443 protein-coding genes, 13 tRNA genes, 3 pseudogenes and 1 riboswitch (1 of these 460 only partly in view) are annotated in these 450,928 nt (G+C 61.8%); of the genes and pseudogenes, 229 read left to right on the plus strand and 230 right to left on the minus strand.

The window, feature by feature from the left end:
• The 35 genes from K3555_RS11970 to K3555_RS12140 form a co-directional block, all read left to right on the plus strand.
• Positions 1 to 103, plus strand: the 3' portion of a protein-coding gene (locus tag K3555_RS11970) for a DUF3164 family protein (protein ID WP_260005303.1). The gene continues 578 nt to the left of window position 1, outside the view; the window shows 103 of its 681 coding nt (coding positions 579-681); the start codon falls outside the window, past its left edge; it ends in the stop codon at positions 101 to 103.
• 48 nt (positions 104 to 151) lie between these two features.
• Complete coding sequence (locus K3555_RS11975; RefSeq protein WP_260005304.1) at positions 152 to 355, plus strand: hypothetical protein; 204 nt, start codon at positions 152 to 154, stop codon at positions 353 to 355.
• Positions 356 to 372: 17 nt separating this feature from the next.
• Entirely contained in the window at positions 373 to 627 is a 255-nt protein-coding gene (locus K3555_RS11980; RefSeq protein WP_260005306.1) for a hypothetical protein, read from the plus strand.
• Positions 627 to 1,079, plus strand: coding sequence for a gp16 family protein (locus K3555_RS11985; RefSeq protein WP_259985122.1), 453 nt, complete (start codon positions 627 to 629; stop codon positions 1,077 to 1,079). Before K3555_RS11980 ends, K3555_RS11985 begins: the two co-directional genes overlap by 1 nt.
• On the plus strand, positions 1,076 to 1,339 hold the full coding sequence (locus K3555_RS11990) for a hypothetical protein (RefSeq protein ID WP_260005307.1): 264 nt from the start codon (positions 1,076 to 1,078) through the stop codon (positions 1,337 to 1,339). Before K3555_RS11985 ends, K3555_RS11990 begins: the two co-directional genes overlap by 4 nt.
• Positions 1,326 to 1,718, plus strand: coding sequence for a helix-turn-helix domain-containing protein (locus K3555_RS11995; protein ID WP_260005247.1), 393 nt, complete (start codon positions 1,326 to 1,328; stop codon positions 1,716 to 1,718). The genes K3555_RS11990 and K3555_RS11995 overlap by 14 nt, the downstream gene beginning before the upstream one ends.
• 92 nt (positions 1,719 to 1,810) lie before the next feature.
• Entirely contained in the window at positions 1,811 to 2,695 is an 885-nt protein-coding gene (locus tag K3555_RS12000) for an N-acetylmuramoyl-L-alanine amidase (RefSeq protein WP_260005309.1), read from the plus strand.
• Positions 2,692 to 3,222: a hypothetical protein gene (locus K3555_RS12005; RefSeq protein WP_260005310.1), complete on the plus strand. Its 531-nt coding sequence runs from the start codon at positions 2,692 to 2,694 to the stop codon at positions 3,220 to 3,222. Before K3555_RS12000 ends, K3555_RS12005 begins: the two co-directional genes overlap by 4 nt.
• On the plus strand, positions 3,219 to 3,530 hold the full coding sequence (locus tag K3555_RS12010) for a hypothetical protein (protein ID WP_260005311.1): 312 nt from the start codon (positions 3,219 to 3,221) through the stop codon (positions 3,528 to 3,530). Before K3555_RS12005 ends, K3555_RS12010 begins: the two co-directional genes overlap by 4 nt.
• Complete coding sequence (locus tag K3555_RS12015; RefSeq protein ID WP_259985134.1) at positions 3,530 to 3,886, plus strand: DUF2730 domain-containing protein; 357 nt, start codon at positions 3,530 to 3,532, stop codon at positions 3,884 to 3,886. Before K3555_RS12010 ends, K3555_RS12015 begins: the two co-directional genes overlap by 1 nt.
• Positions 3,886 to 4,182 carry a hypothetical protein gene (locus K3555_RS12020; RefSeq protein ID WP_260005251.1) on the plus strand — a complete coding sequence of 99 codons (297 nt, stop codon included), beginning with the start codon at positions 3,886 to 3,888 and terminating at the stop codon, positions 4,180 to 4,182. Before K3555_RS12015 ends, K3555_RS12020 begins: the two co-directional genes overlap by 1 nt.
• A gap of 3 nt (positions 4,183 to 4,185) precedes the next feature.
• On the plus strand, positions 4,186 to 4,752 hold the full coding sequence (locus K3555_RS12025; RefSeq protein ID WP_259985137.1) for a DUF3486 family protein: 567 nt from the start codon (positions 4,186 to 4,188) through the stop codon (positions 4,750 to 4,752).
• Positions 4,749 to 6,431, plus strand: a complete 1,683-nt coding sequence (locus K3555_RS12030; protein ID WP_260005312.1) for a hypothetical protein — start codon at positions 4,749 to 4,751, stop codon at positions 6,429 to 6,431. Before K3555_RS12025 ends, K3555_RS12030 begins: the two co-directional genes overlap by 4 nt.
• Complete coding sequence (locus K3555_RS12035) at positions 6,431 to 6,610, plus strand: hypothetical protein (protein ID WP_260005314.1); 180 nt, start codon at positions 6,431 to 6,433, stop codon at positions 6,608 to 6,610. Before K3555_RS12030 ends, K3555_RS12035 begins: the two co-directional genes overlap by 1 nt.
• Positions 6,610 to 8,256 carry a DUF935 domain-containing protein gene (locus K3555_RS12040; protein ID WP_260005317.1) on the plus strand — a complete coding sequence of 549 codons (1,647 nt, stop codon included), beginning with the start codon at positions 6,610 to 6,612 and terminating at the stop codon, positions 8,254 to 8,256. The genes K3555_RS12035 and K3555_RS12040 overlap by 1 nt, the downstream gene beginning before the upstream one ends.
• The gene (locus K3555_RS12045) at positions 8,240 to 9,499 is read left to right on the plus strand and encodes a phage head protein (protein ID WP_409201657.1); all 1,260 of its coding nucleotides are present in this window, start codon (positions 8,240 to 8,242) and stop codon (positions 9,497 to 9,499) included. Before K3555_RS12040 ends, K3555_RS12045 begins: the two co-directional genes overlap by 17 nt.
• Before the next feature lie 72 nt (positions 9,500 to 9,571).
• Positions 9,572 to 10,063 (plus strand): phage virion morphogenesis protein, encoded by a 492-nt coding sequence (locus tag K3555_RS12050; protein ID WP_260005320.1) that lies wholly within the window; start codon positions 9,572 to 9,574, stop codon positions 10,061 to 10,063.
• 116 nt (positions 10,064 to 10,179) lie between these two features.
• The gene (locus K3555_RS12055) at positions 10,180 to 11,274 is read left to right on the plus strand and encodes a phage protease (protein WP_260005322.1); all 1,095 of its coding nucleotides are present in this window, start codon (positions 10,180 to 10,182) and stop codon (positions 11,272 to 11,274) included.
• Positions 11,271 to 11,651, plus strand: coding sequence for a capsid cement protein (locus tag K3555_RS12060; protein ID WP_260005261.1), 381 nt, complete (start codon positions 11,271 to 11,273; stop codon positions 11,649 to 11,651). The genes K3555_RS12055 and K3555_RS12060 overlap by 4 nt, the downstream gene beginning before the upstream one ends.
• A gap of 20 nt (positions 11,652 to 11,671) precedes the next feature.
• The gene (locus K3555_RS12065; RefSeq protein ID WP_260005262.1) at positions 11,672 to 12,649 is read left to right on the plus strand and encodes a capsid protein; all 978 of its coding nucleotides are present in this window, start codon (positions 11,672 to 11,674) and stop codon (positions 12,647 to 12,649) included.
• A 10-nt stretch (positions 12,650 to 12,659) separates the two neighbouring features.
• Entirely contained in the window at positions 12,660 to 12,956 is a 297-nt protein-coding gene (locus K3555_RS12070) for a hypothetical protein (protein ID WP_260005324.1), read from the plus strand.
• 63 nt (positions 12,957 to 13,019) lie between these two features.
• The gene (locus tag K3555_RS12075; RefSeq protein ID WP_260005325.1) at positions 13,020 to 13,448 is read left to right on the plus strand and encodes a gp436 family protein; all 429 of its coding nucleotides are present in this window, start codon (positions 13,020 to 13,022) and stop codon (positions 13,446 to 13,448) included.
• On the plus strand, positions 13,448 to 13,876 hold the full coding sequence (locus tag K3555_RS12080) for a hypothetical protein (protein ID WP_260005326.1): 429 nt from the start codon (positions 13,448 to 13,450) through the stop codon (positions 13,874 to 13,876). Before K3555_RS12075 ends, K3555_RS12080 begins: the two co-directional genes overlap by 1 nt.
• Entirely contained in the window at positions 13,873 to 14,013 is a 141-nt protein-coding gene (locus K3555_RS12085) for a hypothetical protein (protein ID WP_260005327.1), read from the plus strand. Before K3555_RS12080 ends, K3555_RS12085 begins: the two co-directional genes overlap by 4 nt.
• Positions 14,014 to 14,949, plus strand: coding sequence for a phage tail tube protein (locus K3555_RS12090; protein ID WP_260005328.1), 936 nt, complete (start codon positions 14,014 to 14,016; stop codon positions 14,947 to 14,949).
• Positions 14,950 to 14,969: 20 nt separating this feature from the next.
• On the plus strand, positions 14,970 to 15,299 hold the full coding sequence (locus K3555_RS12095; protein ID WP_260005329.1) for a hypothetical protein: 330 nt from the start codon (positions 14,970 to 14,972) through the stop codon (positions 15,297 to 15,299).
• Positions 15,300 to 15,319: 20 nt separating this feature from the next.
• Positions 15,320 to 15,661 carry a DUF1799 domain-containing protein gene (locus K3555_RS12100; protein ID WP_260005330.1) on the plus strand — a complete coding sequence of 114 codons (342 nt, stop codon included), beginning with the start codon at positions 15,320 to 15,322 and terminating at the stop codon, positions 15,659 to 15,661.
• Between the two features lie 32 nt (positions 15,662 to 15,693).
• Entirely contained in the window at positions 15,694 to 18,084 is a 2,391-nt protein-coding gene (locus tag K3555_RS12105; RefSeq protein WP_260005331.1) for a phage tail length tape measure family protein, read from the plus strand.
• A gap of 2 nt (positions 18,085 to 18,086) precedes the next feature.
• Entirely contained in the window at positions 18,087 to 18,737 is a 651-nt protein-coding gene (locus K3555_RS12110; RefSeq protein WP_134829625.1) for a hypothetical protein, read from the plus strand.
• 2 nt (positions 18,738 to 18,739) lie between these two features.
• Complete coding sequence (locus K3555_RS12115; protein ID WP_260005332.1) at positions 18,740 to 19,333, plus strand: hypothetical protein; 594 nt, start codon at positions 18,740 to 18,742, stop codon at positions 19,331 to 19,333.
• The gene (locus K3555_RS12120) at positions 19,309 to 19,737 is read left to right on the plus strand and encodes a DUF6950 family protein (RefSeq protein ID WP_260005334.1); all 429 of its coding nucleotides are present in this window, start codon (positions 19,309 to 19,311) and stop codon (positions 19,735 to 19,737) included. Before K3555_RS12115 ends, K3555_RS12120 begins: the two co-directional genes overlap by 25 nt.
• Positions 19,734 to 23,834 (plus strand): DUF1983 domain-containing protein, encoded by a 4,101-nt coding sequence (locus K3555_RS12125; protein WP_260005336.1) that lies wholly within the window; start codon positions 19,734 to 19,736, stop codon positions 23,832 to 23,834. Before K3555_RS12120 ends, K3555_RS12125 begins: the two co-directional genes overlap by 4 nt.
• A 13-nt stretch (positions 23,835 to 23,847) precedes the next feature.
• Entirely contained in the window at positions 23,848 to 24,897 is a 1,050-nt protein-coding gene (locus K3555_RS12130; RefSeq protein ID WP_260005338.1) for a pyocin knob domain-containing protein, read from the plus strand.
• Between the two features lie 10 nt (positions 24,898 to 24,907).
• Complete coding sequence (locus tag K3555_RS12135) at positions 24,908 to 25,231, plus strand: hypothetical protein (RefSeq protein ID WP_260005340.1); 324 nt, start codon at positions 24,908 to 24,910, stop codon at positions 25,229 to 25,231.
• Positions 25,228 to 25,650 carry a DUF4376 domain-containing protein gene (locus K3555_RS12140; protein ID WP_259985181.1) on the plus strand — a complete coding sequence of 141 codons (423 nt, stop codon included), beginning with the start codon at positions 25,228 to 25,230 and terminating at the stop codon, positions 25,648 to 25,650. The genes K3555_RS12135 and K3555_RS12140 overlap by 4 nt, the downstream gene beginning before the upstream one ends.
• Before the next feature lie 301 nt (positions 25,651 to 25,951).
• Here the strand turns inward: K3555_RS12140 and K3555_RS12145 are convergent, their stop codons facing one another.
• A complete protein-coding gene (locus K3555_RS12145) occupies positions 25,952 to 27,532 on the minus strand; it encodes an ATP-dependent endonuclease (RefSeq protein ID WP_260005342.1) in 1,581 nt (526 codons plus the stop codon).
• 842 nt (positions 27,533 to 28,374) lie between these two features.
• On the opposite strand from K3555_RS12145, the gene K3555_RS12150 reads away from it, so the two are divergent.
• The 4 genes from K3555_RS12150 (at position 28,375) to K3555_RS12165 (ending at position 31,128) form a co-directional block, all read left to right on the plus strand.
• A complete protein-coding gene (locus K3555_RS12150; protein WP_260005344.1) occupies positions 28,375 to 28,830 on the plus strand; it encodes a DUF2852 domain-containing protein in 456 nt (151 codons plus the stop codon).
• A 109-nt stretch (positions 28,831 to 28,939) separates the two neighbouring features.
• Positions 28,940 to 29,371: an RDD family protein gene (locus tag K3555_RS12155; protein ID WP_134829617.1), complete on the plus strand. Its 432-nt coding sequence runs from the start codon at positions 28,940 to 28,942 to the stop codon at positions 29,369 to 29,371.
• A 549-nt stretch (positions 29,372 to 29,920) separates the two neighbouring features.
• Positions 29,921 to 30,745 carry an arginyltransferase gene (locus K3555_RS12160; protein WP_260005346.1) on the plus strand — a complete coding sequence of 275 codons (825 nt, stop codon included), beginning with the start codon at positions 29,921 to 29,923 and terminating at the stop codon, positions 30,743 to 30,745.
• On the plus strand, positions 30,745 to 31,128 hold the full coding sequence (locus K3555_RS12165; RefSeq protein WP_260005348.1) for a VOC family protein: 384 nt from the start codon (positions 30,745 to 30,747) through the stop codon (positions 31,126 to 31,128). Before K3555_RS12160 ends, K3555_RS12165 begins: the two co-directional genes overlap by 1 nt.
• A gap of 144 nt (positions 31,129 to 31,272) precedes the next feature.
• On the opposite strand, the gene K3555_RS12170 is transcribed toward K3555_RS12165, so the two are convergent.
• The 3 genes from K3555_RS12170 to K3555_RS12180 all read right to left on the minus strand — a co-directional run bounded on the left by K3555_RS12170 (position 31,273) and on the right by K3555_RS12180 (position 35,791).
• Positions 31,273 to 33,627, minus strand: a complete 2,355-nt coding sequence (locus tag K3555_RS12170) for a TRAP transporter large permease subunit (RefSeq protein ID WP_259985190.1) — start codon at positions 33,625 to 33,627, stop codon at positions 31,273 to 31,275.
• A 14-nt stretch (positions 33,628 to 33,641) separates the two neighbouring features.
• On the minus strand, positions 33,642 to 34,568 hold the full coding sequence (locus K3555_RS12175; protein ID WP_134829615.1) for a TRAP transporter small permease subunit: 927 nt from the start codon (positions 34,566 to 34,568) through the stop codon (positions 33,642 to 33,644).
• 140 nt (positions 34,569 to 34,708) lie between these two features.
• Positions 34,709 to 35,791 (minus strand): TRAP transporter substrate-binding protein, encoded by a 1,083-nt coding sequence (locus K3555_RS12180; protein ID WP_259985194.1) that lies wholly within the window; start codon positions 35,789 to 35,791, stop codon positions 34,709 to 34,711.
• A gap of 284 nt (positions 35,792 to 36,075) precedes the next feature.
• Between K3555_RS12180 and K3555_RS12185 the strand changes: the two genes are divergently transcribed.
• The 3 genes from K3555_RS12185 to K3555_RS12195 all read left to right on the plus strand — a co-directional run bounded on the left by K3555_RS12185 (position 36,076) and on the right by K3555_RS12195 (position 39,252).
• Entirely contained in the window at positions 36,076 to 37,503 is a 1,428-nt protein-coding gene (locus tag K3555_RS12185) for a cache domain-containing protein (protein WP_260005350.1), read from the plus strand.
• A gap of 65 nt (positions 37,504 to 37,568) precedes the next feature.
• On the plus strand, positions 37,569 to 38,213 hold the full coding sequence (locus tag K3555_RS12190; protein ID WP_129370486.1) for a response regulator transcription factor: 645 nt from the start codon (positions 37,569 to 37,571) through the stop codon (positions 38,211 to 38,213).
• A gap of 70 nt (positions 38,214 to 38,283) precedes the next feature.
• Positions 38,284 to 39,252, plus strand: a complete 969-nt coding sequence (locus tag K3555_RS12195) for a LuxR C-terminal-related transcriptional regulator (RefSeq protein WP_259985196.1) — start codon at positions 38,284 to 38,286, stop codon at positions 39,250 to 39,252.
• A 5-nt stretch (positions 39,253 to 39,257) separates the two neighbouring features.
• On the opposite strand, the gene K3555_RS12200 is transcribed toward K3555_RS12195, so the two are convergent.
• On the minus strand, positions 39,258 to 40,406 hold the full coding sequence (locus K3555_RS12200; protein WP_260005351.1) for a lytic murein transglycosylase: 1,149 nt from the start codon (positions 40,404 to 40,406) through the stop codon (positions 39,258 to 39,260).
• 264 nt (positions 40,407 to 40,670) lie between these two features.
• On the opposite strand from K3555_RS12200, the gene K3555_RS12205 reads away from it, so the two are divergent.
• Positions 40,671 to 41,660, plus strand: a complete 990-nt coding sequence (locus K3555_RS12205; protein WP_259993827.1) for an MBL fold metallo-hydrolase — start codon at positions 40,671 to 40,673, stop codon at positions 41,658 to 41,660.
• Between the two features lie 82 nt (positions 41,661 to 41,742).
• On the opposite strand, the gene K3555_RS12210 is transcribed toward K3555_RS12205, so the two are convergent.
• Both K3555_RS12210 and K3555_RS12215 read right to left on the minus strand, forming a co-directional pair.
• A complete protein-coding gene (locus K3555_RS12210) occupies positions 41,743 to 41,943 on the minus strand; it encodes a hypothetical protein (RefSeq protein WP_260005352.1) in 201 nt (66 codons plus the stop codon).
• Between the two features lie 254 nt (positions 41,944 to 42,197).
• Positions 42,198 to 43,049, minus strand: a complete 852-nt coding sequence (locus K3555_RS12215; RefSeq protein ID WP_259985225.1) for a hypothetical protein — start codon at positions 43,047 to 43,049, stop codon at positions 42,198 to 42,200.
• A gap of 43 nt (positions 43,050 to 43,092) precedes the next feature.
• Here K3555_RS12215 and K3555_RS12220 point away from each other — a divergent pair, with 43 nt between their 5' ends.
• The 3 genes from K3555_RS12220 (at position 43,093) to ilvN (ending at position 45,851) form a co-directional block, all read left to right on the plus strand.
• Entirely contained in the window at positions 43,093 to 43,254 is a 162-nt protein-coding gene (locus K3555_RS12220; protein ID WP_260005353.1) for a hypothetical protein, read from the plus strand.
• Between the two features lie 198 nt (positions 43,255 to 43,452).
• Positions 43,453 to 45,204 (plus strand): acetolactate synthase 3 large subunit, encoded by a 1,752-nt coding sequence (locus K3555_RS12225; protein WP_259985228.1) that lies wholly within the window; start codon positions 43,453 to 43,455, stop codon positions 45,202 to 45,204.
• A gap of 86 nt (positions 45,205 to 45,290) precedes the next feature.
• Positions 45,291 to 45,851, plus strand: a complete 561-nt coding sequence (gene ilvN / locus K3555_RS12230; RefSeq protein ID WP_259985238.1) for an acetolactate synthase small subunit — start codon at positions 45,291 to 45,293, stop codon at positions 45,849 to 45,851.
• 33 nt (positions 45,852 to 45,884) lie between these two features.
• On the opposite strand, the gene K3555_RS12235 is transcribed toward ilvN, so the two are convergent.
• Positions 45,885 to 46,241 carry a cold shock domain-containing protein gene (locus K3555_RS12235; RefSeq protein WP_259985240.1) on the minus strand — a complete coding sequence of 119 codons (357 nt, stop codon included), beginning with the start codon at positions 46,239 to 46,241 and terminating at the stop codon, positions 45,885 to 45,887.
• Between the two features lie 236 nt (positions 46,242 to 46,477).
• On the opposite strand from K3555_RS12235, the gene K3555_RS12240 reads away from it, so the two are divergent.
• Positions 46,478 to 47,275, plus strand: coding sequence for a helix-turn-helix domain-containing protein (locus K3555_RS12240; RefSeq protein ID WP_260005354.1), 798 nt, complete (start codon positions 46,478 to 46,480; stop codon positions 47,273 to 47,275).
• 2 nt (positions 47,276 to 47,277) lie between these two features.
• Here the strand turns inward: K3555_RS12240 and K3555_RS12245 are convergent, their stop codons facing one another.
• From K3555_RS12245 to prfB, 3 genes are all read right to left on the minus strand, one after another.
• Entirely contained in the window at positions 47,278 to 48,048 is a 771-nt protein-coding gene (locus tag K3555_RS12245; RefSeq protein WP_260005355.1) for a DUF2189 domain-containing protein, read from the minus strand.
• Positions 48,049 to 48,246: 198 nt separating this feature from the next.
• A complete protein-coding gene (locus K3555_RS24815) occupies positions 48,247 to 49,656 on the minus strand; it encodes a hypothetical protein (RefSeq protein ID WP_311199979.1) in 1,410 nt (469 codons plus the stop codon).
• A 197-nt stretch (positions 49,657 to 49,853) separates the two neighbouring features.
• Entirely contained in the window at positions 49,854 to 50,981 is a 1,128-nt protein-coding gene (prfB, locus tag K3555_RS12255; protein WP_129370475.1) for a peptide chain release factor 2, read from the minus strand.
• 224 nt (positions 50,982 to 51,205) lie between these two features.
• On the opposite strand from prfB, the gene K3555_RS24820 reads away from it, so the two are divergent.
• Positions 51,206 to 53,668, plus strand: a complete 2,463-nt coding sequence (locus K3555_RS24820; protein WP_311199980.1) for a Hint domain-containing protein — start codon at positions 51,206 to 51,208, stop codon at positions 53,666 to 53,668.
• On the opposite strand, the gene K3555_RS12275 is transcribed toward K3555_RS24820, so the two are convergent.
• The 4 genes from K3555_RS12275 to K3555_RS12290 form a co-directional block, all read right to left on the minus strand.
• Positions 53,662 to 56,163, minus strand: coding sequence for a penicillin-binding protein 1A (locus K3555_RS12275; RefSeq protein WP_260005356.1), 2,502 nt, complete (start codon positions 56,161 to 56,163; stop codon positions 53,662 to 53,664). The genes K3555_RS24820 and K3555_RS12275 overlap by 7 nt on opposite strands.
• 129 nt (positions 56,164 to 56,292) lie before the next feature.
• Complete coding sequence (locus K3555_RS12280) at positions 56,293 to 57,081, minus strand: metallophosphoesterase (RefSeq protein ID WP_260005357.1); 789 nt, start codon at positions 57,079 to 57,081, stop codon at positions 56,293 to 56,295.
• A gap of 8 nt (positions 57,082 to 57,089) precedes the next feature.
• Positions 57,090 to 58,307, minus strand: a complete 1,218-nt coding sequence (locus K3555_RS12285; RefSeq protein ID WP_260005358.1) for an N-acetylmuramoyl-L-alanine amidase — start codon at positions 58,305 to 58,307, stop codon at positions 57,090 to 57,092.
• 73 nt (positions 58,308 to 58,380) lie between these two features.
• Positions 58,381 to 59,526 carry a pyridoxal phosphate-dependent aminotransferase gene (locus K3555_RS12290; protein ID WP_259985261.1) on the minus strand — a complete coding sequence of 382 codons (1,146 nt, stop codon included), beginning with the start codon at positions 59,524 to 59,526 and terminating at the stop codon, positions 58,381 to 58,383.
• Between the two features lie 22 nt (positions 59,527 to 59,548).
• On the opposite strand from K3555_RS12290, the gene K3555_RS12295 reads away from it, so the two are divergent.
• Both K3555_RS12295 and K3555_RS12300 read left to right on the plus strand, forming a co-directional pair.
• The gene (locus K3555_RS12295; RefSeq protein ID WP_260005363.1) at positions 59,549 to 60,904 is read left to right on the plus strand and encodes a M48 family metalloprotease; all 1,356 of its coding nucleotides are present in this window, start codon (positions 59,549 to 59,551) and stop codon (positions 60,902 to 60,904) included.
• The gene (locus tag K3555_RS12300; protein WP_260005365.1) at positions 60,901 to 61,665 is read left to right on the plus strand and encodes a DsbA family protein; all 765 of its coding nucleotides are present in this window, start codon (positions 60,901 to 60,903) and stop codon (positions 61,663 to 61,665) included. The genes K3555_RS12295 and K3555_RS12300 overlap by 4 nt, the downstream gene beginning before the upstream one ends.
• Before the next feature lie 133 nt (positions 61,666 to 61,798).
• On the opposite strand, the gene ispG is transcribed toward K3555_RS12300, so the two are convergent.
• The 3 genes from ispG to hemA all read right to left on the minus strand — a co-directional run bounded on the left by ispG (position 61,799) and on the right by hemA (position 65,599).
• A complete protein-coding gene (gene ispG, locus K3555_RS12305) occupies positions 61,799 to 62,926 on the minus strand; it encodes a flavodoxin-dependent (E)-4-hydroxy-3-methylbut-2-enyl-diphosphate synthase (RefSeq protein ID WP_260005369.1) in 1,128 nt (375 codons plus the stop codon).
• Positions 62,927 to 63,040: 114 nt separating this feature from the next.
• Positions 63,041 to 64,246 carry a helix-turn-helix domain-containing protein gene (locus tag K3555_RS12310; protein WP_260005371.1) on the minus strand — a complete coding sequence of 402 codons (1,206 nt, stop codon included), beginning with the start codon at positions 64,244 to 64,246 and terminating at the stop codon, positions 63,041 to 63,043.
• Positions 64,247 to 64,375: 129 nt separating this feature from the next.
• Entirely contained in the window at positions 64,376 to 65,599 is a 1,224-nt protein-coding gene (gene hemA, locus K3555_RS12315) for a 5-aminolevulinate synthase (protein WP_291737749.1), read from the minus strand.
• A 386-nt stretch (positions 65,600 to 65,985) separates the two neighbouring features.
• On the opposite strand from hemA, the gene K3555_RS12320 reads away from it, so the two are divergent.
• From K3555_RS12320 to K3555_RS12335, 4 genes are all read left to right on the plus strand, one after another.
• Complete coding sequence (locus K3555_RS12320) at positions 65,986 to 67,377, plus strand: dipeptidase (RefSeq protein ID WP_260005372.1); 1,392 nt, start codon at positions 65,986 to 65,988, stop codon at positions 67,375 to 67,377.
• A gap of 87 nt (positions 67,378 to 67,464) precedes the next feature.
• Positions 67,465 to 67,896, plus strand: coding sequence for a hypothetical protein (locus K3555_RS12325; protein WP_260005373.1), 432 nt, complete (start codon positions 67,465 to 67,467; stop codon positions 67,894 to 67,896).
• Between the two features lie 497 nt (positions 67,897 to 68,393).
• The gene (locus K3555_RS12330; protein ID WP_129371299.1) at positions 68,394 to 68,615 is read left to right on the plus strand and encodes a hypothetical protein; all 222 of its coding nucleotides are present in this window, start codon (positions 68,394 to 68,396) and stop codon (positions 68,613 to 68,615) included.
• A 53-nt stretch (positions 68,616 to 68,668) separates the two neighbouring features.
• A complete protein-coding gene (locus K3555_RS12335; RefSeq protein ID WP_260005374.1) occupies positions 68,669 to 69,058 on the plus strand; it encodes a nuclear transport factor 2 family protein in 390 nt (129 codons plus the stop codon).
• Between the two features lie 40 nt (positions 69,059 to 69,098).
• Here the strand turns inward: K3555_RS12335 and K3555_RS12340 are convergent.
• From K3555_RS12340 to K3555_RS12375, 8 genes are all read right to left on the minus strand, one after another.
• Positions 69,099 to 69,175: transfer RNA gene (locus tag K3555_RS12340), tRNA-Asp, on the minus strand.
• Between the two features lie 80 nt (positions 69,176 to 69,255).
• Positions 69,256 to 69,332, minus strand: a tRNA-Asp gene (locus K3555_RS12345).
• Positions 69,333 to 69,414: 82 nt separating this feature from the next.
• A tRNA-Asp gene (locus tag K3555_RS12350) sits at positions 69,415 to 69,491 on the minus strand.
• A gap of 200 nt (positions 69,492 to 69,691) precedes the next feature.
• A tRNA-Val gene (locus K3555_RS12355) sits at positions 69,692 to 69,767 on the minus strand.
• 76 nt (positions 69,768 to 69,843) lie between these two features.
• The gene (locus K3555_RS12360; RefSeq protein ID WP_259985290.1) at positions 69,844 to 70,413 is read right to left on the minus strand and encodes a histidine phosphatase family protein; all 570 of its coding nucleotides are present in this window, start codon (positions 70,411 to 70,413) and stop codon (positions 69,844 to 69,846) included.
• A 115-nt stretch (positions 70,414 to 70,528) separates the two neighbouring features.
• Positions 70,529 to 70,603: transfer RNA gene (locus K3555_RS12365), tRNA-Val, on the minus strand.
• 13 nt (positions 70,604 to 70,616) lie between these two features.
• Positions 70,617 to 71,174 carry an HU family DNA-binding protein gene (locus tag K3555_RS12370; protein WP_259985292.1) on the minus strand — a complete coding sequence of 186 codons (558 nt, stop codon included), beginning with the start codon at positions 71,172 to 71,174 and terminating at the stop codon, positions 70,617 to 70,619.
• Between the two features lie 132 nt (positions 71,175 to 71,306).
• Complete coding sequence (locus K3555_RS12375; protein ID WP_259985294.1) at positions 71,307 to 71,762, minus strand: Lrp/AsnC family transcriptional regulator; 456 nt, start codon at positions 71,760 to 71,762, stop codon at positions 71,307 to 71,309.
• A 132-nt stretch (positions 71,763 to 71,894) separates the two neighbouring features.
• Between K3555_RS12375 and K3555_RS12380 the strand changes: the two genes are divergently transcribed.
• Complete coding sequence (locus K3555_RS12380) at positions 71,895 to 72,950, plus strand: Glu/Leu/Phe/Val dehydrogenase (protein ID WP_260005375.1); 1,056 nt, start codon at positions 71,895 to 71,897, stop codon at positions 72,948 to 72,950.
• A gap of 338 nt (positions 72,951 to 73,288) precedes the next feature.
• On the opposite strand, the gene lon is transcribed toward K3555_RS12380, so the two are convergent.
• A complete protein-coding gene (gene lon, locus K3555_RS12385; protein WP_259985298.1) occupies positions 73,289 to 75,700 on the minus strand; it encodes an endopeptidase La in 2,412 nt (803 codons plus the stop codon).
• Positions 75,701 to 76,221: 521 nt separating this feature from the next.
• On the opposite strand from lon, the gene rsgA reads away from it, so the two are divergent.
• The gene (gene rsgA / locus K3555_RS12390; RefSeq protein ID WP_260005380.1) at positions 76,222 to 77,289 is read left to right on the plus strand and encodes a ribosome small subunit-dependent GTPase A; all 1,068 of its coding nucleotides are present in this window, start codon (positions 76,222 to 76,224) and stop codon (positions 77,287 to 77,289) included.
• Between the two features lie 57 nt (positions 77,290 to 77,346).
• Here the strand turns inward: rsgA and tgt are convergent, their stop codons facing one another.
• Positions 77,347 to 78,477: a tRNA guanosine(34) transglycosylase Tgt gene (gene tgt, locus K3555_RS12395; protein WP_260005381.1), complete on the minus strand. Its 1,131-nt coding sequence runs from the start codon at positions 78,475 to 78,477 to the stop codon at positions 77,347 to 77,349.
• Between the two features lie 70 nt (positions 78,478 to 78,547).
• On the opposite strand from tgt, the gene rimK reads away from it, so the two are divergent.
• The 3 genes from rimK to K3555_RS12410 all read left to right on the plus strand — a co-directional run bounded on the left by rimK (position 78,548) and on the right by K3555_RS12410 (position 81,194).
• Positions 78,548 to 79,954: a 30S ribosomal protein S6--L-glutamate ligase gene (gene rimK / locus K3555_RS12400; protein WP_259985320.1), complete on the plus strand. Its 1,407-nt coding sequence runs from the start codon at positions 78,548 to 78,550 to the stop codon at positions 79,952 to 79,954.
• A gap of 74 nt (positions 79,955 to 80,028) precedes the next feature.
• On the plus strand, positions 80,029 to 80,919 hold the full coding sequence (locus K3555_RS12405) for an SPFH domain-containing protein (protein WP_260005382.1): 891 nt from the start codon (positions 80,029 to 80,031) through the stop codon (positions 80,917 to 80,919).
• Positions 80,919 to 81,194, plus strand: a complete 276-nt coding sequence (locus K3555_RS12410; protein WP_260005383.1) for an NfeD family protein — start codon at positions 80,919 to 80,921, stop codon at positions 81,192 to 81,194. Before K3555_RS12405 ends, K3555_RS12410 begins: the two co-directional genes overlap by 1 nt.
• 108 nt (positions 81,195 to 81,302) lie before the next feature.
• Here K3555_RS12410 and K3555_RS12415 read toward each other — a convergent pair whose 3' ends face one another.
• On the minus strand, positions 81,303 to 82,073 hold the full coding sequence (locus tag K3555_RS12415; RefSeq protein WP_260005384.1) for a hypothetical protein: 771 nt from the start codon (positions 82,071 to 82,073) through the stop codon (positions 81,303 to 81,305).
• Between the two features lie 246 nt (positions 82,074 to 82,319).
• Here K3555_RS12415 and K3555_RS12420 point away from each other — a divergent pair, with 246 nt between their 5' ends.
• From K3555_RS12420 to tpiA, 4 genes are all read left to right on the plus strand, one after another.
• Positions 82,320 to 82,682, plus strand: coding sequence for an SUF system Fe-S cluster assembly protein (locus K3555_RS12420; RefSeq protein WP_129371311.1), 363 nt, complete (start codon positions 82,320 to 82,322; stop codon positions 82,680 to 82,682).
• A gap of 105 nt (positions 82,683 to 82,787) precedes the next feature.
• Positions 82,788 to 84,005: a glycerophosphodiester phosphodiesterase family protein gene (locus K3555_RS12425; protein ID WP_260005388.1), complete on the plus strand. Its 1,218-nt coding sequence runs from the start codon at positions 82,788 to 82,790 to the stop codon at positions 84,003 to 84,005.
• 156 nt (positions 84,006 to 84,161) lie between these two features.
• Entirely contained in the window at positions 84,162 to 84,521 is a 360-nt protein-coding gene (locus tag K3555_RS12430; protein WP_129371313.1) for an iron-sulfur cluster assembly accessory protein, read from the plus strand.
• Positions 84,522 to 84,660: 139 nt separating this feature from the next.
• Positions 84,661 to 85,410: a triose-phosphate isomerase gene (tpiA, locus tag K3555_RS12435; RefSeq protein ID WP_260005390.1), complete on the plus strand. Its 750-nt coding sequence runs from the start codon at positions 84,661 to 84,663 to the stop codon at positions 85,408 to 85,410.
• Positions 85,411 to 85,515: 105 nt separating this feature from the next.
• On the opposite strand, the gene K3555_RS12440 is transcribed toward tpiA, so the two are convergent.
• The 5 genes from K3555_RS12440 to K3555_RS12460 form a co-directional block, all read right to left on the minus strand.
• Positions 85,516 to 86,892 carry a TRAP transporter large permease gene (locus K3555_RS12440; RefSeq protein ID WP_259985338.1) on the minus strand — a complete coding sequence of 459 codons (1,377 nt, stop codon included), beginning with the start codon at positions 86,890 to 86,892 and terminating at the stop codon, positions 85,516 to 85,518.
• Positions 86,892 to 87,569, minus strand: a complete 678-nt coding sequence (locus tag K3555_RS12445) for a TRAP transporter small permease (protein ID WP_260005392.1) — start codon at positions 87,567 to 87,569, stop codon at positions 86,892 to 86,894. The genes K3555_RS12440 and K3555_RS12445 overlap by 1 nt, the downstream gene beginning before the upstream one ends.
• 102 nt (positions 87,570 to 87,671) lie before the next feature.
• The gene (locus K3555_RS12450) at positions 87,672 to 88,673 is read right to left on the minus strand and encodes a DctP family TRAP transporter solute-binding subunit (protein WP_259993864.1); all 1,002 of its coding nucleotides are present in this window, start codon (positions 88,671 to 88,673) and stop codon (positions 87,672 to 87,674) included.
• Between the two features lie 657 nt (positions 88,674 to 89,330).
• The gene (locus K3555_RS12455; RefSeq protein ID WP_260005394.1) at positions 89,331 to 90,560 is read right to left on the minus strand and encodes a sigma-54 dependent transcriptional regulator; all 1,230 of its coding nucleotides are present in this window, start codon (positions 90,558 to 90,560) and stop codon (positions 89,331 to 89,333) included.
• Positions 90,557 to 92,299: an ATP-binding protein gene (locus K3555_RS12460; protein WP_260005395.1), complete on the minus strand. Its 1,743-nt coding sequence runs from the start codon at positions 92,297 to 92,299 to the stop codon at positions 90,557 to 90,559. The genes K3555_RS12455 and K3555_RS12460 overlap by 4 nt, the downstream gene beginning before the upstream one ends.
• Positions 92,300 to 92,358: 59 nt before the next feature.
• Between K3555_RS12460 and K3555_RS12465 the strand changes: the two genes are divergently transcribed.
• Positions 92,359 to 93,540: a cytochrome P450 gene (locus K3555_RS12465; protein WP_260005397.1), complete on the plus strand. Its 1,182-nt coding sequence runs from the start codon at positions 92,359 to 92,361 to the stop codon at positions 93,538 to 93,540.
• Positions 93,541 to 93,712: 172 nt separating this feature from the next.
• Here K3555_RS12465 and K3555_RS12470 read toward each other — a convergent pair whose 3' ends face one another.
• Positions 93,713 to 94,180 carry an Lrp/AsnC family transcriptional regulator gene (locus K3555_RS12470; protein WP_027258505.1) on the minus strand — a complete coding sequence of 156 codons (468 nt, stop codon included), beginning with the start codon at positions 94,178 to 94,180 and terminating at the stop codon, positions 93,713 to 93,715.
• A gap of 210 nt (positions 94,181 to 94,390) precedes the next feature.
• Here K3555_RS12470 and cobA point away from each other — a divergent pair, with 210 nt between their 5' ends.
• From cobA to K3555_RS12505, 7 genes are all read left to right on the plus strand, one after another.
• Complete coding sequence (cobA, locus tag K3555_RS12475; protein WP_260008537.1) at positions 94,391 to 95,146, plus strand: uroporphyrinogen-III C-methyltransferase; 756 nt, start codon at positions 94,391 to 94,393, stop codon at positions 95,144 to 95,146.
• Positions 95,146 to 95,454 (plus strand): DUF2849 domain-containing protein, encoded by a 309-nt coding sequence (locus tag K3555_RS12480; RefSeq protein ID WP_260005398.1) that lies wholly within the window; start codon positions 95,146 to 95,148, stop codon positions 95,452 to 95,454. The genes cobA and K3555_RS12480 overlap by 1 nt, the downstream gene beginning before the upstream one ends.
• Positions 95,447 to 97,111, plus strand: coding sequence for a nitrite/sulfite reductase (locus K3555_RS12485; protein ID WP_260005399.1), 1,665 nt, complete (start codon positions 95,447 to 95,449; stop codon positions 97,109 to 97,111). The genes K3555_RS12480 and K3555_RS12485 overlap by 8 nt, the downstream gene beginning before the upstream one ends.
• A 3-nt stretch (positions 97,112 to 97,114) precedes the next feature.
• Positions 97,115 to 97,888: a phosphoadenylyl-sulfate reductase gene (locus K3555_RS12490; protein ID WP_260005400.1), complete on the plus strand. Its 774-nt coding sequence runs from the start codon at positions 97,115 to 97,117 to the stop codon at positions 97,886 to 97,888.
• A gap of 5 nt (positions 97,889 to 97,893) precedes the next feature.
• Positions 97,894 to 98,289, plus strand: a complete 396-nt coding sequence (locus K3555_RS12495) for a DUF934 domain-containing protein (protein ID WP_260005401.1) — start codon at positions 97,894 to 97,896, stop codon at positions 98,287 to 98,289.
• Positions 98,290 to 98,434: 145 nt separating this feature from the next.
• Positions 98,435 to 99,301, plus strand: a complete 867-nt coding sequence (locus tag K3555_RS12500; protein WP_259985381.1) for a ferredoxin--NADP reductase — start codon at positions 98,435 to 98,437, stop codon at positions 99,299 to 99,301.
• Between the two features lie 135 nt (positions 99,302 to 99,436).
• The gene (locus tag K3555_RS12505) at positions 99,437 to 99,940 is read left to right on the plus strand and encodes a hypothetical protein (RefSeq protein WP_260005402.1); all 504 of its coding nucleotides are present in this window, start codon (positions 99,437 to 99,439) and stop codon (positions 99,938 to 99,940) included.
• A gap of 102 nt (positions 99,941 to 100,042) precedes the next feature.
• Here K3555_RS12505 and K3555_RS12510 read toward each other — a convergent pair whose 3' ends face one another.
• A complete protein-coding gene (locus K3555_RS12510; RefSeq protein WP_260005403.1) occupies positions 100,043 to 100,645 on the minus strand; it encodes a hypothetical protein in 603 nt (200 codons plus the stop codon).
• Between the two features lie 367 nt (positions 100,646 to 101,012).
• Here K3555_RS12510 and infC point away from each other — a divergent pair, with 367 nt between their 5' ends.
• Positions 101,013 to 101,561: a translation initiation factor IF-3 gene (gene infC / locus K3555_RS12515; RefSeq protein WP_027258497.1), complete on the plus strand. Its 549-nt coding sequence runs from the start codon at positions 101,013 to 101,015 to the stop codon at positions 101,559 to 101,561.
• A gap of 134 nt (positions 101,562 to 101,695) precedes the next feature.
• Positions 101,696 to 102,334 carry a methyl-accepting chemotaxis protein gene (locus tag K3555_RS24825; protein ID WP_311199981.1) on the plus strand — a complete coding sequence of 213 codons (639 nt, stop codon included), beginning with the start codon at positions 101,696 to 101,698 and terminating at the stop codon, positions 102,332 to 102,334.
• A gap of 51 nt (positions 102,335 to 102,385) precedes the next feature.
• On the opposite strand, the gene K3555_RS12525 is transcribed toward K3555_RS24825, so the two are convergent.
• The 9 genes from K3555_RS12525 to K3555_RS12565 all read right to left on the minus strand — a co-directional run bounded on the left by K3555_RS12525 (position 102,386) and on the right by K3555_RS12565 (position 111,975).
• A complete protein-coding gene (locus tag K3555_RS12525) occupies positions 102,386 to 103,174 on the minus strand; it encodes a xanthine dehydrogenase family protein subunit M (protein WP_260005404.1) in 789 nt (262 codons plus the stop codon).
• A gap of 86 nt (positions 103,175 to 103,260) precedes the next feature.
• Entirely contained in the window at positions 103,261 to 105,630 is a 2,370-nt protein-coding gene (locus tag K3555_RS12530; protein WP_260005405.1) for a xanthine dehydrogenase family protein molybdopterin-binding subunit, read from the minus strand.
• Positions 105,631 to 105,732: 102 nt separating this feature from the next.
• Positions 105,733 to 106,218 carry a (2Fe-2S)-binding protein gene (locus tag K3555_RS12535; RefSeq protein WP_260005406.1) on the minus strand — a complete coding sequence of 162 codons (486 nt, stop codon included), beginning with the start codon at positions 106,216 to 106,218 and terminating at the stop codon, positions 105,733 to 105,735.
• A gap of 164 nt (positions 106,219 to 106,382) precedes the next feature.
• Complete coding sequence (locus K3555_RS12540; protein WP_260005408.1) at positions 106,383 to 107,384, minus strand: molybdopterin-binding protein; 1,002 nt, start codon at positions 107,382 to 107,384, stop codon at positions 106,383 to 106,385.
• Complete coding sequence (locus tag K3555_RS12545; RefSeq protein ID WP_260005410.1) at positions 107,381 to 108,361, minus strand: XdhC family protein; 981 nt, start codon at positions 108,359 to 108,361, stop codon at positions 107,381 to 107,383. The genes K3555_RS12540 and K3555_RS12545 overlap by 4 nt, the downstream gene beginning before the upstream one ends.
• A 145-nt stretch (positions 108,362 to 108,506) precedes the next feature.
• Positions 108,507 to 109,097 (minus strand): YeeE/YedE family protein, encoded by a 591-nt coding sequence (locus K3555_RS12550; RefSeq protein WP_260005412.1) that lies wholly within the window; start codon positions 109,095 to 109,097, stop codon positions 108,507 to 108,509.
• Positions 109,098 to 109,100: 3 nt separating this feature from the next.
• Positions 109,101 to 109,652: a YeeE/YedE family protein gene (locus K3555_RS12555; RefSeq protein ID WP_260005414.1), complete on the minus strand. Its 552-nt coding sequence runs from the start codon at positions 109,650 to 109,652 to the stop codon at positions 109,101 to 109,103.
• A 99-nt stretch (positions 109,653 to 109,751) separates the two neighbouring features.
• Positions 109,752 to 111,005 (minus strand): VWA domain-containing protein, encoded by a 1,254-nt coding sequence (locus K3555_RS12560; protein WP_260005415.1) that lies wholly within the window; start codon positions 111,003 to 111,005, stop codon positions 109,752 to 109,754.
• Between the two features lie 61 nt (positions 111,006 to 111,066).
• Positions 111,067 to 111,975, minus strand: a complete 909-nt coding sequence (locus tag K3555_RS12565) for a MoxR family ATPase (RefSeq protein ID WP_260005417.1) — start codon at positions 111,973 to 111,975, stop codon at positions 111,067 to 111,069.
• A gap of 256 nt (positions 111,976 to 112,231) precedes the next feature.
• Between K3555_RS12565 and K3555_RS12570 the strand changes: the two genes are divergently transcribed.
• The 25 genes from K3555_RS12570 (at position 112,232) to K3555_RS12690 (ending at position 138,156) form a co-directional block, all read left to right on the plus strand.
• Positions 112,232 to 113,296, plus strand: a complete 1,065-nt coding sequence (locus K3555_RS12570; protein ID WP_260005419.1) for a glycosyltransferase family 2 protein — start codon at positions 112,232 to 112,234, stop codon at positions 113,294 to 113,296.
• Between the two features lie 151 nt (positions 113,297 to 113,447).
• On the plus strand, positions 113,448 to 114,404 hold the full coding sequence (locus K3555_RS12575) for a phosphoadenosine phosphosulfate reductase (protein WP_259985409.1): 957 nt from the start codon (positions 113,448 to 113,450) through the stop codon (positions 114,402 to 114,404).
• Positions 114,405 to 114,469: 65 nt separating this feature from the next.
• Complete coding sequence (pyrC, locus tag K3555_RS12580; RefSeq protein ID WP_260005420.1) at positions 114,470 to 115,513, plus strand: dihydroorotase; 1,044 nt, start codon at positions 114,470 to 114,472, stop codon at positions 115,511 to 115,513.
• Positions 115,514 to 115,721: 208 nt separating this feature from the next.
• Positions 115,722 to 117,077, plus strand: a complete 1,356-nt coding sequence (locus K3555_RS12585) for a calcium-binding protein (protein ID WP_260005421.1) — start codon at positions 115,722 to 115,724, stop codon at positions 117,075 to 117,077.
• Positions 117,078 to 117,255: 178 nt separating this feature from the next.
• On the plus strand, positions 117,256 to 118,461 hold the full coding sequence (locus K3555_RS12590; protein ID WP_260005423.1) for a calcium-binding protein: 1,206 nt from the start codon (positions 117,256 to 117,258) through the stop codon (positions 118,459 to 118,461).
• Between the two features lie 110 nt (positions 118,462 to 118,571).
• Positions 118,572 to 119,252, plus strand: coding sequence for an orotate phosphoribosyltransferase (locus tag K3555_RS12595; RefSeq protein WP_129371342.1), 681 nt, complete (start codon positions 118,572 to 118,574; stop codon positions 119,250 to 119,252).
• 254 nt (positions 119,253 to 119,506) lie between these two features.
• Positions 119,507 to 121,027 (plus strand): replicative DNA helicase, encoded by a 1,521-nt coding sequence (locus K3555_RS12600; RefSeq protein ID WP_259985419.1) that lies wholly within the window; start codon positions 119,507 to 119,509, stop codon positions 121,025 to 121,027.
• 191 nt (positions 121,028 to 121,218) lie between these two features.
• Complete coding sequence (alr, locus tag K3555_RS12605) at positions 121,219 to 122,256, plus strand: alanine racemase (protein ID WP_260005424.1); 1,038 nt, start codon at positions 121,219 to 121,221, stop codon at positions 122,254 to 122,256.
• Positions 122,253 to 123,035, plus strand: a complete 783-nt coding sequence (locus tag K3555_RS12610) for an ABC transporter permease (protein ID WP_260005425.1) — start codon at positions 122,253 to 122,255, stop codon at positions 123,033 to 123,035. The genes alr and K3555_RS12610 overlap by 4 nt, the downstream gene beginning before the upstream one ends.
• Complete coding sequence (locus K3555_RS12615) at positions 123,032 to 123,778, plus strand: ABC transporter ATP-binding protein (protein WP_260005431.1); 747 nt, start codon at positions 123,032 to 123,034, stop codon at positions 123,776 to 123,778. The genes K3555_RS12610 and K3555_RS12615 overlap by 4 nt, the downstream gene beginning before the upstream one ends.
• Entirely contained in the window at positions 123,775 to 124,191 is a 417-nt protein-coding gene (locus K3555_RS12620; RefSeq protein ID WP_260005433.1) for a hypothetical protein, read from the plus strand. Before K3555_RS12615 ends, K3555_RS12620 begins: the two co-directional genes overlap by 4 nt.
• Before the next feature lie 233 nt (positions 124,192 to 124,424).
• Positions 124,425 to 124,877 (plus strand): paraquat-inducible protein A, encoded by a 453-nt coding sequence (locus K3555_RS12625; RefSeq protein ID WP_260005435.1) that lies wholly within the window; start codon positions 124,425 to 124,427, stop codon positions 124,875 to 124,877.
• Positions 124,878 to 125,021: 144 nt separating this feature from the next.
• Entirely contained in the window at positions 125,022 to 125,804 is a 783-nt protein-coding gene (locus K3555_RS12630) for a DNA repair protein (protein WP_260005437.1), read from the plus strand.
• Positions 125,805 to 126,029: 225 nt separating this feature from the next.
• Complete coding sequence (gene radA / locus K3555_RS12635) at positions 126,030 to 127,391, plus strand: DNA repair protein RadA (protein WP_129371349.1); 1,362 nt, start codon at positions 126,030 to 126,032, stop codon at positions 127,389 to 127,391.
• 39 nt (positions 127,392 to 127,430) lie between these two features.
• Positions 127,431 to 127,985 carry a CvpA family protein gene (locus K3555_RS12640; RefSeq protein ID WP_259985456.1) on the plus strand — a complete coding sequence of 185 codons (555 nt, stop codon included), beginning with the start codon at positions 127,431 to 127,433 and terminating at the stop codon, positions 127,983 to 127,985.
• A gap of 386 nt (positions 127,986 to 128,371) precedes the next feature.
• Complete coding sequence (locus K3555_RS12645; RefSeq protein ID WP_260005439.1) at positions 128,372 to 129,058, plus strand: Hint domain-containing protein; 687 nt, start codon at positions 128,372 to 128,374, stop codon at positions 129,056 to 129,058.
• Between the two features lie 285 nt (positions 129,059 to 129,343).
• Positions 129,344 to 130,744, plus strand: coding sequence for a selenium-binding family protein (locus K3555_RS12650; protein WP_260005441.1), 1,401 nt, complete (start codon positions 129,344 to 129,346; stop codon positions 130,742 to 130,744).
• 81 nt (positions 130,745 to 130,825) lie between these two features.
• Positions 130,826 to 131,404, plus strand: coding sequence for a hypothetical protein (locus K3555_RS12655; RefSeq protein WP_409201658.1), 579 nt, complete (start codon positions 130,826 to 130,828; stop codon positions 131,402 to 131,404).
• A gap of 369 nt (positions 131,405 to 131,773) precedes the next feature.
• Positions 131,774 to 133,294 carry an amidophosphoribosyltransferase gene (gene purF / locus K3555_RS12660; RefSeq protein ID WP_260005444.1) on the plus strand — a complete coding sequence of 507 codons (1,521 nt, stop codon included), beginning with the start codon at positions 131,774 to 131,776 and terminating at the stop codon, positions 133,292 to 133,294.
• A 157-nt stretch (positions 133,295 to 133,451) separates the two neighbouring features.
• Entirely contained in the window at positions 133,452 to 133,994 is a 543-nt protein-coding gene (locus tag K3555_RS12665; protein WP_129372927.1) for a DUF2199 domain-containing protein, read from the plus strand.
• Between the two features lie 143 nt (positions 133,995 to 134,137).
• A complete protein-coding gene (locus K3555_RS12670; protein ID WP_260005446.1) occupies positions 134,138 to 134,410 on the plus strand; it encodes a hypothetical protein in 273 nt (90 codons plus the stop codon).
• 118 nt (positions 134,411 to 134,528) lie between these two features.
• Positions 134,529 to 135,176: an SDR family oxidoreductase gene (locus K3555_RS12675; RefSeq protein ID WP_260005447.1), complete on the plus strand. Its 648-nt coding sequence runs from the start codon at positions 134,529 to 134,531 to the stop codon at positions 135,174 to 135,176.
• A 221-nt stretch (positions 135,177 to 135,397) separates the two neighbouring features.
• The gene (gene surE / locus K3555_RS12680) at positions 135,398 to 136,180 is read left to right on the plus strand and encodes a 5'/3'-nucleotidase SurE (protein WP_260005449.1); all 783 of its coding nucleotides are present in this window, start codon (positions 135,398 to 135,400) and stop codon (positions 136,178 to 136,180) included.
• A complete protein-coding gene (locus K3555_RS12685) occupies positions 136,177 to 136,824 on the plus strand; it encodes a protein-L-isoaspartate(D-aspartate) O-methyltransferase (protein WP_260005451.1) in 648 nt (215 codons plus the stop codon). The genes surE and K3555_RS12685 overlap by 4 nt, the downstream gene beginning before the upstream one ends.
• Before the next feature lie 102 nt (positions 136,825 to 136,926).
• Positions 136,927 to 138,156 (plus strand): peptidoglycan DD-metalloendopeptidase family protein, encoded by a 1,230-nt coding sequence (locus K3555_RS12690; RefSeq protein WP_260005453.1) that lies wholly within the window; start codon positions 136,927 to 136,929, stop codon positions 138,154 to 138,156.
• Positions 138,157 to 138,229: 73 nt separating this feature from the next.
• On the opposite strand, the gene K3555_RS12695 is transcribed toward K3555_RS12690, so the two are convergent.
• From K3555_RS12695 to K3555_RS12705, 3 genes are all read right to left on the minus strand, one after another.
• Positions 138,230 to 139,072: an ATP-binding protein gene (locus K3555_RS12695; protein ID WP_260005455.1), complete on the minus strand. Its 843-nt coding sequence runs from the start codon at positions 139,070 to 139,072 to the stop codon at positions 138,230 to 138,232.
• Positions 139,073 to 139,158: 86 nt separating this feature from the next.
• On the minus strand, positions 139,159 to 139,602 hold the full coding sequence (locus tag K3555_RS12700; RefSeq protein ID WP_260005457.1) for a hypothetical protein: 444 nt from the start codon (positions 139,600 to 139,602) through the stop codon (positions 139,159 to 139,161).
• Positions 139,603 to 139,623: 21 nt separating this feature from the next.
• Positions 139,624 to 139,992 (minus strand): antibiotic biosynthesis monooxygenase, encoded by a 369-nt coding sequence (locus K3555_RS12705; protein WP_260005459.1) that lies wholly within the window; start codon positions 139,990 to 139,992, stop codon positions 139,624 to 139,626.
• Positions 139,993 to 140,064: 72 nt separating this feature from the next.
• On the opposite strand from K3555_RS12705, the gene K3555_RS12710 reads away from it, so the two are divergent.
• Complete coding sequence (locus K3555_RS12710; protein ID WP_259993918.1) at positions 140,065 to 140,496, plus strand: MarR family winged helix-turn-helix transcriptional regulator; 432 nt, start codon at positions 140,065 to 140,067, stop codon at positions 140,494 to 140,496.
• Between the two features lie 120 nt (positions 140,497 to 140,616).
• Here the strand turns inward: K3555_RS12710 and tatC are convergent, their stop codons facing one another.
• From tatC to K3555_RS12725, 3 genes are read right to left on the minus strand one after another with little or no spacing between them, the layout of a single operon-like run.
• Complete coding sequence (gene tatC / locus K3555_RS12715; RefSeq protein WP_260005461.1) at positions 140,617 to 141,519, minus strand: twin-arginine translocase subunit TatC; 903 nt, start codon at positions 141,517 to 141,519, stop codon at positions 140,617 to 140,619.
• On the minus strand, positions 141,516 to 141,995 hold the full coding sequence (tatB, locus tag K3555_RS12720) for a Sec-independent protein translocase protein TatB (RefSeq protein WP_134829554.1): 480 nt from the start codon (positions 141,993 to 141,995) through the stop codon (positions 141,516 to 141,518). The genes tatC and tatB overlap by 4 nt, the downstream gene beginning before the upstream one ends.
• A 6-nt stretch (positions 141,996 to 142,001) precedes the next feature.
• A complete protein-coding gene (locus K3555_RS12725) occupies positions 142,002 to 142,217 on the minus strand; it encodes a twin-arginine translocase TatA/TatE family subunit (protein WP_129371366.1) in 216 nt (71 codons plus the stop codon).
• A 226-nt stretch (positions 142,218 to 142,443) separates the two neighbouring features.
• Between K3555_RS12725 and K3555_RS12730 the strand changes: the two genes are divergently transcribed.
• Positions 142,444 to 142,752 carry a hypothetical protein gene (locus K3555_RS12730; RefSeq protein ID WP_260005464.1) on the plus strand — a complete coding sequence of 103 codons (309 nt, stop codon included), beginning with the start codon at positions 142,444 to 142,446 and terminating at the stop codon, positions 142,750 to 142,752.
• A gap of 80 nt (positions 142,753 to 142,832) precedes the next feature.
• Positions 142,833 to 143,507 carry a YafY family protein gene (locus tag K3555_RS12735; RefSeq protein ID WP_260005466.1) on the plus strand — a complete coding sequence of 225 codons (675 nt, stop codon included), beginning with the start codon at positions 142,833 to 142,835 and terminating at the stop codon, positions 143,505 to 143,507.
• A gap of 63 nt (positions 143,508 to 143,570) precedes the next feature.
• Here K3555_RS12735 and K3555_RS12740 read toward each other — a convergent pair whose 3' ends face one another.
• From K3555_RS12740 to K3555_RS12760, 5 genes are all read right to left on the minus strand, one after another.
• Positions 143,571 to 144,422 carry a GNAT family N-acetyltransferase gene (locus K3555_RS12740; RefSeq protein WP_260005467.1) on the minus strand — a complete coding sequence of 284 codons (852 nt, stop codon included), beginning with the start codon at positions 144,420 to 144,422 and terminating at the stop codon, positions 143,571 to 143,573.
• A 43-nt stretch (positions 144,423 to 144,465) separates the two neighbouring features.
• The gene (locus tag K3555_RS12745; protein ID WP_259985549.1) at positions 144,466 to 145,572 is read right to left on the minus strand and encodes an ABC transporter ATP-binding protein; all 1,107 of its coding nucleotides are present in this window, start codon (positions 145,570 to 145,572) and stop codon (positions 144,466 to 144,468) included.
• Between the two features lie 79 nt (positions 145,573 to 145,651).
• Positions 145,652 to 146,701: a methyltransferase domain-containing protein gene (locus K3555_RS12750; RefSeq protein WP_260005468.1), complete on the minus strand. Its 1,050-nt coding sequence runs from the start codon at positions 146,699 to 146,701 to the stop codon at positions 145,652 to 145,654.
• 152 nt (positions 146,702 to 146,853) lie between these two features.
• On the minus strand, positions 146,854 to 147,975 hold the full coding sequence (locus K3555_RS12755) for a hypothetical protein (RefSeq protein ID WP_260005470.1): 1,122 nt from the start codon (positions 147,973 to 147,975) through the stop codon (positions 146,854 to 146,856).
• Positions 147,976 to 147,986: 11 nt separating this feature from the next.
• Positions 147,987 to 148,766 carry an SDR family oxidoreductase gene (locus K3555_RS12760; protein WP_260005471.1) on the minus strand — a complete coding sequence of 260 codons (780 nt, stop codon included), beginning with the start codon at positions 148,764 to 148,766 and terminating at the stop codon, positions 147,987 to 147,989.
• A 217-nt stretch (positions 148,767 to 148,983) separates the two neighbouring features.
• Here K3555_RS12760 and K3555_RS12765 point away from each other — a divergent pair, with 217 nt between their 5' ends.
• The 3 genes from K3555_RS12765 to K3555_RS12775 all read left to right on the plus strand — a co-directional run bounded on the left by K3555_RS12765 (position 148,984) and on the right by K3555_RS12775 (position 152,385).
• Positions 148,984 to 149,997 (plus strand): Hint domain-containing protein, encoded by a 1,014-nt coding sequence (locus tag K3555_RS12765; RefSeq protein ID WP_259985556.1) that lies wholly within the window; start codon positions 148,984 to 148,986, stop codon positions 149,995 to 149,997.
• 147 nt (positions 149,998 to 150,144) lie between these two features.
• Positions 150,145 to 151,947: a CHASE domain-containing protein gene (locus tag K3555_RS12770; RefSeq protein WP_260005472.1), complete on the plus strand. Its 1,803-nt coding sequence runs from the start codon at positions 150,145 to 150,147 to the stop codon at positions 151,945 to 151,947.
• Positions 151,948 to 151,962: 15 nt separating this feature from the next.
• On the plus strand, positions 151,963 to 152,385 hold the full coding sequence (locus K3555_RS12775) for a response regulator (protein WP_259993937.1): 423 nt from the start codon (positions 151,963 to 151,965) through the stop codon (positions 152,383 to 152,385).
• 269 nt (positions 152,386 to 152,654) lie between these two features.
• Here the strand turns inward: K3555_RS12775 and K3555_RS12780 are convergent, their stop codons facing one another.
• Positions 152,655 to 154,262, minus strand: coding sequence for an ATP-binding protein (locus K3555_RS12780; RefSeq protein ID WP_260005473.1), 1,608 nt, complete (start codon positions 154,260 to 154,262; stop codon positions 152,655 to 152,657).
• Positions 154,263 to 154,459: 197 nt separating this feature from the next.
• On the opposite strand from K3555_RS12780, the gene K3555_RS12785 reads away from it, so the two are divergent.
• The 5 genes from K3555_RS12785 (at position 154,460) to K3555_RS12805 (ending at position 159,784) form a co-directional block, all read left to right on the plus strand.
• On the plus strand, positions 154,460 to 156,067 hold the full coding sequence (locus K3555_RS12785) for a peptide chain release factor 3 (protein ID WP_260005474.1): 1,608 nt from the start codon (positions 154,460 to 154,462) through the stop codon (positions 156,065 to 156,067).
• Between the two features lie 42 nt (positions 156,068 to 156,109).
• The gene (locus tag K3555_RS12790; RefSeq protein WP_260005475.1) at positions 156,110 to 156,865 is read left to right on the plus strand and encodes a hypothetical protein; all 756 of its coding nucleotides are present in this window, start codon (positions 156,110 to 156,112) and stop codon (positions 156,863 to 156,865) included.
• Complete coding sequence (locus K3555_RS12795) at positions 156,855 to 157,799, plus strand: glycosyltransferase family 2 protein (RefSeq protein ID WP_260005476.1); 945 nt, start codon at positions 156,855 to 156,857, stop codon at positions 157,797 to 157,799. Before K3555_RS12790 ends, K3555_RS12795 begins: the two co-directional genes overlap by 11 nt.
• Before the next feature lie 182 nt (positions 157,800 to 157,981).
• Positions 157,982 to 159,391 carry a DEAD/DEAH box helicase gene (locus K3555_RS12800; protein ID WP_260005478.1) on the plus strand — a complete coding sequence of 470 codons (1,410 nt, stop codon included), beginning with the start codon at positions 157,982 to 157,984 and terminating at the stop codon, positions 159,389 to 159,391.
• Positions 159,392 to 159,604: 213 nt separating this feature from the next.
• Positions 159,605 to 159,784: an RSP_7527 family protein gene (locus tag K3555_RS12805; RefSeq protein ID WP_129371381.1), complete on the plus strand. Its 180-nt coding sequence runs from the start codon at positions 159,605 to 159,607 to the stop codon at positions 159,782 to 159,784.
• 202 nt (positions 159,785 to 159,986) lie between these two features.
• Here K3555_RS12805 and K3555_RS12810 read toward each other — a convergent pair whose 3' ends face one another.
• From K3555_RS12810 to K3555_RS12960, 31 genes are all read right to left on the minus strand, one after another.
• Positions 159,987 to 161,654: a ribonuclease J gene (locus tag K3555_RS12810; RefSeq protein ID WP_260005479.1), complete on the minus strand. Its 1,668-nt coding sequence runs from the start codon at positions 161,652 to 161,654 to the stop codon at positions 159,987 to 159,989.
• Positions 161,651 to 162,433: a type III pantothenate kinase gene (locus tag K3555_RS12815; protein WP_129371383.1), complete on the minus strand. Its 783-nt coding sequence runs from the start codon at positions 162,431 to 162,433 to the stop codon at positions 161,651 to 161,653. The genes K3555_RS12810 and K3555_RS12815 overlap by 4 nt, the downstream gene beginning before the upstream one ends.
• A gap of 12 nt (positions 162,434 to 162,445) precedes the next feature.
• The gene (locus tag K3555_RS12820; protein ID WP_260005480.1) at positions 162,446 to 163,192 is read right to left on the minus strand and encodes a biotin--[acetyl-CoA-carboxylase] ligase; all 747 of its coding nucleotides are present in this window, start codon (positions 163,190 to 163,192) and stop codon (positions 162,446 to 162,448) included.
• Between the two features lie 70 nt (positions 163,193 to 163,262).
• Entirely contained in the window at positions 163,263 to 164,702 is a 1,440-nt protein-coding gene (nuoN, locus tag K3555_RS12825) for an NADH-quinone oxidoreductase subunit NuoN (protein ID WP_259985614.1), read from the minus strand.
• 15 nt (positions 164,703 to 164,717) lie between these two features.
• Positions 164,718 to 166,265, minus strand: a complete 1,548-nt coding sequence (locus K3555_RS12830; RefSeq protein WP_260005482.1) for an NADH-quinone oxidoreductase subunit M — start codon at positions 166,263 to 166,265, stop codon at positions 164,718 to 164,720.
• Positions 166,265 to 168,394: an NADH-quinone oxidoreductase subunit L gene (gene nuoL / locus K3555_RS12835; RefSeq protein ID WP_260005483.1), complete on the minus strand. Its 2,130-nt coding sequence runs from the start codon at positions 168,392 to 168,394 to the stop codon at positions 166,265 to 166,267. The genes K3555_RS12830 and nuoL overlap by 1 nt, the downstream gene beginning before the upstream one ends.
• 6 nt (positions 168,395 to 168,400) lie before the next feature.
• Positions 168,401 to 168,706 (minus strand): NADH-quinone oxidoreductase subunit NuoK, encoded by a 306-nt coding sequence (nuoK, locus tag K3555_RS12840; protein ID WP_008553673.1) that lies wholly within the window; start codon positions 168,704 to 168,706, stop codon positions 168,401 to 168,403.
• A gap of 4 nt (positions 168,707 to 168,710) precedes the next feature.
• A complete protein-coding gene (locus K3555_RS12845) occupies positions 168,711 to 169,313 on the minus strand; it encodes an NADH-quinone oxidoreductase subunit J (RefSeq protein WP_260005485.1) in 603 nt (200 codons plus the stop codon).
• A complete protein-coding gene (locus tag K3555_RS12850) occupies positions 169,310 to 169,744 on the minus strand; it encodes a carboxymuconolactone decarboxylase family protein (RefSeq protein ID WP_259985635.1) in 435 nt (144 codons plus the stop codon). Before K3555_RS12850 ends, K3555_RS12845 begins: the two co-directional genes overlap by 4 nt.
• 70 nt (positions 169,745 to 169,814) lie before the next feature.
• Positions 169,815 to 170,309 (minus strand): NADH-quinone oxidoreductase subunit NuoI, encoded by a 495-nt coding sequence (gene nuoI / locus K3555_RS12855; RefSeq protein ID WP_129371390.1) that lies wholly within the window; start codon positions 170,307 to 170,309, stop codon positions 169,815 to 169,817.
• A 3-nt stretch (positions 170,310 to 170,312) separates the two neighbouring features.
• Positions 170,313 to 170,570: a hypothetical protein gene (locus K3555_RS12860; protein ID WP_259985637.1), complete on the minus strand. Its 258-nt coding sequence runs from the start codon at positions 170,568 to 170,570 to the stop codon at positions 170,313 to 170,315.
• A 1-nt stretch (position 170,571) separates the two neighbouring features.
• A complete protein-coding gene (gene nuoH / locus K3555_RS12865; protein WP_129371392.1) occupies positions 170,572 to 171,609 on the minus strand; it encodes an NADH-quinone oxidoreductase subunit NuoH in 1,038 nt (345 codons plus the stop codon).
• A 6-nt stretch (positions 171,610 to 171,615) separates the two neighbouring features.
• The gene (locus K3555_RS12870) at positions 171,616 to 172,002 is read right to left on the minus strand and encodes a hypothetical protein (RefSeq protein WP_027258424.1); all 387 of its coding nucleotides are present in this window, start codon (positions 172,000 to 172,002) and stop codon (positions 171,616 to 171,618) included.
• On the minus strand, positions 171,999 to 174,029 hold the full coding sequence (nuoG, locus tag K3555_RS12875; protein WP_260005487.1) for an NADH-quinone oxidoreductase subunit NuoG: 2,031 nt from the start codon (positions 174,027 to 174,029) through the stop codon (positions 171,999 to 172,001). Before nuoG ends, K3555_RS12870 begins: the two co-directional genes overlap by 4 nt.
• A 3-nt stretch (positions 174,030 to 174,032) precedes the next feature.
• Complete coding sequence (locus K3555_RS12880; protein WP_134829540.1) at positions 174,033 to 174,437, minus strand: DUF5333 domain-containing protein; 405 nt, start codon at positions 174,435 to 174,437, stop codon at positions 174,033 to 174,035.
• A gap of 101 nt (positions 174,438 to 174,538) precedes the next feature.
• Positions 174,539 to 174,904: a hypothetical protein gene (locus K3555_RS12885; RefSeq protein WP_259985642.1), complete on the minus strand. Its 366-nt coding sequence runs from the start codon at positions 174,902 to 174,904 to the stop codon at positions 174,539 to 174,541.
• A complete protein-coding gene (locus K3555_RS12890) occupies positions 174,901 to 175,317 on the minus strand; it encodes an MAPEG family protein (RefSeq protein ID WP_259985644.1) in 417 nt (138 codons plus the stop codon). Before K3555_RS12890 ends, K3555_RS12885 begins: the two co-directional genes overlap by 4 nt.
• A gap of 3 nt (positions 175,318 to 175,320) precedes the next feature.
• Positions 175,321 to 176,619 carry an NADH-quinone oxidoreductase subunit NuoF gene (nuoF, locus tag K3555_RS12895; protein WP_260005489.1) on the minus strand — a complete coding sequence of 433 codons (1,299 nt, stop codon included), beginning with the start codon at positions 176,617 to 176,619 and terminating at the stop codon, positions 175,321 to 175,323.
• Between the two features lie 6 nt (positions 176,620 to 176,625).
• Positions 176,626 to 176,865 carry a DUF5337 domain-containing protein gene (locus K3555_RS12900; protein WP_260005490.1) on the minus strand — a complete coding sequence of 80 codons (240 nt, stop codon included), beginning with the start codon at positions 176,863 to 176,865 and terminating at the stop codon, positions 176,626 to 176,628.
• Between the two features lie 44 nt (positions 176,866 to 176,909).
• The gene (locus tag K3555_RS12905; RefSeq protein WP_260005492.1) at positions 176,910 to 178,097 is read right to left on the minus strand and encodes an NADH-quinone oxidoreductase subunit E; all 1,188 of its coding nucleotides are present in this window, start codon (positions 178,095 to 178,097) and stop codon (positions 176,910 to 176,912) included.
• An 82-nt stretch (positions 178,098 to 178,179) separates the two neighbouring features.
• Entirely contained in the window at positions 178,180 to 179,403 is a 1,224-nt protein-coding gene (locus tag K3555_RS12910) for an NADH-quinone oxidoreductase subunit D (protein ID WP_205879963.1), read from the minus strand.
• Positions 179,403 to 179,585 (minus strand): hypothetical protein, encoded by a 183-nt coding sequence (locus K3555_RS12915; RefSeq protein ID WP_260005494.1) that lies wholly within the window; start codon positions 179,583 to 179,585, stop codon positions 179,403 to 179,405. The genes K3555_RS12910 and K3555_RS12915 overlap by 1 nt, the downstream gene beginning before the upstream one ends.
• Complete coding sequence (locus tag K3555_RS12920) at positions 179,585 to 180,193, minus strand: NADH-quinone oxidoreductase subunit C (RefSeq protein WP_260005495.1); 609 nt, start codon at positions 180,191 to 180,193, stop codon at positions 179,585 to 179,587. The genes K3555_RS12915 and K3555_RS12920 overlap by 1 nt, the downstream gene beginning before the upstream one ends.
• A gap of 15 nt (positions 180,194 to 180,208) precedes the next feature.
• Positions 180,209 to 180,742, minus strand: a complete 534-nt coding sequence (locus K3555_RS12925; RefSeq protein ID WP_311199982.1) for an NADH-quinone oxidoreductase subunit B family protein — start codon at positions 180,740 to 180,742, stop codon at positions 180,209 to 180,211.
• On the minus strand, positions 180,733 to 181,098 hold the full coding sequence (locus K3555_RS12930; protein ID WP_024090668.1) for an NADH-quinone oxidoreductase subunit A: 366 nt from the start codon (positions 181,096 to 181,098) through the stop codon (positions 180,733 to 180,735). The genes K3555_RS12925 and K3555_RS12930 overlap by 10 nt, the downstream gene beginning before the upstream one ends.
• A 235-nt stretch (positions 181,099 to 181,333) precedes the next feature.
• Positions 181,334 to 182,116 (minus strand): crotonase/enoyl-CoA hydratase family protein, encoded by a 783-nt coding sequence (locus tag K3555_RS12935; protein WP_260005498.1) that lies wholly within the window; start codon positions 182,114 to 182,116, stop codon positions 181,334 to 181,336.
• A gap of 19 nt (positions 182,117 to 182,135) precedes the next feature.
• Positions 182,136 to 182,993, minus strand: coding sequence for a hydroxymethylglutaryl-CoA lyase (locus K3555_RS12940; protein ID WP_260005499.1), 858 nt, complete (start codon positions 182,991 to 182,993; stop codon positions 182,136 to 182,138).
• A gap of 66 nt (positions 182,994 to 183,059) precedes the next feature.
• Positions 183,060 to 184,997 carry an acetyl/propionyl/methylcrotonyl-CoA carboxylase subunit alpha gene (locus tag K3555_RS12945; protein ID WP_260005501.1) on the minus strand — a complete coding sequence of 646 codons (1,938 nt, stop codon included), beginning with the start codon at positions 184,995 to 184,997 and terminating at the stop codon, positions 183,060 to 183,062.
• Between the two features lie 9 nt (positions 184,998 to 185,006).
• Positions 185,007 to 186,611 (minus strand): carboxyl transferase domain-containing protein, encoded by a 1,605-nt coding sequence (locus K3555_RS12950; protein ID WP_260005503.1) that lies wholly within the window; start codon positions 186,609 to 186,611, stop codon positions 185,007 to 185,009.
• Between the two features lie 100 nt (positions 186,612 to 186,711).
• Positions 186,712 to 187,215, minus strand: coding sequence for a hypothetical protein (locus tag K3555_RS12955; protein ID WP_260005504.1), 504 nt, complete (start codon positions 187,213 to 187,215; stop codon positions 186,712 to 186,714).
• The gene (locus K3555_RS12960) at positions 187,212 to 188,741 is read right to left on the minus strand and encodes an AMP-binding protein (protein ID WP_260005505.1); all 1,530 of its coding nucleotides are present in this window, start codon (positions 188,739 to 188,741) and stop codon (positions 187,212 to 187,214) included. The genes K3555_RS12955 and K3555_RS12960 overlap by 4 nt, the downstream gene beginning before the upstream one ends.
• 149 nt (positions 188,742 to 188,890) lie before the next feature.
• Between K3555_RS12960 and K3555_RS12965 the strand changes: the two genes are divergently transcribed.
• Positions 188,891 to 189,496: an OmpW family protein gene (locus tag K3555_RS12965; RefSeq protein ID WP_260005507.1), complete on the plus strand. Its 606-nt coding sequence runs from the start codon at positions 188,891 to 188,893 to the stop codon at positions 189,494 to 189,496.
• Positions 189,497 to 189,556: 60 nt separating this feature from the next.
• Here the strand turns inward: K3555_RS12965 and K3555_RS12970 are convergent, their stop codons facing one another.
• The 3 genes from K3555_RS12970 to K3555_RS12980 all read right to left on the minus strand — a co-directional run bounded on the left by K3555_RS12970 (position 189,557) and on the right by K3555_RS12980 (position 192,098).
• Positions 189,557 to 190,057 carry a lysozyme inhibitor LprI family protein gene (locus tag K3555_RS12970; protein WP_260005509.1) on the minus strand — a complete coding sequence of 167 codons (501 nt, stop codon included), beginning with the start codon at positions 190,055 to 190,057 and terminating at the stop codon, positions 189,557 to 189,559.
• Entirely contained in the window at positions 190,057 to 191,217 is a 1,161-nt protein-coding gene (locus K3555_RS12975) for an isovaleryl-CoA dehydrogenase (protein ID WP_260005511.1), read from the minus strand. Before K3555_RS12975 ends, K3555_RS12970 begins: the two co-directional genes overlap by 1 nt.
• 206 nt (positions 191,218 to 191,423) lie before the next feature.
• A complete protein-coding gene (locus tag K3555_RS12980; RefSeq protein WP_260005513.1) occupies positions 191,424 to 192,098 on the minus strand; it encodes a DUF1236 domain-containing protein in 675 nt (224 codons plus the stop codon).
• Positions 192,099 to 192,267: 169 nt separating this feature from the next.
• On the opposite strand from K3555_RS12980, the gene K3555_RS12985 reads away from it, so the two are divergent.
• Positions 192,268 to 192,726, plus strand: a complete 459-nt coding sequence (locus tag K3555_RS12985; RefSeq protein WP_260005515.1) for a CreA family protein — start codon at positions 192,268 to 192,270, stop codon at positions 192,724 to 192,726.
• On the opposite strand, the gene K3555_RS12990 is transcribed toward K3555_RS12985, so the two are convergent.
• Both K3555_RS12990 and K3555_RS12995 read right to left on the minus strand, forming a co-directional pair.
• Positions 192,714 to 193,907: a DegT/DnrJ/EryC1/StrS aminotransferase family protein gene (locus K3555_RS12990; protein WP_260005522.1), complete on the minus strand. Its 1,194-nt coding sequence runs from the start codon at positions 193,905 to 193,907 to the stop codon at positions 192,714 to 192,716. The genes K3555_RS12985 and K3555_RS12990 overlap by 13 nt on opposite strands.
• Positions 193,908 to 193,986: 79 nt before the next feature.
• On the minus strand, positions 193,987 to 194,649 hold the full coding sequence (locus tag K3555_RS12995) for an HAD-IA family hydrolase (RefSeq protein WP_260005523.1): 663 nt from the start codon (positions 194,647 to 194,649) through the stop codon (positions 193,987 to 193,989).
• Between the two features lie 131 nt (positions 194,650 to 194,780).
• On the opposite strand from K3555_RS12995, the gene glmU reads away from it, so the two are divergent.
• Genes glmU through K3555_RS13015 form a run of 4 tightly spaced genes read left to right on the plus strand, consistent with a single transcriptional unit; the run spans position 194,781 to position 199,193 of the window.
• Positions 194,781 to 196,136 (plus strand): bifunctional UDP-N-acetylglucosamine diphosphorylase/glucosamine-1-phosphate N-acetyltransferase GlmU, encoded by a 1,356-nt coding sequence (glmU, locus tag K3555_RS13000; RefSeq protein ID WP_260005525.1) that lies wholly within the window; start codon positions 194,781 to 194,783, stop codon positions 196,134 to 196,136.
• Complete coding sequence (glmS, locus tag K3555_RS13005) at positions 196,136 to 197,956, plus strand: glutamine--fructose-6-phosphate transaminase (isomerizing) (RefSeq protein WP_260005526.1); 1,821 nt, start codon at positions 196,136 to 196,138, stop codon at positions 197,954 to 197,956. The genes glmU and glmS overlap by 1 nt, the downstream gene beginning before the upstream one ends.
• Positions 197,957 to 197,962: 6 nt before the next feature.
• Positions 197,963 to 198,523 carry a pyridoxamine 5'-phosphate oxidase family protein gene (locus tag K3555_RS13010; RefSeq protein WP_260005528.1) on the plus strand — a complete coding sequence of 187 codons (561 nt, stop codon included), beginning with the start codon at positions 197,963 to 197,965 and terminating at the stop codon, positions 198,521 to 198,523.
• Positions 198,510 to 199,193, plus strand: a complete 684-nt coding sequence (locus K3555_RS13015) for a DNA alkylation repair protein (protein ID WP_260005530.1) — start codon at positions 198,510 to 198,512, stop codon at positions 199,191 to 199,193. Before K3555_RS13010 ends, K3555_RS13015 begins: the two co-directional genes overlap by 14 nt.
• 95 nt (positions 199,194 to 199,288) lie before the next feature.
• Here the strand turns inward: K3555_RS13015 and K3555_RS13020 are convergent, their stop codons facing one another.
• Positions 199,289 to 199,729 (minus strand): hypothetical protein, encoded by a 441-nt coding sequence (locus K3555_RS13020; RefSeq protein ID WP_260005531.1) that lies wholly within the window; start codon positions 199,727 to 199,729, stop codon positions 199,289 to 199,291.
• Between the two features lie 91 nt (positions 199,730 to 199,820).
• On the opposite strand from K3555_RS13020, the gene moaA reads away from it, so the two are divergent.
• From moaA to K3555_RS13045, 5 genes and pseudogenes are all read left to right on the plus strand, one after another.
• The gene (moaA, locus tag K3555_RS13025; RefSeq protein WP_259985696.1) at positions 199,821 to 200,831 is read left to right on the plus strand and encodes a GTP 3',8-cyclase MoaA; all 1,011 of its coding nucleotides are present in this window, start codon (positions 199,821 to 199,823) and stop codon (positions 200,829 to 200,831) included.
• A gap of 2 nt (positions 200,832 to 200,833) precedes the next feature.
• Positions 200,834 to 202,156 carry a 3-deoxy-D-manno-octulosonic acid transferase gene (locus tag K3555_RS13030; RefSeq protein WP_260005533.1) on the plus strand — a complete coding sequence of 441 codons (1,323 nt, stop codon included), beginning with the start codon at positions 200,834 to 200,836 and terminating at the stop codon, positions 202,154 to 202,156.
• Positions 202,143 to 203,201, plus strand: coding sequence for a glycosyltransferase family 4 protein (locus K3555_RS13035; protein WP_260005535.1), 1,059 nt, complete (start codon positions 202,143 to 202,145; stop codon positions 203,199 to 203,201). The genes K3555_RS13030 and K3555_RS13035 overlap by 14 nt, the downstream gene beginning before the upstream one ends.
• A 59-nt stretch (positions 203,202 to 203,260) precedes the next feature.
• Positions 203,261 to 204,142 (plus strand): annotated as a pseudogene (locus tag K3555_RS13040) (tyrosine-type recombinase/integrase).
• A 12-nt stretch (positions 204,143 to 204,154) separates the two neighbouring features.
• A pseudogene (locus tag K3555_RS13045) lies at positions 204,155 to 204,938 on the plus strand (transposase zinc-binding domain-containing protein); the annotation flags it as partial.
• Positions 204,939 to 205,182: 244 nt separating this feature from the next.
• Here the strand turns inward: K3555_RS13045 and K3555_RS13050 are convergent.
• Positions 205,183 to 206,171 (minus strand): annotated as a pseudogene (locus K3555_RS13050) (IS110 family transposase).
• Between the two features lie 194 nt (positions 206,172 to 206,365).
• On the opposite strand from K3555_RS13050, the gene K3555_RS25000 reads away from it, so the two are divergent.
• Positions 206,366 to 206,860, plus strand: a complete 495-nt coding sequence (locus K3555_RS25000) for a transposase (RefSeq protein WP_409201697.1) — start codon at positions 206,366 to 206,368, stop codon at positions 206,858 to 206,860.
• Positions 206,861 to 207,233: 373 nt separating this feature from the next.
• Here K3555_RS25000 and K3555_RS13060 read toward each other — a convergent pair whose 3' ends face one another.
• From K3555_RS13060 to K3555_RS13075, 4 genes are all read right to left on the minus strand, one after another.
• Positions 207,234 to 208,397: a M20 aminoacylase family protein gene (locus K3555_RS13060; protein ID WP_260005537.1), complete on the minus strand. Its 1,164-nt coding sequence runs from the start codon at positions 208,395 to 208,397 to the stop codon at positions 207,234 to 207,236.
• A 34-nt stretch (positions 208,398 to 208,431) separates the two neighbouring features.
• Positions 208,432 to 209,598 (minus strand): M20 aminoacylase family protein, encoded by a 1,167-nt coding sequence (locus K3555_RS13065; RefSeq protein ID WP_260005538.1) that lies wholly within the window; start codon positions 209,596 to 209,598, stop codon positions 208,432 to 208,434.
• A gap of 184 nt (positions 209,599 to 209,782) precedes the next feature.
• Entirely contained in the window at positions 209,783 to 210,964 is a 1,182-nt protein-coding gene (argE, locus tag K3555_RS13070; RefSeq protein WP_260005539.1) for an acetylornithine deacetylase, read from the minus strand.
• Positions 210,965 to 210,968: 4 nt separating this feature from the next.
• Entirely contained in the window at positions 210,969 to 212,789 is a 1,821-nt protein-coding gene (locus tag K3555_RS13075) for an ABC transporter ATP-binding protein (protein ID WP_260005542.1), read from the minus strand.
• A 342-nt stretch (positions 212,790 to 213,131) separates the two neighbouring features.
• Between K3555_RS13075 and K3555_RS13080 the strand changes: the two genes are divergently transcribed.
• The 4 genes from K3555_RS13080 (at position 213,132) to K3555_RS13095 (ending at position 218,199) form a co-directional block, all read left to right on the plus strand.
• Positions 213,132 to 214,835, plus strand: a complete 1,704-nt coding sequence (locus K3555_RS13080) for a peptide ABC transporter substrate-binding protein (RefSeq protein ID WP_259994008.1) — start codon at positions 213,132 to 213,134, stop codon at positions 214,833 to 214,835.
• Between the two features lie 147 nt (positions 214,836 to 214,982).
• On the plus strand, positions 214,983 to 215,990 hold the full coding sequence (locus K3555_RS13085; RefSeq protein ID WP_129371429.1) for an ABC transporter permease: 1,008 nt from the start codon (positions 214,983 to 214,985) through the stop codon (positions 215,988 to 215,990).
• Entirely contained in the window at positions 215,983 to 216,894 is a 912-nt protein-coding gene (locus tag K3555_RS13090) for an ABC transporter permease (RefSeq protein ID WP_259985703.1), read from the plus strand. The genes K3555_RS13085 and K3555_RS13090 overlap by 8 nt, the downstream gene beginning before the upstream one ends.
• A gap of 231 nt (positions 216,895 to 217,125) precedes the next feature.
• Positions 217,126 to 218,199 carry a YeeE/YedE family protein gene (locus K3555_RS13095; RefSeq protein WP_260005543.1) on the plus strand — a complete coding sequence of 358 codons (1,074 nt, stop codon included), beginning with the start codon at positions 217,126 to 217,128 and terminating at the stop codon, positions 218,197 to 218,199.
• Here K3555_RS13095 and K3555_RS13100 read toward each other — a convergent pair.
• The 5 genes from K3555_RS13100 to K3555_RS13120 all read right to left on the minus strand — a co-directional run bounded on the left by K3555_RS13100 (position 218,135) and on the right by K3555_RS13120 (position 224,416).
• A complete protein-coding gene (locus tag K3555_RS13100; RefSeq protein WP_260005544.1) occupies positions 218,135 to 219,415 on the minus strand; it encodes a DUF3422 family protein in 1,281 nt (426 codons plus the stop codon). The genes K3555_RS13095 and K3555_RS13100 overlap by 65 nt on opposite strands.
• Positions 219,416 to 219,636: 221 nt before the next feature.
• The gene (locus tag K3555_RS13105; RefSeq protein ID WP_260005546.1) at positions 219,637 to 221,064 is read right to left on the minus strand and encodes an NAD(P)(+) transhydrogenase (Re/Si-specific) subunit beta; all 1,428 of its coding nucleotides are present in this window, start codon (positions 221,062 to 221,064) and stop codon (positions 219,637 to 219,639) included.
• Between the two features lie 15 nt (positions 221,065 to 221,079).
• Positions 221,080 to 222,651, minus strand: a complete 1,572-nt coding sequence (locus tag K3555_RS13110) for a Re/Si-specific NAD(P)(+) transhydrogenase subunit alpha (protein WP_260005548.1) — start codon at positions 222,649 to 222,651, stop codon at positions 221,080 to 221,082.
• A gap of 138 nt (positions 222,652 to 222,789) precedes the next feature.
• Complete coding sequence (locus K3555_RS13115; protein ID WP_260005549.1) at positions 222,790 to 223,239, minus strand: isoprenylcysteine carboxylmethyltransferase family protein; 450 nt, start codon at positions 223,237 to 223,239, stop codon at positions 222,790 to 222,792.
• A gap of 223 nt (positions 223,240 to 223,462) precedes the next feature.
• On the minus strand, positions 223,463 to 224,416 hold the full coding sequence (locus K3555_RS13120) for an MBL fold metallo-hydrolase (protein WP_260005550.1): 954 nt from the start codon (positions 224,414 to 224,416) through the stop codon (positions 223,463 to 223,465).
• A 146-nt stretch (positions 224,417 to 224,562) separates the two neighbouring features.
• Between K3555_RS13120 and K3555_RS13125 the strand changes: the two genes are divergently transcribed.
• The 4 genes from K3555_RS13125 to kynA all read left to right on the plus strand — a co-directional run bounded on the left by K3555_RS13125 (position 224,563) and on the right by kynA (position 227,967).
• Positions 224,563 to 225,315, plus strand: coding sequence for an SDR family NAD(P)-dependent oxidoreductase (locus tag K3555_RS13125; RefSeq protein WP_260005551.1), 753 nt, complete (start codon positions 224,563 to 224,565; stop codon positions 225,313 to 225,315).
• Positions 225,315 to 225,698, plus strand: a complete 384-nt coding sequence (locus tag K3555_RS13130; protein ID WP_260005555.1) for an MmcQ/YjbR family DNA-binding protein — start codon at positions 225,315 to 225,317, stop codon at positions 225,696 to 225,698. The genes K3555_RS13125 and K3555_RS13130 overlap by 1 nt, the downstream gene beginning before the upstream one ends.
• 92 nt (positions 225,699 to 225,790) lie before the next feature.
• Entirely contained in the window at positions 225,791 to 226,984 is a 1,194-nt protein-coding gene (gene kynU, locus K3555_RS13135; RefSeq protein WP_260005556.1) for a kynureninase, read from the plus strand.
• A gap of 149 nt (positions 226,985 to 227,133) precedes the next feature.
• Positions 227,134 to 227,967 carry a tryptophan 2,3-dioxygenase gene (gene kynA / locus K3555_RS13140; protein ID WP_260005558.1) on the plus strand — a complete coding sequence of 278 codons (834 nt, stop codon included), beginning with the start codon at positions 227,134 to 227,136 and terminating at the stop codon, positions 227,965 to 227,967.
• A gap of 33 nt (positions 227,968 to 228,000) precedes the next feature.
• Here the strand turns inward: kynA and K3555_RS13145 are convergent, their stop codons facing one another.
• A complete protein-coding gene (locus K3555_RS13145) occupies positions 228,001 to 228,582 on the minus strand; it encodes a TetR/AcrR family transcriptional regulator (RefSeq protein WP_260005560.1) in 582 nt (193 codons plus the stop codon).
• A 93-nt stretch (positions 228,583 to 228,675) separates the two neighbouring features.
• On the opposite strand from K3555_RS13145, the gene K3555_RS13150 reads away from it, so the two are divergent.
• Positions 228,676 to 229,140 carry a (2Fe-2S)-binding protein gene (locus K3555_RS13150; protein WP_259994031.1) on the plus strand — a complete coding sequence of 155 codons (465 nt, stop codon included), beginning with the start codon at positions 228,676 to 228,678 and terminating at the stop codon, positions 229,138 to 229,140.
• A gap of 4 nt (positions 229,141 to 229,144) precedes the next feature.
• Positions 229,145 to 231,385 (plus strand): xanthine dehydrogenase family protein molybdopterin-binding subunit, encoded by a 2,241-nt coding sequence (locus tag K3555_RS13155; RefSeq protein ID WP_260005564.1) that lies wholly within the window; start codon positions 229,145 to 229,147, stop codon positions 231,383 to 231,385.
• 45 nt (positions 231,386 to 231,430) lie between these two features.
• Here K3555_RS13155 and K3555_RS13160 read toward each other — a convergent pair whose 3' ends face one another.
• The 4 genes from K3555_RS13160 to K3555_RS13175 all read right to left on the minus strand — a co-directional run bounded on the left by K3555_RS13160 (position 231,431) and on the right by K3555_RS13175 (position 235,549).
• On the minus strand, positions 231,431 to 232,069 hold the full coding sequence (locus tag K3555_RS13160) for a GNAT family N-acetyltransferase (RefSeq protein ID WP_311199983.1): 639 nt from the start codon (positions 232,067 to 232,069) through the stop codon (positions 231,431 to 231,433).
• Complete coding sequence (locus K3555_RS13165) at positions 231,958 to 232,737, minus strand: gamma-glutamyl-gamma-aminobutyrate hydrolase family protein (RefSeq protein WP_259994033.1); 780 nt, start codon at positions 232,735 to 232,737, stop codon at positions 231,958 to 231,960. Before K3555_RS13165 ends, K3555_RS13160 begins: the two co-directional genes overlap by 112 nt.
• A 121-nt stretch (positions 232,738 to 232,858) precedes the next feature.
• Positions 232,859 to 233,287: a heme-binding protein gene (locus tag K3555_RS13170; RefSeq protein ID WP_260005565.1), complete on the minus strand. Its 429-nt coding sequence runs from the start codon at positions 233,285 to 233,287 to the stop codon at positions 232,859 to 232,861.
• A 114-nt stretch (positions 233,288 to 233,401) separates the two neighbouring features.
• Positions 233,402 to 235,549, minus strand: coding sequence for a malate synthase G (locus K3555_RS13175; protein ID WP_260005566.1), 2,148 nt, complete (start codon positions 235,547 to 235,549; stop codon positions 233,402 to 233,404).
• A 224-nt stretch (positions 235,550 to 235,773) separates the two neighbouring features.
• On the opposite strand from K3555_RS13175, the gene pepN reads away from it, so the two are divergent.
• The 3 genes from pepN to K3555_RS13190 all read left to right on the plus strand — a co-directional run bounded on the left by pepN (position 235,774) and on the right by K3555_RS13190 (position 240,245).
• A complete protein-coding gene (pepN, locus tag K3555_RS13180) occupies positions 235,774 to 238,329 on the plus strand; it encodes an aminopeptidase N (RefSeq protein ID WP_260005567.1) in 2,556 nt (851 codons plus the stop codon).
• Positions 238,322 to 238,780 carry a hypothetical protein gene (locus K3555_RS13185; protein ID WP_260005568.1) on the plus strand — a complete coding sequence of 153 codons (459 nt, stop codon included), beginning with the start codon at positions 238,322 to 238,324 and terminating at the stop codon, positions 238,778 to 238,780. Before pepN ends, K3555_RS13185 begins: the two co-directional genes overlap by 8 nt.
• Positions 238,781 to 238,940: 160 nt before the next feature.
• The gene (locus K3555_RS13190) at positions 238,941 to 240,245 is read left to right on the plus strand and encodes a hypothetical protein (RefSeq protein WP_260005569.1); all 1,305 of its coding nucleotides are present in this window, start codon (positions 238,941 to 238,943) and stop codon (positions 240,243 to 240,245) included.
• A gap of 41 nt (positions 240,246 to 240,286) precedes the next feature.
• On the opposite strand, the gene K3555_RS13195 is transcribed toward K3555_RS13190, so the two are convergent.
• The gene (locus K3555_RS13195; protein ID WP_260005570.1) at positions 240,287 to 242,632 is read right to left on the minus strand and encodes a Tex family protein; all 2,346 of its coding nucleotides are present in this window, start codon (positions 242,630 to 242,632) and stop codon (positions 240,287 to 240,289) included.
• Positions 242,633 to 242,907: 275 nt separating this feature from the next.
• Here K3555_RS13195 and gatB point away from each other — a divergent pair, with 275 nt between their 5' ends.
• Entirely contained in the window at positions 242,908 to 244,419 is a 1,512-nt protein-coding gene (gene gatB, locus K3555_RS13200) for an Asp-tRNA(Asn)/Glu-tRNA(Gln) amidotransferase subunit GatB (RefSeq protein WP_259985771.1), read from the plus strand.
• Between the two features lie 218 nt (positions 244,420 to 244,637).
• Complete coding sequence (locus K3555_RS13205; protein ID WP_260005571.1) at positions 244,638 to 245,135, plus strand: DUF4177 domain-containing protein; 498 nt, start codon at positions 244,638 to 244,640, stop codon at positions 245,133 to 245,135.
• Positions 245,136 to 245,154: 19 nt separating this feature from the next.
• Here K3555_RS13205 and K3555_RS13210 read toward each other — a convergent pair whose 3' ends face one another.
• The gene (locus K3555_RS13210) at positions 245,155 to 245,409 is read right to left on the minus strand and encodes a BolA family transcriptional regulator (RefSeq protein ID WP_129371454.1); all 255 of its coding nucleotides are present in this window, start codon (positions 245,407 to 245,409) and stop codon (positions 245,155 to 245,157) included.
• 108 nt (positions 245,410 to 245,517) lie between these two features.
• On the opposite strand from K3555_RS13210, the gene K3555_RS13215 reads away from it, so the two are divergent.
• The 6 genes from K3555_RS13215 (at position 245,518) to K3555_RS13240 (ending at position 252,765) form a co-directional block, all read left to right on the plus strand.
• Positions 245,518 to 246,141: a J domain-containing protein gene (locus K3555_RS13215; protein WP_260005572.1), complete on the plus strand. Its 624-nt coding sequence runs from the start codon at positions 245,518 to 245,520 to the stop codon at positions 246,139 to 246,141.
• 259 nt (positions 246,142 to 246,400) lie between these two features.
• Positions 246,401 to 246,769, plus strand: coding sequence for a BLUF domain-containing protein (locus tag K3555_RS13220; RefSeq protein ID WP_260005573.1), 369 nt, complete (start codon positions 246,401 to 246,403; stop codon positions 246,767 to 246,769).
• Positions 246,770 to 247,160: 391 nt separating this feature from the next.
• A complete protein-coding gene (cobS, locus tag K3555_RS13225; RefSeq protein WP_129371456.1) occupies positions 247,161 to 248,147 on the plus strand; it encodes a cobaltochelatase subunit CobS in 987 nt (328 codons plus the stop codon).
• A gap of 180 nt (positions 248,148 to 248,327) precedes the next feature.
• Positions 248,328 to 250,208 carry a cobaltochelatase subunit CobT gene (gene cobT, locus K3555_RS13230; protein ID WP_260005574.1) on the plus strand — a complete coding sequence of 627 codons (1,881 nt, stop codon included), beginning with the start codon at positions 248,328 to 248,330 and terminating at the stop codon, positions 250,206 to 250,208.
• 350 nt (positions 250,209 to 250,558) lie between these two features.
• Positions 250,559 to 252,349, plus strand: coding sequence for an aminopeptidase P family protein (locus tag K3555_RS13235; protein ID WP_260005575.1), 1,791 nt, complete (start codon positions 250,559 to 250,561; stop codon positions 252,347 to 252,349).
• 74 nt (positions 252,350 to 252,423) lie between these two features.
• Positions 252,424 to 252,765, plus strand: a complete 342-nt coding sequence (locus K3555_RS13240) for a DUF427 domain-containing protein (protein WP_260005578.1) — start codon at positions 252,424 to 252,426, stop codon at positions 252,763 to 252,765.
• Positions 252,766 to 252,989: 224 nt separating this feature from the next.
• On the opposite strand, the gene K3555_RS13245 is transcribed toward K3555_RS13240, so the two are convergent.
• From K3555_RS13245 to K3555_RS13325, 17 genes are all read right to left on the minus strand, one after another.
• The gene (locus K3555_RS13245; protein ID WP_259985801.1) at positions 252,990 to 253,181 is read right to left on the minus strand and encodes a hypothetical protein; all 192 of its coding nucleotides are present in this window, start codon (positions 253,179 to 253,181) and stop codon (positions 252,990 to 252,992) included.
• A gap of 208 nt (positions 253,182 to 253,389) precedes the next feature.
• Positions 253,390 to 255,072, minus strand: a complete 1,683-nt coding sequence (locus K3555_RS13250) for a chloride channel protein (RefSeq protein ID WP_259994065.1) — start codon at positions 255,070 to 255,072, stop codon at positions 253,390 to 253,392.
• Between the two features lie 103 nt (positions 255,073 to 255,175).
• A complete protein-coding gene (gene recN / locus K3555_RS13255; RefSeq protein WP_260005580.1) occupies positions 255,176 to 256,825 on the minus strand; it encodes a DNA repair protein RecN in 1,650 nt (549 codons plus the stop codon).
• A gap of 27 nt (positions 256,826 to 256,852) precedes the next feature.
• Positions 256,853 to 257,701: an outer membrane protein assembly factor BamD gene (locus K3555_RS13260; RefSeq protein ID WP_129371463.1), complete on the minus strand. Its 849-nt coding sequence runs from the start codon at positions 257,699 to 257,701 to the stop codon at positions 256,853 to 256,855.
• Between the two features lie 237 nt (positions 257,702 to 257,938).
• Positions 257,939 to 258,874 carry a UDP-3-O-acyl-N-acetylglucosamine deacetylase gene (lpxC, locus tag K3555_RS13265; RefSeq protein WP_134829503.1) on the minus strand — a complete coding sequence of 312 codons (936 nt, stop codon included), beginning with the start codon at positions 258,872 to 258,874 and terminating at the stop codon, positions 257,939 to 257,941.
• A 212-nt stretch (positions 258,875 to 259,086) separates the two neighbouring features.
• Entirely contained in the window at positions 259,087 to 260,787 is a 1,701-nt protein-coding gene (ftsZ, locus tag K3555_RS13270; RefSeq protein WP_260005582.1) for a cell division protein FtsZ, read from the minus strand.
• Positions 260,788 to 261,162: 375 nt separating this feature from the next.
• A complete protein-coding gene (ftsA, locus tag K3555_RS13275; RefSeq protein WP_259985811.1) occupies positions 261,163 to 262,497 on the minus strand; it encodes a cell division protein FtsA in 1,335 nt (444 codons plus the stop codon).
• A gap of 1 nt (position 262,498) precedes the next feature.
• A complete protein-coding gene (locus tag K3555_RS13280; protein ID WP_260005584.1) occupies positions 262,499 to 263,398 on the minus strand; it encodes a cell division protein FtsQ/DivIB in 900 nt (299 codons plus the stop codon).
• Entirely contained in the window at positions 263,386 to 264,306 is a 921-nt protein-coding gene (locus K3555_RS13285; protein ID WP_260005586.1) for a D-alanine--D-alanine ligase, read from the minus strand. Before K3555_RS13285 ends, K3555_RS13280 begins: the two co-directional genes overlap by 13 nt.
• Before the next feature lie 316 nt (positions 264,307 to 264,622).
• Positions 264,623 to 265,576, minus strand: a complete 954-nt coding sequence (murB, locus tag K3555_RS13290) for a UDP-N-acetylmuramate dehydrogenase (protein WP_260005587.1) — start codon at positions 265,574 to 265,576, stop codon at positions 264,623 to 264,625.
• A complete protein-coding gene (locus K3555_RS13295) occupies positions 265,501 to 265,830 on the minus strand; it encodes a hypothetical protein (RefSeq protein ID WP_260005588.1) in 330 nt (109 codons plus the stop codon). Before K3555_RS13295 ends, murB begins: the two co-directional genes overlap by 76 nt.
• A 120-nt stretch (positions 265,831 to 265,950) precedes the next feature.
• Complete coding sequence (locus tag K3555_RS13300; RefSeq protein ID WP_259994073.1) at positions 265,951 to 266,199, minus strand: DUF2484 family protein; 249 nt, start codon at positions 266,197 to 266,199, stop codon at positions 265,951 to 265,953.
• Between the two features lie 100 nt (positions 266,200 to 266,299).
• Positions 266,300 to 267,697 (minus strand): UDP-N-acetylmuramate--L-alanine ligase, encoded by a 1,398-nt coding sequence (gene murC / locus K3555_RS13305; protein ID WP_259985823.1) that lies wholly within the window; start codon positions 267,695 to 267,697, stop codon positions 266,300 to 266,302.
• Positions 267,698 to 267,702: 5 nt separating this feature from the next.
• Positions 267,703 to 268,794 carry a UDP-N-acetylglucosamine--N-acetylmuramyl-(pentapeptide) pyrophosphoryl-undecaprenol N-acetylglucosamine transferase gene (locus K3555_RS13310; RefSeq protein ID WP_260005589.1) on the minus strand — a complete coding sequence of 364 codons (1,092 nt, stop codon included), beginning with the start codon at positions 268,792 to 268,794 and terminating at the stop codon, positions 267,703 to 267,705.
• 24 nt (positions 268,795 to 268,818) lie between these two features.
• On the minus strand, positions 268,819 to 269,985 hold the full coding sequence (ftsW, locus tag K3555_RS13315) for a putative lipid II flippase FtsW (protein WP_129371473.1): 1,167 nt from the start codon (positions 269,983 to 269,985) through the stop codon (positions 268,819 to 268,821).
• 602 nt (positions 269,986 to 270,587) lie between these two features.
• A complete protein-coding gene (locus K3555_RS13320; RefSeq protein WP_259994078.1) occupies positions 270,588 to 271,760 on the minus strand; it encodes an NAD(P)/FAD-dependent oxidoreductase in 1,173 nt (390 codons plus the stop codon).
• Between the two features lie 134 nt (positions 271,761 to 271,894).
• Positions 271,895 to 272,059 carry a hypothetical protein gene (locus K3555_RS13325; RefSeq protein ID WP_260008578.1) on the minus strand — a complete coding sequence of 55 codons (165 nt, stop codon included), beginning with the start codon at positions 272,057 to 272,059 and terminating at the stop codon, positions 271,895 to 271,897.
• A gap of 731 nt (positions 272,060 to 272,790) precedes the next feature.
• Between K3555_RS13325 and K3555_RS13330 the strand changes: the two genes are divergently transcribed.
• Positions 272,791 to 273,084: a putative quinol monooxygenase gene (locus tag K3555_RS13330; protein WP_260005590.1), complete on the plus strand. Its 294-nt coding sequence runs from the start codon at positions 272,791 to 272,793 to the stop codon at positions 273,082 to 273,084.
• A gap of 5 nt (positions 273,085 to 273,089) precedes the next feature.
• Positions 273,090 to 273,539 (plus strand): MarR family winged helix-turn-helix transcriptional regulator, encoded by a 450-nt coding sequence (locus K3555_RS13335; RefSeq protein ID WP_260005595.1) that lies wholly within the window; start codon positions 273,090 to 273,092, stop codon positions 273,537 to 273,539.
• 207 nt (positions 273,540 to 273,746) lie between these two features.
• Here the strand turns inward: K3555_RS13335 and murD are convergent, their stop codons facing one another.
• From murD to K3555_RS13380, 9 genes are all read right to left on the minus strand, one after another.
• Positions 273,747 to 275,144 carry a UDP-N-acetylmuramoyl-L-alanine--D-glutamate ligase gene (murD, locus tag K3555_RS13340; RefSeq protein ID WP_260005600.1) on the minus strand — a complete coding sequence of 466 codons (1,398 nt, stop codon included), beginning with the start codon at positions 275,142 to 275,144 and terminating at the stop codon, positions 273,747 to 273,749.
• Positions 275,145 to 275,624: 480 nt separating this feature from the next.
• Positions 275,625 to 276,707 carry a phospho-N-acetylmuramoyl-pentapeptide-transferase gene (gene mraY / locus K3555_RS13345; RefSeq protein ID WP_259985870.1) on the minus strand — a complete coding sequence of 361 codons (1,083 nt, stop codon included), beginning with the start codon at positions 276,705 to 276,707 and terminating at the stop codon, positions 275,625 to 275,627.
• Positions 276,708 to 276,728: 21 nt separating this feature from the next.
• On the minus strand, positions 276,729 to 278,129 hold the full coding sequence (gene murF / locus K3555_RS13350; protein WP_260005602.1) for a UDP-N-acetylmuramoyl-tripeptide--D-alanyl-D-alanine ligase: 1,401 nt from the start codon (positions 278,127 to 278,129) through the stop codon (positions 276,729 to 276,731).
• Positions 278,126 to 279,613: a UDP-N-acetylmuramoyl-L-alanyl-D-glutamate--2,6-diaminopimelate ligase gene (locus K3555_RS13355; RefSeq protein WP_260005604.1), complete on the minus strand. Its 1,488-nt coding sequence runs from the start codon at positions 279,611 to 279,613 to the stop codon at positions 278,126 to 278,128. The genes murF and K3555_RS13355 overlap by 4 nt, the downstream gene beginning before the upstream one ends.
• Before the next feature lie 19 nt (positions 279,614 to 279,632).
• Entirely contained in the window at positions 279,633 to 281,417 is a 1,785-nt protein-coding gene (locus K3555_RS13360; protein ID WP_260005606.1) for a penicillin-binding protein 2, read from the minus strand.
• The gene (locus K3555_RS13365) at positions 281,414 to 281,764 is read right to left on the minus strand and encodes a cell division protein FtsL (RefSeq protein WP_259985891.1); all 351 of its coding nucleotides are present in this window, start codon (positions 281,762 to 281,764) and stop codon (positions 281,414 to 281,416) included. The genes K3555_RS13360 and K3555_RS13365 overlap by 4 nt, the downstream gene beginning before the upstream one ends.
• The gene (rsmH, locus tag K3555_RS13370; RefSeq protein ID WP_260005612.1) at positions 281,761 to 282,753 is read right to left on the minus strand and encodes a 16S rRNA (cytosine(1402)-N(4))-methyltransferase RsmH; all 993 of its coding nucleotides are present in this window, start codon (positions 282,751 to 282,753) and stop codon (positions 281,761 to 281,763) included. The genes K3555_RS13365 and rsmH overlap by 4 nt, the downstream gene beginning before the upstream one ends.
• A gap of 3 nt (positions 282,754 to 282,756) precedes the next feature.
• The gene (gene mraZ, locus K3555_RS13375) at positions 282,757 to 283,260 is read right to left on the minus strand and encodes a division/cell wall cluster transcriptional repressor MraZ (RefSeq protein ID WP_259994092.1); all 504 of its coding nucleotides are present in this window, start codon (positions 283,258 to 283,260) and stop codon (positions 282,757 to 282,759) included.
• Positions 283,261 to 284,099: 839 nt separating this feature from the next.
• A complete protein-coding gene (locus tag K3555_RS13380) occupies positions 284,100 to 285,164 on the minus strand; it encodes an Mrp/NBP35 family ATP-binding protein (protein ID WP_260005614.1) in 1,065 nt (354 codons plus the stop codon).
• 362 nt (positions 285,165 to 285,526) lie between these two features.
• Here K3555_RS13380 and K3555_RS13385 point away from each other — a divergent pair, with 362 nt between their 5' ends.
• Positions 285,527 to 285,736 carry a DUF1127 domain-containing protein gene (locus tag K3555_RS13385; RefSeq protein WP_129371489.1) on the plus strand — a complete coding sequence of 70 codons (210 nt, stop codon included), beginning with the start codon at positions 285,527 to 285,529 and terminating at the stop codon, positions 285,734 to 285,736.
• 6 nt (positions 285,737 to 285,742) lie between these two features.
• On the opposite strand, the gene K3555_RS13390 is transcribed toward K3555_RS13385, so the two are convergent.
• Positions 285,743 to 285,940, minus strand: coding sequence for a hypothetical protein (locus K3555_RS13390; RefSeq protein ID WP_259994096.1), 198 nt, complete (start codon positions 285,938 to 285,940; stop codon positions 285,743 to 285,745).
• Between the two features lie 187 nt (positions 285,941 to 286,127).
• Complete coding sequence (locus K3555_RS13395; RefSeq protein ID WP_260005616.1) at positions 286,128 to 288,509, minus strand: ATP-dependent helicase; 2,382 nt, start codon at positions 288,507 to 288,509, stop codon at positions 286,128 to 286,130.
• Positions 288,510 to 288,735: 226 nt separating this feature from the next.
• On the opposite strand from K3555_RS13395, the gene K3555_RS13400 reads away from it, so the two are divergent.
• From K3555_RS13400 to K3555_RS13410, 3 genes are all read left to right on the plus strand, one after another.
• Complete coding sequence (locus K3555_RS13400) at positions 288,736 to 290,529, plus strand: diguanylate cyclase (protein ID WP_260005620.1); 1,794 nt, start codon at positions 288,736 to 288,738, stop codon at positions 290,527 to 290,529.
• A gap of 78 nt (positions 290,530 to 290,607) precedes the next feature.
• Complete coding sequence (locus K3555_RS13405; RefSeq protein ID WP_260005621.1) at positions 290,608 to 291,768, plus strand: alpha-hydroxy acid oxidase; 1,161 nt, start codon at positions 290,608 to 290,610, stop codon at positions 291,766 to 291,768.
• A gap of 323 nt (positions 291,769 to 292,091) precedes the next feature.
• Positions 292,092 to 295,535, plus strand: coding sequence for a pyruvate carboxylase (locus tag K3555_RS13410; protein WP_260005622.1), 3,444 nt, complete (start codon positions 292,092 to 292,094; stop codon positions 295,533 to 295,535).
• A gap of 205 nt (positions 295,536 to 295,740) precedes the next feature.
• On the opposite strand, the gene K3555_RS13415 is transcribed toward K3555_RS13410, so the two are convergent.
• On the minus strand, positions 295,741 to 295,926 hold the full coding sequence (locus tag K3555_RS13415; RefSeq protein WP_259994103.1) for a hypothetical protein: 186 nt from the start codon (positions 295,924 to 295,926) through the stop codon (positions 295,741 to 295,743).
• Positions 295,927 to 296,083: 157 nt separating this feature from the next.
• Here K3555_RS13415 and K3555_RS13420 point away from each other — a divergent pair.
• The 7 genes from K3555_RS13420 to K3555_RS13450 all read left to right on the plus strand — a co-directional run bounded on the left by K3555_RS13420 (position 296,084) and on the right by K3555_RS13450 (position 300,575).
• Positions 296,084 to 296,158 (plus strand) — tRNA-Gly (locus K3555_RS13420).
• A 142-nt stretch (positions 296,159 to 296,300) separates the two neighbouring features.
• On the plus strand, positions 296,301 to 297,260 hold the full coding sequence (locus K3555_RS13425) for a DNA cytosine methyltransferase (protein WP_260005623.1): 960 nt from the start codon (positions 296,301 to 296,303) through the stop codon (positions 297,258 to 297,260).
• Positions 297,261 to 297,374: 114 nt separating this feature from the next.
• Positions 297,375 to 298,277, plus strand: a complete 903-nt coding sequence (locus K3555_RS13430; protein WP_259994107.1) for a NaeI family type II restriction endonuclease — start codon at positions 297,375 to 297,377, stop codon at positions 298,275 to 298,277.
• Positions 298,262 to 298,675, plus strand: a complete 414-nt coding sequence (locus K3555_RS13435; RefSeq protein ID WP_260005624.1) for a very short patch repair endonuclease — start codon at positions 298,262 to 298,264, stop codon at positions 298,673 to 298,675. Before K3555_RS13430 ends, K3555_RS13435 begins: the two co-directional genes overlap by 16 nt.
• 90 nt (positions 298,676 to 298,765) lie before the next feature.
• A tRNA-Gly gene (locus K3555_RS13440) sits at positions 298,766 to 298,840 on the plus strand.
• Between the two features lie 144 nt (positions 298,841 to 298,984).
• Positions 298,985 to 299,059 (plus strand) — tRNA-Gly (locus tag K3555_RS13445).
• Positions 299,060 to 299,222: 163 nt separating this feature from the next.
• On the plus strand, positions 299,223 to 300,575 hold the full coding sequence (locus K3555_RS13450; RefSeq protein WP_260005626.1) for an aminotransferase: 1,353 nt from the start codon (positions 299,223 to 299,225) through the stop codon (positions 300,573 to 300,575).
• Positions 300,576 to 300,615: 40 nt separating this feature from the next.
• On the opposite strand, the gene K3555_RS13455 is transcribed toward K3555_RS13450, so the two are convergent.
• Complete coding sequence (locus K3555_RS13455) at positions 300,616 to 300,855, minus strand: Lrp/AsnC family transcriptional regulator (RefSeq protein WP_259985946.1); 240 nt, start codon at positions 300,853 to 300,855, stop codon at positions 300,616 to 300,618.
• Positions 300,856 to 301,046: 191 nt separating this feature from the next.
• Here K3555_RS13455 and hisB point away from each other — a divergent pair, with 191 nt between their 5' ends.
• Positions 301,047 to 301,634 carry an imidazoleglycerol-phosphate dehydratase HisB gene (hisB, locus tag K3555_RS13460; RefSeq protein WP_260005628.1) on the plus strand — a complete coding sequence of 196 codons (588 nt, stop codon included), beginning with the start codon at positions 301,047 to 301,049 and terminating at the stop codon, positions 301,632 to 301,634.
• A gap of 1 nt (position 301,635) precedes the next feature.
• Positions 301,636 to 302,274 carry an imidazole glycerol phosphate synthase subunit HisH gene (gene hisH, locus K3555_RS13465; protein ID WP_259994113.1) on the plus strand — a complete coding sequence of 213 codons (639 nt, stop codon included), beginning with the start codon at positions 301,636 to 301,638 and terminating at the stop codon, positions 302,272 to 302,274.
• A gap of 67 nt (positions 302,275 to 302,341) precedes the next feature.
• Here the strand turns inward: hisH and K3555_RS13470 are convergent, their stop codons facing one another.
• Positions 302,342 to 303,073, minus strand: coding sequence for an AraC family transcriptional regulator (locus tag K3555_RS13470; RefSeq protein WP_260005630.1), 732 nt, complete (start codon positions 303,071 to 303,073; stop codon positions 302,342 to 302,344).
• Positions 303,074 to 303,176: 103 nt separating this feature from the next.
• On the opposite strand from K3555_RS13470, the gene K3555_RS13475 reads away from it, so the two are divergent.
• Positions 303,177 to 303,713 carry a peroxiredoxin-like family protein gene (locus K3555_RS13475; protein WP_260005631.1) on the plus strand — a complete coding sequence of 179 codons (537 nt, stop codon included), beginning with the start codon at positions 303,177 to 303,179 and terminating at the stop codon, positions 303,711 to 303,713.
• 100 nt (positions 303,714 to 303,813) lie between these two features.
• Complete coding sequence (locus tag K3555_RS13480) at positions 303,814 to 304,065, plus strand: WGR domain-containing protein (protein ID WP_259985955.1); 252 nt, start codon at positions 303,814 to 303,816, stop codon at positions 304,063 to 304,065.
• Between the two features lie 18 nt (positions 304,066 to 304,083).
• On the opposite strand, the gene K3555_RS13485 is transcribed toward K3555_RS13480, so the two are convergent.
• The gene (locus tag K3555_RS13485; RefSeq protein WP_260005633.1) at positions 304,084 to 304,470 is read right to left on the minus strand and encodes a DUF2147 domain-containing protein; all 387 of its coding nucleotides are present in this window, start codon (positions 304,468 to 304,470) and stop codon (positions 304,084 to 304,086) included.
• Positions 304,471 to 304,605: 135 nt separating this feature from the next.
• Here K3555_RS13485 and hisA point away from each other — a divergent pair, with 135 nt between their 5' ends.
• Together hisA and K3555_RS13495 are read left to right on the plus strand one after the other, a co-directional pair.
• Positions 304,606 to 305,328 (plus strand): 1-(5-phosphoribosyl)-5-[(5-phosphoribosylamino)methylideneamino]imidazole-4-carboxamide isomerase, encoded by a 723-nt coding sequence (gene hisA, locus K3555_RS13490; RefSeq protein ID WP_260005634.1) that lies wholly within the window; start codon positions 304,606 to 304,608, stop codon positions 305,326 to 305,328.
• A gap of 25 nt (positions 305,329 to 305,353) precedes the next feature.
• The gene (locus K3555_RS13495; RefSeq protein WP_259985961.1) at positions 305,354 to 305,644 is read left to right on the plus strand and encodes a hypothetical protein; all 291 of its coding nucleotides are present in this window, start codon (positions 305,354 to 305,356) and stop codon (positions 305,642 to 305,644) included.
• Positions 305,645 to 305,674: 30 nt separating this feature from the next.
• Here the strand turns inward: K3555_RS13495 and K3555_RS13500 are convergent, their stop codons facing one another.
• Complete coding sequence (locus K3555_RS13500; protein WP_260005635.1) at positions 305,675 to 306,121, minus strand: DUF302 domain-containing protein; 447 nt, start codon at positions 306,119 to 306,121, stop codon at positions 305,675 to 305,677.
• A gap of 254 nt (positions 306,122 to 306,375) precedes the next feature.
• On the opposite strand from K3555_RS13500, the gene K3555_RS13505 reads away from it, so the two are divergent.
• Genes K3555_RS13505 through K3555_RS13515 form a run of 3 tightly spaced genes read left to right on the plus strand, consistent with a single transcriptional unit; the run spans position 306,376 to position 307,977 of the window.
• Positions 306,376 to 306,894 (plus strand): hypothetical protein, encoded by a 519-nt coding sequence (locus tag K3555_RS13505; RefSeq protein ID WP_260005636.1) that lies wholly within the window; start codon positions 306,376 to 306,378, stop codon positions 306,892 to 306,894.
• Entirely contained in the window at positions 306,888 to 307,649 is a 762-nt protein-coding gene (gene hisF / locus K3555_RS13510; RefSeq protein WP_260005637.1) for an imidazole glycerol phosphate synthase subunit HisF, read from the plus strand. The genes K3555_RS13505 and hisF overlap by 7 nt, the downstream gene beginning before the upstream one ends.
• Positions 307,650 to 307,659: 10 nt before the next feature.
• Complete coding sequence (locus K3555_RS13515) at positions 307,660 to 307,977, plus strand: phosphoribosyl-ATP diphosphatase (RefSeq protein ID WP_259985977.1); 318 nt, start codon at positions 307,660 to 307,662, stop codon at positions 307,975 to 307,977.
• Positions 307,978 to 308,220: 243 nt separating this feature from the next.
• Here K3555_RS13515 and K3555_RS13520 read toward each other — a convergent pair whose 3' ends face one another.
• The 3 genes from K3555_RS13520 to rlmB form a co-directional block, all read right to left on the minus strand.
• Positions 308,221 to 308,691 (minus strand): CoA-binding protein, encoded by a 471-nt coding sequence (locus K3555_RS13520; protein ID WP_259985979.1) that lies wholly within the window; start codon positions 308,689 to 308,691, stop codon positions 308,221 to 308,223.
• A gap of 206 nt (positions 308,692 to 308,897) precedes the next feature.
• The gene (locus K3555_RS13525; protein ID WP_260005638.1) at positions 308,898 to 309,347 is read right to left on the minus strand and encodes a YHS domain-containing (seleno)protein; all 450 of its coding nucleotides are present in this window, start codon (positions 309,345 to 309,347) and stop codon (positions 308,898 to 308,900) included.
• A 112-nt stretch (positions 309,348 to 309,459) separates the two neighbouring features.
• Positions 309,460 to 310,236 (minus strand): 23S rRNA (guanosine(2251)-2'-O)-methyltransferase RlmB, encoded by a 777-nt coding sequence (gene rlmB, locus K3555_RS13530; RefSeq protein ID WP_260005639.1) that lies wholly within the window; start codon positions 310,234 to 310,236, stop codon positions 309,460 to 309,462.
• Between the two features lie 120 nt (positions 310,237 to 310,356).
• On the opposite strand from rlmB, the gene K3555_RS13535 reads away from it, so the two are divergent.
• Positions 310,357 to 310,440: transfer RNA gene (locus K3555_RS13535), tRNA-Tyr, on the plus strand.
• A gap of 143 nt (positions 310,441 to 310,583) precedes the next feature.
• Here the strand turns inward: K3555_RS13535 and K3555_RS13540 are convergent.
• The 12 genes from K3555_RS13540 to bioB all read right to left on the minus strand — a co-directional run bounded on the left by K3555_RS13540 (position 310,584) and on the right by bioB (position 323,096).
• Positions 310,584 to 311,102: a DUF2478 domain-containing protein gene (locus K3555_RS13540; RefSeq protein WP_260005640.1), complete on the minus strand. Its 519-nt coding sequence runs from the start codon at positions 311,100 to 311,102 to the stop codon at positions 310,584 to 310,586.
• 62 nt (positions 311,103 to 311,164) lie between these two features.
• Positions 311,165 to 311,827 carry an NnrU family protein gene (locus tag K3555_RS13545; RefSeq protein ID WP_260005641.1) on the minus strand — a complete coding sequence of 221 codons (663 nt, stop codon included), beginning with the start codon at positions 311,825 to 311,827 and terminating at the stop codon, positions 311,165 to 311,167.
• Positions 311,828 to 311,949: 122 nt separating this feature from the next.
• Positions 311,950 to 313,986, minus strand: a complete 2,037-nt coding sequence (locus K3555_RS13550; protein ID WP_260005642.1) for a proline/glycine betaine ABC transporter permease — start codon at positions 313,984 to 313,986, stop codon at positions 311,950 to 311,952.
• Positions 313,986 to 315,050 carry a glycine betaine/L-proline ABC transporter ATP-binding protein gene (locus K3555_RS13555; protein ID WP_260005643.1) on the minus strand — a complete coding sequence of 355 codons (1,065 nt, stop codon included), beginning with the start codon at positions 315,048 to 315,050 and terminating at the stop codon, positions 313,986 to 313,988. Before K3555_RS13555 ends, K3555_RS13550 begins: the two co-directional genes overlap by 1 nt.
• A 10-nt stretch (positions 315,051 to 315,060) precedes the next feature.
• Positions 315,061 to 316,026, minus strand: a complete 966-nt coding sequence (locus tag K3555_RS13560) for an ABC transporter substrate-binding protein (protein ID WP_260005644.1) — start codon at positions 316,024 to 316,026, stop codon at positions 315,061 to 315,063.
• Positions 316,027 to 316,422: 396 nt separating this feature from the next.
• The gene (locus tag K3555_RS13565) at positions 316,423 to 317,391 is read right to left on the minus strand and encodes an ABC transporter substrate-binding protein (RefSeq protein ID WP_260005645.1); all 969 of its coding nucleotides are present in this window, start codon (positions 317,389 to 317,391) and stop codon (positions 316,423 to 316,425) included.
• A 183-nt stretch (positions 317,392 to 317,574) separates the two neighbouring features.
• Positions 317,575 to 318,366: a malonyl-ACP O-methyltransferase BioC gene (bioC, locus tag K3555_RS13570; protein ID WP_260005646.1), complete on the minus strand. Its 792-nt coding sequence runs from the start codon at positions 318,364 to 318,366 to the stop codon at positions 317,575 to 317,577.
• Positions 318,363 to 318,980 carry a pimeloyl-ACP methyl esterase BioG family protein gene (locus tag K3555_RS13575; RefSeq protein WP_260005647.1) on the minus strand — a complete coding sequence of 206 codons (618 nt, stop codon included), beginning with the start codon at positions 318,978 to 318,980 and terminating at the stop codon, positions 318,363 to 318,365. Before K3555_RS13575 ends, bioC begins: the two co-directional genes overlap by 4 nt.
• A 3-nt stretch (positions 318,981 to 318,983) precedes the next feature.
• Positions 318,984 to 320,282: an adenosylmethionine--8-amino-7-oxononanoate transaminase gene (bioA, locus tag K3555_RS13580; RefSeq protein WP_260005649.1), complete on the minus strand. Its 1,299-nt coding sequence runs from the start codon at positions 320,280 to 320,282 to the stop codon at positions 318,984 to 318,986.
• On the minus strand, positions 320,279 to 320,983 hold the full coding sequence (gene bioD / locus K3555_RS13585; RefSeq protein ID WP_260005651.1) for a dethiobiotin synthase: 705 nt from the start codon (positions 320,981 to 320,983) through the stop codon (positions 320,279 to 320,281). The genes bioA and bioD overlap by 4 nt, the downstream gene beginning before the upstream one ends.
• Entirely contained in the window at positions 320,980 to 322,119 is a 1,140-nt protein-coding gene (locus tag K3555_RS13590) for an 8-amino-7-oxononanoate synthase (RefSeq protein ID WP_260005653.1), read from the minus strand. Before K3555_RS13590 ends, bioD begins: the two co-directional genes overlap by 4 nt.
• Positions 322,119 to 323,096: a biotin synthase BioB gene (gene bioB / locus K3555_RS13595; protein WP_259994143.1), complete on the minus strand. Its 978-nt coding sequence runs from the start codon at positions 323,094 to 323,096 to the stop codon at positions 322,119 to 322,121. Before bioB ends, K3555_RS13590 begins: the two co-directional genes overlap by 1 nt.
• A gap of 214 nt (positions 323,097 to 323,310) precedes the next feature.
• A riboswitch (TPP riboswitch) is annotated at positions 323,311 to 323,439 on the plus strand.
• A gap of 133 nt (positions 323,440 to 323,572) precedes the next feature.
• Here bioB and thiC point away from each other — a divergent pair.
• The 14 genes from thiC (at position 323,573) to K3555_RS13665 (ending at position 339,374) form a co-directional block, all read left to right on the plus strand.
• On the plus strand, positions 323,573 to 325,381 hold the full coding sequence (thiC, locus tag K3555_RS13600; protein ID WP_260005655.1) for a phosphomethylpyrimidine synthase ThiC: 1,809 nt from the start codon (positions 323,573 to 323,575) through the stop codon (positions 325,379 to 325,381).
• Positions 325,378 to 326,358, plus strand: a complete 981-nt coding sequence (locus K3555_RS13605) for an FAD-dependent oxidoreductase (RefSeq protein ID WP_260005657.1) — start codon at positions 325,378 to 325,380, stop codon at positions 326,356 to 326,358. The genes thiC and K3555_RS13605 overlap by 4 nt, the downstream gene beginning before the upstream one ends.
• Entirely contained in the window at positions 326,327 to 326,524 is a 198-nt protein-coding gene (gene thiS, locus K3555_RS13610; protein ID WP_259986089.1) for a sulfur carrier protein ThiS, read from the plus strand. Before K3555_RS13605 ends, thiS begins: the two co-directional genes overlap by 32 nt.
• Position 326,525: 1 nt before the next feature.
• Positions 326,526 to 327,293 carry a thiazole synthase gene (locus K3555_RS13615; protein WP_260005658.1) on the plus strand — a complete coding sequence of 256 codons (768 nt, stop codon included), beginning with the start codon at positions 326,526 to 326,528 and terminating at the stop codon, positions 327,291 to 327,293.
• Positions 327,293 to 327,898, plus strand: coding sequence for a thiamine phosphate synthase (locus K3555_RS13620; RefSeq protein WP_260005659.1), 606 nt, complete (start codon positions 327,293 to 327,295; stop codon positions 327,896 to 327,898). Before K3555_RS13615 ends, K3555_RS13620 begins: the two co-directional genes overlap by 1 nt.
• Entirely contained in the window at positions 327,895 to 328,863 is a 969-nt protein-coding gene (locus K3555_RS13625) for a HesA/MoeB/ThiF family protein (protein WP_260005660.1), read from the plus strand. The genes K3555_RS13620 and K3555_RS13625 overlap by 4 nt, the downstream gene beginning before the upstream one ends.
• Complete coding sequence (locus tag K3555_RS13630) at positions 328,860 to 329,564, plus strand: PfkB family carbohydrate kinase (protein ID WP_260005661.1); 705 nt, start codon at positions 328,860 to 328,862, stop codon at positions 329,562 to 329,564. Before K3555_RS13625 ends, K3555_RS13630 begins: the two co-directional genes overlap by 4 nt.
• Before the next feature lie 113 nt (positions 329,565 to 329,677).
• Complete coding sequence (locus K3555_RS13635) at positions 329,678 to 331,036, plus strand: amidase (RefSeq protein ID WP_260005662.1); 1,359 nt, start codon at positions 329,678 to 329,680, stop codon at positions 331,034 to 331,036.
• 673 nt (positions 331,037 to 331,709) lie between these two features.
• A complete protein-coding gene (locus K3555_RS13640; RefSeq protein WP_260005663.1) occupies positions 331,710 to 332,132 on the plus strand; it encodes a hypothetical protein in 423 nt (140 codons plus the stop codon).
• Positions 332,129 to 333,451 carry a relaxase/mobilization nuclease domain-containing protein gene (locus K3555_RS13645; protein WP_260005675.1) on the plus strand — a complete coding sequence of 441 codons (1,323 nt, stop codon included), beginning with the start codon at positions 332,129 to 332,131 and terminating at the stop codon, positions 333,449 to 333,451. The genes K3555_RS13640 and K3555_RS13645 overlap by 4 nt, the downstream gene beginning before the upstream one ends.
• Positions 333,452 to 335,253: 1,802 nt before the next feature.
• A complete protein-coding gene (locus K3555_RS13650) occupies positions 335,254 to 336,015 on the plus strand; it encodes a hypothetical protein (RefSeq protein ID WP_260005676.1) in 762 nt (253 codons plus the stop codon).
• A 2-nt stretch (positions 336,016 to 336,017) separates the two neighbouring features.
• Entirely contained in the window at positions 336,018 to 336,893 is an 876-nt protein-coding gene (locus K3555_RS13655) for a hypothetical protein (protein ID WP_260005677.1), read from the plus strand.
• Positions 336,894 to 336,936: 43 nt separating this feature from the next.
• On the plus strand, positions 336,937 to 337,788 hold the full coding sequence (locus K3555_RS13660; protein WP_260005678.1) for a hypothetical protein: 852 nt from the start codon (positions 336,937 to 336,939) through the stop codon (positions 337,786 to 337,788).
• A gap of 362 nt (positions 337,789 to 338,150) precedes the next feature.
• Complete coding sequence (locus K3555_RS13665; protein WP_260005679.1) at positions 338,151 to 339,374, plus strand: hypothetical protein; 1,224 nt, start codon at positions 338,151 to 338,153, stop codon at positions 339,372 to 339,374.
• A 334-nt stretch (positions 339,375 to 339,708) separates the two neighbouring features.
• Here the strand turns inward: K3555_RS13665 and K3555_RS13670 are convergent, their stop codons facing one another.
• Positions 339,709 to 340,269 carry a transposase gene (locus tag K3555_RS13670; protein WP_260005681.1) on the minus strand — a complete coding sequence of 187 codons (561 nt, stop codon included), beginning with the start codon at positions 340,267 to 340,269 and terminating at the stop codon, positions 339,709 to 339,711.
• Between the two features lie 11 nt (positions 340,270 to 340,280).
• Here K3555_RS13670 and K3555_RS13675 point away from each other — a divergent pair, with 11 nt between their 5' ends.
• Entirely contained in the window at positions 340,281 to 340,424 is a 144-nt protein-coding gene (locus tag K3555_RS13675; protein ID WP_260005683.1) for a hypothetical protein, read from the plus strand.
• Here K3555_RS13675 and K3555_RS13680 read toward each other — a convergent pair.
• Positions 340,421 to 340,744: an H-NS histone family protein gene (locus K3555_RS13680; protein ID WP_260005685.1), complete on the minus strand. Its 324-nt coding sequence runs from the start codon at positions 340,742 to 340,744 to the stop codon at positions 340,421 to 340,423. The genes K3555_RS13675 and K3555_RS13680 overlap by 4 nt on opposite strands.
• A gap of 230 nt (positions 340,745 to 340,974) precedes the next feature.
• On the opposite strand from K3555_RS13680, the gene K3555_RS13685 reads away from it, so the two are divergent.
• Entirely contained in the window at positions 340,975 to 341,169 is a 195-nt protein-coding gene (locus K3555_RS13685) for a hypothetical protein (protein WP_260005687.1), read from the plus strand.
• Between the two features lie 74 nt (positions 341,170 to 341,243).
• Here the strand turns inward: K3555_RS13685 and K3555_RS13690 are convergent, their stop codons facing one another.
• Together K3555_RS13690 and K3555_RS13695 are read right to left on the minus strand one after the other, a co-directional pair.
• Entirely contained in the window at positions 341,244 to 342,956 is a 1,713-nt protein-coding gene (locus K3555_RS13690; protein ID WP_260005689.1) for a ParB/RepB/Spo0J family partition protein, read from the minus strand.
• Between the two features lie 105 nt (positions 342,957 to 343,061).
• A complete protein-coding gene (locus K3555_RS13695) occupies positions 343,062 to 343,559 on the minus strand; it encodes an antirestriction protein ArdA (RefSeq protein ID WP_260005691.1) in 498 nt (165 codons plus the stop codon).
• 504 nt (positions 343,560 to 344,063) lie between these two features.
• Between K3555_RS13695 and K3555_RS13700 the strand changes: the two genes are divergently transcribed.
• From K3555_RS13700 to K3555_RS13715, 4 genes are all read left to right on the plus strand, one after another.
• Entirely contained in the window at positions 344,064 to 346,511 is a 2,448-nt protein-coding gene (locus K3555_RS13700) for a DUF4238 domain-containing protein (RefSeq protein ID WP_260005693.1), read from the plus strand.
• Positions 346,512 to 346,597: 86 nt separating this feature from the next.
• The gene (locus tag K3555_RS13705) at positions 346,598 to 347,950 is read left to right on the plus strand and encodes a hypothetical protein (protein ID WP_260005694.1); all 1,353 of its coding nucleotides are present in this window, start codon (positions 346,598 to 346,600) and stop codon (positions 347,948 to 347,950) included.
• Between the two features lie 25 nt (positions 347,951 to 347,975).
• The gene (locus tag K3555_RS13710; RefSeq protein ID WP_260005696.1) at positions 347,976 to 348,410 is read left to right on the plus strand and encodes a hypothetical protein; all 435 of its coding nucleotides are present in this window, start codon (positions 347,976 to 347,978) and stop codon (positions 348,408 to 348,410) included.
• A gap of 1,046 nt (positions 348,411 to 349,456) precedes the next feature.
• Positions 349,457 to 349,840 carry a hypothetical protein gene (locus K3555_RS13715; protein ID WP_260005697.1) on the plus strand — a complete coding sequence of 128 codons (384 nt, stop codon included), beginning with the start codon at positions 349,457 to 349,459 and terminating at the stop codon, positions 349,838 to 349,840.
• Between the two features lie 4 nt (positions 349,841 to 349,844).
• On the opposite strand, the gene K3555_RS13720 is transcribed toward K3555_RS13715, so the two are convergent.
• The 4 genes from K3555_RS13720 to K3555_RS13735 all read right to left on the minus strand — a co-directional run bounded on the left by K3555_RS13720 (position 349,845) and on the right by K3555_RS13735 (position 352,109).
• Positions 349,845 to 350,399, minus strand: coding sequence for a hypothetical protein (locus tag K3555_RS13720; protein ID WP_260005698.1), 555 nt, complete (start codon positions 350,397 to 350,399; stop codon positions 349,845 to 349,847).
• 14 nt (positions 350,400 to 350,413) lie between these two features.
• The gene (locus K3555_RS13725; protein ID WP_260005699.1) at positions 350,414 to 350,887 is read right to left on the minus strand and encodes a hypothetical protein; all 474 of its coding nucleotides are present in this window, start codon (positions 350,885 to 350,887) and stop codon (positions 350,414 to 350,416) included.
• Between the two features lie 471 nt (positions 350,888 to 351,358).
• A complete protein-coding gene (locus K3555_RS13730; protein ID WP_260005700.1) occupies positions 351,359 to 351,508 on the minus strand; it encodes a hypothetical protein in 150 nt (49 codons plus the stop codon).
• 31 nt (positions 351,509 to 351,539) lie between these two features.
• Complete coding sequence (locus tag K3555_RS13735) at positions 351,540 to 352,109, minus strand: recombinase family protein (RefSeq protein WP_260005702.1); 570 nt, start codon at positions 352,107 to 352,109, stop codon at positions 351,540 to 351,542.
• A 153-nt stretch (positions 352,110 to 352,262) separates the two neighbouring features.
• On the opposite strand from K3555_RS13735, the gene K3555_RS13740 reads away from it, so the two are divergent.
• A complete protein-coding gene (locus K3555_RS13740; protein WP_260005704.1) occupies positions 352,263 to 352,607 on the plus strand; it encodes a hypothetical protein in 345 nt (114 codons plus the stop codon).
• A gap of 3 nt (positions 352,608 to 352,610) precedes the next feature.
• Here the strand turns inward: K3555_RS13740 and K3555_RS13745 are convergent, their stop codons facing one another.
• The gene (locus K3555_RS13745; RefSeq protein WP_260005706.1) at positions 352,611 to 353,372 is read right to left on the minus strand and encodes a hypothetical protein; all 762 of its coding nucleotides are present in this window, start codon (positions 353,370 to 353,372) and stop codon (positions 352,611 to 352,613) included.
• Positions 353,373 to 353,406: 34 nt separating this feature from the next.
• Complete coding sequence (locus tag K3555_RS13750) at positions 353,407 to 354,132, minus strand: hypothetical protein (protein WP_260005708.1); 726 nt, start codon at positions 354,130 to 354,132, stop codon at positions 353,407 to 353,409.
• A gap of 235 nt (positions 354,133 to 354,367) precedes the next feature.
• Between K3555_RS13750 and K3555_RS13755 the strand changes: the two genes are divergently transcribed.
• The 6 genes from K3555_RS13755 (at position 354,368) to K3555_RS13780 (ending at position 359,151) form a co-directional block, all read left to right on the plus strand.
• Entirely contained in the window at positions 354,368 to 354,661 is a 294-nt protein-coding gene (locus tag K3555_RS13755) for a hypothetical protein (protein WP_260005710.1), read from the plus strand.
• Between the two features lie 69 nt (positions 354,662 to 354,730).
• On the plus strand, positions 354,731 to 356,365 hold the full coding sequence (locus K3555_RS13760; protein WP_260005717.1) for a type IV secretory system conjugative DNA transfer family protein: 1,635 nt from the start codon (positions 354,731 to 354,733) through the stop codon (positions 356,363 to 356,365).
• A gap of 22 nt (positions 356,366 to 356,387) precedes the next feature.
• The gene (locus tag K3555_RS13765) at positions 356,388 to 356,699 is read left to right on the plus strand and encodes a hypothetical protein (protein WP_260005719.1); all 312 of its coding nucleotides are present in this window, start codon (positions 356,388 to 356,390) and stop codon (positions 356,697 to 356,699) included.
• A 1-nt stretch (position 356,700) separates the two neighbouring features.
• The gene (locus K3555_RS13770; RefSeq protein WP_260005720.1) at positions 356,701 to 357,021 is read left to right on the plus strand and encodes a hypothetical protein; all 321 of its coding nucleotides are present in this window, start codon (positions 356,701 to 356,703) and stop codon (positions 357,019 to 357,021) included.
• 248 nt (positions 357,022 to 357,269) lie between these two features.
• Positions 357,270 to 357,542 (plus strand): hypothetical protein, encoded by a 273-nt coding sequence (locus tag K3555_RS13775; RefSeq protein ID WP_260005721.1) that lies wholly within the window; start codon positions 357,270 to 357,272, stop codon positions 357,540 to 357,542.
• Positions 357,543 to 357,576: 34 nt separating this feature from the next.
• Positions 357,577 to 359,151, plus strand: coding sequence for a recombinase family protein (locus K3555_RS13780; RefSeq protein ID WP_260008539.1), 1,575 nt, complete (start codon positions 357,577 to 357,579; stop codon positions 359,149 to 359,151).
• Here the strand turns inward: K3555_RS13780 and K3555_RS13785 are convergent.
• Positions 359,114 to 359,189, minus strand: a tRNA-Thr gene (locus K3555_RS13785). The two genes, K3555_RS13780 and K3555_RS13785, sit on opposite strands and share 38 nt — an antisense overlap.
• A gap of 357 nt (positions 359,190 to 359,546) precedes the next feature.
• On the opposite strand from K3555_RS13785, the gene K3555_RS13790 reads away from it, so the two are divergent.
• A complete protein-coding gene (locus K3555_RS13790; RefSeq protein ID WP_260005723.1) occupies positions 359,547 to 360,422 on the plus strand; it encodes a hypothetical protein in 876 nt (291 codons plus the stop codon).
• An 84-nt stretch (positions 360,423 to 360,506) separates the two neighbouring features.
• Here K3555_RS13790 and K3555_RS13795 read toward each other — a convergent pair whose 3' ends face one another.
• Positions 360,507 to 361,004 (minus strand): hypothetical protein, encoded by a 498-nt coding sequence (locus K3555_RS13795; protein WP_260005725.1) that lies wholly within the window; start codon positions 361,002 to 361,004, stop codon positions 360,507 to 360,509.
• 143 nt (positions 361,005 to 361,147) lie between these two features.
• On the opposite strand from K3555_RS13795, the gene K3555_RS13800 reads away from it, so the two are divergent.
• A complete protein-coding gene (locus tag K3555_RS13800) occupies positions 361,148 to 362,137 on the plus strand; it encodes a hypothetical protein (RefSeq protein ID WP_260005726.1) in 990 nt (329 codons plus the stop codon).
• A 261-nt stretch (positions 362,138 to 362,398) separates the two neighbouring features.
• Complete coding sequence (locus K3555_RS13805; RefSeq protein WP_259994166.1) at positions 362,399 to 363,691, plus strand: O-acetylhomoserine aminocarboxypropyltransferase/cysteine synthase family protein; 1,293 nt, start codon at positions 362,399 to 362,401, stop codon at positions 363,689 to 363,691.
• 64 nt (positions 363,692 to 363,755) lie between these two features.
• Here K3555_RS13805 and K3555_RS13810 read toward each other — a convergent pair whose 3' ends face one another.
• A complete protein-coding gene (locus tag K3555_RS13810; protein WP_260005729.1) occupies positions 363,756 to 364,475 on the minus strand; it encodes an SIMPL domain-containing protein in 720 nt (239 codons plus the stop codon).
• A gap of 176 nt (positions 364,476 to 364,651) precedes the next feature.
• Here K3555_RS13810 and K3555_RS13815 point away from each other — a divergent pair, with 176 nt between their 5' ends.
• Positions 364,652 to 367,300 carry a hypothetical protein gene (locus K3555_RS13815; protein WP_260005730.1) on the plus strand — a complete coding sequence of 883 codons (2,649 nt, stop codon included), beginning with the start codon at positions 364,652 to 364,654 and terminating at the stop codon, positions 367,298 to 367,300.
• A gap of 139 nt (positions 367,301 to 367,439) precedes the next feature.
• Here the strand turns inward: K3555_RS13815 and hppD are convergent, their stop codons facing one another.
• Positions 367,440 to 368,540 (minus strand): 4-hydroxyphenylpyruvate dioxygenase, encoded by a 1,101-nt coding sequence (gene hppD / locus K3555_RS13820; RefSeq protein ID WP_260005731.1) that lies wholly within the window; start codon positions 368,538 to 368,540, stop codon positions 367,440 to 367,442.
• Positions 368,541 to 368,693: 153 nt separating this feature from the next.
• Between hppD and K3555_RS13825 the strand changes: the two genes are divergently transcribed.
• The 3 genes from K3555_RS13825 (at position 368,694) to K3555_RS13835 (ending at position 372,463) form a co-directional block, all read left to right on the plus strand.
• A complete protein-coding gene (locus K3555_RS13825) occupies positions 368,694 to 369,149 on the plus strand; it encodes an Lrp/AsnC family transcriptional regulator (RefSeq protein WP_027259655.1) in 456 nt (151 codons plus the stop codon).
• A gap of 66 nt (positions 369,150 to 369,215) precedes the next feature.
• A complete protein-coding gene (locus tag K3555_RS13830) occupies positions 369,216 to 370,436 on the plus strand; it encodes a PAS domain-containing protein (RefSeq protein WP_259986124.1) in 1,221 nt (406 codons plus the stop codon).
• A gap of 134 nt (positions 370,437 to 370,570) precedes the next feature.
• Entirely contained in the window at positions 370,571 to 372,463 is a 1,893-nt protein-coding gene (locus tag K3555_RS13835; protein WP_259986132.1) for a cation:proton antiporter, read from the plus strand.
• Between the two features lie 53 nt (positions 372,464 to 372,516).
• Here K3555_RS13835 and cobT (K3555_RS13840) read toward each other — a convergent pair whose 3' ends face one another.
• Positions 372,517 to 373,533: a nicotinate-nucleotide--dimethylbenzimidazole phosphoribosyltransferase gene (cobT, locus tag K3555_RS13840; RefSeq protein ID WP_260005733.1), complete on the minus strand. Its 1,017-nt coding sequence runs from the start codon at positions 373,531 to 373,533 to the stop codon at positions 372,517 to 372,519.
• A gap of 101 nt (positions 373,534 to 373,634) precedes the next feature.
• Here cobT (K3555_RS13840) and cobS (K3555_RS13845) point away from each other — a divergent pair, with 101 nt between their 5' ends.
• Positions 373,635 to 374,393, plus strand: a complete 759-nt coding sequence (gene cobS / locus K3555_RS13845) for an adenosylcobinamide-GDP ribazoletransferase (protein WP_260005734.1) — start codon at positions 373,635 to 373,637, stop codon at positions 374,391 to 374,393.
• Positions 374,394 to 374,465: 72 nt separating this feature from the next.
• On the opposite strand, the gene K3555_RS13850 is transcribed toward cobS (K3555_RS13845), so the two are convergent.
• The 5 genes from K3555_RS13850 to K3555_RS13870 all read right to left on the minus strand — a co-directional run bounded on the left by K3555_RS13850 (position 374,466) and on the right by K3555_RS13870 (position 379,604).
• On the minus strand, positions 374,466 to 374,978 hold the full coding sequence (locus K3555_RS13850) for a CarD family transcriptional regulator (protein ID WP_024090807.1): 513 nt from the start codon (positions 374,976 to 374,978) through the stop codon (positions 374,466 to 374,468).
• Between the two features lie 301 nt (positions 374,979 to 375,279).
• Positions 375,280 to 375,618 (minus strand): ferredoxin FdxA, encoded by a 339-nt coding sequence (fdxA, locus tag K3555_RS13855; protein WP_024090808.1) that lies wholly within the window; start codon positions 375,616 to 375,618, stop codon positions 375,280 to 375,282.
• Between the two features lie 62 nt (positions 375,619 to 375,680).
• On the minus strand, positions 375,681 to 376,055 hold the full coding sequence (locus K3555_RS13860) for an RNA-binding S4 domain-containing protein (protein ID WP_260005736.1): 375 nt from the start codon (positions 376,053 to 376,055) through the stop codon (positions 375,681 to 375,683).
• A gap of 7 nt (positions 376,056 to 376,062) precedes the next feature.
• Positions 376,063 to 379,011: a helicase-related protein gene (locus tag K3555_RS13865; RefSeq protein WP_260005738.1), complete on the minus strand. Its 2,949-nt coding sequence runs from the start codon at positions 379,009 to 379,011 to the stop codon at positions 376,063 to 376,065.
• Between the two features lie 26 nt (positions 379,012 to 379,037).
• Entirely contained in the window at positions 379,038 to 379,604 is a 567-nt protein-coding gene (locus K3555_RS13870; protein WP_259986145.1) for a tetratricopeptide repeat protein, read from the minus strand.
• 101 nt (positions 379,605 to 379,705) lie between these two features.
• Here K3555_RS13870 and K3555_RS13875 point away from each other — a divergent pair, with 101 nt between their 5' ends.
• From K3555_RS13875 to K3555_RS13895, 5 genes are all read left to right on the plus strand, one after another.
• Complete coding sequence (locus K3555_RS13875) at positions 379,706 to 379,996, plus strand: SCP2 sterol-binding domain-containing protein (protein ID WP_260005740.1); 291 nt, start codon at positions 379,706 to 379,708, stop codon at positions 379,994 to 379,996.
• Positions 379,996 to 380,958, plus strand: a complete 963-nt coding sequence (locus K3555_RS13880; RefSeq protein WP_260005742.1) for an alpha/beta fold hydrolase — start codon at positions 379,996 to 379,998, stop codon at positions 380,956 to 380,958. Before K3555_RS13875 ends, K3555_RS13880 begins: the two co-directional genes overlap by 1 nt.
• Before the next feature lie 151 nt (positions 380,959 to 381,109).
• Complete coding sequence (locus tag K3555_RS13885) at positions 381,110 to 382,930, plus strand: M3 family oligoendopeptidase (RefSeq protein ID WP_260005743.1); 1,821 nt, start codon at positions 381,110 to 381,112, stop codon at positions 382,928 to 382,930.
• The gene (locus tag K3555_RS13890; protein WP_260005749.1) at positions 382,930 to 383,403 is read left to right on the plus strand and encodes a GNAT family N-acetyltransferase; all 474 of its coding nucleotides are present in this window, start codon (positions 382,930 to 382,932) and stop codon (positions 383,401 to 383,403) included. Before K3555_RS13885 ends, K3555_RS13890 begins: the two co-directional genes overlap by 1 nt.
• A 124-nt stretch (positions 383,404 to 383,527) precedes the next feature.
• Positions 383,528 to 383,989, plus strand: coding sequence for a DUF995 domain-containing protein (locus K3555_RS13895; protein ID WP_260005750.1), 462 nt, complete (start codon positions 383,528 to 383,530; stop codon positions 383,987 to 383,989).
• A 12-nt stretch (positions 383,990 to 384,001) separates the two neighbouring features.
• Here the strand turns inward: K3555_RS13895 and K3555_RS13900 are convergent, their stop codons facing one another.
• The 4 genes from K3555_RS13900 to K3555_RS13915 form a co-directional block, all read right to left on the minus strand.
• The gene (locus K3555_RS13900; RefSeq protein WP_129371553.1) at positions 384,002 to 384,271 is read right to left on the minus strand and encodes a DksA/TraR family C4-type zinc finger protein; all 270 of its coding nucleotides are present in this window, start codon (positions 384,269 to 384,271) and stop codon (positions 384,002 to 384,004) included.
• 141 nt (positions 384,272 to 384,412) lie between these two features.
• Complete coding sequence (locus tag K3555_RS13905; RefSeq protein ID WP_260005752.1) at positions 384,413 to 384,757, minus strand: hypothetical protein; 345 nt, start codon at positions 384,755 to 384,757, stop codon at positions 384,413 to 384,415.
• Positions 384,758 to 384,788: 31 nt separating this feature from the next.
• The gene (gene rpoH, locus K3555_RS13910) at positions 384,789 to 385,685 is read right to left on the minus strand and encodes an RNA polymerase sigma factor RpoH (protein ID WP_259986155.1); all 897 of its coding nucleotides are present in this window, start codon (positions 385,683 to 385,685) and stop codon (positions 384,789 to 384,791) included.
• A 161-nt stretch (positions 385,686 to 385,846) separates the two neighbouring features.
• On the minus strand, positions 385,847 to 386,872 hold the full coding sequence (locus K3555_RS13915) for an RluA family pseudouridine synthase (RefSeq protein ID WP_260005753.1): 1,026 nt from the start codon (positions 386,870 to 386,872) through the stop codon (positions 385,847 to 385,849).
• Here K3555_RS13915 and K3555_RS13920 point away from each other — a divergent pair.
• The gene (locus K3555_RS13920; protein ID WP_259986158.1) at positions 386,871 to 387,176 is read left to right on the plus strand and encodes a DUF6476 family protein; all 306 of its coding nucleotides are present in this window, start codon (positions 386,871 to 386,873) and stop codon (positions 387,174 to 387,176) included. The two genes, K3555_RS13915 and K3555_RS13920, sit on opposite strands and share 2 nt — an antisense overlap.
• A 10-nt stretch (positions 387,177 to 387,186) precedes the next feature.
• Here K3555_RS13920 and K3555_RS13925 read toward each other — a convergent pair whose 3' ends face one another.
• Positions 387,187 to 387,768, minus strand: a complete 582-nt coding sequence (locus tag K3555_RS13925; RefSeq protein ID WP_129371557.1) for a hypothetical protein — start codon at positions 387,766 to 387,768, stop codon at positions 387,187 to 387,189.
• A 155-nt stretch (positions 387,769 to 387,923) separates the two neighbouring features.
• Here K3555_RS13925 and K3555_RS13930 point away from each other — a divergent pair, with 155 nt between their 5' ends.
• On the plus strand, positions 387,924 to 388,280 hold the full coding sequence (locus K3555_RS13930) for a hypothetical protein (RefSeq protein ID WP_260005754.1): 357 nt from the start codon (positions 387,924 to 387,926) through the stop codon (positions 388,278 to 388,280).
• A 348-nt stretch (positions 388,281 to 388,628) separates the two neighbouring features.
• Here K3555_RS13930 and K3555_RS13935 read toward each other — a convergent pair.
• A tRNA-His gene (locus tag K3555_RS13935) sits at positions 388,629 to 388,705 on the minus strand.
• Positions 388,706 to 388,876: 171 nt separating this feature from the next.
• Positions 388,877 to 389,383: a GNAT family N-acetyltransferase gene (locus K3555_RS13940; RefSeq protein ID WP_260005755.1), complete on the minus strand. Its 507-nt coding sequence runs from the start codon at positions 389,381 to 389,383 to the stop codon at positions 388,877 to 388,879.
• An 89-nt stretch (positions 389,384 to 389,472) separates the two neighbouring features.
• On the opposite strand from K3555_RS13940, the gene K3555_RS13945 reads away from it, so the two are divergent.
• A complete protein-coding gene (locus K3555_RS13945) occupies positions 389,473 to 389,658 on the plus strand; it encodes a DUF6324 family protein (RefSeq protein ID WP_044008416.1) in 186 nt (61 codons plus the stop codon).
• 170 nt (positions 389,659 to 389,828) lie between these two features.
• On the opposite strand, the gene K3555_RS13950 is transcribed toward K3555_RS13945, so the two are convergent.
• The 5 genes from K3555_RS13950 to ribB all read right to left on the minus strand — a co-directional run bounded on the left by K3555_RS13950 (position 389,829) and on the right by ribB (position 393,331).
• Positions 389,829 to 390,323 carry an MmcB family DNA repair protein gene (locus K3555_RS13950; protein ID WP_260005757.1) on the minus strand — a complete coding sequence of 165 codons (495 nt, stop codon included), beginning with the start codon at positions 390,321 to 390,323 and terminating at the stop codon, positions 389,829 to 389,831.
• 350 nt (positions 390,324 to 390,673) lie between these two features.
• A complete protein-coding gene (locus K3555_RS13955) occupies positions 390,674 to 391,003 on the minus strand; it encodes a hypothetical protein (protein WP_259994199.1) in 330 nt (109 codons plus the stop codon).
• 168 nt (positions 391,004 to 391,171) lie between these two features.
• On the minus strand, positions 391,172 to 391,654 hold the full coding sequence (nusB, locus tag K3555_RS13960) for a transcription antitermination factor NusB (RefSeq protein ID WP_259986167.1): 483 nt from the start codon (positions 391,652 to 391,654) through the stop codon (positions 391,172 to 391,174).
• A complete protein-coding gene (locus K3555_RS13965; protein WP_129371563.1) occupies positions 391,651 to 392,202 on the minus strand; it encodes a 6,7-dimethyl-8-ribityllumazine synthase in 552 nt (183 codons plus the stop codon). Before K3555_RS13965 ends, nusB begins: the two co-directional genes overlap by 4 nt.
• 1 nt (position 392,203) lies before the next feature.
• The gene (gene ribB, locus K3555_RS13970) at positions 392,204 to 393,331 is read right to left on the minus strand and encodes a 3,4-dihydroxy-2-butanone-4-phosphate synthase (RefSeq protein ID WP_259986168.1); all 1,128 of its coding nucleotides are present in this window, start codon (positions 393,329 to 393,331) and stop codon (positions 392,204 to 392,206) included.
• A gap of 194 nt (positions 393,332 to 393,525) precedes the next feature.
• Between ribB and K3555_RS13975 the strand changes: the two genes are divergently transcribed.
• Positions 393,526 to 394,578, plus strand: coding sequence for a proline racemase family protein (locus tag K3555_RS13975; protein WP_260005759.1), 1,053 nt, complete (start codon positions 393,526 to 393,528; stop codon positions 394,576 to 394,578).
• Between the two features lie 164 nt (positions 394,579 to 394,742).
• Here the strand turns inward: K3555_RS13975 and K3555_RS13980 are convergent, their stop codons facing one another.
• On the minus strand, positions 394,743 to 395,330 hold the full coding sequence (locus K3555_RS13980) for a riboflavin synthase (RefSeq protein ID WP_260005761.1): 588 nt from the start codon (positions 395,328 to 395,330) through the stop codon (positions 394,743 to 394,745).
• A 163-nt stretch (positions 395,331 to 395,493) separates the two neighbouring features.
• Between K3555_RS13980 and K3555_RS13985 the strand changes: the two genes are divergently transcribed.
• From K3555_RS13985 to K3555_RS13995, 3 genes are all read left to right on the plus strand, one after another.
• Positions 395,494 to 396,786, plus strand: coding sequence for a capsule biosynthesis protein (locus K3555_RS13985; RefSeq protein ID WP_260005765.1), 1,293 nt, complete (start codon positions 395,494 to 395,496; stop codon positions 396,784 to 396,786).
• A gap of 95 nt (positions 396,787 to 396,881) precedes the next feature.
• Complete coding sequence (locus K3555_RS13990) at positions 396,882 to 398,015, plus strand: polysaccharide biosynthesis/export family protein (protein ID WP_259986183.1); 1,134 nt, start codon at positions 396,882 to 396,884, stop codon at positions 398,013 to 398,015.
• A gap of 6 nt (positions 398,016 to 398,021) precedes the next feature.
• The gene (locus K3555_RS13995; RefSeq protein WP_260005767.1) at positions 398,022 to 400,034 is read left to right on the plus strand and encodes a capsular polysaccharide biosynthesis protein; all 2,013 of its coding nucleotides are present in this window, start codon (positions 398,022 to 398,024) and stop codon (positions 400,032 to 400,034) included.
• 181 nt (positions 400,035 to 400,215) lie between these two features.
• Here K3555_RS13995 and ribD read toward each other — a convergent pair whose 3' ends face one another.
• From ribD to K3555_RS14080, 17 genes are all read right to left on the minus strand, one after another.
• The gene (gene ribD / locus K3555_RS14000; RefSeq protein WP_260008540.1) at positions 400,216 to 401,292 is read right to left on the minus strand and encodes a bifunctional diaminohydroxyphosphoribosylaminopyrimidine deaminase/5-amino-6-(5-phosphoribosylamino)uracil reductase RibD; all 1,077 of its coding nucleotides are present in this window, start codon (positions 401,290 to 401,292) and stop codon (positions 400,216 to 400,218) included.
• 20 nt (positions 401,293 to 401,312) lie between these two features.
• Entirely contained in the window at positions 401,313 to 401,780 is a 468-nt protein-coding gene (gene nrdR, locus K3555_RS14005) for a transcriptional regulator NrdR (protein ID WP_027259687.1), read from the minus strand.
• A 122-nt stretch (positions 401,781 to 401,902) separates the two neighbouring features.
• A complete protein-coding gene (locus K3555_RS14010) occupies positions 401,903 to 402,319 on the minus strand; it encodes a secondary thiamine-phosphate synthase enzyme YjbQ (protein WP_260005774.1) in 417 nt (138 codons plus the stop codon).
• A gap of 60 nt (positions 402,320 to 402,379) precedes the next feature.
• Positions 402,380 to 402,805, minus strand: a complete 426-nt coding sequence (locus tag K3555_RS14015; protein ID WP_260005775.1) for a hypothetical protein — start codon at positions 402,803 to 402,805, stop codon at positions 402,380 to 402,382.
• Positions 402,806 to 403,691: 886 nt separating this feature from the next.
• A complete protein-coding gene (locus K3555_RS14020) occupies positions 403,692 to 404,093 on the minus strand; it encodes a hypothetical protein (protein ID WP_260005777.1) in 402 nt (133 codons plus the stop codon).
• Positions 404,094 to 404,199: 106 nt separating this feature from the next.
• Positions 404,200 to 404,496 (minus strand): hypothetical protein, encoded by a 297-nt coding sequence (locus tag K3555_RS14025; protein WP_260005779.1) that lies wholly within the window; start codon positions 404,494 to 404,496, stop codon positions 404,200 to 404,202.
• A gap of 85 nt (positions 404,497 to 404,581) precedes the next feature.
• Positions 404,582 to 405,127: a DUF4166 domain-containing protein gene (locus K3555_RS14030; RefSeq protein WP_259986208.1), complete on the minus strand. Its 546-nt coding sequence runs from the start codon at positions 405,125 to 405,127 to the stop codon at positions 404,582 to 404,584.
• The gene (locus tag K3555_RS14035) at positions 405,124 to 405,573 is read right to left on the minus strand and encodes a thiol-disulfide oxidoreductase DCC family protein (protein ID WP_260005780.1); all 450 of its coding nucleotides are present in this window, start codon (positions 405,571 to 405,573) and stop codon (positions 405,124 to 405,126) included. The genes K3555_RS14030 and K3555_RS14035 overlap by 4 nt, the downstream gene beginning before the upstream one ends.
• Positions 405,574 to 406,059, minus strand: a complete 486-nt coding sequence (locus K3555_RS14040; protein WP_259994219.1) for a hypothetical protein — start codon at positions 406,057 to 406,059, stop codon at positions 405,574 to 405,576.
• A 62-nt stretch (positions 406,060 to 406,121) separates the two neighbouring features.
• Entirely contained in the window at positions 406,122 to 408,107 is a 1,986-nt protein-coding gene (gene rpoD / locus K3555_RS14045) for an RNA polymerase sigma factor RpoD (RefSeq protein ID WP_129371578.1), read from the minus strand.
• Between the two features lie 134 nt (positions 408,108 to 408,241).
• Positions 408,242 to 410,239, minus strand: coding sequence for a DNA primase (dnaG, locus tag K3555_RS14050; RefSeq protein ID WP_260005781.1), 1,998 nt, complete (start codon positions 410,237 to 410,239; stop codon positions 408,242 to 408,244).
• 1 nt (position 410,240) lies between these two features.
• Complete coding sequence (locus K3555_RS14055; RefSeq protein WP_260005782.1) at positions 410,241 to 410,579, minus strand: hypothetical protein; 339 nt, start codon at positions 410,577 to 410,579, stop codon at positions 410,241 to 410,243.
• Between the two features lie 37 nt (positions 410,580 to 410,616).
• Positions 410,617 to 411,162 carry a sarcosine oxidase subunit gamma gene (locus tag K3555_RS14060; protein WP_260005783.1) on the minus strand — a complete coding sequence of 182 codons (546 nt, stop codon included), beginning with the start codon at positions 411,160 to 411,162 and terminating at the stop codon, positions 410,617 to 410,619.
• Complete coding sequence (locus K3555_RS14065) at positions 411,155 to 414,100, minus strand: sarcosine oxidase subunit alpha family protein (protein WP_260005784.1); 2,946 nt, start codon at positions 414,098 to 414,100, stop codon at positions 411,155 to 411,157. Before K3555_RS14065 ends, K3555_RS14060 begins: the two co-directional genes overlap by 8 nt.
• Positions 414,097 to 414,366: a sarcosine oxidase subunit delta gene (locus K3555_RS14070; protein WP_260005785.1), complete on the minus strand. Its 270-nt coding sequence runs from the start codon at positions 414,364 to 414,366 to the stop codon at positions 414,097 to 414,099. Before K3555_RS14070 ends, K3555_RS14065 begins: the two co-directional genes overlap by 4 nt.
• 66 nt (positions 414,367 to 414,432) lie before the next feature.
• Complete coding sequence (locus K3555_RS14075) at positions 414,433 to 415,686, minus strand: sarcosine oxidase subunit beta family protein (protein ID WP_260005787.1); 1,254 nt, start codon at positions 415,684 to 415,686, stop codon at positions 414,433 to 414,435.
• 271 nt (positions 415,687 to 415,957) lie between these two features.
• The gene (locus K3555_RS14080; protein ID WP_260005788.1) at positions 415,958 to 417,388 is read right to left on the minus strand and encodes a Glu/Leu/Phe/Val dehydrogenase; all 1,431 of its coding nucleotides are present in this window, start codon (positions 417,386 to 417,388) and stop codon (positions 415,958 to 415,960) included.
• A gap of 384 nt (positions 417,389 to 417,772) precedes the next feature.
• On the opposite strand from K3555_RS14080, the gene K3555_RS14085 reads away from it, so the two are divergent.
• Genes K3555_RS14085 through K3555_RS14095 form a run of 3 tightly spaced genes read left to right on the plus strand, consistent with a single transcriptional unit; the run spans position 417,773 to position 420,567 of the window.
• Positions 417,773 to 419,404, plus strand: a complete 1,632-nt coding sequence (locus K3555_RS14085) for a pilus assembly protein TadG-related protein (protein WP_260005790.1) — start codon at positions 417,773 to 417,775, stop codon at positions 419,402 to 419,404.
• Entirely contained in the window at positions 419,401 to 419,937 is a 537-nt protein-coding gene (locus K3555_RS14090) for a TadE/TadG family type IV pilus assembly protein (protein WP_129371587.1), read from the plus strand. The genes K3555_RS14085 and K3555_RS14090 overlap by 4 nt, the downstream gene beginning before the upstream one ends.
• 3 nt (positions 419,938 to 419,940) lie before the next feature.
• On the plus strand, positions 419,941 to 420,567 hold the full coding sequence (locus K3555_RS14095; protein WP_260005792.1) for a pilus assembly protein: 627 nt from the start codon (positions 419,941 to 419,943) through the stop codon (positions 420,565 to 420,567).
• A 15-nt stretch (positions 420,568 to 420,582) separates the two neighbouring features.
• On the opposite strand, the gene K3555_RS14100 is transcribed toward K3555_RS14095, so the two are convergent.
• Both K3555_RS14100 and K3555_RS14105 read right to left on the minus strand, forming a co-directional pair.
• Positions 420,583 to 421,056, minus strand: coding sequence for a hypothetical protein (locus tag K3555_RS14100; protein WP_260005794.1), 474 nt, complete (start codon positions 421,054 to 421,056; stop codon positions 420,583 to 420,585).
• Positions 421,057 to 421,158: 102 nt separating this feature from the next.
• Entirely contained in the window at positions 421,159 to 422,115 is a 957-nt protein-coding gene (locus tag K3555_RS14105) for an NAD(P)-dependent oxidoreductase (RefSeq protein ID WP_260008541.1), read from the minus strand.
• A gap of 121 nt (positions 422,116 to 422,236) precedes the next feature.
• Here K3555_RS14105 and K3555_RS14110 point away from each other — a divergent pair, with 121 nt between their 5' ends.
• From K3555_RS14110 to K3555_RS14125, 3 genes are all read left to right on the plus strand, one after another.
• On the plus strand, positions 422,237 to 423,112 hold the full coding sequence (locus K3555_RS14110; RefSeq protein ID WP_260005795.1) for a LysR family transcriptional regulator: 876 nt from the start codon (positions 422,237 to 422,239) through the stop codon (positions 423,110 to 423,112).
• A gap of 414 nt (positions 423,113 to 423,526) precedes the next feature.
• Positions 423,527 to 424,438 carry a pirin family protein gene (locus tag K3555_RS14120; protein ID WP_260005797.1) on the plus strand — a complete coding sequence of 304 codons (912 nt, stop codon included), beginning with the start codon at positions 423,527 to 423,529 and terminating at the stop codon, positions 424,436 to 424,438.
• Positions 424,439 to 424,511: 73 nt separating this feature from the next.
• Entirely contained in the window at positions 424,512 to 424,814 is a 303-nt protein-coding gene (locus tag K3555_RS14125) for an antibiotic biosynthesis monooxygenase (protein WP_259994235.1), read from the plus strand.
• 16 nt (positions 424,815 to 424,830) lie between these two features.
• Here K3555_RS14125 and K3555_RS14130 read toward each other — a convergent pair whose 3' ends face one another.
• The gene (locus tag K3555_RS14130) at positions 424,831 to 425,310 is read right to left on the minus strand and encodes a GNAT family N-acetyltransferase (protein WP_260005798.1); all 480 of its coding nucleotides are present in this window, start codon (positions 425,308 to 425,310) and stop codon (positions 424,831 to 424,833) included.
• A complete protein-coding gene (locus tag K3555_RS14135; protein WP_260005799.1) occupies positions 425,307 to 425,894 on the minus strand; it encodes a TetR/AcrR family transcriptional regulator in 588 nt (195 codons plus the stop codon). The genes K3555_RS14130 and K3555_RS14135 overlap by 4 nt, the downstream gene beginning before the upstream one ends.
• 213 nt (positions 425,895 to 426,107) lie before the next feature.
• Here K3555_RS14135 and K3555_RS14140 point away from each other — a divergent pair, with 213 nt between their 5' ends.
• From K3555_RS14140 to K3555_RS14165, 6 genes are all read left to right on the plus strand, one after another.
• The gene (locus tag K3555_RS14140; RefSeq protein WP_260005800.1) at positions 426,108 to 426,326 is read left to right on the plus strand and encodes a hypothetical protein; all 219 of its coding nucleotides are present in this window, start codon (positions 426,108 to 426,110) and stop codon (positions 426,324 to 426,326) included.
• 116 nt (positions 426,327 to 426,442) lie between these two features.
• The gene (locus K3555_RS14145) at positions 426,443 to 427,729 is read left to right on the plus strand and encodes a homoserine dehydrogenase (RefSeq protein WP_259986251.1); all 1,287 of its coding nucleotides are present in this window, start codon (positions 426,443 to 426,445) and stop codon (positions 427,727 to 427,729) included.
• Positions 427,730 to 427,885: 156 nt separating this feature from the next.
• A complete protein-coding gene (glpX, locus tag K3555_RS14150) occupies positions 427,886 to 428,872 on the plus strand; it encodes a class II fructose-bisphosphatase (protein ID WP_260005801.1) in 987 nt (328 codons plus the stop codon).
• Between the two features lie 108 nt (positions 428,873 to 428,980).
• Positions 428,981 to 430,720 (plus strand): single-stranded-DNA-specific exonuclease RecJ, encoded by a 1,740-nt coding sequence (recJ, locus tag K3555_RS14155; protein ID WP_260005807.1) that lies wholly within the window; start codon positions 428,981 to 428,983, stop codon positions 430,718 to 430,720.
• Positions 430,721 to 430,824: 104 nt separating this feature from the next.
• Positions 430,825 to 430,899 (plus strand) — tRNA-Glu (locus K3555_RS14160).
• Positions 430,900 to 431,069: 170 nt separating this feature from the next.
• Positions 431,070 to 431,144: transfer RNA gene (locus K3555_RS14165), tRNA-Glu, on the plus strand.
• A gap of 429 nt (positions 431,145 to 431,573) precedes the next feature.
• Here the strand turns inward: K3555_RS14165 and K3555_RS14170 are convergent.
• The 5 genes from K3555_RS14170 to K3555_RS14190 all read right to left on the minus strand — a co-directional run bounded on the left by K3555_RS14170 (position 431,574) and on the right by K3555_RS14190 (position 436,502).
• Positions 431,574 to 432,623, minus strand: a complete 1,050-nt coding sequence (locus K3555_RS14170; protein WP_259994248.1) for a GGDEF domain-containing protein — start codon at positions 432,621 to 432,623, stop codon at positions 431,574 to 431,576.
• Positions 432,620 to 433,207, minus strand: a complete 588-nt coding sequence (locus tag K3555_RS14175; protein ID WP_129371600.1) for a heme NO-binding domain-containing protein — start codon at positions 433,205 to 433,207, stop codon at positions 432,620 to 432,622. Before K3555_RS14175 ends, K3555_RS14170 begins: the two co-directional genes overlap by 4 nt.
• A 468-nt stretch (positions 433,208 to 433,675) precedes the next feature.
• Positions 433,676 to 435,235 carry a trimethylamine methyltransferase family protein gene (locus tag K3555_RS14180; protein WP_260005809.1) on the minus strand — a complete coding sequence of 520 codons (1,560 nt, stop codon included), beginning with the start codon at positions 435,233 to 435,235 and terminating at the stop codon, positions 433,676 to 433,678.
• A 235-nt stretch (positions 435,236 to 435,470) separates the two neighbouring features.
• A complete protein-coding gene (locus tag K3555_RS14185; protein ID WP_260005811.1) occupies positions 435,471 to 436,160 on the minus strand; it encodes an HAD family hydrolase in 690 nt (229 codons plus the stop codon).
• 57 nt (positions 436,161 to 436,217) lie between these two features.
• Positions 436,218 to 436,502 carry a DUF3572 domain-containing protein gene (locus K3555_RS14190; RefSeq protein WP_260005812.1) on the minus strand — a complete coding sequence of 95 codons (285 nt, stop codon included), beginning with the start codon at positions 436,500 to 436,502 and terminating at the stop codon, positions 436,218 to 436,220.
• A gap of 116 nt (positions 436,503 to 436,618) precedes the next feature.
• On the opposite strand from K3555_RS14190, the gene K3555_RS14195 reads away from it, so the two are divergent.
• Positions 436,619 to 438,013 carry a diguanylate cyclase domain-containing protein gene (locus K3555_RS14195; RefSeq protein ID WP_260005813.1) on the plus strand — a complete coding sequence of 465 codons (1,395 nt, stop codon included), beginning with the start codon at positions 436,619 to 436,621 and terminating at the stop codon, positions 438,011 to 438,013.
• A gap of 136 nt (positions 438,014 to 438,149) precedes the next feature.
• On the opposite strand, the gene K3555_RS14200 is transcribed toward K3555_RS14195, so the two are convergent.
• From K3555_RS14200 to K3555_RS14215, 4 genes are all read right to left on the minus strand, one after another.
• Positions 438,150 to 438,653, minus strand: coding sequence for a periplasmic heavy metal sensor (locus K3555_RS14200; protein ID WP_260005815.1), 504 nt, complete (start codon positions 438,651 to 438,653; stop codon positions 438,150 to 438,152).
• Positions 438,650 to 439,024, minus strand: a complete 375-nt coding sequence (locus tag K3555_RS14205) for a hypothetical protein (protein WP_260005817.1) — start codon at positions 439,022 to 439,024, stop codon at positions 438,650 to 438,652. The genes K3555_RS14200 and K3555_RS14205 overlap by 4 nt, the downstream gene beginning before the upstream one ends.
• Positions 439,017 to 439,598 carry an RNA polymerase sigma factor gene (locus K3555_RS14210; protein ID WP_134829342.1) on the minus strand — a complete coding sequence of 194 codons (582 nt, stop codon included), beginning with the start codon at positions 439,596 to 439,598 and terminating at the stop codon, positions 439,017 to 439,019. The genes K3555_RS14205 and K3555_RS14210 overlap by 8 nt, the downstream gene beginning before the upstream one ends.
• A gap of 67 nt (positions 439,599 to 439,665) precedes the next feature.
• A complete protein-coding gene (locus K3555_RS14215; protein WP_129371608.1) occupies positions 439,666 to 440,142 on the minus strand; it encodes an EF-hand domain-containing protein in 477 nt (158 codons plus the stop codon).
• A gap of 200 nt (positions 440,143 to 440,342) precedes the next feature.
• Here K3555_RS14215 and K3555_RS14220 point away from each other — a divergent pair, with 200 nt between their 5' ends.
• Positions 440,343 to 440,777 (plus strand): DUF983 domain-containing protein, encoded by a 435-nt coding sequence (locus K3555_RS14220; RefSeq protein WP_260005819.1) that lies wholly within the window; start codon positions 440,343 to 440,345, stop codon positions 440,775 to 440,777.
• Between the two features lie 4 nt (positions 440,778 to 440,781).
• Entirely contained in the window at positions 440,782 to 441,513 is a 732-nt protein-coding gene (locus tag K3555_RS14225; protein ID WP_260005825.1) for an NUDIX hydrolase, read from the plus strand.
• Positions 441,514 to 441,547: 34 nt separating this feature from the next.
• On the opposite strand, the gene K3555_RS14230 is transcribed toward K3555_RS14225, so the two are convergent.
• From K3555_RS14230 to K3555_RS14240, 3 genes are read right to left on the minus strand one after another with little or no spacing between them, the layout of a single operon-like run.
• On the minus strand, positions 441,548 to 442,450 hold the full coding sequence (locus K3555_RS14230) for a DMT family transporter (RefSeq protein ID WP_259986292.1): 903 nt from the start codon (positions 442,448 to 442,450) through the stop codon (positions 441,548 to 441,550).
• Positions 442,451 to 442,468: 18 nt separating this feature from the next.
• Positions 442,469 to 443,383 (minus strand): fatty acid desaturase, encoded by a 915-nt coding sequence (locus K3555_RS14235; RefSeq protein WP_260005826.1) that lies wholly within the window; start codon positions 443,381 to 443,383, stop codon positions 442,469 to 442,471.
• Positions 443,376 to 443,582 carry a DUF2061 domain-containing protein gene (locus K3555_RS14240; RefSeq protein WP_259986295.1) on the minus strand — a complete coding sequence of 69 codons (207 nt, stop codon included), beginning with the start codon at positions 443,580 to 443,582 and terminating at the stop codon, positions 443,376 to 443,378. The genes K3555_RS14235 and K3555_RS14240 overlap by 8 nt, the downstream gene beginning before the upstream one ends.
• Before the next feature lie 114 nt (positions 443,583 to 443,696).
• Between K3555_RS14240 and K3555_RS14245 the strand changes: the two genes are divergently transcribed.
• Positions 443,697 to 444,560 (plus strand): helix-turn-helix domain-containing protein, encoded by an 864-nt coding sequence (locus K3555_RS14245; protein WP_259986297.1) that lies wholly within the window; start codon positions 443,697 to 443,699, stop codon positions 444,558 to 444,560.
• Positions 444,561 to 444,677: 117 nt separating this feature from the next.
• On the opposite strand, the gene K3555_RS14250 is transcribed toward K3555_RS14245, so the two are convergent.
• The 4 genes from K3555_RS14250 to K3555_RS14265 all read right to left on the minus strand — a co-directional run bounded on the left by K3555_RS14250 (position 444,678) and on the right by K3555_RS14265 (position 448,430).
• Positions 444,678 to 445,451, minus strand: a complete 774-nt coding sequence (locus tag K3555_RS14250; RefSeq protein ID WP_260005827.1) for an SDR family oxidoreductase — start codon at positions 445,449 to 445,451, stop codon at positions 444,678 to 444,680.
• Positions 445,448 to 446,920 carry a carnitine 3-dehydrogenase gene (locus K3555_RS14255; RefSeq protein WP_260005828.1) on the minus strand — a complete coding sequence of 491 codons (1,473 nt, stop codon included), beginning with the start codon at positions 446,918 to 446,920 and terminating at the stop codon, positions 445,448 to 445,450. The genes K3555_RS14250 and K3555_RS14255 overlap by 4 nt, the downstream gene beginning before the upstream one ends.
• Positions 446,921 to 447,072: 152 nt before the next feature.
• Positions 447,073 to 447,405: a hypothetical protein gene (locus K3555_RS14260; protein WP_260005829.1), complete on the minus strand. Its 333-nt coding sequence runs from the start codon at positions 447,403 to 447,405 to the stop codon at positions 447,073 to 447,075.
• A 107-nt stretch (positions 447,406 to 447,512) separates the two neighbouring features.
• On the minus strand, positions 447,513 to 448,430 hold the full coding sequence (locus K3555_RS14265; protein ID WP_260005830.1) for a 3-keto-5-aminohexanoate cleavage protein: 918 nt from the start codon (positions 448,428 to 448,430) through the stop codon (positions 447,513 to 447,515).
• A 133-nt stretch (positions 448,431 to 448,563) separates the two neighbouring features.
• Between K3555_RS14265 and K3555_RS14270 the strand changes: the two genes are divergently transcribed.
• Positions 448,564 to 449,547, plus strand: a complete 984-nt coding sequence (locus K3555_RS14270; RefSeq protein WP_260005831.1) for a GlxA family transcriptional regulator — start codon at positions 448,564 to 448,566, stop codon at positions 449,545 to 449,547.
• Positions 449,548 to 449,812: 265 nt separating this feature from the next.
• Here K3555_RS14270 and K3555_RS14275 read toward each other — a convergent pair whose 3' ends face one another.
• Entirely contained in the window at positions 449,813 to 450,856 is a 1,044-nt protein-coding gene (locus tag K3555_RS14275) for an aldo/keto reductase (RefSeq protein ID WP_260005833.1), read from the minus strand.
• Positions 450,857 to 450,928: the final 72 nt, after the last annotated feature.

Genomic DNA, 450,928 nt, shown 5'->3' on the forward strand with positions numbered 1-450,928 from the left:
GGCGATGCGCGTTGTCGGCACGGCATCTTACACCCGCTGCTACCGCCGCATGAGCGTGGATGCCCCCTGGCAGTATATCGCCATCGACCTTGCCAAAGCCTAAGGCCACCTCCCCGCCAACCTTCCCGCAATTACAGATCAGGAGATAGTCATGCCCGAATTCGCCCCCCAAACACCCGCAAAACTCGCCGATGTTTCCCGGCCCCCCATCGCCGCGGCCATTCACCAGAAGGCAGGCGAATGCACCTGGAGCTGTGAGCTGCCGATGGATCAGGCCCGCGGCATGGAAGCCGATGGCTTTGAAATCCACTGGCTGATGCCCCCGGCAGCGACTGAAACCGAAGACCAATCCTGAAGAATTGGACCCGAGACATGGCCATGACCGAAGACGAAATCCGCGATGCAGCCCGGCGCAGCTTTCGCGTCTACACGCAGAAACAACGCTGGGCCAGCCGTGTGCTGGGAAACGCGGTGGCGCTGCTGAAGCAGGGGGCGGAGGTTTCCCGCATTTCACCGGAACGCTTTGACGCCATCGTGCGGGAAGAAATGGCCGAAGCGCGGCAGCGCATGGAAGCCGACGAAGCTGCAAGCCACCCGGTTGCGGCCGTGTTGAGCGAGGCCTCCTGATGACCCGAGCGCTTCAGCAAAAGATCCACGTCGGCTGCCGTGAGCTGGGCCTGGACAGAGACGGCCGCCGCGATCTGCAGCTCGCCGTCACCGGCAAAGCCTCCATGAAAGACATGACCGAGGCCGATTTAAACAGCGTTTTAAAGCGCCTTAAATCGGATGGTTTCAAGGCCAGCAGCGGCGGCAAAAAACATAAATTGGCGCCCCGCGCCGACCTGCGCCTGATCCATGTTCTGTGGCGAGGCCTGGGAGCAGCCGGCGAACTGCGCGACCCCAGCCGCAAAGGCCTGAACAAGTTCATCCGCGCCCGGTTCGGAAACACCTGGCAGTCGGTTCCCGCTGACGTGGATATGCTGCGCCAGCATGATCAGATCGACCAGGTTATTCAGGCCCTGAAAAGCTGGGGCCAGCGGGCGGATATCGACTTCGCCTGGGAAGATCATCAGCGATGAAAAAGCCAAGCCGCCCGCAAGTATCCGACCACGCTGTCCTGAGGTTCCTGGAACGCGTTAAGGGTGTGAACGTCAACGCTGTCCGCCGCCGGATCGGCAAGGCCGTGACGCTTGGCGATGCGTTTCCGGACGCCACAGGCGTTATCCATGGCGGCCATGTCTACAAGCTCCGCAACGGCGTGGTGACCACTGTTTTGCCGATCCGGGGAAAACGAACCAACCGCAAGCCGCCAAAGGGCCGGGTAAATGGCAAAGGATGAGCTGAACTTTCCCAAGCCGCCTGCCCAGGTGGAACCCTATATGGAAGCCCTGGGGCTTGAGGACACCTTGCGTTTCCTTGAAGCCTTTGGCGGTGTTGAAACCTATATCGCCACCCATCCGACCGCCCGGTCCAAGGTTGTTGAGCTGATCGGCTACCCGAAAGCCCGGATGCTGGCGGCAATTGAAAACCGCTTGCAGCGCCGTGTTCCCCTGGTCAAGGAATGGCGGGCGGCGGTCTACCACTCTCAGGGCTTGCCAACCGTGCAAATTGCTCTCAAGCTTGGCGTGACCGACGTCAGCGTCCGCCGCTGGCTGCAGAAACCGGGTGTGCGGCGCAAGTCCGACCCGAACCAGCCTTCCCTGTTTCCCGGCGTATAGCGCCAACTGACCCGCACATAGGTGCGGGTGTATTGCCCCTCCCCGACCCGTCAATTTGAACCCTATTGAAATGGGGTTTTAAGGGGCCGGAAATGGGCATCCAATACGGCAAAGTCACTGGGGTAGATTTCAAGGAAGCGCGCTGGATTGGCCGCGAGATTGTACCCAGCCTGGTCATTCTTCACGACACCGCCAGCCGGATCGAAAAGGGCAACGCCGCCCGCTACCTGCAGGACAACGACGCCAAGGTGTCGGTCCAGTTTGTGATCGAGCGTGATGGGCACATCGAGCAGCAGGTCCCGGTCAACCGGAAAGCCAGCCACGCCGGAAAATCAGAGTATCATGGCCGCGAATGGTGCAATGGGTTCTCCATCGGCATCGAGATGGTGAACCCCGGCCGCATGACGCGGGCATCGGAGCAATCCGCCCGCACCTGGTTCGGCCAGAAATTCAGCATTCTGGAATACGGCATTGAAGAAGCAGAAACGCCTCAGCACGGGCACGGCCTGTGGATGCCCTACACTGAGGCTCAAATCACAGCGCTGGTGGGCCTGCTGCAGACGCTGTTTTCATCCGTTCCATCACTCGAAGACATTACCACGCATTGGTACGTCTCCCCCGGCCGCAAGGTGGACACCAACCCGCTTTTCCCGCTGGAACATATCCGGTCGCTTATCCTTGGCCGCACCGATCCGGCCGAGGCGGAACTGGGCGATGCGGAAACCCCCGCCGCCGATGATTTTGTGATCATCAGCACACCCGGCGACACACTCAATATGCGCCGCTGGCCCAGCTTCAATCCCAACGTGATCGCGCAAATCCCCGATGAAACCCGCGTGCCGGTTATCGCCTCTGTGACCGTCGCCGGGCGCGACTGGCTGAAGGTCTTCTATGGCGGTGCCGAGGGGTGGATTGTCGAAAGCTACGCCGATCCCGTCACCATTTCCAAACCCGGCTTCAAGGGGGCTGAGACATGAAGAACAAGGACAAGATCATCCGGTTTCTGGGCGCTGTTGCGCCGACCGTCGCGGCGGCCCTAGGCGGGCCGATGGCCGGGGTGGCTGTTGATGCCCTTGCCACGCAGTTTATGGGTCGCCAGGGCGCCTCCCCCGACGAGGTGGAACAGGCCATCCTGGGCGCGTCTGCCGCTGATCTGGCCAAACTGAAACAGGTGGACGCCGAGTTTGCCGCCCAGCTTCAGGCCGCCGGCATCGAGCTGGAACGCATAGCCGCCGATGACCGCGCCAGCGCCCGCGCCCGCCAGGTCCAGACCAAGGACCGCACACCCGGCATTCTGGCTGCGGTGGTGATTGTCGGGTTCTTTGCCGTTCTGGCCTATGTGACCCTGAACGGTTTGCCCGTGGACAGCGGCCCCGTTCTGGCGCTGCTGATCGGCTCTCTGGCCACCGGGCTTAGCCAGGTGCTGAATTTCTACTTTGGCTCGTCGGTCGGCTCCAAGAACAAGGATGCGGTGATTGCCGGTATGAAAGGCGGGGCCGCATGATCCGGGTTCTCGCGCTTACCGCCGCCATAGCGCTGGGGCTGTTCGCCCAGCCTGCCGCTGCGGCTATGCAGTGCTTTGCCCGCTACGACGAACTGGCTGCCATTCTGTTCGAGCATCACGGCGAAGCGCCCGCCGCTGAAATGCTCGCCAAGAACGGCAACGCCATCCATCTGTTCGTTTCTCCGGAAACCGGCACCTGGACGATATCGGCCACCTCGCCCGGCGGAGCGGCCTGCGTCCTTGGGCACGGCAGTGCGTTTCAGGCGATTGGCGCAGCTGCACCGGAACCGGCGGGGGAGCTTCACTGATGGAGTTCGACCCCACATTCACGTGGTCCAATGTTCTGGCCCTGGTGACATTTTCCGGTTCTTTGGGAACCGCAGTTTACGTCTGGATCAGCGGTCGCCGGACGAACGTTGACGAGCGTTTTAAGCAGGGTTCAGACAGGATGGACCGGCACGAAAACAGGCTGATTTCTGTCGAGCAATCCATCAAGTCGATGCCCACCCGCGAAGACGTTCACAAGATAGAACTCGCCATGGAGCGCATCAACGGAACCATGGGCCGGATGGAAGCGGTCCTGGAAGGAAATCAGCAAATCATGGGCCGCTTGGAAAACGTTGTGACCAGGCATGAAGACCATTTGCTGAACGGGAGCAACTGATGAACTACAACGAAACTCTGCGGGAACATGCCCGCATCGCAATTCTGCGCTTCATTGAGGATGCACCCGGCTACACATCGAATGTGTCGATGCTGTCCAGCCAACTGCCGCGCGTCGGTATCGCCTACACCCGCGACCAAACCGAAACCGAACTCGAATGGCTGCAGGAGCAAGGCCTGGCTCAAATCGAGCGGAACGGCAGTTTTGTAGTGGTCACCGCCACCACACGCGGTGTTGAAATTGCCCAAGGCATCGCCCGCCATCCGAAAATTCAGCGCCCCCGCCCTGGGAGCTGACACATGCCGCCTCCCAAGAAACTTGACCTTGTCCCGCTGGAGATCCGCCAACGGCTTGCCCTTGCGCTGCAGGAGCGGGGCTTTGGTGACATTCACGGCGTCACTGAGGATCTGAATTTCTGGCTGGATGAAAAAGGCCTGGAACTCCGCGTCGGAAAATCGGCGGTCGGGAATTTCTCTCAGCTCCTGAAAACCCAGCGCGATGCCTTCGCGATTGCAGAAACCCTGCTTGCGGACATGGATATTGAAGCCGAAAGCGGAATGCACCGGGCGCTGATGCAGATGATTGCTGCGGCGATGTTCCAGCTCATGCAAGCGGTGGCAGAAAAAGGCGACCAGATTGACGCCAAGAGCCTGGCCAACCTTGCCCGCACGCTGAAGGATCTGATGCACTCGGCCGGTCTGCGGGAGAAAATGCTGGAAGAAGAACGCCAGCGTGTCGCCAAGAAAGCCCGCGAAGAAGCGCAGGCCGAAATGGCCGGCCGCCTGGATGAAGCGGTTTCCGAGGCCGGGCTTTCGCCGGAACGGGCAGAGAATATCCGCAACCGCGTGCTGGGCCTGCGCACATGAAGCCCGAAGCTGATCTGGCCCCGCAGCAACCGATCCTGTCGCGCGATGCGGAAACACTTCCGGACGGGTTGCGCCTGGGTGCGGATCTGCCGGAGGACCTGGACCCGCTCGCCGACGGCATTCTGATGGAGCATCAGAAGACCTGGCTAGAGGATGGTAGCGATCTTAAAATCGCCGAAAAAGGCCGCCGCACCGGCATTACCTTTGCTGAGGCCCTGGACGACACGCTCACCGCCGCCAGCACCAAGGCCGCAGGCGGCGACAACGTGTTCTACATCGGGGACACCAAGGAAAAGGGCCGGGAGTTCATCGGCTATGTTGCGCATTTTGCCAAGGTAGTCGCGGGCGAGCTGGTCGATATTGAAGAACACCTGTTTGAGGACAAGAAAGAGGACGGCACCAGTAAGTTCATCACGGCTTACCGGGTCACCTTTGCCAGCGGCTACCGGGTTGAGGCGCTGTCTTCCAACCCCGCCAACATCCGGGGTTTGCAGGGTATCGTTGTTATTGACGAGGCGGCCTTCCACAAGGATGTGCGCGAAGTCATTGACGCGGTAAGCGCGATGCTGATCTGGGGCGGCAAAGTCCGGATTATCTCCACCCACAACGGCATTCTGAACCCGTTCAATGAGCTGATCCGCGAAGCCAGGGCCGGAAAGACCCCCTACCAGGTTCATCACATCCCGTTCGGCGATGCCGTTGAAAACGGCCTGTACCGCCGCGTCTGCCTGATGCGGGAGAAAGAGTGGAGCCAGGAAGGCCAGGACGCCTGGGAAAAGACAATCCGCACCGCCTACGGGTCCCGCACCGCTGCCATGCGCCAGGAACTGGACGCCATCCCGGCCGAGGCCGAAGGCGCCGCCCTGACCCGCGTCCAGATCGAAGCCTGTACCAAACAGGGCGTGCCTTATCACCGCTGGACACAGCCGGACGAGTTCAAGAACGCTCCGGATGAGGTCCGCAAGAAAACAGCTCTGGACTGGTGCGAAGAACACCTGAAGCCAGTGCTGGAAGGGCTGAACGAAAACGGCAAACATGTGATGGGCGAAGACTTTGCCCGCTCCGGCGACGCCACCGACATTGTCATTCAGGAAATCACCAGCAGCCTGGTCCGGGAAACCAAGCTGCTGGTGGAGCTGCGCAACATCCCGTTCGATCAGCAGCGGGACATTCTCTATTACATCTGCGACCGGGTCCCGAATTTCATCAAAGGCGCGCTGGATAAAACCGGCAACGGCGCCTACCTGGCCGAAAAGGCCGCCCAGCGGTACGGCGAGCGGATCATTGAAGTGAGCTTCAGCCGTGAATGGTATTCGCGTGAAATGCCGCCTTACATTGAGGCATTCGTCGACAAGACTATTGTGCTGTGCGCCCACGAAGACGTGGTGCAGGACCACCAGTCCCTTCAGTACGTGAACGGCATCATTAAGGTGCCCGACAATTTCCGCATGAAAGGCACGGACGGGCTGGACCGGCACGGCGACAGCGCCGTAGCCAGCGCCCTGGCCTATTTCGCCAGCCGCCAGGATTATTCCGAAATCGCCTACCGCGGCGCCAATACACAACATGCAGACGGCAGCCTGGACAGCGATGGCGGCCACCCGTTTGGCACGCCCCAGGGCGTTGGCAAAGGGTGGTGGCGCCAGCCCCTGGGCGCAAAATTGAGAGGGGGGATTTGATGGCCCGCACCAAGAAAGAGCGCAAGCGGAGCAAAGCACGCCGCGCGCAGCAGAAGGCAAAGCAGTGGAAAAATGAGCGCGCAAAACTGGTTCAAGCAACCTTGCCGACCGCATCCGGCCGGGTGCGCGGCACCGGCTGGTTCTGCAATTTCCGGTTTTGGCTCTGGGGAGGCCGCTAATGGGCAGGCTGGGCAAGATTTTTGACACCTTTAAACGCCCTGTTAAACGTGCCGAACTCACCAAGGAGGTCGCCGCCGCCGCAGTTGGCGGCGCGCGTTCGCCGGTCTTTGGATATCCCGCTGATGGCTTGGACCCTGTTGTCCTGGCCAGCATCCTGCGGGCGGCGGATCACGGCGACCCGATCCGCTACATGGGCTTGGCGGAAACCATTGAAGAACGCGACCCGCATTACCTGGCCGTTCTGGGCACCCGCAAGCGGGCTGTCAGCCAGTTGGAAATCACCGTGGAACCCGGTGCCGACACGCCCGACGCAAAGAAGCACGCCGAACTGATCCGGGCCTGGCTGAAGCGGGACGAGCTGACCGAGGAAATCTTCAACATCCTGGATGCCGTGGGCAAAGGCTATTCATTCACGGAAATCATCTGGGACTACTCCGAAGGCCAGTATCAGCCGGAGCGCCTGGAATGGCGCGATCAGCGCTGGTTCCGGTTCGACCGCACGGATCTGCGCACCCCGCTTCTGCTGGATGACAAAGGCCGGGAAGTGCCCTTGTCTCCTTTCAAGTTCATCTTTGCCCCAATGCCGGCAAAGTCCGGCTTGTATCTCCGGTCCGGTCTGGCCCGGATTGCAAGCTGGTCCTGGATGTTCAAGGCCTACACCCAGCGGGACTGGTCAATATTCACCCAGACATTCGGCCAGCCGATCAGAATCGGAAAATACGCGCCTGGCACATCGGACGCCGAAAAAAACACGCTGTTCAGAGCTGTCGCTGATATCGCTGGTGACTGCGCCGCCATCATGCCGGCCAGTATGTCGGTGGATATTGTTGCGGCCCCGAATGTCGGCGCCTCGTCCGACCTTTACGAAAAGCGCGCCGACTGGCTGGACAAGCAAACGTCAAAGGCCGTCCTGGGGCAGACCTCGACGACCGATGCAGTTACCGGCGGGCTTGGGTCCGGCAAAGAGCACCGCGAAGTGCAGGAGGATATTGAACGCGCCGATGGCCGGATGCTGGCAGCGATCCTGAACCGCCAACTGGTGCGCCCTTTCATTGATCTGAACCACGGGCCGCAAAAGGTTTACCCGCGCCTGGTCATCGCACGCCCTGAGGCAGAGGATTTGAAAGCCTGGACCGATGCGACCGTGCCTTGGGTTGCTGCCGGGCTGCAGGTTTCTCAGAAAGAGGTTCTGGACAAGCTGGGGCTGTCTGCACCGAAGGCTAAGGACGCAATCCTGGGCAAACCGCCCGAAACCCCGCCTCAGCCGGGATTGCAACCGGGCGCAGGCAACGGGAATACCCCTGAGAGCATTTTTAAAGGGGGGTTTTATACCCGGAAAGGGTTTTCAGGGGGCGATACCGCCCTGCAGTCCGAACAGCCCTCTACGGGCGATTTTTCGGGGGTGTCGCCAATTCCGAATCTGACCGCCCGCCTGGAGCTGGAGGCAGGCCCGGCGGTGGACGGGATGCTGGATCAGATTGAAGCCATGCTTGAGGCGGCGTCCAGCCTTGAGGAGTTCCGGGAAATTCTGCTGAACGCCTATTCCGATCTGGACGCGTCCGGGCTGGCTGCCACCCTGACCGATGCCATCACGGCGGCGGCGGCTGGCGGGCGTGCCGCTGCAGAGGATGAAGCCGGTGACTGATGCGCTGGCCGCCACCTTCCGCCGCCCGTTCAAGGAACAGGCCGCGGCCTTTCGTCTGCGGCTCGGCAACCTGGTCCCCACAGCGGCATGGGATGACCTGGACGGCGCGGCCCATGACCGGACTTTTGCCGTCGCGGGAGCCACCAAGGCCGACTTGCTGGCAGACCTGGCCGCCGCGGTGGACAAGGCGATTGTGGAAGGCACCGGCTTTGAGGCGTTCAAAGACGATTTCAGGGCCATTGTACTCCGCCGCGGCTGGACCGGCTGGACCGGTGAAAGCAGCGAAAAAGGCCGCAACTGGCGGATGCGGACCATCTACCGCACCAATATGCGCACCAGCTATATGGCCGGACGCTGGGCGCAGCTCCGCGACGGTAACTTCCCGTTTCTTGTCTACCGGCACGGCGGATCCTTGGAGCCGCGCCTGCAGCACCTGTCCTGGGACGGGCTTATCCTTCCCTCAAGCCACGGCTTCTGGCTGATTGCCTTCCCGCAGAACGGCTTTGGCTGCAGTTGCAATGTCTTTGGCGCCCGCTCAATTGCCGGGGCGATCCGGCGCGGCGGCAAGCCCGGTGTAAAGCTCCGGGACGGCTGGGATGCCCCCCTGGCCGAAACCGGCGCGCCCGCCGGCATAGATGAAGGCTGGGGCCATGCGCCGGGCGCGTCTGTTGCGGACCTGGTGCAGGCCATGGCCAAGAAGACGGTAAACTGGCCGTATTCCATTGCCCGTGCGTATCTGGATGATTTCCCGGCCGTCCAGCAGGATGCACTGTCCAGCGCCTACCGCAATCTGCCGTCACTGATGACCGACCTGCGCCGCTATGCCAAAGCTGTGCAGGAGGGCCGCGCGGTTCAACCGGTCCGGACCATGGGCCGCCTTACCCAGGCGCACCGGCAGCGGGTGAATGACTTGCTGGGCAGCGATCTGGAAAACTATCACTTCACGCTGGACGCGCCTGCAGTGCGGCACATCCTTTCGGGGCACGGCGCCGCCTCTGAAGCCCTGCGCGGCCAGATCCCGATCAGTGCGGAAACTTACGCGCTTCTGCCCCGCATCCTGAATCAGCCTGACGTCATCGAGGCGGCGGGCGAAACACGCGCCGGATTGCCCGTGGTCCGGTTTTCCCGCCGGATCGGCGCGGTGACCTACACAGTGGCCATGGAGATCCGCGGCAAGAAGCGCCGGATGCTGGCAGTTCAATCCATGTGGGGAAGAAGAGCTTCCGATGGGTCCCCGACCTGAACGCCCGAACACGGTTCCAGGTTATGAGCCTGGCGGTCTGATGCCCCCAACGAAAGCAGGTAGAATATAGCCATGAGCGGACTTGTTTACAACACGGACACCCTGGACCCGATGCTGGAAGCGCTCCGGGACGCGCTGGATGACCCATCCGAGGCGATGGCGGATCTGGGCGAATACCTGATCAACTCCACCCAGGACCGGATGCTGAAGGGCGAAAACCCCGACGGCAGCCCTTTTGCCCCCCGCTCCCAAACGACAATCGACCGCTACGCCAAGCTGGGCCTGTCCTATGGCGCGCCGCTGAATCAATCCGGAGACATGCGCAACAGCCTGTTCTATGAGGCCAGCAAGGACGGGCTGGAGTACGGCTCCAATGCCATCCAGGCCGCTGTCATGCAGTTTGGGGCTGCCAAAGGCGCCTTTGGCACCGCTTCAAACGGGTCTTCAATACCCTGGGGCGGTATCCCTGCCCGCGCGTTCATCGGCATTTCCGATGAGGACCAGGACAATATGGTGCTTGAGCTGGAAGAGTGGCTGGAAACGGCGGCAAACAGCCGGGGTTGACCTGGCACACCTGCCCCGCCAACCTGTCCCGAACCGCCCCCCGAACACATCTGCCCAATTGACCCGCACATAGGTGCGGGTATTTCGGCGCGCGCCCGCCTGCGACATTCGCTGGCATGGGAAAAACGTATCAGACCACCGCAATTGCGATCCAATCCGAACTCCCCAGCGCCGACGGCGCCGGGGTTCCGGAATGGGTGCATCTTCTGCCCACAAAATCCGGCCTGGTGCAAACCAACGACAGCCGGGGGCCGTATCATGTAACCGACGCAGAAAAGATCATTGCAGCCAGCTTTGACGGGGCCAGCAAGCTGCCGATCGACGTCAATCATGCGACCGATCTTGCCGCCCCGAAGGGCCTTCCCGCCCCCGCACGCGGCTGGATCACCAGGATGCAGGCCCGTGAAGACGGCATCTGGGGCCAGGTCGAATGGACCGGCAAGGGCCGTGAACTGCTCGAAGACCGCGCCTTTGCGGGCATTTCCCCGGTTGTCGCCCTGCTGCAGCCGGCCGGGCGGGAAATCGTCGCCATCCCGCGGGCGTCCCTCGTCAATCAGCCAAATCTGCGCGGGCTGACCGCGCTTAACCAGGAGAGTGAAACCATGCCGTTCCGGGAAACCGTCGCCAAGCTGCTGGGCCTTGCGGCCGATGCCAGCGAGGAGGACATCACCAAAGCGCTGAAGGCACGGAAGCCCAGCGAGAAAAGCACTGAATTGCAATCCCAGCTTGGCCAGATCGGCATTGCCCTGGGCTGCGCTGAAGATGCGGGCGCTAAAGATATTCTGACTGCCGCCCAAAGCGCCAACGCCGACACCACCGGCAAGGATGCTCAAATCATCGCCTTGCAGTCTTCATTGAAAGGGTTGTCGGATGAATTCAGCACCCTGAAGGAAGGCAACAAGAAAGCCGCCGCCACCAGTTTTGTGGACGGCGCCATTGCCGACATGCGCATGGGCGTAAAGCCGCAGCGCGACACCTTCATCACCATGCACCAGGAAAACCCGGAACGCACCGAGGCGATGATCAATGGCTTTCCCAAGGTGGAAGGCGAGTTGCTGCCGGATACCCCCCCCGGCAGCGGCACCAGCCTGGCGCTGAATGCCACCGAACTGGCGGGCAAAGCCACCGCCTACCAACTGCAGCAGGCCAAGGCCGGTTTTGAAATCAGCATCACCGAAGCGGTGCACGCTGTGCAGGAGGGCAAAGCATGATCCCGGCCTTCATCCGCGGCTATGAAGCCGCTTCTGAGATCACCGGCCGCCGCATCGTCAAATTTGCTGATCCGGCAAACGGCCAGACAATTGACCTGGCAGACGGCAATACCGCCGCGTCCCTGGGCGTTTCGGACAGCATGGGTGCTGCGGCGGGCGGCATGTGCGACGTGCACCGCGCCGGTCTGGTTCCCGTGATCCTGGGCGGTCCGGTGAGTGCCGGTGACCCGCTCACCTCTGATGCCGACGCCGCCGCCGTCCTGGCCGTGGCCACCGCTTCCACCACCCTGCGCATTGTCGGCTTTGCCGATGAACCCGGCATCGCTGGCGACACCATCATGGCCTTCCTGGCCCCTGGCCTGCTGCACGAAGCCTGATTTCCTGAAAGGACCTGACCATGGCGCCTACCCGCCCGTTTCAATCTGACCCGATCCTGACCGCCATTGCGGTCGGCTACAAAAACCCGGAGGCCTCCCGCATCGCCGATGAGGTGATGCCCCGCCATACCGTGCCCGGCGAAAAGTTCAGCTGGACTGAATACCCTGTTGAAGAGGCATTCAACACGCCCGACGCCCGTGTCAGCCGCAAAGGCCGGGTCAACCAGCTCGAATTCGGCGGCACTCAGCGCACGTCTGAAGTGGAAGACTACGGCCTGGACGCTCCCGTACCGATTTCCGATATTGATGCCGCTGCCGCTGCCCGTGCTGCAGGCGTGTCAAACTTCGACCCCGAAGGCCATGCAGTGGAAATGGTTTCCGAGACCATTGAAAACATCCGGGAAGTCCGGGTGGCCCGTACCGTCCATAATGCTGACAACTATGCGGACGGCCGCAAAACCACTCTGGCGGGCGGCGACCAGTTTTCCGACTACGCCAATTCCGACCCGATTGGCATCATCAAAACCGGGCTTGAAAAAACGCTGATCATGCCCGCCAACACGATGGTGATGGGGCGCAAAGTCTGGACGGCACTGTCTTCGCACCCGAAACTCGTCAACGCCGTCAAAGGCAACCTGACCAGCGAAGGCATTGTGACCCGCCAGCAGTTCCTTGAGCTGTTTTCCGGCGAAGGCATCAAGCGGTTGCTGATTGGCGATGCCTATTTCAACGCCGCAAAACCGAACCAGCCCGCCAACCTGCAGCGTGCCTGGGGCAACAATATCTCCCTGCTGCACATCAACAAGATGGCCACGTCCCAGGGCGGTGGCATCACCTGGGGGTTCACCGCCGAGTTCGGCGGCAAGATCGCCGGGCGTATTGAGGACAAGGACATTGGCCTGCAGGGCGGCTACCGCATCCGGCGCGGCGAACGGGTGAAAGAGCTGATCGTCGCCAAAGACGTCGGCTACTACATCCAGAACGCAGTGGCGGCATAAGGGGGCGGTCATGAGTGAACGCAAAGCCCTATTCACGCGCGCCAAGGAGCTGAAGCTGGATCTTCCCGGCAACATCTCGAACGACAACCTGAAAGCAGCCATTGCGGCTGCTGAAGGGCGCGCCGGAGGCACCACTGCACCGCCAAAGGATGATGCAGAAAAGGTCAGCGCCCGTGTTCTCAGCGAGCTGAAATACAACGGCGAAACCTACGCCCCGGACACTGAGACCGACACGGTTGAACTGACCCCGGCAGAGTTCAAGACGCTCGAAGGCCTGAAGGTCGTTCAAGCGCTGGACAGCGAGTAAACCGGCAGCGCCCCTTTGGCGCTGCCTCCCCCTTTCCCATTTCTCTGACCACCCGAGGGCACTATGGCCTATGCCGCACAAGATGACCTGGTCACCCGCTACGGGCAGGACCTGCTGGTTGAGCTGACAGACCGGGGTGAAGAACCCACCGGCGAGATCGATGCGGACGTAGTGGCAAAGGCGATCAGCGGCACCGATGCCCTGATCGACGGTCATTTGCAGGGCCGCTATGTGCTGCCGATGGCTGAGACCCCGCCGCTGATCCGCGAGCTGGCCGAGCAAATCACCATCTACAAACTGCACCGCTACACACCGTCCGAATTAATCAAGGATGAGCACAAGGCGGCGCTTGCCACTCTGGAAAAGATTGCCAAGGGCACCGTGCGCCTGCCCGTTGCTGGTGTTGAACCCGCAACCCAGCCCGGCAATGGCGTGCGCGTCACCGACCGGGAACGCCCGCTGACCGCCAAGAACCTGAAAGGGTTCATCTGATGCTGGATGCGATTGTCAGCCGCTTGAACGATCAGGTTCCCGCACTTTCAAACCGGGCTAAGCCGGTGGCCGACCTGATCGAAATGATCCGGAGCAACCGCCTGCCGCAGAATGCCACCGCGACGGTTTCCCCCGCGGGCCTGAAAGGCGGCAAAGCAGAAGCGGGCACCGGGGTTTTCACCCAGGCGCTGGCCCGTGCCTATTCCGTTCTGCTGATCGCCCCCAGCCAGTCCAAGACCGGCGCCAAAGCGCTGGAAGAGGTGGACCCGCTCATTACCAGCGTTGCCTCTGCCCTGGCGGGCTGGGCGCCTGAGGCTGGCCCCGGCGTGTTTCAGGTGGACCGCGGCCGCCTGCTGTCCATCACCGGGGGCCGCCTCCTCTATGAGCTGGTCTTTTCCATCAACACCGAACTGAGGGTCACATCATGAGCAAACCACCCCTGCCCCAATCCGGCGGCAGCTTCACCCGCCAGCCTGACGGCAAACTGAAGCAGGTTGAAAAGCCCGCTGCAGATCCGAAGCCAAAGACCCCGGCGAAACCCGCCCGCAAGGAAAAGGAGGCATAAATGGCCGCCCCGATCTACTGGCGCGACAAGCGCATCCTTTTCAAGCTGGAAAGCACCTATGGCGACGACGCCACCCCGACCGGGGCGGCCAATGCCATCCTGGGTTATGATGTGACTTTCAAGCCGATGGAGGGCCAGGACCAGGATCGCGATCTGGAACAGCCCGGCATGAGTGCCAACGGCACCATCCCGACGGATATTCACGCCAAGCTGGCCTTGACTGTGGACCTCAGCGCGTCCGGCGTGGCGGGCACGCCCCCGGCCTGGGGGCCGCTGCTGCGCGCCTGCGCCGTTGCCGAAACCATCACCCCCGGCACCTCCGTTGAATACAGCCCCATCGTGACCGGCCAGGAGGCTGGAACCGTGCATATCAGCATCGGCGGCACCCGCTATGTCATGCTCGGCACCCGCGGCACCGCGGAGTTCATGCTTGATGCCCAAGCTACGCCCAAGATCAAGTTCGACCTCACCGGCCTGTTCACGCTCCCCACAGACACTGCCCCTCCTGCGGTGGATCTGGCCTCCTGGACCGAGCCGCTGCTGGTCAGCCACAACAACACCCCGGTGTTCACCATCGGCGGCACCAGCCTGGTCATGAAGACAGCCAAGCTGGCCCTGGGCAACAAGGTTGAACCGCGCTTCCTGGTTGGTGCCGAAGACATTCAGATCACAGACAAATCGGAACTGTTTGAAACCACCGTGAACGCCATGCCACTGGCGGATTTCAATCCGTTCCAGATGGCAATGAACATGGACCAGCCCGCCGTGGCTCTGACCCACGGCACCGAGGCCGGAAAGATCGCCACCCTCAACCTGCCGACTGCCCAGATGCAGCGGCCGGGGCTGTCCCAATCTCAGGGCATCAAGGAATGGCCCCTGCGCCTGGTGCCCCGCGCTGCCGCCCTGAACAGCCAGTGGTCGCTGACCCTCACCTGATCCCAAAGGAGTAAACCCCAGTGTTCAATGTGCTTGAAAACCCCACCTTCACCCGCCCGGTGAAAGTCCAGGTGCCGAAGGGCGACAGTGTCGAAGAACAGACATTTAAGGCCACTTTCAACGCCCTGGACGATGCCGAAACCGACGGGTTGTCCATGATTGATACGGACGGCACCAAGGAGTTCCTGCGCCGGGCTGTTCTGACGATGGATGAACTGGCCGGGGAAAACGGCAAGCCCATCCCCTACAGCGAGGAGATCCGCGAGGCCGTCCTCTCCAAGCCCTACGCCCGGATCGCGCTGATGGCGGCCTATCACACCGGCATGAACGGTCTTCTGCCGGGAAACTGATCTGGGCCGGACGGGCGTGGGTGCAGGGCAAATTGTTCAGCAGCTCGCCTGCCCGGTGCGAGGAAGACGAAGACGCCGAAACCCTGGGCATTCCGAAAGAGCTGATGGCTGCAGGGCGGCCGGGCAAATCTGATCCGGAGGGCGTCTGGCGGCAAAACGCGGAAGCGGTGGAAGCCTTTCTGGACGCCGCAACCCAGTTGAACCGGATCGCCCTGGCAGACGGCCGCAGCCGCATCACCGGATTGAACTACCCCGGCGCCCAGGCCGCCTGGGCATTCAGCGGCACCGAAATGACCCCGGACCTCTTTGCCAAGGTCCAGATGATTGAAAGCGGCGTTCTGGCCGAAAGCAGCGGAAACTGATCATGCCCTTCGTCCTCTCCGGAAAAGTCTTGATGGATGCCTCCCAGGGCATTCAGGAGCTGCAGGAGTTGAAAGGCGCAAAAGACGCCGCGGGGAAATCCGCCAAAGTCCTCAGCTTTGAGGAAGCCAAGGCCGCGCGGGAAATCAAGCAGCTCGGCACCGCCTCCGGAGCGGCCGCAAACCGGACGCAAGCCCTCAGCGCAGCGGAAGCCTCTGTTGCCAGGGACGCTGTCACTGTTGGCGCCAGCCACCAGCTTGCAGCGGGTCAGGTCGGCAACCTGACGGCCCAATTCAACGACATTGGCGTCATGCTTGCTGCCGGGCAAAACCCGCTTCAGCTCGCCATTCAGCAGGGCACTCAAATCACCCAAGTGTTCGGCAACTCCGGGGCGGCGAATGCGGCAAACATGATGCGCCAGGCATTGGTGCGCATGATCAGCCCACTGAACCTGATCACCATCGGCGGCATTGCTGCGGGCGCAGCGATGATCCAGTGGATGACCGGTTCTGCCGAGGCCGCCGAAACTCTGGAAGACCGGATCGAAGCGGCCGGGGACGCCATCGAGGCGTTCAGTGACAAGTCGCAGAAGACCCGTCTCAGCGTTGCTGAAATGGTCGAGGAATTCGGCTCGGCCTCCCCCGAACTGCGCCTGGTGCTGGCCGATATGGCGGCCCTGGCTAAGCTCGACGCGCAAAAGGCAATTGACGCCACCGCCGAGAGTGTCCGCAACCTGGTTCTTGAAACCTCGTTTTTTGATGAACGCAATTCCCGTGGACTGGCCCGTGATTTCCTTGGCCTGAGTTCGATGCTGTCCACGCACCGGGAATTGAGCGATTTTTTTGCCCGTAATCTGGAACTGCTGGACAGCAGCGAAGATCCTGCAAAGCGGCTGGCCGCCGCGCTGGATGTGCGGGAAATGCTTCTGGAGGCTGCTGGCGGTCTGGACGGGCTGAACGCCAGCCAGCGGGAATTCTATGAAGGCCTGGCGGCTGTCATCCGCGATCTGGAAGTCTTTGCCGGGCGTGTCCAAGCGCCCTGGCAGGAGCTGCAGGCCACCGGCAGCGAGCTGTGGCAGAACCTGCAGAATTCGGCCAAGGGCTATCTGGACGAGCGTCTGAAGATCGAGACCGCCGCCCGCAACACAATTGCCCAGCTTCAGACCGAAGAGGCTTTGCAGGAGGCTATCGCAACGCACGGCGATGGCAGCTTGCAGGCCGCGGAACTGCGCCTTCAGGCGGAGCGGCGCGCCTATCAGCAGCAGGTAGACGCCCAGGAGATTTCCGAGGAGCTGAAGGCCGAGCTGATGGCGGCCTGGGATGCTGCCAACGGGGTGGCCGATGCCGATATGGCGGGCAATATCACCCTGGCCGCAGATGAAGCCCACCGCCTGAAAACCAACCTGCTGGAAGCCCAGGGCAACGAGATCATGGGCCGCATCCGCGCGAACCCGGATTTCAACGACCCGCGCGGTGAAGGCGCCGGGGCCGGAAACCCGGATTACATTTACCGCGACCAGGACCTGCCGGACGTGGATCTGCCTTCGAACCCGCGGGAAAAGCGGGGCGGCGGCAAAAGCCAGAGCCAGAAAGAGCGCGAAGCTATTGAAAAGCTGATCGCAGCAGAAGACCGGCGCCTGGATATCCTGAAAGAAACCGACCCGGTTATGCAGGAAATGATCCGGCATCGGGATGTTCTGAAGGACGCCACCGATGCAGAACGCAAGGCGGTTGAAGCCATCATCCGCAAGCGGCTGGAAGAAGAAGAGGCGCTGAATCAGACCAAAGAGGCCGGTGAATGGCTGAAGGCAACCGGCCAGGATCTGGGCGACGCGCTGACGTCCAGCGGTGACGCGGCCGCAGACGCCTGGGACCGCGTCAAAGAAGCAATCATCCGCGCCGCCGCCGAGGCGGTTCTATTTGGCAATGGTCCCCTTGCGGAGATCCTTGGCATTGGTTCCGGCCTGTTTGGCGGCGGCGGCTCCGGCGGCGGCGAAACCGACCTGTTAGGCGACTTTGTCTCTGGGCTGTTTGGTTTCGCAGACGGCACTGTTGGCATGGTTCACGGCGATGGTGGCAACCGCGACGACAAAGTGCTGGCACGGCTGTCTGCCGGTGAAAGCGTCATCACCGCCAAGGCCACCCGCCGCTACCGCCCGATCCTGCAGGCGATGAATGACGGCGTGGAAATCCCCGGCTTTGCAAGCGGAATTGTTCCCGGCGGCGCTGCCGGTTCGCCCCCGGCGGCAGCGGCGGCCGGGCAAGCCCGCCCGGCCATGACAGTCCGCCTTCTGCCCTCACCGATGTTCGAGGCAGTGGTGGAAGAACGCGCCTCGGAAATCAGCGTGGAAGTGGTCCGGGACTACGACCAAGGCCCCGCCCGCTCGACCGTGAAAGACACTCTTGAAGATCCATACAAGGTTTGATGATGGCACTGGCCTGGCCCCTCCCCCTCAGTGAATTCTTTGACACCCTGCCCATCGCCCGGATCACCTCCCGGCCGGGTGCCGCCAATACCACGTCGGAAACCCATGGCGGCGACGTGATCAAGCACCGGCTCGGCAGCCGCCTGTGGGGCGGGCGCATTGTCCTGGACAAGGACCACCACAGCGCCATTGCCGCCATCGAGGCGCGCCTGTCCCTGCTGGACGAACCCGGCGCATCATTTCTGCTGTGGGACACCCGCCAGCCGCACCCGGCGGCCGACCCGGAAAAATTCATCCTTGGCAGCTCCGCGCCTGTCATCGAGGCGCTGAACCCGAACAACCGCGAGCTGGATATCTCCGGCCTGCCTGCGGGCTACATCCTCAGCCGCGGCGACCTGCTGGGCTTCACCTATGGCGCCAATCCAACCCGCTACGCCTACCACCGCATTGCGACCGGCGCGGTGGCCTCAGGAGCCGGTGTTGCCGCAGACATTGAAGTCACCCCGTTCATCCGGCCGGGCGCGGCCCTTGGCGCCGCCATCACGCTGGGCAACCCGGTCCTGAAGGCCACCCTCACCACCGCCCAGTACGGCGAGGGCCGCTCGGCTGTGACCGAAGGCGGCTCGTTCAACTGGCTGCAGACGCTGAGGTAACCATGAGCTATTCCGCACAAGCACAGCAGCAGCTCGCAGAACGCCGCGGCACCGACGCCCGCGTCCTTCTGTGGTTTCAGGCCAGGAACCGCACCACCGGCGCCCCGGAAACCCTGGGGTTCTGGACCGGCGATGATCATCAGGAATTCCTGATCGACGGCGAGGTCCGCACCTACTACGGCGCGGGTGCCGTGATCGATGTTCCGCCCATCATTGCTGCGCCGGGGTTCCAGGTGCGGCAGTACCGGGTCAAGCTGCCGCCGATGCTGGACGAGGTGAAACAGCTCCTGCAGCAATATGACCCCCGCCACGCCGAAGTGCAGATCCATTCCGCAGTCTTCGACCTGGACACCGGCACTCTGATGCCCCCCGTTAAACGCATGTTTAAGGGCGTTTTAAATGAGGCGCCGGAGGAGTTGGGCGGCAAGGGCAGACCCAGCTTTACCCAGCTTGTCCTGGTATCGCCCGCCCGCAAGCTGACCCAGGGCCTGCCGCTGAAACGCTCAAACTCTGAACTGCAGCGCCGCAACGCGGATGACCGGGGCCGCGAATACAGCGATGTGGCCGGTGAATGGCCCGTGCCATGGGGAACCTGATGCAGAACCGGGCGGAACTCCTGCTGGATTATCTGAGCGGCATCCGGGCTGCCAAGCGCGTGCTGAAGCCGTCGCGGTTTGACTGCGCGTTCTTTGCGGCAGGCTGGGCGAAGGCCTGCACGGGCGTTGACCTGGCCAGTGCCTGGCGCGGCAAATACCGCAGCCTGGACGAAGGCCGCGCCAAGCTGAAGGGCGCCGGCTACCGGGATCTGGACGGCCTGGCCGCGGCCCATTTGGCGGAAATCGACGGCTGGGGCAGTTCCCGGCCGGGCGACATTGCCGCAATCAGCGAGGGCGGCCACACCGCATTGGGGATCATCGGCGGTCCGCAGATCCATGTTCTGGGCCTCAAAGGGCTGGACTACCTGCACCTTGACCGGGCGGAACGGGTGTTCCGGCCATGAAGCTGCTGTCTTATGCCCTGCTGTTCCTGCTGGTGCTGTGCCAGCCCGCCGAAGCCGCCTCGGTCGGGGCTGTCCTGGTGGCACTCGGCACCGCCTTCAAGGCATATGTTGCCGCCAATGCAATCGCAGCCTTTGCGCTGCGGACGCTGGTTTCCACAGGCATTTCGCTGCTGCTGAAAAAGTTCCAGCAGCGCAAGCAGCGCCGCCCAGGCATTCAGACCTCGGCGACCACGACCGGCGGGACAGATCCGCAGGGTTCCGTTGTTGGCCGCTTCGCCACAGCAGGCCATCTGGTCTATCAGAACAGCCATGGCGAAAACCGGGTTTACCTCACCCATGTGATTGAGCTGGGCGACCTCCCCGGCGCCAGCCTGCGCCGCCTGATCATCGACGGCGAATACTCGGAGATCGGCACCGACTGGGACCCGAACGTCGGCTACCAGATCCTGAACAAAGTCGCTGATGACGGCTGGGGATACGGCTGGATCCGGTTTTATGACGGCAGCCAGTTGGCCGGGGACCCGCGCCTGGTGGAGCTATACGGCGCGGACCCGGACCGGCCCTGGACAAATGACCACATCCTGACCGGCCTTAACTATGCGGTTCTGACCTTCTACCGCAGCGACAAGCAATATCCGAACGGCAGGCCGCAGGTCCGCTTTGAGCTGAACGGACCGGGCTTTTATGACGTGCGCCAGGACAGCACCGCCGGGGGCAGCGGACCCCAGCGCTGGGATGATCAAACCACCTGGCAGCCCTCCGAAAACCTGATGGTCATGGCCTATACCGTCATGCGCGGCATCACCCTGCCCTGCGGTTCTGTCTGGGGCGGCGGCTTTCCGGCCGGGGACATGCCTTACACCGAATGGGCGGCCGCATTGGACGCCTGCGACCTGGGCGTGGGCAGCAACAACCGGCCTCAGTTCCGCGGCGGCATGGAGATCCGCTTTGAAGAACCGCCGGCCGATTTCCTTGAGGAGATCTTTGCCGCCGCAAATGCCGAGATTGTCGAGCTGGGCGGCTATTGGTATCCGCTGGTGGGATCAGTTGACACTTACGCGGCCGACCTGACCGAAGACGACCTGCTGGTCTCTGAAGGCTGGAAGCACGATCCCTTCCCCGGTCTGGAAAAGGCGTTCAACGCCGTCACAATCACCCATCCGTCCCCCAATGCGCTGTGGAACCCGTCCGCGCCGGTCACGCTGACCCGGCCGGAATGGGAAGCGGAAGACGGCGGCGAGCGTGTGTTCGATCTGAAGCTGCCGATGGTGTTCAACACCCCGCAAGCGCGCCAGATCGGCAATGCGCTGCTGAAGGAAAACCGCCGCTTCCGTACCCACCGGCTGCCGCTGCCGCCGGAGTATTCCAACCTGCGGCCTCTGCTGAAGACCCGTTTCACTTCTGGCTGGTACGGCTACAGCGGCAAGACCTTCACCATCACCGAGATGGCCTATGACCTGCTGAAGCTGAATGTCTCTGTCAGCCTGCGGGAGTGGGACCACAGTGATTTTGATCCGGACCTGGCGCTGGAAACTCCGGACCTGCCGCAGGTCACTGCACCCATCGTCACCCAGGACGCCGGGGTGCCGGGCTTTGGCGTCTCCGGCATCGAAATCAAGGACGCAAACGGCATTGTCCGCGGCGTAGGCATCCGGGCAGTTTGGACCCCTTCCCTTGCCTTCACGGCGGACGGCGTTTCCTTCCAGGTCCGGGTCAAGGACGGCGACGACGAGCGCTTCAGCGCCAGCACCGCCGATCTGGAGCTGGGCACCTTCCGCCTGGAACCGATGCAGGGCAGCACCGAATACGAGGCCCGCGGCAGGGCCATCTCAAAGACCAGGGACACCAAGTGGACCGCCTGGCTGCCGGTCATCACACCCGCGTTCAAGCTGCTGCCGGACATGCTGGCCGAAGAGACCTGGCAGGCAATTTCCGATGATGCCACTGCCGCCGCTGCCGCGCTGGACGACCAGCTGGTCCTGGACAAGATCGCGCCGCTGGAAAGCGCGGTGCAGCGTGATCTGGAAATCCGAGATGTGCAGAATCTCCATGCTGCTGAAGCGCTGGGGGTGATTGGCGACAAGGTGTTGTGGGCGCTGACCAAGCTGTCCGAAATCGACGCCCGCATGGCGGACGCCGGGATTTATCAGGACCCGGACACCGGCACGGTGCGGATCTATGGCGTGGTTGCGGAAGCCGAACGGATCAGCGAGGCGGAAATCCGGCTGTCCGCCGCAGAATCCCGCATTTCCCTGACTGCCACAGAGGCCTACGTCAACCAGCAGGTTTCTATTGCGCTGACAGATCCAAGCCAGTTCCCGGTGTTTGAAGGGCTGCAGGTGCGGGTCAATCAGGTTGAGGCGGATCTGGACGCGGCGGAGGCGGCAATCGCCCTCAAGGCCACGCAAACCGAAGTGGACGGGATGGACGCCCGCCTGAGTTCGGCGGAAGTGGATATCGTCGCCGCGCAGGAGGCCATCACCCTGAAGGTGGATCAGGCGGATTTTGACGCCGCCGAAAGCCGCCTGTCCTCGGCAGAGGTGCAGATCAGCACCCTGGACGGCCCGGCAATCACCCAGTCCGTAAGCGACGTGCGCAACCTGCATGATCAGCTTGGCACTCAGGATGTTGCCACCCTGGAGCAATTGCTGCTGGCCTATGAACAGCGCGAAGCCCTGAAAACCCAGATTGCCTATGCCACACAGGATGTCCGGGCGCGGGTGGATGATGACCGCAGCGCAACAGCGGCCATCACGGCATCGCTGGGCGTGGCGATTGAAAACAGCGTGGCGCTGATTGAATCGGAAAAGCTGGTGCGTGCCAGCGGCGATGCCGCACTGGCCAGCAGCATTGATGCTTTGGAGGTCCGTCTGGATGGCGACATCGCCGCCCAGGCGTCCGCTTCCAGCGCGCTGGCAACCCGTGTCAGCACCGCAGAAGGTGCGATCACCAGCCACAGTCAAAGCCTGATCAGCCTTGAGGCCCGCCTGGATAGTGCGGAGGGAGGTATTTCCGGCCAGGCCACGGCGCAATCGCAACTGGATGCGCGGGTTACAAGTGCGGAAGGTGTAATCACCAGCCACAGCCAGAACCTCATCAGCCTGGACAGCCGTCTGGATGATGCCGAGGGCAATGTTGCCGGACAGGCCACAGCCCTCAGCCAGTTGGACACCCGTGTGAGCGGTGCCGAAGGGAATGTGTCCAGCCAGGCCACGGCGATCACGCAATTGCAATCCGATGTTGGCGACAACAGCACCAGCATTCAGCAGACCATGCAGACTGTGGATGGCGTGATGGGGGAATACACCCTGCGCATCGACAACAACGGCCATGTGACGGGTATGGTGGTCCGGTCTGATCTGGATGACCAGGGCGAACCCGCATCCGAGATTGCGTTTCAGGCAGACAAGTTTGCAATTGTCTCTGCGGATGGCGCGCAGAAGCGCAGCCCCTTTGTGGTCTATACTGAAGACACGGTCGTTGGCGGCATTTTGGTGCCTGCGGGCGTCTACATGCGCAAGGCGGCGATCCGCGAAGGCTCAATCGGAAATGCCCAAATTGCGGGAAGCCTGAGTTCCCCAGATTATGCGGAGGACGCAAACGGGATCCCAACCGAAGGCGTGAAGATCGACTTCAAGAACAACGCGCTGAAAGTGGCCGGCGCAGTGTTTTCCCGGCCCATGGTCCTGGCGCAAGGCTCGTTCACGGTATCGGGGGCAGTCAGCAACGGTGCCCGCTGGGCCTTTGTGAATACCGGCATCCGGGTCGGCAAACTGGACGTCTGGCAGGCGCAGCGGTTTGCCCTGGCCGCTGCCGCATCGGTCACCACCACCGGCACTGCACCGGGCGGCATGGACCCCAACAACACATTCTGGACCCTCAATACATCGATCCAGCCAGGGGCGCGCTGGAATGGCTTCGGCGGCGCCAACCCCGCACCGGCAGCGGCCTGGAGCAAGGACCCTTCCGCCCTGGTGGATCCGCATTGGGCCAGCGGCAGCGATCAGCGGGTGTTCCTGGCAATCGATCTGGAGGCCCAGGGCGGCGTCTATTTCAACAACCCGAAAATCGAATGGACAGTGTTCCAGGTAACATAAGGAGAGCAGCCCTATGGCATGGCCAAAGGCAGGAACAGTCAGCGTTGTGAACGGCAGCGCAATCGTCACCGGAACCGGCACCAGCTTCTTTGGCAGCGCGCAGGCGGGCTGGGGCTTTGTCGGCCCGGACGGGCGGGTCTATGAGGTGCTGGCGGTCAGCAGCGGCACGGCTTTGACAATCACCCCCGCCTACCAGGGCGCAACGGCGGCCGGGCAGATCTATGCGCTGTTCCCCACTATGTCGCTGGCGCATGATGTGGTGGCCAGCGTGCAGGCGCTGGCCGGCACGTTTCAAGCTGTTGCGGACGGTCCCGGACAGGGCAAGTTCAGCACCGATGTGGTCAAGCTTGGCGATGAAGACACCGGCCTTGGCTGGCCGTCCAGCAATGAGGTGGCGCTGAAAGCCGGGGGTAATTGGCAGCTCCGCCTCAAGGAAGGTGCTGCCAGCGGCGCGGCGGTGCAGTCCAGTTCCGCAGATACCGCCGAGGGTAAGCTGCTGCGCCTGTTCTCCGGCTCGGGTGTCTTTGGTTTGGGCGTCGATGGTGAAAATCTGAGCCAGCCTCCAGGCAACAATCTGGACACCCTGACTGTCTCAGGCGAGGTGCGGTACGCCTCTGAGACTGTAGGCGCCCCCAGCACGGCGGGCATTGTCATGCACCGCATTCGTCTCGCGGGCGATCACATGCAGCTGGCCATTTCCCATGACGGCGCGATGTTCCTGCGGACAGGTGCCGCTGGTGGCTGGAGCGCTTGGCGGCGGATGGACCCGGATCGTGGCAGCGGCCCCAATGGCGAGTATGTGCGCTTTGCTGACGGCACGCTGATTTGCACCCATACTGTCACGCCCAGCTCCACTGCGGCGGACAGCACTTGGAATTTCCCGGCTGTGTTTGCAACTGCTTCCGGCCTTGTTGTGTACGGCGCGGGCCGGACAAACTCAGATGCCACCTTCGTTTCCGCACGCCCGCCCACAAACCTAAACGTCGCTTTCAACCACTGGAACACCAGTGATGCCCGAGTGGGGGGCGCTGTCAGCCTGACCGCAATAGGCCGTTGGGAATAAGGAGATTATCGTGAAAGTAACCTGCATCTGTGTCGCCGGTCTGCCCGGCCAGCCTGAAACCAGCGCCAGCGTGAGCGGCGATGTGATCACTGTGGACGGCGTGCCCTTTGATCTGTCCGAAGTGCCCGATGGCGGCTTTGCCGAACCGGAAGGCGATAACCACCCTTTCATTGGGCGCATTGAGCGAACCGATGGCGGGCTGCGTGTGCAACTGCGATGGATCTATTCCGGCGCAACCGCAGAGCGGGTCCAGCCCGCTGTCCCGCCGACGTTCACCGTCGCCAGCGGCCCCGTGCCTGATCCCATTATCCGCACCGGCGAGGTTGAAGCATGACGTTCTCCCTGAAAATCACCACAGCGGAGCAGGTCGCAGCGGCGGCCCGCGCGGCGCTCCTGTCCGATCTGGCCGGAACCCGGTGGCAGATCCAAAACGGCGGCATCACGCTGCCCAGCGGGTTCCACGCCCGCACCGACCGCACAACCCGCGAAGACCTCACTGAGGCGCTGTTTGCTCTGCAACTGGGCATCAAGAGCGAGCCGTTCTCCTGGAAGGCCCCCGATGGCTGGATCAAGCTGACGCGCGCGGACCTGGAACAGATCACCGCCGCCGTCGCGGCCCATGTGCAGAGCTGCTTTGATGCGGAAGAAGCTGTGGAGGCGCAGATTGCAGCACTCAGCGATGCAGATCTGGCCGGGTTTGCTGTGCGGGCCGCATTTGATGCAGCCATGGCCGGCCCCGCTGCTGAAAGCTGAGACAAACCGCCTCCCGGAAACGGGAGGCCCGGGCCGGTTGCAGCCCGAAGCGGCCGTAGACAAGGGGTGTCGCACCCAAGATGCTGCCGGTGCGAAAATCCAGGTCTTCTTCCCGGAAGCGGACCCTCGGCAGGGCAAAGCTGCCTCATGTGATGCTGCGGTATGCACGGGGGCAGCGGAGTGCAGGAAGCGGACCTTAGAATGGCATGGAAGGTTGATCCCACTCCAATCTTTTTTGCTTGACCGAATAGCGCAACACTGCGCGCAAAGCAGGCAGTTATCCCGCAAATTTCTGCTACTGTCAGGGCAACTTGCCTTTAATGGTCGCTATAAGATCTGAAAAAATCTCAGGCTTTGCCATAGTCACCAAACGACAAACATCTTGGCGCACGCGCTCTGGGTCTAGTTCAACCGCCTCCGCAAGCTCGAAAAACTCGTCGTGTTTGTCCGCAAGAAGTGCCGCTTTCAATAGCTCCAATACCTGATCGTCGTTTTCTAATCCCCACATGATCGCCGTTTTGCTGGGATCGCCAAGAAGGTCATTCTCAAGAAAGTCGACAGCTTCACTAAGCAACCATTTTTCTGGCCAAGTGTCGCCAGGCAAAAAGGACACTCGCTTCTCCGCCCAAGATTTCACTGCGTCCTTATCTTCCTGTGTGCTTGCTTCAGTTGCATTCACAACACTTTTCAATCCGCCAGCCAATTCTCCGGATTGGTCCCCGTCGAGTACACACATGCAGTTGTCAACGCCTTCCATTGATCGGCTCGCCAATTGTCTAAGCACAGCACTATGTGAACCTATGGGCTTGATACGGCATCGCTTTCTAACTTCCAGAGGCAATACTTGCTGGAGAATTGATCCAGCATTCTCGTCTTCTACAAAAATATCGAGTTCCTCGGCGTCAGCTTTCCCCATTTTCCCGCAAGCAAAATCGGCAGATATGCCCTTTGTAAGAACCGTCGACGCTCCAATGGTTTCTATGAAAAAACGCGCGTTTGGGGGCAAGCTATTCAATACAGCATAGGAATGCGTCGAGCAAATGATTTGGCATTTCAACTCCTTGCAGAGCTTTTTTAACTCTTCAATCATTCTCAGTTGGGCCTTCTCATGAAGCCCAAGCTCAATTTCATCAATAATAACTAGTGTTCCTGCGCCGGCGCGAAACAGGGCAGTTAGGATCTCAAATACCGCGCTCTCACCAGCGCCCATGTTAAAACCAGAATACGAAATTCCGGCAGAGTTCACAATCGGCAGAGAGTACTTGCTGTGATGATAGCTGTCAAAATCGACGTAAGCTTTGCCAACAATCTTTCCAGCAATCTTAGCGATCTTTTTTCTGGTTTCTTCCGGCAAATTTCCGGGCTTGAACCTCGACCGATAGGACTTTGAAACGCTCCTCTCAAAATGTGGCACGACCCGTTGAACGCCAAAGTAGATCACATTTCGGTTCACACGAGAGTAATAATCGTTCCAGCGCCCACCCTTTCTCTTGCTCCTCGATTGGTGTCCAAGGCCAGGTTCACGTCTATTCCAGTGGTCATGTCTGATGCCGTAGCGAATTTTCACACCATCAACCGGTGTTTCATCCGCCGACTGAACAAAAAAATCACTGAAGGTATAGTATGGCTTCGATCTAAGCGGGGGCTTGAAGCCCTTTCGGGTATTATGAAATGCACAGGCTGCTAATGCTAGCATAGTGGACTTGCCGGAGCCATTGGAGCCAGCAAAGGCCGTGATGGGATAGTCAAACTCAGCCTTAAAGAGGCCAAGCCCGCGAACGTTACCCTTGACCAGTTCAATAGATGCTAGAGTAGCGCGGGAGTTGTCCTTCTTGAACCAAGAGAAGTTGTTTCTATCAATGTTGGAGTTGCTGTAGCTCATGCACAAACCAGTTTTAGACAAAGGTATCTCTTAGAGCACCATACGTATGGATTTTCATGATGCGGAGTAAATTTTATCCTATATCTTGCGAGAGGCCCCGCGCAAACAACTTTATGTGGAGCCTGCCTTTCAGATTTATCCACCTCAATCTGCTCAGCATCATCTGTCGCACCTGTCCAATGATCTTGCGCTCGACCGCGATAGTCTGATCAGGCATGTCCGCGATGTTGCCAGTCGCCCTAGGAAGCATGCTGCGACCGCCGCGAACGTCAGCTCTTGAGGGCGGCACCGCAGCATACGACAGCGACGGGTCCGATCTTGTCGCTGAGTTTGCAAAGTCTCCTCCCTGCGCATTGCCGCCACACGGTTCCGCCTGGGCTGCACCTGCTGCGAACGGCGGCAAGGTCCCGCCCAACCCGTAAAACACTCCCTTTAAGCGCCCTTAAAAACCCTCCGCCGCCCGGCGTTTTTTTACGGTTTGGGCGGCGGATTGCCGGGTATTGCAACGGGAAGTGTCCCGTACTGCAACGCGAAGTGTCCCAAAATTGCAGCGTCAAATCGCGGAACCGGCGCAAATCCGGACTGGCTAAGCGCTGGTTTTGGGCATAAAAAGTAGGGAATTCGCGAAAGTGAGTTGCTGCAACGGGAAGTGTCCCGCACTGCAACGCGAAGTGTCCCGCTACACCGCTACATACACGCCGCAGCTACACACATACGCCGGTTACGTCCCGCTTCACGCGAATGTAAAAAAGTTTCACATCCCCTCTTGAACCCTGCCCACTGGCTTCCGATATGCTATAATGTGAAAGAGATTTACATTCACTGCAACCAGGAGGACCCTGATGACGAGTTTCACCCCTACCGCCCCCCATGCACCCGTGCAGGGCTGGTTTTCCCGCAGCGAAGCCTGGCTGGACAGCAAGGGCAAAGGCGCCTGGATCGCCGCTATGGTCTTGGGCTTCGTGTTCTTCTGGCCAGTGGGCCTGGCCCTTCTCTTCTACATGATCTGGAGCAAACGCATGTTCAGCAAATCCTCCTGCCGCCACCGCAAGTCATGGGCGCGCCACGGGTATTCTGCAATGAAACCCTCGGGCAACAGTGCCTTTGATGCCTACAAGGCAGACACGCTGAACCGCCTGGAGCAGGAGCAGCACGACTTTGACGCCTTCCTGCAGCGCCTGCGCGAAGCCAAGGACAAAGCCGAATTTGACGAATTCATGGATGAGCGCGCGCAAGCCGCCGCCCGCAGTGATGATCCGGAAGATGAAGCCGGCAACGGCGACCCCAAGAGCCACTGATCTGCCCGGCCCGCAAAGACTCCGGCTGCCCCGCCCCTTGACCGGGCGGGGAAACGGTTCGGCCCATCTCTGCCCCTCATAGCCCCTGCAGCGCAAAGGACTTCTGCATATGACCGCCCTGCCCGACCCCGACTACCAGGCAGAATTTTATACATCCGTACCCGCCAAACGGCTGATCGCCTGGATCATCGACAGCATTCTGATCTTTGCCATCAGCGCCGCCGCAGTGGTGCTGACGGCCTTTACCGGGCTGCTGATCTGGCCGCTTTTGTATCTGGCTGCCGGGTTTGCCTACCGGACCGTGACCATTGCCAATGGCTCTGCCACCTGGGGCATGCGCTTTGCCGGGATTGAACTGCGCGACGGTTCCGGCCAGCGGCTCGACAGCGGCTTGGCCGCGTTGCACACCGCAGGCTACTCGCTGTCGCTGGCGCTGCCGGTCCTGCAGGTGATCTCGGTCATCCTGATGCTGACCTCCTCGCGCGGCCAAGGCCTGACTGACCATTTCCTCGGCACCGCGATGCTGAACCGCCGGGTGTAACGGACCCTGGCCTGTTCCGGAACACACAGGGGCAAGGCTTTGCTAAGCTGCCTTGTGTCCAACCAGGAGTACCAGGTTTTAGGACACATACGCCTGAAAACCTGCTTGACCCCGCACCCAAATCTTCAACATTTTAAGCGATCTCATGCATAAGCATCCAAGCCGCGTAAGATGGGCAGTTTGGACAAACGCATCTTGGAAACCTGGCCGTAAGGCATAGCCCGCAAACCAAAATTCTGGAGTCGCTGCAAGGCCTGAAGATAGGGCAGAAACGGAACGCCGGATGACGCAGAAAGAACAGGCACGCCCGGATGCGGGCTTAAGGGCGCAAAGGCGCCGCGGTCTGCGCAAGTGCTCTTGCCGAAGCTTTCAGCGGCGCAACTCCTGACAGATATTGAACAATCGGGGCTGTCTGCCCGCCTTCCAACGCAAGAGCCTGTTAAACCATTTTCCACAAGTCCACTTGGCGCACTGGAACCGCGTTGCTATCATCATGGGACAACGTTGCGAACCGTCCCGTCTGTCCTGTGAAACTGCTGAAGAGTTCTGATGCGCCATACCCTTCCTATTGCACCGCAGTTTTATGTGACGGCGCCGCAGCCCTGCCCATATCTGGAGGGCCGGATGGAGCGCAAGCTGTTCACCGCGCTGCAGGGCGACGGGGTGGAGCAGCTGAACAACAGCCTTAGCCAACAGGGTTTCAGACGCTCGCAGAACGTGCTTTACCGGCCGTCCTGTTCGGAATGCTCTGCCTGCCTGTCGGCGCGGATCGATGTGGCGGCCTTTACCGCCACCCGCAGCCAGAAACGCACGCTTAAACGCAATGCGCATCTGGAACGGCGTGCAACCTCGCCCTGGGCAACCGAGGACCAGTTTTCGTTGTTCCGCAGCTATCTTGACAGCCGCCATGCCGATGGCGGCATGGCGGATATGGATGTCTTCGAATACGCGGCTATGATTGAAGAAACGCCGGTGCGCAGCCGGGTTGTGGAATATGCTGAGGCCGGATCCAACAAGCTGACGGCGGTATCGCTGACCGACGTGCTGGAGGATGGGCTCAGCATGGTCTATTCCTTCTACGCCCCGGACCAGCCGCAGAATTCGCTGGGCACGTTTATGATCCTCGACCATATCGCCATCGCGCGCGAGGCCGGGCTGCCTTATGTCTACCTCGGCTACTGGGTGCCCGGCAGCCAGAAGATGAGCTACAAGGCCAAGTTCGCAGGCCTGGAAATTTATCACCGCAGCGAATGGAAAAAGATGTCCGACCCGTCTGAGTTCAAAGCCGCCGGCCATCCGCTGTCCACCGATCCGATTGCCGAACAGGTCGCCAATATTCAGCTGCCCGAACAGCCTATCCATCGAAGCCGCTGATGCAGCATATTCACGCCATTTCACTGGTGGTGCCGGATCACGACGCAGCAATTGCATTTTACTGCGGCCGCCTCGGCTGGCAGCTGGCCGAGGATATCGATCAGGGCCGCAAACGCTGGGTCCGTATCCTGCCGCCGGGCGCCAGCCAGGGCAGCTTGATCCTGGCCCGTGCCGATGGTCCAGAACAGAAGGCCGCCATCGGCAACCAGTTCGGCGGCCGCGTCGGATTGTTCCTGGCTTCAGATGACTTTGCCAGCGACCACGCGGCGATGCAGGCTCAGGGCGTCATATTCGAGGAACAGCCGCGCCATGAACCCTATGGCACCGTTGCGGTCTGGCGCGATCCTTTCCGCAATCGCTGGGACCTGATCCAGTTCGCCTGATACCGGCGCCGCCTCGTTTCATCTTTCTGCAAATACTCCGGGGTGAATGCGCCACAGGCGCTGAGGGGCAGCGCCCCTCCCCCTGTAAAAGCAAAGGGGCCCGCATGGGGCCCCTTTTCCGTTTAACTATTCCCGTTGCCCTGGTCAGTTCGGAATCAGCGCCGGCACGATGGTCACAATCGCTGGGAAGGCCCACAAGATGCCGATGCCCACCACCTGGATCAGCACAAACGGCGCGACCCCGCGGTAGATATGGGCCGTTGTCACCTCCTTGGGAGCAACCCCGCGCAGATAGAACAGCGCAAAGCCGAAAGGCGGCGTCAGGAACGAGGTCTGCAGGTTCACCGCCACCATGATGGTCACCCATTTCGGATCAAACGAACCGCCATAGATCACCGGGCCGACGATGGGGATCACGATGTAGATGATCTCCAGGAAATCCAGCACGAAACCCAGGAAGAACAGCACCAGCATCACGATCAAAAAGACCGTCATCTCGTTGTCAAAGCTCTTCAGGAACTGCTGGATATAGTGTTCGCCGCCAAAGGAGATCACCACCAGATTGAGCAACTGCGAGCCGATCAGGATGGTGAACACCATCGAAGTCACCTTGGCGGTTTCACGCACAATCGGTGACAGCACGCCGGATTTGAACAGCACCCAGCAGCCGTAAAGCAACCCGAACAGCGCAAAAAGATAGGCGCCATAGGCCACAAAGAAGGCAATCCAGCTTTCCAGGGAAACGCCGCCCTGGTTCACCCGCAGGTCAAAATTCATGCCAACCAGGATGCACAGCATGACCGCAAAGGTGGACCAGATGATAATCTTGCCGGAACGGCCCTGATCCTGCAGCTTGCGGTAGGCCGCCAGCATGATGGCACCGCCTGCCCCCAGCGCCGCAGCGGGCGTCGGGTTGGTGATGCCGCCCAGGATCGACCCCAGCACCGCAACAATCAGCACCAGCGGCGGGAACACCACCCGGATCAGATCGTTTCCGGCGCAGCGCGCAGCGGCCTCGCGGCAGCCCCACAGCGCCAGCAGCAGCGGCAGTGCAATCCACAGCACAGTGACACCGGCCGAGGTCGTGGGTGCAATTGCCACCAGATCCACCAGCGCAACCAGCAGCACGCCGATGGCGCCCAGGATCAGCGGCTTGGCATCGCGCGACGGCGCCACACCGCGGCCAAAGGCCAGCACCAGCCCCAGCAGGATCATGATCACCGAAATGCCGGTGCCGATCGGCGCGGCGGCGGCGATCTTGGCATCACGGGCGGCGATGATTTCATCCTCGCTCAGCCGTTCTGACAGGGTCACACCGCCAGCAGCCTCGATCGCCTCCTGTTCGGCCACAGCGGCGTCCCAATCCTCCTGCCCGTGCAGGTCGATCATCGCGGCCTTGCACTCGGCACCGACATTGGTGCGCAGGGAGGCTGTCTCGCCCGCGTCCGAGAATGTCGAAACGGTGATGTTCTGGCTGCCGATCACGTTGAAGCTGCCCAGCAGGATGGCACCGCCAACCAAAGCCGCCGGAACCGCCAGGAACCAGGTCAGGCCTTCACTGCGGGTGATCACCTCGCCAGTGCCGGGTTCCATCGCCACGGCCGGGGCCTTATGCGGATTCAGCAGCGCATAGCCAAAGGCATAGGTGGCATAAAGCAGCGCCAGCAGGATACCCGGCAGCAGCGCCGCCTGGAACAAGGTGCCGACCGACACCACTGCAGGCTCGCCCAGATAGGTCAGCGCATCGGAACAGCCCGCCTCCATTGCGCGGGTTTCCTGCGCGGTGGAATACAGATCGCCCGCGAGCGTGCCCAGTAGAACAATCACGATGGACGGCGGGATGATCTGGCCCAGGGTGCCCGAGGCCGCAATCACGCCGGTTGCCAGTTCCGGCGAGTAGTTGTTGCGCAGCATGGTGGGCAGCGCCAAGAGCCCCATGGTCACCACGGTGGCGCCGACGATGCCGGTGGAGGCGGCAAGGAACGCGCCCACAACCACAATCGACACCGCCAGACCGCCGGGCAGCGGGCCAAAGACGCGCGCCATGGTGGTCAGGAGATCGTTGGCGATCTTGGAACGTTCCAGGGTGATACCCATCAGAACAAACATCAAAACCGCCAGCAGGGTTTCAATCGAAGCACCGGCCAGAACCCTCTCATTCATCCGGTTAACGATGAAGGAGACATTGCGGTCCAGCGCCACTTCCCAGCCTTGGGTGAACACAGGTTCCGCCAGTGTTGGCAGGTCCGGATACCGGAAGACCGAAACCTTATCCGGCCTGATACCGGAATTCACCAGATCGCGGTAGGCCTGCGACGAGGTGTCGATGGCCTGGTGGATCAGGATACCGGAGCTGTCCAGCGCCGCGATGATCCCGAATGAGATGATCCCGGCGCCGCCGATGGCGAAGGCCACTGGAAAGCCGGATAGGATGCCCCCGAAGAGGCACATGAATACGATGAGCAGGCCGATTTCGACGCCATCAAGTCCAAACAACATTTTCTGACGTCCCTTTAGTGCGTGCCTTCGTAGGCTTCTTCACCCTCTCCAAGGCTGTCCTTGTCGAGGTATTTGTTTTCGCTGCCCTGGCCTTCGACGAACTCAAGATAAGAGCGGTAGAAAAAGGCAATGGCGTGCAGGAATACGAGGCCCGCAAACAGCACCAGCAGGATCTTGAACAGGAAATAGGCGTTGAACCCGTTGGGGCTGAAGCCGATGGTTTCCACATTCCAGCGCAGGGCGCGGGATTTCATCACCAACCGGTCCAGGCTGTCTGAGGCCGAAGGTTTCGGCACGATCAGGTGGCGCCACAGGAAGAACCAGCCGTACATCCAGGTCAGCACTGCCGTGGGCATCATGAACAAAAGCGAACCGAGCATGTCGACCACCCGCTTGGCGCGGAAACTGATGCCGGAATAGATCAGGTCCACCCGCACGTGGCCGCCCTGCACAAAGGTGTAGGTCACGCAAAGGCAGACCACCAAGGCATTGTAAAGCTTCAGTTCCTCGGCAAACCAGCTGATGTCCTGGCTGAACGGGATGCCAAAGCCAAAGCTGATGTCGGGCCGGGCAAACACGCGCTGCATGAAGACAATGATGATCTGTTGCAAGACCATCAAAAGGCCAGCCCAGGCAAAAAAGCGGCCGACAGTATTGGCCAGCCCTTCCAGCCCGCGCACCATGCCCCACATGACATTGCGAAAGTACAGCCCGATAGCGGTCAGCACCAGGAAGGCGGTGAACACGACAAAGAAAAACTCGACCGAGCCGCCGTAGTAGACAAAGCGCATGACCGAGGCTTTGTCGGACCAGTCAAGCCACAGCTGCGGATGGGTGACGGCATAGCCGAAATTGTAAAAGGCGCCGGCGATGTTCTGGATCAGCCAGACAAGCCCGCCCCAGATTGCGCCAAAGAAGGTGATGCCACTCTCTTCCTGCATATTTCCCCCGGGAAGATTGCTGCGAAGCTGCCGTTAGCGGGTTGGGCGCGCGGCGTCTGCCGGCCGTCCCGCAGTTTCAGCAACTGCATGTGGATCCCCCGCGCGGCGGCGGAGGATCCGATTGATGCCTTTCAGGCAGATTAGCCCAGGACGCGGTCGCGCTGAACGCGGTAGGCGCCTTCGGATTTGGTGATCCAGCCCGAGGAGGCCTTCATCGAAGTTTCGACGCTGCTGCGGATTTTTGCAAACAATTCGTCGCCCATGAACTCGTCCAGGGTGTCCTTGGTGGCGGACCCGAAGGCATCCCAGACGCTGTCCGGGAATTCCAGGGTTTTCACGCCGCCGGACTGCAGGCGCTGCAGCGCCGCACCGTTGTTGTTCATGAACTGCGCCAGGCTCCACTGGTGGCCGGCGGCGGACGCCATTTCAATGACCTTCTGGTGCGCAGGCGACAGGCCTTCGAACACATCGCGGTTGGTGGCAACCGACAGTGCCGCGCCCGGCTCGTGGAAACCTGCGGTGTAGTAGGTCTTGGTGATTTCCTGGAAGCCGGCCTTCTCGTCCGCCCAGGGGCCGATCCACTCGGTGCCGTCGATCGCGCCGGAGGACAGCGCCTGATAGACTTCGGAACCGGGGATGTTCTGCACGGAGGCGCCCAGTTTGCCCAGCGCCTTGCCGCCCAGGCCCGGCATCCGGAATTTCAGGCCGTTGAAATCTTCGGGGCCTTTGATTTCCTTGTTGTACCAGCCGCCGGCCTGCGGGCCGGTGTTGCCGCCGATGAAGGACTTGAGGCCGAAAATCTGGCCCAGCTCGTCATGCAGCGCATGGCCTTCGCCATGGTAGTACCAGTTGGTCAGTTCCTGCGGGGTCATGCCAAAAGGCACGGCAGTGAAATAGGCATAGCCCGGGTGCTGGCCGGTGAAATAATAGTCGGCACCATGGTACATGTCGGCCTGGCCTGCGGTCACGGCGTCGAACACTTCGAACGCACCGACCAGTTCGCCTGCGGCTTTCACATCAACGGTCAGGTCGCCGCCGGACATGGCGGTGATGGCATCGGCAACATACTGCGCGGAATCATGCACACCCGCCAGGCCGCGGCCCCAGGTGGTGACCATGGTCAGGGTGCGCTTGCCCTGGGCATAGGCCGGTGCAGCCAGCGTGCCGGCTGCGGCGGCAGTCCCGCCCAGCGCGGAAGTTCTCAAAAAAGAACGGCGATCCATTAATTATTCCTCCCATTTATTCTTCGGATTGCCCGGAAGGTCCCCCCCGGGCGGATCGGTTCGAGTGCGGCCAGCCTAGCGGCGATGAATTTTATGTGAATACCTAGTACTGCGTAGAACGGCACGTTTTTGAGGGCATTCGCTGGAAAGTTCCTGCATTCCCGGCGCGAATCCCCAGGGGATCACTCCCGCCCTAAGAGCAAATACCTCCTGCCCATGTGATTCCTCTGGGCGGCTGCAAAATGATTCGGTACAAGAATCTGACCAATTCCGGGGACCTGCTTATGCGCCTGTTCCGATACCTGCTGCGCCCCACCTATGCGCAGAAGCTGTCGCTGTTGACGACCCTGCCGCTGATTGTGGCGGGCACTGCGATTGCTGTGTTGGTGGGTTATCAGTCGCGCAGCCTCGCCGAACGTGAAATTCAGGCGCTGGAACTGCAGCTGCTGGAGGCCAAGAAGGCCGAGCTGCGCAACTACGTGACCCAGGCGCGCAATGGTTTTGCCCATATCTACGGGCTGGCCGCCCCCGATGATGCCGAAGCCAAAGAACGGGTCACCCAGATCCTCAGCGCGATGATCTACGGCAAGGACGGGTTCTTCTTTGTCTATGACTACGACGGCACCAATCTGGTCAGTCCGCGGCAGACTGAATTTATCAACCGCAACTGGGCTGGGCTGACCGACAGCACCGGGGTGCCGGTGGTGGATGAGTTCATCCGCCTGGCCCGGATCGGTGCAGGCTGGCACAGCTTCACCTGGGAGAAACCCTCAACCGGGGAAGAGGCGCAGATGATCGCCTATGTGCTGGGGCTGCAGGATTGGCAGTGGGCGATCGGCACCGGCGTGTTCATTGACGATGTGCTGGCTTCGGTTGCCGCGTCGCGGGCCGAGGTTGAGGCCCGGGTGCAGCGCACATTCTTCTATATCGGTGGTATCACTCTGGTTTCTTTGGTGCTGGTCTTTGCCTCCGGCATGTTCCTGAACCTGCGCGAACGGCGGCTGGCGGATGCCAAGCTGAAGGAGCTGACCCAGCGGGTGTTCGACGCCCAGGAGGAAGAGCGCGGCCGGGTAGCGCGGGAGCTGCATGACGGCATCAGCCAGCTTTTGGTCGGGGTGCGATATGCGCTGGACAACACCCGGCGGCGGCTGTCCCGCGGTGACAGCGACGGTGCTGCGGCACCGTTGGAGAAAGGCGCCGATAACCTGCTGACTGCGATCACCGAGGTGCGCCGGATCAGCCGCGACCTGCGTCCCGCTGTGCTGGACGATCTGGGGCTGGGCCCAGCGCTGAAGGCGCTGACGGATGATTTTGCCGCCCGCACCGGCATTGAGACAGAGTTTTCCACTGTGGTGTTCCGCAACCGGCTGGATCAGGATGCCAAGATCGCACTGTACCGGATTGCGCAGGAAGCGCTGACCAATATCGAACGCCACGCCGAGGCGTCCAACGTCAGTATAGACCTGCGCGGCCACACCCGCGGTGCGACCATGCGGATCTCTGACAACGGCCGCGGGCTGCCGCCGCGCGATGCGCGCAGCGGGCCGGGCATTGGCCTGCGCAATATGCAGGAACGGATTGAGCAGCTTGACGGGGCCTTGCGCATTCTGTCATCACGAGGCACCCAAAGCGGCACGGTGATCGAGGCAAGCCTGCCTCTGAGCCATCTGCTGCCGCCGGGTGAAGAGGGAACGCCCGTGCAATTGCCGTAGACCTGGGGAGGGTGCAGCGGCCTGCGGGGCCTCGTTAGCAATGGAAATCTGCCGTTGGGGGGATGATGGCTGATCCGGTGAAAGTTCTGATCGTGGATGACCATCCGATGGTCGCCGAGGGCATCCAGTCGATCCTGGAAAGCTATGACGATATCGAGGTCGTCGGCTCATTGACTGACGGGCGCGACGCGGTGGAGCAGATGGGCACTTTGGCGCCGGATGTGGTGCTGATGGATCTGAACATGCCCAATCTTGGCGGGCTGAGTGCGACCGAGATCATTCTGGAGCAGCACCCCGGCACCCGCATCCTGATCCTGTCGATGCATGACAGCGCCGAATATATCTCCACCGCGCTCAGCCATGGCGCCATGGGATATGTGCTGAAGGATGTGCCCACAGAAGAAATCAAACAGGCCGTTGATGCGGTGATGAAGGGGCAGACCTATCTTTGCACCGGGGCCGCGGGTTCGCTGAAGCCCAAGGGTGGCGACAGCCGCGAGGCGCTCACGGGCCGTGAACAGACCATCCTGCTGGAGCTGGCACAGGGAAAATCCAACAAGGAAGTCGCCCAAGCGCTTGATATCTCGGTCAGAACCGTTGAGACGCACCGCAAGAACATCAAGCGCAAGCTGGGCATTTCCTCCACCGCCGGCCTGACCCGATACGCGCTGGAGCATGGCGTGCTGCAGGGGACTGGCGCCGGGTTCTGATCCCCTCCCGCAATTTTGCCTTTGTGATGTGCCGCTCCTGCCCTAGCCTCCCGGGCCAGGGAGACGCGCTATGACGATGGACAAACCCCCAATCACACCTGAAACCCAGGCCAAATGGCAGCGGGTGGTGGACCTGGTGGCAGAGCTGACCGATGTGCCCGCCGCATTGATCATGGCGACTGTGGATCTGGACCACCGGGTCAAGGTCTCCAACTCCGCTGACAACAATCCCTATTACCCGGGCCGCAAATACCACCTGAATGAAAAGCTCTATTGCTTCGGCGTGTTCGAGGCCGATGGCGAACTGGTGGTCGAGGACGCCCAGTGCGACCCCCGCTGGCAGGACAACGAAGACATGGAGCACGCCATGTCATTCTACATCGGCTATCCGATCAAATGGCCGGACGGCGAGGTTTACGGCACCATCTGCGTGCTGGACACCCGCCGCAACAAACGGGCGCTGATGTTCCGCAAAGGCCTGCAGGAGTTCTGCCGGGTGGTCGAGGGCGATCTGGCGCTGCTGTTGGAAGTCGCCCAGCGCAAACAGGCCCAGGCCGAGCTGCGCGAGACCGTGCGGGCGCGTGAAGACACCATCAAACGCCGCACCACCGCGCTGGAGGATGCCAATACCGCGCTGCGCGTGCTGATCGACAATGTCGAGGCCTCGCGCCACGAGACCGAGCAGCAGATCGTGCAGCAGATCAAGGGCATGGTGCTGCCCTATGTGGCCAAGCTGCGGCATCTGGATGCGGACCGGGAGCTACAAAGCGCCTATTTGCAGATGGTTGAGGATAATCTCAAGAACATCACCTCAAGCCTGTCCTCCAAGCTGGCCGAGACACTGGAGCAGCTGACGCCTGCGGAGACCGAGATCATGCAGTTGATCATGATGGGCCGCACCACCAAGGAGATCGCGGCCACTTTGGGGCGGGAGACCAGCACCATCGACTTTCACCGCAATAACATCCGCCAGAAGCTGGGCCTCAGCCGGCGCGAGAACCTGCGCCAGCATCTGATCGCGCTGAATTCGGCCGAGTAGCCCGGTTACCTAAGGCTGCTGAGCAGCGTCTGCGACGGATCACCTGTTGCGGGCAATCCGCGGCTGGATTGAAAGCCGCGGATGGCGGCACGGCTTTTCGGTCCCAGCACTCCGTCGGCGCCGCCGGTATCGAACCCTTTGGCCGTCAGGCGTTTTTGCAGCAGGATGCGGTCGTCCTTGGTCAGCCCGTATTTGTCCGGCGGGAAACTGGCGCGCAGCGGGCCGCCGCCTGCGATGCGGTCAGCCAGATGGCCCACCCCGATCGCATAGGAATCCGAGTTGTTGTAGCGCTTGATCGCATTGAAGTTTCCAGTGACCAGGAACTTCGGCCCGCCCGCCTGCGGCTGCAGGGTACGGCCTGCGGGGGTTCCCGGCGCCCCGGCCTCGCCGCCCCATTTCTGCCCGCGGGTCCAGCCATTGCGCTGCAGATAGGCAGCGGTGGAGGCCAGCGAGTCACTGGGATCCTCGGACCAGATGTCGCGGCGTCCGTCGCCAGTGAAATCAACTGCAAAGGCCTGATAAGATGTCGGGATGAACTGGGTATGCCCCATCGCGCCGGCCCAGCTGCCGGTCATCCGCGCAGGCGTGGTATCACCGTTCTGCAGGATCTTCAGCGCAGCAATCAGCTGTTTTTCAAAGAACGCTCCGCGCCGCCCGTCATAGGCCAGCGTTGACGTGGCCGAGATCACCGGCACATTGCCGCGGCGCTCACCGTAAAAGCTCTCCAGCCCCCAGATTGCGCAGATGATTTCCGCATCAACGCCGTATGCGCGCTCCAGCGCCCGCAAGGTGGACTGATGCCGGGCAAAGGCCGCGCGGCCCTTGGACAGACGCTCGTCCGAAACGGCGATGGACAGGTAATCCTCCAGCGTGCGCTTGAATTCGGTCTGGTTGCGGTCGCGTTTGACAACGCCGGGCAGGTAGCCCGCACCACGGAACGCTGCGCGCAGGGTGGATTGGGAAATGCCGCGCGCTTCTGCCCGGGAGCGGAACGACGCCACCCAGGCGTCATAGCCCGTATTGGGCACGGGGCGAAGGTCCGCCGGCAGGCCGGGGCTGCCGCTGGAGCCGCTGACCGTGGGCACTGTGCTGCTGCAGGCGGTCAGCCCGAAAGCCGCAAGACCAAATCCAAAATGACGCCGTGTGATATCCATGCTGCTGCCCGTTCCGATGTTTGTTTTACAGCCCGGTTGCGCCGGACTTGTTTCCTGACAAGCTGCCAGAATCCGGAGATGGCGCCAAGGCCCGGATTCCCCCCGCAGCAAAGACCCGCCACAGGCCCCCGGCCGCTTGTTATGGGGCCGCCCCCCATATTTACCCCATATTCTTCCGGGGCACCCCTGACCTCCAACCCTGTCTAGCCTGATTGCATCGCTGCACCAATGCGGCGGCCAGAAAACACCAGGGAGACAGAACCAATGGATGAGCAAAGGAAGAACCTTGATCCGGTGAGGCTGGACGGGCGCAAAGATGATCTGGCACCGGGGCTGTCGCGGCGCAGTTTCTTTGCGGCGGCGGGTGCCGCAGGTGTGGGCACTGCCGCCAGCCTGCTGGGCAGTACCAGCGCCCAGGCGCAATCCACCGATTGGCTGCAGCCCGGCAACAACAACCATGTGATCGACCTGCAAAACGCAGGGTCATTCACCGATGGCGAGGTCAAGATTGATTTCTACGGCCATTGCGCCTTCAAGATCACCTCACCCGGCGGCACCTCGATCCTGTTCGACCCGTGGCGGGATGATCCGTCGGGCGCGTGGGGGCTGTGGTTCAAGCAGAAATTCCCGGAGACACTGGTTGATATCACCATGTCCACCCACACCCATTTCGACCACGACGCCATTGACCGGCCGCAATCAACCATGGTGCTGGACCGGATGGTAGGCACATTCGAGTTCGCCGACATGAAGATCACCGGCTACGCCGACAAACACGCCTGCGTGGCGCCGGGCTGGTATCCGTGGACCGACGCGCTGGCTGAATTCGGGGTTGAGGCCTGCCCGCCCAATAACCCGGGCCATATGGATATGGTGACCTACGTGGTGGAAACCGGCGGCATCCGCACGCTGATCTGGGGCGACAACCGGCCTGACCCGGCAGACGGGTTCTGGGATGCCATTGGCCGGATTGACGTGCTGACCCTGCCAGTGGATGGCTCCGAACACATCCTGTCCTATGCACAAGCCAATGCACTGGTTGAGCGGATCCAGCCCAAGGTGGTGATCCCAACCCACTACCTGTCCGAGACAACCACCTATACGCTGTCGACCCTGCAGCCAGCCGACACCTGGGTACAGGACCAGAAAAGCTTCAAGATACTGGAGAGTGCATCACTGTCGCTGGCCGCCGCGGATGTTCAGGGCATGGATAAGGAGTTCCTCTATTTCGGGCACAACGCGCTGACGGAGTAATCCTCGGCATTGCCGCAACAATGTTGTGCCCGGCTGGCCGGGTGCCCTCCCCCAGGGCGCCCGGCATCGGTCCTTTGCCGGATCACCTGGATAGAAACCGCCGCTGAGGGAAACCTGCCTGGGCAAGAATCTCCCAGATCTTCTGCTCAAGATCCGGCGCGCCGATCTCCAGGCAATTGCGCGGGAAGTACCAGGTCATGAACTGCGCATAGCCGCCGCTGCGGGCCAATGCGCGCTCCAGCGCGGTGGCAAACTGCCCCGGCCGGGTGACGGTTTCCGCCATGTGGTGAAGATCCGAAGCGCCGTAAAGAATGGCCGGTTTTCGGTGCAGGAACCCTTCGAAGGTTTGCCCGTTCCCGCTCCTGCCGGTGGCGGGACCGCCGCTGATCCTTGAAATTCTGCTGCAGCTGCCCTTAGAAACGCTTGGCGTATTGGAACGGCACCATGTCTGTGCGGAACAGGCGGCTGCCAATCAAGCTCAAACTGCGGATCCCCTTGGGATCAAGGTGTCCTTGCCGCCAAAGGGTCAAGCAGCAATCAATCCCGCAACGCGTCGGCGCGCAGGCCTTCACGTTCGTAGTGCCGCGGCAGCACCCGGCCATAAAGCTGTTTGGTGCGCTCAACCCCGCCGCACATGCCTTCCTTTTCGACAAAGGAGAAGATACCAACATAGCGCCTGCGCGGACCCTCGACAGGAGCGACCCGGTGCAGTGAATAGCGGCCGCGGAAAATCTGCAGGTCGCCGGGCTGCAGCACCAGTTTGCGCACCAGCGGCGAGCCGCCCGCCAGCACCCGCGCCACGCCGTCATAATTCTCATCCGCGGGGGTGCGCAGCATCGGGGCATATTCGAAATCGCCGCCCGCCTCGCCGTTCTGGATCGCCAGAGTCACCGTGTAATTGTTGGTGTCGAAATGCCAAGGAAAGCCCTGTCCCTCCTCGACCATATTGATGATCACATCGGCCAGCGGATCGTCATAGCGGAAGAACCGGTCCTCTGGCTCCCCCAGGGCGGTGCGGATGAAGGGCATGAAACCGGAGAACTCATAAATCGCCCGCAGCGGGCTGTCCGCACCGAAGTTATCCGCCGGAATAAAGGCGTTGGAGCGGTCATAGAATTGGCGCACCGGGTGGCTCTGCGGCAGCGCGGTGTCGTCCTTGCTGAAATAAGCATTGGTGCGGCTGAAGGATTTGTGGCCGTGCCCGGCCACCGCATCGGCCTCAGCTGCCAGTCTGGCAATTCCGTCCTGATGCACAAATCCCGGCAGCACCGCACAGCCATCCGCCCCCAGGTCGCGCTGCAGATCCGCAATCAGCCGCGCATAAGCTTCGGAGCCGGGCCGGTCGATTGGATACCGCCCCAAGTCGATCAGATCAGAAAGTTGAACCATTTTTGCATCCTTCCCTGTGTGCTCTTTTGAGTTGAGCTTGCCCGTGGAAAATCTGCTGATCTTGCAAAAACGGGACACCGGCGTGCCGGTTTTGAACGATTCCGCATCACCGCACCCCTCTGCCTTCGCGGAAATGTCGCTGCACACGGAGTTCAAGCAAGAAAATGTCCCCTCACGGCGCTTTTTTGATACCTTTGGCGGTTGACGCCCCTGTCCAGCGCCCATAATGTCGCCCGCAACGCAAAAAGGAGCCTGTGGCCGTGACCACCCTAGTCGTAATCGTAGGAACCAAGCGCATGGGCCGGTAACGGTAAACCATAATCGAACCCATGCGCCTCCGACTTGAAATCGGGGGCTTTTTTTATGCGTAACGGACGATGCCGCCAATTGGAGCAAAAAGCAGATGACACGTGAAATGACCGGCGCAAAGATGGTTGTCCAAGCCCTGAAGGATCAGGGTGTGGATGTAGTCTTCGGATACCCAGGCGGCGCCGTGCTGCCGATCTATGACGAGATCTTTCTGCAAAATGACATCCGCCACGTGCTGGTGCGCCACGAACAGGGCGCGGTGCACGCCGCCGAGGGCTATGCCCGCTCCACCGGCAAACCCGGCGTTGTGCTGGTGACCTCAGGTCCCGGTGCCACCAATGCGGTGACCGGTCTGACCGATGCGTTGCTGGATTCCATCCCGCTGGTGGTTCTCACCGGCCAGGTGCCGACCTTCATGATTGGCTCGGACGCCTTTCAGGAAGCCGATACCGTCGGCATCACCCGCCCTTGCACCAAGCACAACTGGCTGGTCAAGGACACCGATGCGCTGGCCGGCACGCTGCATGAGGCCTTTCATGTCGCTACCTCGGGCCGTCCGGGCCCGGTTCTGGTCGACATTCCCAAAGACGTGCAGTTTGCAAACGGTACCTATAACGGGCCGAAACCCGCCGCCTCCCATTACCAGCCGCAAGTCAAAGGCGACATGGAGGAGATCACCGAACTGGTCGCAGCCCTTGAGACCGCTAAACGCCCGGTGTTCTATACCGGCGGCGGCGTGATCAACTCCGGCAATGCCGCCAGCCAATTGCTGCGCGAGCTGATTGACGGCACCGGCATCCCGGTGACCTCAACCCTGATGGGGCTGGGCGCCTATCCGGCCTCCGGCAAGAACTGGTTGGGGATGCTGGGCATGCACGGGCTGTATGAGGCCAACATGGCGATGCACGGCTGCGACCTGATGATCAACATCGGCGCCCGCTTTGACGACCGTATTACCGGCAAGATCGACGCCTTCAGCCCGAAATCGAAGAAGGCGCATATCGATATCGATCCCTCCTCGATCAACAAGGTGATCCGGGTCGATATCCCGATCGTGGGCGATGTGGCGCATGTTCTGGAAGACATCCTGAAGGTCTGGAAGTCGCGCGGCCGCAAGGTGAACCGCGAGGCGCTGGCCAAATGGCACAAGCAGATCGACGAATGGCGCGCGGTGAACTGCCTGAACTTCAAGAACTCGGACAAGACCATCAAGCCGCAATATGCGCTGCAGCGCCTGGAAGAACTGACCAAGGGCCATGACCGCTATATCACCACCGAGGTCGGTCAGCACCAGATGTGGGCGGCGCAATACCTGAATTTCGAGGATCCGAACCGCTGGATGACCTCGGGCGGGCTTGGCACCATGGGTTATGGTTTTCCGGCCTCGATCGGTGCCCAGATGGCGCATCCGGACGCGCTGGTGATCAACGTCGCGGGCGAAGCCTCCTGGCTGATGAACATGCAGGAGATGGGCACTGCAATGCAGTTCCGCCTGCCGGTGAAACAGTTCATCCTCAACAACGAACGCCTGGGTATGGTGCGCCAGTGGCAGGAACTGCTGCACGGCGAGCGCTACTCGCACAGCTGGTCGGAATCGCTGCCCGATTTTGTGAAACTCGCCGAGGCTTTCGGCGCCAAGGGCATCTGTGTCAGCGATCCCAAGGACCTGGATGATGCGATCATGGAAATGATCGAATACGACGGGCCGGTGATCTTTGATTGCCTGGTGGAAAAGCACGAGAACTGCTTCCCGATGATCCCGTCAGGCAAGGCGCATAATGAGATGCTGCTGGGCGAGGCCGATACGCAAGGCGTTATCCAGGCCGGCGGCGCAGTGCTGGTGTAACGCGGCAGCGCCGCAAATTTCTTCGAAGAAATTTGCCAGGAAAATTCGAATTTTCCTGGCAGCGACATACGAGAGAAAGGCACGACATGTCTGCCCTGCATATTAAAAAAGGCTCCACCCGCCATTCCGCCTACAACCTGCGCCCGACGTTTTCGGATGTGCAGGAACGGCACACAATTGCGGTTCTAGTGGAAAACGAACCCGGTGTTCTCGCCCGTGTTATCGGGCTGTTCTCGGGCCGCGGTTACAACATTGAAAGCCTGACCGTGGCCGAAGTGGATCATACCGGCCATCTATCGCGCATCACCATCGTCACCACCGGCACCCCGCAGGTGATTGAGCAGATCAAGGCCCAGCTGGGACGGATCGTTTCGGTGCGCGACGTGCATGACCTGACCGTCGAAGGCGTGGCCGTAGAGCGTGAACTGGCGATCCTCAAGGTCGCCGGTGAAGGCGAAAAACGCGTCGAGGCGCTGCGGCTGGCGGATATCTTCCGCGCCAATGTGGTTGACAGCACGCTGAACAGCTTTGTTTTCGAGATCACCGGCGCGCCGGAGAAGATCGACGCCTTTGCCGATCTGATGCGCCCGCTTGGCCTGTCCGAGATTGCCCGTACCGGGGTCGCTGCGCTGCTGCGTGGAAATTGACCCTGCAGCCGGCCCGCGGACGGGCCGGCAGTATCAGCCCCGGCTTACATGAAGCGGCGCCGCAACGCGCCGCTTTTTCACAGATTGCTGCGGAAAGGGAACAACAGTTCCGTTTTCCGGCCCGGCACCCGCCGCTTCGGCGCCTCGGCCCGCTGCCGCACACAGCCGGTCCGCCAGGCCCGGGCTGCCCTGTTCAAGCAATACCGCAAGATTTTCCGCAATCCTGCAATTGCCGCTCAAAGTTAATTCAAACTCAACCCAATCGCCTGGATTCAGTTCATGGAAGTCTTCACTTGCCTTTTTTGTGTAGAAAGCAAGGTCACCCTGATCATCGCACCAAATAACGGCTTTGTTCAGGGATTCATCACTCCATAAAATAACTCCAATCATACCAGTCCTCGCATTGCCGCATTCCAATTCTGGAACAATTGAGGTGACGCCAACATGGTAAAATACGCGCTGGACTATTGCATTTTGTGTCGGCTTGACTAGCCTTGTGACGTGAACTAGCAACAGCAATGACGTCAAATAGGATCAACGCTGCGCAGCCCTCTGCCAATTTCCCGCATAAGGCGTTGTCAGATAGTGCTAAAATACCGCAACCAACTACGCCATCAGAGGCAATGATGACCAGCCATACCCGATCCCCTGCCGACCTGAGGAACATGTTTGGCGCCAATTTGCGTCAATTGTCGCGGCAATATCCGTCGATTTCGGAACTGTCGCGGCAGCTGGGGATCAACCGGACCCAATTCAACCGGTACCTGTCCGGCGAAAGCTTTCCGCGCCCGGATGTGCTGGACCGCATCTGCCAGTTTTTCGAAGTGGATGCCCGCATTCTGCTCGACCCGGTGGAAAAACTGTCAAAAACCGGCCAGGTCATCAACGGCGCCTTTCTCGCCGATTTCCTGGGCCGCGGCGTGCTGCAGCTGAGGGAAGAATTCTTCCCGTCCGGATTCTACCGCTTCACCCGCCGCAGTTTCATCAATGACGACAAATTCGTCATTGGCCTGGTCTATGTCTTTCGCGACGCAGGCGTGACATACATAAAGGGCTTTGAAGCCAAGGAGGCGATGCGCAGCCAGGGCCTGCCCGACAGTCCCGGCGTCCGTGAATTCCGCGGCTACATCAGCGGCCACGAGGACGGTGTCGCCTTTGTCATCGCCCGCCGCAATGCAATGACCTATTCCTTCAACTACCTGGCCCGGGTGGCCTCGCTCGAGAACAACTTCTGGTCCGGCTACGTCGCCCGCACCGTCCGGGAAAACGAAACCGGCGAACGGGTGACGCGGATGGTCTATGAACATCTTGGCCGGGACACCAAACAGGTGCTGGCAGCTGCCCGCAGCGCAGGGTTCGCCAATGAAGCAGAGCTGCTGCCCTTTCACCAGCGGCTGCTGCACACCGGCCAGCCTTTCTGCTGACCCTATTCAGCAGCAGCCTGGCGGTAGATGTGCCAGGTGGCGTGACCGAGCAGCGGCAGCACCAGAAACAGCCCCAGGAACCACGGCAGCAGCGCGGCAAAGGTTACGGTAGCAATCAGACCGGCCCAGATCATCATCACCAGAAAATTCTGCTGCACATATTGGAAACTCGTGATCATCGCGGTGACAAAATCCACCTCGCGGTCCAACAGCAGCGGCAGTGAAATCACCGTGATCATGTAAAGCAGCAACGCAAACAGCGCGCCGACTGCGGTACCGACGGCCAGCATGGTCAGCCCGTTAACGGTCAGGAAAACCTCGGCTGAACTGGAGATATTGGTCATTGTGGCATGGCCCATGAACAGAGCGAAAATCATATGGCCAAGGAAAAACCAGAACAGGAACACCACAATGATGATGGCGCAGATAGACGGCAGCTGACGGCGGCTTTGCTGCAAAACCACACCCAGGATCCTGCCAACCGCTATCCCCCTGCCCTGCTCCAGACGATGCGAGACCTCGTACAGGCCCACCGCTGCAAACGGACCGATCAGCGGAAAGCCGATCGCTGCAAGAACCAGCCAAAAAGTGGTGCCGGTCTGAACCGTGGTCCAGGCCATGGCCCAGCCCGCCAGCACATAAAAGCCCGCAAAAAACAGCCCGTAAACAGGTTTCGCCCGGAAGTCCGCCCAGCCCCGGCGCAGTGCCTCAAACAGCATCTGCGTCGAAATCGGCCGCAGCGGCGGCACCCCAAAGGGCTTTTCGGTGGTCATCGCGGTCTGTCCTCCCATTTGGTGTTTTTGCCAGCCTAGCCGCGATCCGGGTGTTAAAAAATGCCTTCCGGATACATATTACCAATTACCCTGCGGGATCAGCGCTCTGGCCTGGCCTGTCAGGTCCTACCCGGATCCCGTGCAGAACAAAGACGGGCCTTACGGTCCGCCTTCTGTCCCGGAAAATTCAGTTTGCAGTCAGACAAACATGAAATCCTCAGCGGTCAGGACAAGCCCGGCCTCGCCGTCCAGCCGGATGGTTCCGCCATCATGCGTGATCAGACGGTCGCCGCCGTCATCCTCGATAACGAGGCTGCCAAGGCCGCCGCTGTGCTCCCTGATTTGCAGGATATCGGTGCCATCCATAAAGTCCCTGACCAGATCATCGCCGCTGCCTGGTGCAAATACAAATGTGTCGGCGCCGCCGCCGCCCTTCAGCGTGTCATTGCCGCCGCCACCGTTCAACGTGTCCGCGCCGCCGCCGCCGTTCAGCCTGTCCGCACCGCCGCCGCCGTTCAGCGTATCACCGCCAGCCAGACCAAACAGCCGGTCATTGCCGCCCTTGCCAGCAAGAAAATTGGCCCCGCCATCCCCCGTCAGCCTGTCGCCCTTCGAGGTGCCGGTCAGGTTTTCGATGCTGGTTTCCTGAAAGAAACCGGCTCCCTCCGCATTCAAATCGCCGCCCGGCGCTCCCGGGTTCTGCCAGGCGCCACCCGAGTCGAGCGAGAACCGCACACCGGTTGCGAAATTCGAGAAATCAACAGTGTCTCTGCCGCTGCCGCCGTGGATGTTCATTCCGAAACCGGGGTCGGTCTCCGAGACTTTCACGACGTCCCGCCCGCCTCCCAGCCGAACCATGCCAGCGCCGCCAGAGCCGATTTCGACCATATCCTTGCCGTAGCCGGTTGAGATCAATTCGACCCACTCCTTACCGGTGCGGACACTGTCCTTGCCATCCCCGGTACGGACGATGCCAGCGCCATGTTTGCCAATCACCACGGTGTCGTCGCCGCCCGATGTGCTGACATATTCAACGCCCCCCTTGCGGACCACGACCTTGTCGTCACCTATGCCGGTTCGAACTGTGCCGGCCCAGCCGGTCCCGATGGTGATCACATCCCCCTTGGCGCGGTCCGCATCACTGCTGCCCAGGCCGGTTTCGATGTTGAACACAAAGGCATTGCCAGTGGTGACGATGTTTTCCTCGGCAAACAGAAAGATGGAGAACGTGCTGCCATCCTGATTGTTGCCCAGTTTGACCTCGTGCTTCTCCCCATCCCAGCCATTGATCTGGCGTATGCGGGTCGAGTCCAGTTCCACCACGGAATTGTACCCGACTTCCAGATAATCAATCCGGCGGCCTGCGCCGCTGTCCATATCAGTGATCGTCGTCAGGTTGTCCTCGGCGGCATTTCCAAACCGGACGATCTTGGCCGTCCAGTCCTCGCCGGTAAGATCAAGGTTCGACACAAGGCGGTTGTCCGGGTTCCCCTCAAAGACATTGTAGGTGTTCATGAACCGGTCGAACCATTCGGCCTCACTTTGACCTTCAAGCCGGGGGATCGCGGTTTCACCGTCAAAGGTCAGATTCAACTCTACCGTGGCCATGGCAAAGTCCTCCTCGTTAAATAGCTGAAATTGTTAAAACGGGGTTTCACTACCGGAAACAATGCCCGGAACCCCCAAGGTTTAGTGTATCATAAGTTGACAATAAAATGAACGCGCACGGAAAAAGAGCCTCGGGGTGGGCACCCTGAGGCTCTGTCATTCTGCGGCCGGCGCGCCGTTTGCAGCACGACGCTGGATCAGTCCTCGCCCTGCGCCTCCGAGCGGCTTTTGCCGGCGACATTCATCGCCAGCGTTGCGCCCATAAACCCGTCCAGATCGCCATCCAGAACACCCTTGGTATCCGAGGTCTCGTGGCTGGTGCGCAGATCCTTCACCATCTGGTAGGGCTGCAGCACATAGGATCGGATCTGGTTGCCCCAGCCCGCATCGCCCTTGGCTTCGTGGGCGGCGTTGATCGCCTCGTTGCGGCGGTCCAGCTCCTGCTGATACAGGCGCGATTTCAGCGCCTTCATGGCGATGTCGCGGTTCTGGTGCTGCGATTTTTCCGAAGAGGTCACCACGATGCCAGTTGGGATGTGGGTGATCCGCACCGCCGAGTCTGTGGTGTTCACGTGCTGGCCGCCTGCGCCTGAGGACCGGTAGGTATCGACCCGGATATCAGAAGGGTTCACGTCGATCTCGATATTGTCGTCCACCACCGGATAAACCCAGACCGAGCTGAACGAGGTGTGCCGCTTGGCCGCCGAGTCATAAGGCGAGATCCGCACCAGCCGGTGCACCCCGCTCTCGGATTTCAGCCAGCCATAGGCGTTGTGGCCGGAAATTTTGTAGGCGGCGGATTTGATGCCCGCCTCGTCGCCTGCGCTTTCGGATTGCAGCTCGACCTTGTAACCCTTTTTCTCGGCCCAGCGGACATACATCCGCGCCAGCATCGAGGCCCAGTCGCAGCTTTCGGTGCCGCCCGCGCCTGCATTGATTTCCAGGAAGGTGTCATTGGCATCGGCCTCGCCGTCCAGCAGCGCTTCCAGCTCCTTCTCGGCAGCCTTGTCCTTCAGCGCGCTCAGCGCGGCTTCGGCATCCTTGATGACTTCCTCATCCTCTTCCATCTCGCCCAGCTCGATCAGCTCGATATTGTCAGAGAGATCCTGTTTGATACCCTTGTAAGTATTGATCGCATCCACCAGCGCCTGGCGTTCGCGCATCAGCTTCTGGGCCGCGTCGGGATCGTCCCACAGGTTCGGATCCTCAACCCGCGCGTTGAATTCCTCCAGGCGGAATTCAGCGGTTTCCCAATTCAACCGCTGGGCCAGCAGCTCCAGCGATTTCTCGATATCCGCCACGATGTTCTGGGTTTCCGCGCGCATGGGAGGTCCTTGCAATCTAAGATCAGGCTTGTGTGATAAACCACACTTGCGCCGCGGGCAAGCGGCCAGACCCTGCCCCGGACCGCCAGCCGCTGCGGAAAAACCAACTAAAATGCCGCGCGTTTTCCAAAGCCGGAAATACGCGGAATTAACGCGGCCTGCTCAATCTTGGGATCTGGAACGCGCAGGCAGCCTGCCCGCTGCGAATTTGAGGAATTGGGACCATGCCCAGCGGGTATCTTGTCCAGCTTGGAGACGGATCGCTTGATCACGGCGATACGATCACGTCCACCTATTCCTCCTTCACCACGGACCAGAACCTGGGCGCCGGCAATTGGAGCTGGACCGGCTCGCACGGTGGCACGCCTTACACCAATGAAGTCGAAAGCGGCGTCTATTATCTCGGCGCTGACGGCAACGTTTATTTTGTGCCGGATCTGGGCCCGCCTGACTCCTTCAGCTCGGCCAGCGCCGACAATCCGCCCGCCTATACAGACACCGACGACCCGGTCGAGGGCACCAGCGGCGCAGATAACATCGACAGCAGCTACACCGACAGCGATGGCGATCAGATCGACAATGGAAGCGGCGGCGGCGCCTCGGGCAATCAGGACACGGTTGAGGCCGGCGCAGGCAATGATACCGTCAACGCCGGTGCAGACAACGACATGGTGTTCGGCGGTGACGGCGATGACAGCCTGGAAGGCGGCGCAGGCGATGACACGATCTATGGCGACAGCAGTTCTGAGGCCGGGCTGGCAGATTCCCAGGAAAGCATCGATGACTCCAACGTTACTGACACCAGCAGCGGTTTCACAGTTACGGCCAGGGATTTGTCGGGCACTGCCAATGCGGCCAATATCGACTATTACGATGGTGCATTTGGCGTTGCCGGGGCCATCTCTGACTCCGACAGCGGCGTTGACGCGCAGATTGGATATGACAAAGCATCAGGCATTTCCGAAGAGCTGATCGTCGACTTCGATCAGGATACAACCGACGCCAGCTTCACCTTCAAGCACTTGTTTACTGATGGCAACGGCGAAGAAGGCCATTGGGCGATCTATAAGGACGGCGTCCTGGTCGCCCAGGGGGATTTCACCGAAGATGTGGCCGGAACAGGCACCGGGACCGTCGACATCAACGGTTATGGCGCCTTTGACCAACTGGTCTTGTCGGCCAACCTGCAAACCGATGGCACCGACGGGTCCGACTACACGATCTCGAACATCACATTCACGGTGCCGCCGGAGGACCCCGCTGATGGTGATGACAGTATTTCCGGCGGCGGCGGCGATGATCTGATCTATGGCCAGGGGGGAAGCGACACAATCTCCGGCGGCGCGGGAAATGATACGCTTTACGGCGGCAGCGGCAACGACACGCTTTGGGCGGGAACCGGAGATGACCTTGTCTATGGCGGGGATGGCAACGACCTCTATGACACGGACGAGGGTAACGATACCTTCTATGGCGAAGGCGGGGACGACTGGGTTGCAGTTTGGGCAAATCCTGATGGCGAAACCCTGGTGGGCGGCGAAACCGATGAAACCTCCGGCGACATGCTGGAGCTCTATGGCGACGGCACCGGTATAAACATCACCTTCACGGGTGATGAAGCAGGCTCTTTCTCCGTCGGCGGGGATAGCGTCACTTTCTCGGAGTTCGAACGCTACTACCTGCATTCCGGTGACGATACGCTCAATGCGTCCATCGGAACCTCGGATATCTGGGTCAAAGGGGCCGCAGGCGACAACAGTCTGACCGGCGGCAGCGGCAGCGACACCCTTCTGGGTGAAGGCGGCAGTGATACATTGGAAGGCAACGCCGGAGCCGACTCCATCGACGGTGGTTCCGGTGATGACAGCCTGATCATCGGTGAGGGCGACACAGCATCGGGCGGTGACGGCGACGATTATTTCACCATAGTCGACACCGGCGACAGCGGCAGCAACAACATGACCGTCACCGGTGGCAACACCGGGCAAACCACCGGCGACACGCTGGATTTCAATGGCCAGCTTGACAAGGGCACGCTGAACATAACCGACAATACCGGCGGCAGCCTGACCGGCACGGCTACGCTGCTGGATGGCAGTGTGGTCAGCTTCTCGGGTATCGAGAACATAATCTGCTTCGCAGCCGGAACCAGAATTGCCACCACCGCAGGCCTGCGCGCCATCGAAACGCTGCATCCGGGCGATCAGGTGATCACCCGCGACAATGGTTTGCAACCGGTGCGCTGGATCAGTCAGTCGACGGTGCCTGCAACGGGCAACCTGGCCCCGGTGCGGATTCCGGCCGGGTGTTTCGGCGCTGAACGCGACCTGCTGGTGTCACCACAGCACCGGATGCTGTTTTGCGGCGCTGCTTCAACTTTGCTGTTTGACGAAAACGAGGTTCTGGTCCCGGCGCTGCATCTGGTCAACGGCAGCACTGTCCGCCAGGAAACCGGCGGCACTGTCACCTATGTGCATCTCCTATTCGACCAGCATGAAATCATCTATGCCGAAGGCGCGCCCTCGGAAAGCTTTCATCCCGGCGCCCAAGCGGTCTCAGCCCTGGACGATCCGGTGCGCGAGGAGCTGTTCCGGATCATGCCCGATCTGCGCTGGAGCACAGGAACCTATGGCGCCACCGCGCGCCAGGTCGCAGCGCGTCACGAGGCCACGCTGCTGTTTCAATAAAGCCCGCCGGAACTGATGGTGCCAAAGGTCGCCTTGGGGCCCAGCACGGCGGTACCGCCGCTGGAGGTGGTCACTTTGCGTCCCGATTCCTGCACCTCTTCGATCAACGGCAGGTTCGACCCCATCGCAAAGCCGCCATCATAGGTCAGGCCAAAGATCGGCTCGGCGCCGTCGCGGAAATATTCGGCCACCACATAGGCGCCTGACGCATTATCGGGCAGCCGCGCGCCGGTATAGCGGTCAATCTTGATGAAATGGCCGCCTTCCGGCACGTCGAACGGGCCGCCGCCGAACTTCTCGGTGGCCTTTTTCATGAACTGCTGGAACACCGGGCCGCACATGGTGCCGCCATAGGCACCGCGGCCCATCGGGCGGGGCTGGTCAAAGCCCATGTAGCAGCCGGCCACGATGTTGGAAGTGAAGCCGACAAACCAGACATCGCGGGAATCATTAGTGGTGCCGGTCTTGCCCGCAGTGGGCACCGGCAGGTTGATCACGCTCGACGCGGTGCCCCGGTCCACCACGCCCCGCATCATCGAGGTCAGCTGATAGGCAGTGATCGGATCCATCACCTGTTCCCGGTCGGTGACAATCCGCGGCGCTTGACCCGGGGCAAGGTCAGGGTCTGCGCACTCAACACAGTCGCGGTCGTCATGCCGGTAAATGGTGCGCCCGAAACGGTCCTGCACCCGGTCCACCAATGTGGGCTGCACCCGCTCGCCGCCATTGGCAAACATCGCATAGGCCGCGACCATCTTGTACAACGTGGTTTCCTCGGACCCGAGCGAATTGGCCAGGAAGGCGCCCATATTGTCATAAACGCCAAAGCGTTCCGCGTAACCCGCGACAACCGGCATTCCGACCTCCTGCGCCAGGCGGATGGTCATCAGGTTCCGGCTCATCTCAATGCCCGTCCGCAGCGGCGTCGGGCCATAGAATTTGTTCGACGAGTTCTTAGGCCGCCACAGACCCTGCGGCGTGTTGATCTCGATCGGGGCGTCCACCACGATGGTCGCCGGGCTGTAGCCGCTGTCCAGCGCCGCCGCATAGACAAACGGTTTAAAGCTGGAGCCGGGCTGGCGCAGCGCCTGGGTCGCGCGGTTGAACACAGAATGCTGGTAGGAGAAACCGCCCTGCATCGCCAGAACCCGGCCGGTGTTCACGTCCATAGCGACAAAGCCGCCCTGCACTTCCGGCACCTGGCGCAGCGACCAATGGCTGAACGTGCCGTCTTTTTCCGCTGCCCGGACCAGCACCACATCGCCGCGGGTGAAATTGGCGGCAAATCCGCCCTGCATCCATTTGATGTCAGAGCGTGGCACCGTGCCCGTGCCCTCATTGTCTTCGACACCGACGGTCAGCGATTTATCACCAACCTCCAGCACCACGGCCGGATACCATTTGCCGCCCAGTTCAATGTCCCGGGACACGTCGGCACTGGCCAGCGCGGCACGCCAGCCGGCCTCATCCGCAAGCTGCACCTCTTCCAGTGTCACGCCGGTGCCACGCCATTTCCCGCGCGAGCGGTCGTACTTCTGCAAACCGCCGCGCATCGCCAGCGCCGCCTCGGCCTGCATTTCGTGGTCGATAGTGGCCCGGACGGTAAAGCCGCCGGTGAAAAACTCACCCTCGCCAAAGTCCTGGGTCAGCTGGCGGCGGATTTCATCGGTGAAGTAATCGCGCGGCGGCAGCGCGGTGCGGAAGCCCTCGAAATCGCCATTCTGCACCGAACGGAGCGGCTGCGCCACCTCGACGCCATAGACATCCCGCGAGATATACCCGTTCTCGCGCATCTCCCGCAGCACATAGTTGCGGCGCGCCAGCAGCCGTTCCTTTTGCCGCACCGGGTGGTAATCCGACGGCGCCTTGGGCATTGCAGCCAGCGTTGCCGCCTCATGCGGGGCGAGTTCCCCCAGCGTTTTGTTGAAATAGGTCTGCGCCGCCGCTGTCACACCATAAGAGTTCTGGCCCAGGAAGATCTCGTTCAGATACAGCTCCAGGATCCGTTCTTTATTAAGCGTCTCCTCCAGCCGGGTGGCGAGGATGATCTCCTTGATCTTGCGCTCGGCGCGGCGGTCGCCGGACAGCAGGAAGTTCTTCATCACCTGCTGGGTGATGGTTGAAGCGCCGCGCACATTCGCCCCGCGCGAGCGCACTGCCTCAACCGCTGCCGCTGCGATACCGCGGGCGTCATAGCCCGCGTGAGTGTAAAAGTTCTTATCCTCCGCCGAGATAAAGGCCTGTTTCACCAGATCCGGAATGTCCGCCGACGGCGTGAACAGGCGCCTCTCCTTGGCGAATTCGTCGATCATGTGGCCTTCGCCGGAATAAATCCGGCTGATGGTCGGCGGCTGATACTGCGCCAGAGAATCGTGGCTTGGCAGATCGCGACCGTAGATCCAGAACACCGCGCCAATGGTCAGCGCCACCATCGCCACCCCAAGGGTGAGGGTGCTGAAGATGGAACCAAAGAAGGAGAGTATGAACCTAAGCACGGGTTTGGCCTTTCTCGCGAGGTGCCGCCTATATAGGTGCGGCAGTCCCCCGGGTCAAAACAGGAAACAGCGGATATATGCCAGAGAGATGGGAGAATTCTAGCACAATTCCCCGCCCTGTGCGGTGTGTTACGCAGCGGGAGCACCCAAGCCGTTGTCACAGAACTGGCATTGCTGCAGGGTCAGCCCGCCTGTGCTGTGCTCCAGCACCGTCAGCGCCGGAGCCTCGGCAGCGGGTCTGAAGCTGCTCCAATCCCAATCAGGGCACGGTGGCGGCGCCTGGTAAAGCACTGATTTTGCGGTGGTAAAGGAAATGCCCCGCGCTGTGCCTGAACAGGGTCGGTGCACATGCCCCGCCAGCAGATGCAGCACGTTGGGGTGACCGGCAAGCAACGCCAGCAGCGCACCCCCGTTTCGCAGATTGTCCGGATCCAGCATCGGCAGCCCCAGCATCATCGGCGGGTGATGCATGGCCACGATGGCGGGCCGCCCGTTCAGCGCGTCCAGCTCTGCCTTCAGCCAACCCATCCGGTCTGCGCAAAGAACGCCCGCCGCGGCGCCCGGAATCAGCGTATCCAGGCACAGCACAGAAAGATCCCCGAAATCGCACCGGTATTGGATAAAACCAGGCATTGCGGTTTCCGGCAACGGCAGCACCGCACACAGCGCCGCCCGGTCATCATGATCGCCGGTCATTGGCAGAACCGGCATCGGCAAGCCGTCAAGAAATCCCTTCAACGCCTTGTAATTCTGCATCGTTCCGGTTTCCACCAGGTCGCCGGTGATCAGACAGGCGGCGGCATCTGAATGGTGCTTGGCAATAAAATCAACCGCTGCCTGCAGCCGCAAACGCGGGTCGTGGCCCAGCACCAGCCCTTCAGCCTCGAAATGCGGATCCGACATCCAGATGAGTTTCATCGCTGCCCCTATTGCCGCACCAGCGTGCGGCGGGCGTCGTCCTGGGCGCGCCAGGTGATCAGCCCGTTCAGAATGCCGCGCGCAGCCTTGGCCCGCCAACCCGGATCCACCAGGTTCTCAAGGTCCCGCCTGCTGGACAAAAATCCGATCTCCACCAGAACCGAAGGAATATCAGCCGATTTCAGCACCGAAAACCCGGCCGAGCGCAGCGGCCGGTTGTTGATCGGCCGCCCCTGCCCCCGCAGCCCGTCAATCAGCGCCACCGCCAAGGCATCGCTGCGCGGCTGGGTTTCCTGCCGGGCCAGATCCAGCATCACAGCCGTCACCTTGTCGTCTGCTTCACTCAGGTCGGTGCCGGACAGCAGATCACCGCGCAGGTGCCGCTCTGCCAGTTTGGCCGAGGCCACATCGGAGGCTTCTTTGGACAGCGTATAAACAGTCGAGCCATGTGCCCGGCCTTCGGAAATCGTATCGGCATGCAGCGAGATGAACACATCCGCCCCGGCCTGATGCGCCATGGCAATGCGCCGCTCCAGCGAAACGAAATAGTCGTCGTCGCGGGTCATCTGCACGGTGAACTGGCCGGACCGCAGCAGCGCCTCGCCCAGCTCCCGCGCGAATTGCAGCATCAGGTGTTTTTCAATGACCACTTCGGTCTCCGCCCCTGGGTCGATGCCGCCATGTCCGGGGTCTAGCATCACCAGGAGCGGTGCATTTTCATCGCGCGCGCCCTTGCCCGGCACGGTTTGCGGCGCAGGCAGATCCCAGCGCGGATCCTGCGGAGCGCCGGCACCGGCGGCAAACTCTTCCGCCGTGGCAGGCGCAAGCGATACTGCCAGCCGGGCGGCGGCGGTCACCTGGTCCAAGGTCATAGCTGCCGTGGAAACCTTCATCGGCTCTGCCAGCTGCAGAACCAGCCGCGACCAGCCCGGCACATAGGTGCCGAATTGCGCCGTGGTGATTTGCTCGCCCTGCAGCAAGGTCTCCGCCGTCAGCCCGGTCCAGTCGACTTCCTGGAAGTCCAGCACCAGCCTTGGCGGCTCCGCCAGGGTGAACAGCCGGTACGGCACCCCTTGGCTGAGGCCCAGAACCACCTCGGCGCCCCGCCCGGCATCGCGGACCCGGCTGGCGTCAGCATCAATGCGCGCCAGCCCGCTGAAGCCCTGCGCCCAGGCCCCGCCCGCCAGCAGCCAGATCAGCGTGATGAAGGAAAGCAGTCTGCCCATGCCTGAACCCCGGTTCATTGTTTTCGGCGCAGACTAGGCAATTCCGCCCGGATTGAAAATCCGCCTTCTGTGGTCAACCGCGCGCGGCCATGAATTTCTCCAGCCGCGCCAGCCCTTCTTCAATATCCGCCGTCGATCGCGCATAGGAGAACCGCAGTGTCGTTGCCCCCCGGACAGGGTCAAAATCCAACCCCGGCGTCACCGCAACGCCTGCCTTATCAAGGATTTCCGCGGCAAAGCTGCGGCTGTCCGCGGTCAGGTCCGACACATCGGCATAGACATAAAACGCCCCGTCCGGCGGTGCGATTTTGGTGAAGCCGGCCTTGGGCAGCCCGTCGAGCATCAGCTGGCGGTTCTTGGCGTAGACGGCCAGGTTTTCGCGTAGTTCATCCTCGCAATCCATCGCAGCAAGTGCCGCCACCTGACTGGCGTGCGGGGCGCAGATGAACATGTTCTGGGCGATGCGTTCCACCACTCGCACGTGATCCTCGGGCACCACCATCCAGCCAACCCGCCAGCCGGTCATCGAGAAGAACTTGGAGAAGGAGTTGATAACATAAGCCTCATCCGTCAGCTCCAGCGCGGTGACCGCCTTCGCCTCATACTCCAGCCCGTGATAGATCTCGTCGGAGATAAAACTGGCGCCCTCACCCCGCGCCGCATCGATCAGAGCGCCCATCGCGGAATGGTCCAGCATGGTGCCGGATGGGTTGGCGGGCGAGGCCACCATGAGGCCCGCCAGATCCTGCCCCTTCAAATCGGCAGCCACGGGTTGCAGCCGGTTTTCCGGGGCTGTCTGGATGTCCACCGGCGTCAGCCCCAGCGCCTTGAGGATCTGCCTGTAGGACGGATACCCCGGCGCGCCGATCCCGACCCTGTCGCCGCTGTCAAACAGAGCAGTGAAGCTCAGCAGAAAGGCGCCGGAGGAGCCCGGCGTCACGATCACCCGATCCGGATTCAGATCGACGTTATACCAGTCGCCGTACAGCCGCGCGATGCGCTGGCGCAATTCCGGCAGACCCAAAGCAACAGTATAACCCAAAGCATTGTTTTCCAGCGCATTCCCCAGCGCTTTCAAGGCACCGGAGGGCGCCCCCGTCGATGGCTGGCCCACCTCCATATGGATGATATGGCGGCCTGCTTCCTCGGCCTTGCGGGCGGCCTCCATCACGTCCATCACAATAAACGGATCAACGCTGGATCGGCTTGAGTTTCGCATTCTGATCTCCCATGGTGCGCGCATGAGTTTTGACCGTTTCTTCCGGCTGGCGTCAATCCCGGCTCTTGTGCTTTGCGCGCTGTTACAATTTGCAGCGGCAGCGCAGGCGGCGTCGATCTCGCTGCTGCGCGATCCGGATATCGAGCACGGGCTGAACCGACTGGCAGCACCGGTGCTGCGGGCCGCGGGGCTGAACGCAAACCGGGTCCGGATCCTGCTGGTCAACGATTCCGCCTTCAATGCCTTTGTCTTGGATTCGCGAACGATATTCGTGAATTACGGGCTGATCCTCAAGGTGACCTCCCCCGAGATGCTGCAGGCAGTAATCGCCCATGAGGCCGCCCATATCACCAATGGCCATCTGGCGCGGCGGATGCAGAACCTGCGCTCGGCCAGCAGCGCTGCAGGTCTAGGCGTGGCGCTTGCAGTTCTGGCTGCGGCGGCGGGTGCAGGCGACGCGGCGGGCGGCATTGCCATCGGCACGCAGAATTCCGCGCTGCGCGGGTTTCTATCCCATACCCGCGCCGAAGAAAGCTCGGCCGACCGTTCTGCTGCGGATTACCTCAACCGTGCCGGCATCAGCCCGCAGGGGCTGGTCGATCTGCACCGCGCCTTTGCCGGTCAGGAAGTGCTGAGTGCCGGCAGTCAGGACCCCTACACCCGCTCGCACCCGCTTAGCCGCGACCGTATCCGCGCCGCGCAAGCCTATCTCGCGGCGCATGGCGACAAGGGCCGGGCCAGTGCCGAGGCGCAATACTGGTTCGCCCGGGTGCGCGGCAAGCTGTCGGGGTTTACCCGCGCCCCGAAATGGACGCTGCGCCGGGTGCGCGAGGAACAGTACAAAGACGTGCGCCTGATGCGCGAAGCCGCCGCCTATCACCGGCAGCGAAATTTGAAGAAAGCCCTCAAGGCGGTAAATGGCGCGCTGGCGGTCCGGCCCTCCGACCCCTTCTATCATGAATTGAAAGGACAGATCCTGATAGAGAACCGGCAATGGGGCGCCGCATTGGCGGCCTATGGCCAGGCGGTGAAACTGGCCCCCAAGGACCCGCTGATCCTTTCCGGTTACGGGCGTGCGCAGCTGGCCGCGGGCCAGCCGAAAGCGGCGCTGCAATCCATGGAACGCGCCCGCGCCATTGATTTCCGCAATCAGGTGCTGCTGCGCGACATGTCGCTGGCCTATGCCAAGACCGGCCAGCGCGGCCTGGCCGCGCTGGTCACCGCCGAACGCTATGCCTTGCAAGGGCGTCTGGATGACGCCGGAATTCATGCCAAACGGGCTGTCGCCCAGCTGCCTGCAGGATCCGCCGCCGCGCGGCGGGCACAGGATGTGCTGACGGCCTATGAACAAGCTCAGAAAAGGAAAAGACGAAAATGAAACCCTTTACCCGCGCCGCCACGGCGGCAGCCACCGCCCTCGCGCTGCTGAGCACCCCGGCGCAGGCGTTGGACCTCAGCAATATGTCAGAAGCCGAACGTGAGGCTTTTGGCGAACAGATCCGTGCCTATCTGCTGGAGAACCCCGAGCTGATCCTGGAAGCGGTTGATCTGCTGGAACAGCGCCAGCAGCAGGCCGAGGCTGTCCGCGATGACACGCTGGTCACAGACAATCTGGCAGAGCTGCAGAATGACGGCTATTCCTGGGTCGGCGGCAATCCGGATGGCGACATCACCCTGGTTGAATTCATGGACTACCGCTGCGGCTACTGCCGCCGGGCGGCCCCCGAGGTGGAAAAGCTGGTGAAAGGCGACGGCAATATCCGCCTGGTGATCAAGGAATTCCCGATCCTGGGCGAAGCCTCGGTGCTGTCGTCGCGCTTTGCCGTGGCATCCAAACTGGTGGCGGGGAATGACGCCTATAAGCAAGTGCATGATGCACTGATAGAATTCGGCAGCGAGCCGAACGAGGTGGCTTTGCGCCGGATCGCGGACGGGCTGTCATTGGATGGCGATGCGATCTTTGCCAAGATGGACAGCGAAGAGGTGACGGCCGAGCTGCGCCAGACCCGAGCGCTGGCACAGAAGATGGCAATCTCCGGCACCCCGACCTTTGTGCTGGGCAATGAGCTGCTGCGCGGCTACCTGCCCGCCGACCAGATGGAGATCATAGTGGCTGAAATCCGCGACCAGCAGAGCTGACGCCTGACGCCGAACCGGCGGAACCGGGGCTCTGCCCGCCGCCATTGGGCTTGAACCAATGGCGCACCAATGGCAGCCCCGGAGTATTTTTGTAAAGATGAAAAAGCGGGCGGCCTGAAGCGGGCCTGCGGGGTTATTCCGCAGCTTGGGCGGCCATTTCCGCTTCAATTTCCGAGGCCTTTTTCTCGACCTCTTCAACGATGTGGTCGACCATCTGTTCGTTGGACATCTTGTGGCTGGCCTTGCCCGCCAGATAGACCATGCCCGCACCCGCGCCGCCGCCGGTGAAGCCGACGTCGGTCATCAGCGCCTCACCCGGACCGTTCACCACGCAGCCGATGATCGAAAGGCTCATCGGGGTATGGATATGGGCAAGCCGTTCTTCCAGCGCCTCCACCGTCTTGATCACGTTGAACCCTTGGCGCGCGCAACTGGGGCAGGAGATGATATTGACGCCGCGGTGGCGCAGGCCGAGGGATTTGAGGATCTCAAAGCCGACTTTCACTTCCTCCACCGGATCGGCAGAAAGGCTCACGCGCAAGGTGTCGCCGATGCCCATCCACAAGAGCTGGCCCAGGCCGATCGCCGATTTGATGGTGCCGGAGACAAAGCCGCCCGCCTCGGTGATGCCGAGATGGATCGGCGCGTCGGTCGCCTCTGCCAGCTGCTGGTATGCGGCGGCTGACATGAAGACATCCGAAGCTTTCACCGAGATTTTGAATTCGTGGAAATCATGGTCTTGCAGGATGCGGATATGGTCGAGGCCGGACTCCACCATCGCTTCCGGGCAGGGCTCACCGTATTTATCCAGGAGGTGTTTTTCCAGAGAGCCGGCATTCACCCCGATGCGGATTGAGCAATTGTGGTCTTTTGCGGCATTGATAACCTCGGCCACCCGTTTTTCGTCGCCGATGTTGCCCGGGTTGATGCGCAGGCAGGCGGCTCCCGCCTCGGCAGCCTCAATCCCGCGTTTGTAGTGGAAATGGATATCGGCCACGATCGGAACCGGGCTTTCGCGCACAATCTCCTTCAGCGCCTTTGAGGACGCCTCATCCGGGACCGAGACCCGGACCAAATCCGCGCCTGCCTCAGCCGCGGCCTGGATCTGGGCAACGGTGCCGGCCACATCGGTGGTCAGCGTGTTGGTCATCGTCTGCACCGCAATCGGGGCGTCGCCGCCGACGGGCACATTGCCGACATGGATCTGGCGGCTTTTGCGGCGCTCGATATGGCGCCAGGGGCGGATGTGGTTGATCGACATGAGGAATGCGTCCCGGCTGGATCCTGTTAACAGCTAGATACGTGCTGAGAGGCGGCGCTGCAATGGCAGCCCGCCTCTTGCGGCGGGAATCGCCGGGCACAATTGCGGCAACAGCTACTCGGCCGGCTGGTCCGCCTGCAGCTCGGCGACCAATGTTGCCAGTGCTTCATTGCTGCCATCGGCCAGATCAGCCAGTGCAAACCGGTTGGTGATCGCATCCATCGACAGGTCGATATTCTTGGATACCTGACCGCGTTCGCCGACCGGGCCGAAATGTTCGCCGTTAACCGCAAAATAGATTGCACTGCTTTCGCCGGTGCGCAGGCGCGGGGCATCTTCGGTCAAAGGCACCTCAAACCGTTGGCCTGCGTCCATGATGGTTTCCAGGATCACGCTGCCATCTGCCGCGGTGACCTGCACCCAGGACGGGCGCACCGCAACCATTTCAACGCCCGGCTTAACCTCGGCCACAACCTGCGGCACCAATTGCAGCCCCCCCCCGCCTTCATATGGCAGGCTGGCTTCGGCAAAGGCCAGCGAGGGCACTTCAGGCGCAGCAAAGTTGCCCAGCGTGGACGGATCCAGGGTCGAAATCGGTGCATCGCGCGCCACCAGCACAGGCACATCCAGAGCCTGCGGGCGGTAAAGCCGGTCCAGCGCCTCAGCTGCCGGATCCTGCGCGTCCCCGGCTGCATTCAAAACCGCGCTGTTCAGCGGATCAAGGTCAGCCAGCACCGCAGGGGTTTGATCCACTGGTGCGAACTGCACCTGCTGCACCTCTTTCAAAACAGCCCAGCCGCCATAACCGATGCCGCCGATCAGCGCTGCCAGCACCATCAGCGAGCCGACAGCCCGCGGTTCGATCTGGCTGAGAAAACTGCTGGGGGCGGGAATAAACGGTGTGTTGGGCGAGGCAAAAGCATCGCCGCCCAGCCCGGTGGATGTGACTGCCGGGGCGGCGCCGCCTTTGGTCCGGCTGGAAGCTTCGGCAGACATGCCATGGGCAACGGTAAATCCGCTTTCGGTGCAGAAATCCTGAAAAGCCTCTTCTGCGTCCATATTCAGATAGCGTGCATAGGAACGCACATACCCGGCGATGAAGCCGGGCGTGTCAAAGGCGGAAGGGTCCGAATTCTCGATTGCGGCGATGTAGGACGCCTTGATCCGCAGCTCGCGCTGCACATCCAGCAACGACTTACCCATCGTTGCCCGCTCACCGCGCATTATGTCGCCGAGCTTCAACTCGAAATCGTCAAAACCCTTCGGCTCTGCCGTTCCACCATGCTCTTCTTGCTTGCGCTGGGTGAAGCGCCCGATCATGCCTGCTGTCCCATTTTTGCCTGCCGCAATCTGTTCAGGGCGGTGAAAGAATCACATTTGCGACTCAGATCCGCTCATTGATTAGCAACAGCGTAACACACCGAAGGTAAATTTACACTGATCAGTATGTTACCCGGCAAGTTCGGCACGATTCAGCGCACAATGCGACCACAATGCGTCCATCGCCTGGACCAGCGCGTCGATTTCCTTGGGGCCGTGCACCGGCGACGGGGTAAAACGCAAACGCTCGGTGCCGCGCGGCACAGTCGGGTAATTGATCGGCTGCACGTAGATGCCATAGTCCTCCAGCAGATGGTCGGACAGCACTTTTGTGTGGACCGGGTTGCCGACAATCACCGGCACGATGTGGCTGCCATGATCAATGATCGGCAGGCCAAGACCCTTAAGCCGCAATTTCAGCACCTTGGCCTGGTCCTGATGCTTGTCGCGCAGATCCTGCGCGCCCTTCAGATAGGCAACCGAGGCCGCCGCCCCTGCCGCAACCGACGGCGCAAGCGAGGTGGTGAAGATGAAGCCCGGCGCATAAGAGCGGATCGCGTCGCACATCTTGGCGGAGGCAGCAATATAGCCGCCCATCACGCCGTAGGCCTTGGCAAGCGTGCCGTTGATTATGTCGATGCGGTGGGCCAGACGGTCGCGCTCCGCCACGCCGCCGCCGCGCGGGCCGTACATGCCAACCGCGTGGACTTCGTCGATATAGGTCAGCGCGCCGAATTCATCAGCCAGGTCGCAAAGCGCTTCGATAGGGCCGAAATCGCCATCCATCGAATAAATCGATTCAAAGGCGATCAGTTTGGGCGCCTTGGGGTCATCGGCTTCCAGCAGCTCGCGCAGATGCGCCGCGTCATTGTGGCGGAAGATACGCTTGGCGCCGCCATTGCGGCGCACGCCCTCGATCATCGAGGCATGGTTCAGCGCATCGGAATAGATGATGAGGCCGGGGAACAGCTTGGGCAGAGTGCTCAGCGTGGCGTCATTGGCGATGTAAGCCGAGGTGAACAGCAGCGAGGCTTCCTTGCCATGCAGATCCGCCAGTTCGGCCTCCAGCTGCTTGTGATAAACCGTAGTGCCGGAAATGTTGCGGGTGCCGCCGGAGCCTGCGCCGGTCGAATCAATCGCATCATGCATCGCCTCCAGCACAACCGGATGCTGGCCCATGCCCAGATAGTCATTGCCGCACCAGACGGTGATGTCCTGTTCGCCGCCGTCCGGACGGGTCCAGACCGCATGCGGGAAATGGCCCTTCTTGCGCTCGATGTCGATAAAGGTCCGGTAGCGGCCCTCGTCGTGAAGGCTGGCAATCGCTGCATCCAGTTTCGCGGTATAGTCCACCGGCATCTCCATGGCTTCATGCGGCCCCAGGGGCACGCGGGCTGTGTAAAGGGCACGGCCTGTCGGCGATGCGGCCACATTCACGGTCCGGAATGATTACCGCAGGCACCCCTTTTGATCAACTGCATACGCGCCGCCCTAGGTGCGCAACATTGATGCAGGTCAAATAAAACTTAAACAGAGGCTGGGCAAGGACAGCTGCGGCCAACCTGTGGCCGTTTGCGTCGTATATGCCGCGTGTTCAGGCGTCACTATGCGCAGGATCGGAAACCTGCCGCACTGGAAAAACAAGCGAAACCCCGCCCTTCCCCCACTGGCCCCTGTTCCGGACCGCTGTTAGGGTCCGCGTCAAATTGCCCGCAACCGGACACGCAGGAGAATGAAAGATGGCACTGAATGATGTTCTGGACCGGATCGACACAGAGCTGGACGCCGCCACCGAACGGCTGATGGACCTGCTGCGGATCCAATCGATTTCCACCGATCCCGCCTTTAAGGCGGACTGCGACAAGGCCGCCGACTGGCTGGTGGCCGATCTCAACGCCATCGGCATCAAGGCGGAAAAGCGCGAAACGCCGGGCCATCCGATGGTGGTCGGTCATGTGGGCGAGGAAAACACAGACGCGCCGCATGTGCTGTTCTACGGCCACTATGATGTGCAGCCGGTCGATCCGCTGAACCTTTGGAACACCCCGCCGTTTGAACCGCAGCTGGAGGAAACCCCGAATGGCACCGTGATCCGCGGCCGCGGATCCTCGGATGACAAGGGCCAGCTGATGACCTTTGTCGAGGCCTGCCGCGCCTGGAAGGCCGTGAACGGCTCCCTGCCCTGCCGCATCACCTTTTTCTTTGAGGGCGAAGAAGAATCCGGTTCCCCCTCGCTGATCCCCTTCATGGAGGCCAATGCCGAGGAGCTGAAGGCCGACCTCGCGCTGATCTGCGACACCTCGATGGTGTCGCGCGGGGTGCCGTCGATCTCCTCGCAGCTGCGCGGCATGCTGAAGGACGAATTCACCATCGTCGGCCCGCGCATCGACCTGCATTCGGGCCACTACGGCGGCCCCGGCCTGAACCCGCTGCGCACACTCTCGGAAATTGTAGCCTCCTTTTATGACACTGACACCGGGCGCGTGGCCGTCGAGGGTTTCTATGAAGGCGTGCATGAGGTGCCCGAGGACCAGCTGCGCCAGTGGCAGAGCTGCGGTTTTGACGAATCCGAATACCTGAGCTCGGTCGGCTACTCGCAGCCGCACGGTGAAAAAGCCTATTCCACCCTGGAACAGCAATGGGCCCGCCCGACGCTCGAGGTGAACGGCCTCTGGGGCGGCTACAACGGGGCCGGCTCCAAAACCGTGATCCCGTCCGAGGCGCACTGCAAGATCACCTGCCGCCTAGTCGGCGACATGGACCCTGACGCGCTGCGCGACAAGATTCGCAAACACGTCGAGGACCGCCTGCCTGCGGACGCATCGGTGCGCTGGGACAACGACCTCGAAGGCTCCCGCGCCGCAGTGATGAACATCACCCGCCCCGAATTTGAGGCCGCCCGCGGCGCCCTGTCGGACGAATGGGAGCGCGAGGCCGTATTCTGCGGCATGGGCGGTTCAATCCCGATTGCCGGCTTCTTCAAGTCGATCCTGGACATGGACGCGATGCTGATCGGTTTTGCCAATGACGACGACGCCATCCACTCGCCGAATGAGAAATACGACCTGCAGAGCTTCCACAAGGGCATCCGCTCCTGGGCCCGTGTCTTGGACGCCCTGTCGCGCAAGTAACCCCAGTTTCGGGCGGTGCATTTCGAAGCCCCGCCCGGATACTCCAATCCGGACACCGCGAAGCAAGCCGAACAACGGGAAGCAGGCATGAACTCTTGCTTCAAGACGTGCGCAATACTTGCGGCAGTACTGGCACCGCTTCTCCCCGCTCTGCCCGGTGCCGCCCAGTGCCCACCGGAGAAAAGGCTCGGCCAGGCCGATAAGGCGGTTTTCATTGGCGGTACCGGTTTCCTGGCACGCAAGGCCCGGCAATCGGGTGCAGCCGGCGCCGCAGCCTATTTTTTCAGCGGGAGGCGGGCCAAAGCGGTTCCAGAGTCCACCGATGACAAGCTGGCCCGGCTGTTTTCAGGCACAAACTGCGCGGTATCCCTGAACCGCCGCCCCGGCCAGGCCAAGGCCTATGTCTTCACAACTCCCGAGGACCTGGGCGCCTGTCTGCCGCGGCAGTTTCTTCTCGTGGCCGGTCTGCTTCCTTTCGAAGGCGAAACACCAAGCGCCTTGAACCTCAACTTCAATTAGACCAAGGCAACCCTGGCGGACGTCGCATTTTTGCGGATCCTCTCCTACATCGGAAAAACGCCGCACCTTGCCCGGCTGGAACTGCAAACCGCTGCCAACCGGATGTTTGACCTCTGCGACTTCAGCACACGGCTGCAATTGCAGGCGACGCCGCACTCCCGCCCGTCATCAAGCCTCATGCGAGGCCTTCTTCCCGTTGGGTCTGGCGCCGCTTGCGCGGCGCGCGCCGCGCCTTGGCACGGCGCCAGGCCCAAGGCTTCCAGCGGTATCTATGATGCCGCCGGAAAGGCGCGGGAGCGTTCCGGCTCCGCCACTGCCCGCAACACAGGTGGCATCGTCTGCAAACCCGCCGCACACGGGATTTTCCAGGATCTTGCAGCGCATTTTTTCCAACGTTTATCCCGCCCCCCCCCTCTCGGATTAAGAGTTGGTTATCCGAACCATCCGATACTGCATGTGATTTCTGCCGCGACAGCGGACCACGATGGAGACAGCAGATGGCACAAAGCAGATTCAACCGCCCGCCCGGTTTCGAAGGCAACCAGACCGACCCGGAAGAAAGCTACCGCGCCGGCTATCAGCACGGCACCCGCGTGATGCTTCGGTATCTGGAAACCATCCCCAAGGCCGACCTGGAACGCCTCAAGAAATGGGTCGATTTCGAACTCACTGGCTGGCGCCACGACACCGGCGCGGACCCGAACCCTCCGGCCCTTTGATACCCCGGCCCCGACCGCTTGCACCTGATGCGCCAGTTCGCCAATGTGGCGCCATGACGGAAAAGAATATGACCGAAGGCCCGCAGCTGGCCGAAATCCTTACCCTGGAAACCAAGGTCTGGGAGGCGCTTGTCTCTGGCGACCCCGAGGCAGATGGCCGGATGCTGTCGGAGGACTTCCTAGGTGTCTATCCCAGCGGCTTTTCGGGCAAGGCAGGCCATTGCGATCAACTGAAGGACGGGCCGGTAATGGCGCAATTCCGGCTGAGTGATGCGCAGCTGCGCGTCATAACAGAACAGGCTGTACTGCTGTCCTACCGGGCGCGCTACCGTCCCTCAGGCAGCTCATGCTGGCAGGTCATGCTGATCTCCTCGCTTTGGGAAAAGAGCGCGTCAGGCTGGCTCAACACTTTCAGCCAGGACACTCCGGAAACAGCCGCATAACCACGGTACAGCTGCGTTCATACCTGAAATTGAGAGAAAGTGGCGCGGTTGACGGGGCTCGAACCCGCGACCCCCGGCGTGACAGGCCGGTACTCTAACCAGCTGAGCTACAACCGCGCATTTGCCTTTCGGCGGCCGTCTCCGGCCAGTGTTCCCCTCCGGGACGGACCCTGCAATGCTAGGGCGGCAGGCGAAAGTGGCGCGGTTGACGGGGCTCGAACCCGCGACCCCCGGCGTGACAGGCCGGTACTCTAACCAACTGAGCTACAACCGCATTTTCGCCTTTCGGCAGATTGTTTCCAATCCAGTTCCCCTCCGGGGCGGATCCTGTTTTACCCCAGGATGAGGTGCAGCGGTGGCGCGGTTGACGGGGCTCGAACCCGCGACCCCCGGCGTGACAGGCCGGTACTCTAACCAACTGAGCTACAACCGCCCGCTGCACGTTCAGCATCGCTGCTGAATGTTGGGCTGTAATATTCCCCCCCCTTAGAACCGTCAAGAAGTGTTTTGCCTTTTTCGGGACTTTCCCTCAAAAAAAATTCACCCTCCCGGTAACCCCTTGAAACAGATGGAAAAAACCCAAAAACTACGTGCCCATCGGCATCTCAGCACGGTCAATCTGCAAAGTGGGGATGGTGGGTCGTGAGAGGCTCGAACTCCCGACATCTTCGGTGTAAACGAAGCGCTCTACCAACTGAGCTAACGACCCGGTAAGCGGGGATTTAGACAATGCCGCCGGGCAGCGCAAGAGAAAAAACAAAGATTTTTCCACCCTGCCCGCCGGATCACTCCAAAACGGTTTCCATCCCGTTTTCCAGCACATAAACGCACCCCTGCCCGTTCGGCAGAGCCGCCATGCTGTCGCGGGGCAGGCCGCAGATGATACCGCGCATCACCTGCCCCAAAAGCCCATGCGCCACCACCACAGACGGCCCGGTCAGCGACAGCATGAAGTCCAGAATGCGGCCATGAAAGCTGGCATAGCCTTCGCCGCCGGGGGCCTCGCAGAACAGGTCCAGGTTCCGCGGATTGGCGCCATGGATCTGCGGGTAACGCTGCGCGACCTCCTGCAGCGTCATCCCCTGAAACACGCCGGCAAAGGCCTCTGCCAGGCGCGGATCGGTCACAAATGGCGCCCCTCTCAACGCGATATCCGCTGTCTGCTGGGCACGGCCCAGCGGGGACGCATAGCAGGCCGGATTCTGCTCCAGCACCGGCGCCATCAGACCGGCCTGCCGGCGGGCATGTTCAATGCCCAGCGGTGTCAGCGGCGATTCCAGCTGGCCTTGAATGCGGTGCTCTGCATTCCACTCGGTCTGCCCGTGTCTCAGCAGCCAGATTTTCGGAAATTGCATCACATGCCCCCTGCCCGGTTCTATCGCCAAATTGGTAGCGGCAAGCCGGGGACAACGGAACCCCGCAAACAAGAAAAGGCGCTCAACCGGTACCGGGAGCGCCTTTTGAAAAGAATGGTGGGTGATAAGAGATTTGAACTCCTGACATCTTCGATGTGAACGAAGCGCTCTACCACTGAGCTAATCACCCGTGAGGCAGGCTTTTACCCGTCCGATGCAGCCTCTGCAAGAGGGTCATTGGAAGAATTTCCAGCTTCCCCGGAATTTTCTGCCGCCGCGCTTTTTGCGACCGCAGGCTGGCGCAGTTTGCATACGAACACTTTGCCATTGCTGCGTTCCTGGCTGCGGTTGATGCGCAGTTTCCCGAACGGCTTAAGGTTCAACTCACGGCCTTCGGCCACGGCCTCGCCCAGCAGCGCCAGAACCGCCTCAACCACCGGCTTTGCGTCTCTCTTTTTGACACCGGAGCGTTCGACTGCCAGCTCCACCAGTTCCTTCTTGTTCAGTTCCGGTGCGGCAACAATCGGTGAAGCGGCTGTTACAACCACGGGTTCTGGTGCAGCAGACGCTTCGGATGACGGGTTGGCTTCCGGCGCGTGCCGCTGCATCGGTGCGTTCACATCTTCAGGTTCGCCTGTCTCAGGTTTCACAGCAGCCGTCCTGGCGGTGGATGCCTTCAGCGTGCCTGCCTTGCGGACAGGTGGCTTGCCTTCGCCGGACTTGCGCCCGGATGTACTGCTTTTGCTGGTTGCTCTTGCCATTTGTGCCCCATGATCCTGTTATTTACCCTGCATCGGCTTCTCAGCTGCCCCGCGCTGTTGCGATTGGCAGCCAGGCGTGCGGGCCTGCTCTGTGCAGCCAGCCTAACACAGGCCCCCTCCGGCGTGAACCGGTTAGCAGGCCGGCAGGGCATCGCGCTGAATCATGGTGCGCAGGGTAAAACTGGACCGGGTGTTGCGAATGCCCGGCACCCGCATCAGACGGTCCTCCAGAAATCTGTCGAAATCCGGCAGATCCTCGGCCACCACCCGCAACAGGATATCGCGTGTGCCGGTCATTAAGTAGCACTCCATCACCTGATCGAACTGGCGCACCGCTTTTTCAAAGGCCTGCAGGGCGCCGGTTGACTGGCGCTCCAGCTCCACCGCCACAAAGATCGTGACCGGCAGCCCCATCTTGGTCTGATCCACTCGCGCGGAATAGCCGCTGATCACGCCGCTTTCCTCCAAATTGGCCACCCGGCGCGCGCAGGGCGTTGGCGATAGCCCGACCTTCTCTGACAATTCGGAAATCTTCAGCCGCCCATTGCGCTGAAGCGCGGCCACAATCTTGCGATCAATTGAGTCCATGGAGGTTTCCTCTAAGATAGGCTTCTTCTACAGAGCATACCACCAAACACCACCGTTCTGGCAGGTCATTTTAGTGAAAACCGGCGCCCGCGCCCTAGTATCATCGGGAAAAGTTTTGGAGGAGCAATCCAGATGACAGTGACTGCCGTCGCATCAACCACCCATGAAGAGATCTACCGCGTCGAGGAGGCCTCCGCGGGGCTGCTTGGCTTCATCGCCATCCACTCCACCCGGCTGGGTCCCGCCGCCGGCGGATTGCGGATGCGCCCCTATGCCAGCGAAGAGGAAGCACTGACCGACGTTCAGCGGCTCAGCGAAGGCATGACCTACAAGAACGCCGCAGCGGGACTTACGCTGGGCGGCGGCAAGGCGGTGATCATCGGCGACCCTGCCCGGGACAAATCGCCGGAACTGCTGCGCGCCTTTGCCCGTGCCATCGAAAGCCTGGACGGCCGCTACATCACTGCCGAAGACATGGGGATGAGCCCTTCCGACATGGGGGTTCTGGCAGAGGAAACCCGGTTTGTGGCAGGTCTTGCCGATGGCGAATATGCTAGCGGCGATCCCTCTCCCATCACCGCCCGCGGTATTTTCAACGCGATTTGCACCACGCGTGCCCACAAACACGGCAGCCGTGATCTGGGCGGCGTCACCGTTGCGGTGCAGGGCCTGGGCCATGTCGGCTGGTATCTTTGCCGGTTTCTGACCGAGGCCGGCGCCAAGCTGATTGTGACCGACATCGACGAGGCCCGTGTAGAACAGGCACTTGCCGAATTCGGCGCCAAAGCAGTGCCGCTGGACGGAATCTACGGTGTTGACGCAGACGTCTTTGCTCCCTGCGCCATCGGCGGCATCTTGAATGCCCGGACGATCCCGCAGCTGAAGGCGGACATCGTCGCAGGCGGCGCCAACAACCAGCTGGCGACCGCTGCTGACGCCGCAGGCCTGCACGCGCGCGGCATCCTTTATGCGCCTGACTTTGTGGCCAATGGCGGCGGCATCATCAACGTTGCAACCGAAATCCAGCGGATCAAGGACCGCAAGGGATTTGTTGCCGAGAAACTCAAAGCGCTGGACGAAACGATGGCTTCGATCCTGATCCAGGCTGAGACCGCAGATGTCAGCCCGGCCGAAATGGCCATTGCCACGGTACAGGCCAAAATGGCCGGTTCCAGCAAGGCGGCCTGACCGCCTTCCCAAGCGATACCGCGGGGCACTCCCGCACCCGCACGGAGTCCGGCCTGCGGCAGGTCTCCATGAGGGTTTTGGGCCCGGCGGCCTGCCCCACCGGGGCAGGCCGCACGCCGCACCCCAGGTGCGGCGCCCCGCCCAACCGCTGCTGAGGCGCATCAGCGCATCCCGCAGCGGGCGGGAGCCCTCCCCCCACGCCTGAGACCTGTCAGGGATAGACACACAGAAACCTGGAACCACGCCCCGGCAAGAAGGGCCGGAACGGAAGATGAAACTGAAAAAGGGCGGCCCCGCGGGACCGCCCTTTCCTTTCTTGCACCAGATCCAGGCCGTGATCAGTGGGCGGTAGCGCCCGCCCCGTCCTCTGAGCCTTTCAGAGCCGCTTTGGCTGCTGCGGCTTCCTCGGCTTCCTGGTCCCATTCGATAGGGTCCGGCTGGGACACCAGCGCGTGTTTCAGAACCTCGGACACATGGGACACGGGGATGATTTTCAGCCCTTCTTTCACATTGTCCGGAATTTCCGGCAGGTCCTTTTCATTTTCCTGCGGGATCAGAACCGTCTTGATACCGCCGCGCAGAGCTGCCAGCAGCTTCTCCTTGAGGCCGCCAATGGCGCTGGCATTGCCGCGCAGGGTGACTTCGCCCGTCATCGCAATGTCCTTACGCACCGGAATGCCCGTCAGCACCGACACGATCGCCGTAACCATCGCCAGGCCCGCACTTGGACCGTCCTTGGGCGTCGCGCCGTCGGGCACGTGCACATGGATGTCCAGCTTGTCGAATTGCGGCGGCTTGACGCCGATCTGCGGGCTGATCGAACGCACATAGCTCGACGCCGCCTCGATTGACTCCTTCATCACATCGCCCAGCTTGCCGGTGGTCTTCATCCGGCCCTTGCCCGGCAGCCGCAGCGCCTCGATCGACAGCAGCTCACCGCCGACCGATGTATAGGCGAGGCCAGTGACAACACCAACCTGATCCTCCATCTCGGCCAGGCCATAGCGGAACTTCTTCACGCCCAGGAAATCATCCAGATTGTCCGCCGTGACAGTGACGCTGCCGGCCTCTTTCTTGATGATCTTGGTCAGCGATTTGCGCGCCACCTTGGCAATCTCGCGCTCCAGGTTCCGCACGCCGGCTTCGCGGGTGTAGGTCCGGATCATCTCCGTCACCGCGTCTTCGGTCAGCTCAAACTCCTTGGCCTTCAACCCGTGGTTCTTCACCTGCTTGGAAATCAGGTGCTGCTTGGCGATCTCGCGCTTTTCGTCCTCGGTGTAGCCCGACAGCGGAATGATCTCCATCCGGTCCAGCAGCGGCCCCGGCATGTTGTAGCTGTTCGAAGTGGTCAGGAACATCACGTTCGAGAGGTCATATTCGACCTCCAGATAGTGATCCATAAAGGTGTTGTTCTGTTCCGGATCCAGCACCTCCAGCATCGCCGAGGCCGGGTCGCCGCGGAAATCCTGGCCCATCTTGTCGATTTCGTCGAGCAAGATCAGCGGGTTGGTGGTTTTCGCCTTCTTCAGCGCCTGGATGATCTTGCCGGGCATCGAGCCGATATAGGTCCGGCGGTGGCCGCGGATCTCGCTCTCATCGCGCACGCCGCCCAGCGAGATGCGGATGAACTCGCGCCCTGTCGCCTTGGCAACTGATTTGCCCAACGAGGTTTTACCCACGCCCGGAGGGCCGACAAGGCACAGGATCGGCCCCTTCAGCTTGACCGAACGCTGCTGCACCGCCAGATATTCAACGATCCGCTCCTTTACCTTCTCCAGGCCATAGTGATCCGCATCCAGGATCTCCTGCGCCTTGTTCAGGTCTTTCTTGACGCGGGACTTGTTGCCCCACGGGATCGACAGCATCCAGTCCAGATAGTTGCGCACAACCGTGGCTTCGGCCGACATCGGCGACATGTTCTTGAGCTTCTTCAGCTCGGCATCCGCCTTTTCGCGCGCTTCTTTCGACAGTTTGGTGGCGGCGATTTTTTCTTCCAGCTCGGCGATTTCGCCAGCGCCTTCCTCACCGTCGCCCAGCTCCTTCTGAATGGCCTTCATCTGCTCATTCAGATAATATTCGCGCTGGGTCTTCTCCATCTGGGATTTGACGCGGGTCTTGATCTTCTTCTCGACCTGCAGGACCGACATTTCGCCCTGCATCAGGCCATAGACCTTCTCCAGCCGTTCGCTGATGGACAGTGTTTCCAGCAGTTCCTGCTTGCGGTCGACCTCAATGCCCAGATGACCCGCAACCAGGTCGGCCAGTTTGGCCGGCTCAGTGGTTTCACCGACGGCGGACAGGGCCTCCTCGGGGATGTTCTTGCGGACCTTGGCATAGCGCTCGAACTCGTCGCCCACGGTGCGCACCAGCGCCTCGGTGGTGGTGACATCGCCGGGCATTTCCGGCAGTTCCTCGGCCTTGGCCTCGAAGAAATTGTCGTTTTCGAGGAATTCGGTGATCTTTACACGCGCCTGCCCCTCGACCAGCACCTTGACGGTGCCGTCGGGCAGTTTCAGCAGCTGCAGCACATTGGCCAGCACGCCCACGGAATAAATGCTATCGGTTTCGGGATCGTCCTCGGACGGGTCGATCTGGCTGGACAGCAGGATCTGCTTGTCATCCGCCATCACCTCTTCCAAGGCGCGCACCGATTTTTCCCGGCCTACAAACAGCGGCACAATCATGTGGGGGAAGACCACGATGTCGCGCAGCGGCAGGACTGGGTAGGAGGAATTGAGTGGCTCTTGCATACTCGGTCCTTTGATTTGGCAAGACGGTCCGGCCCCGATCCCGGCAGCTTTGGCCCGTCTCCTCAATTGATGTCTTTATCTGGGGGGATGGTTAACACTTTTCAACCGCCCTGCCCCAAGGTTTGCAGCCACCTTGCCCGCACCGCACCCGGACCACAAGGGCGCAAATGGTGAAAGGGTGACCAAAGGCCTAACGGGCCCGCCGCAGCTGCAAGAGCCGCAGAGCACAGGCCGTTTAACTGCACATATTTGCGCCCGGCCAGCCGTCATCCAGCAGCCATACGGGCGGGTTCCAACTGCTTGGCACAGGGTTCACATCCAGCACCTTGAACAACTGCACGCCTGCGCCTAAACTGCACGGCGAAAACCGGAGATTGTATGACCTGAGTCATCCGGGCCCGCGGCATGCCGGCCCACACCAAACGCAAAAACCGTCAGACCTGCAGCCAGCGGGCCGGTTTTGTTTGGCCGCATCTGAATATACCACGCCCGCCAAACGGGCTCTCCGAGAGTTTTAAGACATGAACCGCAGAAAACTTCCCGGCTTTCTGAACACCCCCGTGCGTTCGCAGGTCTCTTCCGGCCTGAGCGAACTGGGTTTCAAACCCTTTTTTCAACACCAGATGGCAGATGCCGCCGACGGCGCCGCCCCGGCCCGCATCACCGCCATTCACCGCAGCCAGTTCGACCTCATCAGCGCTGACGGTCCCCTGACCTGCCCGGCCATTGACGGCGCCGCAGTCGGGGACTGGCTGCTGCTTGACCCAGAAACCGGGCACGGCACCGTCCTGCTGGAAAGGGCCTCCTTGTTTAGACGGCGCGCACCCGGCACCGGCCGCGAAACACAGCTGATTGCCGCCAACATTGACACGCTGTTTATCGTCACCTCCTGCAATCACGACTTCAACATCGCCCGGCTGGAACGCTTTCTGGCGCTGGCAAACGAAGCAAACACCACCCCGGTGATCATTCTGACCAAGGCCGACCTTGCAGATGATCCCGACAGTTACCGGACGCAGGCCCAATCCTTGCAGGCCGGCCTTATTGCCGAAACCATCGACGCCACCAATCCTGCAGAGGTGAACCGCCTGCGTGCCTGGTGCGGACTGGGGGAAACGGTGGCATTGGCCGGTTCCTCAGGTGTCGGCAAGTCCACTTTGGCCAACACCCTGGCCGGCGGCGGGCTGATGCAAACCGGCGCCATCCGCGAGGACGACAGCAAAGGCCGCCATACGACCTCGCACCGGCAAATGCTGCGGCTGCCCGGCGCCGGCTGGCTGATCGACACACCCGGCATGCGCGAATTGCAGATATCAGACGCGCAAGACGGTATTGATATGGTGTTTCAGGATCTTACCGATATCGCGGCACACTGCCGTTTCAGGGACTGCCAGCACGAAAGCGAACCGGGCTGCGCCATCCAAGCAGCCGCCAAAGCCGGTCAGCTTGACACCGCCCGCATTGCGCGCTGGCAAAAGCTAAGATCCGAGGACGCCTTTAACGCGCAGTCTCCGTCGGAACGCCGCGCCGCCGGCAAAGCGCTTGGCAAGGTGATCAAACAGGCCAAACGCATCAAGCGCAAAAAGTAAGCCCCAAGGCCTGAACCCGTCCCTGGCGCAGCAGCGCCAGGGGTACCGGGGCGCCGTTTACAGCGGCTCGATATCACCCTGCGCGCGGGTATCGTGAAAGTCCTTCTGCCAGACTTCAAAACTGCCGGCGGCAATCGCCTCCCGCATACCTTGCATGATCTCCTGGAAATAATGCAGGTTGTGCCAGGTCAGCAGCATCCCCGAAATCATCTCGTTCGAGCGGAACACATGGTGCAGGTAAGCCCGCGAATAACTCGAACAGGCCGGGCAGCTGCAATGCTCATCCAGAGGCCGCGGATCGTCCTGATGGCGGGCGTTCTTGATATTCACCACGCCATAGCGGGTAAAGGCCTGTCCGGTGCGGCCCGACCGCGACGGCAGCACGCAGTCCATCATGTCAATGCCGCGCGCCACAGCGCCGACGATGTCGTCGGGCTTGCCCACTCCCATCAGATAGCGCGGCTTGTCTTCGGGCAGGAAACCGGGGGCGTAATCAAGGCAATCGAACATCGCCTCCTGCCCCTCGCCCACCGCAAGGCCACCAACGGCATAGCCCTCAAATCCGATTTTCTTCAGCGCCTCGGCACTTTCTTCGCGCAGGTCCTGTTCCAGCCCGCCCTGCATGATCCCGAACAGCGCATGGCCGGGCCGGTCGCCGAATGCCTCGCGCGACCGCTCGGCCCAGCGCATCGACAGGCGCATTGAGTCCGCAATCCGGTCACGGTCTGCAGGCAGCGCCGGGCATTCGTCAAAACACATCACGATATCAGATCCCAGCAGCCGCTGGATCTCCATCGAGCGTTCCGGCGTCAGCTCATGCTTGGAGCCGTCGATATGGGATTTGAAGGTCACGCCTTTCTCGGTCAGCTTGCGCAAACCAGCCAGCGACATCACCTGAAACCCGCCCGAGTCCGTCAGAATGGGCCGCTCCCAATTCATGAACTTGTGCAAGCCCCCCAGCCGGTCGATCCGCTCCGCCGTCGGGCGCAGCATCAGGTGGTATGTATTGCCCAGCAGGATATCGGCCCCGGTCGCGCGCACGCTTTCCGGCATCATCGCCTTGACGGTCGCAGCGGTGCCGACCGGCATGAAAGCAGGCGTGCGGATTTCACCGCGCGGCGTATTGATGACACCTGTGCGCGCCGTTCCGTCGGTTGCCTTCAGTTCAAAGTTGAAAAGCTCTGCCATCTTCTATTCCTGCCGTTACACTCAAACCGGCACACCGGTGATTCCCCTCTAATGCCAAGGAGCCAACTCCATGTCCACAGCCGACGCCGCACCGCAATTGAAACTCGGTTGGGAAGAATGGGTCAGCCTGCCCGACCTTGGTCTGCCCGCATTGCGGGTCAAGGTCGACACCGGCGCCCGCACCTCCTCGCTGCATGCCACCGGCATTGAAACCTTTGGCCCGGCAAGCGCCCCCAAGGTGCGCTTCATGGTGCATCCCATCCCCGGCCAGTACGATCTGGAAATCCCCTGCTCTGCCCTGATCAAGGACCGCCGCGAAGTGACGTCGTCAAACGGCGAAAGCGAAATGCGCTTTGTGATCGAAACCCCGATGGAGATCGCAGGCCAGTCCTGGCCGGTGGAGCTGACGCTGACCGACCGGCGCGGCATGGCGAAACACATGCTGCTGGGCCGCCAGGCGCTGACCGAAAACGTGACAGTGGTGCCGGGCGAACGCCTGTGCCAGCCGGAACTGGATTATTCGGTCTATTCCTCTTCCAGCATCCGCAAATCCGCCCCGAAACGCTCGCTGCGCATTGCTGTGCTCAGCCGCGAGGACAATTATTCCACCCGCCGCCTGGTGGAAGAGGGCGAAAACCGCGGCCACACGGTCGAGGTGATCAATACCACCCGCTGCTACATGGCGCTGAACGCGCTGGCGCCCGAGGTCCATTATGACGGCAAGCGCCTGCCCCGCTATGACGCGGTGATCCCGCGCATCGGCGCCTCTGTCACCCAATACGGCACCGCGCTGCTGCGCCAGTTCGAAACCGTGGGCACCTATTGCGTCAATGGCGCCGAAGGCATCACTGCCAGCCGCGACAAGCTGCACGCGCATCAGATTCTGGCCCGCCACAAGATCGGCATGCCCGCCACCGCCTTTGCTGCCTCGCCCAAGGACACCGGCAGCCTGATCCAGATTGTGGGCGGCGCGCCGCTGATCGTGAAACTGCTCGAAAGCACCCAGGGCAAGGGCGTGGTGCTGGCGGAAACCACAAAGGCCGCTGAAAGCGTGATCACCGCCTTCCGCGGGCTCAAGGCCAACTTTCTGGTGCAGCAGTTTGTCAAGGAAGCCGCAGGCGTGGATATCCGCTGTCTGGTGGTCGGCTCCAAGGTGGTCGCGGCGATGAAACGCTCCGGCGCCGAGGGCGACTTCCGCTCCAACCTGCACTTGGGCGGCAGCGCTGAAATCGTCCGCATCACCAAGGAGGAACGCTCCACCGCGGTCCGCGCCGCCCGTGCCTTTGGCCTCAACGTGGCGGGCGTCGACCTGTTGCGGTCGGAAACCGGCCCCAAGGTGCTGGAGGTGAATTCCTCCCCCGGGCTGGAAGGGATCGAGAAGACCTCCTCCAAAAACATCGCCGCGCTGATCTATGCCGAGATCGAAGACCGGGTCCGCCCGGCCCCGATGCGGCGGCTCAAACCCTCTGCCTCTTGAGGTGCAGATTATCTTGACCTGCCGGGACGGGCGCAGGATCCTGCCCGCAGGCGTTTGAAACAGAAAGCATATTCATGAACGAAGACCTGATTCTGGACCTACTCTCCAGTAACCTGCTGTACTTGCTGGGCGCGGTCCTGCTGATCATCGTGGTACTGAAGGGCGTGCGCATCGTACCGCAGTCCGAGAAATACGTGATCGAACGTTTCGGCCGCCTGCATTCGGTGCTGGGGCCGGGCATTAACTTCATCGTGCCGTTCCTGGATGTGGCCCGCCACAAGATGTCAATCCTGGAGCGCCAGCTGCCCAACGCCAGCCAGGACGCGATCACCAAGGACAACGTGCTGGTGCAGATCGACACTTCGGTGTTCTACCGCATCCTGGAGCCGGAAAAGACCGTCTACCGGATCCGCGACGTGGACGGCGCCATTGCCACCACCGTGGCCGGCATCGTGCGCGCCGAGATCGGCAAAATGGACCTGGACGAGGTGCAATCCAACCGCTCGCAGCTGATCGGGCAGATCCAGCATTCGGTCGAAAGCGCGGTTGACGACTGGGGCATCGAAGTCACCCGCGCCGAGATCCTGGACGTGAACTTGGATCAGGCCACCCGCGACGCGATGCTGCAGCAGCTGAATGCCGAACGCGCCCGCCGCGCCCAGGTGACCGAGGCCGAGGGCGCAAAACGCGCCGTCGAGCTGAACGCCGACGCCGAGCTTTATGCCGCCGAACAGACCGCCAAGGCCCGCCGCATCCAGGCCGAAGCCGAGGCCTATGCCACCGAAGTTGTCGCCAAGGCGATCCGCGAAAACGGTATCGAGGCAGCGCAGTACCAGGTCGCCCTGAAACAGGTGGAATCGCTGAACGCGCTCGGCAAGGGCGCGGGCAATCAGACCATCCTGGTCCCCGCCCACGCGCTTGAGGCCTTTGGCAACGCCTTCAACCTGCTGAAAGGGGGCAAATAATGGATATGCCGTTCTGGGCCTTGTGGTGGGTCTGGGGCGCAGCGGCGCTGGTGCTGGCCATACTGGAGGTTCTGGTGCCCGGCTTTGTCTTTCTCGGCTTTGCCATCGGCGCCGCGGCCGTTGCCTTGCTGCTGCTGGCAGGCGCCGGTTTCGGCCTGCCGCCGCTATTGCTGATCTTTGCTGTGCTGTCGCTGGTGGCCTGGCTGGTGATGCGCCGCTTTTTTGCCCTGCCCAAGGGCCAGGTGAAGACCTTCAACCACGACATCAACGACTGACAACACCAACTGACAGCAGGCCGGGCTGCGCATCACAGCGGCCCGGCCCATGCGATACGGGCCACATGCTACGGGCCATACGGCATAACCCATGCGGCACGGCCCGCGTCAGAACCTGAACCCCACCCCCGCCAGCAGCCCGTGAGTCACCGCATCATGGCGGAAAAAGCTGTCCGTGCCGCGGATGCCGTCCTGATACTCCACCCCCAGCCCGCGGTACATCACATAGATCGAGGCCCGCTCCCAGCGGTCGTAAATCAGCCCGCCCATGGCCGACCAGCTTTGATCGGACCCGGCGCCAAAGCCGCCGATATCGCCCTCCAAGGACAGGCTGAACCGCGGCGACAGCCGCCGCTCCCAGCGCAGCCCCGCAATCGGATCGGTCCATGTGCCGCCCCGCCGCACCGCGCCGCCCGGCAGGTAGGCCGTAACATCCACATCCCAGTGGCGCAGCCCGCCAAAGACCTCAAACCGGTCCCGCCCCTGCCCGAAACTATAGGTCACCACTGCCTCAGCCATGTTCTGGTCATAGGCAGCAGCCACCGCACCGGCAAAGCTTTCCGCTGTCCGGTCCGAATCCATCACCGCATAACGCAGCCGGAAACCGAAACGGCTGCTGTGCTGCCCTTCGAACGCCAGCATCCCGCCGGCCTGCAGCTGATCAAACACATCGCCCGCATCAATCGACAGACCGCCGCCTGCCTGCCCCAGCTCTGTTGTCCCCTCCACCGATGGTGCCAGCACAAAGGGCGTCAGCTGCCAGCGCCATGCCCCCTGTGCCCGGGCATCACCTGCCGTCCCGCCCACGGCCAGGCAGCTGCCCGCCAGCACAAGGGCAGCGGAATTCGCGCATCTGCGGGTCGTGGTTTTCCCTGGCATGGCCTCTCTCCGCTCCTGCCCGCACACAGCAGCTCCGTGGCCGGACAGCGGCGCACGGCCCGCATCCTTCGGGCAGCGTTTACAAAATCATCGTGGGGGAGCCACAATTTAGCGCGCTCACCCCATCAAATCAAATTTTCACGAACAGGCGGTTAACAGAACATTCCCGCTGCGGTGTGCGCCGCCTCTGGACGCCGGGCCGTACATTCCCTATATAAATCGTCGGAATATCAGACCGGGATCCCCATGACCAACCCTTCCGAACCGCTTGAAGGCGCACCGCTGATCGCGCCCTCCTCCGTCAGCCACCCGCTGTACGAGGCCGTGACCGACGCCTGCCGCTCTGTCTATGACCCGGAAATACCGGTGAACATCTATGAGCTGGGGCTGATCTACACGATCGACATCAATGACGAGAACGACGTCAGGATCATCATGACCCTGACCGCACCGGGCTGCCCGGTTGCGGGCGAGATGCCGGGCTGGCTTGTCGACGCCATTTCGCCGGTGCCGGGGGTGAAAACGGTTGACGTCGAACTCACCTGGGAGCCGCCCTGGGGCATGGAGATGATGTCCGACGAGGCCCGCTTGGAACTGGGCTTCATGTAAGCCCGCACAGCCTGTGTCCGGATCCGGCCCCTGCATCTGCGGGGGCCTTTTCATTTTCGGGCCCGCGCGTCTAATGTGCGGCAGCCCTAGATCCGGAGCCGCCCCATGCGCCTAGCCCTGCTGTCCGTTGCTTTACTGTCCGCGGTCCTCGTGCTGCTTCCTGCTCCCGGCACTGCGGAGCCTCCGGCCCTCAGCTACGGCCCGCGCCCGGCCTATCTGATCAGCCAGCTGCCCGAAGGTGCGCTCAAGGACAGGCTGCAGGCCTGCGCAGGCCAGACCCCGGCGCGCACGGATTTCTCCATCGGCCACCGCGGCGCGCCGCTGATGTTTCCCGAACACACCGCCGAAGGCCACCGCGCCGCTGCCGCCATGGGGGCGGGCATTCTGGAATGCGACGTCACCTTCACCCGCGACCTGGAACTGGTCTGCCGCCACGCGCAAAACGACCTGCACCGGACCACGGACATCCTGACCTCGCCCCTGGCGGACCGCTGCTTCCAGCCCTTCTCTCCGCATGCATTCAATTCCCCCGCCAGCGCCGAATGCCGCAGCACCGATCTGACCCTGGACGAATTCCGCAGCCTGCGCCCGAAAATGGACAGCGCCAATCCCTTTGCAGCCACGCCGCGGGACTATCAGGGCGGCCTTCCCTCGTGGCGCAGCACGCTTTACGGCGGCAATGCCCAAACCCTGACACATGCCGAGTCGATCGGCCTGCTGCAAAGCCTCGGCGCCAAATTCATGCCCGAGCTGAAGACCCCCGCAGTCCCGATGCCCTTTAACGGCTTCACGCAACAGGATTTCGCGCAGAAACTAATCGATGATTATAAATCCGCCGGCATCGCACCCGCCGACGTCTGGGTGCAAAGCTTCCGCCTGGACGATATCCTCTATTGGATCGAACACGAACCGGCGTTCGGCCGCCAGGCGGTGCTGCTCGACGGCAGCTACCGCCACGAGGGGTTTGATCACACCGATCCAGCAACATTCCCCTATGACTTCGCAGCGCTGAAGGCGCAGGGCGTCAATTACCTGGCACCGCCCCTTTGGATGCTGGTGACTGTGCAGGACGGCCGCATTATCCCCTCCGCCTATGCCAATGCCGCCAAATCCGCCGGGCTGCGGCTGATCACCTGGACGCTGGAACGCTCCGGCCCGCTGCAAGGCGGCGAGTGGTACTTCCAGTCCCTCGCAGGCCTCAGCCAAGGCGACGGCATGTATTACCAGTTGCTGGACGTTCTGGCACAGGACACAGGTGTCGAAGGCGTTTTTTCCGACTGGCCTGCCACCGTCACCTACTATGCGAACTGTATGGGGCTTTGACACCATTGGCCTGTGATCGGCGGCAGCGCAGGTTTCACGCCGCTCCCCGTTGAAAATCCGCATACAGAATACATGTTACCTGCCTGCCTGGACGTTTGCGGGGTTGAGCCGCGGCAGCACCAGCCCTAGATAGGGACTAAGTGTAAGGAGAAACCCATGTTCGGCATTCCCGGCAAACAAGCTGTGACCATGACGCCCAAGGCAGCAGCGCAGATCGCCAGGCTGATGGCCAAGGACGGCCATGCTGGCCTGCGCATCGGCGTCAAGAAAGGCGGCTGTGCGGGCATGGAATACACCATGGAATACGTCAACGAACCCTCTGCCAACGATGAAGTGGTGGAACAGGACGGCGCCCGCATACTGATCGCGCCGATGGCGCAGATGTTCCTCTTCGGCACCGAAATCGACTATGAGGTGACGCTCTTGGAAAGCGGGTTCAAGTTCAACAACCCCAATGTCGCGGATGCCTGCGGCTGCGGCGAATCGATCAGCTTCAAGGAACTGCCCGGCGCCTGATCCTGTCCAGGCGGGACGCAATCAGCGGGCGGGGTCTTCCCCGTCCTTTTTGTGGCCGGTCCCCGGCCAAGCGAATTGCGCCACTCCGCCGCTGGTGTTACCTGTCACGCCCACATAACGAGGATCGGAGGCATCCCCCATGCGGCGGAAACTGGCAGCAGGCAACTGGAAAATGAACGGCACCGGCGACAGCCTGGGTGAATTGGCAGCCCTGGCCGAAAGCCATGCCGGCCCGGCTGCGGACATCCTGATCTGCCCGCCGGCAACTCTGCTGTCGCGCGCAGCCGACATCGCCAAAGGCAGCGCCGTCGCCATCGGCGGCCAGGACTGCCACGCAAACGCCTCCGGCGCCTACACCGGCGATCTGTCAGCTGCCATGCTGAAAGACGCCGGCGCCTCCGCCGTGATCCTCGGCCATTCCGAGCGCCGCGCCGACCACGGCGAAACTGACGCCCAGATCTGCACCAAAGCCGAAGCCGCCCTCGCAGAAGGCCTCACTGCGGTGATCTGCATCGGTGAAACCTTGTCCGAGCGCGAAGGCGGCGACACGCTGAAGGTGGTTGGCACTCAGCTTGCAGGTTCCGTCCCGGCCTCTGCCACCGGCAAAAACACCGTTGTGGCATACGAACCGGTCTGGGCCATCGGCACCGGCAAAGTGCCGACGCTTGAGCAAATTTCCGAAGTGCACAACTTCCTGCGCGCCGAACTCACCACCCGCTTCGGGGCCGGGACCGCAGAGGCCATCCGCCTGCTCTACGGCGGCTCGGTCAAGCCATCGAACGCACGTGAGATCTTTGCTGTCTCCAATGTCGATGGAGCACTTGTAGGCGGCGCCAGTCTCAAGGCCGCGGATTTCTCCCCGATCATCACCGCGCTGGAAACCGCCTGAGCCAAGAAAATTCGAATTTTCTTGGCAAAATTCTTCGAAGAATTTTGCCGCAGAACGCAAAACGGCGCCCGAACAACCGGGCGCCGTTTTCTTTTCTGCAATGCCTTACTTGGTTATGATCTCCGGCCCCATCACCGCATTTGGCAAAACAGTGGACAGCCAGGGGATATAGGTGATCATGATCAGGAAAACAAAGAGCACCGCGAGGAATGGCAGCGCCGCCCGCACCACCCCCATCATCGGCATCCCCGCCACGCCCGAGGTCACAAACAGGTTCAGGCCAACCGGAGGGGTAATCATGCCGATCTCCATGTTCACCACCATGATGATGCCCAGATGGATGGGATCAATGCCCAGCTCAATCGCAATCGGGAACACCAGCGGTGCAACGATGACCAGCAGGCCCGAAGGCTCCATGAACTGGCCGCCGATCAGCAGGATCACATTGACCACGATCAGGAACATCACCGGGCCAAAGCCTGCCGACAGCATTGCCGTTGCAATCTGCTGCGGCACCTGCTCATCGGTCAGCACATGTTTCAGGATCAGCGCATTGGCAATCACAAACAGCAGCGTCACGGTCAATTTACCCGCCTCGAACAGCGTGTGCTTGGTATCGCTGTGCAGGAACGCTGTCAGCAGTGCATAAGGCTTGCGCAAAAGCGGCGTCTTTGCCTTGCCCTCACCATTCGACAGCGGTCCCATGTCCTTGTAGACAAAACTGGCGATAAAGAAAGCATAGACCGCCGCCACCGCCGCCGCCTCGGTCGGAGTAAAGATGCCGCCATAGATGCCGCCCAGAATGATCACGATCAGGAACAACCCCCAGCCCGCATCCCGCGCCGACTCAAAGATCTCGCCCCAGCCCTTCCACTCGCCCTTGGGCAGGTTCTTGACCTTGGCCATCACATAGATGGTCACCATCAGCATCAGCCCGGCCATCAGACCCGGAATGACGCCGGCCAGGAACATCCGGCCGACGGAAACCTCAACCGCGGCTGCATAGACCACCATCACAATCGACGGCGGGATCAGGATGCCAAGCGTCCCTGCGTTACAGATCACGCCTGCCGCGAACTCCTTGGAGTAGCCCACCTCGCGCATGCCAGCGATCACAATGGAACCAATGGCCACCACAGTTGCAGGCGACGACCCCGAAAGCGCTGCAAACAGCATACAGGCAAAGACGCCCGCAATAGCCAGCCCGCCCGGCAGATGGCCGACACAGGCAATCGAAAACCGGATGATCCGCCGCGCCACGCCGCCCGTGGTCATGAACGACGATGCCAGAATGAAGAACGGGATCGCCAGCAGGGTGAAATGCCCCTCAAAGGCTTCAAACAGCGTGCCCGCGACGCTCGCCAGTGAACTGTCGGAGTAGATCAGCAGGAAAATCGTCGAGCTGAGACCCAGCGACACCGCAATCGGCACCCCGATCAGCAACAGGCCGATCACCATAGCAAAGAGAATTACCACTTCCATCAGTCATGCTCCCCGCGCTGCGCCCGCACGGCGTCCAGCTCATCTTCCACTTCATGGCTGGCGACCAGCCGGTCCACATCACCGCGCGCGATCTGGAACGCCGCCTGAACAAAGCGGAACACCAAAAGCAGCATCGACACCGGCAGCACCACATACGGCACCACTTTCGGCAGTTTCTCGTAGGAATCGCCGTAGTTGATCAGGTCCTCAAGAAACTTGAAGACCGCCACCATCGGCACATCCTGCACTTCGTAAAAACTCTGGCTGCGTGCCTTCATGTCAAACCCGGTCGGGAACCAGCGCCCCGAGGTCGGCGGCAGATCCGCAAACACCGCCCAATAGTCATAAGCGCCTTTCAGCAGCAGCAACGAGAACACGATGCAGCAGGCGGCGGCAAACAAGCCCACCGCGCGGCGCGCGCCCGGCGCCAGCATGTTGACGATGGCATCAACGCCCAGATGCGCATGGGCTTTCACCGCATAAGACGCGCCCAAAAGCACCAGCCAGGCAAACAGGAACACGGTCAGCTCCAGCGCCCATAAAATGTTGGAATTGAACACAAACCGCGCGATGACATTGGCAAATGTTATTGCCGTCATCAGCCCCAGCAGGATCGCGATCAGAGTTTCTTCGAGTGCGTTGATAAGCCCGCTCGGGCCGGTTCTGGACCCCGCCATGGCTGCCTCCCAAATTTTGCGGAAAAGGGGTGCAGGCAGCGGATCCCCGCGCCGCCTGCAGTCAGGAGGCCCCGATGCGGGCCTCCCGGATACGGGCCTGACTTACAGGCCTGCGTTGATGGCTTGCGCCGCGTCGATCTTCTCCTGGCCGACGTCGCCAGCGAATTTCTCCCAGACCGGCTTCATCGCCTCGACCCAAGCCGCACGCTGCTCGGGCGTCAGCTCACGCACCACACCGCCGGCATCGATGATCGCCTGGCGCGCCTCGCCGTTCACCTTGGTCGACTCGGCGTTGCGGGTCGCGGTGACTTCATTCAGAATGGTCAGGAACTGGTCGCGCACCGCCGGGTCCAGGCTGTCCAGCCAGTCCACGGAGGTCACCACCAGATAGTCCAGCGCGCCGTGGTTGGTCTCGGTCACACCGTCCTGCACCTCAAAAAACTTCTTGCCGTAGATGTTGGACCAGGTGTTTTCCTGCCCGTCCACAACCCCCTGCTGCAGCGCGCCGTAGACTTCCGAGAATGCCATCTTCTGGGGCGAGCCGCCGATGGCTTCCATCTGCGCCACCAGCACGTCCGAGGACTGCACCCGGAACTTCAGCCCATTGGCATCCGTGGGCTCGACAAGCGGCTTGTTCGCCGACATCTGCTTCATGCCGTTGTGCCAATAGGCCAGCCCCTGCAGACCGCGGCGCTGCATGGAATCCAGCATCTCCTGGCCGGTTTCGGACCCCTGGAACGCATCCACCGCGTCGATGTTCTTGAACATGAACGGCAGGTCGAACAGGCGGAACTGCTTGGTGAACTTCTCAAACTTCGACAAGGACGGCGCGGCCAGCTGCACGTCGCCCTGCAGCATCGCTTCCAGCACCTTGTTGTCATTGTACAGCGTCGAGTTCGGATAGACCTCGATGCACATGGTGCCGTTCATCTCTTCGTTCACGCGGCTCTCCAGCAGCGAGGCGGCAATCCCCTTGGGGTGCTTGTCGGTGTTGGTGACATGGCTGAACTTCACCACGATCTCGCCGTCGTCGCAGGCAGCACTTGCAGCGCCTGCGGTGACGGTCAGTGCCATTGCGGTGGCGGCGGTGGTCAGGAATTTCATGGTCTTTTCCTCCCAGAAAAATCATCTCTAAATCCGATGTTGCATTCAGCGCATAGCTGAAGCCCGCCCAGAGCATCCCAAGTTGCGAGAATCCGCTCAAGAATTGATTCGGAACTCATCATCCGTCAGTTTTTTCCGCTTTCCAGCAATGGCTTACCGGAAATTCCAAGCGCTTCCAGGTGGGGTGCGTCAAAAGCTGTGCGGAATCCCGCACAGGGCGCTTCCGGCTTTGTGCGGAATTTCGCACAAATGTTAGCGCCAGACAATTCTGCCGGGAGAATCGCCGCCCCTTCATCTTTTCAAAAATACTCCCGCCGGAGGCATCCTCCCTATCCGCCGCACGCCGCCCGCCGGGGTGTTGCCCCCCTGCGTACGCCCCGCTTGCCCGGCCTTAACCCGGTCCTGCGATACTTTGACCTGTCGCGACACCGGTGCGGTCTGACACCCCACACCAACAGGAGACCACAGGGCCCCAAGACCACCTCTTCATCGGGTGCAGGGGCGTCCCGAACGAAGGCTTCAGCGGACATGGGCTTACCCCCCGTCCTCCCTCCGCCCCCATGCCCCCTTCCGGGGTTTCCGGCGGCGCCGCCTCCTTGACTACCCCGGTTTCAGCGCCGGACAGAACGAACCGCAAGACCCCGGCCGCCAGCGCCCTCAGCGGCGGTAGTCCTCGGGCCGGATGCCATAGCGGGCCAGCTTGTCATAAAACGTCTTGCGCGGCAGCCTCAACGCTTCCGCGGCCGCAGCCGCGCGGCCATTGGCCCGGCCCAGCGCCGCAATCAGCAGCGAGCGCTCGACCTGCGCCATCTGCTCCGCCAGACCCAGCCCTGCCGCTGCGGCGGCCTCTTCCGGCATGCCCAGCACAAACCGCATTGCCGCCGACATCAAGGATCGCGCATTGCCCGGCCAGTCCTGCGCCATCAGAGCTGCCAGGTGGCCCTGCGAAATCTCCGGCACCTCGATCCCCGCCTGCTCTGCCGCCTGGGCCACATAGTGACGGAACAATACCGGAATATCGCCGGGGCGTTCGGCCAGTGAGGGGATCCGCACCCGCATCACATCCAGCCGGTAAAACAGGTCCGGACTGAATCCGCCGGCCTGCACCTTATCCGCCAGACCAGCACTGGAACCCGCAATGATCCGCACCCCGCTGCCCTGTTCCAATTGCGCCAGCAGCGCAAATTGCGCCGCTTCGGGCAGCGCCTGCAGCTCGTCCAGAAACAGCGAGCCGCCCGCCGCATCCTGGCACAGCTCCGCCACCGTCTCTGCGGCCAGCCCGGCGGCGGGGCGTTTCACAAACGGCCCCTGCCCCGCAGGCGACATCAGGTGAATGACCTCCGCCACTTTGGAAATACCGCTGCCCGGCGCGCCGGTGACCAGCACCTCCGCCCCCGTCGGCGCCACCGCGCGCACCCGCTGGCGCATTTCCATGGCCTGGGGCGAGGTGCCGAACAACAGCCGCGCCGCCGGATCGCCGGTCTCCAGCTGATGCTTCAGCCGCCGGTTTTCCAGCACCAGCGCGCGGGTCTTTAGGGCGCGTTCCAGCACCGGCAGGAAATCGGCTGCGGCGCAGGGTTTTTCCAGGAAATCGAACGCCCCCTGCGACATCGCCTTCACCGCCATCGGAATGTCGCCCTCGCCGGTCAGCAGCACCACCGGCAATTCCTCATCCATGCTGCGGGCATAGTCCAGCAGGTGAAACCCGTCCCGCCCCGGCATCCGGATGTCCGACACGATGATGCCGCCGAACGCCGGAGTAATGTGATCCTTGGCCGCCACAAACGAGCCGCAGGCGACCACCTCCAGATCGTTCAGCTCCAAGGTCTGCGCCAGCGCCTCGCGCACCGCCGCGTCGTCATCCACCAGCAGCACCTTGCGGGTCATGCGGCATCTCCCTTCTCCGCGCCCTCGCGCCATGGCTCCAGTTCCACTGTGAACACCGCACCGCCGCCGGTGTTGGCTCCGCGGATGTTACCGCCAAAGCTTTGCACCAACCCGTATGAGATCGACAGCCCCAACCCCATGCCTTCCGAACTGCCCACCGCCTTGGTGGAATAAAACGGCTCGAACATCTTTTCCGGCTCCTTGATGCCGGGGCCGCTGTCCTGCACCCGCACCTGCAGCCGCGGGCCGCTTTCGACAGAGATTGAGATCACCTTCTCCAATTGCCCTTGCATCGCATCCGCCGCGTTGTTGATCAGGTTCACAAACACCTGGGTCAGCCGCACCTCGCCGCCCCAGGCCGGCACCGGCGCAGCATGGGCCGCCTCATCCCAGCGCAGATCTATATGATCTGCTTTCAGCCGCGGCGCGGTCAGCTCCACTGCCGTTTTGATCACCTGCACCAGATCGACCTGTCCCATCGGCTCGCTTTCATTGCGGGCAAAGGCGCGCAAGTTCTTGATGATCCGCGCCATCCGCACCGCCATGTCGGCGATCCGGCCCAGGTTTTCGCCAGTGCGCTCCGCCTTGCCCCGCTCCAGAAAGGCGGCGCCGTTTTCGGCATATTGCTGGATCGCCATCAGCGGCTGGTTCAATTCATGGCTGATGCCCGCCGACATCTGCCCCAAAGCGGACAGTTTGCCCGCCTGCACCAGATCCTCCTGGGCGCGTTTCAGGGCGGCTTCGGCTTCCTCGCGCTCGCCCACCTCGCGGCGCAGCCGGTCATTGGCCAGAGACAAGGCCTTGGTCCGTTTTTCCACCCGGCTTTCCAGCACCGCATTAGCCTCGGCCAGGGTGCGGCGGCGCTCCATCACGATGAACAGCATGGCGCCCAGAGCCAGGCACACCGCCGCCAGCGCCGCCGCCTGCAAGGCTGCGATCCGCCGGGCAGGTGCCACATCCACCAGAATTTCGCCTGTCATCCCAATCAGCGGCAAATCCACTGAAAGATGCAGTGCGCGGCCGGGCAAATAGGGGCTGCCCTCAAGACTCCAGATTTCATGCCCTGCATAGCCGTCCCTGCCGGTGACACGCGGGGTTTCCCCCGCCGCGCCGCGCTGCCAGAACAGCAATTCGGACCGGTTGGAAATAAACACCTCGCCGCTCATGCCGGTAAAGAATACCGCCGGCAGCGAGCCGCGCCAGGTCTGCTCCACGTCATTCACATCCGCTGCAACCACCAGCGCCCCGCGCACACCACCAGGCTGAAACACTGGCGCGGCATAGAAATAGGCCCGCCGCCCGCCCGGCTGCAATACCGCGTGGCCGGTGCCCATGGCCCCTTGCATGGCGCGGGTGAAATACGCCTGCCTCGAGACATCCGCGCCGGACACCCCTTCGGCTGCCGCCAGCACCCGGCCGTCTGCGGCAGCAAAAAACACGTCCAGCGCCGCGGTTTTATCGGCAACCGCGCGCAGCAGCTCCGCCGCCGCCACGCGCGCGCCAGGCGTGGACAAATCCGCCAGTGCCGGGTGTCCGGCGGTCAGCACCGCCAGTTCCTGATAGACCTGCAGCTGGGTGCTGACCCGGTCCGACGCCAAGGCCAGATCCGCCGCGCTGCGCTCAGCCAGGCTGTCCAGCGCCTGACGGTAGCCATAAGACCAGACCATCAGCGCCAATGCCGCCACGGCCAACAGGAACCCGGCAGGCAGGCTCCAGCGAAGGAATTGCTGTGTTTTCATTGCGGCACGTTATCAAAGCGGCCCTTGCATTGACCAGATGCAACGGCAACAACCGGTATATGAAGACTTTAATCCAATCCCCCACCGATCCGGCCTTTGTTCAGGACCCCCACCCGTTCTACGCCGCTGCCCAGATCCAGGGCCAGCTGCACCATTGGCAGGACTACGGCATGGTTGCCGCCTTTGGCCATTCCGCCGTGCATATGCTGCTGCGCGACCGCCGCTTCGGCCGCGAGATGCCGGAAGAGATGCGGACAGAAGGCCCCGCCCATCTCGCCCCTTTTCTGGCGGTTGAAGCGCACTCATTGCTGGACGCCGAGCCGCCCCGCCACACCCGCCTGCGCCGGCTGGTGCTGCGCGCCTTCACCTCGCGCGAGATCGCGGCGCTGGAACCAGGTATCAAGGATTTGTGCCACCAGCTGATCGACGCTTTCCCGGACCAGCCCTTCGACTTGTTGGAGGCCTATTGCACCCAGGTGCCGGTGATCACCATCTGCCGCCTGCTGGGCGTGCCCGAGGACATGGCGCCGCGGTTGCTGGACTGGTCCCACAGGATGGTGGCGATGTATCAGGCGTCGCGCACCGAAGAGACCGAACACGCCGCCGCCAAGGCCTCGCAACAGTTCACGGAGTTCCTGCGCAGCTACATCGATGAGCGCCGCAACGATCCCCGCGACGACCTGATCACCCGGCTGATCGCGGCTGAGGAGGAAGGCGACAAGCTGTCAACGGATGAGCTGATCGGCACCTGCATCTTGTTGCTGAATGCAGGCCACGAGGCTACCGTGCACTCCCTGGGTAACGGTGTGAAAACCATGCTGCAGCAGGGCTGGGACCCGGCGTGGCTGGCGCCCGATGGCATTGACGGGCTGGTAGAGGAGATTCTGCGCTATGACCCGCCGCTGCATATGTTTACCCGCTACGCCTATGAGGAGGCCGAGGTCTTCGGCCACACCTTCCAGCGCGGCGATCAGGTGGCCTTGCTGCTGGCCGCCGCCAATCGCGACCCGGCGGCACTGGACGACGCGGACCGCTTCAACCCGGCCCGCCCGCCCAAAGTGAACAAAAGCTTTGGCGGCGGCTTGCATTTCTGCGTCGGCGCCCCGCTGGCGCGGCTGGAAATGCAGATTGCCCTGCCGATCCTGTTCGGCCGCTGCCCGGATCTGAAACTGGCGGCAGCGCCGGAGTATTCAAATACCTACCACTTCCACGGGTTGACCCAGTTGCTGGTTACGGTCTGACGTGGAGCTCTGCCCCAAACGCATGTTTAACATGGGGCTCTGCCCCAAACGCACGCTTAATATGGGGCTCTGCCCCAAACCCCGGGGTATTTTCGGACCAGAAAGAAGCAGACCATCCTCCCTGCTTCTTTCCGGCCTCCCTGCTTCTTTCTGGTCTTAAATACCCAAGTCCTTAGGGTTGCAGCGGCAGCATCGTTGTCGATTTGATCTCCTCCATCGACAACAGCGCCGTCACATTATGCACCCGCACCTCGGCAATCAACGCCTGATAAAAAACATCATAGGCGCGCGCATTCTGCACCCGGACTTTCAGGATATAGTCGATGTCGCCCGCAAGCCGGTGGGCCTCCTGCACCTCGGGGCGGTCGCGCAGCGCTTGCAGGAACTTAGCCTGCCAGTCCGCCTCATGCTCGGAGGTGCGGATGAGAACAAAGAAACAGGCCTCGAACCCCAGCGCCTCGGCATCCAGCAGCACCGTTTGCTGGCCGATCACACCAGCCTCCTTCAGCTTGCGGATGCGATTCCACACCGGGGTCTTGGAGGAGCCCACCTGACGGGCGATTTCGTCCAGCGACTGGCCAGCGTCGCGCTGCAGTTCAGCCAGAATTTTCCGGTCAGTGGCGTCGATCCGCACCGTCATTCCTGTTTTCTCCTATTGTGAGGACCAATCGGCCCAATGTCTCTTTTCGGTAAAACCAGTGTTCTTATTTCCGCAGGCATATAGCGCAATACCGGGAATATTTCCTATATCTAACCTCAAGTCAAACACACTGGAGAGGCCGCCAAGATGCCTGCACATAATATACCTGCCGCCAACGCCACCGCTTACACCCGCGGCAGCATGGCTTGTATGGTTGCGGGCCAGGTTGTCTTTGCAGGCTCCGGCCCCGGCGATGCGGACCTTTTGACCGTCAAAACCCTGCGCGCGCTGCAGGAGGCGGATGTCATTCTTTATGACCGTCTGGTCAGCGATGAGATCATGGCGCTGGCCGGCACGCAAGCGGTGCTGGAAAATGTCGGCAAGGAAGGCTTTGGTGCGCAGGTCAGTCAGGACGAGATCAACGCGCGGCTGGTCGCCCATGCCCAGGCCGGTAAAAAGGTGCTGCGGCTGAAGGCTGGCGACCCCACCATCTTTGCCCGCCTGGATGAAGAGCTGACCGCCTGCGAAGAGGCTGGCATCGCCACGCAGATCATCCCCGGCATCACCGCTGCGTCGGCTGCCGTGGCCGGCATCGGCCAAAGCCTGACGCAGCGCGGGCGCAACACATCCGTGCGCTTCATCACCGGCCACGCGATGACCGGCTTTGCCGATCACGACTGGGCCGCCTTGGCGCGTCCGGGCGAGGTGGCCGCAGTGTACATGGGCAAGAAATCCGCCCGCTTCGTACAGGGCCGCCTGATCATGCACGGTGCGGACCGCGCCACGCCGGTGACCATTGTCGAGAACGCCTCGCGCCCTGAACAGCGGGTGCTGGAAACCAATCTGGACCGTCTGCCTGCCGACCTTGATGCGGCTGGTTTTGACGGCCCGGCCCTCACCTTCCTGGGTCTTGCACCGCGCAAAGCGGCCGCCGCCCTGAACGACCTTAAAACGGAGCTTGCATAATGGCCCGCGCCTTTACCCCCAAAGTCATCACCGCCAACGACTTGCTCGAAGGCGACGTGATCTATTTCACCGCTGACGACAGCTGGACCCGTGACATGGCATCGGCTGAGCTGATCACCGACGAGGCCGTCGCGCCGTTGCGCCTGCTGGACGCGGAAAAGCAGAACATCCGCATCGTCGGCGCCTATCTGGCCGATGCCAAGGCTGGGCCGAACGGTCCCGAGCCGACCCATTTCCGCGAGGACTTCCGCCGCACCGGTCCCTCGAACTACTTCCATGGCAAGCAGGAGGCTGAAGCCAATGTATAAGTACAACGAGTTCGACGAAGCCTTCCTGGCGGAACGCAACGCCCAGTTCCGCGCCCAGGTCGAGCGCCGCATCGACGGCTCTCTCACCGAGGACGAGTTCAAGCCGCTGCGCCTGATGAACGGCGTATACCTGCAGCTGCACGCCTATATGCTGCGGGTCGCGGTGCCTTATGGCACCCTGAATTCCGCCCAGATGCGCACCCTGGCGCTGCTGGCGGAAAAGTGGGACAAGGGGTATGGCCATTTCACCACCCGCCAGAACATCCAGTACAACTGGCCGAAACTGCGCGACATTCCGGATATGCTGGACGCGCTGGGTGAGGCCGGCCTGCACGCCATCCAGACCTCGGGCAACACCATCCGCAACACCACCGCCGACCATTTCGCCGGTGCCGCCGCGGATGAGCTGACCGACCCCCGCCCCTATGCCGAGCTGATCCGCCAGTGGTCCACCGACCACCCGGAATTCCAGTTCCTGGGCCGCAAGTTCAAGATCGCCATCACCGGCAGCAGCAACGACCGCGCGGTGATCAAGGCGCATGACGTGGGCCTGCAGGTGGTGGAACAGGACGGCAAGACCGGCTTCAGGGTCGTCGTCGGCGGGGGCCTCGGCCGCACCCCGATGATCGGCCAGGTGCTGCGCGAATTCCTGCCGCAGGCGGATCTGCTGCCCTATCTGGAGTCGGTTCTGACCGTCTATAACGTGCTGGGACGGCGCGACAACAAGTACAAAGCCCGCATCAAAATCACCGTCTCTGAGAACGGCATCGACACCTACCGCGCGATGACCGAGGAGGCCTTTATGGCGATCCGCGGCCAGTACGACGGCACCGACCAGCAGCAGCTGGAAGAGATCAAGACGCATTTCCAGGCGCCGGAGTTCCGCTCCGGTTCCACGGAAGCGTTTGACACGGCTTACGCAAACGACCCGGTGTTCCGCGCCTGGGCCGACACCAATCTGGCCGAACACCGCAAGGGCGACCACGCCATCGTGACCATCTCGATCAAGGCGCACGGGGCAACCCCGGGCGACGCGACTGCCGAGCAGATGCGGGTAATGGCGGATCTGGGCGAGCAATACGCCTATAACGAGCTGCGCATCAGCCACCAGCAGAACGTGATCCTGCCGCATGTCCACAAGAACGACCTGCCCGCGATCCACGCCACGCTGAAGGCAAACGGCCTGGCCACCGCCAACATCGGCCTGATCTCGGATATCATCGCCTGCCCGGGCATGGACTATTGCGCGCTGGCAACCGCCCGCTCGATTCCCGTGGCGCAGGAGATTGCAACCCGCTTTGACGAGCTGAAGATGGAGCACGACATCGGCCATCTGCAGATCAAGATCTCCGGCTGCATCAACGCCTGCGGCCACCACCATGTTGCCCATATCGGCATCCTGGGCCTGGACCGTGCAGGGGTGGAGAACTACCAGATCACCCTGGGCGGCGACGCGACTGAGACGGCGGCCATCGGCACCCGCACCGGTCCCGGCTTTGCCTATGACGAGATCGTGCCCGCAGTAGAGCGCATTGTTGAGGTCTACATGGCCCAGCGTGAGGGGTCTGAGGAAACCTTCCTTGAGACCTACCGCCGGATCGGCATGGAGCCGTTCAAGGCAGCGCTTTATCCCGAGGCCCAGAAAAAGGTCGCCTGACCCATGTTCCACACAGCCGGAAACAAACCCGCCGGGGAGCCTGTCAGCCCCCGGGACCGGGAGCTGGCCGCCAAGGCGGAGGCGCTGAATGCGCGCTTCCGCCACCATTCGGCCACCTCGGTGATGCAGGGCGCCTTACAGGACGCGGGGCATATCGCTCTGGTTTCCTCTTTCGGCGCGGAATCCGTGGTGCTGCTGCACATGGCCGCGATCATCGACCCGATGACGCCGGTTGTGTTCGTGGACACCGAACTGCTGTTCACCGAGACACTGATCTACCAGCAGGAGGTGAGCGAGCGGCTGGGCCTGCGTAATGTGCGCATCATCCGCGCCGACGACATCGCCGAAAAGGACCCCTATGGGGCCCTGAAGTTCAGCGACAAGGATGCTTGCTGCACCCTGCGCAAGACCGTGCCGCTGCAAAAGGCGCTGGCGGGCTATGACGGCTGGATTACGGGCCGCAAACGGTTCCAGGCCGGCACCCGCGCCGCGCTGGAGTTTTTCGAGGTCGAGGACGGCCCAGGAGGATCAACCGGGCGGCTCAAGATCAACCCGCTGGCCCATTGGGCGCCCGAAGACGTGCGCGCCTATATGGATGAAAACCGCCTGCCCCGCCACCCGCTGGTGGCCAAGGGTTATCCGTCGATCGGCTGCGCGCCCTGCACCAGCCCGGTCAAGGAAGGCGAAGACCCGCGCGCCGGCCGGTGGCGCGGGGAAAACAAGGAAGAATGCGGCATCCACGTGGTGGACGGCCAAATGGTACGCACAGGAGCGTGAGTGAGATGACTGTTATCGTGACCGACACGGGCTTTGCCCGCGACGACTGGACCACCGGCTTTGAGGGCGCAGACGTGCTGGAGCTGGCCTCCGACGCCAATCTGAACGACGTATCCCTGGACGGTGTGGAGCTGGTGAGGATCAGCTTCCCCAGCTTTGCCGACGGCCGCGGCTTTACCTTGGCCCGCCAGCTGCGGCTGAAGGGCTATGAGGGCCGGTTGCGCGCCTTTGGCCATGTGATTGCCGATCAATACGCCATGGCCCGCCGCTCCGGCTTTGACGAGGTGGAGCTGTCTGACGACCTCGCCGCCCGCCAGCCCGAAGACCAGTGGCTGGCCCGCGCCAACTGGAAAGACCACAGCTATCAGGCCCGCCTGCGCGGCAGCACCGCTGCCCGCTAAGCCAGCCCTCCCGAGCCTGGGAAAACCTTTGCCAGACCGGTTCCGTTGCGTCCTGCGCGGGGCCGGTTTCGCAAAACAAGGGGTTTTCCTGACCTGTATCAAAGACTAATCAGAGGTGCCGGCTACTCCTCCGGCAGTGGACCCGATGAATGAGATGACACCCGTGACCGACATTGCAACCAACGCCGCGCCCGAAAAGGCAAAGCCCGCCCTGCCCGATGCCCAGACCGTCACGCAAGTGAAGCACTGGACCGACAAGCTGTTCTCCTTCAAGGTGACCCGCCCGGCCTCGCTGCGGTTCCGCTCGGGCGAGTTCGTAATGATCGGACTGATGAACGATCCTGACCCCAAGACCGGCAAGGTAAAGCCGCTGCTGCGCGCCTATTCCATCGCCTCGCCCAGCTGGGACGAGGAAATGGAGTTCTACTCGATCAAGGTCGAGGACGGCCCGCTGACCTCGCGCCTGCAGCACATCCAGCCGGGCGACGAGATCATCCTACGCCCCAAGCCGGTCGGCACCCTGGTGCATGACGCGCTGCTGCCCGGCAAGCGGATCTGGTTCTTTGCCACCGGCACCGGTTTTGCGCCCTTTGCGTCCCTCTTGCGCGAGCCGCAGACCTACGAGGATTACGACGAGGTGATCATCACCCACACCTGCCGCACCGCGGGTGAGCTGACCTATGGCCGCGAACTGATCGAGAGCCTGAAGGAAGACGAGCTGCTGAACGAGGTGATCGGCGAAGGTTTCTGGAAAAAGATCAAATATTACCCGACCACCACCCGCGAAGAGAGCCCGAAGATGGGCCGCATCACCGACCTGATGCGCTCGGGCGAGGCGTTTGCGGAACTTGGCGTGCCGCCACTGAACCCGGAGAGCGACCGCGCGATGATCTGCGGCAACCTGGCGTTCAACCTGGAACTCAAGGATCTGTTCGAGAATACCTATGGGCTGGAAGAAGGCGCCAATTCGAAACCGGCGCATTTCGTGGTCGAAAAAGCCTTTCTCGACTGATCCCGCACCGGGCGCACCAGGGGCGCTGCCCGGATTTTGACACTGTTTTGACGGGAGGCTGCCGCCTCCCGTTTATCATTTGTTGGGGATGATTCTGTATTCCGGTTGCTGAGATCCAGAACGGAGCAGCAAGACATGCAGAACGAATTGACTTCGGGGCAGCCGCCCGTATTCCAGTCCGTCAGAACAGAGGCAGGCAAAGCCCGCGTCAAGGCAGCGGTTGCAGGGTTCCAGGCCCGTCCCGGCCAGGTGCAGCCGACGGTCCCCGAGCGGATTGCCGGCGTCAAGGCCCGCTATGATGCGCGCGCCATTACCCCGGGCGGCATTGACGAGATGTTTGACGCGTTGGTGCAGGCCGGCCATCCGGTGACCTCGCCGATGCTGCTGCTGAATTCCATGGGCAAGCGGTTCCGCAGCCATCTGGCCACCATCACCGGCAGCGCCTACGACGGTGTCAAGCCGCTGGACCTGATTGGTATTGCCCAGCTGCAAATCCAGCGCGCCCGCAAACAAGGCGGCAACAGTGCCGGCTGGGAGACGTTCCTGGCCTTTCTGGCGCCGCAGCCGCAGCCCGGCGGCCAGGCCCCGCTGGACCATATGGCCCGTGTTGCGCAGCAAGCGCAGGCCCGCCCCCACTGATCCGCGGCAATAAATTCCGGCCGCAGACGTCCGGCGGCAGGCATGATGTCTGCCGCCGGTTGCGTTTCGTGCCTTGCGGCCTGGCTTAGCTTACGACCTGGCTCACTCGCTGCCTGCAGTGCTTTCGGTTTCCGCCGGACCGGGCTGGTTCAGCAGTTCCTGTGCGGTGCCGACTGCACTGTCCAGCGCCTCGGATGCGGCGTCCTGGGCGGCCTCAACCGCGCCGGCAGCGGTCTCTGCCGCGCCGGTGGCAGCCTCGCCCGCCTGATCCACTGCCGCACCAGCAGCTTCCGCGGCGTCATCCGCAACGCCGGCGGCGGCATCGGTGGCAGCGTCAGTGGTGTCCTGGACGGCATCCGATGCAGCACCCGCCGTGCCCTGGGCTGCATCAACCGCATCCCCTGCCGCTTCTGCCGCCGCTTCTGCGGCTTCGCTTACGGTATCCTGCACCGCATCAACAGCTGCGCCGGCAGCTTCGGCACCGGATTCGATGGCACCCTCAACGGCGTCCGCCGCATCTTCCACCGCCTGCTCAGCCGGCGCCGTGCTGTTCTCGTCTGCCGCTTCCGGCGCTGTGCTGCTCTGTTCTTCTTGCACGGCCGGCGCCTCAGCAGGTGCCGGCTCCTGCGCGTTCTGGCCGTTCAGCAGCACATATCCGCCCACGGCAGCAGCCCCCAGCGCAATCAGGATCAATAACTGTTTCATAATACACTCCTTCCGTTAACCGGCTTGGCCGGTCTGGCCGCGCCATCCGCAGCATCTGCCTGCCAGATGGCGCGCGGCAGCGCAGCACTCAAGGGGGAAGTTTCCCAAGCCTGCATCACGGGCGGCCAGCTGCCGCCGGCCGGTCCCGCAACTGGCGGAACCCCGCCGCATTCCCACCGTTTCAGGATGCTGTCCCGCAGCGCCACGCTGCCGTCCGGCCAGGGTTTGCGCCTGTTTTCAGGGCCATTTGCAATATGCGGCCTTGAAATGCGGCTTTCCTGCCGCCATACCGCCTATAAGCCTTGAATCACATGCGCGGGGGCAGTAGCGTTCCCGCACTTTTTGCAATGACAGAAGGATCGCAGTCATAGCCCGCAGACCTCATAACGCGCCGCCGCAACGCGACACCGGCCCGCGCGTCAACGAAAAAATCCGTGCCTCCGAAATCCGCCTGATTGGCGCCGATGGCGATAACGCAGGGGTTGTGACCCCCGCCAGAGCCATGGAAATGGCCGCCGAGGCCGGATTGGATCTGGTTGAAATCTCGCCCAATGCCAACCCGCCCGTGTGCAAGATCATGGACTTTGGCAAGTTCAAATATGAACAGCAGAAACGCGAGAGCGAAGCCCGCAAGAAGCAAAAGATCATCGAGGTCAAAGAGGTCAAGTTCCGTCCCAACACGGACACTCATGACTATGATGTGAAAATGCGCAACGTCTACAAGTTCCTGGAGAACGGCGACAAGGTGAAAGTCACCCTGCGTTTCCGGGGCCGCGAGATGGCGCACCAGAACCTGGGCCGCGAGCTTTTGGAACGGGTTGCGGAAGATATCAAGGAATTGGGCAAGGTCGAAAACATGCCCAAGATGGAAGGCCGTCAAATGATCATGATGATCGGCCCGCTGCCGAACAAGTAATCCGGCCGCCTTCAAGACAGGTATCCAGCCCCGCAGTGCCGCTGCGGGGCTTTTCTTTTGCCAAAGCCATCGCAGTTAGCGCTGCCTTAACGCCTGCCCGGTAGAAGGGTCTTCATGGTCACTAAGGTGCAGGCATGAAAAGTTTATCCGACGTACAGAACACCGCTTTCATGGCCGTCGGCCCCAGCCGCATCGCCGCGCTGTCGCTGCTGGCCCTGGCCCAGGATCCGAAGGGCGCGGATGGCGGCAGCGCCACAGAGGTTCTGACCTTGTCGGTGCAGCGCATTGCGGCGGCTCATGCGATGCTCAGCAGCGGCCTGGACAGCCTGTTGCAGGAGTGCAGCTACAGTCTGCCCAAGGATCTGGAAGCCAAGCGCCAAGCCTGCCTGGACGTGCTCGGCCCCCTGCACAGCGCCACCTCCCGGCCCGAGGGCGGCCCGCTGGAGAATGTGCGCCGGATCCCGGACCTTGCGGGCCTCTGCCTTTACCGGCTGGAACCAGCTGTCTCCGGCTTTCTCAGCCAGATGGTCCAGACCTTATGCGACGCCCAGAAGAAGCGCGAGGAAGAGCGCGAGCAGAACATGCGCACAACCATCGCCAATGCCGAAGGGGTTGGCCGCAACATCAAGTTCATCTCCTTCAACGCCTCGATCGAGGCGGCGCGGATCGGCGATATGGGCAAGGGGTTTGCGGTTATCGCAACCGAAATCCGCGAATTGTCTGGCAAGACCCAGACCTTGCTGGAGGAAATCTCCGGCTACCTGCGGCACTAGCCGCCGCATTCGGCAGACACCGGCATCCCGGTGCCTGCTTTGTTCAAAAACTTAAGCGGCCGCCGCCACGGCGCGCTTGGCCATCACCGCGACCAGATGGGCGCGATAGGCTTTGGAGCCATGCAGGTCCGCCATCATGCCGCCGGCATCCACGCTGAGTCCATCAAGCGCTTCCGGCGAAAAATCCGCATCCAGCGCGGCTTCGGCCTCATTCCAGCGGAATACGCCCTCCTCTGAGGCGCCGATCACCGCCACCCGTACGCCCGCCGCATATTTCGCCGCAAACACCCCGACCAAGGCAAAGCGCGAGGCCGGCTGCAGGAACTTCTGATAACTGGCCTTCTGCGGCACCGGAAAGCGCACCGCGGTGATGATCTCGCCGTCTTCCAAAGCGGTCTCAAACAGCCCGCGAAAATAGTCATCCGCGGTGATCTCGCGCCGGTTGGTCATAATCGTTGCACCGCTGCCCAGCGCCGCCGCCGGATAACAGGCTGCGGGGTCGTTGTTGGCCAATGAGCCGCCGATGGTGCCGCGGTTCCGGACTGCCGGATCGCCGATTTGGCCCGCCAATGCTGCCAATGCCGGATAGGCATCTGCCGCAGCTTCGGCCACCTCCGCATGGGTGGTGGCGCCGCCGATGCTCAGCATCCCGTCACCTCCGCTGACACCCTTCATCCCCTCTATGCCCGCCAGGCTCACCAGTTTCGACGGCATCGCCAGCCGCTGTTTCAGCGTCGGGATCAGCGTCTGCCCGCCGCCCAGCGCCTGCGCGTCCTCATCCGCCAGCGCCGCCACCGCTTCAGCTATGGTCGCGGGTTTTTCGAACTCGAATTCATACATCTTCGTTTCCTTTCCAAAGAGCGCACAAGGCTCTTCTTCTGGCTAGAAATATCCCGGGGGTTTGGGGGCAGAGCCCCCATGATCCCCTACCCCTGCATCGCCGCCCAAACGCGGGCGGGCGACAGCGGCATGTCGATATGGGTCACATCCTTGCCTGCCGACTGCAGTGCATCCACCACCGCATTTACCACTGCTGGCGGCGATCCGATGGCCCCGGCCTCGCCGCACCCCTTCACGCCCAATGGATTGTGGGTGCAGGGCGTCTGGCAAGAATGATCAACCTGATAGAACGGCACATCATCGGCGCGCGGCATGGCGTAGTCCATGTAAGACGCCGACAGCAATTGCCCGTCTTCGTCATAGGCGGCGTTTTCCAACAGCGCCTGGCCGATGCCCTGCCCCAGCCCGCCATGGACCTGGCCGTCAACGATCATCGGGTTGATGATATTGCCAAAATCATCGGCAGCCGCAAAGCGCTCGATGCTGACCTTGCCGGTGTCGGGATCCACCTCCACCTCGCAGGCATAGGCGCCGGCCGGATAGGTAAAGTTGGCCGGGTCGTAAAACGCGGTCTCCTCCAGTCCCGGCTCCAGCTCCTCCAGCGGGTAGTTATGGGGCACATAGGCGGTCAGGGTGACATCACCCCAGGCCACCGATTTGTCAGTGCCCGCAACAGTGAACTGGCCGTCCTTCAGCTCAATATCGGCATCGGACGCCTCCATCAGATGGGCGGCGATCTTCTTGGCCTTATTGATGATCTTCTCGGTTGCCCGCACCATGGCCGAGCCGCAGACCGCAATCGAGCGCGACCCGTAGGTGCCCATGCCAAACGGCACCCTGCCGGTGTCGCCATGCACGATGTCGATCATGCTTTCATCAATGCCGATCATGTCGGCCACCACCTGCGGAAAGGACGTCTCGTGCCCTTGCCCGTGGCTATGGGCACCGACAAAGACACTGATGGTGCCGGTGGCGTTCACCCGCACGGTGGCTGCATCATAAAGCCCAGCGCGTGCGCCCAGCATGCCAACAATGTTGGAGGGCGCAATGCCGCAAGCCTCAATATAGCAGTTGACGCCAAAGCCGCGCAGTTTGCCCTTGGCTTCGCTCGCCGCACGGCGGGCGGCAAAACCTGCCACATCGGCGACCTCCTCGAGCTTGTCCATGGTCGCCACGTAATCGCCGGTGTCATAGGTCAGCGCCACCGGGGTTTCATAGGGGAATTCGGTGATAAAGTTCTGGCGCCGCAGGGCAATCGGGTCGGCGCCAAGCTCGCGCGCGGCTTTGTCGATGACACGCTCCAGCTGATAGGTCGCCTCGGGCCGGCCGGCGCCGCGGTAGGCATCCACCGGCACCGTGTTGGTGAACACGGTCTTCACGTTCACCTGCACCACCGGCGTCTTGTAGTTGCCCGCCATCAGGGTGCCGTGCAGATAGCTGGGCACCGAGGTGGAGAAGGTCGACAGATACGCCCCCATATTGGCCATTGTATTGGTGCGCAGCGCGGTGAAATTATTGTCCGCGTCCAGCGCCAATTCGATCTTGGACACGTGATCACGGCCATGCGCGTCTGAGATGAACGCCTCGGACCTTGTCGAGGTCCATTTCACCGCCCGCCCGCAGGCCTTGGCGGCATGGGTGCAAAAGGCTTCCTCGGCATAGTGGAAGATCTTGGAGCCAAAGCCGCCGCCCACGTCCGGGGCCACCACCCGGACCTTATGTTCCGGCAGGCCCAGCACAAAGGCGCACATCAGCAGGCGGATCACATGCGGGTTCTGGCTGGTGGTGTGCAGCGTGTATTCATCGGTGCCGCGGCTGTATTCGCCGATGGCCACACGCGGCTCCATCGGGTTGGCCACCAGACGGTTGTTGACCAGCTCCAGCGTCGTCACATGGGCGGCGCTGTCAAAGGCCGCCTGCACCGCAGTATCGTCATCATTGCCGAACACCCAGTCATAACAGAGGTTTGAGATCAGATCCTCATGCACCTTGGTGCTGCCGTCCGCCAATGCTGCGGCCATGTTGACCACCGCGGGCTTGTCGCTGAGGTCCAGCTCAATAGCCTCTGCCGCGTCGCGGGCCTGCTCGACTGTGTCGGCCACCACTGCGGCGACGATCTCGCCCACGTGGCGGATGGTGCCGTCGGCGATGATCGGGTGGCGCGGCTCCTGCTGCGGGTTGCCGTGGCGGTCGGTCACGCCCCAGCCGCAGGGAATGCCGCCGACCTCGGCGAAATCGGCGCCGGTGAAGATCTTCACCACGCCGGGCATTGCCTCAGCCGCACTGGTATCCATGGAATTGATGGTTGCATGGGCCACATCCGCGCGCAGGAAATGCACATGGGCCTGGCCGTGTACGTTGATGTCGTCGGTATAGTTTCCGGCTCCTGTCAGGAACCGCACGTCCTCGCGCCGCTTGGGGCTGGCGCCGATGCCGCTGTCATTGTCCTTGGGCATGTCTGGATCTTCCTCCCTGGAGGGTGCTGCCGTGGCGCACCTCTTGGTAATCACTCCTTGTTCAACTCAGGCCGCTCCCTGTCGGCCTGGGGTCGTGAGGTGTCACTCGGCGGCAATCGCCGATACATCCTGCCCCGAGGCCGCCAGGATCGCCTTGACGATATTATGGTAGCCGGTGCAGCGGCACAGGTTGCCTTCAAGGTAGTGGCGGATCTCTGCCTCAGTGGGCTTGGGGTTCTCTTTCAAGAGCGCTGCTGCCGACATCACCATGCCCGGCGTGCAAAAGCCGCATTGCAGCCCGTGGTGGTCCTGGAACGCCTGCTGGATTGTGTTCAGCGAGCCGTCGGCATTGGCCTGCCCTTCGATGGTGGCGACCTGCGCCCCCTCGGCCTCCAGCGCCAGTATGGTGCAGGCTTTCACCGCTTGGCCGTCCACATGCACAACGCAGGCGCCGCACTGGCTGGTGTCGCAGCCCACATGGGTGCCGGTCAGGCCCAGCTCCTCGCGCAGGAATGCGGACAGCAGCGTGCGCCCTTCCACATCGCCGCTGGCAGCCTTGCCGTTCACGGTCATTGAGACCTTGGCCATAGTACCCTCCCTTTAGCTTGTTTTTGTCTGGCTGGGGGGAGTTAACCACGGGCGGGGCCATCCGCGAAGTGTTTTCAGGGCGGTAACGGGGGTAAAATTCGCGTCAGACGGGCCTGCCTAGGGTTGTGACCTTGCGTCACAAATCACGTGCCGCAGCGCCGCATTCAACCTTCTGCATCGCGGCGCGGCATCGGGCGGGTGGGAATCTCCTTCAGCAGCCCGCCAACGCCCATCGCGGCAATATCAGCAGAGGTGACCGGGAGGCCGCAGATCACCCGCTCCAGCACCCAGTCGGCGCCGTTGAGCGCCGGAGAGCGCGCGCAGCCCGGCAGGCCAATGACAGGCCTGTCCTGAAAGCTGCCCAGAAACAGCAGGTTGCCGGGGTCGACCGGCATTCCGAACCGGGTGACGCTGCCGCCCGTCTTGCGCAAAGCCTCAGGTGCGACATCGTGAGTGTCGGAGGTCGCCGAGCCGGTCAGCACCAGCACCAGCTGTCCCGGCGCCCGGCTGATGGCCTCTGCCAGTGCGTCCTCGCGGTGCGGCACCACAACGCGCGGCGACAGGGGGATGCCCATCCGGTGCAGGCGCCCTGCCATCGCAGCGCGGCCTTTGTCCGGCGGCGTCTCGTCAGTCACCTGCGTTTCAATCAGCGTGGCAGAGGAGAACACCGGCGGCAGCACCCGGATCGCATCCCCTGCGCCGTCGCTGGCGCGGCGGATGGCGTCGGCGGCGACGCCATAAGAGATGATCTTGATCGTGGCCAGCATCCCGTCTGCGTCCGCCCGGTGATAGTCCGGCACGGTGGCAACGGTGATCATCGGGTCCGCCGCGTTGACGGCCTCCAGCTTGGCCCGGTCCAGCCGCACCAAACCGGAGCGGTCGGCATAGAGGTTCACCCGGCCCGTACCTGCGCCGGAAATGCGCACACCCTGCGCCGAGGGGTCCGGTACCAGCGCATGTCCAAGCGCTGCTGCGGCGGCGTCCTCGTGCAGATCGGCTGGGTCGAGCCGGGCGACGGTCAGGGTTTCATGCCCCGCTGCGGCGAGGTCTTGGAGATCATCTGCAGTCAGCACCGTGCCCTTGGCCACCTTGCGGCTGCCCCCCTGCAGCGAATGTGCGAGGATGGCGCCCTTGGCCTGTTGCAGCGGGACGGGTCCGAACCTCATGGCTGCTTACCGCGCAGCACGGCGGTCATTTCGGCCAGAATGGACACGGCGATTTCCGCCGGACCGGCAGCGCCGATATCAAGGCCGATAGGGCCGTGGATGCAGTTGATCTGCTTTGCGCTGAAGCCGGCGCCCTGCATCCGCGCCACCCGGGCGGCTTGTGTTTTCTTCGATCCCAACGCGCCGATGTAGAACACATCTGCCTTCAGGGCCGCTTGCAGCGCCGGATCGTCCAGTTTCGGATCATGCGTCAGCAGCACCAGCGCAGTACGGCTGTCGAGACCGAGCTTTGCCACCGCCTCGTCCGGCCAGTCATCCATCAGGGTCTCGCCGGGGAAGCGTTCCGGCGAGGCAAAGGCGGCGCGCGGGTCGATGATCACCACGTCATACCCCGCGATCCGCGCCATCGGCACCAAGGCTTGGGTAATGTGTACGGCCCCGACGCAGACCAGACGCAGCGGCGGGTTGTGGACAGCGACAAAGGTTTCGCCGTCTTCTTCCAGGCCGGAGCGATCCAGGCGCATCCGGTCGGGGTATCCATCGCGGACCAGGCGGCGGACGCCGGTGGCGAGGTTCACCTCATAGGCCGCGGGCGTGCGGTTGGCGCGGGCCTCTGCCAGTTCCTGCAGCAGGTCCGCGGGCAGCGCCGAGCCGACCGGCTCCACCAGCACCTTGATGGTGCCACCGCAGGCGAGGCCCACGGCAAAGGCGTCCGCATCGCTGACGCCGTATTCCAGCAAACGGTGGCGGCCATCCTGCAGTGCGTCAAGTGCTTCGGCCACCACGGCGCCCTCGACGCAGCCGCCGGAGACGGAGCCTTCGATCTTGCCATCTCCCGAGACCACCAGCTGCGAACCGGTGCGGCGCGGCGCCGAGCCCCAGGTCTGCACCACAGTGGCCAGCGCCGCGCCTGAACCGGAACGGTGCCATTCCAGGGCTGTCTCAGGCGCGTTCTCAAACGGGTTTGTGGTCTGCATGCGGCGTCCTCCCCGCCGGTTTGCCCGGCTTTGAGCCTCAAAGGTCGGGGTTTGCAGCCTTGGTTTCAAGCGGGAAGTTGCGGCGTCCAAACAGAAAACGCCCGCCGGAACGGGCGGGCGCTTGGGGCTTGCTTGGGTGCGGTGGTTATTCCGCCGGCTGCAGTTCAGCCTTTTGCGGCACCAGCCGCTGTGGCAGGGCAAAGGCCAGTGCGATGAAACCAAGGCCCAAAATGATGCCCAGCAGATCGCCGGGCAGCGCCATCAGCCCCTCGTATTTGGCGCCGGGAACTGCGCCCAATGTCACCTTGCCGCCCGCGAAATTGTCCAGCATGCCGCTGGCCTTCCACGACGGATAGGTCGCCATATAGGCCGCCGCGCCCAGCAGCCCCCCTGCGATAAAAAACAGCGCGTCCTTGCGGCCCGAAGCGGCGGCGACAACGCCGGTGCCGGGGCAATAGCCCGACAGCGCCCAGCCGGCACCCAGCATCAGCCCGCCGATGAAAACACCGGCATAGGCCGCCTTGACCGACATATGGCCGACATCGACCAGCCCCGCCATCTGGCCGCCGAACATCAGCACCGAGCCGGTGCCGATTGCCAGCAGGATGGATTTGGCCAGGTCCAGATTGGTGAGGTTCAGCATCTTGCCGATAAAGCCAGGGTTCGACGCTCCGATCCGGTCCAGCACCGCACCAAAGGCGGCACCGGTCACAATTGCCAATAAGATGATTGTCATGGCTCAGGCCTCCTTTTGGAACAGCAGCAGCGAGACGGGGATGGCAGCCGCAAAGGCTCCGGCCGCGAAGATATAGCCAGAGAGCGCGGTTTGCATCATGCCGGACATCATGTGCCCCGAGGTACAGCCGCCTGCGAGGCGCGCGCCGTACAGTACGATGAAGCCGCCCAGGAAAGCCGCGGCGTAGCGTTTCATCCGGCAGCCACCGAAGTTGGCGCGCCAGAGCGCGGGGATTGTCCGCTCAGCCTGCGGGATGCCGCCGCGCAGCTTGGCAGAGACCAGCCCGCCCAGCGCCATCGCCAGCACAAAGACAAAGCTGTAATTGAGCGGGCTGGCGACGGCCTTGGCGTATTTGCCGTCCGATTTTGCCAAATAGGCGTTGGTGGAGGTGGTGCCTTCGGCGGTTTCTGTCACCAGTCCTGGGAACACCGCATCTGCGATAATGCCGTCCAGGATCACAAATTGCGTTGAAACCCCGATGGGTTTGACCAGCAGCACCGCCAGAAAGAACACCAGCCCCAGCAAGAGGCCTCCGGCTTTCCAGTTGAGGGACATGTCAGCTCCTTTCGCACGTTACATTCAGATTTCAGAATGCAACATGGAAGCGGGGAGCGGATTGATCCAGATCAAGTGACATTCCATTTATGGAATTTGTTAACCGAGCATTGCCATCAGCCGCGCCTTTTCACCCGCATCAGAAGGGCTGGAGATCACCTGTGCCAGATCCTGCAGCGAGGCGATGGAGTGGCCGGCGCGGAAGCTGTCGGTATAGGGCAGCATGGCGCGGATGCCCTGCGCCTTTGGGGCAAAACCGTCCCAGCGCAACAAGGGGTTCAGCCAGATCAGGCGGCGCGATGACAGCTGCAGCCGCTGCATCTCGCGGGCCAAAGCCTCCGGGTCGCCGCGGTCCAGCCCGTCGGTGATCAAAAGCACCACCGCCCCCTGCCCCATGACACGCCGCGACCAGTCGCGGTTGAAGGCGTGCAGGCAGTCGCCGATCCGGGTGCCGCCCTCCCAGTCCTGCGCCTCGGCGCCCGCGGCGGCCAGGGCCGCGTCGACGTCGCGCTGATGCAGATGGCGGGTGATATTCGTCAGTCTGGTGCCGAAAGTGAAGCCATGCACCCGCGCCCAGCCTTGCCCATTTGCATTGGCGGCGGCGTGCAGGAAATGCAGGATGATGCGGCTGTACTGGCTCATCGAGCCGGAGATATCGCAGAGCACCACCAGATTGGGCCAGCGGATGCGGCGACTGACGCGGGCGATCTGCTGCAATTCGCCGCCCTGGCGGGCTGCATTGCGCAACGTGCGGCGCCAGTCCGGACGTGTCCCTTGCGGCGATGCCATCAGCCGCCGCGACTGGATCGGTGTCACCGGCAGGGTGAGCTGTGCAAGGATGCGTTTGGCGGCGGCGATCTCCGACGTGCTCATCTGTTCGAAATCGAGGGTTCTGAGGCGTTCTTCGGCTGACATGGTGAGGGTGGTGTCCACCTCAACCTCGGTGCCGTCCTCATCATTGTCCGGTGTCTCCGGCTGGTCCCGCATACCGTCCAGCAGCGCCTCTGCCGCCCGCTTTTCCGCCGGTTTTGCGGCGCGGTCCTCCTGCACGCCGCGGATCGCAGGCAGCATGGCGGCCATCATGTGTTCCAGATAGCGCGGGTCGCGCCAGAACAGGCGGAAGACCTGGGCGAAGGCCGCCCGTTGCTCGGGCTTGGTCACGAAACAGGCGTGCAAGGCCCAGTAGAAATCCGTGCGGCTGGTGAAGCCCGCGGCGGCCACCGCCCGCACCGCACCCAGCACACGGCCCGGACCGATCGGCAGGCCGGCCTTGCGCAGGGCGCGGGCGAAATGAGTGATGTTGCGGACCAGCTTGGGGTGGTCCGGCAGGGGGAGCGGCGGAGTGTCAGGCACTAGGGCAGCTCATGGGGGCTCTGCCCCCAAACCCCCGGAGTATTTCTGGAAAGATGAACCATCAGGCCGCATCCAGGCTTGCCCGGGCCTGATCCAGGATGCGTTTGGCCTCGGAGCCGTGCAGGCGGGCGATATCATCCTGGTATTTGAGGATTGCGCCGAGGGTGTCGGCGATCACCTCGGGGCTGAGAGTGATGACGTCGAGCGCTAGAAGACAATTGGCCCAGTCGAGTGTTTCCGCAACACCCGGTTTCTTGAACAGGTCTTCGGTGCGCAAAGATTGCACGAAGGCGACGATCTCGCGGCTGAGCTGCTGGCTGGCCCCGGGCGCGCGGGCGTTGAGGATTTCAATCTCGCGGGGGAAATCCGGGTAGTCGACCCAATGATAAAGACAGCGGCGTTTCAACGCGTCATGCACTTCCCGTGTGCGGTTGGAGGTGAGGATGACAATCGGCGGTTCCGGCGCCTGGATGGTGCCAAGCTCGGGGATGGTGACCTGGAAATCGCTGAGCGCCTCCAAGAGGAAAGCCTCAAACGGTTCATCGGTGCGGTCCAGCTCGTCGATCAGCAAAACCGGGGCGCCGTGTTCGTCCGGGCGCATCGCCTGCAGCAGCGGGCGTTCAATCAGGTAATCGGCGGAGAACAATTCGTTCTGCAGCGCCGCGCGGTCTGCGCTGCCAGCGGCCTCGGCGGTGCGGATGGCGACCATCTGGGCGGCGAAGTTCCATTCATAGACGGCGCTGGCGGCGTCCAGCCCCTCGTAGCATTGCAGCCGGATCAGGCGGCGGCCCAGTGCGGCGGCAATGGCCTTGGCGATCTCGGTTTTGCCGGTGCCGGCCTCGCCCTCCAGAAACAGCGGGCGGCCCAGTTTCAGCGACAGGAACACCACGGTGGCCAGAGACCTGCCGCAGATATAGCCCTGCTCCGAGAGCATCTGCTGGACTTGACCGATGGATTGCGCCTGCTGCATGTTGTGCCTCCCCTTGCCCGGCCAACAGGCCATGCGGGGCGGCATCGGTCAAGCCGCGTGGTGCGGCGACGCTGCGGCGGCGCTTTGGCGGCGGGGCTGACGGCGGCGGTTGAATAACCGGGCCTGCCGGGTAAAACTGCCGCGGGAAGACCCTGCAGACGGCCAGGGCAAGAGGACAGAGACAGGAACGCCAGCCATGCACCGCGTTTTTCGCAAACACGCCGGCCCGAGCGGCCAGGATCAAAGGCGCTAGGGGATGCGGGTTCTGGCCGTCCTTTGCGTGCGCAATGAGGGCGCGTTTCTGCTGGAGTGGCTGGCCCATCACCGGGCTGCGGGCTTTACTGATTTCCTGGTGTTTTCAAACGATTGCCAGGACGGCACCGATCACATGCTGGGCCGGTTGCAGGACATGGGGCAGCTGGTCCATGTCCGCAATGAAGGCCCGTATGACAAGGGCGGCATTCAGTTCACCGCATTGAAGCAGGCCGACCGGCATCCGCTGATGAAGCAGGCCGATTGGGTGCTGGTGCTGGATATTGACGAGTTTGTCTGCATCAAGACCGGCGATGGAACCGTGGCGGAACTGCTGGCAGCGCTGCCTGAGGCCGATGCGGTGACGCTGACCTGGCGGCTGTTCGGCAACGCAGGCGCCGTGCGGTATAAGGATGCGCCGGTGACCGCGCAATTCACCCGTTGCGCGCCGGAGGTCATTCACTGGCCCTGGCGGGCGGTGATGTTCAAGACGCTGTATCGCAATGACGGCACCTACCGGAAATGCGGGGTTCACCGGCCCCGCGATATCCGCAGCGCAGCACTGCTGGACAGCTTCCGCTGGTATGATTGTGAAGGCCGCGAACTGGGCAAGGCGTTCAAGACCAAACGGCTGTTTTCCAACTACGGCCAGCCCAACGGACGGCTGGCGCAGCTGAATCACTACCCGCTGGGGGCGATGGAGAGCTATGTGCTGAAGGCCGACCGCGGAAGGGTCAACCGGCAGGCGGAGCTGGGCATGGATTACTGGGTTGAGCGCAATTATTGCAGCGCCGAGGATACCTCCATCGCCCGTTACGGCACAGACTGCGCAGGTCTTCAGGCCGGGCTGATGGAGGATCCGGAACTGGCCCGGCTGCACCGCGGGGCTGTAGCCTGGCGCCATGCCCGGTTTGCCGGGCTGATGACACAGGAACCCTATCGGGCGCTGTTTGCGCGGCTGCTGATGACGCCCCCTGCCCGCCCGATAAGCCCGGCAGCCGCTGATCTGCTGCGCAGCTTTGCCATTCCGGACCAAGCCGCTCCGCAGCCCCCGGAGGACAGCAGCTGAGGCACAGCTGCCGACCCAGGCAAAAGGCCGCCGAAAGAACCGCGCGCCGCCTCATTCAGGCATGGGTTTTTCCAATTTTGGCCTTAATTGTCACCTAAATGTAAATCCAAACAGCAGGCAGGACCCCTTTGGGGCAAAGAGGACAGCAGGCATGCAGGACGGACTTGAAAATCTGGATGAAGACCTTTCCGGGCTGAAGCCGGCCCAGTGGAAAGCCCGGATGGCGGCTTTGGCCGAAGAGCATGGCATGTTCCAGCCGCTTGGCGACAAGCATTTCGCCACATTCATCGACCAGGGCAACACGCTCTTGGTGACGTTTGAAACCATGCAGGGCATTCACAACCTGTCGGATCAGGCGCAGCCGCTGGGGTTTGACCTGGTGAAGAACCTGGGCTGGTCGCATATGTGCGTGGTGTCGGACGGTGACACCTGGTTCCGCGAAGGCCGTATCTATGGCTTTTTCGATCAGCTGATCGACGACGGTTTTTTCGACGAGTTCGACAAAGTGATCTTTTATGGCGCGGGCCCCTGCGGTTATGCAGCGGCGGCCTATTCGGTGGCCTCGCCGGGTGCGGTGGTGGTCGCGGTGCAGCCGCAGGCGACGCTGGACCCGCGGATGACCGAATGGGATGACCGGTTTGCCGATATGCGGCGCCTGTCCTTCACCGACCGCTATGGCTATGCGCCTGACATGCTGGACGCCGCTGATCAGGCCTATGTGATCTATGACCCGCGGGAACAGCTGGACGCCATGCATGCCGCGCTGTTTGCGCGCAAGAACGTGACCCGGCTCAGGGCTGCGCATCTGGGCGATGCGGTGCAGACCCGGCTGATCGAGATGGAGATGCTGTACCACATCCTGTCGCTGGCAGGCAGCCGCAAGCTGACCGGCGGCGCCTTTCACAAGCTGCTGCGCAGCCGCCGCAACAATTCTTTCTTCCTGCGCAATCTGCTGAAAAACCTGGAACGGCAGGACCGCCCGTTCCTGATGGCGCTATTGTGCCGCAATGTGACCGAGCGGATGCGGGCCCCGAGGTTCCGCCGCCGCCTGCAGGAATTGCAAACCCGCGCCGAAGAAGGCGAGTTCATCTTTCCTGCCAAACCCTGAGCAGCGCCTGCCCCGGGCGCATTCAGCCGCTTCTTTTCTGCCCGCCTCTGTGCTAGGCGGACGGCATGACCCAGACGCTGACCATCCCCCGCCCCGACGACTGGCACCTGCATCTGCGCGATGGCGCGATGCTGGAGGCCGTGCTGCCCGAAACCGCCCGCCATTTCGGCCGCGCAATCATCATGCCGAACCTGGTGCCGCCGGTGGTAACCGCTGGTCAGGCCGCCGCTTATCGCGACCGCATTCTGGCCGCGCTGCCCAATGGCATGGCGTTTGAGCCCTTGATGACGCTGTACCTGACCGAGGACACCGACCCCGCGGATGTTGCCGCGGCGCACGCCAGCGGGCTGGTCAAGGCGGTAAAGCTGTACCCGGCCGGCGCCACCACCAATTCGGCCTCGGGCGTCAGCGACTTCGACAAGGTGCGCGGCGTGCTGGAAAAGATGGCCGGGATCGGCCTGCCGCTGTGTGTGCACGGCGAAGTCACAGATGCGGACATCGACATTTTCGACCGCGAGGCCGTATTCATCGACCGGGTGCTGGACCCGATCCGCAAATCCACCCCCGGACTGCGCGTGGTGATGGAGCATATCACCACCAAGAACGGTGTGGACTATGTGAAATCCAACGCCGCAGATCTAGGGGCGACGATCACCACGCACCATCTGATCATCAATCGCAACCACATCCTGGTGGGCGGCATCAAGCCGCATTACTATTGCCTGCCGGTCGCCAAGCGCGAAGAGCACCGTCTGGCGTTGCGCGCTGCCGCCACTTCGGGCGATGCGCGGTTCTTTCTGGGCACCGATTCCGCGCCGCATACCGATCCAAACAAGGAAAGCGGCTGCGGCTGCGCCGGCTGTTTCACTGCCACCAACACCATGTCCCTTCTGGCGCATGTGTTTGAAGAGAAAGGCGCGCTGGACAAGCTGGCGGGCTTTGCCTCGAAAAACGGTCCGGAGTTCTACGGCCTGCCAGTGAGCGGCGAGATGCTGAGCTTAAGCAAATCGGACGCGGCTGTGGAATTTCCCGAAAAGATCGAAACCCGTGAGGGACCGGTGACGGTGTTTCAGCCGGGGTTTGATGTTTACTGGAAAGTCGCAAAATGACAGACCCGGCCCGCAAAGCAGGCTGCTGCGCGGGCCGGACCGGGCCATTTGCCAAAAACTGCGACTATAGCGCCATTACAACACCTGTTAACGAAACATGAACAATCTCCAGTCCGCCGCTTGCATTGCGACCGCAATCTAAAGACGCTCTCAGCCGATTTCAAAAGTTTGCCGCACAGGCAGACAGTTCAATGTAATGAGGCTGATAATGACGACATTTTCACTCCGCGGTATCCGGGTCGACTATTCTGGTGACGACATTGCAGCCGCAAGCGCCATTCAGGCCGAAGTGGTAGTGCCATCTGCATCAACCACATTCAGCTATACGATAACCGGCCACCAGGAAGACAATGTCGCTGAAATCAGCCTGACTGGCGGCATCCGGCAGCTGAGAATTGAAGGCAGGATTTACGACCATTCAACGGACGCGCCCGGGTATGAAACACTGATTACCAGCGTCACATGGTCCGGCGGCACCAGCATTGTACTGATTGTCGCTGAAGAGACCGGACCCAACTCGGACACCGATTACATCTTCCATTTGGACGGCCCTGCTTTCCCTGCAATCGGAACTTTGCAAGAGTGGATCAGTGTAAATGACTCTATCACCAGCCTTATGGATCCGACAGGCAGTTTTGCACCGGGCGCGGATATACCATGGTCCACATTCACCCATTCTACTGTCAGTGAAGAAGACACTTATGTCGGCACCTCCGGCAACGACACTTTGACCGGCACCGGAGCTGATGACTATTTCATCAGCTCCGAAGGCAATGACCGTTATAATGGTTCTGGAAGCAAATATGACCAGGTCACCTTCAATAATGACCCCGGCGGTGTCACCGCCAACCTGAAAACCGGTAAGGCAACAGACGGCTGGGGCGACACTGACACTTTGCGCAGCATAGAAATGCTGCGCGGCTCCGCCTTTGATGACGATCTGTCGGGAAATGGCAAACGTAACTTCTTTCGCGGACTGGCAGGCGATGACACGATCAACGGCCGCGGAGGCCGGGACGAGGTCCGTTACGACCGCGACGAACGCTATGGCGGCGAGGACGGCGCAACTGTCAACCTGTCCAAAGGCTTTGCCATTGACGGCTTTGGCGACCGCGACACGCTGAAAAGCATCGAAAACGCGCGCGGCACTGACAGCGGCGACAAGATTACCGGCAGCAGCACCGGCAACCGCATTATGGGACTGGGCGGCAATGACACCCTGTCCGGCAAGGGCGGCAACGACACGGTTTTTGGCGGCAGCGGCAAGGACAGGATCAATGGTGACGGCGGCAACGATCTGCTGTCCGGCGAAGGCGGTGCTGACCGGTTCATTTTCAAAGGCACTTTTGGTGACGACACGGTATCTGACTTCTCGACGGCCGGGCGCAAGGAAAAGATCGACCTGTCTGATGTCACAACCATCAAGCATTTCCGCGATCTAAAGAACAACCATCTGTCCGAAAACGATGACGGCGATGCGGTGATCAGCGACAACCGCGGCAATACAATCACCCTGGAAGACATCGCGGTGGCAGACCTGTCCGGCAACGACTTTCTGTTCTGACCCCGAACCGCAGGTGCCGGCCTGAAAAGTCAGCGGCGAAAAACAGAAAAAAGGCCTGTGCTCCGGCACGGGCCTTTTGTTCACTATTCCAATCAGCCGGCGCTTTACACCTGAAAGACGAGCTGGCAAGTGTAGTTTCAACTTTGATTAAAATAAGTTCTTTTTGAGGTGAACACGTATGACGACCTATACGCTTTCAGGCTTCGGCGTCGGCAAATTTTCTTTGTTCGATCCTGCCGGGGGGGGATGGGTGCAGACCGGCCTGAAACTCAGACTGACGGTTCCGGATGGCGAAGGGTTTACGTTTTCGCCAACCCGGGTTCACGAAGACAAGGTTGATATCGAACCCGGTGATCACGTTTCCGGCCTGACGCGGACCCAAGGCGAGGCCGCTGACGGAACCCACTATGACACGCTGGACACAGGATATTCGCTGTCAGAAATTTCGTGGGACGGCGGCAAGACCGTGGTTCTGACAATACACAGTATGAGTGTTCACCAGGCTGTTTATGCGCTGAGCGGCGATCCGCTGCCGGAGATCGGCAGTTACAGCGACTACGCGGCCTTTGAAGGCTCGATCACGCAGCGGTCCCCTGTCACCACCTCCCTGCAGCCCGGTCAAGTCCTGGAGTGGGCCCTTGGCACCGTGGACGTTTCGCAACACGACAGGCTCATCGGAACCGGCCGGGATGATACGCTGAAGGGCGGTGCCGGGGCTGACACCATCAAAGGCGGCGCGGGCGACGACGTTGTGAAAGGCGGGTCCGGCAGCGACAAGCTGGCCGGAAATTCAGGCGATGACACGTTGTCCGGCCAAAGGGGCGAAGACAGGCTGAACGGCGGCAGAGGCAGGGACAGCCTGGATGGCGGAAGGGGGGACGACGCGCTGAAAGGCGGCAAAGGCCGGGATACGCTGGATGGCGGTGCAGGGTACGATACCCTGCATGGCGGCTCCGGGCGGGACAAGCTGGACGGCGGCTATGGCGATGATCTTTTGACCGGCGGATCAGGCGACGACACTTTTGTGTTTTTTGACGTGTTTGGCGACGACATCATTACCGACTTTGATGCCTCCAGCAGCGGTGAAAAGATTGACCTGAGCACGGTGTCCAGCATCACGGATTTGACCGATCTGCTGGACAACCACATTCGCGAGGACGGCGAAAACGTCGTGATCGAGGACGCACACGGCAACACCATCACGCTGAAAGATGTGCAGCTGGCGGATCTGGACGAAACGGATTTCAATTTTGAATTGCTCGAATGGGAGCCTGTGCTCGTTTCAGGCAAGCAGCCCGCCGGCATCGACACCCCTACCCCCATTGTTGAAAAACTCTGGGGCTGCGAAGACTACCCAGCCCCGCTGGAATGGAACTTGGTCTGATCTGAACAACAGAGGGCAGCGTTGGCCTGCTGCCTTTCACCGGGGGTTCAAACCGGCGGCGTTCCGGTTTAAGGACAGCAAAACCGCTGCCGCAAAGGATGCCTGCCGCCATGATCCCCTCGTCCTATCCGTCTCAAGAAGAAATCGCCCGCCTTTCGGCCCGGATGCTGCTGGAAATCGGCGCAGTGAACTTTAATACCGAAACGCCCTACACGCTGGCGTCCGGCCTGCCCTCGCCCAGCTATATCGACTGCCGCAAGCTGATCTCCTTTCCGCGCATCCGCTCGACGCTGATGGATTTCATGACCGTGACCGTGATGCGCAATGCCGGGTTTGAGGCGTTTGACAATATCGCCGGCGGTGAGACTGCGGGCATTCCCTTTGCTGCCCTGGTCGCCGAACGCATGGCGCTGCCGATGACCTATGTGCGCAAGAAGCCCAAGGGCTATGGCAAGAACGCCCGCATCGAGGGCGCGATGAGCGAAGGCGAACGGGTGCTGCTGGTCGAGGACCTGACCACCGATGGCGGATCGAAACTGTCGTTTGTCGATGCGATCCGCGAGACCGGAGCCAGCTGCGGCCACACCGCAGTGATTTTCTATTACGACATCTTCCCGGAAACCACCAAGACGCTGGGCGATCACGGGGTGGAACTGCACTATCTGTGCACCTGGTGGGATGTGCTGGCCGAAGCCCGCGCGCAAGGCGCCTTCAGTACCGAGACGCTGGATGAGGTGGAAACCTTCCTGAAGGATCCGCGCGCCTGGCAGGACGCGCATAAATCCGCTTAACGCCAGGGAAAGCGTTACGGGGCGGCCTGTGGACAAAGCCGCCTCGAATCATATTCTGCGCCAATTGAAATGCAGATATAGAATTCTTCCCAGATCGCGCCACATCATATAGTCTGCATAGGGCAGGCATGCTGGCCATTCCGGTAAACAGCCCACAGGCCCCGTGCGGATATCCACAAGGGATCCACAGAGATTCCCAGATAGGAGAAACGCCCTTGGCGCCCTATAAGGCGGGCTTAGTGACGAGAGCAGTGATGAACGAAATTACCCCTTTCGACGGCGATATGCCGCCTCCGGCCCCGATGCCGGAGCCTGCCGCACCGCAATCTGCGATGCCGGACAATGAACTGCCGCATTCGGTGGAGGCGGAACAGCAGCTCTTGGGTGCGATCCTGACCAACAACGAGGTCTATGACAAGATCGCGCTGATCATCGACTCGTCGCATTTCTATGATCCGGTGCATGCCCGGATCTATGAAGTGGCCGCGGCGCGGATCTCCAAGAACGCGCTGGCCTCGCCCGTCACGCTGAAGGCGTTTCTGGAAGACCACGAGGGGCTGAAGGAGCTGGGCGGCCCGGCCTATCTGGCCAAGCTTGCCGGCGCGTCGATCTCGGCCTTCGCGGTGCGGGATTACGCACAGATGATCTACGACCTGGCGATCCGGCGCGAGCTGATCGCCCTGGGCCACAGCATTGCAGAAAAGGCGCGCCGCGTTGACGTGGCATCAGAACCTAAAGAGCAGATCGTTGAAGCAGAACAATCGCTGTATCAGCTGGCCGAACAGGGCCAGACCGAAAGCGGTTTCAAGTCGTTCCTGAAAGCCGTCACAGAAGCGGTTAATGTGACCAACGAGGCGTATCAGCGGGGTGGCGGCATGGCCGGCATCTCGACGGGCCTGACGGACCTCGACAAACAACTTGGCGGCCTGCATCCCTCGGACCTTCTGATCCTCGCGGGCCGCCCCTCTATGGGGAAGACGTCGCTGGCGACCAACATCGCCTTTAACGTCGCCAAGGCCTATAAACGCGGGATAAAACCCGACGGTTCGGAGGGCGCGCTGGACGGCGGCGTGGTCGGCTTCTTCAGCCTTGAGATGAGCGCCGAGCAGCTGGCCGGGCGTATTCTGGCGGAAGCGTCTGAGATTTCCTCGCATAAGATCCGCCAGGGTGACATGACCGAAGGCGAATTCCGCCGCTTTGTGCAGGCGGCCAAGGATCTGGAAAGCTGCCCGCTGTTTATTGACGACACACCGGCGATCCCGATTTCGCAGCTTGCCGCACGGGCGCGGCGCCTGAAGCGGACGCATGGGCTGGACCTTCTGGTGATCGACTATCTGCAGCTGTGCCGCGGCATGGCCGAAAACCGGGTGAACGAGATTGCCGAAATCTCGATGGGGATGAAGGCGATTGCCAAGGAATTGAACATCCCCGTGATCGCGCTGTCGCAGCTGTCGCGTCAGGTGGAAAACCGCGAAGACAAACGGCCGCAGCTGTCGGACCTGCGGGAATCCGGCTCAATCGAACAGGACGCCGACGTGGTGATGTTTGTGTTCCGCGAGGAATACTACAAAGAACGGGAAAAGCCCGGCGATCACGAGCTGGACAGGATGGAAGAGTGGAAGCAGGCGATGGAGAGCCTGCACGGCAAGGCGGATGTCATTGTCGGCAAACAGCGCCACGGTCCCATCGGCACCGTGACCCTGACATTTGAGGCGCAATTCACCCGCTTTGGCAACCTGGCCAAAGCCTGGCAGCAGGGGCAGGAAGACTACTGATCCAGGCCGGTTTGGGCCGGAGTCCGGTTTGCCTATGCCAAGGACACGCCGATCACTTGACCGTCACCACCTTGGCACCGGCCCGGTCCTGCCCCCCAGGACCGGGCTTATTTGTTTGATGGCGGCGGAGCTCTGCCGCCATTCCGGTTTTTCCCACTTGACCTGCGGTCTCCCCATGTCATGAACACCGCATGAGCACGGCAAGATTGACAATCAACCTGGATGCGCTGGTCACCAACTGGCGGAATCTGGATGCGCTGACCACCTGCGAAACCGCAGCCGTGGTCAAGGCGAACGGCTATGGCCTGGATGCGGGCCGCGTCGGCAAGGCACTGGCCAAGGCGGGCGCGCGCAATTTCTTTGTGGCGGCAGCGGAAGAAGGCGGCGCGCTGCGGCGCGCACTTGGCCCCGGCCCCGGCATTTCGGTGTTTTCCGGCCATATGGCGGGCGACACCAAGCTGCTGAAGGATTTTCAGCTGACGCCGATGCTGAACTCGCTGGACCAGATGCTGCGCCATTTCGAGGCGCTGCCGGGGCATCCGTTCGGGGTGCAGCTGGACAGCGGCATGAACCGGCTGGGAATGGAGCACAGCGAATGGGCCGCAGTGGCCGAGATCGCCCTGGGCCAGAATCCGGTGCTGCTGATGTCGCATCTGGCCTGCGCCGATGAGCCCGGCCACGCGATGAACGCGCAGCAGCTGCAGACCTTCCGCGATATGACCGACGGGCTGGAAATCCCCCGCTCGCTGGCCGCGACCGGCGGCATGCTGCTGGGGCCGGAATACCATTTCGACCTTTGCCGCCCCGGTATCGGGCTTTATGGCGGGCTGCCGTTCACGGACGCACTGCCGGTGGTGCAGCTGGACCTGCCGGTCATTCAGCTGCGCGATCTGGAACCGGGTGAGACTGCCGGTTACGGCAACAGCTGGACCGCCAAGCGCCCCAGCCGCATCGCCACCGTCGCCGCGGGCTATGCCGACGGTTTGCACCGGGCGATGGGCAATGGCGGTATCCAGGTGTTTGCGGGCCGCGCCCCCTGCCCCGTGGTGGGCCGGGTCTCGATGGATCTGATCACTGTGGATGTGACCGACCTGGCTGAGGTACCTGAGGCGCTGTCGATCCTCAATGAGCAGCAGACCGTGGATCGGCTGGCCGATGCGGCCGGCACCATCGGCTATGAGATTCTGACCTCTACCGGTCACCGCTATGCACGGACGTATCAGGGATGAACCCGATTGCCTTTCTGGCCCGGCTGGGCCGCGCAGCACTGGCCGGGCTGGCCGCTGTTGGCCGCGCAGCACTGTTTGCGCTGCGGGCGTTCAGCCATATGGCCCGCCCGCCCTATTACCCGCGCGAGCTGCTGAATGCGCTGTTGAACATCGGCTGGCTGTCGCTGCCGGTTGTGGGCCTGACCGCGGTCTTCACCGGCGGCGCGCTGGCGCTGCAAATCTATGCCGGCGGCGCGCGCTTTAACGCCGAGGCGGTGGTGCCGCAGATCGTCGCCATCGGCATGGTGCGCGAGCTGGGCCCGGTACTGGTCGGGCTGATGATCGCGGCGCGGGTGACCTCGTCGATTGCGGCGGAGATCGCCACCATGAAGGTGACCGAGCAGATCGACGCGCTGGTGACGCTGTCGACCCACCCGATGAAATACCTGGTCGCCCCCCGCGTGCTGGCGGCGCTGATCACCGTGCCGGTGCTGGTCGGCGTCGGCGACATCATCGGGATCATGGGCGGCTATGCTGTTGCGGTGCAGAACCTCGGCTTCAATTCCGCGGCCTACCTGAAGAACACCGTTGATTTCCTGGAGCCGCTGGACATTATCTCGTCACTGGTCAAAGGCGCCGCCTTTGGCACCATCGCGGCGATGATGGGCTGCTATTACGGCATGCAATCGGGCCGCGGCGCACAGGGCGTGGGCCGCGCCACCAAAGGGTCCGTTGAATCCGCTGCAGTGCTGATCCTGGCCGCCAACTTTGTCCTGACAGGGGTGTTCTTCTCGCTATGATCCGCATGGAAAACGTCCGCAAATCCTTTGGCGACAATGCTGTGCTCAACGGCATGAACCTGGAAATCGCCAAGGGCAGCTCGATGGTGATCATCGGCGGTTCCGGCACCGGGAAATCCGTGGCGCTGAAAAGCGTGCTGGGGCTGATCACCCCGGACAGCGGTGAAATCTATGTCGATGGCAGGCCTGCAGGCCAGGGCGACCGCGACAAGTTCCTGGCGCGGTTCGGGATGCTGTTTCAGGGCGGTGCGCTGTTTGACTCGCTGCCGGTCTGGCAGAATGTGGCCTTTCGCCTGCTGCGCGGCGCGCTGAAGCGCCCGGCGGATGAGGCCCGCGAGATCGCCATTGAGAAACTGCGCCGGGTGGGTTTGAAATCAGACGTCGCCGACCGTCTGCCTGCTGAACTGTCAGGCGGCATGCAGAAACGTGTAGGCCTCGCCCGCGCTATTGCGGCGGAGCCGGAGATCATCTTCTTTGACGAGCCGACCACCGGTCTCGACCCGATCATGTCGGGCGTGATCAATGACCTGATCCGCGAGATTGTGGTGGAGATGGGTGCCACGGCGATGACCATCACCCACGACATGACCTCGGTGCGCGCCATTGCCGACAATGTGGCGATGCTGCACGGCGGGGTGATCCAATGGACAGGCCCGGTGGCTGAAATGGACCAGTCAGGCGACCCCTATATGGAGCAGTTCATCCACGGCCGCGCAGAGGGGCCGATTGAGGCAGTGCGGTGACTTTGGTGCTTTTTGATGAGGTCCTGACCTACTCCGGCCAAATCTACGCCTTTGGATGCGCCTATGCTGTCAGTGCCATGTTCCTGTTTTCGGGTGTGCCGCCGATCTATGCACTTCCAAAACAAAAGGACCATCGTTTCGCTGCAGCTGAAGAAAGACACCAGCCCAAAGCTTTCGGCTGGCTCGGAAAGGACTTGGCTTCTCCACCAAGCTTTCCCGCCTTTCTACTGATTGTTTTTTTTGTTGCGCTTGCGGCCTATTTCGGTTGGCCGGTATTGAAACTACTCTCCGGCATCACGGCAATCGGCGCAGGGATTGGCCTCCGCTACTATCTCAAGAAGATGCAGCAGAGTAGCATGATAGAATTTGACATCGGAAGCATCGGCATAGGTGTCATGGCCGCCTTCTTCTAGTTCGTGGCGAGTACTGCTTTTGATTTCATCTTTCCCCAAGTACTCCCACCGGAGGCTTTCCACCAAAGGCCATCGCTTGTCCGTAGGTGGAAGCGAAGCGCCCGCCCATGGGGGCGGACGGGCGCTGGCCGAGCCGCAAGCAGCCCAGCTGGGGCTAACCGCCGCCGTTTTCCCCCTTCCATAACCGGCCCCAAACACACAAGTCTTGGCGGACCCGCAAGAAACGAGCCGCCATGACCCTCCGCCTCCTCACCCTCTCGCTGCTGATCCTTTACCCCGTCGCCTGGTTTGCACCATTGATGCGGGCTGGGCTGCTGCCGATCTTCGGGCTCAGCGAAATCTCGGTGCTTACGGGGCTGCAGTCCTTATGGGGCAGTGATGCGGTGCTGGCGCTGATCGTGACATTTTTTGCGATCTTTGCCCCCTACCTCAAAACCATCGGCCTGGCGCTGGTGCAGTGGGACCTGCTGGATACGCGGGTGCAGCCGGTCCTGCATGTGCTGGGCAAACTGGCAATGGCTGATGTTTTCCTCATCGCGCTTTACATCACGCTGGCCAAGGGGATCGGCCTAGCGACCATTGAGACCGCCTGGGGGTTGTACCTGTTCACGGTATGCATCCTGGCCTCGCTGGGGCTGGGGATGCTGACTGAACGCACTGCAAAGATTGGCAAAACACCGGACTGAAAGCTTGATCCGGCGCTGAATCGCTCCATTTCGTAGGGCCGAACACCTGTATCGCAGGGGTCCGGCACGCTGCGCCCGGTTGACGGGCGTCCCCCGCAGCCCCGCCGGCCCCGCATCTATTGCATTGCTGCTGGAGGGGGACCTATGTCCGGCGTTCAATCGATCCTGTTCACTGCCCAGACCGCATTCATGCGGCTGACGTTCCTGCTGATCTGCTTTGGCGCGCTGGCGGCGCTGGCGGCCACCGGGCTGTCGGCCTCGGGCGTCTGGCCCTGGCTCAGCCTGCAGGCCGGGGTTGGCGCTGATATCTACCCGCAGGCCGGAATGGCGGCGCAGATCACCCTGACGGCGCTGGCGGTGATGCTCGCGTTTTTCCTGCCTGCCAACGGGCGTATCCTGGCGCTGGAAACCTCGCACCGGCGGTTTTCGCTGCAAATGGAGGACGTGCTGCAGGCCTATCAACTGGCCCATGCCGCCGACCGTGCCGGGATCTTTACCCTGGCATCAGAATTCGACGCGGTGAAGGAGCGGCTTGCCTTTCTGCGGTCGCACCCCGATCTGGCCGGGCTGGAACCGCAGGTGCTGGAGGTGGCGTCGCAGATGAGCCAGGTCAGCCACGAGCTGGCAGAGACCTATTCCGACGCCAAAATATCCCGGGCCCGGCTGTTTCTGCAGCAGCGCCAGGAGGAGCTGGAGACCTTCAAGGCGCGGCTGGAGGATGCCCAGATCGTCATGCATGAGCTGCGCCAGTGGTCCCGCGATGTGGAGATCGAGGAAAGCATCGCCAAATCGCATCTGGGGCGGCTGCGCGGCGAGCTGTTCGAATTGCTGCCGGAACTGTCGGCGCAACTGCAAAGCCCGCCGGACGGGTCTGATCCGCATCCCGGCAGCGTCGTGCCGATCCAGCCGCCCCGCCGCGCGGACTGACCCGCTGCGCTCCCTCCTTGCGGAAGACGCGTCAAAGGGGCGCTGCCCCCGGCCCTTAAGGGCCTCCCCCGGGGTATTTTCAACCAGAAAGAAGCCCGCTTCTTCTGGCCCCAAATATCCCGGAGCGCGAGGCAGAGCCTCGCTTTTGCCGTGACAACCCGCAGGAACCGCGCGTCAAGGTTCGCGGCTCTTGAACAAAACAGAAACATCTGCCACTGATCCGGCATGGCAAAAACATCTTTCTCCTGCTCGGCCTGCGGCGCGAGCTTCTCCAAATGGTCGGGCCGCTGCGAAGGCTGCGGCGAATGGAACACGATTTCCGAGGACAAGGGGCTGAGTTCCGGCCCCTCGAAAAAGTCACTGGGCGTCAAACGCGGGCGCACCATCCCGCTGAGTGATCTGGCCACACGCGAAACCCCGCCGCCGCGCGCCTGCTGCGGCGTGGGGGAACTGGACCGGGTGCTGGGCGGCGGCCTGGTGGCGGCCTCGGCCATTCTGGTGGGGGGGGATCCGGGGATCGGCAAATCCACCCTTTTGCTGCAAGCGGCGGCGCGGTTTGCCAAGGCCGGTGTCAAGACCATCTATGTCAGCGGCGAGGAAGCCAGCGCGCAGGTGCGGATGCGGGCGCAGCGGCTGGGGCTGACGGATGCGCCGGTGCAGCTGGCTGCCGAGACCAACCTGCGTGATATTCTGACGACGCTGGAAGCGGAGAAGCCGCAACTGGCTATCATTGATTCCATCCAGACCATGTGGTCCGACCATGTGGACAGTGCGCCGGGGTCGGTCAGCCAGGTGCGGGCTGCTGCGCACGAGCTGACCACCTTTGCTAAACGCAACGGGGTGTCGATCATCATGGTCGGCCATGTCACCAAGGACGGCCAGATCGCCGGCCCCCGCGTGGTTGAGCATATGGTCGACACGGTGCTGTATTTCGAGGGGGAGCGCGGCCATCAGTTCCGCATCCTGCGGGCGGTCAAGAACCGCTTTGGCCCGGCGGATGAGATCGGCGTGTTTGAGATGACCGGCGGCGGGCTGGCTGAGGTCATCAACCCCTCGGCCCTGTTTCTGTCCGAACGCGGCGAGCCGTCGCCCGGCTCAGTTGTGTTTGCCGGCATTGAGGGCACCCGGCCCGTTCTGGTCGAAATGCAGGCACTGATTGCGCCCTCGCCCCATTCGCAGCCGCGCCGCGCTGTTGTCGGTTGGGATTCATCGCGGCTGGCGATGATACTGGCCGTCCTCGAAGCGCGCTGCGGCATCCCGTTTGCAGGATTGGATGTCTATCTGAACGTGGCGGGCGGCATGAAGATCTCGGAACCTGCGGCGGACCTTGCGGTGGCCGCAGCGCTGCTGAGCGCGCGGGAAGACGTGGCTTTGCCCGCCGATACCGTGGTTTTCGGAGAAATTTCGCTATCCGGAGCCCTGCGTCCGGCTCCGCAGACCGAAAACCGGTTGAAAGAGGCGCAAAAACTTGGTTTCACGGCGGCGATTGCCCCTGGCGGCAGTAAAACTGTGTCCGTGAACGGTCTGAACTTGCGAAAGTCCAGCGATCTGGCCGGTTTTGTTGGCGAATTCTTCGGGGCCGGCTAAGGTCGCAAAAAATTTATCGCAGGCAAACGGGCGAGGGACATGGAAGGTTTCACAATCATCGACGGGGTCGTGGCCCTGGTCATCGTCGTATCGGCGCTGCTGGCCTATTCACGTGGCTTCGTGCGCGAAGCGATGGCCATCGCAGGCTGGATCGCCGCAGGCGTGCTCGCCTTTATCTTTGCGCCGCAGGTGGAACCGCTGATGGCGGAAATTCCGGTGATCGGCGAATTCATTGCCGACAGCTGCGAATTGTCGATCATCGCGGCCTTTGCCGCGGTGTTTGCATTGGCGCTGATCGTTGTCTCCTTCTTTACGCCGCTGTTTTCCACCCTGGTGCAGCGCTCGGCGCTTGGCGGGCTGGACCAGGGCGCGGGTTTCTTCTTTGGGGTGTTGCGCGGCATTCTTTTGGTGGCGATTGCCTTCTTCCTCTACAATGTTGTGATGACCGGGCAGAGCTTCACAATTGTTGACGAAAGCCGCTCGGCCGACGTGTTTGAGCGTTTGATCGGCAAGATTGAGGACCGCAACCCGGAGCAGGCATTGGGCTGGGTCACCGAGCAGTATGAAGCGCTGATCGGGTCCTGCGGTCAGTAATACCTAAGGATTACCACCTTAAGACAGACACGCGGGCGCCCCTTGGGCGCCCGTTTTGCTTTGATTTCAAAGCGTTCACACAGTTATCCACAAGCATCCGGGCTGGACGGTTAACGAGATAAATGGTGGTTAACGTCCTGTTAACCAAAAGGAATCACGTGCAGAGCGAGCAAAACCCGGGTCATCAAACTTGCGGTAAATCTTAACAAATCCTCAGCCTGCCCCGTCAAACAGTTAACAATCCCCCTGAAAAGGCGGCTTTTGTCCCGGAAAAATCGCGCCATCCCGAAATGGGACGCACGCCCGCCCCAATTTGGTCCCAATTCCGGGGCCTGATGGCTTCAACGGCAAAACGCCGGGCTAAGACGCTCAGAAGGGACGACACAATGCAGCTGGACCACACCACAGATTTTGCCGACTATCAGCCGGTTGATGTTCTGCTGCTGACCAATCCCCTGCCGCACACGCTGTCTGCGGCCCCTGCCAAGAGGCGCAACCGTATCCGCAGCGGCGGCTTTCTGCCCGCAACGCTGGTGGAGACCGAAGAAGGCTTTAAGCAGGCCCGCGACGTGAAGCCCGGCGACATGGTGTTCACCTTTGACGGCGGTGCTCAGGAAGTGAAAGCGGTCCGCCACGCAGTGCCGCGTCTGACCACATGCATGCATGTCCCGGCCGGCGCCCTGGGCAATGACACCGACCTTATGCTGCCCTCGGACCAGCAAGTGGCGCTGGAAATGGACACTGCCGCGCGCCTGTTCGGCCTGCCGGTGGTGGTCACCAAGCTGATTGCGCTGACCGGCTACAAAGGTATCACCGCAGTTGCGCCCGAGCGTCTGGGCCGCATCCATTTCGAGTTTGCAGAAGAAGAGCTGGTCTGGGCCGAAAGCGGCATGCTGCTGCCCGCAGGCGATGTTGCCGAAGAGTCCGCCTTTCACCAGCTATCGCTTTCCGAGACCCGCCAGGTGCTGGCCAGCGACGACGGCCGCGCTCTTGCCGAGACCGGCATGGGCAGCGAGGACGCCCGCCTGCCGTCGCCGCTGGACAACCTGCTGGACCGTATTCTGGCAGCCTGATCACCGGGGCCAAGCCCCCCAAGACATTCCCTCCCCCCTCGGGCCCGCCTTTGTGCGGGCCTTTTCTTTGCAGGATGCGGCCACCGGGCTGGAAGAACAGCATCCTGACCGCATCCCGCAATCAGCCGGCCATCGGCCGCATACCGCACAAAACCGGGAAAATATTTCGCGCAGCAGCGTCATTTCGAAAAAAATTGCCCGGAATTTGGATGTGTGCCAGCATCAGCGCAGGCGCCGAGACGCATGACAGAACAAATGGCGCCCGTTTTCAGGGAGGATTTGACGATGAATTTGCGGCCTGACCCCACATTCCATGCCACCCCAAGGCTAGCCATGGAAGCCCCGGCCGAGACGCTGGCTTTTACCCTTATGCTCAGCCCCGATGGTTCGCAGCCTGACGGGCTGGCGGTTGTCGATGTGGATCCCAAGTCGGACAGCTACGGTGACATCGTGCATCAGCTGATCATGCCCAACAAGGGCGACGAATTTCATCATTTCGGCTGGAACGCCTGTTCTTCTGCGCTGTCGCCGCTGACCGGGCACGCGTTTCTGGAGCGGCGCTATCTGATCATTCCCGGCATCCGCTCCAGCCGTATCTATGTGATCGACGTGAAGGAGCCGCGAGAGGCGAAGATCCACAAGATCATCGAACCCGAAGAGCTGTTTGCCAAAACCGGCTATTCCCGCCCGCACACCATTCATTGCGGGCCTGAAGGCATCTATGTCTCGACCCTGGGCGGCGGCGGCAAAGACGGCACCGACGGGCCGCCGGGCATTTTCATCATGGATTGCGAGACTTTCGACATTCTGGGCCGTTATGAAATGGACCGCGGCGCGCAGGACAAGCATTATGATTTCTGGTGGAACCTGCCGCGCGACTACATGGTGAGTTCCGAATGGGGCCTGCCGCCGCAGTTTGAAAACGGTATCGTGGCCGAGGATCTGCTGAGCAACAAATACGGCCATTCGATCCATTTCTGGAACCTGCGCGAGCGCAAGAACGTGCAGACCATTGATCTGGGTGAAAATCACCAGATGGCGCTGGAAATCCGGCCTGCGCATGACCCGTCAAAGGATTACGGGTTCTGCGGTGTGGTGGTGGATACCACTAACCTGCAAGGCGCGATTTTCACCTGGTGGCAGAAGGATGACGGCACGTTTGAGGCCAAGAAGACCATCACCATCGACCCGCGTCCCGAAAAGCCCGAAAACCTGCCACCGCTGCTGCAGGGGTTTGAAGCAGTGCCGCCGCTGGTCACCGATATCGACCTGAGCCTGGACGACAAATACCTGTATGTGGCCTGCTGGGGGTTGGGGGAAATGCATCAGTATGATGTATCTGACCCGATGAACCCCAAGCTGGCCGGCAAGGTTGAACTGGGCGGTATTGCCCGCGGCGCCAAGCATCCGAACGGCAAGGGCTTTGCCTATGGCCCGCAGATGGTGGAGATCAGCCGCGACGGCAAGCGGGTCTATTGGACCAACTCGCTCTATTCCACTTGGGACGACCAGTTCTATCCCGATGACGAAGGTGGCCAGATGGTGATGGCCAACGTGGGCGACGGCGGCGGGCTGGAGCTGGACAAGGATTTCTATATCGACTTCCCCAAAGGCTACCGCAGTCATCAGATCCGGCTGGAGGGGGGCGACTGCTCTACCGACAGTTTCTGCTATCCTTCCGTCTGACGGGTGGCGGAAATTTCAACGGCGGCGGCCCTGTGGTGGGCCGTCGTTGCCTCGGGGCTTTATCACGGGGTGAACCCTGGGATGGGATGGCCGCTGGCGGTCTCCTCGGCGCTGATGGAGCGCCGCAAAACCAGTCTGTTCAAAGCCCTGCTGGCCCTGGCCTTTGGCCATTTGCTGGCGATGACTGCGATCCTGCTGCCGTTTTCGGCGCTGCTGTGGCTGACGGAATGGCATGTGGAAATCCGCATCGGTGCGGCCTGTCTGGTGATTGCGCTGGGGGGGTATCTGCTGATCAACCGCCGCCACCCCCGCTTTTTGGCGCGGGTGCCGCCGTCGCGGCTGGCGCTGTGGTCGTTTCTGGCAGCGATGGCGCATGGTGCGGGGCTAATGCTGGTACCGGTCTATCTGGGCCTTTGCGGCCCGGATGAGGGCGCAGGCCACGCCGCCGCTTATACGCTGATGGGACGCAATGCCGGTATCGCCATCACCGTGGCCCTGGCCCATACCCTTGCCATGACCGCAGCCGGCGGCGCGCTGGCGCTTGGCGTTTATCACTGGCTGGGGCTTAAATTCCTGTCCAAGGGCTGGTTTAACCTGGATCTGGTCTGGGCGCTGAGCCTTGTGCTGGTCGGGGCTGTTTCATTGCTGACGCTTCATTGATGCGTCCGCCGGGACCATCCTGCCCCGCCCCGTTGCCGCGGTGCGGCATCGGATTTGTGATCCTTTGATGACAGCCGCGGCGAAAGGCACTATGTGAGGGCCGGAACAGGAAACGGATTCGGAGCCACACCGCCTTGCCGCTGCTGCAGACGCTGCCCGCCTGCCCTTGTGGATCTGACCTGACGCGCATGGCGCCGGGCTTTGGAAACGCATTCGGCGCCTTGGCTCCGGCCGGTTTGCCGGTATGGCCGCTTGGCGCGGCTTGGTCAGCCGGATTGGCGCAAGCGACGCAAAATGCGCTAGACTGCCATCCGAGCCGCTTCCTTCAGCAACCGAACAGCAAAGCCTAAGTGGGATTGGAGCCAGCCAATGTGCGGGATTTTGGGGATCGCAAGCCGGGACACGGATGTCTTTGCGGAGATATATGACGGGCTGCTGATGCTGCAGCACCGCGGCCAGGACGCCTCGGGGATTGTGACCTACACCGGCGAGTTCTTTCGCGAGCGCAAGGAAAACGGCCTGGTCAAGGATGTGTTCGGCCCGCAGGATGCCGACACCCTGACCGGCAAGACCGGCATCGGCCATGTCCGCTATCCCACCGCGGGCTCGCTGAGTGCGGCCGAAGCGCAGCCGTTCTTTGTGAACGCGCCTTATGGTATCTATCTGGTTCACAACGGCAATATCACCAATACTGCCGAGCAGCGCGAGAAGGTGACCGGCAAATACAGCCGCCATCTGCGCACCACCTCAGATTCCGAAATCATGCTGAACGTGCTGGCCGACAAGGTGGCTGACGCGATCAAGGTCAACGGCAATGCCGAGCCGGTCCGCAACATCTTTGCCGGTGTGAAGATGACCATGGAGCGGATCCAGGGCGCCTATTCGGTGCTGTGCATGATCGCCGGTGTCGGCATGCTGGCGTTCCGCGACCCCAATGGCATTCGCCCGCTGTCCGTCGGCAGACGCCCGGCACAAAGCGGCGGCGAGGATTTCTGCTTTGCCTCTGAAGACGTGGCGTTCGGCATCAACGGCTTTGAAAAGATCCGCGACGTAAAGCCGGGCGAGGCCATTCTTGTTGATCTCGACGGCAACATGCACAGCTTCCAGGCGGTCGAGGGCAAGCTGACCCCCTGCATCTTTGAGTATGTCTACCTGGCGCGGCCCGATTCGATGATGGACGGCGTGTCGGTCTACAAGACCCAGCTGCGCATGGGCCAGGCGCTGGCCAAGCAGATCCAGAACGCGGGACTGGAAATCGACAGCATCATCCCGGTACCTGATTCGGCACGCCCCGTGGCGCTGGAAGTCGCCAACTCCACCGGCATCCGCTACCGCGAAGGGCTGGTGAAGAACCGTTATGTGGGCCGGACCTTCATCATGCCGGGCCAAGCGGAACGCCAGAAATCGGTGCGCCGCAAGCTGAATGCCATCCCGCTGGAGTTCAAGGGCCGCAACGTGCTGCTGATCGACGATTCCATTGTGCGCGGCAACACGATTAAAAAGATCGTGCAAATGTGCCGCGATGCGGGCGCCAAGAAGGTCTATATCGCCTCTGCCTCACCGCCGGTAAAATACCCGAACGTCTATGGCATCGACATGCCGACCAAGCATGAGCTGATTGCAAACGGCCTCAGCATCGACGAAATCCGTGAAGAGCTGGGCGCCGATGCGCTGTTTTATCAGAGGCTCGAAGACCTGATCTGGGCGGCGCAGGAAGGCAACCCGGACATCCAGGGCTTTGACTGCTCCTGCTTTGACGGCAATTATGTCACCGGGGTAACGGCTGAATACCTGGATGCACTGGAAGGCAGCAGCCGGGTCAGCGCCAAGATCCAGGACATGCCGGCCCCCGGCGCCTCCTGGAATGCCTCGAAACTAGCCTCCGGCTGAGGCTGGCGTCCCCGCGGCCCATGGGGGTTTGAACTTCCGGCCGCATCCGCGTATGAGGGCCGCCAACAGTGCATGGGGAGGCGCTGGCCGTGACGGCCCGCGCCTTTTCCTATGCTTCCAGATGAAAGGCCGCCTTTTGGACGCGCATCTTGCCCGCATGCTGACCTCTCCGCGCCAGTGCCGCTGCTGCGGCGCTACCTTTGCGCAATTGCTGAGCCTCAGCTGCGACCGGCCCGACATCTGTTCCGAGGACATGGAGGTGGAGGACAACTCTGCTGTGCTGGCCACCCGCGGCGACATCCTGACGGATGATTTCTGCCGCCTCGGCGAATTGCGTTTTATTCGCGCGGTGCTGGCAGTGCCATTGGCAAACAGCCGCGGCGAGGAGTTCATCCTGGGCACCTGGGCCAGTCTCAGCCGCGATGATTTCGACGCCTATCTCGACCTGTTTGAGATGCGCGAGACGGAAAAGCTGGGCGACCGCCCGGCCTGGCTGGCCAATGCAATCCCGCCCGACATGCCGGTGCCTGCGGGCTGCATGCTGGAGATGCGCCCCGGCGGTGAGTATCCTGAGCTGAGGGTCACCGAGCAGAACCATCCGCTCTATCCGCTGCAAAAGGACGGTGCCGACCTGGAGGAGCTGCTGGAGCTGCTCTATGCCTATGGGCACGACCTGCCGTCGCTGGTGTATGACGCCTGAGCGGGCACTGCGGCACCGGGTCTCGCGGTCCCGTTGCAGCCGTCCGCGGCTTCCCGCCGATGCGGATGCCGCCGCGCCGGATGCGGCTTGATACGCAGCCTGCCGCAGCCCAGATACGTCCGGATTAATGAGGAACGGACGGTATGTCGAACACAGAGACTGAGGCCGGCACCTCTGCCAAAGTGGCAGGGCTTGCGACTCAGACCAATGCAATGAACCGCGGCAACCTGAGCCTGCTGGGGCTGTTCGGTCCAGAGGACAGTATGACTGCACTGATCCGGCTGCCGTCGGGCCGCACCCGCAAGGTGTCGCGCGGCAGCCGCCTGTCATCGGGCCAGGTGGTAGCAATAGACGCCAAGGGGCTGATCCTGAATTCCAAGGGCGAAAGCAAGCGACTTGCCATGCCTGGCGGCTGAAGCACCCCGGTTCCGCAGCACAAATTTCTTCGAAGAAATTTGCCAAGAATTTTCCAAAATTCTTGGCCCGGGCCGCCGCCCCTTGACCTGCCCGTGCGCGCGGCCCACAAGACGTGCCATGACAGATAAAATCGCTCTCATCACCGGCGCGTCGCGCGGCCTTGGCAACGCCCTGGCCGAAGCGCTTGCGCCCACCCATCACATTGTTGCCGTGGCCCGCACCACCGGCGCGCTGGAAGAGCTGGATGACCGCATCAAGGCCGCAGGCGGCTCTGCCACCCTGGCGCCGATGGACATCACCGTGCCCGAGGCGATGGCAACGCTCTGCCGTGGCATCCACGATCGCTGGGGCAAGCTGGACTTGTGGCTGCACACCGCGATCCACGCAACCGCGCTTTGCCCCGCGCCTTCTGTGGCCGCCAAGGACTGGACCAAGGCCGTGGCCATCAACGCCACCGCGACCTCGGTGCTGATCCCCTATGTCGCGCCGCTCTTGGGCCAATCGGGCCGCGCCGTGTTCTTTGATGACGCACGCGCGGGCGAGAAGTTTTATGGCACCTACGGCGCCACCAAGGCGGCGCAGATGGCGCTGGCCCGCAGCTGGCAGGCGGAAACCGGCCGCACCGGCCCGCAGGTGCGGATCCTGGAGCCGCAGCCGATGGCCACTGCCCTGCGCGCCCGTTTCCACCCGGGCGAGAGCCGCAATGCACTGACCCCGATCCAGGATGAGGCCGCGCGCCTGCTGCCGCAGATCCTGGCAGACTGACGCTGACTGTCAGCCCGCGCCGCGCGCCAGCGCGGCGCCCGGCCCAACGCCCGGGACGGCATCTTTGATGCAGGCCCAGGGGGCGGGAGCGCACCTGGCCGGCCTGTTGCCTCCCTGCCCCGCTTTGCGGCTGATCCCGCTTCACTCCGCGAAAACCTTGCCCCGTTCCGGCACAGGTCCTATTCAATCGAAAACCCGGTTGAACACGGCAGGCAGACCCCATGCGCATTCTGATCACCAATGACGACGGCATCAGCGCCGAAGGGCTGAAGGTCCTGGACGCCATCGCCCATGAGGTCGCAGGCCCGGACGGCGAAGTCTGGACCGTGGCCCCTGCGTTTGAACAATCCGGCGTCGGCCATTGCATCAGCTACACCCGGCCCACCATGCTCAGCCAGCTGGGCGAGCGCCGCTTTGCCGCCGAAGGCTCGCCTGCCGACTGCGTGCTGGCGGGCATTCATGTGGTGATGCAAGGCGAAAAACCCGACCTGGTGCTGTCTGGTGTGAACCGCGGCAACAACTCGGCTGAAAACGCGCTCTATTCCGGCACACTCGGCGGCGCCATGGAAGCCGCGCTGCAGGGCATCCCGGCGATGGCGCTGTCGCAGTATTACGGCCCTGCCAACCGCGACACCGACAACCCGTTTGAGGCCGCCGCCGTGCATGGGGCCGGGCTGGTCAAAAAGATCCTGGCCGCCCAGCCGCAGGACGGGCAGGATTACCGGCTGTTTTATAATATCAACTTCCCGCCGGTCCCGGCCGCAGAGGTGAAGGGTGCCCGCGTGGCCACCCAAGGGTTTCGCCGCGGCAGCCATTTTTCCGCGGAAGAACAGCTGTCGCCCACCGGACGGCGCTATCTGTGGATCCGCGGCGGCAACCAGCAGGTCGAGACCGCCGCCGGTTCGGACGCCGCGGTCAACCTCGACGGTTATATCTCTGTCACTCCGATGCGTGCCGACCTGACCGCGCGCGATGCATTGGACGCGCTGAAAGCAATTGAATGAGCGGCCCCGATCCCGAAACCAAGATGCAATTCCTGTTCTCTGTGCGTTCGCGCGGGGTAACAGAGCAGCGGGTGCTGGAAGCCATCGAAGCGATCGACCGCGGCATGTTTGTGCGCGGCATCTTCTCGGAACGCGCCTATGAGGACGTGCCGCTGCCGATTGCCTGCGGCCAGACCATCTCGCAGCCTTCTATCGTGGGCATGATGACCCAGGCGCTGCAGATCTCCCCGCGCGACACGGTGCTGGAGGTCGGCACCGGCTCCGGCTATCAGGCGGCGATCCTGTCAAAGCTGGCGCGCCGGGTCTATACCATCGACCGCCACGCAAGGCTGGTGCGCGAGGCGCGGACCGTGTTCGAGCAGCTGCAGCTTGCCAATGTGACCTCGCTGGTCGGCGACGGCAGCCACGGCCTGAGCGAACAGGCGCCGTTTGACCGGATCATCGTGACCGCCGCTGCCGAGGATCCGCCAAGCCCCCTGCTGGCGCAGCTCAAGACCGGCGGCATTATGGTGCTGCCGGTAGGTCAATCCGACCATGTGCAGACCCTGATCCGGGTGCGCAAAACCGAAGACGGGCTGGACTATGACGAACTGCGCCCAGTGCGCTTTGTGCCGCTGCTTGAGGGATTGGGCAAGGACACGTAAACTACCGGCGGATTTCAGCCGCCCCCCGGACGGCATGGGCTATAGTGATTGACGCGAGCGAACCCCCGCGAAAAAGGGGAAGCGTGTTTTGAGGAGAGCAAAATGACCCGGACCACCCCCACCCGGACCGCATTCCGCGGCCTGCCCCGTGCAAGGCTGCTGGCCGCATTGCCGCTGGCCGGGGTGCTGGCCGCCTGCCAGGGCCCGCTGGATTACGACCTGCGCGGCCAGTTGGGCGCCTTTAACACGGCAGGCGCGGCGCAGACTGCAACCGCGAACCGGCCTTCGCCGGATGCCCGCGGCCTGATCTCCTACCCCTCTTATCAGGTGGCGGTGGCGCAGCGCGGCGATACGGTTTCGGACGTCGCTGCCCGCATCGGCCTGCCGCCCGCGGAAGTGGCCCGGTTCAACGGCATGGAAACCGGCGACAAGATGCGCCAGGGCGAAGTGCTGGCGCTGCCGCGCCGCGCGCCGGACAGCCTGCCTGGCAGCGCCACTGCGGGCTCCGTCGATATTGCAACGCTGGCGGGCCAGGCCATTGACACCGCGCCGCTGACCTCGCCCAACCCCGGTTCCGTCACCCCTACTGCAATCCAGCCGGTGCCCAAGCCGCAGCCGCCCAAGGTGCAGGCAGGCCCCGAGCCGGTGCGTCACAAGGTGAAACGCGGCGAGACCGCCTATACCATCTCAAGGCTTTACCAGGTGCCGGTGAAATCGCTGGCGGAATGGAACGGCCTGGGCAGCGATTTTGCGGTGCGCGAAGGCCAGTTCCTGCTGATCCCCTTGAAAGAAGAACCCGCACCCCGCACGGCCCCGGCCGCTGCTGCCGTGGCAGTCACCGAACCGGGGGCCGGTTCTGAAACGCCGGTGCCGCCAAGCGCCAGCCAGCCGTTGCCGGAAGAAAAGGTCGAGCCCGCCGCCGTCAAACCTGCGGCGGAAACCCTGCCCAAGCCAGAGCTGCCCAAACCCACCCGCGCCAGCAGTGCTGCCATGGCCTATCCGGTGCAGGGCAAGATCGTCAAAACCTACTCCAAGGGCCGGAATGACGGTATCGACATCGCTGCCGCTGCCGGTGCGCCGGTGAATGCGGCTGAGGCCGGCACTGTTGCTGCGATCACCAAGGATTCCAATAATGTGCCGATTGTGGTGATCCGCCACAGCCAGAAACTGCTGACCGTCTATCAGAACGTTGGCAATATCACCGTGAAGAAGGGCGAAAGCGTGGTCCGCGGCCAGCGTATCGCCTCGCTGCGCGGCGGCGACGATGCCTATGTGCATTTCGAAGTGCGCGACGGATTTGAAAGCATAGACCCGCTGAGCTACTTGAACTGACGGCGTTAAGGATCTGCAAACAAACAAAAGCCCGGCACAATCGCCGGGCTTTTCTGGTTTCGGGCATTGCGGCCTATCGCAGTGCCACCCCGTGCCGCCCGGCCAGATCGGTGAAGAACTGCCAGGCCACCCGGCCCGACCGCGCGCCGCGGGTCGCCTGCCATTCAATCGCTTCTGCCCGCAGTTCCTCTGCGTCGGTTTGGATGCCGTAAGCTGCGCAATAGCCTGCAATCATCGCCAGGTATTCGTCCTGATCACAGGGGTGGAAGCCCAGCCACAGGCCGAAGCGGTCGGACAGAGAGACCTTCTCCTCCACCGCTTCAGAAGGGTTAATGGCGCTGGACCGTTCGTTTTCGATCATATCCCGCGGCATCAGGTGGCGCCGGTTCGAGGTGGCGTAGAACACCACATTCTCGGGCCGCCCTTCGATACCGCCGTCCAGCACCGCCTTGAGGCTTTTGTAATGCTGGTCGTCATGGCTGAACGACAGGTCGTCGCAAAACAGGATAAACCGGTTCTCCGAGCCGCGCAGGTGATTCAACAGACGCGCGACCGAGGGCAGATCCTCGCGCTGCAGCTCCACCAGTTTCAGCCCTGGATGATCCGCCGCCAGGGCGCCATGCACGGCCTTCACCAGGCTGGATTTCCCCATCCCCCGCGCGCCCCACAACAGCGCGTTGTTGGCGGCGGCCCCTTGGGCAAACCGGCGGGTGTTCTCCAGCAGCGTATCGCGGGAGCGGTTGATGCCGACCAGCAGCTCCAGATCGACCCGGCTCACCTGTTCCACCGCTTCCAGCCGTTCTGGCCCCACATGCCAGACAAAGGCGCTGGCGGCGTTGAAATCGGGTGCCTCCAAAGGTGCGGGCGACATCCGCTCCAGCGCCTCGGCAATGCGGGTCAATGCAATCTGGTCCATGGGTGCCTCCGTCCGTCAGTTGCCGCATTTCAAAGCACGTTCAAGGCGGACCGGCAAGAGCAGAGACGGGGAGCATGGCCGCAGGCCTAGGCCCTGCTTTTTCTGCGTGCGGCCATTCTGCGCCCGTCCCGAATGTTCATACCCATCATCGTGAGGTTCAGCGCACCCGCCAATAGTTCAATGCCCTGCACAACGATGAATGCACCGTCAAAGTTTCCCGCACCTGCCCTTGCCTCCAGAAAGAAGGCCGCCGGCAGGAGAACCAGCAATCCATTTGCGGCAATAAAGGGCATGCGCTTCATCTTTGCACGGGCCGGGGCATCTTTGCGGCGGCGCCCGATCGCCATGCCTGAGCCCCCGGCAATGGCCATCGCCGGAATCAAGGCGAACATCCCCAAGAGGATTCTGGATTTGACCAGGGCAATGGTTTCCGGTGTTCCCAAAACCTCGCTGAGCACTGTGGACGTCCAAAACGTCAGGATGATCAGGAAGGCGGTTACCCCTGCGGCTGCGTGGACTTTCTGTTTCATGGCAATCTGATCCCGGATCATTCAGGCGACACAATGATTGGCGACAGCCAATTTTTTGAACAGATGCGGCTTGGCGATTGCGCTTTCCGGGTACTGTGCAATGCGGCGTTGGAATTCCGGGTGCATGAAGGCCGCGCGAAAGCTTTGCACGTCCTGCCAGACAGCATAGTTCACATAGGTCGCGCTGCCAGCGATCCCCTTGTGCATCTGTGTCGAAATGTACCCGGGCTGCGCCTTCATGAAATCAGCGTCATGCGCCCAAGCATCCAACAGGGCCTGCTCATCAGATGGGTCTATTGTGAACAGGTTCATCAGGACAACCGGGCCTTCTTCGGCGTCCATCTGTTCGAAAAGCGTGACGGCGCTGTCGAGTTCTGCAAGTTCAGGCATGTGGGTTCCTTTCACTAATATAGCATGCTATGTATCATTGCATAGCATGCTATTCAAGTGCAAATCTGGCACATGAAATTCGAAAAAGAAAACTCCGCCGGTTATCTGGTGAATCACACCGCCCGCCTGTTTGCCGCCGGCTTGCAGGAGCGTATCACCCCGCTTGGCATTACCATTGGGCAATTCCCCATTCTGCTGGAACTTTGGGTCAAGGACGGGGTGACCCAGCGCGAGCTGCTGCAGAAGCTGGCGCTGGAACAGGCAACCCTTGCCAACACACTGAACCGAATGGAAAGAGACGGGCTGATTGTCAGAAGGAAACACCCGTCAGACGCGCGATCACAGCAAATCTGGCTGACTGCAAAAGGACAGGCCACACGGGAGAGCGCATATCAGGCCGCCAACGACCAGAACGAGCAATCCCTAGCCCCCCTATCAATCGAGGAGAGGGAACAGTTCATGGGATTGATGCGCCGGATAATCAGCGCTGGAAACTGCGGCTGACTGCATACGCAGCGGCCGCCAAAGCCAGAGGCCCGGCGCCACAACTATCGATCAATGGTATGCAACCCAAGAAAGGCGCGCCCTCGCGGACGCGCCTTTCTGCTTCAAACCGTCTTTGGCCTACTTGTCCTTGCCGTCTTCAGCTTCGAATTCAGCCATCATCGGATCGTCGGGATGGGCGTCCATCTCGTCCTCATCGTCATAATACCCCTCGGCGCGCAGCCTGGCTTCACGCTTGGCCTCAACCCGGCGGACCAGGATAATTGAGATCTCGTACAGCCCGTAAACCACCACAAACAGGATCACTTGGGTGATCACATCCGGCGGGGTCACCAGCGCGGCCAGCACCAGAATCGCCACCACCGCGTATTTGCGGACCGAACCCAGGCCATCGGCGCTCACCAGCCCGGCCTTGCCCATCAGCGTCAGCAGAACCGGCAGCTGGAAGCACAGGCCAAAGGCCACGATGAATTTGATGGTCAGGTTCAGATACTCCTGCGCCGAGCCTTGGAACACCACGCTAAGGCCCTGGTTCACTTCCTCACCGGTGACAGCCTCGCCACCGGTTCCGAATTGCTGGAATCCAAGGAAGAAGTCATAGGCCAGCGGTGTCACCACATAAAAGGCAAAGCTGGCACCCAGAATGAACATGAACGGCGAGGCGAGCATAAAGGGCAGGAACGCGCCCTTTTCATTCTTGTAGAGCCCGGGCGCCACAAACCGCCACATCTGGAATCCGATATAGGGAAACGCCAGGATAAAGCCGCCCAGGAAGGAAATCTTGATCGCGACAAAGAAACCCTCCTGCGGGCTGATGAAGATCAGCGCGCAGTCCTGGCCGCCCTCGGCCAGCACCTGGCACAAAGGCGCTGTGAGGAAGTTGAACACCGGCGTTGCCACGGTGAAACAGATCACCATGCCGACGATGAAAGCCGCAACCGAATGGATCAGCCGGTTGCGCAGTTCGGCCAGATGCTCGATCAGCGGCGCGGTTGAGTCGTCGATCTCATCCGTGTTGCTCATGATTTGGCCTCTTCTTCCGTTTTCGGTGCCGCAGGCTTCAGCGCCGCCTCGGCCTCTTCGGCCTTGGCCAGCGCCGCTTCCGCCTCGCGCGCCTTGCGTTCAGCTGCGGCACGCGCTGTGGACGCCTGGATCTTCTTGGCATCTTCCGCGCGCTCAGCGGCCAACTTGCCGGTCTCGCTTTCGGGGTCGAATTTGGTCGGGTCGATCGATTTAGCCATTTCCTGCGCTGCCTGTTTCACCCCGTCCATGGCAGAGCCCATGGGGTTCGATGCAGCCTTCAGGCCCTTGGCCATATCGTTGACCCCGGCCTCATCCGCCGCGTCATGCATCGCCCGGCTGAATTCGCGCGCCATCCCCTTGGCCTTGCCCACGAACCGTCCCACATTTCGGAACAGCACCGGCAGGTCCTTGGGGCCGACCACGATCAGCGCGACCACGCCAATGACCAGCAGTTCGGTCCACCCAAGATCAAACATAGGCGGTTATGCCTTGTCTTTTTCGGTCTCGGGCGTGACGTCTTTCGCTTCGGCAGCGGTATCTTCTTCCAGCTCCTTGCTGCCTTCGCTGATGCCCTTCTTGAACGAGGTGATGCCTTTGCCGACTTCGCCCATCAGCGAGGAAATCTTGCCGCGGCCGAACAGGACCAGAACCACGACAGCGATAAGCAGAATACCAGGCAGGCCGATGTTGTTGAGCATGAGAGTCTCTCCTTCTTGTTCCAGCGCGGATCAGCGGCGCCGGTGGAATTGTTCGCTACGGGTTTAGCGCGGGCTGCGCGTTGAGAGAAAGCAACTCTGCGCGCGCAAGGCACCCGCAAACCTCGGATTCTGCGTTTTTTGCAGGCAGCCCGCACTCAACTGACAGGTATATGTCAGTTGTGGCCCGGTAAATCCAGCCCATCACAAACACCAAAGGAGAAACGTGATGAGCAAACATGTCGCCGAAATCGTGACTTTCAAACTGGCCGAAGGCGTGAGTCCCGAGAAATTTGTCGCTCTCAGCCAGGCCAGCGAGGCTTTTGTACGGTCCCAGCCCGGCTTTCTGCACCGGCAGCTAAGCTGCGGCGAAGATGGGCACTGGACCGATTATGTCATCTGGAAGGACATGGAAACGGCGCATAAGGTGGCCGCCGAATTCCACAAGCAGGACTTCTGCGCCGATCTGATGAAGGCCATCGCGCCGGATAGCGCAAAAATGCGCCATGAAGAAGTGCTGTGGGACATGGCCGCCTGATCTGGCCCAAGCCGCGCCCGGCACCTGCGCCGGGCGCGGCCCTTGACCTGTCCCCCTTTCCCGCGCCAAGGGTGGTTCCCATGCGCCGCACCGACCGCCTTTTCGAAATCATCCAGATCCTGCGCGACGGGAGGCTGCACCTTGCCCGGGACATTGCCGAACGGCTGGAGGTCTCGACCCGCACCATCTACCGCGATATGGACACGCTGACGGCCTCCGGCGTGCCGGTCGAAGGAGAGCGCGGCGTCGGCTATATGGTGCGTGAGCAGATCAGCCTGCCGCCGCTGACGCTGACGCCGGAAGAACTAGAGGCCCTGAATCTCGGCATGGCCATCGTGGCCGAGGCCGCCGACCCGGACCTCAAATCTGCAGCCCAGTCACTGGCGGCCAAGGTGGACGCAGTGCTGCCGGAGCAGACCATCGCTGAAGCCGACGCCTGGAAATTCGCGGTCTACCCCTTCTCGGACGCAGCACGCGCCCTTGCCCATATGCCGGCCCTGCGCGCCGCGATCAAAGCCCGCCAGAAACTGCAGCTCAGCTATCGCCGCATCGACGGCACTCTGACAGACCGCAGGATCCGCCCTCTGCACATGGAATACTGGGGCCGGGTCTGGACCCTCACCGCCTGGTGCGAGACCCGCGGCGCTTTCAGGGTGTTCCGGGTCGACCTGATCGAAGACGCCTCCGCCCTGCCCGAACTCTTTGTCGACGAACCCGGCAAACGCCTGCAGGACTACGACCCATACGGCTCCTAAGTTCCGGCATTCACCTTTGCAAAAATACTCCGGGGGAGGCCCGCAGGGCCGGGGGCAGCGCCCCTATCCCAGCTCGAAACTGGTGACACAGTAGATCAGATCCGTTTCCAGCTGCGGCGCTGCACCGCGGTACATCCGGGCGGTCTCAAAAACCGGCGCCAGTCCCAGGGAGCGCGCCAGATCCACCGCTGCAGCATGGGGTTCCGGCACATCCAGAAACACCTCCTGCCCTTCCGGCAGTTCTTGCAGCAGCCGCGCCAGCACCGCTTCTGCCGCCGAACGCGACGTGGCAACAAGCGGCCCGATCTTGCAGCCGCTGGCGCAGGGCCGCAGGGTGCCGAAAGCGGCAAGGCCGCCATGCTGATGCGCGGCGCAGGAAACATGCTCCTCAGCCCCCAGCCAATGCTGCCAGAACCCCCGGCGCGGCGCTGGGAAAACGCGGGCATCCAGCGCCTCCAGCTCTGCCCCCGGTTCTGTCAGCGGTGTCACCTCATATTCCTGCGAAACCGCCAGCCCGCCGGACGGCACCCCGCCAAAGCGGATATTGCGGTAGGCCAGTTCAAAGCCGGAGCGGCGGTAGTTCTCCTGCTGGTCCACCACGCCGTCCAGGCCAACAACCCGGCTCCCGGCGTGTTCCAGCGCCTTTTGCCACAAGGCATAGCCATACCCCTGCCCGCGATGCTGTGATGCAACAATGTAGAAACCGAGGAACGCAAACGCCTGCCCGTAGTTCACCACCGAGATGCAAGCAATCATCTGCCCGTCCAGGAAACCGCCCCAGAACCCTTCGGAATCAACCGCGCCGAAACAGGCCGCGTCCTGATGGCCGGGGTTCCAGCCTTCACGCGCGGCCCAGTCAACGGCGATCTGGATTTCCGCGCCGCTCAATGCTCTGATCCGATAGCTATCCTGCAACTGCACCTCCTGTCTATTTGGAGACAAAAATGCCCTTCAATTATCAGGCAGGAAAGACAAAACAGCGGTTGCGGCGCACCGTCAGCCACATCACCCGGCCTTTTTCCGGCAAGAACACATTGGGCACCGTCGCCCTCAGGATCGAGCCGTCGAACTCCATCCGGAACTCCACCAGGCTTTCACTGCCCAGGAACCGCGCCCGTTCCACCACTGCGCGCGCCGGCACCCCGTCGCTGGGGGTCGGCAGCGGCCCCTTGCCCGCCCGGTCGAAATCAATCCGCAGATGCTGCGGGCGGAACACGATCTCGACCGCGGTTCCATCCGGCACGCCGGGGGCCAGAAACTGGCCGAATGCGGTCTCGGCCAATGCCCCGCGCACTTCGGCCTTCAGCACATTCACATCGCTGAAGAACGCAACCGCGGCCTTGTCCACAGGGTGGGTATAGACGTTGTAGGGCGCGCCCTGCTGCACGATTTTCCCGCCGCGCATCAATGCGATCTCGTCGGCCATGCGCATGGCCTCTTCCGGCTCATGGGTGACCAGCAAGACCGCGGTGTCTTCCTCTTTCAGCAGGCTCAGCGTCTCATCCCGGATGCCGTCCCGCAGACGGTTATCAAGCCCCGAGAACGGCTCATCCATCAGCATGATCCGTGGCCGCGGCGCAATCGCGCGGGCCAAAGCCACCCGCTGCTGCTCGCCGCCCGACAGCTGGTGCGGATAGCCGTCAATGAAACGTTTCAGCGCCACCCGGTTCAAGAGTTCCTCGACCCGGGCGCGTTTCTCATCCTTGCTGCCCTTCAGGCCGAAACCAACATTGTCAGCGACGCTCAGGTGCGGGAACAGGGCGAAATCCTGGAACATCAGCCCGATTTCGCGCCGCTCCGGCGGCACCCGGAACACCGTGTCGCAGATTAGCCTGCCATCCACGTAAATCTCGCCGCTGTCCTGCATCTCCACCCCGGCGATCATCCGCAGCGTGGTGGATTTGCCGCAGCCCGAAGGCCCCAGCAGGCAGGTCACCTGCCCCGCCTGGATCTGCAGCGAAACGTCATCCACCACCGCGCGCCCCTCAAAGAAGCGCTTGATGCGGCGGATCTCCAGACGCGGCGGCGTTTGCGTGCTGATCAGGTCGGCGGGGGCAGTGTTCATGAGGCCTCGGGGCTGTTTTCCGCGCGAAACGCTGGGGTCACGCCGGGATAGCAACCCTGCCGCAAGGCCGCAAGCCGCTCTAGCAGCAGCCCTGCGCGGCACCGTCCTGTTCCAGCCCATTGAAAGGCGAATTGCCACCACAGCCCGCAAAAATCCCGTAGTGGGTATCAAACGAGCCGATGAAGTCGAAATGCGCCGCCAGACGGCTGCCCTGCAGCATCATCCAGGTATTGCCGCAGACAGGAAACACCTTGCCCGCCTCGATCACATGATGATCATCCAGCGCAAAGACATGCGGCGCGTGTTCGATGGTGCCTTTGTAGATCACCGCCTGGCCGTAATCCTCGCAGGCCGGTTCAAGTGCTGCCAGTTTGAACAACCGGTAGGTGGCCGAGAGGAACTTCAGCGGCTGAACACGTGTCTCCAGCGCCGGGTTCTCGATCGTCAGCAGCCGCGAGGTCACCATGCGCGGGTCCTTGAAACCCGATGCCTTGGCGATCGACAGAAAGTCGTTCCAATAGAGCGCGCCGGATAGGCATTCACCATAGAGCACCTCATCCTCGGCCATCATCTGCGGCACCCGGCGGTCGGCATAGACGTCCGAAAAATACATCTCGCCGCCCTCTTTCAGCAGATGATGCGCGCCGCGCAGCACCGCGCCCTTGTCGGTGGCCAGGTTGATTACGCAGTTAGAGACGATGATGTCAAACGAGCCCGGCTCCAGACCCAGTTTCTCCAGCTTTTCGATAAAGCCGTGGTGAAATTCGACGTTGGACTTGGCATAACCAAAGGCTTCGGCATGGTAATCCTGATGGCGCCGCGCCACCTCCAGCTGCGCCGGCGTCATGTCCACGCCCACCACCTTGCCGGTCTCGCCCACCAGTGCGGACAAGGCATAGACATCGCGGCCCGCGCCGCAGCCCAGATCGAGGATCCGCGCGCCCTCCAGCGCTTCCGGCGCGATCAGCCCGCAGCCGTAGTAGCGGGTCAGCACCTCGTCATGGATCTTGGACAGCACCGCCTTCACATGGTCCGGCATGTCATCCGGCGAACAGCAAGCGTTGGTCTGCAGATCTTCGCTGCCCTGCAGCACCTCACCGTAATAGGTCTGCACGTTTTCATGTTTCATCGCGACGCCTTTCCTGTGGTTCCGGACCACTGGGATAGCGGCGTGCAAGATAGGCGGCAATCCGGGCAGCGGGCGGCCTGACGCAACTGTGATGGAGCGTGGGCAGCGGGGCCGGCGCTGCCCGGCCTATCGACCGGGCGGAAGAAGAAGATTCAGCTTTCCGGCAACAGCTCAAACGCGGCTCCGGCCCGTACTTTGCCGTTCACCATCAGCTCAATCCTGTGCGGGCCGGGCACCAGCTTAAAGGTGGTGGCATCGCCCTTCAGCTTATGCTTTTTGCCCAGCTCCAGCCTGCCGCCGGCGATCCTGGCCTGCTTCAGCTTGAAAACCTTGGCCGAGGTCTTTCCGCCAGGGCGCTGGAAATGCAGGATATAATCCACCAGAACCGGCGCGCCAGCCGCGCCTTCCAGCCGGCAGGTGAAATCCAAGGCCGCGCCGATACGCACCTTGTCCGGCACCTCAATCAGCGCTTCCAATGTCAGATCAGGGTCATAACCCAGCATCGCCATCGCCCGCGGATGGCCCGCCTTGACCAGCCCGCGCAAGGCATGGGAGGTCATCCAGTCCAGTTCCTTGCGGTCCTGAATCCCTACGCCGTGCCAGCCCTGCAGCCGGTCCATCACCAGATCCGGATCTTTCTTGGCAATGTCGTTCAGATGGTTGGCGACTGACCGCGTGACATAGCGGGTGCTGTCGCCGTGCAGCTGGTCCAGCAGCGGCAGCGGGTCCGCCAGGTTCAGCCCAACTGCCTCGCCCCAGGGCAGGCGCGGCCGGGTGCCCTCGCTGACGAGGCGCCGTACATGATAGCTGGAATGGGTGGACCATTCCCCCAGACGCGCCAAAACCGCATCCGGCCAGCGGTTGAGAAACGGGCGGATCGCCCATTCCATGGAAAACCGCTGGGTGATCTCCTCCAGCAGGTCCAGCGACAGCCCGGGATGCGCCCCGGCACCTTTGGCCGCCACATACTCCCCCAGGGGCGCAAAGATGAAATCGCCGAAATCATCGTCGGTCTTGCCGGGGTCCAATGGCGGCGGCAGTGCTTTCAACAGGATCGGTGCAGCCTCGGGCAAAGCCTGTGGCAGATGATCCGCCAGCACTTGCGCAATCAGAACGATCCGCTGCTTCAGCTCCAGCTCCGGCAGTTTTGCCATCACCTGGGCTTCAAATGCCTCAGAATCAAATCCAGCCTCAGCCGCTGAAAAAAGGCCCGCCAGATAGCGGACCTTGTCGCGGTTGAACAGCTGGTCCTTCAGGGAAAAACCGCTGGCCATTTCTGCGTTCCTTACATCGTGGTGTTGGTGGCGCCGCCATCCAGAAGGATGTTCTGACCGACCATGAAACCGGCGTGCTGCGAGCACATGAAGGCGCAGGTGGCGCCGAACTCAGCCCGGGTGCCATAGCGGCCCGCCGGTATGGTGGCGCAGCGCTGTGTCTTGGCCTCTTCAGCCGTGATCCCCTGTGCCTGCGCCGCTCCGCCATCCAGCGACACAGCGCGGTCCGTGGCATGGATGCCCGGCTGCAGATTGTTCATGATAACGCCCTGACCGGCCACCTGCCGCGCGGTGCCCGCAACATAACCGGTAAGGCCCGCCCGCGCCGCGTTCGACAGACCCAGCACCGGGATCGGCGATTTGACCGAGACCGAGGTGATATTGACCACCCGGCCCCAGCCGCGGTCGATCATACCGGGCACCAGCGCCTTGATCAGCGCGATCGGGGTCAGCATGTTGGCGTCCAGCGCGCTGATAAAATCCTCGCGGTCCCAGTCGGTCCACATGCCCGGCGGCGGGCCGCCCGCGTTGGTCACCAGAATGTCCACGCCGTCAGCCGCATCCAGCACCTTCTGCTGGCCCTCCAGCGTGGTCACATCCGCTGCGACGGTGACCACATCCACACCGTACTGATCGCGGACCGCCTGCGCTGACACCTCCAGCGCGTCGGCACCGCGGGCGTTCATCACAAGGTTCACACCGGCCTCTGCCAGCGCCTCGGCGCAGCCCAGCCCCAGCCCTTTGCTGCTGGCACAGACCAGCGCGCGCTTGCCCGAAATACCCATATCCATCGTCGTTCTCCCTCGGGAATCTTGTCCGTTTCGCGGAGCTTGCACCGCCTGCGCCCGGATGGCCAGCCCCGCGGCCGGCCGGACCGCAATCAGCCGGCAGCGTGAAACTGCCGGAAAATTTGCCCCTTCCCACCCCCTTTCCGCCACATTCTCACGGCAAATCTATTGGACGGCCCGGCCTGCGGGCCCACATATTGGAAGCGAACACCGGCCGAACATGGGACAGATTTTGACCGCCAGCCTCTCCTCCGTCCAGGCCTACCCGGCCGAGCGTTTCCGCGTCGAATACGGCGCCAATATGGGTGATCCCCTGGGCGTGCTTGAGGACCTGGTGCTGGACGACATCTACCTGCTGAACAACCCGGTGCCGCCGCAGCGGCTGGGCATCGCCACCCATCACGATGGCAGTTTCCGCATCGCCGGCGACACCGCCCTGGGCACCCCGGGTGCGGCGCTGCATCTGGACTGCCTGCTGACGCTGATGCCCGACAGCGGCCCCAATACCGAGATCCTGGTAATGGTCGAAGTGGACGGTGACGGGCTGATTGCCGGTATCTTTCTGGTGCCGCTGGCCCCTTTGCAGGCGCATATGCCCTATACGCTGGTCAAGGCCGGGCGCAAATCGGCCCGGCGCAAGCTGGCGCAATCCGCCTGCGTCTCCTTTACCCGCGGCACCCGCATCACGCTGGCCACCGGCGCACAGCGCCTGATCGAAGACATGCGCGCAGGCGACCGTGTCCTGACCCGGGACGACGGTATTCAGGAGGTGCGCTGGGTTGGCCAGTCCACCCTGCGCGCGGTTGGGGACCTGGCCCCGATCCTGATCCGCCAAGGCGCCTTGAACAACGCCAACGACCTGATTGTCAGCCCCGCCCACCGGCTGATGGTCTATCAGCGCAGCGACGAAATCGGCGCCGGCGCGCCGGAGGTCCTGGTCCGCGCCCGCGACCTGGTGAATGGCGGCACCGTGGTGGTGCTGGACGGCGGCTTTGCCGACTATTTCCAGATTCTGTTCGACCGTCACCACATTATCTATGCCGAGGGAATTGCGGCTGAGAGCACCTTTCTTGACCCGGTGACAAGCCCGGCTTTGCCGGACGATTTCTGGACCTTGCGCCCCGGCACCCTGCCTGCGCAGCACAAGCGCGGCGCCCATGGCCTGGACGTGAGCCGGTCACTGCTGGACCGCCCCGATGCAGTGGGACTGCTGAAGCGGGCCTCGCTGCGCTAGATTTCTGCTTCCACGTGTTCGCCGGGCAACATAATCCCGGATTGGGCTGCGCGGGCAAACGAACCACAACCTAAATGCGAATTTATCGTTCATTAAGGACTGTAAAGATAGAATGCGATGGACGCATAGCGGGCTGTGAGCACACCGATGAAGACGATTTCCCCTTTTCAGAAATGGCGCTTATTCTTCAGGAACAGCCACCTCTCGCTGATCCATGCACTGGTCATTGGCCTGTCGCTGATGATGACCATCGGCGCCTGGCTCTACGCCGAAACGCAGACGCAAAACCGTGTCGAAAATGCCTTTAATGCAGCCCGCGATCAGGCCGTCGGCTTGATTGCAGCCCGCATGGAGAAATACGAAGAAGCCCTATGGGCCGGTGTATCAGCCATCCAATCCAATGATGGCGACATGAGCTATGAGCAGTGGAAAATCTTCGCGCATTCCTTGCGGGTTGACGAAAGGTATCCGGGGATCAACGGGATCGGCGTTATTCACCATGTAGCCCCGTCCCAATTTGACGGCTACCTGCGAACCCGACGGGCGGAACGGCCGGGTTTTTCAGTCTATCCTGCGCATGACAACAGCATTCACTTGCCGATCTCGTTCATTGAGCCGGAGCATCTGAATGCAGCGGCCGTGGGACTGGACGTTGCCCACGAACTTAACCGGCGGGATGCCGCATTGGCCAGCCGCTCAAGTGGCGAAGCCAGGATTACCGGCCCCATTGTTCTTGTTCAGGACGAAAGCAGCACGCCGGGTTTCCTGTTTTACGCCCCCTTTTATTCCGGAGGAGACGCTGACAGCCAATCAGAGCGCGAGCAGCGCTTTGACGGCATGGTCTACGCGCCGTTCGTGGTGCGGAAACTGATGGCCGGCCTGCTGTCAAAGGAGCTGAGGAATGTGCGGTTCAGTATCAGCGACCAAGGAGAGCGGATCTATAATGAACATGACCCGGCAGATCCCCAGTTTGATCCCGCTCCCAAGTTTGCAGAGAAGGTGCTGCTGGAAATATACGGCCGAAAATGGACCATTGATATCCGCACCAATCTTGGGTTCCGCCAGGCAAACTCCTATTCTCAGCCGACTATTATACTGATTGCCGGCCTGGTGATCGAAGCCTTGGTCATTTCGCTTTTGTTTTTCATGAGCCGGTCAAACCAGCGTGCCCAGGCTTATGCGGAAAGGATTACAGCCGATCTGCAGCAGGAAACCGCAAAGCTGGCCACGGCCAATGCGGAACTGGAACAGTTTGTCTACATCACCTCCCATGACTTAAAGACGCCCGTGCGCGGCATAAGCACGCTTACCGAGATGATCCAGGAAGATCTGGAAGACTATTTTCAATCCGCAAATGCAGACCCCGAGGTTGCTGCCAACCTGGCGCGGATCACTGAACGCGTGGGCCGGATGAACGACCTGACCCAAGGTGTGATGGAATTTTCGCGTATTGGAAAACATGAGGAAGCTGAACAGACACTCAACCTTGGCGAGGTGATTGAAACACTGAAATCGGATTTCAGCCTTTCCGATGGCCAGCTTGAACGGCTGGGAGACGTGGAAACCATTGCCACGGATACCTTCAACTTCCGCCGTGTCCTGGAAAACCTTGTTGGCAATGCGGTCAAGTATCATCCCGCGCCGGACACCGCGAAGATTTCCGTCAGCATTGTGGACGCAGGCGACCGGTATGACATATCTGTAAGGGACGATGGTGACGGTATTGCGCCGGAATTCCATACTAAAATTTTCGAAGTCTTTCAAACTCTGCGGCGGCCGAACCAGCCTGAAAGCACTGGCATTGGCTTGGCTATTGTGAAAAAAACGGTCGAACAGCATGGGTTTGGGGTTGAGTTGAAATCCAAGGTTGGACACGGCGCTGATTTCAGGTTTAGCTGGCCGAACAAAGGGGCTGCACACTCCTCCGCAAACCAAGAGAAAGCCGCCTGACGTGGAGAACACGAAATGAATATCCTTTTGGTCGAGGACAATGACCTGGATGCGCTTATTCTGGAGCGTAATCTGAAGAAACTCTCCCCTGCTGCACAAATTGTCCGGGCATGCGATGGGCTGGAAGCGCTGGAAATCCTGACCACCGACAAGCTGCAGGACGTTCCACACCCTTTTTTCATTCTGCTGGACATCAACATGCCGCGCATGAACGGGCATGAATTCCTGGACGCCCTGAGGGCAAAGGAAGATATTTCCAGCAACATCGTCTTCATGTTCACGACGTCCGAAAACCCGAAAGACATATCCCGGGCCTACGCCCGGAACGTGAGCGGCTACATTGTGAAGCCGATCTCTTCAGCCGGCACGCGGAAGGTATTGGGCGCGTTGCAGGATATGTGGGATATCTGCACACCTCCGATCTACTGCAGCGCCTAATCCGCACACACCGGCCCCAGGGCAAAACGGCTGAACATCCGAAGCGGTTGCCCGGTCTTTAGGCCAATCCTTCCCGTCACTGCCTCCAGTGGCTATTAAGACGGCCACAGCGAGCTGGGGCGCGCGCGGCATATCCTTAATGACCCAGGATGCGGTCGCACAGGAGTGCCGCCCCTGAGATGCGCGGGATTGCGTTGGTGCAGCAAACCGTGCCGGCAAGCCCCGGCCCGGGAAACCTGCAGCAGGCTTTTGCGCGATTGCCGCCCCGTCTAACGCAGGATGCGTGCCAAAAGCTCAGCCTTGCGAAAGGGTTTGGACAGAAAATCGTTCATCCCCACGGCCATGCAAGCCTCTACGTCGCTAGGCTGCGCATTGGCTGTCAGCGCAATGATCGGGCATTCCGGCAACGCAGCGTCCCGCTCATACTGCCGGATTTTCCGGGTGGCCTCGAGCCCGCCCAGAACCGGCATCGACAGATCCATCAGGATCAGGTCGCAGCCAGCAGAGATATATGCCTCAAAGGCGAGCTGCCCGTTGGCCGCAAACTGCAGGTCTGCGCCAGTAGGTTTCAACATCTTCCTGACGACCAGCTGGTTGGTCTTGTTGTCCTCAGCGACAAGGATCTTCATCCCCTTCAACGCCTCTGCCGGCAGCTCTGACGGGGTGTTTGCCGCCTGAGTATTCAACGCCAGTCTTTGATCCTGGGCGCAGGAAACGCCGTCTTCCGGGCTGGCGGCGCCATCCTCTGCATCCGCCTGCCTTAAATCCAGATGGACCGAAAAGACCGCCCCCTGCCCCGGCACCGATGCCACGTCGATCCTGCCGCCCATCCGCTCAACCAGCGCCCGGGTGATTGCCAATCCCAGGCCGGTGCCCTCTACCACCCTTGTGGTCTGGCGGTTGACCTGTTCGAACGCAGAAAAAATCTGTTCAATCTGCGACTGGTCGATCCCCGGGCCGGTGTCGCTTACAGAGATGCGCAGCGGATGTTTCGCAGCGCCAGGGTCATAGGAAACACTGGCAGTCACCTGGCCGGTGCCGGTGAATTTGATCGCATTTCCCAGCAGGTTCATCAGGATTTGCCGGATCTTGCTGGCGTCCCCGATAAATGCCCGCGGGACGTCAGCGGGATAATCGGTGCGAAGATCGAGCCCCTTATAGGCCGCCTTTGCCCACAGCAGGGTCCCCACATCCTGGACAAGGTCCAACAGGGAAAAGGGAGCATCCCGCAATGAGATTTTGTCCGCCTGAATCTTGGAAAAATCCAGAACGTCGTTGATCACGCTCAGCAAGGCGGTGGCCGAATTGAAAATCGTGTCCGCGAACAAAGCCTGCTGGTCATCAAGTGCTGTTTCTTTCAGCAATTCACACATCCCGAGTATGCCGTTCATCGGGGTTCTGATTTCGTGGCTCATGTTGGCCAGAAACCGCTCTTTTGCCTGGCTTGCCTCCTCCGCCTTGTCGAGGGCCAGCCGGGTGAGTTCCAACGCCTCGTCCCGCTCACGCTCAGACGTGATATCAGTGGAGGAGCCGACGAGGTAGACCAGCCTGCCGTCATCATTGAAGACAGGCCGCAGCGTCGTGCTGAGGTATTTTGTTTTCTGAACAGCCGGAAGGACGATGTCGTAGGTGGCTTCCCTGCCTGCGGCTATGACGTCAAGGTGGTGGTTCAAGGCGCGGCGGCCAGTCGCCCCGCCATAAAGCTCAAGCGCGGTTTTGCCGGCGAAATCGTCAAACCCGAGCTTGGTGAATTCCCGCGCCTTTGTATTCATCGCCACATAACGCGGCAGGCCGTCGCCCCCCACTTTCAGGACGATCACTGCAATTTCAACTGAGTCCAAAACTTCAAAATGATCGGAAAATTCATCTTGTTGCACGAGTTGTTCCTGCAGTGGCAAAGTTTTCAAATCCGGTTGCCCGCATTCATTCAAATAGACTTACAAGATATTCGTTAGCGAAACATAGGCAATCCGGAATTTGGATCTGTTCGTTGCCCCGTGACGGTCGGCAGCTTGCCCGGCGGCGGCCCCTGTTTTCCTTGCCACGCTTGCGGATTCTGGATACAGCCACCCCCATGTTGGACTCCGCTTCGAACCACCCCGAACTGCCGCCCGAAATTGCCCGCCGCCGGACTTTTGCGATCATTTCGCACCCGGACGCCGGCAAGACCACGCTGACTGAAAAGTTCCTGCTGTACGGCGGTGCGATTCAGATGGCCGGGCAGGTGCGCGCCAAGGGTGAGGCGCGGCGCACGCGCTCGGACTTCATGCAGATGGAAAAAGACCGCGGAATCTCGGTCTCCGCCTCGGCAATGTCGTTTGATTTCAGCGGCTTCCGGTTCAATCTGGTGGATACGCCCGGCCACTCTGACTTTTCCGAGGACACCTACCGCACGCTGACTGCGGTGGATGCGGCAGTGATGGTGATCGACGGCGCCAAAGGCGTGGAAAGCCAGACCCAGAAGCTGTTTGAAGTCTGCCGCCTGCGCGACCTTCCGATCCTGACTTTCTGTAACAAGATGGACCGCGAAAGCCGGGACACCTTTGAGATCATCGATGAGATCCAGCAGAACCTGGCGATTGACGTGACACCTGCCAGCTGGCCGATTGGCGTGGGCCGCGAATTCATCGGCTGTTATGACATGCTGCGCGACCGGCTGGAGCTGATGGACCGCGCCGACCGCAACAAGGTTGCAGAAAGCATTGAGATTAACGGCTTGGACGACCCAAGGCTGGCTGAACATGTGCCGGAACACCTGCTGGAACAGCTGTTGGAAGAGGTCGAGATGGCCCGCGAGCTGCTGCCCGCGCTGGACCCTCAATCGGTGCTGGAGGGGCATATGACCCCGATCTGGTTCGGCTCGGCGATCAACTCCTTCGGGGTGAAGGAGCTGATGGACGGTATCGGCGCTTATGGCCCCGAACCGCAGCCGCAATCCGCCCAGCCCCGCCAGGTGGCGCCGGAAGAGAAAAAGGTCGCGGGTTTCGTTTTCAAGGTGCAGGCCAATATGGACCCCAAGCACCGCGACCGGGTGGCCTTTGTCCGCATGGCCTCGGGTCATTTCAAACGCGGCATGAAACTGACCCATGTGCGCACCAAAAAGCCGATGGCGATTTCCAACCCAGTGCTGTTCCTGGCCTCAGACCGCGAACTGGCAGAAGAAGCCTGGGCCGGCGATATCATCGGCATTCCGAACCACGGCCAGCTGCGTATTGGCGATACGCTGACCGAGGGCGAGGCGATCAGGGTGACCGGCATCCCGTCGTTTGCACCGGAACTGCTGCAAGGTGTGCGGGCGGGCGATCCGATGAAGGCCAAGCATCTGGAAAAGGCACTGATGCAGTTTGCCGAAGAAGGGGCTGCCAAAGTGTTCAAGCCCTCGATCGGCTCCGGCTTCATCGTTGGCGTTGTCGGCCAGTTGCAGTTCGAGGTTCTCGCCTCACGGATTGAGATGGAATACGGCCTGCCGGTGCGGTTTGAGGCCAGCCAGTTCACCTCGGCCCGCTGGGTCAACGGGGAGCGGGCAGCAGTGGACAAGTTCACCAACGCCAACAAGCAGCATATCGCCCATGATCACGACGGCGATGTCGTCTACCTTACGCGGCTGCAATGGGACATTGACCGGGTGGTGCGCGACTATCCGGACTTGAAACTGACCGCGACCAAGGAAATGATGGTCTGACAGAAACGCAGTATTTAGAAAAACAGCGCATTGAAACCCGTCATGGACCTGGATCAACAGAACTACCCTGGCGGTTTTTTTGCGCTGATGCGGCGGCTGGAGACGCGCGAGGCGCCTTTCGACGATCCGCTGTCGGTGCTGCCGCCCCCGGACGTTGATCTGAATGCACTTAAGGCAGCGTTGGTCTCCTGCGCACCTGACATGGACAGCATGCCGGAAAACCGCAGGCATGCGTTGCGCAAGCAGGCGATTTTACGCGCTGAGTTTGCTGGCCAGCCTGAAATTTGGGCGCTTCATGCAGTTTGCATTGCCATTCTGCGCAGGCGCGCCGCTCCGCCGCAGGCGCGGCAGTTGTTTCTGCGGATCTGGTCGGAACAGGGCGACGCGCTGGCCCGCGAACTGCCAGTGCGCTGGATGATATCGGCAGCGGCTACATTTGCCGATCATGGGGAAACCATAGACCAACGTTTGGGCGGACAGGGGCTGATGCTGCTGTTCGACCTGATCAAGCTTCACGACAGTGAGCGCCGTCAGAGCGGGCAGAAAAACAGCGTTGGCTTTCCCCGGACCCGCGGCGGTTCAAAGCCGGACAAACTGGGCTTTGGCTTGGAGCCCTATTCGCTGCCAAACGGGGATTTGGACAAGAACATGCTGGCCCGGCTGTGGCGCTATGCCGAGAATGACGCGGTTCTTCGGCCTTTGGGAACACGCATGCTGCAGATGGTCATGAATGATCCGCGCAGCATCTTCGCCCGGATCCAACGCTATAAGGACAGGCCCGCCTCTGATGAGCGGTGAGAAAATCAAATGGGGTGTCGTCAGCACCATCAAGGCAGACGCAGGCGATATCCTGACCTTTGCGGCCCATCACCTTGAGGCCGGGGCGCACAGACTGTTTCTGTATCTGGACGCCCCCTGCCCGGACGCTTTTCCGCATCTGAAATCACACCCCAAGATCCGGGTCACCGAATGCAACGAGACCTACTGGCGGCGGATAGGCCGACGGCCGGTCAAGCACCAGGTGCGGCAATCGGCAAACGCCAGCCGCGCCTACCAGCGCCAGGCCGGGGATGTGGACTGGCTGTTGCACTGCGACGTGGACGAATTTCTGTGGTCCACGGAATCCGTTGCCGCCCGGCTGGCGGCGCTGCCGTCTGACATCTGCTGTGCCCGGGTGCGCCCGGTTGAGGCCCTGGCGGGCGGCGGCGGCACGGCTTTCAAAGGATATCTCCCGGTCGCTGACCAGGACACCCGCGCTGCGCGGCTGTACCCGCAATTCGGCAAACATCTTAAGGGCGGTTTTCTAAGCCATGTCCAAGGCAAACTGTTTACCCGCACTGGCATCGACGGCCTGGAGATTCGGATTCACAATATTTTGCTGGACGGCGGCATGAATCCCGGCCAGGCCGAACTGGACGGCTTGGATCTGTGCCATTTTCATGCCGCGGACTGGCAAAGCTGGATCAGCCACTACCGGTACCGGCTGCAAAAAGGCTCTTACCGGGCCGGGCTTGCCCCTTCCCGGTCACGGGAGATCGGGGGAATCACCGCGCACGAGCTGCTCAGCACGATAGAAACGGATCACGGAGAGGCCGGCCTGCGCATCTTTTTTGACGAAGTTTGCGCCGACAGCCCTGGCCTGCGGAACCGCCTGCAGGCTGAGGGGCTGCTAAAGATCCGAAATCTGGATTTGGACACAAAACGGCGGAAACACTTTCCCGAATTCGGCTGAATTGTCTCTCTGTTGCAAATGGGCGGGACAAAAGCACAGCAAAATCCGGCAATAATTGACGATCGCGCGGGATTTTGCTATGCCGCCACACGAGCCGGCAGCTGCCATCCCGCATGACCTTTGCGGAGCCGGCTGGAACACACACGCGCGGGCCAGGTCAGTGTCCGCAATGACGGATGCATATGACAAAATTCTCCGATCTGAACCTTAATCCCAAGGTCCTCAAAGCTGTTGAGGAAGCTGGATATGAAACCCCCACTCCAATCCAGGCCGGGGCGATTCCATCCGCACTGGAGGGACGCGACGTTCTGGGAATCGCCCAGACCGGCACCGGTAAGACTGCGTCTTTCACGCTGCCGATGATCACCCTTCTGGCGCGCGGCCGCGCCCGCGCCCGGATGCCGCGCAGCCTGGTGCTGTGCCCCACCCGCGAGCTGGCGGCCCAGGTGGCGGAAAACTTCGACACCTATGCCAAGCATGTAAAGCTCACCAAGGCGCTGCTGATCGGCGGGGTTTCGTTCAAGGAACAGGACGCGCTGATCGACAAAGGCGTCGATGTCCTGATCGCTACCCCCGGCCGCCTGCTGGACCATTTTGAGCGCGGCAAGCTGCTGCTCACCGGTGTGCAGATCATGGTGGTGGACGAGGCCGACCGGATGCTCGACATGGGCTTTATCCCGGATATCGAGCGGATCTTCTCGCTGACGCCGTTCACCCGCCAGACGCTGTTCTTTTCGGCCACCATGGCGCCGGAGATCGAGCGGATCACCAACACATTCCTGTCAGGTCCGGCCCGGATTGAAGTGGCCCGCCAGGCCACTGCGTCGGAAACCATCGAACAGGCCGTCGTGCAGTTCAAAGCGTCCCGCCGCGACCGCGAAGCAACGGAAAAACGCCGGGTACTGCGCGCGCTGATTGATGGCGAGGGTGACAAGCTCACCAATGGCATCATCTTCTGCAACCGTAAAACGGATGTGGATATCGTAGCCAAATCGCTCAAGAAATACGGTTATGACGCAGCGCCGATCCATGGCGATCTGGATCAAAGCCAGCGGACTAAAACTTTGGACGGCTTCCGCGAAGGGGCCTTGCGCATCCTGGTGGCTTCGGATGTGGCCGCGCGCGGCCTTGATGTGCCCAGCGTCAGCCATGTGTTCAATTTCGATGTGCCCGGCCATGCCGAGGATTACGTCCACCGGATCGGCCGCACAGGGCGCGCCGGCCGCGAGGGCAAGGCCATCACCATCTGTATTCCGCGCGATGACAAGGCGTTGGATGCGGTGGAAAAGCTGCTTCAGAAAGAGATCCCGCGTCTGGAAAACCCGGTGAAGCCGGAACCCAAGGCGGAAAAACCCGCGCGCGCTGCCAAGCCGGAAGCGGACACCCGCGCAGCCAAGCCGGAATCGGAAGCCCGCGAGCCCCGCAAGGAGGCGTCCCGCAGCCCCCGCAAGGACGAAACGCCTGCGCAAAAGCCCGAACGCTCTTCGGGCCGCGGCAAATACGGTAAACGCGACGACAAATCTGTGGTCGGCATGGGCGACCATCTGCCCAGCTTCATCGCTCTCAGCTTTGCTGAGCGCCGGGCCGGCTGACCGGCACTGCCAGACATTTTTTTGCAGGCCGCCCCTCCCCGGGGCGGCCTTTTTTCATTGCGGGTGCAGAAGGGCCACCCACCATGCAGCTGCCGCATGGCGACCTTTGCACTTGCAGCATAACGGGTCTTCGATCTTGGATGGCGTCAACCTGTGCAAACAGGCGTATTGCATCCGCAACACTGTAACGCGCCATTGAAATTGGGCCTCGCCATGAACACCACCGACACCAACACCCTGACCATTGCACAATTCCAGGCCATTGAAGCCCGCGCCCATGAGCTGCGCGCCGAGGCTTTTGCCAATGTGATGCGCCGCTTGTTCCGCGCTATGTTCAGCGCCCCGCGCAAGGTAGTTTCCTGCCCCAGCTGCGCCCGTCCGCTGCACGGCTGAGACGTCTCGCGGCTCTGCCGGTCCAGCACCCGAATTGACAACGCCGCGTGCCTAAAAAGGCCGCGGCGTTGTTGTTTCTTACACTGTTGTTCTGCGGCAGCGCCGCGGACCCGCCAGGGTACGCGGCGCCTGGCCCAACGGGGCCTGCTGCATTTTCAATGCGGCTTGGGCCGGGCGGGAGAACCGCCCTGCCCACGCAGGCTCAGCGCATGCGGCTGACGACCACCGTCACCTCGGGTTTTTTGCCGATCTCGCTATGGGCGCTTTGGCGGGCAATGCGGCGCAGCTCCTGTTCCAGCTTGTCTTCATCGCGCAGCGTCTTGGCACCGGCGCGCATCAGGAACTGGTTCAGATCCGCTTCCATAATCTCGACCAGGGCGGCGTTGGAACTGCCGGTTTCGGCCAAGCCCTTGACGTCGCACCAGGGCTCGCCCAGCGGCTCGTCCTGCTCGTCCAGCAGCACCGTCACCACCACATGGCCGTTCAAAGCCATGCGGATACGGTCGCGGACAACACCGTCCATCGCACCGTATTTGACAGATCCATCCAGATAGGTGCGGCCTGTATCGACATAGCCGGCGGACTTGGGCGCGTCGCCGCTGAGGTCCATCATCATACCGTTGACCACAACCGCGCTGGCAATGCCCTTTGCCTCGCCCAGACGGGCGTGCTGGCGCAGGTGGCGGTGCTCGCCGTGCATCGGCACCAGCATTCTGGGTTTCAGCAAGGTATGCATGGTTTCCAGATCCGGACCGTTCGCATGGCCGGACACATGGTAAAGGCCGGAACTGTCATCAACCACATCAACACCCATTTCAGAGAACTGGTTGATAATGCGGATCACGCCTTTTTCATTGCCCGGGATGGTCTTGGAGGAGAACAGGAAGGTGTCGCCCTCCTTCAGCTCCAGCCCGCGGTACTTGCCGCGCGCCAGCTGTGCAGAGGCCGCGCGGCGCTCGCCCTGGCTGCCGGTTGTGATCAGCATCAGGTTGTCACGCGGCACATTGTTGGCGTCTTCGGGGCTGATCACCTTGGGGAAGTCCGTCAGAACGCCGGTTTCCGTCGCAGCCTCGATCATCCGGCGCATCGCCCGGCCCAGCAGCACAATCGACCGCCCGGCCCGCACCCCGGCCTCGGCCAGGGTTTTCACCCTGGCCACGTTGGAGGCGAATGTGGTGGCTGCAACCATACCCTTGGCTTCGGAAATCAGCCGGGTGATCTCATCCGGCAGCTCTGATTCCGAGCGGCCCGGATGGGTCGAGAACACATTGGTGGAATCGCAGACCAGCGCCTGGATGCCGTCCTTGGCGATCTCTGCCCACATCTCCGGATCAAACGGTTCGCCGACCAGCGGATTGGAATCCAGCTTAAAGTCGCCGGTATGCACCACCCGCCCTGCCGGGTTGTCAATGACCAGTCCCCCGCTTTCGGGGATTGAGTGGCTCATCGGGGCAACGCCGATGGTGAAGGGGCCGAGTTTGGTCACTTCGGGCCAGGCTTCAACCGTGTGCACGTTGGCCGGATCGTGACCCGCTTCCTCCATCTTGCGGCGCGCCAGGTTGGCGGTGAAGGCACGGGCGTAGACCGGCACATTCAGGCTGGAATACATATGCGCGATGGCGCCGATGTGGTCCTCGTGCCCGTGGGTGACGAAAATCCCTTCCAGCCGGTCAACCCGCTCTTTCAGCCAGGTCATGTCCGGCATGATCAGGTCGACGCCGGGGGTGGTGTCCATATCGGGGAAGGTCACGCCCAGGTCGACCAGGATCAGGCGTTCTTTGTTCTTTGGCCCGTAGCCGTAGACATAGGCATTCATGCCAATTTCACCCGCCCCGCCGAGGGGCAGATAGATCAATCTTTCACTGCTCATGCGTCAGTACCATTATCCTTGTTGTATTTATGAATGATCTGCAGCCCATGCATGGTGAGGTCATCCTCAAATGCGTCGAACAGATCAGCGGATTGCTGGAACAAAGGCGCCAGCCCGCCTGTCGAGATTACTTTCATCGCCACGCCGCGTTCCGCCTTGATTTGGGTGCAAATCTCGCGGACGAGGCCGACATAGCCCCAGAACACGCCGGACTGCATACAGGCGACGGTGTTGGTTCCGATGACATTTTCAGGTTTGGTGATGTCCACATGCGGCAAGGCGGCGGCAGCCTGGTGCAGGGCCTCCAGGCTCAGGTTCACGCCGGGCGCAATCACCCCGCCGACATAGGCGCCATCTTCGGCCACCACATCAAATGTTGTGGCGGTGCCAAAATCCACCACAATCAGATTGCCGCCATAAAGGTCGAAGCCGGATACCGTGTTGACCAGCCGGTCGGGGCCGACGGCGGTGCCTTCGTCCACCCGCACCGCGACGGGCAGCAGGCAACCGGGCTTGCCCACCACCAGGGGGCGCGTACTGAAATAGCGGTCCGCCAAAACCCGCAGGTTGAACACCACCCGCGGCACGGTCGAGGAGATGATCATGTCGGTGATATCCGCCTCGATCCCCTGCAGCCGCATCAGTGTGTTGAGCCAGACATAGTATTGGTCGGCAGTGCGCTGCCAGTCGGTGGCGGTGCGCCACATGCCAACGAACTTCTCGCCGTCGTAGATTGAGAAGACGGTATTGGTATTGCCGCAGTCAACTGCCAGAAGCATTGCTGCCCCTTCCTAGAAATAGATGTCGGCCGCGGGAATGCTGACGCGGCCCTTGGCAGTGTTTAGGACAAGGTTGCCGTTGGCGTCCACTGTTTCAAAAGTGCCTTCGGTCTCGGAACTGGCGGTGCGGGCGGTGATCACCTCGCCCAGCTTGGCGGCGCGCGCCAGCCATGCGGTGCGAATCGGTTCAAAACCATAGGTGCTGAATTGCTGCTCATAGCGTGCAAAGGCGCCGGCCACCGCTTCCAGAAACTCCTCCGGCGAGACCTGAACGCCGGTTTCCGACAACAGCGACACTGGCCAGACCGCGCCGGGTTCCAGCCATTCCTTCATCGGGGTTTCAACCAGATTGACACCGATGCCGACAAACAGGTGGGTGACCCCCTGCCCGTTGCCAGCACTTTCCAGCAGGATCCCCGCCAGCTTGCCACCCTTCAGCAGCACGTCGTTGGGCCATTTCAGCGACAGGCCTTCGGTGCGCCCGGTAACCGCAACACAGGCGTCATAGACCGCAAGTGCCGCGACAAAGCTGCGCAGCGCTGCCTGATCCGGCGCGCCTTGGGGCCGCATCACCAGCGTGGCGGCGAAATTGCCCTTGGGGTCCTTCCAGTCGCGCCCGCGGCGGCCGCGCCCCTGGGTCTGGCGCAGCGCCAGGATCCATTCGGGGCCTGCCAGCTCACCGGCGATGCGGGAAGCCTCGTTCAGGGTGCTGTCGACCTCGGCAAGCACCCGTTTTCCATATTCAGCTGGCCAGCTCATCTGCATTCCTTAGAAAGTGCGAAAGGCCCGGTCACGCGACCGGGCCTTTTCAGCCTGCCTGAAAAGCAGATCAATTTACAAGGGTTGCCGCGGCAGCTGCCGCCGCGCCGTCAATGCCGAACTGGTAAACCACGCCCACCAGCATCAGCGCAGCAGAGGCCATCAGTGCCACGCCCAGAACCGGCGAACCCTTCGCTTCGACATCGTCATCGCCCGTGCCGAAGTACATGTAGAAGACGATGCGGATGTAGTAGAACGCACCGATCACCGAAGCCACGGCAGAGGCAATGACCAGCCCGATCAGCCCAGCATCAACACCCGCCTGCCAGACGCCCAGCTTGGCAAAGAAACCCAGCATTGGCGGCACCCCGGCCAGCGAGAACATCAGGATCAGCACCGCCAGCGCCTTGCCCGGCTCGCGCGCGGCGAACTGGTTCAGCGCCATGATATCGGTCACGGGCTTTCCGTCTTTCTCCAGCATCAGGATAAAGGAGAAGGTGCCGATGTTCATGGTGACGTAGATCGCCAGATAAACCAGCATCGCAGTGACGCCCTGTTCGGTGCCCGCTGCCAGACCGATCATCGCATAGCCCATATGGGCAATGGAGGAGAACGCCATCAGGCGTTTGATGTCGCGCTGGCCGATGGCAGCAATGGCGCCGAGGAACATCGACAGCACCGACAGCACCACGATGATCTGCTGCCAGTCGGAGATGGCACCGCCAAAGGCATCATGCAGGACGCGGGCAAACAGGCCCATCGCCGCAACCTTGGGCGCGGTGGCAAAGAAGGCCGTGACCGGAGTCGGCGCGCCCTCATACACATCCGGGGTCCACATGTGGAAAGGCACCGCCGAGACCTTGAAGGCAAGCCCCGAGATCATGAACACAAGCCCGAACAGCATTCCGATGGACATATGGCCCTGCTCTGCCACCTGGATGATGCCCGCGAACTGGGTGGTGCCGGCAAAGCCGTAGACCAGCGAGGCACCGTACAGCAGCAGGCCAGAGGACAGCGCACCCAGCACGAAGTACTTGAGGCCCGCCTCGGTCGACTTCACACTGTCGCGGCGCATTGCAGCGACGACGTAGAGAGACAACGACTGCAGCTCCAGCCCCATGTAAAGGGACATCAGATCGCCGGCAGAGACCATCATCATCATGCCAACAGCGCTGAGCGCCACCAGGATCGGGTATTCAAACCGCAGCATGCCGCGGCGCGCCATGTAGTCCTGACCGATCAGCAGCACTGCCGCCGCACCCAGCAGCAGCGCCACCTTGGCAAAGCGGGCAAAACCGTCGTTGATGAACATGCCGTTGAAGGCCGTCTGGGTGGTCGCCGGGCTGGCCGCGATCCAGAAAGCTACCGCCGCCAACAGCGCCGCGGTTGCCCAGACCAGCGGCACCGCCAGCTTGTCCTTGCCGGTGTAGACCGCGCCCAAGAGCGCGCCCATCGCGTAAAGCGCCAGAACGATCTCTGGCAGGATTACAGTAAGATCAGCTTGGATCATCTGCCTGATGTTCCCTTAATGCGAAGCAATCTGGGTGGCTGCCGAGGTGTCGGCAGCCGCCAGAGACTGGTTGAAGTTTGCAATCAGCGCCTCGGTCGAGGGGGCGATGACATCGGTGACCAGGGACGGGTAGACACCCAGAAGCAGGGTCATCACCACCAGCGGCGCAAAAACGAAACGCTCGCGGGCGGTCATGTCGCGGATGCCGGCCAGGCTGCCCTTGATCATGTCGCCAAAGACCACCCGGCGGTAGAGCCACAGCGCATATCCGGCCGAGAAGATCACCCCGGTTGCGGCCACTGCCGTCACCCAGGTGTTTTTCTGGAAGGCGCCCATCAGGGTCAGGAATTCACCGACAAAGCCAGAGGTGCCCGGCAGGCCGACGTTGCCCATGGTGAAGAACATAAACACCAAAGCGTATGCCGGCATCCGGATCACCAGACCGCCGTAGGCGCCGATGTCACGGGTATGCATGCGGTCATAGATCACCCCGACACAAAGGAAGAGCGCGGCAGAGATGAAGCCGTGGCTCAGCATCTGAAAGATGGCACCGTCGATGCCTTGCTGGTTAGCGGCAAAGATGCCCATGGTCACAAATCCCATGTGCGCGACTGACGAATAGGCGATCAGCTTTTTCATGTCCTCCTGCACCAGTGCCACCAGCGAGGTGTAGACAACTGCGATGGCTGACATCCACAGAACCATATCGGTCATCACATCCGCCCCAACCGGGAACATTGGCAGCGAGAACCGGAGGAAACCATAGCCGCCCATTTTCAGCAAAATCGCCGCCAGCACCACGGAACCCGCGGTCGGCGCCTGCACGTGCGCATCCGGCAGCCAAGTATGCACCGGCCACATCGGCATCTTCACCGCAAAGGAGGCAAAAAACGCCAGGAACATAAGCGTCTGGGCGCCGCCCACGACGTGAATGCCCAGCACATCAAAGGACGCAGCCGAGAAGCTGTGGGTCAGCAGGGTTTCGATATCGGTGGTGCCGGCGTCCACATACATGAACACCATCGCCACCAGCATCAGCACCGAGCCGAAGAAGGTGTAGAGGAAGAACTTGAAAGAGGCGTAGATCCGTTCCTTGCCGCCCCAGATGCCGATGATCAGGAACATCGGGATAAGGCCCGCCTCGAAGAACAGGTAGAACAGCACCAGGTCCAGCGCCATGAAGACGCCCAGCATCAGGGTCTCCAAGAGCAGGAAGGCGATCATGTATTCCTTCACACGGGTCGTGACCGACCAGCTGGCCAGAATGGTCAGCGGCATGATGAAGGTGGTCAGCATCACAAACAGCACCGAGATGCCGTCGACGCCCATCTTGTATTTCAACCCCAGGATCCAGGCCCGGTCTTCCACAAACTGAAAGCCTGTGTTGGCGGGGTCGAACTCGAAATAGATGCCAAGGCTCACCAGGAAGGTGATCGTGGTGGCAAAGAGCGCAACAAACTTGGCATTGCGCTGTGCCGCCTTATCCTCGCCGCGCAGGAACAGGGCCAGAATGCCTGCAGCCAGCGCCGGAATGAAGGTGACAATAGAAAGGAGATTGTCCATCAGTGCGTTCCTCCGCCGATCGACATCCAGGTGACCAGGGCTGCGATGCCCAGCACCATCCAGAAGGCATAAGTGAAGATGTAACCGGACTGCGCCCGGCCCGCGAGGCGGGTAAAGAAGGGAACAACCCCCATTGCCAGACCGTTCAGGAAGCCGTCGATGGTGCCCCCGTCGCCGCGTTTCCACAGGAAGCGGCCAATGGCCAGCGCCGGTTTGACGAAGATCACGTTGTAGATCTCGTCAAAGTACCATTTGTTGAGCAGGAACAGGTAGAGCGGGCGCTGCTGCGCCGCCAGACGTGCCGGCAGCGACGGGTTCCAGATGTAGAACCACAGCGCCAGCACCAGACCTGCAACCATTGCCATGAACGGGGACAGCTTCACCCATTTCGGGGCCGCGTGGGCGTCCTCCAGGATGTGGTTGTCCTTGCCGATGTAGATACCGCCCTCACCCGGCTTGCCGGCAAACACATAGTGGTGCGCGCCTTCGGCTGCGGCTTCACCGTGCGCAGCCTCCTCGCCGTGGCCATCAGTGTCACCATGTGCAGCGTCCTCGCCGTGACCGGCGTCTTCGCCATGTGCCGCGGCTGCGGCTTCCGCAACCGGAATGCCATAGAATTTGCCGACCTGATCCGCGTGGCCGAAGAAGCTGCTGTACCAGATCATGCCTGCAGTAACCGACCCCACCGCCAGCACACCCAGCGGCACCAGCATAGTCCAGGGGCTTTCGTGCGCGTGGTCATGGGTGTGTTTGTCGCCGCGTGCCTCCCCATAGAAGGTCATGAACATCAGGCGCCAGGAGTAGAAAGAGGTCATGAAGGCCGCGATCACCAGCGCCCAGAAGCCGAACATCGATCCACCCGCATAAGCGCTTTCGATTATCGCATCCTTAGAGACAAAGCCGGCAAAGCCGATCCAGCCGCTAAGCGGGATACCAACGCCGGTGATCGCCAGTGTGCCGATCATCATCGCGCGGAAGGTCCACGGGATCTTTTTGCGCAGGTTGCCATAATGGCGCATGTCCTGCTCGTGATGCATCGCGTGGATCACCGAACCGGCGCCCAGGAACAGCATCGCCTTGAAGAAGGCGTGGGTGAACAGGTGGAACATGGCAGCGGAATACATGCCGACGCCAGCAGCCACGAACATATAGCCCAGCTGCGAACAGGTCGAATAGGCGATCACCCGCTTGATGTCGTTCTGCACCAGCCCGACGGTGGCCGCAAAGAATGCCGTGGCTGCGCCCATCACGGTGATGAATGCAGTGGCTTCAGGCGCAAATTCCATCAGCGGCGACATCCGGCAGACCAGGAACACGCCCGCGGTCACCATGGTTGCCGCGTGGATCAGCGCCGATACCGGGGTCGGGCCTTCCATCGCGTCCGGCAGCCAGGTGTGCAGTATCAGCTGCGCCGACTTGCCCATCGCGCCGACAAACAGCAGGAAAGCAATCAGGTTGGCAGCATTCCACTCGCTCCACAGGAACGACACTTGGGTTTCCGCCAGCGCCGGAGCGGCGGCAAAGACATCTGCAAGGTTGATGCTGTCGGTCAGGAAGAACAGCCCGAAGATCCCCAGCGCAAAACCGAAGTCACCGACGCGGTTGACGATAAACGCCTTCATCGCTGCCGCGTTGGCGGTGGGCTTGCGGTAGTAAAAGCCGATCAGCAAGTAGGAGGCGACGCCGACGCCTTCCCAGCCAAAAAACATCTGCACCAGATTGTCCGAGGTCACCAGCATCAGCATCGCAAAGGTGAAGAACGACAGATAGGCAAAGAAGCGCGGCTTGTAGCTTTCGCCCTCTTTCCACTGCGGGTCATGCGACATGTAGCCGAAGCTGTACAGATGCACGAGCGACGACACTGTGGTGATCACGATCAGCATGATCGCGGTCAGCCGGTCCAGCCGGATCGCCCAGGAGGTCGACAGCGAGCCGCTTTCGATCCAGCGGAAGATTTCGATGTTGTCGGTCACCCCGTCAAACGACAGGAAGGTGATCCAGCTGAGCAGCGCCGCCAGGAAAAGCAGCGATGTGGCCGTCACAGTGGCGGCTTTCTCGCCGATGAATTTCCAGCCGAAGCCGCAGATAAGGGCGCCCGCCAGCGGGGCAAAGAGAAGGATGGTTTCCATGTTTCTTCAGCCCTTCATCACGTTGACGTCTTCGACGGCAATGGTGCCGCGGTTACGGAAGAAGCAGACCAGGATCGCCAGGCCGATGGCGGCCTCGGCGGCGGCCACGGTCAGCACGAACAGGGTAAAGACCTGCCCCACCAGATCGCCCAGGAAGCTGGAGAAAGCGACCAGATTGATGTTCACCGCCAGCAGCATCAGTTCGATGCTCATCAAGAGGATGATCACGTTCTTGCGGTTCAGGAAGAGCCCGAAGATGCCGATGACGAACAGCGTCGCCGCGACGGTCAGATAGTGTTCAAGTCCGATCATGTGCTCAAAGCCCCTGCCCCGGTTTCACGTCCTTAAGCTCCATTGCTACGGTCGGGTCGCGCATCATCTGGGCAACCACGTCCTGGCGCTTGACGTCGGTGCGGTGGCGCAGGGTCAGCACGATCGCGCCGATCATTGCCACCAGCAGGATCAGGCCAGACAATTGGAACAGAAGGAAATATTGATCATAGATGATGAGGCCCAGGGCCTCGGTGTTGTGGCGGTCGGCGGGCACTGGATTGGCTAACAGCTCAGGCGCCTTATGCGCGGTTTCCCAGACGCCAAAGGCCATCACGAACTGCATCAGGATTACCAGGCCGATCAGCAGAGCCAGCGGCAGGTACCGCGCCATCTCCGCCTTCAGCGCGGCAAAGTCCACGTCCAGCATCATCACCACAAACAGGAACAGCACCGCAACAGCCCCCACATAGACGATGATCAGCAGCATGGCGACAAATTCCGCCCCCAGGAGCACAAACAGCCCGGCCGAAGAGATAAAGGCCAGGATCAGCCACAGCACCGAATGCACCGGCTGGCGGCTGATCACAGTGAACAGCCCGCCAGTGATGGCGCTGACGGCGAAGAGGTAGAAGGCAAAAACGCTCATGTCTCATCGTCCTTGTTGTCGTCCAGAACCGTCTGCGCCAGATCCAGCGCCCGGTTCATGGCCGGAATGCCGGCAAACACCGACATCTGTCCGATCGTTTCTACGATCTCTTGTTTCTTTGCCCCTGCCGCAAGAGCGTGGCGCACAGTCTGGCGCACCGCTGAATCTGCCTGCGCGCCCTGCATGGTGAGCCCGGCCAGCGTCAGCAGCAGCCGGGTCTTGGCATCCAGCCCGTCCTTGTTGACGGTGTTGCCGAACATCATTTCCATGACCTCTTTGGGCATGGTGGGCCACAGCGCCTCGAACTCCTTGAAAGCCTCGGAAGGCGAGAAATTCTCCAGCGCAGGATTGAAGGCCTTGGCCATCTCCTGCGCCTGGGTCTGCATCTGTTCCATCATGGCCTCAAACGGGTTGGGCGGCTGTTTGGTCATGTCCTGTCCTCCGTCCAAGAATTTTCAAAAATTCTTGGCAAAAGTTTTTGAAAACTTTTGCGCTGCTCTCTCATCGGTACGGCGCATCGATTTCGAGGTTGCGGGCAATCTCGGCTTCCCAGCGTTCGCCGTTCGCCAGCAGTTTATCCTTGTCGTAGAACAGCTCCTCGCGGGTCTCAGTAGCGAACTCGAAGTTCGGGCCTTCGACAATGGCATCCACCGGGCAGGCTTCCTGGCAGAAACCGCAGTAAATGCATTTGGTCATGTCGATGTCATAACGCGTGGTGCGGCGGCTGCCATCCTCGCGCGGTTCCGCGTCGATGGTGATCGCCTGCGCCGGGCAGACCGCCTCGCACAGCTTGCAGGCAATGCAGCGTTCCTCGCCGTTGGGATAGCGGCGCAGCGCGTGCTCACCGCGGAACCGCGGCGACAACGGACCCTTCTCGTGCGGGTAGTTCAGGGTGGCCTTGGGGGCAAAGAAATACTTCATCCCCAGTTTGAAGCCGACCCAGAAATCCTGCAGCAGGAAGTATTTGGCGGCGCGGGTGTAGTCGATTTGGGTCATCTTTTAGATCCTTGCCACTGCCAACATACGTTTGTTCCACTCAGACAGCTCATCTGGAATTCCAAGCTGGTCTAAACCGGTGTCGAATGGGGTAGAACCGAGATGGTCACCAACGATGTCATCAAGAGCCTGCTCGGCAGAGTGGTAATAACCCAAGATTTCACCCTCGATTCTGACATCAAACCCACCGGCTGGCCGACCGACTATTTCGATCACGCCTTCCCGTGTCTCGTAGGAGTAAATGCTGACAGTAGGTTTCAACTCACCCTCCCACGGTCCAGCGGGCGAAGATGCCCCAGAACCAGTCGAATTTTGCAGCAAAGGACACGAAGACCACCCAGGCCAGCGAGAACGGCAGGAACACTTTCCAGCCCAGCCGCATCAGCTGGTCGTAGCGGTAGCGCGGGGTGATCGCCTTGACCATTGCGAAGAGGAAGAAGAAGAACGCCATCTTGGCGACCATCCACAGGACGCCGTCCGGCAAGCCTGGGATCGGCGACAGCCAGCCGCCGAAGAACAAGAGCGAGGTCAGCGCGCACATCAGAAAGATGGCGATGTATTCCCCGGCCATGAACAGCAGGAAGGGCGTGGCCGAGTATTCCACCTGATAGCCCGCGACCAGTTCCGATTCCGCTTCCGGCAGGTCGAACGGCGGGCGGTTGGTTTCTGCAAGCGCCGAGATAAAGAACAGAAACACCATCGGGAAATGCGGGATCCAATACCAGTTCAGAAGGCCCAGATCACCATCCTGCGCGCGCACGATATCGCCAAAGTTCATGCTTCCGGTGGAGATGATGATGCCGATGATGATCAGGCCCAGCGATACCTCGTAGGATATCATCTGTGCGGCAGAGCGCAGGCTGCCCAGGAACGGGTACTTCGAGTTCGACGCCCAGCCGCCCATGATCACGCCGTAAACCTCAAGACTGGAGACCGCGAAGACATAAAGAATGGCCACGTTGATGTCTGACAGCACCCAGCCGTCGTTGAACGGGATCACCGCCCAGGCGATCATCGCCAGCACAAATGACGTCAGCGGAGCCAGGATAAAGACCGGACGGTCGGCACCGGCCGGGATCACCACTTCCTTGACCACATATTTCAGCGCGTCGGCCACCGATTGAAGCAGGCCGAAGACGCCCACCACGTTCGGCCCCCGGCGCATCTGCACTGCGGCCCAGATCTTGCGGTCCCCGTAGACAAGGAACAGGAGCGAGATCATCACAAAGGCAACAACTGCAAGCACTTGCGCCAGGATCAGAACAGCGATGCCGCCTGGAGTGTTAAAGAAATCAGCCATAGGTCCTCACACCGTCGGTATTCCGTTTGCCGCGCAATCCGCAACCACGACTTCAGCGTCAATGGTGCGCAACCCGCGCGGCAGAGAGGGCGAAATCAGATAGACCGCATCAGCGGTCCGGCTGCCCCCTGCCTGTTTCATTGTTGTGCGCACATGGCGCGCAAACCCGTAATCCCGGATCAGCGCGTATTGCGCGGCGGCACATTCCGCATAGTTGTCGAGGTCTTCCTGCACGGTCGCACCGCGCATGGAGACGTGAAATTGGACCAGATCGCCCTCCAGCAGGCTGGTTTCCACCCCTTCATAGATCGGGGCGGGCCGCTCGCCTTCGCTGCCGGGCGCCATTGCGCAGGCGGCCAGCAGGAAGGGCGTTATGAGGGCAAAGCGGATCATTCAGCAGCCAGTTTCCCGGTTTCGCGGGCTTTCACACCCGCCGACAGTTCCGCCATCAGCTGCGAGGCGCGGGCAATCGGGTTGGTCAGGTAGAAGTCCTTGATCGCGGGCAGGAAGTCCGCCTTGCCAAGCTTGTCCAGCTCCAGCGCGTCGCCTGTTTTCTCAGCCACTTCGTCAATCCTGGCCAGATGCGGCACCTCAGCCACCAGCGCTTGGCGCAGCTGCGCCAGAGAGTCATAGCCCAGCTTGGCGTCAACTTCGGCGCTGAGGGCGCGCAGGATGGCCCAGTTTTCCTTGGCTTCACCCGGTGCGAACGCGGCACGCATCGCGAGCTGCGGACGGCCTTCGGTGTTTACGAACAACCCGTTTTCTTCGGTATAGGCAGCGCCCGGCAGGATCACGTCGGCGCGATGTGCGCCGCGGTCGCCATGGGAGCCCTGATAGATCACAAAGGCGCCCCCGCTTTCAGATCCGTCGATTTCGACCTCATCCGCGCCTAAGTTATAGATCACTTCGGCGCCGTCGATGGCTGCTTCCATACCGCCTTCGGTGACGGCCCCCACATCCATTGCCCCCACACGGGACGCAGCGGTGTGAAGGATCAGCAGCTTGCCGTTGGTGCGTTCGGCCGCATGCATGGCGTGAGCCAGAACGGCAAGCCCGTCCGCTTCACGCAAAGCGCCGGCACCCACGACAATTACCGAAGGTTTTTCCAGGATGTCAGTGAATTCGTGCTTTTCCAGACCGGCAAGCGCGTCGCGCCCTGCCCCCATCTGGAACACGTCATAGGTCAGATCCGCCGGCTGGCCGATATTGCCGATCTTCGCACCATTCAGCCAGGCCTTGCGGATGCGCGCATTCAGCACCGGGGCTTCATCACGCGGGTTGGTGCCGACCAACAGAATGTATTCGGCGCTGTCGATATCTTCGATGGCCGCGGTGCCGGCATAACCCGCCCGGTTGCCAATGGGCAGGCGGGCGTTGTCGGTACGGCACTCAACCTTGCCGCCCAGACCTTCGACCAGCTGTTTCAGGGCAAAGGCGGCCTCAACCGGGGCCAGATCGCCGATCAGACCGGCAACTTTCTTGCCCTTCATGGCATTGGCTGCAGCAGTCAGCGCCTCGCCCCATGTGGCAGGCTTCAGCTTGCCATCGACACGCACATAAGGGCGGTCGAGACGCTGGCGGCGCAAGCCATCCCAGACAAAGCGGGTCTTGTCGCTGATCCATTCCTCGTTCACGCCGTCATGGTTGCGCGGCAGGATCCGCATCACTTCGCGGCCCTTGGTGTCAACGCGGATGTTCGATCCCAGCGCGTCCATCACGTCGATGGTTTCGGTCTTGGTCAGCTCCCACGGACGGGCGGTGAAGGCATAAGGCTTCGACGTCAGCGCGCCGACCGGGCAAAGGTCGATGATATTGCCCTGCAGGTTCGATTGCAGCGTCTGGTTCAGGTAGGAAGTGATCTCTGCATCCTCGCCGCGCCCGGTCTGGCCCATCTGGGTAATGCCGGCCACTTCGGATGTAAAACGCACGCAACGGGTGCAGCTGATGCAGCGGGTCATAGCGGTGCCGACCAGCGGGCCAAGGTCCAGATCATCCACCGCGCGCTTGGCTTCCTTAAAGCGGCTGGCAGAGATGCCATAGGCCATCGCCTGGTCCTGCAGATCGCATTCGCCGCCCTGATCACAGATCGGGCAGTCCAGCGGGTGGTTGATCAGCATGAATTCCATCACGCCTTCGCGGGCTTTCTTGACCATCGGCGAGTTGGTTTTCACCTGCGGCGCCTGTCCTTCCGGCCCGGGGCGCAGATCGCGCACCTGCATCGCGCAGGACGCGGCCGGCTTCGGCGGGCCGCCGACAACTTCAACAAGGCACATGCGGCAGTTGCCCGCAATCGACAGGCGCTCGTGGTAGCAGAAGCGCGGGATCTCGACACCGGCCTCCTCACAGGCCTGGATCAGGGTCATTGCCCCTTCCACCTCGATCTCGGTTCCGTCAATGTTGATCTTGCGGAGGTCAGACATGGTCTATTTCGCCCTCAGTAACACGCCGATCGCGCTGTTCTTTTCGATTTCCGCGCGGCCATAGGCGCAGAAGGTTTCCGGTTGTTCGTAAAAGACGCCGTTTTGCGCCAGCAGGCGCTCGCCCTTAGCACGCATACGGGCCTTTTCAGCATCCGAGTCGATATAGGCCCGGATTTCCGTGTCCGTGTACCCCAGCTCATTCGCCCGCGCTTTGAGCCTGCGCAACTCGCCCAGACCCTTGAAGTAGCGCGGCGCAAGGCGGTCGCAGTGGTCCGAGACCTCCTTGGCCATGGCCACCGCAAACAGGGGGTCTTCGATTTCGGCGACATCGCGCAGCGACGGTTTGGCCAGTGCCGAAACCGGCAGGGCAACAAAGGCAGACAGGGCAACAGCAATCAGGGCACGCATGGCAAAGAACTCCTTCAGTTTGAAGCTCCCACTGCTCAATCGCGCGGCGCTGCTATTCAATAGCAGCCGGTCCGGGCGGCCCTGATATGCCGGAAATCCGCTCACGGTGTGCAGGTTCCCTGGAATACGGCCTTGCCGTCGGTCAGTGTCAGCTGCGTATCCTGATCGGCAGGGTCCACTACCCAATCGATTTTGGAGGAGCCATAGTTCACAACGCAATAGGTGGTCCCGGCGTGGGCCGCAGCCGCGCGCGCACCTGTGACAGAGCGGTCGGCGCCCTTGATTTCGATGGAGAAATCGGCGCGGTTCACCTTCTTGTCCAAAGGCTTGGCCTTGGCCTTGAAGGGGATGCCGTCATAAAGCTCGCGGTTCTTGTTGGTGGTTGAGGAACCGCAGGCCGTGACCAGCGCCGCAACTGCCAAACAGGCCACCGGCAGGGCCATCCGGTATGTCGTTAGAATGCTCAAAATACTGCCACCAAAGTCAAAATTGCCAGGCCGCCCATACAGGACCAGCCAATCACGTAGAAAATCGAGCGCAGCCCGCCATGCGGTTTGCCGCTGCCGCGCAGATGGATAAGGATCATGATCACCCGCGCCACCAGCACCAATGAGGCCAGCAGGTTCACCCAGAACGGCGCCGCACCCGCCAGTATCGCGGCCAAAGTCACCGCAAGGAAGGCCGGCAGGGTTTCGCAGCCATTCAAATAGGCCCGGTTCAGACGGTAAGCCTTTTCGGCATAGTCCTCCTGCGGCGTGGCGCCAGGCGCAAGGCCTGCCTTCTGCTTGGCCAGCGCCGAAAACGGCGACAGCGCCAGGATGATCAAGGTAAAGATCACCAGCGCGGCCAGAGCGTGGGAATATGCGTCGAAGGATTCCATTGGTTACTCCGCCGCCATCGCGCCCATGCGGCCGGTCTTTTGGGCCTTGATGCGGTCTTCGATTTCCTCGCGGAAGTTCTTGATCAAACCCTGGATCGGCCAAGCCGCCGCATCGCCAAGGGCGCAGATGGTGTGGCCTTCGACCTGTTTGGTCACGTCCCACAGCATGTCGATCTCTTCCAGCTCGGCCTCGCCCTTCACCAGGCGGTCCATGACGCGCATCATCCAGCCGGTGCCTTCGCGGCAGGGGGTGCACTGGCCGCAGCTTTCGTGCTTGTAGAACTTGGACAGTCGCCAGATCGCCTTGATGATGTCGGTCTGCTTGTCCATCACGATCACCGCCGCAGTGCCAAGGCCCGAGCCCAGCTCGCCACGCAGGTAGTCGAAGTCCATGATCGCGTCGCGCATGTTCTCGCCGCGCACACAGGGGACAGAGGAGCCGCCGGGGATCACGGCCAGCAGATTATCCCAGCCGCCGCGGATGCCGCCGCAATGCTTTTCGATCAGTTCCTCGAAACCTATCGACATCGCCTCTTCGACCACACAGGGATTGTTGACGTGGCCGGAGATCGCAAACAGCTTGGTGCCCGCGTTGTTCTGGCGCCCGAAGGACGCGAACCAGTCGGCGCCGCGTCGCAGGATGGTCGGCACAACCGCGATGGATTCCACGTTGTTCACGGTGGTCGGGCAGCCGTAAAGGCCCGCGCCCGCCGGGAACGGCGGCTTCATCCGGGGCATGCCCTTCTTGCCTTCCAGGCTCTCGATCAGCGCGGTTTCCTCGCCGCAGATATAGGCCCCTGCCCCATGGTGCAGGAAGACGTCGAAGTCCCAGCCGGAACCGGCTGCGTTCTTGCCCAGCAGCCCCTTGTCGTAGCATTCGTCGATCGCCGCCTGCAGCGCCTCGCGCTCGCGGATGTATTCGCCGCGCAAGTAGATGTAGCAGGTATGCGCGTTCATCGCGAAGGAGGCGATCAGCGCGCCCTCGATCAGCGTGTGCGGATCGTGGCGCATGATTTCGCGGTCCTTGCAGGTGCCCGGCTCGGATTCATCGGCGTTGATCACCAGATACGCCGGGCGGCCATCGCTTTCCTTGGGCATGAAGGACCATTTGAGGCCGGTCGGGAAGCCCGCGCCGCCGCGGCCCCGCAGGCCCGAGTCCTTCATGGTCTGAATGATCCAGTCGCGGCCCTTCTCAACGATGCCGGCGGTGCCATCCCAATGGCCGCGCGCCTTGGCGCCCGCCAGGTTACGTTCGTGCATCCCGTAAAGGTTGGTAAAGATCCGGTCCTGATCCTTCAGCATGTGTGCCTACCTTTGGTTTTCTTGTTCATTGGCCCGGCGCATGCGCCAGAGTTGAAATATGTTGACCAGGGCATAGATCATGCCTGCCAGCGCGGCGTAGTCGAACAGCAAGGCATAACGCCCCGGCAGCCCCAGCATGGGGCCGATGAACAGCGACACGGCGATCCACAGCGAAATGGTCCCGGCAATCACCAATGCGATATGCCGGCCTTTTGCTGCGATGGCTTGGTCCTGTTCCTTGCTCATCTGTTCCCTATCACCAAGGCACGGCCCCCTCGGGCCGATCCCGATTAGTCTTCTTTGTCGTCGTAGATGTGCTCTTCTTTGGCACGCTTGGCGAATTCGGTCTCGTCGCCTACTTGCAGACGCTTGGCCTGCTCGATCCAACCGTCCCGCTTGATCCGGCCCTTGAACTTGAGCCGTGCATCAACCCAAGCCACCTCGGCCTCGGTCCAGTCGGCAATCTGGTCGAAATGGAAGAACCCCAGCTCGTTCAGGGTCTGCTCCAGCTTGGGGCCAACCCCTTTGAGCAGTTTCAGATCATCCGCCAGGCCGCCGCGGGCTTCCTTCAGGATTTCCGGCAGGGTTTCCTCGGGCTGGCTGTCAGCTCCAGGTTTTGCCGCCGCGCCTTCCGGAGAGGAAGGCTCAGCCGCGTCCGATTTTTTGGGGGCCGCCTTGGCAGCTTCTTCTGCCTGTTTCGCGGCAGGTTTGGGCGCTTCCGGTGCTTTGGGCGGCGCATCTGCCGCGGCCCGGCCGGCAACAACGCCGTCCTTGCCGACCCAAGGGGTCAGCAGCGGCACTTCATCCCCCTGGATACGCTTGACGCCGTCCTTGATGTCCATCGCCAGCTGCGCACTTGCATTGTACTGGGTCTTGCCGCTGTCAAAGTCAGTCAGCGAGGTGAGACCCGATTCCGGCTCAGCTGCGTAACGGCCGTTCTGAGGGCCCGGCGTCACCATCTTGCCTGTGGCCAGATCGTCCAGCAGCCGGGTAAAGCTTTCGACGGTAAGGTCCTCGTAATAGTCCTTGCCGATCTGGGCCATCGGCGCATTGGTGCAGGCGCCAAGGCATTCGACCTCTTCCCAGGAAAACTTGCCGTCCGCCGACAGGGTGTGCGGCTTTGCAGCGATTTTTTCCTTGCAGACCGCAACCAGGTCTTCGGCCCCGCAAATCATGCAGGACGTAGTGCCGCAGATCTGGATATTGGCAACAGACCCTGTGGGTTGCATCTGGAACATGAAGTAGAAAGAGGTGACTTCCAGCACCCGGATATAAGCCATGCCCAGCATATCGGCGATTGCCTCAATAGCGGGCTTGGTGACCCAGCCTTCCTGCTCCTGCGCGCGCCACAAGAGCGGAATAACCGCCGAGGCCTGGCGGCCCTCAGGGTATTTGGTGATCTGCGCTTCAGCCCAGGCCTGATTGGCCGGAGTGAAGGCAAAGCTGTCGGGTTGTTCATGGTGGAGACGGCGCAGCATCAGATCACCTTTTGGTGGGTGTTGCCCGCGCGGATGCCTCCGGCGGGAGTATTTTTAGAAAGATGAAACAGGGCGGGCAGGCTCACCGGTCGATCTCCCCGAAAACGACGTCCATGGTGCCGATGATGGCGGCGACGTCGGCCAGCTGGTGGCCGCCGGCCACGTGGTCCATCGCCTGCAGGTGCAAGAAGCCCGGCGCGCGGATCTTGGAGCGGTAGGGTTTGTTGGACCCGTCCGCCACCAGATAGACGCCGAACTCGCCCTTGGGTGCCTCGACAGCGGCATAAACCTCGCCTGCGGGGACGTGGAAGCCTTCGGTGTAAAGCTTGAAGTGGTGGATCAGGCTTTCCATCGAGGTTTTCATATCGCCGCGCTTGGGCGGGGACAGCTTGCCGCGGGCTATCACGTCGCCGGTGGCTTCGCGCAGTTTGACAATTGCCTGACGGATGATCGAGGTCGATTGGCGCATCTCTTCCATCCGGCAGAGGTAGCGGTCGTAGCAGTCGCCGTTTTTGCCAACGGGGATCTGGAACTCAAACTCGTCATAGCATTCATAGGGTTGCGCACGGCGCAGGTCCCAAGCAAGGCCGGAGCCGCGCACCATAACACCGGAGAAGCCGTATTGCTGGATCTCTTCCTCGGTCACCACGCCAATGTCGCAGTTGCGCTGCTTGAAGATGCGGTTTTCGGTCAGAAGACCGTCGATGTCGTCCAGAACCTTGGGGAACTCCAGCGCCCAGAGGTCGATATCGTCCAGCAGATCATCCGGAATGTCCTGATGCACGCCGCCAGGGCGGAAATAGGCCGCGTGCAGGCGGGCACCGCAGGCGCGCTCGTAGAAGACCATCAGTTTCTCGCGCTCTTCAAAGCCCCACAGCGGCGGGGTCAGCGCGCCAACATCCATTGCCTGCGTGGTGACGTTCAGAAGGTGGTTCAGAACACGGCCGATTTCCGAATAGAGCACCCGGATCAGCTGGCCGCGGCGGGGAACCTCGACACCGGTCAGTTTTTCGATGGCCAGGCACCAGGCATGTTCCTGGTTCATCGGCGCAACGTAATCAAGGCGGTCGAAATACGGCAGGTTCTGCAGGTAGGTGCGGCTTTCCATCAGCTTTTCGGTGCCGCGATGCAGCAGGCCGATATGCGGATCGCAGCGCTCGACAATCTCGCCGTCGAGTTCCAGCACCAGACGCAAAACCCCATGCGCCGCAGGGTGCTGCGGGCCGAAGTTGATGTTGAAGTTGCGGATCTTCTGCTCGCCGCTCAGCGCATCGACGCTGCCGTCATCGAATTTGGAGCCGTCCATCATTTGAAGGTCTCCTGTTCCTCAAGTGTCGCCATTTCTGCATAGTTTCGAATTCTTGGCGTGTTACCGCTAAAAGCCGACACCCAGTTTTCAGATTTTTTAAAAAGGAGCATTGCCGAGCCCAGCATGGCCGCACAGCCCGCCAGCAAGGTTCCCACTTCGGCCAGAGGTTCAAACCACATCAGTTTGCGTCCTCCTTCTTCTCGTCTCCGGGCAGGATGTATTCAGCACCTTCCCACGGGGACATGAAATCAAACTGGCGGTATTCCTGCACCAGCTTCACCGGCTCATAGACCACGCGCTTTTGCGCCTCGTCATAGCGTACTTCGGTATAGCCGGTGGTCGGGAAATCCTTGCGCAGCGGGTAGCCGCGGAAGCCATAGTCGGTCAGGATCCGGCGCAGGTCCGGGTGGCCGGAGAACAGGATGCCAAACATGTCGTAGACTTCCCGCTCGAACCAGTTGGCCGAAGGGTGCACATCGACGATCGAGGGCACCATTTCATCTTCGCGCACGGCAGCGCGCAGGCGGATACGCTGATTCCGGTACATCGACAGGAAGTGATAGACCACGTCGAACCGCTTGCCCCGTTCCGGGTAGTCCACCGCGGTGATATCCACCAGCGAGGAGAACTTGCAGTTCTGATCCGATTTCAGGAACTCCACCAGGCCGGCGATATTCGAGGGCGTCACATCGATGTTCAGCTCGCCAAAGGACACGTCCCAGGCGACAACGCAATCGGGGCGTTTGGCTTCGATCTGGGCGCCGAGTTCATTCAGGGCTTCAGTCATCTGCTCTCTCCCGCCTTAGCGAACAAGGGTGCCGGTGCGGCGGATCTTGCGCTGCAGCTGCATCAGGCCATACAGCAGCGCCTCAGCCGTCGGCGGGCAGCCCGGTACATAGATGTCAACCGGCACAACCCGGTCACAGCCGCGCACCACGGAATAGCTGTAGTGATAATAGCCGCCGCCATTGGCGCAGGATCCCATCGAGATCACATAACGCGGCTCTGGCATCTGATCGTAGACCTTGCGCAGGGCCGGCGCCATCTTGTTGGTGAGGGTGCCCGCTACGATCATCACGTCCGACTGGCGCGGCGAGGCGCGCGGTGCGATGCCAAACCGTTCGGCATCATAACGCGGCATCGAGGTGTGCATCATCTCAACCGCGCAGCAGGCCAGACCAAATGTCATCCAGTGCAGCGAGCCAGTGCGCGCCCAGTTGATGATGTCTTCTGCCGAGGTCAGCAGGAAACCCTTGTCTTGCAGTTCGGCATTCAGGGCCTGGGTGACAACTTCCTTGTCCACACCCGCGGTGTTGGCTCCGGTCATCACTGCCATTCCAGCGCCCCTTTCTTCCATTCATAGGCAAAGCCGATGGTCAGCACGCCCAGGAACACCATCATCGACCAGAAACCAGTGTCGCTGATGTCCTTGAAACCGACGGCCCAGGGAAACAGGAATGCAATTTCCAGGTCAAAAATGATGAAGAGAATCGACACCAGATAGAACCGGACGTCGAATTTCATACGGGCATCATCAAAGGCATTGAAGCCGCACTCATAGGCGCTGACCTTTTCCGGGTCCGGGTTGCGGACTGCCAGCACAACGGCTGCCAGGATGAGGACAATGCCTAAACCTGCCGCAACGGCCAGGAAAACCAGGATCGGCAGGTATTCCCTCAACATCTCTTCCAAGAGCAGCTCCTTTTCCCGGCGGTTTCCCGCGCGACGTCAATTGGCGTGTTGATTTGCCTCGTGCATACCCCCCCGCCCCCACAGCGTCAACTAAAGCAAGGTTAATCTACAAGGGTTTGTGACAGGAAAAAGCACAGCCGCAACATGCGCATAATTCCTTAGTTATTTCATAAGGAAAGCGGCCGCAGGGGAAACCGCGGCCGCCATCAAAACATGACTCATTTTTACCGGTATTTCAGCCTTGCCAGGCAGGTTTGCGCTTTTCAAAGAATGCGCTGATGCCCTCCTGCGCCTCGTCGCCTTCCCAGCGCGCCACCAGCGCCTTGATTGTATGGTCAATCACAGCGTCATCAAGTTGCGGCCCCAGGTCGCGGGCCAGCTTTTTGGCGGCGGCGACTGCGCCGGGTGCACAGTTCAGATAAGGTGCGACCTCCGCCTCGACTGCCTCCGCCAGCTGATCTGCGGGCACGGCTTTGGCCAGCAGCCCCAGCTCAACCGCCTCTGCCGCGCCGAACAGGCGGGCCGACATGAAGACACGCCGCGCTTTGGCCTCGCCCATGCGGGCAATGACATAAGGGCCGATAGTGGCGGGAATCAGTCCCAGTCTGGTCTCGGTCAGCCCCATCTTCAGATGGTCTGCGCCGATGGCAACATCACAGACCGAGGCCATTCCAACACCGCCGCCAAAGGCATTGCCTTGCACCGCGCCGATCACCGGCTTAACCAGGGTGTTAAGCGCCATCAGCATCTCTGCAAGCACCCGCGCCTCGCGGCCACGGGTTCCGGCGTCCGCATCCATCTGATCCCGCATCCAGCCCAGATCGCCGCCGGCGCAAAAACTCTTGCCTGCGCCGGTCAGCACCACGACACGGACGGTCTCGTCTTCGTTCAGCCGCCGGGCCGCCAGAATCAATTCCTGCAGCATCTGACCGGACATGGCGTTGTGTTTGTCAGGACGGTTCAGAGTAAGGGTGCAGACGCCACGGGCGTCAGTGTCCAGGGTGATTGTCTCAAACATCTTGCTTCTCCGCTGAATTCTATTGCAGGCCGCGCATCGAACGGGCCAGTGCCGCAGCCTTTTCCAGCACATTACCGTCCAGCCCCGTGTCATAGCCCAACCCGGTCAGGCGCTTGTGCACCGCTTCCGTTGCCACGTTGCCCGCAGCCCCCGGCGCGTAAGGACAGCCGCCCAAACCGCCCACCGCAGCATCAAACACCCGCACGCCCTGCGCCAGCGAGGCCTCGATATTGTCCAGTGCCCGGCCCGCGGTGTCGTGGTAGTGCCCCGCAAGCCTGGCCGCAGGAACCCGTGCGGTAACGGCGCTCAGCATCGCGGTGATCGCCTCCGGAGTACCCTGTCCGATGGTGTCGCCCAGCGAGATCTCATAGCAACCGAGGGCGTACAACCGTTCGGCCACCTCCGCCACCTTCTTCGGCGCTGTTGCTCCGTCATAAGGACAGTCGGTCACGCAGGACACATAGCCCCGCACCGGCAGCCCGTTCTCCCTGGCAGCCTCCAGAATGGGCAGAAAACGTGTGATACTTTCCTCGATTGTGGCGTTGATATTGGCCTTGGAGAACCCTTCGGAGGCGGAGGCAAAGACCGCGATTTCATCCGCCTTGGCAGCTACAGCATCCTCGTAACCGCGCATATTGGGCGTCAGTGCTGCATACCGCACGCCGGGCGCGCGGGTGATGCCCGCCAGAACCTGGGCGCTGCCCGCCATCTGCGGCACCCATTTGGGCGACACAAAGCTCGCCACCTCAATCCGCGAAAATCCGGCGCGGCTCAGGCAGTTTGTCAACGCGACTTTCTCCGCCACGGGGATTTCACGCTTTTCATTCTGCAGCCCGTCGCGCGGACCGACTTCGAAAATTTCGACACGCTCAGCCATCGCCGGGCCTCCTGCTTCTTTCTGGTCTTAAATACCCAATTCCGGACGGCTGCCGCAGGCGTACGGTCAGCCGCCTTCCTCCTCCAGCCGCACCAGCGCCGCGCCGGCCTCGACCTGGTCGCCAGCGGCGGCAAGCACCTCAGCCACCACACCGTCGCGCGCGGCCAGCAGCGAATGCTCCATCTTCATCGCCTCCAGAATGGCCAGCCGGTCGCCCTCTGCCACCGGCTGGCCGGCCTTGGCAAATACAGCTTTGACCAGCCCCGGCATCGGCGCCTCAACCACATTGCTGTCGCCGCCTGCAGCCGCATCACGATCCAGCGGATCCACAACGGCAAATTCCAGGCCGTAGGCGTCAAACACCGTGATCAGCGGGCCGGCCTGCGAGGTTACCGGCATCCGGCGCCCGTCAATGCGCCAATGGCCCTGGCTGCGCTCGGCCAGCACGGTTTCACCATTCACCGACCACAGCTGCCGGTCCGGCCCGTCCACCTGCACGTCAGCTGTGAACTCCTCCTCCAAATGGCTGAGCGTAACAGCGCGGTGCAGCGGCGCCCAAAGCGTGAAACCGGTCTCCGGCGCGGCGTCCACCAGACCAAGTGCCACCATACCAGCGGCCGCTTTGTGGCGCAGCTCAGTCTTTGGCGCAGCCACCAATGCCTCCAGATCACGGGCGATCAGGCCGGTGTCCACGTCGCCCTGCGCAAATCCTTCGTGCGCTGCCAGCGCGCCGAGGAAAGCAAGGTTGGTGACGGTGCCGCCCACCTGGGTTTCTTCCAGCGCACGGGCCAAACGGGACAGCGCCACCTTACGGGTGGAGCCATGCACGATCACCTTGGCAATCATCGGGTCATACCAGGGGCTGATGGCGTCGCCTGCCCGCACGCCGCTGTCGGCGCGGCATTCGGCCGGGAAAGACAAATGGGTCAGCGTGCCGGTGGCCGGAAGAAAGCCCTTAGGCACGTCTTCCGCATAAAGCCGCGCTTCAAACGCGTGGCCGGTGATCGTCAGATCTTCCTGCCGCGCAGGCAGGCGCTCACCTGAGGCGACCCGCAACTGCCACTCCACCAGATCGACACCGGTGATCAGTTCGGTCACCGGATGCTCCACCTGCAGGCGGGTGTTCATTTCCATGAACCAGAAGCCGTCGGTGCGCAGCCCGTCCGAGCCATCGACGATGAATTCAACGGTGCCTGCCCCCCTGTAGCCGATCGCCTCTGCCGCGCGCACGCCGGCCCGCCCCATTGCTTGGCGCATCTCAGCCGTCATGCCCGGTGCGGGGGCCTCCTCGATCACTTTCTGGTGGCGGCGCTGCAGCGAACAGTCGCGTTCAAACAGATGCACCGCATGGGTGCCATCGCCAAAGACCTGCACCTCGATATGACGCGGCTGCTGAATGTATTTCTCAATCAGCACATCCGGATTGCCGAAGGCCGTGGTGGCCTCACCCTGGGCGCTGATCAGGGCATCAGCGAACTCCGCCGGCTTCTCGACCAGCCGCATGCCCTTGCCGCCGCCGCCGGCCACAGCCTTGATCAGCACCGGATACCCGATCTTGCCCGCTTCTTCCTGCAAGAAGCCCGCATCCTGGTTGGCACCGTGATAGCCCGGCACCACCGGCACGCCGGCCTCTTCCATCAGCACCTTGGCGGCGTCTTTGAGGCCCATCTTGCGGATCGCGTCTGCGGACGGGCCGATGAAGGTGAGGCCCGCGGCCTCCACCGCCTCAACAAAGTCCGGGTTTTCCGACAGAAAGCCATAACCGGGGTGGATCGCCTGGGCGCCGGTCTCCTTGGCCACGCGGATAATTTCCGCACCGCGCAGATAGCTGTCCGCAGGCGCCGGGCCGCCGATATGCACGGCCTCATCCGCCAGCGACACATGCTTGGCCGCCGCATCGGCGTCTGAATAGACGGCCACTGTCCGCACTCCCATGGCGCGGGCACTTTCCATCACGCGGCAGGCAATCTCTCCGCGGTTGGCAATCAGAATCTTGTCAAACATGGGAGGTCCTCACATCCGGAACACGCCGAAGCGTGTGTCTTCAATCGGGGCATTCAGCGCGGCGCTAAGCGACAGCGCCAGCACATCGCGGCTTTTGCGCGGGTCGATGATGCCGTCGTCCCAGAGACGTGCAGAGGCATAAAGCGGGTGGCTCTGCTCCTCGAACATCTCAATGGTGGGGCGTTTGAAGTCGGCTTCTTCCTCCGTGCTCCAGCTGCCGCCCTGGCGTTCGATGGCATCTCGCTTGACCGTTGCCAGCACGCCTGCCGCCTGCTCGCCGCCCATCACAGAGATGCGGGAGTTGGGCCAGGACCACAGGAACCGCGGCTGGTAAGCCCGGCCTGACATGCCGTAATTGCCCGCTCCAAAGGAGCCGCCGACCAGCATCGTTACCTTCGGCACATTGGTTGTGGCAACTGCCGTCACCATTTTGGCGCCATGGCGGGCGATGCCTTCGTTTTCGTATTTGCGGCCAACCATGAAACCGGTGATATTCTGCAGGAAAACCAGCGGGATCTTGCGCTGGCTGCACAGTTCCACGAAATGCGCGCCCTTCTGGGCGGCCTCGGAGAACAGCACACCGTTGTTGGCGATGATGCCTACAGGGCAGCCTTTCACATGGGCAAAACCAGTGACAAGAGTTTCGCCGAAACGCGGCTTGAATTCATCAAAGCGGGAGCCATCGACCAGCCGCGCAATCACCTCGCGGATGTCGTAAGGCGTGCGCAGGTCACCTGGCACCACGCCGAGGATTTCCTCGGGGTCATAGGCGGGTTCCTCGGGGCTGGCCCAATTCACCGTCAGCGGCTTGGTGATGTTCAAGGACTGAACCGCGCGCCGCGCCAGCGCCAGCGCGTGGGCGTCATCCTCGGCGAGGTAATCGGCCACACCGGACAGGCGCGTGTGCACGTCGCCGCCGCCCAGATCTTCGGCGCTTACGACCTCGCCCGTTGCAGCCTTCACCAGCGGCGGACCGGCGAGGAAGATGGTGCCCTGCTCTTTCACGATGATGGTCACGTCGGACATGGCCGGCACATAAGCGCCGCCTGCGGTGCAGGAGCCCATGACCACCGCAATCTGCGGGATGCCTTTGGCCGACATCCGCGCCTGATTGTAGAAGATCCGCCCGAAATGATCGCGGTCGGGGAAGACCTCATCCTGTTGCGGCAGGTTGGCGCCGCCGCTGTCCACCAGATAGATGCAGGGGAGACGGTTTTCCTCGGCAATCTCCTGCGCCCGCAGGTGTTTCTTCACCGTCATCGGGAAATAGGTGCCGCCCTTCACTGTGGCGTCATTGCAGACCACCATGACCTCTTGCCCGTGAACGCGGCCGATACCCGCCACAACCCCAGCACCGGGGGCGGCCCCGTCATACATGGCATGGGCCGCAGTGGCGCCGATCTCCAGAAACGGAGAGCCGGGGTCGAGCAGGTTCGCCACGCGGCGGCGCGGCAGCATCTTGCCGCGGCCTTCGTGGCGGGCACGGGATTTCTCGCCGCCACCCATACGCGCGGCCTCTGCCGCCTCGCTGATCTGCCCGAGCGCGTCCAGATGCGCCTCGCGGTTCTGTTTGAAGCCTTCCGAGGAGGGCATCGCCTTGGATGTGAGTTTCATGTCCACTCTCCCGTTATAGGGGTTAGGCTGAATCCCGTTAAACGGGAAATTTCTTTCATTCTGGTTGGGGCAACGCACGCCGGGTATGCAACACCTTGCGTCATTGGCTTGCCTCCCCGGTCATATCTTCACTGCGCATCAAAACTCTTAGTTTGAGCCATTCTGAAAGTGCCTCCGAATAGCGGCACACTACTTCGGAAGGCAGATTTGGGTCCGAAATCTTGGTACAATCGGGAGCGTCACCCATAGCAGGCATGGGCAGGGACAGACCTGCAGGCCCGTTGCCATCAAGAACACTTTTGTCGAAGCCGGGCATCTGGCTAACGATGCGCGCTCCATCCGCCTCCAACCACGCAGCGGCGCTATCAGCACAGTGCTGCAAAGCCTTCATTTCTTGGCTTAGGTTACACATGCGGACGGCCTGCGAGACGCATTGGGTGTCCATGGGCACCGCAAAGCCAACATCGGGGACAAATCCAGAGCAAGCGCTTAGAAAACCGGCGATATCAAATTGAGACAGTTCATCGCCGGCCACAGCAGGCGATGCCGCGCTGCCTAGAGCACAGGCCATGGCAGTGACCACGAAATGAATTGATAGTTTCATCTTTGCACCTCCCCTGCCGCCCGTGCCTTCAATTCCTTGCGGATCACCTTGCCGGTCACGGTCATCGGCAGTGCGCCCACGAACGCGACCTCCCGCGGGTAGGAATAATGCGCAAGGCGGTCCTTGACGTAGTGCTGAAGCTCCTGTCCTGACGCCTCCGCCCCCGGTTTCAGCACCACATAGGCTTTGACGATCTCGGTGCGCAGGCTGTCGGGCTTGCCGACCACGCCAACCGTCGCCACTGCCGGGTGGGTCATCAAGCAATCCTCGATCTCTGCCGGACCGATGCGGTAGCCGCCGGAGGTAATCACGTCATCCTCGCGGCCTACAAAGCGAAGATAATCCCTTTCCCAGATGCCGCGGTCGCCAGTCACCAGCCAGTCGCCGCGGAACTTGGCCGCTGTCTCCTCAGGTCGGTTCCAATATTCCAGCAGCATCGAGGCCGAGCCGCGGCGGATGGCGACGTCGCCCTCATCTTGCGTGGGATTGCCCGCCTCGTCGATCACCGTCAGCTCATGCCCCGGCACCGGTTTGCCGATGCAGCCCGGACGCGGGTCAAAATCCGCTGCGCAGGAGGAGGCAACCATGTTGCACTCGGTCTGGCCGTAGAATTCATTAATCGTTACGCTCAGGTCCCGCCGGCCCCAGGCGAGCATTTCCGCGCCCAGGGGCTCTCCGCCGCTGGCAACCGAGCGCAAGGCCCGAAGCCCCTGCCCGGCTGCCTTGAGCATTCTCAAGGCAGTTGGCGGGAAGAAGATATTGCGCACGCCGGCCGCTGCGATCAGATCTGCACAGGCCTCGGGGGTGAACTTGTCCAGCCGTGCTGCCACCACCGGAACACCCAGCGCCAAGCCCGGCATCAGAACGTCGAACAATCCGCCAATCCAGGCCCAGTCGGCAGGCGTCCACAGGCAGTCGCCCGGCTGGCCCAGGTGGTCATGGCTGATCGCAACACCCGGCAGATGGCCGGTCAGCACCCGGTGGCCGTGCAGCGCGCCCTTTGGGCTGCCGGTGGTGCCGGAGGTGTATATCAGCACCGCGGGGGTTTCAGGTGCGGTATCGGCAAAAGCAACCGGCGGGCCGTCTATTCCAGCGGTGTCTGCCATCACCGCTTCGGCCAGATCGCCGAGCAGCTCCGCGCCTTCCTGGTCTGTGAAGACAAAGCGCACACCAGCATCGCCAGCGCGGGAGGCCAGCGCGTCGCGTTTGAACAGCTTGAACAGCGGCACCGAGATGCCGCCCGCCTTCCAGATGGCCAGATGCGCTGCAGCACACCATGGCGACTGGCTCAGCAGCACGCCGACGCGGTCGCCCGGCTGGATGCGGGTCAGCAGGTAGCGAGCCAGGCCATCCACCATCCCGGACAGCGCGCCATAAGAAAAGCTGCGGCGCGCAGGGCCGGTCATATCGATCAGCGCCACAGCCTCAGCAGGATGCGACAGGCATTGGGCGGCCATGTTCAGCCGCTCCGGCAGGTCCCAGCTGCCATCGGCGCGCAGCCCGGGAATGTTACAAAAATCATGCATATTTAGACATTCCAGAAATGCATAGCTGATATGCATTTTTTCCCTGCGTTTTCAAAGGCAAAGCAAGGGTCTCTTTGATTCAGATCAGGGTTTCCACCCGCTTCCGGGTGCACCACGGCGGAGTAATCATAAGAAAAGGGACGCACCCCATGAAACGCATGGTTTCCGCTTTGGCATTGACCTCTGCCCTGGCCGCACTGGCCGGCCCCGCGCTGGCCCAACAGCATGGCGACTGGACCGTTGGCGTCGGCATCGCCAACGTGAACCCGAAATCCGGCAACGGCACCCTTGCCGGTATGGCCGCTGATATCGACGACGGCACCGCGCTGTCGCTGACAGTCGAATACTTCTTCCGCGACAACTGGGGTGTCGAACTGCTGGCGGCTTCGCCGTTCGAGCATGATGTCACTCTGGCCGGTGCCGGCTATGCCGCCTCTGCCAAGCAGCTGCCGCCGACCATCTCGGTCAACTACCATTTCCCGACCCAGGGCAAGATCAAGCCGTTTGTCGGCCTGGGCCTGAACTACACCACTTTCTTTGAAGAAAGCTCGCCGCTTGGTGTGATCGAAATGGACGATAGTTTCGGCGTGGCACTCAATGCCGGCGCGGACTGGCAGATCTCCGACCGCGGTGCGGTACGTTTCAATGTCCGCTATATCGACATCGAAAGCGACGTTACCCTGAACGGGGCCGCAATCGGCACCGCCGAGATCGACCCGGTTGTCCTGAACATTGCTTACGTGCACCGCTTCTGATCCTTTGCATCCCTATGCTGGCGGGCCAATGCGCGTCCGCCAGCGTCTGTTTCCGGCCTGCTATTCGCCGAGCCAGGCATCTTCCAGATAGAGCGCCTGCTCTCCGGTCAGCCGCATCAGGCAGCTGAGCGTGGCCGGGCCGCCGCCAGTGCCGCCGCCCCATTGCGACCTTTCGAATTCACAGGTGGCGTCGCGATAGCTGATCCAGGCCCGCTGCATGCTGCGGAGCGGTGGCGCTGTCTTTGGTGCGGCAGAACCAAGCTCCTCCATTTCGGCATCCAATTCTACCGCCTTGGCCCGCAAAGACTTGTAGGCGCGGTTCAGCCGCTGATCCCAGTAGCTTCGCTCGCCATCCAGGCATCCCATCATACCAACGGTGGTAGAGCCATCCGGCGCCGCCCCCATGCAGTGCTGTGCCGAGGTGCCCACGCAGCTGCGCTTTGTGTCCTGATTGACCGCTCCCGCGACGCAAGCATCCGTCGCACCAGAGGAGAATTGAACCTCCTGTGCCATGACGGACGTGCCTGCCATCAGCAGAGCAAACGGCAGAGCCGTTTTCATCACATGGTTCCCATCAGCTCGCGGCCGATCAGCATCCGGCGGATCTCAGAGGTGCCGGCACCGATTTCCATCAGCTTGGCATCGCGGAAAATACGGCCCACCGGGTTGTCGGACAGGTAACCGGCACCGCCAAAGGCCTGCACGGCCTGATGCGCCTGGGTCATTGCCACTTCGGAGGCGTAAAGGCAGCAGGCCGCGGCGTCCTGACGTGTCACCGTGCCCTTGTCGCAGGACTTGGCCACCTCATAGACATAAGCCCGCGCCGAGTTCATCGCGGTGTACATATCGGCGATCTTGGCCTGCATCAGCTGGAAGTTCCCGATCGGCTGGCCGAACTGCTTGCGCTCGGCCATGTAGGGCATCATTTCATCCATGCAGGAGGCCATGATGCCGGTGCCGATGCCTGCCAGCACCACGCGTTCATAGTCCAGGCCGGACATCAGCACACGCACGCCCTTACCCTCTTCGCCCAGGATGTTTTCAAACGGGACTTCGACGTCCTCGAACACCAGTTCCGCCGTGTTGGAGCCGCGCATGCCCAGTTTGTCGAAATGCTTGGAGGTGGAAAAGCCCTTCATCTCTTTTTCGATCAGGAAGGCCGTCATGCCTTTGGAACCGGCGTCAGGATCGGTTTTGGCATAGACCACCAGGGTGTCGGCATCCGGACCGTTGGTGATCCAGTATTTGTTGCCGTTCAGGCGGAAGTGATCGTTGCGCTTTTCCGCCCGCAGCGACATTGAAACGACATCGGATCCCGCACCTGCTTCGGACATCGCCAGCGCACCGACATGCTCACCCGAGATCAGCCGCGGCAGATACTTAGCCTTTTGCTCGGCGTTGCCGTTCAGCTTGATCTGATTGACGCAGAGATTGGAATGCGCGCCATAAGACAGCGAAACAGAGGCGCTGGCGCGGGCGATTTCCTCGACTGCAACGGTATGGGCCAGATAAGTCATGCCGGCACCGCCGAACTCCTCCGGCACGGTGATCCCCAAAAGGCCAAGCTCGCCCATCTCTTTCCACAGCTCCGCAGGAAACGCGTTACTCTGGTCGATCTCCTGCGCCATCGGCCTGACACGGTCCTGCGCCCAGCGGTGAATTACGTCGCGCAGGGCATTCACGTCATCGCCAAGGTCAAAAGTCATGCTTGCATTGAACATCCCGCGGGACCTCCCGGTTAGAGCCGATTAGAGCCGATTAGAGCCGATTAGAGCCGATTAGAGCCGATTAGAGCCGATTATATGAACAGTTGTTCAATTCAATAGACGAGGCCTCGATTCGGGTCAATCATGTTCCGTGCCGGCACCGCAAACAGCAACGGGCGGCCCCGCCAGGGACCGCCCGCAAATAGCCGCTTTGGATTGGATCAGCGGACCACGTAAACCACTGTGCGGTCGTCCGCCTCAACCAGCACAGGCAGGCCGTTCAGGTAGACATAGCGGTAATTGGTGTCCGGAACCTCGGTCAGCTGGACCTCTTCCGGGATCATGACGCCGGTCACCACCTCGCCCTGCACGTAAACCGGCTCGGTGGCGTTGCTGCGCACATAGGTCACCACCTTCTCGTCCGGCACCGCAGCCTCACCCGCGAGTGAGCCCGCAATGGCCCCTGCGACAATGCCTGCCGGGCCTGCAATCAGGCCGCCTGTGATGGCGCCGCCGACAGCGCCCAGCGCAGCATCGTCTTCGCCGGTTTCAGTGCTGGTGTACGTGACGGTGTTGAATTTGACCGGGTTGTCCTTGGCAACAACCGGCACATACTTGTCGGCCAGATTGGTGGTCAGGTATTCGCCGTAAGCCCAGCCGTCCGCGCCATCATATGCAACCTTGCACCAATTGCTTTCCTCAAGGCAGCCCTCAAGATCAACCGAGCCATCGGCAGAGATGACGCCAATGATCTCGTGCTGCGGCCCCGGGCCTGCGCGCAGGTTCAGGTCGGTCACAGCCTGCACCTGGGCGCCGGCCCAGACCGGTGCGGCCAGCAGGGCCAGAGCGGACGCGGTCAGGGCAGGAGCGGTCAGGGTGCGGTTGGACATGAACATTGTGTTCTCCTCGATATCATTTCTGTCTGAGGGCGCGTTTTTGCGCCGTTGTGCAGGGACAACGTCCGCTTGTTCAAAAAGGTTCCCCGGATCGTTTTGCCGATTGCGCGCGTTGGTTTAGCAGTAACCGGACAGACCGGCACAAATCAGATTGCGAGGATAAAAACTGATGAAACGATTGAACCGCACCGCGGCAGCCCTGACCTGCCTGCTGAGCCTGCCTGCCGCCGCGGAGGAAGTCGGGGAGATCGGCGTCGACTGGGTGGGAAACGACATCATCATCGAGGCCATCGCCGACCCTAAAGTCAGCGGCGTAACCTGCCACATCGCCTATTTCGAACGGGGGCTTCTGGACCGCCTGTCCAACGGAAACTGGTTCGAGGATCCGTCCAATGCCTCAATCGCCTGCCGCCAGACCGGGCCGATCACCGTGGGTGACATCGACCGCGGCCGCGATGGCGAGGACGTGTTCCGCGCGTCCCGCTCTATCATCCTCAAATCGCTGCGGGTGAAGCGCATTTTCGACGAGGGCAACCAGACGCTGATCTATGCTGCCCACGCGGCAGAGCTGACCGATGGCTCGGCCAAGGTCTCGATCTCGACGGTGCCGCTCTATCAGGCCGACTGATAGACGGCAGAGACCTCGGCGCGAATAATGCGGGCGATCTGGGCGCAGTCTTCCAGACTGAATGTCAGCGGCACCCGCATGTCGATGATACCGGCCAAAACCCGGTCACTCTGCGGCAGCCGCGGGGTGTCTGCATAGCGCCAGCTGTCATAACGGGAGGTGAAGGCTACAGGTTCGGGCGTGCCGAACCATTTCAGCTCCACGCCGCGGGCAGCGCAGCGCCGCACCGCCTCCTGCACGGCCTCCTCGGACCAGTCGAGCAGCAGGAACTGGATCGAAGAGCCGACATAGACCTCCTGCGCAGGGCGCCCGACCACGGTCAGGCCCGGCGTGCCGCGCAGGCCGTTCTCAACTTCGCGGTAGCGGTCATTCCAGCGCCGCACCTGGGTTTCCAGGTCACTCAGCTGCGGCCGCAGGATGGCGGCACGCAGGTTGTCCATCCGGCCCGAAATGTTGGGGGTCTCGTATTTCACCCGTTCGAACACTTCCGGCCCCGGCGCCGCCAGGTGGCGGCCATAAAGCATATAGGATCCTGACAGCATGATGGCGCGGGCGGCGATCTCTTCATCATCTGTGATGAGCAGCCCGCCTTCGCCCGAGTTCACATGTTTGTAAGTCTGGCAGGAATAACACCCCACTGCCCCGTGCTTGCCCGAGAGCACACCATTCCAGGACGCCCCCATGGTGTGGGCGCAGTCTTCAATCACGGTGATACCGGCGGCGTTGCAGACCTCCATCAGACGGTCCATGTCGCACAGATGGCCGCGCATATGCGACAGCATCAGCACCCTGGCCTGATCCGCCTTTGCGGCCATATCGTCGAGATCAATGGTCAGGTCTTCGGTGACTTCAACAAACACCGGCTCTGCCCCGACCGAAGCGATGGAACCCGGCACCGGTGCAAGTGTAAAGGCATTGGTCAGGACCTTATCGCCGGGCTTCACCCCGACCGCCCGCAGGGAGGTGGCCAGCGCATAACCGCCCGAAGCCACCGCCAGGCAGTATTTCGCGCCCATCTGTGCGGCGAACTCATGTTCCAGCAGCGCAGTTTCCCCTGCCTCGCCCTCTGCCACGTTGTACCGGTGCAGCCGCCCGCTGCGCAGCACCGCAAGTGCTGCCTCGATGGCGTCTTCGGGGATGGGTTCCTGCTGGGTGAAAGACCCGGAAAAAATCTCGCTCATGCGGCGTTTGTGAGCCGCCGCCCGGCAGGGGTCAAGAGGGAAGCCATTTGGCCGAGTTTCCCGAAACTAAGTTGCGGGATCACGCAATCAGCTGCTCCGCGATCTCCGGCAGGTCTTCGAACCGGTGCAGCAGCGCTTCAGGTTTGAGCGCTGCCATATCATCGCCCGACGGGCCGAAGGTCACCAGAACCGAGGGCACGCCCGCATTGGCAGATGTATTGCGGTCAGTGTCGCTGTCACCCACCAGCAATGTGCGGGCCGGGTCGCCGCCTGCGCGGCGGGCGGCCTCGAACAGCGGCTCAGGGTCAGGTTTGCGCACCGGCAGCGTATCTGCCCCCACCAACGACCTAAAGGCATCGCGCACGCCCAGGCTGCGCAGCAACTGTTCCGCCAGCCCCTCCGGCTTATTGGTGCAGATACCGACGCCGAAGCCTGCGGTTTTCAGCGCCTCGACCGCCTCCATTGCACCGGGATAAAGCACCGTATGGTGATCAATGGCATCGCGATAGACGTCCAGTAACACCGGGTAGAACTCTTCCACCACCGCCGGATCATACTGATCCACCCGCTTCAGCCCATGCGTCAGCATCATCCTGGCACCGCGCAACGATACCGCCGCATCGCGCGGATGGCTCAGCACATCGCCCAGCCCCATCTGCCGGAAACAGGTATTGGCCGCCGCCAGCAGATCGCCGGAAGTATCCGCCAGCGTGCCGTCCAGATCGAAGATAACTGTTCGCATATCCTGCCCCTTCGGCGCATTTCCGCTGCCGCATGTTGCAGCCCGCAATCTTGTTTGATGGCGCTATCTCTTGCGCCCCGCCCCTTAGCGGATAAAACGGGAGTGATAAAAAGACAAAGAGAAAAGCGATTATGAGCATTGCCCTTGTCATCCTGGCGGCCGGAAAAGGCACCCGGATGAACTCCGACCTTCCGAAAGTGCTGCACCCGATCGCACAGGCGCCAATGCTGGAGCATGCGATGGCCGCTGGCCGCACGCTGGCGCCCGAGCGCACCATTATCGTGGCAGGGCACGGAGCGGATCAAGTCCGCAAGGCAGTGGCTGGTATCGACGAAGAGGCCGACGTTGTCCTGCAGGAAGAACAGCTTGGAACCGCTCATGCGGTGGACCAGGCCCGCACCGCGCTGAAAGGGTTCGAGGGCGATGTGGTTGTGCTTTATGGCGACACGCCCTTTGTCAGCGCTGAGACGCTGGAGCGGATGGTCGAGGCCCGCCAGCGTGCCGATCTGGTTGTGCTGGGGTTCGAGGCCGCCGATCCGGGCCGCTATGGCCGCCTGGTGATGGACGGCGACAGCCTGGAGCGGATTGTCGAGTTCAAGGATGCAAGTGAAACAGAGCGCGCTATCAGCTTCTGCAATTCCGGTCTGATGGCAGGCAAGGCCAGCGCGTTGTTCGACCTGATCGCCAAGGTCGGCAACGAAAACGCCTCGGGCGAATATTACCTGACCGACCTGGTGGAGCTGGCCCGCCGCGAAGATCTGAAAGTCACCGCCGTGTCCTGTGACGAGGCGGAGACGCTGGGCGTCAACTCCCGCACAGAACTGGCGCAGGCGGATGCGCTGTTTCAGGCGCGGGCACGGGCAGACCTGATGGAACTGGGCGTTACCCTGATGGCCCCGGAAACCGTTTACCTCGCCTTTGATACATTCATCGGGCGGGACACGGTGATTGAGCCCAACGTGGTCTTCGGCCCCGGCGTGACGGTGGAGAGCGGCGCATTGATCCGGGCGTTTTCGCATCTGGAGGGCTGCCATGTCAGCCGCGGCGCCAAGGTTGGTCCCTATGCCCGCTTGCGCCCCGGCGCGGAACTGGCCGAGGACACTCACGTTGGCAACTTTGTCGAGATCAAGAACGCGGAAATCGCTGCAGGCGCCAAGGTCAATCACCTCAGCTATATCGGCGATGCCTCGGTCGGCAAGGAAACCAACATTGGCGCGGGCACAATTACCTGCAACTATGACGGGGTGATGAAGCACCGCACCGAAATCGGCGCCCGCGCCTTTATCGGGTCGAACACCATGCTGGTGGCGCCGGTCCGGGTCGGCAACGAGGCGATGACCGCCACCGGTGCTGTGATCACAAAGAATGTCGAAGACGGCGACCTGGCCCTTGCCCGCGCCGAACAGACCAACAAGCCGGGCCGGGCACGCAAGCTGATGGATATCCTGCGCGCCAAGAAAGCCCGCCTGCAGAAGGAAGCCAAGTGATGTGCGGAATTGTCGGCGTACTGGGCAATCACGAGGCCGCCCCGATCCTGGTCGAGGCGCTGAAGCGGCTTGAATACCGCGGCTATGACAGTGCCGGCATTGCCACCGTGAACAAGGGCGAGCTGCGGCGCCGCCGCGCGGTGGGCAAGCTGGTGAACCTCAGCGACCTTCTGGTGCATGAACCGCTGGCCGGTAAATCCGGCATCGGGCACACCCGCTGGGCCACCCATGGCGCGCCTTCTGTCAGCAATGCCCACCCGCACCGCGCGGGCGCCGTCGCAGTTGTGCACAATGGCATCATCGAGAACTACAAGGAGCTGCGGGCTGAGCTGCTGAACTGCGGAATGGAGTTCCGGACAGAGACCGATACCGAAACCGTCGCCCTGATGACGGAACGCCACCTGCAGGAAGGGCTGGCGCCGGTGGATGCGGCCTTCAAGACGCTGGACCAGCTGCAAGGCGCGTTTGCGCTCGCCTTTCTGTTTGATGGCGAGGAAGACCTGATCATCGCTGCCCGCAAGGGCTCGCCGCTGGCCATCGGCCATGGCGATGGCGAGATGTTCGTGGGCTCTGATGCCATCGCCCTGGCGCCGCTCACCGACCGGATCACCTATCTGGAGGAAGGCGACCGCGCCGTCGTCACCCGCGCAGGCGCAGAAATCCGCAACGCAGACGGCGCCTTGGTGAACCGGGCGACCAAGACCATCCAGATCGATTCTGCCCAGGTCGACAAAGCCGGCCACAAGCATTTCATGGCCAAGGAAATCGCCGAGCAGCCGCATGTGATAGCCGAGGCAATCCGCCACTATCTGCCAGTTGAGGAAGACGCCGTGCGCCTGCCCGGCGAGGTGGACTTCTCGCAGGTCGAACGGCTGACGATGGTCGCCTGCGGCACCGCCTATTACGCCTGTGTGACCGCCAAATACTGGTTTGAACAGATCGCCCGGCTGCCGGTCGAAGTCGATATTGCGTCCGAGTTCCGCTACCGCGAGCCGCCGATCCCCGGCAAGACCCTGGCGCTGTTTGTCTCCCAATCGGGCGAGACCGCCGACACTCTGGCGGCGCTGCGCTATTGCCAGGAAAAGGCCGACAAGATCCTGTCAGTGGTAAACGTGCCCGAAAGTTCCATCGCGCGGGAAAGCGATCTGGCACTGCCGATCTATGCCGGGCCGGAAATCGGCGTCGCTTCGACCAAGGCGTTTACCTGTCAGCTGACAGTGCTGCTGGCGCTGGCGCTGAAAGCCGCCTGCGACCGCGGCCATCTTTCGACTGACGAAATGGCAGACTACGCCACCGCGATCCGCGGCCTGCCCAATGTGCTGTCGTCAGCGCTGGAACAGAACGACGCGATCCGCCAAGCCGCCCAAAAAGTCAGCGAAGCCCGCGACGTGTTGTTCCTGGGCCGCGGACTGATGTTCCCGCTGGCATTGGAAGGCGCGCTGAAGTTGAAGGAAATCAGCTACATCCACGCCGAAGCTTATGCCTCGGGCGAACTGAAGCACGGCCCCATTGCACTGATCGACAAACACATGCCGGTGGTGGTGTTGTCCCCCAAGGATTCGCTGTTCGACAAATCGGTCTCCAACATGCAGGAGGTTCTGGCCCGCAAGGGCAAGGTTCTGATGATCTCCGATCAGGACGGCATCGACGAGGCCGGCGACGATGTCTGGTGCGCGATCCGGATGCCGCGCGTCAAAGAAGCGCTGTCGCCAATTCTTTATGCGATCCCCGCGCAACTCTTGGCCTATCACACCGCGGTCGCCAAGGGCACCGATGTGGACCAGCCGCGCAATCTGGCGAAATCCGTTACCGTGGAGTAGCAGCCGGTGGCCAAGCAATTCAACCGGATCAATGAGGATCACGCGCGTTTCATCGCTGCGCAGCATATCTTCTTTTCCGGGACCGCTGCGGCGGAAGGCCGGGTGAACATCTCTCCCAAGGGCATGGACAGCCTGCGGGTGATGGACCCGAACCGGATCGTTTGGCGCAATCTTACCGGCAGCGGCAACGAGACTGCGGGGCATTTGCGCCAGATGAACCGGATGACGCTGATGTGGTGCAGCTTCGCGGCGCGGCCTCTGATACTGCGGGCCTATGGCTCGGCCCGCACCCTGCATCCCCGCGACCCGGAATTTGCGGAGCTCAACGCGCTGTTCCCAGCCAACCCAGGCCCGCGCCAGATCTATGACATGAACGTGGAAATGATTCAGTCGTCCTGCGGCTACGCGGTGCCGTTCCTCGATTACGCCGGCGAACGGGACACATTGGACAGGGTGACCGAACCGTTGGGCCAGGACGGGCTGCATACATTCTGGGCAGAGCGCAACGTGACCACAATCGACGGGCAGCCGTCCAACATTTTCGGAGATATTGATGACGCTGGATGACGCTCTTGCCAGTTTGAAAGCGCAGGCAGAACCCGGCCGCGCCGCGCAGATGGCCGCCTATCACAAGCAAACCCGCGAAATACTGGGCGTGCCCAATCCGGCCACCAATGACCTGACCAAGACTTGGCGGCAGGCGCTCCCGCTCGACGAACGGGTCAACCTGGCACGCGCACTGTGGGAGTCGGATATCTTCGAAGCCCGCATCGCCGCCGCCAAACTGCTGACCCAGGCGCGGATCAAAGAAGACGCAGCCGCATGGGACTTGATGCAATCCTGGGTGCCGGATTTTGACAGCTGGGCCATCGCAGATCACGCCTGCTCGGCCATTTCAAAACGCCTGCAAGCCGCACCGGAACGCTTGGACACGGTCGAGGCCTGGACGCAGTCGGATCACATGTGGTCCCGGCGCGCTGCACTTGTCGCCACCCTGCCCTGGGCCAAGATGAACAATTTGAAGCCTGCTGACCAAGAACGGCGCGAACGTATTCTGGGCTGGGCGGCGGCTTATGTGCCGGACCGCAACTGGTTCATGCAAAAAGCCGTGGCCTGGTGGCTGCGCGACCTCAGCAAACATGACGCGGAGCGCACCCGCGCGTTTCTGGCCGAACATGGGACAGTCATGAAAGCCTTCGCCCGCAAGGAAGCGGCGAAATACCTGAAAGACAGCTAGCCCCCGCCCTATTCACGACCGGCCCGCCCGGCGCCAGCCGGGCAGCGCACGCCCCCGCCCCAAGAGGGCGGGCGCTTCCCCGCTCTCAAACAGGATCAACCCGCAGGCAGCACCTGTACTTCGGCCAATTCAGTCAGCGGCAGCTGCAGTGCGCGCATGGCGCCGATCGACAGGCGGCTGCCGCCGGACTCGGCCCCCGGGGCGGGCTTCAGCGTCAGCACCACCTGGGTGTTGCGGCTGGTGCGCACCAACGCCTGCTGTTCAGCAGCCACCAGCGGTGTTTCCATCCACAGTCCCGGCAGGGACGGATCGCCCAGCGAGGCCACCGTGGTTGCAGAGCCGCGGAACGACGGTGCATCGGACAAGGCGGGATCCGCCTCGGCCACATCAACACCGGGGGCCGGCTGCAGCACCGGGTCCTGCGGCTCAGCTGCCGCCGGAGCCCCCTGGCCGCCAAGGATGGAAGAATTCAGCTGGATCCCGTTACAGGCAGCCAGCAGGGAAATCGAAGCAAGGAAAATGACTGTCATACGCATGAGGCGACCCTAGCTTTGCGCGAAACTCTTTGCCAGCGGTAAAAGCCGTCCCCCTCTTGCCGCGGGCGGTGCCCCGCTTTACCTAGGAGGCATGACAGCTCCGCTTATTGATCCCTTCGCCCGCGCAATCACTTATCTGCGTGTCTCGGTCACCGACCGCTGCGACTTCCGCTGCGTCTATTGCATGTCCGAGAATATGACCTTTTTGCCCAAGAAGGATCTGCTGACGCTGGAGGAGCTGGACCGGCTGTGTTCCACCTTCATCCGGCTCGGCGTTGAGAAGCTCAGGATCACCGGCGGTGAGCCGCTGGTCCGGCGCGGCATCATGACTTTCTTCCAGTCGATGAGCCGCCATCTGGACACCGGCGCCCTGAAGGAGCTGACGCTGACCACCAATGGCTCGCAGCTGTCGAAATACGCCGATGACCTTTATGCCGCCGGGGTACGCCGGGTGAATATCTCGCTCGACACGCTGGACGAACAGAAATTCGCCGATGTCACCCGCTGGGGCCGCCTGCCGCAGGTGCTGAAAGGGATTGATGCCGCGCAGAAGGCCGGCCTCAAGGTCAAGCTCAACGCCGTGGCGCTGAAAGGCTTCAACGAAGAAGAACTGCCCGCGATCACCGCATGGTGCGCCGAACGCGGCCTCGACCTAACATGGATTGAGGTCATGCCGATGGGCGAGGACATCGGTGCCATGGAGCGCATCGGCCAGTATTGGTCGCTGAAAGACGTGCGTGCGGAATACGAAAACCACTATACCGTCACCGATCTGGCTGAGCGCACCGGCGGTCCGGCGCGATATGTGCGGCTGGAGGAAACCGGCCAGAAAATCGGCTTCATCACCCCGCTTTCCCATAACTTCTGCGAAAGCTGCAACCGGGTGCGGGTGACCTGCACCGGTGAAATTTACACCTGCCTGGGCCAGGAGGGCAAAGCTGACCTGCGTGCGCCCCTGCGCGCAAACGAGGAAGGCACCGGCGTCTTGGAGGCCGCGATCCGCGCCGCCATCGGCGACAAGCCCCGCGGCCATGACTTTGACTATTCCCGGCAGGAGGCCGGCGGCCAGATGTCCCGCCACATGAGCCACACCGGCGGCTGATCATGTCCAGTAACTCGCCCGCGCGGCCGACGCTGCTTTATTCCCTTTATTGCGGCGCCAGCGCGCTGATAGCACCCTTTGCCTGGCGCAAGGTGGCGGGCAAGCTGCGTGATTACGGCCTGCCGGAGGCGCGCGTGCGCGAACGCCTTGGCCACGCCTCCCTGCCCCGTCCCGCCGGGCAGCTGATCTGGTTCCACGCCGCCTCGGTCGGCGAGAGCCTGTCGGTGCTCACGCTCATCAAGCGGATGGGAGAACAGGCGCCGGACGCGGAATTTCTGATCACTTCCGGCACGCCAACGTCTGCCGAGCTGATTGCCAAACGGATGCCGCCGCGCTGCCGCCATCAGTTCCCGCCGCTGGACACAGCCTCGGCGGTGGACCGGTTTCTGGCGCACTGGCGCCCCGATCTGGGGGTGTTTGTCGAAAGCGAACTGTGGCCGCAAATGCTGGTGCGGGCGCGCAAGGGCGGCTGCCCGCTGGTGCTGCTGAATGCGCGGCTGTCGGACCGGTCTGTGGAAGGCTGGAAGAAACGCCCGGAAACGGCGCGCTACATCCTGGGGCAATTCGACCTGCTGGTGACGCAAAATGCAAAGACCGCATCGAACCTGCAGGCGATGGGCGCCAACCCCAACCGCGTCCGCCCCGGCAGCAACCTCAAGGCCGTCTCAGCGCCGCTGCCGGTCGACCAGGACAGCCTTGAAAAGCTGCGTAGAAACATCGGTGAACGCCCGGTCTGGATCGCGTCCTCGACCCACGAGGGCGAGGAAGAGACCGTGCTGGAGGCACATAAGGCGCTGCTGAAGAAGCACCCGGACCTCTGCCTGCTGCTTGCTCCCCGCCACCCCGAGCGCGGCGATGCGGCAGAAGCTCTGGTGAAGGGCGCAGGCCTGTCCTGCGCGCGGCGCAGCAAGGGCGTCATGCCCGGGACTGCCACCCAGGTCTATCTGGCTGACACTCTGGGCGAGGTTGGCACCTGGTATGCCCTCAGCCCGCTGGTTTTCCTGGGCGGCTCCCTGCGCGAAATCGGCGGCCACAACCCGTTTGAGCCGATGCAGGCGGGCGCCACTGTGATCACCGGCACCGGACATTACAATTTCGCCGAAACCTATGCTGAGCTGACCGCGCTTGGCGCTGCGGCTGAGGTGCGGTCCGCGGCAGAGTTGGCCGATCAGGTTGCCACCTGGCTGGAACAGCCGCAGGCCTTCCAGGCCGCCTGTGATGCCGCCCGGCAATTCATTTCCCGCCAGTCGGATCAATTGGACAAGACGGTGGACGCCCTGCTGGCGGTTCTGCCCCGCGATGGAGGCCATGATGGCAAAAACTGACGCCAATACGGTTGAGGTCATCGCGCCGAATTTCAAGCGCCGCCTGTCCGGCGTCACCTCCACCATCGTGCGGCTGGTGCCGCTGCAGCGCCAGCAAATCGCAATTGCCACCGCCGGCAGCGGCCTGCCCGGCGGCATGCCGCATCTGTCGGTGCTGCAGCTCTTGTTCATGAAACGCAACGGCCCCGCCGGCGCCCGCGTCTGGCACGCCCGGCGCAATGTCGAAATGCTCGGCGGGCTGGCGTTGAAATACCTGCTGGGCAAGCGGCTGAAACTGTTGTTCACCTCTGCTTCCCAGCGCCATCACTCCGGTTACACCAAATGGCTGATTTCCAACATGGACCGGGTGATTGCAACCTCGGCCAAAGGTGCCGCCTATCTGGAGAACCCGGTGCAAGTGGTGCATCACGGGATCAATACCGAGGAATTTTCCCCACCCGCTGACAAAGCCGCGTTGCGGCGTGAACTGGGCCTGCCTCAGGATGCAATCCTGATCGGTTGCTACGGCCGCATCCGGGCGCAGAAAGGCACGGACGTTTTTGTCGACGCCATGCTGGAGGTGATGAAAGCGCATCCCCATGCGGTAGGCCTGGTCATGGGCCGCGCCACCGAAAAGCATGTGGCGTTTGAGAAGGAGCTGCGCGCTAAGGTAGAGGCCGCAGGCCTGTCCGGCCGCCTGCTGTTCCCGCCTGAGGTGCCGGTCTGGGAGGTTTCCCGCTGGTATCAGGCGCTGGATCTATATGTGGCACCGCAACGCTGGGAGGGGTTTGGCCTGACCCCTTTGGAAGCCATGTCTTGCGGGGTGCCTGCAGTTGCCACCCGCGTTGGCGCCTTTGAAGAGCTGATCGCACCGGGTGAAACCGGCCTTCTGATCGACGCAGGCGAGACCCGGCAGATGGTGGAGGCGATCAATGAGGTGTTATCCACCGAAGGGCGGCTGGACGCTTGGTCAGAGGCAGCACGCAAGCACGCGATTACCAATTTCGCGTTGGAAAAGGAGGCCGGTACGCTGGTCGCGATCTACCGCGAGATGCTGGAGCATTAGCTTCTTCCTTTAACCTAAAGTATCTACCATCTGAGCTCACTAAATTCGCTGTCGCAACGATGGCAAAGCCGCCAAGGAGCCCAAGGACAAAGCCGCTGTGCGCGCGGAGGATCAAGGACATGCGCATTCGGGGCATAGGCAACAAGGCCCAGAAGGCCTATGTCCGAGCGATCAAGGATTTCGCCGCGTTCCTCGGGCGGTCGCCGGATACGGCCACGCCGGAGGACCTGCGCGCCTATCAACTTCACATGAAGGGCACCGGGATCCCCCCTCGGCCTTCAACGCGCGCATCGTCGCGCTGCGGTTCTTCTTCGGCATGACCTGCGGGCGCGAGGAGATGAAGCGCTACCTGCAGTTCCGAACACAGCCGCGGAAGTTGCCCGTGGCCTTCAGCGTCGAGTAGGTCTCGGGCATACTTTTGGCGGCGCCGGGGCCGGACCCGAATTGCCGGTTGGCACTCAGCATTTCCTAGGGCGCAGGGCCGCTGAGATTTGCAATCTCAAGATCGGCGACATCGACAGCGACCGGATGCTGATCCATGTTTAGCAGGGAAAGGACCGTAAGGTGATGCTGTCACCAGGATTGCTGAGCCTATTGTGAGACTATTGGCGCGAAGCCAGACAGGAAGGCTGGCTGTTTCCCGGCAAGCCGAAGATCAACCCGCTCTCGCCGCGGCGGCTGAACCGGGCCTTCACGTCGGCGAAGACCATGGCTGGGGTCAGAAGCCCGCGACCCTGCATACCCTGCGGCGCAGCTTTGCCACGCATCTGCTGGAGGCCAATACGGACGTGCGGGTCATCCAAGTCCTGCTCGGCCACGCCAAGCTGACCTCCGCGGCGCAATACACGCATGTCGCCACCGAGACGATCCGCGACACGGTCAGCCCCTACGTGATACTGGCGAAGCTGCTGGATCAGGCGGCTAACCTAAGTCTGGAGTGATAGACCCGGGCGTTGTCCCGCCCGAAGCTGGAGATCGCTGACATCTTTCGCACTCATGGCCCCGCGTGGCAGCGGGCCAATGCGGGGCATGTCAGCCTGACCCAGCTGAAGGTCATGTCGGCAATTGAGACCTGCCGGACCGAAGCGCTCGGCGGGCATGTGGCGGTGTGCGGCAAGTTTAGCCATCACCACATAGCCTACGATTCATGCAAGAACCGCCATTACCCGAAGTGCCAGGGGCCGGCGGCGCGCGAGTGGATTGCGGCGCGCGCCGAGGACCTGTTGCCCGTGGAGTATTTCCACGTGGTCTTCACCCTGCCAGCCGAGATTGCCCGGATTGCCTTCTGGAACAAGAAGGCGGTGTATGGGCTGCGGTTCAAGGCGTCGGCACAAACCGTGATGACCATAGCGGCAGATCCCAAACGGATGCGCGCGCGGGTGGGCAGAACCAGCGTGCTGCATACCTGGGGATCGGCGCTGACCCATCACTCCCACATCCACATGGTCGTGCCCCTCTCGGCAGATTGCTGCGCAATCGCCTGCTGGGCAATGGGATGGCGGCCTGTCGCTGGACGGCGCGAGATGGGCTGCCTGCAAGCCCGTGGTCTTCCTGCACGTGCGGGGCCAGTCGCGCCTGTTCCGGTAGCTGTTTCTGGAGGGGCTGGTGGCGCTTCACCGCGCCGGGGAGCTGGCCTTCTTCGGCGACCTGGAACCGCTGGCGCAGGCCGGCACCTTCGCAGAGTGGCTGGACCCTTTACGCAAGGTCGAATGGGTCGTGTGTGGATGTCCCTGGTTTTGCAAGAAGTATCCAAAGGCTTGGGGTCGATCATTTGCGGTCGTGTGTCAGGCCTCAGATATGCGGCTTTTCTCACGCCGCGGACCGGTATGGTTTGTTCGCGGACCGGGTCCAAGCCGTCTGCGCGGGCTCCTGGCGCCCCACCCATTGCCGGCTTTCCGATCGCGATTGCCGTCGGCTTCCATATCATTCAATGCACTTCTTGCGGAGGGCCGCGCCAGAACTGAGCGCTAAACCCTTTTCGTCATGCTATCACTGACATGTGTTCTTTCCCCTTCGTCAGCATAGCCCAAATCTGACGCGCCATCTTGTTAGCCAGAGCGGTAGCGGCAACCATTTCAGGTTTACGGTCCAATTTGTCCTGCAGCCATGGCGTAGCCCCGCGTTTTAAAGCACACAACACGTGCGACACAGCTCATCGCCCCGATAATCAGCAATCGCCGGATGTCACGCTGACCCATCTTTGACGTCTTTCCCAAGACCTGCTTGCCGCGGGATGAGACCCAGCCAAGCTGCAAAATTCCGGCCGCTTTTGAACGTCCCCATCGGTGGCGCCAAGGCCTCGATCGCCATTGCACCAATCGGTCCGATGCCCGGCATGGACCGCAAAATGCGCGCATCGCGGCTCGCCGAGCCGATCTCTTTGATCTTCGTCATCACCTCATCAATCTGCGCCGTGAGCGCTGCGATGCGGTCAAGATGCATTCGGGCCATATCCCGGGCAAGGTCGGGCGGTTCCGAACTTGGGGCTTCGATGCGCTTCGCCAATCTGGGCAGGTTCGTGATGCCCTGTCCAACGATACACCGGACTCGGCGAGATGGCCTCTCAAGGCGTTGATCGCCCCGATGCGCTGCCCAATCAGCTGCTCGCCGGAGCGAAACAGCATTGTGTGAGCCTGGGTCTCAACCGATTTGACGGGAACGAAACGCATACTCGGTCGCTGAGCCGCCTCGACAATCGCTTCCGCATCCGCGGCATCATTCTTCTGCCGCTTCACAAAGGGTTTCACTTAGTTCGGGGCGATCAGCCGTACCTCATGGTCCACTTTGGTTTTCTCGCGTGCCCAGTAATGCGAGGTCGCACATGCTTCAATGGCAAGGAGGCCATACATCTTTCAAACTGCGGGCGTGATAACTTCCTTTGGAAAATCGCTGCGCCATCCGCAGCAGCCCCCGTGGACCTGAAAAAACGTTCTTTGGCAGGTCAACGCAGATAATGGTAACTTCGTTCATGGGGGGTGTCCGTCGCGGGTGAATGGAACATCACCAATTTGGCACAATGCGATGCCGTCTGAGGAGGGGACATCCACTCCATCATCCACGGCGAAAGCGCTTCGGAGGGCCCGAGGCGGTGCTGGCCTATCTCAGCCGGCACACCCACCGGGTGGAGGGCTCGAACCATCGCCTTCCGCCGGAAGGACTACCGCATCAAGCACGGCGACCGGAAGAAGGTCATGCAGCTCGAAACCGGCGAGTTCATCCGCCGGTTCCTGACCCGCGTCCTGTCCGATGGGTTCCACCGCATCCGGCACTACGGGCTGCTGGCCAGCGCGGCTTGCAAGGCCAACATCGCACGCATCCGTGACTTGCTTGGCCGCACGCCGATTGACCAAGCCCCCCGGAAACCCGTTGAGACCGTCCCGCTCTCGCACCGAGCCGATCCCTTTGTGCCAATGACCAAAAGCGCTTACCAAGCGCGGGTGAAGGCCTATGCAGATGGGGCGCCAACTACGCTTCGGCTGTTCGCACCGCCCTTGGAGATCATCCTGGCCGCGCAGGTCAACGACTGGCCATCACAATTGCAATGGGCTTCAGCAAGCTATCCCCATAGTGCCGGCATCCGCGCCTCTGCTGTATCGGTGTTGGCAGCGAGGCCCGGATATCTTGCAAAGGTCAGGGGCGGTGAAACATGCGCGCAGTGATCAGACAGGCCGAGCGCAACGAAGCAGCTCAGAGCACAGCTTTCATCACCGCCGGAAGCTTCGCAGACGAAAAGCCTCGAACAGACCTTGGGTCTTTGCTTTGAGCAGCTTCGTTACCACTGCGTCGGTGCCAGGGCCGGTGCCAGGTATGCGATCCCAAGGTTTGATGGCGTGATCCTTTTGTTGAAATGAAAGGAAGCACTATGGGACAAGTTCGTCATGGCAGCGCCACGGTGACGCATGTGGTCCGAGCAGCAATACAGCGATCGCAGTTTCGATCGCGGAGTTGAGCCGCGAGCTGGGCCCTTGCCTCGGCACGTGAATTGAACCGCAGGCTCATGAGGGGGCAAACAGCCCCCTCCCCGCATTATGCTTAAGCAGCCGGCATCCGCTGCTCGACGATCTCCGCCCACCAGCTGCAGCCGGCAGGGATCGCGTCATCGTTGAAGTTGTACTCCGGATGATGCACCATTGCAGTATCGCCGTTGCCCATCAGAATATAAGCGCCCGGGCGCTCTTCCAGCATGAAAGCGAAATCCTCGCCGCCCATCACCAGCGGCGCGTCTTCGCAGGAACCGGAAACACTGGCGGCCACCTTGGCGGCGAACTCAGTCTGCGCATCGTGGTTCGCCATCACCGGATATCCGCGATGATAGGTGACACCCGCGGTGCCGCCAAAGGTCGCGGCGATGCCGGTGCAGATCTCGTTGATCCGCTTCTCTGCCAAATCGCGCATTTCCCCCGACATGGTGCGCACGGTGCCTTTGATCTGTACCTTCTGCGGGATCACGTTGAACGCTTTCGAAGACGTCTCAAACGAGGTCACAGAGACCACGATCTGATGCACCGGGTCGGCATTGCGCGAGGCGATGGTCTGCAGCGCCAGCACGGCCTGGGCTGCCAGAACGGTGGTATCCACGGTTTCATGCGGTTTGGCAGCATGGCCGCCGCGGCCCTCGAAAGTGATGTCGAACTGATCGGTGGCGGCAAAGAACGAACCGGGGCGGATAGCGAAGGAGCCCAGCGGCTGGCCCGGCCAATTGTGCAGACCGTAGACTTCCTGGACGTTCCAGCGGTCCATCAGCCCGTCATCGCACATCACCTTGGCGCCACCGCCGCCTTCCTCAGCCGGTTGGAAGATCACCACCACGGTGCCATCAAAATTCCGTGTTTCGGACAGGTACTTGGCCGCGCCCAGAAGCATCGCGGTGTGGCCGTCATGGCCGCAGGCATGCATTGCGCCGGGGGTCTTGGAGGCATAGTCCAGCCCGGTCTGCTCATGGATCGGCAGCGCATCCATGTCGGCGCGCAGGCCAATGACCTTGCCCGATGTATCCGCCTTGCCCTTGATCACGCCCACCACGCCGGTGCGGCCGATGCCGGTCACCACCTCGTCGCAGCCGAATTCCTGCAGCTTCTCTGCCACCAGCGCGCTGGTACGGTGGGTTTCGAACAGGATTTCCGGGTTTTCGTGGATGTCACGGCGCCAGGCGGTGATTTCATCCTGCAGTTCGGCAAAGCGGTTCTTGACCGGCATTTCTCGCTCCTTTGGTTGTCTATTCCCCGCAGCCTCAGGCCGCAGGCATTCTTCGTTCCACCAGCTCGGCAAACCAGCTGCATCCCAAGGGAATCGCTTCGTCGTCAAAGACATAGGCCGGGTGGTGGCACATCTGAGTGTCGCCGTTGCCGAGGAAGATATAGGCGCCGGGGCGCTGCTCCAGCATATAAGAGAAATCCTCGGACGGCATAATCGGCGGGGTCTCGGCATCGACCTTGGCAGAGACCGCCTGCGCCGCTTCAATCGCGTGGGCGGTGCCGTTTTCATCATTGATAGTAACAGGATAGCCAGGAACCCATTCGACCTCCGCCGTGGCACCAAAGGCCGATGCGGTGCTTTCGGCAACCCGGCGCACCCAATCCCCGGCCTGGGTGCGGTACTCCGGATCCAGGGTTCGGACGGTGCCTTGCAACTTGGCGGTATGGGCAATCACGTTTGACGCCGTGCTGTCGGTCTCAAACGTGCCGACGGTCAGCACCACGCGCTTTACCGGGTCGACGTTGCGCGAGACGATCGAATGCAGCGAGACCACGATCTGAGAGGCCACAAGCGTCGTATCAATCGCCTCATGCGGGGCGGCGGCGTGGCCGCCCTTGCCTGTGACGGTGATGACGAATTCATCCGAAGACGCCATCAGCGGGCCGGGGCGGATGGCAAATTCACCCACTGGAAGGCCGGGCATATTGTGCAGGCCATAGACCTCCTGGATACCCCATCGGTCCATCAGCCCGTCGTCGCACATCGCCTTGCCGCCTGCGCCGCCTTCTTCTGCAGGCTGGAAGATCAGCACCGCCTTGCCGTCAAAATTCCGTGTCTCTGCAAGATACTTAGCCGCCCCCAGCAGGATCGAGGTGTGGCCGTCATGGCCGCAGGCATGCATCACGCCAGGTGTCTTCGAGGCGTAGCCCACTCCCGAGGCCTCAGGGATCGGCAAGGCGTCCATATCAGCGCGCAGGCCGATAGCGCGACCGGAGGTATTGGTCCTGCCCTCGATCACCGCCACCACCCCGGTCTTGCCCACGCCAGTGGTGATATCGGTGACGCCGAACTCCTTAAGCCGCTCCACCACAAAGGCGGCAGTCTCGTGCACCTCGTACATCAGTTCGGGGTTCTCGTGCAGGTGATGGCGCCAAGCGGTGATCTCCTGGTGCATCTCGGCAAAACGGTTCTTGGCCGGCATATTCCCCTCCCCTTTTTTGTTTCAGGTTCCGTTGCGGCAGACTGTCCGCGAAAAAACTTAGCTTCGCAAGTATGCGGTCCCGCCGGGACGTGGCGGAACACGCCAGTGCCGGGGTGGCAAGCATGCACAATCTGTACACCCCTCGTATACCTTCCGCACAAATCTGAACACAAAACGCCCGGTTTCAAGGCAGAGGAAAGTAACCGCTCAGCTTTTCCACCAGCTTGCGCATGAAGTCGTGACCCGCATTGAACTGGGCGACTGTGATAAACTCGTTGGGCTGATGCGCCTGCGCGATGTCGCCGGGGCCGCAGATCACCGCGGAATAACCCGCCTGCTGAAACTGGCCCGCTTCAGTGCCGTAGCTGACCACATGGGAGCCGTTGTCGCCGGTCACCCGGCGCGCTAGCGCCTCTGCCTCGCCGTTTTGTTCCGGAACCAGTCCGGGCACGTCGAAATGCTTGGAAACATCAATGCGGGCGTCCGGGTGGATGGCCTGCATCTCCGCTTCGACCTCGCGCACTTTGGCAATATAGGCGGCTTCCCAATCACCGGCGTTCTCCCCCGGCACCACCCGGAAATCCATCATGAAACGGCAGTCCTTGGCAGTGATGTTGTGGGCGGTGCCGCCCTCGATCATGCCGACGTGGCAGGTAGTCCAGGGCGGGGTGAACATCGCCTGCACCTGGCCCGGCTCCTTGGCCATGTTCGCGGCGTTTTGCTGGTTGGCCCAGTCGATCAGTTTCGCGCCCTGCATAATGGCGCTGACGCCGGTGTGCATGAGGGATGAGTGCACCTCAAACCCGATCAGATGGGTCGTGTATCCTGTGCCGCCCTTGTGGCCGGTCACCGCCCTCATCATCGACGGTTCGCCGACAATCACCGCTGAACCTTTGGGTAACACGGACTGCATGGCCTCGATCATTGGCGGCGCGCCGGTACAGCCAATTTCCTCGTCAAAACTCAGCGCCAGTTGCAGCGGGCGCTTCACGCCTTGGGTCTGCGCCTCCACCAGCGCCCAGATTGCCAGCGCGTCATAGCCCTTCATATCACAGGTGCCGCGGCCGAAGTATTTGCCGTCCTTCTCCACCACTTCGAACGGATCGGTGTCCCAGGGCTGGCCGTCCACAGGCACCACATCGGTATGGCCCGAGAGCACCACGGCGCCCTCCTCCCAAGGACCAACATGGGCAAAGACGGCGGCCTTGTTCGATTGCTGCGGATCTGTCCAGCGGTGGCTTTCAATACCGTGCGAGGACAGATATTCCTGCACCCAATCCACCAGCGGCAGGTTGGTGTCCCGGCTCACGGTCGGGAAGGAGACCAGCGCTTGCATGATCTCCAAAGGCGTCAATCTGGCAGCCATGTCTTCAGTATCCGCTGTCTGTGGTCAGCACGAAATGGCCGGGCTCCAGCTCCAGGTACTCCGACGGTTCCGGCTGATAGCCCACTTCGTGGATCGGCGAGGGGATCGGTTTGAAGTTCAGCTCTTTCTCCGATTTGCGCTGGCGCGGGTCGGCAATCGGCACAGCTTTCATCAGCGCCTGGGTATAGGCGTGCAGCGGATTCTCAAACACCCGTTCACGCGGGCCGATTTCAACGATGCGGCCCAGATACATTACCCCGACCTGATGCGAGACGCGCTCCACCACCGCCATGTCGTGGCTGATGAACAGGAAGGACAGGCCCAGTTCCGCCTGCAGCTCCATCATCAGGTTCAGCACCTGCGCCTGCACCGACACATCCAACGCCGAGACCGCCTCGTCCGCGACGATCAGCTTGGGGTTCAGCGCCAGCGCCCGGGCGATGGCGATCCGCTGGCGCTGGCCGCCGGACATCTCGTGCGGGTAGCGGCGCATGAAGCTGCGCGGCAAGTGGACACGGTCGAACAGGCTGGCTACCCGGTCGTGCAGTTCGGAACCGGAGGCGAGGCCATAGTTCCGGATCGGTTCCGCCACCTGGTCGATCAACTGCATCTGCGGGTTCAGCGAGGCAAAGGGATCCTGAAAGATCATCTGCATGTCCTGGCGCGCCTTGTGCATCTGGGAGGTGTTGAAACCCAGCACATCGCGGCCCTCAAACTCCACTTTGCCTGAATCCGGCTCCACCAGCCGCAAGATTGACCGCCCGGCCGAAGACTTACCGCAGCCGGACTCGCCGACCAGCGACAGGGTCTGGCCCTTAAACACCTTGAAAGAGACATCTTCTACTGCGTGGACGTTCGAAATCGTGCGGCGAAACAGGCCGCCTTTGACCGGGAAACGGGTTGTCAGGTTCTGCACCTCCAGCAGCACCTCGTCCGTGCCCTTGATCGGTTCGATCTTCTGGCCTTCGACCCCCAGCAGCTTCATCGGCTCGGGGTATTTCTTGCCGCGCATCTCGCCAAGTTTTGGAACTGCGGCCAGCAGCGCCTTGGTGTAGTCGTGCTTGGGGTTCTCAAAGATCTCCTGAACCGTGCCTTCCTCAACCTTGTTGCCGCGGAACATGACAACGACGCGGTCGGCCATCTGGGCGACCACCGCCATGTCGTGGGTGATGAACATCACCGCCGTTCCGGTCTCGCGTTTCAGCCGGTCCATCAGCGCCAGGATTTCCGCCTGGATGGTCACATCCAGCGCGGTTGTGGGTTCGTCGGCGATCAAAAGCCGCGGTTCGCAGGCCATCGCCATGGCGATCACCACCCGCTGGCGCATGCCGCCGGACAGTTCGTGCGGGTATTGCTTCAGCCGCCGCTCCGGTTCGGGAATGCGGACCTGGCGCAACAGTTCCAGCGCGCGTTCCTCGGCCTGGGATTTGGACATGTTCTTGTGGATGCGCAGACCCTCGGTCAACTGGCGGCCGACGGTGAACACCGGGTTCAGCGCGGTCATCGGCTCCTGGAAGATCATGCCGATCTCGTTGCCTCGGATCTGCTTCATCAGATCCTGTTCCGTTGTGGACAAATTGGTTTCACCGCCCTCACGCCGGTTGAACAGCAGCTCGCCGCCCGCGATCTCGCCACCGCCGAACTCCACCAGCCGCATCAGCGACAGCGAAGAGACCGATTTGCCCGACCCGGATTCGCCCACGATACAAACGGTTTCGCCCGGGCTGACATCAAAGGAGACATCCTCAACTCCGGTAACAGGGCCGTCCTTGGTCTGAAACTCCACCCGCAGATTTTTTATGGACGCAATGGTGTTGTCCAGCATGTCGGCTCCCCTGCCTTATTATTGCCAAGCCTGCCGGGAACGGAGGCCTCAGCTTCCAGAGTAAACTCTACTTTGCACAAAAATGCTCATGCAAATAATGCATAGGGTGATCGAAATTGGAATTTGCAATTTCCAGTGAACTGGTCTTCGATACCACCAGTGGCTGCCTGCAACGCGCCCCGCGCCGGTCTGCCCGGCAAAATGTTAAGACGGCTTAGTTTCTTCGTTTTTTGGCTGCCTGCAGGTGCAAATGCTACAGTTCCGCAGCGATGCGGCAATCATCCGGGCCAAAGAGTCCGGCCAACAAATAAGACACGAAACGTGTCCGACAAGGAGAGTGTGATGAAACTCAAATCCCTATTGATGGGGGCTGTTGCCACGGCCTCCCTCGCGCCTGCGGCCTTTGCCGAGCGCGGGTCAGACGGCCAGGTCAACATCATCTATTGGCAGGCGCCGTCGATCCTGAACCCGTATCTGTCAAGCGGCACCAAGGACATCCAGTCTTCGTCGCTGGTGATTGAACCGCTGGCGCGCTACGACCCGCAGGGCAACATGATCCCCTATCTGGCGGTGGAAATTCCGACTGTGGACAATGGCGGCGTCAGCGAGGATCTGACCTCTGTCACCTGGAAAATCGCGCCCGGCATGAAGTGGTCCGATGGCAGCGGTGTCACTGCGCATGACGTCAAGTTCACCGCAGACTACTGTATGCATCCTGAGGGCGGCTGCGCCCAGCTGACCAAATACGAAGGTGTCACCAATGTCGAAGTGCTGGATGATCTGACCGTCAAGGTCACCTTCGACAAGCCGACCCCCTTCCCTTACGGCCCGTTTGTGGGCGGCGAAGGCCCGATCCTGCAAAAGGCGCAGTTTGAAAACTGCACCGGTGCCAGGGCGCCGGAATGCACCGATGCCAACTTTGGCCCGATCGGCACCGGCCCGTTTGTGGTGGATGAGTTCAAGCCGAACGACGTGATCACCATGTCGGCTAACCAAAACTACCGCGACCCGGCCAAGCCGGCGTTCGCCAAGGTACTGTTCAAAGGCGGCGGCGATGCAACTGCTGCGGGGCGTGCCGTAATGGAAACCGGCGAGTTCGATTACGCCTGGAACCTGCAGCTGGCGCCGGAAGTGATCGCCCAGATGGAAGCGGGCGGCAAGGGCACCCCGGTTGCGGGCTTCGGCTCGCTGGTGGAACGCATCATGCTGAACCAGACCGACCCGTCATCGAGCCTGCCCGAGGGCGAGCGCGCCACTGTCAAGCATCCGCACCCGTTCCTGAAGGACCCGGCTGTCTACAAGGCGATGTCAATGGCCATCGACCGTCCGCTGCTGGTGGAAATCGGCTATGGCAAGGCAGGCGCAGTCAGCTGCAACTGGGTGCCCGCACCTGCGGCCTTTGCCTCCGACACCTTTGACTGCTCCACCCAGGACATCGAAGGCGCCAAGGCGATGCTGGAGGAAGCCGGCTACAAGGACACCAATGGCGACGGCGTCCGGGAAACCCCTGACGGCAAGCCGATGAAAATCCTGTATCAGACCTCGACCAACGCGGTGCGTCAGGACTTCCAGGCGCTGATCAAGGAATGGTGGAGCCAGATCGGCATCGAATCCGAGCTGCGCAACATTAACGCTTCGGTGTTCTTCGGCGGCGATCCGGGTTCGCCCGACACTTTCCAGAAGTTCTATGCCGACGTCGAAATGTATGCCAACAACTTTGACGGCACCGACCCGCAGGCCTACCTGGGCAACGGCCTGTGCGATCAGGCTCCGCGTCCGGACACGCAGTGGCAGGGCCAGAACATCTCGCGCTTCTGCAACGAGGAGTTCGACCAGCTGCACGCCGAGCTGAGCAAGACCGCCGGTCTGGAAGCGCGCGCCGAGATCGGCCGCCGCCTGAACGACATCATGGTTGAAAACGGCGGCATGATCCCGCTGGTGCACCGCGGCCGCCTGTCGGCGCATTCCAATACCCTGGGCGGTGTGAACCTGAACGTCTGGGACAGCGAGCTGTGGAACGCAGCTGACTGGTACCGCATCAAGTAAGCCCGGCTTGCTTTTCCGGGGCCCCGGCACATGCCGGGGCCTCTTGCCATCCTGAAGGGCAGCGCCGCGGCCCCCCGGCATGGCCTGGACGCGGGGCCTCTCCCCGCCTGTTCCGAATTCAATATAAGTTGCAAAGGCGCTTAGCAGATGCTGACCTTTACAATCCGGCGGCTGATCCTGGCAGTTCCCACACTGCTGTTCATCAGCCTCGTGATCTTCCTGCTCCTGGAGCTCGCCCCCGGCGATCCGATGGCGCAGGTTCCCCTGACCGTCCCCGCTGAAGTCAAAGAAAAGATGCGCCTGGCCCTGGGCCTGGGCGAGCCGATGCATATCCGGTTCTGGAAATGGCTGGTGCAGTTCTTTTGGATCGAGCCGCAGGTGCTGATCGACAACATCTTCGGCACTGGCCTGGCTGACGGCAAGCTCAGGGTAATTTCCTGGCAGACCCGTTCGCCGGTGATGGACATCGTGGTGCAGCGGATGCCGCAGACCCTGTGGGTGGTCGGCACCGCCTATGTCGTCGCCATCCTGATCGCGCTGCCGATCGGCATCTATTCCGCCTACCGCCAGTACAGCTGGTTCGACCAGCTGGGCACATTCGTGTCGATGGTCGGCTTTTCCGTCCCGCCGTTCTTCTCCGGTGTGCTGGTGATCGTTATCTTCTCAGTGCAACTGGGCTGGTTCCCGTCGATCTATGACACCACCCATGTGGTCGACAGCTGGGACAGCTTTGTCTACCAGCTGAAGCAGATGATCATGCCGGTGATGGTGCTGGCGCTGCAGATCACTGCACAGCTCAGCCGCTTTATGCGCGCGTCGATGCTGGACAACCTGAACCAGGATTATGTGCGTACCGCACGGGCCAAGGGCCTTAGCGAATATGTCGTGGTGATGGTGCATGTGCTGCGCAATTCGATGATCCCGGTGGTCACCGTGATCGCGCTGGGGATTCCGGCGATCTTTGGCGGCGCCATCATCACCGAGCAGGTGTTCAAGGTGAACGGCATCGGCCAGCTGCTGATCGGCGCCATTCAGGCCAACGACCTGCCCATGGTGCAGACGCTGACCTTTATCTTTGCGGTGCTGATCGTGCTGTTCAATCTGATCGCCGACGTGCTGTACGGCATTCTTGACCCGAGGATCCGCTATGACTGAGTTGAGCAATCCTGTTCCTTCGAAACCGCCGCGCAGCCAATGGCTGGACGTGTGGGACCAGTTCAAATCCCACCGTGGTGCGCTAATGGGCGGGGCCTTGTTCCTGTTCATCATCCTGGCGGTCTATCTCGGCCCCTACCTGTGGGACATTGAGGCCACCAAGATCGACATCCGCGCCCGTAACCAAGGCCCGACCTGGGCGCATCCCTTTGGCACCGATCAGCTGGGCCGCGACATGCTGGCCCGGATGATGGCGGGTGGCGCGACCTCGGTTTCCGTCGGTCTGACCGCGATGCTGCTGGCGCTGTTCCTTGGGTCCTTCATCGGGGTGATGGCCGGCTTCTTCAAGAAACTGGACGGACCGCTGATGCGCCTTACCGACCTGTTCCTGGCGCTGCCGCTGCTGCCGCTTCTGCTGGTTATGATGCTGCTGTTCCGCGAGCCGCTGAACGCGGCGTTCGGGCCGGAACAGGGGATCTTCATCCTGATCGTCGTCTCCATCGGGGTGACCAGCTGGATGCCAACCGCGCGGATCGTGCGCGGCGACGTGCTGGCCCTGAAGGAGCGTGAGTTTGTGATGGCCGCCCGCTCCATTGGCACCACCAACAGCGGCTTGATCACCCGGCATATCCTGCCCAACGTATTGTCGCCGATCATGGTCTCCGCCACCTTAGGGATTGCCACTGCGATCATCACCGAGTCGTCGCTGTCCTTCCTCGGGCTCGGCTTCCCGCCGGATTTTCCGACCTGGGGGCGGCTGCTGTTTGATGCCACCGACTATCTGCAGCAGCACCCGGAGCGGGTATTCTGGCCCGGCATGGCGATCTCTTTGACGGTGCTGAGCGTGAACTACCTCGGCGACGGGTTGCGCGACGCGCTGGACCCGCGGATCCGCGGGCGCTGAGGCGCAACACACGCATACATTCAAATAAAAACATACCTTCTGGCCGCTTTCCCCAAAGCGGCCAGTTTGTTTTGCTGGCGGCGGTTTCTTGAAATCCGATTTTCCCCCAAGCCGCATAAATTGGGAAAAGCGTCCCGGCCTTACACCACGAGCACGCCCAGCACCGCTTGCCTATGCAGTGAATACCCGCCATTTCGGGAAAACGTTCCGAATCCGCAGCAGGAGAGCGCAATGTTCGAAACATTCGGCTTTGAAGACACCACAGCACGGGAGATTTCCGTCCTGTTCGCGTTGGCCATCGGCGTGCTGTTCGGCGCGCTGGCGCAGCTGACCCGTTTCTGCTTCCGCCGGGCCTTGGCTGGCGATGACCGGCGGCAGGCGGCAGGTATCTGGGCAATGGCTTTGGCGGTTGCGGTCCTTGGCACGCAAGCCGCCGTGGCGCAGGGCTGGATCAGCTTTGCGGACCACCGGTTGTTAACCGGAGATCTGCCGCTGCTGGCAATCGCCGCAGGCGGGTTGATGTTCGGAGGCGGCATGATCCTGACCCGCGGATGCGCGTCGCGGCTGGTAGTTCTGGCAGGCAGCGGCAATCTGCGGGCACTGATGGTAATCACAGTCTTCGCGGTTGCTGCCCATGCGACGCTCAAGGGCGTTCTGGCGCCGCTTCGAACCGCGCTTGGTTCATTCACGCTGCCGATGGGGGAGCAGGTTTCGCTGGCCGCCCTGCCCGGCGGCCCGCTGTTGTGGAGCGCGATAATCGCCGCTGCCGCGTTGGCGGTTGCGCTGCGTTCGGGAAATCGCTTGCTGACACTGGGCGGCGGCGCCTTGATCGGCTTGCTGGTGCCCCTGGCTTGGGTTGGCACCGGCTTTGTGCTGTTTGACGAATTCGACCCGATCGCAATGGAGAGCCTGTCGTTCACCTCTCCGGCTGCGGACACATTGTTCTTTGTGATCGCCTCCAGCTCCATTCCTGCCGGCTTTGGGCCGGGGCTGATCGGCGGTGTGCTGCTGGGCGCCCTGGCGGCGGCGCTGTTAAGCGGCAGCTTCCAATGGCAAAGCTTTGAAAGCCCGCGCCAAACAGGCCGCTATCTGACCGGCGCCGTGCTGATGGGAACCGGCGGCGTTTTGGCAGGCGGTTGCACAGTGGGTGCGGGGCTGGCCGGCATCCCCACGCTCAGCATGGCCGCTGTGCTGGCGCTGGCCTTTATCGCGCTTGGCGGCATCGGCATGAATGCCCTGCTTAATGCAGCTTCTTCCGAATCCGCTGGATCCCCAACCACACCAAACCAACAACCGGCAGAGTGACCGCCGCAATCAGCAGCTTCTTGTTCAGCCCGTAGCGTTCGGCAAGCGGCAGGAAGAAATCGGACACCAGCGAGACCGCGTAATAGCTGACCGCCACCACTGACAGTCCCTCGACCGTGTGCTGCAAACGAAGCGCGAGATCGGCGCGGCGGTCCATACTGGCAAGCAGCGCCTGATTCTGCGCCGAGCGTTCCACATCCACCCGGGTCCGCAGCAGCTCCCCTGCCCGGCGCGCACGGTTGGCCAGCGTCTCGAGCCGTTTCTCTGCCGATTTCACCGTGCGCATGGCCGGCTCAAACCGCCGCAGCATGAATTCAGCCAGCGTCTGAAAGCCCTCGTGGCGGCCTTCGCGCAGCAGGCTGACGCGCTGATTGACCAAAGCCTCGTAAGCCCCCGTTGCACCAAAGCGGAAGGCAGAGCGGGCGGCCATTGCCTCCAGTTCTGCGGACACTGTCAGCAGTTGCGAAAGCGTCTGTTCGGCAGGCACGGTACCGCTGGTCATCTCCACCATCATCTCGCTGAGATGCGTATCCAGCGCACTGATGGTTGGTGTCAGGCCGCGGGCGCGGGAAAACCCCAGCATCGCCATGGCCCGGTAGGTCTCAATCTCGCACAGCCGCTGCACAATCCGGCCGATGCGCTGGCTTCCGGTCCCCGCGCCCGGCAGCACGGCAAACCGCATGTGTCCGGCGGGATCAATGCGAAAGTCCCCGGCCACCACGGCGCTGTCATCCAGCACCGGCGACACCGCCAGGCTTTCCGGCACAAACCAGTCGTGCAGAGTTGCCTTCAGCCTGGCCGGAGCGGTGCGCGGCACCACCCGGATCAGTGCTGAGGTAATCCGCTGCCCCGGCGCCTGTGCCAGCCAGTCCTCAGGGAAGACATCGAAATCCGCCGGATCAAAGGCCCGCGTGCTGACGCCGTCCCGGTAGACCGTGTAGCTGACGAATTCCGTATGCTGCTCCCATTTGATCATGTGGCGCCCGATCTGCGCCGTGTGATGCGTCGCCCCCGGCTGAGGATGCGCTGCGCCGTGGCGGTCCAGAAGGTCCGTCAGATGCTGGACGTCCTGCTGCCTGTCGCGATGCTCGGCTTCCTGCGGCTGCTTGACGGCCAGATAAACAACCGTGCAGGGGCTGGACATGGCCGGGAAGGGCCGTGCGTGCAGCTCATTGGTGAGCTGGTAACGTAAAGGGTGGTCCTGGATCAGGGGCATTGGGGTCTCCCGGGCAATGCCGCGGACCATAAAGCCTGAGGAAATGCATGTAAAGAACGCTGTTATTTCAATGCGTTATCTGAATGCCGTGGTATGCAGAAGCCATCCCAGGGGGCTCTGCCCCCGGCCTGCGGCCTCCCCCGGAGTATTTTGGACCAGAAAGAAGCAGCTCAGAAAAAAGGCGCCCCGTTTGGAGCGCCTTTTACAGGTTATCTGTTCTCTTAGCTGATCATGGTCAGCAAATTATCCAGGCTTGCTTTTGCGTCGCCATAGAACATGCGGGTGTTTTCCTTGAAGAACAGGGGATTCTCGATGCCGGAGTAGCCCGTGCCCTGGCCGCGTTTGGAGACAAAGACCTGTTTCGCCTTCCAGCACTCCAGCACCGGCATGCCGGCGATGGGAGAGTTGGGGTCTTCCTGCGCCGCCGGGTTGACGATGTCGTTGGAGCCGATGACGATGGCCACATCCGTTTCCGGGAAGTCCTCGTTGATCTCGTCCATTTCCAGAACGATGTCGTAAGGAACTTTGGCCTCGGCCAGCAGCACGTTCATGTGGCCCGGAAGGCGGCCTGCGACCGGGTGGATCGCAAAACGGACGGTCTTGCCCTTGGCGCGCAGACGGCGGGTCAGTTCAGCCACGTTCTGCTGCGCCTGCGCCACGGCCATGCCGTAGCCCGGGATGATCACCACAGAGTCGGCCTCGTCCAGCGCTGCCGCCACGCCGTCGGCGTCGATGGCGATCTGCTCGCCGTCGATCTCCATCGCCGGGCCTGCAGTGCCGCCAAAGCCGCCCAGGATCACGCTGACAAACGAGCGGTTCATCGCCTTGCACATGATGTAGCTGAGGATCGCACCCGAAGAGCCCACCAGCGCGCCGACCACGATCAAGAGGTCATTGCCCAGCGAGAAGCCGATCGCCGCCGCCGCCCAGCCCGAGTAGCTGTTGAGCATCGAGACCACCACCGGCATGTCGGCGCCTCCGATGCCCATGATCAGGTGATAGCCGATGAACAGCGCCGCCAGGGTCATCAGGAACAGCGGCAGGAAACCGCCCGAGTTAAAGTACCAGATCAGGCTGAGAAAGGAGATGCCTGCAGCACCGGCGTTCAGCATATGGCCGCCCGGCAGTTTGGTGGCCGCCGAGGTGAGCTTGCCCGCCAGCTTGCCAAAGGCAACAACCGAGCCGGTGAAGGTGATGGCGCCGATCAAGATGCCCAGGAACAGCTCAACCCGCAAAAAGGCGATCTCAGCCGGGGTTTTCTTGGCAATCAGCTTGGCAAAAGTGCCCAAGTCATCGGTGCTGGTGGCTGCCGCTACATTGCCGATCTCGAAATGGGCGATAAAGCCGACAAACACTGCGGCCAGGCCGACCAGCGAGTGCATCGCCGCAACCAGCTGCGGCATCTCGGTCATCTGGACCTTCTTGGCCACGTAAGTACCAATGAGGCCGCCGCCGGCAATCAGCAGGAGCGACAACAGCCACAGGCCGGAGCCGGGGCCGATAATTGTGGCAAAAACCGCCAGCCCCATGCCGGCAATGCCGTACCAGACCGCGCGTTTGGCGCTTTCCTGGTTGGAAAGACCTCCAAGCGACAGGATGAAAAGAACTGCCGCAACAACATAGGCGGCGGTGGTGAAACCGTAATCCATAAGTCCGGCCTCTCCTTAAGATTTCTGGAACATGGCAAGCATGCGCCGGGTGACGAGGAAGCCGCCGAAGATGTTGATCCCGGCCATGAAGACCGAAAGCGCCGCCAGCAGGATCACCAGCCAGCTGCCGGATCCGATCTGCATCAAGGCGCCGAGGATAATGATCGAGGAGATCGCGTTGGTCACCGCCATCAGCGGCGTGTGCAAGGAATGCGCAACGCCCCAGATCACCTGGAAACCCACGAAACAGGCCAGCGCAAAGACGATGAAATGCTGCATGAAGCTGACCGGCGCAAAGAGGCCCACCAGCAGCAAGAGCGCACCGCCGCCTGCCAGCAAAGTCACCTGGCTTTTGGTCTGCGCCTTGAAGGCCGCAACCTCCTGCGCGCGTTTTTCTTCCGGCGTCAGCTCCGGCACAACTTCCTTGGGCTTGGCCGCAATCGCCTGCACCTTGGGCGGTGGCGGCGGGAAGGTGATCTCGCCCGCAAAGGCCACGGTGGCGCCGCGGATCACGTCGTCCTCCATGTCGTGATTGACCTGGCCGTCCTTTTCCGGTGTCAGATCTGTCATCATATGGCGGATGTTGGTGGCATAGAGCGTCGAGGCCTGCGCCGCCATCCGGGAGGGGAAATCGGTGTAGCCGATGATGGTGACGCCATTGTCCGTCACGATCTTCTCGTCTGCCACCGTCAGCTTGCAGTTGCCGCCCTTTTCCGCCGCCAGATCGACAATAACCGAGCCGGGCTTCATCGCCGCGACCATATCCTCGGTCCACAGCTCCGGCGCTTCGCGGTTGGGGATTAGCGCGGTGGTGATGACGATGTCCACCTCAGGCGCCAGCTCGCGGAACTTGGCCAGCTGTGCTTCGCGGAATTCCGGCGAGGAGACCGAGGCATAGCCGCCGGTGGCAGCGCCGTCCTGTTGGGCTTCCTCGAAATCGAGATAGACAAATTCGGCGCCCATGCTCTCGACCTGCTCGGCGACTTCCGGGCGCACGTCAAAGGCCAGGGTGATTGCGCCAAGCGAAGTTGAGGTGCCGATGGCCGCCAGACCGGCAACGCCAGCGCCGACCACCAGGACCTTGGCCGGGGGCACCTTGCCCGCCGCCGTAATCTGGCCGGTAAAGAAGCGGCCGAAGTTGTTGCCCGCTTCAATGACCGCGCGGTAGCCCGCGATATTGGCCATTGACGAAAGCGCATCCATCTTCTGCGCGCGGCTGATCCGCGGCACCATTTCCATGGCGATCACATTGGCGCCCTTGGATTTGGCCAGCTCCATCCCCCCTTCGTTCCCAGCCGGGTTGAAGAAGGAAATCAGCGTCTTGCCCTTGGTCAGGCGCTTCAGCTCAGTGGCGTCCGGCTGGCGCACCTTGGCGACGATATCGGATGCTTTCCACAGCGCCGCCGGTGTCTTGATGATCTCGACGCCCGCTGCCTCATAGACTGCGTCGGAAAAACCTGCAGCCGCACCGGCCCCGGCTTCGATCGCGCAATCGTAACCGAGTTTCTGCAGCTGCTTGGCAGAGTCCGGCGTCATACCGACCCGGTTCTCGCCCGAAAATGTTTCTTTTGGTGTCCCTATTTTCACCTTATGGGTCCCCCTCGTCCTGCCCGTGCCGGCAATGCCTAGGTACGGATCACAATGATTTTCTTTACTATGCGCAAGATTATTGCGCAAGGATTTTGCTGCATTGCCGCAAAGTCATGCTGCAATGCCGCGTTCCGATCAGATCCAGCGGCGCACCTTTTTCTCATAGCGGGCCCAGTCCGCCCGGAAGGTCCGGCGCAGCCTGTCTTCTTCGGGAATGACAAACCGCTTTTCCAGCACCCACAGGAAAATGGGGATCAACGGCAGCGTCAGCACTGCATCAAACCACAACACAAGGCCCGCAAGGATCAGAACATCGCCCAGATAGATCGGGTTGCGGCTGCGGCTGAAGATCCCCGATTGCACCAGCCGGCTGGGCGTCTGGTGCGGAATGACCGTGGTTTTTTGCCGCCGCATCTCGGAGATGGCGAGCAAGGCCAGTAAAAGGCCGCCGCCCAGCAGAATACCACCCAAGAACCCGGCCCATGCCCCCCCGAAAGAAAGCCCGAATGCGGCATGAGCCGACTGCAGCCAGGCCGTCAGGACGAAGCCTGCCAGCCAGACGGGTGGCACATCCAGCCACCGCATCACGCCCTGCTCTTTTGCAGAATATGTCCTGAAATCATATGCATTTCGGGCAATCTTTCCTTATCCGGCTTGCTCGTCCAGACCAGTTCGGGCGGGACTATCAGAAAAGGACAAATTGCCCCCGATGCCGCAGAAACGACGAATCTGTTCCGGCTTGCGGCATGATCCTGCATAGTTTCGCCCGAAAGCCTACGTATATTTATGTGTACTGAAGCGGAGGGGCTTATTCCCATTCCATTTCCTCGAACACCCGGCCTGCATTTTTGGTAGCCAGCTCCTCGAATGTGTCCAACCCCTTCCATTGCTCCTGATCCACATAGTAGGCGCTGGCAAGGTCTCCGCCGTCCTCGATATGGGCGCCGACCTTGGCCCGCAGGTCCACCAGATAATCGAGGGTATAGCGGCGCAGCTGCGGCAAATTGGTCGGGTGGCCATGGCCCGGGATGACATAGGCGGGCGCAAGCGGTTCCAGCTTGTCCTGCCAGGTCTCAACCCAGCATTTGGTGCAGGTGTGCGGAAAGACCGGCAGCATCCGTTCGTGAAAGGCGATGTCGCCGGCGATCATCAGGTTCCACGCGGGAATCCAGACCTGGATGTCGCCGGGATCATGCGCCGGGCCCAGGTGCAGAACCTGTATTTCCACCCCCCCAAGGCTAATGTCATGGCGGTCCTCGAAAGCCAGATTGGCATGTTCAACACGGGTCTCCCCTGCCCGGTCCTTGTTGTAGCCGCGCATGCGCTGCAGGATCATGTCGCTGTTTTCCCGCGTTTCCGCAATTGCCTCGGCATGGGCCAGCACATCCACGCCCTGATCGCGCCAGTAACCATTGCCCAGCATGGCATGGCCCTGGCCGTTTTCATTGATCACCAGCACCACGGGCTGATCGGTCACTTGCTTGATTTCCTGATGCAGCGTCTTGGCCAGCGCGTCCGAGGCGCCGGCATTCACCACCACCACGCCTTCGCCGGTCACGATGAAGGACAGGTTGTTGTTGTGGCCTGCATTCTCATAGGTCGGCGGGGCCGTGGCGCCGATGGCGGAGAACACATACGGGATGACCTCCACCGGTTTGGAGTAGAGTTCGGACTGGGGGTATTGGTCGGCGATGTCCTCGCTTGCCTGCGCGGCAAAGGGCATCAATAGGGCTGCGCAGGCAGCGGCGGCAAAGGCTTTCATTGGTATCTCCCTGAACGTTTGCCACAACATTCACACATGTGAATATAACTGTAAACGCCAGACCCATGCGGCGTGACGGCACGGCGGGCTTGCCAGAGCGTTCTGCCCGGATAGGCTGTGCCGCAAAACAGGGAGGCCGGACGATCATGACATTGACAGGCAAACACGCACTGGTGACCGGCGGCGGTACCGGGATCGGGCTGGCCATTGCCCAAGGGCTGGCAGCGCAAGGGGCCCAAGTCACCATCACCGGACGGCGGCAAGAGGTTCTGGAGGAAGCCGCAACGGAGAACCTGCATCCGCTGGCCATGGATGTGCGCAGCGAGGAGGACGTGGCAGCCAGGATTGCCGCCGCGGTTGAGGCGCGCGGCCCCATACAGATCTGCGTGGCCAATGCCGGCGTTGCCGAGGGGGCGGCGCTGCACAAGACCACAATGGAGTTCTGGCGCAACATGATGGCGACCAACCTTGACGGTGCCTTTTTGACCATCCGCGAGTGTTTTCAGTCGATGCGGCAGACCGATTGGGGCCGGGTCATCACGGTGTCGTCTATCGCCGGGCTTCGGGGGCTGAAAGGCGCCGCCTGCTATTCTGCCACCAAACACGGGATGATCGGCCTCACCCGCGCGCTAAGCGAGGATTATCTGGGCACGCCCTTCACCTTCAACGCGCTGTGTCCCGGATACGTGGACACGCCGATTGTCGAGCGCAACATCACATCAATCGCCCAGCGCGCCGGGATGAGCGCGGTGGAGGCGCTGGACGTGATGGTCAACGCCAACCGCCACAAGCGGTTGATCGAACCCGGCGAAGTCGCCGCCGCGGCGCTTTGGTTGTGCGGACCGGGGTCGGGATCCATCAATGGCCAGTGCATCGAGATTTCAGGAGGGCAGACCTGATGGACCGCAAGGAATTCAACAAATTCTGCGCCACCTTCCCCGCCGCTGAACATGTGGTCCAATGGGGGAATTCCGACGTCTGGAAGGCAGGCGGCAAGCTGTTTGCGGTCTGCGGCTGGGCCGATGGCAAGGATGCCTTCACCTTCAAGGCCGGCGACATCGCCTATGAGGTGCTGCAGGAACGTCCCGGCGTCCGTCCGGCACCCTATTTGGCATCACGCGGGATGAAGTGGTTACAGCATTTTGAACCTCCCGGCCTTTCAGATGCAGAGCTGCAGGAACAGATCACCCTGTCCTACCAGATGGTCACAGCAGGATTGTCCAAACGCAAACGGGCTGAGTTCGGCATTCCCGATCCCCAGCCTGCCGCAGGTCAGGGCTGACGCAGGCAACCGGCCTCTGGACAGAAAGGAATGGATACGATAGCAAAACGCAAAGCTTTAAGCTTGAAATACCCATCTGACGCGAGGCCCCGATGACCGATTTTGCAGCGACCAAGGCGATGTTCGACTTGCCGGAAGGCATGATCTATCTGGATGGCAACTCGCTGGGTCCCCTGCCCCGCGCTGCTAAAGACCGTGTTGGCGCGATGATGCAGGACGAATGGGGCCGGATGCTGATCACCGGCTGGAACAAGGCCGGCTGGATGGACAAACCCAAGGCGCTGGGAGACCGCATCGGGCGGCTGATCGGGGCGGAGCCGGGCCATGTTGTGATGGGCGACACGCTGTCGATCAAGGTCTACCAGGCGGTGGCTTCGGCACTGGAGCTGAATCCGGGGCGCAAGGTGGTGCTGTCGGACAACGGCAACTTCCCCACCGACCTTTACATGGCGAGCGGGCTGCTGAAATCGCTGGGACCCGACTATGAGCTGCGGGTGGTGGACCCGGAAGCGGTGGAAGAAAACATCACCGACGAGGTCGCGGTGCTGATGATCACCGAGGTTGATTACCGCACCGGCCGCAAGCACGAGATGAAAGCGCTGACCGGAAAAGCCCATGCCAACGGCGTGCTGACGGTCTGGGATCTGGCCCACTCAGCCGGTGCTGTTCCCGTGGATCTGGCGGGTTGCCACGCCGATTTTGCGGTTGGCTGCAGCTACAAATACCTTAATGGCGGCCCCGGCGCGCCGGCTTTCATTTATGTTGCCCCCCGCCACGCGGAACACGTCCGACCGGCGCTGTCCGGCTGGCTGGGGCATGAAGCACCTTTTGCCTTTGACCTCGACTACCGCCCCGGCAGCGGCATCGACCGGATGCGCGTTGGCACTCCGCCGATCCTGCAACTGACCGCGCTGGAGGCGGCAATGGATATCTGGGACATGGCGGACATGGAAACCGTGCGCGCCAAGTCCATCGCGCTGTGCGATCTGTTCATCGCCGAGGTAGAGAAAGCCTGCCCGCAGCTGGAACTGGCCTCGCCGCGTGATCCCGCCTTCCGCGGCAGCCAGGTGTCGTTCAAATTCACTTACGGCTATGCCGCCATGCAGGCGCTGATCGGCCGCGGCGTGATCGGCGATTTCCGCGCACCCGATATTATGCGCTTCGGCTTCACCCCGCTGTACATCGACGAAGGCGACGTGCGCGCAGCGGCCCGGATCATTGCCGATGTCATGAACAACGCCTTGTGGGACCGTGCCGAATACAAAGTGCGCAACGCGGTCACCTGATGCGAACCGCCCGCTCATACCATCTGCCGCTCTGCCGCCCGGCGGGTTGGATCGCGCTGTGGCGACGGCTGGCCCAATGCGGCACCCTGAACCGGAGAAACCCTTCCTTTCCCTGAACCGTGATACACTTAGGAAAAGGAAAGACTTCGATGACAAAACCCTATGATCCCGCCGACGATGGTGCGCAGATGTCCTTTGACGGGCGTATGTCCTACGGTGACTACCTGTCGCTGGACATGCTGCTGAACGCGCAGAAAACATGGACCAATACCCATGACGAGATGCTGTTCATCATTCAGCACCAGACCTCGGAACTGTGGATGCGGCTGGCCATCCACGAACTGACCGCCGCCCGCGAACGGCTGCTGGGCGGCAAGGCGCATCAGGCCTTCAAGATGCTGGCCCGTGTGGCGCGCATTTTTGAGCAGCTGAACTCTGCCTGGGACGTGCTGCGCACCATGACACCCTCGGACTACACCGCGTTCCGGGACGAGCTGGGCCAAAGCTCCGGCTTCCAGTCGCACCAGTACCGGCAGATCGAATTTATGCTGGGCAACCGCAACAAGGCGATGCTGCGCCCGCATTCGCATCGCCCGGACATCCTGGCGCTGCTGGAGGCAGAGCTGGCGCAGCCCTCGCTGTATGACGTGGCGCTGAAAGCGCTGGCGCGCAGCTTCCCGCTACCGGACGAAGTGCTGAACCGGGATCTGGCCGGGGCGTATGTTCCGCATGAGGCCGTGCAAGCCGCCTGGACCGAGGTCTACCGCGACACCGAAACACATTGGGAGCTGTATGAACTGGCCGAGAAGCTGGTGGATTTCGAGGATTATTTCCGCCGCTGGCGCTTCAACCATGTGACCACGGTGGAGCGCGTCATCGGTTTCAAGCGCGGCACCGGCGGCACCGGCGGCGTCAGCTATCTGAAACGGATGCTGGAAGTGGAATTGTTCCCGGAACTCTGGCACCTTCGCACCGAGCTTTGATGCGCACGCGGGCCGGTGCGTCCGGCCCGCCCGTCAGCGCGGCGTCAGCCCGGCCCCGAACAGCGCCGCCAGCTGGCGCACACCGGCCTGATAGGCGGCATAATCATCGGCGGTATGCTTGATCCCCTTCAACGAGGCGCAGACCGTCCGGGCAATTTCAGCAGGGTCTCCGGTCAGCACTGCCCGCCCGGCCCTGGCTTCCGCCTCCAGCCATTCTGCGTATATCGCACGCAGCGCGGCCTCGCCCTGGTCGATGACCTCTCCGGCCACGTTCTTGCTGGCCTCGAACAGCTCCATTCCATGTGGCGAGGCCATCATCGCCTCAATCGCTTCACCGCCCTGGGCTTCAAACGCCGCCAGCAGGCGCGCGGCCAAGGACCCCTCAGCCGCTAGACCTGCCCGGATATCTTTTGATGCATTGCTGTAATACCCAGCCACAAGCGCCCGGAAAATCGCCTCTTTGTTCTTGAAATGCAAATACAGCGCCGGCCGCGACATGCCCGCACTCTTGGCAATGTCATCCATCGAAGTCTTGCGGAACCCATAGGTAGAGAACGCCGCCCATGCGGCGCCCAGGATTACCTGCTGTTTTGGATCAATGCCTGCCATGTTCATGTTTTTGCTTCTGACATTCTCTTTGAAAAATGTCAATTGACGTCCTGACGAAATAAGTACACTTTGTCAGCGAACAGCAAGGGAGCCTCCGCCATGCCAACAGACCTGCGCATCAACGGAAAGACACATCAAGTGGACCTGCCGGATAACGTGCCCCTCCTGTGGGTTCTGCGCGATGAGGTTGGCCTCACCGGCACCAAATTCGGTTGCGGCGTCGCCGCCTGCGGCGCCTGCACCGTGCATATTGATGGCGCGGCGGTGCGCTCCTGCCAGGTAGCGCTGTCCGACGTTTGGGGTGAAGTGACAACGATCGAGGGTCTCGGCACGCCCGAGGCAATGGCGGCAATCCAGCAGGCCTGGGTTAAGCATCAGGTGGCGCAATGCGGCTATTGCCAGTCTGGCCAGATCATGCAGGCGGCCAGCCTGTTGGCGGAAACCCCGGCCCCATCAGACGCCGAGATTGACGAGGCGATGCAGGGCAACCTATGCCGCTGCGGCACCTATCCGCGTATCCGGGCCGCCATCCATTCCGCCGCAAAACAGATGCAGGAGGCGTAATCCCATGGCCAGCATCGCAAAAATCGCCCGTCGGACTTTCCTCATCGGCTCTGCCGCTATCGTCGGAGGCGTTGCCTTTGGCGCCTATTACGTCAGCCGCCCTGCCCCTAATCCGCTGCAACCGGGCGACGGCGAAGCTGCACTGAACCCGTTTGTGCTGATTGATCAGAACGGCGTCACCCTATTTGCCCCGCGTGCCGAAATGGGCCAAGGGGTGAAAACCAGCTGGGCCGCGCTGATCGCGGAAGAGCTGGATGTGGAACTGGATCAGGTGCGGGTGCTGCACGGGCCTGCCGCCAAAGCCTATTACAACTCGGCCTTCATCGCCGATGCGCTGCCGGGCAAGGGTTATGATACCAGCAATTTCAAGCATTCCATCGGCGAGGCCCTGGGGCATCTCGGCAAGGTGCTGAACCTGCATGGCACCGGCGGATCCACCTCGATGAAGGACGGGTTCACGCGGATGCGTCAGGCCGGCGCCACCGCCCGCGAGACGCTGAAACAGGCGGCAGCGGACCGGCTGGGCCTCAGCCGCAGCCAGTTCTCCACCGCCAAGGGGGCGGTGATTGCACCGGATGGCACGCAGATCCCCTACAGCGATCTGGCCATGGAGGCCGCCAAGCTGGACCCGGTGGAGGCCGATCTGCGCCCGCGCAGCGACTGGCGGCTGATCGGCAAATCCCAGCCCCGGATCGACATGGCGGAAAAATCCACCGGCACCGCCGAATTCGGCATCGACGTTCGGCTGCCGGGGATGAAGTTTGCCGCATTGCGCATGAACCCGCGCCAGGGCGGCGGCATGGCAGGCTTTGACGCTGCAGCGGCCATGTCCATGCCCGGTGTGGAAAAGGTGATCAGCATGGGCACCGGCGTCGCAGTGGTGGCCAGCAATACATGGCTCGCCATGCAGGCGGTGGATGCCATCAAGGTAGACTGGGAAGACGCCCCCTATCCGCCGGAAACCGATCAGATCTTCGCCCGCATCGCCGCGGCCTTTGACGACGCTCCGAATTCGGTGCTGCGCGATGACGGCGATGCGGATCAGCTGCCCGCAGGCGCAACTGAACTGACGGCAGACTACCAGGTGCCTTACCTGGCCCATGCCACAATGGAGCCGATGAATGCCACCGCCCTGCTGGAGGATGGCAGGCTGACCGTCTGGTGCGGCAACCAGATGCCCACGTTCACCCAGTCGAAATGTGCGGCAGAGGCCGGGCTGGACGCCGAACAGGTGGACATCCGCACCACCTATCTGGGCGGCGGGTTCGGGCGACGGGTCGAGTTCGACTATGCAGTGTTCGCCACCCGTATCGCCAAGGACGTGCCCGGCGTGCCGGTGCAGCTGACGTGGAGCCGCGAGGAAGACATGCGGCACGACATGTACCGCCCCGGCGCCATGGCCCGGATGCGCGGCGCGGTAAAGGATGGCACGGCGGTGCTGATGGATGGTAAAGTTGCAGCGGCCTCGCCCACCGAACAGGCGATGAAACGGCTGGCGGATTTCACCCCCGCAGGCCCGGACAAGGTGCATGTCGAGGGGTTCTTCAACTCCCCATACGCGATCCCGAATTACCGTATGGCCGGGCATATTTCGGACGTGCAGATCCCGGTCGGTTTCTGGCGCTCGGTCGGCAACAGCTTCAACGCCTTTTTCGTCGAAAGCTTCATTGATGAGATGGCGCATGCGGCCGGCACCGATCCGCTGGAGTTCCGCCTGGACCTTGCCCGCCGCGAATGGGCGCCTGCCGCCGGCGTGCTGGAGGCGGTCAGGGAGATGTCCGGCTGGACCGGCAAAACACCCGATGGCGTGGGACGCGGCGTTGCCCTGTGCTACAGCTTCGGCACGCCGGTGGCCGAAGTAATCGAGGTGGCGGAGGAAGACGGCAGCATCCGCATCGCCAAGGCCTGGATTGCCTGCGACATGGGCCAGGTGATCGACCCGGAAATCGTCAAGGCCCAAATGTTCGGCGGCATGGCATACGGGCTGTCGGCGGCCTGCTTCGGCGAGATCACCTTTGCCGATGGCGCCGCCGAACAGGGCAACTTCCCGGACTATGACGCCCTGCGCATGCACACGATGCCCAAGACCGAAGTGAAGGTGCTGGAAACCCAGGCTCATATGGGCGGCGCCGGCGAGCCCGGCACCCCGCCAGCTGCGCCGGCGCTGGCCAACGCGCTGTTCGACCTCACCGGCAAACGCGCGCGTCGTCTGCCTCTGATGCACGCGTTTGATCTTCTGGTCTGAAACGGTTTGCGGCCTGCCGCGCGGGGCGGGCCGCAGGTTCTTCGCCTAGCCCAGGATCTTGACCATCCGGTAGTTGTGAATTTTCACGCCGCCACGCTCAAATTCGCACCGCTTATCCACGGCAAATCCCGCCCGTTCGAAAAAGCCGCGCGCCGCTTCGCTCGCCTCGGCATACAACAGCCCGATCCCCTGACGCAGCGCAGCCTCTTCCAATTTGCCGTAGAGCATCGCCGCAACGCCCTGCCCCGCCGCACCGGGGTGGCAGAACAGCATGTCGATATGGCCGTCTGCCTCAAGATCAATGAAAGCCGCCGGCACATCTGCGTCATCCGCCGCCACCCAGACTGCCCGGCCATCAGACAGCTTCCGCAGGAAAGCTTCACTTGACGGCGCCTCCGGGCACCATGCGCGGATTTGCGCAGGCGAATAAAACCGGCTGGCAATTCCATGAACAGCGGATGCAAAAACATCCGCCAGCGCCGCTGCATCACCTGCTCTGAATTGCCTGATTCTGCAGGAAACTGGCCTTCCAGCGGCCTCAAGCCGCATATTAATTGCCATATTCGAACCTTTTACGCTGACCGCTGCAAACCAGCCTGCGCCTTGCCAGCCGCCCAGGCCCTGACCGCATCGCCGAACGCCTCGAACAGCGGACGTGATACCGGATCGCTGGCCGCATCCCATTCCGGGTGCCACTGCACAGACATCGTAAACCCGGCTGCGTCCTTGATATAGACTGCTTCGGGTGTGCCATCGGGCGCCTGCCCGTCAATCACCACGCGGGTGCCCGGGCGTTTGATCCCTTGCCCGTGCAGCGTGTTGGTCATGACTTCTTCGGCCCCGAACAATCGGTGGAACACTCCGCCGGAGCTGAATTTCACCGTGTGGCGCAGGGCAAATTTCTCTTCCAGCGTGCCGTCTGGCGGCATCCGGTGGTTCATCCGCCCCGGCAGGTCGCGGATTTCCGGGTGCAGCGTGCCGCCCATCGCCACGTTGACCTCCTGAAAGCCGCGGCAGATGCCCAGAAACGGCTGGCCGCGGTCAACACAGGCGCGGATCAGCGGCAAAGTGATCGCATCACGCGCCCGGTCAAAGGCGCCATGCGCTTCGGTCTCGGCCTCGCCGTATTCATGCGGGTGCACATTCGGGCGGCCGCCTGTCAGCAAGAAGCCGTCAAAACTCTCCAGCAGTTCCTCAACCGTCACAAAACGGGGGTCCGAAGGGATCATCAGCGGCATGCAACCCGCCACTTCGGCGATCGCCTCGGAATTCATGGTTCCGCCCGCGTGGACAGGGTACTGATCGTTGATCAGGTAGGAATTTCCGATGATGCCAACTTTGGGTCGCGCCATATTCCGCTCTTCTTGTGCTGTATAAAGAAGAACCTAGCCCCCTGCGGGCGCCACATCAACGGGGAGGACGGCGCAACAGACTGTTCAGCCGCGCACAACGCTGCGGAATGTCTGTGCGAAGTCAGATCTCGCCCTGCAAACCCGCCGCCTCGATACCGGCCATGGCCGCGACGGCATCATTGTCCGAGCTGTCGCCGGTAACACCAACCGCGCCGATCACAGTACCGTCCGTGCCGCGCACCAGCACCCCGCCCGGCACCGGCACCACCTGGCCGCCGTAAACGCCGTTCACCGCCGCCATGAAATAGGCCTGCGCCTCTGCCCGGGCCATCTGGGCGCTGCCGGCCATGCCCAGCATGACCGAGCCATAGGCCTTGCCATGGGCAATGGGGAACCGGCCCGGCGCGGCGCCGTCCTCGCGCTCGAACGCCTGCACATGGCCGCCCGCATCCAGCACCACCACCGACAGCGGCTTCAGCCCCATCTCATGCCCTTTCTCCAAGGCCGCTCGGATGATTGCGCGCGCCTGATCCAGTGAAATCTCAGCCATGGGTGTCTTTCCTTCCGTTCGCGTGACGTCACGGAACAGAAAAGGAGGCCAAAAGGCCCCCTTTGACTACCCACAAAATGCGGGAAACTGTTTAACCCGGTCAGTTTGCCGCGGTCAGCCCGACGCTTCCTGCGCCTTCAGTTCCAGCCGCCGGGCGTGCAGAACAGGCTCGGTATAGCCGGAAGGCTGCACCCGGCCCTTGAACACCAGATCGCAGGCAGCCTGGAAGGCGATGGTGTCGAACCCAGGCGCCATCGCGCGATAGGTGTTGTCGCCGCGGTTCTGCTCATCCACCACTTTGGCCATCTTGCGGAGGGAGCCCATCACCTCGTCCTCAGTGACAACACCATGATGCAGCCAATTGGTGATATGCTGGGCGGAAATCCGGCAGGTGGCGCGGTCCTCCATCAACCCGACATCATTGATGTCCGGCACCTTGGAGCATCCCACCCCCTGATCGACCCAGCGCACCACGTAGCCCAGGATGCCCTGGGCGTTGTTGTCCACCTCTCGCGCGATCTGGCGCGGTGTCCATTTGCGGTAAGTCGCCAACGGGATTTCCAGAATGCCGTCCACATGGGCGCGGCGGCCGCCGGCCATAAGCCGTTGCTGCACCGCGAACACATCCACCTTGTGATAGTGCAGCGCATGCAGGGTCGCGGCGGTCGGACTGGGCACCCAGGCACAGTTGGCGCCGGATTTCGGGTGTTCGATCTTCTGCTCGATCATCGCCGCCATCATGTCGGGCATCGCCCACATGCCTTTGCCGATCTGCGCCTTGCCGCTCAGCCCGCACTCCAGACCGATATCGACGTTCAGATTTTCATAGGCGCCGATCCAGCCCTTGCGCTTGATGAAATCCTTGCGGCTGAACGGCCCCGCCTCCATCGAAGTGTGGATTTCGTCGCCGGTGCGGTCCAGGAAACCGGTGTTGATAAACGCCACCCGGTGCTTGGCCGCACGGATGCATTCCTTGAGGTTCACTGAGGTGCGGCGCTCTTCGTCCATGATACCGATCTTCACGGTGTGGCGCGGCAAGCCCAGAATGTCCTCGACCTTGCCGAAAATGCGGTCGGTAAAGGCAACTTCTTCCGGCCCGTGCATCTTGGGCTTTACCACATAGACCGAGCCATGAGCCGAGTTGCCGCCCTCGCGCTTCAGGTCGTGCTTGGCGATCATCACGGTGATCAGCGCATCAAGCAGCCCCTCATAGGCCTCCTTGCCGTCCTGATCCAGCACCGCCGGGTTGGTCATCAGATGGCCGACATTGCGCACCCACAGCACCGCCCGGCCCTTTACGGACATCGCAGAGCCGTCCGGCGCAGTGAAACCGAAATCCGGGTTCAGACGGCGGATAATACTCTTGCCGCCCTTGTCCAGCTTCGCTTCCAGATCGCCCCGCATCAAGCCCAGCCAATTGGAGTAGGCCTGCACTTTATCCTCGGCATCAACGCAGGCGACCGAGTCCTCACAGTCCATGATCGCCGACATCGCGCTTTCCAGCCGCACATCCGCCAACCCGGCCTGATCCCGCGCGCCAATCGCATGGGCGCGGTCAAAGACCAGCTCAACATGCAGCCCGTTGTTGCGCAGCAGCACGGATTCAGGCGCCTTGGGGTTGCCGCGGTAGCCTGCAAACTTCTCCGGCTGCGCCAGCGGCAGGTCGTCAATCAGCAGCTGGCCGTCCTGCACATAATAGCGGCGCACATCGGCGTGGCTGGTGCCTGCAATCGGAAACGCCTCATCCAGGAACACCCGCGCCCGCGCCACAACCCGCGCACCGCGGCCCTTGTCATAGCCGCCCTTGGGCGCCGGGGTGCCCATCGCATCGGTACCATAAAACCCGTCATACAGGCTGCCCCAGCGAGCGTTGGCTGCATTCAGCGCATACCGTGCGTTGGTGATCGGCACCACCAGCTGCGGCCCCGGCACCGATGCAATCTCGGGATCCACATTCTGCGTTTCAATCTCAAAATCCCCGCCCTCGGGCAGCAGATAGCCGATCTCATTCAGGAACGTCTTATACCCTTCGTGGTCATGGGGCTTGTCCCGGTTGGCAATATGCCAGGCATCGATCTTGGCCTGCATCTCTTCCCGCCTGGCCAGCAGCGCGCGGTTTTCCGGGCCAAACCCGTTCACCAGCTCCGCCAGTCCCGCCCAGAACGCCTCGGCCTCGACCCCGGTGCCCGGCAGCGCCTGCTTTTCGATGAATTCCGCCAGCTCTGGCGCGACCTGAATTCCCTGCTTTTCGACCCGGCTCATGACTTGCTCCTTTGGGCGGTACACCACTGTATGCTGTCTCTTAATTAGGGGAGAAGTTTCCGATCGGCAACAAAACAGCCTACCTCTGAAACCGAACTCAATTTCTTGATTATCAAGAAAGTGCTGCGGATTTTTCCAGTTCGCCCTTCAGGCCCCCCAATCCGCTTGCAGTCACCTGCCTATCCTCTACACCTTAAAAGGACGCAGTGCCGAGGAGAGCGAGAATGGCCAAAGACACGCCCCAAACCTTCTACCTGAAAGATTACACCTCTTTTGGATACGACGTTGAAAGCGTTCACCTGACCTTCCGCCTGTCGCCGGAAACCACCCGGGTTCTCAGCAAAATCCGCTTTGCGCCCAAGCCAGACGCGGCGGACAAGACGTTCTTCCTGCACGGCGAGGAGCTGAAATTGATCTCCGCCAAAATCGACGGCCGGGAAGTGACGCCGGAACTGGTAGATGGCGGTCTGAAATGCGATGTGCCCAGCGCTCCCTTCACTTGGGAGGCTGAGGTGGAAATCAACCCGGCCGGCAATACCGCGCTGGAAGGGCTTTATATGTCGGGCGGCATGTATTGCACCCAATGCGAGGCCCAGGGCTTCCGCAAGATTACCTATTACCCCGACCGCCCCGACGTGATGTCCACCTTCACCGTCCGGATTGAGGGCGATGAGCCGGTGATGCTTTCGAACGGCAACCCCATGGGCGCGGGCGAAAGCTGGGCTGAATGGCACGATCCCTGGCCGAAACCGGCCTATCTGTTTGCGCTGGTTGCGGGCGACCTGGTCAACCACCCCGGCCAATTCACCACCAAATCCGGCAAAGAGGTAGAGCTGAACATCTGGGTCCGTCCCGGCCCTGATGAAGGCAAATGCGCCTTTGGCATGGAAGCACTGAAAAAGTCGATGACATGGGACGAGAACGTCTATGGGCTTGAGTACGACCTGGAGCTGTTCAACATCGTCGCCGTGGACGATTTCAACATGGGTGCGATGGAGAACAAAGGGTTGAACATTTTCAACTCCTCCTGCGTCCTGGCGTCGCCGGAAACCTCCACAGATGCAAATTTCGAACGTATTGAGGCAATTATCGCCCATGAGTATTTCCACAACTGGACCGGGAACCGCATCACCTGCCGCGACTGGTTCCAACTGTGCCTGAAGGAAGGCCTGACCGTTTTCCGTGACGCTCAGTTCACCTCCGACATGCGCTCTGAACCGGTCAAACGGATCGAGGATGTGATTACCCTGCGCGCCCGCCAATTCCCCGAGGATGGCGGCCCCCTGGCCCATCCGCCGCGCCCCGAGGAGTTCCAGGAGATCAACAACTTCTACACTGCCACCGTTTACGAGAAAGGCGCCGAGGTGATCGGCATGCTCAAGCGGCTGGTAGGGGATGAGAACTACTACAGGGCGCTGAAACTCTATTTTGAGCGCCACGACGGCCAGGCCTGCACCATCGAGGACTGGCTGCAGGTGTTTGAGGACGCCACCGGCCGCGACCTGCAGCAATTCAAACTGTGGTACAGTCAGGCAGGCACCCCGCGGGTGAAAGTGTCCGAAGATTACGCCGGCGGCACCTATACCCTGACGTTTGAGCAATCGACGCCGCCGACGCCGGGCCAGCCGGACAAGGCGCCGCGGGTGATCCCGATGGCGGTTGGCCTGTTGTCGCCCAATGGCGACGAGCTGCACGGCACTGAGATGCTGGAGCTGACGGAAGCCAAGCAAAGCTTCACCTTTGACGGCCTCGCCGCCAAACCGGTGCCCTCGATCCTGCGCGAGTTTTCCGCGCCGGTAATCCTGGAGCGTGAGAGCACCACCGCCGAACGCGCTTTCCTGCTGGCCCATGACACCGACCCCTTCAACCGCTGGGAGGCAGGCAACGCGCTGGCCAAGGAGGTCCGCTTGGCGATGGTGTTGGACGGTGCCGCGCCCGATGGCGCCTATCTGGACGCGCTGGAAAAACTGGTACGCGATGACGATCAGGACCCGGCCTTCCGCGCCCTGGTGCTGTCGCCGCCCAGCCAGGCCGACATCGCCCAAACCCTGTTTGAGCGCGGCTATACCCCCGATCCGCAGAAAATCTATGACGCGGCTGAGACCTTTACCCAAACTCTGGCGCAGCAGCTGGAAACCAGCCTGCCCCGGCTTTATGCCGCCACCACGGTCGAAGGCCCTTATGCGCCGGACGCCGATAGCGCCGGGAAACGTGCCCTGAACGGCCGTATCCTGTCGCTGCTCACCCGTCTGGACGGCGGCGAACAGGCCGCGCGCCAATACGCAGCTGCGGACAACATGACCCAGCAATACACTGCCCTCGCCGCGCTGATGAAGGCTGAAAAGGGCGATGCCCAATCCCAGGCCTTCTTTGATCAGTGGCAGGACGACCGGCTGGTGATGGACAAGTGGTTCGCGCTGCAGATCGCCTGCGCGGCGCCACAGAAAACCGCAGCCACCGCAGCCGCCCTGACCAATCATGCGCTGTTCGACATGAAGAACCCCAACCGTTTCCGCGCCGTCTTTGGCGCCTTGGCGGGCAACCACGCGGGCTTTCATCACGCCAGCGGCGAGGCCTATGCCCTGCTGGCAGAGAACCTGATTGCATTGGACAAGCTGAACCCGCAGACCACTGCCCGCATGTGCGCCGCCTTCCAGACCTGGAAACGCTATGACGCCGGCCGCCAGTCGCTGATCCGCGCCCGGATGAGCCGCATTGCCGGCGCGCCGGGTCTCAGCCGGGACACCAATGAGATGATCACCCGGATCCTGGATGCCTGAAACACCGGAAACACGCTCTCCGGCGGCGGATTACAGCTTCTCCCGCCGGGGCCGATCTCCCGCCGCAATACTGGCAACGGGCGGCTGGCTGGCGGCGCTGCTGGTTCTGTGGCTCTTGCTGGATGCGGCCGTTTGGCTGGTGATCCTGCTGGCCCTGCCGGTTATTCCTGCGCTGCTGGACCTGATCCGCAACCCCCTGTCCGGCCTCATGTTTTCTGGAAACCAATTGGAATGGTTCACCGGAGGCCTGACCGGCAAGGCCGAGCTTGGAGAGATCGACCGCGTGCGGTTCGACACCCGGTGGGATTTCTCAGTCCGCGCCACATTGGTCCTGCACAACGGCAAACGCATCCGCCTGCCGCAAGAGGCCACCCCGCCGCACGCAGAAGCGGACGCCGAATTCCAGGCCCGCGGCATCAGGACCGAACGCCATCATTTCACTGCGTTTTGACGGCGCTGGTCTTGAACTTGCGCATCTGCTGCCATTGCCGCTGCTGCCACCCGCGATTGTTCCCATTGAGGCGTTAACTTCCCCAGTGCCGCCATCTTTGCGCCCCAATGCCTGACGACATTGGGAGCAACGATAAGCGGCCACTCATCAGGAAGCGCAAATGCTCACAACCTCTCGACAGGCACGGGACTTTCTGTCCCGCATTTCAGGTCTGGTTTCCGACCGCTCCAAGCCTGCCGCCACTCCTGTTCCTGTTCCTGTTTCGTCCCCGGCCCCGGCCCCGGCCCCGGCAGAGGAATTGCTGAACCGCCGCCTGGAAGACAGCCTGTCGATCCCGGTCAGCCGCGAAAAGGGCGATCCGGATTGCATCCAGGCCCAGGATCGCGGCCAGTTTCTGGCCCGTCAAGAGCGCTGGGAGGAGCTGTCCCGGCAAATCGGTGAAGCGGATCAATCCCGCGCCGCCGCCCGTTGCGGGCTGCCGCTGGCCGACCTCATCGCTTATGGTGCCCGGGCTGATGTTGTGAACGCAACCGAACATGCGCTGACGGAAAACCAGGATGCCTGCAGCCGCACTTTGATCCGCGGCCTGATGGCGTTTGAAGCGTTGCGGGCCGAGAACCGCCACGACCCCTATCTGACAGCGCTGGTCGCCCTTGCCCATATCGACATCGGCTGGGCCTGGCGCGGGACCGATGGGCAAACTGCAGCCCCGCAGGCGAACCAGCGCCGCTGCGCCGCCCATTTCGACCGTGCCGCGGCCTTGCTGGACCCAATTGCAAACGATTGCCAGGACAGCCCGTTCCTGAAGGCCGCACACTGCGCGCTGTTTGCCGGCCGCAATGCCGGGACGCTTCGGGTGGCGGATGAATTCGCCGCGCTGATCGATCTCGCTCCCGGCAACCACCGCCACATGCGCACACTCGGCACCCATATGCTGCCGCGCCGGTCCGGCTCCTATGCGGCCCTCGAACTGGAGGCCCGCCGCACCGCCGCGCGCACTGCTGAAACCTGGGGAGCCGGCGGCTACGCTTGGGTCTATTTCGACGCCATTGCCATCGACGATCAGGCCTGCGCCCGTGTTGACTCCCGGCTCTTCCTCGACGGGCTGAAGGATATCGTCAATGCCAACCCCTCGCAGGAGATGATCAACCTGCTGGCCGCCTATTGCACGGTTTCCCTGCGCAAGGGTCTGGGCCAGACTCTGCAAGCCGACCTGCCGCGGCTGAAGATTGCCGAGGCTGCAAACTGGCTGATCCGCGATCACCTGACGGAACTGCATCCGCTGGTCTGGGCGCATGCCGCCGAAGGCTTTGACAACAGTGCCCGCATCCGCTCTGTCAGCCGCTTTGCCGCCCGTGGCCATGCCGGCGCGCTTGCTGCCATCGCCGGGCAATTCCGCGAAGAGATCGAAGGCGGGCAACACATCGCTTTTACCGGCCGGGGCCTGCAAGTCAGCCCGGCGTAACTGGCCGGCATCAAGGAAAAAGGGGGCCATGGCCCCCTTTACTAAGTTTTCTTGAAGGCATCCATCAGCGCCGCGCCCAGCGCGCCTGTGCCCTGCCCCTTGCCTTGACTGCCCTTGGGGCTGGCAGAGGTTTTGCCTTTTGCGCCAGCAGGCGTGCCACCCCGTCGCGGTCCCGCGCCCTTGGACGGACCGCGCGCGTTGCGGTCCTCCTTGGCCGAAACACCGCCATCCTTGCGCATGGTCAGTCCAATCCGCTTGCGCGGCACATCGACCTCGGTGACCGTCACCTTGACCACCTGACCGGTCTTCACAACCTCATGCGGGTCCTTCACAAAGCGGTCCGCCAACTGGCTGACATGCACCAGCCCGTCCTGATGCACGCCAATGTCCACAAAGGCGCCAAAGGCTGCCACATTTGTCACCGTGCCTTCCAGCACCATACCCGGTTTCAGGTCGGTGATCTGCTCCACCCCGTCCTTGAAGGACGCCGTCACAAAAGAAGGACGCGGGTCGCGGCCCGGCTTCTCCAGCTCCAGCAAAATGTCCCGCACGGTGGGCAGACCAAATCTGTCGCTGACGAAATCCTCTGCCCGCAGCCCTTTCAAAGCGTTCTCATCACCCATGATCTGGCGGATATCGCGCCCGCAGGCCGCAACCACCTTGCGCGCCACATCATAGGCCTCGGGGTGGACCGAGGACGCATCCAGCGGTTCCTTGCCATCCCGGATGCGCAAGAAGCCCGCACATTGCTCAAACGCTTTGGGGCCGAGCCGCGCCACCTTCAGCAACTCCTTGCGGGACATGAACGCCCCATTCAGATCGCGGTGCGCCACAATCGCCTCTGCCAAGCCGGGGCCAAGACCCGAAACATGCGCCAGCAGCGGCGCCGAGGCCATGTTGAGATCTACACCCACCCCGTTCACCACATCCTCGATCACCGCCTCCAGCGATTTCGAAAGTTTGTGCTGGTCCACATCGTGCTGATACTGGCCCACGCCAATACTTTTGGGTTCGATCTTCACCAGCTCCGCCAGCGGATCCTGCAGGCGCCGCGCGATCGACACCGCGCCGCGCAAACTCACATCCAGATCCGGAAATTCCCGCGCTGCCAGTTCCGAGGCCGAATAAACCGAGGCCCCCGCCTCACTGACCACCACCTTGGTCGGCGCCTTTACCTTCGCGGGCAGATGGTTCAGCACCTCCGCCACCATCCGCTCGGTCTCGCGGCTTGCGGTGCCGTTGCCGATGGCGATCAGCTCGACGCCATGCTCGGCGATCAGTTTGACGATGGACACTTGCGCGCCGCGCAGATCATTCTTCGGCTGAAACGGGTACAACGTTTCGGTGGCCACCAGTTTCCCCGTAGCATCAACCACCGCCGCCTTGACGCCGGTGCGGATGCCCGGGTCCAGCCCGAGGGTTGGCCGCGCACCGGCTGGCGCTGCAAACAGCAAATCCTTCAGGTTGCGTGCAAACACCTGAATGGCATCCTCCTGCGCCCGCCCCCGCAGATCGCCCATCAGTTCCAGCATCATCGACAGGCTCAGCTTCACCCGCCAGGTCCAGCCCGCCACCTTGCGCAGCCAGATATCCCCCGGACCGTTGCCGCCCGCGCCCAGCTCCGCGGCGACCATCGCCTCGGCCCTGGCCGCGCCTTCCTCCGGCTCCGGCCCCACATCCAGCGTCAGCACGCCTTCATTTGAGCCGCGCAGCATCGCCAGTGCCCGGTGTGACGGAACATCCGCCCAGCGCTCGGTATGGGCAAAGTAGTCCGAAAACTTGGCGCCTTCCTGCTCCTTGCCTTCGATCACCTTGGCTGTCAGCACCGCCTCCCGCTGCAGGAACTCCCGCAACCGCCCCAGCAAGTGCGCCTTTTCCGTCAGACGCTCTGTCAGAATGTCCCGCGCTCCGTTCAGCGCATCCTTCACCGTTGCCACCGTCTCGGTCACATACCCGCCGGCCAGCTGTTCCGGGTCCGCACTCCGGTCCGCCAGAATAGCATCGGCCAGCGGTTCCAGCCCGTTTTCGCGCGCAATCATTGCCTTGGTGCGCCGCTTGGGCTTGTAGGGCAGATAGATATCCTCCAGCTGCGCCTTGGTCTCTGCCTTGGCGATCGAGGCCGCCAGGCCTTCGGTCAGCTTGTCCTGCCCCTTGATCGAGTCGAAGATCGCCGCCCGCCGCTTTTCCAGCTCGCGCAGATATTCCAGCCGTTCCGCCAAGGTGCGCAGCTGGGTATCATCCAGCCCGCCCGTCGCCTCTTTCCGGTAGCGCGCGACAAAGGGCACCGTTGCGCCCTCGTCCAGCAGCGAAACCGCGGCGTTCACCTGTTTCGATGCGGCGCCGATTTCTGCGGCGATAGTCTGGCTGATGCGGGCGGATGTGTCCAATGGGGCCTCCTGAAATTCTGCTCGGGCATCTTTCTTAGCCGCGCTGGCGGGCACCGCCAAGCGATTGTTTCGCCCCCGGCGAAGGGCCGCGCCCAAACCTGATAGGCTGCGAATGCGCCCTCCCCTTTGCCGGAGGCAAACCTGCGGTTTGACGGGAGGGGCGGGCGCGGCCCGGTCTTTTAGCCCGCGCCAAGTGCCCATTGCCCTCTTGCTCCTTGCCCCGCACAAGCCTAGAACCCTTGCCAACATTGGACATTCGGATACGGCGGAAAACCATGCTCGACCTGACATATGAACTCCCCAAGCCCAAGGTGATCGCGGGCGCCAAGCACGACTGGGAACTGGTCATCGGCATGGAGGTGCACGCCCAGGTCAGCTCCAATTCCAAGCTGTTCTCCGGCGCCTCCACCAAGTTCGGCGCTGAGCCAAACTCCAACGTGGCCTTTGTGGACGCGGCGATGCCCGGCATGCTGCCAGTGATCAACGAATACTGCATTGAACAGGCGGTGCGCACCGGCCTGGGCCTGAAGGCCGGCATCAACCTGTGGTCGGCCTTTGACCGCAAGAATTACTTCTACCCCGACCTGCCGCAGGGCTACCAGATTTCCCAGCTCTACCACCCCATTGTGGGCGAGGGCGAAGTCTTGGTGGAACTGGGCGACGGCACCGCGCGCAACGTGCGGGTTGAGCGCATCCACATGGAACAGGACGCGGGCAAGTCGATCCACGACATGGACCCCAACATGTCCTTTGTCGACCTGAACCGGACCGGTGTCTGCCTGATGGAGATCGTCTCCCGCCCCGACATCCGCGGCCCCGAAGAAGCCGCCGCCTATATCGCCAAGCTGCGCCAGATCATGCAATATCTGGGCACCTGTGACGGCAACATGCAGAACGGCAACCTGCGCGCCGACGTCAACGTATCGGTCTGCCTGCCGGGCCAGTATGAGAAGTACCAGGAAACCCAGGATTTCGACCACCTCGGCACCCGCTGCGAGATCAAGAACATGAACTCCATGCGCTTCATCCAGCAGGCCATCGAGGTCGAGGCGCGCCGCCAGATCGCCATCATCGAGGCAGGTGGCAAAATCGACCAGGAAACCCGGCTCTATGATCCGGACAAGGGCGAAACCCGCTCCATGCGGTCCAAGGAAGAAGCGCATGACTACCGCTATTTCCCCGACCCCGACCTGCTGCCGCTGGAAATCGAGCAGGCCTGGGTGGATGACATCGCCGCCAATCTTCCGGAACTGCCGGACGAGAAAAAGGCACGTTTCATCAAAGACTTCAGCCTGTCGGACTATGACGCGTCGGTACTAACCGCCGAGGTCGAGGCCGCGGCCTACTTTGAAGAGACCGCCAACGGCCGCAATGGCAAGCTGGCTGCCAACTGGGTGATCAACGAACTGTTCGGCCGCCTCAAGAAAGAAGACCACGCCATCAGCGATTCGCCGGTTTCCCCGGCGCAGCTCGGCGGTATCATTGATCTGATTTCCTCGGACGCCATCTCCGGCAAGATCGCCAAGGACCTGTTCGAGATCGTCTACACGACAGGCGGCGACCCGGCGCAGATCGTCGAGGAGCGCGGCATGAAGCAGGTGACCGACACCGGCGCGATTGAAACCGCCCTGGACGAGATCATCGCGGCCAACCCCGCGCAGGTGGAAAAGGCCAAGGTGAACCCGAAACTGGCGGGCTGGTTTGTCGGCCAGGTGATGAAAGCCACTGGCGGCAAAGCCAACCCGGCTGCCGTGAACAAGCTGGTGGCACAGAAACTGGGCGGCTGATCCGTTCCGGACGCAGTTTTTAAATGGGGCGCCGCTGGCGCCCCTTTATTTTTGCCCCGAAGAGGTCTGAACAGAACCCACTGGGCGGCTTCACGACCTTCCGCTAGCGCATCAAAGATTGTGTTCCGGCAGGCCGCCCCACGTCATCAAGCCAATTACCTGTCTTGGCCCGCTCCAAATTGCTTGTTACAAGCCCTCAAGCAGGAAGAGTAAAGCAAATGCAAGCCTACGAATACAAAGTAGTCCCCGCCCCGGCCAAGGGCACCAAGGCGAAAGGGGTCAAGACACCGGAGGCGCGCTTTGCCAATTCGGTCGAGATTCTGCTGAATGAAATGGCTGCCGGCGGCTGGGAATTCCAGCGCGCCGAACTGCTGCCGAGCGAGGAGCGGTCCGGTCTTACAGGCTCCACCACCAACTGGCGCAATGTGATGGTGTTCCGCCGGGCGCTGGCCGCGGACCAGCCGGCAGTATCACCCGCACCAGGCCGCAAGGAACCCGCTGCCCCTTCAGTCGAGTTCCGCCATTCCGAGCCGCACACACCACCGCTCACCGCGGCGGCCGGCGATCCGGAAGCGCCGCCGGAGGCAACCCAGGTGCCCGGTCCGGGCGCCGCCAGGATGCAGTCTGATGACGGTGTCGAGGAACTCAGCCCGGTTGCAGGCATGACAGCCGCGCTGAAGAAACGCGCCGAACAGAAAGGCGACGGGGAGAACTAATCCTCCCGCGCCCTGGTGCCTAGACCCCGATATCCAACGCCAGCGCGTGAATGCGCGGCACGATGCCTCCCAGCGCCTTATGCACCGCGCGGTGCTGCGCCACCCGGTTCATCCCCTCAAACGCTCCGGCGCGGATCATCACCGCAAAATGGCTCTCGCCCGAGCCATCGTCGCCGGCATGGCCTGCATGTTTATGGCTTTCGTTCACCACCTCCAGCGCGCTCGGGGCAAAGGCCGCCTGCAGCGCTGCTTCCATCTCTTTCTTCACGTTCATTTTCCGCTCATCCCCATAATTTTTTCGGCGCGCCCCCTTCTATCTGGCGCACCTTAGACTAAACTGCTGCCTCCGAGTCGAACAGATGCGTCTAGAAGGTGCGCCCCCATGAGCAAGTCCGATCCCTTTGGCTTTGATATGTCCATCCGCTCAGCCAAAAAGAAGAATCCGCGCGGACGCCGGGCCGCCACCGGCGCGTCCGAAACCTCCGTCCGCCAGTGCGACAAGGATGGTTGCGAAGAAGCCGGCAAGTTCCGCGCGCCCAAGGCGCCGGATGTGCTGGATGATTTCTACTGGTTCTGCCAAGAGCACGTGCGCGAATACAACAATGGCTGGAATTTCTTTGAAGGCACCACCGAGGCCGAGCTGAACGCGCAGCAGTCCAAGGACAAGGTCTGGGAGCGCGAGACCAAGCCGATGGGCGACCCCGAGGCCCGCGCCTGGGCCCGTCTCGGCATCGAGGACCCGCATCAGGTGCTGGGCGTCAACGCAACGCAGAACCCGGGCCGGGCTGCCAAGGCGGGCCGCCGCCTGCCGCCCACCGAGCGCCGCGCGATCGAGATCCTGGAAGCCAAGGACGACTGGACCAAGGCCGATATCCGCAAGTCCTATAAGAAGCTGATCAAGGTGCTGCACCCCGACATCAACGGCGGCGACCGCAGCCAGGAAGAGCAGCTGCAAGAAGTCATGTGGGCCTGGGACCAGATCAAGGACAGCAAAAGCTTTAAATAGGCAGCCGGAAAACGGATGCGCAAAGAGCGGCCTGGGGCCGCTCTTTTTTTGCCGAAGGCGGCCCCAAGCCACGGCATGGCAGGCGCCAAGGGTCAGGCAGCTATTCTTTGGGTCAGGCGGCCGCGCTTTTGCGGCCGCCGCAGCGGGGTTTCTATCCTTCTGCAGGCAGGCGGAACGGGCATTTCCCGCGTAAATTGATTTCACCAAATCCGCTCATACCAGCAGCCTCAGCGGCACCCGCCCCAACAGGAGACAGCCAATGCACCGCCTCACACTCACCGCCCGGTTGACCGAAGGTTCCAGCCATCAGCAGATCGCCGAATTCATCAGCCGGAACCGCCCGGCCTTCCGCGATGCCGGCGCCACCGGCATGATGATCCGCAGCGGTGAACAGGTGCATTTCATCCTGGAAGGACCACAAGCCGCCTTGCAGAACACCGTCGGCCAAGCCAAATCCAGCCCGCTGTTCGCGTCTGCCGGCGTCACCAGCACGATGCCAGTCAGCTGCCGCGCTTTCGACAATATCTGCCTGGCCTATGCGAGGCCAGAAAACCTCGGCGACGGGATGCGCCGCGAAATCACCCTGCTGACCGGGCTGGAGTTCACCCCGCAGGCCCTGGCCGCCTGACCCCGTGCACCGGCCGGGCCGCGGCCCCTGTCACAGGAAACCGCCTCAGGGCAGGCTGCTATGGGCGGTCTTTCGCCGAAACGTTAAGATAGACTTTTTATTTCTTTGACGTGTGCTGCCACGACCGGTTACCCAAAAGACGTGCCGGCCGCAGCCTACCCCCCCAAAGCTCAGCAAGAGCCGGCAAAACGCGCCCCCCGCTGCCCGGCTGGGGGCGCTGTGCGTCAGATGGGGCGCTGCCCGCCCGCCCCTTGCCCCCGTCCAGATCCGGAACAATCACAGCCTCAGCTGGTTTCTGGCGTTACTTTCCCTTGCCCTTGCCCGCCAGATCAGGCACCAATCCCGCGAATTGACCCCTGACAGCAGGGATGAGGGATAAGGATCGACTGCGATGACCGACGGCTTTGTGGATATGGATGCGAAACCGACCGAAACAGTTTCGGTGCGCGATGTGTTCGGGATCGACACCGACATGACCGTCAAGGGCTTTGCCGAGACCTCGGACCGGGTGCCGGCAGTGGACCCCACCTACAAGTTTGATCCGGAAACCACGCTGGCGATCCTGGCGGGCTTCAGCCACAACCGCCGGGTGATGATCCAGGGCTACCACGGCACCGGAAAATCGACCCACATCGAACAGGTCGCGGCGCGCCTGAACTGGCCCTCTGTTCGGGTGAACCTCGACAGCCACATCTCCCGGATCGACCTGATCGGCAAGGACGCGATCAAGCTGCGCGACGGCAAACAGGTGACCGAATTCCACGAAGGCATCCTGCCCTGGGCGCTGCGCAACCCGGTTGCGATTGTGTTCGACGAATATGACGCGGGCCGCGCCGACGTGATGTTTGTGATCCAGCGGGTGCTGGAGCATGACGGCAAGCTGACCCTTCTGGACCAGAACGAGATCATCACTCCGAACCCGTTCTTCCGCCTGTTTGCCACCGCCAACACCGTTGGCCTGGGCGACACCACCGGGCTTTATCACGGCACCCAGCAGATCAACCAGGCCCAGATGGACCGCTGGTCGCTGGTCTCGACCCTGAATTATCTGAGCCATGATGCCGAGGCTGCAATCATCCTGTCCAAGGCGCCGCATTACAACACCGCCGAAGGCCGCAAGACCATCAGCCAGATGGTCACCGTTGCCGACCTCACCCGCACCGCCTTCATGAACGGCGATCTGTCGACCGTGATGTCGCCGCGGACCGTGATCAACTGGGCGCAAAACGTCGAGATCTTCCGCAACGTGGGCTATGCCTTCCGGCTGTCGTTCCTGAACAAATGCGACGAGCTGGAGCGCCAGACCGTTGCCGAGTTCTACCAGCGCTGCTTTGACGAAGAGCTGCCGGAAAGCGCCGCCAGCGTTAGCCTGGGGTGACGCTTTTTTTCGTCACAGCAGCCATTTGGGTCGCGCTTGACGCAATCTGGTTGTTTGACAAAACTGGTTGGAAGAAGACTGCTCCGTCAGCTATGACGGACAGTCACCACAGTCATTTGATACGGCTGCGTTGGGAATGCGCCCTTTTGTTCCTGACGGTGTCGATCTGGAGTGCGTTCAATGGCTAAGAAGCCCAACGACAACCCCGCAGATCCGTTCAAGAAGGCCCTGGCCGAAGCAACCAAGGTTATGGCCAACGACCCGGAACTGTCGGTCAGCTACACGGTGGACCCTTCGGGGCTGTCGGGCGATTCCATGCGGCTGCCGCAGGTCTCGCGCCGGATGAGCCGCGAGGAAGTGCTGCTGGCCCGCGGCACTGCCGATGCGCTGGCGCTGCGGCACAAATTCCACGACGACGCCACCCACGCCAAATATACTCCGCAGGGCGAAATGGCCCGCGATCTCTATGAGGCGATGGAAACCGCCCGCTGCGAGGCAATGGGCGCGCGCCACATGCCCGGCACCGCCTCCAACATCGACGTGAAGATCCGCAACGAATCGATCCGCCGCGGCTATGACCAGATGAAATCCTCCTCCGAGGCGCCGCTGGCCGCCTCGGCCGGCTATCTGATCCGCCATCTGGCCACTGGCCGCCCGCTGCCCGAAGGCGCCTCCAACATCATGGAGCTGTGGCGCGGCTTCATTGAATCCCAGGCCGGCGGCACGCTGGAAAACCTGGACGAGACGATTGCCGATCAGGCAGCATTCGCCAAATTGGCGCGGCAGGTGATTTCCGACCTCGGCTATGGCGACCAGCTTGGCGATGACCCGGATGAGCTGGACGACGACGCCAACGACGACGCCGAGGATAACGCCGAAGAACAGGACGATCCGGACAGCTCCGGCCAGGACGACTCTGAGGACGAACAGGCCGACGCCAGCCCCGAGCAATCCCAGGAACAGCAGCAGGACGAGAGCCAGGCCCAGGTCTCGATGGACGAGACGGCGGATGATGAATTCGCCGAGGACACCGAAATGCCCGACGGCGAAGCGCCGCTGGAGCCGCCCGCCCCGCCGCCTGCGTCTGAGGCCGATCCGGACTACAAGGTGTTTCAGGACGCCAATGATGAGGAAATCGCCGCCGAGGACCTGGCGGAGCCTGCCGAACTGGAGCGCCTGCGCGCCTATCTCGACCAGCAGCTGGAGCCGCTGAAGGGCGCGGTGTCCCGCCTTGCCAACAAGCTGCAGCGCCGTCTGCAGGCCCAGCAAAACCGCAGTTGGGAGTTTGACCTGGAGGAAGGCACACTGGATGCCGGCCGCTTGGCCCGTGTTGTCGCCAACCCGACCACGCCGCTCAGCTTCAAGCGCGAAAAAGATACTGAGTTCCGCGATACCGTGGTGACGCTGCTGCTGGACAACTCCGGCTCGATGCGCGGGCGTCCGATCTCGATCGCGGCAATCTGCGCCGATGTGCTGGCGCGTACGCTGGAGCGCTGCAACGTTAAGGTCGAAGTCCTTGGCTTCACCACCCGCGCCTGGAAAGGCGGGCTGGCGCGCGAGGGCTGGCTGAACGAGGGCCGCCCGCAGCAGCCCGGGCGCCTCAACGACCTGCGCCATATCATCTACAAAGGCGCGGATGCGCCGATGCGCCGGACCCGCACCAATCTGGGGCTGATGATGAAAGAGGGCCTGCTGAAGGAAAACATCGACGGCGAGGCGCTGGAATGGGCGCACCGGCGGATGACGGCCCGGCAGGAAGCCCGCAAGATCCTGATGGTGATCTCCGACGGCGCGCCGGTGGACGATTCGACGCTGTCGGTGAACCCGGCGAACTATCTGGAAAAACACCTGCGCGATGTGATCGCAATGGTCGAACGGCGCAAGCAGGTTGAACTGCTGGCGATCGGCATCGGCCATGATGTGACCCGTTACTATGAACGCGCGGTCACGATCACCGACGTCGAGCAGCTGGCCGGCGCGATGACCGAGCAGCTGGCCGCCCTGTTCGACAGCGACCCGCGCGCCCGCGCCCGGGTGATGGGCATCAAACGCGCCGGCTGACCTGCACCGCCACGGCAGGGGCGCCCTCCCGCGCCTTTGGCCTGCATCAAGATGCCGCCAAAAGTTTTGGGCGCGGCCTCGCGCTGACGCGCGCGGCGGCACCGGGTGCACCGCATCCGGTGCTTGGCCCAACGGGGTGAAGGGCATTCCAAAATGCCCTGAGACCGGGCGGGAGCCCTCCGCTTACCCAGTGCCGCGAGGTCTGCAGCAAACCCATGCTGTCAGGCTTGCCAGCAGCAAGGCGATTTGGGACAAGAAGGGGCGCGTGCCCTTGCTCGCGCCCCTTGTTTGCCGCGGCGCCCCAGCCTTTGCACTCCCCGCCGCCCCGCCCATTTGCAGGAGAGATACCCATGTTCCAGACATTCGATGTGACCGCCCGCCCGGAACAGGGCCCGCCCCGGCTGGCGGCCCTGCGCAAGGAGCTGGCAGCCGAAGATCTGGATGGTTTCCTGGTGCCCCGTGCCGACGCCCATCAGGGCGAATATGTTGCGCCCCGCGATGACCGGCTTGCCTGGCTCACCGGTTTTACCGGCTCGGCTGGTTTCTGTGCCGCCCTCACGAACATTGCCGGTGTCTTCATTGACGGCCGTTACCGCACCCAGGTGAAGCGCCAGGTGGCCGCGGATTTCACGCCGGTGCCCTGGCCTGAGGTGCAACTGGCCGGCTGGCTGAAGGCGCAGCTTCCCGAAGGCGGCAAGATCGGGTTTGACCCCTGGTTGCATGCCGCGGGCCAGATCACCGCGCTGACCCAGGACCTGAAGGGCAGCGGCATCACCCTGGCGCAATGCGAAAACCTGGTGGACCGGATCTGGCAGGACCAGCCCGCACCGCCGATGCAGCCTGTGGCCGCGCACCCTCTCGATTACGCAGGCGAAAGCGCTGCTGAGAAATGCACCCGTCTCGCCAAGGACCTGCACGGTGCAGGCCAGGCGGCGGCGGTGATCACCCTGCCCGACAGCATCATGTGGCTGCTGAACATCCGCGGCGCCGATGTGGCCCGCAACCCGGTGGCGCATGGCTTTGCCATCCTGCACAGCGACGCGCGGGTGGATCTGTTCATGGCCGTGGACAAGCTGGCAGGACTGCAGGATCATTTTGACAGCGCCGTCACCCTGCACCCGCCCGAAGCGTTCCTCAAAGCCGCAGCGGCGCTCAACGGCTCCGTCGCCGCAGACGCCGGCACCGTGCCGCAGATCGTGGCGGACGCCTTAGGCAGCCGGATGGTGCCCGCAGGCGATCCCTGCGCCCTGCCCAAAGCGCGCAAAAACGCAGCTGAAATTGCAGGCAGCGCCGCCGCCCATCTGCGCGATGGCGCGGCAATTGTTGAAATGCTGGCCTGGCTCGACGCGCAGCCCCCTGGCACCATCACCGAAATTGACGCGGTGACGAAACTGGAGGCCCTGCGCCGCGAAGACCTAGCTCTGCGCGACATCAGTTTCGAGACCATTGCAGGCACCGGAGAGAACGGCGCGGTGATGCACTACCGGGTGACCGAGGAAACCGACACAAGGCTGGAGGACGGGCATCTATTGGTGCTGGACAGCGGCGGCCAGTATCTCGACGGCACCACCGACATCACCCGCACCATCGCCATCGGCACCCCCGGAGCCGAGGAACGCGACGCCTATACCCGCGTGTTGCAGGGCATGATCGCCATGTCCCGCCTGCGCTGGCCTAAAGGGCTGGCAGGCCGCGATATCGAATGCATCGGCCGGATGCCGCTGTGGCTGGCAGGCCAGGATTTCAACCACGGCCTTGGCCATGGCGTCGGCGCCTACCTCAGCGTGCACGAAGGCCCGCAGCGGCTGGCCCGCACCAGCCACGTGCCGCTGGAACCCGGCATGATCCTGTCAAACGAGCCGGGGTATTACCGCGAAGGCGCCTTTGGCATCCGGATCGAGAACCTTCTGGTGGTTGAACAGGCCCCGGCCCTTGACACCAGCGACGCCGAGCGCGAGATGCTGTGCTGGCGCACGCTCACCTTTGCCCCCATTGACCGGCGGCTGGTGAACACAGCGATGCTGTCAGCCGCCGAGAAAGACTGGCTCGACAGCTATCACCAAGAGGTTTCGGCAAAGACCGGACCGCTGCTCAGCCCCGCCGCAAAGGCGTGGCTTGATGCCGCAACCGCCCCCTTGTGACACTGAGGTGTTACATAGGCTGCTACATAGACTGAACCAACGACGACACGCACGAAGAGAATGGAAAAACACGCATGACCACTATCCGTATCCGCAAGGCCGAAGGCACCTGGACCGTCCGCTCCGGCGGCGCTGTACTGGGAGAAAGCTCCAATGCTTTGGAGCTGACAGAGGGCGATATGGATCCGGTCATCTATTTCCCGCGCGAAGACATCGCCATGGCCTTCCTGGACCGCACCAGCAAGACCGCCCAGTGCCAGCACAAGGGCGAGGCCAGCTATTTTTCGATCGCCAACAAGTCGTCTGTCACCGAAAACGCGGCGTGGAGCTATGAAGACCCAAAGGAAGCGGCGGCTGAAATCAAGGGCTGCCTGGCATTCGTGCTGAGCGATTCTGTCAAGGTTGAACAAGTCTAAGCCGGTTATCCGGGTTGCGGGGCCGTTTCACTGAACGCGCCGCACCCGGGCCGCAGGAGCAGAACGCCCCCTAAAAAATCCCCCACCGGTGCCCTGGCGCCGGTGTTTTACGTTTGCGGGGAACCCGTTCCCGCGGCCAGATGCCCGTTGCAGCAACAGCCGGCCCGGTTTCGCAACAGGAGCCGGAGCCGCTGGGGCAGCTATTGTGCTGCAAACACCGAGGTTCAGGCCAAAACGGCGCGGCTGAGGTTCAGCCTGGCTTCCTCCAGCGCCTCACCTGCGCCAAGAATGTCCGTTTCGCGGGCGCATTGGATCGCATAGTTGATCACTGCTTCCAGCGCTGCCCGTTCGTTTGCCCGTTCGTCTGCCTTGTTGTTCGCACCAGCCTCTTGCGAGCCGATTTCGAAATTGCGCATGATTCCCTACCGTTTGAGTAAGCTAAGCAATAATCCGCTTACAGTGTTGGTTCAGGCGCCATTGCAGGGCAATGGGGTTTTTAACTTTACCTTTACGTGTCACCGATATCGCACAGATTTGGGGACGGAATCTGTGTTTTTCCCCGTAACAGACGAGGGATGCACCGGTCGGGATGCGGTGATCAGAGACACAACAGCCCGGTCCCGCTTATCTGTGCTCCTCCGCTGCGGTTGCAGCCAAGGCACGGTTGTAGGCCTTTAACGCATCTACATGGTACAGCGCGCCGATGATTTCCTCCGTCCCGCCCTCCTCCATCATCACTGGAAGAAAGGCCGCTTCCGCCCGGTCGAACACCGGCATAGCAGCCTCCAGAGACGCGGAGGCGCGGATGCACAGCCCTTCCTCAACCAGCGCCTGGCAGTCCTCCAGCGGCGCACAGCGGCCGTCGCCCATCGGGCGCATCACCGCACCGGCGCGGATCAGTGCCAGCAAATAGGCCTGCGGTCCGGCGGCACAATGAATATTGCGCTTTTCCAGCTGGGTCAGGAAGAAAGAGCGGTCCACCAGCCGCGAGGCCAGTGCGGTGGACATCGACACTGACACCATCACCGCCAGGCCGATTTGCCAGTCGCCGGTCAGCTCAAACACGATCAGGGTGGTTGAAATCGGCGCCCCCAGCACCGCAGCGGCAACAGCGCCCATGCCGGCAAAGGCATAAAGCGTGTGGGTGCCCGACACATCCGGCAGCACCGCAGTTGCGATCAGGCCAAAGGCCAGCCCGGTCAGCGCGCCGATCATCAGCGACGGCGAAAACACTCCGCCGCCCATACGCCCGCCCATGGTGATCGCCACGGCGGCGGTTTTGACTGCGGTGAAAATCACCGCCTGCCCCAGCAGCAGCCCGCCGGTCAGCGCCAGCACGGTGGTTTCATAACCGACACCGATGATATGCGGATACCAGACAGCGATCACCCCCAGCATCGCGCCCGAGACCGCAGGCCGCAGCCAGCGCGGCAGATGCAGCCGCTCTTGCACAGTGTTGCCCACTTTGTCGGCAAAGAAGATCGCCCTCATCAGCGCCACCGCCACCAGGCCGCAGATCAGGCCAAGGATCAGAAAGGCCGGCAGCTCCACATAGAACTGCAGCGCACCGGGGGTGTTCAGGGTGAATTCGGTGACATCGCCGTATTCCAGACGGTTGATCACTGTTCCGGCGACCGAGGCCACGACAATCGGCGCAAAGGCGTTGACCGAGAAATGCCGCAGCACCACCTCCATCGCAAACAGCGCACCAGCAATCGGCGCGTTGAAACTGGCCGAAACACCCGCCGCCACAGCGCAGCCGAGCAAATCGCGCCCGGTAATGCCATCAGCGTTGATCCGGTTGCTGACCCAGGTGGAGATCACCCCCGCCATATGCACCACCGGCCCTTCCCGGCCCGTGGATCCGCCAGTGGACAGCGTAATGAAAGACGCCAGCGCCGAGGCCAGCCCCTCTTTGTGCTCGACCCTGCCGTCATGCAGTGCGGCGCCTTCGATCACATCCGCAACCGAGCGCACCCGCCCGTCCGGCGTAAAACGGTCCAGGATCAGGCCGACCACCAGCCCGCCGCCGGCGGCAATGGCGACCAGCGCATACCAGGGAAGCTCTTGCGCATGGGAATGCAGATAATCAAGATCCGGTGCGCCATAGACCCAGGCCTGCAATGCCGAGATCCCCTTGCGGAAGAACAGCGCGGCAAAACCGGCAGCGACGCCGATCAGCAGGGCGATCAGCCAGAACTGGAACTGGCTGGGGCCGCGATGGCGCAGCACCCGCCAGATGTCTTTCAGGCCAGCCAGCCATTGCAGGAAAACTGCGGAAAGCGATGAACGGATTTCTTCTACCATAACCTGTCAGCGGGTCTTTTCTTATTTAATAGCCTACAACTGTCATAAGCCAGTTAAAGAACCCTCACCCGCAACAGTTTTCCGGCCGCAGTAATCCGGCTGGTCACCCGGCCAGCAATGCGCGGGCGGCAGCACGGGCTTCTTCGGTGATAGTATCACCCGACACCATGCGGGCAAGCTCATCCACCCGCGCAGTATCGGCCAGCGGCACCACCTGCGACAGGGTCATGCCGTCCACCACCTGTTTGCGCACCTGCCAGTGATGGCCGCCGAGCGCCGCCACCTGCGGCGAATGGGTCACCACCAGCACCTGGCCGCTGGCCGCCAGGCTGCGCAGGCGGCGGCCCACGGCATCCGCAGTCGCACCGCCGACACCGCGGTCGATTTCATCGAAAATCAAGGTCTTGCTGACATCCTCGCCGCGCAGGCAGACCTTCAAGGCCAGCAAAAACCGGCTGAGTTCCCCGCCCGAGGCGATCTTGTTCAAGGCCCCTGCCGGGGCGCCTGGATTGGTGGCAACGGTAAAGGCCACCGCGTCAATGCCCTCGGGCCCCGGTGCGCAGCTGGAAATGCGGGTTTCAAACACCGCCCGTTCCATCTTGAGCGGCGCCAGTTCCGCCATCACCGCCTGATCCAGCGCCGCAGCGCTTTCCCGGCGGGCTGCACTCAGCTGTTCTGCGGCTTGGGTATAGGCGACCTCGGCGGCCTTCAATGCGGCCTCCTGATCGGCCAGATCCTGATCGCCGGCATCCAGTGCCGCCAGCTTGCTGCGCAAGGTTTCGGCATAGCCTGCCAGCTCATCCGCCTGCACATCGTGCTTGCGCGCCAGGCCGCGAATGGCAAAAAGCCGTTCTTCGCAGTCTTCCAGCTCACCCGGATTGAATTCCAGATAGCCCAGCACCCGCTCAACCCCGTCCTGGGCATCGCCCAGCTCGATCATCGCGCGGCTAAGGGCCGCCAGCGGTTCCTCCAGCCCGGTATCGCTTTCCTGGCTGGCAACACCCTCAAGCCAGCGCTGTGCTTCACCCATGGCCCCCTCGGCACCGTCGCTCAGCAGGGAATGGGCGCGGGTGATGTCACCGCGGATGCGCTCTGCCGCCTGCATCTGGCGGCGGCGGGTATCCAATGCATCGTCTTCGCCCGGTTGCGGGTCCAGCTTGTCCAGTTCGCCCACCGCATGGCGCAGGAACTCCTCCTCGGCCCGCACCGCATCCAGTGCCGCCCGCGTGGCCCCGACGGTCTTGCGCGCCTTGGCCGCGCCGGTCCAGGCCGCCCGCACCGAGGCCAGCAGCCCCTGCACATTGGCATATTGATCCAGCAGCGCCATATGCCCGCGCGGGTTCAAAAGCCCCCGGTCGTCGTGCTGGCCGTGCAGCTCCACCAGGGTTTCCGACAGCGCCCGCAGCACCTCGCCCGAGCAGCGCCGGTCGTTGACCCAAGCGGTCTTGCGCCCCTCCGCCGTGTTCACCCGGCGCAGGATCAGCGTCTCGCCGCCCGGCAGGCCGGCCTCTTCCAGAATGGCATGCGCCGGGTGGCCCTTGGCCAAGTCGAACTCGGCCAGAACCTCGCCTTGCGCGGCGCCCTGGCGCACCAGCTCGGCCCGGCCCCGCCAGCCCAGCACAAACCCCAGACTGTCCAGAAGAATGGATTTGCCGGCGCCGGTCTCGCCGGTCAGCACATTGAGACCGGGCTGAAAATTCAGCTCCAGATGATCAATGATCAGGATATCCCGGATATCAAGCGCGCGCAGCATAGCCCCGCCTCCGTGCAGCAGCAGCCGTTACAGCCACTGCCCTTTGACCGTCTGACGGTAGATCTGGCTCAGCCAGTTATTGCCGCGGTCCCGCATTTTAAGCCCGTTTGCAGTCAGCAGCTTATAGCTGCTGTCATACCATTCGGTGGACTGGAAGTTATGGCCCAGAATGGCACCCGCAGTCTGCGCCTCGTCGGTCAGGCCCAGCGACAAGTACCCCTCAACCAGCCGGTGCAGAGCTTCGGCTGTGTGGCTGGTGGTCTGGAAATCCTCAACCACCACCCGGAACCGGTTGATGGCCGACGTGTAATGGCCCCGGCGCAGATAATAGCGGCCGATCTCCATTTCCTTGCCCGCCAGATGGTCAAAGGCCAGGTCGAATTTCAGGATCGCCGAGGTGGCATATTCGCTGTCAGGATAGACCTCGATCACCGTGCGCAGCGCCTGCAGCGCCTGGAAAGTCAGGCCCTGGTCGCGTCCAACCTCATCGATCTGGTCATAATAGCTGAGGGCAAGCAGATACTGGGCATAGGCCGCATCTTCGTCCGCCGGGTAGAAATCGATGAACCGCTGCGCGGCTGCGCGGCTGTTCTCGTAATCCTTGGTGCTGTGATAGGCAAAGGCCTGCATGATCACCGCCTGCTTGGCCCATTCAGAATAGGGGTACAGGCGTTCGATCTCGGAGAAGTAATAGGCTGCGTCCTTGGGCTGTTTCTGGGCCAGCTCAAACTCGCCGCGCCCATAGATCTGCTCGGGCGTGAAGGCTTCCAGCGACTCGCCTTTCTTGACCGCGCCGCCGTCTCCGCCGCAGCCCGCAAGGGCCGCCATCAGAAGGACCGCGCCGAGGGTTTTGGCTCCCGCCCTGATGCCGTTCATAGTGCCTAACCTCACCGTCCTTAACTTACGGGTGTCCGCCCCGGTTATGCCGTCTCTAGCACATTCAAATGGCGTGCAAAACGCCTTTCGCCACTTCCGCGTTCACATGGCAGAGAAAGCGGGCAATGGTCAAGTCCGCCCTGCTGTTCCTGCTCCCTTCTGCCGCCCTCAGCACAGGAAAAGACCCGGGACACTCACGCCCCGGGCCAGTCTGCCGCTCGTTCCTGGTTTTTTGCCTTATGCCACGCGCCGCTGTTCGGCCGGAATTTCCGACCAGATCAGACCCTGCCCCGGCAGCCGCGCGGTCATCGCTGCATCGCAGGCGACGGCCCGGACCGCGCCCGGCTCCGCAAACAGGGCACGCAGCAATGTGTTGGTCAGCGCATGCCCCGCGCGCTCGCCAACATACCGCCCCAAGATCGGCCCCCCAGCCAGTGCCAGATCCCCCAAGGCATCCAGCATCTTGTGGCGCACAGGCTCATCCGAATGACGCAGGCCTGCGCCGCTCTCAACCCGTTCTCCGTCAAACACAACGGCGTTTTCGCCCGGCACACCGCCCAGGGCGAGGCCATTGGCCTGCATCGCTTCCACGTCTGCCTGACGGCAGAAGGTGCGGCTGTCGCACAGCTCGCGTGCAAAGCTGCCGTTGCGCATATCCAGAACCTTGCTCTGACGGCCGATGGCGGCCTCGGCAAAGTCGATATGGAATTCAATACTCAGCCGGTCGCTGGGCAGCAGGGTGGCACGGGCGCCGTCCTTCTCCACCGTCACCGGCTTCAGTACTTCATATGCCATGATCGGCACGCCCAGCCGGCGCACGCCGTACTGCATGATACCGCGCACAAACGGTGCCGAGGAGCCGTCAACGATCGGCACTTCCGGCCCGTCGATTTCGATCAGCGCATTGTGCACGCCGCAACCGGCCAATGCGGCCATGATGTGTTCCACGGTGGAAACGCTGACGCCGGAGGTGTTGATCAGCCGGGTGCACAGCGGGCTGCGCTCAACCAGGTCCCAGCGCGCCGGAACCAGGGTGTTGCCCAATGCAATGTCGGTGCGCTTGAAGACGATGCCATGCCCTGCCGGAGCCGGGATCAGGACCATGCGTGCAGGCTGGCCGGAATGCAGGCCGGGCCCTTCAAATGCTACCGATGCTTTGAGCGTATTCTGCACGTTGCGCCTCGTTCCACTGTTTCCGGCCTCATGGGACCGTGTTGCGAACGAGAGTTAAGGTTTTGCAAAAAAACCTACAACTCAATCTTTGTAACGGATTGAAACATGGCTGTAACAGATAAGCAAAACACCGCTCAAAATCGCGCAATTGGCTGAAATACAAAAATAAAAAGCCGCCCGAAGGCGGCTTTTGCAATCTGTTTTGTGATCCGTCAGTTTGCTTGGCGGCGCAGGAATGCGGGGATTTCGATGCGTTCCTGGTCCGGGTCATGCTGCTGCGCCTGCACCGGTTGCTGCTGGGCTGCGGCGGCCGGAGCCTGCATGGCCGGCTGCTGGCGTGCGGCCTGCGGCGGCTGTTTGCCTGCCGGAGCGTCGGCTGTGCCGGTCATCCGGTGGATCAGGGAATTCAGCCCAAAGCGGCGCTGCCCGTCGGGCTGCTGCTGTGCATTCTGCTGCTGTTGCTGCTGCGGAGCCGGTGCGGCCGGGGCCGCCGCCGCACGCGGCTGCTGGACCCGCTGCGCTGCCGCCTGCAGACGCTCCAGCGCTTGCGGCGACGGGGTGCCCGGTGCGGGTGCCCGCGGCGCCACAAAAGCATCGGGCTGCGGTTCGGGTGCTGTTGCCTGCGGGCGGAATTCCGGAACCTGCGGCTGATAGGCCGGCGGCGGCAGACCGTCGTTGTCAACCAGTTCCGGCTCTTCAAAAATGTCTTCAGCCTGCTCCTGCGCGGCGGCCTGCTGCGCGTTCATCTCTTCGAACAGCGAAGGCTCTTCCAACTGCGCGGCAGCGTCGGGCTGAACGGGCTCCGGGGCCGGGGCAGCCGCAACTGCGGGCTGGGCAACCGGAGTTTCCAGCTCCAGCGGCGCCGGACGGGTGTCTTCGACACTGACGGTCTGACGCAGCGGTGCCGACATCGGACGGCGCGGCACCGGCATTTCGGTGTTCACATCCACCGCGTCGATACCGGTGGCAACAACGGAGACCCGCATCTTGCCTTCCATGCCGGTGTCCAGGGTCGAGCCGACGATGATGTTGGCATCCGGATCCACTTCCTCGCGGATACGGTTGGCGGCTTCGTCCAGTTCAAACAGGGTCAAATCGTGCGAGCCGGTGATGTTGATCAGCACGCCGCGCGCGCCGCGCAGGCTGATTTCGTCCAGCAGCGGGTTGGCAATCGCCTTTTCGGCAGCCTGGACCGCGCGGTCCTCGCCCTCGCCCTCGCCGGTGCCCATCATCGCCTTGCCCATCTCGTCCATCACCGCGCGGACGTCGGCAAAGTCGAGGTTGATCAGGCCCGGGCGCACCATCAGGTCAGTGACACCTTTGACGCCCTGATACAGCACGTCATCCGCCATCGAGAACGCCTCGGTGAAGGTGGTCTTCTCATTGGCCAGCCGAAACAGGTTCTGGTTCGGAATGATGATCAGCGTATCGACAACCTTCTGCAGGCTTTCGACACCCGCCTCAGCCTGGCGCATCCGCTTCAGGCCTTCGAACTGGAACGGCTTGGTGACAACGCCGACGGTCAGCACGCCCAGCTCCCGCGCGGCCTGCGCGATGATCGGTGCAGCACCGGTGCCGGTGCCGCCGCCCATGCCAGCAGTGATAAAGCACATATGCGCGCCGGCCAGATGGTCGACGATCTGCTCAATGCTTTCCTCAGCCGCAGCCGAGCCCACCTGCGGACGGGCGCCTGCGCCCAGACCTTCGGTCACTTTCACACCCAGCTGGATGCGGCTCTTGGCCGAGGCCTGCTGCAGCGCCTGCGCGTCGGTGTTGGCCACGACGAATTCAACGCCGTCCAATTCCTTGGCAATCATGTTGTTGACAGCGTTGCCGCCGGCCCCGCCGACACCAAATACCGTGATCTTCGGCTTTAACTCTTCTTGCCCGGGCATCGAAAGATTCAACGTCATGCTCATACCGCCTGTGTTACCCGCCCTTCCCGCAAAGGGCTTTTTCCTGTGCTATTCACCATAATCCTACCGCGCAGAGGGAGTTTCGTCATCCCAAAAAGCACAATGTGCCACAAAATACGGCCTCATTCTGAGGTCTAAACCGCGGTATTTCGCCGTCCCTAGCAGATATGGGGGATCCAGCACAAGCCACACACAACACAGCTGCAGCCTCCGCAAAATCACTTCTGCAGAAGACATCTTTCCTGATACGTGGCTGGCCACTGCCCGGCCTGCTGAATCGCCGCGTTTGCCGCGGACGTTAAGAACAACCTAACGGGTCCTGCCGGCGCTGTCACGCCCTGTTTGACCCGTCTGGCAGAATTGAAAAGCGGCTTACCAGTTGTCCCGGAACCAGCGCACGGCACGGCCCAATGTGCCCGCCGGATGACGGCTGGCGGGCATCTCGAAGTCCCACCATTCGTCCTGCGGATGGGCCGCAAACAGGCACAGACCCACGGCTGAGGCAAAGCCCGGCCCGGTCGCCGATTGCGGCAGGCCGTGAACGCGCAAGGGCCGCCCCAGACGCACCTGCTGGCCCAGGATGCGGCTGGCCAGCCCGTCCAGCCCCATGATCTGGCTGGAGCCGCCGGTCAGCACGATCTGCTGGCTGGGGAGATATTCGAAACCCGCCGCATCCAGCCGTGCACGCACCTCTTCCAGGATTTCTTCGACGCGGGGCCGCATGATGCCGATCAGCTCGGCGCGGCTGACAGTGCGCCGGTCATGTTCCCAATCGCCGGTATCGCCGCCGATATCGATCATGTCGCGGTCGTCGGCTCCGGTGGCATGCACCCCGCCGCAAAAGGTCTTGATCCGCTCCGCATTGGTCAGCGGCACCCCCAGCCCCATCGAAATGTCGCTGGTGATGTGATCGCCGCCCAGACGCACCGCGTCGGCGTAGATCATGTGTTTCTTCATAAACACCGAGATCGAGGTGGAGCCGCCGCCCATATCGATACACGCCGCTCCCAGTTCCTGCTCGTCCTCGACCAGTGCCGAAAACCCCGAGGCATAGGCCGAGGAGGCAATCCCCGCCAGTTCCAGATCGCAGCGCTGGATGCAGCGCACCAGGTTTTGCACCGCGATGGCATCCACCGTCAGCATATGCATGTCGACCGCCAGCGTCTGCCCCATCTGACCGCGCGGATCCCCCAGGCCGGACCGGTTATCCAGCGCAAAGTTCACCGGCTGCGCATGTATTACCTCGCGGCCCGCGCCGTATTCCGGCACCTCGCAGGAGGCCAGCACCTGCGCCACCTCATGCTCCGAGACCACCTGCCCCTCAAGATCCAGCTTGGCATCCAGCCCGTAAGAGCGCGGATTGGCGCCCGAGAAACAAGCGATCACGTGATCGACCCGCACCTCTGCCATCTTCTGTGCGGCCTGCACTGCGGTGCGGATGGCGCGTTCGGTCTCCTGCATTGCGTTGATTTCGCCGAACTGCACCCCGCGCGACCGCGTGGTTGCCGCCCCGATCACCCGGAACCCCGACTGCCCGGCCAAGGCGCCGATGGATCCGTCCTCGCTCAGCCGTCCGCTGCCGTCGAACCGCAGCACCAGGCAAGCGATTTTAGAGCTGCCCACGTCCAGAATGGCCACCACGCCGCGCTGCATCGCCTGGCGCCGCATCTGCCGCATCGCCCGCTGCGATTGATAGAGATCTGTCATGCTACTGCCCGCCCCCATTCAGCTGCCGGATCCGCCACCAGTTTTCCACTGAGTTTTCGGTCATACGCACGGTCGGGCGCCCAGCCAGGCGCATATCCACCGCTGCCACATCGCGTTCCAGCAAATCCTGCACTTCACTTACCGCCAGCACCCGCTCCAGCGCCCGCACCGGCTGCTCGGCCGGCAGCATGATCCGCTGCTTGCGGTCCAGCACCACGTCCCAGCGCCGCTCGCCCACCCGGACCAGCCCGCGAAGCCGCGGCCCCAGCGGTTTGGCCGCTGCAAACAGCCGCAGCGCCTGTGCCGCATGTTGCCCGGCCCCCTTGCCCGCGATCAGCGGCAGGTCCGGGTGCAGGTTGCGGCGGCCCAGCTCGGCCACGTGAATGCCGTTCTCATCCAGCAGCGCCAGCCCCTCGCGGCTGCGCCAGATCAGCGCCGGCGTGCGTTCCTCGACGTCCACCTGCAGGATGCCGCCGGGGCGGATCCGCACGCTTGCAGTCTTGACCGGGTCCAGCCCGGTGATCACATCTCGGATCTGCTCCAGATCCAGATCAAAGGAGCTGACGGGAAAATCTGTCGGCACCACCACGCGGATGTCCTGCGCCACGCTTGAGCCCGCCCCGTCCACCGCCATCACATTGACCATGAACTCGGGCCGCTCCTCGATTGCGGCGCGGGCATCGCTGACCAGCCCCTGCAGCGCGGCCCGGCGGCTCTCATCCGCCAGATAGGCGCTGCCGGCTGCAAAAATCAGGCAGAACGGCACCCCGACGCGCAGGCCGAACCGGATACCCGGCGTCAGCATCCAGCGCTGCAGCCGGTACTTCAGCCGCGACGGCGCCGGATCCGCCCGTCCCTCGCCGCCGCCGCTGCGGCGCAAGCGCCCCTTCAGCGGTTGCATGAGGCATCCTCCACCATCCAGGCGCAGAGTTCGCCGAAAGTCATGCCCAGATGTGCGGCCTGCTCCGGCACCAGCGAGGTCGGTGTCATACCGGGCTGGGTGTTGGTCTCCAACAGGATCAGCCCGCCGGCGCCGCGCGCCTCGTCCCAGCGGAAATCGGTGCGGCTCACGCCGCGGCAGCCCAGCACCTCATGCGCCTTCAGCGCATATTCCAGGCACAGGTCATGGATTTCCCGCGGCAAATCCGCGGGCAGCACATGGCGCGATCCGCCCGGTTTGTATTTGGCGTCGTAATCATACCAGCCGTCTGTCAGGATATCGGTCACGGTCAGCGCCTTGTCCCCAACCACGGTGGTGGTCAGCTCGCGGCCCGGCGCGTAGGTCTCAACCATCACTTCGGCAGGCATCTGCTCCGACAGCTGCGGCGGGCCGTTGGCGGCCTCATGCACGATATAGATGCCGACGCTTGAGCCTTCATTGTTGGGCTTCACCACATAGGGCGGCGCCATCACATGGCCCGCGATCACGTCGGCCTTGGCAAACAGCCCGCTTTCGACAACCGGCAGCCCGGCGGCGCGGTACACTTCCTTGGAGCGCTGCTTGTCCATTGCCAGCGCCGAGGCCAGCACCCCGGAATGGGTATAGGGCAGCCCCAGCCATTCCAGCACGCCCTGCACGCAGCCGTCCTCGCCCCAGCGCCCGTGCAACGCGTTGAACACCACATCCGGTTTGATATCCGCCAGACGCGCGTGCAGGTCCCGGCCTGCATCAATCTCAATAACCTCGAACCCCTCACCGCGCAAAGCAACCGTGCATTCACGGCCGCTGGACAGCGATACGTCGCGTTCGGCTGACGGGCCACCCATCAGCACCGCGACTTTCGGGAGTGTCCTGCTCGACTTACTCACCACGAAGCGCCTCAATACATGCAGGGCTTTGCGCCCCTGTTTCTTGGAGCCTGGAACAGGCCCGCATTATGTCTCTGCGCCGGTTAGATCCGGCTGATTTTTGCGGGGCAGCCTGCCCCGGATTCTGCTGGGCATCCGCCCTGTGCATCGGCATAGAATTGCCGCCTCTTCAGCACCCTACCGCCCAAAATCTTACCGGGGCGTTAATGATGCTTTTACCACGTTTATCAATTGCCGCTGCCCGCGCCCCTCCGGAGCTTTATGGTTACCTCTAGCTGCGGCAAGCGAAGCCTTTGTCAGCACTCGGGTTTTCCAGTTATTCGGACAGCTGTTCGGGAAGCGGATCACCAATCCGCATGATTTCCCACTCTAGCGTGATGCCGGAATCTTCGTAAACCTTTTTCCGCACATCTTCGCCCAGACCTTCCAGATCTGCGGCAGTTGCGCCACCCGTGTTGATAAGGAAGTTGGAGTGTTTCCCGCTCATCTGCGCACCGCCGCGCCTTGCGCCGCGCATGCCGGCGTTGTCGATCACCTTCCAGGCCTTCAGGTCATGCACGTCATCCGCACGGCCCGTGGATGAAAACCCCGCCGGATTGCGGAAGGTAGAGCCGGCCGAACGGTCACGGGTCGGCTGGCTCTCATCACGCTTTTGCAACTGTGCCTCCATCCGGGCACGCAAGTCCTCTGGATCGCCCTTGGGACCGCGCAAGGTGGCATGGACCAGCACCGCGCCCTCTGGGAAAGCGGTCTGACGGTACTGGAAATCCAGCTCCTGCGCGGTGATCTCGCGGATCTCGCCCTCGCGGGTCACGATGGTGGCCGACACAAACACATCCGCAGTATAGCTACCGTAACAGCCCGCGTTCATCCGCACCGCGCCGCCGATCGAACCGGGGATAGTGCGCAGGAAGGTCAGGTCAACACCTGCATCCGCCGCACGTTTTGCAACATGGGCATCCAGCGCCGCCGCACCGGCGGTGACGGTATCCCCGTCAACCGAAATCCCGTTAAAGCCGCGGCCCAGCCGGATCACCACCGCGCGCATGCCGCCATCGCGTACAATCAGGTTCGACCCCACCCCCATCGGGAACACCGGCACCGCCGGGTCCAGACTGCGCAGGAATTCTGCCAGATCGTCTATATCCGCAGGCTGGAACAGATGGTCCGCCGGGCCGCCCACGCGCAGCCAGGTCAGCTCCGCCAGCGGTTTCTGCCAGGAAAGGCGCCCGCGAACCGCCGGAAGGATGATTTCAGTTTGCTCCGCCATCGTTTTTGCCGCCCCAGCTTCCAGCCAATAAACGCGCACAGTCCGTATACAAGATGGCCATCGAAATAAAGGGTGAACGCGGCGCCGTGGTCATGATTTTCGTGAAACCGGTCCTGAGACAGCCAGATCAGCATAAGCCCCCAGAGCAACACCAAAGCTTGCGCCAGCCGGTACCACTTGAACCGGGCTAGATAATAGAAGCCAATCAGCCAAACGGCCCCAAAGGCCATCCAAATTGCAATTACAGCGGTCACTACCAACCTCCACGTCCGGCAACACGCACACCGGAGCAACAGCAGGAAACAAAAACAATCTTCCGTAGGTAGCACTTGCTGTGAAAACAATCCGTAAACGCGCGGTGATTTCCTGCCCGGTCAGCGGCTCAGCCTGCGCTTTACCCACCGCCCCAGATAGATCACCGGCCAGCGCAGTACCGACATGCCTGCCAGCAGCACCGCCAGCCCCCACCAGGGGCCGTTTTCATAGGTGACATAGCCAAGCAACGGAATGCCCAGTGCAATCAGCACATAGGCGCGCCGCCAGTGATTGTCGCGGCTGGGAATCACCGCCAGCACATTGGCGGTCAGCGCCCAGACTGCCGCCAGCGTCAGGGACAGCGTCATGCCGCGCCTCTCTGGCGGGCATCTTCTTCTGGCTGGAAGTATCCCGGGGAACGCCGCCGCAGGCGGCGGGGGGCAGCGCCCCCTGCTGCCCTTGGTGCTCTCATTGCTCCAGCCGTTCAGGCAGGCCGTTGGCCCAGGTGCTGATCGTACCCGCCCCCAGGCAGACAACCATGTCGCCGGGCCGCGCCTGCTCGCGCACCAGGCGCTCCAGGTCTTCTTCGCTGAGGATGGCGCGGGCGTGGCGGTGGCCGTGGCGGATCAGCCCGGCTACCAGATCATCGCGGCCTGCGCCTTCGATCGGGTCTTCGCCTGCTGCGAACACTTCGGCAATCGCCACCACATCCGCCTCGTTGAAACAGGCGCAGAAATCGTCGAACAGGTTCGACAGGCGCGAATAGCGGTGCGGCTGATGCACTGCGATCACCCGGCCTTCGCTGGCCTGGCGCGCCGCCTTCAGCACCGCGGCGATCTCCACCGGGTGATGGCCGTAGTCGTCGATGATGGTGACACCGTTCACTTCGCCCACCTTGGTGAAACGCCGGTTCACGCCGCCAAAGGCCGCCAGGGCCTCACGGATCTCGGAACTGTTCATACCCAGATGCCGCGCGACCGCCACGGCAGACAGCGCGTTGGAGACATTGTGATCCCCCGGCATCGGCAGGGTGCAGCCCTCGATCACCCGGTCTTCGGCCTGCAGATGCACGTCAAAATGCGCCACACCGCCCTTGTAGGTCAGGTTCTCAGCCCGCACATCGGCCTGGGCGTTGAAACCATAGGTCACAACCCGGCGGTCGGAAATCCGCCCGATCAGCGCCTGCACCTCGGGATGGTCAGTGCAGCAAACCGCGATACCGTAGAACGGAATGTTTGAGACAAACTCCAGGAAACCGTCGCGCAATGTGTCAAAGTCGCCCCAATGCTCCATATGCTCGGGGTCGATATTGGTCACCACAGCGATGGTCGCAGGCAGCCGGTTGAACGAGCCGTCGCTCTCGTCCGCCTCAACCACCATCCATTCGCCCTGCCCCATACGCGCGTTGGAGCCATAGGCGTGAATGATGCCGCCGTTGACGATGGTCGGGTCAAAGCCGCCGGCCACCATCAGCTCTGCCATCATGGTGGTGGTGGTGGTCTTGCCATGAGTGCCGGCAATGGCGATGTTGGATTTAAGCCGCATCAGTTCCGCCAGCATATCGGCGCGGCGCACCACCGGCAGGCCGCGAAGACGGGCCTCGTCCAGCTCCGGATTGCCCGGTTTGATCGCCGAGGAGATCACCACAACCGCGGCGTTCTCCAGGTTTTCCGCCTTCTGGCCTACAAAGATACGCGCGCCCAGCTCTTCCAGCCGGCCGGTGATCTTGGAAGTTTTCAGGTCCGACCCCTGCACCATATAGCCGAGGTTCAGCAGCACCTCGGCGATGCCCGACATGCCGATGCCGCCGATCCCCACAAAATGGATCGGGCCGACGTCTCCGGGCAGTTTGGTTGCAGGGTTCATGACAGTTATCCTTCTTCGGCCAGCTGCTCAACCAGTGCCGCCAATCGTTCGGTGGCATCGGGAACCCCGGCGCTCAGTGCGGCTGCCGACATTTGCGTGGCAGCCCGCGGGTTACTCAGAATTGCGCCCATATGCTCTGCCAGCACCGGGATATCAAGAGCGCTTTCCGGGATCACCACCGTGGCATTGGCGTCAACCAGCCCACGGGCATTGGCGCTTTGGTGGTCGCCCGCCGCAGCGGCAAAGGGGATCAGGATCGAGGGCCGCCCGATAATCGAAATATCGGCCACCGACGAGGCGCCGGAGCGCGAGATCACCAGCTGCGCTTCCGACATCCGCGCAGGCACGTCGGTAAAGAAGGTCTGCACATCGGCGTTGATGCCGTGTTCGGCATAGAACGCATTGACCCGGTCCAAATCCTCTGCCCGCGCCTGATGCGACACCCGCAGATAGCGGCGGATTTGATCCGGCAGCGCAGCCACAGCCCCGGGCACCACGTCGGACAGGATCCGCGCGCCCTGGCTGCCACCCATCACCAAGAGCGACATCGGATAGTCGCCCGGCGGGATATAGGCAGCCCCTGCCCGCTCCATTACCGCGCTGCGCACCGGGTTGCCAACGTGCTCATGCGCGACACCTTCGGGCAGCGCGGTTGGCCAGGTGCCGCAGGCCACCCCTGCGACCCGCTTGGCAAAGATCTGGTTGACCCGGCCCAGCACACCGTTCTGCTCATGGATCATCCGCGGCAGCTTCAGCAGCGTTGCCGCCCCCAGCGCCGGGATCGACGGATAGCCGCCAAAACCGATGACGGCATCGGGGCGTTCGCGGCGCATCTGCATCATCATCGACAGAACGCCGCCTGCAATTTTCGGACCCGCCAGCGCCTTGGCCAGCAGCCCGCCGCGGGCAAAGGTGGCAGACGACACTTGCGAAATCTCAACCGCGCTTGGAAACGACGCGGTATAGCGCGCGCCCCGCGCGTCGGTCGACAGTTTCACCCGCCAGCCGCGCGCCAGCATCATCTCGGCCAGCGCCTGTGCCGGAAACATATGGCCGCCGGTTCCGCCAGCGGCCATCAAAAGCAATTTCTGTGCCATCCCAGGGGGTCTCTTTCACATCTCTCAGCGGCCGCGGCCGTTCAGGTAATCCGCAATCCCGCCTTGCGGACGCGTGCGGGTAAAGGCCAAGAGCATACCCACCGCAATCCCGGTGGCAATCAGCGAGGATCCGCCATAGCTGACAAACGGCAAAGTCATGCCTTTCGCGGGCAAGAGCCGCACCGCAACCCCCATGTTGATCATCGCCTGCACGCCGAACATGCAGACCAGTCCGGTGCCTGCGAGACGGATGAAAATATCGCGCTCCCGCATCAGCCGGAACAGCGAACGCACCACGATCGAGGCGTAAAGCACAATCAGAACCGCCACCAGCACCAGCCCGTACTCCTCGGCTGCGACGGCAACGATGAAATCGGTATGGGCATCGGGCAGCGACCATTTCACCTGCCCCTCGCCGACGCCGACACCAAACAGCCCGCCTTCGCGGATCGCATTGGTGGCATAGCCAAGCTGGGTGGTCGGATCGACATCGGGGTTCAGGAAGCCGTCGATGCGGCGGGCAAAGTGTTCGGAGCTGTTATAGGCAAAGACGCCCCCCATCACCACCACGGCGGCCATGCAAACCAGCAGCAGCATCGGCGCCCCAGCCACAAAATACATCACCCCCCAGCCGAACAGGATCAGGCTGGCCTGGCCGAAATCCGGTTGCAATACCAGCATCATAACGACCATCATGCACAGCGCGAAGGACATCAGCGTGCCGGGTGGCCCGTTGATCTGCTGGCTGGCGGCAATCATCCAGGCCGCAACCACAATAAAGCCGGGCTTCAGGAACTCCGACGGCTGCAGGGAGGCAAATCCCAGCGAATACCAGCGCACCGCACCCTTACCGAAATCGGTGCCAAAAATCGGCAAAAACGCCAAGGCGACAAAGGCCAGGGCAAAGCCCAGCACCGCCAGCCGCCGCACCAGCGTCGGCGACATCACGGATGTCACCAGCATCGCCGTCAGCGCCGTCAGGCCAAAAACCGCCTGCCGCTGCACATAGTGGAAATTGCCGAACCCGTTGCGCTCCGCCAGCGGCACCGAGGCCGCCAACCCCAAGAGCAGCCCGATCACGAACAGCATCAGGATGCAGGACATTGTCCATTTATCCAGCGTCCGCCACCATTTCGGAAGAATCGGCTCACCTGCCTGCACGGGAACCGCGCCATAGACCATCTCAGTCATGGGAATACCGCCACTATATGCCTCGTTCCGCCCCATTTTTCGGGGTCTCACAGAAACTGTAACGAAACGTGAGCCGCGGCGCCAGAAAAAGAACACAGTTCGGCGGAAAACCACCGCACCGCCGACCGCCCATCTTGACAGGCAGGAAGCTGCCAGCGGATGTCGGCGCTCCGCGGGAACCCGCCGTCTGAACAATACAGTTGCTAGGCAGAAAGCCTTTCAAGAACCGGAAAATCACGGCATTGCTCGCGAACAGAGACCCAGGCACACACTGTCTTGGCCTGCTATTAAACGGGGGGCTGGCATCTTCACCGGTGCGCCGTCAGCCAAGAGGGCTTTGGTCCGGCCAACGGTCCTGTCAGCCCGTGCCCGCAGTCGGCGGCTGGAATACACTACCCCGCCGCCTTGGCTGCCTGCAGGAAACACCGCAGCGCTTCCTCATTGATCCGATATTGCGCGTCCCTGCGCTGTGCATGAGTTCGTGCCCGGCGCAGCAAAAGCTGACTTATCTTAGACCGGCTGCGGGTGCCCGATCCGGTGAACTGGCAGTCTGAGCCCATGCACGAAACCGCTTTGCGGCCGCATGATCGCGGTTACAGCATTCAGCCATCACGCCGCTCAGCAATCGCTGTTCCCGCTGCCCAGCCCGAAGACCACGCCCATTGAAAATTATAGCCGCCAAGCCAGCCGGTGACATCGACAGCCTCGCCGATGACATAAAGACCGGGTAAGTTCTTCGCTTCCATTGTGCGCGAGGACAGCGCCTCCGTGGAAATTCCTCCTGCCGTCACCTCTGCCTTCGCATAGCCCTCGGTGCCAGTGGGGTGGAATGTCAGCTGCGACAAGTAGCCAGCGGCGCGCTCAAGGTCTGCATCGGAACTGTTTCCCAATTCCTTTCCCAATCCGATACGCGCTGACAACACCTCGGCCAGGCGGTTCGGAAGATGCTCGCTCAATGCCGATCTCAGCCTTGAGCGGGGCGCCCGCCGCCGGGCCTCGCGCAGCACCTCCAGGGCATTGTCGACCAGCGTCAGGACAACCGGTTCACCGGGGGTCCAATAGGAGGACACCTGCAAGATAGCTGGCCCCGACAGCCCCCGGTGAGTAAACAGCCCCGCTTCGGTGAAACTGGCCGTTCCGACCCGCGCTGTGATCGGGCTGGAAACGCCGGAAATGTCCCGGAACGCCTGTGAGTCCGGACCCAGCGTCAACGGCACAAGCGCGGGTCTCGGCGGCACCACTGTCAGGCCGAAGCGTTGCGCGATCTGGTAGGCGATGCCAGTAGCCCCCATCTTCGGAATCGAGGGGCCTCCGGTGGCGATGACCAGTTTCGCTGCTGTCGCTCCAGCAACGCGGAAAAGCCCGTCGCCATGGCCGATCTCGCCGATCTGCGTCGAGAGGCGGATATCAACGCCGCCACGGGCACACTCGTCAAGGAGCATTGCTACGATCTGCCGTGCAGAGCCGTCGCAGAAGAGCTGCCCCAAGGTCTTCTCGTGCCAGGCGATGCCGTAGCGTTCGACCAGCGCGAGGAAATCCCACTGGGTATACCGTGCGAGAGCGGACTTGGAGAAATGCGGATTCCCGGACAGAAAGCATTCCGGCCCGGTCCACATATTGGTGAAGTTGCACCGGCCTCCACCTGAAATCAGTATCTTCTTCCCTGCCTTGTCTGCATGATCCAGCAGGAGCACACGCGCACCTGCCTGCCCGGCAATCGCGGCTGCCATCAGGCCGGCAGCACCGGCACCAAGCACAATTACGTCATATTTCATGCGCGTCCTCTACGTCTCTCAGACAGAGGAGAAAAGGGACAATCGCACCACGCGCCTCGCTCCAGACACAACGGAGAAGCAGGAAATCAGCTTCCTCGACCCTGTCAGCTCTCAGGCATTCGAAAACGGACAGGTTAATCGTCCTTCCACGCCCGCCCGTTCTTGCGGATTGGAATGGCCGGGATGGCGTCACGCTCAAGGATGGCTGCGTGACAACGGCGTGTGGCCTTGGCCAGTTCTGACTTGCCCGGAATCCGTGCCAGCTGCGCGGCCAGCCAGACCTCCAGTACATCGGGCAAAGGCTTTGACGTAAGCGGCGCCTCAAGGGCACCGGGCTTTCAGCTTGGCGGCCGGAAGTTCCAGGGGAGGATTTCGCCGGCCGGCTGACAGGGTGACCTGCAGCCCGTCCCATGGGCGTGGATGCAGGCCGGCTTCTCTCCGAGACGGGACTTTGAGGAGATCCGGCGGCGCTGGCTTTGCAGCCATTCTCAGAATCAGGCGGCCAGCGGCGCGGTGCGGGCCTGCCGGGCCGTCATGGCCTTTGCAGAGCAAGCCTTGGGCGCCATTGATTCGAGCCCAATGGCGAGCCACCGGTTTCGCCGCCGCCGGAAACCGGACCCCTCGCGAGGGCATCAGCACGGCGAGGCCCCAAGCGCATGCACGACCTTGCGATCCGCGGTGCGGGCGTGCCGGGTGCCAGCTCGATCCTGACTGCGCCCGAGAGGATCCGGATCACCTCACCTGATACAACAAGGTCCGGTTCCGGCGGCACCTCTGGCACATCGCAGACCATCAGCGGGGCGAAAAAGGTTCGTCAACTTTTGCCGCTGGCAATACCAGCCTCCCACGCTTCGCCAGCCGGCGCCAGGCCGACGGCTGGTTTGGGAAGAACTCCATACCGCGCCGCCACAGCATTCACGCCGTGCCCGGCTCAAGCGTACCCGCCATCGCCGCCCGCGGCTGAAGCCACCTTGACACTGCGCGCGGTGCCCCCATACTGTTATCATGATAACTTAAATGGAGAAACACCATGACCACCCCCTTCCAACTGATCGCCAGGATCACTCCGAAACCGGAACACATGCAGGACGTGCGCCAAAGCCTGCTGGATATTCTGGAACCGACCCGCGCCGAACCCGGCTGCCTGAAGTTCCTGCTGGCCGAAGGCCGCGATGGCGATTGCTTCTATCTCGACGAAGAATGGGCCAGCGACGACGCCCTGGCGGCACATTATGCAGCGGACTACATCACGCCGGTCTTCGCCAAATACGAGGCCTGGCTTGCAGCACCGGTGGAAATCCACAAGATGACCCCGCTGGCCTGAGCGTCATGTTCTTCCTCAAGGACCTGCCGTCGCAGCAGATGGTCGGCACCTACGCCCAGGCCTACGGCGCCGACCCGGACCATATCACCAGCGCGCTTATGATGATGCGCCGCGCCAGCCTCCTGATCCGCAGCCTCGACGCCTATTTTGCCCACCACGGGCTGTCCCAATTGCGGTTCCTGGTGCTGATCGTGATCGACCGCGAACCGGACCGCACCTCGCTGACCCCGAATGAGATCGCCCAGCGGATCGACGTGTCAAAACCGGTGATGACCCGCACCCTGCAATCGCTGCAGAAAGACGGGCTGATAACCCTTTCGAACAACCCATCCGACGGGCGCTCCAAAGAAGCCGCGCTGACACCCGACGGCCATCAGCGGCTGCAAGACACCCTTCCCGGCTATTTCAAACTCCTGTCAGAGGAGATGACCAAGCCGTCCACCGCCAACAGCTGACCCTCACGGATTTTCCGCTTCGGAGCCGCCTTCGCTTGAGCTTGAACGGCCGGGGGTGCCGGGCGGGGTCAAGAGAAATCGCGGAGGCTCCGCCGCAGGCGGATACCGCTATTTCTCTTGGGCGCGTGCGGCAGCTCTGGCAGGCAAAGATCAGGTGAAGGCGGGTTTGAGGCGGATTTTCCGCTTGGGTGAGACCTGAAGCCCCTTTTACCCCAGCCGCGCCTTCACTTCGGCGATGAAATCCTCACCGCGCTGTTCGAAATTGTCATACTGATCGAAACTCGCGGCGGCCGGCGCCAGCAGCACGGTGTCACCCTCCTGCGAGTCCTGAATGGCCCGCTCCACTGCCGCCGCCATGGTGGTGCAAACTTCGGCCTGCACATCCAGCTGCAGCGCAAATCCCGCCGCCTCGCGCCCGATCACATAGGCTTTCACCACATTGCCAGCCCGCCCCTTCAAGGCCTCCAGCCCGCCATCCTTCTCCAATCCGCCGCAGATCCAGCGGATGTTACTGAACGCACTTAAGGCTTTCACTGCGCTGTCTACGTTGGTGGCCTTGCTGTCATTCACATACCGCACGCCGCCGGCCTCAGCGATGGTCTGGCTGCGGTGCGGCAGGCCGGGGAAGGTGGCCATGGCATCGCCAATCAGCCGCGGCGCCAACCCCAGGGTGCGCGCCGCCGCATAGGCCGCGCAGGCGTTCTGATGGTTGTGAGCCCCCGGCAGCCCGGTCATGGCGCGCAGATCAATCGAGGCCGCCTGCCGCCCCTTGCGGTATTCCGACAGGAACCCCTTGCGGGCAAAGACCTGCCAGCCAGGCCCGGTCAGCTTGCGCGCGGCGGACACCCGGATCACCCGGTCATCGCCTGCCCCTTCCGACAGCTGACCCGCCAGAAACAGCCCCTCATCCTCGTCAATGCCAATCACCGCACGGTCCGGCCCGCCCTCGGCAAACAGCCGCCGCTTGGCGGCGAAGTAACCGCCCATACCGCCATGCCTGTCCAGATGATCCGGGCTGAGGTTGGTGAACACCGCCACATCCGGTGTCAGTGCGCGCGCCAGCTCGGTCTGATAGCTCGACAGCTCCAGCACCACCACACCGCCATTTCCGGGCGCGTCAATATCCAGCACGCCGCGGCCGATATTGCCCGCCAGCTGGCTTTCCCGGCCCGCCTCCTGCAGGATGTGATGCAGCAGCGCCACCGTGGTTGATTTGCCGTTTGACCCTGTTACCGCCACCACCCGAGGCGGCTGATCATGCATTTGCCATTCGGCATCCGCAAACGAGCGGAAGAACAGCCCGATATCATTGTCCACCGGTACCCCCGCCTCCATCGCCGCCCGGATCACCGGATTGGGCTTGGGGTAAAGATGCGGAATACCGGGCGAGGTGATCAGCGCCGCAACCCCGTCAAAGGCACCGGCCTTATGCAGGTCGCGGCAGGTCAGGCCTTCCGCCTCCGCCGTCTCCCGCGCAGCAGGGTTGTCGTCCCAGCAGACCGCCTCCGCCCCGCCCTCCCGCAGGGCACGCGCCGTCGCCAGCCCCGAACGGCCCAGCCCCAGCACTGCCACCTTGGCGCCCTCATATCCTTTGACCGGGATCATTGCCTGCCCTCATCTTGATGAATTTGCTTCTGCGGCACATTGCACAGGTGCAAGCCGGGCTTCAAGCGCTGCCCCGGCACAGTCCTCGAGCATGGGCCGCAGGCCCGTGCCACGCCCAACAATTGGCAGGCAGGCATAGCCTGCCGAAATTGGCGGGAGCATCCCCCCGTTGCGCATCCACCGTACGCTGCCCACACCGCATTTTCACCCGGCCGGGCTACCCTCTACCCCGTTGCAACAACAAGAACAGGACACCGGCCCCCTCAGTCCACCTCTTCATCGGGTGCAGGGCGGGCCCGCATAGGCCGCCAGACGGACATGGCCCCTGACAAGGGCAATCCGATGCTCCGCCCCCCTTGGCGGCGCCGCCTTCTTCATAAGAAAAAACCGCGCCAAGCCTGAAGCCACGCGCGGTTCACATAATAAAGGAAAGCCTCACCACCCGCCGGGTAACCCGGCGCGGCAGCCAAAACCTATGCTTTACCGGACTTTCAGCGTCGCCAGGCCGATCATCGCCAGGATCAGCGAGATGATCCAGAAGCGGATCACGATCTGCGGCTCGGCCCAGCCCTTCTTTTCATAGTGGTGATGGATCGGGGCCATCAGGAACACCCGGCGCCCGGTGCGCTTGAAGTACAGAACCTGAATGATCACCGACATCGCCTCAACCACAAACAGCCCGCCGACGATGGCCAGCACCAGCTCGTGCTTGGTGGCAACCGCAATGGCCCCCAGCGCCCCGCCCAGGGCCAGCGAGCCGGTATCGCCCATGAACACCGCCGCCGGCGGCGCGTTGTACCACAGAAACCCCAGGCCTGCGCCAAACAGCGCCGCGCTGAAAATCAGGATCTCACCGGTGCCGGGCACGTAATGCACGTCCAGATATTCGGTAAAGTCGACCCGCCCCACCGCATAGGCAATGACACCCAGGGTGCCCGCAGCAATCATCACCGGCATGATCGCAAGGCCATCCAGCCCGTCGGTCAGGTTCACCGCATTGGCAGCGCCGACAATAACGCAGATCGAAAACGGTACATAGAACAGGCCAAGATTGATCAGCGTGTCCTTGAACACCGGCAGCGCCAGCTGGTTCTGCAGCGCTTCCGGGTGGAATCGCGCGGCCAGAACCGAACACAGCGCCGCAATCGCAATCCCCAAGGCCAGCCGCAGCTTACCCGAAACACCTGCCGTGGTCTGTTTTGAGACCTTGGCATAATCATCAGCAAAGCCGATCAGCGCAAAGGCCAGCGTCACCAGCAGCACCATCCAGACAAAGGGGTTATCCAGCCGCGCCCACAACAGCGTCGAGGACAGCAGCGCGCCGACAATCAGCAGCCCGCCCATCGTGGGTGTGCCCGCCTTGGAAAAATGCCCCTCCGGCCCGTCATCGCGGATCGGCTGGCCCTTGCCCTGCTTGCGGCGCAGCACATTGATCAGCGGCTTGCCGAACAGAAAGCCAAAGATCAGCGCAGTCATAAAGGCGCCGCCTGCGCGGAAGGTGATATAGCGGAAGAGGTTGAAAACATCCCCCCCGTCCGACAAAGCGGTCAGCCAATAGAGCATCTGGGCCCTTCCCTCGTTCTTTTATGCGTTTTCTTGTGTGGGGGTGGATTGGCCCATTTCGCGGATGCCGTCAACGATCTTGGCCAGCCCCATGCTGTTGGAGCCTTTTGCCAGCACGATGTCGCCGCCTTTGATGGCGGTTTTCAGATCTGGCACCGCCTCGGAACTGGTATCGTACCAGCCGCCGCGTTTCGCCTCTGGCAGCGCCGCATAAAGCGACTTCATCAACGGCCCGACGCAATGGATTTTCTCAATACCCGCAACGGCCTGCAGCGCGGCAAGGCCGGCATGCAGGTCTTTTTCCTGCGGTCCCAGCTCTCCCATATCGCCAAGATAGGCAATCCGCCGTCCCGCGCCGGGTGTCGCCGCCAGCACTGCCAGCGCCGCCGCCATTGAGGTCGGATTGGCGTTATAGCTGTCGTCCAGAAGGGTAACCTCGCCGCTGTCCAGCCGGATGGTTTCCCGCACGCCGCGGCCCTTGACCGGCGACCACAGGGCGAGGCTTTCAACAGCTTTCGCCACATCCGCACCCAGCGCATCGACACAGGCCAGCGCGCCCAGAGCGTTCATCGCAAAATGCGCGCCAAGGGACTGGATGTGCATCTCAACCTCGCCGCCCCCTGCCGTGGCGCGGGCAACAAGCCCGTCGCCTTTGTTGTCAGCTGACAACAATTGGTAATCCCCGGCGCTTTCGCCGAACCAGCGGGCAATGATGCCCAGATCTTCCGCCACATCCCGCAGCACATGGGCCTCGGCAATATCCGCGTTCAATACCGCAACACCGCCTGGCTCCAGCCCCTGCATGATCGCGGCCTTCTCACCGGCAATGCCCTCGACGTCCTCAAACGCCTCCAGATGCACCGCGGCAACTGTCGTCACCATCGCCACATGCGGGCGGGCTTGTTTGGCCAACGGCGCAATCTCACCCGGATGGTTCATGCCGATTTCGATAACGGCAAATTCAGTTTCGCGCGGCATCCGCGCCAGCGTCAGCGGCACGCCCCAATGGTTGTTATAGCTGGCCACTGCCGCATGGGTGCGGCCCTGATCGGACAGCATCCGCGCCAGCATTTCCTTGGTCGAGGTTTTACCGACCGAGCCTGTCACCGCAACGACCTTGGCCCCGGTGCGGGCACGGGACGCCCGGCCAAGGGCCTCAAGCCCGGCCTGCACGTCATCCACGATCAGCAGCGGCGCATCGGCGGCAACCCCTTCGGGGATGCGGGAGACCAGCGCAGCACCTGCCCCTTTCGCCAAAGCCTGGGCCACGAAATCATGACCGTCGCGCGCGGCCTTCAAGGCCACGAACATATCACCCGACTCAATGGTGCGGGTGTCGATCGACAGGCCGGTGACAGCCCAATCCCCCTGCGCCTGCCCGCCGGTGGCTGCAGCGGCCTCGGTTGCGGTCCAAAGCGTCATGCCAGCCTCCCGTCCAGTGCGGCTGCAGCAATGCTGGCCTGCTCCACATCGTCAAACGGCAGAACCTGATCGCCCACGGTCTGGCCGGTCTCATGCCCCTTGCCGCAGACAATCAGCGCATCGCCCGCCTGCAGCATGTCGGCGCCGCGCAGGATCGCCTCGGCGCGGTCACCGACCTCGATGCAATCGGGCGCACCGCCCTTGACGGCGGCGCGGATAATCGCCGGGTCCTCGCTGCGCGGGTTGTCATCCGTCACAATCACAACATCGGCGTTCTGATGCGCCGCCTGCCCCATCAAAGGCCGCTTGCTGGTGTCGCGGTCGCCGCCTGCGCCAACAATGGCAATCAGCCGCCCCAGCACATGCGGTCGCAAGGCCTTGATGGCGCTGGCAACGGCGGCAGGCGTATGGGCGTAGTCAACAAACACGGCTGAGCCATTGTCACGCGACGCCGCCAGCTGCATCCGGCCGCGTACCGTGGTCAGATGCGGCAGGGTTTCAAACACCCGCTCCGGATCCTCGCCGCCGGCAATCACCAGCCCGCAGGCCAACAGAACGTTTTCCGCCTGAAAGCCACCGATCAGGTTCAGCCGTACCTGATACGGCTTGTCATGCCAGGAGAACCGCACATCCTGGCCGGTGCCGTCATAGCGCAGCCCCATCAGGTTCAGATCGCCAAGCCCGCGTCCCACGCTGATCACCTCCTGCCCGCGGGCAGCGGCCACCGCGCGCATCTCAGCGCCGCGGGGGTCGTTCAGGTTGATGACGGCGACTCCTTCGTCCGGCAGCACCCGGCGGAACAGGCCCGCCTTGGCGTTGAAATAGGCTTCAAATGTCTCGTGATAGTCCAGATGGTCCTGGGTGAAATTGGTGAACCCCGCCGCCGCCAGCTGCACCCCGTCCAGACGGCGCTGGTCCAGCCCATGCGAGGACGCCTCCATCGCCGCATGGGTCACCCCTGCGGCGGCAGCCTCAGCCAGGGCGCGGTGCAGGGTGATCGGCTCCGGCGTGGTATGGGCCAGCGGATAGCTCCAGGCGCCCTCAATTCCGGTGGTGCCCATATTGACCGCCTCATGGCCCAGCTCAGCCCAGATCTGGCGCACAAAACTTGCAACGGAGGTCTTGCCATTGGTGCCGGTCACCGCAACCACGGTCTGCGGCTGACCGCCGGACCACAACGCGGCGGCATAGGCCAGCGTCTGGCGCGGATCCTCGACCACCACAAGTGCGGCGTGGCTTTCGTCCAGCAGTTTGGCGGCGATGCCCGCGCCCGCTGCATCGGTCAGAATGGCGGTGGCGCCCTTATCCAGCGCAGCGGGGATGAATTTGGCGCCATGCACCTGGCTGCCCGGAAGGGCTGCAAACAGGAACCCCTCGCGCACGTCGCGGCTGTCTACCGCCAGGCCGCGGATCTGCGGGTCGGCGCCGCCGCGGGCGGTCAGCCCCAATTGGCTTAGCGGCTGGTCTGGTCTACTGCTGCTCATGGCGGCCCTCTGCCCTGGTTCAGTTCGAGGTGAGGGTTATACCAGTCACCTCTGCGGGTTCAACTTGCGGACGCAAGCCCAACAGCGGCGCGACCCGCCCGATCATCTCAGCCGCCACCGGGGTGGCGGTCCAGCCTGCGGTGCGGCGCTCCTCGCCATGGGCAATGATGGAGGGTTCGTCCAGCGTCACGATTAGCACGTATTTCGGGTCATGTGCCGGGAAAATAGAGGCAAAAGTGGCAATCACCTTATCCTCGTAATAGCCGCCCTGCGGCTTGGGCTTATCAGCCGTGCCGGTCTTGCCGCCCACCTGATAGCCCTCGACCTCGGCAAAGGACGCGGTGCCTTCGCTGACCACCTTGCGCAACATCTTGCGCGCGGCGGCGGCGGTGCTTTCGCTCAGCACCCGTTCACCCAACTGCGGTGCCGCCTGTTTCAGAATCGTCGGCGCCACATAACGCCCGCCATTGGCAATCGCCGCATAACCCGCCGCCAGATGCATCGGCGTGGTGGAAATGCCGTGGCCGTAGGAAATCGTCATCGCCGACAGTTCGGACCAGTTGGCGGGCAGCAGCGGCTTGCCGCCCTTGGCTTCGGAAATCTCAAACGGGGTCGGCTCCAGCATGCCCAGCGTATCAAGGAAGCTTTTCTGCCGCTCCACTCCGATTTGCTGCGCCAGCCGCGCGGTGCCGATGTTGGAGGATTTGACGATGATCTTGGTCACCGACATCTCGTTGCCATAGTTGCGGAAATCACGGATCGCAAAGCGGCCCCAGCGCAACGGGCCGCGGGTGTCGATCACGGTGTCAGCGCCAACCAGTCCCAGCTCCATCGCTTGCGCTGCAGTGAATATCTTGAAGGTGGACCCAAGCTCGTACACCCCCTGCACCGCGCGGTTGAACAGCGGGCTGACCGAGGGGTCAAAACCGGAGGCCGGCGGGCGCGGCCGGTCGTTGGGATCAAAATCCGGGAAGGACACAACCGAGATCACCTCGCCCGTGTGGGCATCCATCAGGATCGAGGTAGCGCCCTTGGCGTTCATCAGCTTCATGCCGCCATACAGCACCTGCTCGGCTGCGGCCTGCACGGTGAGGTCCAGCGACAATTGCAGCGGCTTGCCCGCATTGGCCGGGTTGCGCAGGTAGGTGTCGAACTGGCGTTCAACACCCGCAACACCGATCACCTCGGCGGCGTTCACGCCCTCCTTGCCGAAACCGGCACCGCCCAGCACATGGGCAGCCAGGCTGCCATTGGGGTAGAGGCGCATCTCGCGCGGGCCGAACATCAGGCCGGGATCGCCGATGTCATGCACTGCCTGAAGCTGCTCAGGGCTGATTTTCTTCTTTACCCACAGGAACTTGCGCTTGCCCGTAAAATCCCGGATCAAACGGTCGAGTTCAAGGTCCGGGAAGATCTGTACCAACTGCTCTGCCGCGCCGATGGGATCAATCATCTGCGGCGGCTGGGCATACAGCGAATGGGTCTCAAAATTGGTCGCCAGCAGGCTGCCGTTGCGGTCAACAATGTCGGCCCGCTGCGCGGCGATGACGCTGCCGGCAACGCTGGCGACGGGCTCGGACGGCTCCGACACCGCCGTCATGCCCATGCGCGCCGTGATAGCGCCAAAGGCACAGACAAAGAACAGCCCCAGCACCAACAGCCGCCCCTCGGCGCGCTGACGGGACTGCACCTGCATTTCCTGATGCCGCAGGCTGATGTTTTCCTCTTCGATCACATCCGGGTTTTCGCCGGTCGCGCGGGCATGAAGAACCCGCGCCAGCGGGCGGAGCGGGGTGCGAATCATGGCTGGCTCCTCCGGTTCAGGCCCGACACCTCAACTCCTTCGGTGATCACCAGCTCTTCGGGTTCGGGATATGACACCTCATCCACCCGGCCGAACTGATCCGGGCGCAGCGGCAACAGGCCCAGGCTGTCGAAATTGATATCCGCCAGCTCGCGCAGCCGCTGCGGGCGGTTGAGGTAAGCCCATTCAGCGCGCAAGACGCTAAGCCGCACCTGCGCCGCGCCGATCTGGCCCTGCAGCGCACGGGTATCCTTCAGCACCTGCTGGGTGGCGTAGTTTTCGCGGTAGGCCCAGAAGGCCAGGCCAAAGACGGCCAGGCAGGTTGCGGCATACAGCAGGGTCTTCATTTGCGCGCCTCTTTCAGCTGCGGCATTCCAAGGTCTTTGGCCGAGATCGGTCCGGGATCAGCCGCCGTGCGGCGTCCGACCCGCAGGCGGGCAGAGCGGGAACGCGGGTTTTCAGCCAGTTCCTGATCGTCGGGGCCGACGGCCTTGCGGGTGACCAGTTCGAACTGGTTAGGCGTGTCTTCCTGCTCCGGCGCATAACGGTTGGCGCGGCCGGTTTTGCCCGCGCGGTGCTGAAAGAAGCGTTTGACCATCCGGTCCTCGACCGAGTGGAAGGTGACCACAGCCAGCAATCCGCCGGGTTTCAGCGCGCGCTCTGCGGCCAGCATCCCCTCGAACAGCTCGTCATATTCAGCGTTCACCGCGATGCGCAGGCCCTGAAAGCTGCGGGTCGCCGGGTGCGACTGGTTGGGCTTGGGGCGCGGCAGGCAGGATTCAATGATCTTCGCAAGGCGCAGAGTGCTGGTGATCGGTTCAATCGTGCGTTCGCGGACAATCGCCTTGGCGATGCGGCGGCTGGCGCGTTCTTCGCCGTAGTGGAACAGGATGTCAGCGATCTGCGCCTCATCCAGCTCGGCGATCAGATCGGCAGCTGAAGGCCCCGACTGCGACATCCGCATGTCGAGCGGCCCATCCCGCATAAAGGAGAAACCGCGTTCGGCCAGGTCCAGCTGCATCGAGGAGACGCCAAGGTCCAGCACCACGCCATCAAGGTCTTGCGCGTATTCATCCATGCGGGAGAACACACCCTGCTGCAGGATCAGGCGGTCACCGTAATCCGCGGCCCAAGGTTTGGCCATTTCAAACGCCAGCGGGTCGCGGTCGACGCCGGTGACTTCGTCCGCGCCGGCCTCAAGCAGCCCGCGGGTATAGCCGCCTGCACCGAAGGTGCCATCCAGCCAACGGCCTGTGACCGGGGCCACGGCCTGCAACAGCGGGCGCAGAAGGACGGGGATGTGGGGACCATTGGCAGCGTTTTGGTCCTGGGTCATAAGTCAAACGCCTCCGGCGCCATCTAGGAATTCCAGGGGATCGAAATCCTCGGGCAAGTCTTCCATCAGTTTCTCGGCTTCCGCCATTTCGACCTCTTCATAGGTCCCGGGGTTCCAGATCTGGAAGGTATCGCCGGACGCAATAAAGAAAGCCTCGCCATCCAGGCCGATCTTCTGGCGCAGCTTGGCAGGCAGCACAAGGCGGCCGGTCTCATCCACGTTGGTCGGCAAGGATTGGCCGTTGAACATGCGCTCCAGGATCTTGCGTGGTTTGGAGCCGCGCGGCAGGGCGGCGATCTTGGCGTCCACCTCGTCGATGGCTTCCATTGTATAGCATTCCAGGAACGGGCGGCGGTGATCGCCGTAAACGATGACCAGTTCGGGGCTGTCGCCGGATTTCCAGTTCGGATCGGCGGCCTCCAGCACACGGCGGAAAGAGGCCGGAATTGACACCCGCCCCTTGCTGTCCACCTTGTGGTGGCTTTCGCCTCTGAACCTGCGGCCCAACTTACCGTTCCTTTTCCGCGCGTCCCTCGCGTAAATCCGATCCCCAGAATGAAAAGGGGCGGGTTGATCTGCTGCCACTGATCAACCCGCCGCCTTGGCCCGCTATGCGGGATGTCCGACTGCGCACGCCACCTGGGGGGATGTCTGCTCGCTCGCGCGCCGGATCTCTTGGTTCGATGAAAGCGAAGGCCTGTATGAAACCTGCTCTTTTAGTTTGGTTTGGGGTCGTTTGGCGCCCCGTCCCTCGTCTCATTCGATGTAATAGGGATACTATGGGAAATGATGGTCCTGCAACTGTTTTCTGCGGGAAATCATCGAACGACTGCCAACAGCAACAGAGATTCGCAAGAGATTCGTGGTGATATTGAGGTAAAATCGCGAACTTGTTGTGCATCACTCAATCGCAAACACCAAATATAGGGGCGAGTTGCACCTGCAATTTTTTTCCCATAGTTTCCCGCGATTCGACATGAAGACTCACTTCAGCTGCGAATATTCCCCTTACGTTCGCACCTCTCCACAAAGGAAGCGGCGGAATACTCCGGCATCAACGCCTCAAAACCGCGTGATTCGCATCCTCAAGAGAAGCGCGGGGCAATTCGGGCCATGGTTTCCCATGGCGCCCATGAATTCCCGCAAGTCCCGTGAATTCCCAAGCGCCCCATGCAATCCCGCCGGCCCCATACGTCCCATGCAGGGCCAGCTGTCCCACAGGTTCCCGTACCGGGCGGGAAACCCCATCCGCACCCAAAACAAGGCGAGCAAACAGCAAAAGGCCCGCCAATCAGGCGGGCCATCCGGGACAGTATATATAGAGAGTGCGGGGAACCCGCCGGGAGTCAGGCCATGCCGCCGCCGATCAGACCTTCGGCAATCCGCGCATAGGCCTGCGCCATTGGCCCCTCGCCCGCCGCGATGGGCGTGCCGCTGTCGCCGGCCAGCCGGGTTTCAAGGTCAATCGGCAGCGCACCCAGAAGCGGCAGGCCAAGCGCCTCAGCCTCAGCCGCGACACCGCCATGGCCAAAGATGTGATGCTCGCCGCCGCAATCGGGGCAGGTGAAAAATGACATATTCTCGATCAGGCCCAGCACAGGGGTTTTCAACGTCTTGAACATATCCATTGCCTTGCGTGCATCCAGCAGTGCCACATCCTGCGGAGTGGAAACCACGATGGCACCGGTCAGCTCTGTCTTGGTGCAAAGCGTCAGCTGCACGTCGCCGGTGCCGGGCGGCAGATCGACGATCAGCACGTCCAGCTCGCCCCAGTTCACCTGCCCCAGCATCTGCTGCAGCGCGCCCATCAGCATCGGGCCGCGCCAGACCACGGCCTTGCCCTCCTCCAGCATAAAGCCGATCGACATCAGCGTGACGCCATGGGCGTGCAGCGGTTCGATGATCTTGCCGTCAGGGCTGGCGGGGCGGCCCTTGGCGCCCATCATCCGGGGCTGGGAGGGACCGTAAATGTCAGCGTCCAGCAGCCCGACCTTGCGGCCCTGCCTGGCCAGCGCCACGGCAAGGTTTGACGACACGGTGGATTTCCCCACCCCGCCCTTGCCGGACCCAACCGCCAGAATGCGCTGGACGCCTGCGGGTTTCAGCGGCCCGGCCTGCGGTTTCGGATGGCCGCCGACCTTGAGGCTGGGCGCGGGCTGCTGCGCGGCATGGGCAGTGAGCGCGGCGGAGACGGTTTCAACCCCGTCCAGCGACAGCACCGCAGCCTCGGCGGCCTTGCGCAAAGGCTCCATCAGTTTGGCGATCTCGGGGCTGGGTGCCTCGATCACAAAGCTCACCTTGCTGCCGTCGATGCGCAGGGCGCGCAGCATGTCGCGCGACACCAGCGTGCCGCCGTCCGGCAAGGCCAGCCGCTCCAGTATTTCGCGAATCTGATCCTGAGTGACCGCCATGACTGCTCTCCTGCGTGTTGTCCGGCCCTATATATGTGTACGCCATACGCCTTGGAACCCGTGTTGCGTGATTGCCGCGGCCCCGGCTGCGGGGCCAAGGGCTGCATCCGTCAACAGACCGTGCCGCCAGCCATGCGCGGATTGCAGCCCCGCGCCCGAGAATTATACAGCTGCGCAACGGCACGCTGAAATTAGTGATCCCTTACAAAGGCATACCCTAGGTCACCCATGCAAATGCTGCATAGCAGCATTGCCGACGCACGGGATTGCGACTCCGCACAAGATCCCTAAATTACCCCTCAAGCGGCGCCGGGATGGTGCCGGACGGATACGACGATACGGTCAGACGAAGGAACAGAACGATGGCAGCAGCACAACAGATCTCCGCGGTGAACATTGCATCCCCGGTTGGCTTCCTGGATGCGCTGATGGTGAAATTTGTTCGCTACCGGCTGTACCGCAAGACCGTCAATGAGCTGTCCGCGCTGACGGCCCGCGATCTGGCGGATCTGGGTCTGAACCGGTCCGAGATCCAGCGCGTTGCCTATCAGGCCGCTTACGAGAACAACTAATAGAGATCAGGTCTTTTCTCCTCCTCCCTTGAAGGGCCTGGCTTTGGCGGCGGCATCCTCCTCCTCCCTGATGCCGCCGCACCTTATACCGGTTAACAGCCGGGTTTGAATCACCGGGATCTCCTCCTCCCTGAATTCCGGTGTTTGACAGAACGGCGGCACCCCTCCTCCTCCCTGGGTGCCGCCGTTTCTTGTTTTCCGCATAGCAAAACCGCCCCCCTCCGAAGACAGACAGCTGCAGCCAGGCGCTTACGGCCTAGCCGTTTCGCGCAAACCTCAAAGGATGGGGTGGCGCAGGCACGGCGGGCAGCTTTGCTGCCCGCCGTGCCTGCGCCCGGATCGGATCGCTGCGCGATCCGATCTGCCGGTCAAACCGGCGTAATGGGAGCCGTCAGAACGGCACGTCGTCGGTAGCGGAAACAAACCGGGCAACAACTTTCTTGGTGCCGGCCTTCTCAAAGTCCACTTCCAGCTTGTCGCCCTCGATACCGGTGATGGCGCCATAGCCGAACTTTTGATGGAACACACGTTCGCCCAGAGTGAAGCTGGACGTCGCAGTGAGGTCGATCACCTGATGCTTGCTTTCCTTGGGCTGCGACATCCCGCGCTCGCCTGCCCGCGCTTGCATCCGCTTCCAGCCGGGGGAGTTGTAGCCATCGGCCTGGGCCATTTTCTCTTCGATGGTGGAGCGCACCTGCCCGCCGCCCATGGACCCGCCCATAGTACCACCCGGTGCTGCCGCACCATAGCCGCCGCCATAAAGACCCGGCGGGGTCAGCACCTCAACATGTTCTTCGGGCAGCTCGTCAATGAAGCGCGAGGGCAGCTGCGATTGCCATTGACCGAACACCCGGCGGTTGCCGGCAAAGGAGATGGTGCAGATCTGCTCGGCCCGTGTGATGCCGACATAGGCCAGCCTGCGTTCTTCCTCGAGCCCCTTCTGGCCGCTTTCATCCATCGAGCGCTGCGAGGGGAACAGGCCATCCTCCCAGCCCGGCAAGAACACGGCGGGGAACTCCAGGCCCTTGGCGGCGTGCAGGGTCATGATCGACACCTTTTCGTCGGCATCCTGCTTATCATTGTCCATCACCAGGCTGACGTGTTCGAGGAAGCCCTGCAGGTTCTCGAAGTTCTCCAGCGCCTTCACCAGTTCCTTGAGGTTTTCCAGACGGCCGGGCGAATCCGGGTTCTTGTCGTTCTGCCACATGGCGGTGTAGCCCGACTCATCCAGGATGATTTCAGCCAGCTCCATATGGGTGATGCCGGCGTCGCCGGCCATCCGGCCCCAGCGGATGATGCCCTCGACCAGCTGGCGCAGGGCGCCGCCGCCTTTGCCCTTGATATGACCGCCTTCAACCGCCAGCCGCGCCCCCTCAACCAAGGACACACCGTTTTCACGGGCAAGCCCCTGAATGGTCTGCTGCGCCTTGTCGCCCAGGCCGCGTTTCGGCGTATTGACGATGCGTTCAAACGCGAGGTCGTCGTCGGGGGAAACCACGACGCGGAAATAAGCCATCGCATCGCGGATTTCGAGCCGCTCGTAAAAGCGCGGGCCGCCGATGACGCGGTATGGCAGGCCGATGGTCAGAAACCGGTCCTCGAACGCGCGCATCTGGTGCGAGGCGCGCACCAGAATGGCCATGCTGTTGAGGCCAATGGGCGACTGGCCGCGGGTGCCGCGCTGCTGCGCCTCGATCTCTTCACCGATCCAACGGGCTTCTTCCTCGCCATCCCAATGGCCGATCAGGCGGAGCTTTTCGCCGTCGCCGGCAGCCGTCCACAGCTCTTTGCCCAGGCGGCCCTGATTGCCGCGGATCACGTTTGAAGCGGCGGCCAGGATATGCCCGGTGGAGCGGTAGTTCTGTTCCAGCCGCACCACCATGGCGCCGGGGAAATCCTTTTCAAACCGCAGGATGTTGCCGACCTCAGCGCCGCGCCAGCCATAGATCGACTGGTCATCGTCACCAACGCAGCAGACGTTCTTGTGCCTGCCCGCCAGCAGCCGCAGCCACAGGTACTGGGCGACGTTGGTATCCTGGTATTCGTCCACCATGATGTAGCGGAACCAGCGCTGGTACTGCTCCAGCACGTCCGGGTGGTTCTGGAAGATCGTCACCATGTGCAGCAGCAGATCACCGAAATCGACCGCGTTCAGCTCGCGCAGGCGGGTCTGGTACTGGGCGTAAAATTCGGTGCCGCGGTTGTTATAGGCGCTGGCATCGCCGGCCGGCACTTTGTCCGGTGTCAGCGCCCGGTTTTTCCAGTCGTCGATGATATTTGCCAGCATCCGCGCGGGCCAGCGCTTGTCGTCGATGCCTTCCGCCTTGATCAGCTGTTTCAAAAGCCGGATCTGGTCGTCGGTATCCAGAATAGTGAAATTCGACTTCAGGCCCGCCAGTTCGGCATGGCGGCGCAGCAGTTTAACGCAGACCGAATGGAAGGTGCCAAGCCAGGGCATGCCTTCGACCGCCTGACCCAGCATACCGCTCACCCGTTCCTTCATCTCGCGCGCGGCCTTGTTGGTGAAAGTCACCGACAGGATTTCGTTCGGGCGCACCCGGCCGGTGCTGAGAAGATGCACAATCCGCGTCGTCAGCGCCTTGGTTTTGCCGGTGCCGGCCCCCGCCAGCATCAGCACGGGGCCATCCAGGCACTCCACCGCCTCGCGCTGCGCCGGGTTAAGGCTGTCCAGATAGGGCATCGGCCGCGCCTGCATGGCACGGGCCGACAATGATGCGCCCTCAAAGGCGTCCATTTCGTCAAAACTGCTCATGCGGGTGATCCTAGCCTGATTCAGCCGCGGCGGAAAGAGGACGTTCACACTCTGTTCACGGGTGAATTACCGCCCCGGCCAGACCCGCCGTCAAGCCCCGCCCAAGGATGCCGCCGCAGAAAAATTCTTTAACGCTTATGTCAGGTTAACGGTACCGCAATCAATCCCGCCTACCCTCGCAGAGGCGCACAGCCGCATAAATACAAACTACTTTTGGCACCGGAATATGAAAAATAAATTGAGATCCAGCCTTGCTGAAAAGATCCGCAGCATGTCGCTGATCCTTGTCCTGATCGCGGCGGCGGCGGCTTCGGCATGGGCCGTAATTGCAGTGCCCGCCCCCATCGTGGACCGGATGATCGAAAACGATTTACGCAAGCAATCAGGACATTGGCAGCGCCGGGTTGTTCTGCATATGACCAATGTCGAGGAAGCCTTTGAAAAGGGGCAGATTCTGCCTGGCGATGCCCGCAACCTTTCATTGCTTCCCGAGGAGACCGATGTGTTCCGGTTCCGGCTGCTGACCAGCGAGGGGGAGATTTTCTGGTCCACCCGCAGCGATGAAATCGGCGAGTATGAGTCCAATGCCTTTTTCAGCACCCAGGTGGCCCGCGGCGAGGTCTATTACATGCATGACCCGCTGCCCGCGTATGAGGTCGACGGGTTTCCGCTGCAGTCCAGCGGTTTTGACAGCAGCATCACGCGGGAAGTTGCACAGATTTATGTGCCTTTGATGCACAATGGCCATTTTGATGGCGCCATCGACTTTTACACCGACATCACCGACCTGCGGCAGACCTTCATCCGCCGCGCACAGCTGTCGCTGATCGTGCTGACCTCGGTTGCACTGCTGGCGATGACCATTGCGGTCTATGTGGTGTTCAAGACCAACCGGGTCAGCATGAACCAGCTGCGCCAGCGCAATGAAACCGAGCGCAGCATTCTGGATGAGCAGCTGCGGCTGGCGCGCGAGGTGCAGCTGCTGGGAGAGCTGAACGAATGGCTGCAATCCAGCCGCTCCCTGGATGAGCTGTTTGATATGGTCGCCCGCTTTATGACCCATATCCTGCCGACAGCTGAGGGCAGTGTTTATGTCTACTCCAACTCGCGCGACGTGCTGGACGGCTGCGCCAGCTGGAACGGCGGCAGCCACAGGGAGCACATCCACCCCGAGGAATGCTGGGGCCTGCGCCGGGGCCGGACCTATGAATTCGGCTCCTCGGAGATTGATTTCGTCTGCGAGCATGCCGAGCCGCACGATGGCCGCAGCTATTACTGCTTCCCGATCCTGGCCCATGGCGAAACTGTCGGCCTGATGCATCTGCAGGCAATCAAGGACGAGTGCCCGGAGTTCATCAGCAGCAAGAAAATGGCCCAGATGTGCGCCGAGCAGATCTCGATGGCGATTGCCAATGTGCGGATGCGCGACCAGCTGCACGACCAGTCGGTGCGCGATCCGCTCACCGGGCTGTTCAACCGCCGCCATATGACGGAGACCTTGCGCAAAAGCATCAACGCCAGCCAAAGCAGCGGAAAGCGGCTGAGCATTGTGTCGATCGACGTGGATCACTTCAAGAAATTCAACGACAACCATGGCCATGACGCCGGCGATATGGTGCTGCGCGCGGTGGGGTCGGTGCTGGAGCAGGCCTGCGACGGCGACGAGGTGGCCTGCCGCCCCGGCGGCGAAGAATTCACCCTGATCCTGCCCGGCCTGAGCCAGGAAGACGTGATGACCAAGGCCGAGCTGCTGCGCCAAGGCGTGGAGGACGTGGTGGTGCGCTATGGCGAAAAGGCGCTGCCGCGGATCACCATATCGCTGGGAGTGGCGCATTATCCGGCCCATGGCACCATGCCGCAGGACCTGCTGCGGGCCTCGGATGACGCGCTGTATGACGCCAAGGCAAAGGGGCGCAATCAGGTCTGTGTTGCCGCAAGCGCAGCGCCGGCGCCCCGCAATCCGTCCGCCCAGCCAGAAACCGGCAGCACACAGGACAAGGATAAGGACGCGGCAGCATAGGCACTGCCCTGCCCCGGCAGCGCCTATGCTGCCGGGCTTTTACTTGCGGAATCCGCGGCGGCACGTACCAATGCCCGCATGGACCTGCATCAGCGATACCCCGGCCTTGAAGACCTGAAGCGCCGCGCCAAGCGGCGGCTGCCCCGGTTTGTCTGGGACTACCTGGACAGCGGCACCGGGGCTGAGGCGGCGCGGGCCCGGAACCGGACAGGCCTGGACCGGGTGGGATTTATGCCCTCGGTGCTGCATGGGCCGATGGAGCCGGACCTTTCCACCCCGTTTCTGGGCAGCGCCTATGCGCTGCCTTTCGGGATTGCTCCGGTGGGCATGTCCGGCCTGATCTGGCCTGACGCCGAGGGCATCCTGGCCCGCAGCGCCGCTGCCGCCGGTATTCCCTATTGCCTTTCCACTGTTGCCAGCCAATCGCCCGAGGATCTGGCGCCGCATCTGGCCGGGGACGGCTGGTTCCAGCTGTACCCGCCCAAGGACGAGGCGATCCGCAGCGATCTGCTGGCGCGGGCGCGGGATGCCGGGTTCAAGACCCTGGTTCTGACGGTGGATGTGCCCGCCGCCTCGCGCCGCGAACGGCAGACCCGCTCCGGCCTGACCCAGCCGCCGAAACTGACACCGCGCCTGATGGCGCAGATCGCGCGGCGCCCGGCCTGGGCGCTGGGAATGGCGCGCAGGCGTCTTGAAGGGCGGGGCATGCCGCGGATGCGCACGCTGGACAAATACATCTCCGCGCCGCAGGCCAACCTGCCGCCCACCGCCCATATCGGCTACTTGCTGCGCACCTCGCCGGATTGGGATTATGTGCATTGGCTGCGCCGCAACTGGGACGGGCCCTTTGTCATCAAGGGGGTGCTGCGCGCCGAAGATGCTGTGCGGCTGCAGGAGGCAGGCGCCGATGCGGTCTGGATTTCCAACCACGGCGGCCGCCAGTTCGACGGCTGCCCTGCTGCCATTGATCTGCTGCCGGAAATCCGCGCCGCGGTGGAGCTGCCATTGATCTTTGACAGCGGTATCGAAGGCGGGCTGGATATCCTGCGGGCGCTGGCGCTGGGGGCGGATTTTATCATGCTGGGCCGCGCCTTCCATTATGCGCTGGCCGCGCTTGGCGCCGTCGGCCCGGCCCATCTGATTGATATGCTGGCCAAGGACATGCAGGCAAATATGAGCCAGCTTGGCCTGCCCGGTCTTGGTGAAATCCGCAACCTGCAGCAGCGTGAACTGGACTGATTGCACGCAGATTTGGCGCAATTCGGGCAAAATCCGGGGAATTGCGCCGAAATGACGCAGTTTCCGCTCCCTTCATCCGCTGCGGTGCAGAAAAATAGTTACAAAATCATGCTGCAAGTGCGGAATTCCGGCAGAATCTGCAACTGTTAGCGCCATGCCCCCAAACCCCCGTTTGGCCCGTGCGGTCGGCAAGCAGCAGACAAGGAATGACAAAACAGGCCGCTTGAGAGCGCAATCATGCCGGAAATACCCAGAACTACGGTTGTGCGGATTGATAGTATCCGCCTAACACTGCACCAACTTGCACGGACCCCGAGGGTGAAATGACCGACTTCAAAAAGATCCTGATTGCCAACCGTGGTGAGATCGCCATCCGCGTGATGCGCGCCGCCAACGAAATGGGCAAACGCACCGTCGCCGTCTATGCCGAGGAAGACAAGCTCGGCCTGCACCGGTTCAAGGCGGATGAAGCCTACCGGATCGGCGAGGGCATGGGCCCGGTTGCGGCCTATCTGTCGATTGACGAAATCATCCGTGTCGCCAAGGAATGCGGCGCCGATGCGATCCACCCCGGATACGGCCTGCTGTCCGAGAACCCGGATTTCGTCGACGCCTGTGCGCGCAACGGCATCACCTTCATCGGCCCCAAGGCCGAAACCATGCGCGCGCTGGGTGACAAGGCCAGTGCCCGCCGTGTCGCGGTTGAGGCCGGCGTGCCGGTCATTCCTGCCACCGAGGTGCTGGGCAACGACATGGACGCGATCCGCAAGGAAGCGGCTGAGGTCGGATATCCCTTGATGCTGAAAGCCTCCTGGGGCGGCGGCGGCCGCGGCATGCGGCCGATCCACAGCGAGGATGAGCTGGAAGAGAAAGTGCTGGAAGGCCGCCGCGAGGCGGAAGCCGCATTCGGCAACGGCGAGGGTTATCTGGAAAAGATGATCATTCGCGCCCGCCACGTCGAGGTGCAGATCCTGGGCGACAAACATGGTGAGATCTATCACCTGTTTGAACGCGACTGTTCGGTGCAGCGCCGCAACCAGAAAGTGGTTGAGCGCGCCCCTGCCCCCTATCTGACCGATGAGCAACGCACCGAGATCTGCGATCTGGGCCGCAAGATCTGCCAGCATGTGAATTATGAATGCGCCGGCACCGTCGAATTCCTGATGGATATGAATGACGGCAAGTTCTATTTCATCGAGGTGAACCCGCGGGTGCAGGTGGAACACACCGTCACCGAGGAAGTCACCGGCATCGACATCGTGCAGGCGCAGATCCTGATCGCCGAAGGCAAAACCCTGGCCGAGGCCACCGGCAAAGCCAGCCAGGATGATATCCGCCTGAACGGCCACGCGCTGCAGACCCGGGTGACCACCGAGGATCCGCTGAACAACTTCATCCCCGACTATGGCCGCATCACCGCCTACCGGTCGGCAACCGGCATGGGCATCCGTCTGGATGGCGGCACCGCCTATGCGGGCGGCGTGATCACCCGCTATTATGACTCACTCTTGACCAAGGTCACCGCCTCGGCGCAGACACCGGAAAAAGCGATTGCCCGCATGGACCGCGCGCTGCGCGAATTCCGGGTCCGCGGTGTTTCCACCAATATCGCCTTTGTCGAGAACCTGCTGAAGCACCCGACCTTCCTCGACAACACCTATACCACCAAGTTCATCGACGAGACGCCGGAGCTGTTTCAGTTCAAGCGCCGCCGCGACCGCGGCACCAAGGTGCTGACGTATATTGCCGACATCTCGGTGAACGGCCACCCGGAGACCGAAGGCCGCGCCGCCCCCGCTGCCGACCTGAAAGAGCCGCGCGCACCGCATGCGGAGCCGGGCAACCAGCCCTATGGCACCCGCAACCTGCTGGAGCAGAAAGGCGCCCAGGCCGTTGCCGACTGGATGAAGGCACAGCGCCAGCTGCTGCTGACCGACACCACCATGCGCGACGGGCATCAGTCGCTGCTGGCAACCCGGATGCGCTCGATCGATATGATCAAGGTGGCGCCGGCCTATGCGCAGAACCTCAGCCAGCTGTTCTCGGTTGAATGCTGGGGCGGTGCGACGTTTGATGTGGCCTACCGCTTCCTCCAGGAATGCCCCTGGCAGCGCCTGCGCGACCTGCGCGAGCGGATGCCGAACGTGATGACCCAGATGCTGCTGCGCGCCTCCAACGGCGTCGGCTACACCAACTATCCGGACAATGTGGTGCAGGAATTCGTGCGCCAGGCTGCAAAGACCGGCGTCGATGTGTTCCGCGTCTTCGACAGCTTGAACTGGGTTGAAAACATGCGCGTCGCCATGGATGCAGTGGTCGAGAGCGGCAAGGTCTGCGAAGGCACCATCTGCTATACCGGCGATATCCTGGACCCGAACCGCGCCAAATACGACCTGAAGTATTATGTCGGCATGGCCAAGGAACTGGAAGCCGCAGGCGCCCATGTTCTGGGCCTGAAAGACATGGCAGGCCTGTTGAAACCCGCCGCGGCCCGCCAGCTGGTGAAGGCGCTGAAGGAAGAGGTCGGCCTGCCGGTCCACTTCCACACCCATGACACCTCGGGCATTGCCGGCGCCACCATTCTGGCTGCTGCCGATGCGGGAGTTGATGCAGTGGACGCGGCCATGGACGCGTTTTCCGGCGGCACCTCGCAGCCCTGCCTCGGTTCCATCGTCGAAGGCCTGCGCAACACCGACCGCGATACCGGGCTGGACATCGCCAAGATCCGCGAAATCTCGGGTTACTGGGAGCAGGTGCGGGCGCAGTATGCGGCCTTTGAAAGCGGCCTCGCGGCGCCGGCCTCGGAAGTGTACCTGCACGAGATGCCGGGTGGCCAGTTCACCAACCTGAAGGCACAGGCGCGTTCCTTGGGTCTGGAGGAAAAATGGGCTGATGTGGCGCAGACCTATGCTGACGTGAACCAGATGTTCGGCGACATCGTGAAGGTGACGCCCTCCTCCAAGGTGGTTGGCGACATGGCGCTGATGATGGTCAGCCAGGGCCTGACCCGCGATGAGGTTGAAGACCCGGAGACAGACGTGGCCTTCCCCGACTCGGTCGTGGACATGATGCGCGGCAACCTGGGCCAGCCTCCGGGCGGCTTCCCTGCGGGCATCGTCTCCAAGGTGCTGAAAGGCGACGCGCCCAATGTCGAGCGCCCCGGCGCACATCTGGACGCGGTCGATCTGGAGGCGGTCCGCGCCGAGCTGTCGAAGGAGCTGGAAGGCTTCACCGTCGATGACGAGGATCTGAACGGCTACCTGATGTATCCCAAGGTGTTCCTGGACTACATGGGCCGCCACCGCCAGTACGGTCCGGTGCGCAGCCTGCCGACCCGCACGTTCTTTTATGGCATGGAGCCAGGCGAGGAGATCACCGCCGAGATCGATCCGGGCAAGACCTTGGAGATCCGCTTGCAGGCGATTTCCGAAACCGACGTGAAGGGCGAAGTGAAGGTCTTCTTTGAACTGAACGGCCAGCCCCGGGTGATCCGGGTGCCGAACCGTCTGGTCAAAGCCTCGACCGAACAGCGCGCCAAGGCCGAAGTTGGCAATGCAAACCACGTCGGCGCGCCAATGCCGGGGGTTGTCGCATCGGTCGCGGTGCAGGTCGGCCAGCAGGTCCACGAGGGCGACATGCTGCTGACGATTGAGGCGATGAAGATGGAAACCGGCATCCACGCCGAACGCGACGCGGTGGTCAAGGCCGTGCACGTCCAGGCCGGCACCCAGATCGACGCCAAGGACCTTCTGGTCGAGCTGGAGTAAACTTCTCAGCTGGCACAAGAAACAAGGGGCGCCCTTTCGGTTGGAGGGGCGCCCTTTTTCTATTGCGCGGCCAATGCGGAATTCCGCGGAAATTCCGGCCAGCTTTCCAGCCCGGAAAACCGGGGCGGTCCGCAACTGGGATCGCCCGAAAATCCTCGCAGGATTTTTGGCCGTTTCCCGCGCCGGGAAACGGTTTGCCTCAATGTCAGGCGTTGAATGCTTCAGGGTCCGGCAAGGTTACGGTTTCAACCTGCACTGGCTTTATCCCATCAATCTGGCCGGCCCAGCTGTCCGCTTGCGGTGTGCTGTGGTGCTGCACGCCGTGCGCAAGCAAACCCAAGGCAATTGCCGCACCCAGGCCAGTGATCCGCAGGCAGTCCTTCCAAAGCATGATCCAATCCCTCCTGAAAAGTTCCGCTTGTTTGTGAGTGAAACGCACAGCCTGGCCGCTTCCGTCGCGGCGGGTGCAGATTTTTTTCATCCGCCGCGGGTTTTCCTCTTGCAGCGCGGACGGCGACGCCCTAAATCACCGCTCACCGGATGGCAGCGCGGGCGTAGCTCAGGGGTAGAGCATAACCTTGCCAAGGTTAGGGTCGGGCGTTCGAATCGCCTCGCCCGCTCCATCGGGAAACGAACAGGCCGTCCTTCGGGGCGGCCTTTCGCTTTTGGCGATTTGCGCGTACCCTGCCCCAAGCAGAAACCCTTGTGCGGAATCACCTTTGCGCATAGGAACAGAGCAAGAACACGAACACACAGGCAGGCAGAATGCTGACATCGGTAGAACTATGCGCAGGCGCGGGCGGCCAGGCCTTGGGGCTGGAGGCAGCGGGCTTTGATCACACGGCGCTGGTTGAGATCGACAAGCATTGCTGCGCCACCCTGCGCCACAACCGCCCCGCCTGGAATGTGCTGGAAGAGGACGTGCGCAAATTCAAGGATGTGGCGGGCGACTATAAAGGCATCGACCTGCTGGCTGGCGGTCTGCCCTGCCCGCCGTTTTCAGTTGCGGGCAAGCAGCTGGGCGAAAAGGACGAGCGCAACCTGTTTGACGACGCGATCGAGATTGTCGATGCCACCCGCCCCCGCGCGGTGATGATCGAAAATGTGCGCGGATTTCTGGATGCGGTGTTCCATGACTACCGCGAAAAGCTGAAGAAGCAGCTGTCGAAACTGGGGTATGTGACCGACTGGCGGCTGCTGAATGCCTCGGACTACGGCGTGCCGCAGCTGCGGCCGCGGGTGGCGATTGTTGCCTTGCGCAAAGAGTTTTCAAGCCAGTTCAACTGGCCTGAGCCGCTGCCGCACAACCCGCCGACCGTGGGTGCGACCCTTGTCGACCTGATGAAGGAACGCGGCTGGCGCGGCGCCGAGGATTGGGCCGCCAAAGCGGATGAGATTGCCCCCACCATTGTCGGCGGCTCCAAGAAACACGGCGGGCCGGATCTGGGTCCGACACGCGCGCGGCGCGCCTGGGCTGCCTTGGGGGTTGAGGGGCGCACCATCGCCTATGAGGCGCCGGACCCGTTCCACAACGACATGCCGCGCCTCACAGTGCGGATGGTGGCGCGTATTCAGGGTTTCCCGGACGCGTGGCATTTCACTGGCGCCAAAACCAATGCCTACCGCCAGGTCGGCAACGCCTTTCCGCCGCCGGTGGCCGAAGCTGTTGCGCGGGAGCTGAGGGCGGCCATTGCCAAGCCGAAACTGCATGCTGTGCGGGCCTAAAGCCCTCCCGTCATTCCAGAGCCATGGGCAGCGCCCGGCCCTGGGCGGGTGCGAAGCGCCTTCCCGTGGGGAGGGTCGGGCGCTGCTCGGCCTATCGTCCGGGCGGAACGCGAAATGAAACAGAAGCTTCCCGGCAGTCTTGTTCTTCCCGGCCATCCGGATTTCGCTGTCCTTTGCGAATTGGCGGAGGAGATTACCACCCGCGCCGGCGGCCCTTTGGCGCTGGAACACGACGTGCCGCAGATGCTGCGCCAGTGCATTGACGATGTGATCATGACGCCCAAGACCGGGCGGCGCGCCTATGAAGAGCTGGAGAAGACCGAGAAGACCTATATCGGCACAAGGGTCGAGATCGAGCTGCGGGCGCTGCTGCGCTTGCGCAAGGGGCGGCTGGATACCGAGATCCTGGGCCGGGATGTCGATATCAAACACACCATGGGAAGCAATTGGATGATCCCGACCGAGGCGCTGGATTGCGCCTGCCTGCTGGTCGCGGCGGATGAGGTGCGGGCGCGCTGCTATCTGGGGCTGATCATCGCCCGGCGTGAATACCTGACAGCTGGTCAGAACAAAGACGCCAAGCGCAGCATTTCGGCGGAAGGCTTCCGCCATATCCTGTGGCTGCTGAAGGATCAGCCTTACCCCGCCAATTTCTGGCGCACCGCCGATGAAGCCGCGGTAGACAGGATCTTTACGGGCGCCACCGGCAATGAACGGATGGCGCAGCTGTTCCGGCTGATCCAAGGGCGCCCGATTCCGCGCGACGTGGTGGAGGCGGTGGCGCAGCAGAAGGACTTCATGCGCCGGATCCGGGCTGATGGCGGCCACGGCACCCGCGATATTTTGGCGCGCGAGCAGATCGTGCTGCTGGAGGGTCAGAAAGATGCCCAGCTGATCAAGGCGCTGGAGCTGCCGCCCTGCCCGGCCAGTGCTTTTGTTTCCTGCCGGATTGAAAGCAGCTACCATGCCCGCATGGTGGAACAATCCAGGCATCACGTGGAATGGCCGACACCCTGACACCCGAGCGGCGCAGTGCCAATATGGCAAAGATCCGCGCCAAGCACACCAAGCCGGAGATGCTGGTGCGGCGAATGGTGCACGGGCTTGGCTTTCGCTACCGGCTGCACCGCAAGGACCTGCCCGGCAAACCCGATCTGGTGTTCGGCCCGCGCCGCAAAGTGATCTTTGTGCATGGCTGTTTCTGGCATTTGCACAGCTGCCGCGACGGGCGCATTCCCGCCAGCCGCCGCGACTATTGGGAACCCAAACTGCTGCGCAACACGCTGCGCGACGCGGAGCAACTGGCCGCGCTGCAGGCCGCGGGCTGGCAGGTGCTGACCGTCTGGGAATGCGAAACCAAGGATCAGGATGCCTTGCGAATCCGGCTCAGGGCATTTCTGGAAAATGAAGATTAACGCTTATCCACAGATACCTGCGCAACTCTTCAAATTTCCTCTTGCGGCCCGTTTGGGAACGCCCTAAACACCGGCTCATCGAATGGCAGCGCGGGCGTAGCTCAGGGGTAGAGCATAACCTTGCCAAGGTTAGGGTCGGGCGTTCGAATCGCCTCGCCCGCTCCATTCGACAGCCGAAAAGGCCGCCCTCCGGGGCGGCCTTTCGCGTTTTACAGCCCCTCGGCCTGCAGCACTTTCTTTACCGTTCCGTCATTTTCCGCTTGCAGCAACCTCGCGGATTTCCTATTCACCGCTTCACCGAATGGCAGCGCGGGCGTAGCTCAGGGGTAGAGCATAACCTTGCCAAGGTTAGGGTCGGGCGTTCGAATCGCCTCGCCCGCTCCATTTGGAACCGAACAGGCCGTCCTTCGGGGCGGCCTTTCGCTTTTCCACCATTTGCTGCTTTAATTTGATCAAATTCCTTTGACGCGACTCGTGAAACGCGCCAATTCTATCGGCAATAGGCCCCATGGGACGTTCATGGGTGTTTCGCGCAAGGAGTTTGGCCATGGCCCCTGTCATCTATCCCACCACCAATTTCACCGCGACCGAGCAGCTGTGCCTGGAGCGCGGCGAAGGTATTTATGTCTACGACACGGACGGCAACAAATATATCGAAGGGTTGGCGGGCCTTTGGTGCACTTCGCTGGGCTACAGCAACACCGAAGTGGTGGATGCGATCACCGAACAGCTGCACAAGCTGCCGTTTTCGCACACTTTTGGCGGCAAGACCCATACGCCGATCATGCAGCTGGCCGAGAAGCTGCGCGCGATGGTGCCGGTGGAGGATGCCTATATCTTCTTTGGCAACTCAGGTTCGGACGCCAATGACACCCACGTGAAGATGCTGCGCTATTACTTCAACGCCATCGGCAAGCCGGAAAAGCGCAAGATCATCACCCGCGAGCGCGGCTATCACGGGGTGACGGTTGCGGCCGGCGCGCTGACTTCGCTGCCCGCCAACCTGGCGCATTTCGATGCACCGCTGGAGGCGCTGTCGATCCTGCGCTCAGATTCGCCGCATTACTACACCGGCCGTCAGGGCAATGAGACTGAAGAACAGTTCGTTGACCGGATCATCGGCAATCTGGAACAGCAGATCCTGGCGGAAGGCCCCGACACCATCGCCGCGATGATTGTGGAGCCGATCACCGGCGCGTCGGGCGTAATCGTGCCGCCGGAAGGGTATTACGAGAAGCTGCAGGCGCTGCTGCGCAAACACGGCATCCTGGTTTGGGCGGATGAGGTGATTTGCGGCTTCGGGCGCACCGGTGCGGATTTCGGCTGTACTACGATGGGCATCAAACCCGATCTGATGACATTCGCCAAACAACTCAGCTCAGCCTACTTCCCGATCTCGGCGTCGGTCATCCCCGGCTGGATGTATGAGGCGATGATCGCGCAGACCAATGAGGTCGGCGTGTTCGGCCACGGCTACACCTACTCCGGCCACCCGGCGGCCTGTGCCGCGGCGCTGAAGACGCTGGAGATCTATGAACGCGATAACCTTTTTGAACACGCCGCCGACGTTGGCGCCTATATGCAGGCGCAGCTGCGCGAGATTTTCACCGATCATCCGCTGGTCGGCGAGGTGCGCGGCAAGGGGCTGATTGCGGCGCTGGAGCTGGTATCGAACAAAACCACAGGCGCCAGTTTTGACAAGGGCGCGGCCGGTGCCGCCGCGCAGAAGGCCTGCGAGGAAAACGGGCTGATCATCCGGGCAGTTGCGGGCAATGCGGTGGCGCTGTGCCCGCCGATCATTATCACCAAGACGGAGGTGGACGACATGCTGGCCCGGATGAAGACCGCCATCGACACGGCCTATGACCAGCTGAAGGACAAAGGGCTGATCGCCGCCTGAGCCAATAAAAAACGCCCCGGCTGCCGGGGCGTTTTCTGTTTCAGAACACCTTGTAAGTCATCGTCGTCAGCGAGCGTTCGATCCCGTCGATCTGCAGCAGCTGGTCGTTGATGTACTTACCGACATCCTCGCCCGAGGGGATGTACAGCTTCATCATGAGGTCGAAATTGCCGCTGGTGGAGTAGAGTTCGGAGTGGATTTCCCGCAGGGCAATCTCCTCGGCCACCTTGTAGGTGGTGCCGGGTTTGCAGCGGATCTGGACAAAGACGCAGGTGGACATGGGCGGCCCTTTTGAATGGTCACGGATTTGCGCCCAAGCTCGCATGCGGTGCAACCGGGCGCAATAGGCCGGGATTGCTGCAACAGGTTGGCCCCGACCACAATGCCGCACTTGAGCCAGCCGCCCTGCCCGCCCTATAAGCGCCCAGGCAGACTTAAAGTTCTTGCAGCATGACGAAGGATAAGCCGCTGATGCGTACCGCCAAAGTGACCCGCAAAACCGCAGAAACCGATATCTCGGTCGAGATCAACCTCGACGGCAGCGGGCTTTATGACAACCAGACCGGGGTCGGCTTTTTCGACCACATGCTGGACCAGCTGGCGCGCCATTCGCTGATTGACATGACCATCCGCGCCAAGGGCGATTACCACATCGACGACCACCATACGGTGGAAGACACCGGCATCGCACTGGGTCAGGCGCTGGTGCAGGCGCTGGGGGACAAGAAGGGCATCCGCCGCTACGGCGAATGCCACCTGCCGATGGATGACGCCCAGGTGCGCTGCGCGCTGGACCTGTCGGCGCGCCCGTTCCTGATCTGGAACGTGGAGCTGCCAACCCAGAAGATCGGCGCGTTCGATACCGAGCTGGTGCGCGAGTTCTTCCAGGCGCTCAGCACCCATGGCGGCATCACCCTGCACATCGACCAGCTGCACGGGTTCAACAGCCACCACATCGCCGAGGCGGCGTTCAAGGCAGTCGCCCGCGCGCTGCGGCTGGCGGTAGAGACCGACCCGCGCAAGGCGGATGCGATCCCCTCGACCAAGGGTGCGTTGTGACATGCTGACTGCCATCATTGATTACGAGTCTGGTAATCTGCACTCTGCCGAAAAGGCGTTCCAGCGCATGGCGCGGGAGATGGACGCGGGTGAGGTTGTGGTGACCTCTGATGCCGATGTGGTGGCGCGGGCGGACCGGTTGGTGCTGCCCGGCGACGGCGCCTTTCCGGCCTGCGCGGCGGAACTGCGCGGCCACAAGGGCATTTATGACGCCATGGTCGAGGCGGTGGAGCAGAAGGGCCGGCCGTTCCTGGGCATCTGCGTCGGCATGCAGCTGATGGCCACCACCGGGCATGAATACCAGGAAACGCCGGGCCTTGGCTGGGTCGGCGGCGATGTGGTGAAGATCACGCCCACGGATGCTGCCCTGAAGGTGCCGCATATGGGCTGGAACGATCTGGTGATCGATCATGCGCATCCGGTGTTTGACGGCATCACATCCGGTGACCATGTGTATTTTGTGCATTCCTATCACTTCCGCGTTGCCAATCCGGCGGAACGGCTGGCGCATGTGGATTATGCCGGCGACGTCACGGCCGTCATTGGCCGGGACACGATGGTTGGCATGCAGTTCCATCCGGAGAAAAGCCAGGCGACGGGGTTGCGGATGATCGGCAACTTCCTGACCTGGAAACCGTAAGGGGACGGCGCTGACGCGCCGTTGCCTTCGGCTTTGAGTACTTAAGCAAAGAAGAAGCCTGGAGCGTTCAGGCCGCAACGGTGCGTAGCGACACCGGAGCAACGCCGTAAGCCTTGCGGAAGGCGCGGGTAAAGCCCTCCGGACTGCTGTAGGCGTAGCGGCGCGCCACCGCCTCGACCCGGTCGCCGCGGATGAGGTCCTGATGCGCCAGGATCAGCCGCCAGCGGCGCAGATAGCCCATCGGGGTTTCTCCGACTTCTGCCGAAAACAACTCGGCAAAGCGGGACAGCGACAGGCCCGCTTCCTGCGCCAGATCGGCGTTGGCCCAAAGCCTGCCGGGGTGGTCATGCATTGCCACAATCGCCCGGCTGAGACGCGGGTCCGCAAGGCCGGCCAGCAGCCCCGGCTCCGTCGCACCTTTCTGGATCTGGTTGCGCAACAAGCGCACCATCAGCACTTCGCCCAGCCGGTTGACCACCGATTGCGCGCCGCAATGCCGGCCCTCTGCCTCGTCCCGCATCAGACGCACCAGCCCCTGTGCTTCGGCATTGCTGCCGATGCCGTAGTCCACCACCGATGGCAGGGCCGCCAGGAACGGGTTGCTGTTGCCCGACCAATCCACCCGCGCCGCCCACATGATCGTACTGGGGTCCGGAGCCGCCAGCGGACCGCGCGTGCGATAGAGGATCCGCACCGGCTGTCCCGCCGCATCTGCCAGTGCAATCAGATTGGCCTCGCCAGGCCCGGCGGCCTGCACGGCGAGCTGAAAGCGGTCCATCAAGGTGGTAAGGCGATCCATATTCCGGTGTTCCAGTCAGATTTTTCGGATTTATGAGACATTAACCTGCGCGATACACTCGATCAACCACCACTCGCACCACTACTCACGAAGGACCAATGCCATGCTGATCCCCCGCCAGAAGACCCCGGAGCTGACCCTGCCGACGCTGGACCACGGCCCGTTCGACCTGTCTGCGGAAACCTCCGAACGCGGCACCGTGATCTGCTTTTACCGCGGCCTGCATTGCCCGATCTGCGCCACTTATCTGAAGGAGTTCGAAAAGAAGGTCTCAGCCTTCGCTGAGCGCGGTGTTGATTGCATTGCCATCAGCTCGGACGGTGAGGAGCGCACCCGCGCCATGGCCGACAAGATCGAGGCTAAGGATCTGCGGTTCGGTTACGATCTGCCGCTGTCCGTGGCCAAGGACTGGGGGCTGTATATCTCCACCTCGCGCGGCAAGACCTCAATCGGGATTGAGGAGCCCGCGCTGTTCTCGGAGCCCGGCCTGTTCCTGGTGACGCCGGAACAGACGCTGTATTACGGCGCGGTGCAGACCATGCCGTTTGTGCGCCCGCATTTCGCGGAACTGGTGGCGGCGCTGGATTTTGCGATCCCCAACAACTATCCGGCGCGCGGCGAATACACTGGTGAGGTGTAACGCCTGCACCAGCCCGTAAAATCGGCTGCGTCCGGCAATGGACAAAGGGTCCGCTTCCATGCATACGGGGCGGACCTTTTTTCGCGCTTCAGGTCCCCCATTGCACATCCGTTTCGAGAAATACGACCACACCGAAGGCAAGCACCGCTATTGCCAGCTGAGCCTGACTCCGACGCTGTTCGGCGACTGGTGTGTTGAGCGTATCTCGGGACCGCTGAATGCGCCGGGCGGGGTGCAGAAGCGGACATATTTCGCCGCCCAAGGTGAGGCGATGGCGATTTTTGAACGCTTCCGGGACCGGCAGATGAAGCGCGGTTATGCGCCGATCCCGGTGCAGCTGGGGCTGCTGTAAAGACAGCCCGTCAGCGGCTTACTTGATCCGGGTCCAGCGCTGTTTTGAGCAGATCAGCCCGCCCGCCACACAGCCGCGCAGGGCAAGGCTGTCCCCGGACATGTCCATCTTGCCGATGTAGATCTTATCATTGGAGGGCCGCCAGACTTTGCCCGCATAAGAGCCATCGCCGTTCGGAACCATGTCGATCACCAGCGTCTTGCCGATATTCGGGGATTTGTACTCGCCCTCGCTGTTGAAGGTGCGGGCAATCTTGCCGCAGACGGCAGCGCCGCATTTATCCATCTGGATATACGCATAAGAGCCGTCATCCGCTTGCGTCTTCCAGACGCCCAGAACCGGGTCCGCCGCCGCAGCGCCCGCCAGCCCTATTGCAACGGCCAAGCCTGCCAATAGATGTTTCATTCCATGTCCTCCCTGTTTTTCAGGCAGCCTGTCCCTGATGCGCCGCTTCTGGCAAGGTTGACTTCGGGTCGCGTTGCAATTCAGGCCGGGCTTGTGCAAAACACCGCCAGCTTGATTTCACGAAGGACCGCCCGGATGATCCTCTACCCCGCGATTGACCTCAAAGACGGCCAGGCCGTGCGCCTGCTGCATGGCGAGATGGACAAGACCACCGTGTTCAACGACAACCCCGCCGCCCAGGCGCTGGAGTTTGTCGCGGCGGGTTGCGAGTGGCTGCATCTGGTGGACCTTAATGGCGCCTTTGCCGGTGAGCCGGTCAATGCCGCCCCGGTCGAGGAAATCCTGAAGCAGACCAAAGTGCCGGCACAGCTGGGCGGCGGCATCCGCGACATGGCCACCATCGCGCGCTGGATCGACAAGGGCCTGGCGCGGGTCATTCTGGGCACCGTTGCGGTAGAGAACCCGGAGCTGGTGCGCGAGGCGGCGCGGGAGTTCCCCGGCAAGGTTGCGGTCGGCATTGACGCCCGAAACGGCCGCGTTGCCACCAAAGGCTGGGCCGAGGAGACCGACGTGATGGTCACCGATCTGGCCAAATCGTTCGAGGACGCAGGCGTTGCCGCCATCATCTATACTGACATCCTGCGCGATGGAGCGATGAAAGGACCGAATGTCGAGGCCACCGCCGATCTGGCAAATGCGGTCAGCATTCCGGTGATTGCTTCGGGCGGCGTCTCCTCGCTGGACGACCTCAGGGCGCTGAAGTCCTGCGGTGCGCCGCTGAACGGTGCCATTTCGGGCCGCGCACTGTATGATGGGGCGATTGATCTGAAAGAGGCGCTGGCGGTTCTGAAAGCCTGACGCGTCAACAGAACCGGGAGGCCAAATGCGCCTGATCCGCCGCATCCTTGCCATTCTGGCGCTGGGACCCATTGCCTTGTGGCTGCTGTGCATTGCCTTTGTAATGCTGCTGGGGTTCGGTTTTGGCTGCGAAATCAACGAAGGGTTTGCCAACCCTTGCGTGGTGCTGGGCCGCGACCTGAGCGAGACCGCCTATTCCATGGGCATCCTTGCCGCATGGGGGCCGCTTATCTTCGGCCCGGTCTCAATGGGGGCCGGGTTTCTTTGGGCGATTGCTGTTGCGATTGACCGCCACCGGTCCCGCCCGCGCCAATAAGGCACGGGGCGGCCGGTCCGGCTCCTTGGCTTACTGCGCGGCGGCAGCCGTCAGCTTGCCCAGGGCGCCCTGCATCTTGGCGATGAAGCCGGCATCCGCAGGGATATCGAGGGTAGAGAGCATCTCTGCCGGGTCCTCATAGGTCAGCCAGACCTGGCCGTCCGCATCCTCATAGGCCAGCACCTTGAGCGGCAGATAGAGCCCAGCGCGCGGGTCCGCCTGCATTGCCGGGGTGCCCAGCTTGGGGTTGCCGAAGATCAACAGCTGCGCGGCCCCAAGCTCCAGATCTGCCTTCTGCGCGCCTGCAGCATGGTCGACGCGGGCAAAAACGGTGGCGCCTGCGCCCTCAACCGCGGCCTGCAGCGCATCCATGGTCTCAGCCACGGGTTTCTGGCTGGGTAATTTCATCAATTCGGCGGCGGCGGGCAATGCGGACATGAGGGCGATGGCTCCGGCAAGGATAAGAGATTTTGTCATAACGGCTGCTCCGAAACTGTGCTGTGATGGGATGAAAACAAGGCAACAGGCCCTGGCTGGCAATTCACGTCTTCGGCATCGGCAGTTCTTTGCTGCCAGTCTGCGGCCGCACAAGCCGCAACGTGTGATTGCAGCACCAGTCAATTTGAAGCACTAACTCAAAAGCAGCCCGGAGAATTGGTTTCTTCGACCGGATGGCCGGCACGGTAGTGCCGAGAAATTACTTAAAACCAATTTGAAAGAAAGCTTATTCCATGGATGCCGAAAACTTCACGGTGGTCGCACACTTCACGGTTGCTACCCTTCCTCTCCTGATCGGTTTCATTCTTGCAATGCGCGACATAGTCCTTAGGGCGCCCAGCAATGCCACGTTCCCACCGTTTGCAAACCGCTGGACCGGATACTGCGGCGCTTGGATTGTTGTGCTTTTGATCGCCTATTGCTGCGCTTGGATCACCTTTACATATGGCGGCTGTTCAGGAGGTATCAAACACAGCGCCGCGCGCTGCTACCACATTCCCAATGCGGCGGCACAATACGCGTCATTCATAATGTTTTTTGGCTTCATCTACCTGGTCTCGACCCTGATGCCAGCTTTCGTCATTCTTACCGCGACAGAAGCGGCTTACAGGCTGCGTAAAAAACGGGTAACCGGTCCCCGAAACCGCCGCCCTCCCGGACCAAAACGCGCATCCACCGCCATATCTGTTGCGATTCCAGCGTCCATTGCGTACCCACGGGCCAAGCAGTCCGAAAGGCCCGATCCATGCTGAAGACCCGTATCATTCCCTGTCTCGACGTCGCCGACGGGCGCGTGGTCAAGGGTGTCAATTTTGTCGGCCTGCGCGATGCGGGCGACCCGGTGGAATCGGCCAAGGCCTATGATGCGGCCGGCGCGGATGAGATCTGCTTTCTCGACATTCACGCCACCCATGAGAACCGCGGCACCATGTTCGATGTGGTGCGCCGCACCGCCGAGCAGTGCTTTGTGCCGCTGACCGTGGGCGGCGGGGTGCGGACCAAGGATGATGTGCGTGCGCTCTTGCTGGCCGGGGCTGACAAGGTCTCGTTCAACTCGGCTGCCGTGGCCAACCCGGATGTGATTGCCGAGGCCGCGGATCAGTTCGGCAGCCAATGCATCGTCTGCGCCATCGACGCCAAGACGGTGGAGCCTTGCCGCTGGGAGATTTTCACCCATGGCGGGCGCAAGGAAACCGGCATCGACGCGGTAGAGTTCGCGCGCACGGTGGTGGCAAAGGGCGCCGGGGAGATCCTGCTGACCTCAATGGACCGGGACGGCACCAAATCGGGTTTTAACCTGCCGCTGACGCGGGCAATTTCCGATGCGGTGGACGTGCCGGTGATTGCCTCGGGCGGCGTCGGCAACCTGGACCACCTGGTGGAAGGCGTGACCAAGGGCGGCGCAAGCGCGGTGCTGGCGGCGTCGATCTTTCACTTCGGGGAATACACCATCCAGGAAGCCAAGAACCACATGGCCGCCGCCGGCATCCCGATGCGGCTGAACTGAGGGGCATGTGATGAGCCTGCTGCACGATCTCGAAACCACCATCCTGTCCCGCAAAGGCTCAGATCCGGAGGCCAGCTGGACCGCCAGGCTGCTCGCCAAAGGTCCGGAGAAATGCGCCGAGAAATTTGGCGAGGAAGCCATTGAGGCCATCATCGAAGCGGTGAAGGGCGACAGCGGCAAGCTCGCCTCGGAAGGCGCCGATGTGCTCTATCATTTCCTGGTGATGCTAGCCGCCCGTGACGTGGCGCTGGACGATGTGCTGCAGGTGCTGGCGGAACGCCAGGGCCTGAGCGGTATCACCGAGAAGGCCAGCCGCCCCAAGGGCTGATCCCGGACTCGGACGGCCCCTTTTGGAGGCGGGTCAAGGGAGGCGCAGCCTCCGCGCGGCAGCGCGGCTTGCCCTTGACGCGCGAAAGAAAAGTACAATCAGAAAGGCCCTGAAGGGCACACCTGCACCTTAAGGGCTTCTCAGCCCTTTCTTCTTGCGCCGCGCAGCGGCGCTACGCCCAACCGTGGAGGCCGTCCAAAGGACGGCCGGAACGGGCGGGAGCGCCTCCGCCCCGCCGCCGCCTCAAAGCTTCGAGGATATGATTCCGGTGGCGAAACCGCCGAAACGCAACTCTCCGAACAGGCGCTGGTATTCGATCTTGGGACAGCGGTTCTGGATCACCGTGACACCGCGTGCTTCGGCCTTTGCGGCGGCTTCGGCATGCTCCACCCCGATCTGCATCCAGATGGTCTGAAGGTCAGGAAACGCCTCCAGCGCCTCGTCCGCAATGGGCGGCACCGCCTCTGAGCGGCGGAAGATATCGACCATGTCCACCGGGGCGTCTATATCAGAAAGGCTGGCCCGCACTGTTTCGCCAAACAGCATCTTGCCTGCATGGCCGGGATTCACCGGAATCACCCGGTATCCCTTGAGACCCAGATAGCGCGCCACGTAATAACTGGGGCGCACCGGGTTCATCGACACGCCGACCACCGCCACAGTTTTGGTCCGCTGCAGGATCGTCTTCAGATGCTCGTCGCTGTATTCTGTCATGCCGCGCACACTAGCTGCGGCGCCCGCTCTCGCAAAGGCGGATTCGCTGCCGGGTGAACAAAAAAGCGCCCGGACGAACCGGGCGCTAGGTATGGAACGAGGGACAGTGAAAAAGATCTGCGGTGGTTCCACTCCGCAGTCCCTATTGAATATGGGCCACAGTCTGGAAAATAAAAGAGCACCTCTCGCAATCGTGAGGTGACAGGTTATTTCCTTAGAACCGCGGGCCAATGCGCGCGGCCATCCGCAATCATCTGCACCGTGTCCGCCTGCCACAGATGGTGGACCCCGCGGTTGTTCAGAAGAAACAATTCGCCGTCCACAATGGCCCAGATCTGCGGGTTTCCATCATGAAGCCGCCCCTGCGACATCGCATAGGCGCAGTAGCCGCCAAAGGCTGGCGCATAGGCCCGCGGGTTGGCCTCGAACTGCGCCTGATTGCGGGCTGATGCAAACCGCCAGACAACGCCTTTCCACATCACTGCATGGCCGCGCCGTCCGGGTTCTGCCGTGCCATGTTCGAAAAACGCAACCGCATCATACCCCCCGATAGCAACGCCCGCGCGGGAGGAGAAAACAGCAGCATCTGCCCGCACCATATCCGGCAGGGACACAAACATCACCGCAATGGCCATCAGGACCAGACGCAAGGCCACATTGCACTCCATTCACTTCTTGCAACAGACTTTCGACTCTGCCGCACCGCCCTGCTCTTGCAAAGACAGCATACGCAGATGTGATCAGCCCGTGACAGCCGGCGCTGCGGCCCTACCGGGCGATAGAGGCGTAAAGCGCAATGGCCGCTGCGTTGGAAACATTGAGCGAGCCAAAACCGCCCGCGGCGTCAATCTTGACCAGCCCGTCGACCGTTTCCTTGGTTTTCTGGCGCAGGCCAGGCCCTTCGGCGCCCAGAACCAGTGCCACCGGCAGGTGCTTTTTGCCGTCCAGTGCGGTCTCGATGGTGTTCTCCGCCTCGCCGTCCAGGCCCAGCACGACAAAGCCCATGTTTTGCAGCTCGGTGATGGTGTCGGACAGGTTGCGCATCCGCAGATAGGGCTGGCGTTCCAGCGCGCCGCTGGCGGTCTTGGCCAGCGCCCCGGTTTCCGGTGCGGAATGGTGGCGGGTGCCGATTACCGCACTGGCGCCCAGCACCTCGGCCGAGCGCAGGATGGCGCCGACGTTATGCGGATCCGTCACCCGGTCCAGCAGCAGCACCCGCGGCGCCTCGCGGCCGATGCAGTTGTCGGCCAGCCCGCCCCAGTTCAAGGGCTTCACTTCCAGAGCGGCGCCCTGATGCACCGACTGCGGGTCAATCGGAGGGTTGAACTTGCGCGGGTCGATCACCTCGGCCTCGACGCCCGAGGCTGCGATGGCGTCCGCCAGTTTCACTTCAGCGTTCATGGTCACCATCAGGCGCAGTTTTTCGCGCTGAGGATTCATCAGCGCATCGCGCACCGCATGCAGCCCGAACAGCCATACGGTTTCTGCCGAGGCGGCCTTTTTGGACTGTTCTTTTGCGACGACCCATTTGGGCTTCTTGGTCATTTTGCTCTCCGGCAGAAAGAATTTTCAAGGCGTGCTGAAAACTTGCGTTTTTCCGGTTGACGCCCCTTTGGCCTGCTTGTAATCACGCCTCCACATCAGGTGCAACATGCAACTGACAGTGGGCGACAGGCCGCAAGGTGTGGCAGGGGACTGTAACTCCCTCGCGGAGACGCACGCCTGGTTCGATTCCAGGGTCGCCCACCATCTTCTCTTCTATTCAGACCAGACGATGGTGGCCCAGCTGCAGGCCGGACGGTCTGCGCGCCGCCGCTGTGCTGTCCCGAGCAGCAAAAAACCCGCTTGAGCTTCGCGGGCTTTCCGTTTGATTTAAAATGGGAATGCGCCAATCAGGCGGTTTCAGCAACGGCCTGTTCCGCCCAGGCAACCAGAGCGTCCAGATCCGGCCCCGCCTCCACGGCCATACCGTCGGCAAAGGCCTGGAACGGCTCCACGTTCATCTTGTTGACGCCGGAAATCACCGGAATACCAAGGGCCAGCGCCTCGCCGATGACAGACCGCATGCCGCGCCCGTCGGCCTCGTGCTTGCCGAATTTATTGACGATCATCAGTTGCGGCGCCGGGTCCGATTGCAACGTGGCAGAGACCTGCCCGACTGCCTGTTCCAGCGCTTCGGGGTTGAGGCGGCAACCGCGGGCACCTGCACCCAGGGATTGCGAAATGCGGATGGTTTCGCCGCCGGGCAAAACCCGCACATCCATGTCGCACAGTTCCTTGTCGTAGCATTCAACATTGGTCTGCGCGATGCCTGCCAGGCGGATGCCCTTGGCCTGCAATTTCTCAGCCAGCTCACTCAGCAGGCGGTCGGTGGCACCGCGTTCTTGGGTCATCACAAAGGCCAGGTGCATCGGTCGTTCTCTCCAGTGTCGTCTCAGTTCATAGGTGGTGATGCGGCGGGCGGGGTCAACCCCTACCACGGCAACGGGTGATAGCCGATGACCGGGGCGTGCAGGATCAGCAGGGCCAGGAAAACCGCACCCGCCAGCCCGGCTTCAGCCGCAGAGGGGCGCAGGCGGGCCAGATTCAGCCGCGCGGTGTTGCGGCTGAGGCGGGTCCATTCGCCCTGCCCCATCCGGCGCCGTGTGCGCCGGTCGATGATCACCATGCCGGCCCAGGCAAAGCCCGCAAACAGGCCAAACAGGATCACATGCGCCAGATCGCCATTGGCCAGCAGATGCGCCCCGGCCCAGAGCGCCATGGCCGCAAGCAAAGGGTGGCGGCTGACACCCAGAATGCCGGGATCAGCCGGATCAAATGCCCGCAGGCCCAGCCCGCCAAAGCTGAACGGGTTTTGCCGCATCATGCCCGCAACGGCCAGCAGGCAGGCCAGCGGCATCAGCAGAAGCGGCGCCCAGCGGAAGATGTCCCAATAGGGCAGCACGCCGACATAAGGCGCCCGTGCCGCCGCCACGATCAGCCAGGCCAGAATTGCCAGCGACAGCAGGCTGTAGGCGATGATGTAGCCGCGCAGGCCCAGGCGGCCCACCAGCCAGGGCCGTACCGGTGGGCGTACGGGGATCGCATGGCTGGCCAGAAACAGCATCAGCGCGGCGGTGAATTCAAGCCAGCCCATCGGGATCTCTCCTGCCTTAGATCAGTCTTGTTTGCAGCTATACGCGGGCGGGCAGTGCAGAACGTTGCCCCAGATCAAAAAAGGGCGCCGCTGGGGCGCCCTTCTCATTTCGCGGCAGAGGCTTACAACCCCAGCGCCTTGCGCCTCTCCTCGGCAAAACCCTGCACCATGCGGTCGGCGATCAAGGCAAGGATCGCCATCGCAGCCCCGGCGGATATGCCAAGCCCCACATCCGCCTGCCCCAGCGCCAGATAGATAGACTGGCCCAGACCGGTCGTGCCGATCAGCGCCGCAATTACCAGCATCGCAAAGGCATAAAGGATGGTCTGGTTCAGACCCAGCAGGATTGACGGCGCGGCATAAGGCGCGCGGATATCCTTGAGCATCTGCCATTTGGTCGCGCCGGAGGCTGTTGCGGCTTCGATCATCTCCTCTGGTGTCGAGACCAGCCCGTGCCTTGTGTAGCGGATCATCGGCACGATGGCATAGGCGATAATCGCCAGGAAGGCCGAGAACTCGCCGATCTGAAACACCATCAGAACCGGGATCAGGAACACAAACAGCGGGATCGTCTGCAGCATGTCGCAAATGGGCCGCACCAGCCGCCAGGCACCGGGCGACACCGCCGATACGAGGCCGATGGCGCCGCCCATCACCGCGCAGGCAAAGACCGCAGCCCCCGACAGATACAGCGACAGCAACGCCCGCTCCCATAGGCCGGAGACCAGAATGGTGCCCAGCAGAACAACTGTCATGATCGCCAGCCCGCGCCCGCCAGCAACCCAGGCCAGCGCGCCCGCGCCAATCAGCACAAAGGGCCAGGGCAGTTGCGAAATACCTGTCTCCAGCATGCCGGCGGCAATCAGCAGCATCACGCCCAGCGCCATCTGCCCGCGCAACGCAAAGACCACGCCGGCAGCGGCGCCCGCTGCAAACAGCACCGCACTCATCATCGGGGTCCAGGAGAAACCCCAGGTGAAGGGCAGCACCGCCTGGTCCAGCCCGATCCGCAACGGCAGCAGCACATAAAACAGCACGTTGTTCTTGAACGCTGTCAGCGCATCGGCATTGGCGGTGGTAAAGGACGACAGCCCCCTGTCGACACTGTCCGCCACCGGGTTGAACAGCGTATAGGCGCCGGGCTGCTGAATATGGCTCCAAAACACGGCGCTGGCTGCGGCACCCACGGCCAGAATGCCCCAGGCGATGCGCGGATCGTGTTTGTCGCGCCGCTCTTCGGTCAGGGTGCCGCTCATCCGGTCGATCAGGATGGCAAAGACCACGATAACTGAACCGGCCAGCAGGCTTTGCCCGAACTGCGCCTTGCGCATTGTCAAAAGGACTTCCCAGCCGATATCGTCAAAGCCGCCGATTACCGCGGCGATGATCACCATCGACAGCGCCGCCATCAGGCATTGGTTGACACCGACCATGATCTGCTGCCCGGCTGAGGGGATCTCGCATTGAAACAGCTGCTGCAGCCGGGTGCCGCCGGCCATGATGGCGGCCTCCTTGATTTCCGGCTCGACCCGCTCCAGCCCCAAGAGCACATTGCGCGCCATCGGCGGCGCGGCATAGATGGCGGAGGCGATCAGGCCAACAACCGGGCCAAAGCCAAACAGCACCAGCAAGGGGGTGAGATAGGCAAAGGTCGGCACCGTCTGCATAATGTCCAACAGCGCCTGCACCGGTTTGCGGACGCGCGGGTATTCATTGGCAAGAATGCCAATGCCGCCGCCGATGATCAGCGCCAGCGGTACTGAAACAGCAACCAGCGCCAGCGTGTTCATGCTTTCGGGCCAGTACCCCGACGCCAGCACAAACCCGAGACCCACAAGGGCCATCAGCGCCATCCGCATGCCACCCAAGGTCCAGGCCAGCGCCGTGGTGGCGCAGATGACCAGCGGCCAGGGGGTGCTGCTCAGCACATAATTCGCCGCTTCCATCGGATAGAACATCAGCGCCGAAAAACCACGCGCAGTGGGTTTGATCAGCGCCAGCAGCCACTCCATCGCGGCGCCAACCCAATCGGTTGCGGGCAGCACCCAGGCGGCAGGGAATTTGACCAGCCATGGCAGGCTGCTTTCCAGCAGAAGGCACAGGGCACCCGCCGCCGCCGCGATCAGCGCCGCCACGGATCCTTTTGTCAGCACCGCCATTACCCCTGCTCCACCTGCAGCGCCGCCGCCAGGTCTGCCGGGTTCACGACGCCCACCACGTTGCCCTCTGGCGAGCGCACCGGCACCGGCTCGTACAGCTCCATGCAGCGCGCCAGGGCCGCGTCCAGCGTCATATCCTGGCGCAGGCCGGGATCATCGGCGCCATACGCCAGCCCCGCGCCGGCCTCCATCACCGAGGCCACACGGGCGTGCCGGCCCTTGGCCACATCCTTGGAAAACTCACGCACGTAATCATCCGCCGGGCGCAGCACGATATCGGCGGGGGTGCCGATCTGCACAATCCTGCCATCGCGCATAATGGCGATCCGGTCGGCCAGCTTCAGCGCCTCGTTGATGTCATGGGTGATAAAAACGATGGTGGTTTTCAGCTTGGCTTGGATTTCCAGGAATTCATCCTGCAGCTGGCGCCGGATCAGCGGGTCAAGCGCCGAGAACGGCTCATCCAGGAACCAGACCGAGCAATCCGCCACCAATGAGCGGGCAATGCCGACGCGCTGGCGCTGGCCGCCGGACAGTTCGCGCGGATAGTGGTTTTCACGGCCGCGCAGGCCGACCAGTTCGATCACCTCTTCCGCTTTGGCCTGCCGTTGCTTTTTCTTCACCCCCTGCACCCGCAAGGGATAGGCGACGTTTTCGGCCACCGTCATATGCGGAAACAGGCCAAAGTGCTGGAATACCATGCCCAGCTTCTTGCGTCGCAGTTCGATCAGCCGTTTGGGGCTGGCCTCGACGATGTTTTCGCCGTCGATGCGGATTTCGCCGCCGGTTGCGTGCAGCAGATGCGAGATGCAGCGGATCAGAGTCGATTTGCCGGACCCCGACAGCCCCATGATCACAAACAGCTCGCCCTCCTTGACTTGGAAGGACACATTCTGCACCGCCGGGATCAGCCCCTTGCGGCGCAGTTCTCCGGCAGCGTCATGCGGCGAGTGATGGGTTGCCAGCACCTCTTTCAAGGCGCTGCCTGCGTCATTGCCAAACACCTGCCAGACATTCTGGCAGGTGATGGCCGGCGTGTTCGCGCCAGTTTCAGAGCCACTCACTGGGCGCGGCTCACTTGATGGCGGCGTCGACAACCGGGCGCCATTTGCCCTCGTTTTCGGCCATCCAGGCAGCGACAACTTCCTCGACCTTGCCGCCGTCCACATCGACCGCGCCCATCATCGGTTGCTGGTCTTCCACGGCCAGAGTGTAGTTCGACAGGATCTCATAGGCGGCGGGCCAGGTTTCTTCAGCCCCCGACCAGGCGGCCTTGAAGATGCGCGAGGGCGAGAAGTCACAGTCGTTCACCGCATTCGGGTTAGGACCCCAGGCCGGGTCCGAGAAACAGGCCTCCTCACCCGCAGGCAGGTCGACGAATTTCACGTCATAAGCCGACATCGCCCAATGCGGCTGCCAGAAGGTGACCAAGAGCGGTGTCTTGCGCTCGGTCGCGGCGCGCAGTTCGACAATCAATGCGGCTTCGGAACCCGCAGGCACGGCCTTGAACGGCAGGTCCAGCCCAGTCATGCGGTCGGCGCCCGGCGTGCCCCAGTCGGCGGGGTAATCCACCAGGCGGCCATTGGGCAGGGTTTCCGCGGTGGCGAACTGCATCGCGCAGTCCTTCAGCGCTTCCCAGGCCGGCAGGCCGGGGCACAGCTCGGCCACATGGGCCGGATAGGCGATGCCTTCGCGCGCGTTCAGCTCCAGATCGCCAAGTTCAACAACAGTGCCCTCTTCGATCTTTTTGGCGTATTCATCCGAGACGTTCGAGGACCAGATTTCCAGCGTCGCGTGAATGTCGCCGTCTGCGATGGCCTGGAACTGGTTCATCATCCCGGCCGAGACAAATTCCACCTCATAGCCCGCGGCTTTCAGCATCCCGGCGGCGATATGGGTGGTCACATGCTGGCCGGTCCATTCGTTCACAGCCAGCTTGATCGGTTTGCTGGTATCACCAAGTTCCGCCGCCGAAGCAAAGCCCGCGGCAACCGTCATTGTTGCGGCGCCCAGCGCCAGCGCATATCCTTTGAAGTTCATTGTTTTACTCCCTGTCAGTGTTCTTGCGCCGCCGATTGTCCGGCTTGGCGCGTCCTTTTTGGAACCCGGCGGTTCATGGCGTCTGCCTGGCCTTGCGGCTGGTCTTATTCTTGTCAGCAAGCACCCATTGTCCAAGTGTGGCCGGGGATAATGCAAGTATTGGAACATATTACGACTGTTTGTCGAGTGATTGCGGCATAAACTGTGAAAAATTTTGATTGACGATTCAAGTTTCTGTGCAATGGGACAAGTTCCGGAATCACCCTGCCCCGTGCGGCAAACGCCCGCACCCGGCATAGCGCTGCCCGGAGCCCGGCTTCAAGACCTGCCCCGCACACAAAAACAGCGCCCCCGCCTGAGGCGGGAGCGCCGAAATCGAAACCCGGACCTTGCGGGTCAGGACCGGCCTTTGCCAGTGGCTTCCTCGATAACGGGCATCCATTTGGCCCGGTTCACCGCAAGCCAGCCACGGGCGGCGCCCTGCGGAGTTTCCCCCCGGACATCCACCAGGCCGATCAGCGGCTGCTGGTCCCAGATGCTCAGCTGATAGTTCTTCAGGATCTCATGGGCGGCCGGCCAGCGGTCCTTCAGGCCCGGCCAGCTCGCCTTCATCACGCCGCCGCGGGCAAAATCGCAATCGCCGGTGGCCTTGGGGTTCGGCCCCCAGGAGGGATCGGTGTAACAGGCCGGTTCCGGCTTGGGCAGGCGCACAAACTGCAGCGCGTAGGAAGACATCGCCCAATGCGGCGCCCAGAAGGTGGAGATCACCGGGCGTTTTTCCTTGTAGGCTTTCTGAAACTCCTCGATCATCGCCGCCTCGGATTCAGCCGCAACCACGTCAAACGGCAGATCCAGCGCCCGGATCCGGTCCGCCCCGGGCGAGCCCCATGAGTCCGGGTAAGCCAGGTAAATGCCGCGCTTGCCCTTGCCGTCTTTGGAGAAGATGCCCGCACAATCGCGCAGGGCTTCCCAGTTGGGCAGGCCTGGGCACATCTGCGCCACATAAGGCGGGAACACCACGCCGTTGCGGGCATCCAGGCCCAGGTCGCCCAGCTCCTCCACACGGCCTTCATCGCGGGCCGCAAAGTAATCCGCCGGGGTGCTGCTGGTCCAGATTTCCACCATTGCATGCACGTCGCCGCTGGCGATGTCGTCATACATGGTGCCCTGATCGGCTTCGACGTATTCGACGGTATAACCTGCTTCCTCCAGCATGCCGCCGGCGATATAGGTCGACAGATGCTGGCCGGTCCAGTTGTTCAGGGACAGCCGGATCGGTGTTCCGCTATCCCCCATGTCAGCGGCTTCGGCGGCCCCCGAAACCGCCAGCGCCGCCAAAGCGGCGGCAAACGCTTTGAATTTCATTGGCGTCACTCCCGTACTGCCAGTATTTCCACGTTCCGCGCCCCCGGGCACGGCTCTGGTTCCGGCATAGCAGGCGGGAGTTGACAAAGATTAACGGACCGCTGGAAGCGGCGGTCTTATGGCAGGGAAAAAATCTAAAACTTGCCTCAAGTGCGGACTGCGCACGCCAGCCGCCCTGACCGGTCAGCCGGTCTTGCGCGCTACCAGCAGGACCGGATCATAGGTCAGCGGCAGTTTGCCGCCACAGCCGAAACGCTGCCGGTAAGCACCTTCAAAGTCCTGCAGCCGCCTGCGGCTCCAGCTTTGCTGGGCGTGGCCGTTGACACCGGTCCGGCGCAGGTGCTTCAGCAGCTCCAGCGCGGTATCGAATTTCAGCACGGCAGTGCACTGTTCGATGGCCAGAATCTCCAGATCTTGCGGCAGCACGGACGGCCACTCCCCAGCATCCAGATAACTGGGCGCCGCGGCGGATGACCCAAGCGCCGCCAGCTCGCGGAACTGGCCCCGGCCAAAGCCGGACAGCGCCAGCCACCCGCCGGGTTTCAGCCGCGCCGCCAGCCGGGCGGTCAAGGCCGGCAGATCCGGGATCCACTGCACGGTCGAGGCTGAGGCGATCAGGTCCAGCTGCTGCGGCAGCGGCAGGGTCTCAACCGGGCCGGCCTCAAACCGGGACTGCGCCGGGGCTGCGCTGCCCAATGCCTGCAGCACCTGCGCCGCCTCCGGCACCAGGTCATTCAGCAACAGGCTGCCGGCCGTGAACCGTTGCAGCAGGTGCCGGGTCAGATGACCGGTGCCGCAGCCGAATTCCAATACCGCCCCAAACCGGCGGGGCGCGCCCTGCGCTTGCAGCAGCCCTGCAAGCTGCGCCGCAATATCCGCCTGCACAGAGGCGGTGCCGTGATAGCTGTTCAGCCCGCGGCGGAAGCTTTGGCGCACGCGGGTCTGATCCAGCTGAGGCGGCAGCGTATCTTTCACTGGAACAGCTCCTCCCAGTGCGAGAAGCGGCCAAAGGGGGCGTGCGGCGCGTCGATCTGTGTCACGTTCTGCCCCGCCCAGGCGCGTGCCAGATTGGCGGGCGGAAAGATCTTGTCGCCGGAGCTGATCCAGACCTTGTCAAAGCGCATCTGCCGCGCGTCGCCGCGCTGCTCTACCGCCAGCAGCTCAGCCCGGCGCGCCGGCACATCCAGCGCTTCGGCTTCTTGCGGGGCACCGAATACACGGGTCAGAAAGCCTTGGTAGCTTTCCAGGCTCAGCGTTTCCATTGTTCTGCGGAAGACCGCAGGCGGAATACCGGCGCCACGGTTCACCGGCTGCAAACTGCCGTTCACCGCCGCCTTGCGCTGGAACGGGTCGGGACGCTCCTGCTGCCAATGGGCATAAGCCGCCACGCCAAAGGACCAGGCCAAGACGCTGACCCGGCTGTAACCGGTCAGATCCGGCAGCTCTGCGTTCAGATCGGTATAGTCGCCGGCAAACAGGATGTCCTGCGGACCGTCCAAATGCCAGAACACCTCCGGCCCCACAGCCCAGCCGCCGAAGACAACGATGGCCTCGGCTGCATTGTTCTGTTTGAGCCAGCGGAACTCCATGGCTCAGAGCTCCCGCGCCAGCCGCAGCATGCCTGCGGTGATCTGGCTCAGCTGATCCGGGGACGTGATGAACGGCGGCATGGTATAGATGTTCTTGCCGAAGGGGCGCAGGAACACGCCCATATCATGGGCACGGGCGTGCGCCTCATCTGCGGAGACGGGATGTTTCATCTCGATGACGCCAATGGCGCCCAGAACCCGCACATCCGCCACATTGGGCAGATCGCGCGCCGGTGCCAGTTCAGACTGCATCTGCTCTGCAATCCCCGAGACAATTCCGCGCCAGTCCTGCCCGGTCAGCAGATCCAGCGAGGCCTTGGCCGCAGCGCAGGCCAGCGGGTTGGCCATATAGGTCGGACCGTGCATGAAAATACCGGGATTGCCGCCGCCCACGCCTTCCGCGACGCGGTCATTGGTCATGGTGCAGGCAAAGGAGATATGGCCGCCGGTCAGCCCCTTGCCCAAACAGATGATATCCGGTTCCACGTCGCAGAACCCGGTGGCAAACAGCGCGCCGGTGCGGCCAAAACCGGTGGCGATCTCGTCGAAAATCAGCAGGATGCCCAGCTCATCGCACAGCGCACGCGCCTGGTTCAGATATTCCGGGTGGTAGAAATACATGCCGCCGGTGCCCTGCACCACGGGTTCCAAAATGAAGGCGGCGATCTTCTGCGCGTTGGCTTCCAGCACGGTGCGCAGTTCTCCCAGACCGTTTTGTGCCGGATCATCGCTCCAACCCTCATTTATGCGGACCGGCGGGCGGGAGACGAAATGCTGCACGCTCAGTGCGCCCTGGAACAGGTGGTGCATGCCGGTGTCCGGGTCGCAGACGCTCATCGCCTTCCAGGTATCGCCGTGATAGCCAGAGCGGATGGTGGCAAACTCCTTGCGCTCTGGCTGGCCGATGGCGTGCTGATACTGCACCGCCATCTTCATCGCTACCTCGACCGAGACCGAACCGCTGTCGCAATAGAAGATCCGCGTCAGACTTTCGGGGGTGATCTCCAGCAGCTTGCGGCCCAGGTCGATGGCCGGATCGTGGGTCAGCCCGCCGAACATCACATGCGGCAGGGTGTCGAGCTGGGCGTGAATGGCCGATGTGATCGCCGGGTTCCTGTGGCCGTGCATCATGCACCACCAGGACGACATCGCGTCGATCAGCCGGGTGCCGTCGTCGAGCGTGATGTGGACGCCTTCGCTTTCCTTGACCACAAAGGTCGGGCCGGGTTTGGCGACATTGGTGTAAGGGTGCCAGAGGTGCTGCTGGTCGAACTCCAGCTGGGTGAGGCCGGATGCACTCATGCCAATGCCTCCCTGATCAGATCCACATTGATGCTTTCGGCAAAGGTTTCTTTGAGCGCCGTTCTGGTCCGGTCGATAGACCGGGCCGCGCCCGACCCTCCCCCCGGGAGGGCGCTTCGCACCCGCCCAGGCTCGGGCGCGTCCCTCAGATCTTCAATGATGGGGAGCCGCCCCAAATGCGCCACTTTGCCGAACTGGCAAATGGTTTCCTCCACCTCCGGCTCGGCGTCGCCTATGAAGGCCACGCCCACAACCAGACAGCCCGCATCGCGCAGGGCCTTCAGCGACAGGAGGGTGTGGTTGATCGTGCCCAGCTGCGTCCGCGCGCACAGGATCACCGGCGCGCCCCAGCGGGCAAACAGGTCGAGATACAGCACCTTGCGGTTCAAGGGCACCATAAGCCCGCCGGCCCCCTCGGCCACCAGCACGCCGTCGGCTTCGGGCAAGTCCAGCGTATCCGGGTCGATCTCCACGCCCTCGGCCTCCGCCGACAGATGCGGCGAGGCAGGGAGTTGCAGCAGATACCCCTCGGGCAGCGCCGGGCGGCCTGACAGGCGTGCGACGGTCTGGCTGTCGGTCTCCTCCTCCAGCCCGGATTGCACCGGCTTCCAATAGGTCGCACCCAGCGCCTGCACCAGGCCGGCCGAAAAAATGGTCTTACCAATGCCGGTATCGGTTCCTGTGACGATCAGCGCGCTCATGGCCTTGTCTCCATTTCCCGGGCGAGGTCTTCGAACATCCGGGTGACGACCCCTGCCCCCGTGTTCAACGTGATCGACAGCCGCAGCCGCGAGGTGCCACGCGGCACTGTAGGCGGGCGGATGCCGCGGATGTCATAGCCGTGGCCTTGCATCGCTGCTGCCAGCGCCATGGTGCGTTTGTCGTCACCGATCACCACCGGCAGGATCTGGCTGTGATAGCCGTCCAACCCGCAGAGGTGTTTTGCCTCTGCTTGCGCATGGGTGATCCCCTGCCACGCCTGTTCGCGGCGTGCCGGGTTCTGTTGCAGTTCAGCCAGGGCCGCCCGTACCAGTGCGGCGTTCAGCGGTGACGGGGCGGTGGCAAAAATAAACCCGCGCGCCTTGTTGATCAGTGTCTCGATCAGCACCCGCTGGCCGCAGATCAGCGCGCCAGAGGCCCCCAGCGCCTTGCCGCAGGTGTGCAGGCTCAGGACGTTTGGCCGGTGCGCAATGCCCTGTGCCAGCCCGCGGCCCAGATCGCCGAACACACCTGTGGAATGCGCCTCATCCACCACCAGAACCGCGCCATCGGCATCGGCAAGCGCCATTAGCGCATCCAGCGGCGCCAGGTCGCCGTCCATCGAATAGACCGCCTCAACCGCGATCCAGACCTGGCCTATGCCGCCCTCGGCACGCCAAGCCTTCAGCACCCGCGAAGCGTCTTCCACGTCGCCATGGGCAAAACTGCGGGTCTCTGCCCGGCCCAGCCGCATCCCGTCATGGGTGCTGGCATGGATCAGCGCATCATAGAGCACCAGATCGCCCTGCTGCGGCAGGGTCGAGAAGATCGCCTGATTGGCGGTGAAGCCGCCGCCCATGAACAGCGCCGCCTCGGTGCCGAAAAACGCCGCGGCCTCTGCCTCCAGCAACTGATGTTCTGCGTCATTGCCGCGCAGCAGGCGCGAGCCGCCTGCCCCGACCGGCACCCCGCGCGCCAGCGCATCGGCGGCAGCGGCGCGCAGCACATCGCTGCCCGCCAGCCCAAGATAGTCATTGGAGGCAAAGTCATGCCCGTCCCGCGGCATCAGCTGCCGGTAGCGCCCGCGATTGCGCAGCGCTTCCAGCGATGTCTCATGCCTCGGGAAGGCGCCCGCCATCAGCGGCTGCCGTCACATCCCACCGCCATCGCGGTGATGCCCAGACGGTCGAACAGCTGCTGGTCCTTGTCCTCTTCCGGGTTGTCGGCGGTCAGCAGCGTGTCGCCCACAAAGATCGAGTTGGCACCGGCAAAGAAGCACATCGCCTGCATTTCGTCCGACATATCGGTGCGGCCTGCGGAGAGGCGCACGTGGGATTTCGGCATCAGGATGCGGGCCAGCGCCACCGAGCGGACAAATTCGATCGGGTCCAGCTTCTCGACATTGGCCAGCGGCGTGTCGGCAATCGGGATCAGCATGTTCACCGGCACCGAGTCGGGATGCACCTCCAGCGTTGCCAGCGCCAGCATCATGTCGATACGGTCCAGCTGCTGCTCACCCATGCCGACAATACCGCCGGAGCACACTTTGATGCCCGCCTCGCGCACCCGGTTCAGGGTGTCAATCCGGTCCGCGAATGTGCGGGTGGTGATGATCTCGGAGTAATACCGCTCGGAGGTGTCGATATTGTGGTTGTAATAATCCAATCCGGCATCGCGCAGGCGGAACACCTGGTCTTCCTCCAGCATGCCCAGGGTCATGCAGGTCTCCATGCCGAGATCCTTGACGCCCTGCACCATGGCTTCCAGTGCGGCCATGTCGCGGTCCTTGGGCGAGCGCCAGGCGGCGCCCATGCAATAGCGCGTCGCGCCGCCTTCCTTGGCTTTCCTGGCTTCGGCAATCACCCGCTGCACCTCGATCAGCTTGGAGGCTGACAGCTGCGCGCCGTTGCGGGCAGACTGCGAGCAATAGGCGCAATCCTCGGCGCAGCCGCCGGTCTTGATGCTGAGAAGCTTGGATTTCTGCACCTGATTGGGGTCGAAATACTGCCGGTGCACCGTGTGCGCCTGAAACAGCAAGTCCATGAAAGGCTTGTTGTAAATCGCTTCCGCTTCTTCGCGGGTCCAGTCGGTGCGGATGGGTGCAGCGTCCAGCATGCTGTCTCCTGTTCTCGTATACCAGTTGGCCATACGCGGATGGCGTTGCGGATTTTTATAGATAATTTCACCACCCCCGATCAAGCATCAAAGCTGCGCTGCAGCGATTTGACCCGCTTTTGCGTCCTTAACGCCAGTACCAGCCTGATATTAATGCCAAAAAATAATCTACAAAGATTTCGGTTGACGCGCGCCCTGTGCCTCCCCTACCCCTAAGGCCACGCAGGGGAGTCCCGCCCAAGGGACTGAGAGGCGTCAAGGTGCGGGGCAACCCAAACCGGCGGCGCGACCCTTTGAACCTGACCCAGTTGATACTGGCGTAGGAAGCAAGGACGCGCCTTTTGTCCGCTTGTCCCCGCGGGGACAGCCGTTTGAAACAGGCGCATTCCGGTAAAGCAGGCCTCTTTGCCTGCCGGTTTCCCAGCCAAAACTCATCTGGTGTCTTTTCTGAGTTTTCGGCTTTGAGGAGCACCAAAATGAACGTCCCCAACCCCAAGATCACCACAGGCGCCCTGCCCGCGTCGCGCAAGATCTATGTCGCAGGCGAAGTCCACAAGGACATCCGCGTGCCGATGCGCGAAATCGCCACCCACCCCACCGCAGGCGAAGCACCGCTGCCGGTCTATGACAGCTCCGGCCCCTATACCGACCCAGATGTGCTGACCGACATCCGCCGGGGCCTGCCGCAGCTGCGCCGTGACTGGATTCTGGCGCGCGACGACGTTGAGGAATACCAGGGCCGTGATGTGACCCCCGCCGACAACGGCTTTGTCGCGGGCGACCGTCTGACACCCGAATTCCCGGTGAAACCCGCACCGCTGCGGGCCAAGGACGGCAAGGCGGTGACCCAGCTGGCCTATGCCCGCGCTGGGATCATCACGCCAGAGATGGAATTCATCGCCATCCGCGAAAACCAGCTGCGCGAATTGTCCCCCTGCCACCGCGATGGCAACGACTTTGGCGCCAATATCCCCGATTACGTGACGCCGGAGTTTGTCCGCGATGAGATCGCCGCCGGCCGCGCCATCATCCCCGCGAACATCAACCACCCCGAGATCGAGCCGATGATCATCGGGCGCAATTTCCTGGTCAAGATCAACGCCAATATGGGCACCTCTGCCGTCACCTCCTCGATGGAGGAAGAGGTCGACAAACTGGTCTGGTCGATCCGCTGGGGCGCCGACACGGTGATGGATCTGTCGACGGGCCGCAACATCCACAACACCCGCGAATGGATCATCCGCAACAGCCCCGTGCCGATTGGCACTGTGCCGATGTATCAGGCGCTGGAGAAGGTGAACGGTATCGCCGAAGACCTGACCTGGGAAGTGTTCCGCGACACCCTGATTGAGCAGGCAGAGCAAGGCGTGGATTACTTCACCATCCATGCCGGCGTGCGCCTGCACATGGTGCCGATGACCGTTGAGCGGGTGACAGGGATTGTGTCGCGCGGCGGCTCGATCATGGCCAAGTGGTGCCTGCACCACCACAAGGAAAGCTTCCTCTATGAGCATTTTGAGGAAATCTGCGATATTTGCCGCCAGTATGACGTGAGCTTCTCGCTGGGTGACGGGTTGCGCCCCGGCTCAATCGCTGATGCCAATGACGCCGCACAGTTTGCCGAGCTGGAGACCCTCGGGGAACTCACCAAGATCGCCTGGGCCAAGGATTGCCAGGTGATGATCGAAGGGCCGGGCCATGTCGCCATGCACAAGATCAAAGAGAACATGGACAAGCAGCTGGAATGCTGCCACGAGGCGCCGTTCTACACGCTTGGGCCGCTGACCACCGATATCGCGCCGGGCTATGACCACATCACATCCGGCATCGGCGCGGCGATGATCGGCTGGTTCGGCTGCGCGATGCTGTGCTACGTGACGCCCAAGGAGCACTTGGGCCTGCCAGACCGCGATGATGTCAAGGTTGGCGTGATTACCTATAAGATCGCCGCCCATGCCGCCGACCTCGCCAAGGGTCTGCCCGGTGCGCAGCGCCGCGATGATGCGCTCAGCCGTGCGCGGTTTGAGTTCCGCTGGGAAGATCAGTTCAACCTGTCGCTGGACCCGGATACCGCGCGCGAGTTCCACGACCAGACCTTGCCCAAGCAGGCGCATAAGGTGGCGCATTTTTGCTCCATGTGCGGGCCGAAGTTCTGCTCGATGCGGATCAGCCACGACATCCGCGCCGAGGCGCAGAAGGAAGGCATGGAAGCGATGGCCGCCAAGTTCCGCGAAGGCGGCGAGCTGTATGTGCCCGCACCCGAGAAGGTGGAACCGGCGGAATGATCACCATCGCAGGCGCAGGCCTTGCCGGCCTCGCCTGCGCCTATGAACTGGCGCAGCGCGGGGCGGCTGTTACCGTCTATGAACGCGGGGAAACCCCCGGGGGCAGCAGCGTTGCGCGGTTTGCCGGCGGCATGCTGGCCCCCTGTTGCGAACGCGAAAGCGCCGAGGAGGAGGTGATCACCCTCGGCAGCCGCGCCGCCGACTGGTGGGCCAGGGTCACACCGGTCCACAGGCGCGGCACGCTGGTGGTGGCGCCGGCCCGCGACCGGGCAGAGCTTACCCGTTTTGCCCGCCGCACCACAGGCCACCGGGGGGTGGACGGGGCCGAGATCACCGGGCTGGAGCCCGCGCTGGAGGGGCGGTTTTCGCAAGGGCTGTTCTTTGAGGGGGAGGCGCATCTGGATCCGCGCCGCGCCTTACGGGACCTCAGCGCCAAGGTACAGGCGATGGGGGTGGACATCCGCTATGGCACGCCTGCCCCTGCCACTACCCCTGCCGGTGTCACGCTGGATTGCACCGGCATGGCGGCATCCCTGCCCAGCCTGCGCCCGGTGCGCGGCGAGATGGCGATCCTGCATTGCCCCGAGGTGCAGATCAGCCGCACCCTGCGGCTGCTGCACCCGCGGATGCCGCTGTATCTGGTGCCCCGCGGGGACGGGCATTTCATGATCGGCGGCACCATGATCGAAAGCTCCTCGGACCGGGCCATCACCCTGCGCTCGCTGAGCGAGTTGCTGAGTGCGGCCTTCACCCTACACCCCGCATTCGCCGAGGCCAGTGTGGTGGAGACCGGCGCAGGCCTGCGCCCCGCCTATCCCGACAACCTGCCGCGGCTGATCGAACAGGACGGCACGCTCTACCTCAACGGGCTTTACCGCCACGGCTTTCTGCTGGCACCCGCGATGGCGCAGCAAGCCGCGGACCAACTGTTACCGGAGACCACAGATGAAAATCATCGTGAACGCCAGACCGCATGACGTATCCGCAACCGACCTCCAGTCTGCGCTGCATGAGCTGGGCTTTGCCTGCTCCTCGGTTGCGACCGCGCTGAACGGCCGATTTGTGGCCCGCAGCAACCGGGAGGACGTACAGCTGACTGAGGGCGACCACCTGGAAGTCCTGGCACCGATGCAAGGAGGCTGAGATGGAATTCTACGGAACAGATATCACCTCGCGGCTGCTGCTGGGCACCGCGCAATACCCCTCACCCGCCGTTCTGGCAGAGGCGGTGAAATCCAGCGGCACCGGGATCATCACCGTCAGCTTGCGCCGCGAAACTGCTGATGGCTCGGGCGCCGGCTTTTGGGACAGCTTGCGGACGGCCGGCTGCCGGATCCTGCCCAATACTGCCGGCTGCCATTCGGTGCAGGAGGCAGTGACCACGGCGCATATGGCGCGGGAGTTGTTCGGCACCCCATGGATAAAGCTGGAAGTGATCGGCCATTCCGACACCCTGCAGCCGGATGTGTTCGGGCTGGTCGAGGCGGCACGGATCCTGAGCAATGAGGGCTTTCAGGTCTTTCCCTACACCACCGATGATCTGGTGGTGGGCGAGCGGCTGCTGGCGGCGGGTTGCGAGGTTCTGATGCCCTGGGGGGCGCCGATCGGGTCCGGCCAGGGATTGCGCAACCCGGATGCCCTGCGGGCGATGCGGGCGCATTTCCCACGCGTGCCGCTGATTGTGGACGCCGGCATCGGGCGGCCCTCGGATGCCGCACAGGCGATGGAGCTGGGCATGGATGCGGTGCTGCTGAATACAGCCGTGGCCAAGGCCGGCGACCCGGCAGCGATGGCCGCGGCCATGGCGCTGGCAATTGAGGCCGGGCGCGCGGGCTATGAGGCCGATCCGATGGAGCGGCGTGACATGGCGGTGCCCTCAACCCCTGTACTTGGCTTGGCGGAGTTTGCCTGATGGAACGTTTCTACCTGATCACTGGCCATGTCGGCCGGCTGGAACTGCTGGTGCCCCAAGGGGCCAAGCTGGTGCAACTGCGCATCAAGGACGAGCCTGAGACTGAGGTGCGGCGCCAGATTGCCCGGGCGCGGGATTTCTGTGCAGTGCATGACGCGCAGCTGGTGGTGAATGACTATTGGCAGGCAGCGCTGGATCTGAACTGCAACTTTGTGCACCTGGGCCAGGAGGACATGGACACGGCGGATTTCGCTGCGCTGCGCCGCAAGGGCGTCCGCTTTGGCCTGTCCACCCATGACGAAAGCGAGCTGGAACGCGCGCTGTCGTTCGGGCCGGAATATGTGGCGCTGGGGCCGGTCTATCCGACGCTGCTGAAGAAGATGAAATGGAACCCGCAGGGGCTGGAGCGGGTGACGCGCTGGAAGCAGATGGCCGGGGATACGCCGCTGGTCGCGATTGGCGGGCTGACGCCCGAGCGGCTGCCCGGGGTGTTTGCTGCCGGTGCGGACAGCGCTGCGGTGGTGACCGACATCCAACTGGCTGATGACCCCGAAGCGCGCACCCGCGAATGGGCGGAGGCCTGCCGGGTCAAGGAGGCAGCATGAGCCGCTATGCCCGCCAGACGGTCCTGCCGGAGGTCGGTGCTGAGGGGCAGGAACGGCTGGCCCGGTCGCATGTTCTGGTTGCGGGTGCCGGCGGTCTTGGCTGTCCGGTACTGCAGTATCTCGGCGGCGCAGGCGTGGGGTGCATCACCGTGATGGACAGCGACAGGGTGGAAGAAAGCAACCTGCACCGTCAGGTTCTTTATACTATGGGCGACCTTGGCCAGCCCAAGGCAATGGCCGCCCGGCGGCACTTGCTGGCGGCCAACCCGTCTCTGAATGTGACAGCTCGGGTTGAAAACCTGGATGCGGCCAATGCTGCCGCGCTGGTGGCTGCGGCTGATCTGGTGGTGGATGCGGCGGATAGTTTTGCGGTGTCCTATATCCTGTCGGATGCATGCCGGGCGCAGGGCAAGATGCTGATCTCGGCCTCGGCGCTGGGGCAGTCGGGCTATGCCGGGGGATTTTGCGGCGGCGGGCCGTCGTTGCGGGCCGTGTTCCCGGACCTGCCCGCGCAGGCGGCGACCTGCGCAACTGCAGGCGTGATGGGGCCGGCCGTCGGCATGATCGGCGCCTTGCAGGCGCAGCTGGTCCTGAAGTCCCTGCTCGATCACCAGCCGTCCCCGCGGGGACAGGTGTTTGTTTTCCGGCTCCAGGACCTGCAGGTCAGCAGCTTCCGCTTTGATGAGGCGGAAGAACCGGAGGACGCCCTGCCCTTTGTCGCGGCCTCGCATATCACTGCCGCGGATACGGTGATCGAACTGCGCGATGCCGCTGAGGCGCCCGGATTGCCCGCGTTCCAGGCCCGCCGGATTGCCCGCGCCGATCTGCTGGCGGCAGAGCTGCCGCGCAAGGGGCGGATTGTGCTGTGCTGCCGCACCGGCCTGCGGGCTTGGGGCGCAGCCTCGGATCTGAAGGCTGCGGGCTATGGCGACCTCGTCCTGCTGGCGGCCGGAGACCCCGCATGACCGCGATCCTGGCGATTGGCGGAACCGACAGCAGCGGTGGCGCCGGCCTCACCCGCGATACGGCCATGGCTGCAGAGTTCGGGGTGACGGTGCGCCCGGTGGTGACGGCTGTGACAGTGCAGACCGATGCCGCGGTCCTGGCCATTCACCCCAGCACGCCGCAAGCCGTTGCAGACCAGGCGCAGGCAGCCTTGGCCGCATTACCTGCACCCGCGGCAGCCAAGATCGGAATGCTGGGGTCTGCCGCAGCGGCCAGCGCAGTTGACGCGGCCCTGCCCCAAGAGATGCCTATCGTGCTGGATCCGGTTCTGAAAGCAAGTTCCGGCGGCAGGCTGATGGCGGCAGACGGCTTTGGCGCATTGCTGCAGCGGGCGGCCTTAGTCACCCCGAACCTGGCAGAGCTGGAAGTGCTTTCCGGCTCAACCGGCAGCATCGAGGCGCAGGCGGCGCAGCTGCTGGCACAGGGGGTGCGGGCGGTGCTGGTCAAGGGCGGCCATGGCACCGGCGCTGATAGCATTGATGTGCTGTTTACCGCCGGTGGCGCGGCAACGCCTTTTGCCGCGGCGCGGCTGCCGGGTTCCAAACGCGGCACGGGATGCAGCCTGGCCACCGCAATCGCCTGCTGCCTGGCCAGGGGAGAGACCCTGCCGGAGGCCTGCCGCCTGGGCAAAGCCGCTGTCCGCCGCTGGCTTGGCCGCTGAAGCCTGGAAGGTCGCTGAGAGACGGTTTTGCGGCCGGTTCGGAACGGAGCCGCCGGGCATGTTTTTTTAGTCTGGCAAGCGTGCCTTAACTGCCAGCACCGGAAACCAGCCGCATGACCGACATCACCGCCCTTACCGCCGAGGACATGGCCGCCAGGCTGCGAAGCCGCAGCCTGAGTGCCCGCGAGGTTCTGGCCGCGCATAAGGCGCAGACCGAGGCGCGCAACAGCACCGTCAACGCCTTTGTCACCCTGGACTGGGACGCGGCAGAGGAGCGGGCCGCAGAACTGGATGCGATGGCGGCATCGGGCGGATTTGCCGGACCGCTGCACGGCCTGCCGGTTGCCATCAAGGACTGCTTTGAAACCAAGGGCTTGCGCACCACCTGGGGGTCCAGGAGTTTTGAAAAACATGTGCCGGATTATGATGCCCTGCACGTGGCCCGCCTGTGCGCAGCGGGCGCAGTGATCACCGGCAAAAGCAACACGCCTGAGTTCACTTTTTCCGGCCAGACCAGCAATTTGGTGGCCGGCACCACCCGCAACCCGCTGAACCCGGAAAAGACTGTGGCCGGCAGCTCTGGCGGCGCTGCGGCGGCGCTGGCGGCAAACATGGTGGCGCTGGCCGATGGCTCGGACCTCGGCGGCAGCACCCGCACGCCCGCCGCCTGGTGCGGTGTCGTGGGCTACCGGCCAACCCCGGGCCTTATTCCCTATGACCCGAATCCGGCGCCGTTTGACGGGCTGTCGGTACCCGGCCCGATGGCGCGGAGCGTGCGCGATCTGGTGCTGATGCTGGAAGCCATGCAGGGCAATACACCCCGCCAGCCGCTGGGCTTCTGGCAGGACCTGCCGCGGCTTGCCGCCCTGGAAGAGGCGCCGCCCCGCAGCGCAGGCAGGGTTGCCCTGTCGCTGTCCCCTTTTGGCGCCTGCGTTGACGCGTCGGTGCAGGCAGCGATTGCCCCGGCGGAGGCACTGTGCCGGAGCCTCGGCTGGCAGGTGGCGGCGGACGCTCCCGGTCTGGCGCCGCTTTTGGCGCATGGCGGAATTGTCCGCGGCCAATGCGCGCTGCAGATCCAAACGCAGCTGCAGCCGGACATGGCACTGGCAGGCGAAAGTTTCCGCACCGCCTGCGCCCAGGCCGAAGGACGCAGCCTGGCGGAGCTGGCCGCCTATCAAAAGACCCGCGCCGCGGTTTGGACGGATGTCAGCAGCTTTTTCGAGCGCTACGACTTTGCCCTCTGGCCCACGGCCACGGGGATGCCCTTCTCTGCCGGCCTGCGTGACAGCGAACTGACCGAGGACTGGCGCACCGTAACGCTTACCCCGCCGCTAGAGCTGCCTTCCATTTCGATCCCCTTTGGCACCTCGTCGGACGGAATGCCCGCCGGGCTGCATATCACCGGCCCCAAAGGCGCGGATGCGCGGCTGCTGCAGTTCGCCCACAGTATTGAGCGTGCGGGCCGGACCTGAGCCACTGGCAATAAATGCAGAAGGGCAAGCCGTTTCATTGCAATCGCGTAAAATTTCACGCTGCCTTGCAGAGGGAACAGCGGCCGTTCACACATGCCGCAGAGAAATAGAAATGGGCGGTAACCGAAGTCTAAGACAGCCTCCTGGCCATCGTGCTCGCCAGTGACTTCCTGTCGGAGGGTCAAGCCGGATTCAAACACTCCCAAACCGCAGCCAAGTGCCAGGGCAATATCACCGGTGATCTTACGGTCGCTTCCGGTGCTGGGGCCTTGCTGGCAAGCGAGATACGCAAGTCATGATCTGGCCCTTCCGTAAGACGCCCGAAATTGAACAGCGCAGCCTGCAAACAGGCCTGACGCCGCAACACATCGGCATGCGCCGCCGCAACCTTGTCTCGGATGGCTCAGCGGCTCTGTCAGCCACGGTTCAGGTAAACACCAGCCTTCTTAACTGAAGGTGCTGCTCCGAGTGCCTAAGACGAATTTTGTCGGTCTTTGGTCGAAGCCAGCATAGGTCAAGTTCAATGGCCCTAAGAGCAATCTACAACGTCACACCTAAGTCTTTGAAAAGATGGTGCGCCTGGAGAGAGAAAGTTCGAACGCTCTCTTCGAGGTTTTAGAGGACTGGGAGCGCCATCTCGCATCTTTTGATCGTAACGATCTGAGGTGTGACGATGACGAATTCGCACCATAATTTCAACGATCAGGCGCCAAAGCCCGCCGATGGGCGCAAGAAGCGCGAAGCGCCGTTTTCGCTGCGTTTGACCTTTGAGGAACGCGCGCAGCTTGAAGAAGCGGCGAATGGCGTGCCTCTGGGCGCGTATATCAAGGCCGTATTATTTTCCCAAGACCTCCAGAAGGTACGGCGCAGGAATACCAATCCTGTGCAAGACCATGAGGCTCTGGGGCGCGTTCTGGCAGCTCTCGGGCAATCACACCTCTCCAGCAACCTCAATCAGCTCGCACGTGCCGTAAACACGGGCACGCTGCCTGTTCACCCGGAAATCGAATCCGAGCTGCGCGAGGCCTGCGCGGATATCGCCAAAATGCGGGCGGCATTGATTGAAGCACTTGGCCTGAATGGGGGCGTTTCATGATCCTCAAAGGCAATCAGCGGGCACATGGCAAGGAACTGGCGCGGCATTTACTGAATGATCGCGATAATGATCATGTGGAACTGTTCGATCTGCGCGGCTTTACTGCCGATGACCTGACGGGCGCGATGCAAGAATGTGAAGCGGTGGCGCGCGGCACGCGCTGCCAAAAGCATCTGTTCTCTCTCAGCCTCAACCCGCCGGAACATGAAGATGTGTCTGTCGAGGCGTTCGAAGCGGCCATTGCCCGCGCTGAAACTCACCTTGGGCTGGAAAACCAGCCCCGCGCCATTGTCTTCCATGAAAAGGAAGGCCGCAGGCACGCCCATGCGGTTTGGTCACGGATTGATGGCGAACGGATGAAAGCAATTGAGCTTCCTTACTACAAAACCCGCCTGAATGAGGTCTCGCGGGATCTGTATTTGGAACATGGCTGGCGCATGCCGGACGGGTTCAAGGACAAGAAAAACCGTGATCCGCTATCCTTCACGCTGGCCGAATGGCAGCAGGTCAAACGCACCAAACAAGACCCGAGAGAAGTCAAATCCCTGATCCGGGAATGCTGGGCCGGATCAGATGACCGCAAGGCCTTTGAAGCGGCGCTCAAAGAGAATAGCTACTGGCTCGCCCGTGGTGACAAGCGCGGCTTTGTGGCTGTTGATTGGCGCGGTGAGGTTTATTCGCTCGCCCGTTGCACAGGGGCAAAGAGCAAAGAGCTCAAAACCCGCCTCGGTGATCCGACAGAATTGCTGTCAACGGATATGGCGAGGGCGCACGTGGCGGCGCAGCTTACGCCCAAACTCAAAGCCTGGGCGAAGGAGGAACGCGCCAGAGCTGAGAAAGCCAATCTCGCCGCCAAGTTCCAGCGCGACCAGATGGTGCAGCGCCAGCGCAAAATCCGTGATGATCTGAAACGCAAGCAGCAGGAACGCTGGCTTACTGAAGAAAAAGCGCGCGCGGCCAGAACGCCTACGGGCATTCGCGGGCTCTGGGGCTGGATCACGGGCAAGAACCGTAAAATCCGCAAAGAGAACGAGGCCGAGATCGCCCGTGCACAAAGCCGCGACCGCAACGAAAAGCAAAACATCATCCGCAAGCAATTGGCCGAACGCCGGACATTGCAGCGCCAAATGAAGCTCGCGCGGGAAAAACAGCAGGCAAGGCTGCAAGAGCTGAACCGCGATGTGGCGCTAGCCATGAAGCTGCGCAAGGTGCCGGAAACCCGTGCCACGCCGAAACGCGGACGGGAGCGCGGTTCTGATCATATGCGCAGCCGTGAACGCTCCCGAGGCCGCGATGACGATTATTCACCGCCCGATTGATCAGGAGACTGTCATGAGATGTACGATAATGCTGAGCCTGTAAGAAAACCCGGCCACCATGCTCGATGAGATGTGCAATTTCTTGTCTGATCGGGGGCGAAAATCAAGAGACTTGGCTTAGCTATTCAACGCTGCACCGCCGAATGTCACTCGCTGCGGGACGGAACCGACTTTCGCCGCACCCGCAGCCTAGGCAGGTTCACACGTCCGTATTTGAGTGGAAGCGGACATTGCAAAACCTCGCCAGTCTCCGGAATGCACACCGGCGCTTCCAGTACGTAGGCGGTCATCATCACTTGTCCCTTCAGGCAAAACGATCCCGGACCAGTGTGGCTCGCTGTCAGCGTTGTCAGGTGTGATGACGCGGCAGCTGTACTGATATGAGAGGACTTGGTTCCGCAGCTCGACCTGCCCGTCGGCGTTGGAAATGGTCTCCCGTTGATACTCGGTGTCAAAGCCGATGATCAGATAGCGGGGATCCGGGTCGTTCTTCTTGTTCTGCGGGAAGAATTGACCTGCCCGAAACACACTGCTGCCTTGCATAGAAACCTGATTGTCGTGTAGCTACGAGGTGAAGGTGCCGACTTGCCATAAATGGTAAAAGTCATGCGTTCACACCCATATGACACTTTTACTATTTTTGCCAGCCGTGGTGGCAGCAGCTTCTGTAGCAAGTGACGAGCTCTTAGGACAACTGGGCGGGACTTTGCTGTCATCCGGTTTTGGGACTTCGCAGACGCAGCATTTACTCGCACCTGCGGCACGGATCTTGCTGCGCTGCTGCTGAAGTCACGATGGCGGCCATTGCCGGGTCAATTCTATGCGCTTAACCAAACCACACCTTCGCCGCTAGATGGTCCGGCTCGAAAGATGCGGGGCAAAGCCGCCCTTGAACCAAGGCCCGATTAAGAGTTCTGTAGAATAGATGGTGCTTGGTAAAGATAGGGCGCGACGTACTCGCGGTAAAGACTTGCAGAACGCATTAACTCCGTCCGTCTTTACTCCTGTAGCGATAGAAGACCGTGTTGGGCCCGTCCTGTAGCATTCAATCAAGCAAACGAGGGTTTGTTCAATGGAATCATCCTACTCGGTCGATTCCCAAAAGATTGTAAAGTTATATTCTCTGAGGATTATTCGTCTGAGTGAGAAGTTGTCTTTACATCAATGCCTTGGACCTCAAAGCCCGGCGCTTCCCAAAAAAGCTGCTTTATGTTAAAGTACAGAAATTGATTGGGGGGGGGATTTATGGGGAAGATTTCGTGGCTTCGTCCGAATCACTTATTGCGATTGCTACCAGTGTCGGCTGTATTGGCAGGATGTACGACCGAACCGCCGAGCCAATATACCTCATGCATAGCTCGTGAAATCAATGCCTTGCAATCAGTGGACGAGTTTTCGGCTGTCTTGAGCCTGCAACGGCAGAAGAATCTAGGCAGGCCCACTCCCGTCGCTTGCTCCGACTTTACATACGATCCAGCGAACCCGACGAACGAAGAAATTGTTCGGCAGTGCTTGGGCACAGCGGACGTTCAGGTATTTGGAATTGGCGACCTACGATCCTTCCAGCGCTCTCAGCAAGTGAGAGTGAGGTTTTTTGAGGTGATCAACGCGGACAAGAACGCAGTTAACTTTCTTGGAGAGTATGGGGGCGAGAAAAGAAGCTCTGGAGGATTCTTCTTCGCTATGTCTCCAAGCGCGCCCGCGTCGGTAGATGTTCGGGTAACTGGGGTGTCCTTCATTCCCCTGGCCGACGAAGATGTGCCCACAATTTCGAGAACTTGCCAAGACGAGGAGGTATAAAAATGCCTCGAATCATTCGATATTTGAGAAGCCTGTCGATTTTGTTTCCGATATTTCTATTGGCTGCATGTGACACCTCAAAGAGAGTGGCTCAACTTGAAGTCCAGCGACTAAAAACAGAGAAAGCGGCGATTGATTCTACGATTTCCTTCTTGGCCGACACGCCGAATCCACGGTCAATATCTTCAGCAGAACTGTTTGTTTCCAAGCAAGCCTTGAACGAGGTGCTCGGAGAGTTCGCAGGATACAGGTTTAATATTCCCGATGTCGACTTCGCAACGTTCAGAGCTAACAGTATTGAGATTGATTTCGATAATTCTATCCCGCAGTTCCTTGTTGATCTTTCTGCATTACACACGGAGTTCGATTTCGAAGTAAATCTGCGCGTTTTAGCAGCCATCTCAGTGATTCAGTTTGATGGTGGTTCTGACGTAGTTGAACTCGAAGTTGATGTGGTCGACGTAGCGCCCGCTGTTAGATTTGAGAGTTTGAACTTAGGTTTCAACGGTTTTGTGGGGCAGCTACTACGCATTGAGGCTCAAAAATATCTTGAAAAATTTCCGCGTATCGAAATTCCAATCGTGACTCGGTTTTCGTTTGAGACGGACTCGCGACCGGAGAGATTGCGAATTGACTTAGATAAGGGGTTTATTGAGGGCGTTGCAACATTTCCCAAAATCTCAGCGAGTTACAGGCTGCGAGTGGAACGCGTTTTGGTGTTGAGTGACGGGCTCCACTTTTTTGGAAACTTGGGGAGGCTTTGAATATGTCGATAAGGTTAGCACTCTTGGTTTTGCTAGGTACGGTCTTAGTAGGCTGTGGCGACACTGATATTCAGTATCCCGAACCGTATGCCACAGAAATCAAAGCCCTAGAAGCCGAGTTGACTAGTCTCAATGCTGAGTTAAAGCCGCTGGCAACTCCCATACTTCAGCCGGGTACAGATTTATCGGTTTGGTTGGCATCAAAGATTATTACGGACGAGTTTGACAGGTTCAATAGTCGGCCCGCATCACAACGAACAGCCCGATTCCGCTCGGACAGAATTTCCGGAAGGTTTGCAGAAGATAATTGGGATTGCGGTTGGTTCGGACGTGGCGGTTGGTACGTAGCGCCGAGGGATCCGCGAGGCCATTGGGTCAACGCGCAAGTTAGGCGGATTTCCTACAGTTGGAATGATGCTACTGGTTTAAGGTTCAGAATACCTGTCTTTGCAAACGCTGGCACAAAAGTAAAATACCACTTCGACCCGTGTCTAGGTGGAGGCGTTGGCTGGAATGGAGCCGGTATTGGCGACGCGAGAGGAACTATAGTTGGAAGTTTTCAGATTATTCAGGCTTCCAAAGACTCAGTTCGCCTAAGGCTCTCAATCGAGAACAACCCGAGACTAAACATTAGATTGATTATTGCTGGACTACCGATTCCAGTTTTTGCTTTTTTTAGAACTGACGCGATCGACTTGGCAGGTCCGCTATTTGACACTTCGCTCAGCCCAATAGTCGCCGAACGAGGCGAAATTGAACTGCCGGATGGTTCGAGCAGTAAAACAGTGCCATACGAGATAGTCGTCAGCGGAACGCAAGTGGAACTTACTGAAGGAGGATATGAAGTGGAGTTTGACGTCGCTTTAGAGGTCGAATGACTTCGACGAAGTAGCTTAAGCGTTTGATTGATTGGATGCCTTTATGAGCCGTAAACTCTTAGCAATTCTTGTTGCGATTTGGATGTTGGGATTGTCTGGAATCCCAACTTTTGCTGATGGTCGGTTAGGTGTTTGCTACAAATGCGTGCGGGGAGATGGTGTAGTCTTTCATCTGTGGAGTGAACGAACCGTTTTCTCGTTTCCGGACTTGAAGGCTGGAAAGTGTCGTGGCTTGTCAAACATTCAACATACTGAAAGAGCGCCCAGCGCTTTGTGCGATGCAACAGACAACATTCTCCGCTGGCGGGCTACTAACGATCCGTTTTTTCAGTGCACATCAGGCGGCTCAGATCACGTAGCTTGGTTAGGAGGCGAGAACTTGGACCTTGTTGCGCTGGCAAAAAGCTTCGATGATTTCCATCAGGGTTCGTTCTACAGAGTTCAGGATGGAGAAGAGTATTCTTGCGGGCGAGATTTTGTATCTGGCCGAAACTTTACCGCGCTTAGGTATGGTCGTAATCGCGACATCCTAGACATCTTTATACACAATGGAAACGGTGAGTTCAGCAGGCACACCGACAGAATTCAAGACGGGCGGCAGCATCGAGTTGTTGTTGGCCAGAATTTTGTCGCTCGGGTGTATGGCAGAAACCGAGATATTGTGAAGCTGTATGGCATCACGGATGATGGCAGCATTATTTCAAAGGCACGCTTGATAGCTGACGGGCGTGGTCATATTTTACACGTTTTGAGTGGATCCGATGTCGGCGTGATTTATGGCCGTAATAAAGACATTAGGGTCAGGTTTTGCTTTGAAGGAGGTGTTTGGAGGACTGGTTATATCGGTATTGGGCACCCTTTCAGAAATTCATGTGACAGCCCCCTGAACTGGTAAAATCCAACTTCGGAAGCGCCTGGCCCCATGCAGAACGTGGCCAAGAAGACGCATCCCATGATCTCGCTGCGCGAAGCGCGAATGGCAGGTTCCCCCGTCGCGATACACCGTCCATGACCACGCACTTGCAGCGATCTTCGTACTGCGAGCTCACGCAGCATAAAATGCCATGACCGCCTTGGGCTCCTACCGCCAAGCTGTAAACGAGCGGCCGGATCAGAGCCATTTTGACTAATGCTGCGCCGAGAACGAACGTCCACTTTGTTGCGAGGGGGGAAGCTCCTAGTTCTGAGTAAGCATCAGAATCTCGCCTTGGCTGTGGTACATTGTTGTCTTTATCGTTGGATTCGGGAGGATAGCTCATGTTCAGAGCGATCAACTTGCTTGCTATTGCAGTTATTGCATCGAGTGGTTCAATAGCTTCAGCAGACCAAAGTAGATGCGAGGCGGAATGCGGGGCACTCGGAGCAGTAACCGTGGTTGGTTGCGCAGCAATTACCTATTTTACTCTCGGTGCGGCCAGTTCGTCTTGCACGGCTGGCCTCGCGGCTATGGAAATCTGCTTGGAAAATTGCCTACCTGATGAAACAGCAGCAGTCTCGCGACAAAAAACGGAATTCTTCGGCGAGTTTGACGACAGCTACGGATTTGATGTTGTGCAGTTTCAGCCTGATGGACGCGCGCTCGTACGTTTGTCCCAAAATTCTGGTTTTGGTGAATGGTCGCTTTGGGGAACCGGACATCGACCGACCGACCGAATTGCTGATATGAACGGCGATGGTCTGGATGACATTGTTCAGTTCCAACCGGACCAACGTATCTTAGTCAGCTTGTCGACGGGGTCAGCCTTCTCAGAATGGGAAAACTGGGGGACAGGGCATGCACCAAGGGATAGATTTGGGCAATTTGACGGGCAAGGTGGCGAAGATGTCATTCAGTTTCAGTCGGATGGTCGAGCATTGGTTCGCTCCTCAAAAGAGGGCGGGTTGAATGATTGGAAACTCTGGGGCAAGGGACATCGCTTGACGGATAGAATTGCTGATATGAACGGCGATGGTCTGGATGACATTGTTCAGTTCCAACCGGACCAACGTATCTTAGTCAGCTTGTCGACAGGGTCATCCTTTTCAGAATGGAAGAACTGGGGAACAGGACACGCAAGACGAGATCAATTTGGGCAATTTGACGGGCAAGGAGGCGATGACGTCATTCAGTTTCAGTCGGATGGTCGAGCATTGGTTCGCTCCTCAAAAGAGGGCGGGTTGAATGATTGGAAACTCTGGGGCAAGGGACATCGTTTTACGGATAGAATTGCTGACATGAACGGCGATGGTCTGGACGACATTGTTCAGTTCCAACCGGACCAACGTATCTTGGTCAGCTTGTCCACGGGGTCATCCTTCTCAGAATGGAAGAACTGGGGGACAGGGCATCGAGTTAGTGATGCACTGATAGACCTAGACGGGAGTTTCGGGGATGACGCCATTCAAATTCAGTCTGATGGGCGGGCGCTCGTCGCAAAATCCTCGAATGGAAGCATGGACAACTGGAGAAATTGGGGCGACGGACACAGGTTTGAACCGTAACCAGCGAAAAAGAACGCACTTGGCTGGCTGATCGCAAGCAGTTATTTGAGCGACTGCAGCGTAGGTCCGCTTCTCTAATCGGGCGTTTAGGTCAAGTTCATTTCATCGTTTCGTCTCCTCACTTTAGGATCACCGTCACTCATCCGGGTCACGCTTCTCTTCGCAGTCATTTTTGGCCCAGTTCGGTTGGACTGCTGCATGCATGTGTCGGATTGGACGTGGAGCGCCCCGCTTCGTCTCGCGCTTGATGTCGCAGCAGACATATTCGGCGTCATCCACGAGACCTCGTCCGGTGAGGGACGATCCCGTCATTGGTCTTTAGAAGGCTGTCAGGTCATAGCGTGGCCTCCAAAGGTTTGTGACGGAACTCGGTATTGTCGGCCCACATCCGATGCATGATGACAGCCAGTTTGCGGGCGACGGCAACGACGGCTCGGCGACGACCCCTGCGACGCATCAGGCGCAGCCCCCAGCTTTTGATCTCGGAGCTGGCGACAGATCGCATCATCATCGCATTTGCTGCGGCATAGAGCGTGGCGCGCACATCCCGGTCTCCGGCTTTGGAGATGCGGCCAGGATTGTCGGATTCGCCAGACTGATATCTTCGGGGTGTCAGTCCGAAATGTGCAGCCACTGTCCGAGAGCTGGTAAACCGTGACGGGTCATCAACGGCGGCGCGGAAGGTGAGGGCCGCGATCGGCCCCACGCCAGGGATCGCCATGAAGCGCAGGCAGATCGCGTCGTGACTGGCGGCTTGCTTCACCCGCCGATCCAGCTCGCGGTACGTTCTGTAGAGCATCGCACGGGCATCCAGCAGCGGCAGCAGAGCACGTGACAAATCCGGATCGGCTTCGATGAACCGCGTTGCCGTTGTGCTCTGAGACCGGCCCTTCATAACACCGCCGTATGCCCGAAGACATGCTGGGCCTTGCTATCGAATGGGTGTATGCCGTCTTCCGCAAGGATGAGCTGGAAGCAATGCAGGAGTGTTTTGACTTCAACAATGCAGCCCGCGAAAAACCGGAAGACGACGATCTGATCCCGGTTTAGATTTCCAGGTCTTCGATGGATTTCCCGGCTTCCAGAGCGGCGTGAACCCATGCGGGTTTACGCCCGCGTCCGCTCCAGGTCTGGGACGCATCTTCTGGATTGGCGTATTTGGCAGCAGCTTTAGCGCCTGACTTACGCCCCTTGCCACCATGCAGGGCAATCACGTCCTCGAATGACACGCCATGTTTTTCGGCAACGGCCAGCATTTCCTCATAGGCGTTTTGCTTGGCTTCTTTTTCCACTTCCACCTTGCGGGCTTCAATGTCTTTGGCCAGCGCGTCCAGCTCCGCCGGGCTCAGTCCAGTCAGATCAATTCCCATGTGTTCCTCGCGTTTTTGTTTGCTTGGTCAAAGCAGATAACAGGTTTTGAAGCAAGCGCTTGCCGGATCGAAGCTAATAATGCGTGCGGTAAATCGCACAGGTGATTTCTCTCCCCTTCCTTCCAATCAGAAGCAGCCACCCACCATCAGGCCTTTATGAGCCGAGGATGATGGGGACGGGGCCGAAAGGCCCTGATGGTTGGGGCCTCCTTGATCCAAAGGAGGAGAGAATGACACTCACCACACGATTTGAAGCCGCCATGCTTAGCGATAACGAACTGCGCGGCCTGCTGCGCAAAGCCTTCAACGCTTTGGCCGCAAGCGCCCCAAACACACTGGAACGCCGGAATGCCCTGGCCACACTGGAAACATTGCAGGCGGAGCTGAATGCAAGAGTGCCAAGCCCACAATTGGAATGCTCTTGAAATGAAAATCGCCTGATGGCTTGCCATCAGGCGAAATTTTGGTGGGGCGGCTCTAGTGGCCGCCCCTGCAAGACTTAGGAATAATGCCTCTTGATGGCCTCCCACTGCTCAATCGCTGCAATGCCGCCGCGCTTGGTATAACTGCGCATCGGAAAGGCCATGTATCGCGGTTTCCAGTTTGCTGTCTTGGGTTTGCGGGTGCCATTGAGACAATCCGCAATGATTTTCTTCTGCACCTTGGCTGTCGCTATAATATTGGCTTCTGCGGTGCTTTTGCCAGCAACCTCGCTGACCATGGCATTAATGGCCTCTTTGTCTTTCAGCAGATCAAAAAACACCTCGTCAGCCTGCATGAAACTGGCCATATCTACAGATAACAGCTCGCCCAGCGTCTCCACCAAGGCCGAACCACATGGCAGGCATTCAGCAATAGCAATGGCAAGCACCCGCATTACCACCTCATCGCTTAAGTTCAGCAGCTTGGCAAAGATCGCAGGAAGATCGCGGCAGATGTGCCAGTCATCCTTGCGCAGAACCAATGTTTCATCTGAGTGGGGTTCAATACCGAGCAGTTCTAGAACTTCTTTGCGCTCATTGCTGATACGCTCCTGTCCGGCATTCGCAGAAAGGCTTTCTGAAATCCTGTCAGAGTTTGCCTTTTGCGGATCAGCCTGCACCGACCACAATTCCGAACCTGCAATGATTTGAGCAACAGCCAGCCGCAGCGCGATGGCCGGATGTTGCAGAAGCTCGGCACGGACAGCGGAGTGACGATGCAGCGACAGGTAGTTCTGCATTGCTTTGGTAATCTCGGGGCGCTGACTTGTCTGCTCCGTTTCGCCGAACGCAGCCTTTTCACGCCGCTTGATTTCCTTGCGGGACAACTGCCCCTCAAAGAAGGTGACTTCCCCGCTTTCGGAAATGCGCACATAGACCTTCCCGCCGCGCTCCTTCGGCGTATCCACGTAGTCATAAGCCGGAAAATATTCCCCGATATCCAGCAGGATCACATCCTCCCATCCATCACCCAGATAGGCTTGACGGGCTTGGGCAATGGCGGCGTTTTGCAGTGCCCAGAATTGTTCTGGGTCATCAAAATAGCTTTCGTCTCCGAACAGGTCGGTCACGATGCCACCCTTGTAGGCTGCCGGATCAAACAGCGCGTTGCTCACCAGAATTTGCGCCCCGCCAAACAGCCAGCTTTTGAGCTGATAGCCCAGTGGCGCATGGCTGTCTTTTTCCTTGTAGAGCGCAAGCCATGCCTTTTGCTGCTTCTTGGTTGCCATGGTCAGAAGCCGCACGGTGGAAGCCGTAATATCCTGTTTACGGTAGGCTGTCAGGATCGGCGGCAGGAGGTAGGCAATCGCGAGGCGCTGACGCACCAGACGTTCCGTGATGCCAAATTCACTGGCGATGTCGTCAACGTCTTTGCCCTGCTTCACCAAGGCCGCAAAGGCTTTGTATTGGTCTATCTCATCCATCGGCAGGCGGGCGATATTCTCAACCAAAGATGCTTCAATGGCCTTGGCATCGTCTCCCTCGCGCATAATGATACAAGGCACCGGATCAGGCTTTTCGCCTGTGGCTTCAAGTTCCTGTAAGGCATGGAAACGCCGCTGCCCGGCCACGATCTCGAAGCCTTCGCAATTGGGGCGCACGAGAAGCGGTTGCAGCAGGCCAAGCGCTTTGATGCTCGGCAGCAAGTCAGACACGTCTTTCGCGCCTGTTTTACGCACGTTGATTGCGGCGGGTTTCAAGTTCTCAAGTTCGATATGTTGCAGTTCCATAGGATTATCCTTTCAATTGGTTGGGTTTAAAATTCGGTGCAAAGGCGCACCTCCAAACCTCCGAATGCTTTTGATTGGCAATGTAGGGGGCTTGCAGATGCCCCCTTACGCACAGCGGTAAATCAGCGTTTCGCCTGCGATTTCGGTTTCTGTGTAGTCCACAGCCAAATCACGGGCGATGGCGTCATAGTCGATGTAGAATTGCAGGTGTTCGGGGATATCGCCGTACAGCCCTTCATCCACGAACATTTCGGCCAGATCGCGCGTGGTGGCCACCGGATAGATATCCACGTCGAAACGGCGCGGGTCTGGATCGAAATCGTACCCGCATTCACCCACGGCAATGATGATCACTTGCTTGTCGTGATCGTCCATCTCTTCCACCAGCTCAAAATACTGCGGCAGGTTGGCTTGATTGATGCCGATGGCGGCGGCCAGAGCGCAATCAATAGCCTCACCATCAATGATCTGGATTTCAAATTCCTCGACCTTTTGGCCGTAGTCGCTCCGCAAGGCTGCGGCTTTGGTTTCGTAACCGGCCATGTCCTCAAAATAGAAGCCAGTGGCGGAGATGTCGTAGGGCTGGGCAAACAGGAGAGTCATAACGTCCTCGCTTTCATAAGGTTGAAGGCGAAGCCGACCTGATGACCCCGCGCTTGAACCTCTGCCCAGCGGCGAGCGTCCCAACAAAAAAGCCGCGCATGCGCGGCTTCGGGACGTCTCGATCAAACCTTCCGGTGATGGGTCAACATCTTCTCGGGAGACCGCCCAAGCGGCGGCAAGATGATTGACCCACAGCCGCCAGGCGTCACCGGATTTGATGCAAGCTGAAAGAACAGGTTCCAAGCGTGCCAGGGCACGCGTCAGGAAAGAGCGGCGGCATTCCTGCCGCCTCAACTCATTCTATGCGCAAGGGATGGACGCCGCATGGCCGAGACCTGTCGCCGCCGACGGCGAAGACGCGGGCTCGGTTCACGACAGCCCGCTCGCCCCTGGCGATGCGCCGAACAGCCACTAGATGTTGACTGGCTGGATGAAACTACCGCAATATAAACATCCATCTCGCCCTGAGCAAATTGGGCTCAAGGCAGAAGAAACGGGTTCCCCATGAGTAAGACGGATATCACGAGAGACAATCATTACGTGCCTATCTGGCACCAAAAAGGCTTTCGTGCGCGCGGCAAGAAGAAGCTGCACTATCTGAACATGACACCAGATGAAATCCATCTACCGGATGGGCGCATTAAGCACCACCGCGCTCTGTTTGAAAGCTATCCCACACAGTGCTTCTACCAGACCGATCTCTACAGCACGTTCTTTGATGTCCACATGGGTGATGAAAGCATCCACGTGAATGACGAGATTGAACGGAAGCTCTTCGGAGACATTGATACCAGCGGCTCAAATGCAGTTAAGGCATTTCTCGGAAGTGATCTTTCCGAGTGGCACAAGCATTTCCAGAATCTCTTTATCTATCTGGATGCTCAAAAGTTTCGGACACCAAAAGGCCTCGAATGGATTAAGACCAGATATCCGACCTTGGATCAGAATGCCCTGATGAGGGAGATGCAGGGCGTGCGTACGATCAACTGCACACTCTGGACTGAGGGGGTACGGGAGATTGTCTCCGCGCGTGAAGCCGGAGTCAAATTCCTCCTGACAGACCATCCGGTCACAATTTACAATTATGTTTGCCCGCCGAATCATGAGTTTTGCGGATATCCCAATGATCCATCTATTGCTCTCAAGGCCAGCCAGACGCTTTTCCCGCTGGATCAGGATCAATGTTTGATCCTGACCAATCTGGAGTACGCAAAAGAACCGAACACCATCGATCCGCTGGAAAAACGCACTCATGCGCGCCAGGTGCGACAATCCCTGGTTCGCACGGATAAGTTCATCAAAACGCGCACGCTGAGAGATGCGGACGTTATCGCGATCAATCACGTCCTTAAGTCTCGAGCGAAACGGTTTATCGCAGCTGGAAATAAGGATTGGCTGTGGCCCGAGAAATCTTTCCAAGGAACATGGAAAGACATACAGGCAACGCTGTTACCCCCAAAGGATGAGCTGTGGAGTTTTGGCGGAGAGACATTCGTCGGCTACAAGGACGGAAGCGTCGACTATCAGGATGCGTATGGTCGTAAGACCAAAGCTGCCGAGTTTCTGAACAAAGACATCAAAGAGGCTGAACTAGGCGTCAATGATCTTTGTGGATGCGGGTCGGGAAAAAAGTACAAGAAATGTTGTAAAGAAAAACCGAAATCCAAGAGGACGAGTTGGAAGACACTGAGCATTCGTGAGCGAAACCTGGGCTTCTTCCGGGGTGTCAACGCGATCCTGGGATTGGATTCAGGCAAGGACTGGAATGACGTTCGGCGCGAACTGGATGAAGAAAAGGTCAGGAGAATTCACGAGCTTTACGGTTACACTTGGCCGCTGGATACTGATTTGTTCGACCTTTTGCCCAAGCCGGACGGAGTTGCACGGGCTTTGTATGCAGGCATTTTGGATCCGCGCACCACGCCCTTCATCGTCTCGAATGCCTGTATGTATTTGGGGGAGGTGCTGGTTCAAAACCCCTTCATCAATCCAAACCAAGTCAACAAAGAGTTTTCGCCTGTCGAAAATCCTCACTCTTTTCTGGTTCAAACGCTCAAGAACCTTCTGTTCTTTTTCCAACTTTTTCCGTTGATCGAGAGCGGACATGTAAACCTGTTTCCTGACCCGTCATCAGTTGACCCCTTCCTTCAGCGCCACGCTATGGAACTCGCAGAAGAACGCTCCAGCGGACTGCATGTATCGGGACGTGATCGGGGCATGTTGGAACGTCTTCAGGAAGAAAACTTCCAGCATACTCTTTGCATGCTTCCGAAAGAGGAGCAGGAGCGCATGGCACGGCGAGCAGATCTGAATGCGCCGGAAGAATTCGTTCAGTACTATCTGAAGCAGCTGGAACGGCTACGCGAAGAAAACCCGCTTGTGCTACTTCGCGATGGTGTCTTTTCTGGCGATGATGGTGGCGGTCAGTTTACGTCATTTCAAATGGCGCCGAACTTCGAATTGATGCTGATGATCGCGCAGGCAACTGGAGCATTTGTTGTAACGGATAGCCACTATCGTTGGCGCGAACTTGGTGCGGCTTGCCATCGTGATGCTGGCATTGTGAACCTTCGTGCTCCCAGAGTAGCAGAGCACGTCTCGGCAAAAGCTTTGCCGCTCTGCGAGGATTTGATGAGCGCTGATTTCATGCTGGCCGAAGGAAAGCTGCAAGGGCACCGGAAGTGGATCGAAACGCTAAACGAGAAACTGTCCGTTGCAGGTATTCCGGTTCCGGAGGATACACTCATCGAAGCCCATGACCGAGCTGTCAGAAATGTAAAAACGCAGTTTGGTGACTATGCAAGCGGCGATACAGCTATCTGCTTCCAGTTCATGGCGCCTGAAGGTGGCATGTACCACAATAACGTTCGGAGGTTGATGGTGCGCAGCGGGATTGATGATCGCCCGGATCGCATTCCGTTGGCAGTTCTGATGGACATCGCTGCATCATAAATCTATGAATATATTCAAATTTGTTGAAATTTTTGCCGGGCCAATTGATTTCTCGTCAGGCGGTTCGCAGGAGTAAGTTTTCATTGATGACTGAAATTTGGCAATGGCTAACATGCAACTTCAACAATAGAGAACTCGCAGGAGCGACGTGGATTTCTCTTGTCCTTGTTGTTTCCGTGGCGAACAAGGATATTCGTCAAAGTATTGGTGGGGTTATTAGCGCGCTTGTAACTCCAAAGCTCCTATTGGTGTTCTTGTCGTATGCCGGTTTCGTCGCCGCACTTGCTTGGGTTGGTGTAAACCTAGGGCTTTGGACAAGTGGACTAACCACACCGGCGATTGTTTGGTATTTCATCGGTGGATTGCCTTTGCTAATTCGTGCTTTCGACGCCAAAGAAGGCTCGCAGCATTTCAGAGGTTATGCGAAAGCAGCGCTCAGTGGGACGGCATTATTAGATTTCCTGTATGTAGCTAAAACATTTAGCTTGCCTGTCGAGCTGGTGTTCACGCCCATCATAGCCTTTATCTCTATGCTAGCAGCGGTTTCAGAGCGGGATGTAAAAGATAGAGCTGTAGCCAACCTGATGACATTGTTCCTGGCAGTTTTTGCCGTTGTTGTGTTCTGGAACTCTATTTCTCAAATCATGGACAAACCAGAAGATTTTTTCACGACGGCGACGTTCAGAGCTTTTTGCTTGCCAATATACCTGACCGTTGTATCAATTCCATTTTTCTATCTGCTGCACTGCTTCTCTCATATAGAAGGTGCAAGTATAAAAATTGATCAAAAGTCGTTTCAATCTGATGACCTGAAAGCGTATGCAAAGAAGCGTTTCTTCCTGACATTTTTTCTTCGGCCATGGTTGTTGAGACGTGCGACGCGGCAGTTTCACGTTAAGCCAGCAAAGGGGAATGGTGATGTGGACTCCATCATCCGTGAAATCTTGCAACATGAGCGTTACGCCGAAAATCCACCTACTGTCGATGAAAGCACAGGCTGGAGTCCTCATGCTGCGCGAGAAATTCTTGCCGATGAAGGAATGAGAGCTGGCGACTACCACTCTAGCTTCGATGACGAATGGTGGAGCGGAGTTACGACTAAAGAACTTGATGGCAGCCTCCTTCCAAGTCTTGCTAATTTTTCGTTTAAAGGCGTTGAGGGGTTGGTGTTGCAGTTAAGGCTGAGGGGGTACTTTATGGATGAGTTCGTTACGGAAGAAGCTTTGGGGGAATTTTCCAGGTTGTCCCAGCTCCTTGTGAGGCGAGCTGAAAAGGATGGCGATACTGGCGAGCTATTAGCCTCGCTTCAGGAAATGCATCCTTTCGAGGCTTGCACCGACGCAACGAAGGTCGAATTCAAGCGAGAGCGTTTTCCTAACGAGAAAGGGTTCGAGCTTGTACTCGAGCTCACGCGGTCTGCAAAAATATCCTGCGAATAAACTGAAACAACTAAGGATAGCAATGATGAACGACAAAAGAGAGTTGTTTGAAGGGTTTCATGACAGATTTGGCAGAGCCATTGAGCAAGGGTTTTACCTGGAAGCCTCCTGGTACATCTATGCATTGATCGAAGATCGCTTGGTGTCCATGCTGCGCCAAAGTGGTGGTGTTGGAGAAAAGGGCAGTACAACACCGATAAAGATGCTTGGCCCGAAAATCAAAGAGCTAAAGAGGCGTGCTGTTTCAGATGGTTTGCTTCAGCAAAACCTGCCTGACACTGCACTCTCCGAATGGAGCAGCCGCCGAAATTCTCTTATGCATGCGATGGCTGATGGGAACCTTTCACAAGAGGAAATCGACAAGCAGTCTTATCTTCTGGCAACGAACGGAAAAGAGCTCGTCAAGGAAGTTTCTGCGGCTGCTATGCGTTTGAAAAAGCATCGCGCAAAGGTGAGCTAAATATCGTAATGTGATCCATCCGCATAACGTAGCGCACATCCAATCCGGCAGTGTTGGTCAGGGTTCTACAGGGGGCAGGAACGCCCCTTGGCCTCGATGAAGTCGTCATGGGGGTATTGGGGGTAGCAGGAACGCTCCCCTGATTGGTGATCGAACGGCCAGTCGTTTGTGCATGGTTCAGTGCAGGTGGAGAGGCATGTCTCCAAGCCCTGCGAGTGGTTTCAAGGGGCGCGATAACCCTTTGATCGATGGGATGGTTCCAAGGTAAGGGCAGCAATGAAATGCTCCCTTCCTGGTCTCCATGAAATGGTGGCGATTGAACGGCCACACGTTCTCCTGGCTCTGGAATGGGTTCGCATACCCTGGATGAGCCAGCCGCCGGAGGGATGCAACGGGAGCGCGCAGCGGGCTCCCTTGCCAAGAGGTGGTGGTAGTACCACCAACATCTTGCCGTGGCTCTTAACTCCAAATTCGGAGAAAAACGGCTGATTTTTAGGGTTTTGACAGCGGGTCAAGCTGTCTTGTCTCCCGTGCTATGCCTGCCAAGCTCACATATCACCAAAATCTCTTTAGGACAGTTAAGGCACATCTCGCCTGCCGTGCTATGTCTGCCAAAGCACACATCTCGCCGTGCGTCTTAACCCCAATTTCGGGGAAAAACGGCTGATTTTCAGAGTTTTGACATTGGGGCCAGCCTCCTGATCTTTTCCTGCACTCATTTCTGCCAACCTTTAACGGACATAGTGTCAATTTCTTCAGGCAACGTAGAGAAGTGGTGCTGTCTCTTTGTCAGGTAGGTTCATTTTTTTGCTTTTAAGTTTCCCGCCATCTTGAGGAAGCTTTTTCAGTTTTTCGTGTTTATGCGTAGCTCGGGGCAGTCTTCGGCGGCAACCCAGCAGCGTAGGTGTACAATTATTTCACTGTCGCCCGCTCCCTTGCCGCTAGAACTTGTGCACGATCGCGTGTAGCTTTTTGTAAAGTAACAGATTTTTAAAATTGACTTGTGCATTCAATGCGTGTAGCGTGCCTTGGAAAGGAAGGTCAAAATGGCCAAGTTGGATTTTCGACGTGCGGCTTTTCCCTGCGCCGCGCTGCAAGATAACGTGGATAATCGCGCTAACTTGCTTGTATTACTCAAGCAGTACTTAAAGGCAGAAATCGATAGCTCTCTTCCTGCCGACGAGAGAATGAATTTTGCTGAACTAGTGAAACAGGCTCTCGTTTTACTTGAGCTTGACGATGACACCTTCGCAAATTACGTCAGTGTAAGTCGGCCAACTGTAGGTCGCTGGTGCAGAGGAGAGACCGAACCTCTCACTGCAGGCCGCGCAGCTGTGTGTTTTGAAATATATGATTGCGTAAACGACAGGTTGCGACTGCTTAATGGCTTTGCAAAAAAGGGATATGCGGCCGACTTTCAAGCTGCATAACTTTTTATGAGCCAATCCCCTCTTTGGAGATTTGGACAATATACCAAGTCAAGCAACCGAAAAGTATTGCCAGCACCAAATGTGGTTGCAGGAATTGAAAAAAAGATACCCCTAGCTGCTCAGTGATTCCGCCGCTCACGGTAAGAACTGCCAGTGCGGATATGGCGTCCCTCTTGGTCGGTCCCAATTTCGAATTGGGTAGAAGCTGCCTTCGGACAGAAGGTGAAATGACAACAAAAAGAAGAACAACATAAAATGATCTATATGACAAATTCTCGCTTCTGTCTGGCGCAGTTAAAGAGTCGATCCCCAAAAAATAGTAGCAAAAGAATATTAACACGCTCCCGAATAAGTCGAGCAAGAAGACTGGCCGACCGTAAGGCGTGACACGGCTTGAATGAATGAAGCCAAATGAGTAGAACGCAAAAATAAGAACGCCAAATAAGAATGGAATTTGCTGCAGAGCACGCATCCCGGCTGCGGCCAAATGCGTAAAGAGAAGCACCATCATGGTTCCGAGCACGGCGGGATAGACTAAGCCAAGGGCGAATGTTTTCATTTACTTTGCCTCACTTACTGCTTGGTCAAGAATTCTCTTAAACTTGACACTATATCGGAGGTGGAGACTCTTCTTAACGTTCTTGACGTCTTCAATTTGACCGGGGTGCCATCCGGTAGTTTTTCGTCCCATTTTTTCAACCATTTCGCCACAGCAACGAATGAATCTGGATTTTGGAGGGTATAACGTTTCCCTTCAATTAAACCATGTTCGTTCACATCCATCTTTCCGCACTTGGGCGGGCTTATTTTTACAAGCCCCACTTCGCGGCAACACAAATAGCGTTTCGCCAATTCGCCAATTTTTTCATTTTTCTCATGAGTGCAGAAAATAAATTCTTTGCGCCCGAGTGATTTACCTTCCATGTTTATCAAAAACCCCAACGTAAGCAAAATAATAACAACACCAAGGCGATTTCCGCGGTGACTTTCTTTTACAAACAGCCCACCAAGTTCGATCTCATCAGCCCCGACAACTTGATAGGTCATCCCCACAAAGTTGCCATTACTATCTGATGCGCACCAAACATGCCCAGCGGCGCAAAGAAGTTTAAATTGGGTTCGATTTCTAGGGAAGATGTGGGACGAAGAAGACGTGCAAGATTCATGCCATTCGTAGGCTCGCTCCCAATCTTCTAGAAGTACAGGAAAAATCGTTATCATACTCATTCACGCACAAAAATAGGGCAACCTATGCTTGGATATTATGTTAATGCAAGGCTTGTTACGATTCAAGCCTCAAATAGCATTAACAATTTCATGCAACACCTATAATATTGACACTACTTACCTTTCGATCCGAGATAAATTCAATTTTGACCCTAAGCTCAGAAATATTAATTTCAGTAACAGCCCCGGAATTAATTTTGTTACCCCGATTCCTTTAACAGTTTCCCAATGAAATAATTAGCTGAAAGGGTCTGATCTAAACTGCTTCATCCAATAATTAATCATTACATTTCACCGCCCCTCATTCATCCATTGGTCCATGGTCAGTTTTTCCACGGCGGTGAGAATTTCGGTGCGCGTTTCCGGTTTGCGGATGGCGGTGTATGCCAGCAAAAGCCGGAACAGTTCCTCCGGTGTGACGTCATAAGATGATTGTATCATTGGGTTTTCCTTTCGTTTGATGTGTGATCCTTCATGCCAGCCCCTCGCGCCGGATGGCGCGTTGCAGGGTGATGCGTGAAACGCCCAGCAGATGCGCGACATAGCGGCAGGGATAGCCGTTTTCTGCGATGTCCTCATGCGCCAGACGCACGGTTTCCTTATCCAGCTTTCGCGGCCTGCCCAGGCGTTTGCCGTTGGCTTTGGCCGCCGCCAGCCCTTCACGCGTGCGGCGTGCCAGGATGCGCCGCTCAAACCGCGCGAAAGCGGCGATGAGCGTGTAGAACAGCTCGCCTTCCTCGGTCGCGGTATCAAAGCTCATCTGGGCAATACGCAGGTGAATGCCGCGCGCCCGCAACTGATCCGCCGTGATCAGCGCGTCGATTGTGGAACGAAACGCGCGGTCCAGATCCCAGACCAGAAACGTATCACCGGAGTTGAGGCGGGAAATCGTGGCTTCAAACACCGGACGGTGGCGCGCGCCAGCGGATAGATACTCAATATGAAACTCGTCGCACAAATCGCGCAGGCCATAGGCTTGACGGTCCGTGGATTGCTCACGCGTGGAGACGCGCAAGTAAGCGATAGTGCGGGGTTTGGGCATGGCTGACTGCTCAAAAAGGAACCTTTTTGAGCATGGCCGGATATTCGGCGCTGAGTGGCGTTTTCCGGCTGTTTTTGCCCGTATTGCCGGGCTCTCCCTTAATACCAAATTCATTGAATCCCGTAAATCTGTGTTGGTCAAAATCCTTCAATTATGATCGCTCGCAAGAGATTGTTTGCAAAAGGAATTCTAACCGCGCTTGCGCTTCATCCACAGCTTTCTGCTGCGAACGGGTTCACCAGCGCCGATGTGCTGCAATGGGAGCAAAGCGCGCAGGACAGCATGTTCCAGACATCCATAGGTATGTTGGCAGTCGTTGCCTCACAGATGGATGACAAGGCGCAACTCGCAGAGTGCATTGATGACTGGTACTTCGCAGACCCATCAGCGAAACCTGCACGCAATGGCGCAATCCGTGAGGCCATGGAGAAGTTCCCCGACTACCACCCGCAAATCATCCTGTTTGCAGTGGTGGAGAAAGAATGCGGTAAGTTCTGATTTCTAGATTTCGGGGGCAGCAACATTCAATGTTGGACGGGCAACAGCTTCTTGATTGGAGCTAAGCGATTGATCCCTTGTGAAATACTCGACACGTTCCTCAGCGCGTGCAACAAGTTCCCCTGCGCGGTTCTGGAAGCCCGTCATGCCGTCTTTGGCGGTTGGATCGCCCTGATCGGCCATGCGTTCCTGCATGTCGCCAATCTCGGCTTGTCCGGCGTGGATACTGTTTTCCAGCTCCAGTAACTCGGTCATGCGGTTGGTCGCTACTTCCAGCTCTGCCAGCTTTGGCTCATCACCACGCCAGACGATGGTTTCGGCCAGCTCTGCATCAACTGCGGTGCCGTTCTCGAACCGGACATTGCCATCCTGATCCTGAAAAACGGCGCGGCCATCCGGCAGGCGGGCGGCGCGGTTCATGATGTCCAGCATGGCTTCCTCAGTCTCGGCCTTGATGTGCTGCACTTTATCCAGGGCGGTATCCAAACGGGATTGTGCATCACGCAGCTTTTCTTCCGTCTCGCGGTAGAGCGCGGCGTATTCCGAGTCGTTCCGCATGAGAAGCTGGAGGGTGGTGAGCAAGGCTGCGCGTTCTTCACGCTGCTTGGCGACTTTCTTGGGATCGCGCTCGCCGTTTGGGAGAAAGCGCGCCATGCGGCCAACATCGCGCCCGGCCATTTCATTGTTGAAATCGTCCATGTCCTGAGCGCGCCGTTTGTCCCGCTCAGCCTGCCGTACATCCTCATCGCCGTTGCCAGAATTCATAGCAATATCATAAAGGTATTAGGTTAATTCAGCGTTAAGATTGGTTAATGGGGTGTTTGAGGAGAAAGCGGCGCAAATCTCTATAAAGAAGCTCAGAGGGATAGTGATGGGCGCGAGACCGGCTGCGCATTGAAAGCAATTCTTCCTTCTCCAAAAGGAGTTTCATATCCTCCGACAGCTTTTTAAATCGTTCGATGACATGTCCATATTGTTGCAAAAAACCATCCCGGTTTATATTCGCTCTGATCCAGTTTCCGGTGTCTCGGATTCGTTCAAGTGCATTGCGAACATCCGGCGGATAATCAATGAGCGCCCCATCTCGCATGGATATGTTGCAAAACACTCTCGCCGAGACCTCAAACATGAGGTTTTGCAGTTCACCAGCATCGCTCAAGCGCGGCGCATGCCGCTCGATATGCCTGGCAAAGATTTCGCTTTCTACCACTCCCTGCAAAAACCGTTTCCCCTTGTCTTCTACCCTCCCGTTGCGCAGGAGGTAGAAACCAGCATTTCCAAACCCATGCCGATGCATAACTACACCTTCAAAAAGTTTGCGGCGTAGCACTCTATATGTTGCGCGGATGGTTTTCTCAGATATCCCGCTGGTTTCGGCCAAGTTCTTTGCCGGAACATCATCCGCAAAGCCGCGCAGAATCTTCAGGAATTTGTACTCAGACAGCTTGGCATTGCGCATGTAGCGGTTCTTGGGGCGGGGCTTCGGCTTCGCCTTTTTCTCTTTAGAAAGCTGCTTTTTCCTCATTTTGGCAATGCCTTACGTGGAATTTTCGAACCCTGTTCTTCCCTGGCGAATTTGCGTTTTGCGCGGTTGTGCTCATGTTGGTGAAGCGAGGCGGATGAAGCAAGCCTTCCTCCGCCAAGCCCCAACCACGCTGCAATAGCGGCGACCAACCAGAACCAGCGAAGCCCTCCCTTCGCCGAAAGCAGTCCTTTCGGTGCACGGTACAGCTTTGCCTTGTGACCAGAAAGGACAAGAGATGGATACTCCCCCTGAACGCAACAAAGACGTTGAGCATTTGGCCGGAATGATTTCCGCCGGACTGACGCTCTTCATCATGGTCAATGCCATTGACGGGTATTTCGAGACGGTCTTCGGCTATTTTGCCGACCGTCTGCCCTATGAACTCGCCTATCTCGCCACCCTGGTGCGCTACGCGCTCGGCGCAGGCATTGGCTACAAATTCTTCAAGATCGTGCTGACCGCCATTCTGTTGAGCGGCGTGATTGGCATGCTGCGCACCGGCTCGCCGCTGGCGGTACTGGGCTTCTAACGGCCTCAAACGACGAAATGCGCCGCATCTCCTGTTGCGGCGCATTTTCTAACCTCTGGAGGAATACTCATGGCAGTCCGTGTTCTCGATCCGTACGGGGCAGCCCGCTTTGCGACCTTCAAAGAAGTACGTCAGGCCGGGCTTTTGCGCCCCCACGGCGTTGAATTCGGCCTCGCCCATGGCCGCCCGCTGTTCCACCGCAACCGCGCCGGAGTCAAAGTGACTGGCGGCGCAGGCAGCGGGAAGACCTCCCAAACGGCAATTCCGATGATCCTGGGCAGCCGTAGCGTGTTCGTGTTGCTGGATGTTAAAAACGGCGAGATTACCCGCGTGATCGAGCCCCACTGCGCTCTTGCCCGCATCCCGCTTTATACGCTCGACCCATACGAGGTGACGGGGTTCCCGCAGCTTCGCACGTCCTTGCTGTCGCACCTTAGATCCGGTTCATCCACGCTGGTGCCGGACTCCCAGCGCTTCTGGCAGGCGATCCTGCCAGATAGCGGCGGAGACAGCCGTTTCTTCGATCAAGCCGGGCGGCGGTTTGGCGATGCCGTCACCCGCCACGATGTGGGTTTGAATTGCGGCACCTCGCTTCTACGGCTCTTTGAGGTTTGCTCGATGCTGCGTGCCGATTTCAGCGCATGGTGCGGCTGGGCAGAGCTTGCCAAAGATCACGGCACGCTTGATCTGATCGCGACCTTTGCCGAAATGGCCGAGATGTATGAGGCCTCTCCCAAGACCTTCGAGTCCATTATGGCCGGGGTGAGCAACGCGCTGGCTTTCATGACCGACCCCGCCATTCAGGCCACCTTCGTGGATGATGTGGCGGCGGATTTTCCGCTGGAGGTGATTGCCGATCCAAGCGCCGGGCCTGTCATCGTTTCCCTGATCCTCCCGGAAGAGGTTCTGGAGCCGCTGGCTCCGCTGGTGCGGCAGTTCTTCTCCTCCGTGCGCACCATCAAGCAACGTCGGCCTGATGCGCCGCCTGTGAACCTGCTGATCGACGAGGCGGCCAGACTGGGGCGCTTTGGCGAACTGGCTGATTTCTTTGCCATCGGGCGTGGCGCGGGGCTTACGCCTTGGGTTTTCTATCAGGATGACGGGCAGATCGTCCGCAATCTGGGGCCAACCGGGAAAGCCACTATTGAGGCGAATGCCGCGCTTCTGCTCGATCTCGGCGGCGGCATTCGGGATTATGAGACCGCGCGCGCCCGCAGTGATGCGCTTGGCTACCAGACCGTCACCGTTGATGATCCGCTGACGCAGATTCGCGGCCAGAGTGCGGCGCTGGAACTCAAGCGCAAGGTGCTGCTGGAAGGGGCTGATCCGTTTGAGGCGGCCTACAGGCTGCGCCAGCTCGATTACGAGGCGATGCACCGCACCAAATTGCGCAAGGCTCTGATGGAGCCAGAAGAGCTGCTGCGGCTGGATACCGGGAAAATGCTGGTGCAGGCGCGCGGCTATCACTTGCGCCCGTTCATTGCGCAAAAACTGCCCTATTTCCGCCAGCGCCGCTTTGCTGGCCGCTACTTTCCCAATCCGAACGAGGAGCGGGATATGGGCTCCGTTGCCATCAAAACCTTCTGGGGCACGCGCCGCCGGAAGATCGCCCAGGAGCCCGTTCCCTCCAGCTTGTCCCATCTGCCGCAATACGCAGGCGGACGCCCTCTGCGCTACGTCGCAGGCTTCAAACCCAAAACCTGATCCAGCAACTAAGGAGAACGCCATGAGCGATGATCAGAAGACCCGCCCCGTTGAAACCCTGCGTGACGGCAATATCAAGGCCTCCGTCTGGGAAAACACCCGAGACGGCAAGACGAACCACAACGTGCAGTTCCGCCGTTCCTACCGGGGTGAGGACGGCCAGTACCGCGACACTGACAGTTTCGCGGCGAACGACCTGCTGCGCCTGTCGCGGCTGGCGGAACACTCCTACGACGCGGTGAGCCGCCTGCGTGAACACCAGCGCGAAGGCCAGCCCCGAGACGGGCAGGAAAACCGCCGCACGCGTGGCCGTGATCGTGACCGGGACCGCTAGGATGGGCAGGAAGAGTTTTCACCGGGCGGCGGGCAATAACGCCCGCTCGCAAGCCCGGCCTAACAGGCCCAGCAAGGTTCAGCCCACAGGAACCCTCACCCGTGACGGCCTCGACGAGCTGGCGCGAGATGAGCCGAAGGAACCCGCGCCAGAGCTCCAATTCGACATAGATGGAATTCGCGCTGCCTCCAACGCGCAGGCACGCGAAAAACACCGCGACATGATCGAGACCTTGCGCGCACGGCTGCGCTCCAAATCCGCCAAAGGCCGAACAGAGTTTCAGCGGGCCACACGCCCTGAGCGCGGCGGGCACGAGAGGTAAGTTTGCATAATGCAACCTATGGATGTTATTATGAAAATATACAAAAGGCGTAACTCCCGCGCTGGCCGCTGGATAGACGCCAAAGGACTCGCATCGGGGTCTGATCCACCGATGTAAGAAGCCGGAGCGCAATCCTCACCGGGGTGAGGTGCGCCGATAAAACAAGCACCAGATCAATACACGTCCTGGCCGCGCAAACTTGCGTGAACCTCTGCTGCGGCCTGATGAAACGCTGAAAGGGAATTTCGATGGACGGAAACAGCGAGAACAGCATCACCAAAGCCTTCAATGAGGCGATTTCCGCCAATGAAGGCAAACGCAATGTCTTTATCGACTTGCAGCAGTTTGCGCATTGGCTGGACGACTCCGGCCTCTCCGAGACGCAAAAGCATGTGGTCTTGGAGGAGTTCTGGAAGATCATCGTGGGCTTTGTCGATCTCGGGTTTGGTGTCCACCCGCTTCAAGAATGCTGTGGACAAGAGCCGGAAAACAACGCTGAGCCGGACAATCCGCCCAGCTAGGTGATACAGTGAGGCAAGAGGAAAGGAGCAGAATATGAAGGAGCCAATTCAAAAACCGGCAAGTGCGACACACGCCGTCATTTATTGCCGCGTGTCTTCAACGAAGCAGAAGATCGAAGGGCGCGGCCTCGAAAGCCAGGAACACCGCTGCCGGAAATATGCTGTGGACAGGGGTTATGAGGTGGAGGCCGTGTTCCCGGACGACATCACAGGCGGCGTGGATTTCATGAAACGCCCCGGTATGGTGGCGTTGCTGAGTTATCTCGAAGCCCAGCCTGCAAAAAGCTACGTGGTGATTTTTGACGATCTCAAGCGTTTCGCCAGAAAAACCGCCTTTCACCTCAAACTCCGCGAAGAACTGGCGCGGCGCGGTGCGCGCGTTGAGTGCCTGAACTTCAAGTTTGAGGATACGCCCGAAGGCCAGTTCATCGAAACCGTCATGGCGGCGCAGGGCGAATTGGAGCGGGAGCAGAATGCCCGCCAAACACGCCAGAAGATGCAGGCGCGGCTGGAAAAGGGTTACTCCGTGTTCGCCGCTCCCATCGGCTACGTCTACGGAAAAGACAAGCTGCATGGCAAAATCCTCACCCGCGACGAACCCATTGCCTCTATCGTTCAAGAAGCGCTGGAAGGTTTTGCCATGGGCAGGTTTCAAAGTCAGGCAGAGGTAAAGCGCTTTCTTGAATCCCAGCCCGCCTTCCCCAAGGATCTCTCAGGCGGCCTCATCCGGCAATGGAAGGTCTCCAAAATGCTCCGGCGCGTAACCTATGCCGGGTATATTGAGGCACCGGATTGGGGTGTTTCGCTGCGCAAAGGCCACCATGAGCCTCTGATCTCGTTCGAGACCTACACCCGTATTCAAGAACGGCTGAACGGCAGCACCAGGGCACCCGCCCGAAAAGACCTCAATGAAGATTTTCCCATGCGCGGCTTTGTGCTGTGCAACGATTGCGGCGAGCCCCTGACGGCATGCTGGTCCAAGGGTAAGACCAAAAGATATCCCTATTATCTCTGCGATACGCGTGGGTGCGAGAGTTACCGTAAATCTGTCCGCCGGGCAGACATTGATGAGGGCTTTGAGGCCTTCTTGCAGGCCTTGCAGCCCACGAAGCAGCTCTTCGGGCTCGTGCGCGACATGTTTATCGCTGCGTGGGATATGCGCCTTGCGCAAGCAAAGAAGCAAAAATCCGAGCTGGAGAAGCAACTGCGCGATACCAGCAAGCAAGTTGATGCGTTTCTGGATCGGATCGTCAACGCAGATAACCCCGCGCTGATTGAAGCTTACGAGCAACGTCTCGACAAACTCGGGCGCGAGCGGATTTTGCTGGAAGAAAAAGCCGGAAAGATCATCCCGCCCAAAGGGCGGCTGGAAGAGTTTATCGAACTCTCGCTCGAATTCCTCTCAAACCCTTGGGATATATACAAAAATGGCTCCCTAGCCATCAAGAAGACCGTGCAAAGACTGGCCTTTGAGGAACCTGTTCGATACTGCCGGAAACAAGGTTATCGAACACCAAAAATCACCTTGCCTTTCAAGGTGTTAGATGACTTGAACCATCAAAAATGTGATATGGTGCCCCCACACGGACTCGAACCGCGGACCTACTGATTACAAATCAGTTGCTCTACCAGCTGAGCTATAGGGGCACTCACAATCACAGGCGTTCAGATCCGGGGCCGACACGCGACCCTGAAACTAGCGTGTCCGGTGGAAAAGATCTCCCCGCCGGGCCTGCTGGGCGACTGGTACTAAAGTACAGAATGACCGTCAAGCCGGTTTGAAACTCAAATCGCGAAACTGCGAAAACCTCCCGCCAGGCTGCGCAGAACCTAACGCAGCAGCCCTCCGGGGGGAACGCCCTCAGCCGGGGCTGGCCGCCGCGGCAGGTGCGGCAGCCCCCGTAACGTAATCCCGGCGCAAAGACAGCGCAAACCGCAGGTTTGACCTCCCTGCTGCTGCGCATTACTTCTGAAGGCAATAAACCCGGAAAAACAGGTCGGATCATGCAGGTCATCATTCACTGCGGGGCGCATGCCACTGAGGAAGATCTGCTGCTGAAGGCGCTGCTGAAAAATGCAGGCGCTTTGTCGGAACAGGGCACCGCGGTGCCAGGGCCCGGCCGCTACCGGTCCTTGCTGAAAGACTGCCTGGCGGCGATGAAGAACGGCAGCGCCGCCAAGGACGCGCCGGAGGTGCTGTGGGACGCGATCCTGGATGACCGCCAGGCGGACCGGGTGATTCTCTCCAATCCGCATTTCTTCGGCTCGCCGCGGCACGCGCTGCAGGACGGACGCCTGTATCCGGAGGCCGGGGACCGGCTGCAAGCGCTGCAGGCGCTGTTTCCCTATGATCAGCCGGAAATCTTCATGGCGCTGCGCAACCCGGCTACGTTCCTGCCCGCGATGCTTGCGAAGTCCAGCCGGACCATCGTGCGGAACGCTCTGAAGGACTGCGACCCGGTTCAGCTGCGCTGGTCCGGACTGCTGGCGCAGATGCGGGATATGGTGCCCGGCATGCCGGTCACCGTCTGGTGCTATGAGGATCTGCCGCTGATCTGGGGCCAGGTGCTGCGGGACCTGGGCGGGATGGAGATCAATGCGCCGGTCAAAGGCGGGATGGACTTGCTGGCCACCCTGATGCAGCCTGCCGGCATGGAGCGGTTGCGCGCCTATCTTGCAGAAAATCCGGATCTTACGGAAATCCACAAACGCCGTGTCTACGCCGCCTTTCTGGACAAGTTTGCGATGGAAGACGCGCTGGAGGAGGAGCTGGACCTTCCCGGCTGGACCAGCGTGCTGGTGGAGGAGATGAGCGAGCGGTACGAAGAAGACCTCTATCTCATCCAGCGGATGCCCGGCGTCACCCTGATTGCGCCCTGATTGCTGCCAGGCGGAACGCGCATAGCAGAAATGGATTGCGTTGCCGCCGCCGGGGGCCCTGAGTAGCAGGGCCCCGCGCCAGGCTCACTTCTGGGGTTGGCCGTTGCGTCCAAAAACCAACTCTTCAGTGCTCAGGTCATCATAGGTAACCTCGACCGCAATCTGCTGGATGGAACCCAGAGGATAGCTGCGGTAGGGCATCCCGTCTTCATCCTTGATCATATTCGGAAAGCCTTCCTCCAGGTGGCAGTCCGGCAGCGGCCAGATTTCCGGCGGGTTGCCGTTCACCCCCAGCTTGACCTGCGCCAGCCCGCAGCGCCAGGACCACAGGTGGGTCACATAGAGCAGATCCTGGCCATTGAACTCGCGCACATGGATCCAGTTGGCTTGGGTCGCGGCCAGAATCGGCTTCACTTCCAGCGCAGTCGTAAAACGCCCGGTCGCCTGCTGCGGCTCAGCGGCCGGTGCCGTTTGGGCTGATGCTGTTTGCACCGCCTCCAAAGCAGCTGCAGCTTCCGGAACACCAGGCTGTGCCCCGGGCAGCACTGTTGCCGCAAGAAGGGCCAGGATCACGTTATTCATCTTTGTCTCTCCCCGGTTTGCGCCTCTGGCGGCACAGACCGTCTGAAATTGTCTGCAGGCTGGTTGCGCGGCGCCTTGCAGGCTTGTAGCTAATCAATCAGGCAGTCCTATCCGCCCGGAAGAGACGGAACACGGGGAAAACCATGGCAAATGCCCCCATCAATGTGATGATCGTCGGCCAGGCCGGCCGGCTGCAGTATGAGGCGCTGCTGTTTGCCGCCTCGCTGCGCCATTGTTCGCCCGGTTTTTCCGGACGGCTGTTTGTGGCAGTGCCGCAGCAAGGGCCGCTGTGGGAGAAAGACCCCGGCATTCGCAATCAGGAGGTTCTGCAGGCGCTGGCGGACCTTGGCGCCGAAATCCTGCCGTTCGAGAGCAAGGCCTTTGGCGCCGCCTACCCTTATGGCAACAAGATCGAAGCATTGCAGGCGATGCCAAAGGGCGCGCCGTTTGTGTTTTTTGACACCGACACGCTGATCACCGGCGAGCTGGCGGATGTGCCGTTTGATTTCTCCCGCCCGTCGGCCTCGCTGCAGGTTGAGGGCACCTGGCCGAAACCGACACTGTACGGACCGGGCTACAGCGGCATCTGGCAATCGCTCTACAGCCGCTTCGGCCTCGACTTCCTGTCCAGTCTCGACCTCGGCCAGCCGGATGAATACTGGAAGCGCTATCTCTATTTCAACGCAGGTTTCTTTTACGGCGCCTGCCCGCGCGCCTTTGGCAAGCGGTTCCTGGTCTACGCGCAATCGGTTCGCAACGATCCGCCGCTTGAGCTGGTCGGCCAGGTGCTGGAGCCCTGGCTGGACCAGATCGTGCTGCCGCTGGTGATCCACTCCTTCGGCGGCGGGCGCGATGCGCTGCCTGCCGGTTATCTGGATGGGCAGACCAGCTGCCATTACCGGCTGTTTCCGCTGCTTTATGCGCGGGAAAGCGACCGGGTGGTGGAGTTGCTGCAGGAGATCACTGCTCCGAACCGGCTCAAGAAAGTTCTGAAAGGCTACGAGCCGATCAAGCGGATGGTCTATCAGGGGCGCGGCGAAAAGGTGCGGGCGCTGTTTGATCGTGCAAACCTGCCCCGCCGCGAACAGGCAATCCGCAACCGGATCAAATCCGAAGGCTTCTGGATGCGCTGACCGCGGCTTTCGGGTCTTGGAGAACGCAGGGCTCCCGCCCGCTCACGGGCCTCTGGCAGAGGCCCTTCGCAGTTGGGTCCGGCGCCGCGCTGCGCGCGGCGCGCGCCATGCGCAGCATGGCGCCCCGCCCAACGGGCGCAGGCACCGCCAGGGGCCGGCGGCGGGCGGGAGCCTTTTGCTGCGGCATTCCCGCAATTGCCTTCCCAGCGCAGCCATGCTGATGTGTGCCCGGAATAACAGAGCTTTCAGGGAGACCCATTCATGACCGACGCTCCGACATACGGTTTTGACACCTTGCAGATCCATGCCGGCGCCAAGCCGGACCCGGCCACCGGCGCGCGGCAGACGCCGATCTACCAAAGCACCGCCTATGTGTTCCGCGACGCCGAACACGCCGCCGCGCTGTTCAATCTGCAGGAAGTCGGATTCATCTATTCCCGCCTGACCAACCCCACCGTCGCGGTGCTGCAGGAACGTCTGGCAACACTCGAAGGCGGCGTTGGTGCGGTTTGCTGTTCGTCGGGCCACGCGGCGCAGATCATGGCGCTGTTCCCGCTGATGGCACCGGGCTGCAATGTGGTCGCCTCGACCCGGCTTTACGGCGGTACCATCACTCAGTTCAGCCAGACCATCAAGCGTTTCGGCTGGTCGGCCAAATTCGTCGACACCGACGATCTGGACGCTGTGAACGCGGCGATCGACGAAAACACCCGCGCCGTGTTCTGCGAATCCATCGCCAACCCCGGCGGCTATGTGACCGACATCCGCGCCCTGGCGGATATCACCGATGGCGCAGGCATCCCGCTGATTGTCGACAACACCTCAGCCACGCCTTACCTGTGCAAGCCGATTGACCACGGCGCAACGCTGGTGGTGCATTCCACCACCAAATACCTGACTGGCAACGGCACCGTGACCGGCGGCTGCGTCGTTGACAGCGGCAATTTCGACTGGTCGGCTAATGACAAATTCCCATCCCTGTCAGCCCCCGAGGACGCCTATCACGGCCTCAAGTTCCACGAGACTTTCGGCCCGCTCGCCTTTACCTTCCACAGCATTGCCATCGGCCTGCGCGACCTTGGCATGACGATGAACCCGCAAGGGGCGCATTACACGCTGATGGGGGTTGAGACGCTGTCCCTGCGGATGCAGAAACACTGCGAGAATGCCGAGAAAATCGCCGCCTGGCTCGAAAACGACAGCCGCGTTGACTACGTGACCTACGCGGGCCTGCCGTCCTCGCCCTATTATGAGCGTGCCCAGGCCTGCTATCCCAAGGGTACCGGCGGCTTGTTCACCTTTGCCGTCAAGGGCGGCTATGAGGCCTGCATCAAACTGGTGGATGCGCTGGAGATCTTCAGCCATGTGGCCAACCTCGGCGACACCCGCTCGCTGATCATCCATTCGGCCTCGACCACCCACCGGCAGCTGTCACCCGAGCAGCAGGAAGCTGCAGGCGCCGGCCCGAACGTGGTGCGTATCTCCATCGGGATCGAGGATGCAGACGACCTGATCCGTGATCTGGACCAGGCGCTGGCCAAAGCCTGCGGCTGAGCAGGCCAACCGCCATTCAACAAAAAGGCCGGGCGCCCTGCCCGGCCTTTCCTGTTTCCGCGATTTACTCGCCGCCGGGCACGGTCATATCGAAAACCACCGAGACGTTATGACTGAAGGTCAGCTCCCCGGCCTCAATCGGCATCGCATCGCTGCGGGCCATTTCCATCGCCATCATCGGACGCCCGCCACCGCCGCCGTGTTCATTGATCGAGCGTACCGGCCCCAGCACCATGCCCGCCGCGTCTGCCAGCTGCTGCGCCTTGCGGATGGCATCCTTGACGGCTTCACCGCGGATTTGATCGGTGACCGCAGACGGATCTGCCACCCCGAAACTCAGCCCTTGGAACTGATTGGCGCCAGCCATCAGCACCGCATCCAGAACCGGGCCAAGCCGGTCCAGGTCGCGCACCCGCACCATCAGGCTGTTCGAGGCCTGAAAGCCGGTGATCTCACGCCGGCCGCCGCTGTCATAAGACCGGTCCTGCGACCAGACCGGATGCATTGAGATCTGCCGGGTCTGCATGTCCTCGGCCGCAATACCGCCGTCCTTCAGCCGCCCAATCACCGCGCCCATTGCGTCAGATACGGCGGCCATTGCGGCGGCGGCTTCTTCGGCCTCCTCGGTGACACCCAGCGTGATTGTCGCCAGTTCCGGCGCCACCTGCAGCGTGCTTTCGCCGTTCACGGTGATTTGGCGCAACGCCGCGGTCCCGCTTGCCGCCAGGGTCCCGGCGCTCATCGACAGCATCAGCGCGGCTGCCAGAATTTTCTTTGCCTTCATACGGAAAAGCTCCTTTTGCAATGCCTTCTAGATGGGGATGGCAAACTGCCGCCTGCAAGTCCTGGCAGACGTCTTTTCCTTTAACTCGGCAGGTTCCTGCTTTAAGGTCCGCGTCAAAACACCGGGCCCGTCAGGCGGCCCCGGGCAGTATGGATTTTGATGGTTTGACCCAAGGCATGAAACCGGCTTTTGCTCTTTCACTTTCCGCTGACGGCATTGCGCTGCTATTTCGCGCTGAAGACGGCTGGCGCAGTGTGGCCAGCACGCCGTTCAACACTGAAGACCTGCCTGCGGCACTGGCTGCAATGCGCGCGGATGCGCTGCAGCTGGCGCCCGGCGGCATCTTCTGCAAGCTGATCCTGCCCGACGATCAGATCCGCTATTTGACCGCCGAGACCGGTGATCTGCCTGCCGAGGCGCGGATTGAAGCGGCCCGGCAGGCGCTGGAAGGGGCTACGCCTTATCCGGTGGATGAGCTGGCCTTTGATATCGCCATCGAAGGCAGCCGGACCCATGTTGCCGCGGTGGCGCTGGAAACCCTGGACGAGGCCGAGACCTTTGCAGTCGAACACGGGTTCGGCCCGGTCAGTTTTGTTGCGGCGCCGGAAAATTGCGGTTTTCCGGGAGAGCCGTTCTTTGGCACCACCCGGGCAATCCGCGGCACCGAGGTTGAGCCGGACGATACTGTGGTTAAGGTGATCGGGCCGTCAGCACTGCCAGTCCTCCTGACCGAAGACAGCGCGGATGACCCAGCCGCCTTAGCACTGGCGGAAGACAGTGCAATACCGGCAGGAATTGCCGCTATTACGGAACCCTTGGCAGAGCCAGCAGGACCAGCAGTTCTTGCAGAGGCAGAAGATATGGCTGCCGCCGCCAAACAAGCACCTGAGCGGGACAGCGCGCCGCTGGCTGCCCCCAAGGACGCTCCGGTGCCCCTGCCTGCCAAGGCAGCCGGGGCCGAGGAGCCTGCAAGCCTGCCACCGCTTGTTTCGCCGCCTTCTGGCGCTTCCGGCGCGCCGCTGCCAGGTGTTTCAGGCCCTCTCAGCCAAGAGGACAAGGCAGCCGCTGTTGAAAGCGCATCCGCGCCGTCCGCGCAGGCCTCCGCTCCGCTGGCTGCCGGGCGCCAAGTGCCAAAAGCTCCGGCAGCCGTGAAGCCGGCCGGCGCAGCAATTCCGGTCCGGAAACCTGACACCGCGGACACTCCGGCCCATTTGCCAATACCGCCAGCTCCGTTGCCAACTGGTGCGGCTTTTCCTTTGCCAATTCCGCCAGCGCCGGCAGCATTACGGGACAGCACCCCGGCAGCCGCCGCGCCCGCGGCGCCACAGTCCCCGGCCCCCGAAAAGGCTGCGAAGGGCAAGCCGCGCTACCTTGGGGTGATCCTGACAGCTGTGCTGCTGCTGTTCATGGCAACAGTTGCGGTCTGGGCAATATTTGGCGAAGGCGGATTTTTTGCCGCAGCCCCGGATCAGGATCCCGGCCTGGCACCCGCCCCTGCGGTCAGCTCCGAAGACGGGCAGCCGCAGGAAGGCCTCCCCCAGCCGGCGCGCGCGCCTGCGGCAGGCAGCCCCGGTTCAGAAACCGCCCCTGCCGCCATCGCTCCACAGGTGAGCGTCCTGGCGGACCAGCCCGATCCCGGGCTGCAGGAGACCGGCGCAGCGTCGGCAGAGGGTGAATCGCAGGAAAACACCGCCCTGACTGAGGCCAGCGGCACAGGCGTGCTCCCTTCGGTCGAGGATGAAGCCGCCGCTGATGGTGTGAAGCTGCCCGAAGAGGGCACGGGCACCGCCTTTTTGGACCCTTCCGCCCTGCAGCCTGGCGGTGCTGGGGACACCCAGCCGGCCCCGGCGCCGGCTGAATCTCTGACTGCAGAGCCGCTGGATGACTTGGCCCAGGCCGCGCGCTATGCCGCAACCGGGGTCTGGCCGGTTGCCCCCGGCCTGGGAGGCATCCCCGCCGCGCCCCGCCTGGACGAGCTTTACACGGCCTCCGTTGACCGCACTGAGATTGCCGCCGACGCGGTAGCCCTGCCGCAGCCGGAAACTTTTGCCGGGGATGATGAACCCGGCGCCGTTGCCTCTCCTGCCGCAGCAGGGTCGGCGTTTGATCTAGACGCGCGCGGGCTGGTCAAGGCCAGCCCCGAAGGCACGCTCAATCCCGATGGCATCACCGTCTACCTTGGCCGTCCGAAGAAAGTGCCGCCGCCCGCGCCGGATCGCAGCGACCCCGCCGCCGAAGCGCTAGCCGAAGAAGTGGCCCGCAATCAGGTCTTGTCGCGCAAACGCCCCAAGGCGCGGCCTGCAGATCTGGAGGAACAGGTGGAACGCGCGCAGCTTGGCGGTCTCAGCCGGACAGAACTGGCCGGCATGCGCCCGCGCCAGCGCCCCGCCAGCCTGAAGCCCGCCGGGGAAGAGCAGCTGCCGGTCACAGCCCAAGCCATCGCCGCCTCGGCTTTTCCGCGTGCCAGACCCGCCAATTTCGCCAATCTGGTTGACCGCGCCCGGCGCAATCCGCAGAACCAGGTGCAGACCGCCGCTGCCGTGCCCGCCGCTGCAGCCGCGGCGGCACCCCGCATCCCGACAGCCGCATCGGTTGCCCGCCGCGCCACCGTCAGCAACGCCATCAACCTGCGCAAGCTGAACCTGATCGGGGTCTATGGCACCGCCTCGGACCGCCGCGCATTGGTCCGGCTGCCCTCGGGCAGATACAAAAAGGTGCAGGTCGGCGACCGTATCGACGGCGGCCGGGTAATTGCCATTGGTGAAAGCCGGCTGCAGTACCAGAAAGGCGGCCGCAACCGCACCCTGGAAATGCCCAAGGGATAGGATCAAGCCCTTCCCTTCCCGCGCTTAACTCAAAAAACAGCAGTTCCGGCGAATGGGCCTGTTGCAGGCCGTCTTGCCCGCGCACGCAAAAAGGCCGGACCCGCAAGGCAGGACCGGCCTTTTCCGTTTCTCAGGTTGTTTATTCCGCGGCTTGGATCTCGCCGTTTTCGATCTGCTCGCGCTCGATCGATTCAAACAGCGCTTTGAAGTTGCCCTCGCCAAAGCCGTCATCGCCCTTGCGCTGGATGAATTCAAAGAAGATCGGCCCGATCACGGTTTTTGAGAAGATCTGCAGCAGGATCCGGGTTTCGCCGCCGTCAACCACGCCTTCGCCGTCGATCAGGATGCCGTGTTTCTTCATCCGCTCCAGCGGTTCGTCATGGCCCTGCACCCGCTCTTTGGACATCTCATAATAGGCGTCGTTCGGGCCAGGCATGAACTTCAAGCCTTTTTCCGCGATTGCATCGGTGCTGGCATAAATGTCGTCCGAGCCCACCGCGATATGCTGGATGCCTTCGCCGTTGTATTTTTTCAGATATGAAACGATCTGACCTGTTTCGCCCCGGTCCTCGTTGATCGGGATCCGGATGCGGCCGCAGGGCGAGGTCAGCGCGCGGCTGAGCAGGCCAGTGAACTTGCCCTGGATGTCAAAGAAACGGATCTCCTTGAAGTTGAACAGCTCCTCGTAGAACTTGAACCACTTGTCCATATTGCCCTTGTAGACGTTGTGAGTCAGGTGATCGAGATAGAAGAACCCGTCGCCGCGCGGCTTGGACTGTTTCAGCCAGGTGAATTCCGCATTGTAGGGCGAGGTGTCGTGATACTGGTCGATGAAGTAGATCAGCGAGCCGCCGATCCCCTTGATCGCGGGCACGTCCATCACTTTTCCCGGTCCGTCATAGGCCTCGGCGCCTTTGGACACCGCGTGTTCGAACGCCATTTGCGCATCCGCAACCCGCCAGCCCATCGCCGGGGCGCAGGGGCCGTGCTCCTCTACGAATTTCGCGGCAAAGCTTTCGGGGTCGGCGTTCAGGATATAGGTGACGTCGCCCTGCTGCCACAGCTCCACCAGCGGCTGATCCTTGCGGTGGCCGGTCAGCTCATAGCCCATACGGGTGAACAGCGCCCGCAGCTCGTCCGGGTCGGGGCTGGCAAATTCAACAAATTCAAAACCATCGGTGCCAGCCGGGTTTTCCGGGGTGATTTCGGATTTCGGGGCGTTATGCGGGAACGGACCCATTGCGTGTCTCCTTCGGATCAAGCGGGAAGCCAGGTGAATTCTTGCATCAAGAATACCGCATATCCGGCGCAGATTTTCCGCGTTGTTTCGCACCGGAAACTTGAAGTACGCGTATCATTCGCGCCATGATGGCCAAAAATGGAAAAAACACGCATGCTGGACCCAACAGATACCAAGCTGCTTGCAGCGCTTCAGAAAAATGCCCATCTCACCGCGCAGGAATTGGGCGAGATGCTCAACCTTTCCCCCAGCCAGGCCGGGCGGCGGCGGCAGCGGCTGGAGGCAGAAGGGTATATCCAAGGGTATTCGGCCCGGCTTGACCCCGCCAGGCTGGGGCTGTCGGTGCAGGGGTTTGTGCAGGTTCATCTGGGCAGTCACGGCCCCGAACAATCCAAGGGGTTCGCCCGGCTGGTGGCCAGCCAGCCGGAAATCACCTCGGCCTGGACGATGACCGGAGAGGCTGATTACCTGCTGCGCGTCTATTGCGCCGATCTGGAGGCGCTGAACACGCTCATCCACGGCATCCTGCTGCCCCATCCCGCTGTTTCCAGGGTCCAGAGCCAGATCGTAATGGCACAATTAAAACGCGATGCGCCACTGCCGACTTAACCATCCGGGAAGGAATTGGCGGTAAAGATGCACTAACGAATTCTGTAACCGAAAGTGGAACGTGCTGTGTCTATTGTTGACCGCCGAATTGAAACGCGTCCGACCAGCGGCGAAGCGCCGTTTGGCCTCAATGAGGTGTTCTTTTCCAGGACCAACGACCGCGGCATAATCCAAGCCGGCAACTATGTGTTCCGCCGGGTTGGCGCCTACACTTGGGACGAGCTGATCGGCGCCCCGCACAAGGTGATCCGCCATCCGGACATGCCCAAGGGAGTGTTCTCACTGTTCTGGGACACCATCCAGCGCGGCGAATTCATGGGTGCCTACGTCAAGAACAAGTCCAAGGACGGGCTGTATTATTGGGTATTTGCCGTGGTGGTGCCCTGCCAGGACGGCTATCTTTCCGCCCGCATCAAGCCAAGCAGCGCCTTGTTTGCCGAGGTGCGCAATCTCTATGCGACAATGCTCAAGCGGGAGACCGAAGAGGACGTCACCCCGGAGGACAGCGCGCAATATCTGCTCGATTGGCTGAACGGCCAGGGCTACGAGAACTACCACCAGTTTGCCGCTCACGCGCTGAGCCAGGAACTGATCTCGCGCGATAAGGGCCTGAACCAGCCGCCCCACGCCCGGATCCAAGAGCTGACGGGCATGCTGCGCAACGCTGAAACCCTGGTGGAAGAAACCGAAGGGCTGATCACAGATTTCGACGCAATGCACACGATCCCGCATAACCTGCGGGTGCTGGCGTCGCGGATTGAACCTTCGGGCGGCCCGGTCACGGTGCTGTCGCAGAACTACGGGTCCATGTCACGCGAGATGTCGGATTGGTTCGGCGCCCATGTGATGGGCGAGAACAGCAATTTCGCCAAAATCAAGGCTTCGGTGAACAGCAGCCTGTTTGTCGAGGGCATGGCGCGTATTCTGGTCGAATGCGACAATCAGCTGCAAAAGGAACGCCGCGACCTGGGTGAAGCCGATATGGAAACCGAACGCGGGATCCTGGGCGACCTGGTAAAAGACCAGGTCAAGCGTTCGCAGGACGGCATGAAAGAAGTGGATGAAGAAGCCGCGCGCATCACCAGCGCCTGCCAGATCATGCACCGGCATTTTCTTGGTCTCAGCTCCACCCGGGTGCTGCTTAAGATCGAAAGTGCAAGGCTGACCGATTCCGGCGAAACACTGGCTGATATCATTGATCAGCTGGGCGGTTTCCAGGAACGGATTTCGCGGCGGCTTGACCGGATCGGCAAGCTGAGTGAAGAGATTCGCCTGCTCGAACAATAGCGGTCCCGGAGAATAGCAAGCCCGCCCAAAAAACCGTCAATGACTGCTGCTGGCAGGCACCGGATTGCCGTAACAGACCGCCGCGGCCGGCAAAGCCATTGCCAAGGCACCGGCAGGCGCGCGATACCTGAAATATGGAAGAGTTTTTTTACCAAGCAACCATTTATCTGGGCGCCGCAGTCATTGCGGTGCCTCTGGCTGCGCGCCTTGGGCTTGGCTCGGTTCTGGGGTACCTGGCCGCGGGCATTGCCATCGGCCCGATCTTTGGCCTGACCGGCACCGAAACCGAGGATTTGCGCCACTTCGCCGAGTTCGGCGTAGTGATGATGCTGTTTCTGATCGGGTTGGAGCTGGAACCGCGCGCTCTCTGGGCAATGCGGGATAAGCTGATCGGCTTGGGCGGCATGCAGGTCACGGCTTCAACCGCAGTCCTGATGGGCGCAGCCATGGCCGCAGGCGAACCCTGGCATGTCAGCCTGGCGGTCGGGCTGGCGCTGTCGCTGTCTTCCACGGCGATTGTTCTGCAGACGCTCTCGGAAAAGGGGCTGATGCGCACCGGCGGCGGCCGTTCTGCGTTTTCGGTGCTGCTGACCCAGGATATCGCGGTGATCCCGATCCTCGCTTTCCTGCCGCTGCTGGGCAGCTATGCGATCCCCCAGTTTGCCTCCGATGGCTCCATCATCCGGGATGGCGCAGACGGCCATGGCGGCGGCCACGGGTCGCTGTCGCTGGTGGATGGTTTGCCCGGCTGGGCGGTGGCGCTGGTCACCCTGGCCGCCATCGCCTTTATCATCCTGGCGGGCATTTACCTGACGCGGCCGCTGTTCCGGTTCATCCACGCCTCCAACCTGCGTGAAATGTACACAGCCCTGGCGCTGATGATTGTGGTCAGTATCTCCTTCCTGATGACACTGGTCGGCCTGTCCCCGGCGCTTGGCGCTTTTCTGGCCGGGGTGGTGCTGGCCAACTCCGAATTCCGGCACGAGATGGAAAGTGACCTTAACCCCTTCAAGGGGCTGCTTTTAGGGCTGTTCTTCATCACCGTCGGCGCGGGCATCAACTACCGCCAGTTTCTGGCGGACCCTGGTGATCTGATCGGCCTAGCGCTGCTGGTGATCTTTGCCAAGGGGGCGGTGCTGTTTGCCGTCGGCCGTGCCTTTGGCCTGCGCCGCCGCCGCTTGTGGCTGTTCACCCTCAGCCTGGCCCAGGCCGGCGAGTTCGGCTTTGTGCTGCTGGCTTTTTCCACCCAGCTGAACGTGATTCCGGCGGCGCTTTCAGAAAAGCTGTTGCTGGTGATTGCCTTGTCGATGCTGATCACCCCGCTGTTGTTCATCGCCTATGACCTGTTGTCCAAACGCATGGGCGACGCCCGGCAGGAACATGAACCCGACGAGATTGACGAGGAAGGACCGGTGATCATCGCGGGCATCGGCCGTTTCGGCCAGATCGTCAACCGGCTGGTGCAGGCCAGCGGTTTCAAAACCGTGGTGCTGGACCATGATATGGAGGCGGTGCAGCTGATGCGCCGTTTCGGGGTCAAAAGCTTCCTTGGCGACCCGACCCGGCCGGAACTGCTGAAAGCTGCCGGCATTGCCAAGGCCAAGGTTTTTGTGGTGGCGCTGGATGACCCGGAAGGCGTGGTCAAGATGGTCACCTATGTGCGCCGGGCCTATCCGGAGCTGCACATCATCGCCCGCGCCAAGGACCGCAACCATGTTTATGAGCTGTATAAAGCCGGCGCTGATGACATCGTGCGCGAGATGTTCGACAGCTCGGTGCGTGCAGGCCGCTATGTGCTGGAGAACGTCGGTCTCAGCGAATATGAGGCGGCGCAGGCGGCGCAGACCTTTTATGCGCATGACCGTGCCAACCTGCGCGACCTTGCCCAGCACTGGATCCCTGGCGTGCCCGCCAGCCAGAACCCGGCCTATATAGACCGCGCCCGGGAGCTGGAGAAAGCCATCGAAAGCGCGATTTTCGAGATGGCCGAACGCAAGCGCAAGAAGTCCACCAAAGCCGCCGAATGACCAAAGGCCCGGGGTGGATCCGGGCCTTGCGGAAAAGATCTGGACGGGGCTGTTCAGCCGTCCGTCACCCCCGCCTCGGCAAAGGTCGCCATGCCGCTGTGGCAGGCAACGGCGCCTTTCAGCACTTGGATCGCCAGCGCCGCGCCGGAGGCCTCGCCCAGACGCAGGCCCAGCGACAACAGCGGCTTCTTGCCCAGTTTCGCCAGCAGCGCCGGATGCGCCCCCTCGGCGCTTTGATGGCCGGCCACTGCGTGGTCCAGCGCGCCGTCTGCGGTTTGCATCAGGCAGGCCGCCGCAGCGCAGCAGATAAACCCGTCCAGGATCACCGGGATATGCAGCACGCGCGCGGCAGCAATGGCGCCCGCCATGGCAGCAATTTCGCGTCCGCCCAGGCAGGCTAGCGCATCCAGCCCGTCGTTGATCCTGCCTTGGTGCAGTGCAACGCCTTCGGCCACCACGCGGATTTTATTCGCAAGCCCCGCCTCATCCACACCGGTACCGCGTCCTGTCCAATCCGCCGCCTCGCCGCCGAACAGCGCACAGGCCAGGGCGGCGGCAGGGGTGGTATTGCCGATGCCCATTTCACCGACCACCAGCAGGTCAGCGCTTGGGTCCACCGCCTCCCAGCCGGTTTTCAGCGCAGCCAGCAGCTCATCGCCGCTCATCGCGGGCCCTTGGGTGAAATCGGCGGTCGGGCGCTCCAGCTCCAGCGCATGCACATCCATGCGGGCGCCGGCCAGCCTGGCCAGCTGGTTGATGGCCGCGCCGCCATGTTCGAAGTTGATCACCATCTGGGCGGTGACTTCCGGCGGAAAGGCAGAAACCCCCTGTGCCGTCACACCATGGTTGCCGGCAAAGACGATCACCTGCGGTGCGGTGATTTCCGGCCTATCGCTGCCGCGCCAGCCGCCGTACCAGATGGCCAGCTCCTCCAACCGGCCCAAGGCACCGGGCGGCTTGGTCAGCTGGGTGTTGCGCGCAGCCGCGCCGTCCAATGCGGCCTGGTCCTGTGCGGGCGCACTGGCCAGTGCGGCGCGAAAATCATCAAGAGAGGAAAGCTGTGGCAGCATGTGAAAGCCTCGTTGCATCTGGGCGGGGGACGCGGATAAAGCGGATGGCAATCTGTTTAACGGCTGACGGCAGTGCCGCAAGCCCCGCAATAGGCCCGTAAATGCGAAAAAACGACATCCAGGCAAATGACATCCTGCTGGCGCTGGTTCTGCTGACCCGGCTGCCCTTGCCGCATCTGCCTGCGACGGCTTTTCAGCGGCAAGCCAAAGCGGTCTGGGCGTTTCCGCTGGCCGGGCTTGCCGTCAGCCTGCCGGCGGCGCTGGTTGCATCTTTTGCATTGCACATGAGCCTGCCCGCCGCGGTCGCCGCGGGACTGGCGCTGGCGGTTCAGGTGATGCTGTCAGGCGCCATGCATGAGGACGGGCTGGCCGATACTGCCGACGGGCTGTGGGGCGGATTCACCCGGGACCGGCGGCTGGAGATCATGAAGGACAGCCGCATCGGCGCCTATGGCGTGATTGCCCTGATCCTCGGGTTCGGCCTGCGCTGGAGCGCCCTGGCGGCGCTGATCACCGCAGCAGGTGCCTGGCCGCTGCTGGCCTTGGCCATGCTGAGCCGGGCAGTAATGCCGGCGCTGATGCTGGCACTGCCAAACGCGCGCGCCGCCGGACTGTCGCAAACCGTGGGCCGTCCCCGCGCCCTGCCCTGTTTTCTGGCGGCCCTGCTGGCCATTGTCCTGTCGCTGCCGCTGATTGGCGCTGCGGCGTGGCCTGCGGCCTTGGCCATGGGTGCGTCTGCCCTGGGTTTGGGGGCGCTGGCCAAGGCCAGGATCGGCGGCCAGACCGGGGACATTCTGGGGGCAGCCCAGCAATTCGCCGAGGTTGCCGGCCTGCTCACGCTTCTCGCACTCTGCAGCTGAGCCGGACCGTCGCATGAAAAAGGCCGCGCCCACGAAGGGCACGGCCTTTCAATGACTGACTATTGCAGATGCTTATGCTGCAACGCGGGAGGTCAGAACCTCATCCACCTGCTTGGCGGCCGCAATCTCGTCGTTGCCGGATACTGCTGCAACTTCGCGGGTCAGGCGCTCAAGGGCTGCTTCGTACAACTGGCGCTCGGAGTAGCTTTGTTCGCGCTGATCATCGGTGCGGTGCAGGTCGCGCACCACTTCGGCGATCGAGATCAGGTCGCCGGAGTTGATCTTTTGCTCATATTCCTGGGCGCGGCGCGACCACATGGCGCGTTTGACCTTGGCCTTGCCCTTCAGCGTTTTCATCGCTTGGGCAATCACGTCCGGCGAGCTGAGCGAGCGCATGCCCACTTCGGTTGCCTTGTTGGTCGGCACCCGCAGGGTCATCTTGTCTTTTTCAAAGGTGATCACGAAAAGCTCCAGCGCAAAGCCGGCCACTTCCTGCTCCTCGATCGAGATGATCTGGCCCACGCCATGCGCCGGGTAGACAACATACTCATTAGGGCGGAATTCGAGCTTCTTCGATTTGGTCATACAGGTTATTCCTTACTCATAGCCGGGCGGCTCCGGCATTTTAGCGAACAAAATGCCCGGCCCCGGTCAGTTTGATTTGACCAGCCCCCAGGACATTTTATCCGCAGAAATACCGCCCAATCTGCGCACCACTGCTGGCGTGCGCCAGGGGCGGACTCCGATTGTTTATGTCTTTTGCCCTTTAAGCATACCACAAAAAAGGACCGCCCGAAAGGCGGCCTGCAGATCAGGGTCCGTTAAAACCCCATGCGATGCGGCGGTTTCCCGCAAATTTGCGGCATCGCCCCTATCAGGCAGAGAATCAGCCGCCTTCGCCGGGCGCTTCGGAGAAATACTTCTCCATCTTGCCCTCTTCGCCGTCGCGTTCCTCGTAGCCCGGCATCGGGTCTTTCTTGGAGACGATGACCGGCCACAGTTCAGAGTATTTGCGGTTGAACTCGACCCATTTGTCCATGTCCGGCTCGGTATCCGGGCGGATTGCATCTGCTGGGCATTCCGGTTCGCAGACGCCGCAATCGATGCATTCGTCGGGGTGGATCACCAGAGTGTTCTCGCCCTCGTAGAAGCAATCCACCGGGCATACCTCGACACAGTCGGTGTATTTGCAGGCGATGCAGTTTTCCGTCACGACATAGGTCATAATACCGAGTCCCGTTTTCCGTTTGCGCCTAGCTAATCCAGACCGGCGACGGCTTCAAGCCGTCAAAGGGTATCCTGCTTGCGAGTAAGATCAAGCGCTCTGCGGGCTTTTTTGTCCGGCCGGCCTTTTCCTTCGAACCTGGGATTGGCCGGAATTTTTTCCTGTTTTTCCGTCATATCGAAGTACAGTGCCTGGGCTTCGGGCGCCGGGCCGCGGCGTTCGCCGATGGCCTCGACCCGCACCACGCGGATCACTTTGGCCTGGGCAAAGGTCAGAACGTCACCCGGGGCGACGTTCTGAGCCGGTTTCAAGGTCTTGGTGCCGTTGAGACGCACATGGCCCGCGCTGACCTGTTTTGCAGCCAGGCTGCGGGTTTTGAAAAACCTCGCATGCCATAGCCACTTGTCGATGCGGATCTTGGGCGCGCCCTCGGTCATGGCAGGATCAGTCGCCCTGTTTCAGCCCCATCAGCGCAGCGGCAAAGGGGTTGTCGGGGTCGATCTGCTTTTCCTTCCTGGCAGGGCGCGCGGAATAGGTCTTGGCGCCCTGATCCTGACGCGGACCGCCCTTGCGGCCCGGTTTGCCGCGCGGGCCGCCTTCGCGGTCGCCGCCTTTGGCGCCGCGCGGTTTGCCCTTGCCTGCCGGCTTGCCGTCGCCCTGCGGACGGCGGTTCTGCTGGCGTTGGCCGCCCTGGCGTCCGCCCCGGTTGCCGCCCCAGGTGAAAGTGAAGAAGACTTCCATTTCCGGTTCGGCAGCAGCATCCGCTTCAGCAGCCGCTTCTGCCGTGTCTTCCGCAGGTGCCGTGTCTTGTGCAGGTGCCGTGTCTTGTGCAGGTGCCGTGTCTTCAGCAGGTGCGGCCTCGGCCTCAGCGGCGGGAGCTTCGGCAGCGGCGTCTTCAGCAGGTGCTGCATCCGCAGCTTCAACAGCCGGCTCTTCCGTTGCAGGTGCCGCGTCACCAGCTGCTTCAGCAGGCTTGGCCTCAGCTACAGCAGGTTTCGCTTCCGCCGCAACCGGCTTCACCTTCTGGCGCTCGCCCTTTTCGGCCTTGTAACCCAGACCCTGCATCAGGTCGGCGAACTGCTCCAGCGTCATACCGGTGATCGACAGCATGTCAGCCTTGGCTTCAAAGCCGCCGCGGCTGTCTTCGCCGCGCAGCATGTCGGCCAGACGCTCCAGCATATCGATGCGGATCATCCGCTCACCCGCCGCGCGGTAACCGGACATGGTGTCATAGCCGTCGGGCGCGTCCTTGGCGGAGGGCACCGTGACCAGGCCGGGAGGCGGCGATTCGGGGAAATCCTGCAGACCGTTGGCCAGCGACCACAGCACCAGCCGCAGACGGGTCGGTGCGGGCTTCAGCAAGAGCGGCATGAAAATGGTGAACTGGCCGAACCGGATGCCATGCTTGCGCAGCGCGCCGCGGGCGTCCTGGTCCAGGTCCTTCACCTCTTGCGCGATGCTTGCACGCGGCAGCACGCCAAGGTTTTCGACCATACGGAAGGCAAAACCACGGGCCAGGCCGGTCAGCTCTTCGTCCTTTTGCAAGGCCAGCAGCGGCTCAAACAGCGCGTTGATCTTGCGGGTGATGAAATGCAGCAGGCGGCGTTCCACCTTCTGTGCGACATCCGGCCCGGCGGACTCGTCCACAAAGACCTCGATCTGCGGGGTCAGCGCATCGGCGCCGGCAACCAGTTTGCCCACCGCATGTTCGCCCCACATCAGGCCGCCCTGTTCAGTGTAATCGATCTCGGTATCGGGCGCGTTATAGAACCGGTCCGCACGCAGATGGAATTGCGGCGCCAGCGCCTGCAGCGAGGCCGCCTTCAAGGCCTTGGCCTCGGCACCCTGCGCGCTTTTGTCCGGGCTGAACCGGAACCCCTCGAGACGGCCGACGAATTCGCCTTCAACCGTCACTTCACCCTTGTCATTCACTTCGGCCAAAAGGGCCTCCTTCTGTTTGAGCCGGCGCAGCAGCACAGACGTGCGCCGGTCCACAAATCTTTGCGTCAAACGCTCGTGCAGAGCATCTGACAACCTGTCTTCTACAGCGCGCGTCTCTCCGCGCCAATGGCTTTCGTCACGCAGCCAGCCATTCCTTTGCGCGACATAAGTCCACGTGCGGATAAATGCCAGCCGTTTGGACAATGTGTCGATGTTGCCGTCAGTGCGGTCAATTCGCTTTATCTGGCGGGCCATCCAGTCGTCCGGCACCACGCCGCCGCCCTGCAGATGTTCAAAAATCACCCCCAGAAGCGAGGCATGTTCGGCGTGGGAGATGCCGCGGAAATCGGGAATCCGGCAGATATCCCACAACAGTTTCACCGATTGCGCGTTGGTGGTGCGCGAGATCACGGCGGATTCGCGCGACAGCATTTTCAGCGCGCCCAGGTCATCCGCCTCGCGCGCTTTGATCAGGTTTTCGTCCGAAGGGCTTGATTCGAGCGAGTGGATCAGCGCCTCAACCGTGCCGAACTGCAGATCCGCAGACCGCCAGTTCAGCTTTTTCAGCGGCGTGAACTGGTGGTTCATGATCGCAGACGCCGTGCCCTCGTCCAGGGGCCGCGCATCGCCGGTCACACCAAAGGTGCCGTGGCTCATCCCGCGGCCTGCACGGCCGGCGATCTGCGCCAGCTCATTCGGGGCCAGCTCGCGCATCCGGCGGCCGTCGAATTTGCGGGTCGAAGAAAACGCCACATGGTCGATATCCAGGTTCAGCCCCATGCCGATGGCATCAGTGGCGACCAGGTAATCCACCTCGCCGTTCTGATACAGCTCCACCTGGGCATTGCGTGTGCGGGGGCTAAGCGCCCCCATCACCACCGCCGCGCCGCCCTTCTGGCGGCGGATCAGCTCGGCAATCGCATAGACATTATCAACCGAAAACCCGACAATTGCAGTGCGCGGCGGCATCCGGCTTATCTTTTTCGAACCTGCATAGACAAGATCCGACAGCCGCTCGCGGCGGTGGAACTCCACCCCGGGCACCAGCGCCAAAATCGGCCCCCGCATGGTGTCGGCGCCCAGGAAAAGTGTCTCCAGCGTGCCGCGGGCGCACAGCAGGCGGTTGGTAAAGACATGGCCGCGCTCGGGATCGGCACAGAGCTGGATCTCGTCGATCGCCAGGAAGTCGCAGCCCATGCCCTCGGGCATCGCCTCCACCGTGCAGATCCAGTATTTCGCGCGCGGCGGCACGATGCGTTCCTCGCCGGTGACCAGCGCCACCACCGACGGCCCGCGCGCCGCCACCACCTTGTCATAGACCTCGCGCGCCAGAAGCCGCAGCGGAAAGCCCATGACGCCGGTGCGGTAGCCCAGCATCCGTTCAATGGCGTAATGGGTTTTGCCGGTATTGGTCGGGCCCAGAACGGCCACGATCCGCGATGCGCTTGCCATTGCTTCAGCCCCCGCCCCGATGGGGCTTACAGTTCCCGGCCCTCGGCCAAGGGCGCCAATCGTTCGAGGGCGCTGCTTACGTCCTCGTGGTGCGGATGTATAGCCTTGGCCCGCTGATAGGCTTGATAGGCGCGTTCAGGATTGCGGAACTGCTCGAACAACGCGCCCAGCGCGTAGATCGCGTTGTAATCCATCGGGTTCAGCGCCAGCGCGCGTTCCAGATCCGCCACCGAAGGCCCGTAAAGCCCCAGCGCGAAATAGACGCGGGCCCGTTCGTACCAGCCGCGGGCAAATTCCGGCGCGTGATCGGTCAGCGCGGTCAGATGCTCCGCTGCCTGCTGCAAATCGCCGCGCTCCAGCGCGTCGGTGCCGCGCCGCAGCAGCAGATCCATCGCAGGCGAGCCGCTTTTGGCCCAAAGCGCCTGCAGCTCACGGTCGATGGCCGCAGCCTCGGAGAGTTCCGACACGGCTAGGTCCTGCAGCAGCGCATCAGCGGAATGCTGCTGTGCCGCGCCGGCCCCAGGCAAGGAATACGTGACTGTGACTGCCGTTGCCGCCACGATAGCTTTGAGCTTTGGGAGATTTGCCAGCATGATGCCCCCAGTGTAATCCAGCGCGCGGCAAATTCCAGTATTGGATGCAAATGCTTCACAGATTTGTGCTATGAAGCGCGCAAAACAGATTGAGGACGGACATGAGCGATACCCTGACACAGGCGGCAGAGACCCTGAACAGCAAACTGGACGCAGGCGAATTTGACGCCTCCGCAAAATTCGAGATTGAGGGGCTGGGCTCCATCGTGCTTGACGGCGCAGGCGCCCGCGTCAGCGACGAAGACACCGATGTCACCATGAAAGCCGACGCCGACACGTTCCAGTCGATCCTTGAGGGCGATTTGAACCCCACCGCCGCCTTCATGTCCGGCAAGCTGACCATCGATGGTGACATGGGCACCGCGATGAAGCTGGCCTCGGCCCTGTCCTGATGGACGGCGCCCCGGTGGAGCCGCAGCCTGCCCCCCTGTTTGCGGATATCGCGCAGGGGCCTGCGGGCGGTGCGGCCCATTGGGTGCACACCTCGGACGGCCTGCGTATCCGCGCAGGCCACTGGCGACCGGAAGGAGCGGCAAAGGGCACGGTCCTGCTGTTCCCCGGCCGTACCGAATACATCGAAAAATACGGGCTGGCCGCGGCGGAATTTGCGGATCGCGGATTTGCTACCCTCACCGTGGACTGGCGCGGCCAGGGGCTGGCGGAACGGACCCTGGCTGAGCGCCGCCTGGGCCATGTCGAAGATTTCAGCGACTTCCAGAAGGACGTGCAGGCGCTGACTGGGCTGGCCGAACAGCTGGACCTGCCGAAGCCCTGGTTTTTGGTCTGCCATTCCATGGGCGGCGCCATCGGGTTGCGCGCGCTGATGCAGGGGCTGAAGGTAAACGCCTGCTGCTTTACCGGCCCGATGTGGGGCATCCAGATCCCGCCGCTGCTGCGCCCCTTGGCCAGTTTCCTAAGCGGCGTTGCGCCGTTTTTGCGGCTGGACAAATTGCTGCTGCCGACCACGGCGCTGGAACAATATGTGCAGATCACGCCGTTCGAGGGCAACACGCTGACCACCGATCCGGACATGTACCGGATGATGCATGCCCAACTGGCTGCACAGCCCGATCTGGCGCTTGGCGGCCCCACCGTCCAATGGCTGCGCGTCAGCCTGCAGGACTGCGCCTGGCTGGCCGGGCAGCCCTCGCCTGCCCTGCCCTGCATCACCTTTGCTGGCTCGGACGAGCAGATCGTCGACACCAAGGCCATCCACGACCGGATGGCGCGCTGGCCGGGCGGCGAGCTGGACCTGATCAAGGGTGCCCAGCACGAGGTACTGATGGAAACCCCGGAAATCCGCGCGCATGTGTTTTCCAGCATGTGCCGCCTGTTTGAACAGTACCGCGGCTGATCGCCCGGCATTGCGCCGTGCCTTTACCTGCCCCTTACCAGCTTTCGTTAAACTCCCAGTGATCTGCAGATGATCAACGCCCGCCTGCTTGTGATCCCGCAAGCCGCCGCTTAGATGTTGGGTCAACGAATTCCTCATGACAGGAGCCCCCATGTTCCAGCTTCCCTTCCCCGTTCACGACGCAAACGCCTCAGCCGGTTCCGGCGGTCTTGGCAATCTGCCGGAATGGGACCTCAGCGATCTTTACACGTCTGAAGACGCCCCCGAACTGGCCCGCGATCTGGGCTGGCTGGAGCAGGAATGCGCCGCTTTTGCTGCCGATTACGAGGGCAAGCTGGCCGGTCTGGACGCCGCCAGCCTGCTGGAATGTGTTGAGCGCAACGAGAAGATCAACAATATCGCCGGCCGCATCATGTCCTTTGCCGGCCTGCGCTATTATCAGCTGACAACCGATGCCGACCGCGCTGCCTTTTTGTCGGACTGCCAGGAAAAGGTGACGGTGGCCACCACGCCGCTGGTGTTCTTCACGCTGGAACTGAACCGTATTGAAGACGGCGCCATGCAGGCGCATCTGGCCGCCAATGCGGAGCTTGCCCGCTATGCCAGCGTGTTCCGCCGTATCCGGGCAATGAAGCCCTATCAGCTGTCAGACGAGCTGGAACGCTTCATGCATGACCTCGGCATTGTCGGCGATGCCTGGGAGAAGCTGTTTGATGAGACCATCGCCGGTTTGCAATTCACCGTCGATGGTGAAGAGCTGACCATTGAGGGCACCCTGAACCTGCTGACCGACCCGGACCGTGCCAAACGCGAGGCGGCGGCGCGGGAGCTGGCCGCCGTCTTTGCCGAAAACGTCAAGACCTTTGCCCGTGTCCACAACACCCAAGCCAAGGAAAAGGAAATCATCGACCGCTGGCGCGGCATGCCCAGCGCCCAGACCGGCCGCCACCTGTCAAATGATGTGGAGCCTGAGGTGGTTGAGGCCCTGCGCGCGGCTGTGGTTGCCGCCTATCCCAAGCTGAGCCACCGCTATTATGAGCTGAAGCGCAAATGGCTAGGTCTGGACGTGATGCAGGTCTGGGACCGCAACGCGCCGCTGCCGCTGGAAGACCCCCGCACCATCAGCTGGGAGCAGGCGGAAAAGACGGTGATGGACGCCTATAATGCATTCGATCCGCGCATGGGTGAAATCGCCGCGCCGTTCTTCTCGGACGGCTGGATCGACGCGGGCGTGAAGCCCGGCAAGGCGCCGGGCGCCTTTGCCCACCCCACCGTCACCAATGTGCACCCCTATGTGATGCTGAACTACCTGGGCAAACCGCGCGACGTGATGACCCTGGCGCATGAGCTGGGCCACGGCGTGCACCAGGTGCTGGCAGCGGAACAGGGCGAGATGCTGTCCTCCACCCCGCTGACGCTGGCGGAAACCGCAAGCGTTTTTGGCGAAATGCTGACCTTCCGCAAGATGCTGGACGGGGCCGAGACCAAGGAGCAGCGCAAGGTGCTGCTGGCGGGCAAGGTCGAGGACATGATCAACACGGTTGTGCGCCAAATCGCGTTCTATGACTTTGAATGCAAACTGCACGCCGCCCGCGCCGAGGGCGAGCTGACACCTGATGACATCAACGCCATCTGGATGTCGGTGCAGGCGGAATCACTGGGCGAAGCGTTCGAGTACATGGACGGCTACGAGACCTTCTGGGCCTATATCCCGCATTTCGTGCACTCGCCGTTCTATGTCTACGCCTATGCCTTTGGCGACGGGCTGGTGAACGCGCTTTACTCGGTCTACGCGAGCGGCGCCGAAGGGTTCGAGGACAAGTACTTCGAGATGCTCAAGGCAGGCGGCTCCAAACACCATAAGGAGCTGCTGGCGCCCTTCGGCCTGGATGCCACAGATCCCGAATTCTGGGACAAGGGCCTGTCGATGATCTCCGGCTTCATTGACGAATTGGAAGCTATGGAGGGGTGATGCGCCTCAGCCTGCGACCGGTGCCGCGAAACGAATTTGATCTGGTCTCCCATATTCAGGTGGAGCCGGATCAGGTGCGTTACTCCGGCACTGTGGCGCAGGCGTTTGAAGAAAATGAGGACGGCGTGGATTTTCACGCCGTTCTTGACGGCTCCCAAGTGGTCGGGTTCTTCAAGATCGACCGGCTGTATCACGAAGCCTACAGCTTTGCCGGGCCGGATGAGCTGGGTCTGCGCGCCTTCATGATTGATCACGCTGAGCAAGGCAAAGGCTATGCCACGGCTGCCGTTGCCGCGCTGGAACCCTATCTGGCCGCGCAGTATCCGGCGCGGCGTGCGGTGGTGCTGACCGTCAATATGCAGAATTTCGGCGCCATCCGCTGTTACCGCAAGGGCGGTTTTGCAGACACCGGCGGCATCTATCCCCACGGCATCGCCGGCCCGCAGCACATTCTGCGGATGGGGTTCGGATAGATCCTAAGCGGTACACCAGCCCCACCCCTTTGCGTGCAATTGAACACCACCTAGAGGGAATTTTTAGAATACAGATTCAATGTGTGGTAAACTAAGCCGGTTAACCAGTATGGGAGTTGTTACCATGGCACCGCTTTCAAAGCTCACTGCGCTCGTAATTGCTGCGGCCCTGACCGCCACCAGTGCTATAGCTGCCGGCCCGGACCGCAAGAAACCCGTCAGCGGTCAAACCATTGCCGAATTATATTCTGGAAAAACCTGGACCTGGACCAAGGGAGGCTCCTACTGGGCACCGGACGGCAGTTTTCAGGCAATTTGGGAAGACAACGTCGGGCTTGGCAAGTGGTATGCGACGTCTAAGGGCAGTCTGTGCTATGAAGCCAATTGGTATTACCAAAAGGGAGCTCCCGGCGCACCACGTAAAGAATGCTACCGACATGTAGCTGACAGCGAAGGGCAACTGTGGAAATACAGCGAAAAGGACAAATCTTGGTACAAGCCAAGAAAAGAATTCGCGGAACGCATTAAGCCTGGCAACAAGATCGGAGCGCGGGTCCGGAAGCTGCGCAGAAAATACGGCATCTGACCGGCCTATGTTTCACTTCAACTGGCTGTCCTTCGAGCCGCGCCGGTTGAAGCCCCCGCGTGCCTGATGCGCGCCGTCGCGCTCCTGCTGGCAGTCGATACACAGCTTCACGCCAGGAATGGCGACACGGCGTTTCTCGGGGATCGGTTCCTCGCATTCCGCGCAATGGGTCAGGCTTTCGCCCACCGGGCGCCGCACCGCTTTCAGCCGCGCCAGCTCGTCATTGATCGAGGCTTCAATCTGCTCATTCACCGCGCCGTCCTGCGCCCAGCCGCCTGCCATGGACTTTCCTCCTGTGCCAGAGGGGCTGAATGTAAGGCCGCACAGGCGCTCTGCCTAGGGCTGCCTGAATGCAATTCCCGAGTAAATCTATCAACTATTTGATTTCATTGCATTTTCTGTTGACCTGCAGCGCAGGCACGGCTAAACAGAATACAGAAATTGCACGCAAGCCAGAATCACCAGGCCGCAAGCAGCCAGCACTCCAGCCATCCCCCGGGACAGCCAGACCGCAAGCAACGCCAGCAACCAGAGTGATTTCAGCCAGCCACGCGCATATCTGCCAGCCAGCGTTTCTGCCAGCCTCTCATTCAGCCGCGCACCCAGCATTTTGCCAGGCCCGTGCCAGACAGGTTTTACAGCCAGCTGCCGCCAGCTTTTCAGGTCAGTCTTTCTGACCCAATGTTTCGCGCGCGAAACATTCCGGCAGGACTGCTGCCGTAAAGCCAGCATCATTGTCAGTTGACAAAAAAAGGCGGCGCCAAGCACCGCCTTTACAGTCTGCTGCCGGGCGCTGGGATCAGGCGCCAGTCAGCATTCCTTTTTCGCTCGCCAGATCGCGCATCTTTTTCTGCAGCTTTTCAAACGCCCGCACTTCAATCTGACGGATCCGCTCGCGGCTGACCTTGTACTGCGTGCTCAGCTCCTCCAGGGTCACCGCCTGATCCATAAGACGGCGCTGGGTCAGAATGTCCTTCTCGCGGTCGTTAAGCACATCCAGTGCCGCAGTCAGCAATTCCCGGCGCGCCTCCAGCTCATCCCGGGCTTCGTAATCGCCGGCCTGGTCGGCATCTTCGTCTTCCAGCCAGTCCTGCCATTGCATCGTGCCTTCGCCCTCGGAACCGACGGTGGCATTAAGCGACGCATCACCGCCCGACATGCGGCGGTTCATCGAGATCACCTCGTCCTCGGTCACGCCAAGGTCGGTTGCGATCCGCTTGACATTCTCGGGCCGCAGATCGCCATCTTCCAGCGCGCCGATGCGGGCCTTGGCCTTGCGCAGGTTGAAGAACAGTTTTTTCTGCGCCGACGTGGTGCCCAGTTTGACCATCGACCAGGACCGCAGGACATATTCCTGGATCGACGCACGGATCCACCACATCGCATAAGTCGCCAGCCGGAAACCTTTTTCCGGATCGAATTTCTTAACCGCCTGCATCAGGCCTACATTCGCCTCGGAAATCACTTCGGCCTGCGGCAGGCCATAGCCGCGGTAGCCCATGGCAATCTTGGCCGCGAGCCGCAGATGGGAGGTCACCATCTTGTGCGCGGACTTTGCGTCCTGCTCCTCGACCCAGCGCTTGGCCAGCATGTATTCCTCTTCCGGCTCCAGCAGTGGAAACTTGCGGATTTCCTGGAGATACCGGTTCAGACCGCCTTCGGGCGTCGGGGCAGGCAGGTTTGCATAATTCGCCATATAAAGTGTCCCTCCCATAATGTATAAGGACTTAACATTAGCGCATATGTGTTAGCGCCAAATCCTTTTCAAGGACCGCTTAAGGAATTGTTGTATGTTAACCCGCCGGAATGCGTCTGTGAATTGCATCACAGGCGTGAACACGCTTATTTGCCGGCAATTTACTGGCGCAACGCCGCCAGCAATTCCGCCATATCCTGCGGCAGCGGCGCCTCAAACCTGAGCGGTGCGCCCGTCACCGGGTGATTGAATCCCAAGACAGCGGCGTGAAGCGCCTGGCGCGGAAACTGCTGGACGGCCGCATGCGCGGCTTCGCTCAAGGCCTTGGCCGCCAGTTTGCGGCGCCCGCCATAGGTGGGATCCCCCACCAGCCCGTGACCGGCGTGGGCCATATGCACCCGGATCTGATGGGTGCGTCCGGTTTCCAGCCAGCACTCAACCAGCGCCGCGCAGGCCGGGTTGCCGAAACCCTCGCAGATGCGGGCCCGGGTCACCGCATGGCGGCCGCCCTGGAACAGCACCGCCTGGCGCTGCCGGTCAGTTTTGTGGCGGGCCAGCTGGGTGGTGAGCTTGAGGATATTGCCCGGCTCGAAGCTGGCCCCTTTGACACCGCGCAGCCGCGGGTCGTTGCCATCCGGCACGCCATAGCAGACCGCTTGATAATAGCGCTCCACCGTGTGTTTTTCGAATTGCACGGCCAGCCCCTGGTGGGCGGCGTCGGATTTGGCCACAACCAGCAGGCCGCTGGTCTCCTTGTCGATCCGGTGCACGATGCCAGGGCGCTTGACGCCGCCTACGCCCGACAGGTTGCCGCCGAAATGATGCAGCAGCGCATTGACCAAAGTGCCTGAGGGGGAGCCCGGCGCCGGATGCACCACCATGCCGGAGGGTTTATTGATGACGATCAGGTCATCGTCCTCAAAGACAATCTCCAACGGGATGTCCTCGGGGCCGATATGGCTGTCTTCTGCCTCCTCCACGGTGATCGCGATCTGCGCGCCGGCCTCAACCTTGGCCTTGGCGTCCTGCACCACGGCGCCGTCCACCGTCAGCGCGCCCTCTTCGATCAGCCGGGCCAGACGGGTGCGCGACAAAGACGCCTCCCCTGGCACATCGCGCGAAACCGCTTTATCAAGCCGCTTAGGCGGGTTTTCCGCGATGACAAATTCAATCCGGCGGCTGCCCATGACTGATCCTTCCGAGACCGAAATCCAAACGGAGCCGCCGCAGATCCGGTTCCTGCGGCGGCTGGTGACCACGCTGACCGTGGTGATGATTGGCGGGCTTGTAGTGATAATCTCGCTGCTTGTCATCCGCTTGCAGGCAGGCGATGCGCCGCTGCCTGCAGAAATCGCCCTGCCCGACGGGATAAAGGCCGAGGCGGTCACACTGGGACGCGGCTGGATAGCTGTGGTCAGCCAGGACAACCGCATCCTGATTTTCGACCGCGAGTCCGGTGCGCTGCGCCAGGAAGTGCGGATCAAGGACTAGCCCCGCGGGGTCAGGACCTGAGCAAAACCTTGTTGGAATCGATTGCCGCGGCAATCTGGGCGTATTGCGCCTGCCGCTCCTGTGCGGATTCCGCGCTGCGCAGCAGAACTGTGCCTGCGTCTTCGAATATGCGCACGGCTTCCCGGTTCACTGCAGCCTGCGCGGACGGTCTGACAGGCGTCAGCGGCCGGGTGGTGCGTTCAGCCGGGTTTGCGGAACTGGTGACGCTGACCCGGCTCCGGCCCGGGTCGCTGTTCTGGCGGGCCAGCCGCTTGAGCCGGGCCGAGGTGTCTTGCAGCACATCGCGCACCTCGTCGTAATCAGTGCCCGCCGGAATGCCATCTGCAGCCGCTTCCAGCCGTTCAGAGAGGCAATCGACCTGCAGCGCCGAATCACCGGTGGCGCGGCAAAAGGCCTTGGCAGCGGACAGGGTGCCCAGCAGCTCGGTCAGAAAGGCAGCCGAACCGAATTCTCCGGCCGGAACCACGACTGTATAGGTCAGGGGTCCAGCGCCCTGTGCCAGTGCGGGTGCTGCGGCCAGACCCAGGCAGGAAACCCCTGCGGTCAAGCTCTTGGCGGCTGTCTTAAACATATCGTTACCCTCGCATATCCCCGAAAAACCACGCATAGCGGTGCGGCAGCTGCGCGGCATCTCGCCGGAACATCGCCGCTGCAGCGCCGCCGTGTTGCCTGGCGCCCGGGCCTTCATTAACCTTAAGATGTTCCAAAGCATAAGGTTGTTTTATCATGTACACCAGTATCTTGCGGGCAGCGGCATTGATTGTCCCCCTGTCTTTTGCCGCACAGCCCGTATTTACCCAGACCGCGGACGCCGCATTGAACGAAGCCAAGCGGCGCGTGGCCTGCGGTGCCGGTGTTCCGGTCTCCGCCACCTATCTGGCAAACGGCACGCTGCAGGTGACCTGCCAGGCACAGGGCGCCGAGGCCGTGGCCCAGGCCGCAGCAAGCGGCCTGCCGGAAACCGGACTGTCCGCCGGAGCCGCCGCCGGAGCGGTTGCAGGGGTGTTGTTCCTGGTTCTGATCGCCGATGACGATAATGGCACATCCACAACAACGACCACGACCACAAGCACAACCGATTGAGGCCAGGCCCCTTTTGTCCGTTCTGCTTGAGCACATCTTTTGCGCGCTCCAGCAGAGCGGCATGCACCGGCCGGCACAGCGCCACTGCTTAAGCCTGCCCCGCTTGCAGAAGATCAAAGGACCGCGCAGAATTGCGCGGCCAAAAGGCTAATTCCCGAAAAAAGCACCACAACCGCAGTCCCGGCTGTTGGCGCCCGACGGGAGGCGTGAACAAGCCGGCCGTTCAGCGGCCAGGGAAACCTGGGCTGGTGGCGGGAACCCGCAATAGAATTGAGACTGCAAAAACCGTGCCCGGCAGAAACGCCGGACTGCTGCCGCAGCTGATATTGCCCAGGGTGTTTGATTGAGTGGTACCACCTCCCCGGCTCGAACGGGGGACCTCCTGATCCACAATCAGGCGCTCTAACCTACTGAGCTAAGGCGGCACTGTGGGGTCATTTATAGCACGTCCTGGAGGCGTGCAAGAGGTTTTTTTGCCTTTCCGCTGCAGAAACCTGCCCCTTTTGATTGTGCGGCTCAACGGTCCGGACCCGCCATGACACGCGGCTGAAAATTATCCGCAACCGTTTGCAATCATGCGCAATTTCACGCTGCACTTAGGGCGCTTTGCCGTCTGAAACCGGAAAAGACAACCGCCAGGTTTGCTCCACCAGATCCTGGCCATAGCTGTGCACCGGATAGCTGTCCGTCAGCTGCCAGCCGAAAGCCCGGTAAAGCGCGCAAGCAGTCTGGTGGCTTTCATGGGTTTTCAGCATCATGCCCCGGTACCCGGCTGCTCGGGCAAACTCCATGCATTCCCGCAGCAGCCGCTTGCCCAGCCCCTTGCCGCGCGCCGCAGGCGTCAGCAGGAACAGCCGCAGCTGCGCTGTGTCGGCATCCTTTTTCATGCAAAACACCGAACCCAGCCGCTCGCCGCCGCTTTCCGCCAACCAGCCGCGTTCGCACGCCGGGTCGTGGCCTGCGCAGAAACTGTGCAGAATATCGGCGACCAGCGGTCCGAAAGTTTCATCAAACCCGGCCTCGCGGGCGTAAAGATCCTGGTGGCGGGCCGCCAGCCAGTGCATGTCGGAAGGAGCGAATCGGCGCAGGGTCACATCCATCATGCAAACAGCATAGCGCAAAGCCGGCTTGCGTTTCAGCCTGCCCCGGGCTAGCACCAGCTGCAATCCGCTGACCGGCATTGGAGTGTGCAATGAGTATCAACACCGAACGCGACATTGAGGCAAACATGCAAATCGGTCCGACCGATCAGGGTATGGTGCGGATTTTCATTGATACCGGCAGCGTTGAAATCCCGATGGACTTTGACCCGGAAGAAGCCGAGGAGATCGCCGAAGAGATCCGCGCCGCGGCACAAGCCGCGCGCAGCGTCAAGTAACGCAGTCTTTCCGGCACTCCGCACCCGCCCTTCCGCGCTGCGCCCGATTGCCGGGCAAAGCGGCGCAACAAGCGCCGGCAGCGTGCCGCAGGCACGCTGCCTGGCCCAAGGCCGCCAAGGGGTTCCGGCGCAGCCGGGGCACCTGCGGGCGCGGGAGCAGCCGCCAGCGCTCAATCCTGCTGCTCTTGATCTCCTGCCCCATCTCCTGCCCCGCCCAGCAGCTGCCCGTCCCGGCCCGGGCGCGGGTCACGCAGGGCCTGCAGGCGGCGGACGGAATCCATCGCGAACTTCTGGATCAGTTTCCTGCGGCGCGCCGGCGGCAGTTTGTCCTCCGGCGCCATGCGGATGATTTCGGCATCATACGGGTCTGCAATAATCAGCCCGGTGCCGTCCGGCAGCAGCTCGGTTGGAAACGCCAGGTCCACCGCCCAGAAAAAGCGGTCGCACCACTCCAAATAACCCTCCCACTTGCTGTCGGACTGGAAATCAGCGCGGCTGGACTTGCACTCGACCACCCACAGCTCCCCCTTGGGGCCCAGCGCCATCACATCAACGCGCAGGCCGCGGGCCGGCACAAACTCCTCCAGCGGCGCATAGCCCAGCGAGCGCAGATAGCGCGACACCCCGCGGGCGAGTTTCTGTCCAGGCTGCAGATCATTCATCATACAGGCGAATGTGAACAATCAGGGAACAAGTTGCAATCCTGCGGTTTTATCCGGAAACAACCCGCCAGCACCGCGTTCCCCTTGTAACAGCGGGCCGGGCAGACTACTTACGGCATTGGCGGGTTCTGCCCTTCTTGTGACAGGCAGCATTCCAGTGGCCTTAAGCAATTCCACGGGAGCTGGCTCTGTTCGGACCCTGGTCCGTTTACCTGGCGCCCACCTGTACAAACAGGTCCCCGGGAATCAAAGCCGCACGGTTGATTGGTGGTCCCGCCGCATTTTCCCTTACCGCCAAAGAAAAACCGCGCCTTCCGGATGGAAAGCGCGGGCGGATTGCGTTTTGCAATGCTTCAGCGGCGGCTGCGCAGCTGACGCTCACGCTGGGACGGCTCGTCAGCCGGTACACGCACCGGCTGGAATTCATTAACCACCGGAGTGCCGCGGCGGGGCCCGCCATCCTTTTCGGCCATGGCCATCACCGCCCAGGCAAACTGCACACCGGCAAAGACGATGCCATGCATGAACCACAACAGGAATACCGCCAAGAGGCCCGCGTCAGATGTGGAAACCAGCCCCCAAAGGTTCATTACATTGAACCAAAGCAGCATTGCCACAAATACAGCAGCAATGCAGAAGCCGATCACGACGTTGCGGATATACATCTTCACCAGTTCAGGCATCTGAGTCCTCCAGATATGCAATAGGAGGTTATCAGTCTTTGCAGCGCCGTCCAGCGCTTCCGGAAAAATGAGCGGAATTTGCCGCACCCTTTGCGATTGGCAGTTTCCCAAAGAAAAAGGCGCACTCTGCAGCGCGCCCTTTTTCCATCGAAGTCCGGAATTACCGCCTTAGAAGGCTTCCGGTTTTGCTTCGCGTGCCATGTGGTCCAGCACCGCGTTGACGAATTTCGGCTCTTTGCCCTCGGGAAAGAAGGCGCGGGCGATGTCGACAAACTCGTTGATCACCACTTTGGGCGGGGTGTCGGATTGCGTCAGCTCGGACCCCGCGGCGCGGAACAGCGCGCGCAAGGTGGGATCGATCCGGGCAATCGGCCATTTCGCCACCAGGGCGCGGTCGGTCATCTGGTCGATCTGCGCCTGGTGGTTCACGGCTTCGCGTATCAGCTTGCGGAAGATTTTGTTATCCCCCTCCGCCATCTCGTCACCCTCATAGACAGCGCCAAAGCGGTGGTCCTCAAACTCGACGATCACCTTGTCAAAGGTGAGGCCGCTGTGTTCCATCTGGAACAGCGCCTGCACAGCGTAAAGCCGCGCTGCCGATCTCATCTGATTCTTGCCATTGCCCTTGGGGCGGCTGTCCTGGGTGCTCATACGCTGGTGGATCCGTTGTCTGTACCGGCGACCTGGTACGCCCCTGTGGGCGCCTTGAAACCGATGCCTTTGGTCTGGGCGCCCCACTTACGCGTGAGTGCGATCAGATGCAAGGCCGCAGCTGCCGCACCGCCGCCTTTGTTCTGATCGGCCGTATCAGCCCGCACTTCGGCCTGTTTGCGGTTCTCCACCGTCAGGATGCCGTTGCCGATGCACAGGCCCTGCAGCCCCATCAGCTGGATCGCGCGGCTGCTGTCATTGCAGACGGTGTCATAATGGGTGGTCTCGCCGCGGATCACGCAGCCCAGCGCCACGTAGCCGTCGAAATTCGAGGTCCGGTCGGCGATTGCAATCGCTGTCGGCACTTCCAATGCGCCGGGCACTTCGACGATCTCGAAAGTTCCGCCTGCGGCTTCGATCTCGGCTGCGGCGCCGGTGACCAGATTGTCGGCGATATCCTTGTAATAAGGCGCGACAACAATCAGCATCTTCACCGGCTTGTCGAACTCGGCGCGCGGCAGGGTGTAGTGGGTTTCATGTCCAGCCATATCAATCGTCCTTCAGAATGGGGCGGCTGCCGGTGATGGACAGCCCATAGGCATCCAGCCCGACATATTTGGTCGAGGGCGAATCGGTCAGCAGAACCAATTCGTTCAGCCCCAGGCTTGACAGGATCTGCGCGCCGATGCCGGTCTGTTTGATGGTCACGGTCCGCGCGCCGTCTTCCTCATTGGCATAAAGCGCGTTGCGGGGCTGGCGGAACAGGGTCACCACACCGCGGCCCTCTTCGGCGATGATCTCCATCGCGCGGGGCAGCTGGCGGGCTGATTTCGGGCCAAGACCCAGGATGTCCGTTGCCTCATGCAGCGCATGGGTGCGCACCAGCACCGGCTCCGGCGTGGTAATGTCGCCCTTGATCATCACCACATGCTCAATGCCGTGGGTCTGATCGGTAAACAGCCGCATCTCCCACTCGCCGCCGATTTCCGAGGTCACGGTCTCGCGCGAGGTTTCCGTCACCAGATTGTCGTTGCGGGCGCGGTAGGTGATCAGGTCGGAAATGGTGCCGATCTTCAACCCGTGCGTCGCGGCGTATTCCACCAGATCGGGCAGACGTGCCATGGTGCCGTCTTCCTTCATGATCTCGCAGATCACCGACGACGGGTATTGACCTGCCAGCCGGGCCACGTCGCAGCCGGCCTCGGTATGGCCTGCACGCACCAGCACCCCGCCCCGGCGCGCGCGCAGCGGAAAGACATGGCCGGGGGTGGCGATGTCGGCGGCGGTGTTATCGGGATCAATGGCAGTGGCCACGGTCAGCGCCCGGTCGGCGGCAGAGATGCCGGTGGACACGCCTTCGCGCGCCTCGATCGAAACTGTGAAAGCAGTCTCATGGCGCGACGAATTGTGCAGCGCCATCATCGGGAGGCCCAGTTCCTCGATTCGATCGGCAGGCAGGGTCAGGCAGATCAGCCCTCGGCCGTGGGTGGCCATGAAGTTGATCGCCGCCGCATCGGCAGCTTGCGCCGGGATCACCAGGTCGCCTTCGTTTTCGCGGTCCTCGTGATCGACCAGGATGAACATACGGCCTTGGCGGGCCTCCTCAATGATGTCTTCAATCGGGCTGATGGCATTGCGCAATTGCGCCTCAACCGGCCCCGGTGTTTCAAAGCTCATGTAGCAGCCTTTCGATGCGCAAAGGCAGCACGCCTGGCGCTGCGGGTTCTTTCCCTGCCAGATAGCCCACAGACGGGGCAAATGCCAGTCCCGCAAACGGCACCGAGGGGTCTGGACGCGGCCTGTGCACCTGTGCACAAATGATTTTGGATCCAATCCATAGGTCCGGGGTTACATCGGGAAGGGAGAGACAGATGCGCGCATCCCGCATTATCCAGGCGGTTGAGGCTCATGCCGAGGGCGAGCCGGGCCGGGTGATCACCGGCGGCATGCCGCTGCTGAAGGGCCGTTCGGTGTTCGAAAAGATGCAGGACATGGCGGCCAATCATGATGATATCCGCCTGCAAATGCTGCGCGAGCCGCGCGGCAATCCGGGGCTCTGCGGCAATGCGATTGTGCCGCCCTGCCATCCGGAAGCGGACGCCGGGTTCATCATTTTCGAGCAGACCGAATACCCGCCAATGTCCGGCTCCAACACCATCTGCGTGGTGACAGTGCTGCTGGAGACCGGCGTGGTGGCGATGGTGGAACCGGTGACCGAGCTGGTGCTGGAGGCGCCCGCCGGGCTGATCCGGGTGCGGGCCGAATGCCGGGATGGCAAGGTGACGCGGGTGGAGTTTGAGAATGTGCCGGCCTTTGCGGTGCATCTGGACGCGCCGGTTGAGGTTGCGGGGCTTGGCACTGTCACCGTGGATGTGGCCTGGGGCGGGATGTTCTTTGTGCTGGCCGAGGCCGGGAGGCTGGGGATTTCCCTCGATGCAGACAATGGAGCAGAGATCGTGCGGGTGTCGGAAGCGATCCGCCATGCCACTGCCGAGCAACTGCCCGTAGCGCATCCGGAAAACCCCGGGATCACAGGGCCTACGATCACCAACCTGTGGGGCGCGCCGGCGACGCAAGGCACCCACGGCCGCGGCGCCATCACGATTTCAACAGGCCCGTTCGACCCGAAGCGCCCGCAAGACGCCAGCGGTATCCTGGACCGGTCGCCCTGCGGCACCGGCACCTGCGCCAAGATGGCGGTGCTGCATGCGCGCGGACAGCTGGAGATCGGGCAGGACTATGTGAACGCAGGACCACTGGGCACCACGTTCACCGGGCGTATCACAGCAGAGACGCAAATCGGGCCATACAAGGCCATCATCCCCACCCTGTCCGGCCAGGGCTGGATCTACGGGCTGAGCCATTACACGCTGGATCCCAGCGACCCGTTCCCGGCAGGCTATACCGTTGGAGATATGTGGTGACGCGCGCCGCCCCGGCGGCGCGCCATGCCCAACGCCTTGGGGAGCACTTCAGTGCTGCTCAAGGGGGCGGGAGCGTTTGTATGTGGCAGGATGAGGGGCGCTGCCCCTCGGCCTTACGGCCTCACCCCGGAGTATTTTTGGAAAGATGAAGAGGCTGCGCCGTTTTAGCCGGCTTCCTGCAGACGCGCGACGTAGCGGGCCAGGGTGTCGATTTCCAGGTTGATGCGGTCCCCGGTTTTCACATCGCCCCAGGTGGTGACCTCCTTGGTGTGCGGGATGAAGTTGATACCGAAATCGCAGCCGTCCACGTCATTCACCGTCAGCGAAGCGCCGTTCAGGGCAACCGATCCTTTGGAGGCAATGAAGCGGGCCAGGTCCTGCGGCGCGCGCAGGGTGACGCGGGTGCTGTCGCCCTCGTCTTCCATCTTCACCACTTCGGCAACACCGTCCACATGGCCGGACACGATATGGCCGCCCAGCTCGTCGCCCACTTTCAGGGCACGCTCCAGATTGACCCGCTTGCCCGTAGTCCAGCTGTCCAGGTTGGTCTTGGAGACGGTCTCGGCCGAGACTTGCACGTCATACCAGTCTTCACCCAGCGCGATCACTGTCAGGCAGACCCCGTCAGAGGCAATGGAAGCGCCGATATCAATGGCCGCCGTGTCATAAGAGGTGCGGATGCGGGCGCGCAGGTCGCCTTGCTGCTCCAGTTCGGCGATGGTGCCTACGTCCGTGATAATGCCTGTAAACATGGGTCCGTTCCCCGCAGATGATGTGCCAATGCTGCCGCAGAGGTAGCCAAGCCGCGCGCGCTCCACAAGCCCCGGCTTGCCTTACCGCCCCTCGCGGCCATAGTTTCGCCCCAGTCAATTGTTAATCAATCCTTGAGATAGCCACCGTATTTTTGACACCGGGATGTCACGCCACCTGATGAAACACCGCAGCTTTCTGTTCCTGCAAGGTCCGCACGGGCCGTTTTTCGCCGCCCTTGGACGATTGCTGCGGGCCGCGGGCTGTGATGTGGCCCGGGTGGGGTTCAATGCGGGCGATCAGGCCTTCTGGCGCGGCAAAGACAGTTACTTGCCCTTCACCGGCAGCCCTGAAGATTGGCCGGAGGTGTTGGCCGGGCTGCTGGAAAGCCGCAGCATCACCGATATTGTGCTGTATGGCGACACCCGCCCGATTCACGCCAGCGCGATCAAAGCCGCGCAGCAACGCGGTATCACCGTGCATGTTTTCGAGGAAGGCTATCTGCGCCCCTATTGGGTGACTTATGAACGCGGCGGCGCCAATGGCCATTCGCGGCTGATGGAGATGGGTGTTTCGCAAATGCAGCAGGCGCTGGCGCTGTCCGACATGGAGGCGCCGCTGCCCCCCGCACACTGGGGCGATATGCGCCAGCACGTGTTTTATGGCGCGCTGTACCATTGGTTCGTGATGTTCCGGAATGGCAAGTACCGCAGTTTCCGGCCGCACCGGTCATTGACGGTGACCAAGGAATTCCGGCTGTATCTCAAGCGGTTGCTGCTGATGCCGGTCCAGGCGCTGGAGCGGCGGCTGGCAGAGCGGCGGATCCGCAATGGCGGGTTTCCCTATCATCTGGCGCTTTTGCAGCTGGAGCATGACAGTTCCTTTCAGATGCACTCGCCATTCTCCAGCATGGGCGAGTTTCTGGAAGAAGTGATCCGCGGCTTTGCCGAAGGCGCCCCGCGGCACCATCATCTGGTGATCAAGGCGCATCCGCTGGAGGACGGCCGTGCCCAAGTGCGCCGGAGCCTGCGCCGGCTGGCGCGCGAGCACGGCATCGAAGACCGGGTGCATTATGTGCGCGGCGGTAAACTGGCACAGCTGCTGAACGAGGCGCGCACCGCGGTGACCGTCAATTCCACCGCCGGCCAGCAGGTGCTGTGGCGCGGCATTCCGCTGCGGGTGTTCGGACGCGCGGTTTACGGCAAGCCGGAGTTTGTGTCCGAGCAGCCCCTGGCGGAGTTTTTTGCCGCCGCCAGCCGCCCGGACAGCCGCGCCTACAAGGATTACCGTCGGTTCCTGCTGGAAACCTCGCAGGTGCCCGGCGGCTACTATTCCCGCGAGGGGCGGCGCCAGCTGCTGCGCCAAGTGGCGGACATGATGCTGGCGGACGAGGACCCCTATGACGCGCTGCGCCTGGGCACAGCGGCTCCGCGGCAACAGTTGCGTCTGGTGACCTGATACAGCTGCGCCCAAAGACTGGATTTTTCCCTGCTGGCAGGTTAGGTTGCCCCTAAAACTTGAGGCAAACAATAATTGGTCGAGGAGACCGAGCAGTGAAATCCGTTCCCCTTCGCTGGGCGCGTCCGGTGGCGATGCTGGCAGCATTGGCCCTTGCGGCCTCCTGCGGGCTGCCCAAGGTCGGCCCCAACAAGCGCCAGATCTTTGCCGGTTCCGTGCAGCGGGAAGGCGATGCCTTCATCGTCTCCGTCAACGACCGCGTTGCCCGTGCCACCGCCGTGGTGCCGGCCCTTGGCTTTTCCTCCGGCTTTACGTCTGCCGGCCGGCTGACCTCGGACACTATCCGTCCTGGCGACGTGCTGGGCCTGACGGTCTGGGAAAACGTGGATGACGGGCTGCTGGCCGCCGAGGCCACTAACTCCACCGTGCTGGAAGAGGTCCAGGTCGACAGCGCCGGCTATATCTTTGTGCCCTACGCGGGCCGCCTGCGCGCCTCCGGCAACACACCGGACCAGCTGCGCGAGACCATCACCAAAAAGCTTGAAGACCAGACCCCCGACCCGCAGGTGCAGGTGCGCCGTCTGGCCGGGGACGGCGCCACCGTCAGCCTGACGGGCGCCGTGGGCGGCCAGGGTGTCTATCCGATTGAACGCCCCACCCGCACCCTGTCGTCCATGCTGGCCCAGGCGGGCGGCGTGACGATCCAGCCGGAAATTGCCCAGGTTACCGTGATCCGCGGCCAGGAAAAGGGCAAGATCTGGTTCCAGGACCTGTTCGACCACCCGGAGCTGGATGTGGCCCTGCGCGGCGGCGACCGCATTCTGGTTGAGGAGGACACCCGCTCCTTCACCGCCCTGGGGGCGACCTCGGCACAGGCGCGGGTGCCGTTTGAAAGCCAGGACCTGTCGGCGCTGGAAGCCATTGCACAGGTTGGCGGGCTGATTTCCACCGCCTCTGATCCAACCGGCGTCTTTGTGCTGCGCAATGAGCCGGCCGAGATCGCCAACCAGGTGCTGGGCCGCGACGATCTGATCGGCGCACAGCGTCTGGTCTATGTGCTGAACCTGACCCAGCCGAACGGGCTGTTTGTCGCCCGCGATTTCGTGATCCGCGACGATGATACGCTTTATGTCACCGAAGCGCCGTACACCCAATGGACCAAGACCATTTCGCTGCTGGTGACACCAGTGGGGTCGCTGTCAAGCGTTTCCAGCGCCGTAGGCGGTTAAACCGCCATGCGTCAGAGCGCTGGCCAGCACAAAGCCGGGAGCATTGCGTCCCGGCTTTTTGTTTACAATGGCGGCTTTCTGACCCAGCGCCGGGTGCGGCGGATCCTGCAGCTTTGCGGTTATGGCATCCGGCTGGGACTGCCGCAGGCCGAAGATCTGGTTGGCATCTGGGGCGCCTCGCCCACAGCGCACCGGGGCCTTGCAGTCGCCGAACAGCGCGGCTGCGGATTGTTGCGGGTCGAGGATGCCTTTCTGCGCTCGCTCCACCCCGGCCGCGCAGGCGAACCGCCGGCCGGATTGCTGCTGGACCGCTCGGGCGTGCATTTTGATGCGGCGCAGCCCTCGGAGCTGGAACAGCTGCTGGCCAGCCATCCGCTGGATGATGCACATCTGATGCGCCGGGCACGGGATGCGATTACCCGGCTCAAGAACGCGCATCTCAGCAAATACAACGCCTTTGATCCTGCGGCGGCGGTGCCGGACCCGGGCTATGTGCTGGTTGCGGACCAGGCACGCGACGATGCCTCGGTCACTGCATCGCGCGGCGACCGGGCGCGGTTTCTGGAAATGCTCGCCTTTGCCCAGGAGGAGCACCCGGGCGCGCGGGTGCTGATCAAGACACATCCAGAAACATTGAGCGGCTACCGGGCGGGGTATTATGATGCGCAGGACGCTCAGGGGCGGGTTGCGCTGTTCACGGGAAGCGTGTCGCCCTGGGCGCTGCTGGAAGGCGCCGTGGGCGTCTACACGGTATCGTCGCAACTCGGGTTCGAGGCGATCCTGGCAGGTCACAAGCCGAGGGTCTTCGGCCAGCCGTTTTACGCGGGCTGGGGGTTGAGCATTGACGACGCCCCGCCCCCCCGCAGGCAGCGGCGGCTGACACGGGCGCAGCTGTTTGCCGCAGCGATGATCCTCTATCCAAAGTGGTACGACCCGTTCCGGGATGAATTGTGCGGGTTGGAGACAGTGCTGGACAACCTGGAGGCACGGGTGCGGGCCTGGCGGGACGACCATCCCGGCTGGGCGGCTTCTGGTATGCGGATGTGGAAGCGCAAGCCGCTGCAGAAATTCTTTGGCGCCGGGACACGGGTGCTGTTCACCGAAGACCCGGCCAAGGCACAAGCCAGCGGACGCAAGCGGATGGTCTGGGCCGGCAAGGCGGATGCGGCGCATGACGGTGCTGTGCGGGTGGAGGACGGCTTTCTGCGCTCCCGCGGGCTGGGGGCGGAACTGGTGCCGCCGCTGTCGCTGGTGGCTGACCGTCAAGGGATCTACTATGACCCGCGCCAGCCCTCGGATCTGGACACGCTGATTGCCCGCAGGGTTGAGATGACCCAGGCCGAGGCGTTGCGGGCCGAGCATCTGGTGCGGTCGCTGGTCCAGGACGGGGTGTCGAAATACAATCTTGGCGGCACCGCCCCTGCCCTGCCCCAAGGCCACCGGATCCTGGTGCCGGGCCAGGTGGAGGATGACGCTTCAATCCTGTGCGGAGCCGGAGCGGTGAAGACTAACCTGGATCTGCTGCACGCGGTGCGGCAGGCCAACCCGGGCGCGGTGATTGTCTACAAGCCGCATCCGGATGTGGAGGCAGGCCTGCGCAAAGGCCAGGTTGCAGCAGAGGGGCTGGCGGATGCGGTTGCCTCCCATGCGGACCCCATGGCCCTGCTGGCTGAAGTGCAAGAGGTCTGGACGATGACCTCCCTTCTGGGGTTCGAAGCGCTGCTGCGCGGGGTACCGGTGACAACACTGGGAACACCGTTTTATGCAGGCTGGGGTCTGACTGCCGATCTGGCTCCGGCGCCAGCCTGGCGGCAAGCCCGTGTCACGCTTCTGGGCCTCGCCCATGCGGCGCTGATCGACTACCCGCGCTACTTCGACCCGGTGACCGCACAGCCCTGTCCGGTGGAGGTTGCAGTGATGCGTCTGCGCCAAGGGCATCTGCCGCATCCGGGGCTAAGCAACCGGCTGCTGTCCAAGCTGCAGGGGCTGTTTACCACCTACGTCCATCTCTGGCGTTGAACGGCGGCCAGCTGATCGGGAGCCCTCCCGCGCCCGCAGGACATCCTGGCTGACGCCAGCCCGCCCTTGGCGGCCTTGGGCGTGGCCCGGCGCGCAGCGCCGGGCTACGCCCAACGGAAGCGGAGCATGAAACATGCTCCAGTGACGGGCGGGAGAGCCTGCTCTGCACGGAAAAGGATGATCAGCGCAGCGCGCGGGTCCAGCGGTGCAGGATGTCCTTGCCGAGGGGGCGGGTTTCAACCAGCTCAAACCGCGGCGCTTCCTCCAGCCGGCCGATGCCAAGCGCACCGATCGACGGCAGACCCTCGGCCCCGATCCCCAGACCAGCAGTGAAGCCGATCAGCTCATCCACCAGATCAAATGCCAAAAGCGATGCCGCCAGCGCGCTGCCGCCTTCACAGAACACCCGTGTCAGACCCGCCTGCCCCAGCTGCTGCAGCACATCCGCCGCGTCCAGCTGTACCCCGTGCGACGCACAGGGGATCAGATTGGCACCCAGCCCTTCCCAGGCCTGAATGCGTTCATGATCAGCGCCGTGGCCATGGCAAAGCCAGACCGGCACGTCCTTGGCGGTGCGGGCCAGCTGACCCATCAGCGGCAAGTCCAGATGGCGCGAGATCACCACCCGCACAGGCTGGTGCTCCACCCCCAGATCGCACACGGTCAGCGAGGGATCATCAGCCCGCGCAGTCCCGCCGCCGACCATCACCGCGTCATGGCGCGCGCGCATCGCGTGCACGGCGCGACGGGCCTCCGGTCCGGTGATCCATTTGCTTTGGCCCGATCCGGTGGCGATGCGCCCGTCGAAACTGGCGGCCAGCTTCAGGGTCACCAGCGGGCGGCCCTGCTCAGTCTTCAGGAAGAACCCAGCATGATCCCGCGCTGCCTGTGCCCCCCATATTCCGGTGGCCACCTCGATGCCCGCATTGCGCAGCATCTGAAATCCGTGCCCCGACACCCGCGGATCGCTGTCCTCGATCGCGGCAACAACCCGCGCCACACCGGCGTCAATAAGCGCCTGCGCACAGGGCGGTGTTTCGCCGTGATGGGCGCAAGGTTCCAGCGTCACATAAGCCGTGGCACCGCGTGCGGCCCCGCCGGCTTGCACCAGTGCTTCGGTTTCTGCATGGGGGCGGCCGCCCGGCCTGGTCCAGCCGCGGCCCACCACGCGGCCGCCCTGCACGATAACACAGCCCACTGCCGGGTTGGGCCAGCAGTTGCCCTGCCCGCGCCGTCCCAGGGACAGCGCCAGCGCCATGAAACGGTGATCAGCGTCCATTATTCTTCCGGTGCAACTGGCGGGCGCAGCTCGTGAACAAAATCCTCGAAATCATCTGCCGCCTGGAAATTCTTGTAAACGCTGGCAAAGCGCACGTATGCCACGGTGTCGATCCGGGCCAGTGCCTCCATCACGATCTCGCCGATTTTCTTCGAGCCGATATCGGTCTCGCCCATGCTTTCGAGCCGCCGCACGATGCCCGAGATCATCTGATCAATGCGCTCCGGCTCAATCGGGCGTTTTTGCATCGAGATGCGGATCGAGCGTTCCAGCTTGTCGCGGTCGAAATCCTCGCGCTTGCCGCTGGTTTTGATCACCACAAGATCGCGCAGCTGCACCCGTTCGTAGGTGGTGAAACGGCCGCCGCAAGCCGGGCAGAACCGGCGCCGCCGGATCGAAACATGATCTTCGGCGGGGCGTGAATCCTTGACCTGAGTGTCGATATTTCCGCAAAATGGGCAGCGCATCCGCCTGCTCCCTCAATCCTGTCAGCCTATTGTTTGTGCCGGTGTTTGCCCGGTTATCCACAACTATAGGCTACCCTCCAGAATTTGGGTAGTGGTGATTTATGGCCGCTAGATAAAGAGGTTCAGGCCAGATGCGCGGCCACATGCCGCTGGTGCGGATGATCGCGGTGTTCAAACAGGTAGATCCCCTGCCAGGTGCCCAGCACCGGTGCACCGCGGCTGACAGGGACCGACAGGCTGACCGGCATCATCGCCGCTTTGATATGGGCGGGCATGTCGTCCGGCCCCTCATAGGTGTGGCGCAGATAAACCATTGCGGGATCGGAGGAAGGCGGCACCAGGCGCGAAAAGAAGGCCCGAAGGTCGGTCTGCACCTCGGGGTCGGCATTTTCCTGGATCAGCAGCGAACAGGAGGTATGGCGGACAAACAGGGTCAGCAGCCCATCCTGCAGGCCGGACCCGGAAACCCAGGCCTTCACGTCACCGGTGAACTCATAAAGGCCCTGCCCGCGCGTCGGAATAGTGAACTCATACTGCATAAATCATTTGTGGCGGAACCCGGTCCGGCTGGCAACCGCCACGGCCGGCGAAGGCGGACGCTAAGGCAACCAGCGGTCCCGGCCGGGCAGCCGGTCATAACAATAGGTTTGTGCAGCCGTCACATGCAGATTGTCACCTGCCTCGCGCACATTCAGCGACAGGCTGGAGGAGCGGTCCGGAACACCAGGCGGCAGGCCAAAGGCAAATTGCACCGCCTTGCGCCCTGGCCGGTTGACCGAAGGCCCGACCCCGCGCCAGACATAGATGCGCTGGTTCACCGGCGCCCGCAGCTGGCGGATCGCAAAATCACCGATACCGCACCAATAATCCTGTGCGCCGGTCCCGACCCGGGCCACCACTTCCCAGACGCCTTCGGACACTGGCAGCACCTCATGGCGGTTGATTGCCCGCCAGGCAGCGCTTGCTTCAGGCAATAGGAGAAGCGCCCCGGCCAGACCGGCAATGGCTGCAATGCATTTGGTCATCTAATTCTCCTTGTTTCAACAGCCGCCAGATATCAAGCAGGCCCTGGCTCAGGGTCGCCCCGGCAGCCTGTCGCAATAGCCAAAAGCCCGCTGCACACTCATGCTTTGGCCGGCCTTCAGGCTATTGATATTGCCACGGCTTGCCGCCGGCGCCAAACCCGCATTCAGGGTGAATTGAACCGCTGATACGCGGTTTGTTGTCTCGCTTGCCCCCAACCCGCGGGTGATAAACAGATCCGCCTTCCACGGCGCTCCTAGGTTCCGCTGGGCATGATCTGCTGCAGCACACCAGAAGAATGCACCGGCTGAGATTTTCGGCACCACCTCAAAGACATCTTGCGATACTGCATTGATATGCGCCGCCCTGCGGTCATTCCAGGCCGCGGCCGGCTCTGGCAGAAAAAACGGCAGAGCGATGGCGAGAGACAGGACAGATATCCAGATTTTCATGTCGGACCCCTTTCAGTTATTGTGCGCCGCCCGGCAACCAGGCAGATACCGAAAAGTGTAAGGAGAATTGAAACACAAGCGACTCACACTGCTGTGCGGTCACTGTGGCAAGTCACGCCCCGGCTCTTTCACACCGTTCTCAAGGCCATCGGCATTTGAAAAAACTCCGCTTTGTCAGTTCCTTAACTACAGCACGACAGGGACAAGCATGAGCTGCGATTCCACCTGAAACGTTACTTCGGCGCAAACGCAACTGGGGTTCTATCCGGGCAGCAGCTCACGCTCGATGACACTGTATTGCGAAGGATGCTGCAGAAGAACTGGTCATCCATTGCTACAAGAGGATTGCGCAGCTACTGGAGCGACCGGCACCAGTAGACAGCCAATTGTCATCATACAACGTCACATCCGCGCAAGTTCAAATGCTTCGAATCCATTACAACGCCGGTTCATTCACGCAATAGCCGTATCCCTGCTGCACCGACATGCTTTCCCCGGGACGAAAACCCAGCGACAGCCAACCTGTTTTGGGTTCGACACCGCTCCGTTTCGGGTAGAGCGTGAACTGCACCGAGGACCGGCGCCCGGTGGTGACGCTGACATCCCGGCCCCGCACCACGTAAAACCGGTCCATCCAGCCAGCGCCCAGCTCGCGGCGGGCGTACTCGGCAGCTGCGCACCAGTAATCCCAGGTGCCGCCGGAGCCGCGCGGCACCACCTCATAGACCGTGTCATTGACCGGCAGCACCCGCACGCCGCGGTTAGTGGTAAAGGGATCCGCAGCTGCGGGAATGGAAGAAAGACAAGCCAGGATGGCAGCGCAAAGGAGGTTTTTCATTCGGAAATATCCCTGTGTTCGCTTCAACATAGGGATTTGCCGCAGCGGCTCCAATAGACCGGCGGCACCTTTGCAACCACCTCTCGCAGATGTGTGAACGCCCGGCTTAGGCGCGGGACGGGAACGGAATGATCTCTGCACTGTCCCGTTGATGGCTCAGCACGCCTTCCAGAATGGCAAGCGCTGCAGCATTCGGCACGGTGCCAGTGTCCGGGTGGAACTTTTCGCGCGCCTGCCGGCGCAGCATATCCTTGGTCGCGGCACCATCCATTTGCTTAAGCGCATCCCCCTGATCCGCCAAAGCCTCGACCATGAACTGGTTGGCCGTCACCAGATCATTCAACGATTGAAGCTTTGCAGTCAGCGCCAGCAGTGCCGTGTTCATATTGGTATGTGCAGACATTTTCTTCCCCCCGGAAGGCCAATGGGCAACAGCATCGATTTTAAAGGCCGAAGCCGCGCCGGGCAATGACAGGGTTAGCAAATGGTTAACGTCTGAGATCCAGCTCCGGCAGCACCAGAAACCCGCTGTAGCGCACCAGCAAGCCGATGCGCGGCAGGCTGGCAGAGATGTCAAATCCCAAGTGCCCCTCCGGTGTTTCAAATTCGGTAGCGGCGCTTTGCGGGCAAAGAGCTTGGGGCAGCGGCAGGCCGAACAGCCGAGCCCTCTCCACCGAGACCACCATTGCGCCTTGCTGAGCCGAGACGGCCAGGTCCAGTTCGACCAAGCCGAAGCGTTCCACTGCTCTGCCTGTTTGCGGATCATACCGCAAATGCGAGCGGGTCAGGAATTTTCCGAAACTGCGCCGCCAGATATGGCCCTTGCCCTGCGGGGCGACATCCAGCCGGAACCGGGTTTCGGCCATTGGCGGCGGAAAGCCTGCAAGCGCCGCCAGCAGCCGCGCCCAGCGGCTGCCGCCCTCAACCTTGACCATGCCGTGGCTGCGTTGCGGCGGCTGCGCATGGAACCGCAGCAGGGCCGGCGGCACCTCCAGGTCTTGTGCCGCGATGATGTCGCCAAAGGCATCCCTCATGGCTCAAAGCCTCCGTCGGCAAACCGGGCGCGAACCTCAGGGCCAGGGATCAGGCACGTATCAAAGCGGCCGAACAGCCGGTACCGGTTGCGGGCGATACTGAAGTACAGCGCATCCTTCAGCCGCCCCGGCAGGAACCGGCAGAAAGACAAGGCCGGCCAGGGCCCGGGCAGCGCCCGCATTGCGGCGGCAAAGGCATCCAGCCGCTGATAGGTGCGGCCATTGACGATCACCAGATTGGTCTCGAAATTATACGTCGGCAGGCCATGCTGGCGGTAGAGCTGCTGCCCCAGCGGCGACTGCGCGGTGGCAAAGGAGAACCGCCCCGCCCGGTCATGGCGCAGCATGAAGCGGAAGAAGCCCGAGCACAGCACGCATTCGCCGTCGAAGACGATGAGGTCTTTGCCTGCCGCCGCAGCCGCAGCCCTGTCCTGCAGCCCAGGCACTTAACGCCAGCTCTGGGTTTCAGGCGAATAGATTTGGCCGGCCGCCTCTTTGGCTTCAAACAAAGGCAATGAATAGCCGGAAGCCGAAACACTGCCGGTATCACATTGCCTGCTGGCGACCTGCTGACCATCCTTATCGACAATGATGCCGCCGCTCATCGGAGATTCTGCGCCGGGATCCTTCTTGATCGCGTAATGGGCCGTGTAAGAATACCCGCCGTTCTCAAAGGTGAACGCCTCCCAGATTGATTTCCCGATACCGGGCCAAGGCGTCATATCCACATCGCGCACATGGCGGGCCAGTGCCAGTTCCGGCTTCCTGTCAGATTCACCATACGCATAAGTCGCATGATCGCCCATCAGACACGTTTCCAGATAGCTTGCTCCGCCATTGAACGTGCAGGAAACAAGTATGGTTGAGCCATCAGGACAGGCATGAACAGCATTCGCCGCGAGCAGAAAACTACCGATCAAAAATGCGCGCATGAAACCTCCAATTAAAAAGGGCGTCCCCAAAGGGACGCCCTGAAACAATACCAGCCCAAATATTACTGATCCAGGAAGCTGCGCAGTTTGCGGCTGCGGCTGGGATGCTTCAGTTTCCGCAAGGCTTTCGCCTCGATCTGGCGGATCCGTTCGCGAGTCACGCTGAACTGCTGGCCGACTTCTTCCAGCGTGTGGTCGGTGTTCATGCCGATGCCGAACCGCATCCGCAGCACCCGTTCCTCGCGCGGGGTGAGCGACGCCAGAACACGGGTGGTGGTTTCCTTGAGGTTTTCCTGAATGGCGCTGTCCAAGGGCAGCACGGCATTCTTGTCCTCGATGAAATCCCCCAGCTGGCTGTCTTCCTCGTCCCCGATCGGGGTTTCAAGGCTGATCGGCTCCTTGGCGATCTTCATCACCTTGCGGACCTTCTCAAGCGGCATCTGCAGCTTTTCAGCCAGCTCTTCCGGGGTCGGCTCACGGCCGATCTCATGCAGCATCTGGCGGCCGGTGCGGACCAGCTTGTTGATGGTCTCGATCATGTGGACCGGGATCCGGATGGTGCGGGCCTGATCCGCGATCGAGCGGGTGATGGCCTGACGGATCCACCAGGTCGCATAGGTCGAGAATTTGTAGCCGCGGCGGTATTCGAACTTGTCCACCGCCTTCATCAGGCCGATGTTGCCTTCCTGGATCAGGTCCAGGAACTGCAGACCGCGGTTGGTGTATTTCTTGGCAATCGAGATCACCAGGCGCAGGTTCGCCTCGACCATTTCCTTCTTGGCCTGGCGGGCTTCTTTTTCGCCTTTTTGAACCTGCTGCACAATGCGGCGGAATTCCGAGATATCCAGACCGACATACTGGCCGACCTGGGCCATGTCGGCGCGCAGTTCTTCGACCTTGTCGGTCGAGCGTTCGATGAACATCTGCCAGCCGCGGCCGGGCTTGCCGCCCATGTCGGCCAGCCAGTTCGGGTCCAGCTCGCGGCCGCGGTAGGCATCGATGAACTCGCGGCGGTTGATGCGGGCCTGGTCGGCCAGCTTGACCATCGCGCTGTCAATCTGCATCACCCGGCGGTTAATGCCGTAAAGCTGGTCGATCAGCGCCTCGATCCGGTTGTTGTGCAGATGCAGCCCATTCACCAGCTCAACGATTTCCGAACGCAGCGCCTGATAGGTCGCCTCGTCCTGAGTGCTGAAAGAGCCGTCCTCGTTCAGGGTCGCCGAGATCCGGCTGTCCTGCATTTCGGACAGCTGCGCAAAGTCGGTCGAGATCCGCTCCAGCGTGACCAGAACCCGGTCCTTGAGCGCGGCCTCCATCGCGGCCAGCGACATGTTGGCCTGTTCGTCCTCGTCATCGTCATCATCGCTGGCAATCGGGTTGCCGTCGGCGTCCAGCTCGGGACCTTCGTCTTTGACCGGCTTGGCCGCGGCCACAGCAGATGTATCGACAACCGGCGCTTCCTCCTCGCCGTCTTCGTCCAACTGATTGCCAAAGGTGGCCTCCAGGTCGATGACGTCGCGCAGCAGGATGTCCTCGGACAGAAGTTCGTCGTGCCAGATGGTGATCGCCTGGAAGGTCAGCGGGCTTTCGCACAGCCCCAGGATCATCGTATTGCGGCCGGCTTCGATCCGCTTGGCGATGGCAATCTCGCCTTCGCGGCTCAGCAGCTCAACCGAGCCCATCTCGCGCAGGTACATGCGCACCGGATCATCGGTGCGGTCCAGCTTTTCAGCCTGGGCGCCGGCCAGCGCAACCTCGCGCGGGCCTTCGGTGGTCACAAGGTCGGTGGTGCCCTTGTTCTCTTCTTCTTCGGCCTCTTCGTCCTCGATGATGTTGATGCCCATTTCACTGAGCATCGACATCACGTCTTCGATCTGTTCCGAACTGACCTGATCCGGCGGCAGAACCTGATTGAGCTGATCGTAGGTGATGTAGCCTTTCTCGCGGGCCTCCGCGATCATCTTCTTGACCTGAGTCTGGCTCATGTCGAGTGAGATTTCGGCATCCTGATCGTCAGGTTTGCGGTCGTCGGTGTCTTTGGCGGCCATTCATTGCTCCTACTCAGGGGCTGCGGGGCGATTCGGGTCGCGCGAATCATTAGCGCGATTCTCTGATTCGTCACCCCGTTTACCCAATTTTCCTGTGCTCTTCCTTAGCAAAACGCAGAATCAGGCAATCTGTGTCATTTACCGGAAAAGCCGATCCGATCCAAAAGGGCGCCGAATGCGTCGCGCTCATCCCGGCTGACCCGCGCGCCGTTCTCGCCCACATCATACTGCGCCTGGTCCTCATTCTCGCTGCGCACTGCCTTGTTCTTGGCCTCGGCTGCCTGCCGCAACCGCCAGGTCAGCGCCTCATCTGCAAGACCGTCCAGATCCTCTTCGGCCTCTGCCAGTTCCGCGTCCAGCCCGCGCCGTGCCTCAAGTTTTGCCAGTTCCTCGGCCAGGGTCATGCTGGCCAGTTCGGTGTCGCCGGGTTTGCGCAGGCAGGGGGTGATTGCGACATGGCGAAGCCCAAAGAGGTTTTCAAGGGCATGAGGCCCCAAAGACCAGTCGATTTCCTCGCGCAGACGCTCCGGCGCGCCGATGCCAAAGCGCAGCACCATATCCCGCAGCACCGCCAGATCCGGGTCGGCGCATTGCAGGCGCTCAAGGCTGGTTTCGAATTCGGGGATCACAGCCGGGGTGGTGATTGCCGTGGCCAGGATCACCGCTTCGCGCATGGCGGCAAAAAATTCGTCTTCGGCACCTGCCACCAGCGAGGCACGGGTGGTTGCCCGCGGCTGCGGGATCGGGCCAAAGCCTTTGCCGGGTTTCCACGGCGGACGGCTGCCATCGCGAAAACCGCCGCTGCGGGACCCGCGCTGCTGGAAACCGCCCTCGCCGCCGTTGCGGTTGCTGCGAAACAGCTGCCAGCGCATCTCCTTGACGTCTTCGCCGTAATGCTTGCGGATCGACGGGTCGCGGATCAGCTTGATCTTCTCGCGCAAGGATTTGTCGAGCGACGCCTTGCGTTCGGGACTGTCGAAGACTTTGCCCTCGGTCTCGCGCTGCCACAGCAGCTTAACCATCGGCATCGCCTGATCCAGCACCGCCTGCACTGCATCCGGGCCTTTACTGCGGATCAGATCGTCGGGATCCTTGCCCTCGGGCATGATGGCAAAGCGCAGGGACTTGCCGGCCTCCAGCAAGGGCAGCGCCAGATCAATCAGCCGCATGGCAGCACGGATGCCTGCGGTGTCGCCGTCCAGCGCGATGATCGGCTCATCCGACATCCGCCACAGCATCTGCAGCTGGTTTTCGGTGATCGCAGTGCCCAGCGGCGCCACGCAGGATTGAAACCCGCCTTCGGCCAGCGCAATCACATCCATATAGCCTTCGGCCACAACCAGCGTGGAACCTCGCCCCGAGGCCGCCCGCGCAGGTCCGTGATTGTACAGGCTGCGGCCCTTGTCGAACAGCTCGGTCTCGGGCGAGTTCAGGTATTTGGCATTGTCATTCGGGTCCATCGCCCGGCCGCCAAAGGCAATTGCGCGGCCGCGCGCGTCGCGGATCGGGAACATGATCCGGTTGCGGAAGGTGTCATAAGGTTTGCCGCCCTTGTTCGACGGCTTGGCCAGCCCGGCGCCGATGATCAGGTCTTCGGGCACGTTTTTGCCGCGCAGCCCGTCCCACAAGGCTTGCCAGCCATCAGGGGCAAAGCCGATTTCCCAGCGGTCCAGCGCCGGCGACGTCAGCCCGCGGCGCTGCAGGTAAGCACGGGCGTCATGAGCGCCGTTGGTCTTGAGTTGCAGGCGGAAGAACTGCACCGCCTGCTCCATCACTTCGGCCAGCAGCGTCCGGCGGTCCTGTTTTTCCTGCGCGCGCGGGTCGCGCTTGGGCATTTCCATGCCCGCCTCTTGCGCCAGGATCTCCACCGCCTCCATGAAACCGACGTTCTCGGTCTCCTGGATGAACTTCAGCGCGTCGCCTTTGGCATGGCAGCCAAAGCAGTAATAGAACCCCTTGCGGTCCTCGACATGGAAAGACGCGGTTTTCTCGTGATGAAAGGGGCACGGGCTCCAATAGTCACCCTTGCCCGGCTGCGACTTGCGCTGATCCCACATGACCTTGCGCCCGACAACATCAGAGATACTGACTCGGGTGCGCAATTCATCCAGAAAGCCGGGCGGCAGGGACATATCAGTTCGACTTCAGCTGTTTCTGCATCGCCCGGATCTGATCCCAGTTCTGCAGGCACTGTTCCTCGAAGGCCGCACCAAGATCAACGTCGCGCAGATCGCGCCGTTTCATCGCATAGACATGGTTCGTCAGCTGCGGGATCGCCTTGGAATAGGTCTCAGGCCAGTCCGGTTCGCTGTCCAGTACTGCCTGCTCCACCTCTTCCTGTTTCACCCGGTCCAGCCGCGCCTGCTGCACCGCGGCCATGACCTGGCCCTGGTACTTGCAGCTTTGTTCTTTAGTTTCAGAAGCATAGGCCGGAGCCGCCAATAAGGCGGCTGCAAGGGCAATGCGGATCATAGATGCGCTCCGGGAATCAGTTGGTGATCCCCAAAGGTTACCCCCGCGCCGCGACAGCTTCCATCGCTGTTTTCAAATCATGCACAAGCGTTTTCGCCATCGAGCGGAACACCATGATCTGAAACGCCTGCGGGCCGGTGCGGGTCACAGACGCCATCATGTGCTTCAGCTCGGCCCGCACGGTATGGCCGCGCTTGAACACCTGGTTCCGCAGATCCACCGGCACCAGCCGCGCCAGCACGTCCTCGGCGCCCGCGCCCTCCAGCCGCACCACGGCCCAGGCGTCGCTCTGATCTGTCAGCGCGGCGTGCACGGCCAGCTTGGCATCCGGCGCAGGCCCTATCAGCAATGCCATATCCCGCCCGAACCAGACCGCACGGCTGCCCGCCTTGCCCGTCGACCGGTTCGGCGCCGGAAAGGCCATGCCATGGGCCGTTTCCAGCGCTTTGCTCAGCGCCACCTGCTGGCCCTTGAACGGGGCCACGGTCCACATCGCACCCGGGTGTTCCTCGGTCAGGCTCATGCCGCCGATGGTTGCGGGCACCAACCCCTCGCAGGGGCTTTTTGCTATCAGTTCAGCCACGGGCACGCCCTCCTTCGGGGTCAAAGAACACAGGCGGCACAACCTCGCACAGGGTATCAACGCCGCGCATGTGGTCAACCAGACGCACGGTTTCGCCGATCCGGTCGGGGCCTTCCTTCAGGAACGCCAGGCCGACCGGATGCCCCAAGGTCGGCGAATAACCGGCCGAGGTCACATAGCCCTGATCGTAGATCCGCTCGACCGGGTCGCCCGGTGTGAACAGATGCGCGCCGGCTGTGATCTCCTTGGCCGCGCCAACCGGTTTCAGGCCCACAAGGCGCATCCGGTCCTCGGCCATCAGCCCCTCACGGGTGGACATCGGCTTGCCCAGGAAGTCCTTTTTCTTGGACATCATCCCCTGCAGGCCCAAATCAAAGGCGGTCACTGTGCCATTGATCTCGGCATGGGTGATCAGCCCCTTCTCAATCCGCAGCACGTTCAGCGCTTCCATCCCATAGGCACCGCCGCCCAGGGCCTCGGCCCGCTTCAGCAGCTCGCGGAACAGCGCCTCGCCATAGCGCGCAGGCACGGCCACCTCATAGGCGTGTTCGCCCGAGAAGGAGATCCGGAACAGCCGTCCCTTGACGCCCAGCACGGTCGCCTCGCCGCAGCCCATGAAGGGCCAGGTTTCGCCGTTCACGTCTTCGTCCAAGAGGCCATCCAGCAGCTCCTGCGACTTCGGCCCGGCCACGGCAAACTGCGCCCATTGCTCGGTCACCGAGGTAAAGCGCACGTCCCAATCGGGGTGCAACACTTGGCTGACAAACTCCATATGCGCCATCACCTGCCCTGCCGCAGCGGTGGTGGTGGTCATGACATAATGGTTCTCGCCCAGCCGCGCGGTGGTGCCGTCGTCCATGACAAAGCCATCTTCGCGCAGCATCAGCCCATAGCGGACCTTGCCCACCTTCAGCGTGCTGAAGGTGTTGGCATAAAGATGATCCAGGAACTTGCCCGCATCGGCGCCCTGAATGTCGATCTTGCCCAGGGTGGAGACATCGCAGATGCCTACCGCATTGCGCACGCACGTCACTTCACGGTCGCAGGACTGGCGCCAATTGGTCTCCCCCGGTTTCGGGTAATAGGCGGCGCGGTACCACAGCCCGACCTCCAGCTGATGCGCACCGCGGGTGTCGCTTTCGGCGTGCGAGGTCAGGAAGCGCTGCGGCTTGAAACCTTCATCCGTAGCCCCTGCCCCAATGGCGCCAATCGCCACCGGCACAAACGGCGGCCGAAACGTGGTGGTGCCGGTCTCGGGGATCGTCCGCCCCGTGGCATCCGCCAGCACCGCCAGCGCGGCAACGTTTGAGTTCTTGCCCTGATCCGTCGCCATGCCTTGGGTGGTATAGCGCTTCATATGCTCGACAGAGCGGAAGTTCTCAACCGCTGCCTGCTTCACATCCTTGACCGTTACGTCATTCTGAAAGTCGAGCCAGGCGCGGCCCTTGCCCGGCACAGCCCAGAGCGCCGCAATACGGTAAGGATCATCCTCGGCATCCGGCAGATCAGCGGCAGCGGGTTTCAGGCCCAGCGCCTCCAGCACCTTGCCCGCAGCATCCGCCCCTTCGCGCAGCGCGCCTGCGGTGGAGAACGTGCCATTGCAAGCGCCCGCCGTGACCATGCCCGGCACGGCCCCCTCGGCAGGCACAAAGGCCAGCACATCGCGTTTCCACACCGGGCGGCTGTTCAAATGGCAGGTCAGATGCACCGAAGGGTTCCAGCCGCCGGACATCGCCAGGCAATCGGTCTGGATCTTCTCCTCGCCCTTGACCGAGCGCACAGTGATACTGTCCACCCGATGCCGTCCGGCGGAACCGCAAACCTGCGCGCCCTTGATCACCTGATAAGGGCCGCTGTCCGGCGCCTCATGCCGGCTGTCGATAACTGCAGCAATATGCACGCCAGCCTCTGCCAAATCGCGCGCTGTCCGGTGCGCCTGATCGTTGTTGGCAAAGACGGTGACCCGCTCCCCCGGCGCCACGCCCCAGCGGTTCAGATAGGCGCGCACGGCGCCCGCCATCATGATACCAGGCCGGTCATTATTTCGGAACGCGACCGGACGCTCGATCGCACCTGCCGCCAGCACCGCGTGTTTGGCCGCGATCCGCCAAAAGCATTCGCGCGGCAGATGGCTGCCCTTCAGCGAATGCCGCCGCGGCAAGTGATGCGAGACCCGCTCCAGCGCGCCATAAGTGCCCTGATCATAGGCACCAGTGACAGCGGTGCGGGTCATCAGCCGCACATTGTCCATCGCCTCAAGCTCAGCCAGCACGTCCGCGGCCCATTCATGGCCCGGCTTGCCGCCGACGTCTTCGCGTTCCGCCAAAAGACGCCCGCCTATGCGGCTGTCTTCTTCTGCCAGAATCACATCGGCCCCGGCCCGGCCTGCGGTCAACGCCGCCATCAGCCCGGCAGGACCGGACCCGATCACCAGCACATCGCAAAAGGCAAAGGCTTTCTCATACCGGTCCTGATCCGCCTCGCCCGACAGCGCACCAAGCCCTGCCGCTTTGCGGATCAGCGGCTCATAGAGCTTTTCCCAGAATGCAGCCGGCCACATGAAGGTCTTGTAATAGAACCCCGCAGTAAAGAACGGCGCCGCCAGATCGTTCACCGCCATCACATCGCGTTCGACCGAGGGCCAGCAGTTCTGGCTGCGCGCCTCCAGCCCCTCATAGATCTCCTGCTGGGTGGCACGGACGTTCGGATCCTGCTGGCCGCCGACGCCGGTGGTCACCAGCGCATTCGGCTCCTCGCTGCCCGCGGTCAGTACCCCGCGCGGACGGTGGTATTTGAACGATCGCGCCATCAGATGCACATCATTGGCCAGCAAGGCAGCGGCCAGCGTGTCCCCTTCCAGCCCCATCAGGTGGCGGCCATTAAAAGAGAACGTAATCGGCTTCGCACCCTGGTTCAGCCCTTTTCCGGGAAGCCTCATGTCTTACCTCCCAGCCCGGCCTCGGACGCCAGCTGCACCGCCAGAATCTCATGGGTCGACGTATTGCGAGTGACCTTCAGCCAGGAATTGCAGCCCATCTCGTGATACCACAGCTCATCCAGCGGCCCCGCCGGGTTTTCGCGCAGGCTCACATAGGCGTGCCACGCATCCAGACCGGCGCCCTCAGCCGGGCGCACAACTGCTGCACCTTTATAATAGAATTCGCGGCGGTCCCTTTCGCCGCAGAGCGGACAGGCAATCCTCATGACCAGCGCCCTTTCATCTTTCTGAAAAAACTCCCGCCGGAGGCAAACCCGGCGCATTCAAAACGCTTAGTGCAAGTTATGCTGCGCACCGGTCCCCTCCTCATCCATCAAGCCGTGGCCGCTGCGGAAACGGTCCAGCTTCAGTTTGGTTGCTGCCCCATGCGGGCGGTCTGTGGCGATCAGATGGGCATAGACATGGCCCGACGCCGGCGTCGCCTTAAAGCCGCCGTAGCACCAGCCGCAATTCAGATAGAGGCCGTCAACCGGCGAATGATCGATGATGGGCGAACCATCCGGCGTCATATCCATAATGCCGCCCCAGCTGCGCAAGAGCCGCGCCTTGCTGACCGCCGGCACCATCGCCACAAAGCTTTCCATCGTGTGCTCCACCATCGGCAGGTTTCCCCGCGCCGCGTATGAGCTGTAGAAATCCAGGTAGCTGCCAAACACCAGCCCGCCCTTGTCCGACTGGCTGATATACAGATGCCCTTCGGCAAAGGTGATCACATGATCCACGATGGGTTTCAGCCCTTCGGAAACAAAGGCCTGCAGCACGTGGCTTTCAATCGGCAGGGTCAGACCCGCCATCGCCGCCACCTGGCCCGACCGACCGGCGGCGGCCAGCGCCACCTTTTTGGCCCGGATCGGTCCGCGGGCGGTCTGCACGCCCACAACCCTGCCGTTCTCCACGTCGATGCCGGTCACTTCGCAGTTCTGGATCAGATCCACCCCGCGCATATCGGCGCCGCGCGCATAGCCCCAGGCCACCGCGTCATGGCGCGCAGTACCCGCCCGGCGCTGCATCAGCCCGCCCATGATCGGGAAGCGGTTGCTGTCAAAATTCAGGAACGGCGCCATCTGACGCACCCGTTCGCGGCTCAGGATCTCAGCATCGTCACCCTGATTGATGATCGCGTTGCCCCGCCGCACCGCCGCATCGCGCTGACCGTCATTGTGGTACAGGTTGAGAATGCCGCGCTGCGACATCATCGCGTTGTAATTCAGGTCCTGCTCCATCCCCTCCCACAGTTTCAGCGAATGAGAGTAAAATTCGGAATTTCCCGGCAGGTAGTAGTTTGCCCGTACGATGGTGGTATTGCGCCCCACATTGCCGCCGCCGAGATAACCCTTTTCCAACACCGCTACATTGGTGATGCCGTGTTCTTTGGCCAGGTAGTAGGCGGTCGCCAGACCGTGGCCGCCGCCGCCGATGATCACCACGTCATATTCGGACTTGGGCGCGGGGTCGCGCCAATGCGGCGTCCAGCCCTTGTTTCCGGTGAGCCCCTCTTTGAGCACACGCCATCCCGAAAACCGCATGTCGTCCCTCCCCGTCAAATCACTTCCGATGCCCGGAAAAAAGGTGACCCGGACCTTGGCGGCATTGCTACCCGCTTTCGCCTGCTGCTCCTAGCCCCAAGGATCAATTTGCGGCAGTTCAGCCCGGCTTTGCTGCAAAACACACGAACTGATCACATGTGTCTAGTAATAATTGCGACAGGTCGTGACGTATTCCGGTTCACTTGCAAATAAAAACGGGGCGGAGAGTTTTCCCTCCGCCCCGGCCATAATCCAATTACCCGCTGCCTGGTCAGAGACCCTTGGCGTGATAGCTTTTGGCGACCTTGTCGATCGACACCAGATAGGCGGCAGTCCGAAGGTCGGTGACATCGTCCCGGCTATGCCAGACCTCACGCATCGACTGGTAGGCCACCCGCATGGTGTCATCGAGGCCCGAGCGCACCAGTTCCAGCTCACCCGCGCCCTTAAGGTACTTGTCCTTGAAATTCGGCGACATCGACCAGGTGCTCCCCATCACGTCGTCCAGGCGCTGCAGCTCGTCGATCACCAACTGGTGGCGCGCCTCTTCCTGGCGGCGCTGCATGCGTCCGAAACGGATGTGGGACAGGTTTTTCACCCACTCGAAGTAAGACACCGTCACACCGCCCGCATTGGCATACATGTCGGGAATGATCACGGTGCCTTTCTTGCGCAGAATGTCATCCGCACCGGCAGTCACCGGACCGTTTGCAGCCTCGATGATCAGCGGCGCCTTCACGCGTTCAGCATTGGACAGGTTGATCACCCCCTCCAGCGCGGCCGGGATCAGGATGTCACAGTCTTCCTCCAGCAGCAGCGCGCCGTCTTCCACATACTGGGCATCCGGGTAGCCAACCACGCCGCCATGCTTGACGATCCAATTGCGCACCGCCTCGACATCCAGGCCATCGGGGTTCGACAATCCGCCGTCCCGTTCGATGATGCCGGTGATCCGCGAACCATCTTCCTCGGACAGGAACTTGGCCGCGTGGTACCCCACGTTGCCAAGCCCCTGAACAATGATCCGCTTGCCATCAAGCTTGCCGGTGAGGCCGGCTGCCGCCTTGTCTTCCTCGTAACGGAAGAACTCCTGCAGCGCATATTGCACGCCGCGGCCCGTGGCCTCGACCCGGCCCGAGATGCCGCCGGCGTTCAGCGGCTTACCGGTGACACAGGCCTTGGCGTTGATGTCGGTGGTGTTCATGCGCGCATACTGGTCTGCAATCCACGCCATCTCGCGCTCGCCGGTGCCCATGTCGGGTGCAGGCACGTTCTGCGAGGGATGGATCAGGTCGCGCTTGGCCAGTTCATAGGCAAAGCGGCGGGTGATCAGTTCCAGCTCGTGTTCCTCATACTCGCGCGGATCAATGCAAAGCCCGCCTTTGGAACCGCCGAACGGCGCCTCCACCAGAGCGCATTTATAGGTCATCAGCGCCGCCAGCGCTTCGACCTCGTCCTGGTTGACACCGGTGGCATAACGGATGCCGCCCTTCACGGGCTCCATATGTTCGGAATGGACCGAGCGGTAGCCGGTGAACGTGTGCATGGCGCCGCGCAGGCGCACCCCGAACCGCACCGTATAGGTCGCATTGCAGACCCGGATCTTCTCCTCCAGCCCCGGCGGCAGATCCATCAGGGACACGGCCCGGTTAAACATCAGGTCCACGCTCTCGCGGAAGCTCGGCTCTGTGCGGCTGCTCATCTAAAATCTTCTCCGTGCTCAAACATCGACTCGATGCCGATGATGCCTTCACTCTATGCAGAGAAGATTAAGGAGTGCGACCTTTTTGACCATTCCCTGCCAAAAAGATTCGCATTTTTGCCAAAAGTTCACGATTCGCTGTTTGCCCAGAACCATTGTTCTGCAGACCGCGACAGCCCCGCAGGAAACCCGGCAATTGAAACCTCAAATCACTACAATCACATGTTTTTCGGCGCAAACCCGCCCCAATTCCGCCACGTTCGGCAGCCATTAATTATGTGTAAATTCCGCGTCTAGAGCCGGGCTGATCTGTTCAAGAACCGGCGGGGGGGTGTTTAAATGCATAGACGTCACAAGGGTCCCACAGCGCTGAGCAGCCCGCTCATGCAGCGCTTTCTGGCCGGCTCTAAGACCTACCTGCGGGAAGAAGATGGTGTTCTGGCCAAACCGATGATCGGTACTTTCCTGGCTATGGTTGCGGTGGGCGGAATTGGCGTGGACCTGATGCGGATGGAACGCGACCGCACCATGCTGCAGTACACGCTTGACCGGGCGGCACTGGCAGCGGCGGACCTGGATCAAGAGAAGTTACCTGATGCAGTCGTGCTGGACTATCTCTCGAAATCCGGTCTTCAGGAGTACTATCAAGCGCCCTGGTGGGAAGCCGGCTTGGGTTTCAAGAAAGTGCAGGCAACGATCGACACAACCTTTCCCACCCACATGCTGGGTTTCGCCGGTGTCGACGAAATGCCGCTCTATGCCACCTCCCGGGCTGAAGAGAGCATCGACGGTCTGGAGATTTCGCTGGTGCTGGACGTGTCCGGGTCTATGACCCGCAACAGCCGTCTGACCAACCTGCAAGCGGCAGCAAAGGATTTTATCGACACCATGGTGGCCAACACCACCGATGGAAAAATGTCGATCTCAATCGTGCCCTACGCCACGCAAGTGTCAGTCCCGGAAGACCTGATCGGCAAATACGCTTTGGACGAGTTGCACGACGATTCGTATTGCGTGAACTTTGATGGCTCGGATTTCAACACAACCAGCCTGTCCACCACCGCACCGCTGGAGCAAACGATGCATTTCTCGCCCTGGTCCAGCAATGACCGGCGCGATAACGGGGATTTGGTTCAATCCCCCGTCTGCGTTGCCGCTTCGGATAGCTCCCGGGCGATCCTTCCCTTTCAGAAGGATGCCACAGCTCTTAAAGCCTTCATCGATGGTCTTTGGGGTGGCGGCAACACCTCCATCGACATTGGGATGAAATGGGGCACGACCCTGCTGGACCCTTCAGCCCGGCCCGCGATAAACGCCCTGACCGCTGGTCCGGATGCGTCTGTTCCAAGTGACTTCTCAACCCGCCCCTCGGAATACACAGACTCGGATACCGTCAAAGTGATCGTGCTGATGACAGACGGCCAGAACACCTCGCAGTACTATGTCGAAAGCGACCATCGCGAGGGCGACTCCTACGTCTGGTATACGGAAACGAGTCCCGGCAGTGGTGTTTACTCAACACTCAGGCCATCGACCGGCAGCTATTACTGGCACAATGGCGGCGGCTGGCAGGACCATCCTTTCGGTGCCGGGAACGACACAGTCTGCACCAACTCTTATAATGGCTACTGTTATGGCTATACAACCGAAAGCGGCACGCCGGTCCGGCTCTCTTATACCGATTTGTTCGCGCAGACGCCGCTCAAATATCTGTACAAGTACATCTACGCCGACTGGATGGGCACGTCTTCCGCCCGCAGCGAGTGGTATTACGGCGTTTACGACTCCTACGGCAACTCGGAAAAGAACACCCGCACCCGCAGCATCTGCGAGGCGGCTAAGGATCAGGGCATCATCGTCTACACCATCGGCTTCGAGGCGCCCAGCAACGGGGTGGCGGTGCTGCAGGACTGCGCCAGCTCCGACTCCCACTATTTCGACGTGCAAGGTCTGGAGATCGCCGATGCCTTTTCCTCCATCGCAACCTCAATCCGCCAACTGAGGCTGACCCAATGATCCGCTGCATCACACAAAAACTGCGCCGTTTCAGGGCACATGACGATGGCAACGCTTCTGTTGAGTTCGCCATCGTCATCCCCGCCTTCCTACTGGCACTGATGTCGACCGTGGAGCTGGGGTTGATCAATCTGCGCCACTCGCAGCTGGAACGCGCCCTGGACCTAACTGTACGCGATATTCGCCTGAACACCGGCGCCAACAAGGACCACGCGCAAATCCGCGACGAAATCTGCGAACTTTCCGGGTTCATAGACGACTGCGCGTCATCTCTGAAGCTTGAAATGGTGCGAGCCGACCCGTTCAATTGGACAGGGATTGATCCAGATCCGGATTGCATCAACCGGATCGAAGAAGTGAACCCAGACGTAACCTTCGAACACGGGCAATCCAATGAGCTGATGCTGATCCGTGCCTGCATGAAGTTTAAGCCCATCCTGCCAACCTGGGGATTGGGACAAAGCCTATCCAAGGATGATGACGGCCGGATCAGCCTGACCGCCGCATCCGCTTTTGTTCAGGAACCGAGGTGAGCCATGCTGACTGCCCTGATACCGAAATTTTCCGGCCAAGCCCTGCCCCGCTATCTGCACATCTTCCGGTGCAGAACCGAGGGTAACGTATCGGTCGAATTCGCACTCTATGCCCCCCTGTTATTGGCCCTGTTTGCCTCCATCTACACGTTCTTTGACGCCTTCCGCCGCGACAGTGTCAATCTCAAAGCTGCTTACACCATCTCAGACCTGATCTCGCGCGAAACAACGGCGATCAACGACGACTATATCGACAGTATGTACGAAATGGCGCAACTCCTGATCCGGCAGGATTCGCAGCTTGGCCTTCGGGTATCAGTGGTGCGCTGGGACGAAGATGACGCCAAATACTATGTAGATTGGTCCGAAGTCCGCGGCACGTCCGATATCACATGGACTGACACCACCATCAACACTGTCGCCGGCAAACTTCCGGACATGCCGGATCAGGAACGGGTCATTCTGGTGGAGACTTTCAACGAGATGGAGCCTGCCTTCAATGTCGGCCTGCCGACGCTGAACCTGGACAATTTCATCTTCACCCGCCCGCGTTTTGCCCCGCTTGTCGTCTTCGAAGGCAGCGCCACCGGTTCCGGCAGCCACAATGATGGCGGTGAAAGTACCGACTGAGCCAGAAGCGCGGCCTTATTGGCCGCGCTGCGCCATCATCGCCGCCAGGATTTCCGACATCGCCTTGCCTTGCGATCCTGGCGTTACCCCGCCAATGCCGATCCGGCGGCCCGACCGCCACCACAGCCCGGGCATCCAGATCCTGGAGCCTTGCGCACCGGTCCGGATCAAAAAACCGTTGGACGGCTTAAAGGCAAAAAAGCCGCGGTCGATGGCTTTGATATCTTCAACCCTGGCAATCAGCTGGCCATTTGAACAGCGCAGCTCCTCTGCCGTCAGCTCAATCCGGTGCACGGTTGCCTGCCACATCCGCACGGCCAGCCACAGTGCCGCTGCGCCAACCGCCAGCAGAAACACCAGCCAAGCCGGAGACGGCGGCGCCGCGAAGGCGACATAAAGCAGCAGGCAGCCGGTCAATCCCAGCATCACCGTGCCCATGATCCGCCGTCCGCCGGAGGCTTCTATTGTGGCCAGGACCTCGTTGTTCATCCGCTGCTCCCCTTGCTGCTGCGCCGGGCATAAACCGGATTTGCCAAAGAAAACAGCCCCCGCCGAAGCAGGGGCTGGATGCGGCCGTGCAAGCGGGGAAACTTACTCCGCAGCAACGCGGCGCACGACCACCTCATAGCCCGGCTCTTCCGGTTCGTCGTCAATCAATTCCTGCGGGAAACCCGGCGCGGTGATGGATAGGCCGGTGGCCTCTTCCAGACGCTCGATCATCCGGTCGGACTGCGCCCGCTCGCCATAACGGCGCTGGCCGTCCTTCATCATCTCGATCATCAACGGCGACAGCTCCAGCGGCACATTGCTGCGGTCCGCCAGGGTCTGGAACAGGCCGATGTCCTTCATCACCAGATCCATGGTGAAGTTCACATCGCGTGATCCGGACAGGATCAGCTGGCTTTCGGTTTCATGCGCAAATGAGGTGCCCGACGACATCGAAATCGCCTCAAACGTCATGCCCAGATCCATGCCGCAGGCCTTCATCACCGTCAGCGCTTCGCAGACCGCCAGCATGTTTATATTGGCCAGATAGTTGGTCATCACTTTCAGAACCGACGAATTGCCGACCTCGCCCACATGCAGAATGCGGCGCCCCATGGTGGTCAGGATCGGCAGAATGCGCTCAAAAGTCTCACGCTCGCAGCCCGCATAAATCGAGATATTGCCTGTATCCGCCCGGTGGCAGCCACCGGAAACCGGACAATCGACCGGCGCACCGCCGCGTTCCACGATCAGGGCGCCCAGGCGCTTTACCTCGGCCACGTCGGTGGTGGACATTTCCATCCAGACCTTGCCGGGCTGCACATGCGGCAGCATCTCGGTGACAACCGCATCGGATGCCGCAGGGCTTGGCAGGCAGGTGATGACCGCATCGCAATCCTGCATCATTTGCGCCGGGCTGCCGCCTGCTTTGGCACCGCGCTCCACGAAGCGTTGAACCAGTTCTGCGTCCAAATCGTGCACTGCCACGTCCAAGCCGTTGCGCACCAGGCTGCCCGCCAGTTTTCCGCCGACATTGCCAAGGCCGATAAAGCCGACTTTCAAAGTGGTTGCCATTTCGAGTTTTCCTCCCGGGGCTGATCTACTGCGATATGGCTAGCTTGACCTCCGCCAAAATAAAAACGAATAATAAAACGGCCTGACCCCAGAAAAATTTGCAACACTAATGTCCGACCTGCCCAATCTCGTCTGGCTGCGCGCGTTTGAGGCCGCCGCCCGTCTGAAAAGCTTTACCGCTGCGGCGGAGGAACTGGGGCTGACCCAGGCCGCCGTCAGTCATCAGGTGCGCAGCCTGGAGAAAAGCTTTGGCATCACCTTGTTTATCCGCCGGTCGCGCCATCTGGAACTGACAGAGCTGGGCCATGCCTATTACCCCTCGGTGGCGCAGGCGCTGACTGATATCGCGTATTCCACCCGCGGGCTGCTGGGGCATGCGCAGACCCGCACGGTGACGATACGGGCACCGGTCTCGACTGCTGTCCTGTGGGTGGCGCCGCGGCTGGGGGTGTTCCACGCCGCCAATCCGCATGTCCGCATCCGGCTTATCTCTGCCGTCTGGGCCGACAGCACCCAGGACGAGGACGTGGATATCGACCTGCGGCTTGGGCCATCCGGCTGGTTCGGCCGCCGTGCGCATCTGCTTTCGGCTGAGACCGTGATCCCCGTGGCGCAGCCGCAGTTGGCCGGACGGATGCGGTCCGTGGATCAGCTGTTCGACCAGACGCTGATCCATATCCACGGCTATCAGGACCACTGGCTGCGGCTGTCCGAACAAGAAGGCGTGCCGCTGAAGGACCGCACCGCGCCGCTCTATGTGGACACCTCTTTGGCGGCGATAGAAATGACGGCCTCTGGCGCTGGTGTGGCCATGCTGATGCGCCGCTATGCCGAACTGCCGCTGTCGCAGGGCCGGCTGGCACAGGTTCTTGGTGCAGAAATCCCCATGGGTCAGGGCCACTATTTGATGCCCGCCGCCGGAGAGGCCCCGAACAGCGCCGAAGTATCCCTGGTACGCGATTGGATTGTATCGCTGTTCGGCTGAACAGCAGCGGCCCCTTGCCCGGCCGCCGGGCGCATGATGGCATCCGCGAGGGGTTCCAGGCCGCCATCCGGCCCGGCACCCCGGTGGCCATGGAAGCGCTGGAGATCGATGATCCCGCCAAAATGCCCGCAGAAGTAAAGCGTATCGCCAAGTTCTTCGGCGCCGGTCATTGCGGTATCACCGATCTGGACGAGCGCTGGATAAACACCGCCCGCGTTGATACCCGCGACGATACCAAGCGGCGCTCCCGCCCGGCCTTGACGCCTGCGGCGCCGCGTTCCGTTGGGCCGGGCAGCCCTGCGGGCTGGAGCGCTCCGTTCGCACACGCACAGAAGCCGTGTTTCAACGCCCGTTTTCCAGCGGCACCGCACAGCCTATCTTGCGGTCAGTCCATAAAACCCAGGAGACAGGCAGATGTCCCTCAGACCGATACTCGAAACCCGTCCGGCACAGCCCCATACCGAGGGCGCCGGCGTGAAACTGCACCGCGCCTTCGGCTTTCAGGATCCGTCAGAGCTGGACCCGTTCCTGCTGTTCGACGATTTTCGCAATGAAAATCCCGAAGACTATCTGCGCGGCTTCCCCTGGCACCCGCACCGGGGCATCGAGACCATAACTTATGTGCTGTCCGGCGCGGTCGAACATGGCGACTCGCTGGGCAATGCGGGCACCCTGGGGGCGGGCGATGTGCAGTGGATGACCGCCGGCTCCGGCATCCTGCATCAGGAGATGCCGTCAGGCAACGCGCAAGGCCAGATGCATGGCTTCCAGCTTTGGGGTAACCTGCCCGCCAGCGAGAAAATGACCGCGCCGCGCTATCAGGATGTGAGCGGCACCGAGATACCCGAAATCATCGACGACGACGGCACACGGGTGAAAGTGATTGTCGGAGATTTCTGGGGCAAGCGCGGCCCGGTGGACGGGATTGCCGCCGATCCGCAGTATCTGGATGTGTTTATACCGGCGGGCGTGAAAAAGACCCTGCCGGTCGACACCTACCGCCGCGCCTTTGCCTATGTGTTCGAAGGCCAGGCGGCTTTTGCTGATGCCTCTGCTCCGCAAGGTGTCTTGCTGGAAAAAGAAGTTGCAGGCGAAGAGGTCAATATCCGTGACCTGTCCGGCGACCGTACCCTGATCCGCTTTGGCACCGGCGATGAGATCACCGTGCAGGCGGGCCCCGAGGGCGTGCGTTTCCTGCTGATCTCCGGCGCGCCGATCCACGAGCCGGTGGCCTGGCACGGGCCCATTGTGATGAATACCCAGGCAGAACTGCAACAGGCCTTCCGCGACCTGCGCAACGGGACGTTTATAAAGCCCGCGCACTGATCGGGAAAACCGCGTCCGCAAAAACGGACGCGGTATGCTATACTCCCTGCGCCAATAAGCGTTGGGGGGAGTGATGATTATCCGGGTATTCCGTGCCACCGTCCGCGAGGACAGGATCGAGGACTTCAAGGCCTTTCTGACCGGCAGCGCCATTCCGCATGTGCGCCGCCAGCCGGGGCTGGTCTCGGTCACCGCCGGGCTACCCCGGCCGGACTCGCCTGCCACCTTCTGCGTCGTCATGGTTTGGGAGAGCGTGGCCGCGCTGCAGGCCTTTGCAGGCGAGGATTGGGAACAGCCGCATGTGCTGCCGGAGGAAGACCCGATGGTGCTAAGCCGCCAGATCGACCATTATGACATGATCGGGCTGATCAGCTGAACCGCAAACGCAAGCGTCAGCCGTCTGCGCGCCAGCTGTAGACGGTTTCGCCCTGCGCAGCCTCCGGCGTGAAGCCCGCCTTTTCCAGCACCCGGGCCGAAGCCGCGTTTTCCTGCATGACGCCTCCGCTCAGCGTTACCGCGCTGCCGCCGAAATGTGCCTGCAAGCCGGCAATCAGCTCACTTGCCAAACCCTGGCCCCAGGCTTTTTCGGCCAGGAGATATCCCAGATTGCGGGTGCGGCTGCCCTCCTCCGGATAAGAGAGGATCAACAGCCCGATGCCCTTTCCTTCAGCAAGCCGCAAGGCAACGATGTCTGCTTGCTGCGATACAGCCGCCAGGAAATCCCGGCGCGCCTGATCGCTGTCTTGCGTCTGAAACCCGGCAGGCAGCCATTGCACCACCTTAGGCGCAAACAGATCCGCCAGTTCCGGCTCCGGCAGATCCTGCCAGCGCCCGGCGCTCAGCCGCTTGGTTTGCAAGCTCAGAAGACTCATGCGCTGACCGCTTTTTGCACCATGTCCCAATAGACCTTCTCGACCTCATCCAGCGTCAGACGCCCCTCGGAACGGTACCATGTGTTGACCCCGTTCAGCATCGCAATCACCGCCAGAGTGGCGATTTTGGTATCGGGGATGCGGAACACACGCTGCTCCACCCCCTCTTTCAGGATCGCCTCCACGCCGTTCTCATAGTCCCGGCGCAGCGATTCGAGGGCGGAGAAATTTTCCCCGGTCAGGTTGCGCAGCTCCATATAGGCGATGAACACCGCATCCGGGCGCTCCAGGTGAAAGCGGATGTGAAAGCCGGTAAAGGCCCGCAGCCGCTCTGCCGCGCCCGCGGCCCGCGGCACCGCGTCCCAGGCCGCCTGCAGTTCCACCATATGCCCTTGCATCAGGTTGAACAGCAGGCTTTGCTTGTCCGGTGTGTAGTTATACAGCGCCCCGGCCTGCACCCCCACCTCCTTGGCGATCTGGCGCATTGAGACGGCGGCATAGCCATGCTGCGCAAACAGCCGTAAAGCGGCCTCGCGGATTTTGGGTCCGGTGATATCGGAATGGGAGCCTTGGGTACGTGCCATGACCGGACCGTAACTGAACACGCGTTCAGAAAAAAGAGCGGGAATGCCGAAAAGATGGTCTGACCTATACCCCTATGGCCCGAACAAGCCAATCCCGGCACATGCAGGCGGGAAAGCAATTGTGCGGCGGCCCCGGACACCCTAGAACCACCAGGATAAAACACAGGATTTCGTACAATGCAGGTTTGGGTCCGGATTACATGTCTTCTGGTTATGACAACCGCAGCTGCCTGCACCCGCGTGCCCGAGCTTGAGGACCGGCTGACCCCGGATCTGCGCGGCGCGGGCTATCCGGATCTGCTGCCGCTGGATGACGCGCTGGAACCGCTCGATCCGCCGCAGCAGGCCAGCGCAGACCTGCAGGATGAGCTTGACGCCCGCAGCGCCCGGCTGAAACGCCGCGCCGAGGCGGTGAAAAACGCCGGATCTTAGGCCGTTCCCGGCTTTCCCTTCCGCATGTGCCGCACGCAGGCGGCAGCAGCGTTGCACGCCCGCGCCGAACCCGCTAAGGCGGGGCCTGAGCATTTCGGAACAAAGGACCTCCAGCTATGACAGAACCGCTTCGTCTTGGGATTGCAGGTTTGGGCACGGTTGGCATCGGCGTGGTGAAGATCATCCGCCGCCATGCTGCGCTGCTGGAGGCACGGACCGGACGTCCCGTTGTGATCACGGCGGTGTCTGCCCGCGACGCCAATAAGGACCGTGGTGTCTCGCTGAAAGACTACGCCTGGGAAACCGACCCGGTGGCGCTGGCCGTGCGCGATGACGTGGATGTATTTGTCGAGCTGATGGGCGGCCATGAAGGCGCTGCCAAAGCGGCAACCGAGGCCGCACTTGCCGCGGGCAAGGATGTGGTCACCGCCAACAAGGCGCTGCTGGCGATCCATGGCCAGGCGCTGGCCGAACAGGCCGAGACCGCAGGCCGGGTCATCCGGTTCGAGGCTGCCGTGGCCGGCGGCATCCCGGTGATCAAATCGCTGACCGAAGGTCTGGCCGGCAATGAGATTACCCGCGTCATGGGGGTGATGAACGGCACTTGCAACTTTATCCTGACCCAGATGCAGGCCACCGGCCAGGGCTACAATGCCCTGTTTGAGGAATGCGGCCGTCTGGGTTATCTGGAGGCCGATCCGAACCTGGACGTGGGCGGCATCGACGCAGGCCACAAGCTGGCGCTGCTGTCCTCGATCGCCTTTGGCACCAAACCGGCGTTTGACGACGTGCAATTGGAAGGCATCCAACGCATCCAGCTGGACGACATCAATGCTGCCGCTGATATGGGTTACCGCATCAAACTGCTGGGTGTGGCGCAACGCACTGCCCGCGGGCTGGAGCAGCGCATGTCGCCCTGCCTGGTGCCCGCGAATTCCCCGCTCGGCCAGCTGGAAGGCGGCACCAATATGGTGGTGATTGAGGGCGACTCGATCGAACAAGTGGTGCTGCGCGGCCCCGGCGCCGGCGAAGGCCCGACGGCCAGCGCAGTAATGGGCGATGTGCTGGACCTGGCCCGCGGCCTGCGGATCGCAACTTTCGGCCAGCCCGCCGGCACCCTGCAAGAGGTGCCCGCAGCGCAAACCGGCCTGCCCGCGCCGTTCTACCTGCGTATGGGACTGCTGGACAAACCCGGCGCATTGGCCAAAGTGGCCGCCGTGCTGGGCGATGCCGGGGTCTCCATCGACCGGATGCGCCAGTACGGCCATTCCGAACCAACCGCTCCGGTGCTGATCGTCACCCACAAATGCACCCGCGCCGCACTGGATGCGGCACTGGACGGCCTCGCCGCCACCGATGTGGTCGACGGCACCCCGGTTGCGCTGCGCATTGAAGAGGTTTGAGCCTCGCGATAGGCCGAAAACCGGCGGTTTTGGTCACTGCGGCTGGATTTTCCTGCCGCAGTAAACGCTATCTGCTCTTGCGAGCCTGCCCTGCCCCGCGCTATTCGGCTTTAAACGCCCAATTCACATCTGACCCGTTGAGACAGGATTTCCGGTATGACATCGAACACTTCTGACGCGCCTTTTCATGACCGCATGCTGTCGCTGGGCCTGGCCCGCGTTGCCGAGCAGGCCGCGCTGGCCTCTGCCTCGCTGATCGGCCGCGGCGACGAGAAAGCCGCCGACCAAGCAGCCGTGAACGCCATGCGCGAGCAGCTGAACCTGCTGGACATCGCCGGCGTCGTGGTGATCGGCGAAGGTGAACGCGACGAGGCGCCGATGCTGTACATCGGCGAAGAAGTCGGCTCCGGCAACGGCCCGGGCGTTGATATCGCGCTGGACCCGCTGGAAGGCACCACGCTGACCGCCAAAGACATGCCGAACGCGCTGACCGTGATCGCCATGGGGCCGCGCGGCTCGATGCTGCACGCGCCGGACACCTATATGGACAAGCTGGCTATCGGCCCGGGCTATGCCGAGGGCGTTGTGTCTCTGGACATGTCCCCGCGCGAACGGGTTGAGGCGCTGGCCGCGGCCAAGGGCTGCGCGCCCTCCGACATCACCGTCTGCATCCTGGAACGCCCGCGCCATGAAGCGATGATCGCCGAGGTACGCGAAACCGGCGCTTCGATCCGCCTGATCACCGACGGCGACGTGGCCGGCGTCATGCATTGCGCCGAATCTGAGATTACCGGCATCGACATGTATATGGGCCAGGGCGGTGCGCCTGAGGGCGTGCTGGCAGCCGCTGCGCTGAAATGCATGGGCGGTCAGATCTTCTGCCGTCTGGTGTTCCGCAACGACGACGAACGCGCCCGCGCCGCCAAGGCAGGCATCACCGATCTGGACCGTATCTACACCCGCGACGAGATGGTCACCCAGGACGTGATTTTTGCCGCCACCGGCGTCACCGGAGGTTCGCTGCTGCCCAGCATCAAGCGCACACCGGGCTGGGTTGAGACCACCACCCTATTGATGCGCTCAAAGACCGGCTCGGTGCGGCGCATGTCCTACCGCACGCCGCTGGCGCCGCATCAAGGCTGAGCGTTGCGCTTGGTAGCGGCTTGCGCCGCTGCCTCCGGCAGGGATATTTAAAGCCAGAAGAAGGGCCGGGTCCGTTTTGGGTCCGGCCTTTGCATATGGGGGAAACGCATGAGCTTTTTGGGTGTTGAGCAGTCCTTGACCGGGCGGCGCTGGGTCGGCCCCGGTGTGGAGATGGACCGCGCCTCCGAGATGATGGCGCAGCAGACCGGCCTGCCCCGGTCTGTCTGCCAGGTGCTGGCCCGGCGCGGGATTCCGGCGATGGAGGCCAAGGGGTTTTTGGAACCCCGGCTGAAGGAACTGTTGCCCGACCCGCGTGAAATGAAGGACGTGGAAGCGGCAGCTTCCCGTTTTCTGGACGCGGTGCGGCGCAAGGAGCGGATTGCGGTTTTTGCCGATTATGACGTCGATGGCGGCAGCTCGGCCGCGCTGCTGCTGGTCTGGCTGCGGCAGATGGGGCTGCAGGCCACGCTTTATATCCCCGACCGCATTGACGAGGGCTATGGCCCCAATGTGCCCGCGATGCAGGAGCTGGCCGCCGCCCACGACCTGATCATCTGCGTCGATTGCGGCACCCTCAGCCATGAGCCGATTGCTGCCGCCAAAGGCGCGGATGTGATCGTGCTGGACCACCACCTGGGCGGTGAGACGCTGCCGGACTGCGTGGCGGTGGTGAATCCCAACCGCCAGGACGAAAGCGGCGACCTTGGATATTTCTGCGCCGCAGGTGTGGTGTTCCTGATGCTGGTTGAGGCCGGACGGCAAATGCGCGAAGCAGGCGCCAAGGGGCCGGATCTGATGGCCTTGCTGGATCTGGTGGCATTGGCCACCGTTGCCGATGTGGCGCCGCTGATCGGCGCCAACCGGGCGCTGGTGCGCCAGGGGCTGAAGGTCATGGGCGCGCGCAAACGCCCCGGTCTGGTGGCCCTGTCCGATGTCAGCCGCATGGATTCGGCGCCCTCCACCTATCACCTCGGTTTTCTGCTGGGACCGCGGGTCAATGCCGGCGGGCGGATCGGCAAGGCCGATCTTGGCGCACGGCTGTTGTCAACAGACAACCCGCATGAGGCTGCCGCCCTGGCCGAACGGCTGGATGAGCTGAACACCGAACGCCGTGACATTGAAAACGCCGTGCGTGCCGCCGCCCTGGAACAGGCGGAAGACCGCGGGCTGGAGACTCCGCTGGTCTGGGCCGCTGGCGAAGGCTGGCATCCCGGCGTGGTCGGAATCGTCGCCTCGCGCCTGAAAGAAGCCGCCAACCGCCCCGCCGTTGTGATCGGTTTTGATGGCGAGGAAGGCAAGGGCTCTGGCCGGTCCGTGTCCGGCGTCGACCTGGGCGCCTCGATCCAGCGGCTGGCAGCCGAGGGGCTGCTGGTCAAAGGCGGCGGCCACAAGATGGCGGCAGGTCTCACTGTCATGCGGGACAAGCTGGAGCCGGCGATGGCGCGGCTGTCGGAGCTGTTGGAAAGACAAGGCGCCGGACAGGGCGGCCCGGCCGATCTAAAGCTGGACGGCGCCCTGATGCCCGGTGCCGCGACGGTAGACCTGATCGAACAGATCGAACAGGCAGGCCCCTTTGGCGCCGGCGCCCCTGCCCCGCGCTATGCGTTGCCGGATCTGCAGGTGCGTTTCGCCAAAAAGGTGGGGGAAAGCCATCTGAAGATTTCCCTTAGCGACGGTATGGGCGGCGGATTGGACGGGATCTGCTTTGGCGCCTTTGACACCGCGCTTGGTCCCCGCCTGCTGGAACACGGCGGCGCCCGCTTCCACTTTGCCGGCCGGCTGGAGGTGAACAGTTGGGGCGGTCGCCAAAGCCCTCAGCTGCGCCTGGAAGATGCCGCCGAAGCCTGATTTTTCAAAGGCTTATCCCCTGCGGACAAGAAACTTCACTGAGGCCCGCTTTTTCCCTTGCGGGATCCAGCTGTTGCGACTAAACACCCGCTCACACATAGAGTGGCCCGTTCGTCTATCGGTTAGGACGCCAGGTTTTCAACCTGGAAAGAGGGGTTCGATTCCCCTACGGGCTGCCACTTTTCCCACATATGAATGACGCATTCCCCAAGCCGCTGAAGCATGGCTTTTTCCTGTTCTTTCATCCACTTAGCAACTGAACTCGGGAGATGGAAAAACTTTGTGCCTCCGCAAAAAACCTCTTGCGCCCGGCCATGGCAATCAGTAAACACCGCTTCACAGACAGCGTGGCCCGTTCGTCTATCGGTTAGGACGCCAGGTTTTCAACCTGGAAAGAGGGGTTCGATTCCCCTACGGGCTGCCACTTTCTCCTGACATGCGCTCTTAAGCTGAACACGCGTAGCATCCAGCCGGTTGGCGCAGGGATGCTTGGCTGCTTTATGGTTCAAGCAGCTGTCCTAACCTCAGAAAACCGCAGCTGTCCTAGCCCAAAAAAACACGGTGTGCATGACCCAGTGGCGGATCACGCCAAGCGGTGTCGCCTCCCTGGCCCGTTCGGGACATTTTCGGTGCCAGCAGCCGGCCTTGTACCGGTGTTCTGGATGCTGGACACCAGCACAGCCCGAAACCTTCCACAAGGAAATTGGCATCCCGCACTCAGCGCAGCGCTTGCCATCGCACACCCCGATGGCAAGCAAGACGCGGCCGCCTATCGCACCCCAGCGGCTGAGATCCAGGACCGGGGCAGACAGTCGCTGCACTGTCTGCGCACAATCTTAAAAACCGGTAATCTTCAGGCTGCCGGGCCCCGTGCCGCTGCTTGCGGCTGGGCAGCCTCGCTGATGCCGCATGCGTCTTCTTTCTCCATGCCTTCGCGGTAAAAAAAGTGCTGCGCCCGTCCGGCGCGCTTGGCTGCATAGAGCGCCATATCCGCTTGGTTCAGCAGTTGATGAGCATCCGGAACTTTTTGCCAGGTGGACAGCGTGGTGCCGGCACTGGCCGAGATCCGGCACGTCAAGGCGCCAAACGGAACCGGCTCTTCCAGCCGCTGGATCAGCCGTTTGGCAATAGCAGCCAGCCTGGCCGTGTCCAGAACACCTTCGAGAATCATAACAAATTCATCGCCGCCGACACGGGCAACGGTATCGGACTGGCGGGTGCATTCCACCATGATCCGCGCCGCCTGCTGCAGCACCGCATCACCAGCCGCGTGGCCCATCGTGTCATTGACCTGCTTGAAATAGTCCAGGTCCAAATGCATCAACGCAAATTCGCGGCCGCCGTTGATCAGCCGGCCCAGCACATGATCCATCGCCCGGCGGTTCTTCAACCCGGTCAGCGTGTCGGTAAAGGCTTGTTCCTCGGCTGCGATCTTTGCCCCTTGCAACCGCGTGTTCAACTGGCGTGACGCCTCCATCGCGGCCGATTTTGCCTCCACCAGATAGAGCATTTCGATGGTCAGATCCGTTGGCGAAAAATCAGCGCTGGTCAGATCATAATCGCGTACGGCCTCCAGCACGGAGATCCCAAAGGACAGATTGATGAAAGCGCCCTGACCGTCAGGCAGCGGCGTGCAAACGCCTTTCAGACCGGTTTGCGGCCCATCCCGGAACTGCAGATGCAGCTTGCTCCCGGAGGTCCTCACCAGATCTTCTATCGACCGCACCGAACGCGGCCGCGACAAGTCGAACACCCGGAAGAACCGCCGCCCCTCCCAGTTCAATTGCGGGCGCAATTTTTTCAGCGTCGGCCCGGCAGAGGTGATCCGCCCCTTGGCATCGGCAATCACGTACATCGGGCAGATCACGCCTGCCATCTGTGTCAGCTGCTCGAGAGTCATCATAAGGAATGCGCCCCCAGATCAAATTCACGCCCGGCGGCGAACTCGGTTTCGATAAGGGTGATCGCAATCACCTCCGCCCCGTCCTGACTGCCGCTGTGATCCAGGAAAACAAGATCACCGTAATCATCGGCCATCGCCCGCAGAACCCCCATCAGAACATAGGCATAGCCAGGCAGCCCAGGCTGGCAAACCAGCTCGAACTGTTCCGGTGCCTGTTCCAGAAGCTCCAGCCCCGGCAGGTGCAAATCCGACACTGCCAGCCGGGCCCGGTCCGGCAAGTCGTCCAGCGAATGCAAAAACTCGACGTAATTCACCCCGCCGAAACGCAGCAGCCGCCGCAGTGCCTCCACCTGCGGATTGGACACCAGAAACGTGCCCATATCCTCCAGCATTTCCGGCAGCGGGCGCGCCAGAACCTTTTCCATCGCCGTCAGCATCTGGCTCGATTGCTCTTCAGAATAGAACAGCATCGCCTCGAACTCGGTAAACCCAAGCCCTGCCTCTTCCATAACCTCTTCCCAGCGGTCGGCCCCGTAGGTACTGGTCACAAAAGCCTGAATCGCCCTATTGATCAGACCGTGCATACAATGGCCCCTCTTTGCCTTTGCCACAGTCTTGACGCCTGCAGGTTAAGAAAGAACCAACAAAGCGAACTTGTACGATAAGCCGCGCGCGTTTCTTCTGACATAATCAACTCTTGCACGAACCCTGCACCCCCGGCAGCAGACACCGGCCATATGCGCAGCGCGGCCATTGCCCGGCAGCCGGCCCTGCGGCCAGCCACATCTGAAACCAACTTCAAAATTGCACGCACCTGCACTCCCGCATTGGACCGTTCAGGCGCCTTTCCCTACTGGACCGGCTGGCGCCAGGAGGCAAGCCTGCTGCTGTGCATCCGCGCCGAACCGGCGGCTTCCAACCTGCCGCCGGCACGCTGTGTTCGAAACCTGCAGCCGGCACGCTGTGTTCGAAACCTGCAGCCCGCGCATAAACGCGCATAAAAAAGCGGAGGGGCTGCCTCCGCTTTTCCTGCTGGTGATAGGCCCGATGGCTCAGAAATCTGTCGGTGCGCCGCCCTCGGCCTTGCGGCGGGTGACGAAATCCGCAAGTTCGTCGCGGACCGCTGCATCCATCGGCGGTTCCTCGAAATCAGCGATGATCTCCTTGAACAGCTTGTGGGCGCGCTCAGCAGTCCAGGTTGCACCGGCCGCCTCCCAGGCCTCGTAGTTGCGCCAGTCGCTCAGGAACGGCTGATAGAAGGCCTCGGAATAGCGGTCCTGGGTGTGCTGAATACCGAAGAAATGACCGTCATTGCCGACCTCCCTGATCGCATCCAGGGCAATCTCTTCCGGGCCGGTGGCAGAGATCTGCGGCTGCATATAGCGTTCGATCTGCTGCAGGATCTCGCAATCCATGATAAATTTCTCGGGGCTGGCAATCAGCCCCCCCTCCAGCCAGCCGGCCGCGTGATAGACCATGTTGGTGCCCGACTGCACCGCCGCCCACAGCGAATTCGAGGTCTCCCAGATTGCCTGCCCGTCCGGTACGTTGGCCGCGCAAACGCCAGAGGAACGCATCGGCAGGCCATAGAACCGCGCCATCTGCCCGGTCATCTGGGTCGAGCGCATGTATTCCGGGGTGCCAAAGGCCGGCGCGCCGGATTTCATGTCCACATTCGAGGTAAAGGTTCCGATCACGCAGGGAGTGCCGGGGCGCACGTACTGGAACAGCGCAATGGCACAGAGGCTCTCGGCGATCGACTGCGCCACCGCACCGGCCATGGTCACCGGCGCCATCGCGCCTGCCAGCGTGAAGGGCGACACCACGATGGCCTGGCCGCGCCGCGCCAGCCGCAGGCAGCCGTCGATCATCGGAAAGTCGTGCTTCAGCGGCGAGGTGGAGTTGATGTTGGTGTACATATGCGGCTTGGCATCGAATTCTTCGTGGCTGAGCCCGCCGGCAATCCGCACCATCTCCATCACGTCCTCGACCCGCTCCTTACCAAGGGAGTAGGCATGCATCGCTTTGTCGGTGAGCGTGAGCTTGTCGTAAAGCACATCCAGATGCCGGGTTGAGGCATGCAGGTCCACCGGCTCCACCGGATAGCCGCCGGCAAAGTGGATGCAGTTGAAATACTGGGTCAGTTTCAGCAAGTTACGGCATTGCTCGCGGTTGCCTGCCACCTTCTTGTTCAGCTCCATGTCCCAGTAGTTCGGCGGCGAAGACACATTGCCGAACAGGATGTGATTGCCGCCCAGCGGAATGGTCCGGTCCGGGTTGCGCGGCGTGATCGAGAATTCGCGCGGGGCCTTGCCCACCATCTCCATCACAAAATCCCGGTCCATTTTGACCAGCTCGCCCTCGACCTTGACGCCGGCCTGTTTGAAGATCTCCAGCGCTTCCGGGTTCAGGAAAACCACGCCGATCTCTTCCAGGATACGCATGGCGCCCTCGTGGATTGCCATCACGCCTTCCTCGCTCAATGGCTCGGTCGGCCGGTCGATGTTGACCGGGATCTGCCAGGGCATTTGCTCCAGCGCAGCGCTGCCGCGCCGGGCCGCTGCGCCTGCCCTGCCTCCGCCCCGCTTCTTGCGGGCACCTGTGTCTGCCATACCGGTCTCCCCTGGATCCGAATTTCAAAAATGCCGATAGCCACTCACTGTGCCAATCCCGCCCGCCGAAAACAGTCCAAACCCGACTATCGCTGTCGTTTTTGCCATGCGATCCGGCGGTTCAAGATATTTCTGTACACTTGTGCCCAGTATGCCGCAGCAAAAACCGGCGTACAAGACTGCACGCCGGCAAAAACGGGCGTCCCCGGTTCAAAACGCGGGAATCAGTGGAGGATCAGCGGTCCATCCAGGCCGGGATATGGCCGATATCGGGCAGCACAATATCTGCGTGCGGCGCCAGCTCATCGCGCAGGGCCATGCCGGTCAGGACGCCGATCCGCTGCATTCCCGCCGCCGCCCCTGCTTCCAGATCATGGCGGCTGTCGCCGACCATGGCCGTCCGGCCGGGAGAGACGCCCGCAGCCTTGCAAAAGGCCAAAAGCGGATCCGGCGCCGGCTTGGCCCCATGGCCGCTGTCGCATCCCGCGACAAAGGCAAAGCGGTCCAGTACGCCTGCCCGCTGCAGCTGGCTCTTGGCAGAGCTCTCGGCGTCATTGGTCATCACCCCCAGCACCTTGCCGCGCGCCAGCAGGCTGTCGAGAAACGCCGCCAGCGGCACTGCCGGCGTCAGCTCTGCCCCGGCAGCACTTTCCGCCAGGAAATCCGTCAGCTCGTCCAGATCCATATGCGCAACATAAGGCGCAAGGGCTTCTGCCACTTCATCGTTGGAACAGGCAATCACCAGGCTGTCCGGATTGAATGCCTCACGCTCCAGGTCGTAACTGATCGCCTTGGCCATTGCCTGTTTGGCGCCCTGATCGCCCTTGGACAGGGTTTCCAGCAGGTCTGCAGCCCAGCCGTCCCAAGTCGCTGCAAAGTCAAACAAGGTCCCGTCTTTATCAAACAGAAGAGCATCAACAGGCATGGCGGGTCCTTTTTCCGCTGGATTCGGACCGGACCCTAGGCACAGGGCCGGTCAATCTCAAGTCCAGTTAACCTGTTCACCGCCTGGAAGCGACATCCGCGCCTGCATCGGCGCCTCATAGGCCAGGCCCTCGGAATCACAGAACTGCATCACCCAATTGTCGTCCATCATTAAGAAATCGAGCACCGACCCCAGAAACGCCGGCTCGGTCGCCTGTGCGCGCAGATCCGCCTCGCTGGCGCCGGTTGCTCCCAGAAACACCGGTAAAAGCTCATCATTGCCGGCCAGCCAGGCCAAAGCTTTCAGCGCAAGCGTCTCTGCTCCATCGGCGGAATTCCGCATGTTCTCCACACTCCTGCCGCATTGCGGCCAATTTAGTAAAAATCCGAAAGGGTTTCTTAACCAGTCTCAGCAAAAACTGTAAGGCATAGGATTTGCAAGGGGCGAAAGGATACCGCGTGCAAGGCACCATCCTGGTCATCGACGGCGTCTCCACCAACCGCATCATGCTGAAGGTACAGCTGGCGGCGGCCTATTACGATGTGGTCCAGGCCGGCAGCGTGGCTGAAGTGCTGCAGGCCGCCCGCCGCCACCGCCCCGACCTGGTGCTTTGCGCGATGTCGCTGCCTGATGGCTCCGCTGCGGATGTGAAACGCGAATTGGCCGGGGATGAAACACTGGGCGATCTGCCGGTGATCGCGGTCACCGACTGGGAGGGATCCAAAGCCCGGCTGCAGGCATTGGCCGCCGGCATCGACGATGTGCTGCAGCAGCCGGTGGACGACGTGATCCTGCAGGCCCGCATCCGCAGCCTGCTGCGCGCCCGCAGCAGCACCGAGGAGCTGAACCTGCAGCGCGATGCCTCGCATGGTTTCATCCTGCCGCTCAGCGACCGCACCTGCGCCGAGGATCTGCGCAATGCCTCCGTTGCCTTGGTGGCGCAGGATCCCCGCAACGCAATGGCCTGGCGCGACCGGCTCGCCACCCGCCTGCCCTATGATCTGCGCACCCATTCCATCAGCGACATCCAAGGGCTGATGCAGGCCCCGGTGGCCGATGCCATCATCATCGAACTGACAGAGGCCTCGGCCGGCCCCGGCCTGCGCCTGCTGGCGGATCTGCGTGCCCGCGCCGCCACCCGCAAGTCGGTGGTGATTGCCGTGCCCAACCCGGCTGATCCGCATATCGCCGCCGAGGCCCTGGACCGCGGCGCACATGACGTGCTGCAATCCGGCTTTGATGCCGAGGAGCTGCAGCTGCGCCTTACTGCCCAGCTGCAGCAAAAGGCCCGCAAGGACCGGCTGCGCGACAGCGTCCGCAACGGGTTGCGGGCAGCCGTGCTGGACCCGATGACCGGTCTTTACAACCGCCGCTACGCCAAACCTTTCCTGGACCGGGTGGCCCATTCCGCCACTGCAAACGGCGAAAAGTTTGCCGTCATGCTGGCCGATCTCGATCACTTCAAGCGGATCAACGACCATTACGGCCACCCGGCCGGGGATGCCGTGCTGATCGAGGCCGCCCGCCGTATGCAGGCGGTGCTGTGCCCGGCAGACCTGCTGGCCCGCGTCGGCGGCGAGGAGTTCATGGCGGTGCTGCCCGGCGCCACCGAGGCCGAGGCAGGCCTGGCCGCCATTGCCCTGTGCAATGCCATAAACAGCACCCCGTTCCAGGTGCCCGGCGCCAATGAGCCGGTCAGGATCACCATCAGCATCGGCGCCGTCATGGGCGGCGGCGGCAATGAAGACAGCACCGCCGCACTGGTCGAGAAAGCCGATCAGGCGCTCTACAACGCCAAGGATGCGGGGCGCAATCAGGTGACCTTGTCGCCGGAGTGCATCCAGGCCGCTTAAGGCCCTTGGACGATGTAACTTTGCCGGCCTGAAAAAGGCAGCCGTCACGGGCTGCCTTCATTGTATAGGACACACAGGCTGCCTTCAGTGTGTAACACACACAGGAGGAAACGGCTGCAGCTGCACGCCTGCGGGCTTAATCCCGCCCGCTGCGCCGCTCATGCCGCCGCCCGCCGCGCCGCTGAATCCGCTCTTCCATGCGATCGGCAAAAGCAGCCCGCTCCTGCGCGGTCATCGCTTCAAGCTTGCGCACCCAGGCCTGTTGCACCTTGGTATGGAACACATGGCGCGCCTCTGATTGGGTCTGCAGCACCGCCAGCAATGCGGCAGCATCAAAATCCGCGCTGCGCAGCGCGTCGATCACCGCCGCACCTTCGGCATGACGGCGCTTGAAGTAACTGCCGTGCCCCCCGCCCGCCTCCTGCCGCAAGGCCTTGCGGGTGTCGCGGTCCAATTCGCGAAAGATCATCGCCCCGACCGTTGGCGGCCGTTGCCAGTGCCGGTCCTTGCCGCTGTACCGCCAGGCCGCCCCCGCCGCGATGCCGATCACTGCCAGGTTCAGCGCCAGCGACGCCGCCAGCAGCAGTTTCAGCCACAGCTTCATTCCGGGTTGGCCCCCGGTGTTCAATGCAGTGCTCATTGCAGATCCCCGCTCAACATCACCGCCATGTCATAGCTGTCATCGGGCAGCGCGGTGCTGCTGTCCTCATACCCCGCCAGCGCCACGGGGTCGGGCACAAAGGAGGGCGGCGCAATGCCGATCCACAGGCCCGCCGCGCTGGCCGCCGCCAGCCCGCCCAGCGCAGGCCAGCCGCCCAGCGCCTCGATCAGCTGCCGCCACAGCGGCTGCCGGGGCGCCTGCGCCGGCGCCGCTGCCTGAAAGCCCGCTTGCACCCGCTCCGCATCTGCCAGGATGGCCGCATTCAGACGCTCCGCCAGCACCGGCGGCTGACTGCGTGCTGCGGCAAACAGATTGTCCAGCTCTTGCAGTGTTTTATCCGTGTCAGCCATCATTATACCCCAATTCTTCGCGCCGCCCGGCCAAAGCCGCGGCCAGCGCCCGTTTGCCCCGGGCGGTCAGACTTTCGACCGCCTCGACGCTGATGTCCATGATGCCGGCGATCTCCGGGTTGGAGAGTTCCTCCAGATGCCGCAGCACCACTGCCTGACGCTGCCGCTCGGGCAATTGCATCAGCGCCGTCTGCAGCGCATCCTGCCGCGCCCCCTCCTGCAGCGCCTCGGCAGCCGAGCGCGCCGGGTCCGGCGGCTCGGGCACCGCATCCAGATCCACATAGCCGCCACGGGCGCGCCGTTTGCGGTCAATGCACAGGTTCATCGCCACCCGGTACAGCCAGGTGGAGACCTGCGCCTCTCCCGGCCGCCACTCCGGCGCCATCTTCCACAAGCGCAGCATCGCCTCCTGGGTCACGTCCTCGGCCTCGGCGCGGATCCCCATCACCCGCATCGCCACGCCAAAGACCCGCGGTCCTAGCCGTGCCGTCAGCTCTGCCGCGGCACGTCCGTCGCCATTGGCGAACAGCACCAAAAGCGCATCGTCAGAGACCTCCTCTGCCGTGGCGCTCATAGCTGCCGGGCCCGCATCAGGGGCCCGGCGCCGGAAAATTTCAGCTTTGTACAGCACGTCTCAGCGATCAGTTCTGCTCCGTTTCGTCCCCGTTCCCCTGGCCATGACGGTGCTTGCCGCCGTGGCGCATCCGGGCCTCGTCGAATTCCTGCTTCGAGATCCCGCCGCTGCCGTCCGCATCCATCCGGTCAAACATCCTGCCCGCCCGGCGCGGCCCTGGCAATTCGTCTTTACTCAACGCGCCATCGCCGTCCGTGTCAAAGCGTTCCAGCATCCGGGCGGCGCGTTCACTGGCCCGCTCCTGCGCCCGCGCCTGCATTTCCTCAAGCGTCAGTTTGCCGTCGCCGTCAGCATCCGCCTTGCTGAAACGGGCTTCTTTCATGGCCTGGATTTCCGCCTTGGTGACCTCGCCATTGCCGTCCGTGTCGATTTCCTCAAAGGACATCTTCGGCCCGTGGTGGCCATAGCCCTTGGCCAGGGCCGCGCCGCCTGCGGCCACACCTGCAGCGGCAACAATCACGGCGATGAAGTTGACGTGTTTCATGTCGTCTTTCCTTTGTTCTGCGGCAGCCTCTTGCTGCCCGATGCATAAGAAAAACGCAGCTGCCCGGCAGATCCGTCGCGGAAATCCCAAATAATCCTTCTGCCCCGCACGTTGCGGCAAACCGGCGCAACACCAGGCCTTTCCCCTTTTACCGCGGCGGCGAAGCGCGCAATGATATGCCTAGCACACAGGAAATCTTCATGACCGAGTCGCAGGCCAAACCCCAGGCCGCAATACCCTCAGACGCAGAGAGTGGACGCCCCACTATGCCCGCCCTGGCCAAGGGCTGGCGCTGCAAATGCCCCCAGTGCGGCGAGGGCAAGCTGCTGCATTCCTATCTCAAGGTGAACAGCAGCTGCAGCAGCTGCGGGTTGGATTTGACCCACGCACGCGCCGATGACGGGCCTGCATATCTTACGATCCTGATCGTCGGCCACATCATGGCGCCCCTGATGCATGTGGTCTATTTCTCCTGGCGGCCCGAACCGCTGGTGATGTTCACGGTATTCACGATTGGCTGCGTTGCCTCTTCCTTGTATCTGCTGCCGCGGATGAAGGGGATTGTCATTGCCTATCAATGGGCGCGGCGCATGCACGGGTTCGACAAGGGTATCCCGGCAGTAAAAGGGCAGTAAGACGATGAGCAAGACATTTCCCAGTGGTGAGACCACCACCGACAAGACCGCAATCCGCAATGCGGCAACCGTCATCGCCATGCGCGGCCGGATGTCCGATGACCCGCAGGTGCTGATGGGCCAGCGCGGCGCCAAGGCTGCCTTTATGCCGAACAAATTTGTCTTTCCCGGCGGTGCCGTGGACGTGGAGGACGCGCAAGTCCCTCTGGCCTCGCCAATCCCGCCCGTCTGCCAGGAACGCCTCGCAGATAAGGCACCCGCTGGGGTGCATCACGCCCTCAGCGTCGCCGCGGTGCGCGAGCTGTGGGAGGAAACCGGCCTGATCCTGGGCGAACCAGGTGAGTGGCAGGAAGACATTCCCAAGGACTGGCAGGAGTTCGCCGCCACTGGCCATCTGCCATCAGCCAAGGCGATGCAGTTCGTGTTCCGCGCCCTCACCCCGCCGGGCCGCCCGCGCCGGTTTGATGCACGGTTTTTCCTGATTGATGCGGATCAGATCACCGGCGATCTGGATGACTTCTCCCGCGCCGCGGATGAGCTGTCGCATCTGCAATGGATCCCGCTCAGCCAGGTGCGCAGCTTTGATCTGCCCTTCATCACCGAGGTGGTGCTGGCCGAAGTCACCGCCCGCGTCCGCGACGCCGAGCCGCCGCAAAGCGTTCCCTATTTCCACAACAACGACGAAGCCAGCCTGTTCCTGCGTCTCAAAGGCTACCCGATGCCTGCCGACGGATAACCTCTTCCGGAACCACAGCCGCTGGCGCTTCCGCTCACAGGGCCAGAACAAGCACCAGGATCGATGCCACCAGCAGCGCCATGCCCGCCAGCTCGCGCGCGGTGACCTTCTCCTTGAAGAACAGCACCGAAGCCAAAAGCGACAGCAACAGCTCCACCTGCCCCACCGCCTTGACATAGGCGGCGTTCTGCAGCGTGAAGGCCCAGAACCAGCAGAACGAGCCGCCCATGCTGGTCAGCCCCACCCAGACCGCCACCCGGCGGGCGGCCCAGACCCGGGCAATCTCGCCCCGGTCCCGCACCCCTAGCCAGACAGCCATGAACAGCGTCTGCAAGCTGACCACCGCCGCCAAGGTCACTCCGGCGCGAAAAACCGGTTCCAGATCACCCAGCTGCAAGGACGCCCCGCGGTAGCTGACGGCGGAAAAAGCAAACAGCACCCCCGATCCCAGCCCCAGCTGTGCGGCGCGGTTGGTCAGATGGTGCCACCAGGCGCCAGTTGCGTCCGGCGCCCGGGACAGAACCAGCACCGCCGCCAGCCCGATCAGGATCGCCGCCCAGCCGCCAAGGCTGACCGGATCGCCCAGAACTGCCAGCCCAACAATGGCGGTCTGAATGACTTCGGTTTTCTTGAAGGTGATGCCAACCGCAAAATTGCGCTGCTTGAACAGGGCAACCACACAGACCGTCGCCAGGATTTGCGCGGTGCCGCCGATGGCGGCAAACATCCAGAACGCGGGCGGCAGGGCTGGCAAGGACCGGCCCGAAACGGCCAGATACACTGCCAGCCCCGCCAGGATGAATGGCGCGGAATAGACAAACCGGGCGAAGGTGGCTCCGCCCGGCGACAGCGTCACGCTGCTCAGGACCTTCTGCAGCATGAACCGCACGGTCTGAAAGGAGGCAGCGGCGATGGAAACGGGGATCCAGGCTAACATGCTCCCGCTTATGCGCGCTTATTCCCCCTGCTGCCAGAGCGGATGCGGCACCGGGTCCTTGGCCCGCAGCAGGTAGTTGCGGAAAATCTGCAGGTAGTTGCGATAGACATAGCCGTCATTGGCGGCCAGGAACTCCGCCCGGCGGGTGCGGTAAAGGCGCGGCAGCGCATGCCAGGGAACGCCGGGGTGCATGTGATGCACCACATGCAGATTGTTGTTCAGGAACAGAAAGGCCAGCGGCCCATTGTCTTCGATCACCACAGTGCGGCCTTGGGCGGTGTCATGCGCCCGGTGCTCCAGATAGGTGCGGATCTTGAGGATGGCGAGACCCAGATAGGCCCCCAGCACCGCCGCCCACAGCGGCGCCGGCGATTGCAGCACCACCCAGATCACCGGCACCAGCCCCAGGACATGCAGGACCCAGTCGCGGGCAATCCCCGGAACGCCCCTGCGCGCCAGCCGCCAGTCGCCCGCCATGAAGCAAACCTGCCCCATCAGCGGCCCCAGCACCACCCGGCCCAAAAGCGTGTTGTTGATCCGCAGCAGCACCTTGCGCCAGCCGGGCAGCCGGGCCCAGACCGCCGGATCCTGAAAATTGCTTTCCGGATCATCATAGGGGTCGGTCAGCGCCTCGTCCTCGTGATGCGCCAGATGGGTGTCACGAAAGCGGCCATAGGGGATCGCCATGCTGAGCGGAAAGAACATCAAAGCCTCGTTCAGCCAGCGGCTGCGGAACGGGTGCCCGTGCAGCGCCTCATGAGTCAGCGAGGAATGCAGCGCCGCCATCACACCCAGCGCCAGCACGGTCAGCGCCAGGCTGACACCTGGCAACAGCCACAGCGCCGCCAGCCAGCCGCCGTGGCAGGCCAGGATCAGCGCCAGTGTGCTCCACTCAACGCCGCGCGGCATGTAGTCCCGGCATCCTTCAGACATGGCTGCGCCCCCATTGGATCTTCGACCAGGCGCGCTCGTAGATCAGATAAACAGTGAATCCAATGGCCGTATTGACCAGCGCCATCATTCCGCCCGCCTTGACCGACCCGGTCACGATCAGCCCCACCAGTGTCATCATCACCAGCCCCAGGATGTTCCAAATCACCGCCTTCACAATTGAACGCCTGTGCGTTTCCATTCTGCCTCCTGCTGTTTTCCGATAAGTGCTTGTTTCCAAACTACCCCGGACCGCAGCTGTGCAGAATTCCGAATGCGGTTAACAAAATCCAGCAGATGTGATAATTTCAAACATATGATAGAAAATATCGACAAACGGGTGCGGGCCGCACAGTTCCGGCAAAGACTGAACCGGGCGCTGCGCGACAGCGGCCTCAGCCAAAGCGCCCTGGCCCGCGCCGTTGGCGTCGACCGATCAACCATATCGCAGCTTTTGACGGACGAGGGCGCGCGGCTGCCGAACGCCCATGTGGTCGGCGCCTGCGCAGGCGCCCTTGGGGTCTCTGCCGACTGGCTCCTCAGCCTCTCGGACCGGCCCGAAAGTGCGGCGGAACTGCTGGCCTCCAGCCTCAGCCTCAGCGAGGCCCCCCGTGCGCTGGTGGATGAGCGGATCTTTGAATGGCATCAGGAGGCGCTCGGCTACAAGATCCGCCATGTGCCCGCCGCCCTGCCCGATATGCTGAAAACCCGCGCGTTGCTGGAATGGGAATACGCGCCGCATCTGGGCCGCACCGCCGATCAGGCCATCGGCGCCTCCGAGGACCGCCTCACCTGGATGCGCCAGTCGCCTTCGGACTATGAAATCGCCATGCCGCTCTATGAGCTCGACAGTTTTGCCCATGGCGTAGGATACTACGAAGGCCTGCCGCTGGCGATCCGGCTGGAACAGCTGCAGCAATTCGAGCGCCTCTGCGAGCAGCTCTACCCCCGCCTGCGCATCTACCTGTTTGATGCCAAGCGGCTTTACTCGGCACCGGTTACGCTCTTCGGCCCGCTTCTATGCGTGTTCTATGCCGGCACGCATTATCTGGCCTTTCGCGACAAAGAGCGGATCGCGACCTTCACCAGTCATTTCGACAATCTGGTCCGCGAGGCGGACATTACAGCGCGGCAATTGCCAGGGCGGCTCCGGGCGCTGCGGGCGGCAATCAGCGGTTAGCAAGCGCTTCACAGCCGGCCCGGCCAAAGGCCGGGCCGCGCCCCGCAGGGGCGCCCAGGCTCAAGATGCGCCAGCATCTTGAGCCACCAGCAGCCCGCGCCCCGCCAGGGGCGCGCCTCACAGTTTCGGATCCGGGTTCTCGGTATGGCCGTCCACCGCGATCACCTGCCCCGACACCAGCCGCGCCGCATCCGAGCCGAGAAACACCGCCATATTGGCAATGTCCCGCGCCTCGACAAAGGACCGCATCGAGGTGCCAGAGGCATAGCCATCATAGACCTGATCGCGGGTCATGCCCTTGGCTGCCGCCTCGCGCTCCAGCACGCCCTCCATCCGCGGGCCTTCCACTGCACCAGGGCAGATTACATTGGCGCGGATGCCAAAAGGGCCAAGCTCCATCGCCAAGGTCTTCATCAGCCCGATCACCGCCCATTTCGCCGAAGCATACGGCGCCCGGTTGGGATAGCCGTACAGCCCAGCGGTCGAAGACGTCACGATGATCGACCCGGCCCTCGCTGCCTTCATCAAAGGCGCTGCATATTTCGCCGCCAGAAAGCAGCCCTCCAGGTTGACGCTCACGCATTTGCGCCAATCCTCCAGCGCGATATCCTCAATCAGCGCGGTCGGCCCGGCAACACCTGCATTGGCGCACAGCACATCCAGCCCGCCCCACTCCCCGGCGATCTCTTCAAACAGCGCCTTGACCCCGGCCTCGTCGGTGGCATCCACTGCCGTTGCCCTCCAGCCCTCCGGAACATCCGACAGGCTGACAGCACTCACATCCGTGATCCAGACCTGATGCCCGGCAGCGGCAAAGCCCTCGGCCATGGCCCGGCCGATGCCGGAGCCGCCGGCCGTGACCAGAACCCGGCTCACCCGGTCCGGACTCATCTCGGCGCTCCAATCGCGCGGCCCAGCCCCTCTGGCGCGGGCAAGACGGCGTGCGCCTCAGCCAGTTTTGCCAAATTGGCCTCGATATGCGCCGCAGGCGGGGCCGAGCGGCGGGTCGCAAGATCCACATGCAGCAGCATATGCTCCCCGGTCGCCAGCAACCGTTCACCGGAATACATCTCGTGCCACAGGTGCATCTTCTTGCCCGCGCCCATGATCACCCGCGTCCGCACCTGGATCGGATCACCCGCATGCACCTCGTCGATGTGGCGGATATGGGTTTCGGCGGTGAAATAGCTGCCGCCGTTGGCGATATAGTCCGCATCGCAGCCGATGATCATCATCAGCCGGTCGGTGGATTGCGCAAAGGCATCCAGATACCGGCTCTCGGTCATATGGCCGTTGTAGTCGGTCCAATCCAGCGGCACCACGCGGCTTTGGGTCAGCACCGGCTGGCTCAGGTCCTCAAGATCCGCAACCGAACTTACCAGCCCGGCTTCGCCCTCACGCCCCTTGTCATGGGCATTCTGCAGCGCACCCGCACCCCAGTCGTTGTTGCCAAGGGCCCGCATCATGCCGACCAGATTGTCGTCGCGGATCTGCTCCATCTTGCGGATCGGCAGATGGCCGGATTGCGCATCCGACTGGCCTGCGATCAGATCCACCAGCTCGTCATTGAACTCGGGCACATCCATCAGCTTGGTCCAGGGCCACGACAGGCAAGGGCCGAACTGCGCCATGAAATGCTTCATGCCCGCTTCGCCGCCCGCAACGCGGTAAGTGTCAAACAGCCCCATCTGCGCCCAGCGGATGCCAAAGCCGTAGCGGATGGCGTTGTCGATCTCCTCGGTGGTGGCAATGCCGTCCTTGACCAGCCACAGCGCCTCGCGCCAGACCGCCTCCAGGAAACGATCGGCCACATGCGCGTCGATTTCCTTTTTCAGATGCAGCGGGTACATGCCCAGCCCCAAGATGATCTCCTTGGCCCGTTCAATCACACCTGCCGGATTGGCCGCCGTTGTGACCAGTTCCACCAGCGGCAGCAGGTAGACCGGGTTGAAGGGATGCGTCACCACGATCTGCCCCGGCGCTTCGCGCCCGTCCTGCAATTGCGACGGCTTGAAGCCGGAAGTCGAAGAGCCGATCACAGCATCCGGTGCGCAAAAAGCCTGCAACTGCGCATAGACTTTCTGCTTCAGATCCAGCCGCTCCGGCACGCTCTCCTGAACCCACTCCGCGCCGTCCACGGCTTCGGCAATGGTGTCATGGAACGTCAGGCTGCCCTCTGCCGGCAGCGCCACATTGCCCAAGCCGGGCAAGGAGCGCCGCGCATTGCCCAGCACTTCGCTGATCTTGCGCTCCGCCTCCGGGTCCGGGTCAAAGACCCGCACATCCCAGCCGTTCAGAAGGAACCGCGCGGCCCAGCCGCCGCCGATTACGCCGCCGCCGATGATTGCTGCTGTTTTCATGGTTTCATTCTCCGAGAATCATTGGCTCGTGGATCGCACGAGCGGCGCGCGTTGCCTGAACGCGCATGACTTTTCCGCCCGCTGACTGGCAGGCGGCATTGTTTTTCTGCTGAGTGTAAGTGCGCTGAATAGGAAGCGCTGACAAACCTGCCCTAGATCAGAAACGGCAGGATGCTGAACACCGGAAAACCGCACAAAAAGGCGGCGCCCGCTATCCGCCCCGGCGACAGAAACTTCCGCAGGACCAAAGCCAGGCCCGAACCCAGGCCAATAACTCCGGCACCAAGCCAAGTACCGACCGCGATACCGATCACCGGCGGGAGAACCGTACTTGCCAGCATCTCCTCCGGAATGCCCATCGCAATTGCGAACCCGGCCAAGAACAGCGCCAGTGCCGCCAGCGGTCCTTTCCACCAAGCGGCCTCCGATTGCAGGAAGGCGGTCAGCGAAACGATCGAAGCGGCAAAGAACGGAAAGAAGATCATGCATGCAAATTATCCATTTCCCCGTCGGTTGCAATCCAGAATTGCGCCGCCCGGTGCACAGGGGGTGTACAGACGGTGCACGCGTGTCACCCCCCCTTGCACCCCGCTTACTTCGCCGCCGGCGCGCGCTTGGTCAGCCCCAGCTTCTCGCGCACCTCCGCCGGTCCCATCAGCTTGCTGCCCATACTCTCGATGATGGTGCCAGCCCGCTCCACCAGCTGCCAGTTCTCCGCCAGCTGACCCTTACCGAGCCACAGATTGTCCTCCAGCCCGACCCGCACATTGCCGCCCGCCAGAACTGACGCTGCCACATAGGCCATCTGATCCCGCCCCAAGGAGAACGCCGACCAGTTCCAATCGCCGGGCACATTGTTGACCATCGCCATGAAAGTATTCAGATCATTCGGCGCCCCCCAGGGCACCCCCATGCACAGCTGCACCAGGGCGGGGCTGTCCAGAATACCCTCCTTCACCAGTTCCTTGGCAAACCACAGATGGCCGGTGTCAAAGGCCTCGATCTCGGGCTTCACCCCCAGATCGGTCATCATCTGCCCCATTGCCCGCAGCATGCCGGGCGTGTTGGTCATCACGTAATCGGCTTCGGCAAAGTTCATGGTGCCGCAATCCAGCGTGCAGATCTCCGGCAGGCATTCCGCCACATGCGCCATCCGCTCGGTGGCGCCAACCATATCGGTGCCCGCCGGGTTCACCGGCAGCGGGCTTTCGGTGCTGCCAAACACCATATCCCCGCCCATGCCGGCGGTCAGGTTCAGCACCATATCGACCTCAGAATCGCGGATCCGGTCGGTGACTTCGCGGTACAGCGCCAGATCACGGCTTGGCGCGCCGGTCTCCGGATCGCGCACATGGCAATGCACCACAGCGGCCCCGGCCTTGGCCGCGGCAATGGCGCTGTCGGCGATCTGCGCAGGCGAACGCGGCACATGCGGGCTGCGGTCCTGGGTGCCGCCAGAGCCGGTCACGGCACAGGTGATAAAGACGTCCCGGTTCATTTCCAGAGGCATTTTGCTTTTCCCTTCAATGTACAGGGTTTTGCCGCGGGTTATCCCCAGGCTCTTCCCCAGATTCTGATTTGCGCTATGGGCAACCTTGCCGCAGCCTTTGGGCCTGAACTTTACACCAGGCGAATCGAAGTTGATGAAATCCGCAAAAAACATCCTGCAGCCCGAGCATCAGCCGCTGAAAACCGCGGTACTGGTCTTGGATGAATGCAACACGCTGTCCTTTGCGGCTGCCGTTGACCCGATGCGCGCCGCCAACCGGCTGGCCGGGCGCGCGGCCTTCGACTGGGATTATGTCAGCGCCACGAACGAGCCGCCGATGCTGACCAGCGGTCTCACCGTGCCCAGCTTTCCACTGGCCCGGCTGCAGGGCTGCGAGCTGCTGATCGTTGTGGCGGGCTTTCAGCTGGCGCGCCACGCCACCCCCAGCCTGCTGGCAGGCCTGCGCCGCATCGCCGCCACCGGCGCCGCAATCGCAGGCATCGACGGCGGCCCCTGGCTGATGGCCGAGGCCGGGCTGCTGGACGGCCATCCTGCCACCAACCACTGGGAGGATCTGGAAAACTTCGCCAGCCGCTTCCCCGAGGTTGACGTCCGCAACGACCGTTTCACCGTCTCCGAAGCCCGCCTGACCTCCGGCGGCGCCACCCCCGCGATTGAGATGATGCTGCACATCATCGGCGCCCGCCACGGTGCCGGCTTTGCCGCCCGCGTCGCCGGGCTGTTCCTTTACGATGGCCCCGCCGCAGAACCGCGGCCGCAAAGCCGCCTGGGCGGCCACAAGCACAATGCGCTCACAGCCAAGGCCAACGCGCTGATGGAGGCCGCATTGGACGAACCGCTGCCGCTCAGCGCCCTTGCCGAGACCCTTGGCACCAGCCCGCGCAGCCTGCAGCAGCAGTTCCGCCTGCGGCTCAACACCACGCCGCAGGACCACTACCTGCAGCTGCGCCTCGCCGAAGCCCGCCGTCTGGTCACCGACACCGACCTGCCGCTGATGGAGGTGGCCATCGCCACCGGCTTCACCTCGCAATCCAGCTTTGCCCGCGCCTTCCGCACGGCCCACGGCACCTCTGCCCGCGATTTGCGCCAGGAACAGGCAAGGCCTACAGCGCACTGACCGGCAGCCCGGCCTCGCGGGTCCAGGGCCGCGCAGCACCGTTCACTCTTGACGCGCAATTCTTGAATACAATTGCAATGGCGTTTCAGGGCATGGGCGCCGCCCGTTCGGCCCTGAAACCGTCCCCCGGACGGTTCCCCGACGGGCCTCACCCCTAAAGCGCCTCTCAGCGGACCTCCTGCGCTGCGCAGCAGCGCCCGGCCCAACCGGCCAAGGGCATGTCAATGCCCGCAGACTGGGCGGGAGCCCCCGCCCGATGCGCCGCTCAAAACGGCATCGGATGCGCCCGGTGCGCAGCATTGATCTCATTCACCACCTCCTGGCCCAGCTCCAGTTCCACCGATTTCAACGCATGCTCCAGCTGCGGCAGATGCGTGGCGCCAAAGATCGCCGAAGCCATGAACGGCCGTGTGCGGCACCAGGCCAGCGCCATATGCACCGGGTCCAGCCCGTGCCGCTTGGCGATCTCCAGATAGGCCGCCACAGCGTTATAGACCCGCGGCGAATGCCGCCCGCCCAGTTCCGGATTGATGGCTTTGCGCGAGCCTTCGGGCACCGCCCCGTCCTGATACTTGCCGGTCAGCAGCCCGGTGCCCAGCGGCGAAAACGCCATCAGCCCCACGTCTTCATTGACGCTCAGCTCTGCCAGATCGGTGTCATACAGCCGGCAGACCAGTGAGTATTCATTCTGGATTGAGGCCACCCGCGGCCCGCCGCGCGCTTCTGCGATGCGCAGCCATTGTGCCGTGCCCCAGGCGCTCTCGTTCGACAGGCCAAAGGCGCGGATGGTGCCGCGCTCCACCTCGCGCTGCAGCGCCTCCAGGCAATCCTCCATATTGGCCAGCGTCTCTTCCCGGTTCTGGGAGGACGGATCATAGCTCCAGTTCTGCCGGAACATGTAACTGCCCCGGTTCGGCCAGTGGAACTGATAGAGGTCGATGTAATCGGTCTTGAGCCGCTTCAGCGACGCTTCAATTGCGGGCGCAATAGTCCTGGACGAAATCGGCGCCCCGTCCCGCACATGCTGCATCCCCGCGCCGGAATGCTTGGTGGCCAGGATGTACTCGCCCCGCCGCCCGGTCTGCGCATTCCAATTGCCGATGATCCGCTCGCTGTTTCCCAGGGTCTCCGCACTTACCGGGTTCACCGGATACATCTCGGCGGTATCAACAAAGTTCACGCCGCCCTCCAGCGCCCGGCCGATCTGCGCATGGGCCTCGGCCTCCGGCGTCTGGGTGCCGAAGGTCATCGTGCCCAGGCACAGTTCGGACACCATCATGCCGGTGCGTCCCAATGGGTTCAGTTTCATGCCGCGCGCTCCCCTGTCCTGGATTTGCCTGCGACCCTAAGGCCCTGCCCGGGAAGTGCAAGCCGCTTGCAC

The sequence above is a fragment of the Leisingera sp. M527 genome (assembly GCF_025141525.1).
Classification (GTDB): Bacteria; Pseudomonadota; Alphaproteobacteria; order Rhodobacterales; family Rhodobacteraceae; genus Leisingera.

Bases quoted from the DNA above. Each gene is read 5' to 3' on its own strand.
- K3555_RS12525 (WP_260005404.1), bottom strand. From the start codon at position 103,174: ATGTATGAATTCGAGTTCGAAAAACCCGCGACCATAGCTGAAGCGGTG.
- hppD (WP_260005731.1), bottom strand. From the start codon at position 368,540: ATGGGTCCGTTCCCGCATAACGCCCCGAAATCCGAAATCACCCCGGAA.
- K3555_RS12530 (WP_260005405.1), bottom strand. From the start codon at position 105,630: ATGCCCAAGGACAATGACAGCGGCATCGGCGCCAGCCCCAAGCGGCGC.
- K3555_RS14245 (WP_259986297.1), top strand. From the start codon at position 443,697: ATGATAGAAAATATCGACAAACGGGTGCGGGCCGCACAGTTCCGGCAA.
- K3555_RS12735 (WP_260005466.1), top strand. From the start codon at position 142,833: ATGCGCCGCACCGACCGCCTTTTCGAAATCATCCAGATCCTGCGCGAC.
- K3555_RS13615 (WP_260005658.1), top strand. From the start codon at position 326,526: ATGGAATTCTACGGAACAGATATCACCTCGCGGCTGCTGCTGGGCACC.
- K3555_RS11975 (WP_260005304.1), top strand. From the start codon at position 152: ATGCCCGAATTCGCCCCCCAAACACCCGCAAAACTCGCCGATGTTTCC.
- purF (WP_260005444.1), top strand. From the start codon at position 131,774: ATGTGCGGGATTTTGGGGATCGCAAGCCGGGACACGGATGTCTTTGCG.
- K3555_RS12170 (WP_259985190.1), bottom strand. From the start codon at position 33,627: ATGTTGTTTGGACTTGATGGCGTCGAAATCGGCCTGCTCATCGTATTC.
- K3555_RS13700 (WP_260005693.1), top strand. From the start codon at position 344,064: ATGAGTAAGACGGATATCACGAGAGACAATCATTACGTGCCTATCTGG.
- K3555_RS12980 (WP_260005513.1), bottom strand. From the start codon at position 192,098: ATGTTCATGTCCAACCGCACCCTGACCGCTCCTGCCCTGACCGCGTCC.
- K3555_RS12890 (WP_259985644.1), bottom strand. From the start codon at position 175,317: ATGGAATCCTTCGACGCATATTCCCACGCTCTGGCCGCGCTGGTGATC.
- K3555_RS12380 (WP_260005375.1), top strand. From the start codon at position 71,895: ATGACAGTGACTGCCGTCGCATCAACCACCCATGAAGAGATCTACCGC.
- ribB (WP_259986168.1), bottom strand. From the start codon at position 393,331: ATGAGCTTTGAAACACCGGGGCCGGTTGAGGCGCAATTGCGCAATGCC.
- K3555_RS13650 (WP_260005676.1), top strand. From the start codon at position 335,254: ATGCCTCGAATCATTCGATATTTGAGAAGCCTGTCGATTTTGTTTCCG.
- kynA (WP_260005558.1), top strand. From the start codon at position 227,134: ATGACAAAACCCTATGATCCCGCCGACGATGGTGCGCAGATGTCCTTT.
- K3555_RS11985 (WP_259985122.1), top strand. From the start codon at position 627: ATGACCCGAGCGCTTCAGCAAAAGATCCACGTCGGCTGCCGTGAGCTG.
- K3555_RS12905 (WP_260005492.1), bottom strand. From the start codon at position 178,097: ATGCTGCGCCGTCTCCACCATGAACAACCCGACAGCTTTGCCTTCACT.
- K3555_RS12925 (WP_311199982.1), bottom strand. From the start codon at position 180,742: ATGGCAGTGATGACCGGAGCCAACACCGCGGGTGTGGACAAGGAAGTT.
- K3555_RS13740 (WP_260005704.1), top strand. From the start codon at position 352,263: ATGATCGCTCGCAAGAGATTGTTTGCAAAAGGAATTCTAACCGCGCTT.
- K3555_RS13730 (WP_260005700.1), bottom strand. From the start codon at position 351,508: ATGATACAATCATCTTATGACGTCACACCGGAGGAACTGTTCCGGCTT.
- K3555_RS12110 (WP_134829625.1), top strand. From the start codon at position 18,087: ATGGCACTGGCCTGGCCCCTCCCCCTCAGTGAATTCTTTGACACCCTG.
- K3555_RS13630 (WP_260005661.1), top strand. From the start codon at position 328,860: ATGACCGCGATCCTGGCGATTGGCGGAACCGACAGCAGCGGTGGCGCC.
- K3555_RS13645 (WP_260005675.1), top strand. From the start codon at position 332,129: ATGATCCTCAAAGGCAATCAGCGGGCACATGGCAAGGAACTGGCGCGG.
- K3555_RS12300 (WP_260005365.1), top strand. From the start codon at position 60,901: ATGAAACCCTTTACCCGCGCCGCCACGGCGGCAGCCACCGCCCTCGCG.
- K3555_RS12790 (WP_260005475.1), top strand. From the start codon at position 156,110: ATGGACCTGGATCAACAGAACTACCCTGGCGGTTTTTTTGCGCTGATG.
- K3555_RS12770 (WP_260005472.1), top strand. From the start codon at position 150,145: ATGAAGACGATTTCCCCTTTTCAGAAATGGCGCTTATTCTTCAGGAAC.
- K3555_RS12445 (WP_260005392.1), bottom strand. From the start codon at position 87,569: ATGGCGGGGTCCAGAACCGGCCCGAGCGGGCTTATCAACGCACTCGAA.
- K3555_RS13760 (WP_260005717.1), top strand. From the start codon at position 354,731: ATGGCAGTCCGTGTTCTCGATCCGTACGGGGCAGCCCGCTTTGCGACC.
- K3555_RS12910 (WP_205879963.1), bottom strand. From the start codon at position 179,403: ATGGACGGCTCCAAATTCGATGACGGCAGCGTCGATGCGCTGAGCGGC.
- K3555_RS12975 (WP_260005511.1), bottom strand. From the start codon at position 191,217: ATGTTCAATGCAAGCATGACTTTTGACCTTGGCGATGACGTGAATGCC.
- K3555_RS12830 (WP_260005482.1), bottom strand. From the start codon at position 166,265: ATGGACAATCTCCTTTCTATTGTCACCTTCATTCCGGCGCTGGCTGCA.
- K3555_RS12845 (WP_260005485.1), bottom strand. From the start codon at position 169,313: ATGAGCGTTTTTGCCTTCTACCTCTTCGCCGTCAGCGCCATCACTGGC.
- K3555_RS12240 (WP_260005354.1), top strand. From the start codon at position 46,478: ATGACCAGCCATACCCGATCCCCTGCCGACCTGAGGAACATGTTTGGC.
- K3555_RS13635 (WP_260005662.1), top strand. From the start codon at position 329,678: ATGACCGACATCACCGCCCTTACCGCCGAGGACATGGCCGCCAGGCTG.
- K3555_RS12690 (WP_260005453.1), top strand. From the start codon at position 136,927: ATGACCCGGACCACCCCCACCCGGACCGCATTCCGCGGCCTGCCCCGT.
- K3555_RS13835 (WP_259986132.1), top strand. From the start codon at position 370,571: ATGGAAGAGTTTTTTTACCAAGCAACCATTTATCTGGGCGCCGCAGTC.
- K3555_RS13115 (WP_260005549.1), bottom strand. From the start codon at position 223,239: ATGCGGTGGCTGGATGTGCCACCCGTCTGGCTGGCAGGCTTCGTCCTG.
- K3555_RS13860 (WP_260005736.1), bottom strand. From the start codon at position 376,055: ATGACCGAGGGCGCGCCCAAGATCCGCATCGACAAGTGGCTATGGCAT.
- K3555_RS13235 (WP_260005575.1), top strand. From the start codon at position 250,559: ATGTTCCAGACATTCGATGTGACCGCCCGCCCGGAACAGGGCCCGCCC.
- K3555_RS13625 (WP_260005660.1), top strand. From the start codon at position 327,895: ATGAGCCGCTATGCCCGCCAGACGGTCCTGCCGGAGGTCGGTGCTGAG.
- K3555_RS11990 (WP_260005307.1), top strand. From the start codon at position 1,076: ATGAAAAAGCCAAGCCGCCCGCAAGTATCCGACCACGCTGTCCTGAGG.
- K3555_RS13310 (WP_260005589.1), bottom strand. From the start codon at position 268,794: ATGGCACAGAAATTGCTTTTGATGGCCGCTGGCGGAACCGGCGGCCAT.
- K3555_RS13355 (WP_260005604.1), bottom strand. From the start codon at position 279,613: ATGAGCAGCAGTAGACCAGACCAGCCGCTAAGCCAATTGGGGCTGACC.
- K3555_RS12600 (WP_259985419.1), top strand. From the start codon at position 119,507: ATGAACGAAATTACCCCTTTCGACGGCGATATGCCGCCTCCGGCCCCG.
- K3555_RS14185 (WP_260005811.1), bottom strand. From the start codon at position 436,160: ATGCCTGTTGATGCTCTTCTGTTTGATAAAGACGGGACCTTGTTTGAC.
- K3555_RS12630 (WP_260005437.1), top strand. From the start codon at position 125,022: ATGTCCGGCGTTCAATCGATCCTGTTCACTGCCCAGACCGCATTCATG.
- K3555_RS13520 (WP_259985979.1), bottom strand. From the start codon at position 308,691: ATGACAGAATACAGCGACGAGCATCTGAAGACGATCCTGCAGCGGACC.
- K3555_RS12850 (WP_259985635.1), bottom strand. From the start codon at position 169,744: ATGACCAAACAGCCGCCCAACCCGTTTGAGGCCATGATGGAACAGATG.
- K3555_RS13185 (WP_260005568.1), top strand. From the start codon at position 238,322: ATGCCTGAAACACCGGAAACACGCTCTCCGGCGGCGGATTACAGCTTC.
- K3555_RS12675 (WP_260005447.1), top strand. From the start codon at position 134,529: ATGACAGATAAAATCGCTCTCATCACCGGCGCGTCGCGCGGCCTTGGC.
- K3555_RS12470 (WP_027258505.1), bottom strand. From the start codon at position 94,180: ATGACGGTGCGGATCGACGCCACTGACCGGAAAATTCTGGCTGAACTG.
- K3555_RS13415 (WP_259994103.1), bottom strand. From the start codon at position 295,926: ATGCTTTGGAAGGACTGCCTGCGGATCACTGGCCTGGGTGCGGCAATT.
- K3555_RS12590 (WP_260005423.1), top strand. From the start codon at position 117,256: ATGACGACCTATACGCTTTCAGGCTTCGGCGTCGGCAAATTTTCTTTG.
- K3555_RS12375 (WP_259985294.1), bottom strand. From the start codon at position 71,762: ATGGACTCAATTGATCGCAAGATTGTGGCCGCGCTTCAGCGCAATGGG.
- K3555_RS12595 (WP_129371342.1), top strand. From the start codon at position 118,572: ATGATCCCCTCGTCCTATCCGTCTCAAGAAGAAATCGCCCGCCTTTCG.
- K3555_RS11995 (WP_260005247.1), top strand. From the start codon at position 1,326: ATGGCAAAGGATGAGCTGAACTTTCCCAAGCCGCCTGCCCAGGTGGAA.
- K3555_RS13330 (WP_260005590.1), top strand. From the start codon at position 272,791: ATGACCACCCCCTTCCAACTGATCGCCAGGATCACTCCGAAACCGGAA.
- K3555_RS12920 (WP_260005495.1), bottom strand. From the start codon at position 180,193: ATGACTGAAGCCCTGAATGAACTCGGCGCCCAGATCGAAGCCAAACGC.
- K3555_RS24820 (WP_311199980.1), top strand. From the start codon at position 51,206: ATGCCCAGCGGGTATCTTGTCCAGCTTGGAGACGGATCGCTTGATCAC.
- K3555_RS12935 (WP_260005498.1), bottom strand. From the start codon at position 182,116: ATGTTTGAGACAATCACCCTGGACACTGACGCCCGTGGCGTCTGCACC.
- K3555_RS12185 (WP_260005350.1), top strand. From the start codon at position 36,076: ATGCGCCTGTTCCGATACCTGCTGCGCCCCACCTATGCGCAGAAGCTG.
- K3555_RS24815 (WP_311199979.1), bottom strand. From the start codon at position 49,656: ATGGCCACGGTAGAGTTGAATCTGACCTTTGACGGTGAAACCGCGATC.
- pepN (WP_260005567.1), top strand. From the start codon at position 235,774: ATGGCCAAAGACACGCCCCAAACCTTCTACCTGAAAGATTACACCTCT.
- K3555_RS12955 (WP_260005504.1), bottom strand. From the start codon at position 187,215: ATGAAACTATCAATTCATTTCGTGGTCACTGCCATGGCCTGTGCTCTA.
- K3555_RS14135 (WP_260005799.1), bottom strand. From the start codon at position 425,894: ATGGCACGTACCCAAGGCTCCCATTCCGATATCACCGGACCCAAAATC.
- K3555_RS12290 (WP_259985261.1), bottom strand. From the start codon at position 59,526: ATGCGAAACTCAAGCCGATCCAGCGTTGATCCGTTTATTGTGATGGAC.
- K3555_RS12505 (WP_260005402.1), top strand. From the start codon at position 99,437: ATGCAGAACGAATTGACTTCGGGGCAGCCGCCCGTATTCCAGTCCGTC.
- K3555_RS12060 (WP_260005261.1), top strand. From the start codon at position 11,271: ATGATCCCGGCCTTCATCCGCGGCTATGAAGCCGCTTCTGAGATCACC.
- K3555_RS13065 (WP_260005538.1), bottom strand. From the start codon at position 209,598: ATGCCGGCCAAGAACCGTTTTGCCGAGATGCACCAGGAGATCACCGCT.
- K3555_RS13940 (WP_260005755.1), bottom strand. From the start codon at position 389,383: ATGATGGATGTGACCCTGCGCCGATTCGCTCCTTCCGACATGCACTGG.
- glmS (WP_260005526.1), top strand. From the start codon at position 196,136: ATGTGCGGAATTGTCGGCGTACTGGGCAATCACGAGGCCGCCCCGATC.
- K3555_RS12325 (WP_260005373.1), top strand. From the start codon at position 67,465: ATGAACTCTTGCTTCAAGACGTGCGCAATACTTGCGGCAGTACTGGCA.
- K3555_RS12485 (WP_260005399.1), top strand. From the start codon at position 95,447: ATGTATAAGTACAACGAGTTCGACGAAGCCTTCCTGGCGGAACGCAAC.
- K3555_RS13210 (WP_129371454.1), bottom strand. From the start codon at position 245,409: ATGAACGTGAAGAAAGAGATGGAAGCAGCGCTGCAGGCGGCCTTTGCC.
- K3555_RS13540 (WP_260005640.1), bottom strand. From the start codon at position 311,102: ATGCACCTGGCCTTTGTGATGACCCAAGAACGCGGTGCCACCGACCGC.
- K3555_RS13120 (WP_260005550.1), bottom strand. From the start codon at position 224,416: ATGAAAGCCTTTGCCGCCGCTGCCTGCGCAGCCCTATTGATGCCCTTT.
- K3555_RS14070 (WP_260005785.1), bottom strand. From the start codon at position 414,366: ATGAGGATTGCCTGTCCGCTCTGCGGCGAAAGGGACCGCCGCGAATTC.
- K3555_RS12190 (WP_129370486.1), top strand. From the start codon at position 37,569: ATGGCTGATCCGGTGAAAGTTCTGATCGTGGATGACCATCCGATGGTC.
- glpX (WP_260005801.1), top strand. From the start codon at position 427,886: ATGACATCGAACACTTCTGACGCGCCTTTTCATGACCGCATGCTGTCG.
- K3555_RS14040 (WP_259994219.1), bottom strand. From the start codon at position 406,059: ATGCGCGCATTTTTGATCGGTAGTTTTCTGCTCGCGGCGAATGCTGTT.
- K3555_RS12730 (WP_260005464.1), top strand. From the start codon at position 142,444: ATGAGCAAACATGTCGCCGAAATCGTGACTTTCAAACTGGCCGAAGGC.
- K3555_RS13085 (WP_129371429.1), top strand. From the start codon at position 214,983: ATGCTGACCTTTACAATCCGGCGGCTGATCCTGGCAGTTCCCACACTG.
- ispG (WP_260005369.1), bottom strand. From the start codon at position 62,926: ATGTCGATCAACCACATCCGCCCCTGGCGCCATATCGAGCGCCGCAAA.
- K3555_RS12795 (WP_260005476.1), top strand. From the start codon at position 156,855: ATGAGCGGTGAGAAAATCAAATGGGGTGTCGTCAGCACCATCAAGGCA.
- K3555_RS14225 (WP_260005825.1), top strand. From the start codon at position 440,782: ATGAGCAAGACATTTCCCAGTGGTGAGACCACCACCGACAAGACCGCA.
- K3555_RS12700 (WP_260005457.1), bottom strand. From the start codon at position 139,602: ATGAAACAGAAAGTCCACGCAGCCGCAGGGGTAACCGCCTTCCTGATC.
- K3555_RS12950 (WP_260005503.1), bottom strand. From the start codon at position 186,611: ATGAAACTCACATCCAAGGCGATGCCCTCCTCGGAAGGCTTCAAACAG.
- K3555_RS12990 (WP_260005522.1), bottom strand. From the start codon at position 193,907: ATGAGCGAGATTTTTTCCGGGTCTTTCACCCAGCAGGAACCCATCCCC.
- K3555_RS13755 (WP_260005710.1), top strand. From the start codon at position 354,368: ATGGATACTCCCCCTGAACGCAACAAAGACGTTGAGCATTTGGCCGGA.
- K3555_RS13895 (WP_260005750.1), top strand. From the start codon at position 383,528: ATGGCACCGCTTTCAAAGCTCACTGCGCTCGTAATTGCTGCGGCCCTG.
- K3555_RS14075 (WP_260005787.1), bottom strand. From the start codon at position 415,686: ATGCGGTTTTCGGGATGGCGTGTGCTCAAAGAGGGGCTCACCGGAAAC.
- K3555_RS13020 (WP_260005531.1), bottom strand. From the start codon at position 199,729: ATGCGTATGACAGTCATTTTCCTTGCTTCGATTTCCCTGCTGGCTGCC.
- K3555_RS12000 (WP_260005309.1), top strand. From the start codon at position 1,811: ATGGGCATCCAATACGGCAAAGTCACTGGGGTAGATTTCAAGGAAGCG.
- K3555_RS12195 (WP_259985196.1), top strand. From the start codon at position 38,284: ATGACGATGGACAAACCCCCAATCACACCTGAAACCCAGGCCAAATGG.
- K3555_RS13590 (WP_260005653.1), bottom strand. From the start codon at position 322,119: ATGGCGGGCGCCTTCCCGAGGCATGAGACATCGCTGGAAGCGCTGCGC.
- K3555_RS12090 (WP_260005328.1), top strand. From the start codon at position 14,014: ATGGCCGCCCCGATCTACTGGCGCGACAAGCGCATCCTTTTCAAGCTG.
- K3555_RS13220 (WP_260005573.1), top strand. From the start codon at position 246,401: ATGCACCGCCTCACACTCACCGCCCGGTTGACCGAAGGTTCCAGCCAT.
- K3555_RS12535 (WP_260005406.1), bottom strand. From the start codon at position 106,218: ATGGCCAAGGTCTCAATGACCGTGAACGGCAAGGCTGCCAGCGGCGAT.
- K3555_RS12805 (WP_129371381.1), top strand. From the start codon at position 159,605: ATGAACACCACCGACACCAACACCCTGACCATTGCACAATTCCAGGCC.
- K3555_RS14130 (WP_260005798.1), bottom strand. From the start codon at position 425,310: ATGAGTCTTCTGAGCTTGCAAACCAAGCGGCTGAGCGCCGGGCGCTGG.
- murC (WP_259985823.1), bottom strand. From the start codon at position 267,697: ATGAACCCTGCAACCAAACTGCCCGGAGACGTCGGCCCGATCCATTTT.
- K3555_RS12075 (WP_260005325.1), top strand. From the start codon at position 13,020: ATGGCCTATGCCGCACAAGATGACCTGGTCACCCGCTACGGGCAGGAC.
- murD (WP_260005600.1), bottom strand. From the start codon at position 275,144: ATGATCCCGGTCAAAGGATATGAGGGCGCCAAGGTGGCAGTGCTGGGG.
- K3555_RS12215 (WP_259985225.1), bottom strand. From the start codon at position 43,049: ATGGTTCAACTTTCTGATCTGATCGACTTGGGGCGGTATCCAATCGAC.
- K3555_RS13300 (WP_259994073.1), bottom strand. From the start codon at position 266,199: ATGACGCTGTCCCTGACGCTGGCGGCAGTCTGGGCGCTGACCGCCAAT.
- K3555_RS13395 (WP_260005616.1), bottom strand. From the start codon at position 288,509: ATGAGCAGTTTTGACGAAATGGACGCCTTTGAGGGCGCATCATTGTCG.
- tatB (WP_134829554.1), bottom strand. From the start codon at position 141,995: ATGTTTGATCTTGGGTGGACCGAACTGCTGGTCATTGGCGTGGTCGCG.
- rsmH (WP_260005612.1), bottom strand. From the start codon at position 282,753: ATGACCCAGGACCAAAACGCTGCCAATGGTCCCCACATCCCCGTCCTT.
- K3555_RS12045 (WP_409201657.1), top strand. From the start codon at position 8,240: ATGAAGCCGGTGACTGATGCGCTGGCCGCCACCTTCCGCCGCCCGTTC.
- K3555_RS12710 (WP_259993918.1), top strand. From the start codon at position 140,065: ATGAAATTCGAAAAAGAAAACTCCGCCGGTTATCTGGTGAATCACACC.
- K3555_RS13060 (WP_260005537.1), bottom strand. From the start codon at position 208,397: ATGCCGGTCAAGAACCGCTTTGCCGAACTGCAGGATGAAATCACCGCC.
- K3555_RS13695 (WP_260005691.1), bottom strand. From the start codon at position 343,559: ATGACTCTCCTGTTTGCCCAGCCCTACGACATCTCCGCCACTGGCTTC.
- K3555_RS12200 (WP_260005351.1), bottom strand. From the start codon at position 40,406: ATGGATATCACACGGCGTCATTTTGGATTTGGTCTTGCGGCTTTCGGG.
- K3555_RS12655 (WP_409201658.1), top strand. From the start codon at position 130,826: ATGGGATGGCCGCTGGCGGTCTCCTCGGCGCTGATGGAGCGCCGCAAA.
- K3555_RS13475 (WP_260005631.1), top strand. From the start codon at position 303,177: ATGCTGATCCCCCGCCAGAAGACCCCGGAGCTGACCCTGCCGACGCTG.
- hisB (WP_260005628.1), top strand. From the start codon at position 301,047: ATGCGTACCGCCAAAGTGACCCGCAAAACCGCAGAAACCGATATCTCG.
- K3555_RS14055 (WP_260005782.1), bottom strand. From the start codon at position 410,579: ATGATCCGCATTGCCCTTGCAGCCGCCTTATTGGCGGCTCCGGCCTAT.
- alr (WP_260005424.1), top strand. From the start codon at position 121,219: ATGAGCACGGCAAGATTGACAATCAACCTGGATGCGCTGGTCACCAAC.
- K3555_RS14090 (WP_129371587.1), top strand. From the start codon at position 419,401: ATGATCCGCTGCATCACACAAAAACTGCGCCGTTTCAGGGCACATGAC.
- K3555_RS14095 (WP_260005792.1), top strand. From the start codon at position 419,941: ATGCTGACTGCCCTGATACCGAAATTTTCCGGCCAAGCCCTGCCCCGC.
- K3555_RS13565 (WP_260005645.1), bottom strand. From the start codon at position 317,391: ATGAAATTCAAAGCGTTTGCCGCCGCTTTGGCGGCGCTGGCGGTTTCG.
- K3555_RS12510 (WP_260005403.1), bottom strand. From the start codon at position 100,645: ATGAAACAGTTATTGATCCTGATTGCGCTGGGGGCTGCTGCCGTGGGC.
- K3555_RS12695 (WP_260005455.1), bottom strand. From the start codon at position 139,072: ATGGACCAGATTGCATTGACCCGCATTGCCGAGGCGCTGGAGCGGATG.
- K3555_RS13745 (WP_260005706.1), bottom strand. From the start codon at position 353,372: ATGAATTCTGGCAACGGCGATGAGGATGTACGGCAGGCTGAGCGGGAC.
- K3555_RS13215 (WP_260005572.1), top strand. From the start codon at position 245,518: ATGAGCAAGTCCGATCCCTTTGGCTTTGATATGTCCATCCGCTCAGCC.
- K3555_RS12105 (WP_260005331.1), top strand. From the start codon at position 15,694: ATGGATGCCTCCCAGGGCATTCAGGAGCTGCAGGAGTTGAAAGGCGCA.
- K3555_RS13385 (WP_129371489.1), top strand. From the start codon at position 285,527: ATGGCAGCAGCACAACAGATCTCCGCGGTGAACATTGCATCCCCGGTT.
- K3555_RS14120 (WP_260005797.1), top strand. From the start codon at position 423,527: ATGTCCCTCAGACCGATACTCGAAACCCGTCCGGCACAGCCCCATACC.
- K3555_RS13965 (WP_129371563.1), bottom strand. From the start codon at position 392,202: ATGGCTGGACATGAAACCCACTACACCCTGCCGCGCGCCGAGTTCGAC.
- nuoF (WP_260005489.1), bottom strand. From the start codon at position 176,619: ATGCTGAAGGATCAGGACCGGATCTTTACCAACCTTTACGGGATGCAC.
- K3555_RS14215 (WP_129371608.1), bottom strand. From the start codon at position 440,142: ATGAAACACGTCAACTTCATCGCCGTGATTGTTGCCGCTGCAGGTGTG.
- K3555_RS13780 (WP_260008539.1), top strand. From the start codon at position 357,577: ATGAAGGAGCCAATTCAAAAACCGGCAAGTGCGACACACGCCGTCATT.
- K3555_RS13410 (WP_260005622.1), top strand. From the start codon at position 292,092: ATGACCGACTTCAAAAAGATCCTGATTGCCAACCGTGGTGAGATCGCC.
- K3555_RS12460 (WP_260005395.1), bottom strand. From the start codon at position 92,299: ATGAAAACACAGCAATTCCTTCGCTGGAGCCTGCCTGCCGGGTTCCTG.
- K3555_RS13030 (WP_260005533.1), top strand. From the start codon at position 200,834: ATGTCCAGTAACTCGCCCGCGCGGCCGACGCTGCTTTATTCCCTTTAT.
- K3555_RS13155 (WP_260005564.1), top strand. From the start codon at position 229,145: ATGGCCAGCATCGCAAAAATCGCCCGTCGGACTTTCCTCATCGGCTCT.
- ilvN (WP_259985238.1), top strand. From the start codon at position 45,291: ATGTCTGCCCTGCATATTAAAAAAGGCTCCACCCGCCATTCCGCCTAC.
- K3555_RS13995 (WP_260005767.1), top strand. From the start codon at position 398,022: ATGCGTCAGAGCGCTGGCCAGCACAAAGCCGGGAGCATTGCGTCCCGG.
- K3555_RS13980 (WP_260005761.1), bottom strand. From the start codon at position 395,330: ATGTTTACAGGCATTATCACGGACGTAGGCACCATCGCCGAACTGGAG.
- K3555_RS12115 (WP_260005332.1), top strand. From the start codon at position 18,740: ATGAGCTATTCCGCACAAGCACAGCAGCAGCTCGCAGAACGCCGCGGC.
- K3555_RS14190 (WP_260005812.1), bottom strand. From the start codon at position 436,502: ATGCGGAATTCCGCCGATGGAGCAGAGACGCTTGCGCTGAAAGCTTTG.
- K3555_RS14145 (WP_259986251.1), top strand. From the start codon at position 426,443: ATGACAGAACCGCTTCGTCTTGGGATTGCAGGTTTGGGCACGGTTGGC.
- K3555_RS13975 (WP_260005759.1), top strand. From the start codon at position 393,526: ATGCGCGCATCCCGCATTATCCAGGCGGTTGAGGCTCATGCCGAGGGC.
- radA (WP_129371349.1), top strand. From the start codon at position 126,030: ATGGCAAAAACATCTTTCTCCTGCTCGGCCTGCGGCGCGAGCTTCTCC.
- K3555_RS12550 (WP_260005412.1), bottom strand. From the start codon at position 109,097: ATGACAATCATCTTATTGGCAATTGTGACCGGTGCCGCCTTTGGTGCG.
- K3555_RS13870 (WP_259986145.1), bottom strand. From the start codon at position 379,604: ATGCTGGCAAATCTCCCAAAGCTCAAAGCTATCGTGGCGGCAACGGCA.
- K3555_RS24825 (WP_311199981.1), top strand. From the start codon at position 101,696: ATGAAAAGTTTATCCGACGTACAGAACACCGCTTTCATGGCCGTCGGC.
- K3555_RS13205 (WP_260005571.1), top strand. From the start codon at position 244,638: ATGCAAGCCTACGAATACAAAGTAGTCCCCGCCCCGGCCAAGGGCACC.
- hisA (WP_260005634.1), top strand. From the start codon at position 304,606: ATGATCCTCTACCCCGCGATTGACCTCAAAGACGGCCAGGCCGTGCGC.
- nuoL (WP_260005483.1), bottom strand. From the start codon at position 168,394: ATGGAAACCATCCTTCTCTTTGCCCCGCTGGCGGGCGCCCTTATCTGC.
- K3555_RS14110 (WP_260005795.1), top strand. From the start codon at position 422,237: ATGTCCGACCTGCCCAATCTCGTCTGGCTGCGCGCGTTTGAGGCCGCC.
- K3555_RS12945 (WP_260005501.1), bottom strand. From the start codon at position 184,997: ATGTTTGACAAGATTCTGATTGCCAACCGCGGAGAGATTGCCTGCCGC.
- K3555_RS12995 (WP_260005523.1), bottom strand. From the start codon at position 194,649: ATGCGAACAGTTATCTTCGATCTGGACGGCACGCTGGCGGATACTTCC.
- K3555_RS13320 (WP_259994078.1), bottom strand. From the start codon at position 271,760: ATGAAATATGACGTAATTGTGCTTGGTGCCGGTGCTGCCGGCCTGATG.
- K3555_RS12785 (WP_260005474.1), top strand. From the start codon at position 154,460: ATGTTGGACTCCGCTTCGAACCACCCCGAACTGCCGCCCGAAATTGCC.
- nuoG (WP_260005487.1), bottom strand. From the start codon at position 174,029: ATGTCTGACCTCCGCAAGATCAACATTGACGGAACCGAGATCGAGGTG.
- K3555_RS12970 (WP_260005509.1), bottom strand. From the start codon at position 190,057: ATGAAAACGGCTCTGCCGTTTGCTCTGCTGATGGCAGGCACGTCCGTC.
- K3555_RS12210 (WP_260005352.1), bottom strand. From the start codon at position 41,943: ATGGCGGAAACCGTCACCCGGCCGGGGCAGTTTGCCACCGCGCTGGAG.
- K3555_RS12685 (WP_260005451.1), top strand. From the start codon at position 136,177: ATGAGCGGCCCCGATCCCGAAACCAAGATGCAATTCCTGTTCTCTGTG.
- K3555_RS12545 (WP_260005410.1), bottom strand. From the start codon at position 108,361: ATGCAGACCACAAACCCGTTTGAGAACGCGCCTGAGACAGCCCTGGAA.
- K3555_RS13245 (WP_259985801.1), bottom strand. From the start codon at position 253,181: ATGCGCAATTTCGAAATCGGCTCGCAAGAGGCTGGTGCGAACAACAAG.
- K3555_RS13075 (WP_260005542.1), bottom strand. From the start codon at position 212,789: ATGCTGGACAACACCATTGCGTCCATAAAAAATCTGCGGGTGGAGTTT.
- K3555_RS13515 (WP_259985977.1), top strand. From the start codon at position 307,660: ATGAGCCTGCTGCACGATCTCGAAACCACCATCCTGTCCCGCAAAGGC.
- K3555_RS12310 (WP_260005371.1), bottom strand. From the start codon at position 64,246: ATGATCGGGCGCTTCACCCAGCGCAAGCAAGAAGAGCATGGTGGAACG.
- K3555_RS12040 (WP_260005317.1), top strand. From the start codon at position 6,610: ATGGGCAGGCTGGGCAAGATTTTTGACACCTTTAAACGCCCTGTTAAA.
- K3555_RS13620 (WP_260005659.1), top strand. From the start codon at position 327,293: ATGGAACGTTTCTACCTGATCACTGGCCATGTCGGCCGGCTGGAACTG.
- K3555_RS11980 (WP_260005306.1), top strand. From the start codon at position 373: ATGGCCATGACCGAAGACGAAATCCGCGATGCAGCCCGGCGCAGCTTT.
- K3555_RS13080 (WP_259994008.1), top strand. From the start codon at position 213,132: ATGAAACTCAAATCCCTATTGATGGGGGCTGTTGCCACGGCCTCCCTC.
- K3555_RS12455 (WP_260005394.1), bottom strand. From the start codon at position 90,560: ATGACCCGCAAGGTGCTGCTGGTGGATGACGACGCGGCGGTGCGCGAG.
- K3555_RS12870 (WP_027258424.1), bottom strand. From the start codon at position 172,002: ATGATCCGCTTTGCCCTCATAACGCCCTTCCTGCTGGCCGCCTGCGCA.
- K3555_RS12725 (WP_129371366.1), bottom strand. From the start codon at position 142,217: ATGCTCAACAACATCGGCCTGCCTGGTATTCTGCTTATCGCTGTCGTG.
- K3555_RS13545 (WP_260005641.1), bottom strand. From the start codon at position 311,827: ATGGGCTGGCTTGAATTCACCGCCGCGCTGATGCTGTTTCTGGCCAGC.
- K3555_RS13900 (WP_129371553.1), bottom strand. From the start codon at position 384,271: ATGGCAGGCGGCTGGGCGCAGGACGGCGCGGTGAATGAGCAGATTGAA.
- K3555_RS12235 (WP_259985240.1), bottom strand. From the start codon at position 46,241: ATGATTGGAGTTATTTTATGGAGTGATGAATCCCTGAACAAAGCCGTT.
- K3555_RS12025 (WP_259985137.1), top strand. From the start codon at position 4,186: ATGCCGCCTCCCAAGAAACTTGACCTTGTCCCGCTGGAGATCCGCCAA.
- K3555_RS13660 (WP_260005678.1), top strand. From the start codon at position 336,937: ATGAGCCGTAAACTCTTAGCAATTCTTGTTGCGATTTGGATGTTGGGA.
- K3555_RS12085 (WP_260005327.1), top strand. From the start codon at position 13,873: ATGAGCAAACCACCCCTGCCCCAATCCGGCGGCAGCTTCACCCGCCAG.
- K3555_RS12225 (WP_259985228.1), top strand. From the start codon at position 43,453: ATGACACGTGAAATGACCGGCGCAAAGATGGTTGTCCAAGCCCTGAAG.
- K3555_RS13435 (WP_260005624.1), top strand. From the start codon at position 298,262: ATGGCCGACACCCTGACACCCGAGCGGCGCAGTGCCAATATGGCAAAG.
- K3555_RS13735 (WP_260005702.1), bottom strand. From the start codon at position 352,109: ATGCCCAAACCCCGCACTATCGCTTACTTGCGCGTCTCCACGCGTGAG.
- K3555_RS13500 (WP_260005635.1), bottom strand. From the start codon at position 306,121: ATGACAAAATCTCTTATCCTTGCCGGAGCCATCGCCCTCATGTCCGCA.
- K3555_RS13875 (WP_260005740.1), top strand. From the start codon at position 379,706: ATGAGCGATACCCTGACACAGGCGGCAGAGACCCTGAACAGCAAACTG.
- K3555_RS14200 (WP_260005815.1), bottom strand. From the start codon at position 438,653: ATGAGCACTGCATTGAACACCGGGGGCCAACCCGGAATGAAGCTGTGG.
- rlmB (WP_260005639.1), bottom strand. From the start codon at position 310,236: ATGACCAAGAAGCCCAAATGGGTCGTCGCAAAAGAACAGTCCAAAAAG.
- K3555_RS13795 (WP_260005725.1), bottom strand. From the start codon at position 361,004: ATGAATAACGTGATCCTGGCCCTTCTTGCGGCAACAGTGCTGCCCGGG.
- K3555_RS13365 (WP_259985891.1), bottom strand. From the start codon at position 281,764: ATGAAGACCCTGCTGTATGCCGCAACCTGCCTGGCCGTCTTTGGCCTG.
- K3555_RS13790 (WP_260005723.1), top strand. From the start codon at position 359,547: ATGCAGGTCATCATTCACTGCGGGGCGCATGCCACTGAGGAAGATCTG.
- K3555_RS13335 (WP_260005595.1), top strand. From the start codon at position 273,090: ATGTTCTTCCTCAAGGACCTGCCGTCGCAGCAGATGGTCGGCACCTAC.
- K3555_RS12960 (WP_260005505.1), bottom strand. From the start codon at position 188,741: ATGCATGATTTTTGTAACATTCCCGGGCTGCGCGCCGATGGCAGCTGG.
- K3555_RS13405 (WP_260005621.1), top strand. From the start codon at position 290,608: ATGGACCTGCATCAGCGATACCCCGGCCTTGAAGACCTGAAGCGCCGC.
- K3555_RS12425 (WP_260005388.1), top strand. From the start codon at position 82,788: ATGCGCCTAGCCCTGCTGTCCGTTGCTTTACTGTCCGCGGTCCTCGTG.
- K3555_RS12665 (WP_129372927.1), top strand. From the start codon at position 133,452: ATGCTGACCTCTCCGCGCCAGTGCCGCTGCTGCGGCGCTACCTTTGCG.
- K3555_RS13505 (WP_260005636.1), top strand. From the start codon at position 306,376: ATGGATGCCGAAAACTTCACGGTGGTCGCACACTTCACGGTTGCTACC.
- K3555_RS12745 (WP_259985549.1), bottom strand. From the start codon at position 145,572: ATGAACACTGCCCCCGCCGACCTGATCAGCACGCAAACGCCGCCGCGT.
- K3555_RS14220 (WP_260005819.1), top strand. From the start codon at position 440,343: ATGACCGAGTCGCAGGCCAAACCCCAGGCCGCAATACCCTCAGACGCA.
- K3555_RS13575 (WP_260005647.1), bottom strand. From the start codon at position 318,980: ATGGAGTTCCGCTGGCTCAAACAGAACAATGCAGCCGAGGCCATCGTT.
- K3555_RS12130 (WP_260005338.1), top strand. From the start codon at position 23,848: ATGGCATGGCCAAAGGCAGGAACAGTCAGCGTTGTGAACGGCAGCGCA.
- K3555_RS13105 (WP_260005546.1), bottom strand. From the start codon at position 221,064: ATGGATTACGGTTTCACCACCGCCGCCTATGTTGTTGCGGCAGTTCTT.
- K3555_RS12145 (WP_260005342.1), bottom strand. From the start codon at position 27,532: ATGAGCTACAGCAACTCCAACATTGATAGAAACAACTTCTCTTGGTTC.
- K3555_RS12150 (WP_260005344.1), top strand. From the start codon at position 28,375: ATGACGAGTTTCACCCCTACCGCCCCCCATGCACCCGTGCAGGGCTGG.
- K3555_RS12410 (WP_260005383.1), top strand. From the start codon at position 80,919: ATGGATATGCCGTTCTGGGCCTTGTGGTGGGTCTGGGGCGCAGCGGCG.
- K3555_RS13775 (WP_260005721.1), top strand. From the start codon at position 357,270: ATGGACGGAAACAGCGAGAACAGCATCACCAAAGCCTTCAATGAGGCG.
- murF (WP_260005602.1), bottom strand. From the start codon at position 278,129: ATGACGCTTTGGACCGCAACCGAGGCCGCTGCAGCCACCGGCGGGCAG.
- K3555_RS12755 (WP_260005470.1), bottom strand. From the start codon at position 147,975: ATGGCCAGCGGTTTTTCCCTGAAGGACCAGCTGTTCAACCGCGACAAG.
- K3555_RS14210 (WP_134829342.1), bottom strand. From the start codon at position 439,598: ATGAGCGCCACGGCAGAGGAGGTCTCTGACGATGCGCTTTTGGTGCTG.
- K3555_RS12415 (WP_260005384.1), bottom strand. From the start codon at position 82,073: ATGCCAGGGAAAACCACGACCCGCAGATGCGCGAATTCCGCTGCCCTT.
- K3555_RS12440 (WP_259985338.1), bottom strand. From the start codon at position 86,892: ATGGAAGTGGTAATTCTCTTTGCTATGGTGATCGGCCTGTTGCTGATC.
- K3555_RS12020 (WP_260005251.1), top strand. From the start codon at position 3,886: ATGAACTACAACGAAACTCTGCGGGAACATGCCCGCATCGCAATTCTG.
- rimK (WP_259985320.1), top strand. From the start codon at position 78,548: ATGTCCACAGCCGACGCCGCACCGCAATTGAAACTCGGTTGGGAAGAA.
- K3555_RS13175 (WP_260005566.1), bottom strand. From the start codon at position 235,549: ATGAGCCGGGTCGAAAAGCAGGGAATTCAGGTCGCGCCAGAGCTGGCG.
- bioB (WP_259994143.1), bottom strand. From the start codon at position 323,096: ATGCTGGACGCTGCACCCATCCGCACCGACTGGACCCGCGAAGAAGCG.
- K3555_RS12035 (WP_260005314.1), top strand. From the start codon at position 6,431: ATGGCCCGCACCAAGAAAGAGCGCAAGCGGAGCAAAGCACGCCGCGCG.
- K3555_RS13950 (WP_260005757.1), bottom strand. From the start codon at position 390,323: ATGATGAATGATCTGCAGCCTGGACAGAAACTCGCCCGCGGGGTGTCG.
- K3555_RS13100 (WP_260005544.1), bottom strand. From the start codon at position 219,415: ATGCCCCTGATCCAGGACCACCCTTTACGTTACCAGCTCACCAATGAG.
- K3555_RS13640 (WP_260005663.1), top strand. From the start codon at position 331,710: ATGACGAATTCGCACCATAATTTCAACGATCAGGCGCCAAAGCCCGCC.
- K3555_RS13035 (WP_260005535.1), top strand. From the start codon at position 202,143: ATGGCAAAAACTGACGCCAATACGGTTGAGGTCATCGCGCCGAATTTC.
- K3555_RS12015 (WP_259985134.1), top strand. From the start codon at position 3,530: ATGGAGTTCGACCCCACATTCACGTGGTCCAATGTTCTGGCCCTGGTG.
- K3555_RS13710 (WP_260005696.1), top strand. From the start codon at position 347,976: ATGAACGACAAAAGAGAGTTGTTTGAAGGGTTTCATGACAGATTTGGC.
- K3555_RS13680 (WP_260005685.1), bottom strand. From the start codon at position 340,744: ATGGGAATTGATCTGACTGGACTGAGCCCGGCGGAGCTGGACGCGCTG.
- tpiA (WP_260005390.1), top strand. From the start codon at position 84,661: ATGCGGCGGAAACTGGCAGCAGGCAACTGGAAAATGAACGGCACCGGC.
- K3555_RS12125 (WP_260005336.1), top strand. From the start codon at position 19,734: ATGAAGCTGCTGTCTTATGCCCTGCTGTTCCTGCTGGTGCTGTGCCAG.
- nuoK (WP_008553673.1), bottom strand. From the start codon at position 168,706: ATGATCGGACTTGAACACTATCTGACCGTCGCGGCGACGCTGTTCGTC.
- K3555_RS13925 (WP_129371557.1), bottom strand. From the start codon at position 387,768: ATGTTTAAGACAGCCGCCAAGAGCTTGACCGCAGGGGTTTCCTGCCTG.
- K3555_RS13655 (WP_260005677.1), top strand. From the start codon at position 336,018: ATGTCGATAAGGTTAGCACTCTTGGTTTTGCTAGGTACGGTCTTAGTA.
- K3555_RS13890 (WP_260005749.1), top strand. From the start codon at position 382,930: ATGCGCCTCAGCCTGCGACCGGTGCCGCGAAACGAATTTGATCTGGTC.
- K3555_RS14140 (WP_260005800.1), top strand. From the start codon at position 426,108: ATGACAACCGCAGCTGCCTGCACCCGCGTGCCCGAGCTTGAGGACCGG.
- K3555_RS12205 (WP_259993827.1), top strand. From the start codon at position 40,671: ATGGATGAGCAAAGGAAGAACCTTGATCCGGTGAGGCTGGACGGGCGC.
- K3555_RS12420 (WP_129371311.1), top strand. From the start codon at position 82,320: ATGACCAACCCTTCCGAACCGCTTGAAGGCGCACCGCTGATCGCGCCC.
- K3555_RS12295 (WP_260005363.1), top strand. From the start codon at position 59,549: ATGAGTTTTGACCGTTTCTTCCGGCTGGCGTCAATCCCGGCTCTTGTG.
- K3555_RS13550 (WP_260005642.1), bottom strand. From the start codon at position 313,986: ATGGCGGTGCTGACAAAAGGATCCGTGGCGGCGCTGATCGCGGCGGCG.
- murB (WP_260005587.1), bottom strand. From the start codon at position 265,576: ATGGCGGAGCAAACTGAAATCATCCTTCCGGCGGTTCGCGGGCGCCTT.
- K3555_RS12330 (WP_129371299.1), top strand. From the start codon at position 68,394: ATGGCACAAAGCAGATTCAACCGCCCGCCCGGTTTCGAAGGCAACCAG.
- K3555_RS12280 (WP_260005357.1), bottom strand. From the start codon at position 57,081: ATGAAACTCATCTGGATGTCGGATCCGCATTTCGAGGCTGAAGGGCTG.
- K3555_RS14260 (WP_260005829.1), bottom strand. From the start codon at position 447,405: ATGATCTTCTTTCCGTTCTTTGCCGCTTCGATCGTTTCGCTGACCGCC.
- pyrC (WP_260005420.1), top strand. From the start codon at position 114,470: ATGACCCAGACGCTGACCATCCCCCGCCCCGACGACTGGCACCTGCAT.
- K3555_RS13125 (WP_260005551.1), top strand. From the start codon at position 224,563: ATGACATTGACAGGCAAACACGCACTGGTGACCGGCGGCGGTACCGGG.
- K3555_RS14125 (WP_259994235.1), top strand. From the start codon at position 424,512: ATGATTATCCGGGTATTCCGTGCCACCGTCCGCGAGGACAGGATCGAG.
- K3555_RS13150 (WP_259994031.1), top strand. From the start codon at position 228,676: ATGCCAACAGACCTGCGCATCAACGGAAAGACACATCAAGTGGACCTG.
- K3555_RS12915 (WP_260005494.1), bottom strand. From the start codon at position 179,585: ATGTGGTTTGAACCTCTGGCCGAAGTGGGAACCTTGCTGGCGGGCTGT.
- K3555_RS12065 (WP_260005262.1), top strand. From the start codon at position 11,672: ATGGCGCCTACCCGCCCGTTTCAATCTGACCCGATCCTGACCGCCATT.
- K3555_RS12540 (WP_260005408.1), bottom strand. From the start codon at position 107,384: ATGAGGTTCGGACCCGTCCCGCTGCAACAGGCCAAGGGCGCCATCCTC.
- thiC (WP_260005655.1), top strand. From the start codon at position 323,573: ATGAACGTCCCCAACCCCAAGATCACCACAGGCGCCCTGCCCGCGTCG.
- cobT (WP_260005733.1), bottom strand. From the start codon at position 373,533: ATGCTGCCACAGCTTTCCTCTCTTGATGATTTTCGCGCCGCACTGGCC.
- K3555_RS12160 (WP_260005346.1), top strand. From the start codon at position 29,921: ATGCGCCATACCCTTCCTATTGCACCGCAGTTTTATGTGACGGCGCCG.
- K3555_RS13750 (WP_260005708.1), bottom strand. From the start codon at position 354,132: ATGAGGAAAAAGCAGCTTTCTAAAGAGAAAAAGGCGAAGCCGAAGCCC.
- gatB (WP_259985771.1), top strand. From the start codon at position 242,908: ATGCTCGACCTGACATATGAACTCCCCAAGCCCAAGGTGATCGCGGGC.
- K3555_RS12175 (WP_134829615.1), bottom strand. From the start codon at position 34,568: ATGCAGGAAGAGAGTGGCATCACCTTCTTTGGCGCAATCTGGGGCGGG.
- K3555_RS12495 (WP_260005401.1), top strand. From the start codon at position 97,894: ATGACTGTTATCGTGACCGACACGGGCTTTGCCCGCGACGACTGGACC.
- cobS (WP_129371456.1), top strand. From the start codon at position 247,161: ATGACCGACGGCTTTGTGGATATGGATGCGAAACCGACCGAAACAGTT.
- K3555_RS14015 (WP_260005775.1), bottom strand. From the start codon at position 402,805: ATGACCAAATGCATTGCAGCCATTGCCGGTCTGGCCGGGGCGCTTCTC.
- K3555_RS12775 (WP_259993937.1), top strand. From the start codon at position 151,963: ATGAATATCCTTTTGGTCGAGGACAATGACCTGGATGCGCTTATTCTG.
- ftsA (WP_259985811.1), bottom strand. From the start codon at position 262,497: ATGACAGATCTCTATCAATCGCAGCGGGCGATGCGGCAGATGCGGCGC.
- K3555_RS13380 (WP_260005614.1), bottom strand. From the start codon at position 285,164: ATGGCGGTCACTCAGGATCAGATTCGCGAAATACTGGAGCGGCTGGCC.
- K3555_RS13715 (WP_260005697.1), top strand. From the start codon at position 349,457: ATGGCCAAGTTGGATTTTCGACGTGCGGCTTTTCCCTGCGCCGCGCTG.
- cobS (WP_260005734.1), top strand. From the start codon at position 373,635: ATGCGAAAAAACGACATCCAGGCAAATGACATCCTGCTGGCGCTGGTT.
- K3555_RS14030 (WP_259986208.1), bottom strand. From the start codon at position 405,127: ATGAGGGATGCCTTTGGCGACATCATCGCGGCACAAGACCTGGAGGTG.
- K3555_RS13240 (WP_260005578.1), top strand. From the start codon at position 252,424: ATGACCACTATCCGTATCCGCAAGGCCGAAGGCACCTGGACCGTCCGC.
- K3555_RS13685 (WP_260005687.1), top strand. From the start codon at position 340,975: ATGACACTCACCACACGATTTGAAGCCGCCATGCTTAGCGATAACGAA.
- ftsW (WP_129371473.1), bottom strand. From the start codon at position 269,985: ATGACTGAGATGGTCTATGGCGCGGTTCCCGTGCAGGCAGGTGAGCCG.
- K3555_RS13815 (WP_260005730.1), top strand. From the start codon at position 364,652: ATGAAACCGGCTTTTGCTCTTTCACTTTCCGCTGACGGCATTGCGCTG.
- K3555_RS13805 (WP_259994166.1), top strand. From the start codon at position 362,399: ATGACCGACGCTCCGACATACGGTTTTGACACCTTGCAGATCCATGCC.
- K3555_RS12750 (WP_260005468.1), bottom strand. From the start codon at position 146,701: ATGAAACATGAAAACGTGCAGACCTATTACGGTGAGGTGCTGCAGGGC.
- K3555_RS14255 (WP_260005828.1), bottom strand. From the start codon at position 446,920: ATGAAAACAGCAGCAATCATCGGCGGCGGCGTAATCGGCGGCGGCTGG.
- K3555_RS13260 (WP_129371463.1), bottom strand. From the start codon at position 257,701: ATGAACGGCATCAGGGCGGGAGCCAAAACCCTCGGCGCGGTCCTTCTG.
- K3555_RS13560 (WP_260005644.1), bottom strand. From the start codon at position 316,026: ATGAACTTCAAAGGATATGCGCTGGCGCTGGGCGCCGCAACAATGACG.
- K3555_RS13090 (WP_259985703.1), top strand. From the start codon at position 215,983: ATGACTGAGTTGAGCAATCCTGTTCCTTCGAAACCGCCGCGCAGCCAA.
- mraY (WP_259985870.1), bottom strand. From the start codon at position 276,707: ATGCTCTATTGGCTGACCGCTTTGTCGGACGGGGGGGATGTTTTCAAC.
- K3555_RS12765 (WP_259985556.1), top strand. From the start codon at position 148,984: ATGGGACAGATTTTGACCGCCAGCCTCTCCTCCGTCCAGGCCTACCCG.
- K3555_RS13915 (WP_260005753.1), bottom strand. From the start codon at position 386,872: ATGGGCAGCCGCCGGATTGAATTTGTCATCGCGGAAAACCCGCCTAAG.
- K3555_RS13770 (WP_260005720.1), top strand. From the start codon at position 356,701: ATGGGCAGGAAGAGTTTTCACCGGGCGGCGGGCAATAACGCCCGCTCG.
- K3555_RS13485 (WP_260005633.1), bottom strand. From the start codon at position 304,470: ATGAAACATCTATTGGCAGGCTTGGCCGTTGCAATAGGGCTGGCGGGC.
- K3555_RS13880 (WP_260005742.1), top strand. From the start codon at position 379,996: ATGGACGGCGCCCCGGTGGAGCCGCAGCCTGCCCCCCTGTTTGCGGAT.
- hisH (WP_259994113.1), top strand. From the start codon at position 301,636: ATGCTGACTGCCATCATTGATTACGAGTCTGGTAATCTGCACTCTGCC.
- K3555_RS14205 (WP_260005817.1), bottom strand. From the start codon at position 439,024: ATGGCTGACACGGATAAAACACTGCAAGAGCTGGACAATCTGTTTGCC.
- K3555_RS14020 (WP_260005777.1), bottom strand. From the start codon at position 404,093: ATGAAAAACCTCCTTTGCGCTGCCATCCTGGCTTGTCTTTCTTCCATT.
- K3555_RS13810 (WP_260005729.1), bottom strand. From the start codon at position 364,475: ATGAAGGCAAAGAAAATTCTGGCAGCCGCGCTGATGCTGTCGATGAGC.
- K3555_RS12615 (WP_260005431.1), top strand. From the start codon at position 123,032: ATGATCCGCATGGAAAACGTCCGCAAATCCTTTGGCGACAATGCTGTG.
- rsgA (WP_260005380.1), top strand. From the start codon at position 76,222: ATGAACCGCAGAAAACTTCCCGGCTTTCTGAACACCCCCGTGCGTTCG.
- K3555_RS13945 (WP_044008416.1), top strand. From the start codon at position 389,473: ATGAGTATCAACACCGAACGCGACATTGAGGCAAACATGCAAATCGGT.
- K3555_RS12165 (WP_260005348.1), top strand. From the start codon at position 30,745: ATGCAGCATATTCACGCCATTTCACTGGTGGTGCCGGATCACGACGCA.
- K3555_RS13390 (WP_259994096.1), bottom strand. From the start codon at position 285,940: ATGCGGAAAACAAGAAACGGCGGCACCCAGGGAGGAGGAGGGGTGCCG.
- K3555_RS12645 (WP_260005439.1), top strand. From the start codon at position 128,372: ATGCAGCTGGACCACACCACAGATTTTGCCGACTATCAGCCGGTTGAT.
- rpoH (WP_259986155.1), bottom strand. From the start codon at position 385,685: ATGGCGAATTATGCAAACCTGCCTGCCCCGACGCCCGAAGGCGGTCTG.
- K3555_RS12430 (WP_129371313.1), top strand. From the start codon at position 84,162: ATGTTCGGCATTCCCGGCAAACAAGCTGTGACCATGACGCCCAAGGCA.
- K3555_RS13425 (WP_260005623.1), top strand. From the start codon at position 296,301: ATGCTGACATCGGTAGAACTATGCGCAGGCGCGGGCGGCCAGGCCTTG.
- dnaG (WP_260005781.1), bottom strand. From the start codon at position 410,239: ATGTCCCTGCCGCCCGGCTTTCTGGATGAATTGCGCACCCGAGTCAGT.
- K3555_RS12450 (WP_259993864.1), bottom strand. From the start codon at position 88,673: ATGAAATTCCTGACCACCGCCGCCACCGCAATGGCACTGACCGTCACC.
- K3555_RS12335 (WP_260005374.1), top strand. From the start codon at position 68,669: ATGACGGAAAAGAATATGACCGAAGGCCCGCAGCTGGCCGAAATCCTT.
- K3555_RS12155 (WP_134829617.1), top strand. From the start codon at position 28,940: ATGACCGCCCTGCCCGACCCCGACTACCAGGCAGAATTTTATACATCC.
- K3555_RS13665 (WP_260005679.1), top strand. From the start codon at position 338,151: ATGTTCAGAGCGATCAACTTGCTTGCTATTGCAGTTATTGCATCGAGT.
- K3555_RS12650 (WP_260005441.1), top strand. From the start codon at position 129,344: ATGAATTTGCGGCCTGACCCCACATTCCATGCCACCCCAAGGCTAGCC.
- K3555_RS14010 (WP_260005774.1), bottom strand. From the start codon at position 402,319: ATGCAGTATGAGTTCACTATTCCGACGCGCGGGCAGGGCCTTTATGAG.
- K3555_RS13930 (WP_260005754.1), top strand. From the start codon at position 387,924: ATGTACACCAGTATCTTGCGGGCAGCGGCATTGATTGTCCCCCTGTCT.
- K3555_RS12050 (WP_260005320.1), top strand. From the start codon at position 9,572: ATGAGCGGACTTGTTTACAACACGGACACCCTGGACCCGATGCTGGAA.
- K3555_RS12360 (WP_259985290.1), bottom strand. From the start codon at position 70,413: ATGCAATTTCCGAAAATCTGGCTGCTGAGACACGGGCAGACCGAGTGG.
- K3555_RS14065 (WP_260005784.1), bottom strand. From the start codon at position 414,100: ATGAGGCTTCCCGGAAAAGGGCTGAACCAGGGTGCGAAGCCGATTACG.
- K3555_RS14100 (WP_260005794.1), bottom strand. From the start codon at position 421,056: ATGAACAACGAGGTCCTGGCCACAATAGAAGCCTCCGGCGGACGGCGG.
- K3555_RS13720 (WP_260005698.1), bottom strand. From the start codon at position 350,399: ATGAAAACATTCGCCCTTGGCTTAGTCTATCCCGCCGTGCTCGGAACC.
- lon (WP_259985298.1), bottom strand. From the start codon at position 75,700: ATGCAAGAGCCACTCAATTCCTCCTACCCAGTCCTGCCGCTGCGCGAC.
- K3555_RS13400 (WP_260005620.1), top strand. From the start codon at position 288,736: ATGAAAAATAAATTGAGATCCAGCCTTGCTGAAAAGATCCGCAGCATG.
- K3555_RS13250 (WP_259994065.1), bottom strand. From the start codon at position 255,072: ATGGTAGAAGAAATCCGTTCATCGCTTTCCGCAGTTTTCCTGCAATGG.
- K3555_RS12705 (WP_260005459.1), bottom strand. From the start codon at position 139,992: ATGCCTGAACTTGCAGAACTCGACAGCGCCGTCACGCTTTTCGAACAG.
- K3555_RS13015 (WP_260005530.1), top strand. From the start codon at position 198,510: ATGACGCTGGATGACGCTCTTGCCAGTTTGAAAGCGCAGGCAGAACCC.
- K3555_RS13430 (WP_259994107.1), top strand. From the start codon at position 297,375: ATGAAACAGAAGCTTCCCGGCAGTCTTGTTCTTCCCGGCCATCCGGAT.
- K3555_RS12005 (WP_260005310.1), top strand. From the start codon at position 2,692: ATGAAGAACAAGGACAAGATCATCCGGTTTCTGGGCGCTGTTGCGCCG.
- K3555_RS12575 (WP_259985409.1), top strand. From the start codon at position 113,448: ATGCAGGACGGACTTGAAAATCTGGATGAAGACCTTTCCGGGCTGAAG.
- K3555_RS13455 (WP_259985946.1), bottom strand. From the start codon at position 300,855: ATGTCCACCTGCGTCTTTGTCCAGATCCGCTGCAAACCCGGCACCACC.
- K3555_RS12285 (WP_260005358.1), bottom strand. From the start codon at position 58,307: ATGGGCAGACTGCTTTCCTTCATCACGCTGATCTGGCTGCTGGCGGGC.
- K3555_RS14175 (WP_129371600.1), bottom strand. From the start codon at position 433,207: ATGCACGGTCTGATCAATAGGGCGATTCAGGCTTTTGTGACCAGTACC.
- kynU (WP_260005556.1), top strand. From the start codon at position 225,791: ATGACCGATTTTGCAGCGACCAAGGCGATGTTCGACTTGCCGGAAGGC.
- thiS (WP_259986089.1), top strand. From the start codon at position 326,327: ATGAAAATCATCGTGAACGCCAGACCGCATGACGTATCCGCAACCGAC.
- K3555_RS14180 (WP_260005809.1), bottom strand. From the start codon at position 435,235: ATGGCAGACACAGGTGCCCGCAAGAAGCGGGGCGGAGGCAGGGCAGGC.
- K3555_RS13850 (WP_024090807.1), bottom strand. From the start codon at position 374,978: ATGACCAAATCGAAGAAGCTCGAATTCCGCCCTAATGAGTATGTTGTC.
- argE (WP_260005539.1), bottom strand. From the start codon at position 210,964: ATGGCTGCCAGATTGACGCCTTTGGAGATCATGCAAGCGCTGGTCTCC.
- K3555_RS12465 (WP_260005397.1), top strand. From the start codon at position 92,359: ATGAAGACTTTAATCCAATCCCCCACCGATCCGGCCTTTGTTCAGGAC.
- hisF (WP_260005637.1), top strand. From the start codon at position 306,888: ATGCTGAAGACCCGTATCATTCCCTGTCTCGACGTCGCCGACGGGCGC.
- K3555_RS14275 (WP_260005833.1), bottom strand. From the start codon at position 450,856: ATGAAACTGAACCCATTGGGACGCACCGGCATGATGGTGTCCGAACTG.
- K3555_RS13690 (WP_260005689.1), bottom strand. From the start codon at position 342,956: ATGGAACTGCAACATATCGAACTTGAGAACTTGAAACCCGCCGCAATC.
- K3555_RS13800 (WP_260005726.1), top strand. From the start codon at position 361,148: ATGGCAAATGCCCCCATCAATGTGATGATCGTCGGCCAGGCCGGCCGG.
- glmU (WP_260005525.1), top strand. From the start codon at position 194,781: ATGAGCATTGCCCTTGTCATCCTGGCGGCCGGAAAAGGCACCCGGATG.
- K3555_RS14250 (WP_260005827.1), bottom strand. From the start codon at position 445,451: ATGAGTCCGGACCGGGTGAGCCGGGTTCTGGTCACGGCCGGCGGCTCC.
- K3555_RS12500 (WP_259985381.1), top strand. From the start codon at position 98,435: ATGAATGAGATGACACCCGTGACCGACATTGCAACCAACGCCGCGCCC.
- K3555_RS12480 (WP_260005398.1), top strand. From the start codon at position 95,146: ATGGCCCGCGCCTTTACCCCCAAAGTCATCACCGCCAACGACTTGCTC.
- nuoN (WP_259985614.1), bottom strand. From the start codon at position 164,702: ATGATCCAAGCTGATCTTACTGTAATCCTGCCAGAGATCGTTCTGGCG.
- K3555_RS13885 (WP_260005743.1), top strand. From the start codon at position 381,110: ATGTTCCAGCTTCCCTTCCCCGTTCACGACGCAAACGCCTCAGCCGGT.
- cobT (WP_260005574.1), top strand. From the start codon at position 248,328: ATGGCTAAGAAGCCCAACGACAACCCCGCAGATCCGTTCAAGAAGGCC.
- K3555_RS13865 (WP_260005738.1), bottom strand. From the start codon at position 379,011: ATGGCAAGCGCATCGCGGATCGTGGCCGTTCTGGGCCCGACCAATACC.
- K3555_RS12585 (WP_260005421.1), top strand. From the start codon at position 115,722: ATGACGACATTTTCACTCCGCGGTATCCGGGTCGACTATTCTGGTGAC.
- fdxA (WP_024090808.1), bottom strand. From the start codon at position 375,618: ATGACCTATGTCGTGACGGAAAACTGCATCGCCTGCAAATACACCGAC.
- K3555_RS14170 (WP_259994248.1), bottom strand. From the start codon at position 432,623: ATGATGACTCTCGAGCAGCTGACACAGATGGCAGGCGTGATCTGCCCG.
- K3555_RS13360 (WP_260005606.1), bottom strand. From the start codon at position 281,417: ATGATTCGCACCCCGCTCCGCCCGCTGGCGCGGGTTCTTCATGCCCGC.
- moaA (WP_259985696.1), top strand. From the start codon at position 199,821: ATGACAGCTCCGCTTATTGATCCCTTCGCCCGCGCAATCACTTATCTG.
- K3555_RS12140 (WP_259985181.1), top strand. From the start codon at position 25,228: ATGACGTTCTCCCTGAAAATCACCACAGCGGAGCAGGTCGCAGCGGCG.
- K3555_RS12405 (WP_260005382.1), top strand. From the start codon at position 80,029: ATGAACGAAGACCTGATTCTGGACCTACTCTCCAGTAACCTGCTGTAC.
- K3555_RS12120 (WP_260005334.1), top strand. From the start codon at position 19,309: ATGGCCCGTGCCATGGGGAACCTGATGCAGAACCGGGCGGAACTCCTG.
- K3555_RS12900 (WP_260005490.1), bottom strand. From the start codon at position 176,865: ATGAGCAAGGAACAGGACCAAGCCATCGCAGCAAAAGGCCGGCATATC.
- K3555_RS13130 (WP_260005555.1), top strand. From the start codon at position 225,315: ATGGACCGCAAGGAATTCAACAAATTCTGCGCCACCTTCCCCGCCGCT.
- K3555_RS12625 (WP_260005435.1), top strand. From the start codon at position 124,425: ATGACCCTCCGCCTCCTCACCCTCTCGCTGCTGATCCTTTACCCCGTC.
- surE (WP_260005449.1), top strand. From the start codon at position 135,398: ATGCGCATTCTGATCACCAATGACGACGGCATCAGCGCCGAAGGGCTG.
- ftsZ (WP_260005582.1), bottom strand. From the start codon at position 260,787: ATGACGTTGAATCTTTCGATGCCCGGGCAAGAAGAGTTAAAGCCGAAG.
- K3555_RS14235 (WP_260005826.1), bottom strand. From the start codon at position 443,383: ATGTCTGAAGGATGCCGGGACTACATGCCGCGCGGCGTTGAGTGGAGC.
- K3555_RS13670 (WP_260005681.1), bottom strand. From the start codon at position 340,269: ATGAAGGGCCGGTCTCAGAGCACAACGGCAACGCGGTTCATCGAAGCC.
- K3555_RS12180 (WP_259985194.1), bottom strand. From the start codon at position 35,791: ATGGATCGCCGTTCTTTTTTGAGAACTTCCGCGCTGGGCGGGACTGCC.
- recJ (WP_260005807.1), top strand. From the start codon at position 428,981: ATGAGCTTTTTGGGTGTTGAGCAGTCCTTGACCGGGCGGCGCTGGGTC.
- K3555_RS12490 (WP_260005400.1), top strand. From the start codon at position 97,115: ATGTTCCACACAGCCGGAAACAAACCCGCCGGGGAGCCTGTCAGCCCC.
- rpoD (WP_129371578.1), bottom strand. From the start codon at position 408,107: ATGGCCGCCAAAGACACCGACGACCGCAAACCTGACGATCAGGATGCC.
- K3555_RS12610 (WP_260005425.1), top strand. From the start codon at position 122,253: ATGAACCCGATTGCCTTTCTGGCCCGGCTGGGCCGCGCAGCACTGGCC.
- K3555_RS12370 (WP_259985292.1), bottom strand. From the start codon at position 71,174: ATGGCAAGAGCAACCAGCAAAAGCAGTACATCCGGGCGCAAGTCCGGC.
- K3555_RS12010 (WP_260005311.1), top strand. From the start codon at position 3,219: ATGATCCGGGTTCTCGCGCTTACCGCCGCCATAGCGCTGGGGCTGTTC.
- K3555_RS12760 (WP_260005471.1), bottom strand. From the start codon at position 148,766: ATGGATATGGGTATTTCGGGCAAGCGCGCGCTGGTCTGTGCCAGCAGC.
- K3555_RS12640 (WP_259985456.1), top strand. From the start codon at position 127,431: ATGGAAGGTTTCACAATCATCGACGGGGTCGTGGCCCTGGTCATCGTC.
- K3555_RS13450 (WP_260005626.1), top strand. From the start codon at position 299,223: ATGGCCCCTGTCATCTATCCCACCACCAATTTCACCGCGACCGAGCAG.
- K3555_RS13605 (WP_260005657.1), top strand. From the start codon at position 325,378: ATGATCACCATCGCAGGCGCAGGCCTTGCCGGCCTCGCCTGCGCCTAT.
- tatC (WP_260005461.1), bottom strand. From the start codon at position 141,519: ATGAGCAACACGGATGAGATCGACGACTCAACCGCGCCGCTGATCGAG.
- cobA (WP_260008537.1), top strand. From the start codon at position 94,391: ATGGTTGCGGGCCAGGTTGTCTTTGCAGGCTCCGGCCCCGGCGATGCG.
- K3555_RS12800 (WP_260005478.1), top strand. From the start codon at position 157,982: ATGACAAAATTCTCCGATCTGAACCTTAATCCCAAGGTCCTCAAAGCT.
- bioD (WP_260005651.1), bottom strand. From the start codon at position 320,983: ATGAGCGCGCTGATCGTCACAGGAACCGATACCGGCATTGGTAAGACC.
- K3555_RS12880 (WP_134829540.1), bottom strand. From the start codon at position 174,437: ATGCGTGCCCTGATTGCTGTTGCCCTGTCTGCCTTTGTTGCCCTGCCG.
- K3555_RS14025 (WP_260005779.1), bottom strand. From the start codon at position 404,496: ATGTCTGCACATACCAATATGAACACGGCACTGCTGGCGCTGACTGCA.
- ribD (WP_260008540.1), bottom strand. From the start codon at position 401,292: ATGGCGCTGGCGCTGTCCCTGGGACGGCGCGGGCAGGGCAACTGCTGG.
- K3555_RS12810 (WP_260005479.1), bottom strand. From the start codon at position 161,654: ATGAGCAGTGAAAGATTGATCTATCTGCCCCTCGGCGGGGCGGGTGAA.
- K3555_RS13955 (WP_259994199.1), bottom strand. From the start codon at position 391,003: ATGCCTGAACTGGTGAAGATGTATATCCGCAACGTCGTGATCGGCTTC.
- K3555_RS14270 (WP_260005831.1), top strand. From the start codon at position 448,564: ATGAAATCCGCAAAAAACATCCTGCAGCCCGAGCATCAGCCGCTGAAA.
- K3555_RS13725 (WP_260005699.1), bottom strand. From the start codon at position 350,887: ATGACCTATCAAGTTGTCGGGGCTGATGAGATCGAACTTGGTGGGCTG.
- K3555_RS13280 (WP_260005584.1), bottom strand. From the start codon at position 263,398: ATGCAACCGCTGAAGGGGCGCTTGCGCCGCAGCGGCGGCGGCGAGGGA.
- K3555_RS13765 (WP_260005719.1), top strand. From the start codon at position 356,388: ATGAGCGATGATCAGAAGACCCGCCCCGTTGAAACCCTGCGTGACGGC.
- K3555_RS12245 (WP_260005355.1), bottom strand. From the start codon at position 48,048: ATGACCACCGAAAAGCCCTTTGGGGTGCCGCCGCTGCGGCCGATTTCG.
- K3555_RS14240 (WP_259986295.1), bottom strand. From the start codon at position 443,582: ATGGAAACGCACAGGCGTTCAATTGTGAAGGCGGTGATTTGGAACATC.
- K3555_RS12820 (WP_260005480.1), bottom strand. From the start codon at position 163,192: ATGAGCTGGCCAGCTGAATATGGAAAACGGGTGCTTGCCGAGGTCGAC.
- K3555_RS13495 (WP_259985961.1), top strand. From the start codon at position 305,354: ATGCGCCTGATCCGCCGCATCCTTGCCATTCTGGCGCTGGGACCCATT.
- K3555_RS12815 (WP_129371383.1), bottom strand. From the start codon at position 162,433: ATGCTTCTGGCAGTTGACTGCGGCAATACCAATACCGTCTTCTCAATC.
- nusB (WP_259986167.1), bottom strand. From the start codon at position 391,654: ATGAGCACCCAGGACAGCCGCCCCAAGGGCAATGGCAAGAATCAGATG.
- K3555_RS12030 (WP_260005312.1), top strand. From the start codon at position 4,749: ATGAAGCCCGAAGCTGATCTGGCCCCGCAGCAACCGATCCTGTCGCGC.
- K3555_RS12070 (WP_260005324.1), top strand. From the start codon at position 12,660: ATGAGTGAACGCAAAGCCCTATTCACGCGCGCCAAGGAGCTGAAGCTG.
- K3555_RS13985 (WP_260005765.1), top strand. From the start codon at position 395,494: ATGTCACGCCACCTGATGAAACACCGCAGCTTTCTGTTCCTGCAAGGT.
- K3555_RS13920 (WP_259986158.1), top strand. From the start codon at position 386,871: ATGACTGATCCTTCCGAGACCGAAATCCAAACGGAGCCGCCGCAGATC.
- K3555_RS12565 (WP_260005417.1), bottom strand. From the start codon at position 111,975: ATGCAGCAGGCGCAATCCATCGGTCAAGTCCAGCAGATGCTCTCGGAG.
- K3555_RS13165 (WP_259994033.1), bottom strand. From the start codon at position 232,737: ATGGCGCGACCCAAAGTTGGCATCATCGGAAATTCCTACCTGATCAAC.
- K3555_RS13095 (WP_260005543.1), top strand. From the start codon at position 217,126: ATGTTCGAAACATTCGGCTTTGAAGACACCACAGCACGGGAGATTTCC.
- K3555_RS14265 (WP_260005830.1), bottom strand. From the start codon at position 448,430: ATGCCTCTGGAAATGAACCGGGACGTCTTTATCACCTGTGCCGTGACC.
- K3555_RS13145 (WP_260005560.1), bottom strand. From the start codon at position 228,582: ATGAACATGGCAGGCATTGATCCAAAACAGCAGGTAATCCTGGGCGCC.
- K3555_RS13470 (WP_260005630.1), bottom strand. From the start codon at position 303,073: ATGGATCGCCTTACCACCTTGATGGACCGCTTTCAGCTCGCCGTGCAG.
- K3555_RS14080 (WP_260005788.1), bottom strand. From the start codon at position 417,388: ATGAGCAGCCGCACAGAGCCGAGCTTCCGCGAGAGCGTGGACCTGATG.
- nuoH (WP_129371392.1), bottom strand. From the start codon at position 171,609: ATGGCTGATTTCTTTAACACTCCAGGCGGCATCGCTGTTCTGATCCTG.
- tgt (WP_260005381.1), bottom strand. From the start codon at position 78,477: ATGGCAGAGCTTTTCAACTTTGAACTGAAGGCAACCGACGGAACGGCG.
- K3555_RS12320 (WP_260005372.1), top strand. From the start codon at position 65,986: ATGGCACTGAATGATGTTCTGGACCGGATCGACACAGAGCTGGACGCC.
- K3555_RS13675 (WP_260005683.1), top strand. From the start codon at position 340,281: ATGCCCGAAGACATGCTGGGCCTTGCTATCGAATGGGTGTATGCCGTC.
- K3555_RS14085 (WP_260005790.1), top strand. From the start codon at position 417,773: ATGCAGCGCTTTCTGGCCGGCTCTAAGACCTACCTGCGGGAAGAAGAT.
- K3555_RS12555 (WP_260005414.1), bottom strand. From the start codon at position 109,652: ATGTCCCTCAACTGGAAAGCCGGAGGCCTCTTGCTGGGGCTGGTGTTC.
- recN (WP_260005580.1), bottom strand. From the start codon at position 256,825: ATGCTGCGCGCGCTTGATATCCGGGATATCCTGATCATTGATCATCTG.
- K3555_RS13160 (WP_311199983.1), bottom strand. From the start codon at position 232,069: ATGGGATGCGGCCAGCGATCCGGTATCACGTCCGCTGTTCGAGGCGTT.
- K3555_RS13705 (WP_260005694.1), top strand. From the start codon at position 346,598: ATGACTGAAATTTGGCAATGGCTAACATGCAACTTCAACAATAGAGAA.
- nuoI (WP_129371390.1), bottom strand. From the start codon at position 170,309: ATGACCCAAATCGACTACACCCGCGCCGCCAAATACTTCCTGCTGCAG.
- K3555_RS12570 (WP_260005419.1), top strand. From the start codon at position 112,232: ATGCGGGTTCTGGCCGTCCTTTGCGTGCGCAATGAGGGCGCGTTTCTG.
- K3555_RS12940 (WP_260005499.1), bottom strand. From the start codon at position 182,993: ATGGCTGAGCGTGTCGAAATTTTCGAAGTCGGTCCGCGCGACGGGCTG.
- K3555_RS13825 (WP_027259655.1), top strand. From the start codon at position 368,694: ATGCTGGACCCAACAGATACCAAGCTGCTTGCAGCGCTTCAGAAAAAT.
- K3555_RS13190 (WP_260005569.1), top strand. From the start codon at position 238,941: ATGCTCACAACCTCTCGACAGGCACGGGACTTTCTGTCCCGCATTTCA.
- K3555_RS12965 (WP_260005507.1), top strand. From the start codon at position 188,891: ATGAAACGCATGGTTTCCGCTTTGGCATTGACCTCTGCCCTGGCCGCA.
- K3555_RS13170 (WP_260005565.1), bottom strand. From the start codon at position 233,287: ATGGCTGAGATTTCACTGGATCAGGCGCGCGCAATCATCCGAGCGGCC.
- nrdR (WP_027259687.1), bottom strand. From the start codon at position 401,780: ATGCGCTGCCCATTTTGCGGAAATATCGACACTCAGGTCAAGGATTCA.
- K3555_RS14230 (WP_259986292.1), bottom strand. From the start codon at position 442,450: ATGTTAGCCTGGATCCCCGTTTCCATCGCCGCTGCCTCCTTTCAGACC.
- bioA (WP_260005649.1), bottom strand. From the start codon at position 320,282: ATGAGTGCATCCGGCCTCACCCAGCTGGAGTTCGACCAGCAGCACCTC.
- prfB (WP_129370475.1), bottom strand. From the start codon at position 50,981: ATGCGCGCGGAAACCCAGAACATCGTGGCGGATATCGAGAAATCGCTG.
- K3555_RS12670 (WP_260005446.1), top strand. From the start codon at position 134,138: ATGTCGAACACAGAGACTGAGGCCGGCACCTCTGCCAAAGTGGCAGGG.
- K3555_RS12985 (WP_260005515.1), top strand. From the start codon at position 192,268: ATGAAACGATTGAACCGCACCGCGGCAGCCCTGACCTGCCTGCTGAGC.
- K3555_RS12055 (WP_260005322.1), top strand. From the start codon at position 10,180: ATGGGAAAAACGTATCAGACCACCGCAATTGCGATCCAATCCGAACTC.
- K3555_RS12080 (WP_260005326.1), top strand. From the start codon at position 13,448: ATGCTGGATGCGATTGTCAGCCGCTTGAACGATCAGGTTCCCGCACTT.